The 456,916-nt window shown below is 59.8% G+C and carries 418 protein-coding genes, 9 tRNA genes, 5 pseudogenes and 1 riboswitch (2 of these 433 running past the window's edge); of the genes and pseudogenes, 239 read left to right on the top strand and 193 right to left on the bottom strand.

All coding sequences use genetic code 11. From position 1 onward, the window contains the following. The 6 genes from murC to lpxC all read left to right on the top strand — a co-directional run. Nucleotides 1-1,390, top strand: partial view of a UDP-N-acetylmuramate--L-alanine ligase gene (gene murC, locus ACA057_RS26015; protein WP_497343497.1) — the 3' portion only. The gene continues 71 nt to the left of window position 1, outside the view; the window shows 1,390 of its 1,461 coding nt (coding positions 72-1,461); its start codon lies off the left edge, out of view; its stop codon occupies nt 1,388-1,390. Next, nucleotides 1,387-2,355: a D-alanine--D-alanine ligase gene (locus ACA057_RS26010; protein ID WP_497343495.1), complete on the top strand. Its 969-nt coding sequence runs from the start codon at nt 1,387-1,389 to the stop codon at nt 2,353-2,355. The genes murC and ACA057_RS26010 overlap by 4 nt, the downstream gene beginning before the upstream one ends. A gap of 4 nt (nt 2,356-2,359) precedes the next feature. Further along, nucleotides 2,360-3,229 (top strand): cell division protein FtsQ/DivIB, encoded by an 870-nt coding sequence (locus tag ACA057_RS26005; protein ID WP_059406213.1) that lies wholly within the window; start codon nt 2,360-2,362, stop codon nt 3,227-3,229. 15 nt (nt 3,230-3,244) lie between these two features. Then, nucleotides 3,245-4,504: a cell division protein FtsA gene (ftsA, locus tag ACA057_RS26000; protein ID WP_059406214.1), complete on the top strand. Its 1,260-nt coding sequence runs from the start codon at nt 3,245-3,247 to the stop codon at nt 4,502-4,504. Between the two features lie 75 nt (nt 4,505-4,579). Further along, entirely contained in the window at nt 4,580-5,773 is a 1,194-nt protein-coding gene (gene ftsZ / locus ACA057_RS25995; protein ID WP_401361807.1) for a cell division protein FtsZ, read from the top strand. 112 nt (nt 5,774-5,885) lie between these two features. Beyond that, entirely contained in the window at nt 5,886-6,797 is a 912-nt protein-coding gene (gene lpxC, locus ACA057_RS25990) for a UDP-3-O-acyl-N-acetylglucosamine deacetylase (protein ID WP_497343492.1), read from the top strand. Between the two features lie 89 nt (nt 6,798-6,886). On the opposite strand, the gene ACA057_RS25985 is transcribed toward lpxC, so the two are convergent. The 7 genes from ACA057_RS25985 to ACA057_RS25955 all read right to left on the bottom strand — a co-directional run bounded on the left by ACA057_RS25985 (nt 6,887) and on the right by ACA057_RS25955 (nt 17,591). After that, nucleotides 6,887-8,386, bottom strand: a complete 1,500-nt coding sequence (locus ACA057_RS25985) for a sensor domain-containing diguanylate cyclase (RefSeq protein WP_497343490.1) — start codon at nt 8,384-8,386, stop codon at nt 6,887-6,889. Nucleotides 8,387-8,844: 458 nt separating this feature from the next. Then, the gene (locus ACA057_RS25980; RefSeq protein WP_497343488.1) at nt 8,845-9,069 is read right to left on the bottom strand and encodes a hypothetical protein; all 225 of its coding nucleotides are present in this window, start codon (nt 9,067-9,069) and stop codon (nt 8,845-8,847) included. Nucleotides 9,070-9,256: 187 nt separating this feature from the next. After that, nucleotides 9,257-10,621 carry a heavy metal sensor histidine kinase gene (locus tag ACA057_RS25975; protein ID WP_497343486.1) on the bottom strand — a complete coding sequence of 455 codons (1,365 nt, stop codon included), beginning with the start codon at nt 10,619-10,621 and terminating at the stop codon, nt 9,257-9,259. After that, nucleotides 10,611-11,288, bottom strand: a complete 678-nt coding sequence (locus ACA057_RS25970) for a heavy metal response regulator transcription factor (RefSeq protein ID WP_401361791.1) — start codon at nt 11,286-11,288, stop codon at nt 10,611-10,613. Before ACA057_RS25970 ends, ACA057_RS25975 begins: the two co-directional genes overlap by 11 nt. 9 nt (nt 11,289-11,297) lie before the next feature. Continuing rightward, the gene (locus ACA057_RS25965; RefSeq protein WP_497343483.1) at nt 11,298-14,399 is read right to left on the bottom strand and encodes a multidrug efflux RND transporter permease subunit; all 3,102 of its coding nucleotides are present in this window, start codon (nt 14,397-14,399) and stop codon (nt 11,298-11,300) included. Continuing rightward, entirely contained in the window at nt 14,396-15,556 is a 1,161-nt protein-coding gene (locus ACA057_RS25960; protein ID WP_497343481.1) for an efflux RND transporter periplasmic adaptor subunit, read from the bottom strand. Before ACA057_RS25960 ends, ACA057_RS25965 begins: the two co-directional genes overlap by 4 nt. A 1,066-nt stretch (nt 15,557-16,622) precedes the next feature. Further along, complete coding sequence (locus tag ACA057_RS25955) at nt 16,623-17,591, bottom strand: LysR family transcriptional regulator (RefSeq protein WP_059406223.1); 969 nt, start codon at nt 17,589-17,591, stop codon at nt 16,623-16,625. A gap of 202 nt (nt 17,592-17,793) precedes the next feature. Here ACA057_RS25955 and ACA057_RS25950 point away from each other — a divergent pair, with 202 nt between their 5' ends. The 4 genes from ACA057_RS25950 (at nt 17,794) to ACA057_RS25935 (ending at nt 22,695) form a co-directional block, all read left to right on the top strand. After that, nucleotides 17,794-19,293, top strand: a complete 1,500-nt coding sequence (locus ACA057_RS25950; protein ID WP_497343479.1) for an efflux transporter outer membrane subunit — start codon at nt 17,794-17,796, stop codon at nt 19,291-19,293. A gap of 121 nt (nt 19,294-19,414) precedes the next feature. Further along, the gene (locus tag ACA057_RS25945; RefSeq protein WP_497343477.1) at nt 19,415-21,616 is read left to right on the top strand and encodes an FUSC family protein; all 2,202 of its coding nucleotides are present in this window, start codon (nt 19,415-19,417) and stop codon (nt 21,614-21,616) included. Then, nucleotides 21,606-21,806: a DUF1656 domain-containing protein gene (locus ACA057_RS25940; RefSeq protein WP_007896379.1), complete on the top strand. Its 201-nt coding sequence runs from the start codon at nt 21,606-21,608 to the stop codon at nt 21,804-21,806. The genes ACA057_RS25945 and ACA057_RS25940 overlap by 11 nt, the downstream gene beginning before the upstream one ends. 25 nt (nt 21,807-21,831) lie before the next feature. After that, a complete protein-coding gene (locus ACA057_RS25935; protein ID WP_497343475.1) occupies nt 21,832-22,695 on the top strand; it encodes an efflux RND transporter periplasmic adaptor subunit in 864 nt (287 codons plus the stop codon). A 139-nt stretch (nt 22,696-22,834) separates the two neighbouring features. Here ACA057_RS25935 and ACA057_RS25930 read toward each other — a convergent pair whose 3' ends face one another. The 16 genes from ACA057_RS25930 to yaaA form a co-directional block, all read right to left on the bottom strand. Next, nucleotides 22,835-23,233, bottom strand: coding sequence for a hypothetical protein (locus ACA057_RS25930; protein ID WP_059406227.1), 399 nt, complete (start codon nt 23,231-23,233; stop codon nt 22,835-22,837). A 134-nt stretch (nt 23,234-23,367) separates the two neighbouring features. Further along, the gene (locus ACA057_RS25925) at nt 23,368-24,192 is read right to left on the bottom strand and encodes an SDR family oxidoreductase (protein WP_497343473.1); all 825 of its coding nucleotides are present in this window, start codon (nt 24,190-24,192) and stop codon (nt 23,368-23,370) included. A gap of 34 nt (nt 24,193-24,226) precedes the next feature. Further along, nucleotides 24,227-24,691, bottom strand: coding sequence for a multidrug transporter (locus ACA057_RS25920; protein ID WP_497343471.1), 465 nt, complete (start codon nt 24,689-24,691; stop codon nt 24,227-24,229). Nucleotides 24,692-24,975: 284 nt separating this feature from the next. After that, on the bottom strand, nt 24,976-26,427 hold the full coding sequence (locus tag ACA057_RS25915; RefSeq protein ID WP_497343469.1) for a mannose-1-phosphate guanylyltransferase/mannose-6-phosphate isomerase: 1,452 nt from the start codon (nt 26,425-26,427) through the stop codon (nt 24,976-24,978). A 209-nt stretch (nt 26,428-26,636) separates the two neighbouring features. Then, complete coding sequence (locus tag ACA057_RS25910; RefSeq protein WP_497343467.1) at nt 26,637-27,290, bottom strand: alginate O-acetyltransferase AlgF; 654 nt, start codon at nt 27,288-27,290, stop codon at nt 26,637-26,639. A 17-nt stretch (nt 27,291-27,307) separates the two neighbouring features. Then, complete coding sequence (locus tag ACA057_RS25905) at nt 27,308-28,483, bottom strand: alginate O-acetyltransferase (protein ID WP_109628069.1); 1,176 nt, start codon at nt 28,481-28,483, stop codon at nt 27,308-27,310. 11 nt (nt 28,484-28,494) lie between these two features. Further along, entirely contained in the window at nt 28,495-30,060 is a 1,566-nt protein-coding gene (locus tag ACA057_RS25900) for an MBOAT family O-acyltransferase (protein WP_109628070.1), read from the bottom strand. Nucleotides 30,061-30,269: 209 nt separating this feature from the next. Continuing rightward, a complete protein-coding gene (locus ACA057_RS25895; RefSeq protein WP_497343465.1) occupies nt 30,270-31,391 on the bottom strand; it encodes a mannuronate-specific alginate lyase in 1,122 nt (373 codons plus the stop codon). Between the two features lie 7 nt (nt 31,392-31,398). Further along, entirely contained in the window at nt 31,399-32,847 is a 1,449-nt protein-coding gene (locus tag ACA057_RS25890) for an alginate O-acetyltransferase (RefSeq protein ID WP_497343463.1), read from the bottom strand. Nucleotides 32,848-32,857: 10 nt separating this feature from the next. Further along, nucleotides 32,858-34,447 (bottom strand): mannuronan 5-epimerase AlgG, encoded by a 1,590-nt coding sequence (gene algG, locus ACA057_RS25885; RefSeq protein WP_497343461.1) that lies wholly within the window; start codon nt 34,445-34,447, stop codon nt 32,858-32,860. A gap of 26 nt (nt 34,448-34,473) precedes the next feature. Then, nucleotides 34,474-35,961: an alginate export family protein gene (locus ACA057_RS25880; RefSeq protein WP_497343459.1), complete on the bottom strand. Its 1,488-nt coding sequence runs from the start codon at nt 35,959-35,961 to the stop codon at nt 34,474-34,476. Next, on the bottom strand, nt 35,958-37,457 hold the full coding sequence (gene algK, locus ACA057_RS25875; RefSeq protein WP_497343457.1) for an alginate biosynthesis TPR repeat lipoprotein AlgK: 1,500 nt from the start codon (nt 37,455-37,457) through the stop codon (nt 35,958-35,960). Before algK ends, ACA057_RS25880 begins: the two co-directional genes overlap by 4 nt. Nucleotides 37,458-37,475: 18 nt before the next feature. Continuing rightward, complete coding sequence (locus ACA057_RS25870) at nt 37,476-38,645, bottom strand: PilZ domain-containing protein (protein WP_497343455.1); 1,170 nt, start codon at nt 38,643-38,645, stop codon at nt 37,476-37,478. Between the two features lie 35 nt (nt 38,646-38,680). Then, nucleotides 38,681-40,162: a mannuronan synthase gene (gene alg8, locus ACA057_RS25865; RefSeq protein ID WP_497343453.1), complete on the bottom strand. Its 1,482-nt coding sequence runs from the start codon at nt 40,160-40,162 to the stop codon at nt 38,681-38,683. A 95-nt stretch (nt 40,163-40,257) separates the two neighbouring features. After that, nucleotides 40,258-41,574 (bottom strand): nucleotide sugar dehydrogenase, encoded by a 1,317-nt coding sequence (locus ACA057_RS25860; RefSeq protein WP_401361732.1) that lies wholly within the window; start codon nt 41,572-41,574, stop codon nt 40,258-40,260. Nucleotides 41,575-42,385: 811 nt separating this feature from the next. Continuing rightward, nucleotides 42,386-43,165: a peroxide stress protein YaaA gene (yaaA, locus tag ACA057_RS25855; protein WP_497343451.1), complete on the bottom strand. Its 780-nt coding sequence runs from the start codon at nt 43,163-43,165 to the stop codon at nt 42,386-42,388. A 168-nt stretch (nt 43,166-43,333) separates the two neighbouring features. Between yaaA and ACA057_RS25850 the strand changes: the two genes are divergently transcribed. The 6 genes from ACA057_RS25850 (at nt 43,334) to ACA057_RS25825 (ending at nt 48,580) form a co-directional block, all read left to right on the top strand. Continuing rightward, on the top strand, nt 43,334-44,458 hold the full coding sequence (locus ACA057_RS25850) for a polysaccharide deacetylase family protein (RefSeq protein ID WP_497343449.1): 1,125 nt from the start codon (nt 43,334-43,336) through the stop codon (nt 44,456-44,458). Between the two features lie 351 nt (nt 44,459-44,809). Then, a complete protein-coding gene (locus ACA057_RS25845) occupies nt 44,810-46,204 on the top strand; it encodes a PhoH family protein (protein ID WP_109628080.1) in 1,395 nt (464 codons plus the stop codon). Nucleotides 46,205-46,346: 142 nt separating this feature from the next. Next, the gene (moaC, locus tag ACA057_RS25840) at nt 46,347-46,820 is read left to right on the top strand and encodes a cyclic pyranopterin monophosphate synthase MoaC (protein WP_497343447.1); all 474 of its coding nucleotides are present in this window, start codon (nt 46,347-46,349) and stop codon (nt 46,818-46,820) included. Next, nucleotides 46,817-47,059 carry a MoaD/ThiS family protein gene (locus tag ACA057_RS25835; protein WP_458508308.1) on the top strand — a complete coding sequence of 81 codons (243 nt, stop codon included), beginning with the start codon at nt 46,817-46,819 and terminating at the stop codon, nt 47,057-47,059. The genes moaC and ACA057_RS25835 overlap by 4 nt, the downstream gene beginning before the upstream one ends. 3 nt (nt 47,060-47,062) lie before the next feature. After that, nucleotides 47,063-47,515: a molybdopterin synthase catalytic subunit MoaE gene (gene moaE / locus ACA057_RS25830; protein WP_497343445.1), complete on the top strand. Its 453-nt coding sequence runs from the start codon at nt 47,063-47,065 to the stop codon at nt 47,513-47,515. Between the two features lie 288 nt (nt 47,516-47,803). After that, nucleotides 47,804-48,580 carry an ABC transporter substrate-binding protein gene (locus tag ACA057_RS25825; protein WP_497343444.1) on the top strand — a complete coding sequence of 259 codons (777 nt, stop codon included), beginning with the start codon at nt 47,804-47,806 and terminating at the stop codon, nt 48,578-48,580. Nucleotides 48,581-48,712: 132 nt separating this feature from the next. On the opposite strand, the gene ACA057_RS25820 is transcribed toward ACA057_RS25825, so the two are convergent. The 5 genes from ACA057_RS25820 to ACA057_RS25800 all read right to left on the bottom strand — a co-directional run bounded on the left by ACA057_RS25820 (nt 48,713) and on the right by ACA057_RS25800 (nt 54,023). Then, nucleotides 48,713-49,339 (bottom strand): helix-turn-helix transcriptional regulator, encoded by a 627-nt coding sequence (locus ACA057_RS25820; protein WP_401361713.1) that lies wholly within the window; start codon nt 49,337-49,339, stop codon nt 48,713-48,715. A gap of 91 nt (nt 49,340-49,430) precedes the next feature. After that, nucleotides 49,431-50,558, bottom strand: coding sequence for an NAD(P)/FAD-dependent oxidoreductase (locus ACA057_RS25815; protein WP_497343442.1), 1,128 nt, complete (start codon nt 50,556-50,558; stop codon nt 49,431-49,433). Nucleotides 50,559-50,707: 149 nt separating this feature from the next. Further along, nucleotides 50,708-51,655: an ornithine cyclodeaminase family protein gene (locus tag ACA057_RS25810; protein ID WP_497343440.1), complete on the bottom strand. Its 948-nt coding sequence runs from the start codon at nt 51,653-51,655 to the stop codon at nt 50,708-50,710. Nucleotides 51,656-51,781: 126 nt separating this feature from the next. Beyond that, nucleotides 51,782-53,269: an ATP-dependent RNA helicase RhlB gene (rhlB, locus tag ACA057_RS25805; RefSeq protein ID WP_497343438.1), complete on the bottom strand. Its 1,488-nt coding sequence runs from the start codon at nt 53,267-53,269 to the stop codon at nt 51,782-51,784. A 97-nt stretch (nt 53,270-53,366) separates the two neighbouring features. Further along, nucleotides 53,367-54,023, bottom strand: coding sequence for an alpha/beta hydrolase (locus ACA057_RS25800; RefSeq protein ID WP_497343436.1), 657 nt, complete (start codon nt 54,021-54,023; stop codon nt 53,367-53,369). Nucleotides 54,024-54,491: 468 nt separating this feature from the next. Between ACA057_RS25800 and ACA057_RS25795 the strand changes: the two genes are divergently transcribed. From ACA057_RS25795 to ACA057_RS25780, 4 genes are all read left to right on the top strand, one after another. After that, a complete protein-coding gene (locus ACA057_RS25795; RefSeq protein WP_497343434.1) occupies nt 54,492-55,520 on the top strand; it encodes an amino acid ABC transporter substrate-binding protein in 1,029 nt (342 codons plus the stop codon). 65 nt (nt 55,521-55,585) lie between these two features. After that, nucleotides 55,586-56,767: an amino acid ABC transporter permease gene (locus tag ACA057_RS25790; RefSeq protein ID WP_497343432.1), complete on the top strand. Its 1,182-nt coding sequence runs from the start codon at nt 55,586-55,588 to the stop codon at nt 56,765-56,767. Between the two features lie 10 nt (nt 56,768-56,777). Further along, a complete protein-coding gene (locus ACA057_RS25785) occupies nt 56,778-57,875 on the top strand; it encodes an amino acid ABC transporter permease (protein WP_497343430.1) in 1,098 nt (365 codons plus the stop codon). A 10-nt stretch (nt 57,876-57,885) separates the two neighbouring features. After that, nucleotides 57,886-58,650, top strand: coding sequence for an amino acid ABC transporter ATP-binding protein (locus ACA057_RS25780; RefSeq protein WP_008147575.1), 765 nt, complete (start codon nt 57,886-57,888; stop codon nt 58,648-58,650). Nucleotides 58,651-58,701: 51 nt separating this feature from the next. Here the strand turns inward: ACA057_RS25780 and ACA057_RS25775 are convergent, their stop codons facing one another. Beyond that, nucleotides 58,702-59,193: a type II toxin-antitoxin system MqsA family antitoxin gene (locus tag ACA057_RS25775; RefSeq protein WP_497343428.1), complete on the bottom strand. Its 492-nt coding sequence runs from the start codon at nt 59,191-59,193 to the stop codon at nt 58,702-58,704. Further along, nucleotides 59,190-59,501 carry a type II toxin-antitoxin system MqsR family toxin gene (locus ACA057_RS25770; RefSeq protein ID WP_497343426.1) on the bottom strand — a complete coding sequence of 104 codons (312 nt, stop codon included), beginning with the start codon at nt 59,499-59,501 and terminating at the stop codon, nt 59,190-59,192. The genes ACA057_RS25775 and ACA057_RS25770 overlap by 4 nt, the downstream gene beginning before the upstream one ends. A 165-nt stretch (nt 59,502-59,666) precedes the next feature. Here ACA057_RS25770 and ACA057_RS25765 point away from each other — a divergent pair, with 165 nt between their 5' ends. The 5 genes from ACA057_RS25765 (at nt 59,667) to ACA057_RS25745 (ending at nt 63,617) form a co-directional block, all read left to right on the top strand. After that, nucleotides 59,667-60,326, top strand: a complete 660-nt coding sequence (locus ACA057_RS25765; protein ID WP_497343424.1) for a FadR/GntR family transcriptional regulator — start codon at nt 59,667-59,669, stop codon at nt 60,324-60,326. Next, entirely contained in the window at nt 60,316-61,623 is a 1,308-nt protein-coding gene (locus ACA057_RS25760; RefSeq protein WP_497343422.1) for a CynX/NimT family MFS transporter, read from the top strand. Before ACA057_RS25765 ends, ACA057_RS25760 begins: the two co-directional genes overlap by 11 nt. A gap of 113 nt (nt 61,624-61,736) precedes the next feature. Then, the gene (locus ACA057_RS25755; protein ID WP_497343420.1) at nt 61,737-62,207 is read left to right on the top strand and encodes a nuclear transport factor 2 family protein; all 471 of its coding nucleotides are present in this window, start codon (nt 61,737-61,739) and stop codon (nt 62,205-62,207) included. 40 nt (nt 62,208-62,247) lie between these two features. After that, nucleotides 62,248-62,556 carry a GIY-YIG nuclease family protein gene (locus ACA057_RS25750; protein WP_497343418.1) on the top strand — a complete coding sequence of 103 codons (309 nt, stop codon included), beginning with the start codon at nt 62,248-62,250 and terminating at the stop codon, nt 62,554-62,556. Between the two features lie 125 nt (nt 62,557-62,681). After that, complete coding sequence (locus ACA057_RS25745; protein ID WP_497343416.1) at nt 62,682-63,617, top strand: glutathione S-transferase family protein; 936 nt, start codon at nt 62,682-62,684, stop codon at nt 63,615-63,617. A gap of 100 nt (nt 63,618-63,717) precedes the next feature. On the opposite strand, the gene ACA057_RS25740 is transcribed toward ACA057_RS25745, so the two are convergent. Beyond that, a complete protein-coding gene (locus ACA057_RS25740) occupies nt 63,718-64,068 on the bottom strand; it encodes a glutaredoxin family protein (protein WP_497343414.1) in 351 nt (116 codons plus the stop codon). Next, complete coding sequence (gene yejK, locus ACA057_RS25735) at nt 64,068-65,072, bottom strand: nucleoid-associated protein YejK (protein ID WP_497343412.1); 1,005 nt, start codon at nt 65,070-65,072, stop codon at nt 64,068-64,070. The genes ACA057_RS25740 and yejK overlap by 1 nt, the downstream gene beginning before the upstream one ends. Nucleotides 65,073-65,466: 394 nt before the next feature. Between yejK and ACA057_RS25730 the strand changes: the two genes are divergently transcribed. Then, complete coding sequence (locus ACA057_RS25730; RefSeq protein WP_007905514.1) at nt 65,467-65,748, top strand: HU family DNA-binding protein; 282 nt, start codon at nt 65,467-65,469, stop codon at nt 65,746-65,748. A 207-nt stretch (nt 65,749-65,955) separates the two neighbouring features. On the opposite strand, the gene rlmF is transcribed toward ACA057_RS25730, so the two are convergent. The 5 genes from rlmF to ACA057_RS25705 form a co-directional block, all read right to left on the bottom strand. Further along, on the bottom strand, nt 65,956-66,978 hold the full coding sequence (gene rlmF, locus ACA057_RS25725) for a 23S rRNA (adenine(1618)-N(6))-methyltransferase RlmF (RefSeq protein ID WP_007905515.1): 1,023 nt from the start codon (nt 66,976-66,978) through the stop codon (nt 65,956-65,958). A 217-nt stretch (nt 66,979-67,195) separates the two neighbouring features. Continuing rightward, nucleotides 67,196-70,042 (bottom strand): valine--tRNA ligase, encoded by a 2,847-nt coding sequence (locus ACA057_RS25720; RefSeq protein WP_497343410.1) that lies wholly within the window; start codon nt 70,040-70,042, stop codon nt 67,196-67,198. A gap of 220 nt (nt 70,043-70,262) precedes the next feature. Further along, entirely contained in the window at nt 70,263-71,579 is a 1,317-nt protein-coding gene (locus ACA057_RS25715) for an MFS transporter (RefSeq protein ID WP_497343408.1), read from the bottom strand. A 290-nt stretch (nt 71,580-71,869) separates the two neighbouring features. Then, the gene (locus ACA057_RS25710; RefSeq protein WP_497343406.1) at nt 71,870-73,117 is read right to left on the bottom strand and encodes an HlyC/CorC family transporter; all 1,248 of its coding nucleotides are present in this window, start codon (nt 73,115-73,117) and stop codon (nt 71,870-71,872) included. Nucleotides 73,118-73,129: 12 nt separating this feature from the next. Then, nucleotides 73,130-73,942, bottom strand: a complete 813-nt coding sequence (locus tag ACA057_RS25705) for a cytochrome C assembly family protein (RefSeq protein WP_046053341.1) — start codon at nt 73,940-73,942, stop codon at nt 73,130-73,132. 210 nt (nt 73,943-74,152) lie between these two features. Between ACA057_RS25705 and ffh the strand changes: the two genes are divergently transcribed. The 11 genes from ffh (at nt 74,153) to ACA057_RS25650 (ending at nt 84,742) form a co-directional block, all read left to right on the top strand. Continuing rightward, nucleotides 74,153-75,529, top strand: a complete 1,377-nt coding sequence (ffh, locus tag ACA057_RS25700; RefSeq protein ID WP_059406271.1) for a signal recognition particle protein — start codon at nt 74,153-74,155, stop codon at nt 75,527-75,529. A 250-nt stretch (nt 75,530-75,779) separates the two neighbouring features. Then, nucleotides 75,780-76,031: a 30S ribosomal protein S16 gene (rpsP, locus tag ACA057_RS25695; protein ID WP_003198088.1), complete on the top strand. Its 252-nt coding sequence runs from the start codon at nt 75,780-75,782 to the stop codon at nt 76,029-76,031. Nucleotides 76,032-76,036: 5 nt separating this feature from the next. Next, nucleotides 76,037-76,573 (top strand): ribosome maturation factor RimM, encoded by a 537-nt coding sequence (gene rimM / locus ACA057_RS25690; RefSeq protein ID WP_497343403.1) that lies wholly within the window; start codon nt 76,037-76,039, stop codon nt 76,571-76,573. Beyond that, nucleotides 76,555-77,328 carry a tRNA (guanosine(37)-N1)-methyltransferase TrmD gene (gene trmD, locus ACA057_RS25685; RefSeq protein ID WP_497343401.1) on the top strand — a complete coding sequence of 258 codons (774 nt, stop codon included), beginning with the start codon at nt 76,555-76,557 and terminating at the stop codon, nt 77,326-77,328. Before rimM ends, trmD begins: the two co-directional genes overlap by 19 nt. A 45-nt stretch (nt 77,329-77,373) precedes the next feature. Continuing rightward, complete coding sequence (gene rplS, locus ACA057_RS25680) at nt 77,374-77,724, top strand: 50S ribosomal protein L19 (RefSeq protein ID WP_003175895.1); 351 nt, start codon at nt 77,374-77,376, stop codon at nt 77,722-77,724. Between the two features lie 264 nt (nt 77,725-77,988). Next, complete coding sequence (xerD, locus tag ACA057_RS25675; protein WP_497343399.1) at nt 77,989-78,885, top strand: site-specific tyrosine recombinase XerD; 897 nt, start codon at nt 77,989-77,991, stop codon at nt 78,883-78,885. Nucleotides 78,886-79,142: 257 nt separating this feature from the next. Then, nucleotides 79,143-79,874, top strand: coding sequence for a bifunctional protein-disulfide isomerase/oxidoreductase DsbC (dsbC, locus tag ACA057_RS25670; RefSeq protein ID WP_059406274.1), 732 nt, complete (start codon nt 79,143-79,145; stop codon nt 79,872-79,874). Nucleotides 79,875-80,008: 134 nt separating this feature from the next. Continuing rightward, the gene (locus ACA057_RS25665; protein ID WP_497343396.1) at nt 80,009-81,313 is read left to right on the top strand and encodes a homoserine dehydrogenase; all 1,305 of its coding nucleotides are present in this window, start codon (nt 80,009-80,011) and stop codon (nt 81,311-81,313) included. A gap of 66 nt (nt 81,314-81,379) precedes the next feature. Further along, nucleotides 81,380-82,789 (top strand): threonine synthase, encoded by a 1,410-nt coding sequence (gene thrC / locus ACA057_RS25660; protein ID WP_401363818.1) that lies wholly within the window; start codon nt 81,380-81,382, stop codon nt 82,787-82,789. Between the two features lie 147 nt (nt 82,790-82,936). Beyond that, the gene (locus tag ACA057_RS25655) at nt 82,937-84,292 is read left to right on the top strand and encodes a transporter substrate-binding domain-containing protein (protein ID WP_497343394.1); all 1,356 of its coding nucleotides are present in this window, start codon (nt 82,937-82,939) and stop codon (nt 84,290-84,292) included. A 162-nt stretch (nt 84,293-84,454) separates the two neighbouring features. Then, nucleotides 84,455-84,742, top strand: a complete 288-nt coding sequence (locus ACA057_RS25650) for a DUF3509 domain-containing protein (RefSeq protein WP_497343392.1) — start codon at nt 84,455-84,457, stop codon at nt 84,740-84,742. Nucleotides 84,743-84,911: 169 nt separating this feature from the next. On the opposite strand, the gene ACA057_RS25645 is transcribed toward ACA057_RS25650, so the two are convergent. Both ACA057_RS25645 and ACA057_RS25640 read right to left on the bottom strand, forming a co-directional pair. Further along, on the bottom strand, nt 84,912-85,907 hold the full coding sequence (locus tag ACA057_RS25645) for a TIGR02285 family protein (protein ID WP_497343390.1): 996 nt from the start codon (nt 85,905-85,907) through the stop codon (nt 84,912-84,914). Further along, the gene (locus tag ACA057_RS25640) at nt 85,834-87,033 is read right to left on the bottom strand and encodes a CaiB/BaiF CoA transferase family protein (RefSeq protein WP_497343388.1); all 1,200 of its coding nucleotides are present in this window, start codon (nt 87,031-87,033) and stop codon (nt 85,834-85,836) included. Before ACA057_RS25640 ends, ACA057_RS25645 begins: the two co-directional genes overlap by 74 nt. Nucleotides 87,034-87,180: 147 nt before the next feature. Here ACA057_RS25640 and ACA057_RS25635 point away from each other — a divergent pair, with 147 nt between their 5' ends. The 3 genes from ACA057_RS25635 (at nt 87,181) to ACA057_RS25625 (ending at nt 90,874) form a co-directional block, all read left to right on the top strand. After that, a complete protein-coding gene (locus ACA057_RS25635) occupies nt 87,181-87,723 on the top strand; it encodes a YaeQ family protein (protein ID WP_007897614.1) in 543 nt (180 codons plus the stop codon). A 66-nt stretch (nt 87,724-87,789) separates the two neighbouring features. After that, nucleotides 87,790-89,499, top strand: coding sequence for a single-stranded-DNA-specific exonuclease RecJ (gene recJ / locus ACA057_RS25630; RefSeq protein ID WP_497343386.1), 1,710 nt, complete (start codon nt 87,790-87,792; stop codon nt 89,497-89,499). Nucleotides 89,500-89,767: 268 nt separating this feature from the next. Further along, complete coding sequence (locus tag ACA057_RS25625; protein ID WP_497343384.1) at nt 89,768-90,874, top strand: NADH:flavin oxidoreductase/NADH oxidase; 1,107 nt, start codon at nt 89,768-89,770, stop codon at nt 90,872-90,874. A gap of 69 nt (nt 90,875-90,943) precedes the next feature. On the opposite strand, the gene glpD is transcribed toward ACA057_RS25625, so the two are convergent. The 4 genes from glpD to ACA057_RS25605 all read right to left on the bottom strand — a co-directional run bounded on the left by glpD (nt 90,944) and on the right by ACA057_RS25605 (nt 96,076). After that, a complete protein-coding gene (gene glpD / locus ACA057_RS25620; protein WP_497343382.1) occupies nt 90,944-92,482 on the bottom strand; it encodes a glycerol-3-phosphate dehydrogenase in 1,539 nt (512 codons plus the stop codon). Nucleotides 92,483-92,794: 312 nt separating this feature from the next. Beyond that, a complete protein-coding gene (locus ACA057_RS25615) occupies nt 92,795-93,550 on the bottom strand; it encodes a DeoR/GlpR family transcriptional regulator (protein WP_497343380.1) in 756 nt (251 codons plus the stop codon). Nucleotides 93,551-93,646: 96 nt separating this feature from the next. Further along, a complete protein-coding gene (gene glpK / locus ACA057_RS25610; RefSeq protein WP_497343378.1) occupies nt 93,647-95,152 on the bottom strand; it encodes a glycerol kinase GlpK in 1,506 nt (501 codons plus the stop codon). 72 nt (nt 95,153-95,224) lie between these two features. Beyond that, complete coding sequence (locus ACA057_RS25605; RefSeq protein ID WP_497343376.1) at nt 95,225-96,076, bottom strand: MIP/aquaporin family protein; 852 nt, start codon at nt 96,074-96,076, stop codon at nt 95,225-95,227. Between the two features lie 371 nt (nt 96,077-96,447). Here ACA057_RS25605 and ybaK point away from each other — a divergent pair, with 371 nt between their 5' ends. Both ybaK and ACA057_RS25595 read left to right on the top strand, forming a co-directional pair. Then, a complete protein-coding gene (gene ybaK / locus ACA057_RS25600) occupies nt 96,448-96,918 on the top strand; it encodes a Cys-tRNA(Pro) deacylase (RefSeq protein ID WP_007971306.1) in 471 nt (156 codons plus the stop codon). 14 nt (nt 96,919-96,932) lie between these two features. Next, nucleotides 96,933-97,715 (top strand): PhzF family phenazine biosynthesis protein, encoded by a 783-nt coding sequence (locus tag ACA057_RS25595; RefSeq protein ID WP_497343374.1) that lies wholly within the window; start codon nt 96,933-96,935, stop codon nt 97,713-97,715. Nucleotides 97,716-97,822: 107 nt separating this feature from the next. Here the strand turns inward: ACA057_RS25595 and ACA057_RS25590 are convergent, their stop codons facing one another. Together ACA057_RS25590 and argF are read right to left on the bottom strand one after the other, a co-directional pair. Further along, on the bottom strand, nt 97,823-98,932 hold the full coding sequence (locus ACA057_RS25590) for an ABC transporter ATP-binding protein (RefSeq protein WP_401363786.1): 1,110 nt from the start codon (nt 98,930-98,932) through the stop codon (nt 97,823-97,825). Further along, nucleotides 98,929-99,849: an ornithine carbamoyltransferase gene (gene argF / locus ACA057_RS25585; RefSeq protein WP_497343371.1), complete on the bottom strand. Its 921-nt coding sequence runs from the start codon at nt 99,847-99,849 to the stop codon at nt 98,929-98,931. Before argF ends, ACA057_RS25590 begins: the two co-directional genes overlap by 4 nt. A 407-nt stretch (nt 99,850-100,256) precedes the next feature. Between argF and plzR the strand changes: the two genes are divergently transcribed. The 3 genes from plzR to grxD all read left to right on the top strand — a co-directional run bounded on the left by plzR (nt 100,257) and on the right by grxD (nt 103,226). Continuing rightward, complete coding sequence (gene plzR, locus ACA057_RS25580; protein ID WP_497343369.1) at nt 100,257-100,547, top strand: PlzR type 4 pili assembly inhibitor; 291 nt, start codon at nt 100,257-100,259, stop codon at nt 100,545-100,547. A 134-nt stretch (nt 100,548-100,681) separates the two neighbouring features. Next, the gene (locus ACA057_RS25575; protein ID WP_497343367.1) at nt 100,682-102,787 is read left to right on the top strand and encodes a molybdopterin oxidoreductase family protein; all 2,106 of its coding nucleotides are present in this window, start codon (nt 100,682-100,684) and stop codon (nt 102,785-102,787) included. A 97-nt stretch (nt 102,788-102,884) separates the two neighbouring features. Next, complete coding sequence (grxD, locus tag ACA057_RS25570) at nt 102,885-103,226, top strand: Grx4 family monothiol glutaredoxin (RefSeq protein ID WP_010457686.1); 342 nt, start codon at nt 102,885-102,887, stop codon at nt 103,224-103,226. Between the two features lie 177 nt (nt 103,227-103,403). Here the strand turns inward: grxD and bfr are convergent, their stop codons facing one another. Together bfr and ACA057_RS25560 are read right to left on the bottom strand one after the other, a co-directional pair. Continuing rightward, nucleotides 103,404-103,877, bottom strand: coding sequence for a bacterioferritin (gene bfr / locus ACA057_RS25565; protein ID WP_017340571.1), 474 nt, complete (start codon nt 103,875-103,877; stop codon nt 103,404-103,406). A gap of 199 nt (nt 103,878-104,076) precedes the next feature. Then, nucleotides 104,077-104,295: a bacterioferritin-associated ferredoxin gene (locus ACA057_RS25560; protein WP_033057470.1), complete on the bottom strand. Its 219-nt coding sequence runs from the start codon at nt 104,293-104,295 to the stop codon at nt 104,077-104,079. Nucleotides 104,296-104,609: 314 nt separating this feature from the next. Between ACA057_RS25560 and ACA057_RS25555 the strand changes: the two genes are divergently transcribed. Further along, entirely contained in the window at nt 104,610-105,212 is a 603-nt protein-coding gene (locus ACA057_RS25555) for a peroxiredoxin (RefSeq protein WP_497343364.1), read from the top strand. 65 nt (nt 105,213-105,277) lie between these two features. On the opposite strand, the gene rnt is transcribed toward ACA057_RS25555, so the two are convergent. After that, a complete protein-coding gene (gene rnt / locus ACA057_RS25550) occupies nt 105,278-105,955 on the bottom strand; it encodes a ribonuclease T (protein WP_059406291.1) in 678 nt (225 codons plus the stop codon). Further along, nucleotides 105,952-106,998, bottom strand: coding sequence for a dihydroorotase (gene pyrC / locus ACA057_RS25545; RefSeq protein WP_401363770.1), 1,047 nt, complete (start codon nt 106,996-106,998; stop codon nt 105,952-105,954). Before pyrC ends, rnt begins: the two co-directional genes overlap by 4 nt. Before the next feature lie 159 nt (nt 106,999-107,157). On the opposite strand from pyrC, the gene ACA057_RS25540 reads away from it, so the two are divergent. Further along, nucleotides 107,158-108,066, top strand: coding sequence for a flagellar protein MotY (locus tag ACA057_RS25540; protein WP_497343361.1), 909 nt, complete (start codon nt 107,158-107,160; stop codon nt 108,064-108,066). A 129-nt stretch (nt 108,067-108,195) separates the two neighbouring features. Beyond that, nucleotides 108,196-109,413 (top strand): argininosuccinate synthase, encoded by a 1,218-nt coding sequence (locus ACA057_RS25535; RefSeq protein ID WP_007898502.1) that lies wholly within the window; start codon nt 108,196-108,198, stop codon nt 109,411-109,413. A 137-nt stretch (nt 109,414-109,550) separates the two neighbouring features. Here the strand turns inward: ACA057_RS25535 and ACA057_RS25530 are convergent, their stop codons facing one another. After that, a complete protein-coding gene (locus ACA057_RS25530) occupies nt 109,551-110,222 on the bottom strand; it encodes a hypothetical protein (protein ID WP_497343359.1) in 672 nt (223 codons plus the stop codon). Nucleotides 110,223-110,784: 562 nt separating this feature from the next. Between ACA057_RS25530 and ACA057_RS25525 the strand changes: the two genes are divergently transcribed. Further along, nucleotides 110,785-111,411: a response regulator transcription factor gene (locus ACA057_RS25525; RefSeq protein WP_059406296.1), complete on the top strand. Its 627-nt coding sequence runs from the start codon at nt 110,785-110,787 to the stop codon at nt 111,409-111,411. Between the two features lie 91 nt (nt 111,412-111,502). Here ACA057_RS25525 and ACA057_RS25520 read toward each other — a convergent pair whose 3' ends face one another. From ACA057_RS25520 to metG, 8 genes are all read right to left on the bottom strand, one after another. Next, entirely contained in the window at nt 111,503-111,682 is a 180-nt protein-coding gene (locus tag ACA057_RS25520; protein WP_007898493.1) for a PA3496 family putative envelope integrity protein, read from the bottom strand. 106 nt (nt 111,683-111,788) lie between these two features. Further along, complete coding sequence (gene nth, locus ACA057_RS25515) at nt 111,789-112,427, bottom strand: endonuclease III (protein ID WP_401363762.1); 639 nt, start codon at nt 112,425-112,427, stop codon at nt 111,789-111,791. Nucleotides 112,428-112,452: 25 nt separating this feature from the next. Further along, entirely contained in the window at nt 112,453-113,040 is a 588-nt protein-coding gene (locus ACA057_RS25510) for an Rnf-Nqr domain containing protein (protein ID WP_497343356.1), read from the bottom strand. After that, complete coding sequence (locus ACA057_RS25505) at nt 113,037-113,645, bottom strand: RnfABCDGE type electron transport complex subunit G (RefSeq protein WP_497343354.1); 609 nt, start codon at nt 113,643-113,645, stop codon at nt 113,037-113,039. The genes ACA057_RS25510 and ACA057_RS25505 overlap by 4 nt, the downstream gene beginning before the upstream one ends. Then, complete coding sequence (locus ACA057_RS25500; RefSeq protein ID WP_497343352.1) at nt 113,642-114,634, bottom strand: RnfABCDGE type electron transport complex subunit D; 993 nt, start codon at nt 114,632-114,634, stop codon at nt 113,642-113,644. Before ACA057_RS25500 ends, ACA057_RS25505 begins: the two co-directional genes overlap by 4 nt. After that, nucleotides 114,621-115,835, bottom strand: coding sequence for an electron transport complex subunit RsxB (gene rsxB, locus ACA057_RS25495; protein ID WP_497343350.1), 1,215 nt, complete (start codon nt 115,833-115,835; stop codon nt 114,621-114,623). The genes ACA057_RS25500 and rsxB overlap by 14 nt, the downstream gene beginning before the upstream one ends. Next, on the bottom strand, nt 115,832-116,401 hold the full coding sequence (locus ACA057_RS25490; protein WP_497343348.1) for an electron transport complex protein RnfA: 570 nt from the start codon (nt 116,399-116,401) through the stop codon (nt 115,832-115,834). The genes rsxB and ACA057_RS25490 overlap by 4 nt, the downstream gene beginning before the upstream one ends. 142 nt (nt 116,402-116,543) lie before the next feature. Next, nucleotides 116,544-118,595 carry a methionine--tRNA ligase gene (gene metG / locus ACA057_RS25485; protein ID WP_497343346.1) on the bottom strand — a complete coding sequence of 684 codons (2,052 nt, stop codon included), beginning with the start codon at nt 118,593-118,595 and terminating at the stop codon, nt 116,544-116,546. Between the two features lie 358 nt (nt 118,596-118,953). Here metG and apbC point away from each other — a divergent pair, with 358 nt between their 5' ends. Then, complete coding sequence (gene apbC, locus ACA057_RS25480) at nt 118,954-120,048, top strand: iron-sulfur cluster carrier protein ApbC (RefSeq protein ID WP_497343344.1); 1,095 nt, start codon at nt 118,954-118,956, stop codon at nt 120,046-120,048. 67 nt (nt 120,049-120,115) lie between these two features. On the opposite strand, the gene ACA057_RS25475 is transcribed toward apbC, so the two are convergent. Further along, entirely contained in the window at nt 120,116-120,874 is a 759-nt protein-coding gene (locus ACA057_RS25475; protein ID WP_497343342.1) for an SDR family oxidoreductase, read from the bottom strand. 164 nt (nt 120,875-121,038) lie between these two features. Between ACA057_RS25475 and ACA057_RS25470 the strand changes: the two genes are divergently transcribed. The 4 genes from ACA057_RS25470 (at nt 121,039) to groL (ending at nt 124,546) form a co-directional block, all read left to right on the top strand. Next, nucleotides 121,039-121,770, top strand: coding sequence for a HugZ family pyridoxamine 5'-phosphate oxidase (locus ACA057_RS25470; protein ID WP_497343340.1), 732 nt, complete (start codon nt 121,039-121,041; stop codon nt 121,768-121,770). A 66-nt stretch (nt 121,771-121,836) separates the two neighbouring features. Further along, nucleotides 121,837-122,313, top strand: coding sequence for an FxsA family protein (locus tag ACA057_RS25465; RefSeq protein ID WP_497343338.1), 477 nt, complete (start codon nt 121,837-121,839; stop codon nt 122,311-122,313). A gap of 246 nt (nt 122,314-122,559) precedes the next feature. Next, nucleotides 122,560-122,853, top strand: a complete 294-nt coding sequence (locus tag ACA057_RS25460; protein WP_007948593.1) for a co-chaperone GroES — start codon at nt 122,560-122,562, stop codon at nt 122,851-122,853. Nucleotides 122,854-122,902: 49 nt separating this feature from the next. Beyond that, entirely contained in the window at nt 122,903-124,546 is a 1,644-nt protein-coding gene (groL, locus tag ACA057_RS25455; protein ID WP_008155543.1) for a chaperonin GroEL, read from the top strand. 271 nt (nt 124,547-124,817) lie between these two features. Here groL and ACA057_RS25450 read toward each other — a convergent pair whose 3' ends face one another. After that, nucleotides 124,818-125,561, bottom strand: a complete 744-nt coding sequence (locus ACA057_RS25450; RefSeq protein WP_497343336.1) for a phosphatase PAP2 family protein — start codon at nt 125,559-125,561, stop codon at nt 124,818-124,820. Between the two features lie 218 nt (nt 125,562-125,779). On the opposite strand from ACA057_RS25450, the gene colR reads away from it, so the two are divergent. The 5 genes from colR to ACA057_RS25425 all read left to right on the top strand — a co-directional run bounded on the left by colR (nt 125,780) and on the right by ACA057_RS25425 (nt 129,514). Further along, nucleotides 125,780-126,463 (top strand): two-component system response regulator ColR, encoded by a 684-nt coding sequence (gene colR, locus ACA057_RS25445; RefSeq protein WP_008032118.1) that lies wholly within the window; start codon nt 125,780-125,782, stop codon nt 126,461-126,463. Further along, nucleotides 126,453-127,736, top strand: coding sequence for a sensor histidine kinase (locus ACA057_RS25440; protein ID WP_497343333.1), 1,284 nt, complete (start codon nt 126,453-126,455; stop codon nt 127,734-127,736). Before colR ends, ACA057_RS25440 begins: the two co-directional genes overlap by 11 nt. Nucleotides 127,737-127,897: 161 nt before the next feature. After that, nucleotides 127,898-128,566 (top strand): class I SAM-dependent methyltransferase, encoded by a 669-nt coding sequence (locus ACA057_RS25435; protein ID WP_497343331.1) that lies wholly within the window; start codon nt 127,898-127,900, stop codon nt 128,564-128,566. 4 nt (nt 128,567-128,570) lie between these two features. Beyond that, nucleotides 128,571-129,284, top strand: a complete 714-nt coding sequence (locus ACA057_RS25430) for a lipopolysaccharide kinase InaA family protein (RefSeq protein WP_497343329.1) — start codon at nt 128,571-128,573, stop codon at nt 129,282-129,284. A gap of 2 nt (nt 129,285-129,286) precedes the next feature. Then, nucleotides 129,287-129,514 carry a hypothetical protein gene (locus tag ACA057_RS25425; protein ID WP_497343327.1) on the top strand — a complete coding sequence of 76 codons (228 nt, stop codon included), beginning with the start codon at nt 129,287-129,289 and terminating at the stop codon, nt 129,512-129,514. A gap of 560 nt (nt 129,515-130,074) precedes the next feature. Here ACA057_RS25425 and ACA057_RS25420 read toward each other — a convergent pair. The 10 genes from ACA057_RS25420 to ACA057_RS25375 form a co-directional block, all read right to left on the bottom strand. Next, nucleotides 130,075-133,113, bottom strand: coding sequence for a multidrug efflux RND transporter permease subunit (locus ACA057_RS25420; RefSeq protein WP_497343325.1), 3,039 nt, complete (start codon nt 133,111-133,113; stop codon nt 130,075-130,077). Nucleotides 133,114-133,126: 13 nt separating this feature from the next. Further along, on the bottom strand, nt 133,127-134,275 hold the full coding sequence (locus ACA057_RS25415) for an efflux RND transporter periplasmic adaptor subunit (protein WP_497343323.1): 1,149 nt from the start codon (nt 134,273-134,275) through the stop codon (nt 133,127-133,129). 237 nt (nt 134,276-134,512) lie between these two features. After that, on the bottom strand, nt 134,513-135,610 hold the full coding sequence (locus tag ACA057_RS25410) for a DUF1513 domain-containing protein (RefSeq protein ID WP_497343321.1): 1,098 nt from the start codon (nt 135,608-135,610) through the stop codon (nt 134,513-134,515). Nucleotides 135,611-135,624: 14 nt separating this feature from the next. Beyond that, nucleotides 135,625-136,689, bottom strand: coding sequence for an imelysin family protein (locus ACA057_RS25405; protein ID WP_497343319.1), 1,065 nt, complete (start codon nt 136,687-136,689; stop codon nt 135,625-135,627). A 26-nt stretch (nt 136,690-136,715) separates the two neighbouring features. Next, a complete protein-coding gene (locus tag ACA057_RS25400) occupies nt 136,716-138,143 on the bottom strand; it encodes a di-heme oxidoreductase family protein (protein WP_497343317.1) in 1,428 nt (475 codons plus the stop codon). Nucleotides 138,144-138,435: 292 nt separating this feature from the next. Then, on the bottom strand, nt 138,436-139,788 hold the full coding sequence (locus ACA057_RS25395; protein ID WP_497343315.1) for an imelysin family protein: 1,353 nt from the start codon (nt 139,786-139,788) through the stop codon (nt 138,436-138,438). Between the two features lie 182 nt (nt 139,789-139,970). Then, a complete protein-coding gene (locus ACA057_RS25390) occupies nt 139,971-142,022 on the bottom strand; it encodes a putative bifunctional diguanylate cyclase/phosphodiesterase (protein WP_497343313.1) in 2,052 nt (683 codons plus the stop codon). Between the two features lie 1,225 nt (nt 142,023-143,247). Beyond that, nucleotides 143,248-143,844 (bottom strand): superoxide dismutase, encoded by a 597-nt coding sequence (locus ACA057_RS25385; RefSeq protein WP_008034365.1) that lies wholly within the window; start codon nt 143,842-143,844, stop codon nt 143,248-143,250. A 177-nt stretch (nt 143,845-144,021) separates the two neighbouring features. Then, the gene (locus ACA057_RS25380; protein ID WP_497343310.1) at nt 144,022-144,624 is read right to left on the bottom strand and encodes a LysE/ArgO family amino acid transporter; all 603 of its coding nucleotides are present in this window, start codon (nt 144,622-144,624) and stop codon (nt 144,022-144,024) included. A 7-nt stretch (nt 144,625-144,631) separates the two neighbouring features. Next, complete coding sequence (locus ACA057_RS25375; protein ID WP_497343308.1) at nt 144,632-145,033, bottom strand: ACT domain-containing protein; 402 nt, start codon at nt 145,031-145,033, stop codon at nt 144,632-144,634. A gap of 96 nt (nt 145,034-145,129) precedes the next feature. On the opposite strand from ACA057_RS25375, the gene ACA057_RS25370 reads away from it, so the two are divergent. From ACA057_RS25370 to ACA057_RS25355, 4 genes are all read left to right on the top strand, one after another. Next, the gene (locus ACA057_RS25370) at nt 145,130-146,023 is read left to right on the top strand and encodes a LysR family transcriptional regulator ArgP (protein WP_059402264.1); all 894 of its coding nucleotides are present in this window, start codon (nt 145,130-145,132) and stop codon (nt 146,021-146,023) included. A 54-nt stretch (nt 146,024-146,077) separates the two neighbouring features. Next, the gene (locus ACA057_RS25365; protein ID WP_497343306.1) at nt 146,078-147,070 is read left to right on the top strand and encodes an NAD-dependent epimerase/dehydratase family protein; all 993 of its coding nucleotides are present in this window, start codon (nt 146,078-146,080) and stop codon (nt 147,068-147,070) included. Nucleotides 147,071-147,176: 106 nt separating this feature from the next. Next, nucleotides 147,177-148,052, top strand: coding sequence for an ATPase (locus tag ACA057_RS25360; protein WP_497343304.1), 876 nt, complete (start codon nt 147,177-147,179; stop codon nt 148,050-148,052). A 120-nt stretch (nt 148,053-148,172) separates the two neighbouring features. Beyond that, a complete protein-coding gene (locus tag ACA057_RS25355) occupies nt 148,173-149,021 on the top strand; it encodes a cache domain-containing protein (protein WP_497343302.1) in 849 nt (282 codons plus the stop codon). A 106-nt stretch (nt 149,022-149,127) separates the two neighbouring features. On the opposite strand, the gene ACA057_RS25350 is transcribed toward ACA057_RS25355, so the two are convergent. Beyond that, a complete protein-coding gene (locus tag ACA057_RS25350; protein WP_497343300.1) occupies nt 149,128-150,645 on the bottom strand; it encodes an MDR family MFS transporter in 1,518 nt (505 codons plus the stop codon). Between the two features lie 75 nt (nt 150,646-150,720). Beyond that, entirely contained in the window at nt 150,721-151,914 is a 1,194-nt protein-coding gene (gene pobA, locus ACA057_RS25345; protein ID WP_497343298.1) for a 4-hydroxybenzoate 3-monooxygenase, read from the bottom strand. Nucleotides 151,915-152,093: 179 nt separating this feature from the next. On the opposite strand from pobA, the gene ACA057_RS25340 reads away from it, so the two are divergent. Next, nucleotides 152,094-152,990, top strand: a complete 897-nt coding sequence (locus ACA057_RS25340; protein ID WP_401364054.1) for a helix-turn-helix domain-containing protein — start codon at nt 152,094-152,096, stop codon at nt 152,988-152,990. A gap of 403 nt (nt 152,991-153,393) precedes the next feature. On the opposite strand, the gene ACA057_RS25335 is transcribed toward ACA057_RS25340, so the two are convergent. Then, nucleotides 153,394-154,299, bottom strand: a complete 906-nt coding sequence (locus ACA057_RS25335; protein ID WP_497343296.1) for a LysR family transcriptional regulator — start codon at nt 154,297-154,299, stop codon at nt 153,394-153,396. 114 nt (nt 154,300-154,413) lie between these two features. Here ACA057_RS25335 and ACA057_RS25330 point away from each other — a divergent pair, with 114 nt between their 5' ends. Then, entirely contained in the window at nt 154,414-155,292 is an 879-nt protein-coding gene (locus ACA057_RS25330; protein ID WP_497343294.1) for an MBL fold metallo-hydrolase, read from the top strand. A 94-nt stretch (nt 155,293-155,386) separates the two neighbouring features. Then, a pseudogene (locus tag ACA057_RS25325) lies at nt 155,387-155,572 on the top strand (NAD(P)-dependent oxidoreductase); the annotation flags it as partial. Between the two features lie 93 nt (nt 155,573-155,665). Here ACA057_RS25325 and ACA057_RS25320 read toward each other — a convergent pair. Further along, nucleotides 155,666-156,547, bottom strand: a complete 882-nt coding sequence (locus ACA057_RS25320) for a LysR substrate-binding domain-containing protein (RefSeq protein WP_497343292.1) — start codon at nt 156,545-156,547, stop codon at nt 155,666-155,668. 159 nt (nt 156,548-156,706) lie between these two features. Between ACA057_RS25320 and ACA057_RS25315 the strand changes: the two genes are divergently transcribed. The 6 genes from ACA057_RS25315 to ACA057_RS25290 all read left to right on the top strand — a co-directional run bounded on the left by ACA057_RS25315 (nt 156,707) and on the right by ACA057_RS25290 (nt 164,203). After that, nucleotides 156,707-158,344: a 5-guanidino-2-oxopentanoate decarboxylase gene (locus ACA057_RS25315; protein WP_497343290.1), complete on the top strand. Its 1,638-nt coding sequence runs from the start codon at nt 156,707-156,709 to the stop codon at nt 158,342-158,344. Then, a complete protein-coding gene (locus ACA057_RS25310; RefSeq protein WP_497343288.1) occupies nt 158,341-159,789 on the top strand; it encodes an aldehyde dehydrogenase family protein in 1,449 nt (482 codons plus the stop codon). The genes ACA057_RS25315 and ACA057_RS25310 overlap by 4 nt, the downstream gene beginning before the upstream one ends. Before the next feature lie 293 nt (nt 159,790-160,082). Beyond that, nucleotides 160,083-161,186 carry an ABC transporter substrate-binding protein gene (locus tag ACA057_RS25305; RefSeq protein WP_280162079.1) on the top strand — a complete coding sequence of 368 codons (1,104 nt, stop codon included), beginning with the start codon at nt 160,083-160,085 and terminating at the stop codon, nt 161,184-161,186. A 190-nt stretch (nt 161,187-161,376) separates the two neighbouring features. Next, a complete protein-coding gene (locus ACA057_RS25300; RefSeq protein WP_497343285.1) occupies nt 161,377-162,285 on the top strand; it encodes an ABC transporter permease in 909 nt (302 codons plus the stop codon). Continuing rightward, a complete protein-coding gene (locus ACA057_RS25295) occupies nt 162,282-163,130 on the top strand; it encodes an ABC transporter permease (protein ID WP_497343283.1) in 849 nt (282 codons plus the stop codon). Before ACA057_RS25300 ends, ACA057_RS25295 begins: the two co-directional genes overlap by 4 nt. A gap of 17 nt (nt 163,131-163,147) precedes the next feature. After that, on the top strand, nt 163,148-164,203 hold the full coding sequence (locus tag ACA057_RS25290) for an ABC transporter ATP-binding protein (protein WP_497343281.1): 1,056 nt from the start codon (nt 163,148-163,150) through the stop codon (nt 164,201-164,203). Between the two features lie 153 nt (nt 164,204-164,356). Here ACA057_RS25290 and ACA057_RS25285 read toward each other — a convergent pair whose 3' ends face one another. Beyond that, complete coding sequence (locus ACA057_RS25285) at nt 164,357-165,286, bottom strand: AraC family transcriptional regulator (RefSeq protein WP_497343279.1); 930 nt, start codon at nt 165,284-165,286, stop codon at nt 164,357-164,359. A gap of 334 nt (nt 165,287-165,620) precedes the next feature. On the opposite strand from ACA057_RS25285, the gene ACA057_RS25280 reads away from it, so the two are divergent. Both ACA057_RS25280 and ACA057_RS25275 read left to right on the top strand, forming a co-directional pair. Next, nucleotides 165,621-165,974, top strand: coding sequence for a putative quinol monooxygenase (locus ACA057_RS25280; protein WP_401364092.1), 354 nt, complete (start codon nt 165,621-165,623; stop codon nt 165,972-165,974). Nucleotides 165,975-166,015: 41 nt separating this feature from the next. Then, the gene (locus tag ACA057_RS25275; RefSeq protein WP_497343277.1) at nt 166,016-166,246 is read left to right on the top strand and encodes a hypothetical protein; all 231 of its coding nucleotides are present in this window, start codon (nt 166,016-166,018) and stop codon (nt 166,244-166,246) included. A 1-nt stretch (nt 166,247) separates the two neighbouring features. Here ACA057_RS25275 and ACA057_RS25270 read toward each other — a convergent pair whose 3' ends face one another. The 6 genes from ACA057_RS25270 to ACA057_RS25245 all read right to left on the bottom strand — a co-directional run bounded on the left by ACA057_RS25270 (nt 166,248) and on the right by ACA057_RS25245 (nt 173,922). Next, entirely contained in the window at nt 166,248-166,877 is a 630-nt protein-coding gene (locus ACA057_RS25270) for a flavin reductase family protein (protein WP_497343275.1), read from the bottom strand. A 167-nt stretch (nt 166,878-167,044) separates the two neighbouring features. Next, entirely contained in the window at nt 167,045-167,236 is a 192-nt protein-coding gene (locus tag ACA057_RS25265; protein WP_401364098.1) for a hypothetical protein, read from the bottom strand. Between the two features lie 282 nt (nt 167,237-167,518). Further along, nucleotides 167,519-168,838: an MFS transporter gene (locus ACA057_RS25260; RefSeq protein WP_497343273.1), complete on the bottom strand. Its 1,320-nt coding sequence runs from the start codon at nt 168,836-168,838 to the stop codon at nt 167,519-167,521. Nucleotides 168,839-169,109: 271 nt separating this feature from the next. Next, complete coding sequence (locus ACA057_RS25255; protein WP_497343271.1) at nt 169,110-170,435, bottom strand: sigma-54-dependent transcriptional regulator; 1,326 nt, start codon at nt 170,433-170,435, stop codon at nt 169,110-169,112. Further along, nucleotides 170,429-172,195: a sensor histidine kinase gene (locus tag ACA057_RS25250; RefSeq protein ID WP_497343269.1), complete on the bottom strand. Its 1,767-nt coding sequence runs from the start codon at nt 172,193-172,195 to the stop codon at nt 170,429-170,431. The genes ACA057_RS25255 and ACA057_RS25250 overlap by 7 nt, the downstream gene beginning before the upstream one ends. Before the next feature lie 203 nt (nt 172,196-172,398). After that, entirely contained in the window at nt 172,399-173,922 is a 1,524-nt protein-coding gene (locus ACA057_RS25245; RefSeq protein ID WP_497343267.1) for a fumarate hydratase, read from the bottom strand. A gap of 513 nt (nt 173,923-174,435) precedes the next feature. Between ACA057_RS25245 and ACA057_RS25240 the strand changes: the two genes are divergently transcribed. The 3 genes from ACA057_RS25240 (at nt 174,436) to ACA057_RS25230 (ending at nt 177,361) form a co-directional block, all read left to right on the top strand. Beyond that, a complete protein-coding gene (locus ACA057_RS25240) occupies nt 174,436-175,542 on the top strand; it encodes a GGDEF domain-containing protein (RefSeq protein WP_497343265.1) in 1,107 nt (368 codons plus the stop codon). Then, a complete protein-coding gene (locus ACA057_RS25235) occupies nt 175,535-176,470 on the top strand; it encodes an iron-sulfur-binding ferredoxin reductase (protein ID WP_497343263.1) in 936 nt (311 codons plus the stop codon). Before ACA057_RS25240 ends, ACA057_RS25235 begins: the two co-directional genes overlap by 8 nt. A gap of 141 nt (nt 176,471-176,611) precedes the next feature. Beyond that, nucleotides 176,612-177,361, top strand: a complete 750-nt coding sequence (locus tag ACA057_RS25230) for an enoyl-CoA hydratase-related protein (protein WP_497343261.1) — start codon at nt 176,612-176,614, stop codon at nt 177,359-177,361. Nucleotides 177,362-177,550: 189 nt separating this feature from the next. Here the strand turns inward: ACA057_RS25230 and pyk are convergent, their stop codons facing one another. After that, a complete protein-coding gene (pyk, locus tag ACA057_RS25225; protein ID WP_497343259.1) occupies nt 177,551-179,002 on the bottom strand; it encodes a pyruvate kinase in 1,452 nt (483 codons plus the stop codon). Nucleotides 179,003-179,178: 176 nt separating this feature from the next. Between pyk and ACA057_RS25220 the strand changes: the two genes are divergently transcribed. Both ACA057_RS25220 and ACA057_RS25215 read left to right on the top strand, forming a co-directional pair. Beyond that, complete coding sequence (locus ACA057_RS25220; protein WP_059402233.1) at nt 179,179-179,553, top strand: tetratricopeptide repeat protein; 375 nt, start codon at nt 179,179-179,181, stop codon at nt 179,551-179,553. A gap of 234 nt (nt 179,554-179,787) precedes the next feature. Beyond that, nucleotides 179,788-180,147, top strand: coding sequence for a PilZ domain-containing protein (locus tag ACA057_RS25215; RefSeq protein WP_401364125.1), 360 nt, complete (start codon nt 179,788-179,790; stop codon nt 180,145-180,147). Between the two features lie 146 nt (nt 180,148-180,293). Here the strand turns inward: ACA057_RS25215 and ACA057_RS25210 are convergent, their stop codons facing one another. From ACA057_RS25210 to ACA057_RS25185, 6 genes are read right to left on the bottom strand one after another with little or no spacing between them, the layout of a single operon-like run. Further along, entirely contained in the window at nt 180,294-181,625 is a 1,332-nt protein-coding gene (locus ACA057_RS25210; RefSeq protein ID WP_497343256.1) for a DUF58 domain-containing protein, read from the bottom strand. After that, complete coding sequence (locus tag ACA057_RS25205) at nt 181,622-182,623, bottom strand: AAA family ATPase (RefSeq protein ID WP_401364131.1); 1,002 nt, start codon at nt 182,621-182,623, stop codon at nt 181,622-181,624. The genes ACA057_RS25210 and ACA057_RS25205 overlap by 4 nt, the downstream gene beginning before the upstream one ends. After that, nucleotides 182,620-183,783 (bottom strand): DUF4350 domain-containing protein, encoded by a 1,164-nt coding sequence (locus tag ACA057_RS25200; RefSeq protein WP_497343254.1) that lies wholly within the window; start codon nt 183,781-183,783, stop codon nt 182,620-182,622. The genes ACA057_RS25205 and ACA057_RS25200 overlap by 4 nt, the downstream gene beginning before the upstream one ends. Beyond that, nucleotides 183,780-185,324, bottom strand: a complete 1,545-nt coding sequence (locus ACA057_RS25195) for a DUF4129 domain-containing protein (RefSeq protein WP_497343252.1) — start codon at nt 185,322-185,324, stop codon at nt 183,780-183,782. Before ACA057_RS25195 ends, ACA057_RS25200 begins: the two co-directional genes overlap by 4 nt. Next, a complete protein-coding gene (locus ACA057_RS25190; protein WP_497343250.1) occupies nt 185,311-186,288 on the bottom strand; it encodes a stage II sporulation protein M in 978 nt (325 codons plus the stop codon). Before ACA057_RS25190 ends, ACA057_RS25195 begins: the two co-directional genes overlap by 14 nt. Further along, entirely contained in the window at nt 186,285-187,010 is a 726-nt protein-coding gene (locus tag ACA057_RS25185) for an RDD family protein (RefSeq protein WP_497343248.1), read from the bottom strand. Before ACA057_RS25185 ends, ACA057_RS25190 begins: the two co-directional genes overlap by 4 nt. Nucleotides 187,011-187,195: 185 nt before the next feature. Here ACA057_RS25185 and sbcB point away from each other — a divergent pair, with 185 nt between their 5' ends. Then, nucleotides 187,196-188,626, top strand: coding sequence for an exodeoxyribonuclease I (sbcB, locus tag ACA057_RS25180; protein ID WP_497343246.1), 1,431 nt, complete (start codon nt 187,196-187,198; stop codon nt 188,624-188,626). 100 nt (nt 188,627-188,726) lie between these two features. Here the strand turns inward: sbcB and mvaT are convergent, their stop codons facing one another. After that, entirely contained in the window at nt 188,727-189,104 is a 378-nt protein-coding gene (gene mvaT, locus ACA057_RS25175; RefSeq protein ID WP_007933316.1) for a histone-like nucleoid-structuring protein MvaT, read from the bottom strand. A gap of 339 nt (nt 189,105-189,443) precedes the next feature. Between mvaT and purU the strand changes: the two genes are divergently transcribed. Together purU and ACA057_RS25165 are read left to right on the top strand one after the other, a co-directional pair. Next, nucleotides 189,444-190,292 carry a formyltetrahydrofolate deformylase gene (gene purU / locus ACA057_RS25170; RefSeq protein WP_059402225.1) on the top strand — a complete coding sequence of 283 codons (849 nt, stop codon included), beginning with the start codon at nt 189,444-189,446 and terminating at the stop codon, nt 190,290-190,292. Nucleotides 190,293-190,378: 86 nt separating this feature from the next. Continuing rightward, nucleotides 190,379-190,570 (top strand): hypothetical protein, encoded by a 192-nt coding sequence (locus ACA057_RS25165; RefSeq protein WP_497343244.1) that lies wholly within the window; start codon nt 190,379-190,381, stop codon nt 190,568-190,570. A gap of 786 nt (nt 190,571-191,356) precedes the next feature. On the opposite strand, the gene gpgF is transcribed toward ACA057_RS25165, so the two are convergent. The 5 genes and pseudogenes from gpgF to ACA057_RS25140 all read right to left on the bottom strand — a co-directional run. Further along, nucleotides 191,357-192,352 (bottom strand): glucosaminyl phosphatidylglycerol flippase, encoded by a 996-nt coding sequence (gpgF, locus tag ACA057_RS25160; RefSeq protein WP_497343242.1) that lies wholly within the window; start codon nt 192,350-192,352, stop codon nt 191,357-191,359. Then, a complete protein-coding gene (gene gpgD, locus ACA057_RS25155; RefSeq protein ID WP_497343240.1) occupies nt 192,349-193,125 on the bottom strand; it encodes an N-acetylglucosaminyl phosphatidylglycerol deacetylase in 777 nt (258 codons plus the stop codon). The genes gpgF and gpgD overlap by 4 nt, the downstream gene beginning before the upstream one ends. Continuing rightward, entirely contained in the window at nt 193,118-194,239 is a 1,122-nt protein-coding gene (gpgS, locus tag ACA057_RS25150) for an N-acetylglucosaminyl phosphatidylglycerol synthase (protein ID WP_497343238.1), read from the bottom strand. The genes gpgD and gpgS overlap by 8 nt, the downstream gene beginning before the upstream one ends. Nucleotides 194,240-194,429: 190 nt before the next feature. Next, the gene (locus ACA057_RS25145; RefSeq protein ID WP_497350018.1) at nt 194,430-195,194 is read right to left on the bottom strand and encodes a methyl-accepting chemotaxis protein; all 765 of its coding nucleotides are present in this window, start codon (nt 195,192-195,194) and stop codon (nt 194,430-194,432) included. 90 nt (nt 195,195-195,284) lie between these two features. After that, nucleotides 195,285-196,319 (bottom strand): annotated as a pseudogene (locus ACA057_RS25140) (HAMP domain-containing protein); the annotation flags it as partial. A 172-nt stretch (nt 196,320-196,491) separates the two neighbouring features. On the opposite strand from ACA057_RS25140, the gene ACA057_RS25135 reads away from it, so the two are divergent. Continuing rightward, nucleotides 196,492-197,979, top strand: a complete 1,488-nt coding sequence (locus ACA057_RS25135; protein WP_497343236.1) for a helicase HerA-like domain-containing protein — start codon at nt 196,492-196,494, stop codon at nt 197,977-197,979. A 123-nt stretch (nt 197,980-198,102) separates the two neighbouring features. Here ACA057_RS25135 and ACA057_RS25130 read toward each other — a convergent pair whose 3' ends face one another. Then, a complete protein-coding gene (locus ACA057_RS25130) occupies nt 198,103-198,558 on the bottom strand; it encodes a DUF721 domain-containing protein (RefSeq protein WP_497343234.1) in 456 nt (151 codons plus the stop codon). 307 nt (nt 198,559-198,865) lie between these two features. Between ACA057_RS25130 and secA the strand changes: the two genes are divergently transcribed. The 4 genes from secA to ACA057_RS25110 all read left to right on the top strand — a co-directional run bounded on the left by secA (nt 198,866) and on the right by ACA057_RS25110 (nt 204,661). Beyond that, nucleotides 198,866-201,601 (top strand): preprotein translocase subunit SecA, encoded by a 2,736-nt coding sequence (gene secA / locus ACA057_RS25125; RefSeq protein ID WP_497343232.1) that lies wholly within the window; start codon nt 198,866-198,868, stop codon nt 201,599-201,601. A 120-nt stretch (nt 201,602-201,721) separates the two neighbouring features. After that, nucleotides 201,722-202,939 carry a bifunctional glutamate N-acetyltransferase/amino-acid acetyltransferase ArgJ gene (gene argJ, locus ACA057_RS25120; protein WP_497343230.1) on the top strand — a complete coding sequence of 406 codons (1,218 nt, stop codon included), beginning with the start codon at nt 201,722-201,724 and terminating at the stop codon, nt 202,937-202,939. Nucleotides 202,940-203,081: 142 nt separating this feature from the next. After that, the gene (locus tag ACA057_RS25115; protein WP_497343228.1) at nt 203,082-203,714 is read left to right on the top strand and encodes a glutathione S-transferase family protein; all 633 of its coding nucleotides are present in this window, start codon (nt 203,082-203,084) and stop codon (nt 203,712-203,714) included. Continuing rightward, entirely contained in the window at nt 203,711-204,661 is a 951-nt protein-coding gene (locus tag ACA057_RS25110; RefSeq protein ID WP_497343226.1) for a Nudix family hydrolase, read from the top strand. Before ACA057_RS25115 ends, ACA057_RS25110 begins: the two co-directional genes overlap by 4 nt. A 115-nt stretch (nt 204,662-204,776) precedes the next feature. On the opposite strand, the gene ACA057_RS25105 is transcribed toward ACA057_RS25110, so the two are convergent. Genes ACA057_RS25105 through ACA057_RS25095 form a run of 3 tightly spaced genes read right to left on the bottom strand, consistent with a single transcriptional unit; the run spans nt 204,777 to nt 208,360 of the window. Next, on the bottom strand, nt 204,777-205,358 hold the full coding sequence (locus tag ACA057_RS25105) for a cob(I)yrinic acid a,c-diamide adenosyltransferase (RefSeq protein WP_497343224.1): 582 nt from the start codon (nt 205,356-205,358) through the stop codon (nt 204,777-204,779). Between the two features lie 2 nt (nt 205,359-205,360). Beyond that, complete coding sequence (locus ACA057_RS25100) at nt 205,361-207,397, bottom strand: sensor histidine kinase (protein WP_497343222.1); 2,037 nt, start codon at nt 207,395-207,397, stop codon at nt 205,361-205,363. 45 nt (nt 207,398-207,442) lie between these two features. Then, on the bottom strand, nt 207,443-208,360 hold the full coding sequence (locus ACA057_RS25095) for a putative 2-dehydropantoate 2-reductase (protein ID WP_497343220.1): 918 nt from the start codon (nt 208,358-208,360) through the stop codon (nt 207,443-207,445). 141 nt (nt 208,361-208,501) lie between these two features. On the opposite strand from ACA057_RS25095, the gene ACA057_RS25090 reads away from it, so the two are divergent. Both ACA057_RS25090 and ACA057_RS25085 read left to right on the top strand, forming a co-directional pair. Beyond that, nucleotides 208,502-208,987, top strand: a complete 486-nt coding sequence (locus ACA057_RS25090) for a YajQ family cyclic di-GMP-binding protein (RefSeq protein ID WP_007906601.1) — start codon at nt 208,502-208,504, stop codon at nt 208,985-208,987. 137 nt (nt 208,988-209,124) lie between these two features. Then, nucleotides 209,125-209,967 carry a mechanosensitive ion channel family protein gene (locus tag ACA057_RS25085; protein WP_401364362.1) on the top strand — a complete coding sequence of 281 codons (843 nt, stop codon included), beginning with the start codon at nt 209,125-209,127 and terminating at the stop codon, nt 209,965-209,967. 138 nt (nt 209,968-210,105) lie between these two features. Here ACA057_RS25085 and ACA057_RS25080 read toward each other — a convergent pair whose 3' ends face one another. Beyond that, nucleotides 210,106-211,452: an OprD family porin gene (locus ACA057_RS25080; protein WP_497343218.1), complete on the bottom strand. Its 1,347-nt coding sequence runs from the start codon at nt 211,450-211,452 to the stop codon at nt 210,106-210,108. Nucleotides 211,453-212,366: 914 nt separating this feature from the next. Here ACA057_RS25080 and ACA057_RS25075 point away from each other — a divergent pair. Then, nucleotides 212,367-212,792, top strand: a complete 426-nt coding sequence (locus ACA057_RS25075; protein ID WP_497350016.1) for an HIT domain-containing protein — start codon at nt 212,367-212,369, stop codon at nt 212,790-212,792. 3 nt (nt 212,793-212,795) lie between these two features. Then, nucleotides 212,796-213,002 carry a SlyX family protein gene (locus ACA057_RS25070; protein ID WP_008029236.1) on the top strand — a complete coding sequence of 69 codons (207 nt, stop codon included), beginning with the start codon at nt 212,796-212,798 and terminating at the stop codon, nt 213,000-213,002. A 140-nt stretch (nt 213,003-213,142) separates the two neighbouring features. On the opposite strand, the gene ACA057_RS25065 is transcribed toward ACA057_RS25070, so the two are convergent. Further along, the gene (locus tag ACA057_RS25065; RefSeq protein WP_401364348.1) at nt 213,143-213,745 is read right to left on the bottom strand and encodes a cold shock domain-containing protein membrane protein; all 603 of its coding nucleotides are present in this window, start codon (nt 213,743-213,745) and stop codon (nt 213,143-213,145) included. 309 nt (nt 213,746-214,054) lie between these two features. Here ACA057_RS25065 and ACA057_RS25060 point away from each other — a divergent pair, with 309 nt between their 5' ends. From ACA057_RS25060 to nadA, 19 genes are all read left to right on the top strand, one after another. Next, entirely contained in the window at nt 214,055-214,525 is a 471-nt protein-coding gene (locus ACA057_RS25060) for a Dps family protein (RefSeq protein WP_084318959.1), read from the top strand. A 259-nt stretch (nt 214,526-214,784) separates the two neighbouring features. After that, nucleotides 214,785-215,123, top strand: coding sequence for a ribbon-helix-helix domain-containing protein (locus tag ACA057_RS25055; RefSeq protein WP_497343215.1), 339 nt, complete (start codon nt 214,785-214,787; stop codon nt 215,121-215,123). Nucleotides 215,124-215,260: 137 nt separating this feature from the next. Then, nucleotides 215,261-215,482, top strand: coding sequence for an FmdB family zinc ribbon protein (locus ACA057_RS25050; protein ID WP_010457489.1), 222 nt, complete (start codon nt 215,261-215,263; stop codon nt 215,480-215,482). Nucleotides 215,483-215,589: 107 nt separating this feature from the next. After that, on the top strand, nt 215,590-217,365 hold the full coding sequence (gene aspS, locus ACA057_RS25045) for an aspartate--tRNA ligase (protein WP_059406063.1): 1,776 nt from the start codon (nt 215,590-215,592) through the stop codon (nt 217,363-217,365). Between the two features lie 122 nt (nt 217,366-217,487). After that, complete coding sequence (locus tag ACA057_RS25040; RefSeq protein WP_253550918.1) at nt 217,488-218,234, top strand: YebC/PmpR family DNA-binding transcriptional regulator; 747 nt, start codon at nt 217,488-217,490, stop codon at nt 218,232-218,234. A gap of 131 nt (nt 218,235-218,365) precedes the next feature. Then, nucleotides 218,366-218,890: a crossover junction endodeoxyribonuclease RuvC gene (ruvC, locus tag ACA057_RS25035; protein ID WP_401364337.1), complete on the top strand. Its 525-nt coding sequence runs from the start codon at nt 218,366-218,368 to the stop codon at nt 218,888-218,890. A 115-nt stretch (nt 218,891-219,005) separates the two neighbouring features. Further along, on the top strand, nt 219,006-219,623 hold the full coding sequence (gene ruvA / locus ACA057_RS25030; protein ID WP_007897033.1) for a Holliday junction branch migration protein RuvA: 618 nt from the start codon (nt 219,006-219,008) through the stop codon (nt 219,621-219,623). Then, on the top strand, nt 219,624-220,685 hold the full coding sequence (gene ruvB / locus ACA057_RS25025; RefSeq protein WP_059406066.1) for a Holliday junction branch migration DNA helicase RuvB: 1,062 nt from the start codon (nt 219,624-219,626) through the stop codon (nt 220,683-220,685). It abuts the gene before it with no gap. Between the two features lie 127 nt (nt 220,686-220,812). After that, nucleotides 220,813-221,280: a tol-pal system-associated acyl-CoA thioesterase gene (ybgC, locus tag ACA057_RS25020; protein WP_059406067.1), complete on the top strand. Its 468-nt coding sequence runs from the start codon at nt 220,813-220,815 to the stop codon at nt 221,278-221,280. Further along, on the top strand, nt 221,270-221,965 hold the full coding sequence (tolQ, locus tag ACA057_RS25015) for a protein TolQ (protein WP_008147369.1): 696 nt from the start codon (nt 221,270-221,272) through the stop codon (nt 221,963-221,965). The genes ybgC and tolQ overlap by 11 nt, the downstream gene beginning before the upstream one ends. A 23-nt stretch (nt 221,966-221,988) precedes the next feature. After that, entirely contained in the window at nt 221,989-222,441 is a 453-nt protein-coding gene (tolR, locus tag ACA057_RS25010; protein WP_166656030.1) for a protein TolR, read from the top strand. After that, nucleotides 222,441-223,520 (top strand): cell envelope integrity protein TolA, encoded by a 1,080-nt coding sequence (gene tolA / locus ACA057_RS25005; protein ID WP_497343210.1) that lies wholly within the window; start codon nt 222,441-222,443, stop codon nt 223,518-223,520. Before tolR ends, tolA begins: the two co-directional genes overlap by 1 nt. Continuing rightward, on the top strand, nt 223,517-224,818 hold the full coding sequence (gene tolB / locus ACA057_RS25000) for a Tol-Pal system beta propeller repeat protein TolB (RefSeq protein WP_497343208.1): 1,302 nt from the start codon (nt 223,517-223,519) through the stop codon (nt 224,816-224,818). Before tolA ends, tolB begins: the two co-directional genes overlap by 4 nt. 52 nt (nt 224,819-224,870) lie before the next feature. Beyond that, nucleotides 224,871-225,368, top strand: coding sequence for a peptidoglycan-associated lipoprotein Pal (pal, locus tag ACA057_RS24995; RefSeq protein ID WP_003178634.1), 498 nt, complete (start codon nt 224,871-224,873; stop codon nt 225,366-225,368). 6 nt (nt 225,369-225,374) lie between these two features. After that, on the top strand, nt 225,375-226,223 hold the full coding sequence (gene ybgF / locus ACA057_RS24990) for a tol-pal system protein YbgF (protein ID WP_497343206.1): 849 nt from the start codon (nt 225,375-225,377) through the stop codon (nt 226,221-226,223). Between the two features lie 166 nt (nt 226,224-226,389). Beyond that, complete coding sequence (queE, locus tag ACA057_RS24985; protein ID WP_059406078.1) at nt 226,390-227,037, top strand: 7-carboxy-7-deazaguanine synthase QueE; 648 nt, start codon at nt 226,390-226,392, stop codon at nt 227,035-227,037. 1 nt (nt 227,038) lies between these two features. Next, on the top strand, nt 227,039-227,731 hold the full coding sequence (queC, locus tag ACA057_RS24980; RefSeq protein ID WP_497343204.1) for a 7-cyano-7-deazaguanine synthase QueC: 693 nt from the start codon (nt 227,039-227,041) through the stop codon (nt 227,729-227,731). A 63-nt stretch (nt 227,732-227,794) separates the two neighbouring features. Then, nucleotides 227,795-227,870: transfer RNA gene (locus tag ACA057_RS24975), tRNA-Lys, on the top strand. A 272-nt stretch (nt 227,871-228,142) separates the two neighbouring features. Then, nucleotides 228,143-229,201 (top strand): quinolinate synthase NadA, encoded by a 1,059-nt coding sequence (gene nadA, locus ACA057_RS24970; RefSeq protein WP_401365297.1) that lies wholly within the window; start codon nt 228,143-228,145, stop codon nt 229,199-229,201. A 128-nt stretch (nt 229,202-229,329) separates the two neighbouring features. On the opposite strand, the gene ACA057_RS24965 is transcribed toward nadA, so the two are convergent. The 16 genes and pseudogenes from ACA057_RS24965 to ACA057_RS24890 all read right to left on the bottom strand — a co-directional run bounded on the left by ACA057_RS24965 (nt 229,330) and on the right by ACA057_RS24890 (nt 248,978). After that, nucleotides 229,330-229,818: an RDD family protein gene (locus ACA057_RS24965; RefSeq protein ID WP_497343201.1), complete on the bottom strand. Its 489-nt coding sequence runs from the start codon at nt 229,816-229,818 to the stop codon at nt 229,330-229,332. 96 nt (nt 229,819-229,914) lie between these two features. Further along, nucleotides 229,915-230,127 (bottom strand): cold-shock protein, encoded by a 213-nt coding sequence (locus ACA057_RS24960; RefSeq protein ID WP_003175786.1) that lies wholly within the window; start codon nt 230,125-230,127, stop codon nt 229,915-229,917. A gap of 403 nt (nt 230,128-230,530) precedes the next feature. Continuing rightward, complete coding sequence (gcvT, locus tag ACA057_RS24955) at nt 230,531-231,655, bottom strand: glycine cleavage system aminomethyltransferase GcvT (RefSeq protein ID WP_497343199.1); 1,125 nt, start codon at nt 231,653-231,655, stop codon at nt 230,531-230,533. A gap of 39 nt (nt 231,656-231,694) precedes the next feature. Further along, a complete protein-coding gene (locus ACA057_RS24950) occupies nt 231,695-233,071 on the bottom strand; it encodes an L-serine ammonia-lyase (protein WP_497343197.1) in 1,377 nt (458 codons plus the stop codon). A gap of 201 nt (nt 233,072-233,272) precedes the next feature. Further along, nucleotides 233,273-236,125, bottom strand: a complete 2,853-nt coding sequence (gcvP, locus tag ACA057_RS24945; RefSeq protein WP_497343195.1) for an aminomethyl-transferring glycine dehydrogenase — start codon at nt 236,123-236,125, stop codon at nt 233,273-233,275. Between the two features lie 11 nt (nt 236,126-236,136). Next, nucleotides 236,137-236,520 (bottom strand): glycine cleavage system protein GcvH, encoded by a 384-nt coding sequence (gene gcvH, locus ACA057_RS24940; RefSeq protein ID WP_008027813.1) that lies wholly within the window; start codon nt 236,518-236,520, stop codon nt 236,137-236,139. A 450-nt stretch (nt 236,521-236,970) separates the two neighbouring features. Beyond that, nucleotides 236,971-238,479 carry a transcriptional regulator GcsR gene (gene gcsR / locus ACA057_RS24935; protein ID WP_497343193.1) on the bottom strand — a complete coding sequence of 503 codons (1,509 nt, stop codon included), beginning with the start codon at nt 238,477-238,479 and terminating at the stop codon, nt 236,971-236,973. 179 nt (nt 238,480-238,658) lie between these two features. Further along, nucleotides 238,659-239,012, bottom strand: coding sequence for a DUF5064 family protein (locus ACA057_RS24930; protein WP_497343191.1), 354 nt, complete (start codon nt 239,010-239,012; stop codon nt 238,659-238,661). 330 nt (nt 239,013-239,342) lie between these two features. Further along, the gene (locus ACA057_RS24925) at nt 239,343-240,692 is read right to left on the bottom strand and encodes a CoA transferase (RefSeq protein WP_497343189.1); all 1,350 of its coding nucleotides are present in this window, start codon (nt 240,690-240,692) and stop codon (nt 239,343-239,345) included. A 172-nt stretch (nt 240,693-240,864) separates the two neighbouring features. Then, a pseudogene (locus ACA057_RS24920) lies at nt 240,865-241,392 on the bottom strand (methyl-accepting chemotaxis protein); the annotation flags it as partial. 330 nt (nt 241,393-241,722) lie between these two features. Further along, nucleotides 241,723-242,739, bottom strand: a pseudogene (locus ACA057_RS24915) (methyl-accepting chemotaxis protein); the annotation flags it as partial. 442 nt (nt 242,740-243,181) lie between these two features. Next, the gene (locus tag ACA057_RS24910; protein ID WP_497343187.1) at nt 243,182-243,577 is read right to left on the bottom strand and encodes a YbaN family protein; all 396 of its coding nucleotides are present in this window, start codon (nt 243,575-243,577) and stop codon (nt 243,182-243,184) included. A gap of 161 nt (nt 243,578-243,738) precedes the next feature. Next, entirely contained in the window at nt 243,739-244,341 is a 603-nt protein-coding gene (locus ACA057_RS24905) for a biliverdin-producing heme oxygenase (protein WP_497343185.1), read from the bottom strand. 114 nt (nt 244,342-244,455) lie between these two features. After that, nucleotides 244,456-247,020 carry a TonB-dependent receptor gene (locus ACA057_RS24900; RefSeq protein WP_497343183.1) on the bottom strand — a complete coding sequence of 855 codons (2,565 nt, stop codon included), beginning with the start codon at nt 247,018-247,020 and terminating at the stop codon, nt 244,456-244,458. Between the two features lie 390 nt (nt 247,021-247,410). Beyond that, complete coding sequence (locus ACA057_RS24895; RefSeq protein ID WP_497343181.1) at nt 247,411-248,376, bottom strand: FecR family protein; 966 nt, start codon at nt 248,374-248,376, stop codon at nt 247,411-247,413. Nucleotides 248,377-248,459: 83 nt separating this feature from the next. Then, on the bottom strand, nt 248,460-248,978 hold the full coding sequence (locus tag ACA057_RS24890) for an RNA polymerase sigma factor (RefSeq protein WP_497343179.1): 519 nt from the start codon (nt 248,976-248,978) through the stop codon (nt 248,460-248,462). A gap of 299 nt (nt 248,979-249,277) precedes the next feature. Here ACA057_RS24890 and ACA057_RS24885 point away from each other — a divergent pair, with 299 nt between their 5' ends. Together ACA057_RS24885 and ACA057_RS24880 are read left to right on the top strand one after the other, a co-directional pair. Beyond that, nucleotides 249,278-249,616, top strand: coding sequence for a DUF4123 domain-containing protein (locus tag ACA057_RS24885; protein ID WP_497343177.1), 339 nt, complete (start codon nt 249,278-249,280; stop codon nt 249,614-249,616). 15 nt (nt 249,617-249,631) lie between these two features. Beyond that, entirely contained in the window at nt 249,632-249,886 is a 255-nt protein-coding gene (locus ACA057_RS24880; RefSeq protein WP_497343175.1) for a hypothetical protein, read from the top strand. Between the two features lie 26 nt (nt 249,887-249,912). On the opposite strand, the gene ACA057_RS24875 is transcribed toward ACA057_RS24880, so the two are convergent. Beyond that, complete coding sequence (locus ACA057_RS24875; RefSeq protein WP_497343173.1) at nt 249,913-250,377, bottom strand: methylglyoxal synthase; 465 nt, start codon at nt 250,375-250,377, stop codon at nt 249,913-249,915. A 148-nt stretch (nt 250,378-250,525) separates the two neighbouring features. Next, the gene (gap, locus tag ACA057_RS24870) at nt 250,526-251,527 is read right to left on the bottom strand and encodes a type I glyceraldehyde-3-phosphate dehydrogenase (protein WP_497343171.1); all 1,002 of its coding nucleotides are present in this window, start codon (nt 251,525-251,527) and stop codon (nt 250,526-250,528) included. A gap of 220 nt (nt 251,528-251,747) precedes the next feature. On the opposite strand from gap, the gene edd reads away from it, so the two are divergent. From edd to ACA057_RS24815, 11 genes are all read left to right on the top strand, one after another. Further along, entirely contained in the window at nt 251,748-253,574 is a 1,827-nt protein-coding gene (edd, locus tag ACA057_RS24865) for a phosphogluconate dehydratase (RefSeq protein ID WP_401364415.1), read from the top strand. Continuing rightward, entirely contained in the window at nt 253,571-254,530 is a 960-nt protein-coding gene (locus ACA057_RS24860; RefSeq protein WP_497343169.1) for a glucokinase, read from the top strand. The genes edd and ACA057_RS24860 overlap by 4 nt, the downstream gene beginning before the upstream one ends. Nucleotides 254,531-254,705: 175 nt before the next feature. Beyond that, nucleotides 254,706-255,437 carry a response regulator gene (locus tag ACA057_RS24855; protein WP_123409256.1) on the top strand — a complete coding sequence of 244 codons (732 nt, stop codon included), beginning with the start codon at nt 254,706-254,708 and terminating at the stop codon, nt 255,435-255,437. Beyond that, on the top strand, nt 255,427-256,896 hold the full coding sequence (locus ACA057_RS24850) for an ATP-binding protein (RefSeq protein WP_497343166.1): 1,470 nt from the start codon (nt 255,427-255,429) through the stop codon (nt 256,894-256,896). The genes ACA057_RS24855 and ACA057_RS24850 overlap by 11 nt, the downstream gene beginning before the upstream one ends. 225 nt (nt 256,897-257,121) lie before the next feature. Further along, the gene (locus ACA057_RS24845; RefSeq protein ID WP_497343164.1) at nt 257,122-258,381 is read left to right on the top strand and encodes a D-mannose isomerase; all 1,260 of its coding nucleotides are present in this window, start codon (nt 257,122-257,124) and stop codon (nt 258,379-258,381) included. Between the two features lie 117 nt (nt 258,382-258,498). Next, entirely contained in the window at nt 258,499-259,800 is a 1,302-nt protein-coding gene (locus ACA057_RS24840; RefSeq protein ID WP_497343162.1) for an ABC transporter substrate-binding protein, read from the top strand. A gap of 144 nt (nt 259,801-259,944) precedes the next feature. After that, nucleotides 259,945-260,853 (top strand): carbohydrate ABC transporter permease, encoded by a 909-nt coding sequence (locus ACA057_RS24835; RefSeq protein ID WP_017340433.1) that lies wholly within the window; start codon nt 259,945-259,947, stop codon nt 260,851-260,853. Then, the gene (locus ACA057_RS24830; protein WP_497343160.1) at nt 260,846-261,691 is read left to right on the top strand and encodes a carbohydrate ABC transporter permease; all 846 of its coding nucleotides are present in this window, start codon (nt 260,846-260,848) and stop codon (nt 261,689-261,691) included. The genes ACA057_RS24835 and ACA057_RS24830 overlap by 8 nt, the downstream gene beginning before the upstream one ends. A 2-nt stretch (nt 261,692-261,693) precedes the next feature. After that, complete coding sequence (locus tag ACA057_RS24825) at nt 261,694-262,854, top strand: ABC transporter ATP-binding protein (protein WP_497343158.1); 1,161 nt, start codon at nt 261,694-261,696, stop codon at nt 262,852-262,854. Between the two features lie 143 nt (nt 262,855-262,997). Continuing rightward, a complete protein-coding gene (locus ACA057_RS24820) occupies nt 262,998-264,344 on the top strand; it encodes a carbohydrate porin (RefSeq protein ID WP_497343156.1) in 1,347 nt (448 codons plus the stop codon). A 115-nt stretch (nt 264,345-264,459) separates the two neighbouring features. After that, nucleotides 264,460-265,332 carry a D-hexose-6-phosphate mutarotase gene (locus tag ACA057_RS24815; RefSeq protein WP_497343154.1) on the top strand — a complete coding sequence of 291 codons (873 nt, stop codon included), beginning with the start codon at nt 264,460-264,462 and terminating at the stop codon, nt 265,330-265,332. Between the two features lie 107 nt (nt 265,333-265,439). Here ACA057_RS24815 and ACA057_RS24810 read toward each other — a convergent pair whose 3' ends face one another. Continuing rightward, on the bottom strand, nt 265,440-266,300 hold the full coding sequence (locus tag ACA057_RS24810; protein ID WP_177318169.1) for a MurR/RpiR family transcriptional regulator: 861 nt from the start codon (nt 266,298-266,300) through the stop codon (nt 265,440-265,442). A 239-nt stretch (nt 266,301-266,539) separates the two neighbouring features. Between ACA057_RS24810 and zwf the strand changes: the two genes are divergently transcribed. The 4 genes from zwf (at nt 266,540) to ACA057_RS24790 (ending at nt 270,395) form a co-directional block, all read left to right on the top strand. Beyond that, the gene (zwf, locus tag ACA057_RS24805) at nt 266,540-268,006 is read left to right on the top strand and encodes a glucose-6-phosphate dehydrogenase (RefSeq protein ID WP_497343152.1); all 1,467 of its coding nucleotides are present in this window, start codon (nt 266,540-266,542) and stop codon (nt 268,004-268,006) included. After that, complete coding sequence (gene pgl / locus ACA057_RS24800) at nt 267,993-268,706, top strand: 6-phosphogluconolactonase (protein WP_497343150.1); 714 nt, start codon at nt 267,993-267,995, stop codon at nt 268,704-268,706. The genes zwf and pgl overlap by 14 nt, the downstream gene beginning before the upstream one ends. Before the next feature lie 17 nt (nt 268,707-268,723). Next, nucleotides 268,724-269,389, top strand: a complete 666-nt coding sequence (locus ACA057_RS24795) for a bifunctional 4-hydroxy-2-oxoglutarate aldolase/2-dehydro-3-deoxy-phosphogluconate aldolase (RefSeq protein ID WP_401363946.1) — start codon at nt 268,724-268,726, stop codon at nt 269,387-269,389. Between the two features lie 280 nt (nt 269,390-269,669). Continuing rightward, entirely contained in the window at nt 269,670-270,395 is a 726-nt protein-coding gene (locus tag ACA057_RS24790; RefSeq protein ID WP_497343148.1) for an intradiol ring-cleavage dioxygenase, read from the top strand. Between the two features lie 2 nt (nt 270,396-270,397). Here the strand turns inward: ACA057_RS24790 and ACA057_RS24785 are convergent, their stop codons facing one another. Then, the gene (locus ACA057_RS24785) at nt 270,398-271,579 is read right to left on the bottom strand and encodes an aminotransferase class V-fold PLP-dependent enzyme (RefSeq protein WP_497343146.1); all 1,182 of its coding nucleotides are present in this window, start codon (nt 271,577-271,579) and stop codon (nt 270,398-270,400) included. A 17-nt stretch (nt 271,580-271,596) separates the two neighbouring features. Further along, the gene (locus ACA057_RS24780) at nt 271,597-271,833 is read right to left on the bottom strand and encodes a DUF3820 family protein (protein WP_007949456.1); all 237 of its coding nucleotides are present in this window, start codon (nt 271,831-271,833) and stop codon (nt 271,597-271,599) included. 203 nt (nt 271,834-272,036) lie between these two features. Here ACA057_RS24780 and ACA057_RS24775 point away from each other — a divergent pair, with 203 nt between their 5' ends. The 4 genes from ACA057_RS24775 (at nt 272,037) to ACA057_RS24760 (ending at nt 275,715) form a co-directional block, all read left to right on the top strand. Continuing rightward, complete coding sequence (locus tag ACA057_RS24775; RefSeq protein ID WP_401363955.1) at nt 272,037-272,504, top strand: ferritin-like domain-containing protein; 468 nt, start codon at nt 272,037-272,039, stop codon at nt 272,502-272,504. Between the two features lie 157 nt (nt 272,505-272,661). After that, a complete protein-coding gene (locus ACA057_RS24770; protein WP_497343144.1) occupies nt 272,662-274,650 on the top strand; it encodes an FUSC family protein in 1,989 nt (662 codons plus the stop codon). Beyond that, nucleotides 274,637-274,843, top strand: a complete 207-nt coding sequence (locus ACA057_RS24765) for a DUF1656 domain-containing protein (protein ID WP_497343142.1) — start codon at nt 274,637-274,639, stop codon at nt 274,841-274,843. The genes ACA057_RS24770 and ACA057_RS24765 overlap by 14 nt, the downstream gene beginning before the upstream one ends. An 11-nt stretch (nt 274,844-274,854) precedes the next feature. Next, nucleotides 274,855-275,715 (top strand): efflux RND transporter periplasmic adaptor subunit, encoded by an 861-nt coding sequence (locus tag ACA057_RS24760; protein WP_497343140.1) that lies wholly within the window; start codon nt 274,855-274,857, stop codon nt 275,713-275,715. 125 nt (nt 275,716-275,840) lie between these two features. Here ACA057_RS24760 and ACA057_RS24755 read toward each other — a convergent pair whose 3' ends face one another. Both ACA057_RS24755 and ACA057_RS24750 read right to left on the bottom strand, forming a co-directional pair. Continuing rightward, a complete protein-coding gene (locus tag ACA057_RS24755; protein WP_008151121.1) occupies nt 275,841-276,311 on the bottom strand; it encodes a MaoC family dehydratase in 471 nt (156 codons plus the stop codon). 42 nt (nt 276,312-276,353) lie between these two features. After that, the gene (locus ACA057_RS24750) at nt 276,354-277,298 is read right to left on the bottom strand and encodes an alpha/beta hydrolase (protein ID WP_497343138.1); all 945 of its coding nucleotides are present in this window, start codon (nt 277,296-277,298) and stop codon (nt 276,354-276,356) included. A 273-nt stretch (nt 277,299-277,571) separates the two neighbouring features. Here ACA057_RS24750 and fadD2 point away from each other — a divergent pair, with 273 nt between their 5' ends. Both fadD2 and fadD1 read left to right on the top strand, forming a co-directional pair. Beyond that, nucleotides 277,572-279,260 (top strand): long-chain-fatty-acid--CoA ligase FadD2, encoded by a 1,689-nt coding sequence (gene fadD2, locus ACA057_RS24745; protein WP_497343136.1) that lies wholly within the window; start codon nt 277,572-277,574, stop codon nt 279,258-279,260. A gap of 399 nt (nt 279,261-279,659) precedes the next feature. Continuing rightward, on the top strand, nt 279,660-281,360 hold the full coding sequence (gene fadD1, locus ACA057_RS24740; RefSeq protein WP_497343134.1) for a long-chain-fatty-acid--CoA ligase FadD1: 1,701 nt from the start codon (nt 279,660-279,662) through the stop codon (nt 281,358-281,360). A gap of 165 nt (nt 281,361-281,525) precedes the next feature. Here fadD1 and ACA057_RS24735 read toward each other — a convergent pair whose 3' ends face one another. After that, the gene (locus ACA057_RS24735; protein WP_111451478.1) at nt 281,526-281,903 is read right to left on the bottom strand and encodes a hypothetical protein; all 378 of its coding nucleotides are present in this window, start codon (nt 281,901-281,903) and stop codon (nt 281,526-281,528) included. A 200-nt stretch (nt 281,904-282,103) separates the two neighbouring features. Between ACA057_RS24735 and ACA057_RS24730 the strand changes: the two genes are divergently transcribed. The 3 genes from ACA057_RS24730 (at nt 282,104) to def (ending at nt 283,960) form a co-directional block, all read left to right on the top strand. Next, entirely contained in the window at nt 282,104-282,295 is a 192-nt protein-coding gene (locus ACA057_RS24730) for a CsbD family protein (RefSeq protein ID WP_497343132.1), read from the top strand. A gap of 172 nt (nt 282,296-282,467) precedes the next feature. Further along, a complete protein-coding gene (locus tag ACA057_RS24725) occupies nt 282,468-283,424 on the top strand; it encodes a YihY/virulence factor BrkB family protein (protein ID WP_497343130.1) in 957 nt (318 codons plus the stop codon). Then, entirely contained in the window at nt 283,421-283,960 is a 540-nt protein-coding gene (gene def, locus ACA057_RS24720) for a peptide deformylase (RefSeq protein WP_401363979.1), read from the top strand. Before ACA057_RS24725 ends, def begins: the two co-directional genes overlap by 4 nt. A gap of 48 nt (nt 283,961-284,008) precedes the next feature. Here def and ACA057_RS24715 read toward each other — a convergent pair whose 3' ends face one another. Both ACA057_RS24715 and ACA057_RS24710 read right to left on the bottom strand, forming a co-directional pair. Next, nucleotides 284,009-284,830, bottom strand: a complete 822-nt coding sequence (locus ACA057_RS24715) for a class I SAM-dependent methyltransferase (RefSeq protein ID WP_497343128.1) — start codon at nt 284,828-284,830, stop codon at nt 284,009-284,011. A 59-nt stretch (nt 284,831-284,889) separates the two neighbouring features. Beyond that, nucleotides 284,890-285,327, bottom strand: coding sequence for a GNAT family N-acetyltransferase (locus ACA057_RS24710; protein WP_497343126.1), 438 nt, complete (start codon nt 285,325-285,327; stop codon nt 284,890-284,892). A 338-nt stretch (nt 285,328-285,665) separates the two neighbouring features. Here ACA057_RS24710 and ACA057_RS24705 point away from each other — a divergent pair, with 338 nt between their 5' ends. The 4 genes from ACA057_RS24705 to ACA057_RS24690 all read left to right on the top strand — a co-directional run bounded on the left by ACA057_RS24705 (nt 285,666) and on the right by ACA057_RS24690 (nt 289,313). Next, complete coding sequence (locus tag ACA057_RS24705) at nt 285,666-286,607, top strand: fatty acid desaturase (RefSeq protein WP_497343124.1); 942 nt, start codon at nt 285,666-285,668, stop codon at nt 286,605-286,607. Nucleotides 286,608-286,750: 143 nt separating this feature from the next. Next, the gene (locus tag ACA057_RS24700; protein ID WP_497343122.1) at nt 286,751-287,542 is read left to right on the top strand and encodes a phosphate/phosphite/phosphonate ABC transporter substrate-binding protein; all 792 of its coding nucleotides are present in this window, start codon (nt 286,751-286,753) and stop codon (nt 287,540-287,542) included. Between the two features lie 218 nt (nt 287,543-287,760). After that, nucleotides 287,761-288,303: a sigma-70 family RNA polymerase sigma factor gene (locus tag ACA057_RS24695; RefSeq protein ID WP_497343120.1), complete on the top strand. Its 543-nt coding sequence runs from the start codon at nt 287,761-287,763 to the stop codon at nt 288,301-288,303. After that, the gene (locus ACA057_RS24690; protein WP_497343118.1) at nt 288,300-289,313 is read left to right on the top strand and encodes an ABC transporter substrate-binding protein; all 1,014 of its coding nucleotides are present in this window, start codon (nt 288,300-288,302) and stop codon (nt 289,311-289,313) included. The genes ACA057_RS24695 and ACA057_RS24690 overlap by 4 nt, the downstream gene beginning before the upstream one ends. Before the next feature lie 101 nt (nt 289,314-289,414). On the opposite strand, the gene gstA is transcribed toward ACA057_RS24690, so the two are convergent. Beyond that, the gene (gene gstA, locus ACA057_RS24685; RefSeq protein WP_497343116.1) at nt 289,415-290,017 is read right to left on the bottom strand and encodes a glutathione transferase GstA; all 603 of its coding nucleotides are present in this window, start codon (nt 290,015-290,017) and stop codon (nt 289,415-289,417) included. A gap of 99 nt (nt 290,018-290,116) precedes the next feature. On the opposite strand from gstA, the gene ACA057_RS24680 reads away from it, so the two are divergent. Continuing rightward, the gene (locus tag ACA057_RS24680; protein ID WP_497343114.1) at nt 290,117-291,001 is read left to right on the top strand and encodes a LysR family transcriptional regulator; all 885 of its coding nucleotides are present in this window, start codon (nt 290,117-290,119) and stop codon (nt 290,999-291,001) included. A 31-nt stretch (nt 291,002-291,032) separates the two neighbouring features. On the opposite strand, the gene ACA057_RS24675 is transcribed toward ACA057_RS24680, so the two are convergent. The 4 genes from ACA057_RS24675 to gntR all read right to left on the bottom strand — a co-directional run bounded on the left by ACA057_RS24675 (nt 291,033) and on the right by gntR (nt 295,119). Next, entirely contained in the window at nt 291,033-291,596 is a 564-nt protein-coding gene (locus tag ACA057_RS24675) for a hypothetical protein (protein ID WP_497350013.1), read from the bottom strand. A gap of 155 nt (nt 291,597-291,751) precedes the next feature. Continuing rightward, on the bottom strand, nt 291,752-293,176 hold the full coding sequence (locus tag ACA057_RS24670; RefSeq protein ID WP_497343112.1) for an MFS transporter: 1,425 nt from the start codon (nt 293,174-293,176) through the stop codon (nt 291,752-291,754). Between the two features lie 141 nt (nt 293,177-293,317). Further along, nucleotides 293,318-293,950 carry a glutathione S-transferase family protein gene (locus ACA057_RS24665; RefSeq protein WP_497343110.1) on the bottom strand — a complete coding sequence of 211 codons (633 nt, stop codon included), beginning with the start codon at nt 293,948-293,950 and terminating at the stop codon, nt 293,318-293,320. Between the two features lie 137 nt (nt 293,951-294,087). Beyond that, nucleotides 294,088-295,119, bottom strand: coding sequence for an HTH-type transcriptional regulator GntR (gene gntR, locus ACA057_RS24660; RefSeq protein ID WP_497343108.1), 1,032 nt, complete (start codon nt 295,117-295,119; stop codon nt 294,088-294,090). 213 nt (nt 295,120-295,332) lie between these two features. Here gntR and ACA057_RS24655 point away from each other — a divergent pair, with 213 nt between their 5' ends. Together ACA057_RS24655 and ACA057_RS24650 are read left to right on the top strand one after the other, a co-directional pair. Beyond that, nucleotides 295,333-295,866 carry a gluconokinase gene (locus ACA057_RS24655; RefSeq protein ID WP_008151141.1) on the top strand — a complete coding sequence of 178 codons (534 nt, stop codon included), beginning with the start codon at nt 295,333-295,335 and terminating at the stop codon, nt 295,864-295,866. 82 nt (nt 295,867-295,948) lie between these two features. Further along, a complete protein-coding gene (locus ACA057_RS24650) occupies nt 295,949-297,301 on the top strand; it encodes a GntP family permease (protein ID WP_497343105.1) in 1,353 nt (450 codons plus the stop codon). A 108-nt stretch (nt 297,302-297,409) separates the two neighbouring features. Here the strand turns inward: ACA057_RS24650 and alaC are convergent, their stop codons facing one another. Continuing rightward, entirely contained in the window at nt 297,410-298,627 is a 1,218-nt protein-coding gene (alaC, locus tag ACA057_RS24645) for an alanine transaminase (RefSeq protein ID WP_497343103.1), read from the bottom strand. A 139-nt stretch (nt 298,628-298,766) separates the two neighbouring features. Here alaC and ACA057_RS24640 point away from each other — a divergent pair, with 139 nt between their 5' ends. From ACA057_RS24640 to ACA057_RS24620, 5 genes are all read left to right on the top strand, one after another. Continuing rightward, complete coding sequence (locus ACA057_RS24640; RefSeq protein ID WP_497343101.1) at nt 298,767-299,429, top strand: LysE family translocator; 663 nt, start codon at nt 298,767-298,769, stop codon at nt 299,427-299,429. A 67-nt stretch (nt 299,430-299,496) separates the two neighbouring features. Beyond that, nucleotides 299,497-299,982, top strand: a complete 486-nt coding sequence (locus tag ACA057_RS24635; RefSeq protein WP_497343099.1) for a GyrI-like domain-containing protein — start codon at nt 299,497-299,499, stop codon at nt 299,980-299,982. A gap of 97 nt (nt 299,983-300,079) precedes the next feature. Continuing rightward, nucleotides 300,080-300,568 carry a GNAT family N-acetyltransferase gene (locus ACA057_RS24630; RefSeq protein WP_497343097.1) on the top strand — a complete coding sequence of 163 codons (489 nt, stop codon included), beginning with the start codon at nt 300,080-300,082 and terminating at the stop codon, nt 300,566-300,568. A gap of 169 nt (nt 300,569-300,737) precedes the next feature. After that, on the top strand, nt 300,738-301,004 hold the full coding sequence (locus tag ACA057_RS24625; RefSeq protein ID WP_046049521.1) for a prevent-host-death protein: 267 nt from the start codon (nt 300,738-300,740) through the stop codon (nt 301,002-301,004). After that, complete coding sequence (locus ACA057_RS24620) at nt 300,997-301,338, top strand: hypothetical protein (protein WP_497343095.1); 342 nt, start codon at nt 300,997-300,999, stop codon at nt 301,336-301,338. Before ACA057_RS24625 ends, ACA057_RS24620 begins: the two co-directional genes overlap by 8 nt. Nucleotides 301,339-301,393: 55 nt before the next feature. Here the strand turns inward: ACA057_RS24620 and ACA057_RS24615 are convergent, their stop codons facing one another. Continuing rightward, nucleotides 301,394-301,999 (bottom strand): pyridoxamine 5'-phosphate oxidase family protein, encoded by a 606-nt coding sequence (locus ACA057_RS24615; RefSeq protein WP_497343093.1) that lies wholly within the window; start codon nt 301,997-301,999, stop codon nt 301,394-301,396. A gap of 7 nt (nt 302,000-302,006) precedes the next feature. Further along, entirely contained in the window at nt 302,007-302,492 is a 486-nt protein-coding gene (locus ACA057_RS24610; RefSeq protein WP_497343091.1) for a GNAT family N-acetyltransferase, read from the bottom strand. Between the two features lie 141 nt (nt 302,493-302,633). Between ACA057_RS24610 and ACA057_RS24605 the strand changes: the two genes are divergently transcribed. The 4 genes from ACA057_RS24605 (at nt 302,634) to ACA057_RS24590 (ending at nt 305,254) form a co-directional block, all read left to right on the top strand. Continuing rightward, nucleotides 302,634-303,059 (top strand): YybH family protein, encoded by a 426-nt coding sequence (locus ACA057_RS24605; protein ID WP_497343089.1) that lies wholly within the window; start codon nt 302,634-302,636, stop codon nt 303,057-303,059. A gap of 97 nt (nt 303,060-303,156) precedes the next feature. Further along, nucleotides 303,157-303,501 (top strand): YciI family protein, encoded by a 345-nt coding sequence (locus tag ACA057_RS24600; RefSeq protein ID WP_059402946.1) that lies wholly within the window; start codon nt 303,157-303,159, stop codon nt 303,499-303,501. Between the two features lie 26 nt (nt 303,502-303,527). Beyond that, nucleotides 303,528-304,019: an SRPBCC family protein gene (locus tag ACA057_RS24595; protein ID WP_497343087.1), complete on the top strand. Its 492-nt coding sequence runs from the start codon at nt 303,528-303,530 to the stop codon at nt 304,017-304,019. After that, nucleotides 304,019-305,254 (top strand): RNA polymerase sigma factor, encoded by a 1,236-nt coding sequence (locus ACA057_RS24590; RefSeq protein WP_497343085.1) that lies wholly within the window; start codon nt 304,019-304,021, stop codon nt 305,252-305,254. Before ACA057_RS24595 ends, ACA057_RS24590 begins: the two co-directional genes overlap by 1 nt. Before the next feature lie 97 nt (nt 305,255-305,351). Here the strand turns inward: ACA057_RS24590 and ACA057_RS24585 are convergent, their stop codons facing one another. Further along, the gene (locus ACA057_RS24585) at nt 305,352-306,206 is read right to left on the bottom strand and encodes a LysR family transcriptional regulator (RefSeq protein WP_497343083.1); all 855 of its coding nucleotides are present in this window, start codon (nt 306,204-306,206) and stop codon (nt 305,352-305,354) included. Between the two features lie 89 nt (nt 306,207-306,295). Between ACA057_RS24585 and ACA057_RS24580 the strand changes: the two genes are divergently transcribed. Continuing rightward, entirely contained in the window at nt 306,296-306,742 is a 447-nt protein-coding gene (locus ACA057_RS24580; RefSeq protein WP_497343081.1) for a multidrug/biocide efflux PACE transporter, read from the top strand. On the opposite strand, the gene ACA057_RS24575 is transcribed toward ACA057_RS24580, so the two are convergent. Next, nucleotides 306,720-307,631 (bottom strand): LysR family transcriptional regulator, encoded by a 912-nt coding sequence (locus tag ACA057_RS24575; protein WP_497343079.1) that lies wholly within the window; start codon nt 307,629-307,631, stop codon nt 306,720-306,722. The two genes, ACA057_RS24580 and ACA057_RS24575, sit on opposite strands and share 23 nt — an antisense overlap. A 112-nt stretch (nt 307,632-307,743) precedes the next feature. Here ACA057_RS24575 and ACA057_RS24570 point away from each other — a divergent pair, with 112 nt between their 5' ends. Further along, nucleotides 307,744-308,598 carry an NmrA family NAD(P)-binding protein gene (locus tag ACA057_RS24570; RefSeq protein ID WP_497343077.1) on the top strand — a complete coding sequence of 285 codons (855 nt, stop codon included), beginning with the start codon at nt 307,744-307,746 and terminating at the stop codon, nt 308,596-308,598. 45 nt (nt 308,599-308,643) lie between these two features. Here ACA057_RS24570 and ACA057_RS24565 read toward each other — a convergent pair whose 3' ends face one another. Next, nucleotides 308,644-309,402: an SDR family NAD(P)-dependent oxidoreductase gene (locus ACA057_RS24565; RefSeq protein WP_497343075.1), complete on the bottom strand. Its 759-nt coding sequence runs from the start codon at nt 309,400-309,402 to the stop codon at nt 308,644-308,646. A 121-nt stretch (nt 309,403-309,523) separates the two neighbouring features. On the opposite strand from ACA057_RS24565, the gene ACA057_RS24560 reads away from it, so the two are divergent. Beyond that, nucleotides 309,524-310,432 carry a LysR family transcriptional regulator gene (locus tag ACA057_RS24560; RefSeq protein ID WP_497343073.1) on the top strand — a complete coding sequence of 303 codons (909 nt, stop codon included), beginning with the start codon at nt 309,524-309,526 and terminating at the stop codon, nt 310,430-310,432. A gap of 98 nt (nt 310,433-310,530) precedes the next feature. On the opposite strand, the gene ACA057_RS24555 is transcribed toward ACA057_RS24560, so the two are convergent. Both ACA057_RS24555 and ACA057_RS24550 read right to left on the bottom strand, forming a co-directional pair. After that, the gene (locus ACA057_RS24555) at nt 310,531-312,147 is read right to left on the bottom strand and encodes an inorganic phosphate transporter (protein WP_497343071.1); all 1,617 of its coding nucleotides are present in this window, start codon (nt 312,145-312,147) and stop codon (nt 310,531-310,533) included. Between the two features lie 225 nt (nt 312,148-312,372). Next, nucleotides 312,373-313,395 (bottom strand): transporter, encoded by a 1,023-nt coding sequence (locus ACA057_RS24550; RefSeq protein ID WP_401362352.1) that lies wholly within the window; start codon nt 313,393-313,395, stop codon nt 312,373-312,375. Nucleotides 313,396-313,689: 294 nt separating this feature from the next. Between ACA057_RS24550 and ACA057_RS24545 the strand changes: the two genes are divergently transcribed. Continuing rightward, a complete protein-coding gene (locus tag ACA057_RS24545; protein WP_497343069.1) occupies nt 313,690-315,315 on the top strand; it encodes a methyl-accepting chemotaxis protein in 1,626 nt (541 codons plus the stop codon). Between the two features lie 69 nt (nt 315,316-315,384). On the opposite strand, the gene ACA057_RS24540 is transcribed toward ACA057_RS24545, so the two are convergent. Continuing rightward, nucleotides 315,385-315,693 carry a PepSY domain-containing protein gene (locus ACA057_RS24540; protein ID WP_497343066.1) on the bottom strand — a complete coding sequence of 103 codons (309 nt, stop codon included), beginning with the start codon at nt 315,691-315,693 and terminating at the stop codon, nt 315,385-315,387. Between the two features lie 183 nt (nt 315,694-315,876). Next, nucleotides 315,877-317,004, bottom strand: a complete 1,128-nt coding sequence (locus ACA057_RS24535) for a glycerophosphodiester phosphodiesterase (RefSeq protein ID WP_497343064.1) — start codon at nt 317,002-317,004, stop codon at nt 315,877-315,879. A gap of 233 nt (nt 317,005-317,237) precedes the next feature. Here ACA057_RS24535 and ACA057_RS24530 point away from each other — a divergent pair, with 233 nt between their 5' ends. Then, nucleotides 317,238-317,564, top strand: coding sequence for a DUF2025 family protein (locus ACA057_RS24530; protein WP_497343062.1), 327 nt, complete (start codon nt 317,238-317,240; stop codon nt 317,562-317,564). A 122-nt stretch (nt 317,565-317,686) separates the two neighbouring features. Here ACA057_RS24530 and ACA057_RS24525 read toward each other — a convergent pair whose 3' ends face one another. Beyond that, complete coding sequence (locus ACA057_RS24525) at nt 317,687-318,010, bottom strand: antibiotic biosynthesis monooxygenase family protein (protein WP_497343060.1); 324 nt, start codon at nt 318,008-318,010, stop codon at nt 317,687-317,689. Further along, nucleotides 318,007-318,714, bottom strand: coding sequence for a CTP synthase C-terminal region-related (seleno)protein (locus ACA057_RS24520; RefSeq protein WP_497343058.1), 708 nt, complete (start codon nt 318,712-318,714; stop codon nt 318,007-318,009). Before ACA057_RS24520 ends, ACA057_RS24525 begins: the two co-directional genes overlap by 4 nt. Before the next feature lie 15 nt (nt 318,715-318,729). Between ACA057_RS24520 and ACA057_RS24515 the strand changes: the two genes are divergently transcribed. Then, entirely contained in the window at nt 318,730-319,671 is a 942-nt protein-coding gene (locus ACA057_RS24515; protein ID WP_497343056.1) for a LysR family transcriptional regulator, read from the top strand. A gap of 6 nt (nt 319,672-319,677) precedes the next feature. On the opposite strand, the gene ACA057_RS24510 is transcribed toward ACA057_RS24515, so the two are convergent. Both ACA057_RS24510 and ACA057_RS24505 read right to left on the bottom strand, forming a co-directional pair. Then, the gene (locus ACA057_RS24510; RefSeq protein ID WP_497343054.1) at nt 319,678-320,205 is read right to left on the bottom strand and encodes a DUF1003 domain-containing protein; all 528 of its coding nucleotides are present in this window, start codon (nt 320,203-320,205) and stop codon (nt 319,678-319,680) included. A gap of 125 nt (nt 320,206-320,330) precedes the next feature. Further along, a complete protein-coding gene (locus tag ACA057_RS24505) occupies nt 320,331-320,942 on the bottom strand; it encodes a TetR/AcrR family transcriptional regulator (RefSeq protein ID WP_497343052.1) in 612 nt (203 codons plus the stop codon). Between the two features lie 216 nt (nt 320,943-321,158). Here ACA057_RS24505 and ACA057_RS24500 point away from each other — a divergent pair, with 216 nt between their 5' ends. Further along, entirely contained in the window at nt 321,159-322,217 is a 1,059-nt protein-coding gene (locus ACA057_RS24500; protein ID WP_497343050.1) for an MBL fold metallo-hydrolase, read from the top strand. Between the two features lie 49 nt (nt 322,218-322,266). Here the strand turns inward: ACA057_RS24500 and ACA057_RS24495 are convergent, their stop codons facing one another. The 3 genes from ACA057_RS24495 to ACA057_RS24485 form a co-directional block, all read right to left on the bottom strand. After that, the gene (locus ACA057_RS24495) at nt 322,267-322,524 is read right to left on the bottom strand and encodes an XRE family transcriptional regulator (RefSeq protein WP_497343048.1); all 258 of its coding nucleotides are present in this window, start codon (nt 322,522-322,524) and stop codon (nt 322,267-322,269) included. 11 nt (nt 322,525-322,535) lie between these two features. Then, on the bottom strand, nt 322,536-322,853 hold the full coding sequence (locus tag ACA057_RS24490) for a helix-turn-helix domain-containing protein (protein ID WP_497343046.1): 318 nt from the start codon (nt 322,851-322,853) through the stop codon (nt 322,536-322,538). A gap of 93 nt (nt 322,854-322,946) precedes the next feature. Beyond that, on the bottom strand, nt 322,947-323,714 hold the full coding sequence (locus ACA057_RS24485; protein WP_497343044.1) for an AraC family transcriptional regulator: 768 nt from the start codon (nt 323,712-323,714) through the stop codon (nt 322,947-322,949). A 112-nt stretch (nt 323,715-323,826) separates the two neighbouring features. On the opposite strand from ACA057_RS24485, the gene ACA057_RS24480 reads away from it, so the two are divergent. Together ACA057_RS24480 and ACA057_RS24475 are read left to right on the top strand one after the other, a co-directional pair. Next, nucleotides 323,827-324,642 (top strand): sulfite exporter TauE/SafE family protein, encoded by an 816-nt coding sequence (locus ACA057_RS24480; protein WP_497343042.1) that lies wholly within the window; start codon nt 323,827-323,829, stop codon nt 324,640-324,642. Nucleotides 324,643-324,714: 72 nt separating this feature from the next. Further along, the gene (locus ACA057_RS24475) at nt 324,715-325,083 is read left to right on the top strand and encodes a hypothetical protein (RefSeq protein ID WP_497343040.1); all 369 of its coding nucleotides are present in this window, start codon (nt 324,715-324,717) and stop codon (nt 325,081-325,083) included. 3 nt (nt 325,084-325,086) lie between these two features. On the opposite strand, the gene ACA057_RS24470 is transcribed toward ACA057_RS24475, so the two are convergent. After that, nucleotides 325,087-326,076, bottom strand: a complete 990-nt coding sequence (locus tag ACA057_RS24470) for a hypothetical protein (protein WP_497343038.1) — start codon at nt 326,074-326,076, stop codon at nt 325,087-325,089. 362 nt (nt 326,077-326,438) lie between these two features. Here ACA057_RS24470 and ACA057_RS24465 point away from each other — a divergent pair, with 362 nt between their 5' ends. Next, nucleotides 326,439-327,530, top strand: coding sequence for an SRA domain-containing endonuclease (locus ACA057_RS24465; RefSeq protein ID WP_497343036.1), 1,092 nt, complete (start codon nt 326,439-326,441; stop codon nt 327,528-327,530). Between the two features lie 210 nt (nt 327,531-327,740). Here ACA057_RS24465 and ACA057_RS24460 read toward each other — a convergent pair whose 3' ends face one another. The 4 genes from ACA057_RS24460 to ACA057_RS24445 all read right to left on the bottom strand — a co-directional run bounded on the left by ACA057_RS24460 (nt 327,741) and on the right by ACA057_RS24445 (nt 331,126). Then, on the bottom strand, nt 327,741-328,274 hold the full coding sequence (locus ACA057_RS24460) for a BRO-N domain-containing protein (RefSeq protein ID WP_497343035.1): 534 nt from the start codon (nt 328,272-328,274) through the stop codon (nt 327,741-327,743). Nucleotides 328,275-328,663: 389 nt separating this feature from the next. Next, a complete protein-coding gene (locus tag ACA057_RS24455) occupies nt 328,664-329,914 on the bottom strand; it encodes a ribonucleotide-diphosphate reductase subunit beta (protein ID WP_045057829.1) in 1,251 nt (416 codons plus the stop codon). Between the two features lie 525 nt (nt 329,915-330,439). Next, nucleotides 330,440-330,676: a hypothetical protein gene (locus ACA057_RS24450; RefSeq protein ID WP_497343034.1), complete on the bottom strand. Its 237-nt coding sequence runs from the start codon at nt 330,674-330,676 to the stop codon at nt 330,440-330,442. A 186-nt stretch (nt 330,677-330,862) separates the two neighbouring features. Continuing rightward, on the bottom strand, nt 330,863-331,126 hold the full coding sequence (locus tag ACA057_RS24445) for a DUF2790 domain-containing protein (RefSeq protein WP_497343032.1): 264 nt from the start codon (nt 331,124-331,126) through the stop codon (nt 330,863-330,865). A 468-nt stretch (nt 331,127-331,594) separates the two neighbouring features. On the opposite strand from ACA057_RS24445, the gene acs reads away from it, so the two are divergent. The 7 genes from acs (at nt 331,595) to argR (ending at nt 339,631) form a co-directional block, all read left to right on the top strand. After that, a complete protein-coding gene (gene acs / locus ACA057_RS24440) occupies nt 331,595-333,550 on the top strand; it encodes an acetate--CoA ligase (RefSeq protein ID WP_497343030.1) in 1,956 nt (651 codons plus the stop codon). A 698-nt stretch (nt 333,551-334,248) separates the two neighbouring features. Further along, on the top strand, nt 334,249-335,022 hold the full coding sequence (locus ACA057_RS24435; RefSeq protein WP_489357393.1) for an ABC transporter substrate-binding protein: 774 nt from the start codon (nt 334,249-334,251) through the stop codon (nt 335,020-335,022). A 91-nt stretch (nt 335,023-335,113) separates the two neighbouring features. Beyond that, nucleotides 335,114-335,803: an ABC transporter permease gene (locus ACA057_RS24430; RefSeq protein ID WP_401362289.1), complete on the top strand. Its 690-nt coding sequence runs from the start codon at nt 335,114-335,116 to the stop codon at nt 335,801-335,803. Further along, complete coding sequence (locus ACA057_RS24425; RefSeq protein WP_497343027.1) at nt 335,800-336,498, top strand: ABC transporter permease; 699 nt, start codon at nt 335,800-335,802, stop codon at nt 336,496-336,498. The genes ACA057_RS24430 and ACA057_RS24425 overlap by 4 nt, the downstream gene beginning before the upstream one ends. 1 nt (nt 336,499) lies before the next feature. After that, nucleotides 336,500-337,612, top strand: coding sequence for a M14 family metallopeptidase (locus ACA057_RS24420; protein WP_497343025.1), 1,113 nt, complete (start codon nt 336,500-336,502; stop codon nt 337,610-337,612). Between the two features lie 27 nt (nt 337,613-337,639). Then, nucleotides 337,640-338,404 carry an ABC transporter ATP-binding protein gene (locus tag ACA057_RS24415; protein WP_008154324.1) on the top strand — a complete coding sequence of 255 codons (765 nt, stop codon included), beginning with the start codon at nt 337,640-337,642 and terminating at the stop codon, nt 338,402-338,404. Nucleotides 338,405-338,650: 246 nt separating this feature from the next. After that, on the top strand, nt 338,651-339,631 hold the full coding sequence (gene argR / locus ACA057_RS24410; RefSeq protein WP_497343023.1) for a transcriptional regulator ArgR: 981 nt from the start codon (nt 338,651-338,653) through the stop codon (nt 339,629-339,631). Between the two features lie 12 nt (nt 339,632-339,643). Here the strand turns inward: argR and ACA057_RS24405 are convergent, their stop codons facing one another. Next, on the bottom strand, nt 339,644-344,608 hold the full coding sequence (locus ACA057_RS24405; RefSeq protein ID WP_497343021.1) for a dermonecrotic toxin domain-containing protein: 4,965 nt from the start codon (nt 344,606-344,608) through the stop codon (nt 339,644-339,646). A gap of 306 nt (nt 344,609-344,914) precedes the next feature. On the opposite strand from ACA057_RS24405, the gene ACA057_RS24400 reads away from it, so the two are divergent. The 7 genes from ACA057_RS24400 (at nt 344,915) to astE (ending at nt 352,855) form a co-directional block, all read left to right on the top strand. After that, nucleotides 344,915-346,135, top strand: coding sequence for an aspartate aminotransferase family protein (locus ACA057_RS24400; protein ID WP_497343019.1), 1,221 nt, complete (start codon nt 344,915-344,917; stop codon nt 346,133-346,135). Between the two features lie 228 nt (nt 346,136-346,363). Next, nucleotides 346,364-347,383, top strand: a complete 1,020-nt coding sequence (gene aruF, locus ACA057_RS24395) for an arginine/ornithine succinyltransferase subunit alpha (protein WP_497343017.1) — start codon at nt 346,364-346,366, stop codon at nt 347,381-347,383. A 69-nt stretch (nt 347,384-347,452) separates the two neighbouring features. Continuing rightward, a complete protein-coding gene (astA, locus tag ACA057_RS24390; RefSeq protein ID WP_401362272.1) occupies nt 347,453-348,478 on the top strand; it encodes an arginine N-succinyltransferase in 1,026 nt (341 codons plus the stop codon). Next, a complete protein-coding gene (gene astD, locus ACA057_RS24385; RefSeq protein ID WP_497350010.1) occupies nt 348,475-349,944 on the top strand; it encodes a succinylglutamate-semialdehyde dehydrogenase in 1,470 nt (489 codons plus the stop codon). The genes astA and astD overlap by 4 nt, the downstream gene beginning before the upstream one ends. 233 nt (nt 349,945-350,177) lie before the next feature. Beyond that, the gene (astB, locus tag ACA057_RS24380) at nt 350,178-351,524 is read left to right on the top strand and encodes an N-succinylarginine dihydrolase (protein ID WP_497343015.1); all 1,347 of its coding nucleotides are present in this window, start codon (nt 350,178-350,180) and stop codon (nt 351,522-351,524) included. Between the two features lie 20 nt (nt 351,525-351,544). Continuing rightward, nucleotides 351,545-351,832, top strand: a complete 288-nt coding sequence (locus ACA057_RS24375) for a hypothetical protein (protein ID WP_010457234.1) — start codon at nt 351,545-351,547, stop codon at nt 351,830-351,832. Between the two features lie 12 nt (nt 351,833-351,844). Then, on the top strand, nt 351,845-352,855 hold the full coding sequence (gene astE / locus ACA057_RS24370; RefSeq protein ID WP_497343013.1) for a succinylglutamate desuccinylase: 1,011 nt from the start codon (nt 351,845-351,847) through the stop codon (nt 352,853-352,855). 120 nt (nt 352,856-352,975) lie between these two features. On the opposite strand, the gene ACA057_RS24365 is transcribed toward astE, so the two are convergent. Beyond that, nucleotides 352,976-353,488 (bottom strand): 6,7-dimethyl-8-ribityllumazine synthase, encoded by a 513-nt coding sequence (locus ACA057_RS24365; protein ID WP_059404892.1) that lies wholly within the window; start codon nt 353,486-353,488, stop codon nt 352,976-352,978. 102 nt (nt 353,489-353,590) lie between these two features. After that, a riboswitch (FMN riboswitch) is annotated at nt 353,591-353,761 on the bottom strand. A 195-nt stretch (nt 353,762-353,956) separates the two neighbouring features. Between ACA057_RS24365 and ltaE the strand changes: the two genes are divergently transcribed. The 7 genes from ltaE to ACA057_RS24330 all read left to right on the top strand — a co-directional run bounded on the left by ltaE (nt 353,957) and on the right by ACA057_RS24330 (nt 359,926). Further along, on the top strand, nt 353,957-354,961 hold the full coding sequence (gene ltaE / locus ACA057_RS24360) for a low-specificity L-threonine aldolase (RefSeq protein WP_497343011.1): 1,005 nt from the start codon (nt 353,957-353,959) through the stop codon (nt 354,959-354,961). Between the two features lie 146 nt (nt 354,962-355,107). Next, complete coding sequence (gene alaS / locus ACA057_RS24355) at nt 355,108-357,732, top strand: alanine--tRNA ligase (RefSeq protein ID WP_497343009.1); 2,625 nt, start codon at nt 355,108-355,110, stop codon at nt 357,730-357,732. A gap of 91 nt (nt 357,733-357,823) precedes the next feature. Next, the gene (locus ACA057_RS24350; RefSeq protein WP_401362259.1) at nt 357,824-359,065 is read left to right on the top strand and encodes an aspartate kinase; all 1,242 of its coding nucleotides are present in this window, start codon (nt 357,824-357,826) and stop codon (nt 359,063-359,065) included. A gap of 187 nt (nt 359,066-359,252) precedes the next feature. Continuing rightward, on the top strand, nt 359,253-359,441 hold the full coding sequence (gene csrA / locus ACA057_RS24345; protein ID WP_002554426.1) for a carbon storage regulator CsrA: 189 nt from the start codon (nt 359,253-359,255) through the stop codon (nt 359,439-359,441). A gap of 62 nt (nt 359,442-359,503) precedes the next feature. After that, nucleotides 359,504-359,594 (top strand) — tRNA-Ser (locus ACA057_RS24340). A 107-nt stretch (nt 359,595-359,701) separates the two neighbouring features. Next, a tRNA-Arg gene (locus ACA057_RS24335) sits at nt 359,702-359,778 on the top strand. Between the two features lie 71 nt (nt 359,779-359,849). Next, nucleotides 359,850-359,926 (top strand) — tRNA-Arg (locus ACA057_RS24330). A 19-nt stretch (nt 359,927-359,945) separates the two neighbouring features. Here the strand turns inward: ACA057_RS24330 and ACA057_RS24325 are convergent. Further along, nucleotides 359,946-360,476 (bottom strand): cell envelope protein SmpA, encoded by a 531-nt coding sequence (locus tag ACA057_RS24325; RefSeq protein ID WP_497343007.1) that lies wholly within the window; start codon nt 360,474-360,476, stop codon nt 359,946-359,948. 320 nt (nt 360,477-360,796) lie between these two features. On the opposite strand from ACA057_RS24325, the gene mgtE reads away from it, so the two are divergent. Beyond that, nucleotides 360,797-362,239 (top strand): magnesium transporter, encoded by a 1,443-nt coding sequence (mgtE, locus tag ACA057_RS24320; protein ID WP_401362253.1) that lies wholly within the window; start codon nt 360,797-360,799, stop codon nt 362,237-362,239. Nucleotides 362,240-363,191: 952 nt separating this feature from the next. Here mgtE and ACA057_RS24315 read toward each other — a convergent pair. Then, nucleotides 363,192-363,518 (bottom strand): Arc family DNA-binding protein, encoded by a 327-nt coding sequence (locus ACA057_RS24315; protein WP_003178899.1) that lies wholly within the window; start codon nt 363,516-363,518, stop codon nt 363,192-363,194. Between the two features lie 387 nt (nt 363,519-363,905). Here ACA057_RS24315 and phnN point away from each other — a divergent pair, with 387 nt between their 5' ends. Further along, on the top strand, nt 363,906-364,478 hold the full coding sequence (phnN, locus tag ACA057_RS24310) for a phosphonate metabolism protein/1,5-bisphosphokinase (PRPP-forming) PhnN (protein ID WP_497350008.1): 573 nt from the start codon (nt 363,906-363,908) through the stop codon (nt 364,476-364,478). On the opposite strand, the gene ACA057_RS24305 is transcribed toward phnN, so the two are convergent. Then, the gene (locus ACA057_RS24305; RefSeq protein WP_497343005.1) at nt 364,453-364,632 is read right to left on the bottom strand and encodes a PA3371 family protein; all 180 of its coding nucleotides are present in this window, start codon (nt 364,630-364,632) and stop codon (nt 364,453-364,455) included. The genes phnN and ACA057_RS24305 overlap by 26 nt on opposite strands. 22 nt (nt 364,633-364,654) lie before the next feature. Further along, the gene (locus ACA057_RS24300) at nt 364,655-364,876 is read right to left on the bottom strand and encodes a hypothetical protein (RefSeq protein ID WP_497343003.1); all 222 of its coding nucleotides are present in this window, start codon (nt 364,874-364,876) and stop codon (nt 364,655-364,657) included. Nucleotides 364,877-365,166: 290 nt separating this feature from the next. Here ACA057_RS24300 and ACA057_RS24295 point away from each other — a divergent pair. Both ACA057_RS24295 and ACA057_RS24290 read left to right on the top strand, forming a co-directional pair. Then, nucleotides 365,167-365,243, top strand: a tRNA-Arg gene (locus ACA057_RS24295). Between the two features lie 147 nt (nt 365,244-365,390). Then, nucleotides 365,391-365,930 carry a hypothetical protein gene (locus tag ACA057_RS24290; RefSeq protein ID WP_497343001.1) on the top strand — a complete coding sequence of 180 codons (540 nt, stop codon included), beginning with the start codon at nt 365,391-365,393 and terminating at the stop codon, nt 365,928-365,930. 13 nt (nt 365,931-365,943) lie between these two features. Here ACA057_RS24290 and ACA057_RS24285 read toward each other — a convergent pair whose 3' ends face one another. Then, nucleotides 365,944-370,071, bottom strand: coding sequence for a CheR family methyltransferase (locus ACA057_RS24285; RefSeq protein ID WP_497342999.1), 4,128 nt, complete (start codon nt 370,069-370,071; stop codon nt 365,944-365,946). A gap of 239 nt (nt 370,072-370,310) precedes the next feature. On the opposite strand from ACA057_RS24285, the gene ACA057_RS24280 reads away from it, so the two are divergent. From ACA057_RS24280 to ACA057_RS24265, 4 genes are all read left to right on the top strand, one after another. Beyond that, nucleotides 370,311-371,915: a response regulator gene (locus ACA057_RS24280; protein WP_497342997.1), complete on the top strand. Its 1,605-nt coding sequence runs from the start codon at nt 370,311-370,313 to the stop codon at nt 371,913-371,915. Then, nucleotides 371,912-372,604: a sensor histidine kinase gene (locus ACA057_RS24275; protein WP_401362230.1), complete on the top strand. Its 693-nt coding sequence runs from the start codon at nt 371,912-371,914 to the stop codon at nt 372,602-372,604. Before ACA057_RS24280 ends, ACA057_RS24275 begins: the two co-directional genes overlap by 4 nt. Before the next feature lie 200 nt (nt 372,605-372,804). Beyond that, complete coding sequence (locus ACA057_RS24270; RefSeq protein ID WP_497350006.1) at nt 372,805-374,046, top strand: glutamine synthetase family protein; 1,242 nt, start codon at nt 372,805-372,807, stop codon at nt 374,044-374,046. Between the two features lie 70 nt (nt 374,047-374,116). Next, entirely contained in the window at nt 374,117-375,493 is a 1,377-nt protein-coding gene (locus ACA057_RS24265) for an MFS transporter (RefSeq protein WP_497342994.1), read from the top strand. A gap of 65 nt (nt 375,494-375,558) precedes the next feature. Here the strand turns inward: ACA057_RS24265 and ACA057_RS24260 are convergent, their stop codons facing one another. From ACA057_RS24260 to flgA, 4 genes are all read right to left on the bottom strand, one after another. Then, nucleotides 375,559-376,305, bottom strand: a complete 747-nt coding sequence (locus ACA057_RS24260; protein ID WP_497342992.1) for a flagellar brake protein — start codon at nt 376,303-376,305, stop codon at nt 375,559-375,561. Nucleotides 376,306-376,398: 93 nt separating this feature from the next. Further along, a complete protein-coding gene (locus ACA057_RS24255) occupies nt 376,399-376,866 on the bottom strand; it encodes a flagella synthesis protein FlgN (protein WP_497342990.1) in 468 nt (155 codons plus the stop codon). A 51-nt stretch (nt 376,867-376,917) separates the two neighbouring features. Continuing rightward, nucleotides 376,918-377,244 carry a flagellar biosynthesis anti-sigma factor FlgM gene (gene flgM, locus ACA057_RS24250; RefSeq protein ID WP_497342988.1) on the bottom strand — a complete coding sequence of 109 codons (327 nt, stop codon included), beginning with the start codon at nt 377,242-377,244 and terminating at the stop codon, nt 376,918-376,920. A 197-nt stretch (nt 377,245-377,441) separates the two neighbouring features. After that, on the bottom strand, nt 377,442-378,203 hold the full coding sequence (gene flgA, locus ACA057_RS24245; protein WP_497342986.1) for a flagellar basal body P-ring formation chaperone FlgA: 762 nt from the start codon (nt 378,201-378,203) through the stop codon (nt 377,442-377,444). Nucleotides 378,204-378,285: 82 nt separating this feature from the next. Here flgA and ACA057_RS24240 point away from each other — a divergent pair, with 82 nt between their 5' ends. The 6 genes from ACA057_RS24240 to flgE all read left to right on the top strand — a co-directional run bounded on the left by ACA057_RS24240 (nt 378,286) and on the right by flgE (nt 383,405). Further along, nucleotides 378,286-379,218 carry a chemotaxis protein CheV gene (locus ACA057_RS24240; RefSeq protein WP_497342984.1) on the top strand — a complete coding sequence of 311 codons (933 nt, stop codon included), beginning with the start codon at nt 378,286-378,288 and terminating at the stop codon, nt 379,216-379,218. A gap of 46 nt (nt 379,219-379,264) precedes the next feature. Next, nucleotides 379,265-380,092, top strand: a complete 828-nt coding sequence (cheR, locus tag ACA057_RS24235; protein ID WP_149417395.1) for a protein-glutamate O-methyltransferase CheR — start codon at nt 379,265-379,267, stop codon at nt 380,090-380,092. Between the two features lie 366 nt (nt 380,093-380,458). Then, nucleotides 380,459-380,866, top strand: coding sequence for a flagellar basal body rod protein FlgB (flgB, locus tag ACA057_RS24230; protein WP_497342982.1), 408 nt, complete (start codon nt 380,459-380,461; stop codon nt 380,864-380,866). 3 nt (nt 380,867-380,869) lie between these two features. Continuing rightward, a complete protein-coding gene (gene flgC / locus ACA057_RS24225) occupies nt 380,870-381,313 on the top strand; it encodes a flagellar basal body rod protein FlgC (protein ID WP_010457154.1) in 444 nt (147 codons plus the stop codon). A 15-nt stretch (nt 381,314-381,328) separates the two neighbouring features. Beyond that, a complete protein-coding gene (flgD, locus tag ACA057_RS24220) occupies nt 381,329-382,051 on the top strand; it encodes a flagellar hook assembly protein FlgD (protein ID WP_497342980.1) in 723 nt (240 codons plus the stop codon). A 31-nt stretch (nt 382,052-382,082) separates the two neighbouring features. Then, nucleotides 382,083-383,405 carry a flagellar hook protein FlgE gene (flgE, locus tag ACA057_RS24215; protein WP_497342978.1) on the top strand — a complete coding sequence of 441 codons (1,323 nt, stop codon included), beginning with the start codon at nt 382,083-382,085 and terminating at the stop codon, nt 383,403-383,405. A gap of 289 nt (nt 383,406-383,694) precedes the next feature. On the opposite strand, the gene ACA057_RS24210 is transcribed toward flgE, so the two are convergent. Then, nucleotides 383,695-386,589, bottom strand: a complete 2,895-nt coding sequence (locus ACA057_RS24210) for a ribonucleoside-diphosphate reductase subunit alpha (protein ID WP_497342976.1) — start codon at nt 386,587-386,589, stop codon at nt 383,695-383,697. A gap of 738 nt (nt 386,590-387,327) precedes the next feature. Between ACA057_RS24210 and ACA057_RS24205 the strand changes: the two genes are divergently transcribed. After that, nucleotides 387,328-388,050: a response regulator gene (locus tag ACA057_RS24205; protein ID WP_497342974.1), complete on the top strand. Its 723-nt coding sequence runs from the start codon at nt 387,328-387,330 to the stop codon at nt 388,048-388,050. Continuing rightward, nucleotides 388,047-389,657: an ATP-binding protein gene (locus ACA057_RS24200; protein ID WP_497342972.1), complete on the top strand. Its 1,611-nt coding sequence runs from the start codon at nt 388,047-388,049 to the stop codon at nt 389,655-389,657. The genes ACA057_RS24205 and ACA057_RS24200 overlap by 4 nt, the downstream gene beginning before the upstream one ends. A 123-nt stretch (nt 389,658-389,780) precedes the next feature. On the opposite strand, the gene ACA057_RS24195 is transcribed toward ACA057_RS24200, so the two are convergent. Together ACA057_RS24195 and ACA057_RS24190 are read right to left on the bottom strand one after the other, a co-directional pair. Further along, a complete protein-coding gene (locus ACA057_RS24195; protein ID WP_497342970.1) occupies nt 389,781-390,506 on the bottom strand; it encodes a 4'-phosphopantetheinyl transferase family protein in 726 nt (241 codons plus the stop codon). A 141-nt stretch (nt 390,507-390,647) separates the two neighbouring features. Continuing rightward, nucleotides 390,648-391,439 (bottom strand): dienelactone hydrolase family protein, encoded by a 792-nt coding sequence (locus ACA057_RS24190; RefSeq protein ID WP_497342968.1) that lies wholly within the window; start codon nt 391,437-391,439, stop codon nt 390,648-390,650. Nucleotides 391,440-391,585: 146 nt separating this feature from the next. On the opposite strand from ACA057_RS24190, the gene ACA057_RS24185 reads away from it, so the two are divergent. The 3 genes from ACA057_RS24185 (at nt 391,586) to ACA057_RS24175 (ending at nt 394,352) form a co-directional block, all read left to right on the top strand. Continuing rightward, nucleotides 391,586-392,188 carry a hypothetical protein gene (locus ACA057_RS24185; RefSeq protein WP_497342966.1) on the top strand — a complete coding sequence of 201 codons (603 nt, stop codon included), beginning with the start codon at nt 391,586-391,588 and terminating at the stop codon, nt 392,186-392,188. Nucleotides 392,189-392,331: 143 nt separating this feature from the next. Next, nucleotides 392,332-393,009: a response regulator gene (locus ACA057_RS24180; RefSeq protein WP_497342964.1), complete on the top strand. Its 678-nt coding sequence runs from the start codon at nt 392,332-392,334 to the stop codon at nt 393,007-393,009. After that, a complete protein-coding gene (locus ACA057_RS24175; protein ID WP_497342962.1) occupies nt 393,006-394,352 on the top strand; it encodes an ATP-binding protein in 1,347 nt (448 codons plus the stop codon). The genes ACA057_RS24180 and ACA057_RS24175 overlap by 4 nt, the downstream gene beginning before the upstream one ends. Before the next feature lie 162 nt (nt 394,353-394,514). On the opposite strand, the gene ACA057_RS24170 is transcribed toward ACA057_RS24175, so the two are convergent. Beyond that, a complete protein-coding gene (locus ACA057_RS24170) occupies nt 394,515-395,513 on the bottom strand; it encodes an AraC family transcriptional regulator (protein WP_497342960.1) in 999 nt (332 codons plus the stop codon). Between the two features lie 338 nt (nt 395,514-395,851). On the opposite strand from ACA057_RS24170, the gene ACA057_RS24165 reads away from it, so the two are divergent. Beyond that, a complete protein-coding gene (locus ACA057_RS24165) occupies nt 395,852-397,186 on the top strand; it encodes a dicarboxylate/amino acid:cation symporter (protein WP_497342958.1) in 1,335 nt (444 codons plus the stop codon). Between the two features lie 144 nt (nt 397,187-397,330). Beyond that, complete coding sequence (locus ACA057_RS24160) at nt 397,331-398,512, top strand: CaiB/BaiF CoA transferase family protein (protein ID WP_497342956.1); 1,182 nt, start codon at nt 397,331-397,333, stop codon at nt 398,510-398,512. Between the two features lie 119 nt (nt 398,513-398,631). Here ACA057_RS24160 and ACA057_RS24155 read toward each other — a convergent pair whose 3' ends face one another. Then, nucleotides 398,632-399,126, bottom strand: coding sequence for a SprT family zinc-dependent metalloprotease (locus ACA057_RS24155; protein ID WP_123509976.1), 495 nt, complete (start codon nt 399,124-399,126; stop codon nt 398,632-398,634). Nucleotides 399,127-399,272: 146 nt separating this feature from the next. After that, nucleotides 399,273-399,875 carry a Yip1 family protein gene (locus ACA057_RS24150; RefSeq protein WP_401363858.1) on the bottom strand — a complete coding sequence of 201 codons (603 nt, stop codon included), beginning with the start codon at nt 399,873-399,875 and terminating at the stop codon, nt 399,273-399,275. Nucleotides 399,876-400,154: 279 nt separating this feature from the next. On the opposite strand from ACA057_RS24150, the gene ttcA reads away from it, so the two are divergent. Further along, a complete protein-coding gene (ttcA, locus tag ACA057_RS24145; protein WP_401363861.1) occupies nt 400,155-400,979 on the top strand; it encodes a tRNA 2-thiocytidine(32) synthetase TtcA in 825 nt (274 codons plus the stop codon). Nucleotides 400,980-401,110: 131 nt separating this feature from the next. After that, nucleotides 401,111-401,785: a DNA-3-methyladenine glycosylase I gene (locus ACA057_RS24140; RefSeq protein WP_497342953.1), complete on the top strand. Its 675-nt coding sequence runs from the start codon at nt 401,111-401,113 to the stop codon at nt 401,783-401,785. Between the two features lie 98 nt (nt 401,786-401,883). On the opposite strand, the gene ACA057_RS24135 is transcribed toward ACA057_RS24140, so the two are convergent. Genes ACA057_RS24135 through arsC form a run of 3 tightly spaced genes read right to left on the bottom strand, consistent with a single transcriptional unit; the run spans nt 401,884 to nt 403,257 of the window. Continuing rightward, nucleotides 401,884-402,309: a DUF2069 domain-containing protein gene (locus tag ACA057_RS24135; RefSeq protein WP_497342951.1), complete on the bottom strand. Its 426-nt coding sequence runs from the start codon at nt 402,307-402,309 to the stop codon at nt 401,884-401,886. A gap of 1 nt (nt 402,310) precedes the next feature. Further along, nucleotides 402,311-402,907 carry an NAD(P)H:quinone oxidoreductase gene (gene wrbA / locus ACA057_RS24130; protein WP_497342949.1) on the bottom strand — a complete coding sequence of 199 codons (597 nt, stop codon included), beginning with the start codon at nt 402,905-402,907 and terminating at the stop codon, nt 402,311-402,313. After that, the gene (gene arsC / locus ACA057_RS24125) at nt 402,904-403,257 is read right to left on the bottom strand and encodes an arsenate reductase (glutaredoxin) (RefSeq protein WP_497342947.1); all 354 of its coding nucleotides are present in this window, start codon (nt 403,255-403,257) and stop codon (nt 402,904-402,906) included. The genes wrbA and arsC overlap by 4 nt, the downstream gene beginning before the upstream one ends. Before the next feature lie 114 nt (nt 403,258-403,371). On the opposite strand from arsC, the gene ACA057_RS24120 reads away from it, so the two are divergent. Then, a complete protein-coding gene (locus ACA057_RS24120; protein WP_497342945.1) occupies nt 403,372-403,839 on the top strand; it encodes a TlpA disulfide reductase family protein in 468 nt (155 codons plus the stop codon). A gap of 90 nt (nt 403,840-403,929) precedes the next feature. Here ACA057_RS24120 and ACA057_RS24115 read toward each other — a convergent pair whose 3' ends face one another. After that, nucleotides 403,930-404,334 (bottom strand): META domain-containing protein, encoded by a 405-nt coding sequence (locus ACA057_RS24115; protein WP_497342943.1) that lies wholly within the window; start codon nt 404,332-404,334, stop codon nt 403,930-403,932. Beyond that, on the bottom strand, nt 404,334-404,768 hold the full coding sequence (locus ACA057_RS24110) for a hypothetical protein (protein WP_497342941.1): 435 nt from the start codon (nt 404,766-404,768) through the stop codon (nt 404,334-404,336). Before ACA057_RS24110 ends, ACA057_RS24115 begins: the two co-directional genes overlap by 1 nt. A gap of 134 nt (nt 404,769-404,902) precedes the next feature. Here ACA057_RS24110 and ACA057_RS24105 point away from each other — a divergent pair, with 134 nt between their 5' ends. Next, entirely contained in the window at nt 404,903-405,304 is a 402-nt protein-coding gene (locus tag ACA057_RS24105; protein ID WP_497342939.1) for a hypothetical protein, read from the top strand. A 5-nt stretch (nt 405,305-405,309) separates the two neighbouring features. On the opposite strand, the gene ACA057_RS24100 is transcribed toward ACA057_RS24105, so the two are convergent. Beyond that, a complete protein-coding gene (locus ACA057_RS24100; RefSeq protein ID WP_497342937.1) occupies nt 405,310-406,299 on the bottom strand; it encodes a 2-hydroxyacid dehydrogenase in 990 nt (329 codons plus the stop codon). A 211-nt stretch (nt 406,300-406,510) separates the two neighbouring features. Then, on the bottom strand, nt 406,511-409,264 hold the full coding sequence (locus ACA057_RS24095; protein WP_497342935.1) for a response regulator: 2,754 nt from the start codon (nt 409,262-409,264) through the stop codon (nt 406,511-406,513). Between the two features lie 214 nt (nt 409,265-409,478). On the opposite strand from ACA057_RS24095, the gene ACA057_RS24090 reads away from it, so the two are divergent. The 7 genes from ACA057_RS24090 to ACA057_RS24060 all read left to right on the top strand — a co-directional run bounded on the left by ACA057_RS24090 (nt 409,479) and on the right by ACA057_RS24060 (nt 418,125). After that, entirely contained in the window at nt 409,479-410,207 is a 729-nt protein-coding gene (locus tag ACA057_RS24090; RefSeq protein ID WP_497342933.1) for a response regulator transcription factor, read from the top strand. Then, nucleotides 410,194-411,618 carry a histidine kinase sensor domain-containing protein gene (locus ACA057_RS24085; protein WP_497342931.1) on the top strand — a complete coding sequence of 475 codons (1,425 nt, stop codon included), beginning with the start codon at nt 410,194-410,196 and terminating at the stop codon, nt 411,616-411,618. Before ACA057_RS24090 ends, ACA057_RS24085 begins: the two co-directional genes overlap by 14 nt. Before the next feature lie 369 nt (nt 411,619-411,987). Further along, entirely contained in the window at nt 411,988-412,890 is a 903-nt protein-coding gene (gene cysM / locus ACA057_RS24080) for a cysteine synthase CysM (protein WP_401363894.1), read from the top strand. After that, nucleotides 412,890-414,242: a 23S rRNA (uracil(1939)-C(5))-methyltransferase RlmD gene (gene rlmD / locus ACA057_RS24075; RefSeq protein ID WP_497342929.1), complete on the top strand. Its 1,353-nt coding sequence runs from the start codon at nt 412,890-412,892 to the stop codon at nt 414,240-414,242. Before cysM ends, rlmD begins: the two co-directional genes overlap by 1 nt. Nucleotides 414,243-414,365: 123 nt before the next feature. Further along, nucleotides 414,366-416,609, top strand: a complete 2,244-nt coding sequence (gene relA, locus ACA057_RS24070) for a GTP diphosphokinase (protein WP_401363899.1) — start codon at nt 414,366-414,368, stop codon at nt 416,607-416,609. Nucleotides 416,610-416,720: 111 nt separating this feature from the next. After that, the gene (gene mazG, locus ACA057_RS24065; protein ID WP_497342926.1) at nt 416,721-417,554 is read left to right on the top strand and encodes a nucleoside triphosphate pyrophosphohydrolase; all 834 of its coding nucleotides are present in this window, start codon (nt 416,721-416,723) and stop codon (nt 417,552-417,554) included. Nucleotides 417,555-417,582: 28 nt separating this feature from the next. Beyond that, nucleotides 417,583-418,125: a DUF2058 domain-containing protein gene (locus ACA057_RS24060; protein ID WP_497342924.1), complete on the top strand. Its 543-nt coding sequence runs from the start codon at nt 417,583-417,585 to the stop codon at nt 418,123-418,125. 70 nt (nt 418,126-418,195) lie between these two features. Here the strand turns inward: ACA057_RS24060 and ACA057_RS24055 are convergent, their stop codons facing one another. The 6 genes from ACA057_RS24055 to ACA057_RS24030 all read right to left on the bottom strand — a co-directional run bounded on the left by ACA057_RS24055 (nt 418,196) and on the right by ACA057_RS24030 (nt 425,707). Further along, nucleotides 418,196-418,384 (bottom strand): hypothetical protein, encoded by a 189-nt coding sequence (locus ACA057_RS24055; protein ID WP_059406918.1) that lies wholly within the window; start codon nt 418,382-418,384, stop codon nt 418,196-418,198. A gap of 366 nt (nt 418,385-418,750) precedes the next feature. Then, nucleotides 418,751-419,971, bottom strand: a complete 1,221-nt coding sequence (gene fabB, locus ACA057_RS24050; RefSeq protein WP_497342922.1) for a beta-ketoacyl-ACP synthase I — start codon at nt 419,969-419,971, stop codon at nt 418,751-418,753. 11 nt (nt 419,972-419,982) lie between these two features. Next, nucleotides 419,983-420,498: a 3-hydroxyacyl-[acyl-carrier-protein] dehydratase FabA gene (gene fabA / locus ACA057_RS24045; protein WP_042560484.1), complete on the bottom strand. Its 516-nt coding sequence runs from the start codon at nt 420,496-420,498 to the stop codon at nt 419,983-419,985. 247 nt (nt 420,499-420,745) lie between these two features. After that, nucleotides 420,746-422,653 (bottom strand): ATP-binding protein, encoded by a 1,908-nt coding sequence (locus ACA057_RS24040; RefSeq protein WP_497342920.1) that lies wholly within the window; start codon nt 422,651-422,653, stop codon nt 420,746-420,748. Further along, the gene (locus ACA057_RS24035; RefSeq protein WP_497342918.1) at nt 422,650-423,582 is read right to left on the bottom strand and encodes an ABC transporter substrate-binding protein; all 933 of its coding nucleotides are present in this window, start codon (nt 423,580-423,582) and stop codon (nt 422,650-422,652) included. Before ACA057_RS24035 ends, ACA057_RS24040 begins: the two co-directional genes overlap by 4 nt. 1 nt (nt 423,583) lies before the next feature. Then, a complete protein-coding gene (locus ACA057_RS24030) occupies nt 423,584-425,707 on the bottom strand; it encodes a TonB-dependent receptor plug domain-containing protein (RefSeq protein WP_497342916.1) in 2,124 nt (707 codons plus the stop codon). 196 nt (nt 425,708-425,903) lie between these two features. Between ACA057_RS24030 and ACA057_RS24025 the strand changes: the two genes are divergently transcribed. The 10 genes from ACA057_RS24025 (at nt 425,904) to ACA057_RS23980 (ending at nt 434,539) form a co-directional block, all read left to right on the top strand. Beyond that, nucleotides 425,904-426,929: an NAD(P)H-dependent glycerol-3-phosphate dehydrogenase gene (locus ACA057_RS24025; protein ID WP_497342914.1), complete on the top strand. Its 1,026-nt coding sequence runs from the start codon at nt 425,904-425,906 to the stop codon at nt 426,927-426,929. Nucleotides 426,930-426,972: 43 nt separating this feature from the next. Next, entirely contained in the window at nt 426,973-427,320 is a 348-nt protein-coding gene (locus ACA057_RS24020; protein ID WP_497342912.1) for a DUF4389 domain-containing protein, read from the top strand. Next, nucleotides 427,317-427,769, top strand: coding sequence for a phosphohistidine phosphatase SixA (gene sixA / locus ACA057_RS24015; RefSeq protein ID WP_497342910.1), 453 nt, complete (start codon nt 427,317-427,319; stop codon nt 427,767-427,769). The genes ACA057_RS24020 and sixA overlap by 4 nt, the downstream gene beginning before the upstream one ends. Nucleotides 427,770-427,979: 210 nt before the next feature. Next, on the top strand, nt 427,980-429,647 hold the full coding sequence (locus ACA057_RS24010) for an AMP-binding protein (RefSeq protein WP_497342908.1): 1,668 nt from the start codon (nt 427,980-427,982) through the stop codon (nt 429,645-429,647). A 32-nt stretch (nt 429,648-429,679) separates the two neighbouring features. Further along, the gene (locus ACA057_RS24005) at nt 429,680-430,123 is read left to right on the top strand and encodes a hotdog fold thioesterase (RefSeq protein WP_497342906.1); all 444 of its coding nucleotides are present in this window, start codon (nt 429,680-429,682) and stop codon (nt 430,121-430,123) included. Nucleotides 430,124-430,246: 123 nt separating this feature from the next. Next, nucleotides 430,247-431,053, top strand: coding sequence for an alpha/beta fold hydrolase (locus tag ACA057_RS24000; protein ID WP_497342904.1), 807 nt, complete (start codon nt 430,247-430,249; stop codon nt 431,051-431,053). Continuing rightward, nucleotides 431,050-431,904, top strand: coding sequence for an alpha/beta hydrolase (locus ACA057_RS23995; RefSeq protein WP_497342902.1), 855 nt, complete (start codon nt 431,050-431,052; stop codon nt 431,902-431,904). The genes ACA057_RS24000 and ACA057_RS23995 overlap by 4 nt, the downstream gene beginning before the upstream one ends. Nucleotides 431,905-431,954: 50 nt before the next feature. Beyond that, on the top strand, nt 431,955-432,614 hold the full coding sequence (locus ACA057_RS23990) for a glutathione S-transferase family protein (protein ID WP_497342900.1): 660 nt from the start codon (nt 431,955-431,957) through the stop codon (nt 432,612-432,614). Between the two features lie 8 nt (nt 432,615-432,622). Continuing rightward, nucleotides 432,623-433,429 (top strand): DUF4892 domain-containing protein, encoded by an 807-nt coding sequence (locus tag ACA057_RS23985; RefSeq protein ID WP_497342898.1) that lies wholly within the window; start codon nt 432,623-432,625, stop codon nt 433,427-433,429. Between the two features lie 69 nt (nt 433,430-433,498). Further along, nucleotides 433,499-434,539 carry an AI-2E family transporter gene (locus ACA057_RS23980; RefSeq protein ID WP_497342896.1) on the top strand — a complete coding sequence of 347 codons (1,041 nt, stop codon included), beginning with the start codon at nt 433,499-433,501 and terminating at the stop codon, nt 434,537-434,539. Between the two features lie 109 nt (nt 434,540-434,648). On the opposite strand, the gene ACA057_RS23975 is transcribed toward ACA057_RS23980, so the two are convergent. After that, nucleotides 434,649-435,698: a sensor histidine kinase gene (locus ACA057_RS23975; protein ID WP_497342894.1), complete on the bottom strand. Its 1,050-nt coding sequence runs from the start codon at nt 435,696-435,698 to the stop codon at nt 434,649-434,651. After that, nucleotides 435,698-436,456: a response regulator gene (locus ACA057_RS23970; protein WP_059406902.1), complete on the bottom strand. Its 759-nt coding sequence runs from the start codon at nt 436,454-436,456 to the stop codon at nt 435,698-435,700. Before ACA057_RS23970 ends, ACA057_RS23975 begins: the two co-directional genes overlap by 1 nt. Before the next feature lie 293 nt (nt 436,457-436,749). Here ACA057_RS23970 and pyrF point away from each other — a divergent pair, with 293 nt between their 5' ends. Further along, nucleotides 436,750-437,448, top strand: coding sequence for an orotidine-5'-phosphate decarboxylase (pyrF, locus tag ACA057_RS23965; RefSeq protein ID WP_497342892.1), 699 nt, complete (start codon nt 436,750-436,752; stop codon nt 437,446-437,448). 129 nt (nt 437,449-437,577) lie between these two features. Here pyrF and ACA057_RS23960 read toward each other — a convergent pair whose 3' ends face one another. After that, nucleotides 437,578-438,582, bottom strand: coding sequence for an NADP-dependent oxidoreductase (locus ACA057_RS23960; RefSeq protein ID WP_497342890.1), 1,005 nt, complete (start codon nt 438,580-438,582; stop codon nt 437,578-437,580). A gap of 236 nt (nt 438,583-438,818) precedes the next feature. Here ACA057_RS23960 and ACA057_RS23955 point away from each other — a divergent pair, with 236 nt between their 5' ends. The 4 genes and pseudogenes from ACA057_RS23955 to ACA057_RS23940 all read left to right on the top strand — a co-directional run bounded on the left by ACA057_RS23955 (nt 438,819) and on the right by ACA057_RS23940 (nt 443,311). Then, complete coding sequence (locus ACA057_RS23955; protein ID WP_497342888.1) at nt 438,819-439,580, top strand: SDR family oxidoreductase; 762 nt, start codon at nt 438,819-438,821, stop codon at nt 439,578-439,580. 272 nt (nt 439,581-439,852) lie between these two features. Then, nucleotides 439,853-441,238 carry an aminotransferase-like domain-containing protein gene (locus ACA057_RS23950; protein ID WP_497342886.1) on the top strand — a complete coding sequence of 462 codons (1,386 nt, stop codon included), beginning with the start codon at nt 439,853-439,855 and terminating at the stop codon, nt 441,236-441,238. Between the two features lie 108 nt (nt 441,239-441,346). Beyond that, a pseudogene (locus ACA057_RS23945) lies at nt 441,347-442,450 on the top strand (HAMP domain-containing protein); the annotation flags it as partial. After that, nucleotides 442,430-443,311 carry a methyl-accepting chemotaxis protein gene (locus tag ACA057_RS23940; RefSeq protein ID WP_371317146.1) on the top strand — a complete coding sequence of 294 codons (882 nt, stop codon included), beginning with the start codon at nt 442,430-442,432 and terminating at the stop codon, nt 443,309-443,311. The pseudogene ACA057_RS23945 and the gene ACA057_RS23940, both read left to right, overlap by 21 nt. A gap of 553 nt (nt 443,312-443,864) precedes the next feature. Here ACA057_RS23940 and ACA057_RS23935 read toward each other — a convergent pair. After that, on the bottom strand, nt 443,865-444,623 hold the full coding sequence (locus tag ACA057_RS23935; protein WP_497342884.1) for a hypothetical protein: 759 nt from the start codon (nt 444,621-444,623) through the stop codon (nt 443,865-443,867). Between the two features lie 391 nt (nt 444,624-445,014). On the opposite strand from ACA057_RS23935, the gene ACA057_RS23930 reads away from it, so the two are divergent. The 4 genes from ACA057_RS23930 to ACA057_RS23915 all read left to right on the top strand — a co-directional run bounded on the left by ACA057_RS23930 (nt 445,015) and on the right by ACA057_RS23915 (nt 445,428). Continuing rightward, nucleotides 445,015-445,090 (top strand) — tRNA-Glu (locus ACA057_RS23930). A 2-nt stretch (nt 445,091-445,092) separates the two neighbouring features. Continuing rightward, a tRNA-Gly gene (locus ACA057_RS23925) sits at nt 445,093-445,168 on the top strand. A gap of 105 nt (nt 445,169-445,273) precedes the next feature. Next, a tRNA-Glu gene (locus ACA057_RS23920) sits at nt 445,274-445,349 on the top strand. Between the two features lie 3 nt (nt 445,350-445,352). Then, a tRNA-Gly gene (locus ACA057_RS23915) sits at nt 445,353-445,428 on the top strand. Between the two features lie 119 nt (nt 445,429-445,547). Here the strand turns inward: ACA057_RS23915 and ACA057_RS23910 are convergent. The 4 genes from ACA057_RS23910 to ACA057_RS23895 all read right to left on the bottom strand — a co-directional run bounded on the left by ACA057_RS23910 (nt 445,548) and on the right by ACA057_RS23895 (nt 449,615). Further along, complete coding sequence (locus tag ACA057_RS23910) at nt 445,548-447,287, bottom strand: dipeptidase (protein WP_497342882.1); 1,740 nt, start codon at nt 447,285-447,287, stop codon at nt 445,548-445,550. A gap of 197 nt (nt 447,288-447,484) precedes the next feature. Beyond that, the gene (locus ACA057_RS23905) at nt 447,485-448,123 is read right to left on the bottom strand and encodes a LysE family translocator (protein WP_497342880.1); all 639 of its coding nucleotides are present in this window, start codon (nt 448,121-448,123) and stop codon (nt 447,485-447,487) included. A gap of 1 nt (nt 448,124) precedes the next feature. Next, nucleotides 448,125-448,895 carry a 2OG-Fe(II) oxygenase gene (locus ACA057_RS23900; protein ID WP_497342878.1) on the bottom strand — a complete coding sequence of 257 codons (771 nt, stop codon included), beginning with the start codon at nt 448,893-448,895 and terminating at the stop codon, nt 448,125-448,127. A gap of 93 nt (nt 448,896-448,988) precedes the next feature. Continuing rightward, nucleotides 448,989-449,615 carry an alanyl-tRNA editing protein gene (locus tag ACA057_RS23895; RefSeq protein ID WP_497342876.1) on the bottom strand — a complete coding sequence of 209 codons (627 nt, stop codon included), beginning with the start codon at nt 449,613-449,615 and terminating at the stop codon, nt 448,989-448,991. Nucleotides 449,616-449,706: 91 nt separating this feature from the next. Between ACA057_RS23895 and ACA057_RS23890 the strand changes: the two genes are divergently transcribed. After that, nucleotides 449,707-450,693: a LysR family transcriptional regulator gene (locus tag ACA057_RS23890; protein ID WP_059406894.1), complete on the top strand. Its 987-nt coding sequence runs from the start codon at nt 449,707-449,709 to the stop codon at nt 450,691-450,693. Between the two features lie 147 nt (nt 450,694-450,840). Here ACA057_RS23890 and ACA057_RS23885 read toward each other — a convergent pair whose 3' ends face one another. Beyond that, the gene (locus ACA057_RS23885; protein WP_027924016.1) at nt 450,841-451,248 is read right to left on the bottom strand and encodes a PA2817 family protein; all 408 of its coding nucleotides are present in this window, start codon (nt 451,246-451,248) and stop codon (nt 450,841-450,843) included. A gap of 74 nt (nt 451,249-451,322) precedes the next feature. Further along, a complete protein-coding gene (locus tag ACA057_RS23880) occupies nt 451,323-453,770 on the bottom strand; it encodes an acyl-CoA dehydrogenase (RefSeq protein ID WP_497342873.1) in 2,448 nt (815 codons plus the stop codon). 248 nt (nt 453,771-454,018) lie between these two features. Here ACA057_RS23880 and ACA057_RS23875 point away from each other — a divergent pair, with 248 nt between their 5' ends. From ACA057_RS23875 to ACA057_RS23860, 4 genes are all read left to right on the top strand, one after another. Continuing rightward, the gene (locus ACA057_RS23875) at nt 454,019-454,678 is read left to right on the top strand and encodes a transglutaminase-like domain-containing protein (RefSeq protein ID WP_497342871.1); all 660 of its coding nucleotides are present in this window, start codon (nt 454,019-454,021) and stop codon (nt 454,676-454,678) included. A gap of 43 nt (nt 454,679-454,721) precedes the next feature. Beyond that, nucleotides 454,722-455,345, top strand: coding sequence for a glutathione S-transferase family protein (locus ACA057_RS23870; RefSeq protein ID WP_497342869.1), 624 nt, complete (start codon nt 454,722-454,724; stop codon nt 455,343-455,345). A 132-nt stretch (nt 455,346-455,477) separates the two neighbouring features. Continuing rightward, nucleotides 455,478-456,410 carry an ABC transporter ATP-binding protein gene (locus tag ACA057_RS23865; protein WP_497342867.1) on the top strand — a complete coding sequence of 311 codons (933 nt, stop codon included), beginning with the start codon at nt 455,478-455,480 and terminating at the stop codon, nt 456,408-456,410. Then, nucleotides 456,407-456,916, top strand: the 5' portion of a protein-coding gene (locus ACA057_RS23860) for an ABC transporter permease (protein WP_497342865.1). Its footprint extends 270 nt past the window's final position; only the first 510 of its 780 coding nucleotides appear in the window; it begins with the start codon at nt 456,407-456,409; its stop codon lies off the right edge, out of view. The genes ACA057_RS23865 and ACA057_RS23860 overlap by 4 nt, the downstream gene beginning before the upstream one ends.

The raw sequence follows: 456,916 nt of genomic DNA, 5'->3' as shown, positions 1-456,916 counted from the left end.
CGGCGGCGTGGGCATGTGCGGCATTGCCGAAGTGTTGTTGAACCTGGGCTATGAAGTGTCCGGTTCCGACCTGAAAGCTTCGCCGGTGACCGAGCGTCTCGAATCCTTCGGCGCTCAGATCTATATCGGCCACCGTGCCGAGAACGCCGCGAATGCCGATGTGCTGGTGACCTCCAGCGCCGTGAACACCTCCAACCCGGAAGTGGCCACTGCCCTGGAACGCCGCATTCCAGTGGTGCCGCGCGCCGAGATGCTGGCCGAGCTGATGCGCTACCGCCACGGCATCGCCGTCGCCGGTACCCACGGCAAAACCACCACCACCAGCCTGATCGCCTCGGTGTTCGCCGCCGGTGGCCTCGACCCGACGTTCGTCATCGGTGGCCGACTGAATGCCGCGGGCACCAATGCCCAGCTCGGCACTAGCCGTTACCTGATCGCCGAAGCCGACGAAAGCGACGCCAGTTTCCTGCACTTGCAGCCGCTGGTGGCCGTGGTGACCAACATCGACGCCGACCACATGGCGACCTACGACGGTGACTTCAACAAGCTGAAGAAAACCTTCGTCGAGTTCCTCCACAACCTGCCGTTCTACGGTTTGGCAGTGGTGTGCCTGGACGATCCGGTGGTCCGTGAAATCCTCCCATTGGTGAAGCGCCCGACGGTTACTTACGGCTTCGGCGATGACTGCGACGTGCGCGCCATCAATGTCCGTCAGCAAGGCATGCAGACCTTCTTCACCGTGCTGCGTCCTGATCGCGATCCACTGGATGTTTCGGTGAACATGCCGGGCAACCACAACGTCTTGAACGCGCTGGCCACCATCTGCATCGCCACCGACGAGGGCGTCAGCGATGAAGCCATCGTCCAGGGCCTGTCCGGGTTCCAGGGTGTCGGCCGACGCTTCCAGGTCTATGGCGAACTGCCGGTCGACGGCGGCAACGTGATGCTGGTCGACGACTACGGTCACCACCCGACCGAAGTCGCGGCCGTGATCAAAGCCGTACGCGGTGGCTGGCCGGAGCGCCGATTGGTGATGGTTTACCAGCCGCACCGTTACAGCCGCACGCGCGACCTCTACGACGATTTCGTCAATGTATTGGCCGATGCCAACGTCCTGCTGTTGATGGAAGTCTACCCGGCCGGTGAAGAGCCGATCCCGGGCGCCGACAGCCGCAAGTTGTGCAACAGCATCCGCCAGCGCGGTCAGCTCGACCCGATCTACATCGAACGTGGTGTCGACCTCGCGCCGATCGTCAAGCCGCTGCTGCGTGCCGGCGACATTCTGCTGTGCCAGGGCGCCGGTGATATCGGTGGTCTCGCACCCAAACTGTTGAAGAGTCCGTTGTTCGCCGGTGCCGTTGCTGCGCCGGTCGAGGGGAAGTTGAAATGACTGCTGCTTACGCCAACCTCGTCTCCACGATCGCGCCGAAAGATTTCGGCCGAGTCGCCGTGCTGTTCGGCGGCAAGAGTGCCGAGCGTGAGGTCTCCCTGAAATCGGGTAACGCTGTGCTCGACGCGCTGCAAAGCGCCGGTGTGGACGCGTTCGGCCTCGACGTCGGTGATGACCTGCTGCAGCGTCTGCTGAACGAAAAGATCGATCGCGCCTTCATCATCCTCCACGGTCGTGGCGGTGAAGACGGCAGCATGCAGGGCCTGCTCGAATGCCTGGGCATTCCGTACACCGGCAGCGGCATCCTCGCTTCGGCACTGGCGATGGACAAACTGCGGACCAAACAGGTCTGGCACAGCCTCGGCATTCCGACGCCACGCCATGCGGTACTGAGTGGCGAGGCCGATTGTATTTCGGCGGCGACGGAACTGGGCTTCCCTTTGATCGTCAAACCGGCCCATGAAGGTTCAAGTATCGGGATGGCCAAAGTGTCCTCTGCGTCTGAGTTGATCGACGCGTGGAAAGCGGCCAGTACCTACGATTCGCAAGTGTTGGTCGAGCAATGGATTCAAGGTCCGGAGTTCACCATCGCCACCCTGCGTGACCAGGTGTTGCCACCGATTGCCCTGGGCACGACGCACAGTTTCTACGACTACGACGCCAAGTACGTGGCTTCCGATACCCAGTACCGGATCCCGTGTGGCCTCGACAGCCACAAAGAAAAAGAACTGATGGACCTCACGGCGAAAGCCTGTGAGGCGCTGGGTATCGCCGGTTGGGGCAGGGCAGACGTGATGCAGGACGCCGACGGGCAGTTCTGGTTCCTGGAAGTCAACACCGCACCGGGCATGACCGATCACAGCCTGGTGCCGATGGCGGCCCGTGCTGCCGGTCTGGATTTCCAGCAACTGGTTCTGTCGATTCTGGCGGCCAGCATTACCGGCAACAACGAGCCGCGAGGTTAAGACCATGCAAGGCGCACAGCTGAGACATCAGCCCTCCGCACCGCCCGGCCGCAAGCCGGTGCCGCGGGGTGCCAGCCGAATGGTGGCCAAAGAGCCGATGTCTGCGCGCCTGCCGAAAGCCAATTTTGGTTTTCTGAAAAGCCTGTTCTGGCCGGTGCTGTTGGTCGCGCTGGGGTTCGGCACTTACGAAGGCGCACAGCGTTTGCTGCCGTACGCCGACCGGCCGATCACCAAGATCAACGTGCAGGGCGATTTGAGTTACATCAGCCAGCAAGCGGTGCAGCAGCGGATCGCCCCTTACGTAGCGTCGAGCTTCTTCACCATCGATCTGGCAAGCATGCGCACCGAGCTAGAAACCATGCCCTGGATTGCCCACGCCGAAGTGCGCAGGGTGTGGCCGGATCAAGTGGTGATCCGCCTGGAAGAACAACTGCCGGTGGCCCGTTGGGGCGACGAGTCGCTGTTGAACAACCAGGGTCAGGCGTTCACCCCGCGTGAGCTGGCGAACTACGAACACTTGCCACAGCTGTTCGGCCCACAACGGGCGCAACAGCAAGTGATGCAGCAATACCAGGTGCTGAGCCAGATGCTCAGGCCGTTGGGCTTCTCGATTGCACGCCTGGAATTGCGTGAACGAGGCAGCTGGTTCCTGACCACCGGCGCCGGCAGCGCGGGCCCGGGAATCGAACTGCTGCTGGGACGCGGCAACCTGGTGGAAAAGATGCGCCGCTTTATTGCCATCTACGACAAGACGCTTAAAGAACAGATTACGAACATTGCGCGCATCGATCTGCGCTATGCCAACGGCCTCGCTGTTGGCTGGCGGGAACCTGTAGCGCCCACGACAGCCCAACCCGCTGTCGCGAAGAATTAAGAAGAGGCAGGACCCATGGCAAACGTGCAAAGCGGCAAAATGATCGTCGGTCTCGATATCGGCACCTCCAAGGTGGTGGCGCTGGTAGGCGAGGTCTCGGACGACGGCACGCTGGAAATCGTCGGGATCGGTACCCATCCGTCCCGTGGCCTGAAGAAGGGCGTGGTGGTGAACATCGAGTCCACCGTGCAGTCGATCCAGCGCGCGATCGAAGAAGCGCAGCTGATGGCCGGTTGCCGGATCCACTCGGCGTTTGTCGGCGTGGCCGGCAATCACATCCGCAGCCTGAACTCCCACGGCATCGTGGCGATTCGTGATCGCGAAGTCAGCTCGGCCGACCTCGAGCGCGTTCTCGACGCGGCCCAGGCCGTGGCGATCCCGGCTGACCAGCGCGTGCTGCACACCCTGCCGCAGGATTACGTGATCGATAACCAGGAAGGCGTTCGTGAGCCACTGGGCATGTCCGGCGTACGTCTGGAAGCCAAGGTCCACGTGGTCACCTGCGCCGTCAACGCCGCACAGAACATTGAAAAATGCGTGCGCCGTTGCGGCCTGGAAATCGACGACATCATTCTCGAGCAGCTGGCTTCCGCGTATTCGGTCCTGACCGACGACGAGAAAGAGCTGGGCGTGTGCCTGGTGGACATCGGTGGCGGCACCACCGACATCGCGATCTTCACCGAAGGCGCGATCCGTCACACCGCCGTGATCCCGATTGCGGGCGACCAGGTGACCAACGACATCGCCATGGCGTTGCGCACCCCGACCCAGTACGCCGAAGAAATCAAGATTCGCTACGCCTGCGCCCTGGCCAAACTGGCCGGTGCCGGTGAAACCATCAAGGTCCCAAGCGTTGGCGACCGTCCACCGCGCGAGCTGTCCCGCCAGGCCCTGGCCGAAGTGGTCGAGCCGCGTTACGACGAGCTGTTCACGCTGATCCAGGCCGAGCTGCGTCGCAGTGGCTACGAAGACCTGATCCCGGCCGGCATCGTGCTGACCGGCGGTACGTCGAAGATGGAAGGCGCGGTCGAACTGGCCGAAGAAATCTTCCACATGCCGGTCCGCCTGGGCGTGCCCCATGGCGTCAAGGGCCTGGATGACGTGGTGCGCAACCCGATTTACTCCACCGGCGTTGGCCTGTTGATGTACGGCCTGCAAAAGCAATCCGACGGGATTTCGTTCTCGGGCATCAGCAGCCGCGACAGCTACAGCAATGAAGAGCCGAAGCCGGCCTTGCTCGATCGCATCAAGAGCTGGGTACAAGGCAACTTCTAAAGAATTACCGCAACACCGCAGCACCGCAGCAAAAAGCAGTAGGCGAAAAAACTAGAGAATGTAAGGAGAGGGAAAATGTTCGAACTCGTAGACAACATCCCCGCAAGCCCGGTTATTAAAGTTATCGGTGTTGGCGGAGGCGGCGGCAACGCTGTCAACCACATGGTCAAGAGCAACATTGAAGGCGTTGAATTCATCTGCGCCAACACTGATGCCCAGGCGCTGAAGAGCATCGGCGCGCGGACCATCCTGCAACTGGGTACCGGCGTGACCAAAGGTCTCGGCGCTGGCGCCAACCCTGAAGTAGGTCGTCAGGCCGCTCTCGAAGACCGTGAGCGCATTGCCGAAGTCCTGCAGGGCACCAATATGGTGTTCATCACCACTGGCATGGGCGGCGGTACCGGTACCGGTGCTGCGCCGATCATTGCTGAAGTGGCCAAGGAAATGGGGATCCTCACCGTTGCGGTGGTGACCCGTCCGTTCCCGTTCGAAGGTCGCAAGCGCATGCAGATCGCTGACGAAGGTATTCGTCTGCTGTCCGAAAGCGTCGACTCGTTGATCACCATTCCCAACGAGAAGCTGCTGACCATCCTCGGTAAGGACGCCAGCCTGCTCTCGGCTTTCGCCAAGGCTGACGATGTACTGGCCGGTGCCGTTCGCGGTATCTCCGACATCATCAAGCGTCCAGGCATGATCAACGTCGACTTTGCCGACGTACGCACCGTGATGAGCGAAATGGGCATGGCGATGATGGGCACTGGCTGCGCCAGCGGTCCGAACCGTGCACGCGAGGCCACCGAAGCGGCCATTCGCAACCCGCTGCTGGAAGACGTGAACCTGCAAGGTGCACGCGGCATCCTGGTGAACATCACCGCCGGTCCTGACCTGTCCCTGGGTGAGTACTCCGACGTGGGTAGCATCATCGAAGCCTTCGCTTCCGAGCACGCGATGGTCAAGGTCGGTACCGTTATCGATCCAGACATGCGCGACGAGCTGCACGTGACCGTGGTTGCCACCGGTCTGGGCGCAAAAATCGAGAAACCTGTAAAGATTATCGACAATACCGTTCACACCTCCATGGCTTCCCAACCACAACAGCAAGCCCCTGCACGTCAGGAACAGGCAGCGGTAAACTACCGTGATCTGGACCGTCCGACCGTCATGCGCAACCAGGCCCAGGCCGGTGCTGCGACTGCCGCGAAGATGAATCCGCAAGATGATCTGGACTACCTGGACATCCCGGCTTTCCTGCGTCGTCAGGCTGATTGATGGAATGTATCAGGGCTATGAAGTTGATTGGTGTTCAGCAAAGGTCTGGTCTGCTATCATCGCCAGCCTTTGTTGATACCAGTTCGCAATTTGCGCTGAAGCGGCCCAAGCCATGATTAAACAACGCACACTGAAAAATATTATCCGTGCCACAGGTGTAGGCCTGCACTCCGGGGAGAAGGTATACCTGACCCTCAAGCCCGCACCTATCGACACCGGCATTGTGTTTTGTCGTGCCGACCTCGACCCTGTGGTGCAGATCCCTGCCCGCGCGGAAAACGTTGGTGAAACCACGATGTCGACCACGTTGGTCAGTGGTGACACCAAAGTGGATACGGTGGAGCACTTGCTCTCGGCCATGGCTGGCCTGGGCATCGATAACGCCTACGTCGAGCTCTCCGCGTCCGAAGTTCCGATCATGGATGGTAGCGCTGGACCTTTCGTATTCCTGATTCAATCGGCTGGCCTGGAAGAACAGGACGCAGCCAAGAAGTTCATCCGGATCCTGCGCGAAGTGACAGTGGAAGACGGCGACAAGCGCGCCACTTTCGTCCCTTTCGAAGGCTTCAAGGTGAGCTTCGAGATCGATTTCGATCACCCGGTTTTCCGTGACCGCACACAAAGTGCAAGCGTGGATTTTTCCAGCACTTCGTTCGTAAAAGAAGTCAGCCGCGCCCGTACCTTTGGTTTCATGAGTGACATCGAGTACCTGCGCAAGCACAACCTCGCACTCGGCGGCAGCGTTGAAAACGCTATTGTGGTCGACGCGGATGGTGTACTGAACGAAGACGGCCTTCGCTATGAAGACGAATTCGTGAAGCACAAGATCCTCGATGCAATTGGTGACCTCTACCTGCTGGGCAATAGCCTGATTGGTGAGTTCAAGGGCTTCAAGTCCGGCCACGCATTGAACAACCAGCTGCTGCGCAAGTTGATTGCGCAGACAGATGCTTGGGAAGTCGTGACTTTCGAAGACGCCAGCACTGCACCGATCTCTTACATGCGTCCAGTGGCGGCCGTGTAAGTAAAAAACCTCTCTAGTTTTTTAAAGGCTACCTTCGGGTGGCCTTTTTTTATGGCCAGATGATCGTTCCCACGCGTGGGAACGATCACTCAGTCGGCAGCCACCACCCGATTCCGCCCACTTTCCTTTGCCTGATACAGCGCCTTATCCGCCGCAAACAGCAAACTCTCCAGGCTGCTCTCGCTCGCCGCCGTCCAGGTGGCGATACCGATACTGACAGTAATCGGCGTTCCATCGCCCGCCATCGACGGTAACTGCTCCACCGCCGCACGGATGCTTTGGGCGATCTGCAGAGCGCCCGCACGGTCGGTTTCCGCCAGGATCACTGAAAACTCCTCGCCGCCGTAACGGGCGACCAGATCGGTGGGACGTCGCACATTGGCGCAGATTACCTTGGCCACCGCGCGCAAGGCATCGTCGCCGCTCTGATGGCCGTGGCGATCGTTGAACGCTTTGAAGTGGTCGGCGTCGATCATCAACATCGACAGCGGCTTGCCCGAACGTTGGGCGCGAAACCATTCATGGCGCAGGGTCTGATCCAGGGTTCGGCGGTTGGCGACGCCGGTCAACGCATCGGTAGCCGCCAGCAGCGCCAGTTCTTTTTCGGCGCTATGGCGCAGGCGCAACTCCCGGCAGAGCAGCCAGGTCAGCCACAGCAAGCCGATGCACAACACGCCGGTGGCGCCGCTGATCACTATCGCTGTGCGCTTCCAGGCCGCGAACACTTCGTTGCTGGAGAGGGCGACAATGACCGTCAGCGGCAGGTTGCCGACTTTGGAAAAGGTATACAGGCGCTGCTGATGGTCAATGCTCGATACGCTGTCGAAGCTGCCATTGCCCTCTCGCAGGATGCGCATGACATTGGGCCGACTGGCGAAGCTTTTACCGATCGAGTCGTTTTGCAGGTGCGGCTTTTGTGCCAGCAGAACGCCGTCGTTGTTGATGATGTTCAGCGTGCTGCCGGTGCCGATGTCCAGGCTGTTGAACAGCTGGTCGAAGTAACTCAGGCGCATCGAGGCCACGGCCACACCGAGAAACTCACCGGTGGAAGAGGAGATGCGGCGGCTGAAACTGATCCGCCATTTGTCGCGGTCTTCGCAGTTGCAGCGGGGTTTGAACGGCCGGCTGATGAGCATGTCAGTGTCACGGTTGGCCGCATGGGCGATGAAGTAGTCGCGATCAGCGAAGTTGCCGGGCTTGGGTTGGATCATTGATGAGTCAGCGATGACGTCGCCGTTTTTGTCCAGCAACAGAACGTCGCCCTTGAAGCGCGCCGTGGTGGACCGGTCGAAAAGTACCAAGTGACGGATTTGCGGCGACACCTGTTTCAAATCGTCCCGTTGCGCCGCGGCAATCAGCCCTTGCAGAGTCAGGTCGTAGAGTTCGACGGTGCGCAATACGTCGGCGTCGATGAGCTCGGCGATGGTGGTCGCACTGCGAGTGGCGGCCTCCTGGGCGTTGCCGTGTTCGCGGATCAGCAAATAGGCAACAATGCCGAGAATCGCAAAGACAGTCAGGCAGCTACCGAGGATCACCATGAGTTCAGGGCGCCCGGTCTTGGAAAGGTGTGGGATGCGGCTTGCGATCATGGGTCTGATATCTGCTCAAGGGACTGTGTAAGCGTAGTTCCATAAACGTAACAGCCGTAATGGGACCGCCCGTCGCAGAGATCAGTCGTTGAGGCTCTGGTGTCACGCGGCGAATGTATAAATCCCGAGCAAAAAAAAGGCCAGCTAAACATGCTGACCTTTTATTTTGTTAGGGGGATCAGAAGTCGTTGATGCAATAGTGCTCGCGAGCATCATTGCAGTGATTGCAATAAACAGCGGGTCGAGTTTCAAAGAAAAATACACGTGCGCTACTGCGCCTTTCGCTCAATGACGTCCGTTGTTGAATCGACGTTTTATATTGCTTGGCAAGAGAGACGAAGTGCGCGGTATTGTCTGCACAACGAAAAAAAGCCGCTGATAGCAGCGGCTTTGAAGACAACTTTTCAAAGGGAAGAGCCGATGAAAAGTGTCGAGGGAAACAGTGCGGATTTGACAGGTCAGCTGTCTTTCTCAACCCGTTGTTGGGCATGAGGGGTCGACGCTTGTGGGGTTTGCGCAGCGTCCTGCGCCTTGGCCGTCATTTCGCTCTGGTACTGTTCGTAGGCGACAGCTCGTGCGGCCTTTTGCGCGACGAAAGTCTGCGACTCTTCAGCGATGGCGAACGGGGACAGGAACAATGAGGACAAAACGAAAGCGCTGGCAATACCCATAGTGTTGGACATCTTTAAAACCTTCTTGCTTGGCAAGTGCTGTTTGGTGGCGCAAAGATAAGGCGCTTTGGAGAAGGGAAAAAGAGCGGATTCATGAAAGGACTATTGCGCGAAAGGTAAGAGTCGCCACGCGCGATACCTGTAGTAGCTGCCGAAGGCTGCGTCCGGCTGCTACAGGGTCAGTGCAGGCCGGGAGGGGTCAGACGGGCAGGTGGATACCGAAGGTATTCATGCCGTGGTCACTGCGCACAAACACATCCCCGCCGTGCATCAGCGCAATCGCCTTGACGATCGCCAGGCCCAATCCATGGTTGTTGCCACTGTTGCTGCGCGAGGCATCGACCCGGTAAAAACGCTCGAACAATCGCGGCAGATGCTCGCTGGCAATCGGCGACCCGGGGTTTGCGACCCCGATGCTGACCTGATGCGCTTCAACCTCGATCCGCACCTCAATCACCTGCCCGGGCTCGGTGTGCTGCACCGCGTTGCTCAGCAGATTGATCAACGCCCGGCGCAGATGCGCAATCTCGATCCGTACCTGCGCATCGCCACTGACCTGCACCTGAACCTGGGCGTCTTCGAGGATGAAATCCAGGTATTCCAGGGTCGTCGCTACTTCGTCCGCCAGCGACGTGGAGGTCAGTTTAGTGGCCTTGCTTCCCTGGTCGGCGCTGGCGAGGAACAGCATGTCGTTGATGATCGAGCGCAATCGCTCAAGCTCTTCGAGGTTCGATTGCAGCACTTCAAAATAGTGTTCCGCCGAACGTCCGCGCGTCAGCGCAACCTGGGTCTGGCCGATCAGGTTGGTCAGCGGTGAGCGCAGTTCATGGGCCACGTCCGCGTTGAACGATTCCAGTCGCGAGTAAGCCTGTTCCACCCGCTCCAGCGTGGAGTTGAACGAGTTGACGAACTGATTCAATTCCGGCGGCAGTGACGACATGCGCAAGCGTCCGGAGCGCAAGGGCGGGGCCAGACGCTGGGCTTCCTGAGACAGCTTGATCAGCGGTTTGAGACCGATCCGCGCCACCCAATACCCAAGGGCCGAGGCCAACAGCACACCGATGATCGCCAAGCTGATCAGGGCAATCAGCAAGTGGTGCTGGGTCTCGAAAAACGTCTCGGTGTCGATGCCGATTATGAAGCGCAGCGGTGGCCGCTGGTCCTTGGCCGGGAACTGGCTGACCAGCACTTTCAGTGGATAAGGCTGATCCGGCAGTTTCAAGTCGCGCATGCCCAGCGGCCCCTCGGCAAAGGCGCGGATCTGCGGTGTCAGGTTGCCGTATTCGTAGTGCGGATCGCCGCTGATGATCCAGAAACTGATGCGCTTGTCTTCTTCGCCGAGCAGCTTGAGCTTGTTGTTGATCTTCACCCAATGCTCGGGTGTGCCGTAACGCCCGACCGTGGATTCGAGCACGCTGTACCGCGCGTCCAGCTCGGCTTCGGGCAACAGGCCCAGGCCTTTATCGACCTGCTGGTACAGCGCCCAGCCGATCAATAGAAAGACTAAAAGCGCCACCAGCGTAAACATCCCGCTGAGGCGCAACGCGATCGAATTACTGGACACCACGGCTCTCCAGCACATAACCCATGCCACGAATCGTGTGCAGCAATTTCTCTTCAAACGGCCCGTCGAGCTTGGCCCGCAGACGTTTGATCGCGACTTCCACGACGTTGGCGTCGCTGTCGAAATTGATGTCCCAGACCATCTCCGCGATGGCGGTTTTCGAGAGGATTTCACCTTGGCGGCGGGCCAGCACACTGAGCAGCGAGAACTCTTTGGCGGTGAGGTCTAGACGAGTGCCGGCACGGGTAGCCTTGCGGCTGATCAAATCGATCCACAGGTCGGCGATGCTGACCTGCACCGGCTCATGACCGCCGCTGCGCCGGGTCAGCGCTTGCAGGCGTGCCACCAGTTCAAGGAAGGAAAACGGTTTGCCGAGGTAGTCGTCGGCACCGTCGCGCAGGCCCTTGATGCGATCTTCCACACGCTCGCGGGCGGTGAGCATGATCACCGGGGTTTGCTTGCGCGCACGCAATGCGCGCAGTACGCCGAAGCCATCAAGGCCCGGCAGCATGACGTCGAGGACGATCACCGCGTAGTCGCTTTCCAGCGCCAGGTGCAGGCCTTCCACACCCTCCCGCGCCAGGTCCACGGTGTAACCCTGTTCCGTCAGGCCGCGGTGCAAATAGTCCGCGGTTTTTTCTTCGTCTTCGATAATCAGAACGCGCATGACCCCGCCTCAGTCTGTGGTCGCCAGCACCGGTTGCGGTGCAGGTTTGGGCCTATGGAATAGCCGCTCAAGCCACAAGTATATGACCGGAGTGGTGAACAGCGTCAGCGCCTGGCTAACCAGCAAGCCGCCGACCACCGCGATGCCTAATGGTTGGCGCAGTTCGGCGCCGGTGCCGTAGCCGAGCATCAGCGGCAGGGCGCCGAGCAGGGCGGCGAGGGTGGTCATGATGATCGGCCGGAACCGTGTGATGCAGGCCTGGTAGATCGCTTCTTCCGGCGGCAATCCCCCTTTGCGCTGGGCTTCGAGGGCGAAGTCGATCATCAGGATGCCGTTTTTCTTGACGATGCCGATCAGCAGCACCAGGCCGATCAACGCCATGATCGAAAAGTCCTGGCCGCAGATCCACAGCATGATCACCGCGCCGAGTCCCGCCGAGGGCAGAGTCGAGATAATGGTCAGCGGATGCACGAAGCTCTCATAGAGCACGCCGAGAATGATGTACACCGCCACCAGCGCCGCCAGAATCAGCCACGGCTGGCTGGCCAGCGAACTCTGGAACGCCTGGGCCGCGCCCTGGAAATTGCCGCTCATCGCTGCCGGCATGCCGATTTCAGCCTTGGCCTGGTTGAGCATGATCACCGCATCCCCCAGCGCCACGCCGGGTGCCAGGTTGAACGAGAGGTTGGCCGCCGGGAACATGCCGTCATGGGCAATGGACAAGGGGCCGACCGTTGGCGCATCGAACTTGGCCAGCGCCGACAGCGGCACCATTTTCCCGCTCAGGGGCGAGCGCAGGTAGAAATAGTTGAGGCTTTCGGCTTTTCCGCGCTGCTTGGTGTCGAGTTCCAGTATCACGTTGTACTGGTTGATCTGGGTCTGGAATTCGTTGATCTGCCTCTGACCGAAGGCGTCGTACAGCGCTTCGTCGACGTCGCTGGCGGTCAGGCCAAAACGCGCCGCCGCGCTGCGGTCGATGCTGATGTGGGTGATGCTGCCGCCCAATTGCAGGTCGTTGGAAATGTCGCGGAACGCCGGGTTGCTGCGCAGTTTTTCCGTCAGGCGCTGGGTCCAGGTGCTCAGGACCGCACCGTCGTTACTCTTGAGCACGTATTGGTACTGGGCGCGGCTCGGGCCGGAGCTGAGGTTGATGTCCTGGCCGGCGCGCAGGTAGAGCACGATGCCTGGGACTTTCATCAGCTGCGGGCGAATTCGGTCGATGAACTGGCTGGCCGAGACGTCGCGGTCACCGCGTTTTTTCAGGGCGATCCAGAAGCGGCCGTTGGCGATGGTCTGGTTGCTGCCCGAGACCCCGACCGAATGGGAAAACGCCTGGACGGCCGGGTCGGCAGCGACGATTTCTGCCATCGCCAGGTGTTTTTTCACCATGTCGCCGTAGGAAATGTCGGCCGCTGCTTCGGTGGTGCCAAGGACGAAACCGGTGTCCTGCACCGGAAAGAAACCTTTGGGGATGAAGATGTACCCGACGATGGCCAGGGCCAGGGACAAGCCGAACACACCGATCATCAACTTCTGATGGGCGAGGGCGCGGCGCAGGAGCTTTTCATAGCCGGCGAGCAAGCGTTCGCCAAACGTCGGTTTACTGTGGGCGTGATGCACCGGCGCACGCATGAACAGCGCGGCCAGGGTTGGCGCCAGGGTCAGCGACACCACCACCGAAATCATGATGGTCGAGGTCGCCGTCAGGGCAAATTCCTTGAACAGCCGCCCGACCACGCCGCCCATGAACAGCAGCGGAATAAACGCCGCCACCAGCGAGAAACTGATGGAAACCACGGTGAACCCGATCTCGCCAGCGCCTTTGATCGCGGCCTCGCGCATGCCGTCGCCGGCCTCGAGGTGACGGTGGATGTTCTCCACCACCACAATCGCATCGTCGACCACAAACCCCACGGCCACCACGATCGCCACCAGGGTCAGGTTGTTCAGGCTGAAGCCCATGATGTACATCAGGGCGAAACTGGCGGTCAGTGAAACCCCGAGCACCGCCGACACAATCATCGTCGCCGACCATTGGCGCAGGAACAGCGCCATCACCGCCACCACCAGCATGATGGCGATCAGCAGGGTGACTTCCACTTCATGCAGGGACGCGCGGATGGTTTGGGTGCGGTCGATCAGCACCTTGACCTGCACCGAGGCCGGCAGCATCGCTTCCAGGCCGGGCAGGGCCGCTTGAATGCGGTCCACGGTCTCGACGATGTTGGCCCCCGGTTGCCGCGAGATCACCAGGTTCACCCCCGGCCGATCCCCGGCCCAGGCTTGCACGTAGGCATCTTCCGAACCGTTGACGACTTTGGCCACATCCTTTAGATGAACCGGTGCGCCGTCCTTGTAGGAAACGATGAGCTGGCTGTATTCCTCGGGGTGGAACAGCTGGTCGTTGGTCGACAGGGTCGAAATGCTCGACTCACCGTACAGCGCACCTTTGGCCAGGTTGAGGCTGGTGTTCTGGATCGCCAGGCGAATGTCCGCCAGGGTCAGGCCGATGGCCGCGAGTTTGTCCGCCGAGGCTTGCACGCGAATGGCCGGACGTTGCTGACCGGTGATGTTGATTTGGCCTACGCCGTCGATCTGGCTGATCTGACGCGAAAGCAGGGTTTCCACCAGGTCGCTGAGTTCGGTGCCGGGCATCTGGGTCGAGTTGACGCTGAGGATCAGCACCGGGCTGTCGGCCGGGTTGACCTTGCGCCACGTCGGCAGGGTCGGCATGTCCTTGGGCAGTTTGCCGGCAGCGGTGTTGATGGCGGCCTGAACTTCCTGGGCGGCGGTGTCGATGCTTTTGTCGAGGGTGAATTGCAGGGTCAGGTTGGTCGAGCCGAGGGCGCTGCTCGAGGTCATCTGGGTCACGCCGGGGATGGCGCTGAATTGCACTTCTAGGGGCGTCGCCACCGACGACGCCATGGTTTCCGGGCTGGCGCCAGGCAATTGGGCCGCCACCTGAATGGTCGGGAATTCGGCTTCCGGCAACGGCGCAATCGGCAAGCGCGGGAAGGCGATGACGCCCAGCAGCACCAGGGCGAAAGTCAGCAGGAGCGTCGCGACCGGATGATCGATGCACCACGCGGAGACCGAGCCATGGCCTTTCATGGTTTCGGCTCCGATTGCACCACTTGCGGCGGATCAGTCAGGACCTGGACCGTCGAACCGGGCTTGAGTCGCGACTGGCCGTCGCTGACCAGGATGTCGCCCGGATTGACGCCTTTGATGGTGTCCTGGCCGCTGCCTTGATAGACCATTTGCACCTGGACGGTTTCGACTTTGTCACCTTTGACCCGGTAGACGAAGTGTTGATCGAGCCCGCGTTGTACGACCGTGGGCGGTACGACCAGCGCATCTTTATCCAGCGCAGTCTGAATTTTTACCGTCACCAGCAGGCCCGGCCAGAGTTTTTGCCCGGGGTTGTTGAATTCAGCCTTGGCGCGGATGGTCCCGGTGTTGGCGTTGATCTGGTTGTCGATCAGGGTCAGGTGGCCTTCGCCCAGCAGGTTGCCGGTTTCGCCATCGGTGTCGGCGCCGATGTAGGCCTTCACTTTGGCGCGCTCCGGGTCACCGATCAGGCCTTGCAGGGTCGGCAGCATCTGTTGCGGCAGGGAGAACTCCACGGCGATCGGGTCGATCTGGGTTACGGTGAACAGGCCTTGGGCGTCGGTCATGCGCAGGAAGTTGCCTTCATCGACGGTGCGAATACCGACGCGACCGGTTACCGGGGAGCGAATCTGGGTGTAGGACAGTTGAACCTGGGCGGCGTCGATTGAGGCCTGATTGCCTTGGGCGGTGGCCTTGAGTTGGTTGACCAGCGCTTGTTGCTGGTCGTAGGTCTGCTTGGAGACGCCGTCGTCGACGCTCAGCAGTTTGTAGCGCTTGAGGTTGACCAGGGCGACTTGCAGTTGCGCCTGGCTTTCGCCCAATTGAGCCTTGGCCTGGTCGAGGCTGGCGCGGATCGAACGGTCGTCGATGGTGGCCAGCAGGTCGCCCTTGTTGACGAGTTGGCCTTCTTTGACCAGCAATTTGGTAAGGATGCCGTCAATCTGCGGGCGTACGACGACGCTGTGCAGGGACAGGACCGAGCCGATGCCGCTGACGTAGCGAGGGACGTCTTTTTCGGTGACGCTGACCACTCGCACGGGGATGGCGGTGGAGGTGGTGAGTTTTGTCGTGGCGGGTTTGGTGGCATACCACAGGCCCAGCGCTGCCAGAACGATCAGAAGGGCGACGAGCAGGGCGGGGTTTTTCTGAATTCGCATGCGAGTGGGGCGCCGGGGCTGGGTAGTCGAGGTTTGGTCTGGTTTGTACCTTCCTTTATAAACCTGTTAGCCCGTCAGGAGAGTGACTGCTAACTGACGGCGCTGTCAGTTTGGTGCTCTTGGCGGCCTTTTAGCCGACCAGGTTCTTTCAGGGGGTACATATCCATTTCTGCGGTGATGGCTGATATTGGTTCCGCCCTTACGGCGGGTCACTTGGAAAAGCCCCAAGTAACCAAGGGCTCTTGCCCCTTTCGTTCGGTGCCTCGCCTAGGCTCGGCATGCCCTCGCTCCGGTCCTGCTCCGTGGGCCCGCCGCCATCGGCCATCCCTGGCCGGGGGCGGCTAACCCGGCATCCCTGCCGGGTTGCCCACTGCGCAGAACCTGCGCTCGGCCTCACGATGGGGCGGTGCATCAAGAGCAAAAGCACGGCGGCCTGCAGGCCGGCCTGATTGGGGAATGCGAGTTCCCCTGTAGGAGCGAGCTTGCTCGCGAAGAACATCAATAATGGCGCGTTTTAATAGGATAAACGCGGTGTCTATCAGTCCATCGCGAGCAAGCTCGCTCCTACAGGGACGTCGTCGATTTCAGACGTTACGTTCGCTTTTGATCTTGCCGTTGCTTCGGCTTTTGATTTTGATCTGTTGCCCCTTTCCCAGAGGCCGAACGCAGGCGTTGCGCAGGGGGTACCGCGGCAAGGATGCCGCGGTAGCCGCCCCCGGCCAGGGATGGCCGATGGCGGCGGGCCCCCGGAGCAATGCCGGAGTGAGGGCATGCCGAGCCACAGCGAGGCACCGAATGGCGGGGTAAAAGCGCTTTGGTTACTTTCGCGCTTTTCGAAAGTGACTCGCTGTAAAAGCGAAACCATTAGCAGCCGTTACCGCAGGAATGGATATGTTCACCAGAAAGAAAATGGTCGGCTATAAGGCCGCCATCGCAGGCAAGCCAGCTCCCACATTTGGACTGTGTACACCTGCAAAAAATGGTCGGCTATAAGACCGCCATCGCAGGCAAGCCAGCTCCCACATTTGAACTGTGAACATCTGCAAAAAACCGGATGTCCGCAGGATCAATTCGCCACCCGAACCCCACCCATGCTCCCGCTCAGTTCATAAGCCGTCAGTTCTGCCTGGTGCGCCGCCAATATCTCCGGCAGCGACCCGCGCAAATACTCGACCCAGGTCTTGATCTTCGCATCCAGGTATTGCCGTGACGGGTAGATCGCATACAGGTTCAGTTCCTGCGAGCGATACTTGGGCATCACCCGCACCAGACTGCCATTGCGCAACCCTTCGATCGCCGCATACACCGGCAAAACCCCCACCCCCATGCCACTGGTGATCGCAGTCTTCATCGCATCGGCAGAGTTCACCAGAAACGGCGAGCTGTTGATGGTGACCATCTCCTGTCCCTCAGGCCCGTCGAAGGTCCACTTCTCCAGCGGAATCACCGGGCTCACCAGCCGCAAACACGCATGGTTGAGCAAGTCGCTGGGTTTCTGCGCGCAACCGTTAACTTTCACATAAGCCGGCGAGGCGCAAACGATGCTGTAAGTGATGCCCAGGCGCTGCGAGACGAAGCCCGAGTCCGGCAGTTCACTGGCCAGCACGATGGACACGTCGTAGCCCTCGTCCAGTAAATCCGGCACACGGTTGGCCATGGTCAGGTCGAAGGTGACGTCGGGGTGGGTCTTGCGGTAGCGGGCGATGGCGTCGATCACGAAGTGCTGACCGATGCCGGTCATGGTGTGCACTTTGAGTTGCCCGGCCGGGCGCGCATGGGCGTCGCTGGCTTCGGCTTCGGCTTCTTCGACGTAGGCCAGGATCTGCTCGCAGCGCAACAGGTAGCGCTTGCCGGCTTCGGTCAGGGCGATGCGTCGGGTCGTGCGGTTGAGCAGGCGGGTTTGCAGGTGGGCTTCCAGGTTGGAGACCGCGCGCGAGACGTTGGCCGTGGTGGTGTCGAGTTGCACGGCGGCGGCGGTGAAGCTGCCGGCCTCGGCCACGTAACTGAAGGCGCGCATGTTTTGCAAAGTGTCCATGGGGTGCTCTCTGGGCGAATGACAAATTGTGACACGAAGTTTCTGCTTTTTTACAGGCGACTAAAGGTGGACCAACGGATTATCGCGCGAACGGTAACAAAGATTCACAGGAATCCCACCTTATCGCGATCAAGGCCCACCCCTAGAATTGCGCCGGCTCCTACACGGATCTTGTGCCCCCTCACCTCAGGAATTTTCAGCAGTGCCGCGTCGCATCAGCAGAGCGCTTCAGACGCTCAGTGTTTTGGCTTTAACCCTGGCAATCAGCGGCTGCGTCGGTACCGGAGGTATTGCCCCACAGGGCAAGGCAATGGAGGCCGATTCATTGGCCACCGACGAAGCCATCCACAGCGCCGCCCAAGACGCTCACTGGCCCACCGCGCAATGGTGGCAGGCTTACGGCGACCCGCAATTGAACCGCTGGATCAACCTCGCCGTGCAAGGCAGCCCGACCATGGCCATGGCCGCCGCGCGGGTGCGTCAGGCCAAGTCCATGGCCGGTATCGCGGAATCTGCGGAGTCGCTGCAGATCAATGGCGAATCCACGCTCAAGCGCCACAACTGGCCGACCGATCAGTTCTACGGGCCGGGCGACCTGGCCAATACCACCACCTGGGACAACAACGCCGCGCTGGGCTTCAGCTACGCCCTCGACCTCTGGGGCCGCGAAAGCAACGCCACGGAGCGCGCCGTGGACATGGCGCATATGACGGCCGCCGAAGCGCGGCTGGCCCAGCTCGAATTGCAGAACAACATCGTTCGCGCCTACATCGAACTGTCGTTGCATTACGCGCAACGGGACATCGTCGAGGCAACGCTCAAGCAGCAACAGCAGATTCTCGACTTGGCGCAAAAACGCCTGAACGGCGGGATCGGCACGCATTTCGAAGTCAGCCAGGCCGAGACGCCGCTCCCGGAAACCCATCGCCAGATCGATGCACTGGACGAAGAAATCGCCTTGAGCCGCAATCAACTGGCCGCATTGGCAGGTTTTGGCCCGGGGGAGGGCGCGCAGTTGCAACGGCCGACGTTATCACTGGGGGCGGCGCTGAAGCTTCCGTCGTCGCTGCCGGCGCAATTGCTCGGTCAGCGTCCGGACGTGGTTGCCAGTCGCTGGCAAGTAGCGGCGCAGGCGCGGGGCATCGATGTTGCCCACGCCGGTTTCTACCCCAACGTCGATCTGGTCGGCAGCCTCGGTTACATGGCCACCGGCGGCGGGGCGCTGGAGTTCCTGACCGGCAAGAAACTCAACTACAGCGTGGGCCCGGCGATTTCCTTGCCGATCTTTGACGGCGGTCGTTTGCGCTCGGAGCTGGGCGAAGCCTCGGCCGGGTATGACATCGCCGTGGCCAAGTACAACCAGACGCTGGTCAATGCGCTGAAAAACATCTCCGACCAGTTGATCCGCCGCGAGTCCATGGACAAACAGCAATCTTTCGCCGCCGAGTCGGTGGCCACCGCGCAGAAGACGTACGACATCGCGATGATCGCGTATCAGCGCGGCCTCACCGACTACCTCAACGTGCTCAACGCCCAGACGCTGTTGTTCAAACAGCAGCAAGTCCAGCAGCAGGTTCAGGCGGCACGACTGAGTGCGCATGCCGAGTTGGTGACGGCGCTCGGTGGCGGGCTCGGTGCCGGCAGCGATGTACCGAAAGACAGTCAGACCGCGGCACCGAAAACTCCGGTCCTTTTGCGTTGAACATCATACCTGTGAGAGCGAGCCTGCTCGCGATGAGGCCGGCACATCCAGCATCGATGTCGACGGGTACTCCGCTATCGCCAGCAGGCTGGCTCCCACAGGTTTCACTGAGCAGGATCCCATGACTCCCTTGCCCGCACCTTTGCGCTGGCTGTATTCCCTTGAATGGCGCCGGGGTTTCTACGACTGGGCGCGCAGCGACGGCGTGACCTGGGTGTACATTTTCAAGGTGCTGTTCGCCGCGTTCCTGACCCTGTGGCTGGCCATGCGTCTGGAATTGCCGCAGCCGCGCACGGCGATGATCACTGTGTTCATCGTCATGCAACCGCAAAGCGGCCATGTGTTGGCCAAGAGTTTTTATCGCTTTCTCGGCACCTTGGCCGGGTCGGCGGTGATGGTCGCGTTGATTGCCTTGTTTGCGCAAAACACCGAACTGTTCCTCGGCTCGCTGGCGATCTGGGTCGGCATCTGCTCGGCGGGTGCCGCGCGTTATCGCAACTTCCGCGCCTACGGTTTTGTGCTCGCCGGGTACACCGCGGCGATGGTCGGCTTGCCCGCGTTGGCCCACCCGGACGGCGCGTTCATGGCGGCGGTCTGGCGGGTGCTGGAAATCTCCCTGGGGATTCTCTGCTCGACCCTTATCAGCGCCGCGATCCTGCCGCAAACCGCCAGCGCGGCGATGCGCAACGCGCTGTATCAACGCTTCGGCGTGTTCGCCTTGTTCGTCACCGACGGCTTGCGCGGTCGCAGCAAACGCGACGCCTTTGAAGCCAGCAACGTACGCTTCATCGCCGAAGCGGTGGGCCTGGAAGGCTTGCGCAGCGTCACCGTATTCGAAGACCCGCACATGCGCCGGCGCAACGGTCGGCTCAGTCGCTTGAACAGCGAGTTCATGGGCATCACCACGCGCTTCAACGCCTTGCACCAACTGCTCGAACGCTTGCGCAGCAGCGGCACCGATCACGTGGTCGGGGCGATCAAACCGGGTTTGCAAGACCTCGCGGAATTGCTCGACGGTTTCACCGGTCGAGCCTTGACCGATGCTGATGCCCGACGTCTGGTGATCGCGCTGACCAACTACAAAGAAGGATTACCGGCGCGCGTTCGCAGCCTGCGCGCGACCTTTCAAGAGAGTGCCCCCAGCGACGCCGAACAACTGGATTTCCACACGGCCTACGAGTTGCTCTACCGCTTTGTCGACGACCTGCACAGTTATGCACAGACCCACGCGTCCCTGGCCGATCACAGCCACGAACGCGAGCAATGGGATGAGCCGTTCACCCCGCAAACCAACTGGATGGCGTCGGCTGCATCGGGGATTCGCGCGGCGTTCATTCTGGTGGTGCTGGGCAGCTATTGGGTTGCCACGGCGTGGCCAAGTGGGGCGACCATGACCCTGATCGCCGCCGCCACCGTAGGTCTTTCCGCCGCCACGCCGAACCCGAAACGCATGGCGTTTCAGATGGCTTGCGGGACGTTCCTCGGGGCGTTGATCGGCTTCTTCGAGATGTTTTTCATCTTCCCCTGGATCGACGGTTTTCCATTGCTCTGCGTGATGCTCGCGCCGGTGATCGTGCTCGGTTCGTTCCTGACGTCGCGGCCGCAGTACGCCGGTGTCGGCCTCGGTTTGCTGATCTTCTTCAGCACCGGTTCGGTGCCGGACAACCTCACGGTCTACAACCCTTACGCCTTCATCAACGACTACATCGCCATGGTGCTCGGCATGCTGGTGTGTGCAGCGGCCGGGGCGATCATTTTGCCGCCCAACAGTCGCTGGTTGTGGCGTCGGCTCGAGCAGGATTTGCGCGGCCAGGTGGTGTACGCCATCAGCGGCAAACTCAAGGGCCTGGCATCGAGTTTTGAAAGCAGCACCCGCGACCTGTTGCACCAGGCCTACGGTCTCGCCATGGGGCAGCCGCAGGTGCAGCGGGACTTGCTGCGCTGGATGTTCGTGGTGCTGGAAGTCGGTCACGCGATCATCGAGTTGCGCAAGGAACAGGCGATCCTGCCGGTGCACCCGGCCTATGCCGAATCGCAGCCGTGGCGTCAGGCGATCCGGGTGATGGGTCGCTCGCTGGTGCGGCTGTTTTTGCAACCGAGCCAGAGCAATCTGGAGCGTGGCCTGATTGCCGTCGACCATGCGATCAGCCGCGTGCAAGCCACTGACGAACCGTTCGCCCCGCACTTCGACACCTCGGCGTTGCGTCGGGTGAAGAGCTACCTGCACTTCATCCGCACCTCGTTGCTCGACCCGCAATCACCGCTCGCCGGTTACATGACTGCCATTAACGCCAAGCCCCAAGGACTTGAACATGCCTCGTGAGATCGCCTTCCACGGCGTGTACATGCCGACTATGACGCTGATGTTTTTCATCGCGGCGGCGCTGGCCTGGGCGCTGGACCGGTTCCTCTCCGGGTTCGATTTGTACCGCTTCTTCTGGCACCCGGCGCTGCTGCGCCTGAGCCTGTTTACCTGTCTGTTCGGCGCCCTGGCGCTGACTGTTTACCGTTGATTCTCTATTTCTGAAGAAGGCCCTGATGAAAAAGCTTTTCAGCCTGCTCGCCACCCTGTTGGTGCTGGCCCTCGCGATATGGATCGGCCGGACCCTCTGGGTGCATTACATGGACACGCCGTGGACTCGCGACGGTCGGGTGCGCGCCGACATCATCAACGTCGCCGCCGACGTCACCGGCGAAGTGGTGAACGTGCCGGTGCGTGACAACCAATTGGTCAAGAAGGGCGATTTGCTGATGCAGATCGACCCCGAGCACTACCGCATCGCGGTCAAGCAGGCGCAGTCGCTGGTGGCCTCACGCAAGTCGACGTGGGAGATGCGCAAGGTCAACGCCCATCGCCGCGCCGACATGGACAACCTGGTGATCTCCAGGGAAAACCGCGACGACGCCAGCAACATCGCCGACTCGGCCCTGGCCGATTACCAGCACGCCCAGGCGCAACTGGAAGCCGCAGAACTGAACCTCAAACGCACCGAAGTCCGCGCGGCAGTGGACGGCTACGTGACCAACCTCAATGTCCATCGCGGCGACTACGCACGCATCGGCGAGGCGAAAATGGCCGTGGTCGACATGAACTCGTTCTGGGTCTACGGCTTCTTCGAAGAAACCAAACTGCCCCACGTGCGGGTTGGCGACAAGGCTGACATGCAGTTGATGAGCGGCGAAGTGCTCAAAGGGCATGTGGAGAGTATTTCGCGCGGCATCTACGACCGTGATAACCCGGAAAGCCGTGAGCTGATTGCGGATGTGAACCCGACGTTTAACTGGGTGCGACTGGCGCAACGGGTGCCGGTGCGGATCCACATTGATGAGGTGCCGGACGGAGTGCTGTTGGCGGCGGGGATTACTTGTACGGTGGTGGTTAAGCAAGGTGATGGTGCATAGCTTGTAGACCGAGTCGCGCCCATCGCGAGCAGGCTCGCTCCCACATTTAACCGAGTTCTTTCAGGAGAATACGATCGAATGTGGGAGCGAGCCTGCTCGCGATGGGGACGACTCGGTCTTCTAGGCATACGACGACAATTCACCCGTTGCAGAACGTCTCCTGCAAATGCCGCCACACCACCTTCCCACCGGCCTGCTTTTCAAACACCACGGTCGAGCGCCGATCCGAGTGCAGCCCGGTCGCATCGGTCTGTTGTTCGCGGTAACTCACGGTGGCGCCCGTGTCGTGCAGGGCAATGCCACGCAACTCACTGAGCTCGATGCGGAACCCCAGTTTCCTGCCACCCGCCAGCAGGAACAATTCGTTCAACGCGTCGAAATCCAGTACCCGGCCCAACGGCGAGACCATGGAAAACTGCGGGGAAAAACGGGTCAGCAGGTGTTCAAGTTCGCTCGCTTCCCGCTCCTCGGCCAGCCACTGTTCGATGGCGATGTGGGCCTGGATCACTTCGTCGAAGTATTCGGTGTAGTCGGTCATGGGGCTTCCTGAAATTATGTGGAGACTGTTCTGCCGCTTTCGCGGGCAAGCCCGCTCCCACAAGGTTTTGCACAATGCCATAGAGAGCATTCACCTGTGGGAGCGGGCTTGCCCGCGATGGTGTCGACCCGGTCTCAGAGCTGCCCACGCAACCCGAACCGCTTCATCAACCCCGACTCCAGCAACCCTTTGGGCAACAGCCCTGCCAACAACGGCAACGCCCGGCTGCCATTGCCCAATCGAATCAGGCGTGGCGGTTTGGCCTGTTGCACGGCCTTGAGCAAACCTTCGGCAAACTCACTGGCCGGGGTCGGGTTGTCCTGGGACGCCTTGGCCCGTGCGCGAATGCCTTCACGCAAGGGGAACCACGGCGATTGTTCAGTGATTAACTGCTCAGCCTCATGCCCGGCATTCTTGGCGAAACTGGAGGCGATAGCGCCCGGCTGGACCTCCATCACCCGCACGCCGAACGGTGCCATTTCCATGCGCAAGGCATCGCTCAAGGCGTGCACCGCCGCTTTCGACGCGCAGTAAGCACCGGCAAACGGGGTCACCAACACCCCCGATACGCTGCCGATGTTGACCACAATTCCTTTGGCCCGGCGCAGCACGGGAAACATCGCGCGCGTCACGCCGACGATGGCAAACACGTTGGTTTCGAACTGGCGTTGCATGGCCGGCACGCCGCCATCGAGCAGCGGCCCCATGGCGCCGTAACCGGCGTTGTTGATCAGCACATCGAGGCCGCCATGCTGCTGGTTGATCCGTTCACTCAACTGTTCGAGTGCGGCGCCGTCGTTGACGTCCAGTGGCACGGCGGTGAACCCGGCCGCCGCCAGAACGGCCACATCCTCGGCCTTGCGGGCGCTGGCCCAGACGGTGTAACCGGCGACTTTGAAGGCGTCGGCGAGAGCGCGGCCAATGCCGCTGGAACAACCGGTAATCAACGCAACGGGCATGGCGCGGTCCTTGTGCAAGAGGAAGAAGGGAGGATCAGTCGGAGAAACTACCCTGCAAACGCTCGGCGCGAAACTCCAGGGTTTCCGGGCGGTAGCCGGGGCGCAGTGGCGGCAGCGGCAAGCAGTCTTCCCAGTTGCCACCGGCCTGCAATTCTCCGGGGCCGCGATAGCGTGGGGCGGTGTATTGATTGTCGGCGAGGTTGACCGTGTCGCCGGGTGCGTACGCGGCGACACGCCAGCGCAATTCGGTCAGTGGCACGTCGTTGCCGTTGTTCATGGTCAGTTGCAGCGGCCGGTCGGCGGGGCAGTGTTGTGGCGCGTAGCTGATGCGCAACTCCAAGCGTTGCAGTTGCTTCACCTCGCGGTGGTCCATCCAGATCACCCACGTGGCGACCACGCCCAATCCTATGGCGGCGGCGACAGACACCGGCAGGGCTTTGGCGGGATAGCGCAATAACAGGATGAGCCAGGTGATGACCAGCAGGACGCCGATGAACATGACGCGAAACCTCGGGAGCAGAGACGGTCATCCTACCTAAGCGCAGGGGCGGTTGGCGATGGGCTTGATGGGTGTGGTGGCTGTGATGGCCTCTTCGCGAGCAAGCCCGCTCCCACATTCGACCGCATTCTCCTGCCAGGACTCGGTCAAATGTGGGAGCGGGCTTGCTCGCGAAGGGGCCGGTGCAGGCGCCCCAAAACCCGGACCAAAAAAAGCCCCCACCCAACCCGCTGCGGATGGGGATCTCAGCGGGCTGGACGGGGGCTTTTTGTTCTACCGAACGCTTACTGCGCGATGGTTTTCACCGACACGCCACGCTCGATCGGGGTCGAACGACCGTAGATATCTTCGAACCGCTCGATATCGTCTTCACCCAGATAGCTGCCCGATTGCACTTCGATGATCTCGAGTGGAATCTTGCCCGGGTTGCGCAGACGGTGAACCGACGCGATCGGGATGTAGGTCGACTGGTTTTCAGTCAGCAGGAACACGTTTTCGTCGCAGGTCACTTCGGCAGTGCCGCTGACCACGATCCAGTGTTCGGCGCGGTGGTGGTGCATCTGCAGCGACAGGCACGCCCCCGGCTTGACCGAGATGCGCTTGACCTGGAAGCGGCCGCCCATGTCCACCGAGTCGTAGGAACCCCACGGACGATAGACTTCGCAGTGGTTCTGGGTTTCGCTGCGGCCCTGGTCGTTGAGCGTGTTGACCATCTGTTTCACGCCTTGGACCTTGTCCTTGTGGACAATCATCATGGCGTCCTTGGTTTCGACGACCACGATGTTTTCCAGGCCGATCACCGACACCAGTTTGCCGTTGCCGTGGATCATGCAGTTTTTGCTGTCCTGAATGACCACGTCGCCTTTGGTGACGTTACCGTTGGCGTCTTTCTCATTCACTTCCCACAGCGACGACCAGCAGCCGACATCGCTCCAACCGGCCGTCAGCGGCACGACGCACGCGCGCTGGGTTTTTTCCATCACGGCGTAGTCGATGGAGTTGTCCGGGCAGCAGGCGAAAGTGGCCGGGTCGATGTCGACCGTGTCGGCATCCTGCGCGCTGCGTTCCAGGGTCAGGACGCACGTGTCGTAGATGTCCGGATCGTGCTTTTTCAGTTCTTCGAGGAAGCGGCTGGCGCGGAACAGGAACATGCCGCTGTTCCAGAAGTAGCCGCCGGACTGGACGTATTCGGTCGCGCGTTTCACGTCCGGTTTTTCAACGAAGTGCGAGACGCGGCTGACACCTTCGGGCAGCAGCGAATCGTTGGTCGACTTGATGTAGCCGTAGCCGGTTTCCGGTTTGGTCGCCGGTACACCGAACAGGACCATTTCGCCGTTTTCCGCAGCGACAGTGGCCAGGGCCAGGGCGCGTTGCAGGGCTTTCTGGTCTTCCAGTACGTGGTCGGCCGGCAGCACCAGCATCAATTCGTCGCGACCTTCGTTGACCAGCATCATCGCGGTCAGGGCCACGGCCGGCGCCGTGTTGCGGCCGAACGGTTCCATCAGGATGCGCTGGGTGTCGAGGTTGCGGGCAGCCAGCTGCTCGTTGACGATAAAGCGGTGGTCCTTGTTGCAGACCACGATCGGGGTGTCCATGCCTTCGAACACCAGGCGTTCCAGGGTTTGCTGGAACAGCGTGTGCTCGCCGGTCAGGGCGAGAAATTGCTTGGGGAATTGCTTACGCGAAAGCGGCCAAAGACGTGAGCCGCTACCACCTGACAAGATCACCGGAATCATGTTGTTACTCCTTGAAAATCGTATGGGTCAGAGCTACTGCGTTCTGTCGTTTCACTCTTGTTCTTATTCCGTGTCCGGACTGACACCTTGACCTTGTGGGAGCTGGCTTGCCTGCGATTGCATCACCTCGGTCTGAACGTTGCACCGAGTCGTCTGCATCGCGGGCAAGCCCGGCTCCCACAGGGAAATGGGTCAATCCGAAAAATTCATTAGCGTGTCGAAACCGGGCGTTTTACCCAGACTGGCGACAGGCTGCTGCCGGTGCCGGTGACGTACAGCACGGCGGCTTCACCGCGTTCCAGGGCAACCGGTTTCACGTCGCCGACTTTGGTGGCGCCGTCATACAGGGCCAGGCTGACTTTGACCGGGTTGATTTCACGCTCGCCACGGCCCTTGGCCGCTACGGACGGAACCACTTCGGTCTTGCCGTCAGCGGTTTTCAGGGTCAGGGCCTTGTCGCTGAGGTTCTGTACGCGAACCAGGGATTTCTGCTTGTTCTTGAACGGCGGCTCTTCGATCAGTTGCGGCGCGCCGCTGGCGTTGTTGACCAGGGTGTAATAGTGGTCGCCGGCCAGTTTCACCGGCAGCGTCTGGCTGCCGACCTTGGCGCTGTAGTCGCCGCCCGGCATGAAGCTGAAGTCGGTGCTGGACAGCGGCGCGACTTCGGCCAGGTTGGTGCTGCCGACGGTGGCGCTGACTTCAGCGTTACCGGCGTTGTAGACACGGACGAAGCTCGAACCTTTCGGTGCAGTCGGGCCGTAGAGTGCAGCGTCACCAGCAAAGGCGGACATCGATAACACGCTCATGCCAGCAACAAGTGCAAAGGTCTTGGCGAGACGGCGAGGAGTAGTAGTGAAAGTCATGGTAGTACCTCTCTCTTTCAGTTTTGCGCCCGGTCGGGCGTCTCGGATTTAGTGTTTGCGGCTACGTTTTGTTGGCGGGCGCCGGCTTCTTTGAGCTCTGCGACCCACTGCGGGTCGGCGTCGCCGATTTCGTTGTTCACAGGCAGATAACGTTCAGGAAACTCCCAGATCAGCACCTGTGGTGGGCTGTTCTTGAAAGCATCACTTTTCAGGTAGCTGAGCATCGGCAGAATCGGGCCGTGGCCGTCTTCGGCGTAATTGACCACGTCGCTGTTCAGCGCTTGTTTCAGCGCACCGACGAAGTTCCAGTTCGGGTTGGCGCTGTAGCTGGTGCCGATCAGGGCCACCGGCACTTCAGTGTTGGCGAACAGCGCGTCATCACCGGCAGGCTGGTCTTGCGCGACCACGGTGTTGCGCTTTTGCAACGGTTCGGTCTTCGGCATCAGGTTTTCGAACAGCGGGTCCAGCGGCAGGAACAACCGCAGGTCGCCCTTGTGCGTGACTTTCTCCGCAGGTTCAGTGACGAAGCGTTGCGGCTCGCCGCTGAGCGGGGTCTTCTCGGCAATGGTCTTGGCCAGAGTCTCGGCGGCGATTTGTGCGCCTTCCGGGGTCCAGTGAGTGTCGGTTCGCAGGAACACTTGCTGACCGTCGAGCTTGGCGTGGAGCATCGGACCGAACAGGTCGGGCGCGATGATCTTGTTGGCCGCCACACGAGCGTGGAAGTCTTCATAGAGGTTGGCGTGAATGCTCGAAGGCTTCACTTGGCCCAGGTGTTCCGGGTACAGGCGAGTCTTGGCCGGCACGATCGCCATCACCAGTTTCACGCCTTTGGCCTTGAGTTCCTGACGTACGCCTTCTACGAGCGCGTAGTTGCCTTGCAGGTTCAACTCTTCGTTGACGATCGGGTTGAATTCTTCATCGCTGTACAACCATTGATCGCGGCCGAGCACGACGCCCGGACGACCTTCGTTGAACAGTTTGAAATCCAGCGCAGCCCAAAGGTTGGTGCCCAGGCGCTTGATCGGGAACTCTTCGTCGTAATGCGTTTCCACGGCTTTGGCCCAGCGGCCATTGAGCACTGTCGCGTCGGCGTTGGTGCTGAAGCCGAAGAAGCTGCGCGTCGACCACAGGCCCAGCACCAGCAGGGTCACCATGAACAGGGCGATGTAGAAGATACGTAATGAGCGGGTCATGGTCAGATCCCTCAGAACTGGAAGTAAAGGAACGGCGAGAAGCTTTGCGCCGAGAGTTTGAAAATCGAGGCGATGAACAGCACCAGGACCAGCGTGCGCATCACGTAACGGGACCAGTCCGCCGTCCAGTAGGCCGGTTGCACGGTGGCTTCAACGCCAACGGTGTAGCCAGGCTCATGGATGCTGGTCGGGTTGTCGCCCGGTACGGCTTTGATCATTCCTGGCGTGGCAGCGGCAGGGCCGTCGGCCTCGACGTTGACCACAGGCTTGGTCTTCTCAGGCGGCAGGTTGCTGTAGAAATCGCGGATGCCGAAGAACGCCAGGGTCATGTAAGCCACCACCAGGGTTGCCACTTGCAGGCCGGTGAGGCTGGCCGCGTTGAGTTCCGACAGTGACCATTCACCGAAGCTGAACATCGCGCCGTACATGCGACCGGCGACGTGCAGGTTTTCCGAGCGGAAGATCACCCAGCCCATGACCACGAGCAGGAAGGTCAGGGCCCAGCGGATCGGGTTGATGCTGCGCGGCGAGGTATTCAGGCCCAGGGCTTTTTCAATCGCCAGCCACATGCCGTGCCACGCACCCCAGATGATGTAGGTGATGTTCGCGCCGTGCCACAGACCACCGAGCAGCATGGTCAGGAACAGGTTGCGATAGGTCATCAGCGTGCCTTTGCGATTGCCGCCCAGCGTGATGTACAGGTAGTCACGCAGCCAGGTGGACAGGCTGATGTGCCAGCGCCGCCAGAACTCGGTGATCGACTGGCTGATGTACGGCTGTTTGAAGTTTTCCATGAAGCGGAAACCCATCATCAAGCCCAGGCCGATGGCCATGTCGCTGTAGCCGGAGAAGTCGAAATACAACTGCGCGGTGTACGCCAGCGCGCCGAGCCAGGCATCGCCCGTGGTCGGGTTCTGCAAGGCGAAGCAATGGTCGGCGACCACCGCGAGGGTGTCGGCGATGAAGACTTTCTTGATGAAACCCTGCATGAACCGCGTGGCACCTTCGGAGAACTTGTCGAGGGTGTGGGTGCGGTTGTTGAACTGGTCGGCGAGGTCGCGAAAACGCAACACCGGGCCGGCAATCAGGTGCGGGAAGATCGCCACGAACGCCGCAAAGTCGATCAGGTTGCGCGTTGCCGGCGTGTCGCCACGGTAGACGTCGATGATGTAGCTGATGGACTCGAAGATGTAGAACGAGATCCCGATCGGCAACAGCACGTGGGTCAGGATGAACGGCGAAAGACCCACCGACGTCATCATCGCGTTGATGCTGTCGACGCCGAAGTTGGCGTACTTGAAGTAGCCGAGGATGCACAGGTCGACGCCCACGCCGAGCAGCAGCCAGCGCTGGGCCGGTTTGGTCCGAACGCCTGCGGCGCCGACTTTGAGGCCGATCCAGTAGTTCCACAGCGTGACGGCGGCGAACAGCGCGAGGAAGTCCACGCGCCACCAGGCATAGAACACATAGCTGGCGAGCAGCAGCAGCAGGTTGCGATAGCGTATTCCGCTCAAGTAGTACATGCCGAGAAAGATCGGCAAGAACAAAAACAGGAACACATTGGACGAAAATACCATCCCGATCTCTCCGTGTTTAACCAACAGTCGAGGGCCGCAGCCCCCCCAAACCCCCCACCCAAAAAACGGGGGAATAACACTCAACTCACATCGTGTACTGACCTGTAGGAGCGAGGCTTGCCCGCGAATGCCGTTACGCGGTGGAACTGATGAACAGTGTCATCGTTCTTCGCGGGCAAGCCTCGCTCCTACAGGGGTTTTGCGTGGTCCTAAGAACCTTTGCCTTTCTCGTTGGCCGGGTCGTAGACCTTGGTCAGGTCACCCCCGAGGCGGAAGGTCTTGAACGGCTGCATCTCGTGTTTTTTCTCGAGCACATCCGGCGAGCAGGTGTAGAGCGTGCAGAACGGTTCCAGCCAGGCGAATTTCGAATCGACCTTGAGGTCGGTCATGTCCTGTTCTTTACCGTTCTTCTTCTCGAATTCGTCCGGGTCTTCTACCCCCGATAGCACTCGATCACCCAGGCGTTTCAGCGCGCCGTTGTTTTCCTGGCGCAAATCCACACCGTTGACCTGCGCAAAACTGGCGATCATCGCCAGCGGCGGCAGGGCGTAGTTGTGATAGGCGAGGGCGCGTTGCTGGCGCTTGAGTTCGTTGGGCAGGAAACCCTGGGCGTCAATTTGATTGGCGGCGACCTTGAATTCCTTCACCGACCAGTCGAACAGGTCGCGGCGGTTGGTGGCGATGGACGTTGCCATCACCGACCAGGCGGACCAGTACGAGTGGTTGTTGGTTTTTTCCAGCGGCAGGTTGTCCCAATCGCTGACCACCTGATCCGCCATTTTGCTGAACCAGGCTTCAATCAACTGCGACTCTTGCTGATGGTTGGCCAGCGGATGCGAGTCGGAGAACTTCAGGCGCAGGTACGAAGACGCCATGCTGCCCAATGCCCATTTGCGCATGGACTTGCCGGTGTGGTTGAAGTCCTTGGACATCAATGCATCGGCCTTGGCCCAGGCGGTCAACCAGTTCAAGGTGCATTCCAGTTGTTCCGGACGACCGTCACGCATGTACTGCATCACGCGCTTGCTGGTGCCGCGCTCAATCTTGGTGATGTCGGCGGTGGTGTCGCGGAAGGCTTTTTCCGAGGCTTCGTTCAGGGTCGAACGGGCCTTGTCGGAGCCTTCGTACTTGCTGCGAAATTGCAGCGAACCGGTGTACGGCGTCGGCACCGCATCACAGCCTTCGCTCTTGTCGCCGGTTTTGACTTTTTCAATCGGCGCGAAGTAGCCCTGGGGCGGACGCAGGGGCGCGGCGGCCTGCGTGGCACCGGCGAACATCGCCAGTGTCAGCAGGGAGGGCGCGAGTAACTTTTTCAAAGTTCGGGTTTGCATAATGGCCTCATTGCCCGGCCTGAGCGGTACGCTGCCCAGTGCCAGGGAACACGTTGCGTTTGCAGATTTTCGCTTCGACTTTCTGCGGCGCGGCACCTGCTTCAGGGCCCTGGATTTCGACGGCCAGCAAATTCTGCGTGGCCCAGTCTTCGTCCGTACGCAACTCAAAGGCAAAGCGCCCGTCGGTGTCGGAAGTTTCCGGTTTTTCGATTTTGATGTCCTCGTGGCGACCGTTCATGTACCAGAGGGTGGCTTGCAGGACTTTCACCGACGCATCGGCGAACTGGATGTCGACCTGGTGACTGCCGTTTTGCAGGTTCAGGTTCTTGCTGTTGACCATTAATTCGTTCTTGCCCGGTTTCAACGTGGTGCTGCCGGTCATCTGTGCATCCTTTCCTTCGCAACCGTTGTCCAGCAACGCCATCATCTGGCGGTAGGTGGTTTCCTGGTCTAGGCGATAGAGCGGCGAGAATTCCCAGATCAGAATCTTCGGCGGCTTGGTCTGGAACTCTTCGCTGCCCAGGTACTGCAGCATCGAACCTTCCAGGCCACCGCCGGGGAACGCCACGTTGAGGATGTCGGCGCCGATGGCCTCTTCGAGGAAACCGGCGAAGTTGTAGTTCTTGCCACTGTGGCTGGTGCCGACCAGGGTGATCTCTGGATTGCCGGAGTCACTGAACAGGTCGCCGTCGGCGGCTTCGCCCTTTGGCTCGGTGGTGAACTGATCCATGTACTGGATCGCGTAGCTGGTGCCACAGAGTTGACCGGCCATGTTGTGTAATGTTCCGGTCTTGCCCATGCGACCCGACTTATGGCTCTCGAACTCGCGCTTGGGAATGTCCGCGAACTCAGGCAATTGCTTGATTTTCTCGCCGACGATTTTCGCTGTGCGCTGGGCGCCATACGGCGTCCAGTGTTGGTCGCCGCGGAAGTAGAAGTCGTGGGCCGGCAGGGTGTCGGGCAGCGATTCATTGGTCAGCGGCGACAGGTCCGGCACCACATAACCCATGGCGGCGAAACGGCCGAGCATGGTCTTGTAGTTCTTCAGGGCCTTGTCGAAATCGAACTTGGCCTTGTCTTCCGGATTGAGCTTGTTGCGATTCACCAGGCCACGGGTCGGCTGGTAAACGACGACCAGTTCCACGCCTTTGCTCTTGAACGCATCGTGCAGTTCTTTCATGCGTTTGTAGCCGGCGGGGGTGGTGTCGAATTCGGTGCGCAAGTCTTCTTGCGTACGGAACAGCCAGTCGCCCTGAGCCTGCACCAGCGTGGTGAAGTTCTGCTGGTAGCGCGTGGTGTAGTTCTTCGCGTCGTGAGCTTCGGGGCACAGGTTGCAGCACGGTTCGGCGCTGAAGCTGGGCGCTTTTGCCTCATCGGCACGCGCACCGGCGCTGGCCGCGAGAATGCCGGCGGTCAGGGCCGACAGGCTGAGTAATTTGATCAAGTGTGGGTGCATAAAATTATCCTCAGTCCTGCATTTCGGTCTGGCGTTCGACAGGGTCGATCAGCACGGCTTTCTGCTGGCGTACCAGCAGGTCGAGAATTTCATCCTGGCGCTCGCCGAGAATCCCGTTGAAGCTGATGCCGCTGGATTTGGTCGGCGCGAGCATGGACACGCGATACAACTCGACGCTCAGCGGCGAGTCGATGGACAGCGGTCCGCTGCCGTTGCCGGCCAGTTCGCCGCCGACGATGATCAGCGACACCTGGGCGTCGAACGGGTCGAGCTTGATGTCGCGGTCGGTGTCGGTCAGGTCCTTGATGTGCCCGTAGACACCGGTCAGGCCGTTGGCCATGGACAGGTTTTCGTAGAGGCGGATGTTCACGCTGTTACGAATCCGGATGCCGTGGCGACGGTTGCTGATCACCTTGTTGCCGTAAATCAGATTGTCGCCACTCTCGTAGAGGGTGATGCCGTCCGTGTGGTTCTTGTAGATCTCGTTGTAGGCGATCAGGTTGTTCACGCTGTTACGGTCGATCACCAGGCCCGACAACTTGTTGTCGTAGCTGCGGTTGTTGAAGATGAAGCTGTTGTTGACCTCACGGGAAATAATGATCCCGTGCTTCTTCTTGGTCCCGTACACCGTGTTGTCGGCAATGATCAGACCGTGGGAACGGTCATGCGGGTCGATGCCGTAGACGATGTTGTCTTTGTAGGTGTTGCCCTTGACCACGAAGTCTTGGGTTTCGTAGCAGTAGAAGCCGTACCACATGTCCGAGAACTCGGAGCCGACGATCCAGCCAGTCGGTTCAGGACGCTTGAGCACCTTGGCCATGTTCGGCGTGTACTGGGAAATACTCACGCCGTAGGACTTACTGTTGGCATAGCCGAAACTGGCGATCTTGCTGTTGGCGATGTAGGTCTCGGTGCCGCCCCAGGACAGCAGGAACGGACGGAATTCCTTGGGCGACTTGAAGGCCGCCGGGCCGTTTGCCTTCTCGCTCCAGCCAGTGATTTTGGTATCACGCACAAACAGCTGGCCGTCGTTGACCAGGAACGAACCGGCCTCTTGGGACAGGCGCAATTCCTGGGTCTGCTTGTCGATCTCCAGGATGCCTTTCTCACCCACCACGATCGGCAACTTCGCCAGGAACACGCCCGGCGAAGTTTCGCTGAAGTACTGCTTGGGTACTTTCTTGGCCAGATCCTTGAGGTTCATGTAGCCGTCGTCGATGAAAATCGCCTGAGGGATACCGTGCTGACGCACTACCCATTCGGCCATCTTGTTATCGCCGCCGATGAAGTCCTTCAGCGCGTTTTCCTGCATCATCCGGCGCACGCTGATTTTGCCGGCCTTGGTGCGCACGATTTTCGCGGCAATGGCTTCGGCGGTGTAGCCGGACGTGTCCGGCAGCTTCGGCGCAGCCAGCTCCAGCGGCGCGGTCGGTGCGCTGCTGACGGTGTAGGTCTTGGCCTGTTGCAAGCCCTTGGCAATGGTCGCCGGCTGCTCTTTTGGCACGGGTGCGGCCGGCTCGACAGTGGCGAAGGCCGCCGAACTGGCCAGCAGCATCGCGCCGGCCAGTAAGGTGATCGAGCCTCTCTTCGGACTGTTCATGTCAGGAACTCCCTTCGCTGTTCGCATCAGAAGCGCCAGATCACGTCGATAAACGCGCGGTGCATGTACGAGTCGACGCCTTTGCCGTAGGCATCGCCCGGCTTGAACACACCGCCACGCAAACGCACGAGGGCCGAAGGCTCATCGATCGATTGGCTCAAGGAGGCCGGCAACAGACCCTGCTTGAAGTACTTGGTGACGACCACGTCCATTTCCTGGCCGAGGTCTTTGTTGCCATCTTCCAGCGGCAGCGAAGTGCTGGAGAGCACGGCGCCGGTCACGTCATCGGTGTCGTTCTGCACGGCGTTGATGCCGTTGCTGCCGACCGGCTTGTTGCCGTCGACGCGCCAGAATTTGTGGTAGATCACACTGGCGTCGTATTCGTCGTTGAGCATCCACGAACCGAACAGGGTGGCGGTCTGCATGTTGTTCATTTCGCCACGGAAGGCTTCGCCGAAACGGTGAACCCGCGAGCGAGTACCGGTGTAGTTCGAGCGGTTACTTTCCAGGCCGTTCTGTTCGTAATCGGCGCTGGCGCGGGCATAGGCAGCACCGACTTGCCATTGCGGATCGAGGCGCAGACGCACGCCCAGGTCGGTGGCCCAGCCATCGACGTTGCCACTGGTCTTGGCCTGGGCCGGTGCGGTGCCGTCGGCGTTCAGCGGGTTGACCTTGTCGCGGTCGCCGCTCATGCCGGTGACGCTGCCCCAGTAGTTGACGGTGTTGGTGTTGCGCCAGTTGTAGGCATCGCTGTCGGCGGTGAGGCCGATCCAGCTGATGTCGCCATTCTCTTTCTTGTCCAGGGAATCGGCGGCCACACCTGGCTCGGCGTAGTCCAGCTTGCCGTCATCGTGGGTGTGATGACCGCGAATGCCGACCCAATTGCCCGGCGTCCACTGATACGCCGCATCGGCGTAAGCGTGCAGGCGATCCTTGTCCTTGGGCGCGAGCTCGGTGAGGTCGGTGCGGTATTCGCTGAAGCGTTCGGCAACACCGGCGTTGGCGCGCAACAAGGTGGTGTCGAAGGTCCAGTTCAGGGCTTCGATGTTGGTGTCGCGCCATTGGCCGTCGTCGTTACGCAGGCGTTGGCGACCGAGCTTGAGTATCTCGCCAGGGTACGGCGTGAGGCCGCTGTAGCCGACCCAGAACTCGCGCATCGCCAGGTAGTTTTTCTTGCTCTTGCGATCACCGTTGTCGGTGGCCTGGGTGCCGTCGCTGTCGGACTGCTGCAGGGTGTCGGTTTCGATGATGTCGGTAGACGTCACCGCCTGACCCATGGCGTAGCCGCTCCACGCGCCGCTCTCGCCATAGATCCATGGGCGCAGGTCGAGGCCGACGCCGTTGACGTCGCCGCCGCTCTGCGTGCCGAGGTCAGTGTCGTCTTCGGACTGGGCGGTGACTTTCACGTCAAGGCCGTAGTTCTTGCTTTCGGTCAGGGCCGCCAGGGTCGGGCACGACCACAACAGAGCGAATGACAGGCCGATACCGGCCTTAACGAATGGATTCAACTTCATAGGGATTCCTCGCCGTCTTCTTCTTCCAGGGCATGCAGTTCCAGCGTGTTCTGGCTCAAGGCACCACGAACGGCCTGTTCTTGTTTCAACAGGCGTTGGGCCTCGGCGAGCTGGGCAGGCGGCAGTTGGGCTTCGAGTGTTTGCGCAAGCTCGGTGGCTTGCGGGGTGTTCTGGGCCTTGGCCAATTGGCTGAAGACGTAAGCGTTAAGCGGGTCGGGCTTGGTGCCCTTGCCTTGGGAGAACAATTGGGCGATGGCGAAGTCGGCACTGTTCTGGCCGTTGCGCGCTGCCTTGAGCAGGTGGTCCAGGGCTTTTTGCGAATAGACCTTGCCCAGGTAACCACGACGATAGATCTGGCCGAGGTAGTAATCGGCGGCGACTTCTCGGTCGACGGCTTTCTGGAAGTGTTCCTCGGCGACCTTGGCGTCGGCCGGGACCATTTTGCCTTCGTAGTAGAGCTTGCCCAGCAACAGTTCGGCGCGGGGTTGATCCGCGGCGCGGCCGTTGTCCAGGTACTTCATCATCGTGTCGACGTCGCCCAGTTCCGGGAAGTCGTAGAGCAATTGCGCGAGGCTGACCCAGGAAGCGGGGTAGCCCGGAGCGATGCTTTCGAGCAGCGTCTGAGCGGTTTTCTCGTCGGTCTTGCCCAGGCTGGCATCGCCGAGTACGCGGGCGACGCTGTCCATGCGCTGGGCAGACACCGTGCCGCGAGCGTGAGCGGCTTGCATCTGCGTGATCAGCTCGGCTTGCTGTTCCGGTTTACCTTGCTTCTGGTAGACCGTGGCCAGCTCGACGTAACAGATGTCGGTGGTGTTCAACGCGGCTTTGCAGATGGTTGCGACTTCGTCCAGGTGCTGGTCGTAAGTGCCTTGGGTGCGATAGAGCAGCACTTGGGCCAGGCCCGCTTCCGGCTTGCCTTCGGCGCGCCATTGGCTGATCTGCTGCTGGGCGTTGATGTTGGGGAAACTGTGGGGGTATTGCAGGTACAGCATCGCCAGCGGAATCAGGGTGTTGCCTTCGCCATTGGCCGAGGCTTTTTTCAACAGGCCTTCGGCTTCGTGCTGTTCGGCTTCGGTAGAGCCGGGTTTGGCCACCAGCAGGCGACCCAGGCGAGCCTGAGCCCGCGGCGAGACATCGGCCGCGGCGCGGTAAGTCGCCTCGGCCTGCTTGACCTGCGCCGGGTCGCGGCTGTCGACCTGGATATCGGCCAGGCCCACTTGGGCTTCGCTGTAGCCCAGGTCGGCCAGTTGCTTGTAGTTCTGCTGAGCGAGCGCGGTGTCGCCGCGCTTGAGGGCTTCATTGGCCAGACGCTGGTCGGGCAGGCCGGCGCAACCGGCCAGGCTGACTGCCAATGCGACTGCACATAGTGAGCCCATGTGGGAGCGAGCCTGCTCGCGAAACAGGCGGCTCGCTGTCTCAGACAAACCGAGTTGACCCCTTCGCGAGCAGGCTCGCTCCCACAGGGTTTGCGGTGTTGTAAGGATAGGTGGAGTCATCACGGGCATGTCCTCTGTTTAAAGACCGGCGGCCATGGCTTTGTCGATCAGCCAGTTCATGTTCGGACCACGGGTGCTGTTCACTTCCACCGGGCGACCGGCGTACTTGCTGTCCAGTGGCTCGTCAGGCTTGATCAGTACGCGGATGTCGGAAGACAGGTCAGCGCTTTTCAGGCTGGTGCTGCTGACGATCGTGCCGCTGCGGGTCTTGTCTTCGCCGGCGATCTGGAAGCTGACCGTGGCGCCTGGCAGTACGTCGCCGAACTGGCGATAGGAGAAGCGCGCTTCGACATTGGCTTCGGTGTTACGCGGCACCAGTTGGAAGATCACGTCGCCTTTGCTGGCGTACTGACCGTCGGCGACCAGTTGCTGGGCCACGGTGCAATCGCACGGCGACGTCAGGGTGCCGGTCATTTGCTTGCCGAACAGCTCTTCAACCTTGGCCGGTTGCAGTTGATTGTCGTCAAGGTGGCCCTTGAGCACATCGAGCATGCTGGTGCTGAAGGTCGCCAGCGGTGCGCCTTTGGCGGCAACGCCATCGGCTTTGATCAGGCTTTGCACGGTGCCGTCGCGCGGCATGGTGATGTTCATGCCGGCAACGCTGACCAGACCGGCCTGGGCGTGGCTGACGAAGTACATGCCGTACACCGACTTGAAGATGAAACCGAACGCCGCCAGGCCGACGATGAAAATCGCCAGGCTGAACGTCACGGCGCGCAGACGACCGATCGCGGTCATGCCGTGGCCGCCGTCCTTCATCTTGCGCGCTTTGGTGAAGTTATCGCGCTGCAGGGTGGCCAGCACTTCACCCATGCTGACGATGTCGCCGGCCAGGTGCGAAGTGATCAGGTGGCGCAGGGTCGAGATGTCTTGTGGTTCCAGGTTCTGGAACTGGCAACCGACACGACCGGTCTGGCGATCGAAGGAGCGCACTTGCAACTCCACGTCCATGGCCAGGCCGAGGTTATCGATGACGAACTGCAGGCGAGCCTTGTACACGTCACCGGTTTTCAGTGGCAGCTGACCGGCGTTGAAGGCCAGGCCGCCAGCGGAGAGGTCGAGGACTCGAGCTTCAACCGGGGTCCGGTCAGGACCGAAGAAACGCAGCTTGGCCGGAATTTTCACTCGGGCGTGTTGGCGCTGGGCTTCTGACTCATGCACTACGTTGGCGTTGACGGCGGTATTCATATGGGCGATTTCCTAGTTAATTCAGGCGAGTTCGGTCAGACCATCATCAGCAGCACGGCAACAAAAATGCTGCCGGCGGAGAAGGTCATGGTCCGAGACGACCAAGTGTTGAACCAACCTTGAAAGCTGGCGAGATCACGGGTCAGGGAAGTGGGCTGGCGACTCCAGGACTGTCGGTCGAGGCGGAAGAACACGTAGATCTTCACCATCGCGCCGACGATCTGGTTGTAATAGAGAATCGCCGGGTAGGCCGGGCCGATCCGGTGTCCGGACAACGACAGCAGCACGGTCAGGATCAGGCGGGTAATGCCGATCCACAGCAGGTACACCAGGATGAACGCGGTGCCGTACTTGAAGCTGGCGATCAGCGCGACGGTCAAGCCCAGCAGCGAGGTCCACATCGACACGCGCTGATCGAACAGCACCACCGAGGTGAACAGGCCGAGGCGTTTAACCCCAAGGCCCAGGGCGCGGGCGTTCTGGCGCAGGTTGTTGCCGTACCAGCGGAACATCAGTTTGCGACTGGCCTTGATGAAGCTTTTTTCCGGCGGGTGTTCCACGGTGTGGATCGCGGCGTCCGGCACGTAGAACGTGTCGTAGCCCAGGCGCATCAGGCTGAACCAGCTCGACTTGTCGTCACCGGTCAGGAACTTGAAGCGGCCCAGGCGCCAGTGTTGCAGCGAGTCGCTTTCCACGTCGGCGATGAAGTCCGGGTTGGTGACCACGGTGGCGCGGAATACCGACATCCGGCCGGTCATGGTCAGTACGCGCTTGGACAGGGCCATGGAGCACATGTTGATGTGACGCTGGGCGAAGCGCAGTTTGTGCCATTCGGCCATGACGTAGCCGCCGCGCACTTCGCAGAATTCGTTGGTGGTCAGGCCGCCGACATTGCCGAACAGCTGGAACCACGGCACGGTCTTGAGCACGACGCCCGGGGCCAGTACGGTGTCGCCATCGATCACTGCAACCACGGCACGGTCGTCCGGCAAGTGGCGGGAGATGGCGCGGAAACCGTAGGCCAGGCCGTCACGCTTGCCGGTGCCGGGAATGCGCACGAAGTCGAGCTTGACGCGAGCCGGTGGATTCATCCGCGACCACAGGCTTTTCACCAGCTTCTCATCGGACATTTCCACGATGGAGCAGACCATGGTGGTCGGCAGGCCGCAGTCGATCGCTTCGCGAATTACCGAGGCATAGACCTGAGCGGTGGTCAGGGCGTCGATCCGAAAACTGGTGACCATCAGGAACACATGCGAGGGGTCTGCCGATTTGCCCAGCTTGCGCACTTTGCGCCGCAGGTGCGGGTAGACCACGTACAGGAACAGCATGCCGCGCAGAAAGTGCGTGGCACCCATCGAGTAGCGCCAGATTCCGATGAAACCAATCAGGAAAATGAAGTCCTTCGACTCGGAGTCGAACGTGGACGCAGGCAACGCCATGGCGATGCCCATCAAAATACTTAGGTAAAACAGCCAACCGGCGGCCTGAAGTAGGCCGTGCTTTAGCCTGTGCATAATCGGAATCCTAAAGTCAGTTGCAAGCCCCAAGCTTCAAGCTCCAATTAAGGAGCTTTGAACTTGCGGCTTGGAGCTTGAAGCTTGCGGCTGCTTTACCAGCAGATGCCTTCGGTGCGATCGCTGACGCTGGTGGCTTGGGACATGAAGCCGACCAGGTCGATCACTTGCTTGCCGTGTGGAGCCTGTTCCGCCAGGGCGCGGAATTTCTCGTCACGGTTGCCGAGGATGATCACGTCGGAGTTTTTGATCACGTCGTCGAAGTCCGAGTTGAGCAGGGACGAAACGTGCGGGATCTTCGACTCGATGTAATCGCGGTTGGCGCCGTGAACACGGGCGTATTCAACGTTGCTGTCGTAGATGCTCAGGTCGAAACCCTTGCCGATCAGCATTTCTGCCAGGTCCACCAGCGGGCTTTCGCGCAGGTCGTCGGTGCCAGCCTTGAAGCTCAGGCCCAGCAAGGCGACTTTGCGTTTGTCATGGCTGGAGACGATGTCGAACGCGTTCTGCACTTGCGATACGTTGCTGCGCATCAGCGAGTTGAGCAGCGGTGCTTCCACGTCCAGGGAACCGGCGCGGAAGGTCAGGGCGCGAACGTCTTTCGGCAGGCAGGAGCCGCCGAAGGCGAAACCAGGGCGCATGTAGTACTGGGACAGGTTCAGCGTCTTGTCCTGGCAGACCACTTCCATCACTTCGCGACCATCGACGCCGACGGCCTTGGCGATGTTGCCGATCTCGTTGGCGAAGGTCACCTTGGTGGCGTGCCACACGTTGCAGGTGTACTTGATCATTTCGGCAACGGCGATGTCCTTGCGGATGATCGGTGCGTCGAGCTCTTCGTACAGCGCTTGCAGAACGTCACCCGAGGCCTTGTCGAACTCGCCGATGACGGTCATCGGTGGCAGATCGTAGTCGGCGATCGCGGTGCTTTCGCGCAGGAACTCAGGGTTCACGGCAACGCCGAAATCGACACCGGCTTTCTTGCCGGAGCAGTCTTCGAGGATCGGGATCACTACGTTAGCCACGGTGCCTGGCAATACGGTGCTGCGAACCACGATGGTGTGGCGGGAAGTCTTGTCACGCAGGACAAAACCGATCTCGCGGCACACGGCTTCGATGTAGTTCAGTTCCAGGTCGCCGTTCTTCTTGCTCGGCGTACCGACGCAAATCATCGACAGGTCGGTGTCGCGAATCGCCTCGGCGAAGTTGGTCGTGCCGCGCAATTTGCCCGTCTCGATACCCTTCGCCAGCAGCTCGCCCAGACCCGGTTCAACAATCGGCGACTTGCCGGAGTTGATCATATCGATCTTGTCTTTGGAGATATCGACGCCAACGACGTCATGGCCCCGTGCAGACAGGCAACCGGCACATACTGCACCGACGTAACCCAAACCAAATATGCTGATGCGCATCGCATTTACCTCTGTGATTATCAAGCCATTACATGGCCGGAGTTAATGGTGTTCAGCGGTCATAGTGCACTCGGAAGTGCGGCATACAGGCGCCACAGTGCCGCGTGCAGGCATACAAAGTTCCGAGTGTCTAAATAAGTTCACTCAAAGTGTGCGCAACTAGGCTTTTATTGTTATTGCTGGCCCTGTTATGCAGCTGATCTTCTAGTCAGAAGACATTCGTGCAAAGGTCTTGCGCGCTCAATGCCAGGCCGTAAGCCCGTAAATCAAGCGGTTGGGTGCTCAGGTGAGCACGTTTATAGGGGCGCAGCCTTGGCCGTATAGGGGATATTCATGATGCGTATCTCCTGTCCTTCATGTGTTGCCCAAATCAGGGATTATTAAGCAGAAGTTCATGTGACAACTTCGCTATGTGAATCTCTTCTCTGCGTAAGTTATCTCGTACAAGCACGGTGAGAATCGTTACCGGTGGTATGAGCGGCACATTTGGACATAGTTCCGGCCCGCCCATCGCGAATCTTGAAATTTCTTGAAATATTGAGAAAGATGGCACTGCTCTCATATTGCTAGCAACACCTGTTTCACCCTTGATACATAGGGTGATGAGCGGTTTGAATAGTTAATTGCCACTACCGATAAAAAATTTCAGTGCCACTACTGAAAAAAATCATCAAAGTCGAGTGAAACTAAAGTTAGAAAATCGAGTGCTTGTATTTTGACGCCAGGAATATGGCGAATCGGGCGGGAAATTGTTGGACGATCAGGGGATGGCGCACGACGAATCAGGAAGGTCGTGCGCCGGTTTGTTTGCTTACTCTGGCGCGTGATCGCGCAGGAAAACCAGCGTGTCGGGTTTGGACTGCTCGGCGCTGAAGCGATAGCCTTGTGCATCGAACTGTTTTAGCGCTGCCGGGTCGTTGACGCGCTCTTCAATGACAAAACGACTCATCATTCCGCGGGCTTTTTTCGCGTAGAAGCTGATGATCTTGTATTGGCCGTTCTTCAAGTCCTTGAACTCGGTGTTAATGATGCGCGCGTTGAGGGCGTTGCGTTTCACCGCCGAGAAGTACTCGTTGGACGCCAGGTTCAGCAGCACGTCATCGCCCTGGTCGGCCAGGGCTTCGTTCAGCCATTCGCTGATCCGCGTGCCCCAGAAGGCATACAGGTCCTTGCCACGGGCATTCGCCAGTTTGGTGCCCATCTCCAATCGATACGGCATCATCAGGTCCAGCGGCCGCAGCAGACCGTACAGGCCGGAGAGCATGCGCAAGTGCTGCTGGGCGTAATCGAAATCGGCTTCGCTGAAGGTTTGCGCATTCAGCCCGGTATAAACGTCGCCCTTGAAGGCCAGCAGCGCCTGTTTGGCGTTGGCCGGGGTGAACGCCGGGGTCCAGCTGCCGAAACGCGCGGCGTTGAGCCCGCCAATCTTGTCGGAGACGTGCATCAACTCACTGATCTGCGCCGGTGCCAGGTCACGCAGTTGCAGGATCAGCTCCTGGGAATGGTCGAGGTATTGCGGCTGGGTGAAGCGCTGGGTCGCCGGAGGCGTTTCGTAATCGAGGGTCTTGGCGGGGGAAATCACCATCAGCATGAAGTCGTCTCCTTTAATCGTGGGGCGATTCTAGGGGGTTGTCGGTGCTGACTCCAGCTATCAACTCCATAGGTGATGATCGGTGGCCATCACCCCGGCCTGTAGGAGCGAGGCTTCGGGGTGGGATCAGCTATAGTGCCGCGCGGGTTTTGTTATGGAGACATCCCATTGCGTATCGTATTTCTATTCATCGTGTGGCTGTTGAGCTTTGGCGCCATGGCGGCACCGGGCGATGTGGCGACGCTTGATCGCAGCACATGGCCGGAACAGCTCGGCAACCCGACCCTGTTCGACGTCGCGTCGCGGGCCGAGATCTTGATGTTCGCCCGCGTCCTGCTGGCCAGCGAATCCCTGGATGAGACGGGCCTGGCCCGGCGCCTGGGCTTGCGCACGATCAATCCGGATGCGATCAACCGCGTGCGCGAGCGCCTGTGGCAGCGCTTGCTGGTCAACTACAACTTCGCCCAGCAGAGCTGCGACCAGGATGCTTCTTTCTGTTTTCTGGTCGAGGACATGGACACCCTGCGCCAGCAAGCGGCCAAGTTTCAGGTCAGCGATGACAGCTACTACATAAAGTGGGCCGAGCCGAGCCGACTGTTTCATGCCCAGTACCTGGACGAGCTATTGCGCAAGGCTGCGCTGTTTCCGCAGACCAGCAGCGAAGTCGATCGTTTTGGCGACTATGAGCGCAACGGCGACGAGATGCATGACCGGCTGTTTCTGCTGACGTTCGACAGCGCCGCCAACGCCACGCCGGACAACACCGCCTGGGTGTCGGACTACTTGCGCAAGTGGAACATGAGCGGGACGTTCTTCGTGCTCGGCAAGGACATCCAGGCCCGCCTGACAGACAGTTCGGTGGCCAGCCTGCAAGCGACTTACTCACAGCAGTGCATCGGCGTGCAAGGTTGGGAGTTCCGCTCCCACAGCCACTGGCAGGATTGGCAGGACTCGGTACGGCGCAGCGTCGATCTGGTGAAAAACAAACTGCCGGAGAACTACGTGCCGCTGTTTCGTCCACCGGACGGTCAGCGCCGGTCGGACGCTGAAGCGTTCTTCAGATCCCAGGGCTTGCAAGTGGCGTTGTGGGACATCGATGCCCAGGACGGCGCCGGCAAACTCAAGGGCAATCAGAGCGCGCAGAGGGTGTTGACCCTGATGCTGCTGTGGCGACACGGGGTGATCAATTTCAACGTAAAACAGGATGCAGTGAAGACGGCGTTGCCCTGGCTCGTCGCGCAAACGGCGCCAAGCGGGATCGGCTGGGAAGACTGTCAGGACGCGTTTCGCTGAAAACGACAAAAGCCCGTAAACATTGGGCGAAGGGCGATTTTGAGAGAGAATTCGATGCAGGCGGACTTCCGACTTTAACGGGGTGATGGCAATCCGCCTAGTGCTATTGGTCACTCTGAAAAATAAACTTCAAAAAAACGTCAAAGTACTTTTTTCTGTCATGGGTTTTGGAGTATTACGAAGACAGACCGCCGAAACCTGCAACACAGGTGGCGTCTCCCAAGACCCAGCTTGATGCAGTTCACTTGCGTCCACTCTTTGTCGGTAGTGCGGGGTGAAATTCGGCGGCCACTTCGAGGCGCAGCACTGTCACGGTATTGCGTCGACTGGCTCCCACAAAGGTGACCGAGTATGGATGATCACGGACGTAGTTCTTCCTCCAACCAGCCAATCCTTTATGTACTCGATACCAACGTATTGATTCACGATCCAAACGCCCTGCTTAACTTCGAAGAACACCACGTCGCAATCCCGATGACCGTGCTTGAAGAGCTGGACAAGCTCAAGAGCGGGCATCACAGCGTTGCGGCTGAATGCCGGCAGGCGATTCGCCTGATCGACAAGACCCTGGGCGACGCCAGCCCTGAAGACGTTGAGCTTGGCGTGCCGATCCAGCGCGGCAAAAGTGGGCCCAAGGGTTTGCTGTCAATTCTGATGAGCAAACGTGCCGAACCGAACATCATTCTGCCCGAGCACCTGAACGACAACATCATCATCAACCAGTTGATCGACCTGCATGCGCGCGAGCCCAAGCTGCCCGTGGTGCTGGTCACCAAAGACATCAACATGCGCCTCAAGGCCCGGGCGTGCGGGATCGCGGCCGAGGACTACAGCACCGACCAACTGGTTGACGACGTCTCGCTGCTGCCCAATGGTTATCACAACATGGACGGCTCGTTCTGGGATCGCGTGAAGAATGTCGAAACCCGTCAGGACCACGGTCGCACCTGGCATCAGGTGCAGCTGATCGATAACCTGCCGGCTGTGCATATCAATGAGTTCATCATCGACGAACAGGGTTTTGTCGGCTGGATCAAGGAGATCGAGGAAGACCGGCTGCTGATTCTCGACCTGCATCAGGAACCCCTGTTGCACCAGGAAGCCTGGGGCCTGAAACCGCGTGACATCTACCAGAGCCTGGCGCTGTACGCCTTGCTTGATCCAGACATCCACCTGGTCAACCTGACCGGCGCCGCTGGCTCGGGTAAAACCATCCTGGCCCTGGCGGCGGCTATCGAGCAGACCATGGTCAGCAAGCGCTACCGTCGAATCATCGCCACGCGCAGCGTGCAGGGCCTGGACCAGGAGATCGGTTTCCTGCCCGGCACCGAAGCGGAAAAAATGGAGCCTTGGCTGGGCGCCATCACCGACAACCTCGAAGCCTTGCACATGGATGACGAAAACACCCATGGCAGCGTCGATTACATCCTCAGCAAAGTGCCGTTGCAGTTCAAATCCCTCAACTACATTCGGGGTCGCAGCTTCCAGCAGAGTCTGATTTTGATCGATGAATGCCAGAACCTCACGCCGCACCAGATGAAAACCATCATCACCCGTGCGGGCGCTGGTTCCAAAGTGGTGTGCCTGGGCAACCTGGCACAGATCGACACCCCTTACCTGTCCGCGACCAGTTCCGGGCTGACGTACCTGACAGAACGTTTCAAAGACTTCCCCAACGGTGTGCACATCACCCTGCAAGGGGTACCGCGTTCGATTCTGGCCGAATACGCCGAATCGCATCTGTAACCATCTATCTGAACCGGGCGGTCTTCGGGTCACCCGGTTTTTTTATGCCCGACACAATCCGAATGTGGTGACCCTGATAATCAAACGTGCGGAAATTTGACCCACAGGTTTACAATCGGGGCTCCTGATCAGGAGTAATTCCGTGCTGACTCATCTCGATTCCCAAGGTCGCGCCAATATGGTCGACGTCACCGAAAAAGCCGTGACGTTCCGTGAAGCGACGGCCCAAGCGCTGGTGCGCATGCTGCCCGAAACCCTGCAGATGATTGTCAGCGGCGGTCACCCCAAGGGTGATGTGTTCGCCGTGGCGCGTATCGCCGGCATTCAGGCGGCGAAGAAAACCAGTGATCTGATCCCTCTGTGCCATCCGCTGATGCTCACCGGCGTCAAGGTCGAGCTCAGTGCCGAAGGCGACGACACCGTGCGTATCATCGCGCGCTGCAAGTTGTCCGGGCAGACCGGCGTCGAGATGGAAGCCCTGACCGCGGCCAGCGTCGCGGCGCTGACCATCTACGACATGTGCAAGGCCGTGGACCGTGGCATGACCATCGAAAGTGTCCGGCTGCTGGAAAAACTCGGCGGCAAGAGCGGCCATTTCCAGGCGGATCAGCCATGAACGTTACCGTGAAGTTTTTTGCCCGTTACCGTGAAGCGCTGGGCGTGGATTCGGTGAAGGTTGAAGGCGACTTCGCCACCGTCGACGATGTGCGTGCGCTGCTGGCCCTGCGTGACGGTGCGGAGGTGCTGAGCGAGCAAAACCTGATGTGCGCCCGCAACGAAGACCTGTGCCAACTTGACGAGCCGGTGAGCGACGGCGATGAAGTGGCGTTTTTCCCGACCGTGACCGGAGGCTGAGCCATGGCTATTCGCGTGCAAGCCACGGCGTTCGATCCGGGTGCTGAAGTCAACGCCATGCACGCTGCCAATGTCGGCGTCGGGGCGGTGGTGAGTTTTGTCGGTTACGTGCGCGACTTCAATGACGGGCTCGACGTCGCCGGGATGTTCCTTGAGCACTACCCGGGCATGACCGAAAAAGCCCTCGGTAAAATCGCCGTCGAGGCCGAGCAGCGCTGGCCGTTGCTCAAGCTCGAAGTGCTGCACCGCATCGGTGCCCTGGAACCGGGCGAGGCGATTGTCTTCGTCGGCGCCGCCAGCGCCCACCGCCAGGCCGCGTTCGACGCCTGCGCGTTTGTCATGGACTACCTGAAAACCCGTGCGCCGTTCTGGAAGAAAGAAAACACCAGCGATGGCGCGCGTTGGGTTGAAGGGCGTGACAGCGATCATGCGGCGGCGGATCGCTGGAAGCAGTAATTCCTGCAGTGCTCTCCAGTAAGCCATCGCGAGCAGGCTCGCTCCCACATTGAATCAGCCTACACGGACAAATTGTTGGAGCTGGCCTGCCAGCGATGGCGTCTTGCGCACCACCAAAATTTTACTGACTCACTACCCGATCATCGGCCAGCGCAGTATGCATTTGCCCAATTGACGATTTGTACGAATAAGTCCAGTATGGAATTATAAGTACAAAAAAGGCGTTCCCCCCGTTTCTGCTCTTTCTTCTGTCTTGCCAAACCAACAACAACCCGCGAGAGAACGAACATGAAGAAATTCCCCCTCATCACCGGTCTGGCCCTGAGCCTGTTGGCGTGCAGCACTTTGTTCGCCGCTGATAAGACCCTGCGTATTGGCATTGAAGCCGCTTACCCACCGTTCGCTTCCAAAACCGACAAAGGCGAAATCGTCGGTTTCGACTACGACATCGGCAATGCCCTGTGCGCGCAGATGAAGGTCAAGTGTGTGTGGGTCGAAGGCGAATTCGACGGTCTGATTCCTTCCCTGAAAGTGAAGAAAATCGACATGGCGCTGTCGTCCATGACCATCAACGAAGACCGCAAGAAGTCGGTGGACTTCACCCACAAGTACTACTTCACCTCATCGCGCCTGGTGATGAAGGACGGCGCCGTCGTGGATGACCAGTACGCCAGCCTCAAGGGCAAGACTGTCGGCGTGCAGCGTGCAACCACCACCGACCGTTACGCCACCGAGGTGTTCGAGCCGAAAGGCATTAACGTCAAGCGCTACGGCAACAACGAAGAAATCTACATGGACCTGGCAGCCGGTCGCCTCGATGCGATTTTTGCCGATACCATTCCGTTGAATGACTTCCTGTCGATGCCGCGCGGCAAAGGCTATGCGTTTGTCGGGCCCGAGTTGAAGGACCCGAAATACGTCGGTGAGGGCGCCGGGATTGCGGTGCGCAAGGGCAATACCGAGTTGGTTTCCGAGTTGAACACGGCCATCGATGGCATTCGCGCGAATGGCGAATATCAGAAGATTTCCGAGAAGTACTTCAAGTCTGATATCTACGGCGATTGATCAATTGCCATCGCGGGCAAGCCCGCTCCCACAGGGATCAACAGTAAACACGGGATTTGTGTTTCATGAAGATCATTGTGGGAGCGGGCTTGCCCGCGATGAGGCCCTGTCAGCCGAAAAATTTCTCAGGGCCTAACCCTTCAATTCCTTCAAATGCTTGTAAACCGTCGCCCGCCCCATGTTCAGCACATTGGCCACGTAGTTCGAAGCGCTTTTGCCCTTGAAGGCGCCTTCGGCGTGCAACGCCAGCACCAGTTCGCGTTTGTGGTCGCGGGTCAGCACGCCCAGGCTCAACTGCCGCTCGCGCAGCCAGGCGTGGAGGAAGGTGTTGATCCGCTCCTGCCAGTCATCGCGAAACAGTGAATCCGGCTGTGGGATCAACTTGGTCGGCGACAGGAACAAGTCCAGCGCGGCCTTGGCATTTTCGAACAGCGAAATATTCAGATTGATGCACAGCACGGCCAGCGGATGACCGTCGCTGTCGCGCAGCACGCTGCTCAGGCTGCGAATCTTCTGACCATCCCAATTGAGCTTTTCGTACGGCCCGATGTTTCGTTCGCTGATGTCATCGCTGAGCATGTCCTCCAGTGCCGAGTCATCGCCGATTTCCCGTTTCGACAGGTTGTTGGCGATGTAGTCGACCTTTTGTGTGCGCAGATCGTGCAGCACCACCTCGGCGTGGGGGAAGAACAACGTGGCGATCGCGTCGGCGATTGCCCGGTAATTATCCAGGGCCGGGTCTTTTTCAGGTGCATTCATAAGGTGGAGCTCCAGGCAGCATCAGCGCCCCATCAAAAAGGGCGCTGGAAGTTTGCCGCAATCGTGTCGACACGTCACCTGAGGGTGAACATCAGCCCAGGCGAGCGGGGGAGAGCATCCCGGCGTCGAGGCCGAAACGCGTGAGTTGCTCGGGCAAGGCTTCGCCGCGGACCAGTGCGGCGCTGGCCTGGCCCATGGCGGGCGAGGTCTGGATGCCGTAGCCACCTTGTGCCGCGACCCAGAAAAGCCCCGGCACTTGCGGATCGAACCCGGACAGCAAATCGCCGTCACTGACGAAGCTGCGCAAACCAGCCCAGGTTCGGGTCGGACGGCGGATGGTCAGCGTGGTGGCTTCTTCGATCTGGTAGATACCCATGGCGATGTCCAGCTCTTCGGGCTGCACGTCGTGCGGTTCCACCGGGTCAGCATTGGCCGGCGAGCCGAGGAACATGCCGGCATCGGGCTTCATGTAGAACGATTCGTCGAGGCTGACCAGCATCGGCCAATGGTGAATGTCCACGCCTTCCGGGCCGGCGAAGATGAACGCGGCACGGCGCTTGGGTTGCAGGCCCAGAGGCTTGGCGCCGGCCAGTTCACCGATTTTGTCGGCCCAGGCGCCGGCAGCATTGATGATCACCGGCGCGCTGAAGGTCTGGCCATTGGTTTGCACGTGCCACAGGCCTTCGGCGTCACGGCTCAGGCTCAGGACTTCGCTGTCGGTGTGCACTTCACCTTTATTGCGCCGGATACCGCGCAGATAACCTTGATGCAAGGCGTCGGTGTCGATGTCGCTGGCGGTCGGGTCGTAGATCGCGCCGTGGACTTTCTCCCGGCGCAGGATCGGCAGGCGTGCGCAGGCCTCATCGGCGCTGAGCAGTTGCATCTCGGTCACGGTGGCTTTGGCGCTGAGGTATTGGTTGTTCAGCTCGGCCGGGTCGCCGGTGAAGTCGACGGTCATTTCGCCGCGCGGGGTCAGCAGTGGGTGCTCGCAGAAACCGGCTGGCGGGGCGTCGAAGAAATCCCGACTGGCCAGGGTCAGCGCCCGAACCTGCGGTGTGCCATAGGCGGCGGTAAACAGCGCGGCCGAACGTCCGGTGGAGTGATAGGCCGGATGGGATTCGCGTTCGAGCACGATCACCCGGGCGTGCTGCGACAACCAGAAACCGGTGGAAGCGCCGGCAATCCCGCCGCCGATGATGATGAAATCTGCCTGGCTCATGAACGTCTCCTGAAAGGGCGCAAATGCCGAAATTGTAGAGAACCTCTGTAGGAGCGAGGCTTGCCCGCGAAGGCGGCTTATCAGCACACATAAATTTCGACTGACAGACCGCTTTCGCGGGCAAGCCTCGCTCCTACAGGGTTGTGGTGTTAGGGCTGCAAGCGGTAGATGGCATTCGCCAGTGCGATGTCTTCCAGGCCCAGGCCGATCGAGCGGAAGAACACATGACGGTCGTAGTCAGGGCGTTTTACCTTCTCGCTGAGCAGATCGGGCAGGTCGCCGATGATCGCGTTTTTATCCCAGCCATATTGTTCACCCGCTATCAGCATCTCGCCGGCCGAGCCCGGGGTGGTCAGACGATAGTCGCAGTACACCTGCATGTCATTGAGGCTTTGCGGCGGTACCTCGTGGGCGCGCGGAGCGTTGGTGCTGATGGAGGTGATCAGCGCCGGTTTGCTCAGGGTGGCCGGGTCGATCACCGGGCCTGCGGACGAGGTGCAGAGCATGATCACGTCGGCGTCTTGAACCGCTGCTTCACGACTGTCGACGATGCTCAGGCGCGGATCGAGGCTTCTGAGCCGGGCCAGTTCCTCGGGGTGGCTATCGCTCAGGCCCGGCGAGTACAGGCTGATGCTCTGCCAGCCACGCAGCCCCTTCACATAATGCAGGTGCGCCTGAGCGACTTTGCCGCTGCCGATGATCGCCAGGCGCCGTGCGTTAACCGGAGCGAGGGCATCGACCGCCACTGCCGTGGTTGCGGCGGTACGCGCGGTGGTCAGTTCGCCGGCATCGCAGAGCAGCAGTGGTTGGCCGGTCTGCATCGACATCAACAGCGTCCAGGCCGTCACCAACGGGCCTTGCTCGCGCACGATGTACGGCGAGGTCTTGACCCCGTAAACGCCATCTTCGCCCAGCACGCCCAGGTAGTTGATGAAGTCGCCGGCCCCCTGTGGAAACTCCACCAGTTGCTGCGCCGGTTGCACCGCTTGCCCGGCGGCCAGATCACGGAACAGTTTGCGCAGGATCTGCGGCACGTCGACCTGCGCCAGCAACTCGCGGGCCTGGGATTGGTTGATCACGTAAGGCGTACTGGACATGGTCGGCTCCGGGGTTGGAAGTAAACTAATTTGTCTATTATGGACTTTTAGTTGTGTTGAGCAAAGTCCAGACGAAAAAAAAGCGCAGTCCGTTTCCGGCTGCGCCTCTTGATCAATGCGCTTGCGTTATGGACGCTTGCGCTCAACCGCCCGCAGTAGATGCGTCGGTGGCGTTTCACAGCTGATCTTGCGACCCAGCAGCGCCTCGATAGACGGTAGCTGGTAGGAGTCGTCTTCACCGGCAAAGCTGATGGACACACCATCGGCGCCGGCACGACCGGTACGACCGATCCGGTGCACGTAGTCGTCCGGGACTTCGGGCAAGGTGAAGTTGATCACATGGCTGATACCGTCAATGTGAATACCGCGCCCCGCCACATCGGTGGCGACCAGCACGCGGATCTTGCCTTCGCGGAAACCTTCCAGGGTCTTGATGCGCTTGTGCTGCGGCACGTCGCCGGACAGTTGCGCGGCGTTGACGCCATCGCGCACCAGGCGTTCTTCGATGCGCCGTACTTCATCCTTGCGGTTGGCGAAGACCATCACCCGCTCCCAACCGTTGTCGTTGACCAGGTTGTAGAGCAGTTTGTATTTGTCGGCCCCGGCCACGGCGTAGATGTGTTGCTCGACGTTTTCGCTGGCCACGTTCTGCGACTCGATCTCGACGATCGACGGGTCGGTGGTCCATTGCTTGGCGAGGTTCATCACGTCTTCGGTGAAGGTCGCGGAAAATAGCAGCGTCTGACGCTCGTTCTTCGGCGGCGTCTGGCGAATGATCTGACGCACTTGTGGGATGAAACCCATGTCGAGCATCCGGTCGGCTTCGTCCAGTACCATGACTTCGACCATGTCCAGGTGCACGTCGCCGCGCTGGTTGAAGTCCAGCAGGCGGCCCGGTGTGGCCACGAGGATGTCGCAGTGACGGGCTTCGAGGTTTTTGAGTTGCTTGTCGAAGTCCATGCCGCCCACGAACGTCATGACGTTGAGGCCGGTGTACTTGGTCAGGTCGGCCGCGTCCTTGGCAATCTGCACCACCAGTTCACGGGTCGGCGCGATGATCAGCGCCCGCGGCTCGCCCATGTAGCGTTCTTTGGGCGGCGGGGTTTCCAGCAGTTGGGTGATGATCGAGATCAGGAACGCAGCGGTTTTGCCGGTGCCGGTCTGGGCGCGACCGATGGCGTCTTTGCCCGCGAGGGTAAAGCCCAGCACTTGCGCCTGGATCGGCGTGCAATACGGGAAGCCCAGGTCCTGGATGGCGTGCATCAGTTCGGGGGCGAGTTTGAAATCGTGGAAACGGGTTTTGCCTTCCTGGGGTTCGACGGCGAAGTCTTCGAGTTTCCAGGGAATGACCGGCGCTTTTGGCTTCGGTTCGCGACGCGGTTTTGCAGGTTTCGGCGTTTCGCTGCGCGGTGGTTCTGCGGCGAAAATCTCGACAGGTTGGGCGACCGGAGTGGTCACGGGCTCGTGCTTCGGTGCCGCTGCGGGGGCGGACCGGCCAGGCTGATGACCGTCGGTGCGGTGGCTGGGGATGTGAGACGGAACGCTGGAGACTGGCGCGAGCTGCTCAGTCTCGCTTTTACCGAACATTTTCTTGAGTGCTTTGAGCACGGTCATCTCATCAATTGATTAAGGAATATACGCCGGCCAGTGTAATGCAAGAATCGGGCGCGGCGTAGTGGGATGATCAATGGGCGCTTTTTAACGCAAAAGGCTATCGCAGGCGTTCGGTGAGCCAGACGCCGATGTCGCGAATTTCCTCGGGTAACACTTCGTGGCCCATTGGGTATTCCTGCCATGTCACGGTGACACCACGCTGCTTTAAATGCTCGTAGGCGGCTCGGCCCATGGAGTTTTGCACGACGTCATCGTACTGGCCGTGCAAAGACAGCACGGGAATGCGCTGCTGGCTGGCGGAAAGCTCCAGTTCATTGCTGAAAGTCGGGGCATAGGTCGAGAGGGCAAGTACGCCACCCAGCGCTCCCTGCCATTTCAGAAACGCGGTGTGTAACGCCACCGCGCCGCCTTGGGAAAAACCTGCCAAAAATATCCGCGAGGCGTCTATTCCGATGGCGCGCTCCACTTCGATCAAATTGACGATCCTCTGCGATGATTCTTCCAGCTGTTCGCGGTTGATCGCGCGCGCGGGGCTCATGGCCAATATGTCGTACCAGCTCGGCATCTCGTAACCACCATTAATGGTCACGGCGCAGGTCGGTGCCTGAGGCAGAACGAAGCGGGTGGTCAGCAGGGTTTCCTGCAGCGCTTCGGCCACCGGCAGGAAGTCGTAGCGGTCGGCGCCCAGGCCGTGCAGCCAGATAACGCAGGCGTCTGCGGGCTTGACGGGTTGAAGAATCAAGGGCTCGGTCATGGTTGCTCCAATTTTGTGCGTGCGCTCTCATTAAGTGCGAGATCTGAGTGCGCGCCTGGTTGATCAGTTAAGAAGATGTCGCAAGGCTACAAGTTTTGCTATTGACCTGTCGCTTAATCGCTTAAGCGAGCGGTCTGGTACGGGCTTTGCTATGGGGAAACGGTGCAACCCATCTCACGCCTTGCGGTAACACTATCAGTGTACTGCTGGTGGCGGGATAGCAAAGAATCCGGTGATGGATGTTCGCCAGTGGCCGCTACGGGCTTCGCGAACGTGAAAGGGCTACAGCCCGTTCGGCCGATTGGTGAGAAGTGAGTTGTCCATGATGTGGATTTTCTCCTACTAGACTCATAGCGCAGGTCCTAACGTCGGTTGACCCTAAAAAAAGCCAACACGGGTCGACTACGCCTCATAAGGGTGCGACAGGACTCAAGCTCCGACACAACAAGAGCAAAACTGGAGGTTTGAATGAAGATGTTGAAATCCACCCTGGCTATCGTGACTGCAGCCGCAGTACTCGGTGTCAGTGGGTTCGCTCAGGCGGGTGCAACCCTGGATGCAGTGCAGAAGAAAGGTTTCGTACAGTGCGGCGTAAGTGACGGTTTGCCGGGCTTCTCGGTTCCGGACTCTACCGGCAAGATCATCGGTATCGATGCTGACGTCTGTCGCGCTGTGGCCGCTGCCGTTTTCGGCGATGCGACCAAGGTCAAGTTCAGCCAGTTGAACGCCAAAGAGCGCTTCACCGCGCTGCAGTCCGGCGAAATCGACGTGCTGTCGCGTAACACCACCTGGACCAGCTCCCGCGATTCGGGCATGGGCCTGGTGTTTGCCGGCGTGACTTACTACGACGGCATCGGCTTCCTGGTGAACAACAAGCTGGGCGTAAAAAGCGCTAAAGAGCTCGACGGCGCCACCATCTGCATTCAAGCCGGTACCACCACCGAGCTGAACGTTTCCGACTACTTCCGCGGCAACGGTCTTAAATACACCCCAATCACTTTCGACACCTCCGATGAAAGCGCCAAGTCGCTGGAATCCGGTCGTTGCGACGTGCTGACCTCCGACAAATCCCAGCTCTATGCACAACGCAGCAAGCTGGCGACCCCGACCGACTACGTCGTTCTGCCGGAAACCATCTCCAAGGAGCCATTGGGCCCTGTCGTGCGTAAAGGCGACGAAGAGTGGTTCAGCATCGTCAAGTGGACCCTGTTCGCCATGCTCAACGCTGAAGAAATGGGTATCTCCCAGAAAAACGTTGAAGCTGAAGCCAAATCCACCAAGAACCCGGATGTTGCTCGTCTGCTGGGCGCTGACGGTGAATACGGCAAAGACCTGAAAGTGAAGAAAGACTGGGTCGTGCAGATCGTCAAGCAAGTGGGTAACTACGGTGAAGTGTTCGAGAAAAACCTCGGCAAGAGCACTCCACTGGCCATTGACCGCGGGCTGAACGCTCTGTGGAACAACGGCGGCATTCAATACGCACCACCAGTGCGCTGATGGTTCTATCACCCGGTGGGCCAACCGCCGGGTGATGTTCTGTTCCATTATTTCCGGGGCACTTCATGCAAAATTCAATCGGCGCACCAAAGCAGAGGCTCAGTCTCAGCGATCCAAAAGTGCGTGCGTGGCTGTTTCAGATCATCACCATTGTGGCGGTGGTCTCGATGGGCTGGTATCTGTTCGATAATACGCAGACCAACCTTCAACACCGGGGCATTACCTCCGGCTTCAGCTTTCTGGAGCGCAGTGCCGGTTTCGGCATCGCTCAACACCTGATCGACTACACCGAATCGGACAGCTATGCCCGGGTGTTTGTCATCGGCCTGCTCAATACGTTGCTGGTGACCTTCATCGGCGTGATCCTGGCGACGATCCTCGGGTTCATCGTCGGTGTGTCACGACTGTCGAAGAACTGGATCATTGCCAAGCTGGCAACGGTGTATGTGGAGGTTTTCCGTAACATTCCGCCGCTGCTGCAAATCCTGTTCTGGTACTTCGCGGTGTTCCTGACCATGCCGGGACCGCGTAACAGCCATAACTTCGGCGACACCTTCTTTGTCAGCAGCCGTGGCCTGAACATGCCGGCCGCGTTGGCGGCGGACGGTTTCTGGCCGTTTGTGGTCAGTATCGTCGTGGCCATTGTCGCGATCGTGCTGATGAGCCGCTGGGCCACCAAACGCTTCGAAGCGACCGGTGTTCCCTTCCACAAATTCTGGGTGGGCCTGGCGCTGTTCCTGGTGATCCCGGCGCTGTGCGCGTTGATCTTCGGTGCGCCCGTGCACTGGGAAATGCCCAAGCTGCAAGGCTTCAACTTCGTCGGTGGCTGGGTGTTGATCCCGGAACTGCTGGCGCTGACCCTGGCCCTGACGGTGTACACCGCGGCGTTCATCGCCGAGATCGTGCGTTCGGGTATCAAGTCGGTCAGCCATGGCCAGACCGAAGCGGCGCACTCGTTGGGGCTGCGTAACGGCCCGACCCTGCGCAAGGTGATCATCCCGCAAGCCCTGCGCGTGATCATCCCGCCGCTGACCAGCCAATACCTGAACCTGGCGAAAAACTCCTCGCTGGCGGCCGGTATCGGTTATCCGGAAATGGTCTCGTTGTTTGCCGGTACGGTGCTGAACCAGACCGGGCAGGCAATCGAGGTGATTGCGATCACCATGAGCGTGTACCTGGCGATCAGTATCAGCATTTCCCTGCTGATGAACTGGTACAACAAGCGCATTGCGCTGATCGAGCGGTAAGGAAAAGCGCATGAGTACTCATACTTTCAAACCTGACATGCCACCCCCGAACCGCAGCATCGGTGTCGTGGCGTGGATGCGCGCGAACATGTTCTCCAGCTGGCTCAACACCCTGCTGACCCTGTTCGCGTTCTACCTGATCTACCTGGTGGTTCCACCGATCCTGAGTTGGGCGATCCTCGATGCCAACTGGGTCGGCACCAGCCAGGCTGACTGCACCAAGGAAGGCGCCTGCTGGGTGTTCATCCAGCAGCGCTTCGGCCAGTTCATGTACGGCTACTACCCAGTGGACCTGCGCTGGCGCGTCGATCTGACTGTGTGGTTGGCGGTCATCGGCGTGGCACCGTTGTTCATCTCGCGCTTTCACCATAAAGCGGTGTATGGCCTGAGCTTCCTGGTGGTGTATCCGATTGTTGCCTGGTGCTTGCTGCATGGCGGCGTCTTCGGCCTGACCGAGGTGGCGACCAGCCAATGGGGCGGCCTGATGCTGACGCTGGTGATCGCTACCGTCGGTATTGCCGGGGCGTTGCCGCTGGGGATTGTCCTGGCACTGGGCCGCCGTTCGAACATGCCGGCGATTCGTGTGGTCTGCGTGACCTTCATCGAATTCTGGCGCGGCGTGCCGTTGATCACGGTGCTGTTCATGTCCTCGGTGATGCTGCCGTTGTTCCTGCCGGAAGGCATGAACTTCGACAAACTGCTGCGAGCACTGATCGGCGTGATCCTGTTCCAGTCGGCCTATGTGGCTGAAGTGGTGCGAGGCGGTCTGCAAGCGATTCCCAAAGGTCAGTACGAAGCGGCCGCAGCGATGGGCCTCGGCTACTGGCGCAGCATGGGCCTGGTGATTCTGCCGCAAGCCTTGAAGCTGGTCATCCCCGGCATCGTCAACACCTTCATTGCGCTGTTCAAGGATACGAGCCTGGTGATCATCATCGGTCTGTTCGACCTGCTCAACAGCGTCAAACAAGCCGCCGCCGACCCGAAATGGTTGGGCATGGCCACCGAAGGCTATGTGTTCGCAGCCCTGGTGTTCTGGATTTTCTGTTTTGGTATGTCGCGCTATTCCATGCATCTGGAACGCAAGCTCGACACTGGCCACAAGCGTTAGGAGTTCTGTAATGAGCGAAGCAATCAAAAAGCCTGTGAGCCCTGAAGGCATTATTCAGATGCAGGGCGTGAACAAGTGGTACGGCCAGTTCCACGTGTTGAAAGACATCAACCTGAACGTCAAGCAAGGCGAGCGAATCGTCCTGTGCGGCCCGTCGGGTTCCGGCAAATCCACCACCATTCGTTGCCTCAACCGCCTGGAAGAACACCAGCAGGGTCGCATCGTGGTCGACGGCGTGGAACTGACCAACGATCTCAAGCAGATCGAATCGGTACGCCGTGAAGTCGGCATGGTGTTCCAGCACTTCAACCTGTTCCCGCACCTGACCATCCTGCAGAACTGCACCCTGGCGCCAATGTGGGTACGCAAGATGCCCAAGCGCAAGGCCGAGGAAATCGCCATGCATTATCTGGAGCGCGTACGCATTCCTGAGCAGGCGCATAAATTCCCGGGGCAACTGTCCGGCGGTCAGCAACAGCGCGTGGCGATTGCCCGTGCCCTGTGCATGAAACCGAAAATCATGCTGTTCGACGAACCGACTTCGGCACTCGACCCCGAGATGGTGAAAGAGGTGTTGGACACCATGATCGGCCTGGCCGAAGACGGCATGACCATGCTCTGCGTGACCCACGAAATGGGCTTCGCCCGTACCGTGGCCAACCGCGTGATCTTCATGGACAAGGGCGAAATCGTCGAACAGGCTGCGCCGAACGACTTCTTTGATAATCCGCAGAATGAGCGGACGAAGCTCTTCCTGAGCCAAATCCTGCATTGATGTCTGATAGGTAAAACGAACCTGGCCTTGTGCCGGGTTTGTTTTTTGGAGTCAGGACACGGTGAGCGTTTTGTGTTCTTGGTGCTCAGTAAATTTGAACGCTCCTCTCAAGTCCGCTCCTTCAGCCAGGACCTTCGCATCGGCGAGTAAATGCGGGTAACGATCCAGCAGGCGCATGAGCAGCATTAACGCTTTCGGCGGAAGTACTTCGCCGCGTTCATACCGTGAAAACGCGTTGTGCCCGCCGCCTGACAGCAGTTGCACCGTTTCTTTCTGCGTAAGGTGCAATTTGCGACGGATACGCTTCATCTCGGCACCGATCATTCGCCTGGCAGCAATAACCAGCGCATCACCTGCTTCCCCATAACGTTCCGCACTATCGGTATCGGCGTCCCATTCGACTTCACCGCATTTCTGGCACTCCCAGCCAGAAAGATCATCTACTCGGCGCTCCATGCCTTTGACACTCAGGGTTTCGCCGCGTCCCTCGAAATGTCTCATTCCCTCACGTGCACCGCAGCTGAAACATTGCTGGGTTTTCATGGGTTTTTCTCCTTGAAGGAGATTACCGGTGGGCCGCCGGCAGGGCGGTATGTCACCTTGATGTAAATCTCCAGATCTTGTGAATTGATGTGATACACGTCCTGCCAGACTCGATGATCGTCATAGGTGGTCATCGATTTGTACAACATCCTGTTCTGCAACTCGAAAACGATCTCTTGCATCTCTCTGAAGTTAAAGCCCAGATCCAGACCGGTTTTTTCCGCAGTCTTGGTGAAGGAGTGTCTTCCGAGCCGCCTGACATCCTCCTTGATCACCGCCAGGTTGTAATGGGGTGTGTTCTTCTCCATAAGAATCTTGAACCTATCCCTGAAATTACCCTTAAAGGGTAATTTTGACTAATCGAAAATCCCGCTCCATTTCCCTCTCTCTGACCGTAGGCGGTTGCCGTCCTACATGAAGCTGACTAACATGTCAGAAAATTCATCCTATGATTGGATGAAAGGGCGATTCCTATGTCAGACATTTCTCCATTAATTAAACGTTCCCTGGTCGATCAGGCCCTCGAACAGTTGCGCCTGCGCATCACGCAAGGTATCTGGACTGTCGGCCAGCGCCTGCCCACCGAGCCCGAGCTATCCGCTGAGCTTGGGATCAGCCGCAACACCGTGCGTGAAGCCATGCGCGTCCTGGCGTTTTCCGGGTTGATCGAGATCCGTCAGGGCGACGGCAGCTATCTGCGGGCGGTCATCGATCCGCTGGACACCATGAAAGCGTTGTCCCGCTGTTCTCATGAGCAGGCGCGGGAGACGCGACACATTCTGGAAGTCGAGGCCATTGGCCTGGCCGCGTTGCGCCGCACCGATGAAGACCTGGTGGCATTGCGCGAAGCGCTGGGTGTCAGCGGCAGTCACTACCACGGTGATCTCGACAGCTACATCGCCTGCGACCTGGTGTTCCACCGCCGTCTGGTGGACGCCGCGCACAACCCGACGCTCAGCGAGTTGTACCGCTATTTCTCCAGCGTCGTCGGTGCGCATTTGCGCGAAACCCTGAACATCACGCCCCGACGCCAGGAAGTGTTCGACCTGCATATCGACCTGCTCGATGCCGTCGAGCAACGCGACCCGGAACGGGCCAAAGCCCTGTCGAGGCAGTTGATCAATGAACCTTGAAGCCGAGAACCCCATGTCCAGCCACAACAGCAACGTGACACCCGCCAAGCGCACGGCAGAGCTCGAAGAGTTGCTGATCGACGCCGAGGCCGATGACGAAGTGGTCCAGCAAAGCCACCCGCTCCTGCGCCGGCCGTGGCTGTTGTTGCTGGGCCTGATTCTGGTGGCACTGAACCTGCGCCCGGCGCTGTCGAGCATGGCGCCGATGCTCAGCGAGGTTTCGAAGACCCTCGGTTTGTCGGCGGCCCAGGCAGGCTTGCTGACGACCTTGCCGGTACTTTGCCTGGGCTTGTTTGCACCGTTGGCGCCGGTGCTGGCGCGTCGTTTTGGTGCCGAGCGGGTGGTGTTGGGGATTCTTCTGACCCTGGCCGGCGGGATCATTTTGCGCAGTTCGTTCGGCACCATCGGTCTGTTTGCCGGTAGCGTGCTGGCCGGCGCCAGCATCGGTGTCATCGGTGTTTTGCTGCCGGGCATCGTCAAGCGCGACTTTGCCAAACACGCCGGGACCATGACCGGTGTCTACACCATGGCCCTGTGTCTGGGCGCGGCGATGGCGGCCGGCGCGACCGTGCCGTTGAGCGAGCATTTCGACCAGAGCTGGGCACTGGGCCTCGGCTTTTGGGTGGTTCCGGCATTGATCGCGGCGATTTTCTGGCTACCGCAAGTCGGTCAGCAACATGGCTCGCACAATGTTGCCTACCGGGTACGCGGTTTGCTGCGTGATCCGCTGGCCTGGCAAGTGACGCTTTACATGGGCCTGCAATCGTCCCTGGCGTACATCGTGTTCGGCTGGTTGCCATCGATCCTGATCGGCCGTGGTCTGACGCCGACCCAGGCCGGTCTCGTGCTGTCGGGCTCGGTAATTGTTCAACTGGCCAGCTCACTGGCCGCGCCGTGGCTGGCCACGCGCGGCAAGGATCAGCGCCTGGCGATCGTGATCGTCATGGCCCTGACCCTCGGTGGTTTGTTCGGTTGCCTCTATGCGCCGATCGACGGATTGTGGGGGTGGGCGATCCTGCTCGGTCTGGGGCAGGGCGGCACGTTCAGCCTGGCGCTGACCTTGATCGTGTTGCGTTCACGGGACGCGCATGTGGCGGCGAACCTGTCGAGCATGGCCCAGGGCTTCGGTTACACGCTGGCGTCCATGGGGCCGTTCGCGGTCGGCATCGTGCATGACTGGACCGGCGGCTGGACCGCATTGGGCTGGATCTTCGGCGTGATCGGTCTGGGTGCAATCATCGCGGGCCTCGGCGCCGGGCGTTCGCTGTACGTGCAAGTAGAAAGCGAAAAGGTCTGATAACCACGCACTGTCGGTATTCGGCCCACGAATGCCGATAGTGTTACGTGGATTTGTTGACTATCGTGCAGGCACGCTTACGAAGCCATTTTGCACAGCCAGGGAGCCTGCACATGAGTGATGCCCATAACGCATTGATCACCCAGTTCTACCAAGCCTTCCAGCGGCTGGATGCCGAGGCCATGAGTGCCTGCTACACCGATGACGTGGTGTTCAGTGATCCGGCGTTCGGCGAACTGCGCGGCCGTGATGCCGGCGACATGTGGCGCATGCTCACCACCCGGGCCAAGGATTTTTCCCTGACGTTCGACAATGTGCGCAGCGATGAACGCACCGGTGGCGCTCATTGGGTGGCGACGTACCTGTTCAGCCAGACCGGCAACACCGTGGTCAACGACATTCAGGCCCGCTTCGTGTTTCGCGACGGCAAGATTTGCGAGCATCACGACAGCTTCGATCTGTGGACGTGGTCCCGACAGGCGCTGGGTTTTAAAGGGCTGCTGTTGGGCTGGACGCCACTGGTGAGAAACGCCGTTCGCGCTCAAGCCTTGAAGGGCCTGAAGGCATTTCAGGCCAGTCGCTGATAAGATCGCGGCTTGTTTTCTTTCAAGCCCTGATCGTTACGTGACCACCCTCAGCGAAAATTCTGTCGACGCCGATCCGCCGGTGAGCAAACCCTGGTTCGTCTATCTGGTTCGCGCGGCCAATGGCTCACTCTACTGCGGGATCAGCGACGATCCCGTACGGCGTTTCGCCACCCACCAAAGTGGCAAAGGCGCGCGCTTCTTTCTTTCCAGCCCAGCAGTGGCGCTGGTCTACACCGAAGTCTGCCGTGACAAAAGCGAAGCGCTGCGGCAAGAGCGGCTGATCAAAAAACTCAGGAAAAGCGCCAAGGAATGCCTGGTGGCGAGTTTTGTACGCGTACCCACGTAGGCGCTGGCAAGCCAGCGCCTACAGGTCATCACTCTGATTGATCAGTACCCATCAGGCAGATCGGTAGGCTGCTTACCCATTGCGCGCTAAGCTGCTGATACCTAATCCGTGCGGCGGAGCCGAGCATGTCCGAGTTGATTCTGCATCATTACCCGACGTCCCCTTTTGCCGAAAAGGCCCGCTTGCTGCTGGGCTTCAAGGGGCTGTCCTGGCGCTCGGTGAAGATTTCGCCAGTGATGCCAAAGCCTGATCTGACTGCGCTGACGGGCGGCTACCGCAGGACCCCGGTGTTGCAGATCGGCGCGGATATCTATTGCGACACTTCGCTGATCGCCCGTCGTCTGGAACAGCAAAAAGCCTTGCCGGCGTTCTTCCCGGAAGGTCAGGAAATGATCGCCGCGACTTTCGCTGCCTGGGCCGATTCGGTGGTGTTCCAGCATGCGGTCAGCCTGGTGTTCCAGCCTGAATCGGTCGCCGTGCGCTTCGGCCATTTATCGCCGGAAGCGATCAAGGCGTTCATCGCCGATCGGGCCAAGTTGTTCAGCGGTGGCAGCGCCACACGGTTGTCAGCCGAGCAGGCCAGGCACCAATGGCCGACGATCATGGCGCGACTGGAACAACAGCTTCAGCGCGAGCAGGGCGACTTCTTGTTCGGCGAGCCGTCGATTGCCGACTTCGCCCTGGCCCATCCGTTGTGGTTCCTTAAAGCGACGCCGGTGACTTCACCGCTGGTTGATGCGTATCCGGCAGTGTCAGCGTGGTTGGGGCGCGTGATGGGCTTCGGTCATGGCGCATTCAGCGAGATGACGACAGATGAGGCGCTGGAGATTGCGCGCAATGCCACGCCGGCTGCATTGCCGGATGAGCAGTTCGATGAGCCAAACGGGTTCGAGGCAGGTCAGCAGGTGGTAATCGCGGCAACCGACTATGGCGTCGATCCGGTGGCAGGGGAGTTGCTATTTGCCGGCAGCGAAGAATTGATTTTGCGTCGCGAAGACGAGCGCGGCGGTGTGGTGCATGTGCACTTTCCGCGCTTCGGGTTTCGTATCGAAGCCCTCTGACGCACAAAATGTGGGAGCGGGCTTGCTCGCGAAGGCGGCCTGACATTCAACGTTTATGCTGAATGTTATGGCCTCTTCGCGAGCAAGCCCGCTCCCACATTTACCGCAGTGCAGCGAGGATTTTGTCCGGGTCATACCCGCGGATCAACGTCCCGTTCACATCTATGATCGGGATTCCACCGCCGCCCAACGCCTCATAGGCCTTGCGCGCCTCGGCATTTTTCTCGATATCAAATTCCTGGTACGGAATGCCTTTCTGGTCGAGAAAGCGCCGGGTCAGCTTGCAGTAACCACACCATTCGGTGGCGTAGAGCACCACATTGGCTTTGGCTTGAGTCTGCTCGGACACCACCTGCGACGGGTTGAGCACCCGCTCGATCTTGCCCCAATTCTGATAGACCACGACCACCAGCAGGATCAGCAGGCATTTCTTCAGCACGCCGGCCAACATCAGTTGCGTCGCTTGAGCTGGTCGGTCAACTGCGTCGGCAGGCCTTTGATGATCAGCGTGCCGGCTTCTTCGTCGTACTCGATCTTCGAACCCAGCAGGTGCGCTTCGAAGCTGATGGACAAGCCTTCGGCGCGACCGGTAAAGCGGCGGAACTGGTTCAGGGTGCGTTTATCCGCCGGGATCTCGGGCGACAGGCCGTAATCCTTGTTGCGGATATGATCGTAGAAGGCCTTCGGGCGTTCTTCGTCGATCAGTTCCGAGAGTTCTTCCAGGCCCATGGGTTCGCCGAGTTTGGCCTGGCTGCTGGCGTAATCGACCAGGGTCTTGGTTTTCTCGCGGGCGGATTCTTCCGGCAAGTCTTCGCTCTCGACGAAGTCGCTGAAAGCCTTGAGCAAGGTGCGGGTTTCGCCCGGGCCATCGACGCCTTCCTGGCAACCGATGAAGTCGCGGAAATACTCCGAAACCTTTTTGCCGTTCTTGCCTTTGATGAACGAAATGTACTGCTTTGACTGTTTGTTGTTCTGCCACTCGGAAACGTTGATCCGCGCGGCCAGGTGCAACTGGCCCAGGTCCAGGTGCCGGGACGGGGTCACGTCCAGCTGTTCGGTCACTGCAACGCCTTCACTGTGGTGCAGGAGCGCGATGGCCAGGTAATCCGTCATGCCCTGCTGATAATGCGCAAACAGCACGTGGCCGCCCACAGAGAGGTTCGACTCTTCCATCAGCTTTTGCAGGTGTTCGACCGCCACGCGGCTGAACACGGTGAAATCCTTGCCGCCCTCGAAGTATTCCTTCAGCCAGCCGCTGAACGGGTGCGCCCCGGACTCGGCATGGAAGAAACCCCAGGCCTTGCCTTGTTTGGCGTTGTAGCTTTCGTTGAGGTCGGCAAGCATGTTCTCGATGGCGCTGGACTCGGCAAGTTCAGAGTCGCGGGCATGGAGAACTGCAGGTGTGCCGTCGGGTTTTTTGTCGATCAGGTGGACGATGCAATGACGGATCGGCATGGGCTTCTCGGCTGGTTGAAGAGAGGAGGGCGTGCTCCCCGAAAAAGCGCTCAGTGTACCGCAACCACTGGTTTTGGCGCTGTGCGAAGGGCAATTCGCAGCCGACCGCCGGCGCTTATGCAGTTTTTTACCGATTTAGAGCAATAAAGCTGACCAAATGGGTAGCTAGAGGCGGATATTTCCCCGTCTCTGTGCTAGTTTTGCCCCGTCTTACGCGAAGTCACTGCGTTAAGCGTGCATTCAGCATTTGTCAGGTCGAACCAAACCCTGATTTCGGTATCTATAACCCCGATCCCGTGGTTATTGGCCGAGGGTGCCAGATCCAGAAGATCGGGCTCGATGGCTGACACTGCACTCTGCAATCCATATGAATTTGATAGGGAAGGAACACTACATGGCTCTTACTAAAGACCAACTGATCGCCGACATCGCTGAAGCTATCGACGCGCCAAAAACCACCGCGCGTAACGCTCTGGACCAACTGGGCCAAATCGTTGCCGATCAGCTGGAAAACGGCGGCGAAATCACTCTGCCAGGTATCGGCAAACTGAAAGTGACTGAGCGTCCTGCCCGTACCGGCCGTAACCCTTCGACTGGCGCTGCCATCGAAATCGCTGCCAAGAAAGTTATCAAGCTGGTTGTGGCCAAAGGCCTGACCGACGCTGTTAACAAGTAAGACTTGTTAAAAAAAACCGTGCTCCGGAGCAATCCGGGCACGGTTTTTTTGTGTCTGCGATTCAGCGGTGGTCTCGCAAACACCACTAAACCCGTGTGGGAGCGAGCCTGCTCGCGATGGCTGCGTGTCAGTTAACGATGATGTCGACTGATGCACCGCCATCGCGAGCAGGCTCGCTCCCACAGTTGATTTGTGTCGGTCAGTTACTCAGCTTTTACGCGCCCAGCGCTCGCGCCACACCTGCTGCTCGGATTTGGTCTGGAAGGTCCAGGCGACGAAGCGGCTTTGTTTCTGCCCCTGGGACATTTCCACCACCTGGCTTTCCAGTACGCCGGCCTTTTTCAGTGCCGTCTGGATTGCTGGCAAGTTTGAGGCTTTCGAGACCAGGGTGCTGAACCACAGCACTTTGTGCTGAAAGTGCGCGCTCTCGGCGATCAACTGCGTCACAAAGCGTGCTTCGCCACCTTCGCACCACAGCTCCGCCGATTGACCGCCAAAATTCAGCACCGGCAGTTTGCGCTTCGGGTCGGCGCGGCCCAGGGCGCGCCATTTGCGCTCGCTGCCCTTGGTCGCTTCGTCCATCGAGGCATGGAACGGCGGGTTGCACATGGTCAGGTCAAAGCGTTCGCCGGGCTCGAGCAGGCCCAGCAGAATGTGCTTGGGATTGCTTTGCTGGCGCAACTGGATGGCTTTGTTCAACCCGTTGGACTGCACGATGGCTTTCGCGGCGGCGACGGCCGTCGGGTCGATTTCCGAACCCAGGAAGTGCCAGCGGTAGTCGCTGTAGCCGATCAACGGATAGACGCAGTTGGCGCCCATGCCGATATCCAGCACCTTGACCGGCGCACCGCGCGGGATCTCGCCGTCGTTGACGCTGGCCAGCAGGTCGGCCAGGAAGTGCACGTAATCGGCACGGCCCGGGACCGGTGGGCACAGATAGTCGGCGGGAATGTCCCAATGGGCGATACCGTAGAACGATTTGAGCAGCGCCCGGTTGAACACGCGCACCGCGTCCGGGCTGGCGAAGTCGATGCTTTCCTTGCCGTACGGGTTGATGATCACGAACTTCGCCAGTTCCGGCGTGGTTTTGATCAGCGCCGGGAAGTCGTAGCGACCCTGATGGCGATTGCGCGGGTGCAGGCTGGCCTTCTCGCGCGGTTCCACGGCTTTGGCCGGGGTGGCGGAGTCAGGCTTCTTGCGCGCAGGGCGGGGTGTGCGGGGGGCGTTCATGGGCGTGGTCGATTCGGGTATGGCTAAAAGTGGCGGGTATTGTCACACAGTCGATGGCCGCGTGGGGATCCTGTAGGAGCGAGGCTTGCCCGCGAAGGCCGCGACGAGATCTATCAGACAAAACGCGTCATCGTTGTTCGCGGGCAAGCCTCGCTCCTACAGAAGCGCACAAAAAAGGGAGGCCGCATGGGCCTCCCTTTTTCATTGCGAGTTGCCGTTACAGGCTGGTAATCCGCGCATGTTGCTCGGCCAGCTTGCCCAAAGCCTGTTCAGCTTCAGCCAGTTTGGCGCGTTCCTTCTCGATGACTTCGGCCGGGGCCTTGTCGACGAAACCGGCGTTGGACAGCTTGCCGCCCACGCGCTGAACTTCGCCCTGCAAACGCAGGATTTCCTTGTCCAGGCGCGCCAGTTCGGCGTCCTTGTCGATCAGGCCGGCCATCGGTACCAGCACTTCCATCTCGCCGACCAGCGCGGTAGCGGACAGCGGTGCTTCTTCGCCAGCCGCCAACACGGTGATCGATTCCAGACGCGCCAGCTTCTTCAGCAGCGCTTCGTTCTCGGTGAGACGACGCTGATCTTCGGCGCTGACGTTTTTCAGGAACAGGTTCAGCGGCTTGCCCGGACCGATGTTCATCTCGGCGCGAATGTTACGCGTGCCGAGCATCAGTGTTTTCAGCCACTCGATATCGTCTTCGGCGCCTTGATCGATGCGCTCTTCATTGGCCACTGGCCAAGGTTGCAGCATGATCGTCTTGCCTTCGATACCGGCCAGCGGTGCGATGCGCTGCCAGATTTCTTCGGTGATGAACGGCATGAACGGGTGCGCCAGGCGCAGCGCGACTTCCAGCACCCGAACCAGCGTACGGCGAGTGCCGCGCTGACGTTCGATCGGTGCATTTTCGTCCCACAGCACAGGCTTGGAGAGCTCCAGGTACCAGTCGCAGTACTGGTTCCAGATGAACTCGTACAAGGCTTGTGCGGCCAGGTCGAAACGGAACTGGTCGAGTTGACGGGTCACTTCGGCTTCGGTGCGTTGCAGCTGCGAGATGATCCAGCGATCGGCCAGGGACAGTTCGTAGGCTTCGCCGTTCTGGCCGCAGTCTTCGCCCTTGTCCAGCACGTAGCGCGCCGCGTTCCAGATCTTGTTGCAGAAGTTGCGATAGCCTTCGACGCGGCCCATGTCGAACTTGATGTCGCGACCGGTGGACGCCAGCGAGCAGAAGGTGAAACGCAGGGCGTCGGTGCCGTAGCTGGCGATGCCCTCGGCGAACTCGTCGCGGGTCTGCTTCTCGATCTTCTTCGCCAGTTTCGGCTGCATCATGCCGGAGGTGCGTTTCTGCACCAGCTCTTCGAGCTCGATACCGTCGATGATGTCCAGCGGGTCCAGGACGTTGCCCTTGGACTTGGACATCTTCTGGCCCTGGCCATCACGCACCAGACCGTGCACATAAACGGTCTTGAACGGAACCTGCGGCGTGCCGTCTTCGTTCTTCACCAAGTGCATGGTGAGCATGATCATCCGGGCAACCCAGAAGAAAATGATGTCGAAACCGGTCACCAGTACGTCGGTGGAGTGGAATTTCTTCAGGAATTCGGTCTGCTCTGGCCAGCCCAGGGTGGAGAAGGTCCACAGGCCCGAACTGAACCAGGTGTCGAGAACGTCGTTGTCCTGTTGCAGCGCAACGTCCGGGCCGAGGTTGTGCTTGGCACGTACTTCGGCTTCGTCGCGCCCGACGTAGACTTTGCCCGACTCGTCGTACCAGGCCGGAATCCGGTGGCCCCACCACAGCTGACGGCTGATGCACCAATCCTGGATGTCGCGCATCCACGAGAAGTACATGTTTTCGTACTGTTTCGGCACGAACGCGATGCGACCGTCTTCAACGGCGGCGATGGCAGGTTCGGCCAACGGCTTGGTGGACACGTACCACTGGTCGGTCAGCCACGGCTCGATGATCGTGCCGGAACGGTCGCCTTTCGGTACTTTCAGGGCGTGATCGTTGACGCTGACCAACAGACCGGCAGCATCGAATGCCGCGACGATCTGCTTGCGCGCTTCGAAGCGGTCCAGACCGGCGTATTCGGCCGGGATCTTGCCGTCGATGCTTTCGTTCAGCGTGCCGTCGAGGTTGAACACCTGGCAGGCCGGCAGTACGGCGGCGTTCTTGTCGAAGATGTTCAGCAGCGGCAGGTTGTGGCGCTTGCCGACTTCGTAGTCGTTGAAATCGTGGGCCGGGGTGATTTTCACGCAGCCGGTGCCGAATTCAGGGTCGCAGTAATCGTCGGCGATGATCGGGATACGGCGGCCGACCAGCGGCAGCTCGACAAATTTGCCGATCAGGGCTTTGTAGCGTTCATCGTTAGGGTTAACCGCGACGGCGGCGTCGCCGAGCATGGTTTCCGGGCGAGTGGTCGCGACGATCAGGAAATCGTTGCCTTCAGCGGTTTTCACGCCGTCAGCCAGCGGGTACTTGAGGTTCCACAGGAAACCTTTCTCGTCGTGGTTTTCCACTTCGAGGTCGGAAATCGCCGTGTGCAACTTGGTGTCCCAGTTGACCAGGCGCTTGCCGCGATAGATCAGGCCGTCTTCGTGCAGGCGCACGAACGCCTCTTTAACGGCTTCCGAGAGACCGTCGTCCATGGTGAAGCGCTCGCGGCTCCAGTCGACAGACGAGCCGAGGCGGCGGATCTGACGGCTGATGTTGCCGCCGGACTGATCCTTCCATTCCCAGACTTTCTCGAGGAATTTCTCGCGACCCAAGTCATGACGACTCTGGCCCTGGGCTTCGAGTTGGCGTTCCACCAGCATTTGCGTGGCGATACCGGCGTGGTCGGTGCCCGGCTGCCACAGGGTGTTGCGACCCTGCATGCGGCGGAAACGGATCAGGGCGTCCATGATCGCGTTGTTGAAGCCGTGCCCCATGTGCAGGCTGCCGGTGACGTTCGGCGGCGGGATCATGATGGTGTAGGACTCGCCCGCGCCTTGCGGGGCGAAGTAATTCTCTGACTCCCAGGTGTTGTACCAGGAAGTTTCAATGGCGTGCGGCTGGTAGGTCTTATCCATGCGCGGCGGGACCCTATTGGCATTTATTCAGGAAAAGCCGGCAAGTATAGCGGGGATGTTCCGATGCGCGTAGAGCGAGGTGACAGCGGGAGGGCGAAAAATTGCGACAGGTTGAGGGCAGTTATGTCTGTCAGGACGTCATCGCGGGCAAGCCCGGCTCCCACAGGATTGATATCGACCAATAACCTGTGGGCGCGGGCTTGCCCGCGAAGGCAATCTATCAGGCGATCCGATTCAAATCGTTATGACGCGTTTCCTTCAGGCACAGCACCGCGATCAAACTCAGCACCGCCGCCCCCGACACATACCCGCCGACATAACTCAAACCACCCATCGCCACCAGTTTCTGCGCGAAGAACGGCGCCGCCGAGGCCCCGACAATGCCGCCCAGGTTGTAGGCCGCCGAGGCGCCGGTATACCGAACGTGGGTCGGAAACAGCTCCGGCAGCAGCGCACCCATCGGCGCAAACGTCACGCCCATCAGAAACAGTTCGATGCACAGGAACAGCGCCACGCCCCAAGTCGAACCTTGGGTCAGCAGCGGTTCCATCAGGAACCCGGACAGAATCGCCAGCACGCCACCGATAATCAGCACCGGTTTGCGCCCATAACGGTCACTGGCCCAGGCCGACAGCGGTGTGGCGGCGGCCATGAACAGGACGGCGAAGCACAGCAGTGCGAGGAAAGTCTCGCGGGTGTAGCCCAGGGTTGATACGCCATAACTCAGCGAAAACACGGTTGAGATGTAGAACAGCGCGTAGCACACCACCATCGAGCCCGCACCCAGCAGCATCGGCGCCCAGTATTGGCTGAACAGCTCGACCAGCGGGATTTTCACCCGTTCCTGGCGGGCCATGGCGTTGGCGAACACCGGGGTTTCGTGGAGCTTAAGACGTACGTACAGGCCCACCATTACCAGCGCGGCACTGAGCAGGAACGGAATCCGCCAGCCCCACGAACGGAACTGCTCGTCGTCCAGTGTCATCGCCAGGGTCAGGAACAAGCCGTTGGCCGCGAGAAAGCCGATAGAAGGGCCAAGTTGCGGAAACATGCCAAACCAGGCGCGTTTACCCTTGGGCGCGTTCTCGGTCGCCAGCAACGCCGCGCCGCCCCATTCACCACCCAATCCAAGGCCTTGGCCGAAGCGCAGCACACACAACAGGATCGGCGCCCAGGCCCCGATGCTGTCGTAACCCGGCAGCACGCCGATCAGCGTGGTGCACACGCCCATCAGCAATAGAGAAGCGACCAGGGTCGACTTGCGGCCGATCCGGTCACCAAAGTGGCCGAACAGTGCCGAACCCAGCGGGCGGGCGAGGAAGGCGATGCCGAAAGTGAGGAACGCCGACAGCATCTGTGCAGTGCCGGAGGTCTGCGGAAAGAACACCGGACCGATCACCAGCGCTGCCGCAGTGGCGTAGACGTAGAAATCGTAAAACTCGATGGCGGTGCCGATGAAACTCGCGGTGGCCACGCGCGTGGCGGAGTTCGTCGGTTGTGCAGGCGTGGTTTCGGTATAGATCGTACTGGTCGTCATGCAGTTATCCCTGACAGTCATGTGCCCGTTTGAGCGATTTATTATGGTCGAATACCCTGGGATGTGGGTTGAGGCGCGGTCGCTGTTCAAGGTAGGAACAGTCGTCGGTGTGATGCGGATACGTCCGATGGTCTGGCCGGAATCTGTTGTGTGCGGGGTAAGCACGTGGTCCGGCGGGGCTTGGGTAAGCGACCCGATTATAGGAAGGCGGCTATCGATCGAACAAGAGGCAACATTTTCGTCTCGACGCTGATTTTGTAGCAGCTGGCGAAGCCTGCGTTCGGCGGCTGCTACAGGATCGGTGTATTGATGGCCGGGACGGTGCTGTTATGCCAGATCAACACCCGGGTGACCCGATTGTCTTCGGTCTCCATAATCTCCAGCCGATAACGCCCGATCTTCAGGCACACCGCGCTTTCCGGAATGGTTTCCAGCGCCTCGGTCACCAGGCCGTTGAGGGTTTTCGGGCCGTCGCTGGGCAGGTGCCAGCCGAGGCTCTTGTTCAGGTCGCGGATGGACGCGGCGCCCTCGATCACCAATCGCCCGTCGGCCTGTGGATGGATATGCGGGTTATCCAGGCTGTGCTGGCTTTCGAACTCGCCGACGATTTCTTCGAGAATGTCTTCCAGGGTCACGATGCCCAGCACTTCGCCGTACTCGTCGACCACCATGCCCAGGCGCCGCTGCTGTTTGTGGAAGTTCAGCAATTGCAGCTGCAACGGCGTGCTTTCCGGCACGAAGTAGGGTTCGTGGCTGGCAGCCAGCAAGGCTTCCAGGGTCAGGCTCCCATCGGCCAGCAAGTGACGAATCTGCCGAGTGTTGAGCACCGCTTCGACCTGGTTGATGTCGCTGTGGAACACCGGCAGGCGCGTGCGTTTGTTGTGGCGCAGTTGTTCGATGATCTCCGGGAGCGAGTCGTCGAGGTTGATCCCGTCGACGTCACTGCGCGGCACCAGAATGTCGTTGACCGTGATGTTGTCCAGCGCGTGGATGCCCGACAGCGGGTGAGGGCGGCGGATGGCTGGTTCGTGATCTTCGTGTCGATCCGTCGCTGCCTCGTCTTCGCTGCGTTGCACTACTTTGGCCTTGCGGGCGAACGGCCGCATCAGCAACAGGCTGATGCCATTGAGCAGCCACGCGGCGGGGTAGAGGATTTTCAGCGGCACGCGGAGCAAGGTGTTGCCCAGGGCCAGGATCGCATCCGGATAGCGCACGGCCAGGGTGCGCGGCAGGTAGTCGGCAAACACCAGCAAAATGGCGCCAGCCCCGATGCAAGCGATCCAGGGACCGTTTTCGGCCCAGGTAAAAATCGCCAGCAAGGTGCTGATGACCACCACCAGTGCGCGGCACAGCGTATTGCAGAGGATCAGGCTGTTGAGCGCAAAACTCAGCTTCGCCACGGGTTTGTCGCTTGAACGCGAAGCGGTGCGTTTGGCCAGCAAATGCTGCTGCGCCGCTTCGATGGCGGTAAACAGCCCCGACCATAAAATCAGCAGGGCCATGACTGCGAACATCGGCCCTATGGGCAAGTCGTCCATTAATGCCGCCCGTCAGATGTGCAGGATGTATTCGCGAACCAGTTTGCTGCCGAAATACGCAAGCATCAGCAGGCAGAAACCGGCCAGGGTCCAGCGAATCGCCTTGTGTCCGCGCCAGCCGAGGCGGTTACGCCCCCAGAGCAGGACGCTGAAGACGATCCAGGCCAGGCACGCCAGCAAGGTCTTGTGCACCAGGTGCTGGGCAAACAGGTTGTCGACGAACAGCCAGCCGGAGATCAGCGACAGCGACAGCAAGGTCCAGCCGGCCCAGAGAAAGCCGAACAGCAGGCTCTCCATGGTTTGCAGCGGCGGGAAATTCTTGATCAGCCCGGACGGGTGTTTGTGCTTGAGTTGATGGTCTTGCACCAGCAGCAGCAACGCCTGGAACACCGCAATGGTGAACATGCCGTAGGCGAGGATCGACAACAGGATGTGCGCGAGAATGCCCGGCTCTTCGTCGATGATCTGCACGGTGCCGGCGGGGGCGAACTGCGCGAGCAACACGGTCGCGGCGCCCAGCGGGAAGAGCAATATCAGCAGGTTTTCCACCGGAATCCGCGAGCAGGCCAGCAGGGTCAAGGCAATGACCGCGGCGGCGATCAGGCTGGCAGCGCTGAAAAAATCCAGGCCCAGGCCAATCGGCGTCAGCAGATGGGTAAACAGACTGGCACTGTGAGCCAGCACGGCCAGCACGCCGAGCGTGACCAGCAGGCGTTTGTTCGCCTTGGCGCCAGTGGCCAGACGAGTGCCCTGATAGAGAGTCGCAGCGGCATATAAGCAGGCGGCGGCGAGGGTAGTAAGCAAGCTGGGTGACAAGGGGAGCATAAATCCTGTTAGGCAAGCCCGAAAGGCGCTGAGTTTGGCATAGAACCCACATCGCACGAAAGACCATGCAACCTGACGGCGAGGTGTCCGCCGGGCGCAGTCTTCGCTATAATCCGCGACCTGCCCACGCCGCAGGCTCGCCGAGCACATGTTTATTCCGGTCTGGGCCGCCATTATCCCGGTCTACACAGGGCCTGAAAGGATCGCGCAATGTTTGAAAACTTAACCGACCGTCTCTCGCAGACGCTGCGCCATGTCACCGGCAAGGCCAAGCTGACCGAGGACAACATCAAAGACACCCTGCGTGAAGTGCGCATGGCGTTGCTCGAAGCCGACGTCGCCCTGCCGGTGGTCAAGGACTTCGTCAATTCGGTCAAGGAACGCGCCGTCGGCACCGAGGTGTCGCGCAGCCTGACGCCGGGCCAGGCCTTCGTGAAGATCGTCCAGGCCGAACTCGAAAGCCTGATGGGCGCGGCCAACGAAGACTTGAACCTGAGCGCCGTTCCGCCAGCCGTCGTGCTGATGGCCGGTTTGCAGGGCGCTGGTAAAACCACCACCGCCGGTAAACTTGCGCGCTTCCTTAAGGAGCGCAAGAAGAAGTCGGTCATGGTCGTGTCCGCGGACGTTTACCGTCCGGCGGCGATCAAGCAGCTGGAAATGCTCGCTGGTGAAGTCGGCGTGACCTTCTTCCCGTCCGACCTGAGCCAGAAGCCGGTCGACATCGCGCAAGCGGCTATTAAAGAAGCAAAACTGAAGTTCATCGACGTAGTGATCGTCGATACCGCCGGTCGCCTGCACATCGATGAAGAGATGATGGGCGAGATCAAGGCCCTGCACGCCGCGATCAACCCGGTCGAAACGCTGTTCGTGGTCGACGCCATGACAGGCCAGGACGCCGCCAACACGGCCAAGGCCTTTGGCGATGCACTGCCGCTGACCGGTGTGATCCTGACCAAGGTCGACGGCGACGCCCGTGGCGGTGCCGCGCTGTCGGTGCGCGCCATCACTGGCAAGCCAATCAAGTTCATCGGTATGGGCGAGAAGAGCGAAGCGCTCGAGCCGTTCCATCCTGAGCGTATTGCGTCGCGCATCCTCGGCATGGGCGACGTGCTCAGCCTGATCGAGCAGGCCGAACAGACCCTCGACAAGGACAAGGCCGACAAACTGGCCAAGAAGCTGAAGAAGGGCAAGGGCTTCGACCTCGAAGACTTCCGCGATCAGCTGCAACAAATGAAGAACATGGGCGGCCTCGGCGGCCTCATGGACAAACTGCCGAACATGGGCGGCGTGAACCTGGCGCAGATGGGCAATGCCCAGAACGCGGCAGAGAAGCAATTCAAGCAGATGGAAGCCATCATCAATTCCATGACCCCGGCCGAGCGCCGCGACCCTGAGATGATCAGCGGTTCGCGCAAACGCCGGATCGCCATGGGTTCGGGCACTCAGGTGCAGGACATCGGTCGCTTGATCAAGCAACACAAGCAGATGCAGAAGATGATGAAGAAGTTCTCCGCGAAAGGCGGAATGGCCAAAATGATGCGCGGCATGGGCGGTATGTTGCCCGGCGGCGGCATGCCTAAGATGTAAAGAATTCGCGCAAGGGCTTGCTCTTGCGCTGCCCCACACGGAAGTGGGATCTCCAGCAAACCCGCACTTGGCGGGAGCTGACTGGCCGTTTTCAACGACGGCTCTATAGCAAATCTTGATGGCGGCCGAAAGACCGTCGGAAAAAGACATTTGCAAAAGTCCGGATATTCCTTAGAATATGCGGCCTTTCGGGCACCTATGCCCGCTGTGCCTTTAGATTTGCAGCACCGACTACAGGAACGATGTTCACATGCTAACAATCCGTCTTGCCCTTGGCGGCTCCAAAAAGCGCCCGTTTTACCACTTGACCGTAACCGACAGCCGCAACCCGCGCGACGGTTCGCACAAGGAACAGGTTGGTTTCTTCAACCCTGTTGCTCGTGGTCAAGAAGTTCGTCTGTCCGTGAACCAAGAGCGCGTAGCCTACTGGCTGAGCGTTGGTGCACAACCTTCTGAGCGTGTTGCTCAGTTGTTGAAGGAATCTGCTAAGGCTGCGGCCTGAGCAATATGAACGCGACGCCAGCTGTTGCTGATGATTTGATCGTTATCGGCAAAATTTATTCTGTTCATGGCGTTCGCGGCGAAGTGAAGGTGTATTCCTTTACGGATCCGACTGAAAACCTCTTGCAATACAAAACCTGGACGCTCAAGCGCGAAGGCAGCGTAAAGCAGGTTGAGCTGGTCAGCGGACGCGGGAACGACAAGTTCCTGGTCGCGAAGCTCAAGGGTCTCGATGATCGTGAAGAAGCTCGTCTTCTGGCCGGTTATGAGATCTGCGTGCCACGCAACCTGTTCCCTGAATTGACCGATGGCGAGTACTACTGGTACCAGCTGGAAGGTCTGAAGGTCATTGATCAACTCGGGCAAATGCTCGGGAAAATCGATCATCTTCTGGAAACCGGCGCCAATGATGTCATGGTGGTCAAGCCTTGCGCTGGCAGCCTGGATGATCGCGAACGCCTGTTGCCCTATACGGAGCAATGCGTGTTGGCCGTCGACCTTGCCGCAGGCGAGATGAAGGTGGAATGGGATGCGGACTTCTAAACGTGGCTAATTTGCGCGTAGAAGTGATCAGTTTGTTTCCCGAGATGTTCTCCGCCATCAGCGAGTACGGCATCACCAGTCGTGCGGTGAAACAGGGGCTCTTGCAGCTCACCTGTTGGAATCCGCGAGACTACACGACGGATCGACATCACACTGTGGATGATCGCCCATTTGGCGGTGGTCCGGGCATGGTGATGAAGATCAAGCCCCTGGAAGATGCTCTGGTTCAGGCCAAGGCAGCAGCCGGGGAGGCGGCGAAGGTGATTTACCTGTCCCCCCAAGGCCGTCAACTGACTCAGTCGGCGGTACGCGAGTTGGCGAATTCGGATGCATTGATCCTGATTGCCGGCCGCTATGAAGGCATTGACGAGCGTTTTATTGAAGCTCATGTCGATGAAGAGTGGTCGATTGGCGACTATGTACTGTCTGGCGGCGAGCTGCCGGCGATGGTCCTGATCGATGCGGTTACACGACTGCTGCCTGGAGCTTTAGGGCATGCGGACTCCGCCGAGGAAGATTCCTTTACGGATGGTTTGCTGGATTGCCCGCACTACACCCGACCGGAGGTGTATGCGGATCAGCGTGTTCCCGACGTATTGCTAAGTGGCAATCACGCGCACATCCGGCGTTGGCGTTTACAGCAGTCCCTTGGTAGGACCTTTGAACGACGCGCCGATCTTCTGGAAAGCCGCTCGCTTTCTGGAGAAGAGAAGAAGCTGCTCGAGGAATACATCCGCGAGCGGGACGATAGTTAACAACGTATCGATGGTAGATCCGACGATTTACCTTAGGAGCACAGCATGACTAACAAAATCATCCTTGCACTCGAAGCAGAGCAGATGACCAAAGAGATCCCTACCTTTGCCCCGGGCGACACCATTGTCGTTCAGGTGAAAGTGAAGGAAGGCGACCGTTCGCGTCTGCAAGCGTTCGAAGGTGTTGTTATCGCCAAGCGTAACCGCGGCGTAAACAGTGCATTCACCGTTCGCAAAATCTCCAACGGTGTTGGCGTAGAGCGTACTTTCCAGACCTACAGCCCGCAAATCGACAGCATGGCCGTTAAACGTCGCGGTGACGTACGTAAAGCCAAGCTGTACTACCTGCGTGACCTGTCCGGTAAAGCAGCTCGCATCAAGGAAAAACTGGCTTAAGTCCAGCTTCCGATGCAGAAAAAAGCAGCCTACGGGCTGCTTTTTTGTTGCCTGCGATTTATGGGTGCCGTGCCTGGCACCGGACCGCGTTGTGCCGTTCGCGGGCAAGCCTCGCTCCTACAGAATCGAAGAACGATTTAATCCTGTAGGAGCGGAGGCTTGCCCGCGAATCGATCTATCCATCACCACAATGCCAACGGGCTCTGTGAAGCCATCGCCGGCTATGAAAGACTTACTGTCAGTTTTCCAGCTACTTGAGCCTTTATGCCCGCCATCGACCACCCACTGATAGACCAATTCCTCGACGCCCTGTGGCTGGAGAAAGGCCTTTCCGATAACACCCGCGATGCCTATCGCAGCGACCTGGCCCTGTTTAACGGCTGGCTACAGGAAAAGGGCCTGGAGTTGATCAACGCCGGGCGCGAGTTGATCCTCGATCACCTGGCCTGGCGCCTGGAGCAAAACTACAAACCCCGTTCCACCGCGCGATTTCTTTCTGGCGTACGTGGCTTCTATCGCTACTTGCTGCGGGAAAAGCTGATCGCTGTCGATCCGACCTTGCGTGTGGATATGCCGCAGCTCGGCAGGCCATTGCCTAAATCCTTGTCGGAAGCCGACGTTGAAGCCCTGTTAGCGGCACCGGACTTGAGCGACGCCATCGGTCAGCGGGATCGCGCCATGCTTGAAGTGCTGTACGCCTGCGGTTTGCGGGTGACGGAGCTGATCAGCCTGACACTGGAGCAGGTCAATCTGCGTCAGGGCGTGTTGCGAGTGATGGGCAAGGGCAGCAAGGAGCGGCTGGTGCCGATGGGTGAGGAGGCGATTGTCTGGGTCGAGCGCTACATGCGTGATGGCCGTGACGAACTGCTTGGCGGCCGCCCCAGCGATGTGATGTTCCCCAGCCAGCGTGGCGAGCAGATGACCCGGCAGACCTTCTGGCACCGGATCAAGCACCAGGCCAAGGTGGCGGGGATCGGCAAGTCGCTGTCGCCGCACACCTTGCGCCACGCCTTCGCCACGCACTTGCTCAACCATGGCGCCGACCTGCGGGTGGTGCAAATGCTCCTTGGCCACAGCGATCTGTCGACCACGCAGATCTACACCCACGTAGCCCGCGCACGCCTGCAAGACCTGCACGCCAAACACCACCCGCGCGGCTGATACACCCTCCCTGTAGGAGCGAGCCTGCTCGCGATGGTCGTCAACGATAACGCGGGCAGTCTGATTCCCCGTGGCGGTATGGAGTCCATCGCGAGCAGGCTCGCTCCTACAGGGGCCCAAAATGTCTTGCGACAGGTGCATTCGGCCATGGGAGCCTTATGTGGTAGGCTTTGCCGGTTTGCACGATGGGCGATTATGACCCGGTGTTTCGGCACGGGCGTTCTGATCGTCCCATTTGTCCGCCTTCAGGAGTTCTCATGCGTCTGACCCAGATTTTCGCCGCCGCAGCCATTGCGTTGGTCAGCACCTTTGCCGTCGCCGATGACGCGGCCGACAAAGCCATTCGAAAAAGCCTGGAAAACCTCCAGCTCGACGTTCCGGTAGAAACCATCACCGCCAGCCCGCTGCCAGGTCTGTACGAAGTCAAACTCAAGGGCAGCCGCGTGCTCTATGCCAGCGCCGACGGCCAATACGTGGTGCAGGGCTACATGTTCCAGCTCAAGGACGGCAAACCGGTCAACCTGACCGAGAAGACCGAGCGCCTGGGCATTTCCAAACTGGTCAACGAAATACCGGTGGCTGAAACCGTCGTCTACCCGGCGATCGGCGAAACCAAATCGCACATCACCGTGTTCACCGACACCACCTGCCCGTATTGCCACAAGCTGCACGCCGAAGTGCCGGAGCTGAACAAGCGCGGCATCGAAGTGCGTTACGTGGCGTTCCCGCGTCAGGGCCTTGGCTCGCCGGGTGACGAACAACTGCAAGCGGTGTGGTGCTCGAAAGACAAGAAAGCCGCCATGGACAAAATGGTCGACGGCAAGGAAATCAAGGCCGCCAAGTGCGATAACCCGGTTTCGAAACAGTTTGCCCTTGGCCAGTCGATCGGCGTAAACGGCACGCCGGCCATCGTTTTGGCTGACGGCCAGGTCATTCCGGGCTACCAGCCTGCGCCACAAGTCGCCAAACTGGCGCTGGGCGCGAAGTAAATTCGCATCGTCACGGTCAGCCATTGACGATCGTGGTCCGGCGGCAACAGGTGCCGGGCCATTAATAGAGAACCGCGAGTCTGCGGTTGTTTTCACGGCCGGCCTTGAGTCGGCCGTTTTATGGGGAGTTCACAGTGAAACCGGTCAAAGTAGGCATCTGTGGGTTAGGAACCGTCGGTGGCGGTACCTTCAACGTACTTCAGCGCAACGCCGAGGAAATTGCTCGTCGTGCCGGGCGTGGAATCGAAGTGGCACAAATTGCCACGCGCACGCCAAAGCCTCAGTTCCAAACGACCGGTATTGCGATTACCAACGATGTGTTCGAAGTGGCCACGAACCCAGAGATCGACATCGTTATAGAGCTGGTGGGCGGCTACACCGTTGCCCGTGAGCTGGTACTCAAGGCCATCGAGAATGGCAAGCATGTGGTCACCGCGAACAAGGCACTGATTGCCGTTCACGGTAACGAAATTTTCGCCAAGGCTCGCGAGAAGGGCGTGATCGTCGCGTTCGAAGCGGCCGTGGCCGGTGGCATTCCGGTGATCAAGGCGATCCGCGAAGGCCTGTCCGCCAACCGCATCAACTGGGTGGCCGGCATCATCAACGGCACCGGTAACTTCATCCTTACCGAAATGCGCGAGAAGGGCCGGACGTTCGAAGACGTACTCGCCGAGGCGCAAGCCCTGGGTTACGCCGAAGCCGATCCGACGTTCGACGTCGAAGGCATCGACGCCGCCCACAAGCTGACGATCCTCGCGTCCATCGCGTTCGGCATCCCGCTGCAATTCGACAAGGCTTACACCGAAGGCATCACCAAGCTGACCACCGCTGACGTGAACTACGCCGAAGCGCTGGGCTATCGCATCAAGCACCTCGGCGTGGCGCGCAGCACGGCGGCGGGCATAGAGTTGCGCGTGCACCCGACGCTGATCCCGGCGGATCGCCTGCTGGCCAACGTCAACGGCGTGATGAACGCGGTGATGGTCAACGGTGACGCTGCCGGTTCGACCCTGTTCTACGGCGCCGGCGCCGGCATGGAGCCGACGGCTTCGTCGGTGATCGCCGACCTGGTGGACGTGGTTCGCGCCATGACCTCCGACCCGGAAAACCGCGTACCGCACCTGGCCTTCCAGCCGGACTCGCTGTCGGCTCACCCGATCCTGCCGATCGAAGCCTGCGAAAGCTCCTACTACCTGCGCATTCAGGCCAAGGACCATCCGGGCGTGTTGGCCCAGGTGGCAAGCATTCTGTCGGAGCGCGGCATCAACATCGAATCGATCATGCAGAAGGAAGTCGAAGAACACGATGGCCTGGTGCCGATGATTCTGTTGACGCACCGTGTGCTGGAGCAGCGCATGAACGACGCGATCGCCGCCCTGGAAGCCTTGGCTGGCGTGGTCGGTCCGGTCGTACGGATCCGTGTCGAGCATTTGATCTAAGTCGTTTTTGTTCACCGGGACCGTGAGCGGGCCCGGGATTGCGAACACAGTCTATTGGAGCCAGTCATGCGTTATATCAGTACCCGCGGCCAGGCACCGGCCCTGAATTTCGAAGACGTCCTGCTGGCCGGTCTGGCCACTGACGGCGGCCTGTACGTGCCGGAAAACCTGCCTCGTTTCACCCAGGAAGAAATCGCATCCTGGGCCGGCCTGCCGTATCACGAGCTGGCCTTCCGGGTGATGCGCCCGTTCGTGACCGGCAGCATCCCTGATGCCGATTTCAAAAAGATTCTCGAAGAAACCTATGGCGTGTTCTCGCACAACGCCGTGGCGCCGTTGCGTCAGCTGAACGGTAACGAATGGGTGCTGGAGCTGTTCCACGGCCCGACCCTGGCGTTCAAGGACTTCGCCCTGCAACTGCTCGGTCGTTTGCTCGACTACGTGCTGGAAAAGCGCGGCGAGCGCGTGGTGATCGTCGGCGCCACCTCCGGTGACACCGGTTCGGCCGCTATCGAAGGCTGCAAGCACTGCGAAAACGTCGACATCTTCATCCTGCACCCGCACAACCGCGTGTCCGAAGTGCAGCGTCGCCAGATGACCACGATTTTCGGCGAGAACATCCATAACATCGCCATCGAAGGCAACTTCGATGACTGCCAGGAAATGGTCAAGGCGAGCTTCGCCGACCAGAGCTTCCTCAAGGGCACGCGCCTGGTGGCGGTGAACTCGATCAACTGGGCGCGGATCATGGCCCAGATCGTCTACTACTTCCACGCAGCCCTGCAGTTGGGCGGCCCGGCGCGTTCGGTGTCGTTCTCGGTGCCGACCGGCAACTTCGGCGACATCTTCGCCGGTTACCTGGCGCGCAACATGGGCCTGCCGATCAACCAGTTGATCGTCGCCACCAACCGCAACGACATCCTGCACCGCTTCATGAGCGGCAATCAGTACGTCAAGGAAACCCTGCACGCCACGCTGTCGCCGTCGATGGACATCATGGTCTCGTCGAACTTCGAACGCTTGCTGTTCGACCTGCACGGTCGCAACGGCGCGGCGATTGCCGGCCTGATGGACACCTTCAAGCAGGGTGGGGGTTTCAGCGTCGAAGAGGAACGCTGGACCGAAGCACGCAAACTGTTCGACTCCCTGGCCGTGGATGACGCACAAACCTGCGAAACCATTGCCGAAGTCTACGAGCAGACAGGCGAGTTGCTGGACCCGCACACCGCCATCGGGGTGAAGGCCGCGCGTGAGTGCCGTCGTAGCCTGGATATTCCAATGGTGATCCTGGGCACGGCGCACCCGGTCAAATTCCCGGACGCCGTGGAAAAAGCAGGCGTAGGAAAAGCGCTTGAACTGCCTGCACATCTTTCTGATTTGTTTGAGCGAGATGAGCGTTGCACCGTGTTGCCGAATGACCTGAAAGCCGTGCAGGCCTTTGTCAGCCAGCATGGCAACCGTGGCAAGCCTCTGTAACCGGTAAACGCTGTCACATTTTGAAGCCCGTCTCCTGACGGGCTTTTTCATGTGTGCATGCCACACTTGGCGCATTCATGTTCATGGAGTGCTGTCGATGACGCGCCGCTGTTGAAGGGCGCGCCAGTCGATCACAAGGAAGTGGCAATGCAGTTTTTCAAAGGATCAAGGCCAGCCGTGTGCTGGATGTTTTTGCTCGGCGCCATGAGCCTTGCTCACTGGGCGGTAGCCTCGCAATTGGCGATTTACGAGCCCAAGGTCTCCGTGGGCAGCCCGGTGATCGAACTCAATGCGCAGGAGCTGAAATGGATCGCCGAGCACCCGCGAGTGATTGTCGTGTCGACGCAGTATCCGCGGTATTTGTTCAAGGATGAGCAGGGGCAGTGGAGCGGCTTGAACAACGATGTGCTCATGCGCATCAGTGCCATGACCGGATTACGGTTCGTGCATGAGGAGACATTTTCCACCGAGCAAATGCTCGGGCGTCTGGAGAATGGCTCGGCGGACATGAACACGACGCTGGCCATGAATGACGAGCGCAAGGTGTTCCTGGATTACAGTCATGCCTTCGGTGGCGCGGGCTGGGTGTTTGTCGGGCGGGCAGGGGAGCCGGTGCTGCACTCGCTGAAACAGCTGTCGAAACGCGTGTTGGTGCTGCCCGCCAGGCATGCACTCGAAGCGGTGATTCGCCGTGACCATCCGGCCATTGAGTTGCGCGCGGTCAAAACCTACGCCGAGGCCCGGGCGCTGGTCGAGAGCGGCGAGGCCTACGCCACCATCGAGAACGAAATCGGTGCGCACCTCTATCCCTCCGGGCAGCTCCAGATAGGGCATACGTTGGAGGGAAAGTGGGACCCTGATTACTTGACGGTGCGTAAAGGCCAGCCGCAATTGCTGAGCATCCTCAACAAGGCGCTTGAGGCTTTTCCACCGGCCGAATTGCGCGCCCTTCGCCTGAAATGGCTCAACGGAATTGCCCCGGCTTCAACGCCCACCGCTTGGCAGCGGATGACACAGTGGTGGTGCTGGGGTGTGTTGGCCGCCAGCCTCTTCGGGCTGATTTCCCTGCTGTGGAGCCGTCGACTCGCGACGCTGATTCAACAGCGCCTGGACGCCGAAAAAGGCCTGCGCGATCAACTGGCGTTTCAGCAGGCGTTGATGGACGCCATGCCCGATCCGATGTTTGTCCGTGATCTGCAAGCACGTTTGATCATGTGCAACAAAAGTTATGAAGAGGGCTTGTCGACCCGCTTCGAACAGGTCCAGGGACGGCAGCTGATCGAACTCGATGTCTTACCCAAAGAGACCGCTGAGCTGTTGCATGCAGAGTTCATCGCTCAGCTTGGCACGCGCAAGGGCCGTTTCAGTGAACGTCAATTGCTGTTCAACAGCGGCGTCAGGGATATCTACCAGTGGACGGTGCCGTTTTACAGTGCCGATGGGCAATTGCGCGGGCTGCTGGGCGGTTGGACCGATATCGGCAAGCGCACGACGCCGAGGTGAGGCGACTGTTTTTTCTCTGTCATCTTTGCCGTGCATGCTCAATCGACCAGAGACGCCGGGTTGTCTGCAGTCGGTAACCAGAACTTTCTTCTCGGGCCAGTGGTCATTTAAGGTAGACATGCCCCAGGCACTTTGTTTTCGGACTATTGAGTGGTGATCGAGATGGAAAGTATCAGTCTATTGCTCGGTGAGGCTCTGAGCCCGTATCAGGTTACGTTGACCCCGTCGGGGGCCCATGGTGAATGCCTGGTGACACTGAAGAGTTCGACCGGCACTATCGTGGTCGAACGGGAGTTCAATCAGGTCCAGTTGACCGATAAGCGTCTGCTGACAGATGTGGTCGACGGTTTGCACCGCGACGTACTGATTGCCGAAGGACGTCTGGAACCCTGCGTTATCGCGGCGTTGCGCAACGCTGCCCAGGACAAGATCCTGGCCAGCCGTAATTGAATTGTCGTTTTGTGGGAACCTTCCTGCGCCAAGGTCGTCAGACTCTGTAACAGCAGGATCAAGCATTGTGCTCCGGTGCTTGTAGCTTGCTGCTACTGGCCTTTATGTAGGCCACGTTTAACCCCGAGTCGTCTCCCCACTTCTCGGGGTTTCTTTTGCCTGCGATTTGTCATTGCCCGGCCTGATGCTCGAAAAATTCCTTGGCCGCTTGCAGGTACTCGCTGCGACTTTCCGGGTCGAGCCACGCGGCGTAAGCCTCGCTCAAATGATCACGGGGCAGGGTGCGCAACAGTTGATTGATCTCGATGATCGCCTGTCGGCCCTGAGGTGTATCGGTGCAGCCGATGTAGCCCGACAGGTATTTGCCCGTGCCGCGAATCGGATAGAACTGCAGCTCATCTTCCGCGATGCCTTGCTGCTGGGCCTGGTAGCGAATTTCCGAACGATACCCCAATAGCAGCTGCAAGCGTCCCAGGCGTTGCATTTGCAACAGGCTGCCCAACGCGTTGTTGCCGTAGTGAAGCGTCAGCGCTTTGGGTGGCGCTTGCTTGAGTTGCGAGTCGAGAAACTCGCCGTAGTTGCGTTCGGCAATAATGCCCAGGGTCACACTCCCAGTGGCCAACAAGGCCGCAAGGTCCACCTCTCCCTCCTTGATGAAAGGCGCCAGGACCTCCCGATCAATACGCCGCACGGCCAGGCCGTTGCTCATGGCGCGAAAGACCGGGATGGAAAACGCGATCCAGCGTTCGCGTTCCTTGCTCCAGTTCAGCGCCGCATCGCACGTGAGGGAGGGCTCGTGGAGCATTTGCAACCCGCGAGCACGATTGACCTTGATCACGCTGTGTTGGTACTGAGGCATGCCGGCGATTAGCGTCGGCAACAGTTGATCGATGACGCCCAAGCCCTTTTTCGGCCCTTCAAAAATAAACAGCGGCGGTAGATCCCGCTTCAGCCAAACCAGGTTTTCCTTCGATTGCGCCAACGTTGACGGTGCCTGGCCGGCGAGGCAAAGGGAAATCGCCAACGCGCACGCTGTTCGTCCGCTGCACGTCAGGCAGAGGTTGAAGGGCCGCGCGATCAAGCGCCTCAGCTTAGATGGCGCCGTCTTCACGCAGCTTTGCGATCTGTTCCAAGTCGTAACCAAGATCGTGGAGTACCTGCGCATTGTGTTCGCCCAACTGCGGCCCGACCCATTCCGAAGTGCCAGGTGTCTCTGAGAGTTTCGGCACGATTCCCGGCATCTTGAAATCTTTGCCGTCCGGCAACTTGGCTTTCAAGAACATTTCCCGGGCCAGGTACTGTGGATCGCTGAACATGTCTTCGGCGCTGAAGATCCGGCTGGCGGGTACGTCGGCCTGATTCAGCCGTTCGATGATCGTGTCCAGCGGCAGTGAATTGACCCAGCGATCAATGACCCCGTAAATCTCGTCGCGACGGCTATCGCGTCCGTCGTTGCTGGCCAGTACCGGGTCATTGGCCAGGTCTTCACGCCCGATGATCAACATGAAACGCTTGAAGATCGCATCGCCATTCGCGCCGATCTGCACGTGTTTACCGTCGGCGCTGGTGTGGATCGAAGAGGGCGTGATGCCGGGCATGATGTTACCGGTGCGTTCGCGAATGAAACCGAACACGTCGAACTCCGGGACCATGCTTTCCATCATGGCGAAGATCGCTTCGTACAGCGCCACGTCCACCACTTGGCCCTGGCCGCCGTTGACCTCACGATGACGCAGGGCCATCAGCGCGCCGATCACGCCCCACAGCGCGGCAATCGAGTCGCCGATGGAAATCCCGGTGCGCACCGGTGGTCGGTCCTCAAACCCGGTGATGTAGCGCAAGCCGCCCATGGACTCACCGACCGCGCCAAAACCTGGCTGATCCTTCATTGGCCCGGTCTGACCGAAGCCGGAAAGACGCACCATCACCAGTTTCGGATTCAGTGCGTGCAAGACGTCCCAGCCCAGGCCGAGTTTTTCCAGAACGCCGGGGCGAAAGTTCTCGATCAGGATGTCCGCTTCGCTGAGCAGTTTTTTCAGAATCGCCAGGCCGTCCGGGTGTTTCAGGTTCAGGGTCAGGGACTTCTTGTTGCGCGCCTGGACGAACCACCACAACGAGGTGCCTTCATACAACTTGCGCCATTTGCGCAGCGGATCACCGCCGTCCGGGGATTCGACCTTGATCACGTCGGCACCGAACTCACCGCAGATGCGCGAGGCAAACGGCCCGGCGATCAACGTACCCAATTCAATGACTTTCAGACCTGAGAGTGGTTTGGCGTTGAACGGCATGCTGGATCCTGTAGGACAAATATTGAGCGAAGGCGGAGTTTTAGCATAGCCGACCGTCAGTCGCCCAAAGTTGATCGCCTTCTATTCGTTGATTGCCTGCGGCATCGGTTAGACTTGCCGCCTTTCCTCGTATCAAGAAGCCCGTTCATGGCCCAGCCGTCCACGACCTACAAGTTTGAACTGAACCTCACCGACCTCGACCGCAGTGTCTACGAAAGCGTGAAGCAGACCATCGCCCGTCACCCTTCGGAAACCGAAGAGCGCATGACTGTGCGGCTGCTGGCCTACGCCTTCTGGTACAACGAGCAGTTGTCGTTCGGCCGTGGTCTGTCAGACGTGGACGAACCTGCCCTGTGGGAAAAGAGCCTGGATGACCGTGTCCTGCACTGGATCGAAGTCGGCCAGCCGGACGCCGATCGCCTGACCTGGTGCTCGCGTCGCACCGAGCGCACCAGCCTGCTGGCCTACGGCAGCCTGCGCGTCTGGGAAACCAAAGTGATCCCGGCGATCAAGAACCTGAAAAACGTACACATCGCTGCCGTGCCGCAGGAAGTCCTGGAAACCCTGGCCAAAGACATGCCCCGCGTTATCAAGTGGGACGTGATGATCAGCGAAGGGACGATTTTCGTCACCGACGACCGTGGTCAGCACGAAGTCCAGTTGCAGTGGTTGAGCGGCGAGCGCGGCTGATTATTCGCCGCTGTTTCGCGTTCTCCGGTTTTATCCTACGTATTCAAGAGAAGCACCTTTCACCCCATGCGCATCGAACCTCGCCTGCTGCCCGACACCCTGCCATTCCTTGGTGATCTGCCACCGCTGTTGACCCGTTTGTACGCCGCGCGGGGGGTGCAGACCGAGGCTGAACTGGATAAGAGCTTAAAGCGCCTGATTCCATACGAGCAGCTCAAAGGCATCGATGCCGCCGTGGACCTGTTGGTGACGGCCCTCGAGCAGCGGCAGCGGATTCTGATCGTTGGCGACTTCGACGCCGATGGCGCGACCGCCAGTACCGTGGGCGTGCTGGGCTTGCGTCTGTTGGGCGCGGCTCACGTCGACTATCTGGTGCCGAACCGCTTCGAGTACGGCTATGGCCTGACCCCGGAAATCGTCGAAGTGGCGCTGACCCGTACGCCGCAGTTGCTGATTACCGTGGACAACGGCATCTCCAGTGTCGAAGGCGTGGCGGCGGCGAAGAAGGCCGGGCTGAAGGTGCTGGTCACCGATCACCACTTGCCCGGTGACGAGTTGCCGCTGGCCGATGCCATCGTTAACCCGAACCAGCCAGGTTGCGAGTTTCCGAGCAAGGCGCTGGCCGGTGTCGGGGTTATTTTCTATGTGCTGATGGCGCTGCGCGCGCGATTGCGCAGCTTGGGCTGGTACGAGAGCAAGCCGCAGCCGAACATCGGTGAGTTGCTGGATCTGGTGGCCCTGGGCAGCGTCGCCGACGTGGTGCCGCTGGATGCCAACAACCGGATTCTGGTGCACCAAGGGCTGGAACGGATCCGCGCCGGGCGCGCTCGCCCAGGGATCAAGGCGATTCTCGAAGTCGCCAAACGCGATCATGCGCGTATCACCTCCACCGACCTGGGTTTCATTGTCGGCCCACGCCTGAACGCGGCTGGGCGTCTGGATGACATGAGCCTGGGCATCGAATGCCTGCTCACCGAAGACGCGGGCATGGCGCGTGAAATGGCGGCCCAGCTCGACGGCATGAACCAGGATCGCAAGTCCATCGAGCAGGGCATGCAGCGTGAGGCGCTGGCTCAGCTCAAGGACTTGCCGGTGGAGTCGATGCCGTTCGGGCTGTGCCTGTTCGATCCCGAGTGGCACCAGGGCGTCATCGGGATCCTCGCATCGCGTATGAAAGAGCGCTATTTTCGCCCGACAATCGCCTTTGCCGATGCGGGAGATGGCTTGCTCAAGGGCTCAGGGCGTTCGGTCCAGGGTTTTCATATTCGCGATGCGTTGAGCGTGGTGGCGGCGCAGCATCCGAACCTGATCAGCAAGTACGGCGGTCATGCGATGGCCGCCGGCCTGACGCTGCCAGAAGCGAATTTTCCATTGTTCGCCGAGGCCTTTGACGCTGAAGTGCGTAGGCAATTGCGCGAAGAAGACCTGACCGGGCGTCTGCTGTCGGACGGCACGCTGGCGGTCGAGGAATTCCACCTGGAACTGGCGCGTGCCTTGCGTCACGCCGGCCCTTGGGGGCAGCATTTTCCGGAGCCGCTGTTCCATGGGGTGTTTCAACTGGTCGAGCAGCGCGTTGTCGGCGAACGACACCTTAAAGTGGTGCTGAAAAGCGAATGTGGCTCGGTGAAGCTCGATGGCATCGCTTTTGGGATTGACCGCGATATCTGGCCGAATCCGACCATTAAATGGGTCGAATTGGCCTATAAACTCGACCTGAACGAGTTTCGCGGGAATGAGACTGTTCAGTTGATGATTGCTCACATCGAACCGCGTTAAGCCCTTCGCGGGCGAGCCTCGCTCCTACAGGATCTGCGCGAACCTTGTGGGAGCGGGCTTGCCCGCGATAGCGATCTTTCTGACCCCCGATCCCTCGGAACCCTCCCGCATCCCTCGATGTCGACTAGGCTCTAAGCACTGCTTGATAATCCTTGTGACGTCTTGTCAATTTTTTGCCCGCGGGGGCGGGTGCTGCACCTTTTTCCTGTCACTCGTCGACTTTTCAAACAGAACCCTGGAGCCTGCCCACTGATTCGAGAGGTGCCCCATGAGTCTGCTGCTTGAACCCTATACCCTGCGCCAATTGACCCTGCTCAACCGCATTGCCGTGTCACCCATGTGCCAGTACTCGAGCGTCGATGGCCTGGCCAATGACTGGCATCTGGTCCACCTCGGCAGTCGCGCTGTCGGCGGGGCTGGCCTGGTGTTTACCGAAGCGACGGCCGTCACCGCCGACGGACGCATCACTGCCGAGGACCTCGGCCTGTGGAATGACGAACAGATCGAACCGCTGCAACGCATCACCCGCTTCATCGCCGCCCAGGGCGCCGTGGCCGGCATCCAGTTGGCGCACGCCGGGCGCAAGGCCAGTACCTTTCGCCCGTGGCTGGGCAAGCATGGCAGCGTCAAGCCTGATGATGGCGGCTGGGTCCCGGTCGGCCCTTCACCGATTGCTTTCGACCCGCAACACACACAGCCCAAACAGCTCGATGAAGGGGAGATCGCCAAGGTCATTCAGGCCTTTGTCGAGGCGGCAAAACGCTCGCTGACGGCGGGCTTCAAGGTGGTCGAAATTCACGCCGCCCACGGCTACCTGCTGCACCAGTTTCTTTCGCCACTGAGCAATCAGCGCCGCGATCAATATGGCGGCTCGTTCGAGAACCGGATCCGGCTGGTGTTGCAAGTCACCGAAGCGGTGCGGGCCGTCTGGCCGGAGGAGTTACCGGTGTTTGTGCGGGTGTCGGCCACCGATTGGGTGGAAGACGGCTGGAACCCCGATGAAACCGTGGAACTGGCGCGCCGCCTGAAAGGCTTGGGCGTGGATTTGATCGACGTCTCGTCGGGCGGTACGGCGGCCAACGCGGAAATTCCGACCGGGCCGGGTTACCAGACGCGCTTTGCCGAACGTGTACGCAAGGAGTCAGGCATTGCCACCGGTACGGTAGGAATGATTACCGAGCCGGCGCAGGCCGAACACATTTTGCGCACCTGCCAGGCCGACATCATCTTCCTCGCCCGCGAGCTATTGCGTGATCCGTACTGGCCATTGCATGCCGATGATGACCTGGGAGGGCACAAGGCAATCTGGCCGGCACAATACCAACGGGCCACTCATCGTGATCAGCCGATCCATGAGTCGGATCTGCGCGACTGAAGTCACTGGACATGAAAAAGCCCCTGAATCGTAGGATTCAGGGGCTTTTTCGTTTACGCGGTTTATTGATCAGGCCGCTTCGATCTTGCTGCGGTTTTGCTCGACCTTGTTCAGGTAATCCTTGAGCTTGTCCTGCTCTGCCGGGGTGGTGAACAAGCCGAGCTTGCTGCGCCGCCACAGAATGTCGTGCGCAGTGGTCGCCCACTCTTCGCTGCACAGGTAATCGACTTCGCGGGTGTAAAGACCGCCGCCAATGTGTTCGCCCAGATCGCTGAGGTTCTGTACGCCTTCGAGCATGCGCCAGGTGCGGCTGCCGTAGGTGGTGGACCAGCGGCGCGCGATCTCGGCCGGCACCCAGTCGAACTTGTCGCGGATCAGCGAACTCAGTGCCTGTGGAGTCGTCATGTCTTCGCCGCCCGGCAGGGTCGCGGTGGCCGTCCAGCTTAGCTTGATGTCCTTGAAGTACGGCGCCAGTTGCGCCAGCGCCGACTCGGCCAGTTTGCGGTAGGTGGTCAGTTTGCCGCCGAACACCGACAGCAACGGCGCTTCCTCACCACTGCCCGACAGCGCCAGGGTGTAGTCGCGGGTAACGGCCGACGGGTTGTCGGACTCGTCGTTGCACAGTGGACGCACACCGGAATAGCTGTGCAGGATATCGTCGCGACTGATGCGTTTCTTGAAATGCGAGTTGACCACTTTCAACAGGTAATCGGTTTCGCCTTCGGTGATTGTCACGGCCGCTGGATCGCCGGTGTACTCGCGGTCGGTGGTGCCGATCAGGGTGAAGTGGTTCAGGTACGGAATGGTGAACACGATGCGCTGATCTTCGTTTTGCAGAATGTGCGCGTGTTCGCCTTCGTACAGTTTTGGCACGATCAGGTGGCTGCCCTGGATCAGGCGGATGCCATAAGGCGATTCCATCTTCAGGTCGTCACGAATGAACTTGGCGACCCATGGCCCGGCCGCGTTCACCAGCGCCTTGGCGCGGATCGAAAACAGGCTGCCATCGGCGCGTTCCAGGTGCAGGTGCCACAAACCCTTGGTGCGGCGAGCGCTGACACAACGGGTCTGGGTGTGAACGTGGGCGCCTTTCTCGCGGGCGGCCATGGCGTTCAGCACCACCAGGCGAGCATCGTCGACCCAGCAGTCGGAGTATTCGAAGCCTTTGGTGATTTCGCTTTTCAGCGGGCTGTCCGGGCCGAACTTGAGGCTTTTCGACCCTTCGAGTTTTTCCCGTTTGCCGAGGTGGTCATACAGGAACAGACCGGCGCGAATCATCCATGCCGGACGCAGGTGCGGGCGGTGCGGCAGTACGAAACGCATCTGTTTGACGATGTGCGGCGCCTTGGCCAACAGCACTTCGCGTTCGGCCAGTGCTTCACGCACCAGGCGGAATTCGTAATGTTCCAGGTAGCGCAGGCCACCGTGGATCAGCTTGCTGCTGGCTGACGAGGTGTGGCTGGCCAGATCGTCCTTTTCACAAAGGAACACCGAGAGACCGCGTCCGGCGGCATCCGCTGCGATCCCCACGCCATTGATCCCACCACCGATGACGGCGATATCGTAGACCTCGGCGAGAGGGGGAGTAGGCAAGGTAGAAGTGGGCATCGGCTGGCCTCGGGCTGTTCTGATTTTCTGTATTGGAATTCGAACATTAATGTTCATTTGCGAAAATGGTAGCCCATAAAGCCGCGCACAGCCAGTTAACTTCGATTGAAAATACTCATCGAAGGGCGGTCAAAGGAAAATATTCGAACATTAAGATGTGCGGTAAGCCGCAGAAGGTGTGTCACGTGGGCGACCGTATTCGCGAGCAGGCCCGCTCCCACAGGTTATGCGCAATCCTTGTGGGAGCGGCGGTGCGACGATTCGACTTGCTCGCGAAGGCGCCGGTACAGGCGCCGAAGTTGGAGGGGCGGTTTAAACCACTTCCAACCGAATCTTGTGCTGGTTCAACAACTGCGCCAACGCCGGCACAGGCTGCTGATCGGTGACCAGGCAATCGATCAGGCTGATCGGCCCCAGGCGAATCATGGCGTTGCGCCCGAACTTGCTGGAGTCGGCGGCGAGGATCACCTTCCGAGCGTTGGCGATGATCGCCTGGGAGACCCGCACTTCCTGATAATCGAAGTCCAGCAAACTGCCGTCTTCATCGATACCGCTGATGCCGACCAGGGCGAAGTCGACCTTGAACTGGTTGATGAAATCGACACTGGCCTGACCCACCACACCGCCGTCACGCCGCACGTTGCCGCCGGTCAGCAGCACGTCGAAGTCATCCTTGGCGCTGAGCATCGAGGCTACGTGCAGGTTGTTGGTAATGATCTTCAGGTGGTTGTGGTTGAGCAGCGCCCGGGCAATCGATTCGGTGGTGGTACCGATATTGATGAACAGCGAGGCGTGATCGGGAATCTGCGCCGCAATGGCTTCGCCGATACGCTGTTTCTCATCGCGCATCTGATCGGCGCGCATGGCGTAAGCGGTGTTTTCGACGCTGGAATCGTAGGCTGCGCCGCCATGGTAGCGACGCAATAAATTGGCTTCCGCAAGCTGATTGATATCGCGGCGGATGGTCTGCGGTGTAACGACGAACAGCTGAGCCATTTCCTCGATGCTGACGTAGCCGCGTTCGCGGACCAGTTCGAGGATTTGCTGCTGACGGGGAGGCAGATTCATGGGGCTTCCTTTGGGCTGCCGTGCAAAAATTTGCCCATGATGCCGCAGGAATCCGCTCCCGACCAGTTACATACAGATACGAGTACTTAGCTTGGCTTATTCAGCGCCTTCATGCGGTTCCCAATCGCGAGTGCGGCTGACAGCTTTTTTCCAGCCAGCGTAGAGTTTTTCTTTCGCGGTTTCGTCCAGGGTCGGTTCGAATTCGCGCTCGATCACAGCCTTGCCGCGCAACTCGTCCAGGCTGCCCCAGAAACCACACGCCAGGCCCGCCAGGTAAGCGGCGCCGAGTGCCGTGGTTTCGCGCATTTGCGGACGCTCGACCTGGGTGCCGAGGATGTCGGCCTGGAACTGCATCAGGAAGTTGTTCGCCACCGCGCCGCCGTCCACGCGCAGGGACTTGAGGCGTTCGCCGGAGTCCTGTTGCATGGCGTCGAGTACGTCGCGGGTCTGGTAGGCAATCGACTCCAGCGCGGCACGAATGATGTGATCCACGCGTACGCCGCGAGTCAGGCCGAACAATGCGCCACGGGCATACGGGTCCCAGTACGGAGCGCCAAGACCGGTGAAGGCCGGTACCAGGTACACGCCGTTGCTGTCCTTGACCTTGTTGGCGAAGTATTCGGTGTCGTGGGCGTCGTTGATGATTTTCAACTCGTCACGCAGCCACTGCACGGTCGAACCGCCGTTGAACACCGCGCCTTCCAGCGCGTAGGCCACTTCGCCACGCGGGCCGCACGCGATGGTGGTCAACATGCCGTGCTTGGACTTCACGGCTTTGTCGCCAGTGTTCATCAACAGGAAGCAGCCGGTGCCATAAGTGTTTTTCGCCTGGCCGGGCTCGACGCACATCTGGCCGAACAGGGCGGCCTGCTGGTCGCCGGCGATACCGCCGATGGCGATGCCGCTTTTGGTGTGGCCGTAGATTTCCGACGAGGATTTAACTTCCGGCAGCATCTCGCGCGGAATATCCAGCACCTCCAGCATCTTTGCGTCCCACTCCAGGGTGTGGATGTTGAAGAGCATGGTGCGCGAGGCGTTGGTGTAATCGGTGACGTGGACTTTGCCGCCGGTAAATTTCCAGATCAGCCAGCTGTCGACGGTGCCGAACAGCAGCTCACCTTTGCGTGCGCGTTCGCGGCTGCCTTCGACGTTGTCGAGGATCCACTTGAGCTTGGTGCCGGAGAAGTACGGGTCGGTGACCAGGCCCGTGGTGTCGCTGATGTATTGCTCGTGACCGTCGCGCTTGAGCTGCTGGCAGATCTCGGTGCTGCGGCGGCACTGCCAGACGATCGCGTTGTAGATCGGGCGGCCGGTGGTCTTGTCCCAGACCACGGTGGTTTCGCGCTGGTTGGTGATGCCGATGGCCGCGACCTGGTCGTGATGCAGGCCGGCTTGCGCCAGGGCTTCGACCATCACGGCGCTTTGGGTGGCGAAGATTTCCATCGGGTCATGTTCGACCCAGCCTGGTTGCGGGTAATGCTGGACGAATTCCCGTTGGGCGGTGCAGACCACGTTCGCGTCGCGGTCGAAAATGATCGCGCGGGAGCTGGTCGTACCCTGATCGAGGGCAATGATGTAGTTCTTGTTCTGTGTGTCGGTCATGTCGATTGCCTTGGACGAAAAAAGGGAGTGGAGTCAGGCGCGCGATCAATGGGCAGGATCGCGCCAGCGGTATCACGAAGTTCTTGGTTTGCCGTCAATGGCCGATGTTGCTTCCTTTGTAGCAGGTTCGGCGCTCGGCAGATGACGGGCAATCAGCCCGCGATACGCCACAGCACCGAGGCAGGCACCGACAATCGGTGCGAAAATCGGAATCAGGAAATACGGGATATCACGTCCGCCGGTGAAGGAAATTTCACCCCAGCCCGCGAAGAAAGTCATCAGTTTAGGACCGAAGTCACGCGCCGGATTCATCGCGAAGCCGGTTAGCGGCCCCATCGAACTGCCGATTACGGCAATCAGCAGGCCGATCAGCAATGGCGCCAGCGGGCCCTTTGGCAGACCGTTGTTGTCATCGGTCAGGGACATGATCACGCCCATCAGGATCGCGGTGATGATCACTTCAACCAGGAAAGCCTGGGCCGTGGACAAGACCGGGTTGGGGAAGGTGGAGAACACCGACGCCAATTCAAGGCTGGCCTGGGTGCCGCGAACCATATGGTGAGTTTGTTCGTAATCGAAGAATAGATTGCTGTACAGCGTGTACACCAACAGTGCGCCACAGAAGGCACCCGCGACCTGGGCCAGGATATAGAACGGCAATTTACGCTTTTCGAAGTCAGCGAAAATGCTCAGGGCGATGCTGACGGCAGGATTGAGGTGAGCACCGGAAACCCCGGCGGTCAGGTAGATCGCCATGCTCACGCCGATGCCCCAGATGATGCTGATTTCCCACAGGCCGAAGCTGGCACCCGCGACCTTGAGCGCGGCAACGCAGCCCGTACCAAAAAATATAAGCAGTGCAGTACCCAGAAACTCAGCCATGCATTGGCTCGAGAGCGACGGTTGTTGTAAAGCAGTTGTCATTGAAAACCTCTTTTTTGTTGTTGTCTGGCGCTTTTTTCATCATGGCCAAAGCGCGATTTCCTCCGAGGCAGAATCCCCATCCTGTTCTCGGCTTACTGCTGGGTGCTGCAGTGACACTTTGGTGCGGTATTCACATTCGAAAAAATATAGACAAGAAACGCTGCTGTCAAAGGTCGAAAGTGAACCATCAGTCACATTTCAACTATTAGTCACGTGAATGATCGTGTCGTTCACGGAACAGACCGAATGTGGACGAACGGCAAACGGCGCTGGCAATCCCTTGAAACAGCGCCGCAATAGAGCCTTTTACCAATCAATGTCCTAGAATCCAGCGCAGTATTTTTCTTTCCGCCGCCCAGTCTGGAGCTGTCATGACCCCCGCATTGGATTTGTTGAAAAAAGTTCGTGCCGAACATCGCGTGCACAGTTACGAACATGATCCCAAGGCAGCGTCCTATGGGCTGGAGGCCGCGGAGAAACTGGGACTGGACCCGGCGCAGGTGTTCAAGACCTTGCTGGCGGCGAGTGAGAAAGGTGAGTTGCTGGTGGCGGTGGTGCCGGTCGTCGGAAGTCTTGACTTGAAAGGCCTGGCTCATGCGGCCGGCGTGAAGAAAGTCGAAATGGCCGACCCTGCTGCTGCGCAACGATCCACCGGTTACCTTTTGGGCGGAATCAGCCCGCTGGGGCAGAAGAAGCGCTTGCGCACTTTTATTGATAATTCTGCGCAGCCTTTCGCCAGTATTTTTGTCAGCGCCGGTCGGCGAGGTCTGGAAGTGGAATTGGCGCCGGCGGTGTTGGCCGAGCATACCCAGGCCAAGTTCGCCGATATCGGCCGTGCCTGACAAAGGAGAAGGTCATGCAGCTTGAATTTCACCAGGTCGATGCGTTCAGTGATCGACCTTTCAGTGGCAACCCGGCGATGGTCTACAGGCTCGATGCCTGGCTCACCGACGAGTTGATGCAGAAGATCGCCGCCGAACATAACCTCGCCGAAACAGCCTTCGTGGTGCGCGAAGGGCAAGCCTGGCACATCCGCTGGTTCACCCCGACGACTGAAGTACCGCTGTGCGGGCATGCGACGCTGGCCAGCGCTTACGTGCTGTTTGAAATCTACAAGGAACCGGTCGAGCGTCTGGACTTCTTTTGCAAGTCCGGCCCGTTGAGCGTCAGCCGTGAGGGTGAGCGCCTGTGGCTGGATTTCCCGGCTATCGTGCCCACTGAGCTAGGCGTGACCCTGGATGTCGAGCGCGCACTCGGTGTGGAAGCGGTCGATGTACTGGGTTCGAATGAACTGTTCGTGGTGCTGGAATCCGAGCAAGCCGTGCTTGAATGTCAGCCGGACATGGTCGCCCTGGCCAAGCTGCCGTGGCTGGGCGCTATTGTCACCGCCAAGGGCAGCAAGCATGATTTTGTGTCCCGCTACTTTGCGCCGGCAATCGGCATCAATGAAGACCCGGTGACCGGATCGACTCATTGCAGCTTGATTCCCTATTGGTCTAAACGGTTGGGTAAGTCGAGTCTGACGGCTTATCAATGTTCGGCGCGGGGCGGGGAGTTGTTCTGCCGGCTGGAAGGCGATCGGGTGAAGATCGGCGGGAATGCAACGCTCGTTGCGAGCGGCAAATTGTTGCTTGGCTAATTTCTTGTAGGAGCGAGGCTTGCCCGCGAAAGCGTCAATACAGTCAATGATGCTGTCGACGTATACGGCGCTTTCGCGGGCAAGCCTCGCTCCTACAGGTTCAGCTGTTAGTAAGCGGTGCTGTGGCGCCGGACACCGGATTCTGTCGCCGGAATCTGCGCCGCTGTGCTGCCCGATGCCTGGAACAGCACCAAGTGTTCAGCCGCGACACGAATGCCGACGTCCGAGCCTACCTGGTGATCGGCATGACTCGGAAATATCGACTCAAGCTGAGCACCCGTTGGTAGCTGCAAGCGATACAGGGTGGACGCTCCCTGGAAAGACTTGCCGACGATGCGTGCTTTCAAGCCGTTGTCCGGTGCATAAACAATATCGTCCGGGCGCAGCAACACATCCACCGCACCACCGACTGGCCAGGTGTAGGCTCGATTGCCGCGCAATTCACCCAGCTCGGTCTGCACCGACTCCGGGCTGCTCAGTTGACCGCGAATGAAGTAACCCTGGCCAATGAAGCTGGCCACGAATGGCGTCAGCGGTTCGTGATACAGGTTGTAGGGCGTGTCCCATTGCTCCAGCCGACCTTCCTTGAAAACCCCGACATGGTCACTGACCGCGAAGGCTTCTTCCTGGTCGTGGGTGACCAGAATCGCGCTGGTGCCACGCGCCTTGAGAATGTCGCGCACCTCTTGGCTGAGCTTGCGTCGCAGCTCGCCATCGAGGTTGGAGAACGGTTCGTCGAGCAGCAGCAATTGCGGTTCCGGCGCCAGAGCGCGGGCCAGTGCGACACGCTGTTGCTGGCCACCGGACAGCTCATGCGGAAAGCGCTTGCCGAGGTTCTTCAGGTTGACCAGTTCCAGCAACTCTTCGGTGACGCGATCCTTTTGTGGGTGCTTGCGGATCCCGAAGGCAATGTTCTCGGCCACGCTCAAGTGCGGAAACAGCGCGTAGTCCTGAAACACCATGCCGATCCGGCGTTTTTCCGGCGCGAGGGTGAAACCGGCGCGGGAGATGGTCTCGCCGGCCAGCTGTATTTCACCTTCGTGCACCGGTTCGAAACCGGCAATGGCCCGCAGGGTAGTGGTCTTGCCGCAGCCCGAAGAGCCCAGCAGGCAACCGATATCGCCGGCATTCAAATGCAGGTTGAGGTTCTGCACGACCCGCTGGTCTTGGTAGCCGCAGGCGAGGTTGCGCAGGTTAAGCAGTAATGGCTGGCTCATGCGTGGTGGTACGCCGGCTCGACGAGAAATTCGAGCAGGGCCTTTTGTGCGTGGAGACGGTTTTCGGCTTGATCCCAGGCCACCGAGCGCGTGTCGTCGAGCAGGTCGGCGCTGATTTCCTCGCCACGGTGGGCCGGCAGGCAGTGCATGAACAACACGTCCGGGGCGGCCAGATCGAGCAGGGCACGGTTGACCTGATATGGCGCGAACAGCTTCAGGCGTTTGGCGGTTTCCTCTTCCTGGCCCATGGAGGTCCAGACGTCGGTGCTGACCAGATGAGCGCCGCGCACGGCATCCTTCGGATCGCGCAGGATGGTGACGCGATCACCGGCCTTGGCCACGAACTCCGGATTGGGCTCAAACCCTTCCGGACAGGCGATGCGCAACTGGAAGTCGAACTGGATCGCCGCTTCTATATAGCTGTTGCACATGTTGTTGCCGTCGCCAATCCAGGCCACGGTCTTGCCCTGGATCGAACCGCGGTGTTCGAGGAACGTTTGCATGTCGGCCAGCAACTGGCACGGGTGCAGGTCATCGGACAGGCCGTTGATCAGCGGGACGCGCGAATTGGCGGCGAATTCGGTCAGGGTGCTGTGGGAAAACGTACGGATCATCACCGCATCGAGCATGCTCGACATGACAATGGCGGCATCGCCGATCGGCTCGCCACGGCCCAGTTGCGTGTCGCGCGGCGACAGGAAGATCGCCTGGCCACCGAGCTGGATCATGCCGGCTTCGAAGGAAATTCGGGTGCGGGTCGAGGACTTCTCGAAAATCATCCCGAGCACGCGGTTTTTCAGAGGCTCGAACAGTACGCCGCGGTTACGCAGGTCTTTGAGCTCAACGCCTCGACGGATCACGCTGACCAGCTCTTCGGGCGTGCAATCCATCAGGGAGAGAAAGTGCCTTGCGCTCATCATTGACTACCTTTTTGCAACAGACCGCAGATACTCAAAGCCTTGTTTAACTGAAAAACGGGCGAGACCTGCGGCGTAAGCCGCACGGGGCGACGAAATAGGGGAAGGCGCGATCTTATAATTAAATGTCGCGTCTTACCAATAGGGCTACGGTTTTTAGGGGATTTCAGAGGGGCTACGGGGTGACCGCAGTAGCGCTTTTGAAGCCTGTTTCCTGACAGCAGCCCACCATTTGTACACTGCGGCCAAGGGGCTTTGCAATCAACCGGGGCGGGGATCGCGCTCTGCTGGTCGGTTTCCGACCCGGCATTCGAGGTCTCGACTGGTAATGTGCCTCGTCTGAAACACTTGCTAATGCAAAGTGCTGGGTTATAACTAACTCACGAATGACGCAGGAAGCCTTTGGAATGGAATCGAAAGATCAGCAACTCATGGAGCTACTCGGCCTTACGGCCCGCTCACTGACCCACCTTACCGCTTCAATGACCTCGATGTCCTTCGAGCTGATGCGCAGTAACGACGAGGTCACCAAGGCCGCCGGCCGACGGATGATTGACCGCATGGCCACGATCAGCACCGGGCTCGACGAGCACTGGCGACTGATCGGCGAACTCACCGGTGTACATCTCGCCCAGGAACAGGTCGAAACTGTTCAGGAGATACAGTTGCAGGTACCGCCGAGGTTGCCGCCGAACTGATATCGAGCGGTCATCGGCTGGCCTGATAGCCACCGATTCACAAGACGAACGTCGCTGGCGCAGTCGCGGGGCAGGCGCCATAGTTTTGTTCCCGCGGCTGATATTGCCCGCCAAGAACAAGACAGAGACTGGCCATGACCAAGACTCTCCATCACCGTGCGTGCCACTTGTGTGAAGCCATCTGCGGCCTGACTATCGAAACCACCGAAGTCGACGGCGCCGTACAGATCACCTCGATCAAGGGTGATCCCCAGGACACCTTCAGCCGTGGGCATATCTGCCCCAAGGCCGTTGCCCTGCAAGATCTCCAGAATGATCCGGATCGCCTGCATCAGCCGATGCTGCGGGTCGGCAGCGAGTGGCAACCCATCGAGTGGGAAGACGCCTTCAATCTTGTCGCCGAGCGTCTGGCCGCCATTCAGGAGCGTCATGGGCAGAACGCGGTGGCGGTCTATCAAGGCAACCCCAGCGTGCACAACTACGGGCTGATGACCCACAGCAATTACTTCCTCGGCTTGCTGAAAACCCGCAACCGCTTTTCCGCGACGTCGGTCGATCAGTTGCCTCATCACCTGACCAGCCATTTGATGTACGGCCATGGTTTGCTGTTGCCCATCCCTGACATCGATCACACCGATTTCATGCTGATCCTCGGCGGCAATCCGCTGGCCTCCAACGGCAGCATCATGACCGTGCCGGATGTGGAAAAGCGTCTGAAGGCGATTCAGGCCCGGGGCGGCAAAGTGGTGGTGGTCGATCCGCGCCGCAGTGAGACGGCGGCGATTGCCGATCAGCATCTGTTCGTGCGTCCGGGGGGCGATGCGGCGCTGTTGTTCGGGCTGCTCAATACCCTGTTTGCTGAAGGCCTGACCCGCGACAGTCATCTGCCGGTGGACGGGCTGGATGAGGTGCGCCAGGCGGTGGCAGGTTTCACCGCTGAGGCCATGAGCCCGCTGTGCGCAGTGCCCGCCGAACAGATCCGTCAACTGGCCCGGGATTTCGCGGCGGCACCGACAGCGGTCTGCTATGGCCGCATGGGGGTGTCGACCCAGGCATTCGGCACTTTGTGTCATTGGGTGGTGCAGTTGATCAACCTGGTCACCGGCAACCTCGACCGCGTGGGCGGTGCGCTGTGCACCGAACCGGCGGTGGACCTGGTGGCGTCCACTTCGGGTGGGCACTTCAATCTGTGGCAGAGCCGCGTGTCCGGACGTCCGGAATACGCAGGAGAACTGCCGGTGTCGGCACTGGCCGAAGAGATGCTCACCGAAGGGGAAGGGCAGGTCCGCGCGCTCATCACCGTGGCGGGCAATCCGGTGCTGTCGACGCCCAATGGCCGGCAACTGGAGCAGGCACTGGACGGCCTGGAGTTCATGGTCAGCGTCGACCTGTATATCAACGAAACCACGCGTTATGCCGATCTGATCCTGCCTTCCACCTCAGCCCTGGAAAACGATCACTACGACACCACGTTCAATATGTTTGCGGTGCGTAACGTCAGCCGGTTCAACCGCGCGATCCTGGCGAAACCAGAGGGTGCGTTGCACGACTGGGAGATCTTCGTCGGACTGGCCAAAGCCTTTGCCGCGAAGACCGGCAAGGAACTGAAACCGACTATTGCTCCGGCGCAGATGATCGATCGTGGTTTGCGGATGGGGCTGTATGGCGATGCTTCGGAGCATAAATTGTCATTGGCGACGTTGTTCGATCACCCGCATGGGGTCGATCTTGGGGCGCTCAAACCCAACCTGGCGCCGCGACTGAAAACCGCCAACCAGCGCGTCCAGGCCGCGCCGCCAGTGATCCTTGCCGACCTCGCACGGTTTGCGGCCTTGCAAGCACCGGCGGCTGATGAATTGCTGATGATCGGCCGTCGTCATGTGCGCAGTAACAACTCGTGGATGCATAACTATCACCGTCTGGTGAAGGGCAAGCCACGCCATCAATTGCTGATGCACCCGGACGACCTGGCCAGCCGTGGGCTCAATGATGGGCAGCGCGTGCGGGTCAGTTCGCGGGTCGGCGTGATTGAAGTTGAAGTGCTCGGCAGTCTGGATATGATGAAAGGCGTGGTCAGCCTTCCTCACGGTTGGGGCCATGCGCGACCGGGTGTGCAAATGACCATTGCCAGTGGCCAACCGGGTTCCAGCGCCAATGACCTGACCGATGAGTGTCAACTCGACGAGTTGTCGGGCAATGCAGCATTGAACGGCGTGCCAGTGACCGTGGCGGCGGCTTGATCAAGTCTGTCGGGGAGACCGAGCATGGCGCTCGGGTTTCCGTTACAATGCGCCACCGTGCCGACCCCTGAGTCGGAAAGTTCAGCCGAGGTGCTTCATGGATATCATCGAAACGATTAAAGAGCAGATTGCTAACAACACCATTCTGCTTTACATGAAAGGTTCGCCGAATGCCCCGCAGTGTGGCTTCTCCGCGAAAGCCGCGCAGGCCGTGATGGCGTGTGGTGAAAAGTTTGCGTACGTGGACATCCTGCAGAACCCGGAAATCCGCGCCAACCTGCCAAAATACGCCAACTGGCCAACTTTCCCGCAACTGTGGGTAGGTGGTGAGCTGGTCGGCGGTAGCGACATCATGACCGAGATGTCGGCTGATGGTTCGCTGCAAGCCACGATCAAGGCGGCTGTTGAAGCTGCTGCTGCCAACAAGACCGAAGCCTGATCCGGTCTCTGTAGGAGCAAGGCTTGCCCGCGAAGAACGATGGCGCGGTGCACTTGCTGAACCGCGGCGCCTGATTCGCGGGCAAGCCTCGCTCCTACAAGAGCAGCCATTAAAAAAGCCCCGCCTCTTTAAAAGAGGGCGGGGCTTTTTAATGTCTCGAGTTCAGCGGGCGCTAACTTACTCTTCGCCCATCTGCGATTGCAGATAGTTCTCAAGACCGACTTTATCGATCAGGCCCAGTTGGGTTTCCAGCCAGTCGATGTGTTCTTCTTCGGACTCAAGGATGTCTTCGAGCAGTTCGCGGCTACCAAAGTCGCCAACGGTTTCGCAATGAGCGATAGCCACTTTGAGATCGGCGTGACCGGTGCGTTCGATACGCAGGTCGCATTCCAGCATTTCCTGAGTGTGCTCGCCGATTTGCAGCTTGCCCAAGTCCTGGACGTTCGGCAGGCCTTCAAGGAACAGAATCCGCTTGATCAGCTTGTCCGCGTGCTTCATCTCGTCGATGGATTCGTGGTATTCGTGCTTGCCGAGCTTGTTCAGGCCCCAATCTTCATACATGCGCGCATGCAGAAAGTATTGATTGATCGCGACCAGCTCATTGGCAAGGATCTTGTTGAGATGCTGGATGACTGTAATGTCGCCTTTCATGATGGGGTCCTGCCCTGTATTAGCTGTCTATAAGGCGGAGTTTGAGCCGCGCAATTAAGAGTGTCAAACCTAAGTTATTGAAACTTAAGTGAAAATTAATCGGAATAAGAATGTTTGTGTTCCGCGTCTAGCGCGTAAGCGATTGATTTCCAGACATAAAAAAACCGGACATAGAGTCCGGTTCTTTGAAATACAGTATTTACGCGGCTGTAAATTCTACAGGGTAGGGAATCGCAGCCTGGGCGGATTGCAGTTTGGTCAGTGTTTCGCGGACCACTTCCTTGGCAAGGCAGGCGCATTTGCCGCATTGGCTGGCGACGCCGGTGGCTTGACGGACTTCCTTATAGCTGCAGCAACCTTCATAGATTGCATCGCGGATTTGACCGTCGGTAACGCCAGTGCAGAGGCAGACATACATAAGTGAAAACCGTCGCTGGTTGTGACTCAATTGCGATGGATCTTAATGTTAACGAGAATGATTGTCAAAGTGGTTTCTGAAAGCTTTGCGTTATAAGCGCGCGTGGCTGACGAACGGTTTTCTTCAAGGCCATCTGCCAGTAAACGGGGCGACGGCAAATTTACCCGTCTGCGAAAAAGCATTGAGGACAGGTCAAAAACGCAGTGTATGATGGCCGGTCCTTATGAAGCGGGTGGGTGTCACAGGGCTGTCGCTTGAGGGTGGCAGGCTGGCGCAAACCCGGAACTTCACGTTTTTACACCAGGAGAAATTCAATGAGCGTACTCGTAGGCAAGCAAGCCCCAGACTTCACCGTCCCGGCCGTACTCGGCAATGGCGAGATCGTAGACAGCTTCACCCTGTCGTCGGCCATCAAAGGCAAATACGGCCTGGTGTTCTTCTACCCACTGGACTTCACCTTCGTTTGCCCGTCCGAGCTGATCGCTCTGGACAACCGCATGTCTGACTTCAAGTCACGCAACGTTGAAGTGATCGCCGTGTCGATCGACTCGCACTTCACTCACAACGCCTGGCGCAACACCCCGGTCAACAATGGCGGTATCGGCCAGGTCCGTTACACCATGGCTGCCGACATCAAGCAGGAAATCATGAAGGCCTACGACGTTCAGTCCGCTGACGGTGTAGCGTTCCGTGGTGCGTTCCTGATCGACGACAAAGGCGTTGTCCGCTCGCAGATCATCAACGACCTGCCGCTGGGCCGTAACATCGAAGAGCTGGTTCGTCTGGTCGACGCGCTGCAATTCCACGAAGAGCACGGCGAAGTGTGCCCAGCCAACTGGAAAAAAGGCGACAAAGGCATGACCGCTTCCACCGAAGGTGTTGCGGCTTACCTGACCGAGCACGCTGCGGCCCTGTAAGCCCAAGCGTCAGGCATAAAAAAACCGGCCGCCATGGCCGGTTTTTTTATGGGCGACGACAGCAATCAGTCGTTGAAGTCTTCCCAGCCGCCCATTTGCTTCCAGCGATTGACGATGCCGCAGAACAGCTCAGCCGTCTTCTCGGTGTCGTAGCGAGCCGAGTGAGCCTCGCGACCGTCGAAGTCGATATCGGCGGCCTGACAGGCCTTGGCCAATACGGTTTGACCGTAAGCCAGCCCAGCCAGCGTTGCGGTGTCGAAACTGGAGAACGGATGAAACGGGTTGCGTTTCATGTCCAGGCGCGCGACAGCGGCGTTGAGGAAGCCCAGGTCAAAGCTGCTGTTATGACCAACCAGAATCGCCCGCTTGCAACCGTTGGCTTTCAGGGCCTTGCGGATGCCACGGAAGATATCGGTCAGGGCTGCTTCTTCACTCACTGCCATGCGCAGCGGGTGATCGAGTTTGATCCCGGTGAACTCCAGAGCGGCCGCTTCGATGTTCGCGCCTTCAAACGGCTCGACGCGGAAGAAGTAGGTGTGATCGGGGTACACAAACCCTTTTTCGTCCATGCCGATGGTTGTCGCGGCAATTTCCAGCAAGGCGTCAGTGGCAGAGTTGAAACCACCGGTTTCAACGTCGACAACGACTGGCAGGTATCCACGGAAGCGCTCGGCCATCGGGTGGCGCGAACCACCTCCGCCGCCTTGACCGTCCTGTTCGTCGTCGTAATGGTCTTCACTCACGCGTGTTCCTCCAGCAGGCGCCAGCGCAGTTTTTCACCGGCGCGCAGCGGGATTACGGTCAGCTCGCCAAATGGCAGGCTGGTTGGGGCGGTCCACTCATCGCGGACCAGGGTAATGCGATCGGTGTTCACCGGCAGGCCATAGAAGCGCGGGCCATTGAGGCTGGCGAAGGCTTCGAGCTTGTCCAGCGCGTTGCGCTGTTCGAAGGCCTCGGCGTACATCTCGATCGCTGCATAAGCGGTGTAGCAACCGGCACAGCCGCAAGCGGCTTCTTTGGCGTGCTGGGCATGCGGCGCCGAGTCGGTGCCGAGGAAGTACTTGTCGCTGCCGCTGGTGGCAGCGTCGAGCAGGGCTTCCTGGTGGGTGTTGCGCTTGAGGATCGGCAGGCAATAGAAGTGCGGCCGAATCCCGCCCACCAGCATGTGGTTGCGGTTGTACAGCAGGTGATGAGCGGTGATGGTCGCGCCGACGTTGGCCGAAGCCTCGTTGACGAACTGCACGGCGTCCGCGGTGGTGATGTGTTCGAACACCACTTTGAGCGTCGGGAAACGCTCGACCACACGACGCATGTGCTCATCGATGAAGATTTTTTCGCGATCGAACACGTCGACATCGCCGCGGGTGACTTCACCGTGAACCAACAAAGGCATCCCGACTTCGGCCATGGCCTCAAGCGCAGGGAAGATCTTGTCGATGCTGGTGACGCCAGAGTCCGAATTGGTGGTCGCGCCGGCCGGGTACAACTTGGCGGCGTGAATGAAACCGCTGGCCTTGGCCTCGCGAATTTCTTCAGGCTGGGTGCGGTCGGTCAGGTACAGGACCATCAACGGTTCGAAGCGACTGCCGGCCGGGCGTGCAGCGAGAATCCGCTGGCGATAGCCGTCGGCTTCAGCCGCATTACGCACCGGAGGTACCAGGTTAGGCATGATGATGGCGCGACCAAAGGTGCGCGCAACATCCGCAACGGTATTGGTCAACACGGCACCATCGCGAAGATGAATGTGCCAGTCGTCGGGACGCAGCAGGGTCAGGCGGTCGGACATGAGGGGATTCCAGGCGGGTCAAACTGAGGGGAATGCTACCGGAAAAGACTCTCTCAGGCACTCGCTATCAAGTTTTGCAGGAAGCTTCCGATATCCAACAGGTATGCCGTAAACAAGTGTGTGTCGGTCTTTTTGTTGTAGAAGCCAGTGGAGCCTCCCGTGCGCCAGCGTTATTTAGCCTTGCTCAGCGTGTTTGCCAGCCTTCCTGCGATGGCGCTCACTTTCCAGACGCGTCTGGAGAGCATCGAGTGGACCGTCGAAGGTGACAAATTCGAATGCCGCCTGACGCAACCGATCACCGATTTCGGTTCGGGTGAGTTCGTGCGTCGTGCCGGCGAGCAAGCGACGTTTCGTCTGAAGGCCTATAACTCGATGATCGGCGGTGGTTCGGCGACCTTGCTGGCGGCTGCTGCACCTTGGCAACCGGGGCGCGGCGATATCAACCTGGGTTCCGTGCGAATCGGCAGCGGCAATGTGCTGTTCAACAGTTCGCAAGTACAGGCCGGGCGCTTGATCAGCGGCTTGATGGACGGCCGCAGTACAGTCGTGCGGCACTATTCGGGTGACGGCCGGGTGTCGGAAGTGCGTCTGTTGCCGGTCAAGTTCAGCCAGGCCTTCAACGACTATCAGGGCTGTGTGGCGAAGCTGTTGCCGAGAAATTTCGAACAGGTCAAACAATCCCAGATCGGTTTCCCCGGCGAAGGCATCGATCTCGATGCGCAGGCCAAGGCGCAGTTGCAAGTGATGCTGGAGTTCATGAAGGCCGATCCGACGGTCAACCACATCGAACTCGATGGTCACTCCGACAACAGCGGCAATCGCCTGACCAATCGTGACCTGTCGCGGCGTCGCGCCCTGGCGGTCATGGAGTTTTTCAAGGCCAACGGTGTTCAGGAATCGCAGATCACCGTACGTTTCCACGGTGAACGTTATCCACTGGCGCCCAACACCAATTCCACCAATCGGGCGAAGAACCGTCGGGTCAACGTGCACCTCGCGCGGGTCGCGCCCACCGAACAGCCGGCGCCTCAGGCAACGGTCTCGGCGAGCGCTGCAAAGACGTCCTGAACCGGCTGTCATCGTCGCTCGCTCGACATAATCTGTCGCTTCGTCGTCATAAGCTGTCGCGCCTCTGTAAATTATTCTGCATGACCGGTAGACTTGACGGCTTTCCGTAGAACCCCGTGGAGTGATGGCATGGCGGACGTAAACAAGGTCGTTCTGGCGTATTCCGGCGGCCTGGACACTTCGGTGATCCTCAAGTGGCTGCAGGATACTTATAACTGTGAAGTCGTAACCTTCACCGCTGACCTGGGTCAGGGCGAAGAGGTCGAACCTGCACGCGCCAAGGCTCAGGCCATGGGCGTCAAAGAGATCTACATCGACGACTTGCGCGAAGAATTCGTGCGCGATTTCGTTTTCCCGATGTTCCGCGCCAACACCGTTTACGAAGGCGAGTACCTGCTGGGTACTTCCATCGCTCGTCCGTTGATCGCCAAGCGCCTGATCGAAATCGCCAACGAAACCGGCGCTGACGCCATTTCCCACGGCGCTACTGGCAAGGGTAACGACCAGGTTCGTTTCGAACTGGGCGCCTACGCCTTGAAACCGGGCGTGAAAGTGATCGCTCCGTGGCGTGAATGGGACCTGCTCTCCCGTGAAAAGCTGATGGATTATGCTGAAAAGCACAACATCCCGATCGAGCGTCACGGCAAGAAGAAATCCCCGTACTCGATGGATGCCAACCTGCTGCACATCTCCTATGAAGGCGGCGTGCTGGAAGACACCTGGACCGAGCACGAAGAAGACATGTGGAAATGGACCGTCTCCCCGGAGAAGGCTCCTGACAAAGCGCAATACCTGGAACTGACCTACCGCAACGGCGACATCGTCGCGCTGGACGGCGTCGAAATGACCCCGGCCACCGTGTTGGCGACCCTGAACCGTATCGGCGGCGAACACGGCATCGGCCGTCTCGACATCGTCGAGAACCGTTACGTCGGCATGAAGTCCCGTGGCTGCTACGAAACCCCGGGCGGCACCATCATGCTGCGCGCTCACCGTGCGATCGAATCGATCACCCTGGACCGCGAAGTGGCTCACCTCAAAGACGAGCTGATGCCTAAATACGCCAGCCTGATCTACACCGGTTACTGGTGGAGCCCTGAGCGTCTGATGCTGCAACAGATGATCGATGCGTCCCAGGCTCACGTGAACGGCGTTGTGCGCCTGAAACTGTACAAGGGCAACGTGATCGTCACCGGGCGCAAGTCCGACGAGTCGTTGTTCGACGCCAACATCGCGACCTTTGAGGAAGATGGCGGCGCCTACAACCAGGCTGACGCAGCGGGCTTCATCAAGCTCAATGCGCTGCGTATGCGCATTGCCGCGAACAAAGGCCGGAAGCTTTTCTGAGACCTTTGAGACCGTAACAGGACGTGTGGCCTTGTCGTCGACAAGGTCACACGTCTGAAAGGGGATGTTTGCCTGACGTTGCGCGTCCGCGTCCTTCTGGTTTCTGTTATTCCTTCCTGCCCATTCTCTGGTTGCTCTTAAAGTGCTGCTGACGGCTGCGTGCCAGTTAACACGTTTTGATCAATGAGCGTCACACCCTGTGAATTCAAGTTGTAAGCCATGCAAAACGTCATGCTGCTGCGTTTTTTTGTGTGCCTTGAATGTTTGAGCGCGCTTTTCTTCAGTAATAACTCCGATTCGTCACACGTGATGAACACGATCGCGTGCGCCAGCTTTCCCTGTTCTTTCTGAATCTTCTCCATCACACCACTGAACTGAACCTCTTTGTGCATTCGGCGTGCATCAATGATGTACAGGTCCTTTAGCCGCTCGGCCAGGCTGACATGGTGCTGAACCGAGATGGGATGCTTTGAACCGGCCTCGGCGGGTGGATCCTGTGTGTTTCGGGGACGCTGGGCGGGTGGCGAGGGGGCAGTGCTTTCCGAGCGCTCGGCACTGTCCATGACCTTTATGAAGTGCTTTCCTTTTTCAAAGTCGGAAGGCGCATAGAGTGACCGATAATTGAAGTTGAGTGTGATGAAGAACAGAAGAAGCAAATAAAAAGGAAAACTGATCAGAAACCAGATATAGACCTCTCTTTCCTTATTGTCGAGAAAGGGCAGTGAAATGGCTGCGGAAGTTTCAGACAGTGTTGCGAATATCGCGATGACGGTCATGGGGTTGGTAATTCTTTTTTTGAGTCTGGTCATAGTTAATACTCATGAAGTTTTATCTTTTCTCTAAAGGTTGAAGTTAGGGTGGGGTGTTTATTTTAATATAGCGTTATTGTTCGTGGTTAGGGCAGGTCCGTTTGCCTTGTCGTAAAGTGTTAAATGATTTTTTGATGACTGGCTATGTGGTGGTTTTACTGAATTGTCATCGTCTATTCATAATTGATCATGGCGTTTTTTTTGCTGTAAGAAGAAGTGGATACTTGGCGTGTGATATTTCCGGAATGAACGTTGATACGGTAAATATCGGTGACTTTTGAGCCTGTCCCAGTCGTCGACCTTCGCGAGTCGCTGCCGCCCAGTCTGTTTATTTGATTTTATGGTCAAGAATCGATACAAAAAACTATTGAAAATCGGAAGGCCAGCTCGCTGGAAAATCTTCTGATGCAGAGTATTCGAAGATTTTTTGTAAGATTAATCCGCGTTATTTGTAGGGAATGTCTCCCGGTGTGGGTGGCCGGGGGGGACGGCATGCCATGGGTGAAACGACTAGGCTATTGTGCGGGCTCTAAAAATTCGAACAGCGAAATTGGACTTGCCCATGAATAAAGTGCTGATCGTGGATGATCACCCCGTCATTCGTCTTGCGGTACGTATGCTGATGGAGCGTCATGGCTACGAAGTCATTGCAGAAACAGATAACGGCGTGGATGCATTACAACTCGCGCGTGAACTTATGCCGGATATTGTCATATTGGATATCGGCATTCCGAAACTGGATGGGCTGGAAGTCATTGCGCGTCTGACCTCGACAGCAATGCCCATGAAAGTGCTGATATTGACTTCCCAGGCACCCGGGCATTTTTCCATGCGTTGCATGCAGTCGGGCGCCGCCGGGTATGTTTGCAAGCAACAGGATCTGACTGAGTTGCTCAGCGCAATAAAGGCCGTGTTGTCTGGCTACAGCTACTTCCCGAATCAAGCCTTGCACACCGTGCGCTCCAGTCTGGGCAATGCCAGTGAAGCCGATATGGTGGATCGTCTGTCGGGGCGGGAAATGATGGTGTTGCAGCAGTTGGCCCGGGGCAAGACTAACAAGGAGATTGCAGACGGCATGTTCCTCAGCAATAAAACCGTCAGTACTTACAAGACTCGCCTGTTGTTGAAACTCAATGCCCGCTCTCTGGTGGATCTGATCGAGTTGGCGCAGCGCAACGGTTTGGTGTGAAGGTCTCAACGTTTGACGTGGGGTGATGGGGCAGCGTTTATCAGGGTTCGGCACATAGTAAAAAGCCTCCGTTTCGGGAGGCTTTCAGGTGTCATAAGTCAAAATCGTAATCGGCCAATTGCTTTTGCAGTCGGCGCTCCTCCAGCAGATTGTCGATGGTGCGGCGTTTGCTCAGGTTGGTCTTCGCTACTTCAACCACTGGTTCAGCGTCATCGGCCTCAACAGGGGTGAAGTCGTCTTCTACGTCCAATTGCTCTTTGCCAGTGCTCATTTTGTTACTCCAGGCTAAGACTGCCTTTGGCGCTCCTTATATCGACAATCTCCCGGCGGGTAAAAAAGATTTTTTCAATCGATAAATCAAAAAACCTAATAGCGCCTCAATCGTCCGAGGTCTTTTGCTTGTATTCGCACAAATCTTCGATCCGGCAACTGCCGCAGCGAGGCTTGCGGGCCAGGCAAACGTAGCGTCCGTGGAGGATCAGCCAGTGATGAGAATCGAGCAGGTATTGCTTGGGCACGAACTTCATCAGTTTTTGCTCAACCTCGACCACGTTCTTGCCTGGCGCAATGCCGGTGCGGTTGCTGACCCGGAAAATATGCGTATCCACCGCCATGGTCAGCTGACGAAATGCCGTGTTGAGCACCACGTTGGCGGTTTTGCGGCCGACGCCGGGTAGCGCTTCCAGTTCCTCGCGCGTCTGCGGTACTTCACCCCCATGACGTTCGACCAGCAGGCGACAGGTCTCGATCACGTTTTTCGCCTTGCTGTTGAACAGGCCGATGGTCTTGATGTACTGCGAGAGCCCTTCGACGCCCAGCGCATAAATGGCCGCCGGCGTATTGGCCACCGGGTAGAGTTTGGCGGTGGCTTTGTTGACACCGACATCGGTCGACTGTGCCGAGAGAATCACGGCGATCAGCAATTCGAACGGTGAGGAATAGGCCAGCTCGGTCTTCGGTTCCGGATTGTCTTCGTGAAACCTGCGGAAAATTTCCAGGCGTTTTGCGGCATTCATGGGCAGTGCGTTTCCTCGAAAGCAGTCAGTGTGAGGGCGTTGGTTGGCGCCAGGCCTGCCACGCGGCGATCAGCAGTCCCAGCAGAATGAATCCGCCAGGGGCCAGGGAGGCCAGGCGCAAGCCACCGTCGGCGGTGAGAACCCAGCCCGGCCATTCCGCTTGCGTAGCACCGACTAGCCACGACAGATGGCTGCCGAGTGTCCCAGCACCGATGAGCTCGCGCAGCAGGCCCAGGCCCAGCATCAACGCGCCAAACAGGCCACACAGGCGCAGGCGATCACGCCACGCGTCCTGGAAAAAACCGCTGTGTTCCAGCACGACGCATTGCAAGGCGATCAATCCAGCGTAGAACCCCAAATGTTGATGCCATGGCAGCGACCAGACTTGCACAGCGAGTTCGACGCAGCTGGTCAGCGTGGCCGCCAGCAGCACGCCGGCAAGCACGTGAGTGCTCGGCATGAGGCGGGATCGCACGACACCCATGCTCACACCAAAGGCACTGATCACCACGATGAACATCAGCCACAAACCCAGCGCGGTCACCAGCGTGTCGGTGGCACCGATCAGCAAGGTCAGCATCAGCGAGTTCTGCAGCGTCGACGATTGAGTCATGGCGTGCTACTCCCGATCAGTTGTTGCCGGTGTTCATCGAAGTAGCGCAACGCATCATGAATGGCATTAATGGCCGCCCGTGATGTGATGGTTGCGCCCGCGATCTGATCGAACTGTCCCTGATCTTTTTTCAAGGCCCAGCCATTATCGGCAGGTTCGGTTCGCGATTTGCCGGTGAAAACCTGAAGCCAGGTATTGGGCCAATCGGCGATCCGCGCGCCGAGCCCTGGGGTTTCTGATTGCTTGAGCGTTTTGACGCCCAGCAATCTACCGTTGGCGTCGATGGCGATCAGCAACTCGATGGCGCCGGCGTAGCCCAGCGTCTGGCTGCGCAGCAACACGGCGCTGGGTTGGCCGGCCTTGGTCGCGCGGTAGCCACTCAGCAGCGTGCTGTTGGCCAGGGGCGTGTTTGCCAGCGTGAGCGGTTGCTCCAGCGGCTGATTGTCGTAGCTGTCAGTGGGCAGCAGGTCGAGCAGATTGCGGCTGTCGATCAGCCGTTGTTCGGCGGCAATCCGTGGCGCGCTGGCGTGCTGCACAAGGTAAGTCGCGCCGAGCCCGACGCCCGCCAGTATCACCAGGATTACAACGCTCGACGCTCGGCTCATGGCGCAACCCGCTCCTGCCTGGACACGATCAACCGCTCCAGCGCCGGCACGCAGAGGTTCATCAGCAATACCGCAAACGCCACGCCGTCCGGATAACCCCCCCAGGTTCGAATCAGATAAGTCAGCAGGCCCACGCCAGCGCCGAACAGCAGTCGGGCACCCGGGCTTTTGGCGCCGGACACCGGCTCCGTGATGATGAAGAACGCCCCGAGCATGCTCGCGCCCGTGAGCAGATGAAACAGGGGCGAGCCATGGGAGTCGGAGCCCGAACCGTTCCAGCACAACAGGCTGATGATGAACAGACTGGCGAGCATGCCGACCGGCGCATGCCAGCTGAACACTCGCTGTTGCAGTAGAAACGCGCCACCCGCCAGAAAGGCCAGGTTGACCCATTCCACGCCACGGCCGCCGAAGTGGCCGAACGCCGGGTTGCCAGCGAACAGCTCGTCCATCGTCAGGCTTTTGTTGATCCGCAGGCTATCCAGCGCCGTTGCCTGAACCCAGGCATCCGGCGTCTGGCTGAGACTGAAACCGAACACCTGCTGCACACCGCCGAGCAGGTCCATGCCATGGGACGACGGCCAGTGGGTCATCTGCTGGGGAAAGGTCACCAGTACCAGGGCGAAACCGAGCATCGCCGGGTTGAACGGGTTCTTGCCGACGCCGCCATACAGGTGTTTGCCGAATATCATCGCGAAAGCCGCCGCACACACCGTCAGCCACCACGGGCAATACGGCGGCAACGCCAATGCCAGCAGCGTCGCACTGACGAGCGCACTGCCGTCGCTCAAGGTCGGCTTGAGCGGCCGATTGCGCAGCCGCAACACGGCCGCTTCAACGGCCAGCGCGGCCACGCCCGCCAGCATCAGGTTGATCAATACACCCCAGCCATACAACCAGAATAACACCAGCATTCCCGGCACCGTGGCCAGCAACACCAGTTTCATGGCCTGCTGAAGGCGCTCATCCACCGATTCAAGGGGCGACATAGGCATCCACCTGACGCTCGGCTTCCTGCAGACGGGCGCGAGCCTTGTCGATTAATTCGGCGGGAGTATCGGCGCGCCGCTCAAGTTTGCTGACGTCGGCGCGGGCATAAGCCAATTCGGTTTTCAGCTGTCGAAGCTGGCTTTCGATGGGGCGCTTTTCGATGCGCGCCAGCTCCGGCAACGGTTGCTCGCTGGCCGCTTCAGCCGCATGCAGGGTGTGTTCGGCGTCGCGCAGGGCGCGCTCCAGCGTTTCGACCTGTTCGGCGGGCGCCTCGCTGGTTTGAGCCTTTTTGAGTTCGGCGCGGCGCATGGCCAACTGGATCTTCGCCCGTTTCAGTTCGGCATCCTTCGCCGGAGCGGTGGGTGCCGGTGCTGGAGGTGCGCTGTTTTCCAATTGCGCCAACGCTTGCTCGGCGGCTTCGAACTGCTGTTGCAGGACGATCAGTTGCGACTGCTGCTCAAAGGTCGGTGGATGCCCGAATGCCTTGAGCGACTTGTTCAGTTGCGCCCGGCTCATGGCCAGATCGATCTTGGCTTTTTTCAACGCCGCATCGGCATTTGCCGCTTTCTGTGCGCGAACACGCTCAAGGGCGGCCTGCACCGGGTCGAGCGTTGCTTCACTGGGCTGCGGCGCGGCGCGATGTGCCCGAGCCTGGCGTTCGGCAACTTTCTGCTCTTCTTCACGCTGCAGACGGGCGTTGCGCTGTTCGAAACGGCGGCGTGCATGGTTGCGCTTGGCGGCGCGAGCCCGCTGCTCCTCAAGACTGAACGCCAGGCCGCCGACAATCGGCAGCACCGTGGCCAGTGGCAACGGGCGCATTTCGATGCAATCCACCGGGCAGGGCGCCACGCAGAGGTCGCAACCGGTGCATTCATCGATGATCACCGTGTGCATCAATTTCGCAGCGCCAACGATCGCGTCTACCGGGCACGCCTGAATGCACTTGGTGCAACCGATGCATTCGGCTTCACGGATGTAGGCAATTTGCGCTGGGGCCGAACCGCGAGTGACATCCAGTTCCAGTACCGGCACTTTCAGCAGTTCAGCCAACGCCGCGATGGTTTCACGGCCGCCGGGCGGGCACTTGTTGATCGGCTCGCCGCTGGCGATGCCTTCGGCGTAGGGCTTGCATCCGGGGTGGCCGCACTTGCCGCATTGAGTCTGCGGCAGGAGGGCGTCGATGCGTTGAATCAGACTCATGTTTTGATCAGTCCGCTGAATCCGAGAAAAACCACTGCGATCAGTCCGGCGCCGATCAGGTCGATCGGCAGGCCGCGAAAGGGCAGGGGAACATCGTTATCGATAGTGCGCTGGCGAAGGTCGCTGAACAGAATCAGCACCAACCAGAAACCCAACCCGGCACCAAGGCTCAGGGCTGTGGCATGAAAAAATCCTTTGTCATCCTGGGTGTTGATCAGCGCCAACCCAAGCACGCCCGCGTTGCCCAGCAGCAGCGGCCAGAGGCTATCGAACGACAGCTTCGGCAACGCCCGTGAAAGCAGCGTCAGCAATGGGCCGATCAGCAGCACGCTCAAGGGTAGAAACACGAAAAGGCGTAGCGAAGTCAGCTCCAGCGGAACCAGCAGCCAATGGTAGGCCGAGTAGCCCAGCACGCCGACGATCAGCATCAGGCACGTCGTCGCAATACCCAATGCGTGGACCTTGTCGCGCTCGGCACCCAGCAGCGGATCGACGCCCAGCGGCCAGTGCAACACGAGGTTGTTGATCAGGGCAGTGCCGATAAGCGTAAGAAGCAGTTCGGTCATGATCGTGCCGGCAAGAGGAGGCTTTTTAATGGAGCAGTCCAAAAAAGCTTAGGCATTATCCGGCAAGGGAGGAGGGTGGGCCAGACATGAAAATCCCACAGTCGCGCGAGGCACGACTGTGGGATCGTTCTATCGCAAAAACTTACTTGATGCGCTGACCTGGCTTGGCGCCACTGTCAGGGCTGAGCAGGTAGATTTCTTCACCGCCAGGACCGGCCGCCATCACCATGCCTTCGGAGATACCGAACTTCATTTTCCGTGGCTTGAGGTTGGCGATCATCATGGTCAGGCGACCATCGAGCTTGGACGGATCCGGGTAAGCGCTCTTGATCCCGGAGAACACGTTGCGTTGCTCGTCACCGATGTCCAGGGTCAGGCGCAACAGCTTGTCGGCACCTTCCACGTGTTCAGCCTTGACGATCAGCGCGACGCGCAAATCGATGGCCGCAAAGGTATCGAACTCGATTTCCGGCGACAGCGGATCCTTGGCCAGTTCGCCGTTGCCTTGAGCGGCGGCTTCGCCGGTGTCGGTCTGGCTGGCGGTCAGGTCTTCTTTCGAAGCGTCGGTCATGGCTTGCACTTTCACCGGGTCGATACGGGTCATCAACGGTTTGAACTCGTTCAGCTGATGATTGCTCAGTAGCGTGGCGTGATCGTTCCAGGTCAGTGGCGCTACGTTGAGGAATGCCTCGGCGTCGGCGGCCAGCAACGGCAGCACTGGCTTGAGGAAGATCACCAGTTGGCGGAACAGGTTGATACCCAGGGCGCAGATGGCCTGGACTTCTTCCTGCTTGCCTTCCTGTTTGTTCAGCGACCACGGCGCCTTGTCGGCGATCCAGGCGTTGGCACGATCGGCCAGGCCCATGATCTCGCGCATGGCGCGAGCGAAGTCGCGAGCCTCGTAGGCCTCGGCGATGCTTGGCGCAGCAGCGAGGAACGCTTCGGTCAATTCCGGCGCGGCGTTGCCGGCCACCAGCACGCCGGCGTTGCCTTTATGAATGAAACCGGCGCAACGGCTGGCGATGTTGACGACTTTACCGACCAGGTCGGAATTGACCTTCTGCACGAAGTCTTCGAGGTTCAGGTCCAGGTCGTCGACGCCACGGCTCAATTTGGCCGCGTAGTAATAACGCAGGTATTCCGGCGACAGGTGATCCAGGTAGGTCCGGGCCTTGATGAAGGTGCCACGGGACTTGGACATTTTCTGACCGTTGACGGTCAGGTAGCCGTGCACGTTGATGCCGGTCGGTTTACGGAAACCGGCGCCTTCGAGCATGGCTGGCCAGAACAGCGCGTGGAAGTTGACGATGTCCTTGCCGATGAAGTGGTACAGCTCGGCCGTGGAATCTTTGTTCCAGAACGCGTCGAAATCCAGCTCCGGCGTGCGATCGCAGAGGTTCTTGAAACTGGCCATGTAGCCGATCGGCGCATCCAGCCAGACGTAGAAATATTTGCCCGGCTCGTCGGGAATCTCGAAACCGAAGTACGGCGCATCACGGGAGATGTCCCACTGTTGCAGGCCGGCATCCAGCCATTCGGCGATCTTGTTGGCGACGGCGTCTTGCAGGGTGCCGCTGCGGGTCCAGGCTTGCAGCATTTCCTGGAAGTCCGGCAGTTTGAAGAAGAAGTGCTGGGAATCCTTGAGCACCGGGGTGGCGCCGGAGATTGCCGACTTCGGATCCTTCAGGTCGGTCGGTGCGTAGGTCGCACCGCATTTTTCGCAGTTGTCGCCGTACTGGTCTTCGGTGCCGCATTTCGGGCAAGTGCCCTTGATGAAGCGGTCGGCCAGGAACATTTTCTTTTCCGGGTCGAAGTACTGCGTGATCGAGCGCTGGGCGATGTGCCCGGCGTCGCGCAGCTTCAGGTAGATCTGGCTCGACAGCTCACGGTTTTCTTCGGCGTGAGTGGAGTGGAAGTTGTCGAAGTCCACCAGGAACTCGGCAAAGTCGGCGCTGTGTTCAGCCTGGACGTTGGCGATCAGTTGTTCCGGGGTGATGCCTTCCTTTTCCGCGCGCAGCATGATGGCCGAACCGTGGGCGTCGTCGGCGCAGACATAAATGCATTGATTGCCGCGGTGCTTCTGGAAGCGCACCCACATATCGGTCTGGATGTATTCCAGCATGTGGCCAAGATGGATCGAACCATTGGCGTAGGGCAGGGCGCTGGTGACGAGGATCTTGCGTGGCTCGGACATGGGGCTCGGCTACTTGATGAAACGGAGGTCGGCCACTATAAAGCGCCAGCGCATATTTTTCACCCCCGCGACCGGTACCCCTTATTTTTCCCCTCCGCGACCGCCACCGCTGACCTCGTAGCAGCTGGCGAAGCCTGCGTTCGGCTGCGCAGCAGTCGTAAAACCAGGCGCTGCGGTGCTTCAGGTAGCCCGAGTTGCCCGGGTTGGCGACTGCTGCGCAGCCGAACGCAGGCTTCGCCAGCTGCTACGGGTTGCGTTCTGTCGTGGGGGATTTGTCACCGTTTGAAAGCATGCCGTCCAGGCTTTAGAACAGGTACGATACCCGCCTGATTTTCCAGTCTTGCTATCGGAGTTGCCCATGAGCGCCGTCAATCGCGCAGCGGTGGAAGCCGTCCTTCGCCAATACACCGACCCTTATCTGAACCAGGATCCGGTCAGCGCCGGATGCGTGCGCAGCATCGACATCCAGGGTGATCGCGTCAGCGTCCAGCTCGAACTCGGTTATGCCGCCGGGCTGTTCAAGAGCGGCTGGGCGCAGATGCTGGAAATGGCCATTCAGGGCCTGGACGGCGTGACCAGCGCCCGCGTCGACATCACCAGCGTGATTGCCGCGCACAAGGCCCAGGCACAGATTCCGGGTCTCGCTAACGTGAAGAACGTGGTGGCTGTGGCCTCCGGCAAGGGCGGTGTGGGCAAATCCACCACCGCCGCCAACCTCGCGCTGGCCCTGGCCCGCGAAGGCGCCAAAGTGGGGATTCTCGACGCGGACATCTACGGTCCGAGCCAGGGCATCATGTTCGGTATTCCTGAAGGCACCCGACCAAAGGTCAAGGATCAGAAATGGTTCGTGCCGATCGAATCCCATGGCGTCGAAGTGATGTCGATGGCGTTCCTGACCGACGACAACACGCCGATGGTCTGGCGCGGGCCGATGGTCTCCGGTGCCTTGTTACAGCTAGTGACGCAAACCGCTTGGGGCGACCTGGATTACCTGGTCATTGACATGCCGCCAGGCACCGGTGACATCCAGCTGACTTTGGCGCAGAAAGTCCCGGTGGCCGGTGCGGTGATCGTGACCACGCCGCAGGATCTGGCGTTGCTGGACGCACGCAAAGGCGTGGAGATGTTCCGCAAGGTCAACATTCCGGTGCTGGGCGTGGTGGAAAACATGGCCGTGCACATCTGCTCCAACTGCGGTCATGCCGAGCATCTGTTTGGCGAGGGTGGCGGGGTGAAACTGGCCAACCAGTACGGCGTCGAACTGCTGGCTTCATTGCCACTGGCGATGGCCATCCGCGAACAGGCCGATGGCGGCAAGCCAACGGTGATCGCGGAGCCGGACAGCCCGATTGCGCTGGTCTATCAAGAACTGGCCCGCCATGTTGGCGCGCGGATCGTGTTGCAGGAAGCGGTATCGCCGGCGATGCCGAACATCACCATCAGCGACGATTGATGACCTGAAACACAATCAACTGTGGGAGCCAGCCTGCTGGCTCCCACATTGATCTTTATGTCTGGGCTTAGATCCGCAACCCGCCATCCATTTCCAGGATCCGGCCGGTGTAGTAGTCGTTCTCGAAAATGTAGGCCGCCGAATGGGCGATCTCTTCCGGCTTGCCCATGCGCTTGAGCGGGATCCCGGACGTCATTTTCTCCAGTGCCTCAGGCTTCATGCCCAGGGTCATCTCGGTTTCAATGAAGCCCGGGGCAATGCCGGCTACACGAATACCGTAGCGTGCCAGTTCTTTGGCCCAGGTCACGGTCGCGGCGGCGACACCGGCCTTGGCGGCGGAGTAGTTGGTCTGGCCGACGTTGCCGGCGCGGGAAATCGACGAGATATTAATGATCGCGCCGCTGGTGTTCAGCTCGACCATTTTCGCCGCGACTTCGCGGGTGCACAGGAACACGCCCGTCAGGTTGACGTCGATGACCGCCTGCCACTGGGCCAGGCTCATCTTGGTCATCTCGCCGTCCTTGACCTTGATCAACAGCCCGTCGCGCAGGATCCCGGCGTTGTTGATCAGGCCGTGGATCGCACCAAAGTCTTCGGCTACCTGAGCAACCATGTGCGTCACTTGTTCTTCATTGGCGACGTTGCATAGATAAGCACGGGCCTCGACACCCTTGGCTTTGCAAGCGGCGACGGTGTCGTCGAGCTTTTCCTGGTTCAAGTCGACCAGCGCCAGCTTCGCGCCCTTGCCCGCGAAATACTCGGCCATGGATCGGCCTAAACCCTGGCAACCGCCAGTGATAATGATTACTTTGTCAGTGAGTTGCATTCGCATGCCCCAATAGCAGGTCAGAGTGGTTTCCTTCTAGAGGGCCTCTCGATCTGCACCTGATGTGGCTTGGCTGCACATGAGAACTGCCCCGATGGCGTACTGGAACTTATCCCCAGGCGCCTGTCCGTTTTTTCGACGGATTCTATATAAGGAGTCATAAATTGAGCGTTGAAGCGGCCAAGAATGCCCGAGAATTGCTTCTCAAGGAATACCGTGGAGTGCTTTCGACGCACTCCAAGGCGATGCCCGGTTTCCCGTTTGGCTCCGTGGTGCCGTACTGCCTGGATGGGCAGGGCCGGCCGCTGATCCTGATCAGCCGCATCGCCCAGCACACGCACAACCTGCAGAAAGACCCGAAATGTTCACTGTTCGTCGGCGAGCGCGAGGCCGAAGACGTACAAGCCGTGGGTCGCCTGACTTACCTTGCCGAAGCGGAAAAACTCGAGGATGAGGCGGCCATCGAAGCGGCGGCCGAGCGTTATTACCGCTACTTCCCGGACTCGCAGAGTTACCACAAGGCCCACGATTTCGATTTTTGGGTGCTCAATCCGGTGCGCCATCGTTACATCGGCGGTTTCGGCGCGATTCACTGGGTCGATCACCTGACCCTGGCTAACCCGTTCGCCGGCAAGGCTGAAGTGAGCATGGTCGAACACATGAACGCCGATCACGCCAAGGCCATTGCCCACTACGTCGACCTGGCCGGGCTGCCGAAAACCGAGCCGGCGCAACTGGCCGGCATCGATACCGAAGGCATGCACCTGCGCATCGGTCAGGGCCTTTACTGGCTGCCGTTTCAAGCGCCTTGTAATACGCCGACACAAGTCCGGGAAGCCTTGGTTTTCCTGGCTCACGCCGAGCAATGGCCGAAAAATGAAGTGGCCGACGCTTGAATTCACGAAACGGCGACGTCATCTAGGGAAGACTGGCAAGGCATTCTTGCGTTGAGGAACCATTTGATGCGCCCTTTTTTATTGCTCTTTGTACTGTTTCCGGTGTTGGAGCTGTTCGTATTCGTCAAGGTAAGTGGCGCGATCGGGTTTTTCCCGGCGCTGTTGCTGGTCATTCTCGGCTCGATGCTCGGCGTGTTCGTGCTGCGTGTCGCCGGCCTGGCCACTGCGCTGCGTGCCCGTGAAAGCCTGAACCGCGGCGAGTTGCCGGCCCAGACCATGCTTGAGGGCCTGATGCTGGCCCTGGCGGGTGGTCTGTTGATTCTGCCGGGCTTCGTCACTGACGTGCTGGGCCTGATCATGCTGCTGCCGATCTCTCGTCGCCTGCTGGCCAATAAAATGCGCCAGCGTGCCGAAGAAGCGGCTATTCGTCAGCGGGCATTCGCCGATGACCTTCAACCCCGTGGCGGTCCCGCGCCACGTCAGCCGCTGGGCCGTGAGCCCGACGTGATCGAGGGCGAGTTCGAACACCGCGATAGCAAGTAATCCGCTTCACTGCACGGCACCTTCGGGTGTCGTGTTCGTTTTCGGGGCAGCAACGTAAAAAATTTCGATCCCCGCCCTTGTAATAAGCTTATGCGCCCTTATGTAACGGTCACCGCAAGGTTTCTGGCGATCACGCCAGACAGACTTCCGCGGCTTGCTTGTCGAGCCGCACCCGGCACCGCCGGATTTGTTAAACCCGCCGGGAATACACCGGCCGATGAAAACCACAATTAGGAGAGATCGACAATGAAGCTTCGTCCTCTGCATGACCGCGTCGTCGTCCGTCGCAGCGAAGAAGAAAAGAAAACCGCTGGCGGTATCGTCCTGCCAGGTTCGGCTGCTGAAAAGCCAAACCAGGGCGAAGTCCTCGCTGTAGGCCCGGGCAAAGTCCTGGACAACGGTGAAGTGCGTGCGCTGTCCGTGAAAGTGGGTGACAAGGTTGTGTTCGGCCCTTACTCCGGCAGCAACACTGTGAAAGTTGACGGCGAAGACCTGCTGGTCATCGGCGAGAGCGAAATCCTCGCTGTTGTCGAAGGCTGATTCCCCGCTCATTTTCCCGCTACTACAAAGTATTTAAGGAATATCGATCATGGCTGCTAAAGAAGTTAAATTCGGCGATTCCGCCCGCAAGAAAATGCTCGCCGGTGTCAACGTCCTGGCTGACGCAGTAAAAGCGACCCTGGGCCCTAAAGGCCGTAACGTGATCATCGAGAAGAGCTTCGGCGCTCCGACCATCACCAAGGACGGCGTTTCCGTCGCCAAAGAAATCGAGCTGAAAGATCGCTTCGAAAACATGGGCGCGCAGCTGGTCAAAGACGTTGCCTCCCGTGCCAACGATGACGCAGGCGACGGCACCACCACCGCTACCGTTCTGGCTCAATCGATCGTCAACGAAGGCCTCAAAGCCGTCGCTGCCGGCATGAACCCGATGGACCTGAAGCGCGGTATCGACAAAGCGACCATCGCTATCGTCAAAGAGCTGAAAGCCCTGTCCAAGCCTTGCGCTGACACCAAGGCCATCGCTCAGGTCGGCACCATCTCGGCCAACTCCGACAGCTCCATCGGCGACATCATTGCCGAAGCCATGGAAAAAGTCGGTAAAGAAGGCGTGATCACCGTTGAAGAAGGCTCGGGCCTGGAAAACGAACTGTCGGTTGTTGAAGGCATGCAGTTCGACCGTGGCTACCTGTCCCCGTACTTCGTCAACAAGCCAGAGACCATGACCGCCGAGCTCGACGGTCCGCTGATCCTGCTGGTCGACAAAAAGATCTCGAACATCCGCGAAATGCTGCCAGTACTGGAAGCCGTTGCCAAAGCCGGCCGTCCACTGCTGATCGTGGCCGAAGACGTTGAAGGCGAAGCCCTGGCGACTCTGGTTGTGAACAACATGCGTGGCATCGTTAAAGTCGCAGCCGTCAAGGCTCCAGGCTTCGGCGACCGTCGCAAGGCCATGCTGCAGGACATCGCTGTTCTGACTGGCGGTACCGTTATCTCCGAAGAGATCGGTCTGAGCCTGGAAAGCACTACCCTGGAACACCTGGGTAATGCCAAGCGCGTGATCCTGTCCAAAGAAAACACCACCGTGATCGACGGTGCCGGCGTTGAGGCTGACATCCAGGCTCGCGTTCTGCAGATCCGTCAACAAGTGGCCGACACTTCGTCCGACTACGACCGTGAAAAACTGCAAGAGCGCCTGGCCAAACTGTCCGGCGGCGTTGCAGTGATCAAGGTTGGCGCCGGTTCCGAAGTTGAAATGAAAGAGAAGAAAGCCCGCGTTGAAGACGCCCTGCACGCTACCCGTGCAGCCGTTGAAGAAGGCGTGGTACCTGGCGGCGGCGTGGCACTGGTTCGCGCTCTGCAGGCTATCTCCGAGCTGAAAGGCGACAACGATGACCAGAACGTTGGCATCCAGTTGCTGCGTCGCGCTGTTGAAGCGCCACTGCGCCAGATCGTTGCCAACTCCGGCGACGAGCCAAGCGTAGTCGTCGACAAGGTCAAGCAGGGTTCGGGTAACTACGGTTACAACGCTGCTACCGGCGAATACGGCGACATGATCGAAATGGGTATCCTGGACCCGGCTAAAGTGACTCGTTCGGCTCTGCAAGCGGCTTCGTCGATTGCCAGCCTGATGATCACCACCGAAGCCATGATCGCCGAGATCAAGGAAGACGGCCCAGCTGGCGGCGGCATGCCAGACATGGGCGGTATGGGCGGCATGGGCGGCATGATGTAAGCCAGCCTTACCCCCGTACTAAAAAAGCCCCGCCTGCGAAAGCCGGCGGGGCTTTTTATCGCCTCCAATTTGACAGGTCGGGAGACCGAGTCGTGGCCTTCGCGGGCAAGCCTCGCTCCTACAGGACCGAGGCGTACGCAACACACCTGTAGGAGCGAGGCTTGCCCGCGAAGACATCAGCTCAGACGCCATCGAATTCTGCCGTCCCCCTGTAGGTGAACGCTAACGATAACCCGGTAACCCTGACAGCCCCGCGCAGTTGAACCGTGTTTCAGGCGTTGACCGGTTGTGCTTCGGACTCTGGCTCAGCCTTGGAAGCCGGGCGATACAGGATGTAGTAGTACGACCCCAGGCAAATCAGCCAGCAGAAAATCGCGGTCCACACGTTATGCGAAAAGAAGTGCGCCCCCTGCATCATCCGGCCCACGGAAAACACTGAGCCCAAAGCAAACGCAAAGGCAAACGCCGAGCGTGCCAGACGCGGACGCCGGTCACGCAGCACAAAAAACAGCGCAAACAGCGTGAAGCCAGTCGCCGCATGGCCGCCGGGCCAGCAACGGCCGGGTTTATCGGTGTGCGGGCGCGGGCTGAGCAGTTCGCTGTAGGTTTCATGACCGCCGAATTGTTCAAGGCTCCACGGGCATTGCACCGCTGTCACCGCTTTGACCGGCGTGACAAAGGAAGTCGCGAGTGCCAGGGACAGCACCAGGCAGCCCAGTTCCCGTTTGATCGGTTTGAGCCTGTCCATGAAAAAAGACGCGATGAAGCCAATGATGGCCATCACCGAAAAAACGATGACGACTTGCTTGGCGCGGTCATGCAGGATGTTTTCCAGGAAGTAGCTGTGCCGCCCGATGAAATCCCCCGCGACCGGGTCATAAAACAGCTTGGCCAAATCCATGTCGAGCGAGGTTAGCTCGAGCAGCACCAGAATGATTGCCGCAACGGCGGGAACACCCAGGCACACCCAGAAATTCAGCGGTTGGGAGGCGGGGCGGACAGTGGTCGACACCATGGCAATTCCTTGGTCGGATAAATGTTCTGAAAGCGCAGCCGCGCGAAGTTTGAAGCAAATCCTGTGGTCAGCGTGTGAATCGAGAGTGAAAAAATCGTTAAGGTCGCAAGGGGGTGGACGGCTGGATGGACAACTGCACACAGTCCTAGCCCTGAGCCACACTTGGCCTTAAGCTGCGCGGGCCAAGACGGCCGTTACTGTGTACGGAGGAGAAACCCATGCGAATTCTTTTGGTTGAAGACAACCGCGATATCCTGGCCAATCTGGCGGATTACCTGGGGCTCAAAGGCTATACCGTGGATTGCGCACAGGACGGTCTGTCAGGACTGCACCTGGCAGCGACCGAGCATTACGACTTGATCGTGCTCGACATCATGCTGCCCGGCATTGACGGTTACACCTTGTGCAAACGCCTGCGCGAAGACGCCCGCCGCGACACGCCGGTGATCATGCTCACCGCTCGCGACCAGCTGGACGACCGGCTGCAGGGCTTCAAGTCCGGCGCCGATGATTACCTGATCAAGCCGTTTGCCCTGTCTGAACTGGCTGCGCGCATCGAGGCGGTCATGCGTCGCGCCCAGGGTGGCGGTCGCCGCACATTGCAGGTCGGCGACTTGAGCTACGACCTCGACACCCTGGAAGTGACCCGCGAAGGCCGTCTGTTGAAACTCAACCCGGTGGGCCTGAAGTTGCTGGCCGTGCTGATGCAGAAAAGTCCGCATGTACTGCGCCGGGAAATTCTCGAAGAAGCCCTGTGGGGCGATGACTGCCCGGACAGCGACAGCTTGCGCAGTCACGTCCACCAATTGCGCCAGGTGATCGACAAGCCGTTCGCCAAACCGTTGCTGCAAACCGTGCACGGTGTGGGTTATCGCTTGGCCGAGGGCCGTGATGGAGTTTAGACAGAGCCTTGCTCAACGGATCATCATCGCCTTTGCGCTGATGAGCGCACTGGTGGCAGGCGCCTTCGCCATGGGCATTGTGGCGACCGTGCACCTGGTGGAAGAAAAGCTGATTTCGGCAGGTCTGGGCGGCGATCTTCAGCGTCTGTTGCTGATGGACAGTGTCACGGACTGGAGCCACCGTCCCGAGCCGGACCAACTGTTCTATTTCAGCGGTGGGCCCGGCGACTTCGAGCTGCCCAAGGATTTGCGGCACCTGGAACCGGGGTTTCATGAAGTGTTTCGCGAACAACTGTCGTACCACGCGATGGTCGAAGTCGTCGATGGCCGACGTTATGTGCTGTTGCAGGATCAAAGCGATTTCGAAGAGCGCGAGCGAGTGCTGTTTGCCGTCGTGCTGGTGGGCTTCGTGCTGAGCCTGGCATTGGCGGTGTTTCTCGGCTGGGTGCTCGCGCGCAAAGTAATGGCACCGGTGGTGCGACTGGCGCGTCAGGTCCGTCACCGCGATCAATTGCTGGGGCTGGCGCCGCCCCTGGCGCCGGATTACGCCGCCGATGAAGTGGGCGAACTGGCGGTGGCCTTCGACGCGACCCTCGGACGTTTGCGTCAGGCCTTGACCCGGGAGCGGTTGTTTACCAGTGACGTCAGCCACGAATTGCGCACGCCGTTGATGGTGTTGGCCAGTTCGTGTGAACTGCTGCTGGAAAATCCCGGCATCGATCAGCGTGGCCGTGCTCAGGTCCAACGCATTGCCCGCGCCTGTGAGGAGATGCGGGAACTGGTGCAGACCTTCCTGATGCTGGCGCGCGCACAGCGTGAAGACGCCGGCATGTCACCTCAGCAGTCCTTGAGCCAGGTAGCCGACGGGCTGCTCAATATTTGGCGTGAGCCGATCGAGGCCAAGGGGCTCAAGCTGATCTTCGAACCAGGCAATCCGGCCGATACGTGCTACAACGCCACCCTTTTGCACGCGGTCATGGGCAACCTGCTGCGTAACGCACTGCATTACACCGAGCGCGGGTTCATTCGCTTGACCCTGACGGCCACGGGGTTTCGGGTCGAGGACAGTGGTGTGGGCATCCCCGAGGAAAAACGCGAGGCCATGTTCGAACCCTTTGTGCGTGGCACCGAGAAACGCGGCGAAGGTCTGGGGCTGGGATTGTCGCTGGTGCAACGGATCTGCGAAAACCAGGGCTGGAACGTCAGCCTGACGAACGTGGTGCCCAATGGCTGTCGTTTTCAGGTGGAATTGCATCCGCTCGATGTGAACTGATCGGACCCTGTAGGACGCTGGCCCAAAGCCACTCTTGTCCTCCTGTAAAACCTCGAAATAATTCCGGGTTTTACATGACAAATTTTTCACAAACGCATCACCTGACGCTGACACGGCGCTACCTATCGTGGGTTCCATCAGAAGCTCAGGAGACCTTGATGATGGACGGCCCGATCAAACTGGATTTTTCCGAAAAGTACGACGATCAACACGCACAACGATACCTGAAAAAGCACAAGGATGGCCTCGGCCGCCGCCTGTCTCACTGGCGTGATGAACAGCTGGCGCGTAAGGCGCTGGCCATCGTTGGCGAGCCGGGGCTGGTCCTCGATTTACCGTGTGGCGCGGGGCGTTTCTGGCCATTGCTGGCAGAAAAAACCAATCGTGCAATCATCGGGGCCGACAACTCCGAGTCCATGCTGAAGATTGCCATGCAGGCGCAACCCGCCGACGTGGTGAAACGGGTACAACCCTTGCACACTTCTGCATTCGACATTGCCTTGCCTGATAACGCCGTCGACAGCATTTTCTGCATGCGTTTGCTCCATCACATCGGTGAAGCCGAGCATCGACTGGCCATTTTGCGTGAATTCGAGCGTGTCACGCGTGACAGCGTGATCCTTTCCTTGTGGGTGGATGGCAATTTCAAAGCGTGGAAACGCAAGCGCGCCGAGAAAACCCGTGGGCAGGAAGGATACCAAAACCGATTTGTGTTACCGGCTGCTACGGTCGAAAAGGAGTTCGAGCAGGCGGGTTTCCGTATCCAGGAACAACTGGATTTTTTACCGCTCTATGCCATGTGGCGAGTTTACGTATTACGCAAGAGGTAACAGGATGGCAGTGCAATGTGCAGCAGAAACGGACGTCGCTCCTCAGGACCGCTTCGACTATTTCTGGAATCTGCGGGGTGAATGGGTTGAAGAGCCCAACGTCCGTCGCGGTGGCGAAAGTGGCGTGCAGCGAGTGGTGGGCAGCGACGGACAACTGCTCTACACCAAGCGTCAGACCGGGCATATCTATCGCAGCTGGCTGCACCCGTTCGGTCGGCCAACGGTATTGCGTGAACGCGATGCGCTCATCGGTTTGCGCCTGATCGACGTTCGCGTTCCGGAAATTGTGTTCTGCGGTGCGCAGCGTGATCCAGTGCACAAATGGCGTGCATTGCTGGTGACCAAATCCCTGGACGGCTTCGAGGAAATCGAACACTGGTACGCGGGCGGTGGTCGTGAGCGTCATGGTGAAGCGGTGCATGACCGGGTGTTGAAGGATCTGGCCGAGAACCTGGCCCGTATGCACAAGGGCCGTTGGCAGCACAGCTGCATCTACATCAAGCACGTGTTTGTGCGTGTCACCGGTGAAGGCGAGGCGGCAAAAGTCGAAGTGGCCTTGATCGATCTGGAGAAGTGCCGGCAGCGCTTGACCGCCCGTCGTGCGGCCTCCCATGACATGAAGCAGCTGCGTCGCCACTCGTCGTTCAGTCCGACGGACTGGAAAAAACTCGTCTATTTTTATGAGACGGCGTTTGGCAGCGCTATCAAGGGTTTATAGCGATGAAACTCGAAATTGCGCGAGGTGTGTTTCTGTTAGGAGCCTTGGCAGTTGCTTCGCTGGCGGTGGCTGCCTGGGAGCAGCCCCGCACGCAGATCCTCAGTTCAGAAAACGGTGACGCGCACTGTCCGTTGCCACGCGTTGCCAAGGCATCGGTGGCAACCCAACCCGATCATGATTTATTGCTGTTCATGTTCGGACTCTCTCAAGGATTGAGGCCGCAAAGTTGAACAGATTGAAGCCCAAATAAAGGCCTCGCCAAAATGCGAGGCCTTTTTTGTGGCCGGCGTTTAGGCCGTGATATCGAGCAAATGTGGGAGCGAGCCTGCTCGCGATGGCAACCTGGTAGCCGACCATTCTCTTCAGGTGTACATATCCATTTCTGCGGTAACGGCGGCTATGGGTTCCGCCCTTACGGCGGGTCACTTGGAAGAGCCCCAAGTAACCAAGGGCTTTTGCCCCTGTCGTTCGGTGCCTCGCCTAGGCTCGGCATGCCCTCGCTCCGGTCCTGCTCCGTGGGCCCGCCGCCATCGGCCATCCCTGGCCGGGGGCGGCTAACCCGGCATCCCTGCCGGGTTGCCCACTGCGCAGAACCTCCACTCGGCCTTACGAGGGGGCGGTGCATCAAGATCAAAAGCACGGCGGCCTGTAGGCCGGCCTGATTGGGGAATGCGCATTCCCCTGTAGGAGCGAGCTTGCTCGCGATGCACGTTAACGATGACGCGTTTAATCAGGACAAACGCGATGCCTGTGAGTCCATCGCGAGCAAGCTCGCTCCTACAGCAAGGAACTATGAATGTTGTTTGGGTTTGTCCGGTTTGGCCAATAATGTGTACACGCACGGCAACACGAATAACGTGAACAACGTCCCGATCGACATCCCCGTGGCGATCACCGTGCCGATGTCGAACCGGCTGACCGCCCCCGCACCCGTGGCGATGATCAACGGCACCATGCCGAACACCATGGCCGCCGTGGTCATCAACACCGGTCGCAGTCGAATGGCCGCCGCTTCCTCGACGGCCTCGCGCGCTGTCAGGCCCTTTTCCTTGCGCAACTGGTTGGCGAATTCGACGATCAGGATCCCGTGCTTGCTGATCAGCCCGATCAACGTCACCAGTCCGACCTGGGTGTAGATGTTCATGCTCGACCAGCCGAGGAACAGCGGAATCAACGCGCCACAGATCGACAGCGGCACCGTCACCAGAATCACCAGCGGGTCGCGGAAGCTTTCGAACTGGGCGGCGAGTACCAGGAAAATGATCGCCAATGCCAGCGCAAAGGTGACCCACAGGGCACTGCCTTCCTGGACGAATTGCCGTGAGGCGCCGGCATAGTCGAAGGCGTAACCCACCGGTGCTTCTTCCCGGGCGATCTGGCGCACGGTGTCGATGGCCTCACCCATGCTGACCAGCGGCACGCCAGACAGGATGGCCGAGTTGAGTTGCTGGAACTGGTTCAACTGCCGTGGCCGCGCCCGGTCGCTCACGGTGATCAGGGTCGACAGGGCCAGCAGTTCGCCTTTGGTGTTTCTCACGTAATAGTTATTCAGCCATTCCGGGTTATCGCGGAAGGGCCGCTCAACCTGCGCGATGACCTTGTAGCTGCGACCTTCAATGGTGAAACGGTTGATCTCCGCTTCACCGAGCAACGTGGCCAACGTGCCGCCCAGATCCTGCATCGACACGCCCATTTGTGCGGCCTTGGCGCGATCGATATCCACCACCACTTCAGGCTTGTCGAAGGCCAGGTCGACGTCGACGAACGCGAACTTGCCGGATTCCATCGCGCGTTTTTTCACCCGATCGATCACCTGCAGCAGCGACGCGTAATCGTTGGCGGAGTTGATGACGAACTGAAACGGCAACCCTTCGCCGGTACCGGGCAGGGAGGGCAGGTTGAAGCCGAAAATCTGCAACCCGGCAATGCTCTCCAGTTTGGCCTGAACCTCGGGCAGGATCTGCATTTGCGTGCGGCTGCGATCGTTCCACGGTTTCAGCAGGAAGCCGCCGATACCCGATTGCACGCCGTTGAAGCCGTTGATCTGGAACGATGAGTAGTACTCGGGAAACGCCTTGAAGATGTCGACGAATTCGTCGGTGTAAGCGCTCAGGTAGTCAAGGTTGGCCGTTTGTGGGGCGTTGGCGATCATGAAAATGATGCCCTGATCTTCGTCCGGTGCCAGTTCCGACTTGGTGAACTTGAGTAATACCGGAATCAGGCACAGCACGATCACCGCGAACACCAGCACCACCGGCCGGGTGTTCAGCGTGCCGTGCAGCAGGCTTTGGTAGCGGCGCTTGAGGCCTTCGAAAATCAGGTCGAGGCGATGGGCCAGGCCGCTGGGGTTTTCGTCGTGGCGCAGCAAAAACGCGCACATCATCGGCGACAGCGTCAGGGCGACGATGCCGGAAATCACCACCGCCCCGGCCAGGGTCAGGGCGAACTCCTTGAACAACGCCCCGGTCAGCCCCGTCAGGAAACCGATCGGCGCATACACCGCCGCCAGGGTGATGGTCATCGAGACCACCGGCATGGCGATTTCCCGGGCGCCTTCGATGGCAGCATCCAGCGGCGTCTTGCCTTCTTCGATGTGGCGGTGGATGTTTTCCACCACCACGATCGCGTCGTCCACCACCAGGCCGATGGCCAACACCATCGCCAGCAGGGTCAGCAGGTTGATCGAGTAACCCATCATCTGCATGAAGAACATCACGCCGATCATCGACAGCGGAATAGTGACCACCGGGATCACCACCGAACGCAGTGCTCCGAGGAACAGGAACACCACGACGATCACGATCAGCACCGCTTCGAACAGGGTTTTCACCACTTCGTCGATCGAGGCCTGGATGAACAGCGTGGCGTCGTAGGCAATTTCACCCTTGAGGTTCGGTGGCAGTTGAGCCTCGAGATCCGGCATGATCTTGCGCACTTCCTTGATCACGTCCAGCGGGTTGGCGCCGGGCGTCGCCTTGATGCCGATGTACACCGAGGGCGTGCCACCGAAGGAACTGATGGTGTCGTAGTTTTCCGCGCCCATTTCCACCCGCGCGACATCGCTGAGCAGCACGCGGCTGTCGCCATCGACCTTGAGCGGAATCGCGGCAAAGGCTTCGGCGGATTTGAGCTCGGTGTTGGCGTTGATGCTGGTGACCACGTACTGGCCTTTCACTTCGCCAGCGGCGGAGAGGAAGTTGTACTTGCGCACCGCATCGGTCACGTCACTGGCGCTGAGACCAAATCCGGCGAGCTTCACCGGGTCCAGCCACAGGCGCATGGCGAATACCTGGTTGCCGAGAATCTCGGCCTCGGCCATGCCCGGCAGGGTTGCCAGTTTTGGCTGAATGACCCGCGACAGGTAGTCGGTGATTTGCGGGTTGCTCAGCTCCTTGCTGAAGAAACTGATGTACATCAGCGCCGAGGCGTCCGCAGCTTCCTTGCTCAGTACCGGGTCTTCGGCGTCCTGGGGCAGTTGGTTCTTCACCTCGTTGGCCTTGGCCAGCAATTCGGTGAACAGGCGGTCGCTGTTGGCGCCGATGCGCGCGTAGATCGAGATCACCGAGAAGTTCTGGCGACTGACCGAGGTCATGTAGTCGATGCCCTCGGCGCTGGCCAGGCTCTGTTGCATCGGCTGGGTGATGTAGCCCTGGATGGTTTCGGCATTGGCCCCGGGGTAAGCGGTGGTCACTGTGATCAGGGCGTTTTCCATTTGCGGGTATTGGCGCAGCGGCAGCTTGCTCCAGGCCTGGAAGCCCAGCAGCACAATCAGCAGGCTGACCACGGTGGCGAGCACCGGGCGGCGGATGAACGGGTCGGTAAAAGCCATGGGGATTCCTTGATCAGTCCGCGCGCGGCGGGCTGTTCTTCTCGGCTAAAGTCTTGTCGTCGCTGATGGCAATGTGTGCGCCGTTGTCCAGTTTGATCTGGCCGCCCGTGACCACTTTTTCGCCGTTCTGCACGCCTTTGGTAATCATCACCAGCCCGTCCCGGCGTTCGCCGGTTTCGATGAACCGCCGTTCGGCGATCAGGATCGGCTGGCCCTTGTCGTCTTTTTCGAGGCTGCCGTCTTCAGCTTTTTTCTGTGCAACGACGTAGACCGAGTTGCCGTACAACGTGTAGGTAATCGCGCTTTCCGGCACGACAATGCGTGGCTGCGGGTTGGGCAATAACACTTGCAGGCTGGCGAACATCCCAGGCAGCAGCTTGCCGTCGGGGTTGGCCAGGGTCGCGCGGACCTGGACGTTGCGGGTGGTGTTTTCGACTTTCGGGTTGATCGCAGTGATGATGCCGGGGAAGTTTTGCGTCGGGTAGGCCGAGGCAACGATCTGTACCGGTTGGCCGATGGCGATCTTCGGTACTGACTGCTCGGGCACGAAGAAGTCTACATAGAGGCTGCTGAGGTCTTGCAGGGTGGCAATCATGGTGCCGCTGGCGAGATAGTCACCGATGTCCACCTGACGAATGCCGATGGTCCCGCTGAACGGTGCGAGCAAGCGTTTTTTGGCCAGTGCCGCCTTGAGCTGATTGACCGTGGCCCGGCTCTTTTTCAACACCGCCGAGAGCCGGTCGAATTCGCCTTTGGAAATGGCCTGGCTGCCCACCAGTTGGCTGCCGCGACCGTAATCGAGCTGCGCCAGCCCCAGGTCGGCCTGAGCGGTTTCGAGCAGGGCGGTCTCTACCACGCTATCAAGCAGAAGCAGCGGTTGACCGACCTTGACCTTCTGCCCTGACTCGAACTGCAACTCGATGACGGTGCCGTCGGTCTCCAGGCTCAGGTCCACGCCTTGCAGTGCCTTGAGCGTGCCAACCGTAGGCAGACGCGCTTGCCACGGCCGTTCGCTGGCGGTGGCCACAGCGACACTGATCGGCGGTTTCGGCGCGGAGAAGCCTTGGATCATCGTGTAGATGGAGAAGGCTTTGTAACCGGCCAGGACCAGCACGATCAGCAGAACAACACCCAACATGATCAGCATGCGGCGACGCAGCATATTTCCAGTTCCTTGGAGAAAATCAGGTGAGACAGTTGGGCACATTACCCCGAGTGGGAAGGGGATTCCAGCGAGCACTTTTCACACGCAGACCTGTAGCAGCTGGCGCAGCCTGCGTTCGGCGGCGTAGCCGTCGTAAGATCCGGCGACGCGGTGTGCCAGACAAACCGCGTTGGATGGTTTTACGACGGCTGCGCCGCCGAACGCAGGCTGCGCCAGCTGCTACAAGGAGCGCGTTTAGATCAGGTGAAGGTGGTTGTCCCAGAGCCCGGCGGGCAGCTCCAGCGGTTTTGCTACAAGAGTTGTCTGGCGGCAATCGTAGTACCGGCAGCGCCCCTGACCCGAGGTCACGACAAACCCATCGGCCACCGCGCCCACGCCGGCGCAGTCGGGTAGCGGCGCGTCCAGGCGCACTTCGCCGCTGTCGAGGTCCCAGATGAAAAAGCGGTTGCCCCGAGGTGCGGTCAGCGCGACCAGGCGCAATTCACTGTGCACCGCGACGCTGGCGGTGTAGTGCCCCATGGCCTGCAACTGATGTTCGGGGACCGGGAACGCCACGAACGGTTGGCCGGGACGTTTGATCGCCAGCAGCTCCGAAGACTCGTGGGACGGCCCCATGAACTGCTGGCCGGCGACGATGGTACCGTCGCTGGCAATGCCCAAATGACGCACGCTGTTCATCGGCTGGGCGAGGGTTTCCTTGCTCAGCAGGGTGCCGTCGCGTTGCATCAGGACCAGGCTCGGTTCCATCGCGTTGAGGTTCATCTCCACCCGGCTTTCGGCTTCGGTGCGAATGCCACCGTTGGCCACCACCAGGGTTTCGCCATCGGGCATCCACGACACCTGATGCGGACCTATGCCGTGGGTAGGAATCTCGCCGCTGTGGATAAGTCGCTCACCTTCGAACTTATACACACCCAGCAAGCCGCGACCCGGATCGGACGTGTCGTTCTCGGTGGCGTACAACCAGTCGCCGCTCTGGTGAATCACCGCATGCCCGTAGAAATGCCGGTTCGCCTGCGAGGTCACGGTTTGCAGCAGCGTGCCGTCGCGCAGGTCGATCAGGTAACTCTCGGTGCCCGGCCGCCGGGCCACGAACAATGCGATCGGCTGCGTCGGGTGGTTGATGATGTCGTGGCAACGCTGGCCGACCTCGGTGGCGAACACCCGAGTGCCGTCCAGCCGATAACCGACGGCGTAATGCTTGCCGTCGTTATCGTCCCGCGCCGACAGCAGCAGCGGGCTTTTGTCCTTGTGCTTGAACAGCGTCCAGCCGCCCAGTGTCACTGCTCCCAGCAGCAAACTACCTAAAGTCAGAGCCTGACGTCGCAGCATGGCACTCGCCCTCATCAGTCACCGTCGTTGGCGTTGAAGCCCAGTTGGATGCCCAGCGCCTTGGCCAGTTCGCCTTCGTGCAGGCGGTGGACGACGTTGAGGCTGTCGTAGAGATCGTTGAGTTGCTGGCGACCGGCATCGTCGTTGAGCATCTCGGTCAGCGAGCGCTGGTTGCTGGCGAACAGTTTCAGGGCCGCAGCGTAGGCCGCATCGATCTTGTCGGCCAAGGGTTTCTGCTCACTCGGCAACAAACCGCGCAGGCCTTTGTTGTCGACGCCTTCCCATACGGTCTTGGCGGCGGCGAGGCTGGCTTCGAGGCCGGTCAGGGAAGACTGGCTGCGCCACGCATCGGCCTGGAACGGTTGCGGAACGCCCTTGGTCTGGCGGCCCATCGGCGTGCCGAGTTTCTTCTTCAAACTGTCGAGGGCGGTGACTTGCACCCGCAGTAAATCGGCGATGGCTTCGTGGGAATCGGCGTAGCGCTGGTTCGGGAATTTGCTCATCTGCGCGAGCATGCCGTCGGTGGTGTTCCAGCTTTTCAGAATGTCTTCGGCCAGCAGTTTCTGACGCTCGCCAATCGCTTTCAACAGCGGGCAATACTTGGCTTTTTGCGCGTCGTTGGCGACGTCTGGCTTGCTGTCGAACAGGATGTATTCGTAGGCGGAAAGGCCCTGAACCACAACGCTGGACTTGGCCAGTTCCGCAGCATCGATCTGCGGCTGCGCGGTGACCAGTTGCTCGACCTGACGGCCGACGAGGTTTTTCTTGTCCGGCCAGAACTGCACCTGCCAGGCACGATTGCCTTCGGCCAGCGGCCCGATCAGCAAAGGCTGAAGCTCGGCCCAGGCTTTCTGCGCGTGCAGGAAGTCGGCACGTGCGGTGTCGAGGTTTTCCTTGCCTTCGCAGTAGGCGAGTGCGCTGACGGCCAATTGGCGGTCGGCTTCAACCCAGCGCGTGTAGGTCGGCAGGATCACCGATTTGGCGATGGCCGCCGAGGTGACCGCTTGCGGATCCTGCGGCGAACAGGCGCCGAGCGCTAATGCGGCAAGGCTGGTGAACAACAATTTGGGACGGAACATGTCGGGCTCCCGCTATGGAATACGTATTAAAGGGAATTCAAAAACGCCAGCAACGCAGCGCGCTGCTCGGCATTGAAAGACAAAACCTGTTGCTGCGCCGCGCTGGCTTCGCCGCCATGCCAGAGCACGGCTTCGAGCAGATTGCGGGCGCGGCCGTCATGCAAGAATTGGGTGTGGCCACTCACCGCCTGCGTCAGGCCGATGCCCCACAACGGCGGGGTGCGCCAGTCGCGGCCACTGGCCTGGAATTCGGTTCGGTTGTCGGCCAGACCGTCGCCCATGTCATGCAGCAGCAGATCGCTGTAAGGGCGAATCACTTGATTGGCCAGTTCAGGTTCGGCGGCGTTGGCGGCGGTGGTGTATTTCGGCGTGTGGCAGGACTGGCAGCCGGCCTGGAAAAACAGCGTCTTGCCGGCCAGCACTTCAGGCGTGCCGACATCGCGGCGGGCCGGGACGGCGAGGTTGCGGCTGTAGAACAGCACCAGGCGCAGGATGTTATCGCTGACTTCCGGCTCGCCGGCCGGACCATTGCCGTTGGGTGCCTGCTTGCAAGCGGTTTGCGCGTCGGTGCAATCGTCGACGGTTCTCAGGCTTGTGGTCAGGCCCATGTCGCCGGAAAACGCGTGGACATTCTGTTGATTGAGGTTCGGTTGCCCGGCCTTCCAGCCGAAGCGTCCGAGGACGGTTTTCTGTTGGGCGTCATCCCACACCCGGTTCGGGCGTCCGGTGATGCCGTTTTTTTCTTTTGCCTGGGCGTCGGCATTGGCCAGGATCGCCTCGTCGGGGATCGCTTCGAGCAAGCCGAGGCCAATCATCGGCGGTGCAATGCGCGCCGAGAAACGCGTGTCGGGGTGCATCGGGCCGTAGCCGAGTTGGCTGATCTGCAAGGTCGGTTTGCGCAACTCGACCTCGGTGCCGTCCTTGAAGCGAATCGGCACCGGCGTGTAGTCGACGCGCACTTTGCCTTCCGGAACGACACCGGGCACGGCCATGTCCTGGAACTGCCCGCCGTAGACCGGCTCCGGGACCACACCGAGTTGTTCGATGACCTTGGCGTACGACGGCGCATCGGGAATCGACAACCGCACCAGCATCGACACGGCATTCTGCGCGTCAGGCGTCGGCGGATGACCGCGGCCGTCTTTGATGTGGCAGTTCTGGCAGGCGTTGGTGTTGAACAGCGGACCGAGGCCATCGCGGGCGGTGGTGGTCGATGGCGCGATCACCCAGGGATTGCGGAAGAAGCTGTTGCCGACGCTGAAATCCACACGCCGCGAGGGCGGCAGGTTGGCGGACGGCAGGGAAAAGGCATTCTGATCGGTCTTGCGCACCGTCGCGCTGCCACCGGAGCGAGCTTCACCGGGTTCGGCCTGGGTGAACGTCGGGGCGTCATCGCAGGCACTCAGGCACAGGGCCAGCAACAGTGCGGACAAGCGAAGAGGCAGCGAGGGCATCAGACATCCTGCAAGACGAGCAAAACAAGGGCGCAAAGTCTAACAGGGCAGCGGAGATTGAATAAGAGGAATTATCGTTTGGTTGATATGGCGCAGGTTTTGGTGATGAACATTACATCTGGGTAATCACAATCCCTGTGGGAGCGGGCTTGCCCGCGAAAGCGGTGATTCAGTCAACACATATGTTGAATGTTAAGCAGTCATCGCGGGCAAGCCCGCTCCCACAGGGATTGCATCAGCGAAGGACAAAAAAGGCGACCCGAAGGTCGCCTTTTTATTCAGCCAGCGTTGATCAGAACTCGTGATCAGCGTTGTCCGGGTTCAGGTCGCTGATGCCCAGTTTGCCAGCGGCGGCTTCGATCGAACCGGTCTGCTTGACCAGGGAAGCGATGGCGTCGCGGACGATCTGGTTGCCAGCGGTGTTGCCGGCGGCGATCAGTTGGTCGTAATGCTCACCCTTGTTGGCGTGATCGACGATGACCTGCATCTTGGCTTCGGTCGCAGCCAGGTCGGCTTTCAGCGCGGTGTCGGCCGCCGGGTCGGCTTTGGCCACCAGGGACGACAGGCTCGCGCCGGTCATTTTCGTGCCGTCGACGCGGGTGTATTCGCCCAGGTACACGTTACGAACGCCTTTGGCATCGTAGAACTGCGAGTTGTGGGTGTTGTCGCTGAAGCAGTCGTGTTCGTCTTCCGGGGAGTTGGCTTCCAGGGAAACCTTCATGCGCTCGCCCGCCAGTTCGCCCAGGGACAGGCTGCCCATGCCGAACAGCATTTTGCGCAGGCCGGACTCAGCCGGTTCCGCTTCCAGGGTGGCGCGGTAGTTGTCGGCCACGTTCGGCTTCCAGTTACCGACCATTTCTTCCAGGTCGCTGACCAGCAGTTGGGTCACGGATTTCAGGTAAGCGCGGCGACGATCGTTATGACCGCCAGTGGCGCCTTTGCCTTCCAGGTAGTCGGAAGCCGGACGGTTGCCAGCGCCTGGGCCGGTGCCGTTCAGGTCCTGGCCCCAGAGCAGGAATTCGATCGCGTGGTAGCCCGTGGCGACGTTAGCCTCGGAACCGCCCAGCTCGTTCAGGCTGGCAAGTTTTGCCGGGGTGATGTCTTTGACGTCGATCTTGTCTTCGCCGACCTGAACTTCAGTGTTGGCGATGATGTTCGCGGTGGCGCCCGGGTTGCCGAGTGCGTGCTCGTAGGATTTGTCGACGTAGTCGATCAGGCCTTCGTCCAGGGGCCAGGCGTTCACCTGTCCTTCCCAGTCGTCGATGATGGTATTGCCGAAGCGGAACACTTCACTCTGCAGATAAGGAACGCGGGCAGCGATCCAGGCAGTCTTGGCAGCTTTCAGGGTATCGGCGTTCGGCTTGGCGAGGAAGGCGTCGACAGCGGTTTGCAGGGTTTTCGCGGTGGATTCGGCATCGCTGTAAACGGCGAAGACCATGTCGGCGTAATGCGCGACAACGGCTTTGGCGGCGGCTTCGTCGACTTTACTTGCAGCGGCAGGTGCAACAGCCGGGGCCGGTGCTGTGGTGGTAGCGGCTGGAGTAGGTGTTTGCGGAGCGGCAGCCTTGTCTTTGCCTTCGCCACAACCGGCGAGGGAAATAGCGATGGCCAACAGACTGGCGGTAGCCAGAGGCATACGAATCATGGCGAACATCCTGCTTCGAGAGGGGGGTGGAATGGCGCAGCAAGCGCGAAACTGCGACATAATGCAAATCTTTCGCATTATGTGTAAAGGGTTGTACCTGGAAATATTTCTTATTCACAAAGCCTGCGGGCCTGCCCGTCACCTGTAGCAGCCTTCGGCAGTTGCTACAGGGCCACAGACGATCAGTGGATCGCTGCGTTACTGCGCTGGGCCTGCTTTAGGTAGACACTCAATTCCCGCGCCGGCAGCGGCTTGCTGTAGAGATAGCCCTGACCTTCGTGGCAGCCTTCGGAAATGATGTAGGCCTCTTGCTCGGGGGTTTCCACGCCTTCGGCAATCACCTGCATGCCCAGGCTTTTGCCCAGCTGGATGATGGCCCGGACGATGGTCGCATCGTCGTCGTCATCGAGCAGGTCCTGAACGAAGCTCTTGTCGATCTTGATCTTGTCCAGCGGCAGGCTTTTCAGATAGCTCAGGGACGAATAACCGGTGCCGAAGTCGTCGATGGCGATCAACGCGCCGGACCGACGCAAGCTCAGCAGGTGCTGGGCGGCGGTGCTGATGTCTTCCATCAGGCCGGTTTCGGTGACTTCCAGCTCCAGGCTGCGCGGCGGCAGGCGGTACATCTGCAGCAGATTGTTGACCACTCGCGGCAGCTCGGCGTGGTGCAGCTGCACGGTGGACAGGTTCACCGCCATGCGCAGGTCGACGAAACCCTGGTCATGCCAGTCGCGCAATTGCTTGCACGCCTGATCCAGCACCCATTCACCGATGGCGATGATGGTGCCGTTCTGTTCGGCCAGGGGAATGAACAGGTCCGGCGGCACCAGCCCATGCTCGGGATGCTGCCAGCGAATCAACGCTTCGACCCCCACCACCCGGTGATCGCGATAACTGATTTGCGGTTGGTAGACGAGGTAGAACTGATTGCGGGCCAGGGCGTCGCGCAGGTCTTTTTCCAGTTCACGACGGCGGCGCATCTCGGTGTCGACGCTGGCGATATAGAACTGATAGCGGTTGCGCGAGCGGGTCTTGGCCAGGGTCATGGTCTGCTCGGCTTTTTGCAGGAGCTTTTCGGTGCTGTCACCGTCCTCGGGAAACAGGGTGATGCCGATGGTGGCGCGCAGGCGGATCTCTTGATGATCGAGGGCAAACACCGCTTCCAGGTCATCGAGAATGCTTTGGGCCAGCTCGGCCGCTTCGTAAGGTTGTTCGATATCGGCCTGGACCAGGGCGAACTGGTCGCCGCCGAGACGGGCGAGGGCGCCAAGACGACCGCTGTGGGCCCGCAAGCGATCGGCCAGGGCCAGCAGCAATTGGTCGCCGGTTTGGTAGCTGAACTGTTCGTTGATGCCCTTGAAGTCATCGAGGCCGACACACAACACGGCGACCCGGCGTTGCAATTTGCCGGCGTCGACGAGGATCTTGTCCAGCTGCTGCTGCAACTGTTGGCGGTTCGGCAGGCCGGTCAGGAAGTCGTATTGCGCCATGCGCAGCAGGCTGTTTTCCGCTTCGTGGCGTAGGTGGGTATTACGCTCGATGGACTCGAGCAACTGGTTGGCGGTGTTGATCCAGATCCCCAGTTCGTTTTTCTCGTGGCCCTTGAGTTGCGGAATCTTGTGTTCGCTGGGGCGATCAGGATTGATTTCGGTCAGGTGCTCGATGATCCGCGACAGCGGTTTGGTCAGCAGCCAGTGATAGACCAGGTACAGCACCAGTCCCATGGCGAGGGCGCGCAACACACCGGAGATGAAAATGATCACCGAACTGACGATGAACCCCTGGCCGTAGGTGGCGGTGTCGAGGGTGATGCTCAGGTCGCCGTAATACTCGCTGTAAGGGCCACGACCCACCAGTTGAGTGGTGAAGGTGCGTTCCTTGCCGAGGATCAGGTCGGTCAGCCAGCGACTGTGGGAGTGCTGCAACTCGCGGGATTTTTGCGCGAGCATCGCTTCGTTGGGGTGGCCGATGGAGGCTTGGCGTACTGCGTCGTCCTGGAACAGGCCTTCGATCACTTGCATGCCCATTTCCCGATCCAGGCTGTAGACGGCCTGGGTGGAGGGGTCGCGGAACATGTCGAGGATGCGCTCGGCATCGTTGGCCACGGCCTGGCGGGTTTTATAGGCATCGAAAACGATCTGCGCGCAGCTCAAGACCACGCCGACGATCAATGCCGACAGGAGCACGACCCGAAGCAACTTCACCGACAAGCTGTTCTTGAGTTCCAGCTTCAAAGGGTTATTCCTTGTTCCGTGCGGGTAGCGTCAAGTTGCCATGAGTATTGGCAATCCCGTGATGGCAGTCAAAGGGACAATCATTCACAGGAGGATTTGCCTGTGGGCTTGGCGGATATGCTGTTGTTTGGAGTAATTGCCCTATTCGTACTGTGTCGGTTGTTGGGGCCTTCAACTTGAGGGGGATTTGGACATATTTTCCACTGGGTTGATGTTAGACGGCTGTGGCGCTGGGGCAAGGGGCTGAATGCTGGTTTCATTGTGGGAGATTGGCCCCCGCGTTCGGCGCAGCTGTTGGAATTGGGTTGGTTGCGATGGCGGCCTGGTAGCCGACCCATTTCTTTCAGGTGTACATATCCATTTCTTCGGTAACGGCTGCTATGGGTTCCGCCCTTACGGCGGGTCACTTGGAAAAGCCCCAAGTAACCAAGGGCTCTTGCCCCTTTCGTTCGGTGCCTCGCTAAGGCTCGGCATGCCCTCGCTCCGGTCCTGCTCCGTGGGCCCGCCGCCATCGGCCATCCATGGCCGGGGGAGGCTACCCCGGCATCCATGCCGGGTTGCCCACTGCGCAGAACCTGCGCTCGGCCTCTCGATGGGACGGTGTATCAAAATCAAAAGCACGGCGGCATGCAGGCCGGCCTGATTGGGGATGTTCCCCTGTAGGAGCGAGCTTGCTCGCGAAGAACGTCAATGATGGCGCGTTTTGACAGGATAAACGCGGTGCCTGTGGGTCCATCGCGAGCAAGCTCGCTCCTACAGGGAGGGGCGGTGATGCGTTCGCTTTTGATCTTGCCGTTGCTTCGGCTTTTGATCTTGATCTGTCGCCCCTTTCCCAGAGGCCGAACGCAGGCGTTGCGTAGGGGGTACCGCGGCAAGGATGCCGCGGTAGCCGCCCCCGGCCATGGATGGCCGATGGCGGCGGGCCCCCGGAGCAATGCCGGAGTGAGGGCATGCCGAGCCTTAGCGAGGCACCGAATGGAGGGGCAAAGCCTTTTGGTTACTTTTCGGCGTTTGGAAAAGTGACTCGCTGTAAGAGCGAAACCAATAGCAGCCGTTACCGCAGAAACGGATATGTACACCCGCAAGAGAATGGTCGGCTATCAGGCCGCCATCGCGAGCAAGCCGACTAATACACGATTTTCACGGATACACCAGGCTCCGAACCTTCCCCTGACCCATAAAAAAACCCGGCTAAAAAGCCGGGTTTTTTTGACTGGCGTCGATCTTAAGCGGTGAAGGTTTTGCCTTCGAACTGCTCAGCCACGAATTTCCAGTTGACCAGGTTCCAGAACGCTTCGACGTACTTCGGACGAACGTTGCGGTAGTCGATGTAGTAAGCGTGTTCCCAGACGTCGCAGGTCAGCAGCGGGGTGTCGCCGTTGGTCAGCGGGTTGCCGGCGCCGATGGTGCTGGCCAGGGCCAGGGAACCGTCAGCCTTTTTCACCAGCCAGCCCCAACCGGAACCGAAGGTGCCGATAGACGTCTTGCTGAACTCTTCCTTGAACTTGTCGAACGAACCGAAAGAAGCGTTGATGGCCTCAGCCAGTGCGCCGGTTGGTTGACCGCCGGCGTTTGGCGCCAGGCAGTTCCAGTAGAAAGTGTGGTTCCAGACCTGAGCGGCGTTGTTGAAGATACCGCCCGAGGAAGATTTGACGATTTCTTCCAGAGTCTTGCCTTCGAACTCGGTGCCAGGCACCAGGTTGTTCAGGTTCACGACATAGGTGTTGTGGTGCTTGTCGTGGTGGTATTCCAGAGTTTCCTTGGAAATGTGCGGCTGCAGGGCATCGTGTGCGTAAGGCAGCGGCGGCAATTCGAAAGCCATGATGATTCTCCTAATCAGGTCAGTTGCGGTGAGCGCAAGGCCGATCACGGGCGGCCAGACAAGCGCCGGGGAGTTTGTACTCTTTGCGGCGCATCGGATCGGATCATAGCACCGGGGGTGCGGCATAACCACGCAACAACTGTGTGGAATAGAGGTTCCAGAGCCTTTTGGAATAAATCACCCGGCAACGATTAACTGCAACGCTACCGTGAACATCATCACCGCCACCAACAGGTCGAGAATTCGCCAGGTGCTGGGTCGAGCCAGCCACGGTGCCAGCCACGCCGCCCCGAGCGCCAGGGTGAAAAACCACAGCAATGAAGCACTGGCCGCGCCCACCACGTAAGCGCCGGGCTCGGTTTGTTGGGCGCCGAGGGAGCCGATCAGCAACACGGTGTCGAGATAGACATGCGGGTTGAGCAACGTCACCGCCAAGGCGCTGAGCATCACGGCGCGCAATGAACGCACGGTCTGGTTTTCACCCTGTTGCAGACTTTGTTTCGAGCAGGCCCGACGCAGCGCCTGTGCGCCATACCAAATCAAAAACACGGCGCCACCCCAACGGGCGACCGCCAACAGCGTCGGATTTTGCGCCAGCACCGTCGCCAGCCCGAACACTCCGGCGGCGACCAGCAACGCATCGCAGGTGACGCACAGTGCTGCCACCGGCAGGTGATGTTCGCGGCGCAGGCTCTGGGCCAGCACAAAGGCATTCTGGGTACCGATCGCCATGATCAGTCCTGCGGCCACCAGCAGGCCGTTTACATAACTTTGCCACATGAGATTTTTACTCCGCGTTGGCCGCCAGGTCCCGCAACACGTGCAGGGCGCGATCGGCATCGGCCTGGCCGACGAACAAATGGTCGTGGTAATAGCCGGCGATCACGTTGCAACTGATCCCGGCCTGGCCTAATGCCGTGGCGAATGCGGCGGTCAGGCCGACGGCTTCAAGGGCGGAGTGCACGTTCAAGGTGATCCAAGCCGCGACGTAATCGAAACTGAAACCGGCCTTTTCGGCGTGGGAACGTTCCAGAATGACGGTCAGGCCTTCCTGTTCGCGGAAGCTGCCGATGATCTCAAGGCCTGTGGGCAACTGGCCGTCGCGCAGGGTGCAGAACACGTAGTCGCCGGCGTTGAGTTGCGGGCTCATGCTTTTAAGAAGCGTTGCCAATGAAGTTTCGCCAGCCATGTCGGTGATCCTTGTTCAAGAGTTCTTGCTGGCCATTCTCCGGTGTGGCGTTGTATAAGAAAAACCAATCCTGCTGATCGCTCATTAGGAAAACTGATGTTCGACTACAAATTGCTTTCTGCCTTGGCCGCAGTGGTCGAGCAGGCCGGATTCGAACGCGCTGCGCAGGTGCTGGGTTTGTCGCAATCGGCGATTTCCCAGCGGATCAAATTGCTCGAAGCGCGGGTCGGGCAACCGGTATTGGTGCGGGTGACCCCGCCGGCGCCCACCGAAATCGGCCGACGGTTGCTCAACCATGTGCAGCAAGTGCGTTTGCTGGAGCGTGATTTGCAAACACTGGTGCCGGCACTGGACGAAGAAGGCTTGCCGGAACGCCTGCGCATCGCCCTGAATGCCGACAGCCTCGCCACATGGTGGGCGGTGGCCGTAGGCGATTTTTGCGCGGAACAACATCTGCTGCTCGATCTGGTGGTGGAAGACCAGACTGTCGGCCTTAAACGCATGCGCGCCGGCGAAGTGGCGGCGTGCGTCTGCGCCAGTGAGCGTCCGGTGGCCGGTGCGCGCAGCGTATTGCTGGGCGCCATGCGCTACCGGGCGTTGGCCAGTCCGGCGTTTATCGCCCGGCATTTTCCTGAAGGCGTGCGCGCCGATCAGTTGTCGAAAACCCCAGCCCTGGTGTTTGGCCCGGATGATTTCCTACAGCATCGCTACCTCGCGTCCCTCGGCGTAGATGGCGGCTTCGAACACCATTTATGCCCATCGTCCGAAGGCTTCATTCGCCTCACGGAAGCGGGCCTCGGTTGGGGCCTGGTGCCTGAATTGCAGGTGCGCGAGCAACTGGAACGCGGCGTGTTGGTGGAGCTTTTGCCAGATAAGCCGATCGATGTGCCGCTGTACTGGCATCATTGGCGCAATGGCGGCCAGTTGCTGGGCCTCCTCACCGATCAATTGGTGCGCTCGTCCAGGCAATGGCTGGTGCCGTTGGACTGACGGGCAGCGTCAAGACCTCACGCACTACGCAAAACGAAATATTCGGAGCAATTCATGAAGATTCTGGTCACCGGCGCAAGCGGCTTCATTGGCGGGCGCTTTGCGCGTTTCGCCCTGGAGCAGGGCCTGGACGTACGGGTCAACGGTCGCCGGGCCGAGAGTGTGGAACATCTGGTGCGCCGTGGCGCCGAGTTCATCCAGGGCGACTTGAGCGACCCGGAACTGGCGCGCGACCTGTGTTCCGACGTCGAGGCCGTGGTCCATTGTGCCGGCGCGGTCGGCCTGTGGGGGCGTTATCAGGATTTCCATCAAGGCAACGTCCAGGTCACCGAAAACATCGTCGAGGCTTGCCTGAAGCAACGGGTCCGACGCCTGGTGCACCTGTCGTCGCCGTCGATCTACTTCGATGGTCGCGATCATCTGGGTTTGACCGAAGAACAAGTGCCCAAGCGCTTCAAGCACCCGTACGCCGCGACCAAGTACCTGGCCGAGCAAAAGGTCTTCGGTGCCCAGGAGTTCGGGCTCGAAACCCTGGCCCTGCGCCCGCGTTTCGTCACGGGCGCCGGTGACATGAGCATCTTCCCGCGCCTGCTGAACATGCAGCGCAAGGGGCGCTTGTCGATTGTCGGCAATGGCCTGAACAAGGTCGATTTCACCAGCGTGCAAAACCTCAACGAAGCGTTGCTCAGCAGTTTGCTGGCCAGCGGTTCGGCGCTGGGCAAGGCTTACAACATCAGCAACGGCACGCCGATTCCGTTGTGGGACGTGGTCAATTACGTCATGCGCAAAATGGATATCCCACAGGTGACGCGCTACCGTTCCTACGGTTTGGCCTACACCGTCGCGGCGCTCAACGAAGGTGTGTGCAAGCTGTGGCCGGGTCGCCCCGAGCCAACCTTGTCGCGCCTGGGCATGCAGGTCATGAACAAAAATTTCACCCTGGACATCAGCCGCGCCCGGCATTATCTGGATTACGATCCAAAAGTCAGTCTCTGGACCGCCCTCGATGAATTCTGCGGCTGGTGGAAGGCCCAGGACATTCGCTGACAGGCCGATACTGAACCGAGTTTGGGCCTAAGGGGCAATCGGTGCAGCGATGGGGTTTATACTGCGCCGCATCAAGCCATCACCGCGTTCCACAAAGGTTGACTCAATGTCCATGCGTAACGATGCCAACGACGACTTCGACGATGTACCGAGCCTGCGTGCCAACAGCCTCGACGACGATGATTTTGTGCCCACCGCTCGCACCACCGTGCATTCGCGGACCACGCCCGTGGTCAAGGTCAAAGGCCCGAGCACCGGCCCGTTGTGGGCGCTGGTCGGCGCGTTGCTCTTTGCGTTCGCCGGCCTTGCCTGGTGGAGCTTTCAGCAGATTTCGCTGATGGAACAGCAACTGGTGGCGACCCAGGAAAGCTTCGCGCGTATCAGTGAGGACGCGGCGGGGCGCTTGCAGGACATTTCCGGCAAGGTGGTCGCCAGCCAGACCAACGTGACCAGCGACAGCGAAGCCCTGAAGCTGCAAATCAAACAGCTGGAAAGCAAACTCCTGGACCAAAGCAAACAGCAGCAAGGTGTTGTCGGCCAGACGTCGGAGCTGGACAAGCGTCTGGCGCAGATGAGCGCGCAAACCACCGAACTGGACAAACGCCTGGCGCAGATCACCGCCCAGGCCACTGAGCAACAGACCGCCACCATCCAATTGCAGGCGCAGGTCAAAGTCTTGAACAGTGACGTGGCCGTGCTGAAAAGCGCCCCGGCGGACACTGACCAATTTGACGCCCAACTGAAAAGCCTCGGCGCCGACATTGTCGCGCTGAAGAAACAAGGTAATCCGAGCGCCGCCATCGAACGTCTGGAACAGGAAGTGGTTATCCTCAAAAGCCAACAGGACAACCGCCCGACGCCGGCCGCCGGTGCCGCCAACATTGCCGAGTTCGACGCTTTCCGTGGCCAGGTCACCCGCAACATCAACACCCTGCAAGCGCAGATCCAGAATCTGCAGCAACAACTGCGCGCCCGCCCGTAAGAGGCTCCTGTAGCAGCCTTCGGCAGCTGCTACAGGTGACCACTGCGTTTTCCTGAATACTCGTGCATATCCCCAAGCCGTCTACGCTCTTCAAACACCAGGAAGAACGGGGGATGCGCGATGGGGTTATTGCAGAAGTTGGCCGTGCTGGGCGCAATGCTCTGGCTGTGCCTCGGCCAGGCTCAGGCCGCCGGGACGGAAAAGGAGGACAGCCAGGCCGCCAAGGCGCTGTTGGAGAAAGCCTTGGCCTACTACCACGAGAATGGTGACAAAGCCTTCGCTGCCTTCAGCCGCCAGGGGGAGTTTGTCGACAAGGATCGTTATGTCTTCGTGCTCGACACCAAGGGCGTGATGCTCGCCAGCGGCGGGCCGTCTTCGGCGCTGATCGGACGTGATGTCTCCGAAACCCTCGGGCCGGATTTGCAGAAAGCCTTCAAGGACGCCCTGAAAGTCCCCGAAGGCAATGGCATTCAGCAGGCGGAGTACCGTTGGCAAAACTGGTCCGACGGCAAGGTCGAGCGCAAACACGTGTACTACCAGCGTATCGGCCAGCGGATTCTGGCGGTGGGTTACTACCTGCCACGAGCCTCGGCGGAACAGGCGATGGCGTTGCTGAACAAGGCAGCGGCCGATCTGGCCAAGGACGAGAAGGGCACGCTCACGGCGATCAACTCCCTGAAGGGCGGCTATTTGCAGGATGACCTGTATGTGTTCGTCGTCGACCTGAACACCCAGCGTTACGTCGCCCACGGCACCAACCTGCGGTTGATCAATACCGATTTCAGCAAGGTCAACGACCCGGAAGGCAAACCGGTAGGCGAGCCGATCCTGGCCTTGATCGCCAAGCAGGATTATGGCGAATACGAATACCGCTGGAAAAACCCGGTGACCGGGAAAGTCGAGGACAAACATGCCTACCTGAAAAAGGTCGGGCATTTTCTAGTGGCTGTCGGGTATTACAGCCCTTGATTTTATGGTGTCAGTGACGACGCCATCGCGGGCAAGCCCGCTCCCACAGGATTTGCAGGGTACTTGTGGGAGCGGGCTTGCCCGCGATGCCGGCGACTCAGTCTATCTATCGAACCTTATCCTCGCGCCCGCGCAACACCATGTTCGGCATCGCAATCGCCGCCGCCAACCCGAGCAACGACACCGCCGCGCTGACCATCAGCAAATGCCGAAAGGTCAGCAGCAGCTCTGCACGCAAGGCGTTCTGCGCATCCCCCGGCGCGGCGTTCAAACCATCGAGCAAGACATTCCCGGAATGGCCCTCGGCAATCAGCGTCGAGCCCGCCAGGTGGGCGAAACTCGAATCCTGCAACAACGCCAGCAGCAGCGCCGACATTAACGCCACGCCCACCGCGCCGCCCAACGAACGAAACAGGTTGGTGGTGCTGGTGGCCACGCCGATGTCCCGTTGCGCCACCGAGTTCTGCGTCCCGACCAGCGACGTCGGGAACTGCATGCCGGAGGCAATCCCGCTGAGCAACATGAACAGGCTGCTGAGCAAAACGGCCTGAGGCGCACTGAACGCCATTCCCAGAATTGAGATCGGCATCAGTAGGGCGCCACCGAGGATCATCGGCTTGTAGCGCCCGGTGACTGAGGTCCGGCGCCCGGCGAAATAGGCGCCGATCGGCAAGCCCATGGCCAGCGGCAACAGGTGCAGCGCGGCACTGTCGGCGCCGGCACCGGTGACGCTCTGGAAGCGCAGCGGCATCAATACGATCAATGAGATCGCCTGGAAACTGGTGAAGAAAATCGTGCACCAGCACAGAATCGCGTGGCGGTTGGCGAACAGGTGCATCGGCAGCAACGGCTCACGCGCCCGGCGCTCATGCCAGACAAACAGCGCCAGCACCAACACCGCACACCCGAGCAAACCCAGCACCTCGGCGCTGCGCCACGCATAACCCTGGCCAACCTGAGTGATGCCCAGCAGCAAACTGGTCAAACCGATGATCATCAGCACGGTGCCGAGGTAATCGATGATCGGTTTGCGCTGGGGCACCGGCAGCCCGACCAGCGTGCGATGGGCCACCAGCCACGCGCCGAGTCCCAACGGCAGGTTGATCAGGAACACCCAGCGCCAGGACAGGTACTCGGTCATGTAACCGCCGAATACCGGGCCTGCCACGCTGGCCACCGCGTACATGCTGCTGAAATAACCTTGATAGCGACCGCGCTCCCGAGGCGGCACGATGTCGCCGATGATCGCCTGGCTCACCGACACCATCCCGCCAGCCCCAATGCCCTGAATAATCCGCGCCAGCACCAATTGCTCCATGCTTTGCGCCATGCCGCAGAACAACGAAGCGATCGTGAACACGCCCATGCCGAACAGCATCAGCTTGCGTCGGCCGTACAGGTCGCCGAGCTTGCCGTAGATCGGCACCGCCACGGTCATCGCCACCATGTAGCCGGAAATCACCCAGGCCAGCAGGCTGACATCCTTGAATTGCGCGGAGATGGCCGGCATTGAAACGGCGACGATGGTCTGGTCCAGCGCGGCGAGAAAAATCGCCAGCATCAGGGCGATCAGCACGCTGCGAATGGCCGGTTTGGTTGTTTCAGGCTGGTTGAGATTGGTCACGGGTAGAACCTGCGGTGATGGACCCGCAAGAAGCGCGGCGAGCGGGAATGCTCGCCAGTGTAAGTCGATAGCAGGCTATTCGATAGCCTCGTATGGAAGCCCTACGTAATTTTCTGCAATGGTTTTTCGGCCGGCCTCGGAGTCGACGAAGTACGCCAGTTCCGACTCTGTAATGCGCTGGCTGAAGGCGTCGTGCTCATCGAAGCGATGCAGCATCGAAGTCATCCACCAGGAAAACCGTTCGGCTTTCCACACCCGGCGCAGGCAGACCTCGGAGTATTTCTCGAGCAAGTCGACCCGATCCTCGCGGTAAACCTTGAGCAGAATAGTGAACAGCGTACTGACGTCGCTCGCCGCCAGGTTCAGACCCTTGGCGCCAGTGGGCGGGACGATGTGCGCGGCATCGCCGACCAGGAACATCCGCCCGTACTGCATCGGTTCAACCACGAAACTGCGCAGCGGCGCGATGCTTTTTTCGATGGACGGCCCGGTCACCAGTTTTTCGGCCAATGCGGCTGGCAAACGGCTTTTGAGTTCATCCCAGAACCGCTGATCGGACCAGTGTTCGACCCGCTCATCCGCCGGCACCTGAAGGTAATAGCGAGTGCGCGTGGCCGAACGCATGCTGCACAAGGCAAAACCGCGCTCATGGCGGGCGTACACCAGCTCGTCGTGGACTGGCGGGGTGTCGGCCAGAATCCCCAGCCAGCCAAAGGGATAAACCCGCTCGAAGACTTTCAGGCACGCCTCAGGAATCGACTGCCGCGCCACACCATGGAAACCATCGCACCCGGCGATGTAGTCGCAATCGAGGCGATACAGTTCGCCGTCCTTCTCAAACGTCACGAACGGTTCTTCGGTTTTCATGCCCTGCGGCACGACGTTGCCGGCCTGGTAAATCGTCTGCGCGCCAGCGTCCCGACGAGCGGCCATCAGGTCACGGGTGACCTCGGTCTGGCCGTAAATCATCACGGTTTTGCCACCGGTCAGGGCGTGCAGGTCGATGTGTACCTGGCGCCCGCCGAGGGCCAGTTCGAAGCCGCCATGGACCAGCCCTTCGGTGTCCATGCGCTGGCCCACGCCGGCCTGGCGCAGCAGCTCTACCATGCCTTGTTCGAGGACGCCGGCACGGATTCGCCCGATTACATAGGCCGGGGTCTGGCGTTCGAGGATGAGGGTGTCGATGCCCGCGTTATGCAGCAACTGGCCGAGCAATAAACCGGCAGGGCCGGCACCGATAATGGCCACTTGGGTTTTCAGCATTTTCATTGTTTTTATGACTCGCAAGCTCCACACGACCAAGGCCGGTGAATGGTTTTTATGGATCGAGTGCTTGCATTTTTCACTTGCGAGTCCGTCAATTGAAGGTGAAAACTGAGCCGATACCTGTACATTCTGCCAATCGGTGCGATTATCGCCCGCTACCTCCCGAGGCCTGGATTGAAGTTATGAACAAGCCTGACCTGCCTTCGATTCCAGTGTTCAAACTCTACGGTGAAAGCCTGGACTGGCCGACCCCGGATTTGCTGCACTGTGAAACCATTTCCAAACGCAGCCGCGAGCATCAATGGGAAATCAAACCCCACCGCCACGCTGATTTGTGCCAGTTGCTCTTCGTATTCAAAGGTCAGGCAGAGCTTGAAATCGAAGGCAAACGCACGCAATTGACTGAACCGACAATCCTGATCCTGCCGCCGCTGTCGGTGCACGGTTATCGCTTTTCCGAGGACGTCGAAGGCTTTGTCGTGACCCTCGCCGCGCCGCTGGTGACTCATCTCCAGGCGCAACTGGGCAACTCGGTGAATGCCCTGGCCCAGGCCGAAAGCTATCCGGCGGGCAAGGACGGCGACTACCTCAACAGCCTGTTTGCGGCGCTGCAAAACGAATACACCGGTCATCAACCGGCCCGGGAAATGCTCATGCATTCGCTGGTCAGCGTGATCATGGTGTGGGTCAGCCGTCAGGTGATTCAGCGCCGCTCCGCCAGCCAACGTCCGCAACGGGCCCGGGAATACCTCAACGGTTTTATCCAGCTGGTGGAAGAGACCTATCGTCAGCACGTCAAGGTCGAGGACCTGGCGCATCGGCTGGGGATTTCGGTCTCGCACCTCAACGGCACGTGCCGTGAACTGGCGGGGCAACCGGCGTTGCAGATCATGCACGAACGTCAATTGCTGGAGGCCAAGCGCTTGCTGACCTACACCAGCATGACCATTTATGAGATGTCCGACGTGTTGGGGTTTTCCGATCCGACCAACTTCACGCGCCTGTTCCGACGTCGTGTGGGGATCTCGCCCAAGGCTTTTCGCGACCGCTTGAAGGCCGATCAGGACAACGAGGCCTGATCCCCTTCGTTACCGGAGGGCATTAAGAGTCGCGTTGTGGGGAATGCAGCGCTCGAAATTGCAGCTCGCGTAATCTCGGGGCAGTTGTCGCAACTGCTCAACGCGCCAGGCCGCCGTGCCATACAACGCCAGCGTGGCCGCGCAGGTGATGAAAATCGCGAGGTATCTTCTTGTTCTGGTCTTCATGGCGTGGACCTCTGAACGAATACCCTGAGGTATTACTTTCAGCATAGGTCAGGGGCGGTGAGTTGCCAGTCAGGCAGCCTGCGCGTGTAACGCGGTATTCAGGCCGCTGATGTCGCTTGTGGGAGCTGGCCTGCCAGCGATAGCGGACTGTCAGTCAGCATCTTGGTTGAATGTGACGACGCCATCGCAGGCAAGCCAGCTCCCACAGGGAAAGTGTTTACAGGCCGATATCCCACTCCGGTTCTTCGGGAAATCTCAGCACCAGGAAATCCAGCAGGCTGCGCAGCGCCGCCGGCATGTGTTTGCGTGAGGCATACACCGCGTACACGTTCATCTGCCGGGGTTCGGCCTGGGGCAGCAGGCGGATCAGCTCGCCGCTGTGGATATGCACGCCGGCCTGATAGCTGGGCAACATCGCCACACCCGCGCCGGCCATCGTCGCGCGCAACAGCGTGCTGGCCTCGTTGGCGCTGATGTTGCCCTGCACCGGCACCGAGACCGGCTCGCCGTCCTGCTCGAAATGCCAGAGGCTTTTGCCGAAGTAGGAGTGAGTCAGGCAGTTATGCAGGCTCAAGTCCTCGACCCGCTGCGGCGTCGGGTGTTCGCGCAGGTAGGCGGGAGAGGCGCAGATCACCGAGCGGCAGACCGTCAGTCGGCGCGCGATCAGGTTCGGGTCCAGGTCATTGCTGGTGCGAATCGCCAGATCGATGCGCTCATCCACCAGGTTCACCGTGCGGTCGAGCATCTGCATATCGATGCTGACGCCGGGGTAGCGCTTGACGTACGCGGCCATGGCGTCCGCCAGTTGCGCCTGGCCGAACGAGGTGCTGACGCTGATCCGCAGCAGGCCACGCGGTGCGTCATCCGGTTCGCTGACGGCGGCTTGCATGTCTGTGGATAAGTCGAGCATCTGCCGGCAGCGGGGCAGGATTTCGCTGCCGGCGGCGGTCAGGCTCAATTTGCGTGTGGTGCGGTGCATCAGGCGCGCGCCGATCCAGTCTTCGAGCTCCGCCAGATACCGCGAAATCACCGGCCGTGACAGGTCCAGATGATCGGCGGCGGCCGACTGGCTGCCGAGGTCGACCACCGTGACGAACACGCGCATTGCTTTTAGACGATCCATGATTTGCCCGCTTTCAGAAACAAACTATGTTCCAGCATCGCATTTTTTGTACTGAGTCAGGCAACTAAGCTCTGCCCCATCGCCATACACGGCAATCGGACCACGGAGCAACAGATGATCGGATTCACCTCTTTCAAGCGCGTTTTTCTAGCTGCCATGCTGGGGTTTACAGGCCATGCCGCGGCGGCATCGACGTTGACGCTGGATGTCTACAACCCTGGCGACAAGGCGATCTTTCCGGTGACTTCGGTACTGGTCAGCGGCGAGAAGGACGCGATCCTGGTCGACGCGCAATTCGGCAAGTCCCAGGCCGAGCAGGTGGTGGAAAAAATCCGCGCCAGTGGCAAGCGATTGACCACTATTTACATCAGCCACGGCGACCCTGATTACTACTTCGGTCTCGACACCCTGACCCGTGCATTCCCCGAGGCCAAGGTGCTCGCGTCGCAGCCTACGGTTGACCACATCAAGCAAACCGTCGACGGCAAACTGGCGTTCTGGGGCCCGAAAATGGGCGCTGACGTGCCGGCCAAAACTGTCGTGCCGGACGTGCTCAAAGGCGACAGTTTGATGCTCGAAGGGCAGAAGTTGCAGGTGCTCGGACTTGACGGCAAGCAACCGGACCGTAGCTTTGTGTGGATTCCTTCGATCAAGGCCGTGGTCGGTGGCGTGGTGGTCGCGGAAAACATCCATGTGTGGATGGCCGACACCCAAACGCCACAGTCCCATGCCGATTGGCTGGCTACGCTGCACGCCATCGAAACCCTGAAACCGAACATCATCGTGCCGGGGCATTACCTGGGTGAGAGCGCCCGTTCCCTGGCCGCCGTGCGGTTCACCGCCGATTACATCCAGGCGTTCGACGAAGAAACCGCCAAGGCCAAAGACGCCGCCGCGCTGATCGCCGCGATGAAAAAACGTTACCCGACACTGGGCGAAGAAAGCTCCCTGGAACTGAGCGCCAAAGTCGCCAAGGGCGAGATGAAGTGGTAACCCGCCGTACCCGAATCTGAAGCAGCTTTTGTGGCGAGGGAGCTTGCTCCCTCGCCACATAGAGCATCGACAACCCCACTGGAGAACGACATGCTTTTTGTCGCCGTCGGCAGAGTTTGTCGAAGGCGAGCGCACGGGCGTGTTTCGGATCGGCAAGGATGATTTGCTGGTGAGCAGTGCAGGGCGGAGCTGGATTACCTTCGCCGATTATGCGATTGCGATGCTCGATGAAGTGGAAGTGCCAAAGCATTCGCGGCAGCGGTTTACTATTGGGTATTGATGGTGCGGCGTAAATCCATTCGCGGGCAAGCCCGCTCCCACAGGATTTACGCAGTCCTGTGGGAGCGGGCTTGCCCGCGATGCTTTTAGGGTTTCAGCGGCTCTGAGCCTGCTCCACCAACCACCCCATCAATTCGCGCAATTTCGGCGAAGGTCCGGGTTTTTCCGGGAAAACCAGGTAATACGCCAGCCCCGTTTTCACCTTCAATTCAAACGGCATGACCAGTCTTCCAGCACTCAGGTCATCACCGATCAACGACCAATCGCCAATCGCCACGCCTGTCCCCTGGGACGCCATCGACATCGCCAGGTCCAGGGTTTCGAAGTGCTGACCCTTGGCGACATTGCTCAAGCGCACGTCAGCGGTGGCCAGCCAGGCTTTCCAGTCGCGTTCATCCCGAGTCGGGTGCAGCAACATGTGCTGTTCCAGATCTTCCGGCGCCAGCAGCGGCACCGGGCCTTCGAGCATCGGCTTGGAACAGACCGGCGTCAGTTGCTCGTCAAACAGTTTTTGCGACACCAATGAACTGTCCGGCGGCGCGCCGTACATCACGGCCGCATCGAACTGCTCACGATGAAAATCCACGCCATGCTTGACCGTGGTGGTCAATTCCACCGGCACATCCGGACGCTCCCGCTGCCACTGCACCAGCCGCGGCAACAGCCAGCGCATGATGCATGTCGGGGCCTTGAGTTGCAGGGTTTCGCGCTTCTCGCCGACCTGTTCGACGGCCTCGTCGATCAACTCGAAAATCTGCTGGACCCGTGGCAGCCACTCCCGTCCTTCGGCCGTCAAGTCGAGGCCCCGGGCCTGGCGAATGAACAGCTCATAACCCAGATGATCTTCCAGCCCGGCAATCTGCCGGCTCACCGCGCCCTGGGTGATGTGCAGTTGCTCGGCAGCCCGGGTGAAGTTGCAGCACTGCGCGGTGATCAGAAAAGTGTGCAATGCCGGAAGGGGAGGCAGTCGTTTCATTGGGATCCAAGGTATGACGTGAGGACATGGCTAGTATGACTTTTTATCCATTGTTGCGGCTACGTGTCGCCCGTTCCAATGAGGCCATCCCTGGACCTGCCCATCCATCATAAACACTGCGCAGGCCCAGCGTCTCAAACGAACAAAAAGGGCAAAGACATGGCGACGTGCGGCGAAGTATTGGTCAAGTTACTCGAGAATTACGGCGTTGAGCAGGTGTTCGGCATTCCCGGGGTTCACACCGTGGAGCTGTATCGCGGGCTGGCCCGTTCGAGCATCAACCACGTCACTCCGCGTCACGAACAGGGCGCCGGTTTCATGGCCGACGGCTACGCTCGCACCAGCGGCAAGCCGGGTGTGTGCTTCATCATCACCGGCCCCGGCATGACCAACATCACCACGGCGATGGGCCAGGCTTACGCCGATTCGATCCCGATGCTGGTGATCTCCAGCGTACAGACACGCAACCAGTTGGGCGGCGGACGCGGCAAGCTCCACGAGCTGCCAAACCAGAGCGCCTTGGTCGGCGGCGTGGCGGCGTTCTCCCACACCTTGATGTCGGCGTCCGAGCTGCCGGGCGTACTGGCCCGCGCTTTCGCCCTGTTCCAGGCCGGTCGTCCGCGCCCGGTGCACATCGAAATTCCTTTGGACGTGCTGGTCGAAGAAGCCGATGACCTGCTCGCCAGCCTGCCGGTGAACATCGACCGCGCCGGCGCCTCGCCGACCGCCATTTCGCGCATGACCGAATTGCTGGCCGGTGCGAAGCGGCCGCTGATTCTGGCCGGTGGCGGTTCCATCGATGCCGCTGCCGAACTGACTGAACTGGCCGAACTGCTGGACGCTCCGGTGGCGCTGACCATCAACGCCAAAGGCATGCTCGAATCCAACCATCCGTTGCTGATCGGTTCGACCCAGAGCCTGGTCGCGACCCGCGCCCTGGTGGCCGAAGCCGACGTGGTCCTGGCGATTGGCACCGAACTGGCCGAGACCGATTACGACGTGACCTTCGCTGGTGGCTTCGAGATTCCTGGCAAGCTGCTGCGCGTCGACATCGACCCGGACCAGACCGTACGCAACTACCCGCCGCACGTGGCGCTGGTGTCCGACTCGCGCAACGCCGCCCAGGCCTTGCTCAGCGCGTTGTCGCACAAGTCGCTGGCCGAGCGCCGCAACGATTGGGGCCAGGTGCGTGCCGCCCGTTTGCGTGAAGAACTCGCCGCCACGTGGGACGCTCCGACCCTGGCGCAGACACGCTTCCTGGAAACCGTCCTGCACGAATTGCCGGACGCGGTGTTCGTCGGCGATTCGACCCAACCGGTGTACACCGGCAACCTCACGTTCAACCCGGAACGCCCGCGTCGCTGGTTCAACTCGTCCACCGGTTACGGCACCCTCGGTTACGCCTTGCCGGCGGCGATTGGCGCCTGGCTGGGCGGCAGCGTCGAAAGCGGTGCGCGGCCTCCGGTGGTGTGCCTGATCGGCGACGGCGGCTTGCAATTCACCCTGCCGGAACTGGCCAGCGCCGTTGAAGCGCGCACGCCGGTGATCGTCCTGCTGTGGAATAACCAGGGCTACGAAGAGATCAAGAAGTACATGGTCAACCGCGCCATCGAACCGGTCGGCGTGGACATCTACACCCCGGATTTCATCGGTGTGGCCAAGGCGCTTGGCTGTGCAGCCGAAGCCGTCAACGGTGTCGACCAACTGCGCAACGCATTGCGCGTCGCCGCCGATCGCCAAGGCCCGACCCTGATTGAAATCGATCAGACCGTGTGGATGAAGGCGGTGTCGAAATGACGTTCCCGACTACGTTGGACGGACTGTTTATCAATGGCCAATGGTCGGCCGGCAACGAACATTTGCGCGTGATCAACCCGGCGACCGAAGCCCTGTTGACCACCGTCAACGGCGGCGATGCACACGCCGTTGAGCACGCCGTCAGTGCGGCGAGCCAAGCCTTCGGCGACTGGTCGAAAACCACGGGGGCCGAGCGCGGCGCGATCCTGCGCAAAATCGCCGCTGGCGTGCAGGCCGGGCGCGAACAGCTGATGCACTTGCAGTCGAGCAACAACGGCAAACCGTTGTTCGAAGCGGCCATCGACGTTGATGACGTGATCGCCACCTTCGAGTATTACGCCGGTCTGGCCGAAGGGCTCGATGCCAAGCAGGACAGCAATGTGGAACTGCCCACCGACGACTTCAGCGCCCGTGTGCGCCGCGAGCCGTGTGGCGTGGTCGGGCTGATCGTGCCGTGGAATTTCCCGATGGTCACCACCGCGTGGAAACTCGCCCCGGCCCTGGCCGCCGGCTGCTGCGTGGTGCTCAAACCTTCGGAAGTCACGCCGCTGCCGGAACTGGAACTGGCCGCGATCATCGCCGAAGCCGGTCTGCCCAAAGGCGTGTTCAACCTGGTCTGCGGCACCGGCCTGGCCGTCGGCGCGCCGCTGGCGGCTGATCCGCGTATCGCCAAGATTTCCTTCACTGGCAGCAACGCCGTCGGTGTGCAGGTCATGCAACGCGCGGCGGAAACTGTCAAAGGCGTGAGCCTGGAACTGGGCGGCAAGTCCTCGCTGCTGGTGCTCAAGGACGCCGACATCGAACTGGCCGTGGAAGTGGCCTGTGGTGGCGGCTTCTTCAACGCCGGGCAGATGTGCTCCGCCACCAGCCGTGTGTTGGTCGCCGATGAATTGGCCGAAGAATTCCTGAAGCGTCTGAAGACCCGCGCCGAAGCCATTCGCGTGGCCGACCCGTTCGACCCTGCCGTTGAGATGGGCGCACTGGTCAATCAGGCGCAATACCAGCGTGTACTGGGCCACATCGATCGCGGTTTGAGTGCCGGTGCCACGCTGATTTGCGGCGGTAATCGTCCCGCAGACCTGACCCGCGGCTATTTTTTGCAGCCGACGATTTTCACCGACGTGCCCCTCGACAGTGCGCTGTGGTGTGAAGAGATTTTTGGCCCGGTGATCTGCGTGCGCAGTTTCGCCTCCGAAGCCGAGGCAATCGCCCTGGCCAACGACAGCCAGTTCGGCCTGGTGGCCAGCGTGGTCACCCGCGACAACGCAGCCGCCGATCGCGTCGCCAACGCTTTGCAGGCAGGGCTTGTGTGGGTCAATGCGCCACAAGTGATCTTCCCGCAGACCGCCTGGGGTGGCTACAAACAGAGCAGCATCGGCCGCGAATTGGGCCCGTGGGGCTTGCAGGCTTTCCAGGAAATAAAACACGTGGTTCGCGCCCTCTGACGCCGATCCCTGTAGGCGCGAGCTCGCTCGCGATGAACGTCAACGATGACGCGGGGAGTCAGACAGCCCGCGTCGTTCGTGCCTCTTTTGCGAGCAAGCTCGCTCCTGCATGAGGCATGCGTCGGTGTCATGGCTTCAATGAGTTTTTATCGATAGTCAGTCGTTTTGTACAACCTCAGGATGAACTTGCCGGTGTAGCCAAGCCCCGAAAATACGGGGCCAATGCTGATCCGGTCGCGCGGATGCAACAGTTTCGACCTGCCTTATACCTACAAAAACAAAGGGAGTCCGTAATGGGCGAGCATGATCTGAACAGACGTCAATTCATCAAGACCGTGGGCGTAGCCTCGGTTGCCGCGGCCGCCATGAGCTTGCCGTTCGTCAAGGCCAATGCCAGTGACACACGCTTCCAGGGCAAGACCCTGCGTTTGCTGACCTGGTCCGATGACACCGGCCTTGCCGCACTGCGCAACATCGCCGCGACCTTCGAAGACAAGTACGGCTGCAAGGTCATCGCTGACCGCACCGGCAGTACTTCGGAAATGGTCGCCAAACTCAAGGCCGGCGGTGATCGTCCGCAGTACGACATCATCACCCTGGCCGGCGTCGGCGCTGAAGGTCTGGCCGCCGCCAACCTGCTGGAAAAACCCGACCTCAACCGCATCCCGAACCTGGTCGATGTACCGGAGAAATACCGCACCGGCGCCAATGGCCACGGCATCGGTTACTTGCTCTGGTGCAACAGCCTGGTCTACAGCACCCGCACCATCAAGGAAGCGCCGGACAGCTACGCCGCCCTGTGGGACGCGGAACTGTCGCCGAACATCTTCCTGCCGCCGCCGAACTGGACCGAGGCCATGGACCTGATCATCATCGCCGCCAAACTGGCCGGTGGTGACGAACACAACATTGAGCCGGGCTTCAAGAAACTCGCCGAGCTGAAAGATCGTGTGGTGACGTTGGGTGAAAACCCGAACCAGATCGCCGAGCTGTTCCGCACCGGTTCGCTGGACATGGGTGGCCTGTACGCACCGGCATTTTTCCCGAAACAGATTCGCGATCCGGCCTACGGCCTGGGCGCCACGTTCGGCATGAAGGAAGGCTTCTACACCGACCTGATGCTGTCGGTGATGCCGAAGAATCGTCCGGGCGATACCGACCTGGCCTACGCCTTCATCAACCACTCTCTGGACCCATTGGTGCAGGGCAAGATGGCGGAAGACATCTACAACGGCCCGGTCAACGCCAAGGCGATCATCTCCGCCGAAGCGCGCAAAAGCCCGTACATCCTCACGCCGGAGCAGATTGCCGAGAAGGCGATCATGCACGACAACGCCTTCCTGGCCTCCGTGCATGACCAATGGATTCGTCGTTACACGGAAATCTTTTCTTCCTGATTGAGTGATCAACACAGGATTTCAACCACTGAAAACCCTGTGGGAGCGGGCTTGCCCGCGATGACGGCCTACCTGTCGACAACGATGTGACTGACAGATCGCTATCGCGGGCAAGCCCGCTCCCACAGGGGCCGATGTGAATTCGAGTCTTGTGTTCGTTCAGCTGCTTTCCATTGACGAGACCCTTGCTATGGAACACCAACCTCTGACCCATCCGGTAAGCGCCATTCCTGCGCGTGCCAATCGGGGTGTTTCGCCGACGACGCGCGCCTGGTTTTTTCTCTCGCCGTCGATGCTGTTTCTGGGTGTGCTGATTGCCGCGAGCCTGTTGGTACTGCGCATGAGCGTGGGCACCAAAGGCGCGGAATGGACCGGGTTCAGCCTGGCCAGTTATGCCCAATTGCTGGAACCGTATTACCTCAAATCCTTGCTGCTGACCCTGCGCCTGGCCTTGATCAGCGCAGTGATTGCCGTGGTGCTGGCGATCCCGGTGGCGTACACCATGTCGCGGCTGACTTCACCCTTCGTGCGACGGATCTTCCTCGCCGCGGTGCTGTTGCCGTTGTTGGTCAACCTACTTCTGCAAAGCTACGGCTGGCTGGTGATTCTCGGCCCGGGCGGGATGCTCAATCAGGCGCTGATGGGCCTGGGCCTGATCAAGCGACCGATCATGCTGTTGTACAACCAGAACGGCGTGTTGATGGGCCTGGTGCAAACCGCGTTCCCGTTGGCTGTGTTGCCGATTGCCAGCGCCATGCGCGGCGTCGCTCGTACTTATGAAGAAGCCGCCGCGACCCTGGGCGCCAGTCGCTTTCAGGTGTTCCGCCAAGTGGTGTTGCCGATGAGCATGCCGGGGATCATCACCGGTGCGACGTTGGTGTTCGCCTACAACGCCAGCAGCTTCGTGGTGCCTTTGCTGCTCGGTGGCCGTCGTGTGCCGATGCTGGCGGTGATGGTGCATGACCAGATCGCTCCGTTGATGAACTGGCCCGCCGCCTCCGCTGCCGGTGTGGTGCTGATCGTCACCACCCTCGCGATCATGACCTTGTCCGAATTCATTACTGGCCGTCGTCGGCGCATGCTGGAGGCTTCGCAATGAGCACTGTGATCAAGAAGCGTTATGGGCTGTTGCCCGGCGAGACCGGCAAGTTTGCCGGCATCCTGTCAGGCTTCATCCTGCTGCTGGCGGTGTTGCCGATCCTGACCATGATCGTGATGTCGTTCAGCGGTGCGTCGAACCTCGACTTCCCGCCGAGCACCTACAGCCTGCAATGGTACAAGGCCGCCTGGAACACCTTCGTGTCGCCGGATTCCAGCGATGTGCTGAGCCTTGGCAAAGCCATGACCACCAGCCTGATGGTGGCGTGCCTGACCATGATCTTCGCGACGATTATTGCGGTGCCGGCAGCCTATGCCCTGACCCGTTGCGAGTTCCGCGGCAAGGCCGTGGCGCTGCAACTGATGTCGCTGCCATTGGTGTTCCCGATGGTGGTGTTGGGGCTGGCGTTATTGCTGGTGTTCGACAGCCTGCCGTTCCACATCACGACCTCGCGGCTGGTGATTGCCCACGTGATCCTGGCGCTGCCGTTCGTGGTGAAAAACTGCACCGCCGCGATGCTCTCCATCGGCAGCGAAGTCGAAGAGGCCGCGCAAATGCTCGGCGCCTCACCGCTGCGGGCGATTGTCGATGTGGTGGTGCCGTTGATGAAGTCGGGGATTCTGGCGGGGATGCTGCTGGCGTTCATCGTCTCGTTCAACGAATTCACCGTGACCTACTTCCTCTACACCATCGACGTCATGACCGTGCCGATCTGGATGTACAGCCGCACCGTGTCTTCGCTCGACCCAACCGTATTTTCGTTTGCCGTGCTGATCGTGCTGATCGACTTCGTCCTGATCTGGGCGTTGGAGAAGCTGGTCGGTGAAGGTGGCGTTTCGTTCTGATTCTTGAGGTGATTCATATGTCTGGTCTGATTCTGGAAAACGTCGAGAAACACTACGGCTCGGCCTGTGCGGTAAAGGATGTGAACCTGCATTTGCCCGAGGGCAAACTGGTGTGTTTCCTCGGCCCTTCGGGCTGCGGCAAAACCACGTTGCTGCGGATGATCGCCGGGCTCGAAACCCTGAGCGGCGGCGAGATTCGTCTGGACGGTGAAGACATCGGCCACACCCCGGCGCATCAACGTAATTTCGGCATGGTGTTTCAATCCCTGGCGCTGTTTCCGCACATGACCGTGGGCGAGAACATCGCTTATCCGCTGAAACTGCGTGGGGTCAGCAAGGCTGACCAGCAGGCGCGGGTGGTGGAACTGCTTGAGCTGATTCAATTGCAGGAAATGATTGATCGCCCGGTGGCCAAACTGTCCGGTGGCCAGCGTCAGCGCGTGGCGATTGCCCGGGCGATTGCCAACCACCCGAAAATCCTCCTGCTCGACGAACCGCTGTCGGCGCTGGATGCCAAGCTGCGCGAGTCGATGCAGGTGGAAATCCGTCAACTGCAACAGCGCTTGAACATCACCACCATCATGGTGACCCACGACCAGCGTGAAGCCATGACCATGGCCGATATCGTCGTCGTATTGGGCGAGCATCGCGTGCAGCAAGTGGGCACGCCAATCGAGATTTACCGGCACCCGGCCAACGAGTTCGTCGCGGACTTTATCGGTTCGGGCAACATCTTCCCGGCGACTGCGCTGGGCAACGGCAAGATCAGCTTGCCTGGTGGCGATGCGCTGGAAGTGCCGATCTGTAGCAGCATTGTGGTCGGTGAGAAAGTGAAGATGCTGATTCGCCCTGAGGACCTGCAACTGTCGCATCCGCAGGCAACGGCGGGTAATCGCTTGCTGGGCAAGGTGACGTTCGTGCGCGATATCGGTGCGACGATTGAAACGACCGTTGAGTGCTCAGGGGTTTCGTTTACCGCGCTGAGCACGCCGTGCCAGGGCTTTGGGTTGAGCATTGGCAACCCGGTGTCGGTGACCCTTCCGGCCGAGTCTTGCCGCGTACTCGGCGCCTGATCCACGGCTTGTATTGCCTGAACTGGCCTCATCGCCGGCAGGCCAGCTCCCACAGTGGATTATGGGTGGTCACCCCGTTGTGTGAACACCGACGATCCCTGTGGGAGCTGGCCTGCCAGCGATGGCGTCAACTGTCCCAGCAAAAAATCCGGATCAGACGGTCAACCGCAACCGCGCCAAATCCCTCAATGGCGGAGCCCCGAACAAGCGGCTGTACTCCCGGCTGAACTGCGAAGGGCTTTCATACCCAACCCGATATCCCGCCGCCGACGCTTCAAGCCCCTCCGCCAGCATCAACCGCCGCGCTTCCTGCAACCGCAGCTGCTTCTGATACTGCAACGGGCTCATCGCCGTCATCGCCTTGAACCGGTGATGCAACGTCGACACGCTCAGGTTAACTTCCTTCGCCAGATCATCAATGCGCAGCGGCTGCTCGAAATTGCCGTTGAGCCATTTGATCGCCTGGCTGATGCGGTGGCTCTGGCTGTTGGCGATGGCAATTTCATACAGCCGATAGCCCTGCGGGCTGCGCAACAACCGATAGAGAATCTCCCGACGAATCAGCGGCGCGAGCATGGCGATGTCTTTCGGCGTGTCCAGCAGGCGCGCCAGACGCAGCACGGCGTCGAGCATCGCCGTGTCGATCCGTTCGACATACAGGCCGCGGCCGGTAGGGCGGGTCGGTACGCCCAAGGGACCCGCGTCGGCAATCAGCGCCGTGATTTCCGCCGGATCAATGTCCAGTCGCACCGAGAGGATCGGTTCTTCAGACGTGACATTCACCACCCGCCCGCTCAGCGGCATCGAAACCGAGACCACCAGGTAATTCAGCGGGTCGTAATTGAAGTATTCGTCGGCCAGCCTGACCTCTTTGCTCCCCTGCGCCATGATGCACAACGCGGGTTGTGCCAGCACCGGGGCAAAGTCATGGGACTGGCTGTGTTTCGCCATGAACAGCGAGCCGACGGCAGTCGCATAATTGCCATCCTCCATCGTGTTGCGACGGATGATCGCGGCCAGTTCTGCGCGCTGTTTCTCCATATCGGCGTCCAGCGGGGCTTGAAAGTGATCGAGCGACGACATGCACGACATCCTCGGTGGGGCATGGATAATGAGTCGAGCTTAAGTTTGTGCAAGACGATGCGGTAGACACATCCTGCCTCAAGCTTGCCTGATTCTGCACTGAGTGCAGCCGCCGTGCCTCTACATCAGGGCAACGCCAGGCAAACTTGCTTGAAAGCCATGTTTCGTTGATGTGTATGCGTTTACAGGTTGTTACAGGTTTCTCTTGAAGCCGCGCAGGATTGTGCAATACGGCGGCAGGAATCGACTAACCGCAATGGACCGGGCGCCCTTAACCTTTGATCCTGTCGCAGCCCGCCCCACGGCTGCGGTCGACTACCTGGGAGGGTTGAACATGTCTACGCAGATCCCCGTCAGTCATATGGCCTTTGTCCGTGCCCGCGCCGGGCGTTCGTCGGAACTCGGTGCGCGCCTGAGCGCCTTGATCGAGCCGTCCCGCACCGCGCCGGGTTGCCTGAGCTTTGCCTTGCAGCATTCGCAATGCGATCCCGAGTTGTGGCTGGTGTCCGGTTTCTGGACCAGTCAGCAGGCCATGACGGCTTATTTCGGTAGCCCGGCGATGCAGGTTTTTGCCGAGTTGGTGCAAGACCTGGTGGTCAACAGCCTGGATTTCCATACCTTCAGGGAAGTGTCGGCAGCCCAGGCGCTTGGTCACCCACAGGCACCGGTACACAAACTGGCCGGTTGAGGGTTTAATGGCTCCACTCTCAATCAGCCAGGATCCGCGACATGGCACGTAAAGCCTTTGATCATTTCGAAGCTGTTTCCGCTGTAGTACCGGGCGAGGGTGGCTACCACGCCGCGATCGCCGTCAAAGCCATCGGTGGCACCGGTGCGCCACGTTTTCACAAAGTGCTTGAGGGCCAAGTCTTCAAGACGGCAAACGAAGCCGATCTGGCCGCCGCCAAAGAGCTGACCCGCCTCAAAGACGTTAAAGAAGACGCTGACCTGCTCTGGTAAGTTATTTTTTCGCCCCTGGGCGATACATTTTGAACAATGCCTCAGGCCCCAGCTGGAAATAATCCGCTGGCCCGCCGCCGCGCAGAATCGGTTCTGCCGCGGCGGTGTCGTACACCCCATCCTTCAACAACCATTTGGCGATATGCACGGCGACCACTTCGCCGAGAATCAGCCAGCTCGGCACCACGTTTCCGTCGGCCCGCTGCAACTGAATGATCTGCGTGACCTTGCATTCGAAGGACACCGGGCTTTCGGCGACGCGTGGCACCCGAATGAGGGTCGAGGCGGCAGGCGTCAGCCCGGACAGCTCGAATTCGTTGGTGTCGGGCGGGACCATGGCGCTGCTCTGGTTCATCCGCTCGGCCAGTGGCCGGGTCGCCAGGTTCCAGGCGAATTCGCCGGTCTGTTCGATGTTGTTCAGGCTGTCTTTGCGCCCTACGCTGGAAAAACCAATGATCGGCGGAATGTAGTTGAAGGCGTTGAAGAAGCTGTAGGGCGCCAGGTTCAGGCGACCCTCGGCATCCTGCGAAGAAATCCAGCCGATGGGACGCGGGCCGACGATGGCGTTGAACGGATCGTGGGGCAGGCCGTGGCCGTTGGCGGGTTCGTAGTAGTGGATATCGTCGGGCATGGAAGGGCTTCCTGAGGCTTCATTCGCGATCGCGCCATAGTGCAAGGACGAACGGTTAATTTCCAGCGATGCGCTCCCACACTGGTTATGTGTCGATTCCGGGATTTGCTTTCCCCCAGATATAAGTAAGCCCGGCCGGGGCCGGGCTGTGAACGTTCCTGCCGCTATCAACCAATAGCTTCTGCGGTGCCGGTTTTATCGAAGCCGTCGGCGGCATAGGTGTCCGAGTGGGTGCGCTCGATGGCGGCGCTGGCTTCGGAGGCAAAGGAGGCTGAGCCGGTTTTGTCGTAACCGTCGGCAGCGAAGGTGTTGGCGGCCAGTACGGAAAGGGCCAGGGCGAGGATCAGTTGGATTTTCATGATGTGGACTCCAGATTCGTTCGCAGTGAATACGGTTCAGGCGCTGATTCAGGGCCTGTAACGGATATACGTGCGCCGCGTTGATATGGATGCGGTCAGTTGCAGAATGCTGCTGGAGCATTAACCGATCGTTATCTGCTGGAGGGGTGTTGCGAGGGTGTCTTGGTACCGAGGCGTCCCCATCGCGGGCAAGCCCGCTCCCACAGTTCTGGTGTATACCAATCCAGTGTGGGAGCGGGCTTGCCCGCGATGGGGCCATTACAGCCACCATCAATCTTGCTATCAGTCGGTCTCGATCCGCGAATGCTTGCGGGTGTCTTTCATGGTCACATAGACCAGCAACGACACGGCAATACAGGCAGTGACATACCAGTAGTAGCCGGTTTCCATGCCGATGCTCTTGAACCACAGTGCGATGTATTCAGCGGTACCGCCGAAGATCGACACGGTCAGTGCATACGGCAAACCAACGCCCAGGGCACGGATCTCGGTCGGGAACAGTTCGGCTTTCACCACGGCGTTGATCGAGGTGTAGCCGCTGACGATGATCAGCGCCGCCATGATCAGGAAGAACGCGCCCCACCAAGTGGTGATGGTGTGGAGGGTGGTGAGGATCGGCACGGTGAATAACGTCCCCAGAACGCCGAAGGCAATCAGGATTGGCCGACGACCGATCTTGTCCGACAGCCCGCCCACCAGCGGTTGCAGGCACATGAACAGGAACAGCGTGGCGGCAGAAATGGTGGTGGAGTCGGAGATGCTCATGCCGACGGTGTTCACCAGGTATTTCTGCATGTACGTGGTGTAGGTGTAGAACGCCAAGGTGCCGCCCATGGTCAGGCCGACCACGGTCATCAGTTCCTTTGGATGGCGCATCAAGGTGCGCATTGCGCTCTCCTTGGCCTTGGCTTTCTTGGTGAACGACTCGGTTTCTTCCATGCCACGACGCAGGTAGAGCGCGACCACGGCACACAGTGCGCCGATGGCGAACGGGATACGCCAGCCCCAGGCATACAATTCTTCGGTGGTCAGCACGTTTTGCAGCACGATCAGCACGCCCAGCGCGATGAGCTGGCCGGAGATCAGGGTTACATACTGGAAACTGGAGAAGAAGCCGCGACGTTCCTTGGTCGCCATCTCGCTGAGGTACGTCGCCGAGGTGCCGTATTCGCCACCGACCGACAGGCCTTGCAGCAAACGCGCGAACACCAGCAGGATCGGCGCGCCGATGCCGATGGTTTCATAACCGGGGCTGAGGGCGATCAGCAGGGAGCCGAAGCACATCAGGTACACCGACGCCATCAACGCCTTTTTGCGTCCGACTTTGTCGGCATACAGGCCCATCAGCCAGCCGCCGATCGGACGCATCAGGAAGCCCACGGCGAAGATCGCAGCGGTGTTCAGCAGTTGTGCGGTGGTGTCGCCTTTAGGGAAAAAGGCCTTGGCGAAGTACAGGGAGAAGGCGGCATAGACGTACCAGTCATACCATTCGACCATGTTGCCGACCGAGCCACTGAAGATCGATTTGATGCGGCTGGACGTGGTTCTTGCTTTGGCCGGCACGGCAGCCGACCCAAGCGGCAGGGTATTGGAGTTATCCATTGAAGGATCCTTCGTTTAATTGTTTTTGTGGAGCGCGTTCAAACGCAGCCTGCCTGGGCTATAGCAGGAGCTGTGCCAATCGAAGGAGGGCCGGTTTAGAGGGGGGTTGCGGGTTTTGTGAGCGGAAAACCGCTCATTGATCTCGGGCAGGCAAGCGGATTTTCGCGCATATCCGAGATCCTGTAGGAGCGAAGCTTGCCCGCGAAGGGGCCATCACTGACGCTAAAAGCTTCGCGGGCAAGCCTCGCTCCTGCAGGTTTTGCGTCGGCCGTTAGAGGAACATCTCGCGTGTCAGACCATGCCGCTGCAGCTTTTCATTAAAGGTCCGGCGCGGCAGTTGTAGCTCTTCGAGCACCGCCTTCACATCGCCTTTATGCCGGGTCAACGCCGCGCGCAAGCAGTGGGCTTCAAACGCTTCCTGCTGGGCCGCCAGCGACTGCCCGGGATCAATGCCCGCCGGTACAGGCTCGCCCAGCCCCAACACCTGACGCTCGGCGACGTTCGCCAGTTCGCGCACATTGCCCGGCCAGTCGTGGCTCAGCAAATGGCTCAACTGCGGGCCGCTCAACGGCGGGAACGTGCGGCCCAAACGCTCGGCGGCATTCTGCGCAAACGTCTCGAACAACAACGGAATGTCTTCGCGACGCTCGCGCAACGGTGGCAGGCGCAACTCCGCCACGTTCAACCGATACGCCAGATCCTCGCGAAATCGCCCGGCCCGCGCTTCATCAAGCAGATCCGGTTTGGTCGCGGCAATGATCCGCAAATCCACGCGAATGCTCTGATTCGACCCCAACCGCTCCAGCTTCTGCTCCTGCAACACCCGCAACAATTTCACCTGCTGGGCCAGGGGCATGCTTTCGATTTCATCGAGAAACAGCGTGCCGCCATCGGCGTATTCAAGCTTGCCGATGCGCTTGCCCGAAGCGCCGGTGAATGCACCGCTCTCGTGGCCGAACAGTTCGGCCTCGAACAACTGCTCGGGGATCGCCGCGCAGTTCAATGCCACAAACGGCTTGTCGGCGCGGGGTCCGAAATCATGCAGACAACGGGCAACCAGTTCCTTGCCGCTGCCGGTTTCACCACGGATCAGCACGTTGACCGGCAACGTCGCCAAATCCAGCACCTGCCGGCGCAACGTCTGCAAGCCACGGGACACACCCAACAGCGTTGCATCGAGTTTGCTGCGGTTATCGGCCTGCTCGTGCAGTGCCCGGTTTTCCAGCACCAGCTGGCGTTTTTCCAGCGCTCGGCGCAGGCTGCCCAACAGGGTTTCGGGGCTGAAAGGCTTTTCGAGGAAGTCGTAGGCGCCATCGCGCATGGCGTCGACGGCCATCGGCACATCGCCGTGGCCGGTCAGCAGGATCACCGGCAGGTCGGGATCGCGACGCTGAACTTCGCTCAGCAACTCCAGGCCGGTCATGCCGGGCATGCGCACGTCGCTGAGAATCACTCCGGGGAAATGCCCGGGCAACTGCGCCAGGCATTCATCGGCGCGGCTGAACAACTGCACGTCGAAACCCGACAGGCTCAGCCATTGTTCGACGGCGCTGCGGATGCTGCTTTCGTCGTCGACCACCATCACTGAATTCAGCATGGGCCATGAGCCTCCAGATCGATCGGCAGGGTGAGGGTAAACGCCGCGCCGTTGCCCTGATTTTCCACACTCAGGCGACCGCCCGATTCGTGAACAATGGCGAACGATACCGCCAGCCCGATGCCCAGGCCATCACCCACCGGTTTGGTGGTGAAAAACGGATCGAACACCTTCGACAGATTTTCTTCGGCAATACCGCCGCCGTTATCGGCAACGGTCAGGCGCCACAGTTGTTCGTCGGCTTCGAGACGGATCTCCAGGCGTTTGCAGGCTTTATCGTGCATCGCATCAAGGGCGTTGCGCAGCAGATTGATCAGCACCTGTTCCAGACGAATTGCGTCGCCACGCACCCAGGCGGGGCGCGTCAGGTGCAGCACCGTGCTGACCTGTTCGTCGCGCAGCCGGGTGTCGAGCAACTGCAATGATTGGTCCACCACCGCCGCGAGGTCCAGGCGTTCACGCAAACCGCTGGGGCTTTTGCGGGCAAAGGTTTTCAGGTGGCCGGTGAGGGCGGCCATGCGCGTCAGCATGTCATCCACCGGTTTGAGCGCCTTGTAGGCGTCGTCGACCCGGCCGTGATCGAGCAGCAGCCGCAGCGTCGCAAGCTGCATGCGCTGGGCGGTCAGCGGCTGGTTGATTTCGTGAGCCAGCGCGGCAGACATCTGCCCAAGCGCGGCGAGCTTGGCTGATTGCACCAGACCGTCCTGGGCCGTGCGCAAGTCGCGGGTGCGTTCTTCCACCAGTTGTTCGAGCTCTTCGCGGCTGCGCTGGCGCATTTTCGCCAGGCGCCAGCGCTGGTTGAGAAACAGCAGCAGGAACACCAGCGTCAGCCACACACCGGCAGCGGCCAGCGCGGCATTGCGAGTGTCTTCGAACGCCACTTGCGGGCGGCGCAACAGGTGCAGCGTCCAGCCTTCGGCGCTTAGCGGCAGGGATTCCCACAGGTAATCGGCCTTGCCGTCAGGGCCATCGACCCGCGCCAGGTCACTGTTGTCGTCGAAACGTCGCAGCGACTGATAGTCCAGCAGCGTCAGCGGCTGCTTGTCGTATTGGCGGGTGACCTTGAGTTCGGCGTGATCGCTGTCGTTCAGCGGTTTCAACAGGCGATAGCGCCAGCCCGGCTGGTTGGCGATGAAGATGATCCCGCGGGCATCGCTGACCAGCAGCGTGTCGCTGCCCTGGCGCCATTCGCGTTCAAGCTCGGGAAATTCGAGTTTCACCACCATCGCGCCGAGAAACTGGCCATCGTCATTGGTGACGGCGCTGGAGAGGAAGTAACCCGGAATCCCGCTGGTCACTCCCACGGCGTAAAACCGCCCGGTGCCTTGGGTGCGGGTCTGGCTGAAATAGGGGCGAAAGCCGTAGTTGTGGCCGACGTAACTGCTGGGCAAGCGCCAGTTGCTCGCGGCCACGGCGAGGCCGGTGTGATCGAGCAATTCGAGGGTTGAGGACTCGGCGGCGCCGTTGATCTTTTCCAGTTTGCGGTTCAGTGAATCCTGCTGTTCGGGCGTCACCGGGCCGTTGAGCGCCGAGCGCAATTGCGGGTCCAGCGCCAGCACGGCGGGCAGGGCGCGGTAGCGTTCAATCAAGGTGTGCAGCGATGTGGCGTACAGCGCCAATTGCTGATTGGCGCGGGCCGCATCTTCCACCAGGGCCTGGCGCTCGGCGTGACGCATGGCCAGGGTGGCCGCGATGGCGGTGCCGGCCAGGATGAGCAAGGTGTACAGCGTCAGGCGCAGTGGGCGGGAAGACTCGAACATGCGGGACATAACACAATGATTACAGGGGGCCGCACCATAACATGTCCCCTTGTAGGAGCGAGCTTGCTCGCGAAGGTGTGTCAGCTAAACAGGTGTCGACTGACACTCCATCGCGAGCGAGCTCGCTCCTACAGGGTATAGGTGGCAATAAAAAAGGCGACAGGAGAATTCCCCTGTCGCCTTTGCTGGATGGATCGAAGCGCTTACTGCACTTCTACCGCCAGGCTTTCACTGATCTTTTTCTGCCAGATGGCAGGACCGGTGATGTGGACCGACTCGCCTTTGCTGTCGACTGCGACAGTGACTGGCATGTCCTTGACGTCGAACTCGTAGATCGCTTCCATGCCCAGTTCGGCGAAAGCCACCACGCGGGATTTCTTGATGGCTTGTGCCACCAGGTAAGCCGCGCCGCCGACAGCCATCAGGTACACGGCTTTGTGGTCCTTGATCGCTTCGATCGCGGTCGGGCCGCGCTCGGATTTGCCGATCATGCCCAACAGGCCGGTTTGCTCGAGGATCTGACGAGTGAACTTGTCCATCCGCGTCGCGGTGGTCGGACCGGCAGGGCCCACCACTTCTTCGCGCACCGGATCAACCGGGCCGACGTAGTAGATGAATCGACCGTTGAGGTCCACCGGCAAGGTTTCACCCTTGTTCAGCATCTCGACCATGCGCTTGTGCGCCGCGTCGCGACCGGTGAGCATCTTGCCGTTGAGCAGGACGGTTTCGCCCGGCTTCCAGCTCTGCACATCTTCCGGGGTCAGGGTGTCGAGGTTGACACGGCGAGCCGACGGACCGGCTTCCCAGACGATTTCCGGGTAGGCGTCCAGCGGTGGCGCTTCCAGCGAGGCCGGGCCGGAACCGTCGAGCACGAAGTGCGCGTGACGGGTGGCGGCGCAGTTCGGGATCATGCACACCGGCAACGAAGCGGCGTGGGTCGGGTAATCCATGATCTTCACGTCGAGCACGGTGGTCAGGCCACCCAGGCCCTGGGCGCCGATGCCCAGTTGGTTGACCTTCTCGAACAGCTCCAGGCGCATCTCTTCGATACGATTGGACGGGCCGCGCTTTTTCAGCTCGTGGATGTCGATGGATTCCATCAACACTTCCTTGGCCATGACCGCCGCTTTCTCGGCGGTGCCGCCGATGCCGATGCCAAGCATGCCCGGTGGGCACCAGCCGGCGCCCATGGTCGGAACGGTCTTCAACACCCAGTCGACGATCGAGTCGGACGGGTTGAGCATGGCCATCTTCGACTTGTTCTCGGAACCGCCGCCCTTGGCTGCCACGTCCACTTCCACGGTGTTACCCGGAACGATGGAGTAGTGGATAACGGCCGGGGTGTTGTCCTTGGTGTTCTTGCGAGCGCCCGCCGGGTCGGCGAGGATCGAGGCACGCAGGACGTTTTCCGGCAGGTTGTAAGCCCGGCGCACGCCTTCGTTGATCATGTCGTCCAGGCCCATGGTGGCGCCATCCCAACGCACGTCCATGCCCACACGGACGAACACCGTCACGATGCCGGTGTCCTGGCAGATCGGGCGGTGGCCGGTGGCGCACATGCGCGAGTTGATCAGGATCTGCGCCATCGAATCGCGGGCTGCCGGCGATTCTTCACGCAGGTAGGCCTCGTGCATCGCCTGGATGAAGTCAACGGGGTGGTAATAGGAAATGAACTGCAGGGCGTCGGCAACGCTCTGAATCAGGTCGTCTTGCTTGATCACGGTCATGAGTCGCGCTCCTCTAAAAGACGGGAACATTCTATGGGGCAGCTTCAAGCCATAAGCTGCAAGCGGCAAGCTGAAGCAGTACGCGGTCTGCTCTGAACTTGCCGCTTGAAGCTTGAGGCTTGAAGCTGACCCTCAGGGTCACAAGGCACGCCGGGCATGCTGGCGCGACGCTAAAAAGGCGCGGCAGTATAACGCGCCTCGGTGCCGTAAACACCCGCTGGCAGTCAATCGTTGGTCGCATATGCCGGCGACGCCGATGAAACCTGTGGGAGCGGGCTTGCCCGCGATGGCGGTCCAGCATTCGACATAAAGGGTGAAGGTGATGGCCCCATCGCGGGCAAGCCCGCTCCCACAGGTTTATGTGAAAATTTGCGGAAATCCGGGTCATGGTTGTGCCGGCAGTTTTTTCGCCCTGAAAATTGAATGGTCATTTATCGGTCGCGCCACTAAAGTGGCATCCGGCCTGTAGAGTAGGACACTCTGACGGTCTCCTTTCGCACGGTGAGTCAACGATTGACCCATAACGCTATCCAGCGCCTTTTGCTCAAACGCTTTGCCCTCGCAGCCGGCACCTACGCCCTGGCCTTGCTGCTACTGTGGCTGGCGTTTTTTACCGGGCATTACGATCAACCGCTGGCCAGCGTGGCCGTCGGCAGTGCACTGGTCGTCATCAGCCAGGGCGCCTTGTTTGTCGTGTTTTACAGCGGCTGCAATTTACGTTTTTCCGACCCCAGCCTGACCGAAGTCCAGGTGTTGCTGGGCCTGGGCTGGCAAACCTGGCTGATCGCCAACCTCGACGAGGCCCGTGGCGCGTTTCTGGTGTTCTACGTGCTGATTCTGCTGTTCGGCCTGTTCCACCTGTCGCGCCGGGCCTTCCTGCGTTGTGCATTGCTGGTGTTCTTCAGTTTCAGCGCGATCACGCTGTGGGAGGGCTACCACTTCCAGTTGCTCGACCCGGCGCTGGCGGCGTTGCAGGCGTGCGTGCTGTTCATCGTGCTGGTCTGGCTGGAGCTGTATGCCCGTTACGTCCAGGCTTCGCGACAACGCATGCGGCAGCGGCGTTTTGCTTTGCAGGCGCACCAGGACACGTTGCGCGGCATGATGCGCCAGCTCGAAGACCTGGTCGCCACCGACGAGCTGACCGGGCTGTTCAATCGCCGGCATTTCCTGCGCCTGGCCTCCCGCGAGCTCAACGCCATGGACGCCGATGTAGTGCACGGCCTGGCGCTGATCGACCTCGACCATTTCAAGCGCATCAACGATGTGCACGGCCATGCCGCCGGCGATCAGGTGCTGCAAGCCTTTGCCGCCGTGGCCACCGCTTGCTTGCGCGAAGGTGATGTTCTGGCCCGCTACGGCGGTGAAGAGTTCGTGGTGCTGTTGCCCGACTGCAACGCCGAACGCCTGACTTCGTGCTGCGAGCGGCTGCGCATTGCCTTCACCGATGTCGAGCTGATCGGCCTGGATGTCAACCATCTCAGTCTGTCGGCGGGCATGACGTTGCTGGAGTTGGGCGACGACCTCGACGACGCCTTGCAGCGGGCTGATCAGGCGCTCTATCGGGCCAAGCGTGACGGCCGCAATCGTTGCGCGGCGGCGTGGGAGAACGTCGATGCCTGAGCTGCGCGTCGGCGAGCGCCAATGGTCGGTGGCGGCGGGCAGCAACCTGCTCGATGCACTGAATCAGAATGGCGTATCGGTGCCTTACAGTTGTCGCGCCGGCAGTTGCCATGCGTGCCTGGTGCAGTGTGTGCAAGGGCTGCCAAACGACAGCCGTCCCGATGCCTTGAGCGCTGAACAGCGTCAGCAAGGTTGGCGCCTGGCGTGCCAGTGCCAGGTGGTCGAGGATTTGCAGATTCACACCTTCGACCCGCAACAGGACGGTCGCCCGGCCGAGGTGGCGGCGGTCGATTGGCTGAGCGCCAGCGTGTTGCGTTTGCGCCTGGCCCCGCAGCGTCCGTTGCGCTACAGCGCCGGGCAACATCTGGTGTTGTGGGCGGGCCTCGTGGCCCGGCCGTATTCCCTGGCCAGCCTGCCGGACGACGACCGATTTCTGGAATTCCATCTCGATTGTCGCCAATCGGGAGCGTTCAGCGATGCTGCCCGGCACTTCAAGATCGGCGATGCGATCCGCCTCGGCGAGTTGCGCGGCGGCGCCCTGCATTACGACGCGGACTGGCACACCCGACCACTCTGGCTCATGGCCGCCGGTACTGGATTGGGGCCGTTGTTCGGCGTCCTGCGCGAAGCACTGCGCCAGGATCACCAAGGCGCTATCCGCGTGATTCACCTGGCCCATGATGCCGAGGAGCATTACCTGGCCAAACCCCTGCAAGCCATGGCCGCGAGCCGCCCCAACCTGAGCATTGAGCTGTGGACGCCGGCCGAGTTGCCAGACGCTTTGGCACAACTGCGGCTTGTTTCCCGGCAAACCCAAGCCTTACTCTGCGGGGCCCCCGACAGCGTCGACGCCTTTGCCCGGCGCCTGTACCTGGCGGGACTGCCGCGCAATCAACTGCTGGCCGATGTCTTCCTGCCTCGCGGTTGAGCGCTGAAACCGCTGTTGTGGCGAGCGAGCTTGCTCGCGCTTGAGTGCGCAGCGCTCACACGTTTTTGGGGCCGCTGCGCAGCCTGGCGCGAGCAAGCTCGCTCGCCACAATGAAGTCTTCTGACCTCGCTGAGACCTGCCATGACCGATGCCATCACTGTTGAGCGCGAACGGGGCCTGCTGACCCTGCGCCTGAACCGCCCCGACAAGAAAAACGCCCTGACCCGCGCCATGTACAGCCATCTGGCTGAAGCGTTGAAGCAGGCGGATACCGATTCTGAAATCAACGCGGTGCTGATCACCGGTTCAAGCGAGTGCTTCACCGCGGGCAACGACATCGCCGATTTCCTTCAACAACCACCGAGCGACCTCGACAGCCCGGTGTTTCAGTTCATGCTGACGCTGCTTGAATGCCGCAAACCGGTGATCGCCGCCGTGGCCGGTGCCGCGGTGGGCATTGGCACGACGCTGCTGCTGCATTGCGATCTGGTGTATGTCAGCACGGACGCGCGCCTACGCATGCCGTTCGTCAACCTTGGGCTCTGCCCGGAGTTCGGTTCCAGCCTGATCCTGCCGCGTTTGCTCGGCCACGCCAAAGCGGCGGAACTGTTGCTGCTCGGCGAAGGTTTCAGTGGTGAACAGGCGGCCGCGTGGGGCATCGCGACCGAAGCGTTGAGCAGTGGTGAAGCGGCGTTGGCCAAGGCGCGGGAGATGGCGTTGCGGTTCGAGACGCTGCCGGCGGAGGCGGTGCGCATCAGCAAACAATTGATGAAAGCCCCGGACCGCGAGCCGCTGCGCAAGGCCATTGAAGAAGAGGCTGCACTGTTCACCCAGCGGCTGCGTTCTCCGGAAGCGGTGGCGGCGTTGACCGGGTTCATCAAGCGGCACTGAATTTTCGCTGACCGTACCGGCCCCATCGCCAGCAGGCTGGCTCCCACAAGGGACAGTGTTCCCACTATTCCAATGTGGGAGCTAGCCTGCTGGCGACAGGGTTGGATCAGGCAACAGGTTTTCTGGATTCAGAATGAAAAAAGCCCCGCCATTCACAGGGCGGGGCTTTTGTTTTCAGCGGTCGATCACTCAGACCATCGGGTCGCCAACGTGCAGGATTTTCATCCCGTTGGTGCCGCCGGTGGTGTGGTAGCTGTCACCCTTGGTCAGGATGACCCAGTCGCCTTTCTCAACCACGCCGCGCTTGACCAGCTCGTCGATAGCCTTCTGGCTGACTTCGTTCGGTGCCAACGAAGCCGGGTCGAACGGGATGGTGTACACGCCACGGAACATCGCCGCACGAGCCTGGGCTTCGCGGTGTGGCGTGAACGCGTAGATCGGCACCGAGGAACGGATGCGCGACATGATCAGCGGGGTGTAGCCACTTTCGGTCAGGGCGATAATCGCCTTCACGCCCGGGAAGTGGTTGGCGGTGTACATGGTCGCCAGTGCAATGCTCTCGTCGCAGCGCTGGAATTCCTTGCCGATGCGGTGGCTGGAGGTCTTGCTGGTCGGGTGCTTTTCAGCGCCGATGCAGATACGCGCCATGGCTTGCACAGCTTCCAGCGGGTACAGGCCGGCAGCACTTTCAGCCGAAAGCATCACGGCGTCGGTGTAGTCGAGCACGGCGTTGGCCACGTCGGACACTTCGGCGCGGGTCGGCATCGGGTTCTGGATCATCGACTCCATCATCTGGGTCGCGACGATCACCGCCTTGTTGTGGCGGCGTGCGTGCAGAATGATTTTCTTCTGAATGCCCACCAGCTCGGCGTCGCCGATTTCCACACCGAGGTCACCACGGGCAACCATCACCGCGTCGGAGGCCTTGATCAGGCCGTCGAGGGTTTCGTCGTCGGCCACGGCTTCGGCACGTTCGATCTTCGCCACCAGCCAGGCAGTACCGCCGGCTTCGTCGCGCAGTTGACGGGCGTATTCCATGTCGGCGGCATCACGCGGGAAGGATACCGCGAGGTAATCGACTTCCATTTCAGCAGCGAGCTTGATGTCGGCCTTGTCTTTCTCGGTCAGGGCCGGTGCAGTCAGGCCGCCACCGCGACGGTTGATGCCTTTATGGTCCGACAGCGGACCGCCGATCAGTACGGTGCAATGCAGTTCGGTGGCCGTGGCGGTATCGACGCGCATCACCACGCGGCCGTCGTCGAGCAGCAGCTCGTCGCCCACGCCGCAGTCTTTGACCAGGTCCGGGTAGTCGATGCCGACCACTTGCTGGTTGCCTTCGGTCAGAGGATGGCTGGTGGAGAAGGTGAATTGATCACCGATCTTCAGCTCGATCTTCTTGCTGGCGAATTTGGCGATACGGATTTTCGGGCCTTGCAGGTCACCCAGCAGGGCAACGAAGCGGCCGTGCTTGGCAGCCAGGTCACGCACCAGCTTCGCGCGAGCCTTGTGCTCGTCGGGGGTGCCGTGGGAGAAGTTCAGGCGGGCGACGTCCAGGCCAGCCAGAATCAGCTGTTCGAGAACTTCCGGCGAGTTACTGGCCGGGCCAAGGGTAGCGACGATTTTGGTGCGACGGACGGACATGCATAGACTCCTGAGTTCAAGCGCTGAGTGAGGCTACTATGGTCCGAAGTTGTAGTCATTGTTCGTTTGCACTACTTATTCGTTGTTTGTTTGAAACGCGCGACTTTCGTTTTACAAGCGTCCTGAAGATTTCCGCCAACGGGTCGATACAGAGCTCAAGACAGGAGATCCCCCCCATGCGATTCGTGCTCATTGCCGCCCTTGCCCTCAGTGTCACGGGCTGCACCCGTTTCTCGATGAACCATCATTTGAACAATGCCTACAGCGCTTACGATCGAGGCAATTGCGAGCAGGTGACACTCGAACTGTCCAAAGTCGAACGCGCCAGCCGTGCGCGGCCTTATGTATGGCCGGAAGTGTCGATGTTGCGCGGTTTGTGCCTGGAACGGCAGAAGCTGTTTGTCGATGCGGCCCAGACGTATCAATTCATCATCGCGTCGTACCCGCAAAGCGAATACGCCTATCGTGCCCGTGCGCGCCTGGAGACGCTGCAGAGCCTGGGTCATTACCCGTTACGTTCCGCCGCTGTCGTGCGCCCGACCCGGTTTTGACTGCTGTTCTCATTCATTCGCTGGCCGACCGGCGGGGGTGAGCTATAGTCGAATAAATCGTTTTTAGAGCATTGTTTCTAAACCGACGTAATACCTGAGACTGGCAGAAGTCAGCGACGGCGGTTTGTTGGACTGTCGCACCGGGATCGGGGAGAGCGGCCCGCATCGTTGATGCAGGCTCGTTCCGAAGCATTAGTGCGGTCCTGCTTAAGGGCCTTGCGTAGCGAATTCAGCATGTTTACCGACCGCCGGATCGAGCGGCATCAACTGCCGTATTTTCTGAAAGTGTTCAACAGCGTCACCGATAAACCGATTGGTTATCTGGGCAACGTTTCCGAGCACGGATTGATGCTCATCAGCCAGTTGCCGATGATGATCGGCGCCGATTTCGATTTGCGCCTGAAAATCCCGGCCAGCGACGGCATCCTGCAGGTCATCGATCTGCGGGCGTGTTGCCTGTGGTGCCATGAAGACGCAACCCCCAACCACTATGACGCCGGCTTCAGCCTGCAACAGGCGCCCCCGGAATATGGTCAATTGGTGGATGCGCTGAAGCAGTACTTCAGTTTTCAGCCGTTGCCTGCGTCTGCCTGAGATCAGCGGTGCCTTGACGATCGCCTTCGCGAGCAAGTCCCACATTTGATCGATGTTGAGCACAAAATTTATGTACGCAGTAGATCCAATGTGGGGGCGGGCTTGCTCGCGAAGGCGTCATTTCAAACAACGCTAACCCGGACAGTCTAAAACACCCCGGCCTTTTTCCATTCCAGATAACGCGTGACCAGCGTGGCGCCCAGTTCGCGGGTGGTGGCATCCAGCACGGCCACGCCATGCGCATTCAATCGCTCGTGCAGTTCGGCCCGTGCATTCAAGTAATCCACCGTCCCGCAATAAGTCAGCGCCTCAGGCAGCGTTTGCACCGGGGTCTGGCGTAGCCGGTCGAGCACCTCTTCGCGCAGGCTGGCCACCAGCACCCGATGTTGCTTGCTCAGGCGTTTAACGGCGGTGAGCAGTTCATCGTCGTCTTCGTCCCGCAGGTTGGTCACCAGCACCACCAGGGCCCGGCGTTTCTGTCGCGCCAGCAGTTGGGTGGTTGCCGCCTGATAGTCGGCGCTGCGCTGGGTGCTTTTCAGGTCATAGACCGTGTTGAGCAATACATTGAGTTGCCCGGTGCCTTTTACCGGGGCGAGGTAGCGCGGTTGCTCGACTGCAAAGGTGCTCAAGCCGACGGCATCACCCTGGCGCAAGGCGATATAGCTGAGCAGCAGGCAGGCATTCAGCGCGTGATCGAAATGCGCCAGCTCACTGTCCTGACTGCGCATGTGCCGGCCGCAGTCGAGCATGAAAACGATCTGCTGGTCGCGCTCGTCCTGATATTCCCGGGCAATGGGGGTGCGCTGGCGAGCGGTGGCTTTCCAGTCGATCTGGCGCAGGCTGTCGCCCTCGCGAAATTCCCGTAGCTGATGAAACTCCAGGCCCAGGCCACGTCGCTGTTGCTGGCGCACGCCGAGTTGGTTGAGCCAATTGTCTACGGCCAGCAGCTGTCCGCCATAGAGGCGGGCGAAGTCGGGGTAGACGCGGGTGTGGTCGGTCACGTTTGACAGACGTTTGTCGGACCACAGGCCTAATGGGCTCGGCAAACTGATTTCACAGCACTCGAAGCTGAAGTGGCCGCGCTTGAGCGGGCGCAGGCGATAGTTGATCAGGCTGCGCTGACCGGGCTGAAGCTCGACCGACAGTGGCAGGTTTTCGAAGCTCAGACCCTCCGGCACATGGTCGAAGACCTCAATGTTCAGTGGCTGCTGGAAATCATGTTCAACCTCCAGCCGCACGTCGCTCCAGCGACCGAGCGCCAGGCTGCCCGGCATCTGTCGGTGTACGCGGGGAGAGGGCAGGCGTTTGAGGCGAATGGCGTCAAGTATCGCCAACGCGAGCAGCGCCAGTAGTAATCCCCAGTTGATCGACATCAGGCTCGGTGGAAGCGCGATGTCCAGTGCCCTTAATGTGCCCGACACGATGCCGATGGCCAGCAGCGTGGCTAACCAGATCAGCAGCAGGCGTGACGGTTTCACAGGCGCGGCGCCGGCACTTGATCGAGCAGTTGGCGCAGAACGTGATCGACTTCCAGCCCTTCGATATCCAGCTCCGGCGCAATGCGCACACGATGGCGCAGCACCGCCAATGCGCAGCCTTTGATGTCATCCGGAATCACGAATTCACCACCGCGCAACAAAGCACGTGCCCGGGCGCAGCGCACCAGGGCGATGGAGGCCCGAGGCCCGGCGCCAAGGGTCAGGCCTGGCCAGCTGCGAGTGGTGCGGGCCAGGCGCACGGCGTAATCGAGCACTTGGTCGTCCAGCGGCAAATCGCTGGCGATGCGTTGCAGGGCCAGCACATCCTTGGCCTGCAATACCGTGCGCAGCGGTTGAACATCGAGCATGTCGGCCCTGGTCGAGCGGCTGACCTGACGCACCATGTCCACCTCCTGATCCGCATCGGGGTAGTCCATGCGGACCTTGAGCATGAAGCGGTCGAGTTCGGCTTCCGGCAGCGGGTAAGTGCCTTCCTGTTCAATCGGGTTTTGCGTGGCGAGCACCATGAACGGTTGCACGATCGGCAAGGCGCGGCCTTCGAGGGTGACCTGGCGTTCCTGCATGGCTTCGAGCAGGGCGGCCTGGGTCTTTGCGGGGGCGCGGTTGATTTCGTCGGCCAGCAACAGGTTGGTGAACAGCGGACCTTTGCGCAGTTTGAATTGCTCGGTCTGCAAGTCGTACACCGCATGGCCGGTGACGTCGCTGGGCATCAGGTCCGGGGTGAACTGGATGCGCGCGAACTCGCCGCCGAAGCAACGCGCCAAGGCTCGAACCAGCAACGTCTTGCCCAGTCCCGGGACGCCTTCGAGCAGCACGTGCCCCCCGGCGATCAGTGCCGTAAGGACATCGTCGATAACCGAGTCCTGGCCGATCAAGGCTTTTTGCAATTCGAGGCGCACGGCCTGGGCCAATTGACTGGCGCGCTGGCGTTGCTGCACGGCGTGACTCGGTGCGCCGGGCTCGATCTGTTGACTCATAAGGCGTTCCTCAAGGTTTGCAGGTGGGCGACCAGACGGCTGAATTCAACGCTGGAAAGCCGCTGCTTCGGTCGCGGGCTCATGGCCTGGCTGATGGCACGTGTGGGTTGGCCGGTCAGGCGTGCGAGCACCAACCATTGTTCGGCAACGCCGAGTTGTTCAAAACCGGGATGACGGTGCCGCACGCGGCGCAGGATGTCTTGTTGCAAGGCGTGCAGCAGGTTGCCCTGGCCCTTGCGGCGCAACATGAAATCGGCGCTGGCGCGCAGGTGTTCCTGAAGTTGCCGGCGCGCCCTTTGGGCCGGTTCCTGCACAGGGCCGTGGCGCACGCCGACACGCCAAAACCCAAGACCGATCAGGGCGACAAGTGCGATCAACGCCTGGGGGAAATAGCGCAGCAGCAACGTCAGCAGGCTGTCGTAATGGCTGTTGAACAGCAGGGTGACCTTGGTGTCGGCGGTCAGGTACCAGAGCAGCCAGGCGTTGTCGTATTGGTCGATCGCCGGGGTTTTCCACAGGTCGGCGTCGGTCACCACGATGATCGAGCCGAGCCCGTGGTTCAGCTGCATCATGTGCGTGGCCTTGCCGCTGTTGGCCCAGGCCTGGGCCAGGTTTTTCGGGTCTTCAAGATGGAACGCGGTGTCGAAGCTGGCGTAGGCCGGCGCGAGTTCATCTTCAAGGTACAGCTTGGTCAGTTTCGGGTAGGGATCATCGAGGATGTCGGGCGGCGGGTCCCGCAGGTCTTTGCTCAACGACTGGTGCAACTGCACCCGGTCGAGCAGCAAATCGTTACTCTGGCCGGTCTTTTCATCCCACAGCGATTGGGCGACAAACAAAACCCGCCCGCCCGCACGAGTCCAGTTCATCACCTGATCAATCTGCCGTGGTGTCATGTTGTAGCGGTCCCCGAGCAACAACAGACTGTGTTGATGCGGCTCCAGGGTCGGCAGGATATCCAGGCTGTTGGCATGGCTGACGTCCAGGCCCTGTTTGCGTAGAAAGTGCTCGGCGGCCAGATAAGGATTGGCCTGGGCTTCGGGGGCGGGGCCGTGATCGACTTCTGCCTGATAAGGCGTGGCGTTGAGGTACAGATAAACACTCAACGCGCCCAACAGCACGGCGATGAACACGCCGGCCGCCTGCCACCTCTGCCGGTTCATCGGACGGCTCCCGAGCCGAACAAGGCACGCCAGCCGTCACAGAGTTCCTGTTGCAGATGCGCGGGTGGCAGACGATGCCCGTAGGCCATGTTCTGCCAGTGCCCGGTCAGGTTCTTGCTGAACGCCAGCAAGGCCGGTTGCTGCAATTGCTCGACGCGCGCCAGCACCTGGCCTTCGGTGTCGGCGGCTTTCAGCGCAATATTGAAGTCATGCAACAAGTGGCTGAGCAGGGCACGATAGAGCAACCCGAGCGCCTCGCGAGGGTTGGACTGCCAGAGGCGTTCGGCGCTGGCGGCGATGTCGGCGGGCAGGGTTTCGCGATTGAGGTCCAGGCCAAAAGCCTGCTGCGGCAACGGTCGGGAAATTGTGCGGTTCAGGACGGGTCGACGGCTGACAAAGGCCTGCAACCAGTCACGGTAATACCAGAACAACAGTCCAATGGCCGCGATCACGGTCCCCCACAACATGGCCTCGATCAGCGTGGCCAATGTGCCGAAGTGTTGGCTGTTCAACAGCTTGAACAGTGCCTTCAGCCAATCGGGCGTTTCGCTTTCGCCTGCTCCTTCGGCGGCCGACTGTTCTTCACCAAAACGATAGCGCGTGACCGTTTCCTTGTTCTTGAACGGCGGCTGGTCGACGATTGCCTTGATGCTGTCCCGGGACGCCTGGCTGGTCAGTGGCTGGTCCAGCAGGCGCGGGCTGTCGGGTGAAATGACCGGCTCGGCGGCCCAGGCGGTTGGCGCCGTGGGCGTCAGCAGGAACACTGCCAGCAGCAGGGCCAGACCGGCACCGCTCAAGCGTTGGCGCAGGCGGCGGAACACCAGTTCGATATCCCAGGCTTCCAGCACCGTCCGGCGGTTCAGGTAAAGGCTGAAGCCGCAGGCCACGTAAATCGGTTCCCATACCACCAGCACCAGTGCGTAGAAGGCGTTGGTCAGGTGTTCCAGCCAGCGCCAGTCTTGTGTGGCGGCGGTGATCAGGGTCTGCCAGCTCCAGTCGAGTTCGACCTGTTGCGGCAAGAGCAAATAGAACAGCACCATCAAACCAATCCACAACGCGCTTTCCAGGTGCACGCCGATGATCGTCAGCCATCGCGAGGCACCGGCGTCACGCTGCAACAACACCTGCAAACGCTGTTGACGTGCCTCGCCACTCAGGCCTTCGAGCTGCACCACTGGCATCAGGAAACTGCGGCTCGGGCTCAATCGTCGCCAGGTCAGGCTGGCCAACAATTGCGGCCTGAGCAGCCGCGGCCATTCAAGCAACGCCTGTTTCAATGTGGGCGTTTCACCGAACATGGCTTTGGACAGGATGTACAGCGGCAGGCGGTCGAACGCCGGTTTCAGCCACCAGAAGATAAACACCGCGAGGGACGGTGAATCCCACAGCATCACGCTGAGCAGGGCGAAAACCGGCAAGGTCACGGTGGCCCAACTGGTCATCAACAGGCGTCGGTGCCGCTGGCTCAGCAGCACGCCCAGGTCCATGGCTTCCCAGGTCGGGCGCGGGCGAATGACCACACTGGCGTCACTCAGGCGCATGGCGGGTTCGTCCGGCAAACAGCAAATAGGCAATCACCAACAACCACAGCGTCGCGCCGACCACGTATTTTGTCATGGGCGCAGGGCCGGTCATGGACGACCAGTAGGCTTCGATAAACGCGGCAATCAGCAGAAACAGCATCACCCCGCAAATCAGCAGCACGCTCTTGCGCGCCGCCAATCGCAAGGCTTCGGCTCGGCGCAGACGGCCAGGGGCAATCAACGCCCAACCCAGTTGCAGGCCGGCGGCCCCCGCGAGGGCAATGGCGCTCAGTTCAAAGGCGCCGTGGCCGATCACGAATGACCAGAACGTTTGTCCGTAGCCGATGTGTGTCAGATGCCCGGCAACCGCACCGATCATCAAGCCGTTGAAGAGCAGGAAAAACGCGCTGCCCAGGCCAAACAGCAAACCGCTGGCGAAGGTCTGAAAAGCAATGCCGATGTTGTGCATGATGTAGTAACCGAACATCACCCAGTCTTCACTGGCGGCCCGTTCTACCGAGCGCCCGAGGTGCCCGGCATCAGGGTCGTACATGCCCTGCATTTCGCTGACCTGCTCGGCCGGGATCAGGTTGTAGACCAGGTCCGGGAACAGATACACCAGCAGCGCGAAGCCGATCAGGCTGCCAAAAAACATCAGGCTGGCGGCAAGCACGAAACGCCACTGCTCACGCACCAGTCGCGGGAAGTCGGCCAGGATGAAACCCAGCACATGGGCACCCAGCCGGCTGCGATGCCGATAAAGCTGTTGGTGCCCGCGCAGCACTTGCTGTTGCAACGAATCGATCAGAAAACTGCTGTAACCGCGCTCCTGGGCCAGCGCCAGGTGTTGGCAAAGACGCCGATAGTCACTGGGAAAACTGCCGGCGTGCGAGGCGTCCTTACCCTGTTCCAGCCGTTCAAGCAGCAGGGAAAACCGCTCCCATTCGGCCTTGTGGCGATTCTCGAAAAGACTTTGCTTCATGCGGGGCCCAACAAGCCGCGGGCGATGCCATTGAGTTCAGCGACCGCCCGTGGTGCGGGAACGTGCAGTGGTTCAGCGAGGATGGCGGCGAGCTCCCTGACCCTGGCTTCGGAGAGCTCACCCTGGCGTTCGGCAAATCCGAGGATGGCCCGTTGTTCGGTCAGTTTCAGGGCGAAAACCGGGCGCAAAGGTTGGGCGTCGGGCAGTTGCGGGCGGGTGAGCGGTTGTTCGCGGTAGATCACCAGCGTGCCGGCGGCCAGATCACCGAGGCGCTTGAAACTGGGGTGTTGCAGGCAACTGATGGCCCCGAGGAAATAGCCGAACGGCAACATGTCGACCACTCGCAGCAGGTTGCGCAACAGCGAAGCGGACCAGCCGATCGGCGTGCCATCGTCCTGCACCACCCGCAAACCCATCCACTGTTTACCTGGCGAGCGCCCCTGATTGAGCACTTCGAACAGGACCATGTACCACCAACTCACGCCAAACAGCAGGATCGAGCCGAGCCCGGCCCCGAGTTTTCCGAGGAACGCCAGGACAACAAACAGCAGGCCGAGAATCAGCCCGCGCAACCCCAGGTCGATGGCGAACGCCAGTGCACGAACCATCAACCCGGCAGGACGCAGTGGCAAGTCGATGCCTTCCGGCGTTTCGACCTGATACCGCGTATCCAGTGGCGGGGACAGCGTTGCTTTCCTTGGCAGTGCTGTGGTCTCGAGCATGGGCTACCTGATGATGTGGCCTGATCGGGATTCTCTGTCCGTTCGATGCTAGCAGCCTCTTGGGGAAAAACGACATAACTATGTATTGCACGGTGAGTAGCCAGAGGTGATTGAATGACAAGACTACTGGCCGGGGCGGGATGTGAACGCCTAGACTTCGCCGATCTTCAGTTCAGGAATAGCCCGTGACCTCTATCTTCTGGTACGACTATGAAACCACTGGCATCAACCCCCGTTGCGACCGCCCGCTGCAAATGGCCGGGCTTCGCACTGACTTCGAGCTCAATGAGATAGACGAGCCGGTCAATCTCTACTGCCAACCCAGTGAGGATATCCTGCCGCATCCGGCGGCCTGCGCGATCACCGGCATTACGCCAGCTGTTCTGGCCGACCAAGGCCTGGGTGAAGCCGATTTCATGACCCGCGTGCATGCCCAACTCGCAGCGCCCGGCACCTGTGGCGCGGGTTACAACACCTTGCGTTTCGACGACGAGATGACCCGTTACAGCCTGTACCGAAACTTTTTCGACCCGTATGCGCGTGAGTGGCAGGGCGGTAACAGCCGTTGGGACCTGATCGATGTGGTGCGTGCGGCCTATGCCTTGCGCCCCGATGGCATCGTTTGGCCGACGGATGAAGAGGGGCGGGTGACGCTAAAACTCGAACGCCTGACCGCCGCCAATGGCATTGATCACGGCAATGCCCACGAAGCGCTGTCGGACGTTCGCGCCACCATCGCCCTGGCGCGCCTGATTCGGCAAAAGCAGCCGAAACTGTATGACTGGCTGTTTCAATTGCGCGGTAAACAAAAGGTCATGGATCAGATTCGGCTGTTGCAGCCGATGGTGCATATTTCCGGGCGCTTCTCGGCGGCACGCAGCTATGTCGGTGTGGTGTTGCCACTGGCCTGGCACCCGCGCAACAAGAACGCCTTGATTGTCTGCGACCTGCACCTGGACCCTCAGGGTTTGCTCGATCTGGATGCCGACACCTTGCGCCAACGGTTGTATACCCGTCGCGATGACTTGGCCGAGGGCGAGTTGCCGGTGCCGCTCAAGCTTATCCACATCAACAAATGCCCGGTGGTGGCGCCGTTGTCGGTACTTCGTCCTGAAGACCAGCAACGCCTGGGGCTCGATATGGCGCTCTATCAGGAGCGCGCGCTGCGGCTAAGTGACGCACAAAAAGTGTGGCGAGATAAAGTTCAGGCGATTTATGCCAGCGAGGACTTTTCCTCGAGCCAAGACCCCGAGCAACAGTTATACGCCGGTTTTATCGGTGATCGGGATCGGCGTCTATGCGAGCAAGTCAGAGCGTCCGACCCTGCGCAATTAGCACAAGAGCAATGGCCTTTCGATGATGAACGCCTGCCTGAATTATTGTTTCGATATCGCGCACGCAACTTCCCCGATACGTTGAGTTTCGAAGAGCAAGAACGCTGGCGAATATTCTGTCAGAAACGTTTGTCAGACCCTGAATGGGGCGCACCCAATACCCTGGAAACTTTTGTCGAGGCTGCCGCGCAACTGACGGTTGCTGCTACATCGTTTCAGCGAGAGGTGCTTGATCAATGGCAGGATTATGTCCAGGCATTACGCAAACGTTTAAATCTTTGAAAACGAAAATACCCGTGGCCTGAAAGTCGGGCATAAAAAAACGCCAGCTATTGCTGGCGTTATTTTTTGTCGCGGATAAGTCTTTGACAAGCTCTGCGGCTTAGCCCAGCAGAGTAGCCCAGCCTTCAACCACGTCACCGCCCCACTTGGCTTTCCACTCTTTCAGCGTCTTGTGGTTGCCACCTTTGGTTTCGATGACTTCGCCGTTGTGCGGGTTTTTGTATTGTTTAACTTTACGAGCACGTTTGGTGCCGGTAGTTTTTACTGCGCCGCCGCGTGGAGCCTTGGTTTTAGACTCTGGATCCAACAGCGCGATGATGTCACGCAGGGACTTGGAGTATTCGCCCATCAAGGTGCGCAGTTTGCCTTCGAATTCCAGCTCGGTTTGCAGTTTGTCGTCTTGGGACAGGTTCTTCAAACGGGCTTGCAGCTCTTTGATAGCTTCTTCGGTGGCGCGGTATTCGTTGATCAAGGACATGAGGACTACCTTATGTTGGGCGCTGGATGGCAGGTGACAGTGCCGCAATAATAGTCAGGGTGTTTCATCAAGTAAACATTAAACCGAAGTTTATTTAATTTAGTTGCGGTCAATAGGGCGTCAATCGAATGTCAGTTAAATAAAGTGTCATGCAGTCATCACGAATATTGACAATCGCGCTCTTGAAGATGGGCCAAAGAGCACCAACGCGCGGGCAGCGCGTACCGCCAGAACCTGCGTCGTCGACCCTTCGTGCAACGTGCGGCGTGATCAATACTGCAGTTTTGCTGCGCAATCGCTAGAATGGCGGCCTTTGCGAAGTTCTGGAGTTTCCCCCTCATGCGCACTTTTCGGCTGGTGATTGCTTGCCCGGACCGCGTCGGCATCGTTGCTAAAGTCAGTAACTTTCTGGCGTCACATAACGGCTGGATCACTGAAGCGAGCCATCACTCGGACAATCTCAGTGGCTGGTTCTTCATGCGTCACGAAATTCGTGCCGATTCGCTGCCTTTCGGTATCGAAGCGTTTCGCGAAGCGTTTGCACCGATTGCCGAAGAGTTCTCGATGAACTGGCGCATCACCGATACCGAGCAGAAAAAGCGCGTGGTATTGATGGCGAGTCGCGAGTCTCACTGCCTGGCCGACTTACTGCATCGCTGGCACAGCGATGAACTGGATTGCGAAATTTCCTGCGTGATTTCCAACCATGACGACTTGCGCAGCATGGTTGAGTGGCACGGTATTCCTTACTACCACGTTCCGGTCAATCCGCAGGACAAGGAACCTGCCTTCGCCGAAGTCTCGCGTCTGGTCAAACAGCACGATGCCGAGGTGGTGGTACTTGCCCGCTACATGCAAATCCTGCCGCCCGAGTTGTGCAGCGAATATGCGCACAAGGTGATCAACATTCACCACAGCTTCCTGCCATCGTTCGTGGGCGCCAAGCCGTATCATCAGGCATCGTTGCGGGGTGTGAAGTTGATTGGCGCCACTTGCCACTATGTGACCGAAGAGCTGGACGCCGGTCCGATCATTGAGCAGGACGTGGTACGGGTTAGCCACAGCGACAGTATCGAAGACATGGTGCGTTTCGGGCGCGATGTCGAGAAGATGGTGTTGGCTCGTGGTCTGCGTTATCACCTGGAAGACCGGGTGTTGGTGCATGGCAATAAAACCGTGGTGTTCTGATAGTCATACGGCACGGTTGAAATTCGAAGGGCCTGGGCGTTCAATCGCTTCAGGCCCTTTGTTGTTTCTGACCTGAGGATATGTTGATGGCTGATCCACTCGATAAAGCGACTTCCAGGGCACCTGCCACGTTGGGGGAGGGGTGTTTGAGTCGTTATGACCCGGATGAGTTGGGCGCTGAAGATGGCACTGAGTTTCCGGGGGCGGTGGAGTTGTGGGAGGCGTTGAATCCTGAGGCTGAGCTTTTACCTGCGGAAGAAGTTGTGAAGCCTGGTTGAGTGGGCGCTTTGATGGTGTACATATCCGTTATGTCGGTAACGGCTGCTATTGGTTCCGCCCTTACGGCGGGTCACTTTCGAAAAGCGCGAAAGTAACCAAAGCGCTTCTGCCCTGTCGTTCGGTGCCTCGCTAAGGCTCGGCATGCCCTCGCTCCGGTCCTGCTCCGTGGGCCCGCCGCCATCGGCCATCCATGGCCGGGGGCGGCTAACCCGGCATCCATGCCGGGTTGCCCACTGCGCAGAACCTGCGCTCGGCCTCTCGAGGGGCGGTGCATCAAAATCAAAAGCACGGCGGCCTGCAGGCCGGCCTGATTGGGGAATACGCATTCCCCTGTAGTAGCGAGCTTGCTCGCGAAGAACGTCAATGATGGCGCGTTTTTAACAGGATAAACGCGGTGCCTGTGCGTCCATCGCGAGCAAGCTCGCTCCTACAGGGGGGCGGCGATTTCAGGCGTTACGTTCGCTTTTGATCTTGCCGTTGCTTTGCTTTGGCTTCAGATCTGCCGCCCCTTTCCCAGAGGCCGAACGCAGGCGTTGCGCAGGGGCTACCGCGGCAAGGATGCCGCGGTAGCCGCCCCCGGCCAGGGATGGCCGATGGCGGCGGGCCCCCGGAGCAATGCCGGAGTGAGGGCATGCCGAGCCTAAGCGAGGCACCGAATGGAGGGGCAAAGCGCTTTGGTTACTTTCGACTGGGCCGGCTTCCGGATTTTCGAAAGTGACTCGCTGTAAAAGCGAAACCAATATCAGCCATTACCGCAGCAACGGATATGTACACAATCAAAAAACCTAAGCCTGCTTAAACCTCAACAACTTCTTCAACAACGGCCGCCCCAGCATCAGCAAAAACACCGGCCCTCCCACCAGCAAATAAAAGTAATAAGTCACCGCCCGCCAAATCAGAATCGCCGCCGCTGCCGTCGATTTCCCCACCATCGGTGCCAATAACGCCGCCGACGTCAACTCCGCCGCCCCAGCGCCCCCGGGCAACAAACTGAACTGCCCCGCACTCAACGAAAGCATTTGAATCAGAAAACTCCAGGCCCATTGCAAATCCGCTCCCAGCCCACGCAACGCCAGATACAACACGCTGTAACGCAGCACCCAATGCAGGCAAGTCAAGGCAAACACCGTGATCAACGTCTGAACAGGCAACTTCAACGTGTCAGTAAACGCCGCCAGAAAATGCAGGAGTTTTCGTGCCCAGCGCACTCGGGTGGTGGTTTTGACATTGAGGCGAGCCAGCAACCGACCGCTCAGGCGAATCAGCAAGCGGTGGTAGCGGGCCACCACCACACAACTGAGCAAACCACCGAACATCGAAATCGCGCTGACCATCAGCAACCACTCCATGCGCTGGCTCAGGTGCTGGAACACCGCATAAATCAGAATCCCGCTCAGCGCGCAGAGGAAAAACAGCAAATCGCTCAACTGGTCCATGGCGAACACCGCGCTGCCCCTGGCCGGACGCACGCCTTGGCGCGCCAGCAGCGCCATGATGGTCAGCGGTCCGCCACTGCCGCCGGGCGTGGCGCAGTAAGCGAATTCGGCCGCCATCACCACGCCGAGGCTTTTGATTCGGCCCACCTTGTCGCGCTGATCCCCGAGCAACAAGCGCAGGCGCATTGTGTTCAACACCCAGCACAACAGGATCATGCCGAACATGATCAACAGCCAGCCCAAGGGAAACTTGCCCAACCGAGACCAGGTTTCACCGCCACCCAGCAATGACGGAATCAGCACCGCGGCAAGCAGGGCGACGAGCAACAGAATCCCGCGACTCATGCGGCGCGACCGATACGGTCGGAGTGCTGCGCCAGCCAGTGGGCTTTGGTCATCGGTACACGGCCCTCGTCGAGCAAGCGTTTCAAGGTATTTAGCCAGTAACTGCGCGAGAACGCGTGGCGCATGTCGACCGGGTGCAAGCCGAGGCGAATCACTGGCGCTTGCCGCCAGCGTTGTTCGCGCTGATCGCTGACCAGCTTCGACAACCCTCGGCGCCAGGCGCTGCGTGCGCTCCAGACCAGGCCGGGGGCGTAGATCGCCGTGAAATCCGGCAGGCGATACAGATGCTGTGGATCACTGGTATAGCTCAGCGGCAATTGGCGCAGGGCTTGGCGGGTGCCTTCGCTCATCAACCAGGCCGGGGCGACGAAGCCCTTAAGCGGCCAGTTGTAACGGTGGAACACGTCGATGCCGGCGCGCAGGCGGGCGAAAGCGGCTTGTTGTGACAGGCTGTAAAACTCGCCTTCGTGGGTGTAGATCCGGCGCATGAACCAGTCTCGGGGAGTGTGGGGGAACGTGTCTTCATCGCAATGAAAGTAGCCGTGCAGCGCCAGTTCGTCACCTCGGGCGATACGGCTGCTGAGCAAGCGCCGAAACTCCGGATGAGCCTCCAGGTCGTTGTGCTTGTGAAAGTTCGGCACCACCAGCCAAGTCATCGGCACCTCGCCCAAGGCGTCGACGGCTTCGACGAAGGGTTGGTAATCGCCCCAGGTTTGCGGTGCGACATCATGCAACACCAAGAGCAGGCTGGGCGCGTTCATCGGCTCAACCATTTGCCGCTAGCGGCCAGTGGCTGCCGAGCACGGCGTGGTAGTGGCCCAACAGGCTGTTGACCACGGTGTCCCAGGCGTAATGCTGCTCGACATGGCTGCGCGCCTGTTTACCGAGGACGGCGCTGCCCGAGCTGAACAGTTCACGTACGGCGTTGGCCATCGCCATCGAATCGTTCGGCGTGCAGAGCAGGCCGCAGTGTTCGGTGACGATTTCCTGAAAAGCTCCGGCCGCCACGGCCACCACCGGAATGCCGCTGGCCATGGCTTCGAGGATCACCAGACCGAAGGTTTCCTGATCGCCGGCATGCAACAGCGCATCGGCGCTGGCCATCAATCGCGCGACCTGCGTCGCCGGGCAGAACTCATCGATCACGGTGACGTTGTCCGGCACCAGGGCAGGCATCGAAGAACCCACCAGCAGCAAGTGATAGCGCCGGCCCAGGCGTTTCATGCAGTTGAGCAGAACCGGCAGGTTTTTTTCCTTGGAGCCGCGTCCGGCGAAGATCAGCAGATGAGTGTTTTCATCGATGCCCAGTTCGGCCCGCAGGCCTGGGTCTCGTGCACTGGGGTTGAAGGTTTGCAAGTCGACGCCCAGCGGTTGTACGAAAACGTTCTTCACCCCAAGGCCAACCAGTTTGTCGACCATGACCTGGCTCGGCGCCAACACCCGGTCGAAGTTGCCATACAGTTTGCTGACATAGGCTTCGACATTGGTGGTCACCCAATTGCCCATGCGGTTGCTGACCAGCAAAGGCAAATCCGAGTGATAGAAGCCGATTACCGGCACATCAAGTTGCCGCCGGGCGTCCAGGGCTGCCCACGCGGTGAGATAGGGATCGCCGACTTCAATCAGGTCGGGCTGCAAATCCTGCAGGACATTGCGCCAGGGCGCGAGACGGAGGGGGAAGCGATAACCCTTGCCGAAGGGTAGGGCGGGGGCCGGAACCGTATAAATGCCATCATCTTCGCTCAAGGACGACCCGGGGATCAGAAGACTGTGGCGAATGCCGGGCTTGATGCCGAGGCGACGGTGTTTTGCATCCAGATAAGTGCGCACGCCACCGCTGGCTGGGGCGTAGAACATGGTTATGTCAGCGATATGCACGATGAACATCCCTCCGGTCCGTTGTTCTCCCTTGGTTGACCTTTATGAAGAATAGATGTTCGGTTGGGGTTTTGTAGCGGGGAATCGGTGAGGTTTCGTGGTGTTTGGCAGTCCGCCTTCGCGGGCAAGCCTCGCTCCTACAAGGCGCGGAGTGTAACTGTAGGAGCGAGGCTTGCCCGCGAAGGGGCCCATTCAGACGCTAAATACGGAAACTGCCTACCAGCTGCGTCAACCGCGCCGCCTGCTGCTCCAGATCCGAGCACGCGCGCAACGTCGATTGCAGGTTTTCCACGCCTTCCTGATTCAGCGTATTGATCTCGGTAATGTCGACGTTGATCGACTCCACCACGGCATGCTGCTCCTCGGTCGCCGTGGCCACCGACTGGTTCATCCCGTCAATCTCACCAATACGCAAGGTCACGCTGGTCAGGCGCTCGCCGGCCAGGTTGGCGATTTCCACGCTGTCCTGACTGTGGCGCTGACTGTCGCTCATGGTACTGACGGATTCACGGGCGCCCACTTGCAGCTCCTCGATCATCGTTTGCACCTGTTGCGCCGATTCCTGGGTACGGTGCGCCAGGTTGCGCACTTCATCGGCCACCACGGCAAAACCCCGTCCGGCTTCACCGGCGCGGGCCGCTTCGATGGCGGCGTTGAGCGCCAGCAGGTTGGTTTGCTGGGAGATGCTGGTGATGACTTCGAGGATCTGCCCGATGTTCACGGTTTTACTGTTCAGTGATTCGATGTTGCTGCTCGAAGCGCTGAGCATGCTCGACAGCTGATTCATCGCTGCAATGCTGCGATCGACCACTTGTTGACCGTCTTCGGCCAGGTTGCGGGCATCGCTGGCCTGACTCGACGCTTGTGCGGCGTTGCGCGCAATTTCCTGGGCGGCGGCGCCGAGCTGGTTGATCGCTGCGGCGACGCTGCTGGTGCGCGACGCCTGTTGGTCGGAGTTGAACATCGACGAGTTCGAAGCGGCCACGACCCGCAAGGCCACCTCGTTGACTTGCCCGGTCGCCGACGACACTTCGCGGATCGAGGCGTGAATGCGCTCGACGAAACGGTTGAAGGCGGTGCCGAGGATGCCGAATTCGTCGTTGTTTTGGATGGTCAGGCGCTTGGTCAGGTCGCCTTCACCGTCGGCGATGTCGGCCATCGCCCGGGTCATGACGTGCAATGGCTGGATCAGAATACGGATCAGCATGCCCAGCAGGGCAATGATGATGGCCACGGCGATGATCGTCGCAACAACCGCCGAGGCGCGGAATTCGCTGAGCATGGAGAAGGCTTTGTCCTTGTCCACCGACAGGCCGATGTACCAGTTGACCGAGGACAGGCCTTTGATCGGGGTGAAGGTTACGATGCGCGTCTTGCCGTCGACGCCCACTTCACTGAAATCGCTGCTGATGCGCGGGGTATTTTTCGGATACGCCTCGCTCAAGGACTTCATCACCAGCGCTTTGTCCGGGTGAACCAGGATCTTGCCGTCGGCGCTGACCAGGAACGCATAGCCCATGCCGTCGAAGTCCAGCGCGTTGAGGCTGTCGGTGATCGCCTGCAAGCTCAGGTCACCGCCGACCACGCCAATGTTCTGACCGTCCTTGAGGACGCTGTTAACGATGGAAATCACTAACTGGCCAGACGCCAGGTCGATGTAGGGCTCGGTGAGGGCAGAACCGCTGGTGCTTTGCGCGCTTTTGTACCAGGGACGGGCACGCGGGTCATAACCGTCGGGCATCTTGCTGTCCGGGCGGATGATGAAGGTGCCATCCTTGTTGCCCAGGTAGGCGCCCATAAAAGTCGATGCCACAGCCTTCTGTTCCAGCAGGTTGGAGACATTGGCGGTCTCTGCGTTCAACGCAACGTTTTGCGACAGGTTTTCGATCAGCAGGCTGCGCCCGGCCAGCCAGGTTTGAATGTTTTTGGCGGTGACGTTACCCATTTCTTGCAGATAATTGTCGAGGTCGCGGCGTATCGCATTGCGCTGCAGGTAGTCGTTGTACAGGGTAAACGAGGCGAAGGCGGCAATAACAATGAGGGCGGCGGCAAGCAGGATTTTATGGCTGAAGCGCAGATTTTTGTTCATGGCTTGGGGTTCCGCTAAGGTCTTAATGTCCAGGGCGTGCTTTTATAAAGGCACGCAAAACGGGCAGTGTTGAAAGCAACTGATATTTCCGTCCTCTCCTTAGGGAATTACCGACGCTATTCAGTTTTTAATATCGGCCGTGATCGATCAAAGATTAACCATGGGTGACCAAATGCCTGACTCATTGCAACTCGTTATCGGTGCCGATCTCGCGGGGCAGCCGATTGCCCAGGCCATGCGTCTGGCCAACCGTCATGGTTTGGTCGCGGGCGCTACCGGGACCGGTAAAACCGTCACCTTGCAGCGGCTGGCCGAAGCGTTCAGCGATGCCGGCGTGGCGGTGTTCGCCGCCGACATCAAAGGCGATCTGTGTGGCCTGGGCGCCACGGGCAATCCTCAAGGCAAGGTCGCCGAGCGGATCGCCGGGATGCCTTGGCTGAACCATAAGCCTCAGGCGTATCCGGTAACGCTGTGGGACATTCACGGTCAGTCCGGTCATCCACTGCGCACGACCTTGAGTGAAATGGGGCCGTTATTGATCGGCGCCCTGCTGGAGTTGACCGACAGTCAGCAGTCGGCGCTGTACGCCGCCTTCAAGGTCGCCGACCGCGAAGGGTTGTTGCTGCTCGATCTCAAGGATTTGAAGGCGCTGCTCAATCACCTGCGCGACAACCCCGAATTACTCGGGGACGATGCCGCGCTGATGACCACCGGTTCCAGCCAGGCCCTGTTGCGCCGGCTGGCGACCCTGGAACAGCAGGGCGCCGAAGCGCTGTTTGGCGAGCCGGCGCTGCAACTCGAAGACATTCTGCAACCGACGGCCGATGGCCGTGGGCGCATTCATTTGCTGGATGCCAGTCGTCTGGTCCACGAAGCGCCAAAGGTCTACGCGACGTTCCTGCTGTGGCTGCTGGCCGAACTGTTCGAGCAGCTGCCTGAGCGCGGCGATTCCGAAAAACCGTTGTTGGCGCTGTTTTTCGACGAAGCGCATTTGTTGTTCGCCGGCACGCCCAAGGCCTTGCAGGATCGTCTGGAGCAAGTGGTGCGGCTGATTCGCTCGAAAGGCGTGGGCGTGTATTTCGTCACTCAATCGCCGGGCGACCTGCCGGATGACGTGCTGGCTCAACTGGGTTTGCGTATCCAGCATGGTTTGCGCGCATTCACTGCCAAGGAGCAGAAGTCCCTGCGTGCGGTCGCCGAGGGTTTCCGCCCAAACCCGGCCTTTGACGCCTTGTCGGTGCTGACCGAACTGGGGATCGGCGAGGCGCTGGTCGGTACCTTGCAGGACAAAGGCACGCCCGGGATGGTCCAGCGTGTACTGGTCGCACCGCCGCAATCGCGGATCGGGCCGTTGACCGAGACTGAACGCACGATGTTGATCGCGGGTTCGCCGTTCAAGGGCCGTTATGACAAACCGATCGATCGCGAATCGGCTTATGAAGTGCTGATGAGTCGTAAAGGCTTGGCGCCGGAGGCTGAAGCGGCGCCGGGTAAGCCTGCGCCAGAAGAACCGAGCTTCACCGACAAGGCCGGCGAATTCCTCGGCACAGCGGCGGGGCAGGCACTCAAATCAGCCATGCGACAGGCGGCCAATCAACTGGGCCGACAGTTGGTGCGCGGTTTGATGGGATCATTGTTAGGCGGCAGTAAGCGCCGCTAAATACCTGACTGGGCACAATCAATGTGGGAGCGGGCTTGCTCGCGAATGCGGTGTGTCAGGCAATATAAATGTCGACTGACACTCCCTCATCGCGAGCAAGCCCGCTCCCACATGGGATTTGAGTCAGGTTTTGGGTTTGGCGTGCGCCGCAAGGCGTTCGAGTGCCGCCCGCAGATTCGGATCGCTGATGCCATCGGCCGTGGCCTGGATGGTTGCGCCTGCATCGGTCGACAGGCTGATGGTATGCCCGGTCGCGCCCTGCTGAACGGTCGGCGGTTGCACCTTGAACAGAATTCGCGTCAGACTGGCGAATTCGTCGAACATCTGCAGCTGCCGTTGCAGGCGCTTTTGCTGGTAACGCAGGCGAGTTGCCCAATGACCATCGGTGACAATCAGCAGTAAACTGCCTTCGCGCCACGACGCCACATGGCAATGCTCGCGAGCGGCAGGCTGCAACTGGCTTTCCAGCAGACGTTGTAAATGACCCAGGCGTTGAGCGTGGCCGAAAATGGCTTTCAGCGGTTTGGCTTCGCGAAGCAGAACGGCGGGTGCTCTGGCCGTGAGAGGGCGAAATGCCATGATCAGACACCTGAAGTAACAGAGCCGCCATGGTAGCAGAAAGCACTGGATGCGCCCGACCCATTGCTTTGCGAGCGCTTTACCCATTAAATCAACAAGTAACTTCTGCCGCGAATGGCTTGAAGTTGAGCAAAAAGCCCTTATTTTAAGTGAGCCCCGTCACAGCGCTGTGCCAGCATCGTGGAATAACGCCACTTTCCTCACCATCGTTTCCGGGTAGAATGCTCGTTCGCATGCGGCCATGAGGGCTGCACGGGCGACTCACGGGGCCGCCCTCCATCCCTTTAGTGTGGAAGATCCTGCCGATATGTTTGCGCCTTTGTTAAAGAAACTTTTTGGAAGCAAGAACGAGCGTGAAGTCAAACGCATGCTCAAGACGGTGCAACTCGTCAATGCCTTCGAAGAGCAAATGGTAGCCCTTTCGGACGATCAATTGCGTGCCAAGACAGACGAGTTCAAGGCCCGCATCGCCAAAGGGGAAACCCTCGACAAACTGCTGCCTGAAGCCTTTGCGGTCGCCCGCGAAGCCGGTAAGCGTGTCATGGGCATGCGTCACTTCGACGTCCAGCTGATCGGCGGCATGACCTTGCATGAAGGCATGATCGCGGAAATGCGTACCGGTGAAGGCAAGACCCTGGTGGCAACACTGGGCGTTTACCTCAACGCGCTGTCCGGCAAGGGCGTGCACGTTGTGACAGTGAACGACTACCTGGCCCGTCGCGACGCCAACTGGATGCGTCCGCTCTACGAATTCCTCGGCATGACGGTCGGCGTGGTCACGCCATTCCAGCCGCCGGAAGAGAAACGCCTGGCTTACGCCGCCGACATCACTTACGGCACCAACAACGAATTCGGTTTCGACTACCTGCGCGACAACATGGCGTTCAGCATGGAAGAAAAATTCCAGCGCGAACTCAATTTTGCCGTGATCGACGAAGTCGACTCCATCCTCATCGACGAAGCCCGTACTCCGCTGATCATTTCCGGTCAGGCCGAGGACAGCTCCAAGCTGTACATCGAGATCAACAAACTGATCCCGCAGCTTGAGTTGCACGTCGAAGAAGTCGAAGGCGAAGTCACCAAGGCCGGCCACTACACCGTCGATGAGAAGACCCGTCAGGTCGAGCTCAACGAAGCCGGTCACCAGTTCATCGAAGACATGCTGACCCGCGTTGGCCTGCTGGCTGAAGGCGAGAGCCTGTATTCGGCGCACAACCTCGGTCTGCTGACCCACGTTTATGCCGGCCTGCGTGCGCATAAACTGTTCAACCGCAACATCGAATACATCGTGCAGGACGGTCAGGTCGTCCTGGTCGACGAACACACCGGTCGTACCATGCCGGGTCGCCGTTTGTCCGAAGGCCTGCACCAGGCCATCGAGGCCAAGGAAAACCTGAACATCCAGGCCGAAAGCCAAACCCTGGCGTCGACCACGTTCCAGAACTACTTCCGTCTGTACAACAAGCTGTCCGGCATGACCGGTACCGCTGACACCGAAGCGTTCGAATTCCACCAGATCTACGGTCTGTCGGTGATGGTCATCCCGCCGAACAAGCCGCTGGCACGTAAAGACTACAACGATCTGGTGTTCCTGACCGCCGAAGAGAAATACGCGGCGATCATCAACGATATCAAGGAGTGCATGACTCAGGGCCGTCCGGTGCTGGTGGGTACCGCGACCATCGAAACCTCCGAGCACATGTCTGCGTTGCTGGTTAAAGAAGGCATCGAACACAAGGTTCTGAACGCCAAGTTCCACGAAAAAGAAGCCGAGATCATTGCCCAGGCCGGTCGCCCAGGCGCACTGACCATCGCCACCAACATGGCCGGTCGTGGTACCGACATCCTGTTGGGCGGTAACTGGGAAGTTGAAGTGGCTTCGCTGGAAGCCCCGACCCCTGAGCAGATTGCCCAGATCAAGGCCGACTGGCAGAAACGTCACCAGCAAGTGCTGGAGTCGGGCGGCTTGCAGGTGATCGCTTCCGAGCGTCACGAGTCGCGCCGTATCGACAACCAGTTGCGTGGTCGTGCCGGTCGTCAGGGTGACGCCGGTTCCAGCCGTTTCTACCTGTCGCTGGAAGACAGCCTGATGCGCATTTTCGCCTCTGACCGGGTGAAGAACTTCATGAAAGCCCTGGGCATGCAGCCTGGCGAAGCGATTGAACACCGCATGGTGACCAACGCCATCGAAAAGGCTCAGCGCAAGGTTGAAGGCCGCAACTTCGACATTCGTAAGCAACTGCTCGAGTTCGACGACGTCAACAACGAACAACGTAAAGTGATCTATCACATGCGTAACAGTTTGTTGGCCGCTGACAACATCGGTGAAACCATCGCCGACTTCCGTCAGGACGTGCTCAACGCTACCGTCAGCGCTCACATTCCACCGCAATCGTTGCCTGAACAGTGGGACGTGGCCGGTCTGGAAGCGGCGTTGCAGAGCGACTTCGGTGTGGCGCTGCCGATCCAGAAATGGCTCGACGAAGACGATCACCTGTACGAAGAAACCCTGCGCGAGAAGCTCATGACCGAGCTGCTGGCCGCGTACAACGAGAAAGAAGAGCAGGCGAGCGCCGAAGCGCTGCGCACCTTCGAGAAACAAATCGTGCTGCGCGTGCTCGACGACCTGTGGAAAGACCACCTGTCGACCATGGATCACCTGCGTCACGGCATCCACTTGCGTGGTTATGCCCAGAAGAACCCGAAGCAAGAGTACAAGCGCGAGTCCTACACGCTGTTCTCCGAGCTGCTGGATTCGATCAAGCGCGACTCGATCCGTGTGCTGTCGCACGTTCAGGTTCGCCGCGAAGATCCGATCGAAGAAGAGCAACGCCTGCGTCAGGAAGCCGAAGCACTGGCTGCGCGCATGCAGTTCCAGCACGACGAAGCCCCGGGTCTTGAGCAACCGGAACTGCTGGGTGAAGAGGTCGATGTCGCCCTTGCCACCGCGCCGGTACGCAACGAACAGAAGCTGGGCCGCAACGAACTTTGCTACTGCGGTTCGGGCAAGAAGTTCAAGCATTGCCACGGGCAGATCCAGTAAAACCCGTTTCATACGCTGAAATACCCGCGCCGCGACCGGCTTATGCCGTCGCGGCGTTTTGCCATTTAAACCACCGTCCTTCCTAACGCGGTGCTGACATCATTTTTAAGGAGCGCATTCATGGCTGTTGGTCTTGGTCCTTTGCCAACGTTGCACCCGGTTGCCGGTTTTGAACTCGGTATCGCCTCGGCCGGCATCAAGCGCCCCGGGCGCAAGGATGTCGTGGTCATGCGCTGTGCCGAAGGTTCCACGGTGGCGGGCGTGTTCACCTTGAACGCCTTTTGCGCCGCTCCCGTGATCCTGGCCAAGCAACGCGTACAAGGCCCGGTGCGTTACCTGCTGACCAACACCGGTAATGCCAACGCCGGCACCGGCGAACCTGGCCTGGCGGCTGCCGAGCGCACCTGCGCCAAACTGGCTGAACTGACCGGTGTCGACGCCAGCCTCGTGCTGCCGTACTCCACAGGTGTAATCGGCGAGCCACTGCCGGTCGAGAAAATCGAAGGCGCGCTGCAAGCCGCCCTCGATGATTTGTCGGTCAACAACTGGGAAGCTGCCGCCACCGGCATCATGACCACCGACACCTTGCCCAAGGGTGCCAGCCGCCAGTTCCAGCATGACGGCGTGACCATCACCGTCACCGGCATCAGCAAAGGCGCGGGCATGATTCGCCCGAACATGGCGACCATGCTCGGCTACATTGCCACCGACGCCAAAGTCTCCCGCGAGGTGCTGCAAAACCTGCTGCTGGACGGCGCCAACAAGTCGTTCAACCGCATCACCATCGACGGCGACACCTCGACCAACGATTGCTGCATGTTGATTGCCACCGGTCAGGCGGCACTGCCGGAAATCACCCGCGCCGAAGGCGAGCTGTTCGCCAAGTTGAAGCAAGCGGTGTTTGAAGTGTGCATGGACGTGGCTCAGGCCATCGTTCGTGATGGCGAAGGCGCGACCAAATTCGTCACCGTTGAAGTCAACGGCGGCGGCAATCACCAGGAATGCCTGGACGTCGGTTACACCGTGGCCCACTCGCCGCTGATCAAGACCGCGCTGTTTGCCTCCGATCCGAACTGGGGCCGCATCCTGGCCGCCGTCGGCCGTGCCGGCGTACCGAACCTGGACGTGAGCAAGATCGACGTGTTCCTCGGCCAAGTGTGCATCGCCAGCCGCGGCGCGCGCGCGTCGACCTACACCGAAGCCCAGGGCGCGGCGGTGATGCAGCAGGAAGAAATCACCATCCGCATCGAACTGGGTCGCGGTGATTGCAGCGAAACCATCTGGACCACCGACCTGTCCCACGAATACGTGAAGATCAACGCCGAGTACCGTACTTAAGTCAGACCGCGTCGACCCCTTCGCGGGCAAGCCTCGCTCCTACAGATCACACACTCCTGTAGGAGCGAGGCTTGCCCGCGAAGGCGGCCCACCAGTCACTACAAATTCTGGCCCATACCCCCCTTATCAAAAGGTCCCGAACATGAGCCTCCACCTGATCATCGGCGACAAACTGCTTTCCTCCTGGTCCCTGCGCGGCGCGCTGGCCCTCGACCTGGCCGGCGCTCCCTACACTGAAGAACTGATCAAGCTGAACCAGCCGGACACCCGCGAACGCCTGCTCAAGCACTCGCCGACCGGCAAAGTCCCGCTGCTGAAAACCGAACACGGCACCGTTGCCGATTCCCTGGCGATTGCCGAGTATTTGGCCGAACAGTTCCCCGACGCCGGCCTCTGGCCCAAAGACATCGGCGCTCGTGCCCAGGCACGTTCGGCCTGTGCGCAGATGCACGCCGGGTTCTTCGCGATGCGCGGCAACATGCCGTTCGACCTGAGCCGCGACGCACCGCTGTCGCCGACGCCGGCGGACGTGAAAGCAGACATCGAGCGCATGCTGGCGTTGTGGGCCGAGTGCCGCGCCGTTGCCACCGAAACCGGTCCATTCCTGTTTGGCCGTGCGACCCTGGCCGATGCGTTTTTCGCACCGATCGCCGTACGCCTGCGCACCTATCAGGTGAAGCTGCCAGCAGTGGACGAGGCTTACGTCGAAACGATCTACCAATGGCCAGCCTTCAAGGCCTGGCAAAAGGCGGGTCTGGAGGAGATCGGGCAGTGAAACGAGTCCACGTAGCCGCCGCCGTTATCCGTGATAACAGTGGCAAGATCCTTATCGCACGCCGCGCCGATACTCAGCATCAGGGCGGTCTGTGGGAATTCCCCGGTGGCAAGGTCGAGGCCGACGAATCCGTCGAAACCGCCCTGGCCCGCGAGCTTCACGAGGAGTTGGGCATCGTGGTCAGCGCGGCGCGCCCGTTGATCAAGGTGCGGCACGATTACCCGGACAAGCAAGTGTTGCTGGATGTCTGGGAAGTCTCGGCCTTCACCGGCGAGCCGCATGGCGCCGAAGGCCAGCCGTTGGAGTGGGTCGCGCCGCGTGACCTGCTGAACTACGAGTTCCCGGCGGCCAATCAGCCGATCGTGGCGGCTGCACGGTTATCGTCGCAGTACCTGATTACCCCGGAAGACCTGGAAACCCCGGCCTTGCTGCGCGGTATTCAGAAAGCCATCGCGGGCGGGATCAAGTTGATCCAGCTGCGGGCCCCTAACGGCTACGATCCGAAGTACCGCGATCTGGCGGTGGACGCGGCGGGGCTGTGTGCCGGCAAGGCGCAGTTGATGATCAAGGGGCCGTTTGAATGGCTGGGCGATTTTCCGTCCGCCGGTTGGCACATCACGGCTGCGCAATTGCGCAAGTATGCGGCGGCGGGTCGCCCGCTACCGGCATCGCGCTGGTTGGCGGCGTCTTGCCACAATGCTGAAGAGCTGGCGCTGGCCGAGCAGATGGGGGTGGATTTTGTGACCTTGTCGCCGGTGCAGAAGACTCAGACTCATCCGGATGCAATGCCGTTGGGTTGGGAGCAGGCAGCGGCGTTGATCGAGGGCTTCAGCAAGCCGGTTTTCCTGTTGGGCGGCGTTGGCCCGGCGGAACAGCAGAAGGCATGGGAAGCAGGGGCGCAGGGTGTGGCGGGGATTCGGGCGTTCTGGCCTGATTCTTTGGTGTAGCGACTGGCCTCATCGCGAGCAGGCTCGCTCCCACAGTTGACCGAGTTCTTCCAGAAGGAATGCGCTCAAAATGTGGGAGCGAGCCTGCTCGCGATAGCGTCCTTGAATACGCCGATTATTCCTGAGGTTTAGCAGCCGCCTGCCAAAGAATCTCGGCAATCCCCTGGCGCTTGGCAATCACCCTCGCCACCACAAACAATAAATCCGACAGCCGATTGATGTACGCCAAGCCAACCCCGGCCAACGGTTCAATCGCGTTCAACTGCTGACACCGCCGCTCGGCACTTCGGGCCAGGCTGCGGCACACGTGAGCCTGGGCAATCAGCGCCGAACCGCCCGGCAGAATGAAATTCTCCAGCGGCCCCAGCTCTTCGTTCCACCGATCGATCGCGGCTTCCAGGCGTTCGATTTCAGCGGCATCCAGCGCCTGATACACCGGCATCGCCAACTCACCCCCGAGATCAAACAACCGATGCTGGCAGGGCGCCAAGACCTCGATCACTTCGCTCAACCCCGGAAATTGGTCGCGCTCTGCCGCCAAGCCGGCCAGCAACACGCCCACCTGACTGTTCAGCGTATCGACCTCGCCAATGGCCTCGATCCGTGGATGGTCCTTGGGCACGCGGCGGCCATCGCCCAGCCCCGTTTCGCCTTTGTCGCCGGTGCGGGTGTAAATCTTCGACAAGCGAAAGCCCATGGTTACCTCGATAGCTGATTGAGTTCTTGAGAGACAAGCGGGGTGCCCGCCAGGGGCAGGCGCAAGGTGAAACACGTGCCTTGGCCCAGGGTCGACTGCACTTCCATCTGGCCCTTGTGGTTGTTGGTGATGATGAAATACGAGACCGACAAGCCAAGGCCGGTGCCCTGGCCGATTTCCTTGGTGGTGAAAAACGGCTCGAAGGTGCGTTTGCGCACGTTCTCGCTCATGCCGATGCCGTTGTCCTCGACCTGGATTTCCGCCCACGGTGGATTCAGTTTGGTGCGCAGGATGATCCGCCCCGGTTCGCGATCGTCTTCGCGCTGGTGAATGGCCTGGGCGGCGTTTTTCAGCAGGTTGAGCAACACTTGCTCCAGTTCGTTGGCGGTGCCGGGCACCGGGCCCAATGCGGGGTCGAACTGGCGGATGATTGCCTGACCCTTGAAGTCAAAACCGATCGCCAGGTCGAAGTCGTTGCCGGCAATTTCCACCGCTTGATCGATCAGCGCCGGCAGGTCGCACGGGGCCATTTGCCGGGTACTGCGGCGGCTGAAGCTGAGCATGTGCGTGACGATCTTCGCCGCTCGGGCGCCTGCCTGTTGAATGCCGTCGAGCAGTTGCGGCACTTCACGAACCTGCAGGTATTTGTTCACCGTTTCCAGCTCGATGCCGACGTGTTCGGCCTGTTCGAGGTTCTTCGGCAGCTCCGGGGACAGGCGTCGGCGAATGTTCTGCACGTTGTGCAGGATCGCGCCCAGCGGGTTGTTGATTTCGTGGGCCATGCCGGCAGCGAGGCCGCCGACCGAGAGCATTTTTTCCGATTGCACCATCATTTCTTCCAGCGACAGGCGCTGAGTGATGTCATCGATCCGGATCACCACGCCGCGCCCGGCGCCACCCATCAACGGGTAGAAAGTCAGCGCGTAGTGCTTGGGTTCTTCGTCCTTGAACCAGGTGACCCGTTCGATCTTGGCCACCGTGTGTTGCTCGACGGTTTGCTTGAGCTGCGGCAGAAACGGCTTGAGCGGTTCGAAGGCGAGGAAGATCGGCTGGTTCAAGGCTTCGTCGAGGCGCGTGCCGGAGAGGGCGCTGGCCTCTTGATTCCACTGCGTCACGTACAGCTGCTCGTCGAGGGCGATCAACGCCGAGGGCATGGAGTCGATGATGCTGTTGAGGTAGTTCTGGAAACCGGTGAGCTTCTTCTCGATCTTGCTGCGCACCTGGACTTCGAGTTCCAGTTTGCGGTTGGTGTGACGGGTTTCTTCGGCCAGGCCCTGCGCTTGGTCATACGCAGCCTGGGAATCGTCCCGGGCCCGTTTGAGTTGCTGCTCCCGGGCCTCGATGCGCGAGAGCATGGTGTTGAAGGCTTCGGCGAGGCTGCCGATTTCGTCGTGGTTGCCGCGGGAGGCGCGCAGGGCGTAGTTCTCTTCCCGGGTGACTTGCCGCGACAATTCTTCGAGCTGATGGATCGGACGGGTAATCAGGCGTTTGATCTGCCGGGCGATCACCAGCCACAGCAGCACGCTGAAGATCAGAATCCCCAGGCTCGCGGTGAGGGTCCCGGTGTAGAACGCCATCGGCAGTTCGCTGCTGGCGACCAGTAGCAAATGACCGGGGGCCGTGCCGGGGCGGGGCAGGGTGATCACTTGATTGCTGCGAAATTCAGTGGCTTGCCAGGATTCGATGTGCCGATAACGTTCCGGCAGGTTCAGCTTTTCGCCATGCTGCAACTGCGCCAGGCGTTCGCCCTTGCCGTCATAAAGGGCGGCGGCGCGTAGCGGCGAATAGCTGTTGAGTTCATTGAGCAGGCGTTCGGCGCTTTGCGGCGACTGCAAGGCTTCGGACACCAGGCTCGGGTTCGACACCAGGCGGCCGATGGTCTGCAAGGCCTGGGGCGCCATGCTTTCCTGGGAAATGTAGTACGCGGCGCTGATAAAGGTCAGGTTGGCGACCAGCAGGACAGTGGTCAACAGCACCAGCAGGGCGGCCAGCAGTTTCTGGCCGACCGGAAGGTTTTCAAGGCGCTGGCGCAATGGCATCAGGTTCATCGCTGCAAAGGAACAAGTGGCCAGCGTAGCCGCTGCTCAGTCGCTGGGCAATCCAAGGCTGCGCAGATGGGCGACCAACCTCGATTCAAGCTGATTGAGGTGCGGCAGGTTCAACTGATGCCGGGTGGCAACTTTGCACACATGACCTAACAGGTAACTGATTTCGGTCCGGCGCCGGTTGCTGACGTCCTGATACATCGAGGAGTAATTGGCGGCGGTGGCATGAATGACCCGCTCGACTTCCTGTTGCAGGTCCTCGGCGGCTGCCGGTTGCCCGCAACGTTCAAGCAGTTCGGTCAGTTCGCCGCAGAGGGTGGCGACTTCGCAGTGATGTTCCTGCAGACCGCCGTTGCGGCAATCGTGCAGCACAGTCAGGGGATTGATCGCACAATTGAGCGCGAGTTTTCGCCACAGCCTGGTCAGGATGTCGGTGCTCCACTCGTGGTGAATCCCGGCGGCGTTCAAGTCATCCAGCCAGATGGGCGCCACCGGATGCCCGGCATCCCCCAGCCAGGTGTAACCGTGGCCGGCGAACACGACGCGCCAGTCGCCATCACGGAATGCACCTTCGGTGCTCGACGCGCAAATACAGCGTGCCTGGGGCACCTGCGCGGCGACGGCGTCCTGACTGCCCAGGCCGTTCTGCAACAGAATCAGTTCGGCACCGGAGGCCAGGCGCGGCGCCAGTTGGGCCACGGCTTTTTCGGCATCGTAGGCTTTACAGGCCACCAGCAGGCGATTGATCGGCTCCTGGCTGTCGGCTGTCTCGGCGGGCACCGGATAGAGCTGCGCCTCACCATGTTCGACCAGCGTCAGCCCGCCCGCCGCCTCATAGTCGTGCAAGCGCGCAGCATCCCGCAAAATCAGGCGAACCGGCACGCCGGCCCGTGCCAGACGCGTGGCCCATAAGGTGCCGAGGCTGCCGGCGCCCAGAACATGCCAAGTGGTGGACATCAGCTTTTTGCTCTGTTTAAGGCGCGCATCGGAGGCTCGCAGTGAATGATCGGAAAGACCCGTTATAATCAGCGCGGATTTTAACCGCAAGCCAGGTGTGCTCCATCGTGATCGAGCATGCCCTTTTATTGGAGAGATTACATGCCGTCGTTCGACGTGGTATCCGAACTGGACAAACACGAAGTCACCAACGCGGTCGAAAACGCCGTCAAGGAACTCGATCGCCGTTATGACCTGAAAGGCAAGGGCACCTTCGAGTTCAAGGAAAAGGACCTGACCGTCAACCTGACCGCTGAAGCCGATTTCCAGCTCGAAGCGATGATTGAGATCCTCAAGCTGGCGCTGGTCAAGCGCAAAATCGACGTGCAGTGCCTTGAAGTCAAGGATGCCTATGCGTCGGGCAAGCTGATGAAGCAGGAAGCGGTCCTCAAGGAAGGCATCGACAAAGAGCTGGCGAAGAAAATCGTCGCTCACGTCAAAGACGCCAAGCTCAAGGTCCAGGCTGCCATTCAGGGTGAGCAAGTGCGTATTACCGGCAAGAAACGTGACGACTTGCAGGAGGCGATCGCTGCCCTGCGCGCCAAGACTTTCGATATGCCGCTGCAGTTCAACAACTTCCGCGACTGACTTTCGATGCGGGAACCCTGTGGGAGCGGGCTTGCTCGCGAAAGCGGTGTGTCATTCGATGGTGATTTCGAATGGTATGTCCTCTTCGCGAGCAAGCTCGCTCCCACACGGACAGTGCTTAACCCAGGAGATAGAAGATGGATTTAAATGCTGAAGTAGACAACCTGGTCAAGGCGTCTCAAGCCTGGATTCCAATGATCATGGAATATGGCAGCCGCGTGTTGCTGGCGGTGATCACCCTGGCCGTGGGCTGGTGGCTGATCAACAAGGTGACGCAAAAACTCGGCGGCCTGCTGGCATTGCGTAACGCCGACCTGGCGTTGCAAGGGTTCATCAGCAGCCTGGCAAACATCATTCTCAAGGTGCTGCTGATCGTCAGCGTTGCGTCGATGATCGGTGTGGAAACCACCTCGTTCGTTGCCGCCATTGGTGCGGCCGGCCTGGCCATCGGTCTGGCCTTGCAGGGCAGCCTGGCGAATTTCGCCGGTGGCGTGCTGATTCTGTTGTTCCGTCCGTTCCGCATCGGTGACTGGATCGAAGCTCAAGGTGTCGCCGGCACCGTCGACAGCATCCAGATCTTCCACACTGTGCTGCGTACGGGCGATAACAAAACCATCATCGTTCCTAACGGCAACTTGTCGAACGGTATCATTACCAATACAAATCGCCAGCCAACCCGCAAAGTTGTGTTTGATGTGGGTGTGGACTACGAAGCGGATTTGCAAAAAGCCCGTGCAGTATTGCTGGAACTGGCCAATGACGAACGCGTATTGGCGGACCCGGCTCCACAGGCCGTCATTTCTACCTTGGGCGACAGTTCGATTACTGTTTCCCTGCGCGTGTGGGTGAAAACGGCGGATTATTGGGATGTGATGTTCATGTTTAACGAACAGTCCCGGGATCGTTTGAAAACCGCAGGCATTGATATTCCATTTCCACAACGGGTTATCCGTGTGGTTCAGGAAGCAGCGGTGCAGTGATTGATCCGTTAACTAATGTCTGACTTTTAAGTCAGGCAGGTGTGGCAAGGATCAGTTTTGCAGCGTTAAGCAGTCGTCCAAAAAAAAGGCCCATCCGAAGATGGGCCTTTTTTATACGTGCTAACTAAGCCACTGCGATTACAAAACCGACAGCGGGTAGTCGACGATGAAACGGAACTCTTTCACGTCGCCTTCGCCTTCGTCAGCGTTAGCGAAGTGCCATGCTTGACGAATACGGAAGGAAAGGTCTTTTGCCGGGCCAGTCTGAACAACGTACTTGGCTTCGAAGTTGGTTTCGTTGTGCTTGCCATCTTCACCGTACAGACCGGCGTAAGCACTGCCTGCTGGAGTTTTGGTACCGTCGATGTCCCAGCCTTTCACGTAGCGGGTCATGAAGCTCAGACCTGGAACGCCGTACTCAGCCATTTTCAGATCGTAACGGATCTGGGCAGACTTTTCGTTAGGGGCGTTGAAGTCAGAGTACTGGATGGAGTTGGCGAGGAAGATCGAGTCGCCGCCGCGGTTGTTCTTGCCGATACCGACATAGTCGAACGGGGTATCGCCATTAACCTTTTGGAAGGCCAGGGTGATGGTGTGCGCTTTCAGGAACGACAGAGCGGTTGCCAGCGAGAACGTGGTGTTGCTGATGTCGCCAGCTTTCGCCTCACCGGTATCGGTGGTGCGGTAAATGTTGAAATCAGTGTTCAGCGAAGTGTCACCACCAAACGGCGTGGTGAGGTTCACGTTGGCGTAGTACTGGTTCCAGATGTCTTCCAGCTTGGCGCCATACAGCGATGCGGAAAGGTTATCGGTGATGCCGTATTTACCACCGAAATAGTCGATGGTGTTGGCTTCAACGCCAGCGTAGGTTGCAAACACGCCGCCGTCACGGGCGTTTTTGTCCTGGCTGGAACCCGAGTAGAAGTGACCGGCTTCGAGGTCAAGGTCTTTGACTTCGCTGCTTTGCAGTTGGAAACCGCTAGCAACTTGCGGAAGGATACGGGAGCCGCCAACAGCGAATACTGGAGCAGTGCTTGGCGACATGTCGCCGAATTTCAGCTCGGTTTTGGATACGCGGAATTTAACGGCAGCGCCGGCTTTACCCTGGCTGTCGTTGACGTCGCGGCCGCCGTTAGCGTTAACGGTGTCGCTACGGCTCATGTTACCCGAACCGGAAGTGCCATCGCCGCCATCCAGTTTGATGGCCAGGTAACCGAATGCATCAACGCCAACGCCGATCAGACCTTGGGTGTAACCGGAGCTGAAGTTGCCCCAAATACCTTGGGTCCAGTCTTTGACGTCGCGGGCGCCATCTTTGTTGTCACGGTTGAAGTAGTAGTTGCGAACCAGCAAGTTCAGCGAGCTATCTTCAACGAAACCTTTGGCTTCTGCCTGGTCACTTACGAAAGGTGCGGCCGTAGCCACTTGAGTACTGGCTGCTGCTGCAACTGCCAGTGCGATCATGCTCCACTTCATCACGCGCATCGTGATTTGCTCCTTTGGTTTTAGAAGAGTACTGCCGTCCCACCTGTTTTATTATCTGGGCGGCTCTTTCTTTTTGTGTCGGCGCAAACTTATATCACGCCGACCATGTTGGCGATACTTGCGGATCTATCCTTTCGGCTTCTTTACGACCCTGTCGCAAACAGCTTGGTAGATGTCGCAAATTTACAGCCCCGACGCAAGCGGGCTGACAACTTTAGCGCTGTTTTCCAGGGCTTGAGCGTCGGTAAAAAGAGTCCCTGGTGAAACGTTTGAATCTCCATCGGGCAACCCTGCCACTGTTTTTATTTGCCTGAATGCTTCCACTTCCAGCGGACGCATTACAGGCGATGTGGGTGTGAATGCAACAAGCGTGCACAAACCGGAAATCTGCAGCTGTTTTTTTTTGATGGCCTGCCTGTTGCTGTAAAAACCTCATAAAACCGGGAGTTTCAAGCACCTTTTGTGCGGGCTTGACGCCATGGTTGCATCGTGTTGCGCCCTCCTGGTTGGCAGGGTGACAACCAAAAACGTTACCGGTTCACCCCTCCAGTGAGTAAAAGGCGGATGTCCGAACGACTCAGCGTAGACGCACTGTGCGGTTTTGGTGCAAAAAATCTTAATCGCTGTACTGAATTCATACAGTGGGGCCACCTGGAAGATTTGAACACATCCTTGCTAATCAGTCATTTCGGCGCGCTTTGTAAGGTGATTGGTTCTGTAATGGTGCGCTCCAGTGAAAAATGTCTCATGTCGGGGCGTGGGGCTGGACGTTCGCAGATTTTCCTGCCGTTTCGACATGGGTTGGTCGTGAAGCACGCCTCGATCGCAGGTATGCTGCCGTCCTGTCGCTTGGTGCGCTCTCTCTGGAGATGGGCGCTAAGCTGAAAACTGATGACCAGGCGGGAGTGCGCGCAGTGTTTACTTTAGATCCACGACTTCAACAAGACTCGCTACCGATCGGGGACTTCCCTCTCTGCCGGTTGCTGTTGTCCAACGATTCGAACTACCCCTGGTTCATCCTGGTGCCACGCCGCGAGGATATCAGTGAGATATTTCAGTTGGGTGTCGCAGATCAACAGCAGCTGTGGCAGGAGTCGACCGTGCTGGCGCAGCGGCTCAAGGAGTCGTTCGGCGCGGATAAGATGAACGTCGCCGCCTTGGGTAACGTCGTCAGCCAGCTGCACGTGCATGTGATTGTGCGCAAGCATGAGGATGCCGCCTGGCCAGCGCCGATCTGGGGCAAACACCCGGCCACCCCGTATAGTGCGGAGCAGGTCGCGGCGATTCGCGAGCGGCTGCGGTTGGTGTTGACCGAAGATTTCACGTTTCTGGAGGGTTGAGTCATGAGCCTGGAAGAACGCGTTACCGATCTGGAGAGCCAGTTGGCGTTTCAGGATGACACCATCCAGGCATTGAGTGATGTGCTGGCGACTCAGCAACGTGCGGTTGAGCGTCTGCAACTGCAAATGGCGGCATTGCTCAAGCGGCAAGAAGAAATGGCCGGTCAGTTCGAGACGTTCGAAGAAGAGGCGCCGCCGCCTCATTATTGAGGCGTATCCGCCCTTGCGGCGGGCTAACGCTCGCTCCTGCATTGACCGTGAACCGCATTACGGCCATTGCCCGGTATTAAAAGCCGCGCAATAAAAAACCGCGAACAGCCAGGCTGCTCGCGGTTTTTTTTAGCCTTGAATCAGCGTCGCGGCAAGGCGGCGATGACATCTTCGGCTTGCAGGCCCTTGTCACGATTCATGACGGAGAACTCCACGCGCTGGCCTTCGACCAGGACGCGGTGACCTTCGCCGCGAATAGCCCGGAAATGCACGAAAATATCATCGCCGGAATCACGGGAAATAAAGCCGAAGCCTTTGGAGGTGTTGAACCACTTGACGGTACCGGTATCGCGGTTGCTCATGTCGTAGCTTGGCGAGGCGGCGGCCGGTGAAGATTTGTAGAAGCTGATGGCCAGGTGCAGAAGAACGGCGATCAGGGCAGCGACCAGGCTGAACAGAACGGCAGGTTGACCGGCGATGACAGGCATCGGCGCGAGCAGCGTCAAGGTTTGCAAGAGAACAGTCAGAACCAGCAGGGCGCTGACCAGGTTCTGCAATTGATGACGCGGGCCTTTGTTCCAGTAAGGGATAACCGGAGCGAGGGTGAGGTTGAGCAGGCCGAAAAAGGCCAGGTACAGCGCATCGGGTTGTTGCAGGTAAGGAACAGCTTCGGATCGCAGGCTAGGGATGAAGGACAGCAGCAAAGCTGCTGCGCCCATTAGCAGGTGGACGATTTTCAACATTTTGATTAACTCACGTTAAGACGGATCACAAGGAAGAGCTGAGGAGGCACGGTTCGCTTCAGAACAATAAGAGGCGTTGGGCACGTACCTGGTATCAGCCTATGCGCAGCACCCGGAAAAATAGGTGCCAGCGACACACTGCCTATTTAACAGCAAAGCCGCAGGCTACTCAAATCAAGGAGTCCAGCGGTGCACCGGGGGCGATTTGTCGCAGCTTGCCGGGTCATCCGGGGCTGCGGCGTGGCGGCAGGCTTGCTAGAGTGGTCCTGCACCTGTTGGATGAATGTTCATCACCTTTAGGGGAAAAGCATGGCAATCGATATCGGTATCAGTGAAGAAGATCGCAAGTCCATTGTTGATGGGCTTTCGCGTCTGCTGTCGGACACTTATGTACTTTATTTGAAAACCCATAACTTCCATTGGAACGTCACCGGGCCCATGTTTCGGACCTTGCACCTGATGTTCGAGGAGCAATATAACGAGTTGGCCCTGGCTGTCGATTCGATTGCCGAGCGCATTCGTGCCCTCGGGTTTCCGGCTCCCGGTGCCTATTCTATTTATGCGCGGCTTTCCTCCATTAAGGAAGAATCGGGTGTGCCCAGCGCCGAAGACATGATCAAACAACTGGTCGAGGGTCAGGAAGCCGTGACGCGTACGGCACGCGGAATCTTCCCCTTGCTCGACAAAGTCAGCGACGAACCCACCGCCGACTTGCTGACCCAGCGCATGCAGGTTCACGAGAAAACCGCGTGGATGCTGCGTTCACTGCTGGATCAGTAACCCTGTCAGTGCGCGGGCGACTTCTATCAGGCGTTGTTCGCGCGCTGTCCTATGATGCTTTTTCTGTTGAATGACCTTGCGCCTGGTTGTGTAGGAAAACGGCCGGAGTAGGACGCGCTCCACGATCCGCCCTGCGTTGTTGGCTTATCCTACGTTGATGGTCAAAAAGTCATCTGGATATACCTTTGCGCCTGCGTTTTTATAAGAACCAGAACATGGCTCTTGTAAAAACCAGGGATGGCAAAGGAGTGTCAACGGTATGGTTTCTGAAAACAGGAAAAGCGAGGGGCGGGGCGGTCCACTCAAGGATGTAAGGGTTGACCCGTTTGTCAGCGAGTTCGATATGGGGTTGGCCCAACCCCTGTCTCGATCAGTACGTTTGAATGGCTTTGCCACCTGTTTGCGACTTGAACAGGTGTATTGGGATATTTTGGGCGAAATGGCCAAGGTCAATTGCTGCTCGGTCAGTGCGCTGTTGTCCCACGTGGACCGCGAGGTGCATCTGCGTCACGGCGGGGTGAAAAATTTCAGCGGGCTGGTGCGGGTTGTCTGCGTGGTGCACAGCTTGAAGGAAGGGAGTTGCACTGTCATGGCGTAGCCGTTGGCGGTGGAAAGGGCAGAGTGTCGGTCTGTGCAGTCTTACGGCTGCACAGGCTGCATTTAATGGATATAATCCCGCTCTTTGCCGCAAAACCCTGCGTTTACGGTAGCAATCTGATCGCCGAGACAACCCCCATGCCGATGTACGACTATCAATGTGCTTCCTGTGGTCATCAGTTGGAAGCCATTCAAAAGATCAGCGCAGCACCGCTGGTCGACTGCCCTGCCTGCCAGGCGCCAGAGCTTAAAAAGATGCTGTCCATGCCGGGCTTCCGCCTTAGCGGCACCGGCTGGTACGAAACCGATTTCAAGACCGGTTCAAAGAAGAACCTGGCCGGCGGCGACAAAGCTGACTAGGGTCTAGAGCCTGTTGAACGACACGTGTGAGCGCTTGCATCATCCAGCACCTGATGTGCGCAAGTGCTCCAACCGAATTTCGAATTACGAGAAGTGAAACCACGACCATGATGCGCAGCCATTATTGCGGCCAACTGAACGAAGCCCTGGAAGGCCAGGAAATTACCCTTTGCGGATGGGTTCACCGTCGCCGTGACCACGGTGGGGTGATTTTCCTCGATATCCGTGATCGTGATGGTCTGGCCCAGGTGGTGTTCGACCCGGACCGCGCTGAAACCTTCGCCGTCGCCGACCGCGTGCGCAGCGAGTATGTGGTCAAGGTCACCGGCAAGGTGCGTCTGCGTCCGGCCGGTGCCACCAACGCCAACATGGCGTCGGGCATGATCGAAGTGCTGGGTTACGAACTGGAAGTGCTGAACGAAGCGGAAACCCCGCCGTTCCCGCTCAACGAGTACTCCGACGTCGGCGAAGAAACCCGCCTGCGTTATCGCTTCCTCGACCTGCGTCGCCCGGAAATGCTCGAGAAGCTGCGTCTGCGTTCGCGCATGACCACCAGCATCCGCCGCTACCTGGACGAGAACGGCTTCCTCGACGTCGAGACGCCGATCCTGACCCGTGCGACCCCGGAAGGCGCTCGCGACTACCTGGTGCCGAGCCGTACTCACGCCGGTTCCTTCTTCGCCTTGCCGCAATCACCGCAGCTGTTCAAGCAACTGCTGATGGTTGCCGGCTTCGATCGTTACTACCAGATCGCCAAGTGCTTCCGCGACGAAGACCTGCGTGCCGACCGTCAGCCTGAATTCACTCAGATCGACATCGAAACCAGCTTCCTCGATGAAAAAGACATCATCGGCATCACCGAAGGCATGATCCGCAACCTGTTCAAGGAAGTGCTGGATCTGGAGTTCGGTGAATTCCCGCACATGACCTACGAAGAGGCCATGCGTCGTTACGGTTCCGACAAGCCGGACCTGCGTAACCCGCTGGAACTGGTCGACGTTGCCGACCAACTGAAAGAAGTCGACTTCAAAGTGTTCAGCGGCCCGGCCAACGACCCGAAATGCCGCATTGCTGCCTTGCGCGTTCCTGGCGGGGCGAGCATGCCGCGCAAACAGATCGACGACTACACCAAGTTCGTCGGCATCTACGGTGCCAAGGGCCTGGCGTACATCAAGGTCAACGAGCGCGCGAAGGGCGTCGAAGGCCTGCAGTCGCCTATCGTCAAGAACATCCCTGAAGCCAACCTCAATGTGATCCTCGATCGCGTTGGCGCGGTTGATGGCGACATCGTGTTCTTCGGTGCCGACAAAGCCAAGATCGTCAGCGAAGCCCTGGGTGCGCTGCGGATCAAGGTCGGCAACGACCTGGACCTGCTGACCTGCAAGTGGGCGCCAATGTGGGTCGTCGACTTCCCGATGTTCGAAGAGAACGACGACGGCAGCTTCACCGCCTTGCACCACCCGTTCACCGCGCCGAAGTGCACCCCGGAAGAACTCGAAGCCAACCCGGCGACCGCTCTGTCCCGTGCCTACGACATGGTCCTGAACGGCACCGAGCTGGGTGGCGGTTCGATCCGTATCCACCGCAAGGAAATGCAGCAGACGGTGTTCCGCCTGTTGGGTATCAATGAAGCGGAACAGGAAGAGAAGTTCGGCTTCCTGCTCGACGCCCTGAAATATGGCGCGCCACCGCACGGTGGCCTGGCCTTCGGCCTGGACCGTCTGGTGATGCTGATGACTGGCGCCCAGTCGATCCGTGAAGTGATCGCGTTCCCGAAAACCCAGAGCGCGGCTGACGTCATGACTCAGGCCCCGGGCGCGGTAGATGCCAAGGCATTGCGCGAATTGCACATTCGTCTGCGCGAAACGCCAAAGGCTGAGTAAGACTGACCCTGAAGGCGCATCCTTATTGGGATGCGCCTTTTTTATAGGTCGAGATTTTTTTCTTGCTGGCCTGCGCGAACAAGCGCGGCGGGCAATGTTTCAAAGAGAATTCGGAGCGAGATATGGCGGGTCATTCGAAGTGGGCGAACATCAAGCACCGCAAAGAACGTCAGGATGCCAAGAAGGGCAAGATTTTCACCAAGTGGATTCGTGAGCTGACCGTTGCGGCCCGTCAGGGCGGCGCTGATCCAGGCTCCAACCCGCGTCTGCGCCTGGCGTTGGACAAGGCGCTGGGTGCGAACATGAGCCGCGACATCATTGATCGCGCGGTGGCCCGCGGTGCCGGCGCTGCCGATACCGACGACATGGTCGAGCTGACCTACGAAGGCTACGGCCCGGGCGGCGTGGCGGTGATGGTCGAGTGCATGACCGACAACCGCAACCGCACCGCAGCCGCTGTTCGCCACGCGTTCAGCAAGTGCGGCGGCAACCTGGGGACTGACGGTTCGGTGGCCTACCTGTTCGAGCGCAAGGGGCAGATTTCCTTCGCTCCGGGCGTGGATGAAGACGCGCTCATGGAAGCAGCGATGGAAGCCGATGCCGATGACGTGGTGACCCACGAAGACGGTTCAATCGATGTGTTCACTTCGTTCGCTGGTTTCTACTCGGTGCGTAACGCCCTGGAAGCGGCCGGTTTCAAAGGCGATGACGCGGAAATCGTGATGCTGCCGACCACCAGTGCCGAACTGGATCTGGAAGGTGCCGAGAAGGTGCTCAAGCTGATCGACATGCTTGAGGACCTGGACGATGTGCAAAATGTCTACTCCAACGCGGACATTCCAGAGTCGGTCGCCGCTCAGCTCGGTTGATTCGCCCCTGTAGGAGCGAGCTTGCTCGCGATAAACCTGAGAGCGGGCACGTTCATTCAGGTTGTCCGAGTTGTCGTTAACGACCATCGCGAGCAAGCTCGCTCCTACATATCTATAAACCCGCAGGCGTTATGACTTTAATTCTTGGTATCGACCCCGGTTCGCGCATCACCGGATACGGCGTGGTACGCGATACCGGACGCGGCTGCATCTATGTGGCTTCAGGCTGCATCCGCACAGGCTCCGGCGAGCTGCACGAGCGTCTGCAAATCGTCTATCGCGGCGTGCGTGAAGTCATCCAGACCTACGGCCCGGTGACCATGGGCATCGAAAAAGTCTTTATGGCGCGCAACGCCGACTCTGCGCTGAAACTCGGCCAGGCCCGTGGCGCCGCCATCGTCGCCGGCGCGGAAGAAGCCCTGGAAATCGCTGAGTACACCGCGACCCAGGTCAAACAGGCCGTCACCGGCACCGGTGCGGCAAATAAAGAGCAGGTGCAGATGATGGTCATGCACATGCTGAAACTGACCAGCAAGCCACAAATCGATGCCTCGGACGCCCTGGCCATTGCTATTTGCCATGCTCACACCCGTTCCAGCCTGTTGCCCCATGGCCTGGGCACGGCACGCAGTCGTGGCGGGCGCCTGCGTCTCTGATAGCATCAGCAATCATTTTTAGGGAATGAGGGTTTTGCGCCTGGGTTGTCGGCGCAAAACCCTTGTTCTTTCAGTCGCCAGCCGCAGCGCTGGCCAACGCTCAAGGATCTGAAACGTGATTGGACGCTTGCGCGGCACCCTGGCTGAAAAACAGCCGCCGCACCTGATTCTGGATGTAAACGGTCTGGGGTATGAGCTGGAAGTGCCCATGACCACGCTGTATCGCTTGCCGTCGGTCGGTGAACCGCTGACCTTGCACACCCATTTGGTCGTACGCGAAGACGCGCAGTTACTCTATGGCTTCTTCGGCAAGCGTGAGCGAGACTTTTTCCGCGAGTTGATCCGTCTCAATGGTGTAGGCCCGAAATTGGCCCTGGCCTTGATGTCGAGCCTGGAAGTCGACGAGCTGGTCCGTTGCGTGCAGTCCCAGGACACCTCGGCGCTGACCAAGGTGCCGGGCGTGGGCAAGAAGACTGCCGAGCGTTTGCTGGTGGAACTCAAGGATCGCTTCAAGGCCTGGGAAACCGTACCGGCGATGTTTGCCCTGGTGCCCAACCAGCCGGGTGGCCCGGACGCCCCGGCCCCGGTGGCCACCGCCGAAAATGACGCGGTCAGCGCGCTGATTTCCCTGGGCTACAAGCCTCAGGAGGCCAGCAAGGCGATTTCCGCGATCAAGGAGAAAGGTTTGAGCAGTGAAGACATGATTCGTCGTGCCCTGAAGGGAATGATCTAAGTGATTGAAGCTGATCGTCTGATTGCCGCCACGCCGGGCCCGCGCGACCGCGAGGAAGTCCAGGACCGGGCGATTCGTCCCGTCAGCCTGGCCGAATACATTGGCCAGCCGACCGTTCGCGAGCAAATGGAATTGTTCATCCAGGCCGCTCGCGGGCGCAACGAGTCTCTGGACCACACGCTGATTTTCGGCCCGCCGGGCCTGGGTAAAACCACCCTGGCGAACATCATCGCCCAGGAAATGGGGGTGTCGATCAAAAGCACCTCGGGCCCGGTGCTTGAGCGCCCCGGCGACCTGGCGGCGCTGCTGACCAACCTTGAGCCGCACGACGTGCTGTTCATTGACGAGATCCATCGGCTCTCGCCAATTGTCGAAGAAGTGTTGTACCCGGCGATGGAGGATTTCCAGCTCGACATCATGATCGGTGAAGGGCCGGCGGCGCGTTCGATCAAGCTTGATCTGCCGCCGTTCACCCTGGTGGGTGCAACGACGCGGGCCGGCATGCTGACCAACCCGTTGCGCGACCGTTTCGGCATCGTCCAGCGCCTGGAGTTCTACAACACGGCCGACCTGGCAACGATTGTCAGCCGTTCGGCGGCTATCCTCGGCTTGCCGCTGGACCCGGAAGGCGCCTTCGAAATCGCTCGCCGTGCCCGTGGTACGCCACGGATCGCCAACCGTTTGCTGCGCCGGGTACGGGATTTCGCCGAGGTTCGCGCCAAAGGCCACATCACCAAACCGATTGCCGACCTGGCCTTGAACCTGCTGGATGTCGATGAACGTGGCTTCGATCATCAGGATCGACGTCTGTTGTTGACCATGATCGAGAAGTTCGACGGTGGCCCGGTCGGCGTCGACAGCCTGGCGGCTGCCATCAGCGAAGAACGTCACACCATCGAAGACGTGCTGGAGCCGTACCTGATCCAGCAGGGCTATATCATGCGCACGCCACGGGGGCGGGTGGTCACACGGCATGCATACCTGCATTTCGGTTTAAACATTCCGTCACGATTGGGCGAGATGCCCGTGGTAGACGAGTTCCTTGATGCCGTGGACGATTAATTAACCTTTGCGTGCAGAATTTTCGGGCATTGTGCTGTCCTAGGACCGTACTTTCGCGAGAAAGCCGCAGAACATTGAAAAACAGTTGCCTGGCCGGATTGGCAACCTGAGGAGTAAGCACTAGAGTATGCGCGCGCAAAACGGGCTTGAGCCTTTCGCACTTCGTTGTCGCGTTTATTACGAGGACACCGATGCGGGCGGCATCGTGTATTACGTTAATTACCTCAAGTTTATGGAACGGGCTCGAACCGAGCGGCTCCGGGAGCTGGGCTTTGCCCAATCCCAGCTGGCAGGGGAGGACCTGTTGTTCGTCGTGCATTCCAGCGAAGCGCGTTACCACGCGCCGGCGCGACTGGATGACGAACTGCTGGTAAGCGCTGAAGTAATCGAATTGAACCGTGTCAGCCTGCGCTTCAAGCAGCAGGTCAGGCGGGCTACGGATAATGCGCTGCTCTGCGAAGGGCAGTTTTTGGTGGCCTGTGTGCGCACTGACAGTTTAAAACCCCGGGCCATTCCCGAAGCTCTACGTGCGGCCTTTGCCGACGTGAGCGGCGCGGGTACACACTCAAAGCAGGAGATAAAGCGTGGAAGCTAACGTCGTCGACCATTCCTCCATGTGGAGCCTGGTCAGCAATGCCAGTATCGTGGTGCAACTGGTAATGCTGATCCTGGTAGCCGCATCGGTGACCTCATGGATCATGATCTTTCAGCGCAGCAACCTGCTGCGCGCCGGTCGACGTGCCCTGGAGAGCTTTGAAGAGCGCTTCTGGTCGGGTATCGACCTGTCCAAACTCTACCGTCAGGCCGGCAGCAACCCTGACCCGGATTCGGGCGTCGAGCAGATCTTCCGTGCCGGCTTCAAGGAATTCTCCCGTCTGCGTCAGCAGCCTGGCGTTGATCCGGAAGCGGTCATGGAAGGCGTGGCCCGTGCCATGCGCGTGGCCATTTCCCGCGAAGAAGAAAAGCTCGAACAGAGCCTGCCGTTCCTGGCCACTGTCGGTTCCGTCAGCCCGTACATCGGTCTGTTCGGTACGGTCTGGGGCATCATGAACTCCTTCCGTGGCCTGGCCACTGCCCAGCAAGCGACCCTGGCCACCGTGGCCCCCGGTATTGCCGAAGCACTGATTGCAACCGCGATCGGTCTGTTCGCCGCCATCCCGGCCGTTATTGCTTACAACCGTTTTGCTGCTCGCAGCGAAACCCTGCTGGGCCGTTACTACACCTTCGCCGATGAATTCCAGGCGATCCTGCACCGCAAAGTGCACACCAGCGAAGAATAAGCAGGTAATTTCCAATGGCTTTAATCGCTCGAGCTCGCAAAAAGCGCAAGCCGGTTGCCGAGATGAACGTGGTGCCTTACATCGACGTGATGCTGGTACTGCTGGTCATCTTCATGGTGACCGCGCCGATGCTCAATCAGGGCGTGAAAGTTGATCTGCCCAAGGTTTCCAGCGAAGCCTTGCCGCAAGACAACAACACCCAGGTCCTGACCATTTCGATCAAGGCTGACAAGACCTACTACTGGAACCTTGGCAGCGAAGTCGACACCGAAAAACAGCAGGACAAGGCCATGACCTTGCCGCAGATGACCGACGCCGTGACCAAGATCATTCGTGTCGGTACCGAAGGCGGCAAGCGGACCCAGGTGTTCATTCGCGGCGACAAGACCGTCGACTACGGTTCCGTCATGGGCGCCATGGGCGGATTGCAGAAAGCCGGGGTCGGTAATGTTGGCTTGATTACCGAGGCACCCTGATGCAGCAAATGCGAGAGCCGTCCGCCTCGGAAAGCTATTTCTGGCCTAGTGTCCTGGCGATTGTCTTGCACGTGCTGGTGTTCGGCATGCTGTTCGTCAGTTTCGCCTTCACGCCAGAGCTGCCGCCTGCCAAGCCGATTGTCCAGGCGACCTTGTACCAGCTGAAATCGAAAAGTCGGGCGACCACCCAGACCAATCAGAAGATTGCCGGCGAAGCGCAGAAATCTGCCGCGCGTCAGACTGAAGTCGAACAGATGGAACAGAAGAAGATCGAACAGGAAGCGATCAAAGCCGCGGAACAAAAGAAGGAAGACGCGGCTCAAAAAGCCGAAGAATCCAAGAAGGCCGACGAGACGAAGAAAGCGGAAGAGGCAAAAAAGGCTGATGAAGCCAAGAAAGCCGATGAAGCGAAGAAGACCGCCGAAGCCAAAAAGGCCGAAGAGAAACAATTGGCTGATATAGCCAAGAAGAAAGCGGAAGAAGACGCCAAGAAAGCGGCTGAAGAAGAGGCCAAGAAAGCGGCCGCTGAAGAAGCGAAGAAAAAGATAGTCGAAGACGCGAAGAAGAAAGCCGCGGAAGACGCCAAGAAGAAATCTGAAGCTGAAGAGGCGAAGAAGAAAGTCGCCGAAGACGCGAAGAAGAAAGCGGCTGCCGATGCTGCGAAGAAGAAATCGCAGGAAGCGGCACGTAAATCGGTCGAAGACAAAAAGGCTCAGGCCCTGGCAGATTTGCTTTCCGATACGCCGCAGCGTCAGCAAGCCTTGGCGGATGAGCAGGGCGACGAAGTCGCGGGTAACTTCGATGATCTGATTCGTTCGCGCGCTTCTGAAGGTTGGGCGCAGCCACCGTCGGCCCGCAAGGGCATGAAAGTGATCCTGCAGATCAGCATGCTGCCTGACGGAACGATCTCCGGAGTCTCGGTTGCCCGTTCCAGTGGTGATGTGCCGTTCGACAGTTCAGCGGTAGCGGCAGTAAAAAATATTGGTCGATTGACCGAAATGCAGGGTCTGAAGCCAGCTGATTTCGCACCCTATCGTTCATTCAAGATGACATTCACACCTGAGGATCTAGCCTTGTGAGAAACCTTCTTCGAGGACTGCTTGTAGTCTTGGTCTGCTTTGCAGGCCTGGCCACGGCAGATGAAAAAAATATCCTGGTCAGCAGTGGCAGCTCCCAGGCAACTCCAATTGCCGTCGTGCCATTTGGTTTCCAGGGCGGCACCGTGCTGCCGGACGACATGGCCGAAATCATCGGTAACGACCTGCGCAACTCGGGTTACTACGCGCCGATTCCAAAGCAGAACATGATCAGCCAGCCGAGCCAGGCCAGCGAAATCATTTTCCGTGACTGGAAGGCCGTTGGCGCCCAGTACATCATGGTCGGCAGCATTGCGCCGGCAGGCGGTCGCCTGCAGGTTCAGTACGCGTTGTTCAACGTCGCCACCGAGCAGCAAGTGCTGACCGGCAGCGTGTCGGGCAGCGTTGATCAACTGCGCGACATGTCCCACTACATCGCCGACCAGTCGTTCGAAAAACTCACCGGTATTAAAGGTGCGTTCTCGACTCGCCTGTTGTACGTGACTGCCGAGCGTTTCTCCGAGAAGAACACGCGCTACACGCTGCAACGTTCGGACTATGACGGTGCCCGCGCCGTGACGCTGCTGCAATCGCGCGAGCCGATCCTGTCGCCGCGTTTCGCACCGGATGGCAAGCGCATCGCTTATGTATCGTTCGAGCAGAAGCGTCCGCGCATTTTCATGCAGAACATCGATACCGGTCGCCGTGAGCAGATCACCAACTTCGAAGGCTTGAATGGCGCGCCAGCCTGGTCGCCGGATGGTCAGCGACTGGCATTCGTACTGTCGAAAGACGGCAACCCTGACATCTATGTGATGAACCTGGGTTCGCGTCAGATCACTCGTGTCACCAACGGTCCCGGCATTAACACCGAACCGTTCTGGGGCAAGGATGGCTCGACCATCTACTTCACCTCCGACCGTGGCGGCAAGCCACAGATCTACAAAACCAGCGTTGGTGGTGGCGGTGCGGAACGCGTGACCTTCATCGGTAACTACAACGCCAACCCTAAATTGTCGGCTGACGAAAAGACCCTGGTGATGATTCACCGCCAGGACGGCTTCACCAATTTCAAGGTGGCAGCCCAGGATTTGCAGCGAGGTAGTGTAAAGATCCTCACTGATAGCACTCTGGACGAGTCGCCTACTGTTGCGCCCAACGGCACCATGGTAATCTACGCCACCCGCCAGCAGGGCCGGGGAGTCTTGATGCTCGTGTCCATTAATGGACGCGTAAGGCTCCCGCTTCCTACCGCACAAGGCGAAGTCAGAGAACCTTCCTGGTCCCCTTACCTGAACTGACGCGGCGCTATACGTTTTACTTAACACACTGGGGTTCATTAGGAGTTTCACGATGGAAATGCTGAAGTTTGGTAAATTTGCTGCGCTGGCTCTGGCCATGGCTGTAGCTGTAGGTTGCTCGTCCAAAGGCGGCGACAATGCCGGTGAAGGCGCTGTAGATCCAAACGCTGGTTACGGCGCAAACACTGGCGCAGTTGACGGCTCCCTGAGCGAAGAAGCTGCACTGCGCGCAATCACCACTTTCTACTTCGAATACGACAGTTCGGACCTGAAGCCAGAAGCCATGCGCGCTCTGGACGTTCACGCCAAAGACCTGAAAGCAAACGGCGCTCGCGTTGTTCTGGAAGGCAACACCGACGAACGTGGTACTCGTGAGTACAACATGGCACTGGGCGAGCGTCGTGCGAAAGCCGTTCAGCGTTACCTGGTACTGCAAGGTGTTTCCCCAGCTCAGCTGGAACTGGTTTCCTACGGCGAAGAGCGTCCAGTTGCTACCGGCAACGACGAGCAGTCCTGGGCTCAAAACCGTCGCGTCGAACTGCGTAAGTAATTCGTCATGCGAACGTGCCGTCGTGCTGTAACTGTTCTGGCTCTCAGCCTTGCACCGCTTGCGGTGTGGGCTGCGGTTCCTGTGGTCGATAACGATTCCGGCTATAACAATAGCGGGACCAGTTATCCGCCTGCGGGTTACGGTACGAACGGCGCCTATGCCGGGGGAGGGGTTTCGGCCCCTGTCTCGGCACAGGGCGAGCTGTTCAACCAGCTGCAATCCATGCAAGAGCAGATCTCGCGCCAACAGGGTGTGATTGAAGTTCTGCAAAATGAAGTAGCGCGCATGAAGCAAGAGAGCCTGGAGCGATATCAGGATCTTGATCGGCGCATAGGAACCGGCGTTGCACCAGCCGCGACTCCTGAAAATTCTTCCACCGGTGGCAGTTTGAACGCCCCCGGTGCAGCAGCGGCAGGCGCAGGCGCAGGTGCAGGAGCGGCAGCCGCTCAAGCACCCGCCGCGGGTAGCGAGCCGGCTGATCCGGCGAAGGAAAAACTGTATTACGATGCAGCCTTCGACCTGATCAAAGCCAAGGATTTCGACAAGGCCAGCCAGGCTTTTGCCGCTTTCCTGCGCAAGTACCCGAACAGCCAATACGCGGGCAATGCCCAGTACTGGTTGGGCGAAGTGAACCTGGCCAAAGGCGATCTGCAAGGTGCAGGTCAGGCATTTGCCAAGGTTTCGCAGCTGTACCCCAAGCACCCTAAAGTGCCTGACTCGCTGTACAAGCTCGCTGATGTAGAGCGCCGCCTCGGTCATACCGACAAGGTCAAAGGCATTCTGCAGCAGGTCGTGGCCCAATATCCGGGCACTTCCGCCGCTCAGCTGGCCCAGCGCGATCTGCAGAAAATGTAAGGCAGCTTGACCTGTTTCGAAGAAACCCGCGCTTGTCGCGGGTTTTTTCGTTAGAATTCACGCCCTTTTTATGAAACACGCTTTTGGGGATCTACGCGGTGGCGGGGTTCCTTGAAGTGCCTGACGGAGGCGGACAGCCTGTTTAGCTGTTATGCCCGTGGCGACTATGCAAGACACATTGAGAATTACCGAAGTTTTCTACTCGTTGCAGGGTGAAACGCGGACTGCCGGGCTGCCCACTGTGTTTGTGCGCCTGACCGGTTGCCCGTTGCGTTGCCAATACTGCGACAGCGCCTACGCGTTCACGGGCGGTACCATTCGCCCGCTCGACGACATCCTCGAACAAGTGGCGGGTTTTCGTCCGCGATATGTCTGTGTCACCGGCGGCGAGCCGTTGGCGCAACCCAACGCCATTCCATTGCTCAAGCGGTTGTGTGACGCCGGTTACGAAGTGTCACTGGAAACCAGTGGTGCCCTCGACATCTCGGCGGTAGATTCTCGGGTCAGTCGCGTTGTCGATCTGAAAACCCCGGGGTCGAAAGAAGCACACCGCAACCGCTACGAGAACATCGAACTGCTCACGCCCAACGATCAGGTGAAGTTTGTCATCTGCTCGCGGGAAGACTACGACTGGGCGGTGTCCAAGCTGATCCAGTACGGTCTTGATCGACGTGCCGGCGAAGTCCTGTTCTCGCCAAGTCACCATGATCTCAATGCACGGGACCTGGCTGACTGGGTGGTGGCTGACAACCTGCCTGTGCGTCTGCAATTGCAGCTGCATAAATATCTTTGGAATGACGAGCCGGGGCGCTGAAATGACAGAACAACTGAACACTGCTGAAAAACGTGCGGTCATCCTGCTGTCCGGCGGTCTGGACTCGGCGACCGTCGTGGCCATGGCTCGTGCTGAAGGCTACAGCTGCTACACCATGAGCTTCGATTACGGCCAGCGCTCTCACGCCGAGTTGCACGCCGCCGCCCTTGTCGCTCGCGACCTGGGTGTGGTTGAGCACAAGGTGATCGGCCTGAACCTGAACGGTATCGGCGGTTCGGCATTGACCGACACCCGCATCGATGTGCCGGAAGAGGCGGGCGAAGGTATTCCGGTGACTTACGTGCCAGCACGCAACACCGTTTTCTTGTCCCTGGCCTTGGGCTGGGCTGAAGTGCTTGGCGCTCGCGACATCTTTATCGGTGTGAACGCGGTGGACTACTCCGGTTACCCGGATTGCCGTCCCGAGTTCATCGAATCCTTCGAGCGCATGGCCAATCTGGCGACCAAGGCCGGTGTCGAAGGCAACGGTTTCCGTATTCAGGCACCGCTGCAAAACCTCAGCAAGGCGCAGATCGTCCAGGCGGGCGTGAAGCTTGGCGTTGATTACGGCCTGACGGTTTCCTGCTATCAGGCGGACGATAATGGCCGTGCTTGCGGCAAATGCGACAGCTGCCGCCTGCGTGCAGAAGGCTTTGCGGCAGCCGGAATCAGCGACCCAACACCTTATTTTTGATTTATTTCAAATTAGGTGTTGAATAGTCCTTAAAAATCAGTATTATACGCGCCACCACACAGCGGGTCGTTAGCTCAGTTGGTAGAGCAGTTGGCTTTTAACCAATTGGTCGTAGGTTCGAATCCCACACGACCCACCATTTTTGTAGCAGTTTTAAAAGTCTGGAAGGCCCACGCAAGTGAGGATTTCCGGATTTTTTTTTGTCCGCGATTTAAGGTTGGCCCGAGCCAGGGCTGCACCGCGTGGCGCAGGTCAGAATCATCTTTTGCATCAACGGGATATTCTGTAGCCTTGCGCAGCTCCAACGTCATCCGTGCCTGATGATACTCACTCTCCCGGCGGTACCCTGATGGGTCCGGAGCCGGGTGTATACTCGACTTTCGCGCGAACGCGCCTGCAGGTCTTGCGAACATGACGCAGATTTCCGAACGCCTTCTGGTTCAAGCCCACCTCGACGCCAAGCAGCCCAAGCCGCTGACCGCCGAGGAAGAGGCCTATTACCGCGCCGCCATTGCTGCCGAGCTCAAGGCTCAGGACGCGGTGCTGGTTGCCCACTTCTATTGCGATCCGGTGATTCAGGCCCTGGCCGAAGAAACCGGGGGCTGTGTCTCCGACTCTCTGGAGATGGCCCGCTTCGGCAATGCCCATCCGGCAAAAACCGTGGTGGTCGCCGGGGTGAAGTTCATGGGCGAGACGGCCAAGATTCTCAACCCTGAAAAGCGTGTGCTGATGCCGACCCTGGAAGCGACCTGCTCGCTGGATCTGGGTTGCCCGGTCGATGAGTTCTCGGCGTTTTGCGATCAGCACCCGGAGCGTACGGTGGTGGTGTATGCCAACACCTCCGCAGCGGTCAAAGCCCGGGCGGATTGGGTGGTGACGTCCAGCTGCGCGCTGGAGATCGTCGAAAGCCTGATGGATAACGGCGAAACCATCATCTGGGGGCCGGACAAGCACCTGGGCACCTATATCCAGCGCCAGACCGGTGCGGACATGCTGCTGTGGGACGGTGCCTGCATCGTTCACGAAGAGTTCAAGTCCAAGCAGCTTGAAGACATGAAGGCGTTGTACCCGGACGCCGCGATTCTGGTGCATCCCGAATCGCCGACCTCAGTGATCGAGCTGGCCGATGCCGTCGGCTCCACCAGTCAGTTGATCGCGGCGGCGCAGAGCCTGCCGAACAAGACGCTGATTGTCGCCACCGACCGTGGCATCTTCTACAAGATGCAGCAGCTGTGCCCGGACAAGGTCTTCATCGAAGCGCCAACGGCCGGTAACGGCGCTGCGTGCCGCAGTTGCGCGCACTGCCCGTGGATGGCGATGAACACCCTTGAGCGCCTGCTGAAGAGCTTGAAGGAAGGGGCGAACGAGATCTTTGTCGATCCCGCACTGATCCCGCAAGCGATTCGGCCGTTGAAGCGAATGCTCGACTTTACCCAGGCGGCGCGGATGAAGTTGGCCGGTAACGCCTAACAGCCAAGTCACAAAAACTGTGGGAGCGAGCCTGCTCGCGAAGAGGGAGTATCAGTCGACATTAATGTTTGCTGATAGGCCGCCTTCGCGAGCAGGCTCGCTCCCACATTGGTTTGTGTATGGCTGAATTATTTGGTCTTCTTCGGAATTCGTACCAGCTGGGTATTGGAGTACATGTCGTGCCAGCTGCGTTTCTGTTTGTCGAACAGCGACCAGATGAACCCCAGCCCAACGCACAGCAAAGAAGCGATCGACACCACAAAGCGCAGCAGCGCCTGCCACAGGCTGATGGATGAACCGTCGGCGTTCTGCACGCGGATGCACCATACCTGCATGCCCAGGGTCTGTCCGGACCAGGTCCAGAACTTGGCGAAGAAACCGAACAGCACGAACAGCAGCACCGTCGACAGCAAGGGATCACCGTCCAGCGCGCCGGCTTCAGTCAGGGTGCGCATCTTGTCTTCGCCGATGATCGCCATCTGAATCATCTTGTAGACGCCGCTGGTAACGATCAGCAGCGCGGTACACAGCAGGAAGTCATAGAACATCGCTGCCAGGCGACGACCCAGGCCAGCGGCAGGAAATTCGCCCTGGGGTTTGAGCAGGTGTTTCGACATGGCAGCCTCTGGACGGAAAAAGAAGCCATTTTACGGATTTACGCGCACAAAAAAGCCCCTGATGTCAGCATCAGGGGCTTTTTCGTTACAGAAGATTTAGGCTTCTGCTTGTACTTCGTCAGCCTGCATGCCTTTCTGGCCTTGCACAGCGACGAAAGTCACTTTTTGGCCTTCTTTCAGGCTCTTGAAGCCGTTGCCCTGAATAGCGCGGAAATGCACGAACAGATCCGGACCGCTTTCTGGAGTGATAAAACCAAAACCTTTCTCGTCGTTAAACCACTTGACGGTACCGCTCTGACGTTGGGACATTTCTTATTTCCTTTGACGCAAAAATTAATGACAGTCTCCTTCTCATGAAAGAGTACTGGGGCTGGTTGCAGGAGAGTAAGAAGACGTCGAACGGGATGTAGCTAACTTGTAGGCTACTGCCCAGGTCACGATTCCAAGCGACCCATGCAAACACAGTGAACAAACTCTACGCCAACTACGGGAGAAAAAACAAGCCCTGTGAAAGGCCCGTATTTGCTCGCGTTGGTGGTGTCGTATCGCAACTAGTGCTGGCTTATGCGATGGCGGTGTTCAATCGTTTTCGATCGTTATAAGCAAAGTTCATAAACGAAGCTTAGAGCGAAAGGCATGCACTGTTTTATGGCGATTGCGTTACACATTAGTGCACTGTTAACGCAATCGCGTTACTTATAGAAACAGTCAATCAGCCACGATAGTAGCGTTGTGGAACAAATGGCATTTTGCTTACAAGCAAAGGCACCTTTTTCCCACGTACGATGGCCCAGACTGGTGTTTCCAAAGCGATATAAGCGCTGTCGAGGTAACCCATCGCCAGAGGGCCGCCGAGGGTCGGTCCAAAGCCGCCGCTGCACACGCTACCGATGATGTCGCCTGCTTCGTTGACGATTTCTGCACCTTCACGCACCGGTGTGCGTTCCTGAGGCAGCAGGCCAACACGCTTGCGGCTGACGCCACCTTGTTGCTGAGCGAACACGGTTTCGGCGCCCGGGAAACCGCCCGCACGTGCACCATCAGCACGACGCGGCTTGGAGATGGCCCACAGCAGGCTCGCTTCGATCGGCGTGGTTTCGGTGTTCATGTCGTGGCCGTAGAGGCACAGGCCAGCTTCCAGGCGCAGGGAGTCGCGAGCGCCAAGGCCGATGGCCGCCACTTCCGGTTCGGCCAACAGCGCGCGAGCCAGGGCTTCAGCATCGGCGACCGGTACGGAGATTTCGAAACCGTCTTCACCGGTGTAACCCGAACGGCTGACAAAGCAATCCACACCCAGCAGTTTCACGCGGGCGAATTGCATGAAGGTCATCTTCGCCACTTCCGGCGCCAGGCGTGCGAGCACGGTGACGGCGGCGGGACCTTGCAGGGCCAGCAGCGCGCGTTCTTCGAACAGTGGCTCGATCGTGCACTGGTCGCCAATGTGCTGTTGCAGGTGCGCCAGGTCCTGGTCCTTGCAGGCGGCGTTGACCACCAGGAACAGTTCGTCGTTGCCGAGGTTGGCGACCATCAAGTCGTCGAGGATGCCACCGGTCTGGTTGGTGAACATGGCGTAGCGCTGCATGCCCACCGGCAGGTCGATGATGTCCACTGGCACCAGGGTTTCCAGGGCCTTGGCGGCATTGGCGCCGGTCAGCCGGATCTGGCCCATGTGCGAGACATCGAACAGCCCGGCTTGCTCACGGGTGTGCTGGTGTTCTTTCATCACGCCCAACGGGTATTGCACCGGCATGTCGTAGCCGGCGAACGGCACCATGCGGGCGCCAAGTTCGATGTGCAGTGCGTGCAGCGGGGTTGTCGACAATTGTTCGGTGGACATATTCAGCTCCTGAAAATGATGCAGATGCAGGGGAGTGCATCAGCACTCGATAATGTTGACCGCCAAACCGCCACGGGCGGTTTCCTTGTATTTGCTTTTCATGTCGGCGCCGGTCTGGCGCATGGTGCGGATGACCTTGTCGAGGGAGACGAAATGCTGACCGTCGCCACGCAGGGCCATGCGCACCGCATTGATTGCCTTGACCGAGCCCATGGCGTTGCGCTCGATGCAAGGCACTTGCACCAGCCCGCCGATCGGGTCGCAGGTCAGGCCGAGGTTGTGTTCCATGCCGATTTCCGCGGCGTTTTCCACTTGCTGCACGGTGCCGCCCAGCACTTCGCACAAGGCGCCAGCCGCCATTGAACAGGCCACGCCGACTTCACCCTGGCAACCAACTTCGGCGCCGGAGATCGAGGCGTTTTCCTTATAGAGAATGCCGATGGCGGCGGCCGTCAGTAGGAAACGTACGACGCCGTCTTCACTGGCGCCGGGGATGAAGCGCATGTAGTAATGCAAAACCGCCGGGACGATTCCCGCCGCACCATTGGTGGGCGCAGTGACGACGCGTCCGCCGTTGGCATTTTCTTCGTTGACCGCCAACGCGTAGAGATTGACCCAGTCCAGCACCGACAGCGGATCGCGCAGCGACGATTCCGGGTTCTTGCACAGTTGTCGATGCAGCGCTGCCGCACGGCGTTTAACCTTCAAGCCACCGGGCAGGATGCCTTCGTTGCGGCAACCGGCCGCGACGCAGTCCTGCATCACTTGCCAGATTTTCAGCAGGCCGGCGCGGGTTTCCGCTTCCGGGCGCCAGGCGCTTTCGTTGGTCAGCATCACCTGGCTGATCGACAAGCCGTAGGTGGTGCAGTGACTGAGCAGGTCCTTGGCGCTTTTGAACGGAAAGGTCAGGGGCGTGGCGTCTTCGACAATGCGGTCGGCGCCGGCGGCGTCTTCATCGACCACAAAACCGCCGCCGACCGAGTAGTACTCGCGGCTGCGGATTTGCAAACCCGCGGCGTCGAACGCGCGGAAGATCATGCCGTTGGGGTGATAGGCCAACGGTTTGCGGATCATCGCCAGGTGCAGCTTTTCATTGAATTCGATGGCGTGCTCACCGAGCAGGTTCAGACGACCGCTGCCACGAATTTCTTGCAGGCGGGCGGCGACGGTTTCGGTGTTCACGGTGTCCGGGTGTTCGCCTTCCAGGCCCAGCAACACAGCCTTGTCGCTGCCGTGGCCTTTGCCGGTGGCGCCGAGCGAGCCGTAGAGCTCGACTTTGACGCAGGCGGTTGCGGTCAGCAGCCCTTCACGGCGCAGACCTTCGGCAAAGCGTGCTGCGGCACGCATCGGGCCGACGGTGTGGGAACTGGAGGGGCCGATACCAATCTTGAACAGGTCGAACACGCTTAACGACATGGTTGTTCTCCGGTTTCTTGTTATGGGAATTGGCGAAATGTCAGGCCAGGCACGATCCTGTGGGAGCTGGCCTGCCAGCGATTGCAGGGTGTCAGGCAACGGAAATGTCGACTGATCCACCGCTATCGCTGGCAGGCCAGCTCCCACAGGTTTTTGTGGTGTTCTTGAAATGAGGGGCGAGTGAACCCGCCCCCATCAGTTTTAAGCGTAGCTTTCGATCGACGGGCAGGCGCAAACCAGGTTGCGATCGCCGAACACGTTGTCGACGCGACCGACCGGCGGCCAGTACTTGCCTTCGATCAACGACGCGACCGGGTAAACAGCCTGCTCACGGCTGTACGGATGCGTCCACTCGCCGACGATTTCCGCCGCGGTGTGCGGGGCGTTTTTCAGCGGGTTGTCGTCCTTGTCCAGCGTGCCGTTTTCCACCGCGCGGATTTCTTCGCGGATGCGGATCATGGCGTCGCAGAAGCGGTCCAGTTCTTCTTTGGATTCGCTTTCGGTCGGCTCGATCATCAGCGTGCCAGCCACCGGGAACGACATGGTCGGGGCGTGGAAACCGAAGTCGATCAGGCGCTTGGCCACGTCATCGACGCTGATGCCGCTGCTGTCTTTCAGTGGGCGCAAATCAAGGATGCATTCGTGCGCCACCAGGCCGTTGCTGCCGGTGTACAGCACCGGGTAGTGCTCTTCGAGGCGACGGGAAATGTAGTTGGCATTGAGGATCGCCAATTGCGAAGCGCGCTTCAAACCGGCGCCACCCATCATGCGGATGTACATCCAGGTGATCGGCAAAATGCTCGCGCTGCCGAACGGCGCGGCGCAGACCGCGCCTTCTTTACGCTCCATGGTGCCGTGACCCGGCAGGAACGGCGTCAGGTGCGATTTGACGCCAATCGGGCCGACGCCCGGACCGCCACCGCCGTGGGGAATGCAGAAGGTTTTGTGCAGGTTCAGGTGCGAGACGTCGCCGCCAAACTTGCCCGGCGCGCAGAGGCCGACCATCGCGTTCATGTTGGCGCCGTCGATGTACACCTGGCCGCCGTGGTCATGAATGATGCCGCAGATTTCGCGGATGCCTTCTTCGAACACGCCGTGGGTCGACGGGTAGGTGATCATCAGCGCGGCGAGGTGTTCGCGGTGCTCGATGGCCTTGGCGCGCAGGTCTTCGATGTCGACGTTGCCACGGGCATCGCAGGCGGTGACCACCACGCGCATGCCGGCCATGTTGGCGGTGGCCGGGTTGGTGCCGTGGGCCGAGGACGGGATCAGGCAGATGTCGCGACGGTCTTCGCCACGGCTCTGGTGGTAGGCGCGAATCGCCAGCAGGCCGGCGTATTCACCCTGGGAACCGGCGTTCGGTTGCAGGCTGATCGCGTCGTAGCCGGTGGCGGCGCAGAGCATCGCTTCCAGCTCGTCGGTCAGTTGCTGGTAACCGGCACTTTGTTCGGCTGGAGCGAACGGGTGCAGGGCGCCGAATTCGGCCCAGGTCACCGGGATCATTTCGCTGGCGGCGTTGAGTTTCATGGTGCAGGAACCCAGTGGGATCATGGTGCGATCCAGCGCCAGGTCCTTGTCGGCGAGCTTGCGCAGGTAGCGCATCAGCTCGGTTTCCGAGTGGTAACGGTTGAACACCGGGTGGCTGAGGATCGGCGATTGGCGGACCAGATCCGCTGGAATCGCGCTGACCACCGAAGCGGCGAGGGCGGCGAAGTCTGGCAGCGCTTTGCCGTCGGCGAGCAGGGCCCACAGGGTTTCCACATCCGCTTGCGAGGTGGTTTCGTCGAGGGACAGGCCCAGGCGCTCGGCATCGATCACGCGCAGGTTGATCTGCTGGGCCCGCGCCTTATCGTGCAGCGCGGCGGTGTTGGCGCCGGTGTTGATCGTCAGCGTGTCGAAGAAGTTTTCTTGTTCGACGTTCAGACCGATCGCTTTCAAGCCTTGGGCCAGAATCGCAGTCAGGTGATGCACGCGATTGGCAATCTGCGTCAGGCCTTTCGGGCCGTGGTACACGGCGTACATGCTGGCGATGTTGGCCAGCAGGACCTGGGCGGTGCAGATGTTGCTGGTAGCCTTCTCGCGGCGGATGTGTTGCTCGCGGGTCTGCATCGCCAGGCGCAGGGCCGGCTTGCCGAAACGGTCGACCGAGACACCGACCAGACGGCCCGGCATGTCGCGCTTGAACGCATCTTTAGTCGAGAAATACGCAGCGTGCGGACCACCGAAGCCCAGCGGCACACCGAAGCGTTGCGCGCTGCCGATGGCCACGTCGGCGCCGAACTCGCCCGGCGGGGTCAGCACGGTCAGGGCCAACAGGTCAGCGGCCACCGCCACCAACGCATTGGCGGCGTGGAAACGTTCGGTCAGTTCGCGGTAGTCAAACACGTCACCGTTGCTCGCCGGGTATTGCAGCAGCGCGCCGAAGAACGGCGTCACGTCAGTCAGTTCCAGCTCGTCGCCAACCACCACGTCGATGCCCAACGGCTCGGCACGGGTGCGCAGCACGTCGAGGGTTTGCGGGTGGCAATGCACGGACGCGAAAAACGCGTGGCTGCCTTTGTTTTTGCTCAGGCGTTTGCAGAAGGTCATGGCTTCGGCGGCGGCGGTGGCTTCATCGAGCAAGGAGGCGTTGGCGATCGGCAGGCCGGTGAGGTCGCTGATCAAGGTCTGGAAGTTCAGCAGCGCTTCGAGACGGCCCTGGGAAATCTCCGGTTGGTACGGGGTGTACGCAGTGTACCAAGCCGGGTTTTCCAGCAGGTTGCGCAGGATCGGCGACGGCGTGTGCGTGCCGTAGTAACCCTGGCCGATGAAGGTCTTGAACAGCTGGTTTTTGCCGGCGATGGACTTGATCAAGGCCAGGGCATCGGCTTCGCTCAGGCCGTCTTCCAGGCCGAGCACGCTGGTGCCTTTGATGCTGTCGGGAATCACACTGGCGCTCAGGGCTTCCAGGGAATCGAAGCCGAGGCTGTTGAGCATGGCTTGCTCGTCACCGGCGCGCGGGCCGATGTGGCGGGCGATGAATTCGTTGGCGGTCGTAAGGTTTACTTGAGTCATGTCAGCGCTCCTCAGGCTTCGGCGTTGGCTTTGATCAGACGGTCGTAGGCGTCCTGATCCAGCAGTTTGGCGACAGCCGAAGCGTCGGTTGGCTGGAAGCGGAAGAACCAGCCTTCACCCAGCGGATCCTCGTTGACCAGCTCAGGGCTGCTGTCGAGTGCCGGGTTCACTTCCAGCACTTCACCGTCCAGTGGCATATACACGCCGCTGGCGGCTTTTACCGATTCCACGGTGGCGGCTTCAGCGCCTTTGTCGTAGGACTGCAGCTCAGGCAGTTGTACGAAAACCACGTCGCCCAGGGCGTTCTGTGCGAAAGCGGTGATGCCGACGGTGACGCTGCCGTCAGCTTCGGTACGCAGCCATTCGTGATCTTCAGTAAAACGCAACTCGCTCATGGAAACTCCTAAAGGGGCCAGACTCGTCTGGTGGACGCTATTGAATGCTGTGGGCAAAAGCCCTGCTTTATGAGCGGTTACTAAGCAAAATCACGGCCAATGTTTATTATTCGTTGTAAATCAATTAGTTATCTATTAATCCAAGGCGTAAGGACTAGCTGGCTGTAGCGAAATCGCTACAGCACAGAGCAAAGAAAAAAGCCTAAGGGGATCAAAGCCTTGCACAGCGGAGGTCAGGGGAGGGTGTAGCGATATCATTCCACTGTAGCGCTTTCAGTACAGGTGGAGGTCGCTTTTGAAGAGCCTTTCTGGCCTGACGTAAAACCTGTGGGAGCGGGCTAGCCCGCGATGAGGCCATCACATTCAACATCGATGTCGAATGTTAGATCGCCATCGCGGGCAAGCCCGCTCCCACAGGTTTTGTGCTGGTAACGAAACTGTATTTCCAGCTTACGGCTTGTTGGGAATGCCGTACTTGCGCAACCGGTGGGCAATCGCGGTGTGGGAGGTTTGCAGGCGGTTGGCCAGTTGGCGGGTCGAGGGGTAGCTGACGTAGAGTTTTTCCAGCAGGGTTTTCTCGAACGCTTCCATGGCCTGTTCCAGGCTGTCGACTTCGGTGTCGCTCTGGCGCGCCACGGAGGTGCCGGCGATGTCGAGGTCGCCAATGTCGACCAGGGTGCTTTCGCAAATAGCCGCCGCGCGGAAGATCACATTCTGCAGTTGCCGCACATTGCCCGGCCAGCGATTGCCGAGCAATGCCGGATAAGTGCCCGGTGCCAGGCGACAGACCGGACGCTGGATCTGCGCGCAGGCCTGCTGCATGAAGTAGCGCGCCAGCAGCAGAATGTCCTGGCCGCGTTCGCGCAGGGGTGGGACTTCGACGTTGAGGACATTGAGGCGATAGAACAAGTCTTCGCGGAACGTCCCTTCGCTGACCATTTTTTCCAGGTCGCGGTGGGTCGCGCTGAGGATCCGCACGTTGACCTTCACCTCACGATCACCGCCCACCCGACGGAAGCTGCCGTCGTTCAAGAAGCGCAGCAATTTTGCCTGCAAGTACGGCGACATCTCGCCGATTTCATCGAGGAATACCGTGCCTTGGTTGGCCAGTTCCATCAGCCCCGGTTTGCCACCCCGTTGCGCGCCGGTGAAGGCTCCGGGAGCGTAGCCGAACAGTTCGCTTTCGGCGAGGTTCTCCGGCAATGCCGCGCAGTTCAGGGCCAGGAACGGTGAACTGTAGCGGGCACTGATGGCGTGACACGCGCGGGCCACCAGTTCTTTACCGGTGCCGGTTTCACCCTGGATCAACAACGGCGCATCGAGTGCCGCGACGCGTTGAGCGCGGGCCTTGAGGGTGCGGATCACCGGGGACTCACCCAACAGCGCATCGAAGCCTTCGGCATGGTCGTGGTGCAGCGCCGAGAGGCGTTCGCCGATGCGGTTCGGTTGATACAGGGTCAGCAGGGCACCGGCGTCGGTGATCGGCGTGGCGTCCAGCAGCAACGTCTGGCCGTTGACGGTGATTTCCCGCAGTGGCAGCCGGAAGCCTTGTTCGAGCAGGGCATCAAGCAGGGCCGGGTCGGCAAACAGTTCGGCGACGCTTTCACCCGCCGGTTCGCGGCCGTACAGGGCGATTAACGCCGGGTTGGCCAGCAGCACTTTGCCGGCGCTGTCCAGGGCCAGCACCGGATCGGTCATGGCCGCGAGCAACGCATCAAGCTGCAAGTGCCGGCGCTGGCCGGGCAGAATGTCGACCACCGTCACGGCTTGCACGCCACGCACGCTGAACAGGGCATCGCGCAACTCTTCGAGGACTTCCGGGCTCAGGGTCGGAGCGTCGATGTAGACGTTGGGCGGGACCATTTCCACCGCATCCAGATTGAGATTGCGCCCACCGAGCAAGGCCAGGACTTCCTGGGTAATGCCGACGCGGTCGATGAAGCTGACGTGGATACGCATGGGGCGGTTTTTGGTTCTGGAGTGCGGAGGGTGGCAAGTATGCCTTGGGGCGGGGTGTTAGGTGAAATGCGCGTGCAAATTGTAGGTGCGAGGCTTGCTCTCGAAGTAGCTCAAGATTGCCAAAAGCTTCGCGGGCAAGCCTCGCTCCTACAGGATATGGGGGCGTTCGACGATTTACATTATTCCAGGTGTTCGGGTTTGACCGGGTCGCCGGATTTGACGTCGAGTTGCGCCCGCACATCTTCAAACATCATGTCGTATTCCTTGTGTACTGACGTGATGCTGGCGTCCTTGGGCAGGCCGTATTGTTGCGCGATGCGCGTGGCATGGCGGGCGAAGTCGAAGGCTTGATCCTTGGGCAGGAAGAATTCTTCATTCAGTTCCTTGTCTTTAACCGAGCCATGCAACTTGAAGCGCATGCCTTCTTCCGGATCCTGGCTGACTTCATAGTCGATGCTCAGGCTGAAGCTGTAGTCATCCTCGTTCAGCGCGTGGCGTTCGATGTGCAGGTGACCGGGCTCAAACGTGGCCATTGGCGTCTCTCCATCAATAAGGCATTGAATCAGGGCAGACCTCAGGCCGGCCCCAGAGTTTCTTTTATGGGTCGCTCATTCGGTGCGCGGCCGTGGTTGCACTGAACAGTGGAGAGGCTATGAGGTTGTTGCTGGCATACTCGCCGCCCTATGACTGGCCGGTGATGGCGAGGGTATGCGGCGTAAGTGCTTTGGACTTCTTTGAGCCGGTCGGACTGATGCTGATCCTGACTTTGTGCTGACTGTTCTGGCCCCTTCGCGAGCAAGCCCGCTGCCACATTTGATCGCGGCCATCCGGGAGAATGCGGTCACGTGTGGGAGCCGGTACTGTCACCACCATTGCGGGCGATGTGAACCCAATTCCCCAGCCGGTATCGCCCACTGCAACGGCGTTCCGGTGATTTTCAGCGGTACCTGCAACCGATGGGCCGGTCCCCAAGGCGTTTGCTCAACCAACAGCCCTTGATCGTTGTCATCCTCTGCACGCAACGGATCGCGGGTGCCGGGTCCATTTTCAATCAGCAACTTCGCCGTCCGTGCCAGCGACAACCGCGCCGATCCACCGCGACCGCTGTTCAACCGCTCTGCCAGCAACTTGATCGCACTGGCGGCCATCAAATACCCGGTGGCGTGATCCAGCGCTTGCAACGGCAAGGGTGTCGGTTTATCCGCGTGCTGCCAGTGCATGCCGGCTTCGGCAATCCCGCTGCTCATTTGCACCAGGCTGTCGAAGCCACGGCGGTTCTGCCATGGGCCGCTCCAGCCGTAGGCGTTCAGGCACACGTCAATCAGGCCGGGAGCCATGTGCTGGCGATCGGCGACGCCGTAACCCAGGCGCTCCAGTGCATCGGCGCGGTAGCCGTGGAGCAAAATGTCGGCGTCCTTGAGCAGGCTTTCGAACAGGACACGATCGGCCTGGTCGTGAAGGTCGAGGCGCGCACAGCGTTTACCCAGCGTCACTTCAGGCACCACGCCCGGTTCGTTCCAGGTCGGCGGGTCGATACGCAACACATCAGCGCCAAGCCCGGCGAGGAAGCGGCTGGCGACGGGGCCGGCCAGTACGCGGGTCAAATCCAGCACCTTGATCCCGGCCAATGGTTGCGCCACCGAACCCTGCCACGGCTTTGCATTCTGGCTGTTGTTGGCGGCGAACTGAATCAGCGGTTCGGCGTTCACGGCCTGACCCTGGGGATGGACTTGCCATTGTTGCCAGCTGCGCATCTCAGCGGCGCAGCCACCGGCTTCGACCACGGCGTGTTCCAGATCGCTCTTCGCCCATTGCGCCACTTTGCTCGCCATCGCCGAGCGGTCGGCACAGGGGCCTAGAACCGTTTCGGCGGCGGCCCGGTGGTGCGGCGCGTTGGTGTGCAGGCGGATCCAGCCGTCCTTGGTCGCATAGTCACCCGCGACCGGGTCCCACAGCGGCGGCACGCTCCAGCCCACCGGGCGGATCGAAGTGGCGAACCAGAACGAAGCCAGGCGTCGGTCCACTTCAAGGTTGGGCAGGCGACCGGTGTGCTGATGGAGCAATTCGCTGATGGCCTGGCCGGCGGCGGCAATGCTGGCGCAGGCCAGGTCAGTGACGGCAAACGCCGAGGGCAGGGCGCCGATCGCGGTGAACGGGATGGCGGTGTTGGGCAAGCCGAGTGCGGCTTGAATGGACGTGAGTAAATCAGTCATCGAAGGCCCTCCGGAATGAGGGCTCGATCATAGATCAAAATAGATGACAGGCCGGATGAAACCTGTGGGAGCGAGCCTGCTCGCGAAGGCGGTGTGTCAGGCAACCTCTTTGTTGAATGTGACATTGCCTTCGCGAGCAGGCTCGCTCCCACAGGGGATCTGTGGTGCGATCTTAAACCCGGAACTGATCCATCAATTTCATTTGCTGGGTGGTCAGGGAATTGAGGTGGCTGCAGATCTGCGCTGATTCGGTGGCTTGGCCCGTCAGGGTTTCGGTAACGGTACGGATCGCCGAGACGTTGCGGTTGACCTCTTCGGCCACGGCGCTTTGCTGTTCGGCGGCGCTGGCGATTTGCAGGTTCATGTCGCTGATCACGGTGACCGCGTCGCTGATTTTGCTCAAGGCCTGGACCGCTTGTTGGATCTGCCCGGCGTTGCTGTGGGCCTGGGTCTGGCTCGAATGCATGGTCGCGACCACGCCACGGGTGCCGGTCTGGATGCGTTCGATCACGATGCGGATTTCCTCCACCGAATCTTGCGTGCGTTTGGCCAGGTTGCGCACCTCATCGGCAACTACCGCAAACCCGCGGCCGCTCTCGCCGGCACGGGCGGCTTCGATCGCGGCGTTGAGCGCCAGCAGGTTGGTCTGCTCGGCGATGCTGCGGATCACTTCCAGCACCGAACCGATCTGCTCGCTGTTGACCGCCAGCGCTTCGACTTCGGTCACGGCTTTGCTGACTTCGTCGGCCAATTGATTGATGTCGCGGGTGCTGCGCTCGATGATCGACATGCCATCGCGGGCCGACTGGTCGGCACCCTTGGCGGCATTGGCCGCGTTCGAGGCACTGTTGGCAACGTCGTGGGCGGTGGCGCTCATTTCGTTGGAGGCGGTGGCGACCTGGTCGATTTCGCGGAACTGCACCTGCATGCCTTCGCTGGTCTGGCGGGCGATTTCCGAAGACTGGTCGGCGGTGCCACGGGCGTCGGTGATGCTTTGCTTGATCTGCGCAATGGTCGGTTGCAGCTTGTCGAGGAAACGATTGAACCAGCTGACCAGTTCGCCCAATTCGTCTTTCTTGCTGTAGTGCAAACGTTGGGTCAGGTCGCCGTCGCCACTGGCAATCGCCTTGAGCATCTCGGCCACGCTGTTGATAGGACGGGTCACGCCGGAGGCGGTGAGCCAGATCAGCAACAGACCGACCAGGCCGGCTATAACCGCCACCAACACCGCTTTGATCGTGCCGCTTTGCTGAGCGTCATCGAGTACGGTTTGCAGTTTGACCGAGTCAGCCAGCAGCACTTGTTTCGGCAGGTCGATTACTACAGCCCAGGCTTTGGAGTCGGCAATCGGGCTGACCGGGTATACCGCGCGGATCAAGTCGCCTTGCTCGAGGATTTTCGGTGTACCACCGCTGAGCAATTGCAGGACATCCTTGCCGTCTGCGCCCAGGGTGTCCCCGATGCTTTTACCGACTTTGCTCGCGTCGACACTGTAACCGGCGAGCACGCCGCTGCCGGAGACGATCAGCATGTGCCCGGCGTTGTTGAACAGGTCGCGTTGGGAGTCCACCGCTGCCGCTTGCAGGGCGTCGAGGGCGATGTCCACGCCGACCACACCGATGGATTTTCCGTCCACCAGCAACGGTACGGAAATGGTCGTCATCAGCATTTCCTTGCCGCCGACGGTGTCGGCATACGGGTCGAGCAGGCAGGTACGCTTGCTGTCGCGAGGGCAGGTGTACCAGCTGTTATAGGGTGTACCGCTGAGGCTCAGGGTGGTTTTGGTCATGTCGTCTTCGACCATGATCGTGTTGATCCCGGTACCGCCGGCACGGCTCCAGTAACTGGCGAAACGTCCGGCTTCATTGGACTGGCGCGCCGCGTCGTTGGCGAACTCGCTGTCCTTGCCATCCAGGCCATTGGGCTCGAACGCCAGCCAGATCCCCAGCACTTTGCTGTTGCGTTCAAAGGCGGTTTTCAGGCTCTGGTTCAACTCTTCACGCAGGGCACCGGCCTCAAGCGAACGCTTGGCGGCCAGGGTGCGCATGTCCTTGATCTGATCGGCCAGCGCGGTCACCACCAGCAGGCTTTCACCGAAGGTCTTCTGCACCCGCACGGCTTGCTCGGCAGCCTTGGCCTGGAGCAGGTCCTGCACACTGGCGGTGAGCATCTTGCTGCTGGACGCACTGACCAGTTCATCGTTCTGATTGGTTTGGTAGATGTTCATGCCGACGATCAGCGCGACCACGCCAAGCAGGCACAGACCGGACAACAGGACTATTTTCAGGCGGATGGAAAGAGAGTCGAACATAGGGCGAACTCGCGAATGGATGAGGTGTTGGCTGTGAGTCGGGGTCGACCCGGTTCGCCAAATCCATTCAGCGCCATTCAATGCACATCGGCGTGGGCAGACATTGCATGAATGGCCTGCCGACCAGCGGTAGCAGGTGAACGTTTGCGCAGGTAAATACCCTGAAAAGGACAGGAATTCAGGAGATTTCCGGCACCGATTCCGGTCGCGACCACATCCACAGATTCCCCAGGCTCATGCCCGTGATGGCCAGGTAAATCGGCCAGCCATGATCGAGCATCACCAGCATCAAGCCTGCGCACATCAGCATGCTGACGGTGGCGCTGACCTTGGCCCGGCGCGCGATGATTTTGCCGTTGCGCCAGTTGCTGAGGATCGGGCCAAACAGCCGATGGTTTTCCAGCCAGGCACTCAGGCGCGGTGAACTCTTGGTCGCGGCCCAAGCGGCCAACAGAATGAACTCGGTGGTCGGCAGGCCGGGGATGACGATGGCGATCAAGCCGATGCCCAGGCTGACGTAGGCCAGCAGGCCGAAGAGGATACGGGTGATCTTGGAGGTGGCTGGTTGAGGCATGGGCTCAAGGGAACGGGTGTGAGGCGGATCGGAATCTTACAGGCTTGCTCCGTCCCCTGTGGGAGCGGGCTTGCCCGCGACAGCGAACTACATTCAGCATCTTTTTTGAATGGTAGGCCGCCATCGCGGGCAAGCCCGCTCCCACAGGGGATTGCATTCTGTCAGGCGAGTTCTGGGGTGTAAGCCTGTTCGAGCAGAACGGTGAATCGGTTGAAGGCATCGATAGCGCCTTTATCCAACTCGGCTTCTTCTTGTGCGCTGAGTGCCAGACCATCGAGGGTTTTGACGAAGCGTTTCCAGCCTTCCGCGCGGCCACCGGCCGGTTCACCGAGGTGGCGGGCACCGAAGGTTTCGCTCAGGCCCAAACCCACGGCACGCTTGATCAAAAACGCCGCGCCGAGTTTCGAACCCTCGGACACGAACAGCCAGCCCAGCGCCTCGGCTTTGGTCGGATGCTTCACGGCACCGGCGACGGGCGCTGGCACTTCGGTGTCCAGGTCCGCGAGATCAGCCTTGGCTGCTTCAGCACGGCAGCGAGCGGGCAGGTCCGGGACGATGGCGGTCAGTTCGGCATCGTTGTACAGCGACACCAGTTCCGACTGGAACAGGTACTGCGCCACCACGAAACGAGCGAAGTTGGCCTGGGTTTCAAACGGTGCGTGGGCTTTGACCAGGGCATCGAGTCTGGTGTGTGGTTCGTTAGTGATCTGGTTCAAGCGTTGCGAACGCAGAGCAGGGCGTTGAGCAGTGTCCTGAGTGGTCATGTGAAATCCTTGAGAAAAAGAGGCGCTTGGTAACGAGACGAATGGCGAGGCGCCGGACAGTAAAAAATCCTCACGGCACAGCTTCTGTCGCGCAGTGCCGTGAGGTGGACAGGATCAGATATCCCACACCAGATTGACCGCGAAGTTACGGCCCGGTTGAGTCAGGCGATCGAGGTTGGCCGGTTGCGTTACCGAAGCTTCGCCGACGCTGTCGTAACCGCGCACGTCATCCCACTGCCAGTATTTCTTGTTGGTCAGGTTGTAGAGACCCGCGTTGACGGTCACGTCGTCGGTGACCTTGTAGAAACCGGCCAGGTCGAGCACGCCATAACCCGGGGTCTTGAACTGGGTGCTGGTGCCATCCGGGGTTTTGAAGCTGGTGCTGTCGACGCGGGTCTTGCGCTTGACCAGTGTCCAGCTCAACAGGGCGCCGTAGTTGTCCTGGTCATAACCCAGACCGAACACGCCGGTCAGCGGGTTTATGCTGTTCAGCGGCTGGCCGCTGTCATCGTTACGCCCATACAGGTACGCCACCGAGCCTTGGGTATAGAGACCGGTTGGGGCTCCGAGGCTGTCCAGGTTCAGGCGACCCTTGAGCTCCACGCCCTTGATGGTGGCATGCTTGATGTTGTTGCTCTGGAACGTGGTCTCGGTGTAGCCGGGCGTGATGGCGTTCTCGTCGATGAAGTCGCGGTATTTGTTGTAGAACACGGCGACATCGAAGGTGCCCGCTTCGAATTGGCCGCGCAAGCCGGTTTCATAGCTCTTGCTCTTTTCCGGTTCCAGGTCCGGATTCGGTGCGACCTGATAGCCGCCGGCCAGGTTTTCGAAGCGGCCGTACAGGGCTTTGGCGGTTGGCGTGCGGAAGCCTTCGGCGTACTGGCCATACCAGGTGTAGTGGTCGTTGAAACTGTAGGTGGTGCCGAATTTTGGCGACAGACGATGCCAGGTCTTGGTGTCGTCATTCACTTCACCGTTACCGCTCTGGTCGGCGGTGACCAGGAACTCATCCGTGATGTGTGGCTTGAGCTGGGTGTAGTCGTAGCGTACGCCGGGCAGGAAGGTCCAGTTGTTCCAGCTGATCTGGTCCTGGGCGAACAGGCTGTAGGTGTTGATGGTCGGATCCGGGAAGTCGCTGGCCGGGGTCAGGGTGTCGGTGGCGCTGGCGGCACCAATAGCCCGGCAGGCGCCGAACACGGTCAGGCAGGTGCCATTGCCGGTCCGCAGACCGGTGACTTTGTCTTGCTTGATGGTGGTGCCGTAGGTCACGAGGTGGTCGGTGGAGGAAATGGCAAACGATTTGTCAGCCTGGGCATCGAACACCCATTGGCGATCCTTGTAGGTGGTGTCGCGGTTGCGCAGCACCGTGCGCGACGGCGCGTAGATTTCTTCGGTGCTCTGGTCGGTCTTGGCGATCTGATAGTTCAGCGTCCACTTGATGTTATCGGCCAGGGCGCTGTCCAGGCCGAAGCTGTGCTCCAGGCCAAATCGCTCGCGGGTAACCGTGTCGTTGCCGGTGCGGGATTTGTAGAAGCCGAAACCGCGTCCCGCGTTGAACGGGCCGCCCACTGCGCTGAGCTGGTTGGTGTCGCGGTCGTCCTTGTAGTGCTCGTAGGTCAGGCCGAAGCGTGCATCGTCGGCGTAGTTCCAGCCCAGTTTGGCCAGCACGTTGGTGGTGCGCACGTCCTCGGGGTTGGCCTCTGTGCGGTTCAGGCCGGTGCCGCCGGTTTCACCGTAGGACTCTGTTTCATGACCATTGCGCTGACTCAGGTGCAGCAAGCCATCGAAGTCGCCGGTGCGTCTGGCCACGGTGCCGGACGTCAGCCAGCTATCGTCCGCCGAGCTGTAACCGGTCTTCAGGCGCGCACCGACATCCTTGCCCGGTTTAATGATGTCATCCGGGTCCAGGGTGTAGTAGCTGACCGCGCCGCCGATGGCGTTGCTGCCGTACAGCACCGACGCCGGGCCGCGGAGGATTTCCACGCGCTTGACGATTTCCGGGTCGACGTAATTGCGGTTGGTCTGGGCGTACGGGCCGTTGAAGAAGCTGTCCGGCACCTGCACGCCGTCGATCTGGGTCAACACGCGGTCACCGTCGATGCCGCGGATGTTATAGCCGGTGATGCCGGCGCGCTGACCGGCGCCGCCGACTGAAACACCCGGCTCGTAACGTACCAGATCCTTGATGCTGTTCACGTTGTTACGGTCGAGGTCTTCACGGGTGTAGACGCTGACCGTGCTCGGCACGCTGTTCACGTCCTGTTCGTTACGGGTGGCACTGATGGTCACCTGTTCCAGGTTGAGCGCGTTGCTGTTGCTGCGCTTCTCCAGCACGATGTTGTTATTGCCCAGTTTGCGATAGCTCAGGTTGGTCCCCACCAACAGGCGATCCAGGGCTTTCTCCGGCGGCAACGAACCCCGGACACCCGGTGATGCCACGCCTTGCGCCAGTTCGGCCGGCAAGCCGACTTGCCAGCCGGTTACCGCGGTAAATGCGTTGAGCGCCGAGACCAGCGACTGCTGAGGAATCGCGAACGCGTAATCGCCCATGTTGCGGGCTGGCTGCCCGGTGGCGGTGGCGGCCATGAGCGGCGCGCTGCCGGCCATCAGGATGGCGGCGGTCAGCAGCGACAGCACGCGGGAAGGTGAAGAGGCTTGGCGGGTAAGGCGAGAGGACATCGATAGCGCTCCGTGTCGCACGAATCTTTATAGGTGCTGATTGGCATTTAAAGATGCGAATCAATTGCATTGGCTATAACGAGACGTACGGGCTTTGGTTATCGAGTAAAAATAATTCTCATCTAGGGGGCGTTCTCAATTAGTTTCCCCGCCGCGCCGGGTCTGCTGTTGTGCAGGGCAAGGCGCGAGAAGCGTGGTTTGGTCATCCCAAATAAGCTTCGAGCAACGCAGCCCTGCGCAACAGCAGGCCCGGCCCTTCGGGTTGTGCCTTGAAGCGGGCCAGGCTGCGTTGCAGGCCTTGGAAAGGGAACAACCATTCCCGGCGGCCTGCGCCTTGCCTGGCCCGCTTTAAGGCGACAACGCGGCGGGGAAACTAATTGAGAACGCCCCCTAGTTCAGGATCACCAACGCCGGGAACTCCTGGAGCCGGGCCGAGGTGATATGGGCCAGCGAACGAACCACGTCCAGCGGCTGGTCGAGGCGGTAATTGCCGGTCACCGCGACGTCGGCCAACTGCTCATTATTGTTGATGATCCAGCCCGGATAGTAGCGACGCAGCTCCGCCAGCACCTGGCTGAGCGGGCAGTTTTCGAACACCAGCCGGCCCTGGACCCACGCCAGGTCGGTGGCGGCATCGAGCTTGACCGGTCGATCAAAACCGTTGGGGCCGATGCGGATGCTTTCGCCGGCAGACAATCGCACCCGCGCATCGTCGCGGGTGGCCTGCAAGTCGACGTCGCCACGCTGCACCCGAACCTGCGCCACACCATCGAGGTAACGCACCGCGAACGCGGTATCGCGTACGCTGGCCTTGACGGGGCCGGCATCGATTTCCAGCGGCTGGCCACGATTGGTCGACACCTCGAAAAACGCCTCGCCCTGGAACAAACGGGCCACGCGCTGTTGATCGTTGATGGTGCTGGAAAACGCCGAGTTGGTGTTGAGCAGCACGTGCGAACCGTCCTCCAGTTGCAGGCGCTGACGCTCACCGACCACGGTCAAATGATCCGCCTGCAGGCGCATCGGCAGATTGCTGAAACTGAACAGGCCGAGGATCAGCACGGCGGCGGTGGCCAGTGGTTTCCAGTGCGGACGCAGGCGCGACAGGACGCTCCCCTTCGACGGCTTGGCGGCCAGGCTTTGCGCACATTGCACGACTTGCGGGCCATCCCAGATCGCCTGGGCCTTGGCAAACGCCTGGGCATGCAACGGATCGGCCTCGAGCCAGGCGTGGAACTGGCGTGTCTGTTCTTCGCTCGGACTGCCCAGCACAATCAGCCAGTCCAAAGCCTGGTCCATTGCGCTTGCGGGGTCCCGCGCCGGGGAGGGCGGAGGGGAGCGGTGGGTGTCCGTCACGGTGTTTCCTCGGCAGTGTCTGTGCACGGCTGTTTTTTTTGTGGAGCTCGAAAGTGCAGCAAGGGTAGCAAAGCCCCGGGGACTCAGTCGCCGTTTAGCCGCTCGGCGACGCCAATGCAGATCGCCATGATCAGCTTCAGCTCTTTTTGCACGGTACTCAACGACACGCCGAGCTTCTCGGCAATCTCCAGGTAGCTGTGTCCGTGCAGACGACTGAGGATGAAAATTTGCTGCTGACGGGCGCTGAGTTCATTGAGGCTCACGTTCAAACGCTCCAGCAACTGTTCGGCATGGGCAGCCTCCTCGGCACTGCTGGCAGGCGCGGCGATGCTTTCCACCACGTCCGTCGGAACGTCATCGAGCATCGTTCGCGACTGAATGCGCCGCGCACGCAAATGGTCCAGCGCCAGGTTGCGCGCCGTCTGGAAAACGAAGGGTTCAAGGTGATCGATGGCCCGCTCACTGAGCGCCCGCGTTACGCGCAGGTAGGTTTCCTGCAAGAGGTCTTCGGCGGTGCTGTGATTGTTGACCATCCGCTCCAATGTGCGCAGCAGCGAAACTCGCTGGGCGATAAAGACGTGATTGAAGCGCGATTGACTCACGGGAGAACCTGATCCATTTTGAGCGAATGATAATGCTTATCATCTGCGTGGGCGATCAAGCACTAGTTTGTAAGCGTCGTCATACGTTCGGAGCGGGAGGACGCTGAAAGAGCGCTGCCCGTTTTGCGGGGACTTGCGCAGTTCTCAGCCATTGCATGGCTGCAAATGTCAGATATTTCAGAGACTGGCGTAGGCGCAATCCCAAACGCTTCCTGGCCCCTTAGACAGTTCTGGATGACTGCTATACCCCTGTTGATACTTTGTTTTTCAGCGTGGTTTTTTGACAGGGACATCAAGTGATGGCACTCAATGAGTGGTTTGATGGGCAGTCCCGGGATTGGGGGTGGCTGGCGAGCATCGACCCTCACTCAATCGAAATACTGGTGAAACATTGGCGCGAACGTCTGCTTGTCGGGAAACGACCGCAACAGGCGCTGTACCGTTTCCACGACAATCGGGTGTTGGCGCGAGCACTGGCTCATCTTCCGGAGTCGGCGTACCCCGACTATCTGGGGCCGATCATCAGTGCCTGTTACTGGCAGGGCGAGCACTGGACGTCAATAGAGAATCCGGCGCCGGGCGAATACCCGGTTCCCGACTCTGCGCCATGGCTGGATATCCCGGCGCCGGTCGACTAGGAGCGGGCGATCCTGTTGGCTAATGTCGGTCAGTACCTGTTGGCCGAGCACAGTGAGGACCTTGCCCGATTGCCGGCAGACCTGTCGCCGAGGGCCTGGCTGATGGAACAACTCGACCTCGCACAGCGGTGGGGATGGCAGACGCCGGAGCAGCTGCATTTTCTGGTGGTCGAGCGCCTGCGGGAGATGCACACGCCCGGTATCAAAAACTGGGCCCCGAGGCCTGAAGAACACGCGCAGGCTCATTTTGAGCGCCTGCGCGGCGAGTGACTCGCCGAGATCAAAACCTGATCGTACTAACAGCGTCCCGACAGATAGGTCGCGTAATCCGGGATGCGGTGTGGGTGAGCCTGTTCCATCAACGGACTGCTGAGCAGGTAGTCGGCGCTGCACTCGTTGCACGCCACCGGGATGTTCCACACCGCCGCGACTCGCAGCAATGCCTTGATATCCGGGTCGTGGGGCTGTGGTTCGAACGGGTCCCAGAAGAACACCAACATGTCGACCCGCTGCTCGGCGATTCGCGCGCCGAGTTGCTGGTCGCCGCCCAGTGGGCCGCTGATCATGCTTTCCACCGGCAGGTCCAGGCGTTGTTGCAACAGCAGCCCGGTGGTGCCAGTGGCGACCAGTTCATGTTGCGCGAGTTTGTCTTTCTGCCGCTCGGCCCAGTCCAGCAAAAACACTTTGCAGTGGTCGTGGGCCACCAGGGCGATACGCTTGCGCGCCGCGATGGTTTTTTGGGTAAAGCTGATACCGATCATCGGTGACTGCTCCTGAAATGGCGCGCACCTTGTAGGAGCGAGCTTGCTCGCGAAGGTCGTTAACAATGACAAGGGTCGCCTGAGTGAGCGCGGGGCCCTTGCATCCTTCGCGAGCAAGCTCGCTCCGACAAGAAGTGGGACGTGCTGCTTATTCCGCGTTGCACAGCGCCAGGCAGTTATCGAGCATCCGGTTGGAGAAGCCCCATTCATTGTCGTACCAGGCCAGTACCTTGAGCAGCTTGCCGCTGGACTTGGTGTGGTTGGCGTCGAAGATCGACGACAGCGGGTTGTGGTTGAAGTCGCTGGAAACCAGCGGCAGGGTGTTGTAGCCCAGAATCTTCGAATGCTGGCTGGCTTCTTTCAGCAGCGCATTCACTTCATCGGCCGACGCTTCACGCTTGAGCTGCACGGTCAGGTCTACCAGCGACACGTTGATCACCGGAACACGCACCGCCATGCCGGTCAATTTACCGGCCAGTTCCGGCAGCACCAGGCCCACCGCTTCAGCGGCGCCGGTCTTGCTCGGGATCATGTTCTGGGTGGCCGAACGGGCACGGTACGGGTCGGTGTGGTAGACGTCGGTCAGGTTCTGATCGTTGGTGTAGGCGTGGATAGTGGTCATCAAACCGCTTTCGATGCCCAGCTCGCGGTGCAGCACCTGAGCCACCGGGGCCAGGCAGTTGGTGGTGCACGACGCGTTGGAAATAATATGGTGGGACTGGCGCAGGATGTCGTGGTTCACCCCATAAACCACGGTGGCGTCGGCGCCTTTGGCCGGGGCCGAGATGATGACTTTGCGCGCGCCGGCCGTAATATGCGCGGCGGCTTTGGCCCGGTCGGTGAACAGACCGGTGCATTCGAACACGACATCAATTTTTTCCGCGGCCCAGGGCAGGTCGGCCGGATTGCGAATGGCGCTGACCGAAATACGGTCGCCGTTGACGGTCAGGCTTTCCTGATCGTGCTGGACATCGGCGTCGAACGTGCCGTGAACAGTGTCGTATTTGAGCAGATGAGCGTTGATCGAACTGTCACCCAAGTCGTTGATGGCGACAATCTGCAGATCCTGGCGATAGCCTTGGGTATACAGTGCCCGCAGGACGTTGCGGCCAATTCGGCCAAAACCATTGATTGCGATTCGAAGAGTCATTTAACTGGGCCGCCGTCGTTTTGTTGTTGGAATTACAAGATTATTCGCAAAAAAATAGAAAACAAGCCTTTTTAATGGCAATATTTTGTTCAATCTACAACGAGTGACCTGAATCAACTGGTCCGACCGATCAAGAAAACCGTCTGTCATCCCATCGACACCGGCTCTTGATCAGCATAGACAATCAGGTCGCCACATCCGTTAGCCTGGAGTTCTACACATGCATCCCCGCGTCCTTGAGGTCACCGAACGGCTTATCGCCCGCAGCCGCGCCACGCGTGAGGCTTACCTTGCACTGATTCGCGGTGCAGCCAGCGACGGGCCGATGCGCGGCAAGCTGCAATGCGCCAACTTCGCCCATGGCGTGGCCGGCTGCGGCACCGACGACAAGAACAGTTTGCGGATGATGAACTCCGCCAACATTGCAATTGTTTCGTCATATAACGACATGCTCTCGGCGCATCAGCCGTACGAAGTCTTCCCGGAACAGATCAAAAAAGCCCTGCGTGAAATCGGCTCCGTCGGCCAGTTCGCCGGTGGCACCCCGGCCATGTGCGATGGCGTGACCCAGGGCGAGCCGGGCATGGAACTGAGCCTGCCGAGCCGTGAAGTGATTGCGCTGTCCACCGCCGTGGCGTTGTCCCACAACATGTTCGATGGCGCGTTGATGCTCGGCATCTGCGACAAGATCGTCCCGGGCCTGATGATGGGCGCGTTGCGTTTCGGTCATCTGCCGACCATCTTCGTGCCGGGCGGGCCGATGGTCTCGGGCATTTCCAACAAGCAGAAAGCCGACGTGCGCCAACGTTACGCCGAAGGCAAGGCCAGCCGTGAAGAGCTGCTGGAATCGGAAATGAAGTCCTACCACAGCCCCGGTACCTGCACTTTTTACGGCACCGCCAACACCAACCAGTTGTTGATGGAAGTCATGGGCCTGCATTTGCCGGGCGCGTCTTTCGTCAACCCGAACACGCCATTGCGCGATGCCTTGACCCGCGAAGCGGCGCATCAGGTGACGCGCCTGACCAAGCAGAGCGGCGACTTCATGCCGATCGGCGAAATCGTCGACGAGCGCTCGCTGGTCAACTCCATCGTGGCGCTGCACGCCACTGGCGGCTCGACCAACCACACCCTGCACATGCCAGCCATCGCCATGGCGGCGGGCATCCAATTGACCTGGCAGGACATGGCCGACCTCTCCGAGGTGGTGCCGACCCTGAGCCACGTCTACCCGAACGGCAAGGCCGACATCAACCACTTCCAGGCGGCGGGCGGCATGTCGTTCCTGATCCGCGAATTGCTCGAAGCCGGGCTGCTCCACGAAAACGTCAACACGGTGCTCGGCCACGGCCTCAGCCGCTACACCCTGGAACCGTTCCTCGACAACGGCGAACTGGTCTGGCGCGAAGGCCCGACCGAAAGCCTCGACGAAACCATTCTGCGTCCAGTCGCTCGGGCATTCTCGCCAGAGGGTGGCTTGCGCGTGATGGAAGGCAACCTCGGTCGCGGGGTGATGAAAGTGTCGGCCGTCGCGTTGGAAAACCAGATCGTCGAAGCACCGGCCATGGTGTTCCAGGATCAGCAGGATTTGGCCGACGCGTTCAAGGCCGGTTTGCTGGAGAAGGATTTTGTCGCGGTGATGCGCTTCCAGGGCCCGCGTTCCAATGGCATGCCGGAACTGCACAAGATGACGCCGTTCCTCGGTGTGCTGCAGGATCGCGGCTTCAAGGTGGCGCTGGTCACGGACGGGCGTATGTCCGGCGCGTCGGGGAAAATCCCGGCGGCGATTCACGTCAGCCCCGAAGCGTATGTGGGCGGCGCTTTGGCGCGGGTGCAAGAGGGCGATATCATCCGCGTCGATGGCGTCAAAGGCACCTTGGAGCTTAAGGTGGACGCCGAAGAATTCGCAGCGCGCACGCCGGCCAAGGGCTTGTTGGCCAATAACATCGGCAGCGGGCGCGAACTGTTTGGTTTCATGCGCATGGCCTTCAGCTCCGCAGAGCAGGGCGCCAGCGCCTTTACTTCTGCCCTGGAGACGCTTAATTGAAACTGGCTTTGGTCGGTGACATCGGTGGGACCAACGCACGTTTCGCGTTGTGGAAAAACCAGCAGCTGGAATCGGTCCAGGTGCTGGCGACGGCAGATCACACCAGCCCGGAGGAGGCCATTGGCGTCTACCTCAGCGGCTTGGGGCTGAAACCCGGCGACATCGGTTCGGTGTGCCTGTCGGTGGCCGGCCCGGTGGGGGGCGATGAATTCAAGTTCACCAACAATCACTGGCGCCTCAGCCGCAAGGGGTTTTGCCGGACCTTGCAGGTGGATCAGTTGCTGCTGGTCAACGACTTCTCGGCGATGGCGCTGGGCATGACCCGTTTGCAACCGGGCGAGTTTCGCGTGGTGTGCGAAGGCACGCCGGAACCGTTGCGGCCGGCGGTGGTGATCGGTCCGGGCACTGGACTTGGCGTCGGTACCTTGCTCGATCTGGGTGAGGGCCGTTTCGCTGCATTGCCGGGTGAGGGCGGTCACGTCGATTTGCCGCTGAGCAGTCCACGGGAAACGCAACTGTGGCAGCACATCTTCAATGAGATTGGCCATGTCAGCGCCGAAACCGCGTTGAGTGGCAGCGGCTTGCCGCGTGTCTATCGGGCGATCTGCACGGTGGATGGGCATGAGCCGGTTCTCGACACGCCGGAAGCGATCACCGCTGCCGGGCTGGCGGGCGACCCGATTGCCCTGGAAGTGCTTGAGCAGTTCTGCTGCTGGCTCGGTCGCGTGGCCGGCAACAACGTGCTGACCACCGGTGGGCGCGGTGGCGTGTACATTGTGGGCGGGGTGATTCCACGGTTTGCCGATTTCTTCCTCGAAAGCGGTTTTGCCCGGTGCTTCGCCGACAAGGGCTGCATGAGCGATTACTTCAAGGGGATTCCGGTGTGGCTGGTGACAGCGCCATATTCCGGATTGATGGGCGCAGGGGTAGCGCTGGAGCAATCCATCCCGGCCTGAAATGCGATCAAATGTGGGAGCGGGCTTGCTCGCGAAAGCGCTGTGTCAGTCAACGAATGTGTTGAATGTAAAACCGCTTTCGCGAGCAAGCCCGCTCCCACATTGGTTTGTGGTGTTTGTAGATTCAGTGCTTAAGGCATAATCCGCCCAATTCAAATAACAAGGACGCCTTCCTGTGAGCTCAGTCAACAAGTCGATTTTGTTGGTCGATGACGATCAAGAGATACGCGAGTTGCTGGACACCTACCTGACTCGCGCCGGTTTCCAGGTCCGTACCACGCCCGACGGCGCCGGCTTTCGTCAGGCGATGAACGATGCCCCGAGCGACCTGGTGATCCTCGACGTGATGTTGCCGGACGAAGACGGGTTCAGTCTGTGTCGCTGGATTCGCCAGCACCCGCGTCAGGCGCAGGTGCCGATCATCATGCTCACCGCCAGCTCCGACGAAGCCGACCGTGTTATTGGCCTGGAGTTGGGCGCCGACGATTACCTCGGCAAACCCTTCAGCCCCCGTGAATTGCAGGCGCGCATCAAGGCCTTGTTGCGCCGTGCGCAGTTCGGTCAGGAACGTTCCGGCAGTGAAGTGCTGGCCTTCGATGACTGGCGCCTGGACATGGTCAGCCATCGGCTGTTCCACATCGACGGTGAAGAAGTGATTCTGTCCGGCGCCGATTTCGCGCTGCTGAAACTGTTCCTCGACCACCCTCAGGAAATTCTCGACCGCGACACCATCGGCAACGCCACCCGTGGCCGCGACTTGATGCCGCTGGATCGCATCGTCGACATGGCGGTCAGCCGTCTGCGCCAACGCCTGCGCGACACCGAAAAACCGCCACGGCTGATCCGTACCGTGCGTGGCAGCGGCTACCAACTGGCCGCCAATGTGGTTGCCAGCAATGGCCACTGAGTTTCTGCGCAAACTCGCTGCGCGCATCCCGGTGCCGCGTTCGCTGCTCGGGCGGATGTTGCTGCTGACCTTGCTGGCGGTGCTGTTTGCCCAGACGTTGTCGAGCGTGATCTGGGTCTCGCAACTGCGTGCCACCCAGCTTGAAGGCCTGGTCACCAGTGCCCGCAGCCTCGCCCATTCGATGACCGCCAGCGTCAGTTATTTCCGCTCATTGCCGGTGGCGTTCCGGCCGCTGGTGCTCGACCAGTTGCGCAGCATGGGCGGCACTCGGTTCGTGGTGACGTTGAACGATAAACCCTTGGGCATGGAAGTGCTGCCGATCACCCCGCGCAAAGCGGCGGTGCTCAAAGCAGTGGACGAAGTACTGCGCGAATCCCTGGGCCATGACACCGATATCTCGGTGACCTTCGTCAGCCCCGAAGACCTGCGGATCTTCAACAGCGGGCTGAAGCTCGATGAATTGCCGCGTTCCTGGGCGCATTACGCGTTGACGTTGGAACCGGTGAACCCGCCAGTGCTGGTCACGCAAATCCAGATGGCACCGGGCGAATGGCTGTACATCGCGTCCTTGTTGCCCGAGCCCTACACCAGTCTTGAAGAGCAAGGCCTGCCCGCGCAGCAGGTCTGGTTCATCGTGCTCACCAGCGGCTTTTTGCTGTTGTTCATCGGCCTGCTGGTGCACTGGCAAAGTCGCCCGCTCAAGCGCCTGGCACGGGCGGCGCGTGACATGTCGTTGGGCGCCGAAGTCGAACCGGTGGCCGAGGGCGGTGGCAGTGAAGTGGTCGAAGTAGGGCGTGCCTTCAACGCGATGCGCGAACGCATCAGCCGTTACCTGACTGAACGCAGCCAGTTGTTCAGTGCGATTTCCCATGACCTGCGCACACCGATTACCCGGCTGCGGCTGCGGGTGGAATTGCTCGAAGACGAAACGCTGCAAGCCAAGTTCGGGCGCGATCTGGATGAATTGGAGCTGCTGGTCAAAGGCGCGCTCCAATGCGTGAAAGACACCGACATCCACGAAAACATCGAGCCGGTGGACCTCAACCATGTGCTTGATTGCCTGGTGGAGCCGTATCTGGCGCCCAACGGCAATGGTCGCGTCACACAGCAGGGTCGTGCGTTGGCGGCGTATCCGGGTAAACCGCTGGCGCTCAAGCGTTGCATCGGCAACTTGATCGACAACGCGTTGAAGTATGGGCAGAAAGCCCATCTGCACATCGATGACGATCAGAGCGCGTTCATTCTGCATGTGGACGATGAAGGCCCGGGCGTGCCGGAACAGCGGATGGAGCAGGTGTTCGAACCGCACTTCCGTTTGGCCGGGCAACAGCAGGGTTATGGGTTGGGGCTGGGGATTGCGCGCAATATTGCCCATAGCCATGGAGGTGAAGTCAGCCTGCAGAATTTGCGTGAAGGCGGGTTGCGGGTGACGTTGCAGTTGCCTCGTAGTATCGATTAGAGACCGCGTTATCGTTCATCGCGAGCAGGCTCACTCCCACATTGGATTTGTGTACGACGCAGAACCCCTGTGGGAGCGAGCCTGCTCGCGATGACGCCGGATCAGTCAACACAACCTCCAGGTCAAATGTCACAAGCCAGTGACATAACTCGCCCCCTTCGTTACAAGCCCGTCACCGCCCGTTGTTTAGACTGCCCCCAGTCATAACAACAAAAAAGGCACCCCATGGACACCTTTCACCCGGCCTTCAGCAGTTGGCTGAACGCACCTGCTCATCAGCAATGGCTCGCCGCCGAGGGCCAGCGCCTGCTGGCGTTTGCCAAGGCTTCAAAGCTCCCCGAAGGCTTCGGCAACCTCGACGATCAGGGCCGCCTGCCGGCCAGCGCCCAAGCCGAAACTATGAACACCGCGCGCATGACCCACAGCTTCGCCATGGCTCACATTCAGGGCTTGCCGGGTTTTGCCGAGCTGGTCGATCACGGCGTTGAGGCCCTCAGCGGCCCATTGCGTGATGCCGAGCACGGCGGCTGGTTCGCGGTCGCACAGCATCGCGACGACAACACCGGCAAAGCGGCTTACCTGCATGCCTTCGTCGCCCTGGCCGCGAGTTCCGCCATCGTCGCGCAACGGCCCGGCGCCCAGGCCTTGCTCGATGAGGCGATCAAGATCATCGACACGCATTTCTGGAGCGAGGAGGAGGGCGCGATGCGCGAATCCTTCAACCGCGACTGGAGCGATGAAGAAGCCTATCGCGGCGCCAACAGCAACATGCACGCCACCGAGGCGTTCCTCGCGTTGGCCGATGTCACCGACGACAACCGCTGGCTGTGTCGCGCCCAGCGCATTGTCGAACGGGTCATTCACGGTCACGCCGCTGCCAACGACTTCCTGGTGGTCGAGCATTTCAACCGTGACTGGCAACCTGTGCGCGAATACAACCACGACAACCCGGCCGACGGTTTCCGTCCTTACGGCACCACGCCGGGTCACGGTTTCGAATGGGCGCGGTTGTTGTTGCACCTCGAAGCGGCGCGCGTTCAGGCCGGGATGCTGACGCCGGGCTGGCTCGCCACCGACGCGCAAAAACTCTTCGAGCACAACTGCCGTCACGGCTGGAACGTCGACGGTGCGCCAGGAATTGTCTACACCCTCGACTGGGACAATCGCGCCGTGGTTCGCCATCGCTTGCACTGGACTCACTGCGAAGCCAGCGCCGCCGCCAGTGCCCTGCTCAAACGCACCGGCGATGCGCAATACGAAACCTGGTACCGACTGTTCTGGGAATTCTGTGACAACCATTTCATCGATCGATGCGATGGCAGCTGGCACCACGAACTCAATCCGCAGAACCGCCCGAGCGCCGATATCTGGGCCGGTAAACCCGATCTTTATCACGCCTGGCAAGCCGTCCTGATTCCGCGCTTGCCGCTGGCGCCGAGCATGGCCAGTGCGCTGGCAGCATTGTCCCAGAGCGTTCCTGTGTAACCATGTGGTGACATTCGAACGTCCCTTCGTTACCTGCGAAGGGACAACTCCTGTTTAAAATCCTGTGCAGCGCAAGCACCAGACTTGCATGCATAACAACAAGAAAGGTACTTCTAGATGAATGCGATTTCTCGCCTCGCTACTGTCATTTCTCTCGCGTCACTGCTCCCTCTTTCTGCATTCCCGCTGAGCACCCTTGCCGCCGATTCCAAAGGTTCGGTGGAAGTCGTTCACTGGTGGACCTCTGGTGGTGAAAAGGCAGCGGTCGATGTCCTCAAGGCTCAAGTCGAAAAAGACGGCTTTACCTGGAAGGACGGCGCAGTCGCCGGTGGCGGCGGCGCTACCGCCATGACCGTACTCAAAAGTCGCGCCGTGGCCGGTAACCCGCCGGGCGTAGCACAGATCAAAGGTCCGGACATCCAGGAATGGGCGTCTACCGGTTTGCTCGACACCGACGTCTTGAAAGACGCTGCCAAGTCCGAAAAGTGGGACAGCCTGCTCGACAAGAAAGTCTCCGATACCGTGAAGTTCGAGGGTGACTACGTGGCCGTGCCGGTGAACATTCACCGCGTCAACTGGCTGTGGATCAACCCGGAAGTCTTCAAGAAAGCCGGCATCGAAAAAGCCCCGACCACCCTCGAAGAATTCTACGCCGCTGGCGACAAGCTCAAAAAAGCAGGCTTCATCGCCCTTGCTCACGGCGGCCAGCCTTGGCAGGACAGCACCGTGTTCGAAGCGGTGGTCCTTTCGGTCATGGGCGTCGACGGTTACAAGAAAGCCCTGGTCGACCTCGACAACGCTGCACTGACCGGACCTGAAATGGTCAAGGCGCTGACCGAGCTGAAGAAAGTCGCGACCTACATGGACGCCGACGGCAAAGGCCAGGACTGGAACCTGGAAGCGGCCAAAGTCATCAACGGCAAGGCTGGCATGCAGATCATGGGTGACTGGGCCAAGAGCGAATGGACGGCAGCCAAGAAAGTCGCCGGCAAGGACTACGAGTGCGTAGCCTTCCCGGGCACCGACAAGGCCTTTACCTACAACATCGATTCCCTGGCCGTGTTCAAGCAGAAAGACAAGGGCACTGCGGCCGCTCAGCAAGACATTGCCAAAGTCGTGCTGGGTGAGAACTTCCAGAAAGTCTTCAGCATCAACAAAGGTTCGATCCCGGTTCGAATCGACATGCTGAACGACATGGGCAAGTACGGTTTCGACGCCTGCGCGCAGACCGCTGCCAAGGACTTCCTGGCAGACGCCAAGTCCGGCGGCCTGCAGCCAAGCATGGCGCACAACATGGCGACCACGCTGGCGGTACAGGGCGCGTTCTTTGATGTGGTGACCAACTTCATCAACGACCCGAAAGCCGATCCGGCCACTGCCGCCAAGCAACTCGGCACGGCCATCAAGGCGGCCAAGTAATGCTTGGCCCCTGTAGGAGCGAGCCTGCTCGCGATGGCGGACTGTCAGACACCTGATGTGTGAACTGACACAACGCAATCGCCAGCAGGCTGGCTCCCACAGGGAGCGCACTTGTAATCCTAATTCCCTATTCTGGATTTCCCCATGAGTTCTGTTGCTGTGTTCAGCAAGGCCTCACCGTTCGATGCATTGCAACGCTGGCTGCCCAAACTGGTGCTGGCGCCGAGCATGTTCATCGTCCTGGTGGGCTTTTATGGCTATATCCTGTGGACGTTCGTCCTGTCGTTCACCAGCTCGACCTTTCTGCCCACTTACAAATGGGCGGGCCTGGCGCAATACCAGCGGCTGTTCGACAACGACCGTTGGTGGGTCGCGAGCAAGAACCTGGCGGTTTTCGGCGGCATGTTTATCGGTATCACCCTGGTGATCGGTGTGCTGCTGGCAGTGTTTCTTGATCAGCGCATTCGTCGCGAAGGTTTCATTCGCACCATTTACCTGTACCCGATGGCGCTCTCGATGATCGTCACCGGTACCGCCTGGAAATGGCTGCTCAACCCGGGCATGGGCCTGGACAAATTGTTGCGTGACTGGGGCTGGGAAGGCTTTCGCCTGGACTGGCTGATCGACCCGGACCGCGTCGTGTATTGCCTGGTGATCGCGGCGGTATGGCAAGCCTCGGGCTTTATCATGGCGATGTTCCTCGCCGGCCTGCGCGGCGTTGATCAATCGATCATTCGTGCCGCCCAGATCGATGGCGCGAGCATGCCGCGCATTTACCTGAAAGTGGTGTTGCCGAGCCTGCGCCCGGTGTTCTTCAGTGCGGTCATGATCCTGGCCCACATCGCGATCAAGAGTTTCGACCTGGTGGCGGCGATGACCGCTGGCGGCCCGGGTTACTCCTCCGACCTGCCTGCGATGTTCATGTATTCCTTTACGTTCAGTCGCGGCCAGATGGGCATGGGCTCGGCCAGTGCGATTCTGATGCTCGGTGCGATTCTCGCAATCATCGTGCCTTACCTGTACTCCGAGCTGAGGACCAAGCGCCATGACTAGTTTCGCTGCCAAACCTTCCATCAGCTTGAGTCGCATCGCGATCTACGGCGTGCTGATCCTCGCGGTATTTCTCTACCTGATACCGCTGGTGATCATGCTGTTGACCAGCTTCAAGACACCGGAAGACATCAACACCGGCAACCTGCTGAGCTGGCCGACCGTGGTCAGCGGCATTGGTTGGGTAAAGGCCTGGGGCACGGTCGACGGGTATTTCTGGAACTCGATCAAGATCACCGTCCCGGCGGTGCTGATCTCCACCGCCATCGGTGCATTGAACGGCTATGTGCTGTCGATGTGGCGCTTTCGTGGTTCGCAGTTGTTCTTCGGCCTGCTGCTGTTCGGTTGCTTCCTGCCGTTCCAGACCGTCCTGCTGCCAGCCTCGTTCACCCTCGGCAAGATGGGCCTGGCCAGCACCACCACGGGCCTGGTGTTCGTGCACGTGGTCTACGGCCTGGCGTTCACCACGCTGTTTTTCCGTAACTACTACGTCAGCGTTCCCGATGCGCTGGTGAAAGCGGCGCGACTGGATGGCGCGGGTTTCTTCACCATCTTCCGCTTGATCATCCTGCCGATGTCCACCCCGATCATCATGGTCTGCCTGATCTGGCAGTTCACCCAGATCTGGAACGACTTCCTGTTCGGCGTGGTGTTCTCCAGCGGTGATTCGCAACCGATCACGGTGGCGCTGAACAACTTGGTCAACACCAGTACCGGGGCCAAGGAATACAACGTTGATATGGCGGCGGCGATGATCGCCGGGCTGCCGACCCTGCTGGTCTATGTGGTCGCAGGCAAGTATTTCGTGCGCGGGCTGACGGCCGGCGCAGTCAAGGGGTAATCATGGCTACGCTCGAACTTCGCAATGTAAACAAGACCTATGGTGCCGGCCTGCCGGACACCCTCAAGAACATCGAACTGTCGATCAAGGACGGTGAGTTCCTGATCCTGGTCGGGCCTTCGGGTTGCGGCAAGTCGACCCTGATGAATTGCATCGCCGGCCTGGAAACCATCACCGGCGGCGCGATCATGATCGGTGACCAGGACGTCAGCGGCATGAGCCCCAAAGACCGCGACATCGCCATGGTGTTTCAGTCCTACGCGCTGTACCCGACCATGAGCGTGCGCGAGAACATCGCCTTCGGCTTGAAGATCCGCAAAATGCCCGCCGCCGACATCGAAGCGGAAGTGGCGCGGGTGGCCAAGCTGTTGCAGATCGAACACTTGCTCAACCGCAAGCCCGGCCAGCTCTCTGGCGGTCAGCAACAGCGCGTGGCCATGGGGCGTGCCCTGGCGCGGCGGCCGAAGATTTATCTGTTCGACGAGCCGCTGTCCAACCTCGACGCCAAGCTGCGCGTCGAGATGCGCACCGAAATGAAACTGATGCACCAGCGCCTGAAAACCACCACGGTCTACGTGACGCACGACCAGATCGAAGCCATGACCCTGGGCGACAAAGTGGCGGTGATGAAGGACGGGATCATTCAGCAATTCGGTACGCCGAAAGACATCTATAACAACCCGGCCAACCTGTTCGTGGCGAGCTTCATCGGTTCGCCGCCGATGAACTTCATTCCGCTGCGCTTGCAGCGCAAGGACGGTCGTTTGTTAGCGCTGCTCGACAGCGGTCAGGCGCGCTGCGAATTGCCGTTGGGCATGCAGGACGCCGGCCTTGAAGACCGCGAAGTGATCCTCGGCATGCGCCCGGAGCAGATCGTGTTGGCGAACGGCGAGCCGAATGGTTTGCCGACCATTCGCGCCGAAGTCCAGGTCACTGAACCGACGGGGCCCGACACGCTGGTGTTCGTCAATCTCAACGAGACCAAGGTCTGCTGCCGCCTGGCACCGGACGTCGCACCCAATGTCGGCGAGACCCTGACCCTGCAATTCGATCCATCGAAAGTGCTGCTGTTCGATGCCAAGACCGGTGAGCGCCTGGGGGTGGCCGGTCTGCCGAAAACCGAGGCTCACAGCGCCAACGTCACTCAATTCAAAGGCCGCTGAAGAACAAATGTGGGAATGGGGTTTGTGTGGGAGCTGGCCCGCTCTCACCGTGAGGATACCCGGCGGGTGGCCTGTCACCCGCCGCAACCGATGTAACCGCGTTAGATAAAAACAGTTAATAACAATAAAACGAGGATGTAGGGATGAAGAAGAAGAACAACGCTCAGCTTATCTGCCAGTTGTCAGCCGTTGCGGCGATGATGCTGGCCGGTAGTGTGCACGCGGCTGACGCGTTCAGCGCCGATTCTGAATGGATGACCGGTGATTGGGGTGGTGAGCGGACCAAGCTGATCGAGCAAGGCATCGACATCAAGATGGACTACGTCGGTGAAGTGGGCGGCAATCTTCATGGCGGTTTCAACAACGACAAGACCGCGCGCTACAGCGACCAGTTTGGTCTGGGCGCGGCGCTGGACCTGCAAAAATTATTCGGCTGGGATAACACCCAGGCCAAAGTCCAGTTCACCAACCGTAACGGTGAAAACATCTCCAATGACCGTGTCGGCGACCCGCGTGCCGGCACCTTGAGTTCCTCGCAGGAAGTCTATGGCCGTGGCCACATGGTCCGACTGACCCAACTGTGGATCAAGCACCAGTTCTTCGATAATAAACTGGACGTCAAGGCCGGTTACTTCGGCGAAGGCGAAGACTTCAACACCTTCCCTTGCGAGTTCCAGAACCTGGCCTTCTGCGGCTCCCAAGTGGGTAACTGGGCGACCAACATCTGGTACAACTGGCCCGTCAGCCAGGCCGCGATCCGCGTGAAGTACAACATCTCGCCCGAGTTCTATGCGCAGATCGGCGCGTACAACCAGAACCCGTCGCAACTGGAGCACGGTAACGGCTTCAAGCTCAGCGGCAGTGGTACGGCGGGCACCGTCCTGCCGGTCGAGTTGGTCTGGTTGCCTAACCCTGGCAACCTGCCGGGCGAATACCGTGTCGGTTACTACAAAAGCACGGCCAAGGCTGATGACGTTCGTGAAGACGACAACGGCGATGATGCCGCCACCAGCGGCAACGCCTTTCGTAGCCACAGCAGCAAGCACGGCTACTGGTTCGTGGCGCAACAGCAACTCACCAGCCACAACGGTGATGCTTCCCGCGGCCTGAACATCGCCGCCAACGCCACGTTCCACGACAAGGACACCAACATCGTCGACAACTACCAGTCGCTGATGTTTGTGTACAAAGGTCCGTTCGATGCACGTCCGAAAGATGACATGGGGATCGGTTTCGCCCGTATCCATGTCAACGATGACGTGAAGAAAAACGCCGAGTTGACCAACGCCGCCAATGGCGTCACCAACTACGAAGATCCACTGTTCGCGCCACTGCGTTCCACCGAGTACAACTACGAGGTCAACTACGGTTTCCACGTCACCAACTGGCTGACCGTGCGTCCTAACCTGCAATACATCACTCACCCGGGCGGTGTTGATGAAGTGGATAACGCGCTGGTCGCCGGTCTGAAAATTCAGTCGGTGTTCTAACGCTGTTGCGATAAGCTCCTCTCTATGTGCGCATTTTTGCGGACAGCCCAGGCTGTCCGCTTTTTTTTGGGGGCGGCGCACCCCGGGTGACAGATGATTTTCAGGACCGTGGCACATGCTTGAGCATCCGCTACAACGCTTCTTCAAATCCTTGCGCGAACGTCCGGTGTTTGCGTGGGAGCGCTATCAGAAGCGCGATGTGCTGGTGATCGATCATCCGCTGTGTCAGGCGGTGTTCAGTCGGCAGGGCGCGCAGTTGCTGCACTTCCAGCCCACGGGTCAGAAACCCTGGTTGTGGTGCGCGGCGAAGTGGCCGCAAGTCGGGGCGATTCGCGGCGGCGTGCCGGTGTGTTGGCCGTGGTATGGCCGGCATCCCAGCGAAAACGCCTGGCCGTCCCATGGTTGGGCACGGCTGATCGACTGGAAGCTGATCGACAGCCGCCATGACGACGATGGCGTGCGCCTGCATTGGCAACTTCAACTGTGCGACTGGCAAGTCGACTTGCATGCACACCTTGGCGAACGCATGGATTTGCGCCTGAGCACCGAGCATCAGGACAGCCTGCCGTGCCAATTGAGTCAGGCGTTGCACGCGTATTGGCGTATTGGTGATGTCGGTGAGATAGCGCTGTCTGGGCTCGACGGAGCGCACGGTTACGACCAGTTGAACCGTCAGGTTTGCCAGCAGGAAGGTGAGCTTCGAGTCGACGGCGGCTGTCAGCGGGTGTTCCAGCATGACGGCGAATTGCAGCTCAAGGACCACGCCTGGCAGCGGGCGTTGTGCATCGATACCGGCGACCATGCGGACACCGTGGTCTGGCATCCGGGCTCACGGCCATTGTTGGGGGTGAGCTGGAATGAGATTTCCGGGTTTGTCTGTGTGGAAGCGGCCAGCGGCGGTACGGACAGCCTGAGCCTGGCGCCGGGGGAGCGGGCGCATTTGAGTTTGCAGGCGCGGGTTGGGGGGTTGGCTCAAGTGATGTGTTGAGGCGGCTGGCGCCTTCGCGGGCAAGCCAGCTCCTACAAAAGCGGTGCGCACCTTGTAGGAGCTGGCTTGCCAGCGAAGAGGCCCGGGCAGGCAATCAAAATCCTGGCCTAATTAAACTCATCCCCAATCGGATACCGACTGGCATTCAGGCTTTCCTTGATCTTGCGCAAATGCGGCTGGAAGTCCACACCGCGACGCAAGGTCATGCCGGTGGCCAGTACGTCGAGCACCGTCAGCTGAATGATCCGCGAGGTCATCGGCATGTAGATGTCGGTGTCCTCCGGCAACGGAATGTTCAGGCTCAATGTACTGGCCTTGGCCAATGGCGAACCCTCGGCCGTCAGGCCCAGCACCGAAGCGCCGTTCTCCCGGGCAATACGTGCCACTTCCACCAGTTCGCGGGTGCGGCCGGTGTAGGAAATGATCACGAACAATTCGCCGGTGTGGGCCACCGACGCAATCATGCGTTGCATCAGCACGTCCGCGTGGGCGGTGACGGCCAGGTTGAAACGGAAGAACTTGTGCTGCGCATCCAGCGCCACCGGGGCCGAGGCGCCGAGGCCGAAGAAGTGGATCTGCCGGGCCTGGATCAACAGGTCGACGGCGCGGCTGATCAGGTTCGGATCCAGCGCCTGCAAGGCACTGTCCAGCGAGGCGATGGCGCTGCCAAAGATTTTTTTCGTGTACGCCTCAGGATTGTCATCGGCCTCGACCGCACGGCTGACATACGCCGCGCCACTGGCCAGGCTTTGCGCCAACTGCAGCTTGAGTTCCGGATAGCCGCTGACGCCGAACGAACGGCAGAAACGGTTGACCGTCGGCTCGCTGACTTTTGAGGCCTGGGCGAGGGCGGCGATGCTGAACCGGGTGGCCTGCTGTGGGTTGAGCAGGATCACTTCGGCGACTTTGCGTTCTGCCTTGTTCAGGTCTTCAAGGCGATTCTGGATCTGTTCCAGTAAATTTCGCACGCGGTCCATATAGGTTCCTTGGCTCTGCAAACAAGAGAGCAATGCAAATAAGGGCCTCGACTATGCAAATTGGGACTTTGATCGGGCCCGTAACGGTGGCCTATCCTACTGATGGCTCCGACCGACCACCACTCGGAATCTGTATTTTGCGAAAATGTTGTGGTTATTACTACATTTTCCCTTGAGTGATGCCTTGAAAAAAGGTATTTGTAGCTTAACTTGATAAAAGAACAAACATCATGCCTTCGATTACGGTTGAACCGTGCACCTTTGCCTTGTTCGGCGCCCTTGGCGACCTGGCCTTGCGCAAGCTGTTTCCTGCCCTCTATCAACTCGACGGCGCAGGCCTCTTGCACGAGGACACGCGAGTTATCGCGCTGGCCCGTGAGCCTGGCAGCGAGCAGGAGCATCTGGCGTTCATCGCCTCCGAGCTGCGCCGCTACGTCGGTGCAGAACTGGACGAAGGCGTGGTCGAACGTTTCCTGGCGCGCCTGAGTTACCTGCACGTCGATTTCCTCAAGGCTGACGATTACGTCGCCCTGGCGGAGATGGCCGGTAGCGCGCAACGGGTCATTGCCTATTTCGCCACGCCAGCAGCCGTTTACGGCGCGATCTGCGAGAACCTGTCGAAGGTCGGCCTGAGCGAAAATACCCGCGTGGTGCTGGAAAAACCGATCGGTTCGGACCTGGAATCCTCGCGCAAGGTCAACGACGCCGTGGCGCAGTACTTCCCGGAGAACCGCACCTACCGCATCGACCATTACCTGGGCAAAGAGACGGTGCAAAACCTGATCGCCCTGCGTTTTGCCAACAGCCTGTTCGAAACCCAGTGGAACCAGAATTACATCTCCCACGTTGAAATTACCGTGGCCGAGAAGGTCGGGATCGAAGGCCGCTGGGGTTACTTCGACAAGGCCGGTCAGCTGCGGGACATGATCCAGAATCACCTGCTGCAACTGCTCTGCCTGATCGCCATGGACCCGCCAGCCGACCTGTCCGCCGACAGTATCCGCGACGAGAAAGTCAAAGTGCTCAAGGCGCTGGCGCCGATCAGCCCGGAAGGCCTGACTACGCAAGTGGTGCGCGGCCAGTACATTGCCGGCTACAGCGAAGGCAAACCGGTGCCCGGTTACCTGGAAGAGCCCAATTCCAACACCCAGAGCGACACCGAAACCTTCGTCGCCCTGCGTGCCGATATCCGCAACTGGCGTTGGGCCGGCGTGCCGTTTTACCTGCGTACCGGCAAGCGCATGCCGCAGAAGCTGTCGCAGATCGTCATCCACTTCAAGGAACCGTCGCACTACATCTTCGCCCCCGAGCAGCGCCTGCAAATCAGCAACAAGCTGATTATCCGCCTGCAACCGGACGAAGGCATTTCCTTGCGTGTGATGACCAAAGAACAAGGCCTGGACAAGGGCATGCAGCTGCGCAGCGGTCCGTTGCAGCTGAATTTTTCCGACACCTGGCGCAGCGCACGGATTCCCGATGCCTACGAACGGTTGTTACTGGAAGTGATGCGCGGCAATCAGAACCTGTTTGTCCGTAAAGATGAAATCGAAGCCGCGTGGAAGTGGTGTGACCAGTTGATCGCCGGGTGGAAAAAATCCGGTGATGCGCCCAAGCCGTACGCGGCTGGCTCCTGGGGACCGATGAGTTCCATTGCACTGATCACGCGGGATGGGAGGTCGTGGTATGGCGATATCTGAATTGAAACTGCCTCAGGGCGTCAGCGCCCATGAGTTCAAGAGCCCGGTGCTGCTGGCCGATGGTTTGGCGCTGAAGGTGGCCAAGCAATTGAGTGACGCCATCGACGCGCGCGGTACCGCGACGCTGGTGGTGTCCGGTGGACGCAGCCCGGTGGCGTTTTTCCAGAACCTGGCCAAGCAGAAACTCGACTGGTCCAAGGTGGTCGTGACCCTGGCCGACGAGCGCTGGGTGCCGGTTGAGCACGCCGACAGCAATGCCGGTTTGCTCAAACGTTACTTGTTGCAAGGCCCGGCGGCCAAGGCGCAATTCCTCAGCCTCTACAGCGCCAGTACCAACCTGGAACAGGCGGCTGAGCAGGCTGACCGTTTGCTCGCCGAATTGCCGGCGATCGACGTGCTGGTGCTGGGCATGGGCGACGACGGGCACACCGCCTCGTTGTTCCCGAACAGTCCAAACCTGAGTGACGCCTTGAAAGTCGATGGCACACGCCGTTGCTACCCAATGCTGGCGCCGACCGTGCCGCATCAGCGCCTGACCATGAGTCGTGCGCTGCTGGCGTCGGCCAAGACCACCGTTCTGTCGATTTCCGGTCAGTCCAAACTGACCACTTTGAGTGCCGCATTGGCCGGTGACGATGTCGCCGCCATGCCGATTCGCGCGTTTCTGCAACCTACGTTAGAGATTTACTGGTGCCCATGAGCCAAGGAACAGCCGCTATGAAAAACACATCCCCGACCGTATCCATGGCGGATAAAGTTGCCCTGATCGACAGCCTCTGCGCCAAGGCGCGGATTCTGCCGGTGATCACCATCGCTCGCGAACAGGACGTCCTGCCGCTGGCCGATGCCCTCGCGGCCGGTGGCTTGACCGCCCTCGAAGTGACCCTGCGTTCGCAGTTCGGCCTCAAGGCCATCCAGATTCTGCGTGAGCAGCGTCCGGAACTGGTGACCGGTGCCGGCACCGTGCTCGATCGCAACATGCTGGCCGCCGCCGAAGCCGCCGGCTCGCAATTCATCGTCACGCCGGGCATCACCCGTGATCTGCTCGAAGCCAGCGTCGACAGCCCGATTCCGCTGTTGCCCGGCATCAGCAACGCCTCGGGCATCATGGAAGGCTACGGCCTGGGTTATCGCCGCTTCAAGCTGTTCCCGGCGGAAGTCAGCGGCGGCGTCGCGGCCATCAAGGCCTTGGGTGGCCCGTTCGGCGAAGTCAAATTCTGCCCGACTGGCGGCGTCAGCCCGGCCAACATCAAGAGCTACATGGCGTTGAAAAACGTGATGTGCGTGGGCGGTAGCTGGATGCTTGATCCGGAGTGGATCAAGAACGGCGACTGGGCCCGCATCCAGGAATGCACCGCCGAGGCATTGGCGCTGCTGGACTGATCGGCTTCTACCAAACACTTCGTTGTGTGTTCTACGGCTTTACGGTGCGCTTGGTCGGTGCACCGTTTTTTTTTGCCCGTAGAAAAGAACCTGTAGGAGCGAGGCTTGCCCGCGAAAGCGGTGTATCAGTCACCGACAATGTTAAATGTCAGATCGCTTTCGCGGGCAAGTCGGATCGCCGCACCGCTCGCTCCTACAGGACATCATGCGATACATAGTTACCGCCTCTCGATGGTCGGCCAGTGCTAGCCTGCGTTCATCTTATGGAAGAGAGAACGTCATGGACGACATCACCTCAGTTGCACCCACACCAGCGGTTTACCAGCTTTCCCCCGAACAGATCGCCGGCCCGTATTTCCGAAACCCCAAACTCATCAGAAGAAACATCAGCGAAGGCGCCGAGGGTATTCCCTTGGTGTTGCGGCTGGCGATCGTCGACGCCATGACCGGGCATCCGGTGACGGACGCGCTGGTGGATATCTGGCATTGCAACGCGCGCGGGGCCTATTCGGGCTGGAGCAAGGTCAATCCGGACAAAGAGGCCGATGTCGGTGACATCGGCTCGATCCCACGCACCGACGACGACACCTACCTGCGCGGTGGGCAGTTCACCGACAAGAAAGGCATCGTGCGTTTCACCACGATCTATCCGGGGTTCTATGCCGGCCGCGCGCTGCACATCCACGTCGCCGTGCGCATCACGGGCGGTAACAATTATCTGCAAGAGCGACACGTCGCCTGGGTCGGTCAACTGTACTTCCCCGGCGTCGCCTCGCGCGCGGTGCTTAATGCCCGGGAGTATCGCGGCCGAGCCGTCTCGGCGCTGTCCAACGAAGAGGATTATTTCTATGAAACCATGGGCGGCGAAGCTTCGATCTTGAAGGTTCACACCCTCGGCCGGGACTCGAATGAAGACGGCTTTTTCGGCCATACCACCATCGGTGTCGACACGTTTGCGGTGTCGACACAAATCAAGCCCGAGGATTTCGACAAGTACACCGTGTGACGTCAGCGCAGTTCGGTCAGTGCCTTGGCCAGCAAGCGCATGTCCGCTGCGGTGGTTGTGAGCCCTGGCGTGATGCGGATGCACGGGCCACACGCCGCACCGCTGCGCACCACGGTGAACAGGTTGTAGTCCTTGAGCAGCCGCTCGGCCATCGCCTGTTGATCGGCATGCCGGGTGAAGCGCATCGAGGTGATACCGCAATACAGGCGCGGGTCATCCGGGGTCAGGACTTCGATGCCCGGCAACTCGCGCACCGCGCGCACCCACAGGTTGCGCAGGTAATTGAGCCGTGCGCCCTTGGCGGCAGAACCCCCCATCGCGCGGTGCTCCTCGAACACCAGCGGCAGGGTCAGCAGTGCCGGGATGTTCGGCGTGCTATAGGGCGTGCGGGCGCGAATATCGTAGAGCGGAAAATGCATCTCGCCCATGTCCGGGTCGATGTCGGCCAGGCGTTCAGGGGCGATGTACATGAAGCCCAGCGTCAGCGGCGCACCGATCCATTTATGCAGGTTGTACCCGGCAAACGCGATGCCCAGGTTGTCGAGATTGAACTCCAGTTGGCCAAGCGCATGGGCGCCGTCGAGGATCACGTCGACGCCATGCTCCTTGGCGATCGCGGCAATCGCCTGCACCGGCATCACCAACCCGGTGCGATGAGTGACGTGGGTCAGGGCCATCAGTTTGAGTCGCGGGTAACGCACGAAGACTTCACGGTAGGAGGCCAGCAAGCTGTCGAACGTGGCGGGGTGTGCGTGTTCGATCTCGATCACTTCGACGCCACGATGGCGCGCGAGCCAGCGCATGGCGCCTTTGACGGTGTCGTATTCCAGGTCGCAGATCAGCACCTGGTCACCCGGCTGCAAGCGGTTGTAGTTGCGGATCAGTGATTGCAAACCGTCCGAAGCGTTGCGAGTCAGGGCGACGCTGCCGGCAGGTACGCCCATCAGCTCGGCGAGTTGCGCGCGAATCTCCTGGCTTTCAACCCCCTCGAATTGCTGCCGCACATGCACCGAGTTGCTGCGATTGATGAGTTCGATGTTGCGCTGGTACTCCTCGACCACCGTTCGGGACATGCGCCCGAAGTAACCGTTTTCCAGGTTCACCGGGCCAGGTTCAACAGCATAACGATCGGCAAAGGTCAGCCAAAAGGCTTCATCACGGGCGCGGCGGGTGTTATCGGGCATGGATTACTCAGTCAGGATCAGTGGCGAGGGGCAGGTTTGCCGTGTTTGGCGCGCAACGGCTCGAGCAACTCTGACAGGCCGTTGTGATCGATTTCCTGCATCAGGGCCAGCAGGCCGCCCAGTTCACCATGGGGGAAACCTTCCCGGGCGAACCAGTTCAGGTATTGGCCGGGCAGGTCGGCAATGATTCGGCCCTTGTACTTGCCGAAAGGCATTTCACGGGTAATCAGCAATTCAAGCTTTTCAGGGTTCATCAATCAGTCGTCTTGATTCAAACAGTCTGGAAAATACAGGCATTCTGCATGCAGGCCAAATGACAGATCATGCAAAAAAAGCGGATACAGATTTTTGGTTAAAAGTTAACTTGTTGAAATATAAAGAATAATTGATCAGTTCGAAGCTGGCATGCAGGGTGCAATACCTAATGCATCTTTCATCAACCCGCGAGGAATTGAAAATGACCGACATGAATAAAGAAGCCATCTCTGTACTCAACGACCTGATTGAAACCAGCAAAGACGGTCAGGAAGGGTTCAAGACGTGCGCTGAAGACATCAAACATCCAGAGCTCAAAACGCTGTTCATTCAGCGTTCCGCCGACTGCGCCACCGCGGCGTCCGAACTGCAAGCGGCCGTGCGCTCGTTGGGCGGTGATCCGGAAACTTCCACCAGTGTCAGCGGTGACCTGCACCGTCGCTGGGTCGACGTGAAAGCGATGTTCACCGGCAAGGATGAAGAAGCCGTGCTGAACGAAGCCGAGCGTGGTGAAGATCATGCGCTGAAGGCTTACAAAGAAGCCATGGAAAAAATCAACAAGCACAACCTGGTGGGCATTCGTGACCTGGTTGAACGTCAGTACCACGGCGTACAACGCAATCACGATCAGGTAAAAGCCCTGCGTAATCAGGCTCGCGCACGCTCGTAAGTACGCAAAGTCTGTCAAAAACGCCAGCCAGTCTGGCGTTTTTTTGTGCCTGGGAATTAGCGCTGGACGGGGTATAGATAGCTAGCTAATAATTTGTTTTTCAAGTGAATGAACCGAAGCCGTCTATCGTTAAATCGTCTTCCCAAGAGTCCTCTACGTGCCTATCACTTTGCAGGCTTTATTTGCGCCTGACCGCCGCGCCTTGCAGTTCGCGATCAAGACCTTGATCGGCGGAGGCCTGGCGCTGTGGCTGGCGTTGCGCTGGGGCCTGGAGCAACCGGCCTGGGCCTTGATGACCGCGTTCATTGTCGCCCAGCCCTTGTCCGGGATGGTGGTGCAAAAGGGCCTGGCGCGGCTGTTGGGGACGTTGATCGGGACAATCATGTCGGTGGTGTTCATGGGCTTGTTCGCCCAGACGCCCTGGCTGTTCCTGTTGGCCTTGGCGCTGTGGCTCGGGTTGTGTACGGCGAGTTCGACCCTGCTGCGCAGCGCCTGGTCCTATTCCTTCGTGCTGGCCGGTTACACGGTGGCGATCATCGCGTTGCCGGCCATTACCCATCCGCTGACGGTGTTCGATCAAGCCGTGGCGCGTTGCACGGAAATCTGCCTGGGCATTCTCTGCGCCACCGCCGCCAGTGCGCTGCTGTGGCCGATGCGCGTCGAACGGCAACTGGCGGATCAGGCGCGAGCCGCCTGGCAAAGCGGGATGAATGCTGCACGCGCGACCCTGGCCGGCGATGGTCAGGCGCGCAGAGGCCTGTTGGAAATTCTCGGCAGAATTGTCGCGGTGGATGCCCAGCGTGAGCATGCCTGGTTCGAAGGCGGCCTCGGTCGGCAGCGTGCGCGTGCGATCAGCGGCCTGAGCCAGAAACTGTTGATGCTGCTGCGCATCGCCCGTTCGGTGCGCCGCCAGTGGAAGCAGTTGGAACCCCAGGAGTCCAAGCAATTGCTGCACTGGATGATTGAGGTTCAGGAAGCGTTGGTCAGCGCCGATACCTCGACCCTGCAAGCGTTACGGCCACGATTGCTCGACGCCTCGCACGATCCGCAGATCAGCTCCGCGCAGAGTTATTGCCTGGTCCGTTTCACCTTGCTGATGGATACCGCCATGGCGGCGAACGCGGCGTTGAAAGCGGTCGAGGAGGGCAGGGAAACGGTCGATCCGCCACGCACCCTGACACCTCACCGCGACCTGTCATTGGCGCTGGTGTTCGGTGCGCGCAGTGCGTTGGCCTTTCTGGTGGTCTCGTGCTTCTGGTTGGCGACGGCATGGCCTGCCGCATCGGGTGCGCTGGTGTTGACGTGTGTGGTCTGCAGCCTGTTTGCCAGCCGCGAAAACGGTGCCCAAATCGGCATGAGTTTTATGCGCGGGATTTTTCTGGCGGTGCCGGCGGCGTTTATCGTCGGGCAGATTCTGCTGCCGCAATGGAGCGGTTTTGCCTTGCTGTGCATGGGCATGGGCGTGCCGTTGTTCCTCGGGGCGCTGGGCATGGCCAAGCCACAGATCGGCGCCACGGCCACTTCGTTCTGTCTGCACTTCATTGTCCTGGTAGCGCCGCTCAATACGATGAGATTCGATGTCGCGACATTCTTCAACAGCGCCCAAGCCATGATTGTTGGGGTCGGTGCTGCGGTGCTGGCGTTTCATTTGCTGATCCTGCGCAACCCGACGTGGCATGGCCGACGGTTGTTGGCGGCCACGCTCCACGATCTGGTGCGCCTGACCCGACGCAACCTGCGCGGTGCCGAAAGCTGGTTCGGCGGGCGCATGGCCGATCGCTTGCTGCAACTGGCGCGGCACTATCCGGAACTGCCGGAGCCGGCGCGCAGCCGCTGGGACGACGGTTTGCTCGGCCTGGATATCGGCGACGAATTGCTGCATCTGCGCTTGAGCCTCGCCGTGGCGCAGGCACCGGTCAGCGCGCAGCAACGGCGCTATCTCGACCAACTGGAAAAAGTCCTGGAGCAAGGCCCGACCGCTCGCAACGCCGAAGCGTTGGCGCAACCGAGCGAAGAGTTTCTCAAGACCTTGTACACACTGCCGCCCAGCGATGCCGTGAAACTGGCCCAGGGCGCGGTGCTGCAATTGCAAAACAGCTGGCGCGCCTGGTGTCGCCAGCAGGAGGAAAGTCATGGGCTTGCGTGAGTGGTCGGTGGGTGGCGTGCTGCTCAGTCCGTTTCTGATTTATGTGCTGCTGGCGCTGCTGGTGACCGGTGCCTTGCGCCTGCTGTTGCGCCTGACGCCGGTCGGTCGCTGGATCTGGCACGAAGCGTTATTTGATTGCGCCTTGTACGTCTGTGTATTGACCGTGATCACCGTCGTCCTCGGACCTTTATGAAGGAGTTGAACATGCGTACACCCGTACGTGTCGCGGTAACCCTGTGCCTGGTGGCGGTGGCGGTTTTTGCCGGTTTCCATTTGTGGCAGTACTACATGTTGACGCCCTGGACTCGCGACGCGCGGATCCGCGCCGATGTGGTGGTCATCGCCCCGGACGTGTCGGGTTGGGTGCGTGAACTCAAGGTCTTCGACAATCAGCCGGTCAAGGTTGGCGACCTGTTGCTGAGCATCGATCGTGATCGCTTCGTTGCTGCATTGGAGAAGGCGAAAGCGGTGGTCGAGACGCGCCAGCAACAGCTCAATCTGCGTGAGCGCGAAGCCAGTCGCCGTGCCAGTCTCGGGCCGCAGGCGATCAGCGCCGAACTGCGGGAGAACGCGCAAATCAACGCCGGGATCGCTCGGGGCGAACTGCGTGAAGCCCAGGCCGAAGCCAAGGTCGCGGAGCTCAACCTGGCCCGCAGCCAGGTCCACGCACCACGCAATGGGCACATCACCAACCTGCGCCTGGCGGAAGGCAACTATGTGAATGCCGGGCAATCGGTGATGGCGTTGATCGATGATTCGACCTTCTATGTGCAGGCTTATTTCGAAGAAACCAAACTGCCACGGATTCGCGTCGGCGACCCGGTGAAGGTCTGGTTGATGAGCGCCGGGGAGGCGTTGCAGGGGCATGTCGAAAGCATCAGCCGCGGGATTACCGACCGCAACACCACGCCGGATGGGCAACTGCTGGCGGAGGTGGAACCGACGTTTAACTGGGTGAGGTTGGCGCAGCGGATTCCGGTGCGGATCAAGCTGGATAAGGTGCCGGAAGGGATGAACTTGAGTTCGGGGATGACGGCGAGTGTGCAGGTGCAGGAGGGGCAGTGATAGCGAGGTGATGCCCTTCGCGAGCAAGCCCGCTCCCACACTTGAACGCTGTCGTACACAAAATCTGTGTTCACTGGTGATCTAATGTGGGAGCGGGCTTGCTCGCGAATAGCGCCGAAGGCGCTTCAGCCGATGCTGATCGCCGGCAACGTAGGCAACGTCACCGTCTGCTGTTTGCGCGGCGCCAGAATCTCCGCCTCGCCATCCACCACCAACTCATCGCGCTGATTGAACACACGGGTGGCAATCCGCACGCGAAACTTCGGCAGTTTCTCGAGAATTTCCAGACGCACCGTCAAGGTGTCGCCGATCTTCACCGGCTTTTGAAAGCTCATCTGCTGACCGATATAGATTGTCCCCGGCCCAGGCAGCTCGCAAGCCACCGCTGCACTGATCAGCGCACCGCTGAACATGCCGTGAGCGATGCGCTCCTTGAACATGGTGCCCGCGGCGAATTCTGCGTCCAGGTGTACCGGGTTGTGATCGCCGGACATCGCGGCGAACAACTGAATGTCGCGCTCTTCGACCGTCTTGCTATAGCTGGCGGTCTGGCCGACTTCGAGGGCTTCGTAAGGGGTGTTGGTAACCTGGGTCATCTGTTTCAATTCCTGTCACGAATAAATAAATTCACAAAAAAACTATTCCGATCTAGTTGGCCGACGGTGGCTCAGCGCCTGGGCGATCCAGTTCAATACGTCATTGATCACTTCATCGCGGTTGCTCTCGTTGAACAGTTCATGCCGTGCCTGCGGGTAAACAGTCAGTTGCAGGTTCTGGCTGCCGGCCGTGCGCAACGCATGGGCCAGATCTTTCAGACGTTTGCCTTCGCTCACCGGATCACATTCACCGCCTATCACCAGCAGCGGCAGGCCCGGATCGATCTGAGCGAGATTGGACGCTTTGCTGATTTGCTGCAAGCCGCCGAGCAAATCGATCCACAGCTGATTGGTGCAACGAAAGCCGCAGAGTGGGTCATTGGCGTACAGATCGACCTCCGCCGGATCCCGGCTGAGCCAGTCGAACCGCGTGCGCGCAGGCTTGAATCGCTTGTTGAATGAGCCGAATGACAACCATTCGATCAGCGCGCTACGGCCCTTGGGACCTTGGCGCAGTTTTTCCAGACGGGCGATCTGCCGCGCCGCGCGATAAAGCGCCACGGGCTGGAAGTTCGAACCGCTGAGCACCGCGCCATGCAGGCTGGCGCTGTGATGCAGCAGATACGCCTGGGCGATGTAGCTGCCCATGCTGTGGCCGAGCAGCACAATCGGCACGCCCGGATGTTGTTGGCCGATGTGCTGGTTGAGGCTCGCCAGGTCGCCCACCACCTTGCACCAGCCATCGTCGTCGGCGAAATGGCCCAGTGTCCCGTTTTCGGCAGTTTTGCCATGTCCGCGCAGGTCCGGCGCGTAGACGCCATAGCCCTGAGCGCAGAGTTTTTCTGCCAGTCGGGTGTAGCGGCCACTGTGTTCCGCCATACCGTGCGCCAACAGGATCACTGCTTTTAAGGGCGGCTCGGGCAGCCACTGGTTGACGAAGAGGCGGCTGCGGTCACTCGCGGTCAGCCAGAAAGTGTCGTGGATCATGGCGGTTCCTTTGCTGGGGCATAGAGCTTGCGGCTTGCAACTTAAAGCTTGCAGCTCAAGTGTATAGCGCATCCAACGCCCGCCGTCTGATCAGGCCACGCCACGGCAGGAAGATTCACACGATCAATGACGGCCTTTGGCATATTTGCCTGATTCGCCATAGCTGCTAGTGTCCGTGAAGCTCCGCTTTTCGCTTTTTCTGCTTTTTGAGGGAAAAGAGAGAAAGGACAGAAAAGCGGCCCCGGATAGGTTCAGGTAAAGAGGACAAGAACAATGCAACCTGATTTCTGGAATGACAAACGCCCGGCCGGCGTGCCCCTGGACATCGATCAAGGAGCCTATAAGTCGGTGATCGAGGTGTTCGAGCGTTCCTGCAAGAAATTTGCTGACCGCCCGGCATTCAGCAACATGGGCGTAACCCTGACCTACGCCGAACTGGAACGCTACAGCGCAGCGTTCGCCGGTTACCTGCAAGCTCACACCGACCTGGTGCCGGGGGATCGCATTGCGGTGCAGATGCCCAACGTCCTGCATTACCCGATTGCCGTGTTCGGTGCCTTGCGCGCCGGGCTGATCGTGGTCAACACCAACCCGCTGTACACCGCGCGGGAGATGCGTCATCAATTCAAGGACTCCGGCGCCCGGGCGCTGATTTACCTGAACATGTTCGGGGCGAAGGTCCAGGAAGTGCTTCCCGACACCGACATCCAGTACCTGATCGAAGCGAAGATGGGCGACCTGATGCCCGGCGCCAAGGGCTGGCTGGTCAACACGATGGTGAGCAAGGTGAAGAAAATGGTGCCGGCGTATTCGTTGCCCCAGGCCATTTCCTTCAAGAGCGCGCTGCGTCTGGGCCGGGGCCTGGGGATCGAGCCGCTGAACGCCAGTCTCGGCGACATCGCCGTGCTGCAATACACCGGCGGCACCACCGGCCTGGCCAAGGGCGCGATGCTGACTCATGGCAACCTGGTGGCCAACATGCAACAGGTGCGGGCGTGCCTGGAGCAGTCGGGCAATGACGGTCAGCCACTGTTGCGCGAAGGGCAGGAGGTGATGATCGCGCCGCTGCCGCTTTACCACATCTATGCCTTCACCGCGAATTGCATGTGCATGATGGTGTCGGGCAATCACAACGTACTGATCACCAATCCACGGGACATCAAGGGCTTCATCAAGGAGCTGAAAAACTGGCGCTTCTCGGCATTGCTCGGGCTCAACACGCTATTTGTCGCGCTGATGGACCACCCGGATTTCAAGACCCTGGATTTCTCTAGCCTCAAACTCACCAACTCCGGCGGCACCGCGCTGGTCAAGGCCACCGCCGAGCGCTGGGAACAGCTCACCGGTTGCCGCATCACCGAAGGTTACGGCCTGACCGAAACCTCGCCGGTGGCCTGCACCAACCCGTACGGCGACAAATCGCGCCTCGGCACGGTCGGCTTGCCGGTGCCGGGCACCACGCTGAAAGTCATCAATGACGAAGGCGTCGAACAGCCATTGGGTGAGCGCGGCGAACTGTGCATCAAGGGCCCGCAGATCATGAAGGGCTACTGGCAGAAGCCCGAAGCCACCAATGAAGTGCTGGATGCCGAGGGCTGGTTCAAGTCCGGCGACATCGCGGTGATCGACCCGGACGGTTTTGTGCGCATCGTCGATCGCAAGAAGGACATGATCATCGTCTCGGGTTTCAACGTGTACCCGAACGAGATCGAAGACGTGGTCATGGCTCACCCGAAAGTCGCCAACTGCGCGGTGATCGGCGTGCCGGACGAGCGTTCGGGGGAGGCGGTGAAGCTGTTTGTGGTGGCCCGTGAGTCGGGGGTCAGCCTTGAAGAGCTGAAGGCTTACTGCAAGGAAAACTTCACGGCGTACAAAGTGCCCAAGCACATCGTGCTGCGTGAGTCGTTGCCGATGACGCCGGTGGGCAAGATCTTGCGGCGGGAGCTGCGCAATATTGCCTGAGTGGTGAATGGCCGCGCTTCGCGCGGTTCGCGGGCAAGCCTCGCTCCTACAGGTTGCGCGTCGTCCACACATTCGGCGGCCGACACGAAACCTGTAGGAGCGAGGCTTGCCCGCGAAGCTTTCAGGGCGCTGAAAAGCCCCTGTTTCAGCGGCTTTCGAGGCGCTATAGAATCTTTACTCTAAAAATGACTATTTAATTATCATGAGTCAAAATCGTGACTGTAGAGGCGGTTTTTGGCTCTAGTCGACCCTTGGCAAAGCTGCTACTCTCGGCGCGCTTGTGACTTCTCGGCCTAAGAAAAAAGCCAGACTCACCAACAAATAGACACCAAAAACACACACCAATAATAATCGCATCAAATGCGGTGATGAATTCGCGTTGCTGAGGAGTGGGCTTCCATGATCGAAGACTTTTGGAAGGATAAGTACCCTGCCGGGATTGCTGCCGACATCAATCCAGACGAGTATCCGAATATTCAGGCGGTGTTGAAGCAGTCCTGCCAACGCTTTGCCAACAAGCCGGCATTCAGCAACCTGGGCAAGACAATCACCTACGGTGAACTGTACGAATTGTCCGGTGCCTTTGCCGCTTACCTGCAACAGCATACCGACTTGAAGCCGGGCGATCGAATCGCCGTGCAACTGCCCAACGTGTTGCAGTACCCGGTTGCCGTTTTCGGGGCCATCCGCGCCGGGCTGATCGTGGTCAACACCAACCCGCTGTACACCGCGCGGGAAATGGAACACCAATTCAACGACTCCGGCGCCAAGGCCCTGGTCTGCCTGGCCAACATGGCGCACCTGGCGCAGATCGTCGTGCCGAAAACCGGCGTCAAGCACGTGATTGTCACGGAAGTGGCCGACCTGCTGCCGCCGCTCAAGCGTCTGCTCGTCAACAGCGTCATCAAGTACGTGAAGAAGATGGTCCCGGCGTATCACTTGCCCAAGGCCATCAAGTTCAACGACGTGCTGAGCAAGGGCCATGGTCAGCCAGTGGCTGAAGCCAACCCGGCCAGCAGCGATGTCGCGGTGCTGCAATACACCGGCGGCACCACCGGCGTGGCCAAGGGCGCGATGCTCACCCACCGCAACCTGGTGGCGAACATGTTGCAGTGCAAGGCGCTGATGGGTTCCAACCTCCATGAAGGTTGCGAGATCCTGATCACGCCGCTGCCGCTGTACCACATCTATGCCTTCACCTTTCATTGCATGGCGATGATGCTGATCGGCAACCACAACATCCTGATCAGCAACCCGCGCGATTTGACGGCGATGGTCAAGGAACTGTCGAAGTGGAAGTTCAGCGGTTTCGTCGGGCTCAATACGCTGTTTGTCGCCCTGTGCAACAACGAAGGTTTCCGCAAGCTGGATTTCTCTGCACTGAAAGTCACCCTGTCCGGTGGCATGGCCCTGCAACTGGCCGCCGCCGAGCGCTGGAAAGCGGTCACCGGTTGCTCCATTTGTGAAGGTTACGGCATGACCGAAACCAGCCCGGTGGCGACGGTCAATCCGATCCAGAACATCCAGATCGGCACCATTGGTATTCCGGTTCCGTCGACCCTGTGCAAAATCATCGACGATGCCGGTGTTGAACAGCCGATGGGTGAAATCGGTGAGCTGTGTGTGAAAGGTCCGCAGGTGATGAAGGGCTACTGGCAGCGCCAGGAAGCCACCGATGAAATCCTCGACAGCGAAGGCTGGTTGAAGACCGGTGACATCGCGCTGATTCAGCCTGACGGCTACATGCGCATTGTCGATCGCAAGAAAGACATGATCCTGGTCTCCGGTTTCAACGTGTACCCGAACGAGCTCGAAGACGTGCTGGCGACCCTGCCGGGCGTGCTGCAATGCGCGGCGATCGGCGTGCCGGACGAGAAGTCGGGCGAAGCGATCAAGATCTTCATCGTTGCCAAACCGGGCGTCACGCTGACCAAGGAACAGGTGATGGAGCACATGCGCGCCAACGTCACCGGCTACAAGGTGCCGCGTTCCGTGGAGTTCCGCGATGCGCTGCCGACCACCAACGTCGGCAAGATCCTGCGTCGCGAACTGCGCGATGAGGAACTGAAGAAACTTGGCGTGAAGAAAGTAGGCGCCTGATCAAACAAAAGCCCCGCAGATGCGGGGCTTTTTGATTCTGATCGGAATATTTTTAGCGCCTGTCAGACCGCCTTCGCGAGCAAGCCCGCTCCCACATTCGATCGCATTCGTTCTGGAAAAACTCGGTTAAATCTGGGAGCGGGCTTGCTCGCGAAGCTTGTGCTGTTACAGGCGGAATTGCGCGAAATTGACGTTGGTGCCCGCCGGACGCATGTCCTGCAGGTACGAATCCTTATCCGCGCTCAATTCCAGGCTCAACGCCGCTTTGCGCTTGCCTTCATTGCGCACCACCAGACCTTCAAGCTTTTCGCGCAGGAACACCGTCGGCACTTTCAGGTGCAGCAGTTCGTCGGTTTCCGGCGTGTGCATCAGCAAGTGAACCCACTCGTACTGACCAATGGCCAGGCGTGCGACCGGGATATCGAACCACCAGATGTTGCGGTTGCGGTTCAATTCGGTGAAATGGCAGTTGTTGACGCCAAGCACAGCACCGCCGAGTTCCTGGTTTCTGCGGGCAATGGCCTGCTTTTTATCGAGTTTCATAACATTCCTACGGGATTGGATCTTCAGCGCCATGGCCTGAATACGTTGCGCATTCTCGGGGGTTGGTCGGCAAACATAAAGCCCAACCTGCTGTGATCGATGAAATGTCCTGCTGAAAATAAATGAAACTCCGTGCAAACGCCTCCGGTCAATCCTTGTGTAACGACTTTTCTCATTGATTTGTTCACAGGAGAAACACCATGAGCAGCACTGGCGATAAAGTAAAAGGCATGGCCAACGAAGCCGCCGGCAACGTCAAGCAAGGCGTCGGCAAGGCCACCGGTAACGACAAAATGCGCACCGAAGGCGTGGTGCAGGAAAAGAAAGGCGAAGCCCAGCAAGCGGTCGGCAAAGCCAAGGATGCGCTCAAAAAAGGCATCGACAAGGCGTGATCCGGCCTTAGAAGTGAACAAGAAACGGCCATCCACGGATGGCCGTTTTTGTGTCAGCCTGAACTTGCGCAAGGAAATTGTTTCAAAGTCGCCAAGTACGCTACTTTGATGTAGAAAACGGCCCCTGAGTCGCCACGACTTCGACCAAATTTTGCGGCGAAAGGAGACGCTAATGTTTTTCCCACACATGAAAGGCCTGCCCATCCATCGTGTGATGGTGCGCACGGTCACCGAGTTCGTCGACGACGAGATGTCGACCTATGCCTCGGCGCTGGCCTATCAAATGCTGTTTTCGCTGTTTCCCTTCATTCTGTTCCTGATTGCCCTGATCGGCTTCCTGCACCTGCCGGACTTCTTCTCCTGGCTGCGCCTGCAATCGGAACTGGTCCTGCCGCCCCAGGCGCTGGAGCAGGTCAACCCGGTGATCGACCAGCTTCAGCAATCCAAGGGTGGCTTGCTGTCGGTGGGTATCGTGATCGCCCTGTGGACGGCGTCCGCCGGTGTGCGGCTGATGATGAGCGCGATGAACGCGGCGTACGACGTGGTCGAGGGCCGGCCGGCGTGGAAGCGCTTTCCGCTGTCGATTATCTACACCGTCGGCATCGCCGGCATGCTGCTGGTTGCCGCCGCGCTGATGGTGCTCGGGCCGCAGGTGATGGAGTGGATCGCTTCGCAAGTCGGCCTTGAATACTTCATCGTGACGCTCTGGACCATCGTCCGTTGGCCGGTAGTCGTGATTCTGTTGATGATGGCGGTGGCGCTGATTTATTACGTCATGCCCGACGTCAAACAGGAGTTTCGCTTTATCACCCCAGGCTCGGTGCTGGCGGTGGTGGTGTGGATCATCGCGTCGCTGGGCTTCGGTCTGTACGTCAAGGAGTTCGCCAACTACAACGCCATGTATGGCAGTATCGGCGCGATCATCGTGCTGTTGCTGTACTTCTATATTTCCGCCGCGGTGCTGTTGCTCGGCGCCGAGATGAATGCGGTGATCGAGCACATGTCGACCGAAGGCAAGAATGATGGCGAAAAAGTCCCCGGCGAGCTCGATCACGAACCCAAACAACATGTTTCCGGACTGGGTCGGGACCACTCGATCAAGCCGCCCACTGACGAAGTCATAAAATGATCCGTGAAATTCTGAAAATGGGCGATGAACGCCTGCTGCGCATTGCGCCGCCGGTGCCTGCCGAGATGTTCGACAGCCCTGAATTGTGGCAACTGATCGACGACATGTTCCAGACCATGGAAAGCGTCGGCGGCGTCGGCCTGGCCGCGCCACAGATCGGCGTCGACCTGCAATTGGTAATCTTCGGTTTCGAGCACAGCGAACGCTACCCGGACGCCGAAGCGGTACCGCAGACCATCCTGATCAATCCGCTGATCACACCGCTGAGCCCGACGCTGGAAGAGGGGTTCGAAGGCTGCCTGTCAGTGCCGGGCCTGCGCGGCGCGGTGGATCGCTATCAGCAGATTCGTTATGAAGGTTTCGATCCCAAGGGCAATCCGATCGTGCGCATTGCCGAGGGATTTCATGCACGGGTGGTGCAACATGAGTGCGATCACCTGATCGGCCGGTTGTACCCGTCGCGCATCACTGATTTCAGCAAGTTCGGGTTCACCGAAGTGATGTTCCCGGACCTTGATCCCAACGCGGACGACTGACTGAATCCTTGAAACCACCACATTTGATCTCCATGGGGCTTCAGTGCATCACTTGGCGGGTTTAACGAACCGCAACGTCATCCGGTCCGACTCACCGATCGCCACATACTTCGCCCGATCCTTTTCCCCCAGGGTCAACGCTGGCGGCAACGTCCAGACGCCTTCCGGGTAATCCTTGGTGTCCTTGGGGTTGGCATTGATCTCGCTCTGGCCCTCAAGCTTGAAGCCCGCATCCGTCGCCAGTTTCACCACGTAATCGGTGGTCAGGTAGCCGCTGTGCTTGATGTCGTCCAGCGACGCCCCGTCCTTCGCCCGGTGATCCACCACGCCGAGCACGCCACCCGGTTTCAGCACCTTGAAGAACGCCTCGAACATCAGCGGTGCCGTGTCCGCCAGCACCCAGTTGTGCACGTTGCGAAAGGTCAGCACGGTGTCCGCCGAACCGGGTTGGCCCAGCGCCGGTGCTTTAGGGTCGAACTCCAACACCTGGGCCTTGGCGTATTGAGCTGGCGCCGCGGCGAATTTCGCCTTGAGCTTTTCTTCGTTCTTGCGTGCGTACTCACTGACCGTCGGCGCCTGCACGGCGGCGATATACTGCCCGTGATCCTTGAGCAACGGTGCCAGCAGTTCGCTGTACCAACCGTTGCCGGGAGTGATTTCAATGACCGTCTGATTCGGCCCCAATCCAAAGAATTGCAGCGACTGCTGCGGATGACGGTAGCCATCGCGCGCCACGTTTTCCGGCGCTCGCCACGAGCCTTTCAGCACGTTGGCGTATTGCTCGGCAGACACCGATTGGGTTTGGGCGGCATGGCTGAAAGTGGGGCTGAGCAAGGTGGCGAGCGTCAAAGCCAGAAGGGCAGGTTTCATGAAAAATCCTGAGAAGTCGAAGTCGACCCCGAGGCTAGCACGCAGCTATCACCGGCCGATCACACATTATCGACGGTCGACCTCACCAACGGTTCTAAGCCCATGGCAATCATCGGTTTGCTGCGGGCGTATCGACTCAAGCGCTCGGCCAATGCATACGGCAAGGACGGGTCGAAGGTAAAACCACGGCGCTCATAAAAACCGCGCAGGTCCGGGTGACAAAACAGCCAGACCGGGCCTTCAAGGTTCTTGACTGCCTGGGCGATCAACGCTGCGGCGATTCCCTGTTCGCGACACGCAGGGTCGACAAACAAACCCGTCAGCCAGTGCCCCTCCGCCACCGGGCGCAAACACAGCGCGCCAATGATCTCGTCGCGCCTGGCCACCCATAATTGAGCGTCACGGACCGCTTTCATCGGCGATTGGTGGGCGCGATAAAACTTGTTCATCAAGGGCCACAAAGGCTCGGCGAGCAAGGTGTATTGGGTGTTGGGCATAGGATTGGACTGTCGGTACGCAAGGCGCACGATTATAAAAGAACACGCGCGCGGGGATAGGTGTATACCTGATCTCACATCCCGTATGAGTGGAGTACGTATCATGGCCAAAGGCATGGATTCAAAGAAAGCAGCAAAGAAAAAACCGGCGAAAACCGCCGATGAAAAGCGTGCGGACAAGAAGGCCAAGAAGGTGGATGTGTTCGGTCATTGATCCCGCGACAAGGGAGCCCGGCCCTCGGGCTCCCGCTGCATGACTCACGAAACAATCAAATAATCTGCAAGATTTCCCCGCGCCATTGCACAGAGAGGGACTGGTCCCCGATCTGAGCAACGCCATGCCCCATTATTTCGATAGCGCCCACTGTGAAGAAATCAACACCCTGCGCCAACGTATGACCGCCCGCACCGAGTGGCCGACCTGGTTGTTGCTGATCGGCGCGTATGCCGGCTGGTTCGGCCTTGTGCTGGGCAGTGCCCGGTTGGGTTTGTGGTGGAGCACATTGCTGTTGATTCCGTTAGTGGTGCTTTGGTTGTCCGTGCAGCACGAATTGCTTCACGGCCATCCCACCCGTTGGACTTCGCTGAACAAAATCCTTGGCTATGCACCGTTCGCTGTCTGGTATCCCTACACCCTCTATCGCGACAGCCATTTGCTGCATCACCGCGACGAAGACCTGACCATTCCCGGTCGCGATCCGGAATCCCGTTACCTGAGCGCCGAGCAGTGGCGGGGCAGTTCACTGTTCGATCAAGGCTTGCACTGGCTGAACAAAACCGTACTCGGACGCTTCGTCCTCGGCGCGCCGCTGGCGTTGCTGGCGCTGGCTCGGGAGGAGCTGCAACGGCTGAAAGCGGGTGAGCGGCAGGCCTGGTTGATGTGGTTGACCCACGGCGCGCTGACCTTGCTGATGTTGCTGTTCATCGCCCGCTACAGCGTGCTGCCCGTGTGGCATTACCTGTTGCTGATCAGTGTGCCGGCGCTTTCGATTGCGATGATCCGCTCTTACTATGAACACCGCCCGCATGCACAACCCGAGCAACGCACCGTGCTCAATGAAGCGGCATGGCCATGGCGCTGGTTGTTCCTGAACCTGAACTTTCATCTGGTGCATCACGACTTGCCGGGTCTGCCCTGGTACGACTTGCCCCGTGCCTATCACGCGCGTCGCGAACAATGGCTGGCGCGCAGTGGCGGGTTTCTGGTGCAGGGTTATGGTCAGTTGTGGCGCGAGAATGGGATCAAGGCCATCGACAGCCCGAAACACCCGTTCCACTGATTTTTTATGATCGACACCTAACCCTTGTGGGAGCGGGCTCGCCCGCGAAGAGGGAGTGTCAGTCGACATCAATGTTGCCTGTCATACCGCCTTCGCGAGCAAGCCCGCTCCCACCGTGGATTTTCGCGTATTGGAAGATTTCGATGACTGAACACTTCGCTGAATTGCTGATGTACGTCGCCCCCGAACCGATCCGCGAAGCCAACGAGCGGTTGCTGACGCGAATCCTCGAACACCTGGGCGCCACCCGCCTCAACGCCGACGAGTTGTCGCTGATGGACCTGTGGCTGTCCCCGAACTTGTTGCTGACCCAAACCTGCGGCTACCCGCTGATGACGGCCTTGCGCGGTCAGGTTCGGGTCGTCGGTCGTCCTCGCTATGAGCTGCCCGACAGCACTGGCGGCAACCATTGCAGCCTGCTGTTGAGTCGCGCCGATGATCCGCGACGGACCTTGCCAGCCTTTCGCGACAGCCGCGGTGTGATCAATGGTGAGGACTCCAACAGCGGCATGAACCTGTTGCGCCACCGACTGGCGCCGCTGCATCGGGAAGGGCGGTTCTTCGCCAGCGTCGGCATCAGCGGCGGCCACCGCGAGAGCCTGCGCTGGTTGCGTGAAGATAAAGCCGACCTGGCGGCCATCGACAGTGTGACCTTTGCCTACCTGGCGCGACACGCTGAAGACGAAGTGGCCGGCCTGCGCGTCGTGGTTCGCAGTGCATTCAGCCCGACCTTGCTCTACATCACCGCTGCCGCCGCCACGGATGAACAGGTTGAGCAGCTTCGGCGGGTAATGAATCAGACGTTGCGGGAGTTGCCGGATGTTGCTGAAATTCTCGGTCTTCAGGAGGTGCTGCCGGCCACTGAAAACGACTATCAAATCATTCTCGACTATCAGCAGGATGCCGAGGCGTTGGGATTTGGACGCTTGCGGTGACTTGAGAGCATTCGCGGGCAAGCCTCGCTCCTACAGGTACACCGATCCCTGTAGGAGCGAGGCTCGCCCGCGAAGGCGATGGATCAGGCATCATCTATCTAAATTCCATAATAGAATATAAAAATGCATTTTAAGTATTATTAATGAATAAGGCTCCTTGCTAGGATCGCGTCACCGGATCACCGGACATTCAGCGACCCCTAACCCTTGGAGCCTCTATGTCCGGCACTGACCTTGCCCATCGTAACGATGTGGGCGGATTGTTCCGCGCCCATTACCCCTGGCTCTGCGCACGGTTGCGCCGACAACTGGGGGCCAGTTCCAGCGTCGAAGACATCGCCGCCGAAACCTTCGCGCAGCTGCTCGAATCACCGGGCCTGAACCCGATTCGCGAACCTCGCGCCTTGCTCACCACCATCGCCCGCCGGTTGATTTATCAACTCTGGCGCCGCCGCGATCTGGAGCGCCAACACCTCGATCAGTGGCAGCACGACGATCACCTTCAAGCGCCATCGCCTGAAGAACGGGTGCAACTGACCCAGGCGCTACAGGGTCTCGACCGGACACTTGAGCGCCTGCCAGGCAAGGTTCGGGCGACCTTTCTATTGTCGCGCGTAGACGGCCTGACCTACCCGCAAATTGCCGCCGAGCTGGGCATTTCCCAGCGCTCGGTCAGCGTCTACATGACGCGCTCCCAGGCCTTGTGCGCAAAGCACAGCGCCAATCAACCCTTGAATCCCTTGACCCGGAGGTCCGCATGAGATCGATCAAAACCCTGCTCGGCAGTTCGCTGCTGGCCCTGAGCCTGATGGCCACCCAGGCACCGGCGGCAGAAAAAACCGCGCCTATCCACTTTGGCGACATTACCTGGGAAAGCGGCAGCCTGATCACTGAGATCCTGCGGTTGATCGTCGAGAGGGGTTACGGCTACCCGACTGATACCTTGCCGGGCAGCACCGTCAGCCTCGAAGCGGCGTTGGCCAAGAACGACATTCAAGTGATCGGCGAAGAGTGGGCTGGACGTAGTCCAGCTTGGGTGAAGGCTTCCTCGGAAGGCAAAGTGTTTGGCCTGGGCGACACGGTCAAAGGCGCCACCGAAGGCTGGTGGGTCCCGGAATACGTGATCAAGGGCGACCCGGAACGCGGCATTAAACCCCTGGCTCCGGAACTGAAATCCGTCGCCGACCTGGCGCGCTACAAAGACGTGTTCCGCGACCCGGAAGACCCGAGTCGCGGGCGCTTCCTCAACAGCCCGACCGGTTGGACCTCGGAGATCGTCAACAGCCAGAAACTCAAGGCCTACGACCTGACCGCCAGCTTCGTCAACTTCCGTACCGGCTCCGGCGCGGCGCTGGATGCCGAGGTGGCTTCGTCGATTCGTCGGGGCAAACCCGTGCTGTTCTACTACTGGTCGCCGACGCCATTGCTGGGTCGTTTCAAACTGGTGAAACTCGACGAGCCGCCGTTCGATGCCGACGCCTGGAAGACCCTGGCCGATGCCAACAACCCGAATCCCAAAGGAACCCGTTCGATGCCGGCGAGCCTGGCGATTGGCGTGTCTGCACCGTTCAAGGCGCAGTATCCCGACCTGGTGGTGTTCTTCGAAAAAGTCGACTTGCCGATCGATCTGCTGAACCAGACCCTCGCGCAGATGAGCGAAAAACGGCAGAAGCCGCGTGAAGTGGCGGAAGCATTTTTGCGTGATCAGCCGCAGGTGTGGAAGGGCTGGGTGCCGGGAGAGGTGGCTACCAAGGTGAGTGCGAGTTTGTAGTTCTGCGGTGATTGGTAGATAGCTTTCGCGGTCAAGCCTCGCTCCTACAGGATAGCGATAACCCGTAGGAGCGAGGCTTGCCCGCGAAGCGATGTATAGACTTACACCAACTCTGCCGCCAAAGCCGCTCTCACTGCCGGCCGCTGATCAACCCTCGCCTGAAACAGCACCAACGCCGGCCACTGATTCAAATCAATGGCAAACAGCGGAGCCCAGCGCAGCACTGTAAACATATACGCATCGGCAATGCCGAACCCGTCCCCCATCAAATAATCCTGCCGCTCCAGCGTCTGGTTCAACAGCGCAAATCGCTTGAACAGTTTCTCCTTGATCAGCGCTTTGACCTCCTGCGGAAATTGCGAACTGAACAACCAGCCCAGCCCACCATGAATCTCCGTAGACACGAAGTTCAGCCACTCTTGCAAGCGCACCCGCTCGAATGTCCCGGGCATTGCTGCCAGATTCGCCTCGGGTCGCTGGTCCGCCAGGTATTGCAGGATCGCCGGGCCTTCGGTCAGCACCTCACCGTTATCCAATTGCAACGCTGCGACGTAACCTTTGGGATTGATCATAAGGAAGTCATCGCCATCAAAAGTTTTCTTGGTGGCGTTGTCGACACGGACCAATTCGAACGGCAAGTTCAGTTCGCGCAGCACAATGTGCGGCGCCAGCGAGCAGGCTTGGGGGACGTAGTACAACTTCATCTCGAGGGCTCTGGTTGGGGATTTGCGTCAGTGTCATAGTGCGTGGCGCCCTCGGTAAAATTAATCTTTCAGACAACAGCCATAAGGAAAGCTACTGCCATGATGAACCTGATGCACTGGCGAATGGTGGTGGCAGTGGCGGATACCGGCAACATCACCCGCGCTGCCGAGCGGGTCGGCATGACTCAGTCAGGTGCCAGTCAGGCATTGGCGTTGATCGAAGATACCTTGGGCGTCCAGCTGTTCAGCCGGGAAAATCGCCAGACCCTGCCGACGGCCATCGGACTGCCGGTCATCGAACACGCGCGAACCATGCTCGGCGCGCTGGATAACATCCGCAGCACCGTCGATGCCGGCAAAGATATTCAACGTGGAACGATACGACTGGCCAGTTTCCCCATGGTGCTGGCGACGTTGCTACCGCCACTGCTGCGTCAGTTCAATCGGCTTTATCCCGGCATTCAGGTGGTCGCGTTGGAAGTCAGCGACGACGAAGTGGAAACGCTGCTTGGTGCCGGGCTGGTGGATGTCGGCGTGGTGTTGAACCCGACGCCTGCGCGCAACGCGGTTCTGTTGGGGCGTGAGGCCTGGATGGCGGTGCTGCCGGGTAGCCATCCTTTGGCGCGCCGTTCCAATGAAGAAGGCGTCACCCTCGCGGAATTGGCCGAGCAACCTTTTGTGTTGGCCACCGGCGGCTGTTCAACCAACGCGCGCAGCCTGGCCATTGATGCGGGTCTGCAGCTGCATGATGTTCGGGTCGAGGTCCGGGAGTGGAGCAGTGCATTCACCCTTGTACGGGAAAACATCGGCGTGACCGTGGTCCCGGAAATGACGCTGCCAACCCAGCGGCAGGGGCTGCGAGTGCTACCGGTGACACCGCGCATCGATCGAGCATTTGCCTTGGTGGCCGCATCGAACCAAACCCCTTCGGCGGCCGTGCAGGCGTTGCTGGATATGCTTGCCGATACACACCACAATTTGTAGCCGCAGGCTTCGCCAGCGGCTACAAAAAGCGTTAAAGCGAGGCCAGGAACTTGTCGACGACCTGGCGGCTGCCTTTTTCGCTGCTGCCGGTTTCTTTCTCGGCCTGCGCCAGTTTTATCTTGTCTTGCATGCGCTCGGCGATCTCGTCACCTATGGCTTGTTGTTTTTCCGGCGGCATCTGTTGCACTTCCTCTTCCGTCAGCCCCATCTCTTGCAGGATGCTGTCGCGCATACGCTGTTCTGGCGTTTTGCTCATGTAGTCCTTGAATTGGTCCGTGGCCGAGCCACTACCAACCTTGTCCTTCACGGCGTCAGGCAGTGCCCCGTTAACCGCTTGTAGGTTCACGCGGGTTTTCGCAAACGCTTCATCGATGTTGTCGCTGATTTTGCTCGCCTCACTGACTTGCTGCGTGGCGATTTGCGTGGCCGATTCCTGCACCTGCGCACCGGTCTGCGCGGTGGGTGCCTGAACATTGTTTTGCAGGGCTTGCGTCAGCACGCTCTGCAGGCCAGCGGCGGCTTCGGCGGTCGGATCTTCGCCGGGCTTTTTCGGCAGCGGGGTCATTAACGTTTGTTTGTGAGCACTGACCAACATGATGAGTAGACCTTGTAGGTGTTTGCGGTACAGCGGCTTGAGCAAATAGCGTGCCGTCGCTAGAGCCCTTGTTTTCCGGGGGGGGCGCGGCGTGAGGTCAGCGGAGGCGGCGGTCAACCCTTGCCGACGGGCGGCAGAGATTGACCGCTGGAGTGTCATCGATGCGCGATGTTTTCCAGCGCCAGGTTGCGGGTTCGCGGACCGTACCAGCCGATGGTCAGCATCACGATCAGCATGCTGCTGACGATGAATGCCAACACCCCGGGCGTGCCGAAGTGCTCGAGAAAAATCCCGATCAGCAAACTGCTGAACACCGTGGACAAGCGACTGAATGAATAACAGAACCCCACGGCCCGGGCGCGGATGTTGGTCGGGAACAATTCGCTTTGGTAGGAGTGATAACTGAAGCTCAGCCAGGCGTTGCAAAAGGTGATCATCACCCCGCAGAAAATCAGGCCGAAGGCGCTGGTTTGCAGAGCGAACAACGTACCGAAGGTCATGGCGCCGAGTGCTGAACCGACGATCTGCCATTTGTTCTCGAAGCGGTTGGCGAACTTCACGAACAGCAGCGGTCCGAGCGGGTAGGCGAGGGTGATGATGAAGGCGTACATCAGGCTGTGCGTCACGCTCACGCCCTGGCCGGAGAGCAGCGCCGGCAACCAGTTGCCGAAGCCAAAAAAACCGATGGCCTGGAACACGTGAAACACGATCAGCATCAAGGCCCGGCGGCGATAAGGCGGTTGCCAGATATCGGCAAACCGGCCCGTGCCTTGAACATCCACCGCCGCCAGTTCCGGCTCATCCAGCGGCTTGCCCTGGTCCTTCACGCAGCGTGCTTCGATGCCGTCGAGAATCCGGCTGGCCTCGTCGAACCGCCCATGCTGGGCCAACCAGCGCGGTGACTCCGGCAACCGCGAACGCAGCCACCAGATGAACAACGCAAACACCGCACTGGCCAACACCACCCAGCGCCAACCGGACACACCGAAAGGCGCTTGCGGCACCAGCCACCAGGACATCAACGCCACCGCTGGCACCGACAGAAACTGCACGAAAAACGCGAAGGCGAACGCCGAACTGCGCATGCGCTTGGGCACCAGTTCCGAGAGGTAAGCGTCGATGGTCACCAATTCAATACCGAGCCCGATGCCGACCAGAAAGCGCATGCAGATAATGCCCAGCGCGGAACTCTGAACACCCATGGCGACGGTGGCGACGGTGTACCAGATCAGCGCGAAGGTGAAGATCGCGCGTCGGCCGAAACGGTCGGCCAACGGACTCAACAGACTCGCGCCGAGGAACAGCCCGAGAAACGTCGCCGAGGCGAAAGCGGCCTGGTCGGAGAAGCCAAACACGCCCTGGCTGCCGGTGGCGAAGATGCCATCGCGAATCAGGCCAGGGCTGATGTAGGCCGTTTGAAACAGGTCATACAATTCGAAAAAGCCACCGATCGAGAGCAGCGCCACCAGGCGCCAAATGGTTGAGACGGCAGGGAGTCGGTCGATGCGCGCGGATATCTGCGCGGCCCGGACGGGATCAATCCCGTCGGGTTGAGCAATGGCGGGGGCGTGAGCAGTCATGGGCTGATCCATTTTTTATTGATGGAGAAGCTTAGCCTGCTATCGGAAATCAATGATTGTGAATCTCGGCGACTTTGCGCCGAGATTCACTCAGTTATTGCAATGAACGGTTACATTTTGGCGGTTTGTTGCCGGAGCCGCTCAAGGCAGGCCGTTGCAGCCGTATTTGAGGAATCCCGGGCGTTGTGCCAACCGTTGAAAGTACTCGTCGATGGCCGGGTAATCAGGCCGTTCCATCGGGGTCATCAACCAGCGGTTGATCGACAACCCGATGACAATGTCGGCGAGCGTGAATCGCGGTCCGGCGACATAGGCTTTGGTGGCCGCGAGCTGATGCTCGAGGATGCCCATCTTCTGATTCCAGCCGCGTACACCGGCGGCAATGTGATGCGCGTCCTGGAACTCCGGATCCTTGCGCACCAGCGCGGTGAACGCGTAGCTCCACGAGGCATTGAGTTCGGTCGCCTGCCAATCCATCCACTGTTCCACCCGCGCACGCGCCGCAGGCTCGTGGGGAAGCAGATCCGTATGCTGGTGTTTAGCGGCCAGATAGCGGCAGATGGTATTGGATTCCCACAGCACACCGGCCTCATCGATGATCACGGGCACCAGTGCGTTGGGGTTGAGCCTGAGAAACTCGGGCGTGTGGGTTGACGCATAACCGCCGCCCCAGTCCTCACGTTCGTAGGAAAGGTCCAGCTCCTCACAGGTCCACAGGACCTTTCTGACATTGATCGAGGACGCTTTGCCGAGAATCTTCAGTGCATGTTCCATGGGGCTACTCCGTTAGCAGTTCGCAGGCTTCGGGAAATTAATAGTGTGCCTGCCAAAGCGAGTGAGCAAGCCGTAACACGACCCTTAGCCGCAGGCTTCGCCAACTGCTACAAAAAAGCGTGGTTCCCTCGCCAACATCAGGTGCTCTCGCGCACCTTCAGCTCGAACCCCATGTCCTGCACCGGTTTGGCCACCGAATTACCCGCCAGCAAGGTCAGCATCAACTCCGCCGAACGACGGCCAATGGCTTCTCGCGGGGTGCTGATGCTGCTCAGGCGCGGCACCATGTGCGCCGAGGCCGGCAGGTCATTGAAGCCGAGGACCGCCACTTGTTCGGGGATCTTGATCCCGCACCGCATGGCTTCCAGCAGCGCACCCTGGGCCAGGTCGTCGTTGCCGAAGAAGATCGCATCGACATCCGGATGGCTGGCCAACAGTTGCAGGAACAACTCGCCACCCAAACCGACCGAGGAGGGGCGCGGGGTCAGCACTTCCAGGTCCGGGTCATACAAACCGGCTTTTTGCAGCGCGCGACGGAAACCTTCGCCGCGCAACAGCGTGCGTTGGTCCAGTTGCGCGCCGATGTAGGCCAGGCGCTTGCGTCCCCGTGACAGCAAATGTTCCGCCGCTGTTTCACCCGCCGCCAGTTGCGAAAAACCGACGCAATTAAGGCCCGCCGCACTGTCCAGTTCCATCATGTACACGCACGGAATGTTGCTCGCCTCGATCATCCGCCGCGAACTTTCGGTGCGGTCGAAACCGGTCAGCAGCAACCCGCGCGGCTGATAGGCCATGTAGTTGCGCAGCAGGTTTTCTTCTTCATCGCGCGAGTAATGGAAGTTGCCGATCAGCACTTCGAAACCCTTGGGGCGCAAAACCTGATGAATGGCTTCCAGGGTGTCGATGAACAACAAGTTGGACAGCGACGGCACCAGCACCACCACCGAATGGCTCTGCGCCGAGGCCAGCGCGCGGGCGGCAGGGTTGACCACGTAGTTGAGTTCCAGCGCCGCTTTCTGGACTTTTTCCACCAGTTCAGTGGCCACCGTGCTAACGCCGCGCAGGGCGCGGGAGGCGGTGATCGGGCTGACACCGGCCAGGCGTGCTACTTCGTTCAAGGTGGGGCGGCCAGTGGTGCGCGTATTTTTATCGTTTTTAGGGGAGATCATCGGACGGCTTGCCAAACAAAATTCGAGGCACTAAGGTAGCGCTGTCTCGATGCAGCTGCAAATGCGTGAGCGGGGTCTGCCTGATCCTCGTTTTTTGGCGTTGGGAACGAACATGCTGCAACCCACAAAAATGACAAGAAGGCGTCGGCAACTTCTGCTTTTCCTAGTGTCATAACTGGCAAAGGTAGCGCTGTCTGCGCGCTGAGGTGTTACATGAATCATCCCATCACCGCCCTGGTCATCATGGGCGTTGCCGGTTGCGGCAAGACTTGCGTCAGCGAGGCCTTGTGCCAACTCAGCGGCGCGACCGCCATTGAAGGCGACACTTTCCACCCTGCCGCCAATATCGAAAAGATGAGCGCGGGTATCCCCCTGAACGACGAAGACCGTGCCGGCTGGCTCGACAGCCTGTGCGATGAATTGCGCCGCATCGACGCCAAGGGCGAACGCCCGGTGCTGACCTGCTCGGCCCTCAAACACATTTACCGCGAACGTCTGCGCAGCGCCTTGCCGGGCCTGGGCTTCGTTTTCCTTGAGCTGACCCCTGAAGTGGCCGCCGATCGTGTCTCCCATCGGCCGGGCCACTTTATGCCGTCAACGTTGATCGACAGCCAGTTCGCCACCCTTGAATCGCCTGTTGGTGAGCCCCTGACCCTGGCTCTGGACGCGTCGAACCACAGCGTCGACCAATTGGCGAAGCAAGCTCATGACTGGTGGCAGGCTCATGGCCTGAAACACGCCGTATGAGTTTTGCCCGCAGAGATAGCGCTGTCCTTATGGCTTTCGAATTACTCGCTTTAATAACAACAACAACCAGGAGACACCCCTAATGTTTGGCATGTCCCACGAGACGTTCCTGCTGCTCGATGCAGTGGTTACGGTGATCGGGCTTATCGTCCTGATCACCAAGTTCAAGTTCCACCCCTTCATTGCCCTGATCATTGCTGCCGCGTTTCTCGGCCTGACCTCCGGCATGCCGATCGGCACCATCATCAAAGCGTTCCAGGACGGCTTCGGTGGCGTGCTCGGCTTCGTCGGGATCATCCTGGCGCTGGGCACCATGCTCGGCAAAATGATGGCCGAGTCGGGCGGGGCGGATCAGATTGCCCAGACCCTGATTCGCGCGTTCGGCAAGGACAAGGTGCAGTGGGCGATGATGTTCGCCGCGTTCCTGGTCGGCATTCCGCTGTTCTTCGAAATCGGTTTCGTGCTGCTGATCCCGCTGGTGTTCATCGTCGCCCGGCGTACCGGCGTGTCGATCATCAAGATCGGTATCCCGCTGCTGGCCGGTCTGTCTGCGGTGCACGGCCTGGTTCCGCCGCACCCGGGTCCGTTGCTGGCCATCGGCGTGTTCGGTGCCGACATTGGTAAAACCATTCTGTACGGGCTGATCGTTGCGTTGCCGACGGCCATCATCGCCGGCCCGATCTACGGCACGTTCATTGCCAAGTACATTCCGGGTCATCCTAACCAGGAGCTGGTGGATCAACTGGCGCGTGATAACGAGTCTGCCGATCTCCCGAGCTTCGCCATCACCTTGATCACCGTGCTGTCGCCGGTGTTCCTGATGCTGCTCAAGACCTTTGCCGATGTGGTGCTGCCGGACGGCAACTTCTTCCGCACGTTCATGGACCTGATCGGTCATCCGATCTCGGCACTGCTGCTGGCGTTGCTGCTGTCGCTGTACACCTTCGGTTACAAACAGGGCATTGGCTCTAACCAGATGCTCAAATGGCTGGATGCCAGCCTTGCACCAACCGCCGCAATCATCCTGATCATCGGTGCAGGTGGTGGCTTCAAGCAGATGCTGGTGACCAGCGGTGTGGGTAATGTCATCGGCAACATGGCGGTGGAAGCGCAGATTTCGCCGATCCTGCTGGCCTGGCTGGTGGCGGCAGTGATCCGTATTGCGACCGGTTCGGCAACCGTGGCGACCATTACCGGCGCCGGCATCGTGGTGCCGGTGGTGGGGATGATTCCGGGTGTGAACCGTGAGCTGCTGGTGTTGGCCACCGGTGCCGGTTCGCTGATCCTGTCGCACGTCAACGACGCCGGTTTCTGGCTGGTGAAGCAGTACTTCAACATGACCGTGGCCGAAACCTTCAAGACCTGGACCGCGATGGAAACCATCCTGTCCATCGTTGCGCTGGGCTTTATCCTGCTGTTGTCGTTGTTCGTCTAAACGCTACAGAACATGTGGGAGCGGGCTTGCCCGCGATGCAGGCGACTCGGTTTAACGTCGAACCGAGTTGATGCCATCGCAGGCAAGCCAGCTCCCACAAGTTTTAGGTCAGGCGTTGGTTTTGCTGACCAGCCCATCCGCGCGGAACATCCCGCGAATCCCGCGCACTGCCTGACGAATCCGGTCCTGGTTTTCGATCAGCGCGAAGCGCACATGATCATCCCCATACTCCCCAAACCCGACACCCGGCGAGACGCAGACCTTGGCCTCGGCGAGCAGCTTCTTGGCGAACTCCAGCGAGCCCAGGTGCGCGTAAGCCTCGGGAATCTTGGCCCAGACGTACATCGACGCTTTCGGATTTTCGACCATCCAGCCCAATTCATGCAGGCCTTTGACCAGCACGTTGCGCCGCTGGCGGTATTGCTCGGCGATGTCTTTGACGCACTGCTGGTCGCCTTCCAACGCAGCGATGGCGGCGACTTGCAGCGGCGTAAACGTGCCGTAGTCGTGGTAGCTCTTGATCCGCGCCAGGGCGTTAACCAGTTCAGCGTTGCCGACCATGAAACCGATGCGCCAGCCCGCCATGTTGTAGCTCTTGGACAAGGTGAAAAACTCCACCGCAATGTCCTTGGCGCCCGGCACTTGCATGATCGACGGGGCTTTCCAGCCGTCGTAGACGATGTCGGCGTAAGCCAGGTCGTGTACCACCAACACGTCGTACTGCTTGGCGAGGGCGATCACCCGCTCGAAGAAATCCAGCTCCACGCATTGCGCGGTCGGGTTGGACGGGAAGCCGAGGATCATCATTTTCGGTTTCGGGATCGAACCGCGAATCGCACTTTCCAGTTCGGCGAAGAAATCCACGCCGGGAATCAGCGGCACCGAACGCACCTGGGCGCCGGCAATCACCGCACCGTAGATGTGAATCGGGTAGCTCGGGTTCGGCACCAGCACGGTGTCGCCCTGGTCGAGGGTGGCCAGCATCAAATGCGCCAGGCCTTCCTTGGAACCGATGGTCACGATGGCTTCGCTTTCCGGGTCGATGTCGACCGCGTAGCGATCCTTGTACCAGTTGGAAATTGCCCGGCGCAGGCGCGGAATACCCTTGGACGTGGAGTAGCCGTGGGTGTCTTCGCGCTGGGCGACGGTGACCAGTTTTTCGACGATGTGCGGCGGAGTAGGGCCGTCAGGGTTGCCCATGCTGAAGTCGATGATGTCTTCGCCACGACGACGGGCGGCCATCTTCAGCTCGGCAGTGATGTTGAATACGTAAGGGGGGAGTCGATCTATGCGCGCAAAGCGGCGCGGCGAACCTGGGTTAGCCATTGTTGCCTCGGATAACGTGAGCGCCCGGAACCGTCCGAGCGACGCTGGTCACTGCGGTGACCTGTGGCGGAATGTAAGGGTTGATGTGGCAAACTGTCCAGCGACTATGTAAACAAATTTTTCCGAAGGAAACGGGTAGATGGAATTTAGTAGTGGCTTCTTGCTGAGCCTTTCGCTGTGCCTGGATATCGGCGTGGCCAACATCGCGATGATCACGCTGGCGATGCAACGCGGCTATTTTCAAGGCTTTGCCCTGGGGTTGGGGACGTGTGTCGGCGACCTGATTTACGCGGTGCTGGCACTGGCGGGCATGACCGTTTTGCTGCAATACGAAACCGTGCGTTGGGTGCTGTGGATCGGCGGCTCGGCGTTGCTGGTGTATTTCGCGGCGAAGATGATTTATTCGGCGATCCACCATGAAGCGGTGTTGGCGCAAACCGCCGAGGTGGGGCATAACTCGCACCGCAAGGAGTTTTTCCGCGGGATCTTCCTCGCCATGTCGTCACCCAGCGCGATTCTCTGGTTCGCGGCGGTGGGCGGCACATTGATCGCGCGGTCTGGCGGCGGTGGCGCCCTCAGTTCGGCGCTGTTTCTTGGCGGCTTTCTGTGCGCCGGCGTGCTCTGGTGTGTCGCTTTATGCTTCGCCGCGAGCCACGGCGGCAAGTTGCTGGGTGACAAACTGCTGCGTTATTCGTACATGGCATCAGCGGCGATCTTCTGCTATTTCGCAGTCTATGTGATCCTATCGGGTTACAACGAGTTCGTCGGCTCTGGCGCTGTCGAACCGTTGCACGCCCTGTAAGTGGGCGAATCGGGTTTGGCTTCTATACTCCCAGCCGAACCCACTTTTCAGTCTCAGGAGTTGAGTCATGGATGAGCAAACAGGCATCGAACCGGCCAAGCCACGCTTCGTGCACGGGCACTTTCTGCTCATTGCCGGGCTTGGCGGACGATTTACCCAGGAAACATCGAAAAAAATCCCCGACCTCTGGGAGAAATTCATTCCCGAGATTGGCAAAATTCCCGGTCAAAAAAGCGAAGTGACCTACGGCATCTGCTGTAATCCCGATGGCAAGGGCGGCTTCGAATACATCGCCGGCGTTGAAATCAGCAAACTCGACGACCTGCCCGACAAGTACCGCTGGGTCGAGGTTCAACCGCAGCATTACGCGGTGTTCGAGCACAAGGGCGCTCTGGATACCTTGCCGCAGACGTTCCATTACATCTGGAAAACCTGGCTGCCGCAGTCCGGCTATCAGGCGGCGGATGCCCCGGAATTCGAACGCTACAGCGAAGACTTCAACCCGAAGCTCAACACCGGCGTGCTGGAAATCTGGCTGCCGCTCAAGCCCTAATGAACGCATCGAGAGGCGGATCAGCGATTCGCCTCTCGATGTCGTGCTGATGCTCATTTATGATCGGCAGCCTTCCCAACGCTGATCCCGAGTCGCCATGAACACCGTCATCCGCCACGTCACGCCTGCTGATCTGGACCGCTGCTACGCCATCGAAACCGTTGCCTACGAAGGCGACGAAGCCGCGACCCGCGAGAAAATCGCCACCCGCATCGCCACCTGGCCAGAGGGTTTTATCGTGGCCGAAGTCGACGGCGTCGTAGCCGGTTTCATCAACTCCGGTGCGGCGTTTCAGGTGGAAATGTCGGACGAAGCCTTCAAGGAACTGATCGGCCACGACCCGGCCGGGCCGCACGTGGTGATCATGTCGGTGGTGGTGCACCCGGATTATCAGGGGCAGGGCCTGGCAAAACGCTTGATGGGTGAATTCATCGAGCGGATGCGGGCACTGAACAAAGTCAGCATCAACCTGATGTGCAAGGAGCGGCACATACCGCTCTACGCCGGGTTCGGCTTCGCCTACATCAAGCCCTCAGCCTCCGACCACGGCGGCATGGCGTGGCATGAAATGGTGCTTGAGCTGTAAGCCAGCTGGAGATCCCCTGTGGGAGTCTTTCGCGAGCAAACCCACTCCCACATTGTTTAGCCGCTGTAGCATCAGAAAATGAATCCTTGAGATTAGTTTTTTAATGGCCTAAATTTAGACCTTGTTGCGCGGGCCATCCTGTTTTGGATGGTGAGCAGAGGAATGAATGATGCGAGTTGAAACAATCAGTTTTGTAAAAAAGAACGCGGCAGCGCTGGATCTCTCGGAGCCAATGCTCGTCACTCAAAATGGCGTCCCGGCTTATGTGATCGAGTCCTACGAGGAACGAAAGCGGCGAGATGAGGCCATTGCCCTGATCAAGCTTCTTTCGTTCTCCTCTCGCGACAAGGAACAGGGAAAGCTGATTTCGGGCGACACTTTGCTGGCCAGATTGGCGCAGCGGCGCCAGTTGCAGCAAGACGATAACGATGCCTGAGGCCTTCAGGGTAGAGTTTGCGACCGCTGCGGAGCATGGGGTCATTTCGCTGGAGCATTATCTGACGCAGCAATGCGGTCGCAAAAAAGCGGCAGAGATGGTCGATCAACTGGTGATGCAGATCGTTACGGTGCTGAGCAGCCAAGCCCATGTTTACGGTGTTTGTCAGGAAGCGGCGTCCCTTGGGGTGACTCATTTTCGTGAGTACCTTCCTCTGGGACAGCGAGTGTTGTATGAGGTGTTCCCGAGTGAAAACCTTGTAGTGATCGCTTTGGTTATTGGCCAGCGTCAAAGTATCGAGAAGCAATTGCTCGACTACTGTCTTCTCTTATGAGAGCTAGTCATTTCCTAAAAAGGGTTGCCTCAAGGCAACCCTTTTTAGTATTTGATCAATAAAGACTATCTCGCACCCTCACCGGCGCTTCCCGATCGTACGTCTCAGCATCGAACTGTCCGTCATTCAGCCGCTTGTGAAACGCACCCGCCGTCGGCAGTGCCGAGCGATCCAGGTGCTTGTGAGGGTTCCACAAGTCCGAACGCACTATCGCTTTCGAACAATGGAAAAACGCTGCTTCTACCGTCACCAGCATCACGGTGCGTGCCGGTTTGCCGTTGACCGCAAAACTCTCCAGTAAGCCAGGCTCGGCGCTGATCTGCGCCGTGCCGTTGACACGCAACGTCTCGCCGATCCCCGGAATGATGAACAGCAGTGACACCCGCGAATCGAGCACGACATTGCGCAAGGTGTCGATGCGGTTGTTGCCGGGCCGATCCGGGATCGCCAGTGTCCGCTCATCGATGATCCGCACGAAGCCCGGCAAGTCGCCACGGGGTGAGCCGTCCAGGCCGTCGGGGCCGACCGAGCTGATGATCACCAGCGGCGAGGCGCGGACCATCGCCTGGTAGTCCTCGTTGAGAAAGGGGATTTGCTTGCGCACGGCGCGGTCGTGGGGTTGGCCGTAGATCGCTTCCAATGCTTCGATGCTGTCGAGCATAACCACCTCAGAAAACCAGACTCATGCGCCGTTCGTATCCGATCCGGCCCTTGTAGGCTTCGCCGCTGTCGACCCAGCCGAATTTGGCATAGAGCGCGATGGCGGCCTCGTTGTCCGCATCCACCGACAATTCCAGCGCTTTGATATGCGGCCAGGCCTGGCGCGCCACGTCGGGCAACGCTTGCAAACAGGCCTTGCCGTACCCTTTGCCTTGGGCTCGGTGATCAACCTGCAAGGCATGCAGGGTGGCGCTGTGTTCGTCAGCCCAGGCGGGCAGGACCGGCGGGCGTTTGAGCAGCAGGAAGGCGACGGGAACCTCCTCGGCCAGCAGGGCAAATCCTTTGACGCCGGGGCCGGGTTGGGACAGCAAGGTGTGCAACGCACCGTGAATGTCGCCGGAGAATTTGATTTGTTCCTTGTGAACTTCAATGGCCTCGATCTGCTGGCGCTGGCGCGCGTTCAGGCATTCGTAAGGCACGAGTCGGGTTGTCACTGGAGTGTCCTTTTTCCAACATGAATGTGCTTCGAATTCTAACGACTTTGCGTTCTTGGATTATTTTTATTTGGACTGTCGATTTGGCTTTTCGCCAGACGACTAAGGGTGTCTTCACACCAAAAACCACGGAGAACCACCATGAACGCTACCCACGAAATCCAGACCCTGATCGACACGTATCGTCAGGCGGTCATCGCCAAGGACATCGAGAAACTCATGCCCCTGTACGCCGAGGACATCGTCTCCTACGACGCGGTCAAGGCCCTGCAATTTCGCGGCAAGGCCGCCTACCGCGCGCATTGGCAGGAGTGCATGGAAATGTGCCAGGGCGAGCACAAGTTTGACTTCGACCACATGAACATCGTCGCGGACGAACACATTGCCTTCGCCCATTGGCTAGCCCATTGCGGCGGCACCAACGAGAAAGGTGAAACCCAGGCCTGCTGGATGCGCGTGACCGCCTGCTATCGGCGCGACGATGGGCAATGGCGCATCGTTCACGAACACTGGTCGGCGCCGTTCGACATGATGAGCGGCACGACATTGTTCAACCTGGAACCTTGATGGCCGGCTGGTCGTCGGGAATGTCGCGAAAGCAGCAAACTGCAGCCATAGTTGATCAGTTCGGTTCGGGCTGAGCCCCAAGAAATGGAGAGCCTCCATGAAGTATTTATGCCTGGTCTACAGCAGCGAGCGCGAACTGCACTCGCTGCCCGAAAGCCCGAAAGACGCCGAGTGCATGGCCTACGCCGAGTCGATCCAGGGCAGCGGCCGGATGATCGCCGCCGAGGCGCTGGAGTCGGTGCAGACCGCCACCACCGTGCGCATGCGCAACGGCAAAATGTCGATCACCGACGGCCCGTTCGCCGAAACCAAGGAGCAGTTGGCCGGCTTCTACCTGATCGATGCCAAGGACCTCAATGAAGCGATCCAGGTCGCCGGTAACATCCCGGCGGCCCGGGTCGGCTGTGTCGAGGTACGTCCCGTTCGCCAGTTGAATCCCTGAATAACAATCACAAGACAGGAGATCCCATGAGCCCGCAACCCTACAAAAGACAACCTGCCGCGTTCGAGTTATCCATCAGTCGCTTGATCGATGCACCGCGCCGCAAAATCTTCCGCGCCTGGACCGAGCCGGCCTTGCTTGTGCAGTGGTGGGGGCCGCATGGCATGACCACGCCCGAGTGTGAAATGGACTTGTGGGTCGGTGGTCAGTTTCGCACCCTGATGCGCGCGCCGGATGGCACCGAATACCCGACCATGGGCGTGTTTCTGGAAATCGTCGCCCCTGAGCGATTGGTCTTTACCGATGCCTTTATCCCCGGCTGGATTCCGTCGGGCAAACCCTTCATGAGCGCCGAAGTGACCCTCGAAGACCGCGACGGTAAAACCCTCTACACCGCCCGCGCCATGCACTGGTCCGAAGAGGATCGGCAGGCTCACGAGGCCATGGGGTTTCACGACGGTTGGGGACAAAGCCTGGATCGGCTGGAGACGTTGGTGACCGAAGGCATGCCGGACTGATGCCCGGCGTGACGGTGACGGCTCGGGTCGAGCAGGTTTATCGCGAAAATTCGCGGCGAATCCTGGCGACCCTGATCCGCTTGCTCGGCGATTTCGACCTCGCGGAAGAGGCCTTGCACGAGGCGTTTTTCGTCGCGGTCGAACGTTGGCAGCGTGACGGTGTGCCGGACAATCCGCGCGCCTGGCTGGTGTCCACCGGGCGCTTCAAGGCAATCGATACGTTGCGTCGGCGCGCGCGTTTCACGGCGTCGCAGCCGATGTTGATCGCTCAACTGGAGGCGCTGGAGCAGTCCGACTGGAGTGACGAAGACGTGGAAGACGATCGGCTGCGCCTGATCTTCACCTGCTGTCACCCGGCACTCGCGGCAGATGCGCAGGTACCGTTGACGCTGCGGGAAGTCTGCGACCTGACCACAGAGGAAATCGCCCGGGCTTTTCTCTCGGCACCGGCGACCATTGCCCAGCGCATCGTGCGCGCCAAAGCGAAAATCCGCGACGCGAAAATCCCTTATCAAGTGCCCACGTTGGCCGAATTACCCGAACGCCTCGACAGCGTGTTGCGGGTGATTTACCTGGTGTTCAACGAAGGGTATTCGGCATCCATCGGCACCGAACTGACCCGTGAGGACCTGACCCGCGAAGCGATTCGGTTGGGACGGTTATTGATGGAGTTGCTGCCCGAGCCGGAAGTCATGGGGTTGCTGGCGCTGATGCTGTTGCATGAGTCGCGGCGTCTGGCGCGGACCTCGCCAAGTGGTGAGTTGATTGTGCTGGATGAACAGGACCGCTCGTTGTGGGACGCCGGAATGATTGCCGAAGGCTGTACGCTGGTGGAGCGGGCGCTGACCACTCGGCGGTTCGGGCCTTATTGCCTGCAGGCGGCCATTGCGGCGGTGCATGCCGAAGCGCCGTCGGTGGGGGAGACCGATTGGGTGGAAATTGTCGGGCTGTATGACGTGTTGTTGGCAGCCGTGCCTTCGCCGGTGATCGAGCTGAACCGTGCGGCGGCGCTGTCGAAACGCGATGGACCGTTGGTGGGGCTGACGCTGGTCGAGGCGATTCTGGATCGCGGAGAGTTGCTCGATTACCACTTGGCGCATTCGGCGCGGGCGGAGTTTTGTCGGCAGTTGGGGCGGGTCGATGAGGCGCGGGCGGCGTATGAGCGCGCGCTGGAATTGACGCAGCAGGTGCCAGAGCGGCGGTTTATCGAGGCGCGGTTGCGGGCGTTGGAGTGAGGTGATCTTGCGGGCCCCATCGCGAGCAGGCTCGCTCCCACATGGGACCAGTGCAGATCAATTGTGGGAGCCAGCCTGCTGGCGAATGGCAGCACCGCTATTCCAGCATCTTGCTCAACAACCAACTCCCCGCCGGCCCCGGCGGATGCTGCCGCGACCACAGCGCATCCACCGACACCGTTTTCGGCCAGCCGCGAACCTGAAGTTCCTGCAACGTCCCCGCCCCAAAACGCCCGACCAGCCACCGGGGCAGCGGTGCCCAGCCAAATCCGCCCTGGGCCATTTCCATCAGCATCAAGTAACTCGGCGCCGACCAGACGCGTCCCTTCGCCCGACTTTCATACGGATTGACGATGGTCGCCAGGCGCAGCTCGCGATGCTGTTGCAGCACGTCCTGATCGACAGTGCCCAGCGCCGCCAACGGGTGTTCATGGGCGACAAACAGCGCGATTTCCGTGCGTTCATCCACCGTCGAGCTGACCAAATCCGGTGGGTAACTGTCCTGCATCTCAGCGAAGGCAACATGCGCTCGACCGCTTTGCACCAACGCCACCAGGTCGTCGCATTCGGCAATCAGGCATTCAAGTTCCAGGTCCGGATAACGCTGCTCGAAGCTACTCAGTGCCGCTTCAAATCGGTCCGACTGGTAGGTGTCGGAAATCGCCACCGTCAGTTTCGCCTCGACCCCTTCGGACAATTGGCTGGCGGTCATTTCCAGACGGCTGGTGGCGGCCAGAATTTCTTCCGCCCGCAGCAGCATGACGCGCCCGGCCGGCGTCAGTGTCGGCTTGCGGCTGCTGCGGTCGAACAGGGTCAGGTTCAAATCGATTTCCAGGCTGGCGACCGCCGCGCTGATGGTCGACTGACTGCGGCCCAGCTTGCGTGCCGCAGCGGAAAACGAGCCTTGAGTCGCGGCCTGGACGAAGGCCTGCAACACTTCGTGGGATGCCATGAACTATCGCCTTGATCGATGGTTATTGGTTATGAAGTATCGATGTGATGGCCGATCATGGCAACCACAGTCACTTAGGGAGTCTGATCATGACCCTCAACAAATCCATCACTGAACGTATTTTCCAGGCCGTCGGTTTCGAACTGCTGGCCATCCTGATCTGTACCCCGCTGCTGGCCTGGATCATGGACAAACCGATGCTCGACATGGGCCTGGTGACGATGGCAATCGCGGCCCTTGCCCTGGCTTGGAACGTGGTCTTCAACGGCCTGTTCGACCGCCTGCTCGATCGATTGCAGGTGGTGCGCACCGCTTGGGTGCGTGTCGTCCATGCCTTGCTGTTCGAAGGCGGCCTGGTCGCGGTCGGCGTGCCGTTGATTGCCTGGTGGCTGAACATCAGCCTGTGGCAAGCGTTCCTGCTGGACATCGGTGTGTTGCTGTTTTTCCTGCCGTACACGTACGTTTACCACTGGGTGTATGACGTGGTGCGCGAGCGCGTGGTCATGAGTCGGGTCAAGCCGTACAGAGCTCAATGACAAAATCCAGAAACGCCCGAACCTTGGCCGCCGGCAGATGCCGCGACGGATACAGCGCATACAACGGAAAACGCTCATCGGGCCAGTCGGGAAACAACTCGACCAAACGACCCTCCTTCAAGGCCGGCGCTATCCCCAGGTCCAGCACTTGGGCGATGGCCTGGCCACTTTCACACACGCTGTGCAACGTGCCGACGTCATTGACCAGCAATCGGCAGTGCGGCTGCACATGCAGCACCGACCTGCCCGGACGATGGAATTCCCAGCCGAACGGCCGGGCGGTTTGTGGATCGCGAAACTGCATGCACACGTGCTGCTCGTGCTCCATGTCTTGCGGTGTCAGCGGGCGTCCGTGTTTTTTCAGGTAAGCCGGCGAGGCGAGGGTCAGCACCCGCACGTCCAGCAGCTTGCGCGCCACCAGCGATGAAGACACCGGGTGGCCGAAGCGCACCGCCAGATCGAAACCGTCCGCGACCATGTCGCCCAATTGATCGCGGGTTTGCAGTTCCAGGTACAACTCCGGATAGCGCTCCATGAACCGCCCCAGCGCCGGGCCCAGAATCAGCCGCGAAAAATACGGGTCCATGTTCACCCGCAAACGTCCTCTGACCTGAATCGCGCTGCTCGATGCCGAGTTGGCCGCTTCTTCGAGACTGGCCAGCAGCGGCGCGATCTCTGCGTAAAACCGTCGACCTTCGTCGGTGAGGGTAACCGTGCGAGTGGTGCGGTCGAACAGGCGAATGCCCAAGCGTTTTTCCAGGCGCGCAATGGCCCGGCTCACGCCTGATGGCGTCAATTCCAGCGCTTCGGCGGCTCGGACAAAACTGCCGCCGTCGACCACCGCGCTGAACACGCCCATGCCATTGGCAAGGCTGGCATCGAAGCTCATTGATGATTCCTGATCACGTGTGCAATGACATTCATGCTATCGGAGAATCTTCTTTTGTCGCTGACTATTTCCCCATCGCGACACACGTCGTCTTCGAGCAGGAGAACAGTTCATGTATGCAGTGATGGGCATTACCGGGCAGGTGGGCGGCGCAGTCGCCCGTACGTTGTTGGCCGCCGGTCACATCGTGCGCGCCGTGGTGCGTAGCGCGGAAAAAGGTGCGACGTGGGCGCAACGTGGGTGTGAAGTGGCGATTGCCGATGTCGACGATCGTGAGGCCATGGCGCGGGCGTTCACCGAGGTGGAAGGCGTATTTGTGATGATGCCGTCGAACTTCGACCCGTCGCCGGGTTTTCCGGAAACCCGGCAGGTGGTGGAAAACATCCGTTGGGCGCTTGAAGCCGCGCGCCCCGGTAAGGTTGTGTGCCTGTCGACCATCGGCGCCCAAGCCACTCAGCCAAACCTGCTGAACCAGCTGCAATGGCTGGAGCAGGCGTTAACGAATCTGGAGTCGCCCGTCACCTTCCTGCGCCCGGCCTGGTTCATGGAAAACGCTCAGTGGGACGTTGAATACGCGATGGGCTCAGGAATGATTCCGAGTTTTCTGCAACCCCTCGATAAACCGGTGCCGATGATCGCCACGGCGGATGTCGGCCGAGTGGCTGCCGAGCTGTTGCAGGCGTCATGGCAGGGCAAACGCATCGTCGAACTGGAAGGCCCGCAACGCATCACGCCGCTGCAACTGGGCGCCGCTTTCAGCGCGCTGCTGGGCAAACCGGTACGGATGCAGAGTGTGCCGCGCGAGACCTGGCAGGCACTGTTCGCCAGTCAGGGCATGCGCAACCCATTGCCACGGATGCAGATGATCGATGGGTTCAACGAAGGCTGGATCGAGTTTGAAGGCGAACCGCGCAAGGGGAGGGTCGAGCTGTTGACGGTGCTACAGCGTTTGCTATCGCGCAGTTGAAAGAGTTCAGCGGGCTGATGTTCAGCCCGCTGAACGGTACGCCAGTTACAGAAACATCCCGCCCGAAGCTTCGACACGCTGGCCGTTGATCCACTGACTGCCCGGCGCCAGCAACAACGCAATCGCGGCGCCGATGTCGTCCGGCAGACCGACGCGACCCAGGGCGGTATTGCCAGCCACGTAGCTGTTCACTTCGCTGTTGTCGCGCACCGTACCGCCGCCGAAATCGGTTTCGATGGCGCCTGGCGCCAAGGTGTTCACGGAAATCCCACGGGCGCCGAGTTCCTTGGCCTGGTAGCGCGTCAGCACTTCCATCGCCCCTTTCATCGCCGCGTAGGCGCCGTATCCCGGCAGGCTGAAGCGGGTCAGACCGCTGGACACGTTGAGGATTCGCCCACCGTCCGTCATCAGCGGCAGCAGGTTCTGCGTCAGGAAAAACGGCCCCTTCAAATGGATGTTCATCAGCAAGTCGAACTGGGCGACGGTGGTGTCGACGAAGCTCGCATTCAGGCCGATGCCGGCGTTGTTGATCAAGAAGTCGAAATGCTCGCGATCAAAATGGCTGCTCAGCACCCCTGCAACCTGAGTGGCAAAATCGGCGAAGCCTTCACTGCGGCCAACGTCGAGTTGCAGCATGGCGGCGCGACCGCCGAGGCTTTCGATTTCTGCGACCAGTGCGTGCGCCTCGTCAGCCTTGCTGTTGTAGGTGCCGATGACATCGATGCCTTGGGCTGCCAGATGCAGCGCTGCGTTTTTGCCAAGGCCGCGGCTGGCGCCGGTGATCAGTGCGATTCTACGGTTCATGGGACTTCCTCAAGGGCAGTGGGTGGTTGATGTGAGGAAGTTTATTTATCCGCCCTACAGTGATAAACAGGTTGAAACTGGAATCACTGATCGGTTAATCCGAACAATAGAAGGTCGGCCCATGAACAAACTGGAACTGCTGCGCACCTTCGTTCGCGTCAGCGAAAAGTCGAGTTTTACCCTAGCCGGTGAAAGCCTGGGCCTGCCCCGGTCCACTGTGTCGGAGCACGTGCAAGCCTTGGAAGCGCTGTTAGGTACACGCTTGCTGCAACGCACCACGCGCAAGGTGCAGGCGACCCAGGACGGTTTGGTGTTGTATGAGCGCAGCAAGGATCTGCTGTCGCACATGGACGAAATCGAAGGGCTGTTTCGCCAGGACGCGGCCTCGCTCACCGGGCGGATTCGCGTCGACATGCCGAACATCCTGGCCCGTCGCATCGTGATGCCACGGCTGCCGGAATTCATGGCGCTGCACCCTAATCTGGAACTCGAAATCAGCACCACCGACCGTCGCGTCGATCTGCTCAGCGAAGGCTTCGATTGTGTGGTGCGGGTCGGCGCTCAGCCGGATCAATCGGTGGTCGCGCGCCACCTGTGCGACTTCGCCATGGTCAACTGCGTCAGCCCCGCGTATGTGCAGCGTTATGGCATCCCGCAAACGCTCGAGGATTTGGCACGGCATCGACTGGTGCATTACGTCGGCGTGCTGGGCGCGCGCTCGGAAGGTTTTTTGTATGAGGTAGAGGGCACGCTACATCGACTGCCAATGGCGGGGAGCATCACGGTGAACAGCACCGACGGTTATGAATCGGCGTGCCTGGGTGGGTTCGGTTTGGTGCAGGCGCCGATGATGGGCATGAAACTCTACCTGCTGAGCGGCGAGTTGGTGGCGGTGCTGCCGCAGCACAATGCGCCGTCGATGGAAGTGTCGCTGCTGTATGCCCGGCAACGGCATCTGCCGTTGCGGGTGCGGGCATTCATGGATTGGTTGGGGCAAATCATCCAATCCACAACAACCCATCACCTGTAGGCGCGAGGCTTGCCCGCGAAAGCGCCTTGTCTGACACATTGATGTTGAATGTGCAGCCGCCTTCGCGGGCAAGCCTCGCTCCTACAAGTCAGGGTGGGTCAGAACAATTGGGTGAACAGCCAATATAAGCTGCCCGACAGCAGAATCGCCGCCGGCAAGGTCAGCACCCAGGCCATCAGCAGATTGCGGATGGTCTTCATCTGCAACCCGCCACCGTTGGCGACCATGGTCCCGGCCACGCCCGAAGACAACACATGGGTGGTCGACACCGGCAGCCCGAACATGTCCGCCGCGCCGATGGTCAGCATGGCCACGGTTTCCGCCGAGGCGCCTTGGGCGTAGGTCAGGTGAGTCTTGCCGATCTTCTCGCCGACCGTCACCACGATGCGCTTCCAGCCGACCATGGTGCCCAGCCCCAGCGCGATGGCCACGGCGATTTTCACCCACAGCGGAATGAACCGCGTGGAGTTGTCGATCTGTTGTTTGAACAGTTGCAGCTTGCTGCTGGTGTCGGCGTCGAAGTTGCCGACCTTGTTCTTGTCCATCAGGCGAATGGTTTCACTGGTCAGGTACATGTCGTTACGCACGTTGCCCACGGCCTCGGCGGGCACCTTCGCCAGCGAACCATAGCCCTTGACCTCAGCGCCGATGCGGCCGGTCAGTGCCGCGAGCGCCGGCACCAGTTGCGGCGTGGCTTCCTTGCTGCGCACGTATTCGGACAGTACAGCGCGCGGGTCGGCCGGGGCCGGTTGCGGCGCAGCCTTGACCAGCGCTTGCTGGGTGACTTCCGCCACGGCGGCGAACTGCAACGCTTGATCCGCCGGCATGGTGCGGTTCAGCGCATACGCCATCGGCAGGGTGCCGACTAGAATCAGCATGATCAGGCCCATGCCTTTCTGGCCGTCGTTGGAGCCGTGGGCGAAGGACACGCCGGTGCAGGTGACGATCAGCAAACCGCGAATCCACCACGGTGGTGGGGTGGTGCCTTTAGGTTCTTTGTACAACGCGCGATTCTTCACAAAGGCGCGCAGGGCCAGCAGCAACAAGGCGGCGAAGCCGAAGCCGACCAGTGGCGACAGCAGCAGCGCATAACCGATTTTGGTCGCCTGTGCCCAGTCCACGCCGCTGGTGCCGTCGCGGCCGTGCATCAGCGCGTTGGCGACGCCGACTCCAATGATCGAACCGATCAACGTGTGCGACGACGATGCCGGCAGGCCCAGCCACCAGGTGCCAAGGTTCCACAGGATCGCAGCGATCAGCAGGGCGAAAATCATTGCGAAACCGGCGGATGAGCCGACTTGCAGAATCAGTTCAACCGGCAGCAGGGCGATGATACCGAACGCGACCGCGCCGCTGGACAGCAACACGCCGAGGAAGTTGAAGAACCCGGACCAGACCACCGCGACATTCGGCGGCAGCGAGTTGGTGTAAATCACCGTGGCCACGGCGTTGGCGGTGTCGTGGAAACCGTTGACGAACTCAAAGCCCAGCGCAATCAACAGCGCCACGCCCAGCAACAGAAACGGCGTCCAGGTGGTCACCACGGTGCCGAGTTCGTTCATGTCGTGCATCAGGCTGTAAGCGGTGAACAGCAAGCCGATAGCCAGTACAGCGAAAAACACCACGATCGTCAGCAAGCCGGGTTTTTTATCAAATTGCGGCTTGGCACTACTGGTGGCGTGCGCCGGGGCAGTGGTGAAGGAAGGAGTAGCCATGACGGACAATCCTGAGGAGGGAAGGAGTGTCCGTCATGATCGTTGCAAAATGTTACAGAGAGGCTGCGTTGGATCAGTGTTCAGGTTTTTTTGCCGGTCCGTTGATCTGTTCTGTCTCGGCAGCGGCGGAGGATGTGCCTCCGTCTTCGCGGGCAAGCCCGCTCCCACAGGTTCTGCACAGACCTTGTGGGAGCGGGCTTGCCCGCGAATGGATTTCAGTAGCGCTCAATAATCCTGGCGTTTGCGAAACGCCCAGCGCCCGGCAATCACGGTAAACGTCGCGACCAGCGCCACCAGAATCCAGAACCCCTCCGGATCACCGGAAAGCGGCACGCCGCCGACGTTCATCCCAAAGAAACCGGCAATGATGTTGATCGGCAACGCCAGCACCGTGACCACGGTCAAAGTAAACAGCGTGCGGTTGCTCTGCTCATTGAGGTTGGCGGCAATCTCTTCCTGCAACAGCTTGATCCGCTCACCCAGTGCCGTGAGGTCGTTGATGATCAGCGCGAACTCCTCGGTGGACTTGCGCAGCTCCTTGACGTCCTCCTTCTGCAACCACTGCGGTGGGCGATTGAGCAGGCGCAGCAGCGAGCCCGGCTCCAGCGCCAGCAGCCGTTGCAGACGCACCAGCACCCGGCGATTGGCACCCAGCTCGGCGCGGTTGGTCGACAGCCGCGAAGACAGCAACTCATCCTCGATCTGGTCGACGCTGAGGCTGGTCTTGCGCACGATCTGGGTCAGCACTTCGCCCTGATCACGCAGCAAATGCACCAGCAATTCCAGCGGCGAGCGGAAGCATTCACCGGCCTTCACCGATGAGCGCAGCTTGTCCACCGAGTGCAGCGGTTGCAGGCGTGCGCTGATGATCAGCCGACTGCGGGCACACACCCACAACGTCGAGACATCAGACGAGACCATGCTGCTGAGGTTGAACACCACGTCGTTGACCACCGCCAGCAACGCTGAATCGACGTGCTCGATGCGCGTCGAACGCGAGCCTTCGTGCAGCGCTTCAAAAAACTCCTCGGGCAATTCCAGGTGACTTTTCATCCAGCGCTCGCACGCGGCGTGAGCGAGGTTCAGGTGCAACCAGAGAAACTCCTCGCCGTCGTCCGGCTGTTGCAGGCACTGCAACGCCTTGGCCGAATCGATCTCCCGACCGCGCTCGCCGGGACGGAAACTGAAACCGTAAAGCAGACCGAACAGGTCCGGGTCGCGATGGCTGTGGTCGATGCTGTGGTTCATGAGGGCTCGCAAGGGGAGACGCAATCGCCAGCTGCTACACGAGGTGCGTTGTGGCGGGTTTCACAGGTTCACTTGAGCCACATCATCGCAAGGAGTCTTGACGGTTTTGTGACAGCCAAAAGACGCTGGCAAAGGGCCTTCTACCGGTGGTCGGAACCGCTCAAGAACGGCACTCGCACGCCGATGACGCTGAGGTAGATCTTTGCGACGCCGGTCGAGAACCCGCGTCGCCGACAGGGATGTCCGGACACCTCGCACGCCCGCGTGCTTCATCTCCGTCATGAGTATCACTCGATGTTTTTGCAAAAATCCCTGAGAGCGCAAATCCTCGCCCTGTTGAGCGGCAGCCTGTTGGCCGTGTTGCTGATTGCCCTGGCCTGCTTTCACTTTCTGTCCGGCGGCGTGCAGAGCTACGCGAACCTGATCGAAGGCCCGCTGCACACTTCGCAATTGATCGATGAAGCCAACCTGCAATTCAAGGTGCAGGTTCAGGAATGGAAAAACGTCCTGCTGCGTGGCAAGCAGCCGGCGGACCTGGACAAATACTGGAAGCAGTTCGAAGAGCGTCAGCGCGATGTGCAGGGCATCCTCGGTGAACTCGCCGGGCAGAAGGGCATCGAGCCGCAACTCAAGACCCGCATCGAACGCCTGCGTGACGAACATCGCCAACTGGGCGCGGCGTACCAGAAGGGCCGCGATGCCTACGTGGCGGCGGGCGCCGACCCCACCGCTGGCGACACGGCGGTCAAGGGCGTGGACCGCGCGACCAGCGATCAGATGAGCGAGCTGGTCAGCGAGTTGCGCAAGCAGGGCGCCGAACAGTCGAAACTGATCAGCGCCAGCGCCGATCGCACGGTGTTGCTGGGGATTATTGTGATGCTCGCCTCGGGCCTGTTGATCGGCCTGTTGAGCCTGTGGCTGGTCAACCGCAACCTGGTCGAACCGATCCGCACGTTGATCGAGTACGTGGCGCAACTCAGCCAAGGCAAATTTGCCGAGCGCGTGTCGAGCACCCGTCAGGATGAGTTGGGCAAACTGGCGATGGCCGCCAACACCCTGCGCGATTTTCTCGCTGAAACCTTCACCCGTTTGCAGCGCAGCGCCAAGGACCTGGACAGCGCCAGCGGCGAGCTGAATTCGATTGCCAGCCTCATGGCGTGTGGCACCAACGAGCAGTTCAACCGCACCGATCAGGTGGCCACGGCGATGAACGAAATGTCCGCCACCGCCCAGGAAGTCGCGCGTCATGCCGCCGATGCGGCACGTGCCGCCGATGACGCTGACCAATCAGCCCAGCAGGGCGAAAAAGTCATGCAGGGCACCATCCACACCATCACCCAAATGCGCGGCGAAATTGCCAACACCGCCACGGTCATCCGTCGTCTGGAAACCGACAGCGGACGCATCGGCAAGGTGCTGGAAGTGATTCGCGGCATCGCCGAACAGACCAACCTGCTGGCGCTCAACGCCGCCATCGAAGCGGCCCGGGCCGGTGAAGCCGGGCGTGGTTTTGCGGTGGTGGCCGATGAAGTGCGCAGCCTGGCCCAGCGAACGGCAGCGTCGATCATCGAAATCAACCAGATCATTCAAACTGTGCAAACCGGTGCGGTGGACGCGGCGCAGGCGATCGAAAGCGGTCAGTCACGCAGTGAGGAAAGTGTCGAGCAAGTGACCCAGGCCGGCGCCATGCTGGAGCGGATCACCCACGCGGTGGAAGCGATTCGCGACATGAACCGCCAGATCGCCACCGCCGCGGAAGAGCAGACGTCAGTGGCCGAAGACATCTCGCGCAACCTCACCGAGATCACCAGCATTGCCAGTACCAACCTCGACAACGTGCAACGCACCGAAGCGGCGAGCCACAACCTGCATGGGTTGTCGGGGCAGTTGAATGAGGTGACGGCGCGCTTGAGCGCCTGATTCAAACGCATCACGCAGACGCAAAAAAGCCGCACGATCCGAAAATCGTGCGGCTTTTTGCTGTGCGCATCAGTCGTCTTGTTTGTTCTTCAGGACTTCGCCGGTGGCGGCGTTCAGGTCCACGTCCCATTCAACGCCTTTGGCGTCTTTCAGTTCGACTTCGTACTCGTAACCGTTGAAGTGGTTGTCCAGGTCACTGTCGGTAATCGTCGCGCCCGGGTGCAACTTCAGCACGACCTGGTTCAATTCTTCCAGTGGCTTGATTTTACCTTCCTTGACCAACTGAGGGATCTGGTTGACGGGAACATCATCAGCCTGGGCCAAACCAGCGGAGAGGGTCAGGGCAGCGGCAGTGAACAGAGCAGTCAGGGTTTTCATGAAGTTCTTTCCTTGGGGTGAGCTGTTTAAGTGGGATCAGATTAATTGGGGCAACTTAATTCACCCTTAATTCCCACTTTGATTCCGCTTTCAAAGCAATCGCGGGCAAGCCCGCTCCCACAGGTATTGCTTCGGTCCTGTGGGAGCGTGGCTTGCCCGCGATGGGGACGCCACGGTATTGGATCAATACCCGTTGTTCGTCAACAACTGCGCAACACTCGCCGCCGCCGGGCGTTTGTAGAACTTGAGCAGCTCACTGGCGCGGTTGGTGAAGATGCCATCGACGCCCGCGTCCATGACTTTCTGGTAATCCACAGCATCGTCGATGGTATAGACATGCACCAGCAGACCTTGGTCGTGGGTGTACTGGTTCATCCACGGTTGCACCAGGTCCGAGTAACTCTGATCGCCACCCTTGGTCAGCGCAGCGGAAGGACCGGTGCCGATCGCCCCTTGGGCCTTGGCGTACTCGACCCACTGCTGGAACTCGGCTTTGGATTTGGGCTGCTGCTTGGCGTAGTAAGTGGCTTTGTCCTTGTCGCCGGACTCGGCGAACGTCACCTTGGATTGAGGCTCGATGCTGCCTTCGCCCACCCACAACAGCAGGATCTTCGGTACTTGCGGCATTTCTTTTTCAAGCAGTTCGAGGCTGCTCTTCTCGAAGGTTTGCAGCACGACCTTGCCTTTGCCCTGGCCGACGGCCAGCGCGCTTTTCGCCAGTTTCGAACCGGCCGGGCTCAACCAGCCGCGATCCTGAAGTTTCTCCTTGAGGTCGTGCTCGATCCCGGGAAACTGCTTCGGCTCTTTGGTTTCGATGTACAGCCCGGGTTTGTGCAGCGGGTTGCCCTGGGCGATGTCGATGATTTCATCGAGGGTCAGGATTTTCAGCCCGGCGTAGGAAGGACGCGCGCGATCCGGGTAAGCCGTGTTGAACCAGCTGCCGGCATCCAGGGTTTTCAGCTCGGCGATCGTGAACTCCGTGGCCGGGCTGTCTTTGCGCTCAGGGAACTTGGTGGCCACGTCGGTGGTGCGTTGCAGATTGTTGTCGTGCAAGGCGAACAGCACGCCATCCTTGCTGCGTTGCAGGTCCATTTCCAGGTAGTCGGCGCCCAGATCGCGGGCCAGTTTGTAGGACGCCGCGGTGGATTCCGGGGCATCGAAAGACGCGCCACGGTGAGCAATCACCGCCGGATGCGGGATGCCCAAACGGGTGGCCAGCGCGGTGGGGCTGGGCTCGGTGGCAGCCTGTGCCTGGCCGAGGCCGAGCAACACACCCAGCAGCAGGGCGCTTTTGGAGAAGGTAGCAGGCATGGTCGAGATCCTTTCGCAGATGTTCAAAGACGTCTCTTTTAACAACTGAGCGCCGCCAGCGCTATCGCCAGACCGACATAAACGTGTTTAAAGCTGATTTTTTCCGCGCTTTTGTGCAGTTCTTTGCAGTACTCTTGGCCCCGAAAGTTTCCCCGGCAGAGGGAAACCCGATCGCCTGCCTTGCGTGTAAACCATCGATCACCGGTCCTATTTGACCTTCTGTGAGGTTTAGCATGCGCATCACTTCCGAACTCATCTGTCAGGCCGCCGACCAACTCAAAGGCTTCGTCGGCCTCAATCGCAAGACCGGCCAATACATCGTGCGTTTCAGCGAAGATTCCTTCGGCATGGATGTGGCGGATGACGGCATCATTCCCACCAGCGAATTTGTCTGGGCTGCGGGCCCGGCCCCGGCCATGACGCTTAAGCGCGAGTTGATTCAGTTGTTGCTGGATCAGAACATCGATGACCGGATCAATATTACCGAGCCGTTGCGGGTGTATATGAATCGGCGGGAAGTGCCGGAGATATCGGCGGTTCGCAGTTTGGTGCAGAGCTGAGTTTTGCGGTGTCTGTGCTGGCCTCATCGCGGGCAAGCCCGCTCCCACAGGGATATGTGTTGCTCACAAATCCTGTGGGAGCGGGCTTGCCCGCGATGACGGCCTCAAGAACACCACATCATTCACTGCCTAAACGCATAATCGCGCTCAACCCTGCACACCCGCGTATGACAGGAAGCGTACCAGGTCGACCGCCCACGCTCACGAATCTCACTGTGCTCGGGATGATGTTTCCACGCCAGAATCGCCGCCTCGCTGGCCCAGTAAGAAACCGTAATCCCCAACCCATCCTCACCCCGAGCCGATTCCACTCCTAGGAACCCGGGTTGCTCACGAGCCAGCGCGACCATTCGTTCGGCAGCCTCCGCATACCCTTGATCACCTTCAGTCCGTAACGACGTAAAGATCACGGCGTAATAGGGCGCTTTCAGCGTGTTGGCGATCATGACGTCTGCCTCGCACACGCCTCGATCAATCCACGGACCAGCGGCGGCAGAATGCCCTTGAGCGCGGCACGCTCCGGTTGGAACAGGGTGGCGACAAAGAACGGATGCCCGCGCAATTCCACCGCTCTTAAATCCCCCGCCGAGTCGTGTCCAACGGCGCTTAGTCGTTGGCTCAGCAACGCCTGTTCAAACTCTGGGTTCACACCGTAACGACAGCGATAGCCCTCGCGAATCTCAGCCCTTTCGTACGCCTTGGCGATCAACGAACCTTCAACCAGGTGAATGCTGTCGACGGCTTCAACCAACGAACAACTCAGCGGTGTGAGCAGCGCCCGGCTCGCATCGGGATGGGTCTCGCCGTGCTCGGCATCTTCCCAGCCCAAAACATTGCGGGCGTATTCCAGCACCGCGTGTTGAAAACCGCCGCAAGTGCCGAGGAAAGGTCGCTGATGTTCGCGAGCAAACCGAATCGCCCGCAATGCGCCATCCCTGTCGCGGTAGGGACTGGCGGGCACGCACCAGAAGCCATTGAAGTTCTGCAGCGGTGTTTGCGCGTTGATGCGGTCAGTGGCCAGCCATTCGAATTGCACGTCCAGGTTTATCTGTTCGGCGGCCAAGCCGAGTGCCACGGGGATGGCTTGATGGGCGGTGACTTGCGGGTCGTAATCACCGATCAGGGCGATGCGGATTGGGCTGCTTTCCATGAGTGCGCTCCACGCTTGTTGATTCCTGGCTGCCACTATAGATTGGCGTTCGCGCACTCAATATTGGCGTTACTCCAAGTGATCAATGCACCGACGCACTATCGGCTGGACTACCCGGACCTGTCTCTGATCCTCGCGCTGGTACGCGGCGGCTCTCTGGCGCGGGCTTCCACGCTGTTGAAGGTCGACGTTTCGACGGTGTTTCGCGCCGTGCGCCGACTGGAAGCCGCGCTGGGTCAGCAACTGTTCGAAAAGAGCCGCGCCGGTTACTTGCCAACCACCCTGGCGCAAACGTTGGCCGAGCAGGCTGAACGGGCCGAACTTGCATTGGAGGCGGCGCGCATTGGCGTGGAGCAGGGCGGTGAAGTCATCAGCGGCACCGTGCGCCTGACCTGTACCGATTCGGTCCTGCAAGGTTTGTTGTTGCCAGCCTTGGCGAAGTTCATGCCCGGCTATCCGGCGTTGACCATCGAGTTGAGTACGTCCAACGACTTCGCCAACCTCAGCCGCCGGGATGCGGACATCGCTTTGCGACTGACCCGCACCCCACCCGAACATTTGGTCGGTCGGCGTCTGGCCGAGGTGTCTTATCGGGTGTGTGCCAGCCCGGCGTATCTGAAATCGGTCGATGCCGATGATCTGGCCGCGCTGACCTGGATCGCTCCGGACGATTTCCTTCCCGATCACCCGACCATTGCCTGGCGCCGGCAAGCATTGCCGGGCGTGACCCCAAGTTATCGCTGCAACAGCATGCTGTCGGTCACCGAACTGGTGCGAGCGGGGTTGGGCGTGGCGGCATTGCCGGACTTTTTGATCAGCGACGGGTTGCAGCCATTGGGCGAGCCACTGCACGGTTACGACACCGCGCTGTGGTTGCTGACCCGCCCGGATTGCCGCGCCTTGCGCTCGGTGGTCACGCTATTCGATGAACTGGGGCGCGCGCTGAAACTGCCATGAGGTAGGTCAGGTCTTGCGCACGAAATGCTGATGCATTTCCGACGTCAGGCCTTCGATGCGTTCGGTCAGTTCCTTGGTCATTTGCGTCAGGCGGGTGTTTTGCTCGAGTAATTCCATCAGTTGCGCGGTGTTTTGCGCCGCTTGCGCCTGACGTTCACTGTTGGCCACAGCCAGTGCTTCGCGGTGCTGCGCATCGGCGTCGGATTGGGCTTTGTCCCGCGCCGCCTGACGAGTCTGGGCCAGCAGAATCAGCGGCGCGGCGTAAGCCGATTGCAGGCTGAACGCCAGGTTGAGCAGGATGAACGGATAGAGGTCGAAGTGGGCCACGCCAAACAAATTGAGGCAAACCCATATCACCACGATCAACGTCTGCGCACCGAGAAAGGTCGGCGTGCCAAAGAACCGCGCAAAAGCCTCGGCACGCAGGGCGAACTTGTCGTTGCCGAAGGTGGGTGCCAGGTGTGCGTGAGGACGGTGGAAACGCAAGTGATCGACGTGAGCGGCGGGTTGGGTGTCGGTGGTCGAGGTGGTCATGGTGCTCTCTGCATGGCGCTGGGACTGAGGCTCACTATAGCCCCAGCGCCAGTTTCATTCTGAAACACATTGCGGTGTTTAATTCAGAGAGGCCGATTAGCTGTTAAAGCGGCAGACCTTGTCATTTATTGCAGCTGATAGCAGGCCAGAAACATGTCCAGCGCCGATTCCACGACAGTGGCCTGCATCTCGGGCGACAAGCTAGGCAGTCCCATGGAAATCTGCGGCCAGAACGCAAAGGACTTGAGCATTCCCTGAATCTGTTGGGCGGCAAAATCGGGGGCGATCGGTTTCAGTCGGCCATCGGCCTGAGCGGCGCGAATCCACACGGTCAAGCCTTCTTCGCGCTCACCCATTCGCGCCACCATGTCCTGGGCGCGCTCGGGGGAATGGATGGTGGCGGCAATGGCTACCCGCGCCAGGTCGAGAAAATTGTCATCGCCCAGCATCTGCATTTTCGCCATCAGCATCAGGCGCATCTGCTCGCGCAGCGGCAGGTCAGGGCGGTAGGACGTGTCCTGTTCTGCCGTCACCCGCGCCCACAACTGATTGAGGATTTCAGCGAACAACTCTTCCTTGCTGGGGAAGTGGTTATACACCGTGCGCTTCGACACGCCGGCGGTGGCGGCGATTTTGTCCATGCTGGTGATGTCGAAACCGTTGGCACGAAACTCGGCAATCGCCGCTTGAATGATGGCTTCGCGTTTTCGGTCGGTGAGACGCTGTGGAGCTGTCATAAGTACGCTTCGGCAGGAAGAAGTGAAGAATTACACTCGGCAGTTTACTTGTGATCGGCTTTGATGCAACCTTGAAACTACACTGTGCAGTGTAATGTTTTGTTAATCCTGCGCAGTGAACAATAGAATCTTCGGCTGATGCGTGCGTGCCTTGGCCATTTATCGTCCCAAAACGGAGCGCCGCGAGTCATGCGGTTTTCCCGGAGTCATTCAGACATGGCCAATTCAACTTCCCTGGCGGACAACGCCTCCACACCTGAAGCGTCTCGACAGGCTCAAAGGCAGTACCGAAACCATACGCCGGTGCAGCGCGAAGGCTTTCGTAAAACCTTGCGCATCCTCTGGAGCGTGATCTTTCAAAAACCGAAAAACACCCGCCCGACGGCCCCCGTCCCGGTGCAATCCTTGACCCGTGATGCGCTGTTGGCCGCGCCCAATCACAGCGTCTATCGCCTCGGTCATTCCACTGTCTTGCTGAAGCTGCGCGACAAATTCTGGATCACCGACCCGGTGTTCGCCGAACGCGCCTCACCGGTGCAATGGGCCGGCCCCAAGCGTTTTCACCAGCCGCCAATCAGCCTTGAAGAGTTGCCGCCGATCGAAGCGGTGATCCTGTCCCACGATCACTACGACCACCTGGATTACAACGCTGTCCTCAAACTGGCAGACAAGACCAACTACTTCCTCACCCCGCTGGGCGTGGGCGACACCCTGATCAAGTGGGGCATCGACGCCGCAAAAGTCCGCCAGCTGGATTGGTGGCAGGGTACCGAAGTCGACGGCATCCAATTCATCGCCACACCGTCACAACACTTTTCTGGCCGTGGCTTGTTCGATGGCAACAGCACGCTGTGGGCCTCGTGGGTAATGATAGACGGCGACACGCGGATCTTCTTCAGTGGCGACAGCGGTTACTCCGACGGCTTCAAACGCATCGGTGAACAGTACGGCCCGTTCGACCTGACACTGATGGAAACCGGCGCCTACAACGTTGAATGGCCGCATGTTCACATGCAACCCGAGCAAACCCTGCAGGCGCACATCGATCTGAAAGGCCGTTGGTTGCTGCCGATTCACAACGGTACTTTCGATCTGTCGATGCATGCCTGGTATGAACCGTTTGACCGCATCCTGGCGTTGGCCTGGGAGCGGAATGTGTCGATTACTACGCCGCAGATGGGGGAGGCGTTTAATGTGATGCACCCGCAGCGGGGGAGTGCGTGGTGGTTGGGGATGGAAGGTGAAAGTGATCAGGTGATAGCTCAGAACGCTTGATGGTGCTGCCGGGCCGATCAGCAATGTCGGCCCGAGCACCATGGCCAAACTAGCTGCGCTCCCGTAGCAGGTTTAGATACTCCGAGATCTTTGCCACGGTCAGATCTCGAAATTTCCCACGGAGTATTTCACTCAATTCCTCCTGAGACAGTCCTAGCCTTTGTGCAGCCTCAGCCTTACCCAGCCGACCAGTTTCGAGCAACATGCCTATCTTCATGACGTGCTCAGCTTTGGCTCGCATCTCACCAGCATCGGGATAACCCAGCGCCTCATACACGCAGCCGTTACTTCCATCGATTTCATTCATCTGCAGACACCTCACTCAACCATTGCATAATCCGCCCGACCCACCGGATTCGGTGTAGACCCTTTCACATTCATCCCGCGCCCCGGCGCAAACCCCGGGAAGAACACCAACCCCTCTGATTCAAACCGATACGCCAACGCCAGCCGCGTGACGTCCAGCACATCCCGCTCTGCCTCGAATCGCTCAATGGCATCAACGGAAACCCCAGACTCTGAAGACAACTCCTCAACACTCCAACCCAGCATCGCTCGGGCCTGGGCGCAGTGGGCCGGGGTGAATTGGAAAAGGGCGATACGTTCCAGGGTGATTTTCATCGCAAGAGAGGCCATGGTGTGCTCCGGGCTCGAGAGTGCTGATTCAAAATATACTGTGTTTTTGTACAGTTGTTTTGAGCCCGAATCAAATTCATTTTTAGATTTTTGCTATTTCACCCCTTCCAGCCAGACGGACGGTGCCTGGCCCAAAATGCGTCGGAACATCGTCGAGAACGCCGCCGGGCTGTCATAACCGAAATCCAGGGCAATGCGCGTCACCGGTTCGCCCACTGCCAATCGCGCCAGTGCCAACACCACGCATGCCCGCTGCCGCCATTGGCTGAAACTCAGGTCAGTCTGTTGGCGGAACAAGCGATTAAAGGTGCGCAGACTGATGTGCAACTGATCGGCCCATTGCTGCGGCGACTGATGAGCATTGGGCCGCTGTAGAAAAACCTGACACAACGCCAGCAGCCGAGCATCGACAGGCAGCGGAATGTGCAGCGGCAGATGAGCACTGCGCGCCAGTTCGTGCAGCAGCAAGTCGATCAACGCACCGTCGCGCCCAGCCTCGTCGTACGCCAGCGGCACCTCCACCGCCTCCATCAGCAAGTGCCGCATCAATGGCGAAACACTGATTACCTGGCAGCGGCTCCCTAAATCCACCGTCCCCGGCTCGATGTACACACTGCGCGTGCTCACCCCCAGCATCAGCACCTCGTGCGCCACCCCCGCCGGAATCCACACCGCCCGCTGCGGCGGCACCACCCAGTTGCCGTCGTGCGTGGTGACCTGCATCACTCCCGTGGCGCCGTACAACAATTGCGCCCGACGGTGTGTATGACGGGGCAACACCTGACCGTAGGAATAATCCGTACCGATGGCCACCACCGGCCGTGGCGTGTCGTCCAGCAAATCAATCGAAACATTGCGCATCGAGCGGCTTCCAGCAGTTGGCGTAAACGCAAACATTATTGGCTCACTTGCTGAAGCAGGCCAAGGCGCATCGCTCTATCGTCGACCGCTCTCTACCAACGGACGACGCGCAATGTTCTATCTCTTGCTGGCACTCTTTGGCTGCATGACCGGCGTCACCGCCGTGCTCTTTGGCTTCGGCGGCGGCTTCGTCGTCGTGCCGTTGCTGTACCGCATGCTCGTGGCCAGCCACGGTGCAGACGACCCGATGGGTCAATCAGCGATGCACATTGCGGTGGCCACCTCGACCTGCGTGATGATCGTCAACGCGCTGGTCGCCACCGGAAAACACCACCGCGCGGGTAATCTGATTCGCCATTACCTGTGGCCGTTAGGTGGTTACATCGGAGTGGGCGCGGTGGTCGGCGCCGTACTCGCCATGTGGGTGAGCGGAGAGGTGATTCGCTATGCCTTCATCGCCTACCTGGGCGTGACCATTGTGGACTGCCTGTTCAGACGAGGATTTCTCACACCCTCCGACAACGGAATCCCACGTCGATTGGGAAGGGTGGAAGTCTCCGGTGGAGGTGTAGGAATCGGCACTATTGCTACGTTTCTCGGCGTAGGAGGCAGCGTCATGACCGTGCCGTTGTTGCGGCGTTGTGGGTTGAGCATGAGTCAGGCGACGTCCATGGCCAATCCGCTGAGCTTGCCGGTGGCACTGGCCGGGACACTGACTTACATGGCGATGGCGGGGTTCACAGCGATTGATCTGGGGGTGTGGTTTATCGGTTACGTCGACTTGCTGGCGTTTGCGGTTTTGACGATTGGGTCACTGCTGGGAATCAGGCTGGCCACTCCATGGATCGGGCGGTTACCGGACCGAGTGCATGCGCGGGTGTATGTTGGTTTGCTAGTGTTGGTGATGCTGAGTATGTGCGTCAGGTAGGGTTGGAGTCAGTAGGCTTATTCGTAAAAATATGCCCTTTACACTGTTCAGGATTTTACCCGGGAGAAGGTCATGTCGATCCTCGAAAGTGACTGGAAGAAATTCAAGGAGCTGCGCGAGATCGCGCTCGATCGTTTCTGTCAGGGCGTCCTGGACGACGCCAAAACAATTACCCAGCACGGTGCCCTTTCGACCCATGCCAGGTATCGAATGCTCTATCGCCTGATGCGAGATCGTGACAAAGACATAGTCGAGATTTTCGACAATAACAGCCAATCCCGTTCCAGTGCGCTCAGCGGCTTGTGGTTGATGGTCATGCATGACTTGCTGACCGATGCAGAGTTATCAGTTCTCAGTGAACCTGCATTGAGCTACATCGAGGAAGTGGTTCGTCAGCCCTATATGCTGGAATGGCCTGAAGAGAGCGTGCGACAGGAGTGAAAACTACTTGTCCGCTAACCCCGGCGCCTCACGAATAATGAAGTGGTCCAGGTTCTCAATATTCGCACTGAACACCCCGAACGTCTGCTCGGGGTTCCTCTTGCTCGGCACCTGCTTCAACTCCGGTGTCACGCCATAAAAGAAACAATACAACTCAGCCTCACTCTCGATGGCATGCTTGATCTCTTCCAGAAACGCTTTGCGCTTGCGGTAGTTGTCGATCAACTTCTTGCTCAGGTAAACGTTGACTGAATAAGGCTTCTTCTTCGCCTCGTCCGCTTGCTTGAACCAGACTTTCTGTTCGAAATCGATGCGAAAGCTCTGGGTGTAATCCTTGATCTCCTTGATCTTGCCCCAGTAAATCAGCCCCTTGTTGTCCGTCAGGTATTCGATCTTCTTGAAGAACGACCCATAAGGCGCCGTGTGCTCGCCAATCTTCAGCGGCATGCGCTTGAGCAGCTCCTTGTCCTCGAAGTTCGACACAAAACACTCCACCGGATGGGCGAAGATGCTGGTCTTGTCTGGCGTCGAATCACGGCCCGGGTGCTCAACATCACTGGCCGCTGAAGGCGTTCGCGGCTCATCCCGCGTCACGTCCCCAGCCACCGCCGGGGCCGACGGCTTGCGCACATACTCACGCCGAGTCAGTAACAACTCCGACGGAAAATGCTCCTCACGACTGTCATCCGTTTCCGCACTGTCCGCGTCCACACCTGACGCCGGCGTCTTGAGACTGACATAAGGACAATCCGCCACATGCCGGGTGCTGGGCGTGTTCTTGAAGTGCGGGGTGCGAACGTAATTCACATTCTTGGCGTTGAATGTCGTCAGCACATTCAACCCATCGAACGCCAAACGACAGGCATCGTTGGGGCACTGAAAGTGCTCCTTGGAGGAATCGAACTCCATGGTCTCGTCGAAATTCAAATCGCGCACGTCATAGATCGACAGCTTGTCGTCGAGGCTGAGGCAGTAGGCGAGGTCGAATTTCATGGTGGGCTTCGGGTCCTTGAGTGGGGAAGGGTATTAATAGCGGGAGGTGGGGCGAGTTGCACTGAATGTTTTCAAACACCCACAAAACCAGCAGCCAGCCACCGGACCTGTAGGAGCGAGCTTGCTCGCGAAAAACTCAAGAACACCACTGAGTATCTGGTTCTACGCACCAACATTCAAAACTTGCAACGGAACACCGCCAAGAGCGGGCTCGCCACGGCTATCGAAAATCTCAGCCTTCAGCTAGCTGGCGAACTCTAAAAATAGTGGCTATTCGCCCTATTACGTATTGAAACCCTTTGGTACTTTGGCGACGGTAGGAATTTTCCTACGGAAATTGTCGATAAAGGGCAGCGCTCGTGGTGATCAAAGCGGTTTCGAAGGAACGAATAGACAAAGCGTTGTTGGAGTTTGATCGAAAATTTCGGGATAAGAATGAGTGGCAGGGTTGGGAAAAGAACTTAGCTCACCGTTACGCCGTTCACGCGGGCGGTGAACTGTACCCAGCGAAGAAAATTGTCTCTCTGGCTACCGGAATTGCCGTAGGCGAATTCTCGGGTGGGCGCCCGACTAACAGCTACCTAGAAAAGCGAGGCTTCACTATTGTGGAGTTACCGCATAGGGAAGGCGAGCCTGTATTGCAGTTCACGCCGGGAGCTGTTTACGACCGAAAAACTGAGATCAACGGACCGTTCGGTGGAAGCCTGCAAAGCGGCATTGCAGCGTCCGCTACCCACCCTGTGATTTTTTTGTTCACGGGCGATAGCGGCGAGCAATACGGGTATGCCGACGATTGGGACAACGGCGCCTATTTATATACCGGTGAAGGACAGCGCGGACCGATGACTTTGATCCGAGGCAACCGAGCCATTGCTGAGCATGCCGAGGATGGCCGAGCGCTGCATTTGTTTAAGTCCCTTGGCAAAGGTAAAGGCAACGCTTACGTGGGCGAGTTTTCTTGCGCCGACATGTTTGAGCGGACCCAGCCTGATGTGAGCGGCCAGGATCGGACGGCGATTGTTTTTCGGTTAGTCCCTGTGGATATTTCTGGTGGAATAGCAGCTGAAGAACAGTATGAAGATGAGGCAAACCTTTCCGACTCTTTGGCTGCTGCGCGGTTGGCAGCGTTGGCTGCATGTAAGCCTAGCAGCGATGATTTAGGACAATCCGCTCCGCGTAAGATCTATCAACGCAGCCGTAAGGTTGCGCACTATGTGTTGATGCGCGCCGAGGGTGAATGTGAGAGCTGTGAGAAGCCGGCTCCTTTTATGAAAAAGGATGGCACACCCTACTTAGAGCCGCATCACGTAAACCGGCTCTCAGATGGTGGGTTAGATCACCCACGCTATGTGGGGGCGGTGTGTCCAAGTTGTCATCGGGAAATTCATTCTGGCGTGCACGGGGCGTTGATGAATCAGAGGCTGAAGCAACGGTTGGAAGCACTTGAAGGCTGATTGAGCTGTGCGCCAAGACAGTTGAGCCGTCGCCGGCAATACCCCCCGAGGCTGCTAATACAGAATTATACGGAATTTTGTGTGGCGTAAAATCGTGAGGCCAGGTAGCTAGATGACTGTGCCAGACGCTTAGGAATGAGCTGAATCCGCGTTTGACGATCGCCGAGGGTTGAACTCCCCTCGGTCGATTCTACAAAAGCCACCGCTGCACTAACTCACCGAAGGTCTCGACGACTGAACCACCTCCAATACCTTCCGCCACCATGACTTACCCGCCGGTATTCGCCGCCGTGTACGGCTGAGCAGCAGCAACGGCATATCCCGCAGTCGAATCCAGCCCTCATCCTGCCAATGCAACAGACTCAACGACATCTCTGGCCAATCCAACAAACTCAACATCGGCCGATCGGCATTGTCCGACGGCAATGCATCACGCAAGGCGGGGACAACCTGATGCGTTAGCCACTCACGTAGCAACCGATTCCCCGGCGCGTAGTGATACACCAACAAGGCATATACACCTGACTCGCTAAGCATCAACCGTTGCTCCGGTTGACCGTGGTAGCGAATCAGCAGCGTGTGCCTTTGATCCTCGTCCAGTTTGCTGACCACGCGATCATTCAAGTGGACGCCCATTAAACGACCGAGATCGCGGGCGCAGAACCAGGGTTGGTTTTCCAGCAGGAGAGCGTGGAAGGCGAGGTTATGGCGAGTGAAGATTGTCGGGCTGAAAGGATCAGTCATGATCGATCGATGTGGGATGTGTGCAGGCATATCCATTACCTCTACGTTGAAGTTGAAGAGGCCGGAACCCAACGTAGAGGATCTAAGAAATCCCAACGAGCTGTTTCTCTCACTCACAAGATTACGCATACATTGCCGAAATCAGCACGCGTACTGGGTGAGGGAATTAGCTTCTACGTTGGGCGTTTCTTAGGCACCTGCAATAGAGCTTAGAAGTGCTTTGAATAGTCATCAATGCAGAAAGGTCTGGAGTTGCTGTAGGCGTTTTGGCAGTGACCGTCGAGAGAAGTAAGACTTTTCCTACCCAATAAAAAAGCCCCGATCAGATCGGGGCTTTTTAGTATTTCGATTTGTCGATTTACATCGTCAAATCGCGACAAGCTCAGGAATCAATCCCAGCTCAACGCCCCACCAGTCTGATACTCAATAACCCGAGTCTCAAAGAAATTCTTCTCTTTCTTCAAGTCCATAATCTCGCTCATCCAAGGGAACGGGTTCGTAGTCCCCGGATACTCTTCCTTCAACCCAATCTGCGACAGACGACGGTTAGCGATGAACTTCAGGTAGTCCTCCATCATCGCCGCGTTCATGCCCAACACGCCGCGAGGCATGGTGTCACGCGCGTATTCGATTTCCAGCTGAGTGCCCTGCAGAATCATCTGCGAAGCTTCTTCCTTCATTTCCGCATCCCACAAGTGTGGGTTTTCGATTTTGATCTGGTTGATCACGTCGATGCCGAAGTTCAGGTGCATGGATTCGTCGCGCAGGATGTATTGGAACTGCTCGGCGACACCGGTCATTTTGTTGCGGCGGCCCATGGAGAGGATCTGGGTGAAGCCGCAGTAGAAGAAGATGCCTTCCAGAACGCAGTAGTAGGCGATCAGGTTGCGCAGCAGTTCTTTGTCGGTTTCGACGGTGCCGGTTTCGAACTTCGGATCGGAGATCGAACGGGTGTATTTGAGGCCCCAAGTGGCTTTTTTCGCGACCGATGGGATCTCGTGGTACATGTTGAAGATCTCGCCTTCATCCATGGCCAACGATTCGATGCAGTACTGGTAGGCGTGGGTGTGGATCGCCTCTTCGAAGGCCTGGCGCAGGATGTACTGGCGGCATTCCGGGTTGGTGATCAGGCGGTACACGGCCAGCACCAGGTTGTTGGCAACCAGGGAGTCGGCGGTGGAGAAGAAGCCGAGGTTGCGCATGACGATGCGGCGCTCGTCGTCGGTCAGGCCTTCCGGGTCTTTCCAGAGGGCGATGTCGGCGGTCATGTTGACTTCTTGCGGCATCCAGTGGTTTGCGCAGCCGTCCAGGTATTTCTGCCAGGCCCAGTCGTACTTGAAAGGTACGAGTTGGTTGAGGTCGGCGCGGCAGTTGATCATGCGCTTTTCGTCGACCGCTACACGGGCCGAGGCGCCTTCGAGTTCGGCCAGGCCTTCGGCGACGTCAAGATTGTCCAGGGCCGCTTTGGCACGGGCGATGGCGGCTGAGTCCGACGCGGTAACAGCGCGAGCTTCTTGCGCAGCGACACCACCAGCGGTGTCGAGGCGGTCCATGTTGGCTTCAGTCGCGTGGCCGGCGTTGGCGCCTTTCACCACGGTTTCGCCGCTGTCTTCTTTGTCGAATTCGTCCCAGCTCAGCATGACGTGTCGTCTCCTGCGTGAGGGCCAGATGCCCGTGTGAAAACTGATAGGTTGGTTTTTCACACGACCGTCTGGCCGCGTTGGATCTTAAGGAATCGTTTTTTGCAGCGGTACAACGCAGGCAATAAACAGAATTTTGTACGGGTGTACTGAGGCCACTGACGGGCGCAGAAAGTGTGGACAGCTTCTGCGTGGGCTTCAGACTGGCGTGTTCCCCTGTAAGGGAATATTGCAGGCCCGATTTACGGCGCATTATAGGGAAATTTTCAGCCGCGTGGTGCGACGAAATGGCACTGAGAAGGGCAGGCAAGGGACGTTTTTAGGCGGGAGTGAGGGTTTACAGGGCTTTGGCTGGTATCGCGGGTGCAGATTTTTTTTTCATAAATTTTGGCGCTCGATTATTTTTGTTCAAAAAACAATCAAAAACCGCGTTTTCCACTACATGTTGTGTTTTGAGTCGGTTTTCGGTAGCTCAAGACACAACTAAGCCCGACCAGCGTCGGGCCTTGAAGTCATGCTCATTGATCAGCTGAGACGCGCTGCACCGACATGGTCTGCACCATCGGCCGCGACCTTGGCTGAGCCGGTGTGATCGGAACCGTCGGAAGCAAAGGACGCCGAGCCGGTGTGGTCGTATCCGTCAGAAGCGACAGCCGCGTCAGCGGTGAAAGCAGCCGAACCTGTGCGGTCATAGCCGTCGGCGGCGAAGGTGTTGGCGGCCAACACAGACAGGGTCAGGGCGAGGATCAGTTTGGTGTTCATGGTGCGGCTCCAGATTCTTGGCGTTGTGTGCCTTGGTGTGGAATGCATGTTACGCCGGTAAATTCGATTGAAAGGCGCAAATAGATGCTAAATACAATCGTATAAATCGATAGGTAAGGTTCGGCGCTTCATCTGCCTTAAGTAGCGGGCGGGTGGGTCGAACCTTGGGAAAGTGAGGGTGGGTGATTAGCCGCTAGTGCAGCCGTTACCCATGACGCTGTAACGCAGAATGTGGCGTTGGCCTTTGGAATCGTCGTATTCCATTTTCGCCGGAACAACTTCACAAACGTTCGGGATTTCGCTCATCGAGATAACTTTGGCGATGTCCAGATGCGTGGAGTAAGTGTATTCCTCTACCGCCGGTTGTTGCTGTGCGACATCAGTCGGGGCCTCGTCTGCCATGGCGGTTGCGCACAGGCTGCTGAGGGCCAGAACTAATAAAGCTTTCATTTCAGGTTTACCTTTTAAAGGTCGAGTGGGGTCACGCAATCTTTTTGGGATTGCGTGTGGAACTTGAGTTTTCGTCTTGGATTTACACCCTTCGTGGGGGCTGCAACTGGGTGATGCGTTGCCTGGTTGGCGAGGCTGATTTTAGGCGTGGGGGGGGGATTCATATAGGCGTGCTTTTGATAAACACCTTTGACAGATTTCGTAACAATCCCGCAATACCGTGTAGGAGCGAGCTTGCTCGCGATGGGCATGAACGAAAACGTGCCCCGTCTGACACCCCGATGCGCTCTCGGGTTTATCGCGAGCGAGCTCGCTCCTACAGGGGTTGTGGCGTGTTTGGGGCGTGGATTTTGGGCTTATCACGATAATTTGTAGGGGCTTGTTACTACCATCGTCGAATGGTTCTATAGGCCCGGCACCGCTACAACTGGGTCATACAAAAACAACTATTCCACCGAGGTAAGAAAGATGAGTGCGGCTTCCCTGTATCCCGTTCGTCCCGAGGTTGCGGCCAACACGTTGACTGACGAGGCGACCTACAAGGCCATGTACCAGCAGTCCGTCGTCAACCCGGACGGCTTCTGGCGCGAGCAAGCCAAGCGCCTCGACTGGATCAAGCCTTTCACCACGGTGAAGCAGACCTCCTTCGACGATCACCATGTCGACATCAAATGGTTCGCCGACGGCACCCTGAACGTTTCCTACAACTGCCTCGACCGTCATCTGGCCGAGCGCGGCGATCAAGTGGCGATTATTTGGGAAGGGGACGACCCTGCCGAAAGCCGCAACATCACCTACCGCGAGCTGCATGAACAAGTCTGCAAGTTCGCCAACGCCCTGCGCGGCCAGGATGTGCACCGCGGCGACGTGGTGACTATCTATATGCCGATGATCCCCGAAGCCGTGGTCGCCATGCTGGCCTGCACCCGGATCGGCGCGATTCACTCGGTGGTGTTCGGTGGTTTCTCGCCGGAAGCCCTGGCCGGTCGCATCATCGACTGCAAATCCAAAGTGGTGATTACGGCCGACGAAGGTATTCGTGCCGGCAAGAAGATCCCGCTCAAGACCAACGTCGACGACGCGCTGACCAACCCGGAAACCAGCAGCATTCAGAAAGTCATCGTGTGCAAGCGCACCGGTGGCAACATCAAGTGGAACCAGCATCGCGACATCTGGTACGAAGACCTGATGAAAGTGGCGGGCAGCGTTTGCGCGCCGAAAGAGATGGGCGCCGAAGAAGCGCTGTTCATCCTTTACACCTCCGGCTCGACGGGCAAGCCGAAGGGCGTGCAGCACACCACCGGCGGTTACCTGCTGTATGCGGCCATGACCCACGAGCGCGTGTTTGACTACCGCCCGGGCGAAATCTACTGGTGCACCGCCGACGTCGGCTGGATCACCGGCCACACCTACATCGTCTACGGCCCGCTGGCCAATGGCGGGACCACGCTACTGTTCGAAGGCGTGCCGAACTACCCGGACATCACCCGGGTGGCGAAGATCGTCGACAAGCACAAGGTCAACATCCTCTACACCGCGCCAACCGCGATTCGCGCGATGATGGCGTCCGGCACCGCCGCTGTTGAAGGCGCTGACGGCAGCAGCCTGCGACTGTTGGGTTCGGTCGGTGAGCCGATTAACCCGGAAGCGTGGGATTGGTACTACAAGAACGTCGGCCAATCCCGTTGCCCGATCGTTGACACCTGGTGGCAGACCGAAACCGGTGCGACCCTGATGAGCCCATTGCCGGGCGCTCACGGGCTCAAGCCGGGTTCCGCGGCGCGTCCGTTCTTCGGTGTGGTGCCAGCGTTGGTGGACAACCTGGGCAACATCATCGAAGGCGTGGCCGAGGGCAATCTGGTGATTCTCGATTCGTGGCCAGGCCAGGCGCGCACGCTGTTTGGCGACCATGACCGTTTCGTCGACACCTACTTCAAGACCTTCCGTGGCATGTACTTCACCGGTGACGGTGCGCGTCGTGACGAAGACGGTTACTTCTGGATCACCGGGCGTGTGGATGACGTGCTTAACGTCTCCGGTCACCGCATGGGCACCGCCGAGATCGAAAGCGCGATGGTCGCTCACCCGAAAGTCGCCGAAGCAGCGGTGGTCGGTGTGCCGCACGACATCAAGGGGCAGGGCATTTATGTCTACGTCACCTTGATTGGTGGCGAAGAGCCGACCGAGCAACTGCGCCTGGAACTGAAAAACTGGGTGCGCAAAGAGATTGGCCCGATTGCCTCGCCGGATGTCATCCAGTGGGCGCCGGGTCTGCCGAAAACCCGTTCGGGCAAGATCATGCGCCGGATTCTGCGCAAGATTGCGACGGCCGAATACGATGGGTTGGGGGATATCTCCACCCTGGCGGATCCGGGTGTGGTGCAGCATTTGATTGATGAGCACAAGATCATGAATGTTGCGTAAGCGCGGGTTCTGAGTCGAGGAAGCCCTGCCGGACGAAGAGTCTGGCGGGGCTTTTTATTGTCTGGGGTTTTTGTGGGTGGCGTTCTGGCCTCATCGCTAGCAGGCTAGCTCCCACAGGGATCTCCGGTGGATTCACAATTTGAAACGAGCGCAGTTCCTTGTGGGAGCTAGCCTGCTAGCGATGGCGATCTGTCAGACACCGCCTAAACAACAGCCAATAATTATCGGCTTCATGTGTAGGCCACTTCCCACTGTTACCCACCACCCTTCAAGTAACTGAATGTGTAACCGCTCGCGCCGATACGGGGCATTGGGAAACGCCAATCCCCACCATCGCGCCTTACCAAGCCCTCAAAGAAATAAGAAGCAACGCTAAGCTTGCCGGATTAGAAGGCTTTGCCAATAATAGGCCCGCAATTTGCAGCATAGATCGGTTCACTGTCTTTTGCTCTTGCATGAATTTGCAAGGCTGTCAACGCGCCTAAACCGCTTTCTCAGTGCATCTGTAATTAGTTGTCGCATTGAAGAAATATCGGCTTCGGGCCTGTCGTTAGAATGCCGATCACTCGCTCGTCGTTGCTCGCGTTGAAATCAGCGTGGGTTTCCGAAGACGCAGCTTCGCTTTGCGGTTTAACCCATTCGCATATTGGGCTGTCGCTCACTCTGCCGTTTTAGCCCTTTACCGATGGAGTCCCAAGATGAAGAAACTCGTGCTGCTTGGCGCCCTGGCACTGTCCGTGCTGTCCCTGCCGACTTTCGCCGATGAAAAGCCTCTGAAAATTGGTATCGAAGCGGCTTACCCTCCGTTTGCCTCCAAGGCACCGGACGGCAGCATCGTTGGTTTCGACTACGACATCGGCAATGCCCTGTGTGAAGAGATGAAGGTCAAGTGCGTGTGGGTCGAGCAAGAGTTCGACGGCCTGATCCCGGCACTCAAAGTGCGCAAGATCGACGCGATCCTGTCGTCCATGTCGATCACTGAAGATCGCAAGAAGTCCGTGGACTTCACCAACAAGTACTACAACACCCCGGCTCGCCTGGTCATGAAGGCGGGCACTTCGGTCAGCGACAGCCTGGCCGAACTCAAGGGCAAGAACATCGGCGTGCAGCGTGGTTCGATCCACGAGCGTTTCGCCCGCGAAGTCCTGGCCCCGCTGGGTGCCGAGATCAAGCCTTACGGTTCGCAGAACGAAATTTACCTCGACGTAGCAGCCGGTCGCCTCGACGGCACCGTGGCAGACGCTACGCTGCTGGATGACGGTTTCCTGAAAACCGACGCCGGCAAAGGTTTCGCCTTCGTTGGCCCGGCCTTCACCGACGTCAAATACTTCGGCGACGGCGTGGGTATCGCCGTTCGCAAGGGTGACGCGCTGAAAGACAAGATCAACACCGCGATCACGGCCATTCGCGAGAACGGCAAGTACAAGCAAATCCAGGACAAATACTTCGCCTTCGATATCTACGGCAAGTAACACGTCCCGGCGACAAGTCCGAAATGGCGCAAGCAACAGGATCACTGAGGTTTGCGCCATTTTTTCATCCCAACTTTCGAGGACCTGAATCATGTTGAAAGGCTACGGGGCTGTCATCCTCGATGGCGCATGGCTGACGCTTCAGCTCGCCTTGTCGTCCATGGTCCTGGCCATTTTTCTGGGGCTGATCGGCGTTGCGCTGCGTCTGTCCCCGATCCGCTGGCTGGCCTGGCTGGGCGACCTGTATTCCACGGTGATCCGCGGGATTCCCGACCTGGTGCTGATCCTGCTGATTTTCTACGGTGGTCAGGACCTGCTCAACCGCGTTGCGCCGATGCTGGGTTTTGACGATTACATCGACCTCAACCCGTTGGCCGCCGGTATTGGCACCCTGGGCTTCATCTTCGGTGCGTACCTGTCGGAAACCTTCCGAGGCGCCTTCATGGCGATCCCCAAAGGTCAGGCCGAAGCGGGCATGGCATACGGCATGAGCAGTTTTCAGGTGTTCTTCCGGGTGTTGGTGCCGCAGATGATTCGCCTGGCGATTCCAGGTTTCACCAACAACTGGCTGGTACTGACCAAGGCCACCGCGCTGATTTCGGTGGTGGGTCTGCAAGACATGATGTTCAAGGCCAAGCAGGCGGCAGATGCCACCCGCGAGCCTTTCACCTTCTTCCTCGCAGTGGCGGCGATGTATCTGGTGATCACCAGTGTCTCGTTGCTGGCATTGCGTCACCTTGAGAAGCGCTACTCGGTAGGCGTAAGGGCGGCTGATCTATGATCTTCGACTACAACGTCATTTGGGAGGCCCTGCCGCTGTACTTCGGCGGCCTGGTGACCACCCTCAAATTGCTCGCGCTGTCGCTGTTTTTCGGCCTGTTGTGCGCCTTGCCGCTGGGCTTGATGCGCGTCTCGAAAAACTCTGTCGTCAACATGAGCGCCTGGCTCTACACCTACGTGATCCGCGGCACGCCGATGCTGGTGCAGCTGTTTTTGATCTACTACGGCCTGGCGCAATTCGAAGCGGTACGTGAAAGCTTCTTGTGGCCGTGGCTGTCCAGCGCCACGTTCTGTGCGTGCCTGGCCTTCGCCATCAACACCAGCGCCTACACCGCCGAAATCATCGCCGGCAGCCTGCGCGCCACGCCGAACGGCGAGATTGAAGCGGCCAAGGCGATGGGCATGTCGCGCTACAAAATGTACAAGCGCATCCTGTTGCCATCGGCCCTGCGCCGGGCACTGCCGCAGTACAGCAACGAAGTGATCATGATGCTGCAGACCACCAGTCTGGCGTCCATCGTGACCCTGATCGACATCACCGGTGCCGCGCGCACGGTCAACGCTCAGTTCTACTTGCCGTTCGAAGCCTACATCACGGCGGGTGTGTTCTACCTGTGCCTGACCTTCATTCTGGTGAAGCTGTTCAAACTGGCCGAGCGCCGCTGGCTGGGCTACCTGGCCCCGCGGAAGCACTGATATGGAGCGCATCGATCATGCATTGCCGTGGAGCCACCTGGGCAGCGAACGGCAGATTTCGGTGTTCCGCTTCGGCAGCGGCGAGCGCAAGGCCTACATCCAGGCCAGCCTGCACGCCGATGAATTGCCGGGGATGCGCACGGCCTGGGAGCTGAAAAAACGCCTGACCGAACTCGAAGCCCAAGGCTTGCTCAACGGTGTGATCGAACTGGTGCCGGTGGCCAATCCACTGGGCCTCGGTCAGTTGCTGCAAGGCAATCATCAAGGTCGTTTCGAAGCGGGCAGCGGCAAGAACTTCAACCGGGATTTCGTCGAGCTGAGCGCGCCCGTGGCCGCCGAACTGGACGGGCACCTGGGCGATGATCCGCACGCCAATATCCGCTTGATCCGCCAGGCCATGAGCGATGTGCTCGCCGCATTGCCACCGGCTGCCAGTCAGTTGCAAGGCATGCAGCGCATCCTGCTCAGCCATGCCTGCACCGCCGATGTGGTGCTGGATTTGCATTGCGACGCCGAAGCGGCGCTGCACATGTACGCCTTGCCGCAACACTGGCCGCAATGGCGTTCGCTCGCCGCGCACCTCGACGTCAAGGTTGGGCTGCTGGCGGAAGATTCCGGCGGCAGTTCCTTTGATGAAGCGTGCTCGCTGCCGTGGTTGCGTTTGTCGCGGCTGTTCCCGGACGCGCAAATTCCACTCGCCTGCCTGGCGACGACGATTGAACTGGGCGGACAGGCCGACACCGGTCGTACCCAAGCTGAGTTCCACGCCGAAGGCATTCTGGCGTTCCTCGCCGAGCAAGGCCTGATCAGCGGCGAATGGCCCAAACCTGCGCAAGAGGCGTGTGAAGGCATGCCGTTCGAAGGCACCGAATTGCTGTTCGCGCCGCACCCTGGCGTGATCAGCTTTTTGCGCAAACCCGGTGAGTGGATCGAGGCCGGCGACGAGATTTTCGAAGTGATCGATCCGTTATCGGATCGGGTCAGCACGGTGTGTGCTGGTACGTCCGGGGTGCTGTTTGCCATTGAACGGCTGCGTTATGCCCAACCCGGTTTCTGGCTAGCCAAGGTGGCGGGGCGCGAAGCGCTGCGTCACGGGCGCTTGCTCAACGACTGACTGACTGTTTTTGTGAGAACCGACCGCATGTACAAACTTGAAGTCCAAGACCTGCATAAACGCTATGGCAGTCACGAAGTGCTCAAGGGCGTGTCCCTGAAAGCGGCGGCTGGCGATGTGATCAGCATCATCGGCTCCAGTGGCTCCGGCAAAAGTACTTTCCTGCGCTGCATCAACCTGCTGGAGCAGCCGCACGCGGGCAAGATCCTGCTCAACAACGAAGAGCTGAAACTGGTCGCCAACAAGGACGGCGCGCTGAAAGCCGCCGACCCGAAACAGCTGCAACGCATGCGTTCGCGCCTGTCGATGGTGTTCCAGCATTTCAACCTGTGGTCGCACATGACCGCGCTGGAAAACATCATGGAAGCGCCGGTCCACGTGCTCGGCATGTCCAAGGCCGAAGCCCGCGAGAAGGCCGAGCACTACCTGAACAAGGTCGGCGTGGCCCATCGCAAGGACGCTTACCCGGGCCACATGTCCGGCGGCGAACAACAGCGTGTGGCCATTGCCCGTGCGCTGGCGATGGAACCCGAGGTGATGCTGTTCGACGAACCGACCTCGGCGCTCGACCCGGAACTGGTGGGTGACGTGCTGAAGGTGATGCAGGCGCTGGCGCTGGAAGGCCGGACCATGGTCGTGGTCACGCACGAAATGGGCTTCGCCCGTGAAGTGTCGAACCAGTTGGTGTTCCTGCATAAAGGCGTTGTCGAAGAAAGCGGCAACCCGCGCGAGGTACTGGTCAATCCACAGTCCGAGCGTTTGCAGCAATTCCTCTCGGGCAGTCTCAAGTAAAACCGAACTCCCGTTGCGCACCGGGATAGTGCATGCTTCGCAGCCTAGAGGCCGGCCCCAATCCCTGTGGGAGCTGGCCTGCCAGCGATAGCGGTGGGCCAGTTTGCATCGCTGGCACAGAGACACCGGCATCGCTGGCAGGCCAGCTCCCACAGTTTGATCTCCATCGGTTTCGGGATTTGCGTTCATTTACGGGCTAGCATTGGCCCATGCCTTCATCACTGTTTTCGTTTCGGATTGCCCGCCATGACTGCCCATCGAATTGGTTTCCTGATTTGGCCCAGCACTAAAGCACTGACGCTTGCGCTGGCTGAGGAGGCCTTGCGTGTTGCCCAGCGTGTGCATCCGGACGTGGTCTACGAACTGTCGTTCTTGCAGGCTGAACCGCCAGCCGAAGGCGCCTGGCAATTGCCGGGTGAGCCGTGGGCCGGCAAGCTCGAAAACTTCCAGAGACTGTTCCTGCTCGCCGATGAGCCGCCGACCTCGCTTGCGCCAGCGCTCAGCAGTTCGCTCAAGCAATTGGTGCGTGCCGGTTGCGTGATCGGCGGTTTGTCCGCCGGTGTTTACCCCTTGGCGCAACTCGGTTTGCTCGACGGTTACCGCGCTGCCGTGCATTGGCGCTGGCAGGACGATTTCGCCGAACGCTTCCCGAAAGTCATCGCCACCAGCCATCTGTTCGACTGGGACCGCGATCGCTTGACGGCCTGCGGTGGCTTGTCGGTACTCGACTTGCTGTTGGCGGTGCTGGCCCGTGACCACGGTGCCGAACTGGCTGGCGCGGTCTCCGAAGAACTGGTGGTCGAGCGCATCCGTGAAGGCGGTGAGCGCCAACGCATTCCGCTGCAGAACCGCCTCGGTTCGAGCCATCCGAAGCTCACCCAAGCGGTGTTGCTGATGGAAGCCAACATCGAAGAACCGCTGACCACCGACGAAATCGCCCAGCACGTGTGCGTGTCCCGTCGCCAGTTGGAACGCATCTTCAAGCAATACCTCAACCGCGTGCCGAGCCAGTACTACCTGGAACTGCGCCTGAACAAGGCCCGGCAGATGTTGATGCAAACCAGCAAGTCGATCATCCAGATCGGCCTGTCGTGTGGCTTCTCCTCGGGGCCGCACTTTTCCAGCGCCTACCGCAACTTCTTCGGCGCCACGCCGCGCGAAGATCGCAACCAGCGGCGCAGCAGCAGTCCGTTCGAATTGTCCTCGGTGCCGTCGGAGCGCGGTTAAGACTCGCGCCGGTCACTCGTCGACATCAGAGTCCTCGGAAGTCGACACCTCCATTTCAGCCTGTTCGATCACGGCTTCGACACCGAAGTCGGTGCTGGTTTTTTTGAAGTAAGCGATCAGTGTTTGCACGCTCTGCGCATTTAGCGGATTACCCCTCAAGTTGATGCTTTCGGCGATTTCCAGTGGCAGCTCCAGGATGTCGTGGGGGATGTGGGTGATCGCGTTGTCACTCAGGTCAGCGACATCCAGTCGTGTCAGATTCAGCAGGCCCGGCGGCAGTTCAGTGATACCCGCATGAGTCAGCAGCAGGGTGGATAGTTCCGGCATCTGACTGACGTCGGGGGGCAATCCCAGCGGGTTGTAGCTCAGGTCCAGATAGTCGAGTTGCTCCAACTGCGCCAGTTCCTGCACGGCTTGAGCGGTCAGGGTAATTTCACATTCGCTCAGTGCCAGCGACGTCAACTTGCCCATTCTGAAGATGGCTTCCGGCATTTCGTGCAGCGCGTAATCACGGATGGTCAGGCTCTTGAGTTGAGGAAAACACTGTAGAAAACGCCCGGCGCCGGAGGTCAGTCCTGCGTCGCTGTGCAGGTACAGCAGTGACACGTGGCTGAAGTCCGCCTGCAATACAGGCAGTTCGCCGGTGGTGATGGTGCTCAGCGTCAGCTCATAGGTGGGCTCAAATTCTTGATTCAAATCATCCAGGTCGGTCTCTCGACGCCAGCAGCGTTCTACCCGCTGTTTGAATTCATCGCGGGTGGCGTGTTCGATCATCAGTTGCTGTGGGGTAAAGGGTTCGCCGCTGACCGGGTGTAGCGCGGGGATGTCGGCAGTCCAGGCGGCCAGTTCGTTGCGCAAGGTGTCGTACTCGGTTTCCAGGCGTACCAGTTCGGCTCGGCCCTCGGCCAGCGACCCAGGCTGGCGGTAGATGAACTCGCTGGCTTCTTCCCGATCCAGTCGCGGATAAAGCACTTGCAGTCGCCGGATGTCGGCTTGTTCGGCAAAGATGCCGAAGTCGCGATGAGTCTGGTTGAAATGAATCTTGATGCGTTCACGGCCCGCAGCGGAAATCGGATTTCCTCCCAGGTCGAAACCCTCCTGCATATTGCTGGGCAAGCTGAAAAGCGCGGACGGCAGTTCCTCGATCTGGTTGTCATTGAGCAAGGCCGTTCGCAGGCGAGGCCGCGTCAATAGTCCTGGGGGAAGTTGGTGTAGGCCGGCGCTGGAAAGGTCGATGTAGTTCAGGTCAGGCATGTTCTCCAGAGAAGGGGACACACCGAGCGGATTTTTGTACAGATCGAGAACGCGCAAGTGGTTCAGGGCCGAAAGGGTGGCCTGGTTCTGTTCGGTGAGAGTCACTGCGCAATTGCTGAGGATCAGTTCGCTGAGTTGCGGCCAGCGCACAATGGCATCCGGCAACTGACCCAATTCGAAATCGCGCATCGCCAAACGATTGAGTCCGGAAAATCCCTTCAAAAAATCATTCACACCGCGCGTGGCGCGATGGCCTTCAAGCAGCAGGTTGCGCACCTGTGGGAAATCAACGGTCAGCCTGGGCAGCTCTCCCCAAATCGGCTGGGAGAAATTGAAGGAAAACGGTTCGTCATTGGCGGTGTCGTGTGTGGCCTGGCGGCGCCAGCAGTCCAGTAACCGGCCTGTCATCTCCCGGCGCCCTTGCCGCTGCGTGGCGAATTGCTCGACGTTCAACCTGATTGACGTATCCGGGATAAACAGCGGTATCGCATCACGCCACTCATCCAGTTCATCGAACAATTGTGCGTGTTGATTGAACAGACGCTGGAGCTCAGCACGTGGCCCGCCGGGATTTCGTTGCAACCGCTCGGCAAAGGCCTCGAGTTCTTCTGCTGTCAGATGAGGAAACAGCCGATAAATGTGGCTTTGCAAGGAAGGCGTGTTGGCCGGCATCCGCCGATATCCATCCGACCCGCCCAGCAAGCGCATCACCGCCGGATCATAGGCGGGCTTGAGGATCGGCTGTTGCGCCAGCAGTGCACGCAACGTTTCACGATTGACGGCGTGGGTACGAATCAGCTGCTTGAGTCTTTCGCCTTCTCCCACGTTGATATCCAGGGCGATTCGTTCACTGTCGGGCAGCGCCCGCAACAGACTGGAATAGAGGGTGTCGGCGCTGTTGAGCGGCTCGCCCGCCTCATCGTAGGCTTGATAGGCACCTGCATCGGTCAACACCAGAACCTTGCGCGAAACGGCGTCCGGGTTGCCGATGCGGTCGATCAGTTGTCCATCGGTGGCGTATTGGCGAATCTCCAGTTGCAGTTGTCTCGACCAGCCAGGCAAGCGTTCCAGCGTGTGTAACACCAAGCGATCGGTGTCGAGATTATTACGCGTCGAGTGCAACTCGAGGCCTTCATAAGCGCGAGTCACCCGCACTTGCAGGCCTGCTTCTTGCGCCAGATCCATGAGGCGTTTCGACACCGTTCCTCGCTCCAGTTGCTGCCGTTCCTGGGCGCTGGTGGTGTCGAGCAGCGCTTCGGTGAGGCGGGTGGGCAAGCCAGGCTCGGTGTCGATGATTCGCTGCACCAAGGGGCGCGCAGCGTGTTCGAGTCGGCGGTAGTGCTGGCTGAAAAGGCTTTCCCGCTTGGCTTCGGTGAGCTCGGCCAGTGTGCGGCGCAGTGATCTCGCGCCGGCATCGTCGAGCGTTGGCAGGAGCGTTTTGATCAGGTCGCCATTGTCCAGTTGCGCTTGATTGACCTGCACCACGGACTGGTCAGCCATGACGCGTTCCCAGACGGTTTTTCCTGTCGTATCGACCAGTCGCAGCCCCTTGTCCGCTGGCCAGTAACCGTAGTCGCAGAGCAGTTCCAGTTGCATCGCCGGATCGGCGTTCAGGTACTCATCTGGCCGGTCGCTGCCGATTTGCTCGATGAAAGTCTGAAGACCCCGGTCAATCTTGAAGCGCTTCAACGTATCGGCCAGCAGCGGGGGCACTTGCTCGGCATTCACATGCATTTTGCGCAGGACGTCTTCATGGCAGCCGCTGATGAACAGCATGCGTTCACGCTCGCTTGCGGAAAAACCTTGCATGTCCGGGCCGATACGCCGCAGCAAAGTGGCCTGGTCCCAGGTCAGTGGTTGATCAAGTTCAGTCTGCCAGGCGCCTTGGTCGTTGTGCCTCAGGATCGGTTGGTAGGCCTCGGGGCGAGTGGGGTGTTCGATGCGATGCTGACCGGTCAGCTGTTTAACTGAGTAGAGGTTGTCGTCGAGCGTCAGCAAGGTTTTGCCTTGATGCCGGTGCAGTCCCGTCGCGTCAGGTTTCGCGTCTTTTGGCAGTGCGACGGAATGCTCGTAAGCCGTCAGGTCAGGCTTCCAGTAACGGCTGTCGCCATTGGGGCGTTTCACCGAATTGAAGCGGTCGATGAACTGCACCACTTCCCGCGGCAGCACCGCGCGAAATTCGCTGGCCGCAATCGCGCCGCCCGCGGCAAAGGTGCCCAGTTGCACCGCAGATTCGACCATCGCCATGAAATGCTCGAAAGCTTCGCTCGTCTGGCCTTCTGCCCAATCGACGATGCTTTCGAAGGTTTCATCGAGCAACTGGTACGCGATGTACGCCAGCATCAGTTCGCCGAGAAACGGCACGAACGGCAGCGCGATGAAGGCTGCGATGTTCAGCAGTGCCGAGGCGATTTCCGTGAAGGAATCCCATAACGCCCAGCGCGCTTTGCGGTCGACTGTGGCGGTGGAGACGGCGATGACACGCGCATCATTAAGGATCTTGTCGAGCTGGCGTTGATAAAGATGAACCCATAGATCACCCCTGATGGGGGTTGCCGCTATTTGCAGGTTCGGGCGCTGGTTGGGGTTTTCTCTCCAGGTCGGGCGCGAATCGCCAGGTGGCACCGGTTGCCAGGTGATCGGGTTGAGTTGGCTGTTCAATTGAGTGAAGAAGTGGCCGCGATCCTCATGGTCGATGAAGCGGCTGAAAAATTGTTGATAGGCCGGATCGCGCAGGCGCTGGCTCAGTTCCTCGGCGAAGGCTGCTGACGAGGCGTACTCCTTGATCGGATGTTCGGGGTCGTCGGGGATGTAGGCCACCACCCGGACCGCTTCCCGGGCGCGCTCCAGTTCCGGGGCAAACAGCAGAATGCCGGTCAGGCGCGCATTCATGATCGTCAGTTCATGGCATTTCCACGGCTGTCCGTGCAAACGCGCAAGCGGCGGGTGCTCGACCAGACCGAGGATCAGCCGCTGGACCTCGCTGTCCAGCAGGTTTTGCAGGTGCGCCATGTGCAGCGCAGCGGTCAGGGCGGTTTGCTGGCTCTGGCGAATGTTCGGTTGCAGGATCGCCGACGCCACTGGATTGCTGATGCCCAGGTTATCTTCCAGATATTGTTTATAGCGCTCGCCGATGTCGAGTTCACGGCACAGCAGGGCGAACGCTGCGATAGGCATCGTCTGCTGAATCTGCGGCAGTGTTTTGAACTGCCCGGTGGAAGAGGGCGGTGTGATGTAAGTCGACGCGGGCTCAAAGGCGTCGGCTTCGGTTTCGGTGCTTTCGAAATTGTGCAGCGCGGCGTCCAGCAGCGACACGGTCCAGATGCGCGCCGCGCCGGATTTCAATCGCAGCCATGGGAGGTGCGCGGGGATGTACAGGCGCAGGAATGTCTGGCTGACGTCCAGCTCAAGATTGAAACGCTGCCGGATGGCGGCTTGAAGCAGGGGAGCGGCGAACGCGCTGGCGTTCTGCAGGTGCGCCAGGGTCTGGTCGACGCGGTTTTGTGCGGTCCAGTGTTGAGCGTTCAATGCGCTCAATGCTGCGTGCTGGCTGCGCGATGCGTTTTTGATCGCGTCGGGTAGGCGTGGCCTGCTCTTCGAAAGGGCGTCGCGTTTTTGTCTGGAGGCCAGTGTCAGCCAGTGCGGGATAACGCGGCTCAGGTGCTGGTAGTGAGTGTCCGGCCTGAACGGCGGTGGTATGGCGGGTTCGGTGTCGAAGTTCATGGAGGGGCCATTTACGTTTCAGAAGGCCCACAGCAAACCCCACGAATACCACCCCTGTGCGGTACATAGTTACCGCCACCGTGAAATCGTCTTGAGTAAGATCCCGCCAAGCCTGCCGCAAACCCCGGTAGCAGTTTAAACTGCGCCTTTGCGACCCTATATGTCGCATTGCCGTAAACCCGTGAAAATCCGGGGTTTGCGCTATAAGAAGTTGTCGCTTGGCGGCAAGGCCGGGCTGAAAACTGTCCTTACAATCCCCTCATCGCTCGCCAGTTTCAGGCGGGTGTTCCTCATCAGGAGACTCCGATGTCCGTTGAGCACGCTGCGGTACAACGCGCTGATTTCGACCAGGTAATGGTTCCCAACTATGCGCCCGCCGCATTCATTCCTGTGCGTGGCGCCGGTTCCCGCGTCTGGGACCAGTCTGGCCGCGAGCTGATCGACTTCGCCGGCGGGATTGCCGTTAACGTTTTGGGCCACGCACACCCGGCGCTGGTCGCTGCGTTGACCGAGCAGGCGAACAAGCTGTGGCACGTGTCCAACGTGTTCACCAATGAGCCGGCCCTGCGCCTGGCGCATAAGCTGATCGATGCGACGTTTGCCGACCGTGCGTTCTTCTGCAACTCCGGCGCCGAAGCCAACGAGGCCGCTTTCAAGCTGGCCCGTCGCGTCGGTTTTGATCGGTTCGGCAGCGAGAAGTACGAAATCATCGCCGCGCTCAACAGCTTCCACGGTCGTACCCTGTTCACCGTGAACGTCGGTGGCCAGTCGAAGTACTCCGATGGCTTCGGTCCGAAAATCACCGGCATCACCCACGTACCGTTCAACGATCTGGCCGCGCTGAAAGCCGCCATTTCCGACAAGACCTGCGCGGTGGTGCTGGAACCGATCCAGGGCGAAAGCGGCGTGATCCCGGCTGAACTCGAATACCTGCAAGGCGCCCGCGAACTCTGCACCGCGCACAATGCGCTGCTGATTTTTGACGAAGTACAAACCGGCATGGGCCGCAGCGGCAAGCTGTTCGCCTACCAGCACTACGGCGTGACGCCGGACATCCTGACCAGTGCCAAGAGCCTGGGCGGCGGTTTCCCGATCGCGGCCATGCTGACCACCGAAGACCTGGCCAAACACCTGGTCGTCGGCACCCACGGCACCACCTATGGTGGTAACCCGCTGGCGTGCGCGGTCGCGGAAGCGGTGATCGACGTGGTCAACACCCCTGAAGTGCTGGCCGGCGTCAACGCCAAGCACGACAAGTTCAAGGCTCGCCTGGAGCAGATCGGCGAGAAGTACGGCCTGTTCACCCAGGTCCGTGGCATGGGCCTGTTGATCGGTTGCGTGTTGAGCGAAGCCTGGAAAGGCAAGGCCAAGGACATCTTCAACGCCGCTGAAAAAGAAGGCCTGATGATTCTGCAGGCCGGCCCGGACGTGGTGCGTTTCGCCCCAAGCCTGGTGGTGGAAGACGCCGATATCGATGCCGGCCTGGACCGCTTCGAACGCGCCGCAGCAAAACTGACGCAAGCCTGATAGACCCTTCGACGCCTGACATTTCAGGCGTCGAACCCAATTTTTGTTTCGGGCTGGATCAAAAGTGTGGGAGCTAGCCTGCTAGCGATGAGGGCCTGATAGCCAACATCATTGTTGCCTGACAGGACGCAATCGCTAGCAGGCTAGCTCCCACAGTTGACTCTGAGTTGTTTCAGGGATCGCCCGGGATTTTTTCTTCTGTAAGTTCTGAGATTAAGGAGTGACACCATGCTGGTGATGCGCCCCGCGCAAATGGCTGATCTGGGCGAGGTACAGCGTCTGGCTGCGGACAGCCCGATTGGTGTCACTTCCTTGCCGGATGACGTTGAACGCCTGAGCGACAAGATCGCCGCGAGCGAAGCTTCGTTCGCCGCTGAAGTCAGCTTCAACGGTGAAGAGAGCTACTTCTTCGTCCTCGAAGATTCCGCCACCGGCAAACTGGTGGGCTGCTCGGCCATCGTGGCCTCGGCCGGTTATTCGGAGCCGTTCTACAGCTTCCGTAACGAAACCTTCGTTCACGCCTCCCGCGAGCTGAAGATTCACAACAAGATCCACGTGCTTTCGCAATGCCACGACCTGACCGGCAACAGCTTGCTGACCAGTTTCTACGTGCAGCGCGAGCTGGTGGGTTCGCCGTGGGCGGAACTGAATTCTCGTGGTCGTCTGTTGTTCGTCGCCAGCCATCCGGAGCGTTTTGCCGATTCCGTGGTGACCGAGATTGTCGGTTACAGCGATGAAAACGGCGATTCGCCCTTCTGGGACGCCATCGGTCGCAACTTCTTCGACCTCAACTACGCCGAAGCCGAACGCTTGTGCGGGCTGAAAAGCCGGACGTTCCTCGCCGAGTTGATGCCGCATTACCCGATCTACGTGCCGTTGCTGCCGGACTCCGCTCAAGAAGCAATGGGCCAGGTGCACCCTCGGGCGCAGATCACCTTCGACATTCTGATGCGCGAAGGCTTCGAGACCGATCACTACATCGACATTTTCGACGGTGGCCCAACGCTGCATGCGCGCGTTTCGGGGATCCGTTCGATCGCCCAGAGCCGCGTGGTCCCGGTGAAAATCGGTGAGCCGGTCAAAGGCGCCGGTCGTCAGTACCTGGTGGCCAACGCCCAGTTGCAGGATTACCGCGCCGTGTTGCTTGAGCTCGATTACGCGCCGGGCAAACCCGTGACCCTGGATCTGGACGCGGCCGAAGCCCTGGGCGTCGGTGAAGGTGCCAGCGTGCGCCTGGTCGCAGTTTGACGCCTGTTGATTGCCTAGAAAGCAGCGAAGTTTCACGGGTGGCGCAAGCGGCCCGTTTGAGGAGATAGCATGATCGTTCGTCCCGTACGCAGCAGCGATTTACCCGCTCTGATCGACCTGGCCCGCAGCACCGGCACCGGCCTGACCACCTTGCCGGCCAACGAAGAACGGCTGGCCCATCGGGTCGGCTGGGCCGAGAAGACCTTTCGCGGCGAAGCCGGGCGGGGCGATGCGGACTACCTGTTCGTGCTCGAAGACGACAACGGTCGCGTGGTGGGCATTTCCGCCATCGCCGGCGCCGTCGGCCTGCGTGAGCCTTGGTACAACTTCCGGGTCGGCCTGACCGTCAGCGCTTCCCAGGAGCTGAACATCTACCGCGAAATTCCGACGCTGTTCCTGGCCAACGACCTGACCGGCAACTCCGAGCTGTGCTCGCTGTTCCTCCACGCCGACTACCGCACGGGCCTCAACGGCCGCATGCTGGCCAAGGCGCGGATGGTCTTCATCGCCGAGTTCCCGCAATTGTTCGGCAACAAGATCATCGCCGAGATGCGCGGCATGTCTGACGAAGCCGGGCGCTCGCCGTTCTGGGAAAGCCTGGGTCGGCACTTCTTCAAGATGGAATTCAGCCAGGCGGATTACCTGACGGGCGTCGGCAACAAGGCGTTCATCGCCGAACTGATGCCGAAATTCCCGCTGTACACCTGCTTCCTGTCGCCCGATGCGCGCAACGTGATTGGTCAGGTTCACCCGGACACCGAGCCGGCACTGGCCATGCTCAAGAGCGAAGGTTTCAGCTACCAAGGCTACGTCGACATTTTCGACGCGGGCCCGGCGGTGGAGTGCGAAACCGGCAAGATCCGCGCCGTGCGCGACAGCCAGGCGCTGGTGCTGGCCATCGGTACGCCGGGTGACGACGCCACGCCCTTCCTGATTCACAACCGCAAGCGCGAAGACTGCCGGATTACTGCCGCGCCAGCACGCTTCGCCGCCGGCACGTTAGTGGTTGATCCGCTGACCGCCAAACGTCTTCAACTCAACGCCGGCGATCAAGTGCGCGCCGTTCCGTTGTCCGCTGCCCGGGAGTCGAAATAATGAATTCGCTTTACATCGCAGGTGAATGGCTGGCCGGCCAAGGCGAGGCCTTTCAATCGCTGAACCCGGTGACCCAGCAAGTGCTGTGGGCCGGCGAAGGCGCCACCACCGCTCAGGTCGAATCCGCCGTGCAAGCCGCACGTCAGGCGTTCCCGGGCTGGGCCCGTCGCACCCTGGAAGAGCGCATCAGCGTGCTGGAGGCTTTCGCCGCCGCCCTGAAGAACAACGCTGACGAACTGGCTCGCACCATCGGCGAGGAAACCGGTAAACCGCTGTGGGAATCGGCGACCGAAGTCACCAGCATGGTCAACAAGATTGCGATCTCGGTGCAGAGCTACCGCGAACGTACCGGCGAGAAGAGCGGCCCATTGGGCGACGCCACTGCCGTATTGCGCCACAAACCACACGGCGTGGTGGCGGTGTTCGGTCCGTACAACTTCCCTGGTCACTTGCCAAACGGTCACATCGTCCCGGCGCTGCTGGCCGGTAACAGCGTGCTGTTCAAGCCCAGCGAACTGACGCCGAAAGTGGCTGAATTGACGGTCAAGTGCTGGATCGAAGCCGGTCTGCCGGCCGGCGTGTTGAACCTGCTGCAAGGCGCTCGCGAAACCGGTATTGCCCTGGCGGCGAACCCGGGCATCGACGGGTTGTTCTTCACCGGTTCGAGCCGCACCGGCAATCACCTGCACCAGCAATTCGCCGGTCGTCCGGACAAGATCCTTGCGCTGGAGATGGGCGGTAACAACCCGCTGGTGGTGGATCAGGTCGCGGACCTCGATGCCGCCGTCTACACCATCATCCAGTCGGCGTTCATTTCTGCCGGTCAGCGTTGCACCTGTGCACGCCGCTTGCTGGTGCCGCAAGGCGCCTGGGGCGACACACTGCTGGCGCGTCTGGTGGCGGTCAGCTCGACGATTGAAGTCGGTGCCTTTGATCAGCAACCGGCGCCGTTCATGGGCTCGGTGATTTCCCTGGGTGCTGCGAAAGCGCTGATGGAAGCGCAGGAGCATTTGCTGGCCAACGGCGCAGTGGCATTGCTGGAAATGACGCAACCGCAGGCGCAAGCCGCGTTGCTGACGCCTGGCATTCTGGACGTGACAGCGGTGGCCGACCGTCCTGACGAAGAGCTGTTCGGCCCGTTGCTGCAAGTGATCCGCTACGCTGATTTTGAAGCGGCGATTGCTGAAGCCAACGACACCGACTATGGCCTGGCGGCCGGTTTGCTGTCGGACTCCGAAGCGCGTTATCAGCAGTTCTGGCTGGAAAGCCGCGCCGGTATCGTCAACTGGAACAAGCAGCTGACCGGTGCGGCGAGCAGCGCGCCATTCGGCGGCGTCGGCGCCTCGGGCAACCACCGCGCCAGCGCTTATTACGCCGCCGATTACTGCGCATACCCGGTGGCCTCGCTGGAAACCCCGAGCCTGACCTTGCCAGCGGCCCTCACGCCAGGCGTGAAAATGGTGTGATGCCTATCGCCAGCAGGCTGGCTCCCACAGGTTCGGTGGTGTTCACACATGTTGTGTACGACGCAATCACTGAGGGAGCTAGCCAGCTGGCTCTCACAGGTTCGGTGGTGTTCATACATGTTGTGTACGACGCAATCACTGTGGGAGCCAGCCTGCTGGCGATGGCCGCGCCTCGGTCTAAAAGAATTGTTACCTGATGCCTATAACAACAGAATTCTCGTGGAGCCTCGCTGATGAAATCCTATGAAGTCAATTTTGACGGTCTAGTGGGGCCGACTCATAACTACGGCGGTCTGTCCTACGGCAACGTCGCGTCCCAAAGCAACAGCCAGCAATCTTCGAACCCGAAGGAAGCCGCGCTGCAAGGCCTGGCGAAAATGAAAGCGCTGATGGAAATGGGCTTTCAGCAAGGCGTTCTCGCGCCACAGGAACGTCCGGACGTGGCAGCCCTGCGCCGTTTGGGTTTCAGCGGCACCGACGCCCAAGTGATCGAACAAGCCGCCAAAGACGCGATGCCATTGCTGGTGGCCAGCTGCTCGGCGTCGAGCATGTGGGTGGCGAACGCCGCCACGGTCAGCCCGAGCGCCGACACGGCGGATGGCCGCGTGCATTTCACCGCGGCCAACCTGAACTGCAAATACCACCGCAGCATCGAACACCCGACCACCAGCCGCGTACTCGGCGCCATGTTCGCCGACCCGAAGCACTTCGCGCACCACGCCGCGTTGCCGGCCGTGGCGCAGTTCGGTGACGAAGGCGCGGCCAACCACACCCGTTTCTGCCGTGAGTACGGCAAGGCCGGCGTCGAGTTCTTCGTGTTCGGTCGCAGCGCATTCGATACCCGCTACCCGGCACCGCAAAAGTACCCGGCGCGCCAGACGCTCGAAGCGTCCCAGGCCGTTGCGCGTTTGCACGGTTTGAGCGACGACGGCGTGGTCTTCGCCCAGCAGAACCCTTCGGTGATCGACCAGGGCGTGTTCCACAACGACGTGATCGCGGTCGGTAACGGCGAAGTGCTGTTCTATCACGAGGACGCGTTCCTCGACACCGAGCAGATGCTGGCTGAATTGCAGAGCAAACTCGCCAAAGTCGGTGGGAAATTTCAGTCGATCTGCGTACCGCGTTCGGCAGTCACCGTGGAAGACGCGGTGCGTTCCTACTTGTTCAATAGCCAGCTGCTGACGCGTCCTGACGGTTCGATGCTGTTGATCGTGCCGGAAGAATGCCATGGCAACGAGCGTGTCTGGCAATACCTGCAAGGGTTGACCAGCTCCGGCGGCCTGATTCGCGAAGTGAAAGTGTTCGATCTCAAGCAAAGCATGCAGAACGGCGGTGGCCCGGCTTGCCTGCGGCTGCGCGTCGCACTCAACGAAACCGAACTGGCGGCCGTCAACCCAGGGGTTATCATGACGGCACCGTTGTACGGCACGTTGACCGAATGGGTCGACAAGCACTACCGGGACCGCATGGCCGAAACCGACCTGGCGGACCCGCAATTGCTGCTTGAGTGCCGGACGGCACTGGATGAACTGACGCAAATCCTTAAACTGGGCGCGGTTTATCCATTCCAGATCAATTGAACGTCGAGAGCGTAAAAAACATGAGCGATACCCTGCAGCTGATCCTTGAAGACACCGACGGCACGCAACTGGAAACCTCCTGCACCCGCGTCGCGGTCCTGTGGCAAGGCAAAGAGCTGTGGATCCAGCAGGACGGCCGCGGCCAATTGCTGATCGGCGTGGACGTCGAAGAAGGCGACGCTGAATACGCAAACCTGCTGCTGCGCCCATTGGCGACTAATCTGGTAAGTCTGCAACTGGAAATGGAGCCGGCTGAAGTCGGTGACGAAGACCACGTGCACGGCCCGGATTGCGCACACGACCACTAAGGAAACCGCTCTATGCTCGCCCTCGGCAAACTGCTTGAACTGACCCTCGCCGGCCGCGAACCGGCGGAGAAGACTCAACTGACTGTCGAAGGCGTGCGCATGCGCTGGTTGAGCGAAGGCGCGCTGGAAGTCCGGCCGCCGGAAGCTCGCGACAACCGCCTGGACCTGCTGCTATCGGCCGGGATACATGGCAACGAAACAGCGCCGATCGAGTTGCTCGATCGCCTGTTGCATGACATCGCCCGCGGCGACTTGAAGCCGCGCGCCCGTATTCTGTTCCTGTTCGGCAACCCCGAAGCGATTCGCAAGGGCGAGCGTTTCGTCGAGCAGGACGTCAATCGGCTGTTCAATGGCCGTCACGAACAAAGCAGCGGCTCCGAAGCCCTGCGCGCCTGTGAACTGGAGCGCCTGGCGGCGAGTTTCTTCAGCCTGCCGGACCGTGATCGCCTGCACTACGACCTGCACACCGCGATTCGTGGCTCGAAAATCGAGCAGTTCGCCTTGTATCCCTGGAAGGAAGGCCGCCAGCATTCACGCCTGGAACTGGCCCGCTTGCGGGCGGCCGGTATGGAAGCGGTGTTGTTGCAGAACAAACCGTCGATCGTGTTCAGCTCCTACACCTACGACAAGCTCGGTGCCGAGTCTTTCACCCTCGAATTGGGCAAGGCGCGGCCCTTCGGGCAGAACGATGAGGTTAATGTCTCGCTGCTGGAAACCCGTCTTCAGCAGATCATCGAAGGTAACGAGCCGGCCACTACCGAAACGGCGCTGGACGGTTTGCAGTTATTTAGCGTGGCACGGGAAATCATCAAGCACAGCGATAGCTTCCGCCTGAACCTGCCAGTCGATATCGAGAACTTTTCGGAATTGGAAGTGGGTTATCTGCTGGCCGAAGACATCGCCCAGACCCGCTGGATCATCGAGGAAGAGGGCGCCCGGATCATCTTCCCGAACCCCAAGGTGAAGAACGGCCTGCGTGCCGGCATCCTGATCGTGCCAACCACCGACGAAAACCTCGCCTGAGCTCAACACAAACCAATGTGGGAGCTAGCCTGCTAGCGATTGCAATGTGTCAGTCACCGTAGTTGTCGACTGATACTTCGCTATCGCCAGCAGGCTGGCTCCCACAGTTATGTACGGTGTTTAGACCGCTACCGCACGTGGCTCACTGCGACGCAATGCGCGCATCTTGTGCAGCGTATCCGCGCAAGTCTTCGCCGCTTCCTGGCCTTTGTGCACGAAATGCTCGAAGAAGAACTTATGATGCAGTTCTTCACCGGCATGGAAGTGGTGCGGGGTCAAAGACACCGAGAACACCGGCACTTCGGTTTCCAGCTGAACCTGCATCAGGCCGCTGACTACCGACTGCGCAACGAACTCGTGACGGTAGATCCCGCCATCCACCACCAGGGCTGCGGCAACGATGCCGGCATAGCGTCCGGTCTTGGCGAGTAACTTGGCGTGCAGCGGCATTTCAAACGCACCGCCGACTTCGAAGAAATCGATGTCCGATTCCTGATAACCCTGGGCAATCATTTCGGCCACAAAGCCTTTACGGCTCTGATCGACGATGTCCTTGTGCCAGCAGGCCTGGATGAACGCAACGCGCTCGCCCTGATGGTTTTTGCTTTTGCTATCGATTGCGGTGGGTTGCATGTTCTGGTTCCTGTTTGTGTGAAAAACAGGGCTTATGAATCGAATGGGATTTAAGGGTACGCACGCTCGCACGAATGCCGGTGGACGGCCCTTTGGCGCCAATCCCGTTCTCTCTTCATCCGGACTATGACCGTCGGCCCCGGGATCACACCGGGTCTGCTGACCTTGCCGCCAGCCACCGCCGAAGCCGTGCTGCCACCAAGCGCTCGCGGGCTATGCGCATTGCGCGCAATTACCGCCGGTGGGGAGTTGCACCCCGCCCTGAGAACGTTTTGCCGCGAGAATGTTTGGCGGCGAAGCGTTTTTAACACATATTTCTCGCCTGTGCATCGCTGCTATCTGATGATTGCTATCGACTTTTTCGTCGATTCAAGAAGCCTTTTCCTACGCAAGGGTTGATTATTCGTCGCCATGACCGCAGTAATTCCTACTTGAAAGGGATTTCCCCCTGCTTACCGAGGCCAATTCATGAGCGTTATCGATCTTCGCAGCGACACCGTCACCCAACCGACCTCCGGCATGCTCCACGCAATGGCCAACGCAGCCACCGGTGACGACGTTTACGGCGAGGATCCGACGGTCAATCGCCTGGAAGAAGAGTTGGCTCGACGACTGGGTTTTGCCGCTGCGCTGTTCGTTCCCACGGGCACCATGAGCAACCTGCTGGGCCTGATGGCCCATTGCGAACGCGGTGACGAGTACATCGTCGGCCAGCAGGCCCACACCTATAAGTACGAAGGTGGCGGTGCGGCAGTGCTCGGTTCGATCCAGCCCCAGCCGCTGGAAGTGCAGGCCGATGGTTCGCTGGATCTCGATCAGGTCGCCGCCGCGATCAAACCGGACGACTTCCATTTCGCCCGCACCCGTTTGCTGGCGCTGGAAAACACCATGCAGGGCAAGGTGCTGCCGTTGGAATACCTGGCCCGGGCCCGCAGTTTCACCCGTGAACACGGTCTGCAACTGCACCTGGACGGCGCGCGGCTGTACAACGCTGCGGTCAAACTGGGTGTCGACGCCCGTGAAATCACCCAGCACTTCGATTCCGTCTCGGTTTGCCTGTCCAAAGGCCTCGGCGCGCCGGTCGGTTCGGTGCTGTGCGGTTCGGCGGAGTTGATCGGCAAGGCGCGGCGTTTGCGTAAAATGGTCGGTGGTGGCATGCGTCAGGCCGGTATTCTGGCGGCGGCAGGTTTGTACGCCCTGGATAAAAACGTTCATCGTCTGGCCGACGACCACGCCAACGCACAGTTTTTGGCCGACGGTCTGCGTAAGGCCGGCTACAGCGTCGAGCCGGTGCAGACCAACATGGTTTACGTACAGATGGGCGATAAGGCTGAAGCAATTAAAGCCTTTGCCGCCGAGCGTGGGATCAAACTCAGCGCTGCCAGTCGCCTGCGAATGGTCACGCACATGGACGTCAGTCGGGCGCAAATCGAGAAGGTTATCGCTACATTTGTCGACTTTTCCCGTCACTGACCGTGTTAGCCGTCCAATTGACTGGTTGTAACGTACAAACACACTGTACCTAGTCACTAACGCCGATATAATGCGGCCCTTTGCCGTCGCTTCGTCTGTTGACGTTTCGCACAGGCCTTTGGCCGCAGCCTCCGTGGAAGAACCTAATGAAAAGCGCAGAAATCCGTGAAGCCTTCCTTCGCTTCTTCGAAGAGCAAGGCCACACCCGTGTAGCCTCCAGCTCTTTGATTCCGGGCAACGACCCAACCCTGCTGTTCACTAACGCGGGGATGAACCAGTTCAAGGACTGCTTCCTGGGCCAGGAAAAGCGCGCGTACACCCGCGCCGTCAGCAGCCAGAAATGCGTGCGCGCCGGCGGCAAGCACAACGACCTGGAAAACGTCGGTTATACCGCCCGCCACCACACCTTCTTCGAAATGCTGGGTAACTTCAGCTTCGGTGACTATTTCAAGCGTGACGCGATCACCTACGCCTGGAACTTCCTGACGTCCGAGCAGTGGCTGAACCTGCCTAAAGAAAAGCTCTGGGTCACCGTCTACGCCAGCGATGACGAGGCGTACGACATCTGGACCAAGGAAATCGGCGTTCCGGCCGAGCGCATGGTTCGCATCGGCGACAACAAGGGTGCGCCGTACGCGTCCGACAACTTCTGGACCATGGGCGACACCGGCCCGTGCGGCCCGTGCACCGAGATTTTCTACGATCACGGCGCCGACATCTGGGGCGGCCCACCGGGCTCGCCGGAAGAAGACGGCGACCGTTACATCGAAATCTGGAACAACGTATTCATGCAGTTCAACCGCACCGCCGATGGCGTGTTGCACCCGTTGCCAGCACCGTCGGTGGACACCGGCATGGGCCTGGAGCGGATCAGTGCCGTGCTGCAGCACGTTCACTCGAACTATGAAATCGACCTGTTCCAGAGCCTGCTGAGCGCTTCGGCCAAGGCCGTCGGTTGCAGCAACGACAATCAGGCTTCCCTGAAAGTCGTCGCCGACCACATTCGTTCTTGCGGTTTCCTGATCGCCGACGGCGTGCTGCCGTCCAACGAAGGTCGCGGCTACGTGCTGCGCCGGATCATCCGTCGCGCCTGCCGTCACGGCAACAAACTGGGCGCCAAGGGCAGCTTCTTCTACCAGATCGTCGGGGCCCTGGTCGCCGAGATGGGCGAAGCGTTCCCTGAGCTGAAATCCCAGCAGGCGCACATCGAGCGCGTGCTGAAAGCTGAAGAAGAGCAATTCGCCAAGACCCTGGAACAAGGCCTGAAAATCCTCGAGCAGGATCTGGCCGAACTCAAAGGCGACGTGGTGCCGGGCGACGTGGTGTTCAAACTCTACGACACCTACGGTTTCCCGATGGACCTGACCGGCGACATCGCTCGCGAGCGCAACCTGACCATCGACGAAGCGGGCTTCGAGCGCGAAATGGAAGCCCAGCGCGTCCGTGCCCGTTCCGCCAGCTCCTTCGGCATGGACTACAACAGCCTGGTCAAGGTTGATGTCGCCACCGAATTTACCGGCTACCACAACACCAAAGGTTCGGCGAAAGTCGTTGCCCTGTATAAAGAAGGGCAATCAGTCGACGTGTTGAGCGAAGGCGAAGAGGGCGTGGTGGTTCTCAACCAGACGCCGTTCTACGCTGAATCCGGCGGTCAGATTGGCGACTGCGGCTACCTGCAGGCCGGCAACAGCCGTTTCGACGTGCGCGATACCACCAAAACCGGCGGTGCGTTCCTGCATCACGGTGTGTTGGCCTCGGGCAGTCTGATCGTTGGGGCTCCGGTTGAGGCCCACGTTGAAGCCGACGTGCGTCACGCGACGTCGCTGAACCACTCGGCGACTCACTTGCTGCACGCCGCGTTGCGTCAGGTGCTGGGCGATCACGTTCAGCAGAAAGGCTCATTGGTCGACAGTCAGCGCCTGCGCTTCGACTTCAGCCACTTCGAAGCCATCAAGCCTGAGCAGTTGAAGCAACTGGAAGAGATCGTCAACGCCGAGATTCGCAAGAACTCCGCCGTTGAAACCGAAGAAACCGACATCGAAACCGCCAAGCAAAAAGGCGCCATGGCGCTGTTTGGCGAGAAGTACGGCGACAGCGTACGCGTGCTGAGCATGGGCGGTGATTTCTCCGTCGAGCTGTGCGGTGGCATCCACGCCAACCGTACCGGCGACATCGGCCTGCTGAAAATCATCAGCGAAGGCGGTGTGGCCTCGGGCGTACGTCGTATCGAAGCGGTCACCGGTGCTGCGGCGCTGGCATACTTGAACGCTGCCGAAGAACAACTCAAGGAAGCGGCCAACCTGGTCAAGGGTAGCCGTGACAACCTGATCGACAAGCTGTCGGCTGTGCTGGAGCGCAACCGTCTGCTGGAGAAGCAACTCGAGCAGTTGCAAGCCAAGGCAGCCAGCGCGGCGGGCGACGATCTGTCGGAATCCGCGCAGGACGTCAAAGGCGTGAAAGTGCTGGCCGTGCGTCTGGACGGTCAGGACGGCAAGGCGCTGCTGGCGCTGGTCGATCAGCTGAAAAACAAACTCGGCCGCGCAGTGATCCTGCTCGGCAGTGTCCATGAGGAAAAGGTCGTTCTGGTTGCAGGCGTAACCAAAGACCTGACTGGCCAACTCAAAGCCGGTGATTTGATGAAGCAAGCCGCTGCGGCAGTGGGCGGGAAGGGCGGTGGTCGTCCAGACATGGCGCAAGGCGGCGGTACCGACGCTGGCGCACTGGATGCCGCATTGGCCCTGACTGTTCCATTTGTAGAGCAGGGTTTATAAGGCAGTGTGTCCGGCCCGCCGTCTAGTGGCGGGCCGGAACGCTGTTTGAGTGATTATTTGGGCGCCCTTCATGGGCAGAGGCGGCTTTGAAATGGCTTTGATCGTACAGAAATTTGGAGGCACCTCGGTCGGCACTGTCGAGAGAATCGAGCAGGTCGCCGACAAGGTTAAGAAATTCCGCGAAGCCGGCGATGACCTGGTGGTTGTGCTGTCTGCAATGAGCGGCGAAACCAACCGTCTGATCGATCTGGCCAAGAAAATCAGTGGCGACGGCCAGCCGGTTCCGCGTGAACTGGATGTGATCGTCTCCACCGGTGAGCAGGTGACGATTGCACTGTTGGCCATGGCGCTGATCAAGCGCGGCGTGCCAGCGGTGTCCTACACCGGCAATCAGGTGCGGATTCTGACGGACAGCGCGCACAATAAAGCGCGTATCTTGCAGATTGATGACCAGAAGATTCGCGGTGACCTGAAGGCCGGTCGCGTGGTGGTTGTCGCCGGTTTCCAGGGCGTCGACGAGCACGGCAACATCACCACCCTCGGCCGTGGCGGTTCCGACACCACCGGCGTGGCGCTGGCCGCAGCCCTGAAGGCTGACGAATGCCAGATCTACACCGACGTCGACGGTGTCTACACCACCGACCCGCGTGTGGTGTCCGTGGCTCAGCGCCTGGACAAGATTACCTTCGAAGAGATGCTGGAAATGGCCAGCCTCGGTTCCAAGGTGTTGCAGATCCGTGCGGTCGAGTTCGCCGGCAAGTACAACGTTCCGCTGCGCGTACTGCACAGCTTCAAGGAGGGTCCGGGCACCCTCATTACTATTGATGAAGAGGAAACCATGGAACAGCCGATCATTTCCGGCATCGCTTTCAACCGCGATGAAGCCAAGCTGACCATCCGTGGCGTGCCAGACACCCCGGGCGTTGCATTCAAGATTCTCGGCCCGATCAGCGGCGCGAACATCGAAGTCGACATGATCGTGCAGAACGTTGCGCACGATAACACCACCGACTTCACCTTCACCGTGCACCGCAATGACTTCCAGGCCGCACAAACCGTGCTGGAAAACACCGCTCGCGAGATCGGTGCCCGTGAAGTGGTTGGCGACATCAAGATCGCCAAGGTTTCGATTGTCGGCGTCGGCATGCGTTCTCACGCAGGTGTCGCCAGCCGCATGTTCGAATCCCTGGCCAAGGAAAGCATCAACATCCAGATGATCTCGACGTCGGAAATCAAAGTCTCCGTAGTGATCGAAGAGAAGTACCTGGAACTGGCTGTGCGCGCTCTGCACACAGCTTTCGAACTGGACGCTCCGGCCCGCCAGGGCGAGTGATGCGTTTGCCGAAGGGCGCGGTCTGACCGCGCCCTTTTGTTTTCTTGAATGGCGCGACCCGAGGCTGTTCTTTTGCTCGCGCTGGTCAATACTCAGGCATGTAGGGCTGCGATCGCTCCGGTTGTAGGTCGAGTGCCTTTTTTTTGCAGACTGTTGTCCCTGAAATGAAATGCGTGAGGAGAAAGGTATGCTGATTCTGACTCGTCGGTGCGCAGAAAGCCTGATTATTGGTGATGGCGAAATCACCGTGACCGTGCTCGGCGTCAAAGGAAATCAAGTGCGTATCGGTGTCAACGCCCCGAAAGAGGTCGCGGTCCACCGTGAGGAAATTTACCTGCGTATAAAGAAAGAGAAGGACGAAGAACCAAGCCATTAATTTTTATCGTTTTTTATGTTTGCAAACGGGGAAGAAGCTGGTTAATATACGCCCCGTGTTGCGGAGAGCTGGCCGAGTGGCCGAAGGCGCTCCCCTGCTAAGGGAGTACACCTCAAAAGGGTGTCGGGGGTTCGAATCCCCCGTTCTCCGCCATTATTTGCGTAGTACGTTGTAATCTGGCTTCTTCGGTAAGTTGTTGAAATTACTAGAAAAAGTGTTTGACATAGAGATTAGACGGCCTATAATGCGCGGCAACAAATGCACTCGTAGCTCAGCTGGATAGAGTACTCGGCTACGAACCGAGCGGTCACAGGTTCGAATCCTGTCGAGTGCACCATTTAAGGGTTGTTTGCAGTAATGCAAATGACTTGGCTTCAACCAGTTGTGATCTGGTATAAAAACACACATGCACTCGTAGCTCAGCTGGATAGAGTACTCGGCTACGAACCGAGCGGTCACAGGTTCGAATCCTGTCGAGTGCACCATACAACAGAAAGCCCGCATTTAATGCGGGCTTTTTGCCGTCTGGGATTTGGCTTTTCCTTTGGTGCATCCTTTCTCATCGAACTCGACGTGGGCGCTGCGACCTCGCTTGAGGTCGTAGCGGTAGCGCGTGGCTGAATTCCCGATACTGATCTTGTCTGGCTTGCCGAGAGCGCTTTCAACGTCTTGCACGCTCATGCCGGCGACCACCCGCTGATTGATGATCGCCTCGCGGCGTTCGCGGGCACTGATCAGGTTGCCGCATTTGTCTTCGGACTGACCAACGACCGTCAGTTCTCTCCTTTTGATTTTCATACCTGATGTTTCGCGAACCTCGGCTTCCGGCATGAGCGCCGTTGTCGTGGCGGGTGTGATGGCGGGCGTGAAGGTGCGCACATCCTGCAGCGAAAGGCTTTCACCGTCCGTACAGCTCAGCGTGGTGAAGGTAATGCGCCCGTTGGCCGCTTCGCAGCGGTGAACGGTGGTGGCAAGCGCCCAGGGCGACGGGCAGAGCAGGGCGATCAGAAAAAAACAAAGTGCATTCGATGGCATTAAACGTCCTCCATGACGGTCCAACCCAAGGGTAGCCGCTACATTTTTCGACGACGGTGTGTTTTCTTTTCAGGATGAGTCGTCGCATTTTGATGGATCAGGGCCACGCTCAGGTTTGTCTTGCAAGCGCTTGTTTCAACCACGATTTTTTAACGTTTAAAACCGCCGGGCGGTGTATCATTGCGCCCGTCAGCCCCGCCGGGGCTTGTGGAATACCTCCATGGACTTACCCAGTAGTTACTCAGTAAACCGTTTTTCCAATCATGAATTGACTGATTGATCCTTCCGGCGTGCCCCGCTGCTGGGAGTGGAGTTCGCCTATGTCTGAAGTTGAAGTAAAGAAAACGCAAGAAAGCCTGCAGGACCGCCTCGCTCAAGTTGTTGAGCTGTTGCAGCGTCAGCGGGTGGTCGAAGACCTGACTCATCGCCAGGAAGGTCCGCATCACGACCGGGTCGAGAACCTGGTTCACCGGCAAAACCTTGTCGAGCTGCAACGCAAGCTCGATGACCTGCACTCCGCCGACGTCGCCTACATCCTTGAAGCCTTGCCGCTGGACGATCGTCTGACGCTCTGGCAATTGGTCAAGGCCGATCGCGACGGCGACATCCTGCTCGAAGTATCCGACTCGGTCCGTGAAACCCTGATCGCCGACATGGACGATCACGAGCTCCTGGCTGCCGCCAAGGACATGGATGCCGATGAACTCGCTGACCTGGCCTCCGAGCTGCCGCGAGACGTCGTCCACGAGCTGATGGAAACCCTCGATGGTCAACAGCGTGAGCGCGTGCGCTCCGCGTTGTCCTATGACGAGGAACAGGTCGGCGCACTGATGGACTTCGAGATGGTGACGATCCGTGAGGATGTCAGTCTCGAAGTAGTGCTGCGCTACCTGCGTCGCCTGAAGGAATTGCCGGGCCACACCGACAAACTGTTCGTGGTCGATTACGACGGCGTGCTCAAGGGCGTGTTGCCGATCAAGCGGCTGCTGGTCAACGATCCGGAGAAACAGGTTTCCGAAGTCATGGCCAGCGATCCGGTGAGTTTTCACCCGGACGAAGATGCCTACGATGCGGCTCAGGCATTTGAGCGCTACGACTTGATCTCCGCGCCTGTGGTCGACAAGAACGGCAAATTGATCGGCCGTTTGACCATCGATGAAATGGTCGACCTGATTCGTGAAGAGAGCGAAAACGAAGTGCTCAACATGGCGGGTCTGCGTGAAGAGGAAGATATTTTTGCGTCGGTCTGGAAATCCCTGCGTAACCGTTGGGCCTGGCTGGCGGTAAACCTGATCACTGCGTTCGTTGCATCCCGGGTGATCGGTTTGTTCGAAGGCTCCATCGAGAAGCTGGTGGCGCTCGCGGCGTTGATGCCGATCGTGGCGGGTATCGGTGGCAACTCGGGTAACCAGACCATCACCATGATTGTTCGCGCCATGGCCCTGGACCAGGTGAGTACCGGCAACACTTCGCGCCTGATGCGCAAGGAGTTGGCGGTAGGCCTGATTAATGGTCTGGTCTGGGGTGGCGTCATTGGCGTCGTCGCCTATCTGTTGTATGGCAGTTGGTCCCTGGGTGTCGTGATGACCGCGGCCATGACGTTGAACCTGCTGCTGGCGGCATTGGCGGGGGTTTTGATTCCTATGACGCTGGCTCGTCTGGGGCGCGATCCGGCCATGGGCGCGAGTGTGATGATTACGGCCATGACTGACAGTGGCGGCTTCTTTATCTTCCTTGGGTTGGCGACGATTTTCCTGCTCTGAGTGGACGACTGATCCTGAAAGATTTGCACCTGTTTGACCTGACCCCCGATGTGCCGCATCGGGGGTTTTTTATGGGGTGTATATCCATTATTCGGGTGAGGGCTGCTATGGGTTCCGCCCTTACGGCGGGTTACTTGGAAGAGCGCCAAGTAACCAAGCGCTTTTGCCCCTTTCGTTCGGTGCCTCGCTGTGGCTCGGCATGCCCTCGCTCCGGTCCTGCTCCGTGGGCCCGCCGCCATCGGCCATCCATGGCCGGGGGCGGCTAACCCGGCATCCCTGCCGGGTTACCCACTGCGCAGAACCTCCGCTCAGCCTCTCGATGGGACGGTGCGTCAAGATCAAAAGCACGGCGGCCTGCAGGCCGGCCTGATTTCTACGCACGCATTCCCCTGTTACCTGATCGTTCCCACGCTCCGCGTGGGAATGCATCCCGTGACGCTCCGCGTCACCCGTGCGCAGAGTTCAAGTCTTGCGTCGACAGCGGGACGCGGAGCGTCCCCGGCGGCATTCCCACGCGGAGCATGGGAACGATCATGTGCGGGCGAGCCTGCTCGCGATGCTGTTGATCTTGCCGTTGCCGTTGCTTTGCTTTGGCTTCAGATCTGCCGCCCCTTTCCCAGAGGCCGAACGCAGGCGTTGCGTAGGGGGTACCGCGGCAAGGATGCCGCGGTAGCCGCCCCCGGCCATGGATGGCCGATGGCGGCGGGCCCCCGGAGCAATGCCGGAGTGAGGGCATGCCGAGCCCTAGCGAGGCACCGAATGGCGGGGTAAAGCGCTTTGGTTACTTTCGCGCTTTTCGAAAGTGACTCGCCGTAAGGGCGAAACCAATAGCCGCCGTTACCGCAGCAACGGATATTCCCCCATCCCAAAACCAATCGGCGTTCTCACCCACCAAACTCCAGGCCAAAAAAAAGCCAGCAATCATGCTGGCTTGGATTTTTTTCGGGATAAGTCAGGAAGCGTCTGCGGCCATTTCGGCATCGTGCGCAATCAGCGAAACCAGGGCGTTCTGCTGACGATGGGAGAGTTGGCGGAAGCGTTGCAGCAGTTCACGTTCGTGCAATGACAGCTCCGGGCTGTCCAGGCGCATGCTCAACTCTTCGCCCAGTGCGCCTTCCTGAATAAGACTCTGCTCAAGGCGCGCAATGATTTCGGAGTTCATGCTGCGATGATGATTGCGAGCCACTTCGGCAATGCGTTCACGCATTCCGTCTGGCAGACGTACGACGAACTTGTCAGCCGTACGGCTGGAATAAATTGCCTGTTTCAATGGGCGCATATATTTAACCGGTTAGTTCAGGGGAGCGGTTCTCGGGATTGGCCGCAGGATGTCAGATAGGACAAGCGCTCTGGCCAAATGTTCAACCTGAATTGATAGAGGCTCGCATCATGCCTCAAAGTAGCCAGATCATTGGCGTCAATTCTGTGACAAATATTGATCGGGGTAAAGGCTTAATGCCAGCACCCATTGTCAGAAATGCGGACTGGGTTTGAAAATTTTCCTCGGGTCCGTATCAATGACCGTTTTCAGTTGCCTGACAGTGGATGTCCGAAGACGGCTGAAAGCGCATGCTGTACGGATTCGATCATTGTTCCTTACTTATACAGGATAGTGGCAATTGGCCGATTTACTAGTGGCATACCGGCTGCGGGGGAGGTTTTCAGGATGGATGGCAGGCTGATTTTCCTGATGGGGCCGTCCGGGTCGGGCAAAGACAGCCTCATCGAAGCGGCTCGAGCGCCCTTGCAGGCGCTCAATTGTGCAGTGGTGCGCCGCGTCATTACGCGCTCGGCCGAGTCGGTGGGTGAGGACGCCGTCGGCGTTTCCCACGAAGAATTCGAACAGCGCAGGGCCGCGGGTGATTTTGCGCTGTCATGGCGCGCCAACGGTCTGGATTACGGCATTCCGGCCGAAATCGATCAATGGCTCAAGGACGGTTGTCATGTCTTGGTCAACGGTTCGCGTGGCTATCTGGCGCAGGCGCTGCATCGCTATCCGACATTGTTGCCGGTGTTGTTGACGGTCAAGAATGACGTCTTGCGAGAGCGCTTGTTGCGACGCGGGCGTGAGGGGCTTGCGGAGATTGAAGCGAGGCTGCGCCGCAATGAGCTATTTGCGACGGATGGTTTAATCGGCGATGCGCAGATCCATCGACTCGATAACTCCGGCGACCTGACTCTGACGGTCACGAATTTGCTGGGACTGCTGAAGGCTAACGCAGGACCGGATCGAATTTGAACTTGCGCCCGGCGATCAGCGCCAGCACGAACAACGCGCTGAATACGCCGCAGACAATCAGGGGCAAGGTAACGACCGTGTCCTGAACCAAAGACAGATGAAGAATGCCGCTCAGTAAGGCGAGGATGAAAAATCCAGCGGCTGATTTGGACATGCTGTGCTCCTGATGGGGTGAATCAAAATACCAAACGTTCGGACGACTGTAGCGGTAGCAGGATGCTGTCTTCACTGACGAATACGCGCTGATCACTCATCACCGCCAATTGCGGCGCTTTTTGCAGTTGAAGGTAATGAGGCGTGCGTTGGGCGACCGACTCAGCGCCGCTCTCGGGGGCAAAATGAAAACCCAACAGAATCGCCAGGGCGATCGCATTCGAGAGTAAAAGGGCGCTGTTCATGAGGCTGGCCTCCGTTGTTCTTTGAGAACAGCTAAAGCAGCCGGCATGCCAAGAGTCTAACGGCTATTAAATCCTTTAAAAACAATGAATTAAGATATTCGTACGAACTGCCTGCATTGCATTTTGCAATGATGGCTTTTTGAGGTGATGCAAATTGCACGGTAAACAAGGCCTCGCCCCCGCGAGGCATCTGCCTACACTTAAAAAGCCCACGGACGACATGACAAAATCAGGCCTGCCCGTTAACATGCACGCCGTCCATCGCACCGCAGTCCTTGCGGGCGATTTGTGTCTCAGTAGCTCAATTGGATAGAGCATCCCCCTCCTAAGGGGAAGGTTGGCAGTTCGAACCTGCCCTGGGACACCATCAAATTTCAGCCCTGCGCTGTCAAAAAAGCCCCGCCCGGATTTTTCTTCCGGCGGGGCTTTTTTATGTCCGAACCTCCCGACGACTTACATGGCAACCCGGCCATTGCTGTGCCTTACTCCAGACACCACTGATGGGGCGAAATCGATGCGACGCAGAGGCGCCAAATTCTGGTTATGGACTAACATGCGGTTACCGCTTCACAGCCATGATGAGGTGCTGGGAAATGGTGTGCATATTGAGATTCAGGCGCGGGTCAGTCATGAGGGGGTCACCCAGGTTTTCGTAGGCGTCTACGGCTCTGATGGCTGGGCGATTTGCGAGGAGTTTCATGATCGGCGCATCGGTGAGCAGTACTGCATGGCGCTGAAATGGGGTGCGCAACGGGCGAGGGAGATTGTCACGGATACCCAGGCGTTCGTCGCGCCGCACCGGGTGCAATTGACCTTGAGCACGGTGATCACCGATGAGTCGGTGCTGGCGTTGCGGCGCATGGAAATGACCGAGCGTGAGCGTTTGAAGATCCGGTCCGACGACGCCTGGACAGAGTATCAGGCCGCCAAGGCGGCCATGTTGGCCCTGATGCGCTCGACCAAAGTCGATCCCAAGGTCTGGGCAGAGCACAAGGACCGTCTGCGGCAAGCGATCGATCGGCGAACCAGCGTACAGCGTGCCTACCTGTGTTGATGCGGGTTCAGCGCTAAGTGCGCCGCAGGGCCTCGATGGTGTCGATCAGCTCATCGTAGGACACCGGTTTTCCGATGTGCTGGTCGAACCCGGATTGCCGTGACTTTTGAATGTCGCTTTGTGCGCCATAGCCCGTCAGCGCAATCGCCGGCACATCCTTGACCAGTGGCAACTGACGCAAGGCGCTCATCAACTCGTGGCCGTTCATGACCGGCATGCCCAGGTCTGAAATGATCAGGTCGAAACGAGTGCTTTTCGCGGCATCCAGCGCCGCCGCCGGACGGTCGAAGGCCAGCACTTCGGCGTCCTCCATTTCCAGCAGCATCTTCAAGGTTTCCAGGACGTCGGCGGAATCGTCTACCAGCAGGATGGTCAGGCCGCTGAGTCTTCCAGAGGCGTTATCGGCCTGAGTCGACAGTTGGGCATCGCCTTGGGTCTTTGCCAGTGGCAAGTAAACGCTGAACGTACAGCCCGTTCCCACCCCGGCCGAACTCACCTCGACGGTGCCGCGTTGCGCCTCAGTCAACTGGCGAACCAGCGATAAGCCAATCCCCAACCCTTCACGGTTGTGCGTGGCGTGCTGTTTTTCCGCCTGGCTGAACAGGTCGAATACATGGTCGAGGTTCTCGGGCGCAATGCCGGCCCCATTGTCTTTGACGTCCAGCCGCGCCATGTTCCCGGACTGGCTGGCAATCAACTGCACACGGCCCTTGGGCGGGGTGAATTTCAAGGCGTTGTTCACCAGGTTCCAGATGATTTGCTCAAGTCGCGTCGGGTCGGCATGCACCATTAACGGATCGCAAGGCACCAGCAACTCAAGCGTGACGTCATGCTGGTCATTGAGCACGACGGTGTAGATGTCGCGCAGCACACTGGTCAGGTCCACGGCGACCGGTTGCAGCTTGAGCTTGCCGGTACGCACTCGGGCCACGTCGAGCAGGTCATCGATGATGCGTGCCTGGCTGTTGACGGCATCGCAGATGGTGTTGACGGCCCTGGCCGCCGGCGCCACGGACTTGGTCAGCGGCAAGCGCCGCAGCAGTTCTGCGTTGAGCTGGATCAGGTTCAGCGGATGCTTGAGTTCGTGGGACATGACCGCAAAGAACTCATCCTTGAGGTAGTTGGTGTTGCGGGTTTCGGCCAGTTGTTGGCTCTGCTCTTCATGCTGGCGTTTGTGGCCGGTCAGGTCCCGGGCAATTTTCACGTAGCCTTGAAGATTGTCGCCGCTGAGCAGGGTCACTTCGCCACTGCAAAAGAACCGGCTACCGTCCTTGCGCAGGTGCCAGCGTTCATCGTCGCTGCGGCCATGGGTGCGCACCGACAGCAGTTCGTTTTCAGGCACTCCGGAGGCGCGATCCTCGGCCGAGAAAATGAAGTCGTAGTAAGCGCCTTCGGCTTCGCTCTTGCTGTAACCGAAGATCAATTCGGCGCCTTTGTTCCAGCTGGTGATGATGCCCTGTTCATTAAGGGTGATGATGGCGTAGTCGCGGGTGCTTTCGGCGACCAGGCGCATGCGTTCTTCGCCCAGGCGCAGTTCTTCTTCGGCCGCGCGACGTTTGGTGATGTCGATGAACGTCAGCACGGTGCCGTCGATGTGGTCTTCGCTGGAGCGGTACGGCAGCAGGCGGGCGATGTACCAGCGGTTGTCGGTGCTGCTGACTTCGCGCTCGATCATGTTCAGCGATTCGAACACCAGCGCCGCGTCACCGGCCAGGTTGTCGTAATGCAGGCGATGGGTGATGTCGAGCAAGGAGCGTCCGGTATCGACCGGCAACATATTGAAGAGGTCGGTGGCGCGCGGGGTGAACCATTTGATGCGCATGCTGCGGTCGACGAACACCGTGGCAATGTCGGTGGAGGCGATCAGGTTGGTCAGGTAATCGTTGATCTTGTCGGTTTCTTCAACCTTGGTTTTCAGTTCGTAGTTGACCGTCAGCAACTCCTCGTTGATCGACTGCAACTCTTCCTTGCTGGTCTCCAGTTCTTCAGTGGCCGAACGCAGTTCCTCGTTGATCGCCTGCATTTCTTCATTGGAAGCCTTGAGCTCTTCGCTGGAGATTTCCGACTGTTCGATGGTGTCCTGCAAGTGCAGCTTGGTGCGTTGCAGTTCGCGCTCCAGGTTGGACAGCACCTGGCTTTCGGTCTGGAGCACGGTGCTGGCCGCCAGCTCCGTAGGGTCGACCTCGACTTCCTCGAAAATCACCAGAATGTAGTCGCCGTCCGATTCTTCATCCTTATAGGGATGGGCGACCAGATCGATCAGGTAACGCCGGTCATCGCGCTTGATCGGCACTTCGCGGGACTTGACGGGCAGGCCGCTCTGTTGAACCTGGAACAGTGTGGTGCGGATTTCCAGGCGCAGTTCCGGAAGGATCAGCGTCAGCAAATTGCGCGACAACTCACCGCCGACATGGCGCAGGAAGCGCCCGGCACTTTCGCTCATATGCAGGATGTCGGCGTTGCCGTCGACGATTACGCTCGGCGGTGCGGATTGCTCGAGGGCGCGTTGATGAATGTCGGCGAAAGACAGTTTGCGTGGCGCGCTGCTTTGCGGCGCTTCGCGTGAAACATTACTGCGTACATAACCGCCGCGCGGCATGGTCGGGGTGCGCCGGCTGTTGGCGCCGGTCTTGGCGCGGAAAATCCGGTTGCGTTTATCCACCGGGGCGAACAGTTCGTGGCAGGCATCGGCGCTCTCGGACGAGCCGAGAAACAGGAAACCGCCGGGACGCAGGGCGAAGTGGAACATCTGCAGGATTTCGCGCTGCACCTCGCGATCCAGATAGATCAGCAGGTTGCGGCACACGATCAGGTCGATTTGCGAGAAGGGTGGATCGGACAGCAGGCTGTGTTTGGCGAACAGGACTTTTTCGCGCAGTTCCTTGCGAATCCGATAGTGGTCGTCTTCCTTGATGAAGTAGTGCCGCAGCCGCGCTGGCGGTACGTCGGTGATGATGGCTTGCGGATACAGGCCGGCCCGGCCGATGCTGATGGCGCGCTCGTCGATGTCGGTGGCAAACAGTTGCATCGACGCCGCGCTGGCGTCCAGTTGCAGCTGATCATTGAGCAGCATCGCCAGGCTGTAGGCTTCTTCGCCCGTTGAGCAGCCAGCCGACCAGACGCGGATTTCTTCTTTTTCTGGATGGGCCGACACGGCGGCGCTGACCAATTGCGGCAGGACATCCCGTTCCAGCGCTTCGAAGGCTTCACGGTCACGGAAGAAGTTGGTCACACCGATCAGCATGTCCCCCAGCAGCGCCTTGGTTTCTTCGGGGTTACTTTGCAGATAGTGGTAGTAGGCGCGCAGATCCGGCTGGGCGGTGACCTGCATCCGGCGCTCGATCCGGCGCAAGACGGTCGCCCGTTTGTAGTGCTTGAAATCATGGCCAGTGCCGGTGCGCAGCTGGATCAGGACGTCGTGCAACAGTTGCTCGGCCACTGCCGCTTCGCGTTCGGACACGGCGGCAATGGTTTGCAGTTCCCCGTCGTTGGCCGTGGGCAAGCTGATTTCCTGGGAGTTGCGCCACAGCTCCAGGAGCTTTTGCGGCATGTCGACCACTGGCAGTACCAGATCGACCATGTGGGTATCGATGGCCGCGCGGGGCATGCCGTCGAACTCGGCGTCTTCCGGCGCCTGGGCCAGTGTGATGCCGCCCTGTTCCTTGATACGCGACAAGCCGACCGCTCCATCCGAACCGGTGCCGGACAGCACGACACAGAAGGCACGCTCGCGGTGCACGTCGGCGAGGTTGCGGAAGAACAGGTCGATGGAGGCATGGCGACTTTCGCGCGAGTCAGGGGTGCTGACTTCGAGAAAACCGTCATTCATCGTCAACCGGTGCGCCGGTGAAATCACGTACACCCGGTTTTTTTCGATGGGCACCGATTCGAAGACCTGCAGAACCGGCATCCGGGTCGATTCCTGGATGATTTTGTCAGCGATGCTTTCATGATCCGGTGACAGATGAAGAATGATCACGAACGCCATGCCGTTGTCCTGGGGCATGTTTTCGAAGAACAGCCTGATCGCTTGCAGCCCACCCGCCGACGCGCCAATACCCACCACCGGGAAGTCCAGGGTGCTGGGGCTCCGGGCCTTTTGCTCGGGAGCCGTGGCCGAGTGCTTGGGTGTGGTGGTCATAACTTCTGCCTTTGCCGGCGACGAGTAAGCGTGCCTTGAATTCAAACGGGGTGAGGCGCACGTCAATGAACCAGAATAATCCCGTTTTTCAATAACACCTTCAAATATTTAGCTCGCTTTTGGGGCAGGGCATAAATTCATTGACAGCCAAATGCACAATTGCGCTTCCCTTGCTTCAAGGGAACGCCACTACTGGCCGATAACCTGAACGGTCTTCTTAAATTGCCTGGAAATCCTCGATGCTGTCGTATCACCAAAAGCGTTTTCTGATCGTCGATGATTTCTCGGATTTCCGCAGTTCCGTCCGGTCGATGCTGCGCGAGCTCGGCGTCAAGGATGTCGACACCGCCGATACCGGGGAGGCGGCACTGCGCATGTGTTCGCAGAAGGCCTACGATTTCATCCTGCAGGACTTCCACTTGGGAGACGGCAAGAAAAACGGTCAGCAGGTGCTTGAAGACCTGATGATCGAGAAGCTGATCAGCCATGAAGCGGTGTTCGTCATGGTGACCGCCGAGACGAGTCAGGCCATGGTGCTCAGCGCGCTGGAGCACGAGCCCGATGCTTACCTGACCAAACCCTTCAATCGTTCCGGTCTGGCCCAGCGCCTCGAACGGCTGGAGCAGCGCAAGACTTTGCTCAAGCCGATCCTGCAAGCCCTCGACCGGGGCAAGCCGGTGGAAGTGCTGAATGCCTGCATTGCGCTGTGCAAGCAAGACATTCGCTATTCGCCGTTGTGCCTGCGCTACCGCGCCGATGCCTTGCGCGACCTGAATCAGAACGAGGCGCTGGAGCGCCTCTACGACAGCATCATTGCTGATCGGCCGCTACCGTGGGCGTTTGCCGGGCTCGGCAAGCTGCTGTTCAAGCGCGGCCAGGTCAGTCAGGCCAAAGGCGTCTACGAAAAAGCCCTGAAAGTATTCCCGATGATGCCGGCCCTCTACGATGGCATGGCCGATGTGCTGGTCGCCGAAGGGGACACCAAGGCGGCCCAGCATGTGTTGGAAGAGGCGATTCGCTTGTCACCGCTGGCGGTGCGTCGCCAGGCGCTGCTGGGCAAGCTGGCCATGACCAACGAAGATTTTGAAACGGCCTCAAAAGCCTATCGCCAGGCCGTGTCCCAAGGTGCCCAGTCGCGTTTCAAGGATGCCGAAAGCAACCTCGGCCTGGCCCACGCCTTGATCAGCAAAGGCAGTGAAAAGGGCCTGGACACCCGGACCCGACTGGAAATCAACACGACATTGAGTGCGGTGGCCAAGGAAAATCCGAGCGACCCAGGGCTGCAGATTCGTGCGCGCCTGATGAAGGCCACCAGCCTGCTGCTCAACGATGCCGAGACCGCCGAGAAGCTCACCGAGCAAGCGATGATGCGCCTCGATGGCATGGAACAGTTCATGAGCGCCGAAGCGGCGCTGCTGGTCGCCAAGCAATTGCAGATGCTCGGTCAGGCCAGTGCTGGCGCCTCGATGCTGAAAAACTGCGCGGAAATCTACGGTGACGACCCTGCGGTGATGAAGGGCATCGCCAAGCTGACCGACGATCCGGCCATCCTCAATTCCGGCAACGCGGCGGCCGACCTCAACCGTCAGGGCGTGCGGGTGTACAAGACTGGCAATCTGGTGGAAGCCCGCGAGGTATTTCGCAAAGCATTGGCGCTGCAACCGAAGAACATCAGCATCGCCCTGAACCTGGCGCAGTCGCTGCTGCACGGCACCGACACCAGTGTGCCTTCGGCGGAACTGGAAGAGTGTCGGACCTGCCTGAAAATGGTCGGCCTGATGCCTGACACCGATGCGCGTTTTCCCCGTTATCAGAAACTGCGAAGCAAGGCGTTTGGCGAATGAACGACAACGATCAGGCACTCGATTTTTCCACGGTGATTGCCTCCACCGTGCACGACATGAAGAACTCCCTGGCCATGTTGATGCAGGCCCACAGCCAATGGCTGGCACGGCTGCCCGACGCGACGCGGCAGACCCCGGAGCAGGGCGTGATCGAGTTCGAGTTCGCCCACCTCAACGGCATGCTGGTGCAGTTGCTGGGGTTGTACAAACTCGGCGTCAACCAGATGCCGTTGCAGCCGGCTTACCATGAACTGGATGACTTCATCGAAGCGCAACTGGCCTGCCATCAGGACGTATTCGCCAGTCGCGGGATCATGGCGACCTACGAAGTGGACCCGTTGAGCCCGCTGGGTTTCTTCGATCGGGAGTTGATCGCTTCGGTGCTGGCCAACAGCATCAACAACGCCATTCGCTACGCCCGCCACGCGCTGTTGATCAGCGTCAGCGATGAAGCCGGGCAGTTGGTGCTGACCATCAACGACGATGGCGAGGGTTACCCGCCCGAGATGATCGAGCGCCAGGCCGATTACGTGCAGGGTATCAATCACAGCAGTGGCAGCACTGGGCTGGGCTTGTATTTTGCCGGGCGAATTGCAGCGCTGCACCAGCGCAATGGCGTCGGCGGACGCACCGAAATCAGCAACGGCGGCCCGCTGGGCGGCGGTGTGTTCAGCCTGTATTTGCCCTGATCGGTCTTTTTATTGGCGCCTGCTTGAAATTCTGAACAGCCGGAGCCTATTTTGTACGGGTCGCCGTTCGCGGCTCGCACAATAAAAAGGATGGCGTCATGACAACCGGTGGCCATGGTTCACTCGCGGAGCGATTGACGGGCATTGATGAGATCGAGTGTGTTACGCCGGACTTGAATGGCGTACCCCGCGGCAAGGTGATGACCGCCGAGGGCTTTCTCGAAGGGCGGCGTTTGCAGATGGCACGGGGTGTGCTGCTGCAATGCATCATGGGCGGATATCCGCCAGCCCGTTTTTACGGCAGCGACGATGGCGACCTGGCGCTGGTGCCCGACATGGCGCACATCCATCGCTTGCCCTGGAGCAAGCCGCCGCGCGCATTGGCCATTTGCGATGCCGACGAGCTGACCGGCGGACGTTCTAACCTGTCGACCCGCGGCCAATTGAAAGCGGTGATCGGCCGTTACGCGGCCCTCGGCCTGGCGCCAGTGGTGGCGACCGAGCTTGAATTTTTTGTCTTCGCACCGAACACCGACCCGACTCAACCCTTCCAGCCGCCGCTCGGCCTGGACGGTCGTCGCGAAGACGGTCAATCCGCGTTCAGCGTCAGTTCCAACAATGGCTTGCGCCCGTTCTTCACTGAAGTCTACGAAGGCATGGCGGCCCTGGGCTTGCCGCGCGATACCTTCATGCACGAAATGGGCGTCAGCCAATTCGAGATCAACCTGCTGCACGGCGACCCGCTGCTGCTGGCCGACCAGACTTTTTTATTCAAACATCTGCTCAAGGAAGTCGCGCTCAAGCATGGCCTGACCGTGGTCTGCATGGCCAAGCCGCTGGCGCACACGCCGGGCAGTTCGATGCATATTCACCAGAGCATCGTCGAGATCGGCACCGATCGAAACGTGTTCAGCGACAAGGCCGGCAAACCGACCGCGATGTTCCGCCATTTCATCGGCGGGCAGCAGGCCGGCATGGCGGATTTCACCGCGCTGTTCGCGCCGAACGTGAATTCCTATCAGCGCTTGTGCCATCCGTATGCATCGCCGAATAATGCCTGCTGGTCCCACGATAATCGTGCCGCGGGTTTGCGCATTCCGGCCAGTTCACCGGCCGCTCGTCGGGTCGAAAACCGCTTGCCAGGGGCCGACGCCAACCCTTATCTGGCGATTGCCGCGAGCCTGGCCGCGGGGTTGTATGGCATTGAACACCAGCTGGAACCGAGCGAGCCGATCCAGGGTGTGTTCGAGGTGCCGGACAATCTTTCGCTGCCGTGTACCTTGCATGCCGCCCTTGAGCGTCTGAAACGTAGCCAATTGGCGAAGGAACTGTTTGGCTCCGAGTTCATCGAAGGCTACATCGCGACGAAGACCCTGGAACTGACCAGCTTCTTTGATGAAATTACGCCCTGGGAACGCCGTGTTTTAGCAGCCCAGGCCTGACGCATCGTTTCTACGAGGCTATCTTTTCGGGTAGCCCGTTTCTCACTGCAAGGAGCCGCTCGGAACGCCGATGCGCCAAATCTGGAAACCCTTTCGAGCGCTTTATTTCGCTTCGCTGATGATGTTGATCGGCTCTGGCTTGCTGAGTACGTACCTGGGCTTGCGCCTGGCGGCGGATCACGTCGACAGTCTGTGGGTCGGTGCGTTAATGGCCGCCAACTATTTCGGCCTGGTGCTGGGCGGCAAGATCGGCCATCGGCTGATCGCGCGGGTCGGGCATATTCGAGCCTATTCGGCGTGCGCCGGGATTGTCGGCGCGGCCGTGCTGGGCCATGGCCTGGTCGACTGGTTGCCGGCATGGCTGTTCCTGCGGGTCATCGTCGGCCTTGGCATGATGTGTCAGTACATGGTCATCGAAAGCTGGCTTAACGAACAGGCCGAAGCCTCGCAGCGGGGCGCGGTGTTCAGCGGCTACATGATCGCCTCCTACCTGGGCCTGGTGCTGGGCCAGCTGATTCTGGTCATGCACCCGGCGCTGGGTCTGGAACTGTTGATGTTGGTCGCGCTGTGCTTTGCCTTGTGCCTGGTGCCGGTGGCGCTGACGCGGCGGATTCACCCCGCGCCGTTACATCCGGCGCCGATGGAGCCGCGCTTCTTCATCAAGCGCGTGCCGCAGTCGTTGAGTACGGTACTGGGAGCAGGGCTGATCATTGGTTCGTTCTATGGTTTGGCACCGTTGTATGCCTCTCAGCAAGGGCTGTCCACGGAGCAGGTCGGTCTGTTCATGGGTAGCTGCATCTTCGCCGGACTGTTGGTGCAGTGGCCGTTGGGCTGGCTGTCGGACCGTTATGACCGGGCCTTGTTGATCCGCTGTTTTGCGGTGGTCCTGGCCCTTACCGCGTTGCCGCTGGCAATCATGCAACAAGTACCGCTGGAGGTTTTGTTTGTTGCCGGGTTCTTCTGTTCGCTGGTGATGTTCTGCCTGTATCCGCTGGCAGTGGCGTTCTCCAATGACCACGTCGAGGGTGATCGGCGGGTGTCCCTGACGGCGATGTTGCTGGTGACCTACGGCGTGGGCGCGAGCATCGGGCCGTTGGTGGCCGGGGTGCTGATGAAGCTGTTCGGCAGCCAAATGCTGTATGCCTTCTTCAGTTTCTTCGCGCTGGTGCTGGTGTGGCGGATTCGCCCGAAAGCCGTCACCAACCTGCATCAGGTCGACGATGCTCCGCTGCACCACGTGGCTATGCCTGACAGCATGTCGAGTTCGCCGCTGGTGGCGTGTCTCGACCCGCGTGTCGATGAGCAGGTGGTGCAGGAACAGATGCAGAACCCGGTCAATCCTGAACCGGACCCGGAACCCGAAACCGAAACGGTGGCCGAAAGCGATCTGCCTCCGGACGATCCCGACACCGGTCGCGAGCAAAGTTTTACCGAGGCCAGGCCTTAAATCCCAGGCATAAAAAAACGGGCAGTCACCGCAAGGGACTGCCCGTTTTTTATTGCGGCGACGTATTACAGGTCGTCTTTGTCAAAGCGTCGCGCTTCGCGCTGAAGCTGATAGACGAACCGCTCGACTTGCCGCTGCACCAGGCCGCTCATGTTGTGAAAGCGGATGCCGGCGAACGTGGTGGAGATCTTTTCTTCGAAGTGCAGGTAGCGCAGTTCGACCGGCGCGGTCATTTTGCCAAAGGGCAGGGCGGCGGCGAAGCGGTCGTAGACCTGGCCGAGTTGCAGGCTGTCGGTGATGTCGCCTTCGAAGCGCAGCTTGCAGCCGGTGGCGGAGATGTCCAGCAGCTTGCCGCTGATCGGTGCCTTGAGCTTTTCACCGTCCAGGTCGACGCTGACCAGTTGCGCCAGTTTCAACGCTGCACGGAACGCATTGCGCCGCTGATGGTAAACCACCTCGGCGGGCAATGGGCCACGGTAGCAGCGGCTGCCACCGGACTCGTCGATGCTCAGCGGGCCGTTGCTTTCCCAGGCAATGCGCACGCCGTCGTGAAAGCCTTCGACCTTGAACGGTTCGCCGGCCAGCAGGAAGCGTTCACCGTCGCGTGGAATCATTTCGTCCAGGGCGATCGTCTTGCTTTCACGATCGATGTCCACCAGATAGCTCTGGAAGCGCTGGCTGCGCTCGTGGAACGTAATGATCAGCGGGTCATGGCTTTCTTGCAGCTGGCGAAGATTGCCGGAGATCTCCAGGGGCGTGCTGAGCACCTTGGGTGGCTGCGGAGCATCGTCCGCGTTTAAGGCATTGGACACGGTTCATCAATCTCCAGACAAAATTTGACTGCGGCTAGCCAGCATTTTGCCAGCATGTTTCGCGTCTTGATAGGGCGTGCGCATGTTGCCGGCTCAAGCCTGACTGAGTGGGCGCGGCTTCACAAGGGTGGAGAATGATCCGCTGGCATTGTAGAGGGCTGGCGGTTCACCGCCGGTGAGGATTTTCAGCTGAGTGGCCGTGGCGGCCTGTTGCATGATGATCGACTGGCCATTGTTGACGTTGGCGGCCTGGCATTGGGCCAGGAGGTCGGTCAGTACATCGCTTTGTGCGAGCAATTGGTCACCGATGCTCGACTGCTCGGCCAGTTGCTCAAGGCCCTTGCGCGTGGTCGGCAAGTTGAGGCTGGCGAGGATTTCACTGCGTTTGCGGCCATGCTGTTCGAGCAAGATGATCAGTGCCTGCTTCTGCGCCAGAATGTCTTCGAGCAGTTGCATGTCGCGACCATGCAAGGCGAGGGACTCGGTTTGCAGTAACTGCAGCAAGTGTTGGGCTGGAGCAAAGTCGTCGGTGATCAGTTGCAGCAAATTAGTGTCGTGCATGGCTGGCCTTGGGTTTTAAGCGTCCAAAAGCCTGGCGCAGACCGTGGTGGCCTAGCGCTGGGCTTCGAAGTTGAGCAGTTTGCTGGCTACGCGGTTGCTGTCGACTTTATAGCTGCCATCGGCAATCGCTGCTTTCAACTCGGCCACGCGGGCTTTGTCGACGGCAGGCTGATCGCGCAGCGAGTCAGTGACCTTCTGCAACTGTTGAGCCTCATTGCTGAGATGTACCGATTCCCCGCTTGTGACGGTGCTGGCCTGTTCGGCCGGGGTATTCAGCGGCGCGGATTTGCCGGCTTCGGCGGTTTCCTTGGCAACGCTGGTACGTGTACTGCCCGTCAGTGAAGAGGAACTGTTCAAACGGTTGAAATCGATGACCATGATAAAAAAACCTCTGGGTATTTGGACGCTTGCCATGTTTTCGGCCATACCCGGGAAAACTTTAGGCCCATTTATCAATGAGCTTGCGCGCGCCAGCGCTTGCCCTGCCTGGGGCACAGTTTAGGCAACAGTCGGGCGGTGCGCCATCTCTTCATGAGCGCGGGGCTCATGAGCATGGGAGCCGCGATCGAAGGTCGCTACATGGCCACTTCCACTTTGCCGGGCGCGATGACTTGCGCCTTGATGACCCGCTGCGAGTTGAGGTTTTTCACCCGGATCTGTTCGCGCAGGCCGCCATTGGACAGCGCTTCACCCGGCATGCGTACGCTGAGCGTACCACTGCGCGCGGTGATCACCACCTGGTCACCCTTGCTGATCACTTCGGCCTGTTCCATGTGCACCAGGGTGACCACCTGATCGGCGACCATTGGTCGGGTCAGTTTCTGCCCGATCGCCTGATCGACAGCGGTCAGGTAGCCCTGGCTGATCAAACTGATGTCGCGCTCCCGCAGGGTCACGTCTTCGGGCTCGATAATGCCGGTGCGCCGCAGGGGCCGGGTGGTCGTCACGATGTCGCGAAACAGGCGGACTTGAGCGGGCACGAAGACCGTCCAGGGCGATGCGCCCTCGCAGCGAACCTTGACGGTCACCCTGCCCAGCGGCTTGGCCGGACTCTCCAGGGTCGCTGTCAATTCCTTGTCGCACATGGGCATGCGCAGCCGTGGATCGAGCTGCTTGACCTCGATCTCGTAGCGGCCTTCCGTTTGACTGGTGGCCAGATAGTCCTCTACGGTGAATTCAAGAAAGCCCTGTGTGACGCCGATAAGCATGTCAGGCAAGGTAACCGCGTCAGCAAGGGCAGGGCTGCCAGCGTTGAACAGGCAAACAGCCGACAGCGCGCAAAGCAATTTGCGGAAGTTTGATGTCAGGCGTCGGAAAAATGTCGGTTCTGTGTTCATAAGAGTTAAAAAGCAAGCGCCGTGCCGTTTAGTGATGAATGCGCGTCGCAACACACTTAAGCGTTGGTGTAGGAGTCTGTGCATGGCTGGTGTAATGGATGCGGTAAACCAGCGCACGCAACTGGTTGGGCAGAATCGCCTTGAGCTGTTGTTGTTCCGTCTCGACGGTCAGCAGCTTTACGGGATCAACGTGTTCAAGGTTCGGGAAGTGCTGCAATGCCCCAAACTCACGCTGATGCCAAAATCCAGTCCTGTCGTGTGCGGTGTGGCGAATATCCGGGGGGCGACCATTCCGATTCTTGATCTGGCGATGGCGACCGGCTCCGGCGCCTTGAAGGACAAGAACAATCCCTTCGTGATCATCACGGAGTACAACACCAAGACCCAGGGTTTCCTGGTCCGCTCGGTGGAGCGCATCGTCAACATGAACTGGGAGGAGATCCATCCGCCACCCAAGGGCACGGGGCGCGATCATTACCTGACGGCTGTGACTCGGGTCGACAATCAGCTAGTCGAAATCATCGACGTCGAAAAAGTGCTGGCGGAAGTGGCGCCGACGCCGGAAGCGATTTCCGCCGGCGTGGTGGACGTCGAAACCCAGCACAAGGCGCTGTCCTTGCGCGTGCTGACGGTCGACGATTCGTCGGTGGCGCGCAAGCAGGTCACGCGTTGCCTGCAGACGGTCGGGGTCGAAGTGGTCGCGTTGAACGACGGCCGGCAAGCGCTGGAGTACCTGCGCAAACTGGTCGATGAGGGCAAGAAGCCGGAAGAAGAGTTCCTGATGATGATTTCCGACATCGAGATGCCGGAAATGGACGGGTACACCCTCACGGCCGAAATCCGCGCCGACCCGCGCATGCAAAAGCTTCATATCATCCTGCATACTTCGTTGTCGGGCGTATTCAATCAGGCGATGGTCAAGAAAGTCGGTGCCGATGACTTCCTGGCCAAGTTCCGTCCTGATGACCTGGCATCCCGGGTAGTCGACCGGATCAAAGCAGCAGACATCAGCTAGGGGCCTTTTGCCCTTGGCGGTCAACACGATTTAAGAGGCGGTATCTTTGTCTACGGGTAATTTGGATTTCGAACAGTTCCGGGTCTTCCTGGAAAAAGCCTGTGGCATTTTGCTCGGTGAAAACAAGCAGTACCTGGTCTCGAGCCGTCTCAACAAACTGATGGAACAGCAGGGCATCAAGTCCCTGGGTGAGTTGGTGCAGCGCATCCAGACCCAGCCGCGCAGCGGTTTGCGCGAGATGGTGGTGGATGCCATGACCACCAACGAAACTCTGTGGTTTCGTGACACCTATCCGTTTGAAGTCTTGAAGAACAAGGTGCTGCCCGAAGCGATCAAGGCGGCTCCCGGCCAGCGACTGCGGATCTGGTCGGCGGCGTGCTCGTCGGGTCAGGAACCGTATTCGCTGTCGATGTCGATCGACGAGTTCGAACGGGTCAACATGGGCCAGTTGAAGATGGGTGTGCAGATCGTTGCCACTGATCTGTCCGGCACCATGCTGAACAACTGCAAGACCGGCGAGTACGACAGCCTGGCCATCGGCCGCGGTCTGTCGCCCGAGCGCCTGCAACGTTACTTCGACCCGAAAGGGCCGGGACGCTGGGCAATCAAGGCGCCGATCAAGAGCCGGGTGGAGTTTCGCTCGTTCAATCTGCTGGACAGCTACGCGAGCCTCGGCAAGTTCGACATCGTGTTCTGCCGCAACGTGCTGATCTACTTCTCCGCCGAGGTGAAGAAAGACATCTTGCTGCGCATCCACGGCACGCTGAAGCGCGGCGGTTATCTGTTCCTCGGTGCTTCCGAGGCGCTGAACGGATTGCCGGACCATTACCAGATGGTCCAGTGCAGCCCGGGGATCATTTACCAGGCGAAGTGATTGGTTGGCGGCAACAAAAAACGGGAGTCCTCAGGGGCTCCCGTTTTTTTATGCCTGGTGATTTCTCAATACACCTTCATCCCCTGTGGGAGCGGGCTTGCCCGCGATGGCGGCGTATCAGTCGACATTATGCAACCTGTCACAACGCTATCGCGGGCAAGCCCGCTCCCACAGGGTCGGATGTTGTCCTTGCGAACGTGTATAAGCGGCAGAAAAGCGGCAGCCAGCGGAAATCGGTTGCCGCTTTTCTGGCATTGCCGCGTTGCCACTGCCCGCAAAGCCCCGGTTTACGGGTTTTTTTGAATTGGCACGACGCTTGCTAATGTCCATGTTACGAAAAATCAGGTCACCCGAAGGTTTCCCGACATGAGCATCAGCTTCGATAAAGCGCTCGGTATCCACGAACAAGCCCTGGGCTTCCGCGCCCAGCGTGCCGAAGTCCTGGCCAACAACATCGCCAACGCCGACACCCCGAACTACAAGGCTCGGGACCTGGACTTCTCGAAAGTGCTCGCCGAGCAGAGCGAGAAAGCCAAAAACGGCACGTTCGCCTTGAACATGACCAATAGTCGTCATATCGAAGCGCAAGGCCTGGGCAATGGCGACGAGTCGCTGCTGTACCGCACGCCGATGCAACCGTCGATCGACCAGAACACCGTGGACGCTCAGCTGGAACAGTCGAACTACGCGGAAAACGCGGTCAACTTCCAGGCCAGCTTCACCCTGCTCAACAGCAAATTCAAAGGGCTGGTGTCAGCCCTGCGTGGAGAGTAAGTCATGTCCCTGTCCAGCGTTTTCAACATTGCCGGTAGCGGCATGAGTGCCCAGACCACTCGCTTGAACACCGTTGCGTCGAACATCGCCAACGCCGAAACCGTTTCGTCGAGCATCGACCAGACCTACCGTGCGCGTCATCCGGTGTTTGCCACCATGTTCCAGGGCGGCCAGAGCGGCGGCAGCGATTCGTTGTTCCAGAACCAGGACGCGGCCGGTCAAGGCGTGCAAGTGCTGGGCGTGGTCGAAGACCAGAGCAACCTCGACGCGCGCTACGAACCGAACCATCCGGCCGCCGACGCCAAGGGTTACGTCTACTACCCGAACGTCAACGTGGTGGAAGAAATGGCCGACATGATTTCCGCGAGCCGTTCGTTCCAGACCAACGCCGAAATGATGAACACCGCCAAAACCATGATGCAAAAGGTCCTGACCCTCGGTCAGTGATAAGGGGCGACTCAGATGAGTGTTACCGATACGACCGGTGGTTTGAGCCTCAAGGACATCCTGGCCAACTCCTCGATCAAGACCAACACCAACAACGATAGCCTCGCGTCGGCCGCCGGCAGTGCCAGCGGCAAAAAGGCCTTGGGCAAAGACGCGTTCCTGCAATTGCTGGTGACGCAGCTGAAAAACCAGAACCCGCTGGAGCCGCAGGACAACGGTGCGTTCGTCGCGCAGTTGGCGCAGTTCAGCAGCCTGGAAGGGATCACCACGCTCAACGAGACCGTGTCCGGCATTGCCGGCAACTACAACTCGTCCCAGGCGTTGCAGGCTTCGTCACTGGTCGGCCGTTCGGTCATTGCACCGGGCGACAAGGCGGTGGTCGACACGACGAAGGGCCTGACCGGTTCGGTGGCGATACCGCAGTCGGTGGCGTCAGCCACCCTGACGATTTCCGACAAGGACGGCAAAACGGTCCGCACGATCAAGCTGGAAGACCAGAAAGCCGGTAATTCGAGCTTCACCTGGGACGGTAAGGACGATGCCGGCAACGTCCTCGCATCGGGTACTTACACGTTTGGGGCAACGACCACGATCGATGGTCAGGGGGCAGCGCTGGTCACCAATCTGCCGGCGACCGTCAACAGCGTGACCATCAGCCAGACCGGTGGTGAGTTGATGCTCAACCTGGCCGGGCTGGGAAGTGTCGCCCTGTCCAAAGTTCAAACCATTGGTATATAGAGCCGACTAACACGGCACAAAGGAGTGGAATATGTCTTTCAATATCGGCCTTAGCGGTCTCTATGCAGCCAACAAACAACTGGACGTGACCGGCAACAACATCGCCAACGTGGCGACCACCGGTTTCAAATCGTCCCGCGCAGAATTCGAAGACGTGTATTCGGCGACCAAGCTGGGTTCGGGCAGCAAGACCACCGGTAGTGGCGTGCGCCTGGCCAACGTTTCCCAGCAATTTACCCAAGGTGACATCAACAACACCGGTAACGTGCTGGACATGGGCATCAATGGCTCCGGCTTCTTCGTGCTGAACAACAACGGTTCGCTGTCCTACACCCGTGCCGGTACGTTCAAGGTCGACAAGGAAGGTTTCGTCACCAACACCGACGGGACCTCGCGCCTTCAGGGTTACGGTGTGGACGCCAACGGCAAGATCGTCAACGGTGTGCTGACCGACCTGCGCATTGACACCTCCAACCTGGCGCCGAAATCGACCGGCATCATTTCGTCGACGATCAACCTGAACTCCACTGAGAAAGTGATTGATCAGACCGTCCCCGCCAACAAGTTCGACCCGAGCAAAGTCGAGACGTACACCAAGCCGTTCAGCACGCCGGTGTATGACAGCCAAGGCAACAAGCACATCATGGACCAGTACATGGTCAAGACGGGCGCCAACACCTGGGATGTCTACACCCTGATTGACGGTCGTAACCCGGATGGCAGCCTGCCTGCCGCGCCGACGGCGCCGGTCCCTTCGACCATGACTTTCGATTCGACTGGCAAGCTGGTCCAGGTCAGCACTCCGGCCCCGCCAGGTGCGCCGGTCATCAGCAGTGACCTGAAGGTCACCACCTGGGTTCCGGGTTCCGTGACCAACGGCGTCTGGACCGCCAACGGTGCGAGCGCCAACCCTGCCGGCGTGACCATCTCGATGGCCAACACCACGCAATACAATGCCGACTCCGCGCGCTCGATTCCGGCGCAGGATGGCTACGCCACTGGCCAGATCACCAACCTGACCATCGACGGCAGCGGTGTGTTGCTGGCCAACTTCAGCAACAACCAGACCAAGCCTATTGGCCAGATTTCGTTGGCCAGCTTCACCAACGAACAAGGGTTGCAGCCCGTGGGCGGCACCAGCTGGAAAGAAACCTTCGCGTCGGGTATCCCGGGCTACGATGCACCGGAAACCGGCACCCTGGGTTCGATCGCTTCCAACTCCCTGGAAGAATCCAACGTCAACGTGACCAACGAACTGGTCGACCTGATCAAGGCCCAGAGCAACTACCAGGCGAACGCCAAGACCATCTCCACCCAGAGCACCATCATGCAGACCATCATTCAGATGACCTGATGCGGGTTGGCGGTCAGCGCTTCACCAAGAGCCCCTCGATCGAGGGGCTTTTTTTATGACTGGGATTTTTGTCAGGAACCAGGATTTTGTGTTGTCGGGGCGGGCCTCTTCGCGGGCAAGCCCGCTCCCACAGGATTTCGTGTTGTTCACAAAACTACTGAACGGCACAAAACCCTGTGGGAGCGGGCTTGCCCGCGAAAGCGTCAGACCGGCCACCACCTTCCCAGAGGCAAAAGAAAACCCCCGACAAGCCAGAGGCCTGTCGGGGGTTCTGTGTTACCGGCTCAGCTTATTGGCAAGCTTCGCAATCCGGCTCGTCGATGGCGCAAGCCTTTGGCACTGGAGCAGGACCGGCAGGTGCTGCCAGGACCGAATCTTCACCGTGGTTGCCGCCGCTGGAAACAGCGTTCAGCTTGCCGGTGTTGATGGTCGACTTCTCGGTGCTGGTCGCGGCCAGAGCACGGAGGTAGTAAGTGGTTTTCAGACCACGGTACCAGGCCATGCGGTAGGTCACGTCGAGCTTCTTGCCCGAGGCGCCAGCAATGTACAGGTTCAGCGATTGAGCCTGGTCGATCCACTTCTGACGACGGCTGGCCGCGTCAACGATCCACTTGGTGTCCACTTCGAACGCAGTCGCGTAGAGCTCTTTGAGTTCTTGCGGGATGCGCTCGATCTGCTGCACCGAACCGTCGTAGTACTTCAGGTCGTTGATCATGACCGAGTCCCACAGACCGCGAGCCTTGAGGTCGCGAACCAGGTACGGGTTGATCACGGTGAATTCGCCCGACAGGTTCGATTTCACATAGAGGTTCTGGTAGGTCGGTTCGATCGACTGCGAGACGCCCGTGATGTTGGCGATGGTCGCGGTCGGTGCGATGGCCATGATGTTGGAGTTACGAATGCCTTTCTGTACACGGGCGCGAACCGGTGCCCAGTCCAGGGATTCGTTCAGGTCAACGTCGATGTACTTCTGGCCACGTTGCTCGATCAGGATCTGTTGCGAATCCAGCGGCAGGATGCCTTTGGACCACAGCGAACCCTGGAACGTCTCGTAGGCACCGCGCTCGTCGGCCAGGTCGCAGGACGCCTGGATCGCGTAGTAGCTGACCGCTTCCATCGACTTGTCGGCGAACTCGACGGCAGCGTCGGAACCGTAAGGAATGTGCTGCAGGTACAAAGCGTCCTGGAAGCCCATGATGCCCAGACCGACCGGACGGTGCTTGAAGTTGGAGTTCTTCGCTTGCGGCACCGAGTAGTAGTTGATGTCGATCACGTTATCGAGCATGCGAACGGCGGTGTTCACGGTGCGTTCCAGCTTGGCGGTGTCCAGCTTGCCGTTGACGATGTGGTTCGGCAGGTTGATCGAGCCCAGATTGCAAACGGCGATCTCGTCCTTGTTGGTGTTCAAGGTGATCTCGGTGCACAGGTTCGAGCTGTGAACCACGCCGACGTGCTGCTGCGGGCTGCGCAGGTTGCACGGGTCTTTGAAGGTCAGCCAAGGGTGGCCGGTTTCAAACAGCATGGAGAGCATTTTGCGCCACAGGTCTTTGGCCTGAATGGTCTTGAACAGCTTGACCTTGCCCGGGTATTCGGTCAGGGCTTCGTAGTACTCGTAACGCTCTTCGAAGGCCTTGCCGGTCAGGTCGTGCAGGTCCGGCACTTCGGACGGCGAGAACAGGGTCCACTTGCCGTCATCGAAGACGCGCTTCATGAACAGGTCAGGGATCCAGTTGGCGGTGTTCATGTCGTGGGTACGACGACGATCATCACCGGTGTTCTTGCGCAGCTCGATGAACTCTTCAATGTCCATGTGCCAGGTTTCCAGGTAGGCACAGACAGCGCCTTTGCGCTTGCCACCCTGGTTAACGGCGACGGCGGTGTCGTTCACCACTTTCAGGAACGGTACAACGCCCTGGGATTTGCCGTTGGTGCCCTTGATGTACGAACCCAGCGCACGAACCGGTGTCCAGTCGTTGCCCAGGCCGCCCGCGAATTTCGACAACATGGCGTTGTCGTGGATCGCGTGGTAGATGCCCGACAGGTCATCCGGCACGGTGGTCAGGTAGCAGCTCGACAGTTGTGGACGCAGGGTGCCGGCGTTGAACAGGGTCGGGGTCGAGGACATGTAGTCGAAGGACGACAACAAGTTGTAGAACTCGATCGCACGGTCTTCCTTGTTCTTCTCTTCGATCGCCAGGCCCATGGCCACGCGCATGAAGAAGATCTGCGGCAGTTCGAAACGCACGCCATCCTTGTGGATGAAGTAACGGTCGTACAGGGTTTGCAGGCCCAGGTAGGTGAACTGCTGGTCGCGCTCGTGGTTGATTGCCTTACCGAGTTTTTCCAGGTCGAAGGTGGCCAGGATCGGGTTCAGCAGTTCGAATTCGATACCCTTGGCGATGTACGAAGGCAGGGCCTTGGCGTACAGGTCGACCATTTCGTGGTGAGTCGCGCTCTCGGCAACTTCCAGGAAGCTCAGGCCTTCGGCACGCAGGGTGTCCATCAGCAGGCGGGCGGTGACGAACGAGTAGTTCGGCTCACGCTCGACCAGCGTACGGGCGGTCATCACCAGGGCGGTGTTGACGTCGGTCAGGGCCACGCCGTCGTACAGGTTCTTCAGGGTTTCGCGCTGGATCAGGTCGCCGTCGACTTCTTCCAGGCCTTCGCACGCTTCGGTGACGATGGTGTTCAGGCGGCCCATGTCCAGCGGCGCAAAGCTGCCATCGGCACGAGTGATGCGGATCGACGGGTGAGCGTTGACCGCTTCTTCGGCCGGTGCGTGGGCAGCACGTTCTTTCGAACGGCCGTCACGGTAGATCACGTAGTCGCGGGCTACTTTCTGCTCGCCGGCACGCATCAGGGCCAGTTCGACCTGGTCCTGGATTTCTTCGATGTGGATGGTGCCGCCCGAAGGCATGCGACGCTTGAAGGTCGCGGTGACTTGTTCGGTCAGGCGCGCAACGGTGTCGTGGATTCGCGACGAAGCGGCAGCGGTGCCGCCTTCAACTGCGAGAAACGCTTTGGTGATCGCGACGGTGATTTTGTCATCGGTGTAAGGAACGACAGTGCCGTTACGCTTGATCACGCGCAGTTGGCCAGGCGCGGTGGCGGACAGATCCGAAGTCGAATCTGCGGCCTGCGGCAAGGTGCCCTGCGGGTTCTCGCGAGTTGTGTCGGTTTGCATGGGGGGTTGTCTCCACATTCTCTATGTTTGTTTGGGCACCATCTGGGTGCCCACCGTTCCGTCCTGAAGCACTACAACCGGCGAGGGGCCGGGCATACCAACTTCGGGACAGATCAGGAAGGGGCTATTGGGGCGCCGCTTCCATGCCGAAGTCTTTGGTCCCAGGCCTTGAACCTGAAACCGGAATCCTTTTGGGTGACAGTAATTGACTGCAACACCCGTACCGTTAACGCCGTTTTCGGCTCAAAAACAGTAGCCATCCGCACGCGCAGTTTGGTCTTTCGAAAATACGTTTGGTTCAACCGGAAAGAGGCAATAAAAGCGCTTGAAATCGGTATCCGGTTTGTGTTTGGTTTTTGGAGTAAAACCCTACATGTAGGGTTTTTTTGGCGCCGTGCTACAAGATAATGCGTTTTGGGGGGTGTTGCAACGTACTACCTGTGGATAAACCTGTGCGTAAATTGTGGGTGAAAGTCGGAATGCGCGTGTAAGCCGCGACGCTGCTGGACCGGACCGTTTTTCATCGATTTCAACGGAATAAAAACAGTCATTCGGATTTTTAAGGGCGCGAACCCTATCACAAAAAATCGGCTTGTCCGAACGCATTTAGCGGCTTGTGTTCTCGGCGAGCGGCGTTTATACAATCGCCTGATGCATACGCATTCTTATCCTCCCCAATCATTACAAAAAGACGGGTGGATCCTTCCTTATAAGTGTTGTTGGCAAGCAGAGGTCACCGTGGAGCAAGAAGCCTGGCAGGTATTGATTGTCGAGGACGACCAGCGTCTGGCCGAACTGACCCGCGATTACCTTGAAGCCAACGGTCTGCGCGTGTCGATCGAGGGCAATGGCGCTCTGGCCGCGGCGCGCATCATCAATGAGAAACCGGACCTGGTGATCCTCGACCTGATGCTCCCCGGCGAAGATGGCCTGAGCATTTGCCGCAAGGTGCGCGACAAATATGACGGACCGATCCTGATGCTCACCGCGCGCACCGACGACACCGATCAGATTCTTGGCCTGGACCTGGGCGCCGACGATTATGTGTGCAAACCGGTTCGCCCACGTCTGCTGCTGGCGCGCATCCAGGCCCTGCTGCGACGCAGTGAAGCACCTGAAGTGATCCCGGAAAAACAACGCCGCCTGCAGTTCGGCCCGCTGGTGGTGGACAACGCGTTGCGCGAAGCCTGGCTGCACGACAACGGCATCGAACTGACCAGCGCCGAGTTCGATTTGCTCTGGCTGTTGGTGGCGAACGCCGGGCGCATCCTCTCGCGGGAAGAAATCTTCACCGCGCTGCGCGGCATTGGCTACGACGGCCAGGACCGCTCCATCGACGTGCGCATCTCGCGTATTCGCCCCAAGATCGGCGATGACCCGGAGCATCCGCGGCTGATCAAGACCATCCGCAGCAAAGGTTATCTGTTCGTTCCCGAGGCCTGCGCAGACTTGTCCCCGTGAACTCGATCTTCCTGCGCATCTATGGCGGCATGTGCGCCGCGCTGATTCTGGTGGCGGTGCTCGGCGTGCTGGCGCTGCACCTGCTCAATCAGGTGCGTAGCGAGCAATACCGCGAACGCCTGGCCCACGGCACGTTCTCGCTGATGGCCGACAACCTGCAACCGATGAACGAAACCGAGCGCCACCGTGCCTTGCTGGTGTGGGAGCGGTTGCTCGGGATTCCCCTGGCGCTGAAAACCTTTGCCCAGACCGACCTCGACCTGACCCAGCGTACCCGCGTATTGCGCGGCCAGGCGCTGGTGGAGCAGACCGGCCCGCATGCGGCGAGGGTTTATCGACTGGTCAGCGACAAGGAACAACTGGTGATCACCGGCGAAGTCCAGCAGATCAGTGAACAACTGGCGCGCGCGACGATTTATTTGCTGGCGGATGAGTTGGTGCGCGTCCCGGTGGCTGAGCAACCCAAGCGCCTGGCGCAGATAAAAGAAGAGAAGGGCTTCGGCTTCGATCTGCGACTGGTTTCGGTCGACGAGGCCGACATGGACGAGGATCAGAGCCGTCGAGTGTCCGAGGGCGACACGGTGATGGCGCTGGGCAAGGGCGGCGATTCGATCCGGGTGTTTGCCGGCATGGTCGGTACGCCGTGGGTGCTGGAAATCGGGCCGCTGTATCAAATGAACCCTTACCCACCGGAGTGGCTGGTGCTGATTGCGGCCCTCGGTTTGAGCCTGATCGGTTTGATCGTTTACCTGTTGGTGCGGCAACTGGAGCGCCGTTTGCGTGGCCTCGAAGCCGCCGCCACGCGCATCGCCAAGGGCAGCCTGGAAACCCGTGTGCCGGCGCGCGGCGCGGACTCGGTGGGGCGGCTGGCCTCGGCGTTCAACCGCATGGCCGAGCACTTGCAGCAGCTGCTGGCGATCCAGCGTGAACTGGTGCGCGCCGTGTCTCACGAACTGCGAACCCCGGTGGCGCGCCTGCGGTTTGGTCTGGAGATGATCGGCTCGGCCACCACGCCTCAGGCCCTGCAGAAATACTGCGAAGGCATGGACCACGACATCGAGGACCTCGATAGGCTGGTGGACGAGATGCTCACCTATGCGCGACTGGAGCAAGGCTCGCCGGCGCTGAATTTCCAGCGGATCGATCTGGATGCGCTGGTCAATCAAGTGATCGAAGAGTTGGCGCCGCTACGGGCCGAGGTCACGGTGCAGCGCGGTTTGTGCCTGTCGGCCGCCGATTGCGACGACGCCTGGGTCGAGGCCGAGCCGCGCTACCTGCACCGGGCGTTACAGAATCTGGTGAGCAACGCCATGCGCCACGCCTCATCGAAGGTGACGGTCAGTTATCAGGTGGGGCAGCAGCGCTGTCGGGTGGATGTCGAGGATGACGGACCCGGCGTGCCGGAAACGGCGTGGGAGAAGATCTTCACCCCGTTCCTGCGCCTCGACGACAGCCGCACCCGCGCCTCGGGTGGGCATGGGTTGGGGTTGTCGATTGTGCGGCGGATCATCCATTGGCATGACGGGCGCGCGCTGATCAGCAAGAGCAAGAGCCTGGGCGGGGCGTGTTTCAGTTTGAGCTGGCCGAGGAACCAGGAGAAACGGTGAGATTTTGTAGTGCCTTTGATGGCCTCATCGCGGGCAAGCCCGCTCCCACAGTTTTTGTGTACAACACGGAACCTGTGGGAGCGGGCTTGCCCGCGATGGGGTCATTACAAACGCCGAAAATCCTCAGGCCTTGATACTGACCAGGCTCAACAACTGCCCATCCATCACGGCAAACTGCGCCTCCAGCTCCGTCCCGTTTCGCCATTCACTGGACAGGTCGGTCAGCAACCGTAGCCGTACTTCACCGTGCTCGGTCCACTCCAGCACTTCGGCGTGTTCAAAATAAAAGCGCTGCTGAACGATCGGGTAGAGCGCCTTGAACAGGCTCTCCTTCACCGAAAACGTCAGGGTCACCAGCATTGCCAGTTGATCGCGCCGGCCGGCGGCCATGCGCTGCAATTCAGGCCCGGTGAGAATTTCTCCGGCCAGGCGTTCGGCCCGTTCCACGTTGAGCAGGTTTTCCAAATCCATGCCCAAGCCGCGCCAGTGGCTTTTATTCGCGACGATCGCTGCCGCCCGGCCGGTGCTGTGGGTGATCGAACCGGTGATATGGCTGGGCCACATCGGCGCACGGTCTTCGCCAATCGCCGGGATGAAACTCAACCCTTCCAGCTGCTGCAACGCCGCCCGGGCACAGATCCGTCCAGCGAGAAATTCCGCCTGGCGCTTGGCGACCGAGCGCTGGATGCTCGCGGGTGGCTCGATGGCGCTGCGTTGAAAGTCATCGCTGGCCAGCTGCGAGGTATCGAAGTGAGTACTCAGCAACACCGTATCGGCCAGCACAAACGGCAGCGGCCAATGGGCATCGAGTGGGGTGCAGCAGACGGGTAGGGCGGGGACGGGATTCATGTTGGGCATTTTGCCGGGTTGCCACGTGTGAGGGTAGTGGCAGGTGGACCGAGTTATCGTTCTTCGCGGGCAAGCCTCGCTCCTACAGGATTTTTGTAGGAGCGAGGCTTGCCCGCGAAGGCCGTCACTCGGTCCGGAGCCTTAACCGAATATCTTCTTGAAAAACGCCTGCATGTCCGCCCACGACTTGTCATCCGCCGCTTTGTTGTAACCAATGTCCGGCCCGGCGTGATCGCCATGGCTCAGGCGGTCGGCATCAGGATTACTGAAGCCATGCTTGGCGCCCTCAAGGCTGACGAACTGGTAGTCGGCCCCGGCCTTGTCCATCTCGGACTTGAACGCCGCCACATTATCCGAAGTGATCATGCTGTCCAGCGCACCATGCTCGACGAGGATTTTGGCTTTCACACTGCCCGGTGTTGTCGGCGTTTTGGTCGCCAGCGCACCGTGAAAACTCACCACGCCCGCCAACGGCACGCCCTGACGCGCCGCATTCAGCACCACTCCGCCGCCGAAGCAATAACCAATGGCCGCGAGTTTATTCGGATCGGTTTGCGCCTGTTTCTTCAACAGGTCGAGCCCTGCCTGGAACCGCGCACTGGAGGCTGTGCTGTCTTTCAACGCCGCTTGCATGAACGCCATGGCGTCTTTTGGGTGTTCGGTGTTCTTGCCGTCGCCATACATATCGATGGCCAGCGCGCTGTAGCCCAGACCGGCGAGGTCACGGGCGCGGCGCTTGGTGTAGTCGTTGAGCCCCCACCATTCATGCACCACCACCACACCGGGGCGTTGGCCTTTGATGGCGTCGTCGTAGGCGTAATAGCCGATCAGCTGGGTGCCATCGGCACTTTGGTAGGGAATTTCCTGAGTCTTGATGGCGGCCTGGGTCAGCCCGCTCAGGGTCAGTAACAGGACAGCGAGAAACACGCGCATGGAAGAATCTCCTGATCAAAGTCGTTAAACCCGCCGAGTCGATTTGATTCAGCTCCGGTTCAGAGTGCGTTCAGGGGGAGTTCAGGGCCGGGTGCGTAACCTTGCCCCGTACCCAAAAAGCACATAACGCATAAGGAAACTCCCCTATGACTGGTTTCAAAAAACTGCTTCTGGCGTTCACCGTCCTGGGCGCCAGCACTGCTGCGTTCGCCTCTGACGACAACTTTGCCAGCCTTACTTTTGGACAGACCAGCGACAAAGTCAAAAAGTCCCACGCGCTGAACGACAACCTCAACAGCCCGAACGCCGACGGCGTGATCGGCAAGGACAACACCTGGGGTGTACGTCTGGGCCAGCAAAACAGCCAAGGCCGCTACTACGCCACTTACGACAATGTGTCGGGCTCGCACAATGGCATTAAACTGCGTCAGGAAAACCTCCTGGGCAGCTACGATCTGTTCTACCCGGTGGGCGGCAGTACCCAACTGTTTGGCGGCGCCACGGCCGGGTTGACCAAACTGACCCAGGATTCCCCAGGCTTCAGCCGCGACAGCGACATCGGTTACGCCGTCGGTGGCCAGTTGGGTGTCCTGCAACAGGTTTCGCAAAACACCTCGGTTGAACTGGGTTACCGTTACCTGCGCAGCAACGCCAGCACCGAGATGAGCGAGCGCGGCGGCGGCAAACAGGGTTCGCTGGACCTGACCAGCAGCGCCCAGACGTACCTGTCCGCCAACTACGCTTTCTGACATGGGCATGTGCCAATGCTAAATGAACCCTGTGGGAGCGAGCAGGCTCGCTCCCACAGGTTCCGTGTCATTGACCGTTGCCCTGTCAGCCATTTGGACAAGTGTGTGCTGCTGGAGATCATGATTTTGCCCTGGAGAGCGTTATGAAGCTGCTGGTCGTCGAAGATGAAGCGCTGTTGCGCCATCACCTGCAAACCCGCCTGACGGACAGCGGCCACGTGGTCGAGTCCGTGGCCAACGCCGAAGAGGCGTTGTACCAGACCGAGCAGTACAACCATGACCTGGCGGTGATCGACCTCGGTTTGCCGGGGATGGGCGGGCTCGACCTGATCCGTCAGCTGCGCGCGCGGGGCAAGACCTTTCCGATCCTGATCCTCACCGCGCGCGGCAACTGGCAGGACAAGGTCGAAGGCCTCGCCGCCGGTGCCGACGACTACGTGGTCAAGCCGTTCCAGTTCGAAGAGCTGGACGCGCGGCTGAACGCGCTGCTGCGACGCTCCAGTGGTTTCACCCAGTCGACGATAGTCGCCGGGCCGCTATTGCTGGATCTCAATCGCAAACAGGCATCGCTCGATGAACAACCGCTGGCGCTGACCGCGTACGAGTACCGGATCCTCGAGTACCTGATGCGCCATCACCAGCAAGTGGTGGCCAAGGACCGTTTGATGGAACAGCTCTACCCGGACGATGACGAGCGCGATCCGAATGTGATCGAAGTGCTGGTCGGTCGCCTGCGCCGCAAACTCGAGGGTCAGAATGGTTTTAAACCGATCGACACCGTGCGCGGCCTCGGCTACCTGTTCAATGAGCGCTGCACTTGATTCGCTCGCTTCGCGTCCGGTTGATGCTCGCCGCCACGATCCTGGCGGTGTTGTTCATGCTGGCCTTGCTGCCAGCGATGCAGGGCGCGTTCAGCCTGGCGTTGCAGGATTCCATCGAGCAACGCCTGGCGTCGGACGTCACCACGCTGATCTCTGCCGCCCGGGTGGATGGCAACCGCTTGCAGATGCCGGCGCAATTGCCCGATGAGCGCTTCAACCTCACCGATAGCCGTTTGCTCGGCTACATCTACGACCGTGAAGGCCACCTGGTCTGGCGCTCGAAGGGCACCCAGGAAGAGCACATCAACTACAAGCCGCGTTACGACGGACGCGGCAACGAGTTCGCACGGATCAGCGAAGCCAACGGTCAGGAATTCTTCGTCTATGACGTCGAGGTCAAACTGCTGGGCGGCAAAAGCGCGGCGTTCAGCATCGTCGCGCTGCAACCGGTGCGTGAGTACGAAACCACCCTCGAAGGCCTGCGCGAAAATCTCTACCTGGGCTTCGGCGCCGCGTTGCTGGTGCTGCTCGCGTTGCTGTGGATCGGTCTGACCTGGGGCTTGCAGGCATTGCGCCGGCTGAGTCAGGAACTCGACGAGATCGAAAGCGGCACCCGCGAAAGCCTCAGCGAACAACACCCGCGCGAGCTGCTGCGCCTGACCGGTTCCCTCAACCGTTTGCTGCACAGCGAGCGTGAACAGCGCAGCCGTTACCGTGACTCCCTCGACGACCTGGCCCACAGCCTGAAAACCCCGCTGGCGGTGTTGCAGGGCGTCAGCGAGGACTTGGCCCAGCGCCCGGCGGATCGCGATCAGGCTTGGGTGCTGCAAACCCAGATCGAGCGCATGAGCCAACAGATCAGCTATCAATTGCAGCGCGCCAGCCTGCGCAAAAGCGGTCTGGTACGCCATCAGGTGCGCCTGCGCCCAGTGCTGCAAAGCCTGTGCGACACGCTGGACAAGGTCTACCGCGACAAGCGCGTGCGGGTCGCCTTCGATCTGCCTGAGCAGTGTTATGTGCCGATCGAGCAGGGCGCGTTGCTGGAGATGATGGGCAACTTGCTGGAAAACGCCTATCGCCTGTGCCTCGGCGAAGTGCGCATCAGCGTGCGCGAGAGCCTGAGCGGGATCGAGTTGTGCGTCGAGGACGATGGGCCCGGCGTACCACCGGACCAGCGTGCGCGGATTTTGCAGCGCGGGGAACGGCTGGACCGCCAGCATCCGGGGCAGGGGATTGGGTTGGCGGTGGTCAAGGACATTATCGAGAGCTACAGCGCCAAACTGACACTGGGGGATTCACCCATGGGCGGGGCGGCGTTCCGGATTCATTTTCCTGCGGTTTGAACCAGGGTTTTCTTGTGTTCTTTCGGGCCTCATCGCGAGCAGGCTCGCTCCCACATTGGATGTGCGGTGAACAGAAAATGTGTTGTCGACACAGATCAACTGTGGGAGCGAGCCTGCTCGCGATGAGGCCGGGTCATTCAACCCAAAACCTGAACAATGGCGTCAAAGCTCCTGCGCCCGATAAGCCCCAGGCGTCAACCCGGTCCACTTTTTGAACGCCCGGTGAAACGCCGAAGGCTCGGAAAACCCCAGCTGCTCGGCGATCTGTTGCAACGACAGGTCCGCGCGGCTCAGGTGATAAATCGCGATGTCGCGGCGTAACTGATCCTTCAACTCCTGAAAACTCGAACCCTCTTCACGCAGATGCCGGCGCAAGGTCTGCGGGCTGATGTGCAGGTGCGCGGCCACCGCTTCCAGGTCTGGCCAGCGTGAACTGTCGCGGCTGAGCAAACGCCGCAGCTGACTGCTCAAACTGTCGCCATCGTCCGGGCGCGACAACAGGTCGGCGGGGGAATGTTCGAGAAAATGCTTGAGCGTCCGTTCGTCCTGCAACAGCGGCATGTTCAGGTAGCGACTGTGAAACAGCAGGCTGCTGTGTGCCGTGGAAAACTCCATGGGGCAGGGAAACAGCAAATCGTATTCAGCGCCATGCTCAGGTTTCGGATAACTGAACGTCACTTGCTCCAGACGAATGCGCTGGCCAATCAGCCAACTGCCGAGTCGATGCCAGACCATCAACTGGCTTTCGGAGAGGAAATGGTCCGGGTCGTGGAAGGTCGAATCATCCAGGCTCAAGCGGACCATTTCGCCCTCGCGGGTCAGGGTTAGGCGCGGACCCTCGGGGAAAAGGCTATAAAACAATAAGCCGCGATGGAGTGCTTTCTCCAGCGTGCGGCAATGAATCACCGCGTGGCACATCATGGCGAAGGTGCCGGTTTTGCTCGGTGCAGGCCCGAAGCCAAGGTATTCGTCGTCGAGTGCCTGCCACAATCCCTGGATCAACCGAGTGAACTGTTCCGGCGCAATACGCGCACGTGGCTCGTCAAGCAACTCGGGGCTGATCCCCAATTGCTGCAGCAGGTTTGAACAGTCGTAACCCAGCCGACGCGCGCCGCCGAGTGCGGCACGGGCGAAATGACTGGCGATGGTGCGTTCTCTCATGCAAGGCAAGTCCGGCCATTGAGCGACGGATGGTAGCCGGGGAGCCTGGCGACTAACAAGGCGGATATCCGCCAAATTGCAGGATGCGATTTGGCGGATGGGCGGAAATCCGCCACTTGCTGTCGCCGCTCGGTGACGACAAAAAAGCTGTAACCCTTGATGTCAAAAGGCTCGCAGGCGATTTGGCGAAGGTGGCACGGGCCTTGCGATACAACGAGCAGATGCCTGCCGTTGCGCAGCTCGACAAAACAAATCCCTCCAGTGCAGGAGGGTTCGCAATCGAAGTGTTCAGGGCAACAGGTGGATGTTGTCACCGGGCACTCTTGAGGAACTTTGCAATGACGACTCGTCAGCCACTGTACAAATCCCTGTATTTTCAGGTGATCGTTGCTATCGCCATCGGCATCCTGCTCGGTCACTTCTACCCGCAGACCGGTGTGGCCCTCAAGCCGCTGGGTGACGGGTTCATCAAACTGATCAAAATGATCATTGCCCCGATCATCTTCTGCACCGTCGTCAGCGGTATCGCGGGCATGCAGAACATGAAGTCGGTCGGCAAGACTGGCGGTTACGCGCTGCTGTACTTCGAAATCGTTTCGACCATCGCGTTGCTGGTCGGTCTGGTGGTGGTCAACATCGTGCAGCCGGGTGCCGGCATGCACATCGACGTGACCACGCTGGATGCCTCCAAAGTCGCTCAGTATGTCGCAGCCGGTGCTGATCAAAGCGTCGTTGGCTTCCTGCTCAACGTGATCCCGTCGACCATCGTCGGTGCGTTCGCCACGGGCGATATCCTGCAAGTGCTGATGTTCTCGGTGATCTTCGGTTTCGCCCTGCATCGCCTGGGTGCCTACGGCAAGCCGATCCTCGACTTCATCGATCGCTTTGCCCACGTGATGTTCAACATCATCAACATGATCATGAAGCTCGCGCCAGTGGGTGCCTTCGGTGCCATGGCGTTCACCATCGGTGCCTACGGTGTCGGTTCGCTGGTGCAACTGGGCCAGCTGATGGCCTGCTTCTACATCACGTGCCTGCTGTTCATCCTGATCGTGCTGGGCGGTATCGCTCGCGCTCACGGTTTCAGCGTATTGAAAGTGATCCGTTACATCCGTGAAGAGCTGCTGATCGTGCTGGGTACTTCCTCCTCGGAGTCGGTACTGCCACGCATGCTGATCAAAATGGAGCGTCTGGGCGCGCAGAAATCTGTCGTTGGCCTGGTGATTCCGACCGGTTACTCGTTCAACCTCGACGGTACCGCGATCTACCTGACCATGGCGGCAGTGTTCATTGCTCAGGCAACCGACACCCACATGGACATCACTCACCAGATCACCCTGCTGGTGGTGTTGCTGCTGTCCTCGAAAGGCGCTGCTGGCGTGACCGGTAGCGGCTTCATCGTGCTGGCCGCCACCCTGTCCGCTGTCGGCCACCTGCCGGTTGCCGGTCTGGCGCTGATCCTCGGCATCGACCGCTTCATGTCCGAAGCCCGTGCCCTGACCAACCTGGTCGGCAACGCTGTGGCGACCCTGGTCGTGGCCAAGTGGGTCAAGGAGCTGGATGTAGACGTGATGCACGCCGAGCTGGCGTCTGGCGGTCGTGGTATCGCTGAGGAGCGTGCGGAAGACGACTTGGGCGTGGCCGAAGGCCCAACCCCGCAGAACGTCAAGTAAGCTTCGTTGTCATGAAAAACCCGCTTCGGCGGGTTTTTTAATGCCCGGGATTTGAGCGCAACGGTCAGCGCATCTGGTGCATAAGGTGATTGCCGCAAGGCCAATGCCTGCCTAGGCTGGGGACATCGATTAAGGAGAACGCTCATGCTCGGTCCACTGGCATCACTCAAGGTTCTGGATTTCTCGACATTGCTGCCGGGGCCGTTCGCCTCGTTGTTGCTGGCGGACATGGGGGCCGAGGTGCTGCGCATCGAATCGCCCAGCCGCATGGACCTGCTGCGGGTGCTGCCGCCGCACGACCGGGGCGTCTCCGCCAGCCATGCCTACCTCAATCGCAACAAACGCAGCCTGGCCCTGGACCTCAAGCAACCGGCGGCCCTGGACGTGGTCAAGCAACTGCTCAAGGACTACGACATCGTGCTGGAGCAATTCCGTCCCGGCGTGATGGAGCGACTGGGCCTGGGTTATGAAGCGTTGAAGGCGATCAATCCGAAACTGATCTATGTGTCGATCACCGGTTACGGCCAGACCGGCCCGTACAAGGACCGCGCCGGTCACGACATCAATTACCTGGCGCTGGCAGGACTGTCGAGTTACACCGGCCGCGCCGACAGCGGGCCGTTGCCGTTGGGCATGCAGGTGGCGGATATCGCCGGTGGTTCGTTGCACGGGGTGATCGGCCTGTTGGCGGCGGTCATCGCCCGACAGCAGACCGGGCAGGGGCAACATCTGGACGTGAGCATGACCGACTGCGCCTTTAGCCTGAACGCAATGGCCGGTGCCGGGTACCTGGCGTGTGGCGAGGAGCCGGGCCGGGAGGAACAGATGCTCAATGGCGGCAGTTTCTACGACTACTACCGTTCGCGGGACGGGCGTTGGTTGTCGGTGGGCAGTCTGGAGCCGGTATTCATGCAACAACTGTGTACGGCGCTGGGACGTCCGGAACTGGCGGCCAAGGGCCTCTCACCGAAACCCGCCGAGCAACAGGCGCTGAAGAATGAGTTGAAGGCTGAATTCGAGAAGCATGACTTTACTGACCTGTGCGAGCTGTTTGCCGGGGTCGATGCGTGCGTGGAGCCGGTGTTGAGTGTGAGCGAAGCGGTGCGGCATCCGCAGCTACGGGCGCGGGAGCTGGTGACCGAAGTCCCGCGGGGGGATGGGACGCATCAGGCACAGATGGCGTGTCCGTTGAAGTTTTCAGACGGGTTGCCTGAGCCTAAACACATGGGTGCGGCGCTGGGGCAGCACACGGATCAGGTGTTGGGGGAGTTGGGGTTGAGTGTTGAGCGAATTGATGAGCTGCGGCGTGCTAAGGTGATTCTTTAGCGTCTGTCAGGCCTCATCGCCAGCAGGCTGGCTCCCACAATGGATCTATGGCGGACGGATGATCCCCTGTGGGAGCCAGCCTGCTGGCGATGAGGCCTGCGCTGGCACCAAAAAAACCACTACTCGACCCGCATCTCCCCACTAAACACCAATGTACTGCGACACCGTCGGCACAAATACCGCCGTCCCTGCCGCACCAGGCTATGGCGCTGGGCCGAGAACGGGAAATCGCTGTCGGCACACGGGCATTTGTAGATGTAGCGGGTCACGCTGCGACGCTTGACGTCGTAGGTGTGGCAACGATTGGGCGGCAGTTCGTACACGCCGCGCATGATCAGTTGCCACTCTTCACCGTGGGGCTGGATACGATCGCCAAACAGTTGATGGGCGATCAGGTGCGCGACCTCGTGGGCCACGGTTTGCTTGAGGAAGTCCTCGGCGTTTTCCCGGTACAGCTGCGGGTTGAAGCGCAACAGGTTCTCGTGCAAATGCGCGACACCGGCTTTTTGCCCGCGCAGCTTGAGGCTCACCACGGGGCGTTTGAAAGGTCGTTTGAAAAAGGATTCAGCTTGTTGGAAACAGTCTTCGACGCGGGTATTGAGTTGCTCGGGCATGCTTGATGGATCTCCAGAGACGTCGAGTATGCCGCAACCCTCGGGACTTGCGAATCGCCTGGGCGCCGAATGGTCGTCGCCCTTGCATTAGAAGGCCGCCTTGCGGCGGCCTGTGTTGGCAGATCTAGTTTTTGGGTGGAGTGTTGCTAATTAGTGTAGACCGGCCCCACGCCGAGTCCCCAGACAATGACCGTGAACGCCATGATGGCGACCAGCACCACCAAACCTACGGCCAGTACCGAACTTGAAAACAGGAATCCCTCGTCAGATGGAATGTTCATGAACGTCGGTAGCCCCACGTACAACAGGTAGACCGTGTAGCAAATGGCTGCGGTGCCGACGATCATTCCGAGCCACATATGGGGGTACAGCGCCGCCAGACCGCCAATGAACAGCGGAGTCGCGGTGTAGGTCGCAAAGGCTACGCAGCGTGCCAGACTCGGGTTAGCGTCATAAGTGCGGGCCATCCAGTGGATGAACGCGCCCATGACGGCAACACCGCCGAGCATCGCCAGGTACGACATGATCGTCATCCATAGCGCACTTTCCTGGGTCAGCATCACCGGCGCTCGATTGCCGATGACCCAGCCGACCTGCGTGGTGCCGATAAACGCCGACACTGCGGGGATCGCCGCCAGAATCAGAGTGTGTGTGAGGTACATGTGGCTGATGCTTTCCTCCTGGTCGCCACGGATTTCTCGCCATTCTTGATCAGGGTGGGTGAAGAGCCCCACTACGTGATGGATCATGCCAGTCACTCCTCTTGTTTTTACCGTCGCCCCCCAGTGGAGCGCCTACAGGCCAAATTGGCCAAGTAAGGAAAGGTCTGGATCTGTGTGTGACCTTATGTCGCAGTATAGAAAGGTCTGAACGACGCAGGTTGCAGCGCTTTAGAGCAAATCGCGCTGTAAACCCTTCTGTTAATCGCCGCAGGGTCTGTCATCCATGATCCGGTGTGGAGCACTTCGCCCACGAAGCGTTTTTGCGTAAAATGCCGGCCTTTCGTCACACCTCACGGATTTCGCGTCATGGGCACTCTTACGGTCAACCAGAACAAACTGCAAAAGCGTCTGCGCCGCCAGGCCGGCGAGGCTGTTGCCGATTTCAACATGATTGAAGACGGCGACAAGGTCATGGTCTGCCTGTCCGGTGGCAAAGACAGCTACACGATGCTCGATGTGCTGATGCATTTGCAGAAGGTTGCCCCGATCAAGTTCGAGATCGTGGCCGTGAACATGGACCAGAAGCAGCCCGGTTTCCCCGAAGAGGTGCTGCCGGCCTATCTGAAAACCCTGGGCATCGAGTACCACATCGTCGAGAAAGACACCTATTCGGTGGTCAAGGAGCTGATTCCGGAGGGCAAAACCACGTGTTCACTGTGCTCGCGCTTGCGTCGCGGCACGCTCTACACCTTTGCCGACGAAATCGGCGCGACCAAGATGGCCCTCGGTCATCACCGCGACGACATCGTCGAGACGTTCTTCCTGAACATGTTCTTCAACGGTTCGCTCAAGGCCATGCCGCCGAAGCTACGCGCCGACGATGGCCGCAACGTGGTGATCCGCCCGCTGGCCTACTGCAACGAAAAAGACATCCAGGCCTACTCGGACTTCAAGCAATTCCCGATCATCCCGTGCAACCTCTGTGGTTCGCAGGAAAACCTGCAACGCCAGGTGGTCAAGGACATGCTGCAGGACTGGGAACGCAAAACCCCTGGGCGCACCGAGAGCATTTTCCGCAGCTTGCAGAATGTCATCCCGTCGCAGCTGGCGGACCGTAACCTGTTCGACTTCACCAATCTGCGTATCGACGAAACCGCCGCGTCGCGGTTCGTCAATATCGTCAATCTCTAAACACAATCACTGTGGGAGCCAGCCTGCTGGCGATGGCGGTGGGTCAGACACATCATTGTTGACTGACCCGCCGCCATCGCCAGCAGGCTGGCTCCCACATGGGTCTATTCACTGACTCCTCAGGAGAGGGCATGCGCGATTACAAGTGGCTGCACGAATACTGTCTGAACCGCTTCGGTTCGGCGGCTGAACTGGAAGCCCATCTGCCCGTTCCCAAGACTGCGGCGCAACTGCGCAAGATCGGCGACGATCGCTACCTCTCGACCATGGCCCTGCGGGTATTTCGCGCAGGGCTCAAGCACAGCCTGGTGGATGCCAAGTGGCCGTCGTTCGAAGAGGTGTTTTTCAAGTTCGACCCGGAAAAAGTCGTGTTGATGAGTGCCGAACACCTTGAGCGCCTGATGCAGGACGCACGGATCATCCGCCACCTGGGCAAGCTCAAGAGCGTGCCGCGCAATGCGCAGTTCGTGCTGGACGTCGCCCATGAGAAGGGCAGCTTCGGTGCGCTGATCGCCGACTGGCCGGTGACCGACATCGTCGGGTTGTGGACCTACCTGAAAAAGCGCGGCCATCAATTGGGTGGACTGTCAGCGCCGCGCTTCTTGCGCATGGTCGGCAAGGACACGTTTGTGCCGAGCTATGACGTGGTGGCGGGGTTGAATGCACAGAAGATTGTCGACAAGGTGCCGACCAGCCAGAGGGATTTGGCGTTGGTACAGGATGTGTTCAACCAGTGGCATGAACAGAGTGGCGGGCGGCCGATGAGCCAGATTTCGATGATGCTGGCTTACACCGTCAACCATTAAGACCGCGTCGCCCCAATCGCCAGCAGACTGGCTCCCATAAGGACTCTGTGTCGTTCACAAATCCCTGTGGGAGCCAGCCTGCTGGCGATGGCGGTTTATCAGGCGGCGCTGACGTCGCCTTCACCCGCCAACTTGCGATTCAACTGAAACCGCCACCGCACATACAGCAACGCCGAACAAAACACCGCCAGGCTTGCGCCCATCTCCAGCAAACCGAACAGCTGCCGGTTCGGGTCATACGCGGCCAACGCGCCCTTGATGAAATACAGGTTCACCACAAAACACATCCACGAATGCCCGCGTGCGCTGCCGACAATCATCCCCGGCGCCAGCAACAGCAGCGGCACCAATTCGATCAGCAGAATCACCCACGGCCGCGCGCCATGCAGGTCGGCGACCAGCAGATAGTAGGCGCAGAGCAGCCCCACCAGGCCCAAAAAACAGATCAGGCTGATGGCGCGCATCGCCCGTACCCGAGGCTCCAGCCATTCGATGGAGGGCAGAATCTTTGGCTTCTTGGCCACCTTAGCTCTCCAGTTTCAGCGCAGTTTTCGCCAGGCGCAGGCCCAACGCGCGGCACAGCGCCACTTCATGGGCGTCCAGTCCGCTTTTGCCATCGGCACCGGCGTGGTGGCTGGCGCCGTACGGTGTACCGCCGCCCTGGGTTTCCAGCAACGCCGACTCGCTGTACGGCAGGCCGGTGATCAGCATGCCGTGGTGCAGCAACGGCAGCATCATCGACAGCAGCGTGGTTTCCTGGCCGCCATGCAGGCTGGCGGTGGAGGTGAACACGCCAGCCGGTTTGCCGACGAGGGCGCCGGTCAGCCACAGGTTGCTGGTGCCATCGAGAAAGTACTTGAGCGGCGCCGCCATGTTGCCGAAACGGGTCGGGCTGCCCATGGCCAGGCCTGCGCAGTTCTTCAGGTCGTCGAGGCTGGCGTACAGCGCACCTTCGTCCGGAATGTCCGGGGACACGGCTTCGCATTCGGTCGAGATCGCCGGCACCGTGCGCAACCGGGCTTCCAGGCCGGCCTGCTCGACGCCACGGGCAATCTGCCGGGCCATTTCATTGGTCGAGCCGCTGCGGCTGTAATACAGAACCAGAATGTACGGTGCGCTCACGGCAGCAACTCCAGGATGTGCTCCGGCGGACGGCCGATGATGGCTTTGTCGCCGACTTCAAGAATCGGTCGCTCCATGAGTTTCGGGTGCGCCGCGATGGCCGCGATCAATTGCGCCTCGCTCAGGCTGCTGTCGGCCAGGTTGAGGGTTTTGTACTCATCCTCGCCGGTGCGCAGCAGTTGCCGGGCGCTGAGCCCGAGTTTGTTCAGCAGACTCTTGATTTGCGCGGCGTCCAGCGGGGTTTCCAGGTAACGGACCACGGTCGGGGTCAGGCCACGGGCTTCAAGCAGTTCGAGCGCACCGCGGGATTTCGAGCAGCGCGGGTTGTGATAAAGCGTCAGATCGGTCATGTGCGGGTCGCATCTTGCGTAAGGTGGCGGCTATTCTAACTGTGCGGCGCGTATTCCAGAACCTTGGGAGGCAATGGGTCGCGGCAGTATTCTTTTTTTGACAAGGATCACGACATGACAAGACGACTGGCAGCGGCATTGGCGATCATGGGCGCGTTGATGCTGGGGGGCTGCGGTAACTACTATGGCATCGACCAGAACGGCCACAAAGTCGCCGCCGAGCGTCTGGACAAACAATGGCTGGTGCTCAACTACTGGGCCGAATGGTGCGGCCCGTGCCGTACCGAAATCCCGGAACTGAACGCCCTGGCCGAGCAACTCAAGGACAAGAAGATCGGTGTGTTCGGGGTCAACTTCGACAATGTGCAGGGTGAAGAGCTGAAGAGCGCCAGCGAGAAACTGGGGATCAAGTTCACCGTGCTGGCGCAGGATCCGGCGGAGCTGTTCGAATTGCCACGCAGTGAGGCGCTGCCGGTGACCTACATCATCGACAACAAGGGCAAAGTGCGTGAACAACTGATGGGCGAGCAGACGGCGGCGGGGGTGATGGCCAAGCTTGAGGCGTTGCAGGCTAAAAACTGAGCTACTTAACCAAACCGCAACGCGATCCATGTAGCAGCAGGCTGCGCCAGCTGCTACAAATGCAGCGCCACACCGATCAGGATTTGTGGATCAACCCTCTTCAAGCCACCAACGCAGCGGCTTGCCTTCGGCCGGCCAGAAGCGCATCTGGTCGATCGGCGACACGTCCCAGCGCTGCACGTTTTCAAGGGCCTGGAGGAAACGCTTTTCCTGTTCCATCAGTGCCGGCGCGCAGAGTTTGCGGGTGCTGCCCACCTTGCCGAAACTCAGCTTGTCGCCTTCCAGGGTGTACGGCGCGAACCAGTGGTTGCAGCCGCCGTTGCCGTAGGCCCGACCGTCTTCACCGAGGGTGATGGTCAGGTGGCTGTAGTCCATCAACGGACGTTCGCCGATCCACTCCAGAATGTAGCTGCGGTTCTGTTGCAATTGCACCGGCTCGGCGGCGCAGCCCAGCAGGCTGGCGCCGACCATCGCGGTCAGAGCGAGGCGTTTCATCACGCGGGCTCCTGGCATGTCGGGCACAGGTGTTTCTCGCCAACGGTGGTCCAGCCCAACTCGCTGATCCGTGCCGTGGCCGCAGGCTTTTCAGCCTTGTTACCCAGCTTGGCGTCGACCGCGAACTCGAAGCTCAACTCTTTGGCACAGCTGTCGCAATTGACCTTCCAGGTGTGGATCGCCAATTCGCCGAACACCGGACCACTGGCCACCGCGACCCATTGACCGGGCGGGTTGATCAGGTGGCGAACGGTGTCGACAGACAGGCGCATGGACAAGTCCTTGCTGCCTTTTAGGGTCACTATCAACACGTCGTTGTTACGAATCGAGCCGCCGTTGCCGGTGACTTGATAACGCCCCGGCACAAGGGCGCGGCATTCGGTGAGGGTGTGCTGCGGGTTCATCAGGCTATAGCGGAAATCGTGTTCGACCATGGGTCCTCCAAATATGCGCGGCATGCTAGCACGGACATCGGCGCAGTATGGCGCGGGCATGTGACCTTCGATCTGGTTCAAATTACCTGCCGACTCATGGCACACTGCCGCTTTTGCAGTGCTAAGGAACGGACATGGCGTTGATCGAATGTTATGAGTGCAAGCAAAGCATCAGTTCTGTGGCGCCTGTTTGCATTCATTGCGGTGCACCTGGGGGGACGGTGCAAACGGCCGCTTCGACGCCGATGCGTCAGGAGGCGCCGCTTTCTTTCGGGCGTTTGCCAGCGGATGAGAAAGTCGCCAGGGTCACCCCCGCAGCGTTCGGGCGCAGACGTAAAGCCGAAGTCGCCGCCGAGCTCCCCGCGCCGGCAATGGCCCCTGCCGGGTCGCGACCGGTAGAACTCTGGCTGAAGTTCATGATTTTTCTGCTGCCGCCGTTTTTTGTCTGGTTCTTGTTGCGTCGCGGACATTCCCTCGGCCAGCGCTTGATGGGGTTCGGCTGGCTGGCACTGATGATCCTGTTGTCCAAGGCCTGAGGACGTCAGCCCTCGACCCGATTAAGCGGCGCACCGGCGGCCCAGGCTGCGATGTTTTGCAGGGTCGTCGTGGCAATCGCACTCAAGGCTTCGCGGGTCAGGAAAGCCTGGTGCGCGGTGATGATCACGTTAGGAAAGGTCAGTAATCGCGCCAGCACATCGTCCTGCAGTGGCAGGTCGGAGCGGTCTTCGAAAAACAGCTGCGCCTCTTCTTCATACACATCCAGCCCCAAATACCCCAGTTGGCCGTCCTTCAATGCGTCGATCAGCGCAGGCGTGTCCACCAGACCGCCACGCCCGGTGTTGATCAACATCGCGCCGGGTTGCAGGTGTGCCAATGACTCGCGGTTGATCAAGTGTTTGCTCTGCTCGTTGAGCGGGCAGTGCAGGCTGATGATCTGCGACTCGGCCAACAGCTCCGGCAAACTCAGGTAACGCGCGCCGAGGGCTTCGACCTGTGGGTTGGGGTAGGGGTCGTAGGCCAGCAACTGGCAGCCAAAACCGTTCATGATTTTCGCGAAGGTCGCGCCGATCTGCCCGGTGCCGACCACACCGACCGTCTTGCCCACCAGGTCGAAGCCGGTCAGCCCGTGCAGGCTGAAATCCCCTTCGCGGGTGCGGTTGTAGGCGCGGTGCAAGCGCCGGTTGAGCGCCAGGATCAGCGCCACCGCGTGTTCGGCCACCGCATGCGGCGAATAGGCCGGGACCCGCACCATGGCCAGCCCCAAACGTTTCGCGACCGCCAGGTCGACATGGTTGTAACCCGCCGAACGCAGGGCGATCAGGCGCGTGCCGCCCGCCGCCAATTGTTCGAGCACCGGGGCGCTGAGGTCGTCATTGATGAAGGCGCACACCACCTCGTGGTGCTCCGCCAGCGCGACCGTGTCGAGGCTCAGTCGGGCCGATTGAAACTGCAGTTCGATGCCGGCCGGTAGCTCGGCACCCAGGAAACTGTCGCGGTCGTAGGTCTGGCTGCTGAAAAGAATCGTGCGCATGGCGTCCTCCTGGAAAATTCTCGCTTTCACGCTATCTCGCTTTTGTAGCAGCTGGCGAAGCCTGCGTTCGGCGGCGCAGCCGTCGTGAATCCTGCCTATACGGTGTAGCTGGAAGACCGCAGTGCCTGATTTTACGACGGCTGCGCCGCCGAACGCAGCCTTCGGCAGCTGCTACATTAGTCCCAATTGCGGCCGTTATTATTGCTCGGTATCAAGCGTTGATACGCGCCTGGGCGGCCAGGCGATTGATTGCCCGGTCGAGCTCGTCGAGTGCGCCGTAGGCTTTGGCGTCCTGCTGCTTGAGCAGGGTTTCACTGCGCTGGCAGGCGGCGCGCAGTTGCGGGACGCCGCAATAGCGGGTTGCACCGTGCAGGCGATGGACGCGTTCGATCAGGGCATTCTGGTCATTGCTTTCGCGCGCCGAGCGAATCGCCTCGCGGTCGGCTTCAAGCGAGGCCAGCAGCATCGCCAGCATGTCCGCCGCCAGATCGGCCTTGCCAGCGGCCAGGCGCAAACCTTCTTCATGATCGAGCACCTGCAACTCATGCCCGCTGCCGTGACCGTCGCTGGAACGCTCCGGCCCATGATTGCGCAGCGCCAGGCCGGTCCACTTCAACACCACCTGCGCCAGTTGCCGCTCGCTGATCGGTTTGGTCAGGTAGTCGTCCATGCCGCTTTGCAGCAAGGCGCGTTTTTCGTTGGCCATGGCGTGGGCAGTGAGAGCGACGATCGGCAGTGGCGTGCAATGCCGCTCGCTTTCCCACTGGCGGATCGTTTCGGTGCTTTGGCGCCCGTCCATGCCGGGCATCTGCACGTCCATCAACACCAGATCGAACGTCTCGTTCTGCACCGCTTTGACCGCGGCATAACCACTTTCCACCGCAAGCACCTTGGCGCCCATGTCTTCAAGCAGGGTTTGTACCAGCAGCAGGTTGGCCGGGTTGTCGTCGACGCACAGGACCTTCGGCGCACGGCTGGACACCGGCTCGCCGGGGTCGCTGCGCTGCTGGCGCGGGTTGACCAGATCGGACAACGCCCGCCGCAATTTGCGCGTACATGCGGGTTTGGCCTGGAGCTGGCTGTGCGGGTTGGGCACCGAGAGGTGGAACAGCGTCTGTTCGGTGGTCGGGCACAACACCAGCACCTTGCAGCCCAAGTGTTCGAGGTCCCAGATGTGTTGGTTGAGGCGCTCCGGCGGCATGTCGTTGCTGGTGATGCCGAGCACGGCGAGGTCGATCGCCTGATCGGTTTGATGGGCGCCGGTCACGCCATTGGTCAGGCTTTCCAGGGTATTGAACGGCGTGACGTCGAGGCCGCAATCTTCCAGTTGATGCTGCAATGCCTGACGCGCCAGTTCGTGGTTTTCCAGCACCGCCACCCGGCGCCCGAGCAGCGGCGGCCCCGGCAAGTCTTCGGCGTCGTCACGGGTTTTGGGAAGGCTCAGGCTGATCCAGAATTCCGAGCCTTCGCCCGGCGTGCTGTCGACGCCGATCTCGCCACCCATCTGTTCGATCAAACGTTTGGAAATCACCAGCCCGAGGCCCGTGCCGCCGGGTTGGCGCGACAGCGAATTGTCGGCCTGGCTGAAAGCCTGGAACAGGGCGCGCACGTCCTGGCTCGACAGCCCGATGCCCGTGTCCTGAATGCTGATGCGCAGTTGCACGCTGTCTTCATGTTCTTCTTCAAGCATGGCCCGGGCGACGATGGTGCCCTCGCGAGTGAACTTGATGGCGTTGCTGACCAGGTTGGTGAGGATCTGCTTGAGCCGCAGCGGATCGCCCACCAGTGACAGCGGCGTGTCGCGATACACCAGGCTCACCAGCTCCAGCTGCTTGGCGTGGGCGGCCGGCGCGAGGATGGTCAGGGTGTCCTGCAGCAAGTCGCGCAGGTTGAACGGAATATGATCGAGCACCAGTTTGCCGGCCTCGATTTTCGAGAAGTCGAGAATCTCGTTGATGATGCCCAGCAGGCTGTCGGCGGATTTTTCGATGGTGCCCAGGTAATCGAGCTGACGCGGGGTCAGTTCGCTTTTTTGCAGCAGATGGGTAAAACCGAGAATGCCGTTGAGCGGGGTGCGGATTTCATGGCTCATGTTGGCCAGGAACTCGGATTTGATTCGGCTCGCCTCCAGGGCTTCCTTGCGGGCCAGGTCCAGCTCGATGTTCTGGATCTCGATGGTTTCCAGGTTCTGGCGCACATCTTCGGTGGCTTGGTCGACGCTGTGCTGCAGTTCTTCCTGAGCGTTCTGCAAGGTGCTGGCCATGCGGTTGATGCCGGACGCCAGTTCATCCAGTTCCTGACTGCCGAGGGGCGGCAGGCGGGTTTCCAGATGACCGTCCTTGAGTTGCGCCACCGCCAGCTTGATCTGATTGATCGGCCGATTGATGGTCCGGCCCATGCGCAACGCCAGCAGTGCAGCACCGGCCAGGCCCGCGCCGATCAGCAACAGGCTGGCGAACAGGCTGCGGTAACCGCGCAGCAGCATGCCGTTGTGGGACAGTTCGAGTTCGACCCAGCCCAGCAGGCGGTCGGCTTCATCGGGGATCAGGTCGCCGGCCAGGTTGCGGTGTTTGCCGAACACCGGCAGCAGGTAGCGAGTGGCGTCGTTGCCGCTGCGGCGCAGCATTTGCGAGCTGTCGCCGGTCGGGGCCTGATTGAGCATGGTCGGGCCGGCATGGGCCAGCAAGGTGCGGTCGGGGCCGAGGAAGGTCACGGCGCGCACGTCCGGTTCTTCGAGGTATTGGGTGGCGATGCGTTCCAGCAGTGGGGTGTTCTTGTGACCCATGGCCGGGGCCACCAGCGGCGCGAGTTGTTCGGCGATCATCTCGCCACGCTGCATGAGCTGGGCTTGCAGGTCGGACTGCTGCATCCAGGTGAAATAGCCGCCCAGGACCAGCGCCATCAGGGTGGTCGGCAACAGGGTCAGCAACAGCACGCGGCCTTTAATTCCCAGTTTCTTGAGCACGCATCTCTCCTGCATCCAGCCATTGAATAACCTGCACGTACGTCCGGCACGCACCTCCTGCGCAGTGTAGCGATTTGCAGGCGGGCAATCTTCGTAAAATTGATGTCGTCATTCGTCGCTCAGGCCGACGCTTTTGCAGCGTCGACAAAGCTTGGGTTGCTCCAGGCGAAGCAATCTTGAATAATCGCCAACTGAGAATTATTTGCAGATAGTCATGACTCCCATCGCTGTTGGCCATCCCCGCATCCTGTCCATCGAAGACGACCTCGTACTGGGGGCTTATGTACACGAGCATCTGGGCCGCAGCGGCTTTCAGGTGACCTGGTGCCAGAACGGTCAGGAAGGCCTGGCCATTGCCCGCGAGCAAGCGTTCGATGTGGTGCTGATGGATATTCTGCTGCCGGGCCTGGACGGGTTGAGCGTGTTGACTCAATTGCGCCAGAGCCATTCGACCCCGGTGGTGCTGATGTCGGCGCTCGGTGCCGAGGCGGACCGCATCAGTGGTTTTCGCCTGGGCGCCGATGATTACCTGCCCAAACCCTTCAGCATGGTTGAGTTGGGGGTGCGTATCGAAGCGATCCTGCGGCGCGTGGCGCTCGACCGCCGACCCGCACCTGCACCGGCAGCGATCGCCCCGTCGGCGGACAGCCTGCGTTTCGATGATGAACACGGCGATGTCTTTTATGCCGAGCACGCTGCCGGCCTGACCCGTAGTGAGTATCGACTGCTGGAAACGCTGAACCGCAACGGCGATGAAGTGCTGAGCAAGGCCTTCCTTTATCAGCATGTGTTGCAGCGGGGTTACGCTGCCCATGACCGCAGCCTGGACATGCACATCAGTCAGATCCGCCGCAAGCTCAAGGCCATCGGCTACACCGAGCGCGAAGTGCGCACGGTCTGGGGCAAGGGTTACGTCTTGAGTGCTGTCGATGAAGTGGTCTGATCTGCCGGGCCGGCATTCGCTGTTCTGGAAGCTGGCCTGCCTGTTGGTTGCGTTCTGCCTGCTGATGATCTGGCTAAGCTGGTCCTGGGGGCGCTACATGGAGGAGCGGAACCAGTTCCTGTCGGATGACGCCCGAAGCACCCTGACGCGCTACGCCGCCGAGGCCGAGCAGGCGTGGCAGCAGCAACAGCATGAGGGTGTCGATGCCTGGCTGCAAAGCATGCGTCAGCGTGAAACGGGCTGGGTGGGCGTCATTGGCGGTGATTTACAGTCGCTGAGCAGCCAGTCGCTGACAGACCCGGAAATCGAGCACCTGACCTTTCTGCGCGGCCTGGACTGGCCCATCCACCGCAAACGCCTGCCGTGGCTGCGGATACCGTTTCCCGGCGACGCATCCGTCGGCAGCCTGGTGATCGAGCTGCCCCAGCGATTCATGCCCGGGCGCTACCGAGTGTTCTGGCGCGTGATCACCAACGGGGTGATTCCCGGGATGTTCACGTTGCTGCTGTGCGTCGGGCTGTATCGGCTGCTGGTTGTCCCACTCAATAACCTGCGCGAGCAGGCCAATGCCTGGCGCGCCGACCAGTTGGGCGTACGCCTGTCTAGCCGCACCACCAACCGTTCCGATGAGTTGGGTGAGCTGGGCCGAGCCTTCGATCACATGTCCGAACGCCTGCAAAGCACGGTGGCGCTGCAACAACAATTGCTGCGCGACCTGTCCCACGAACTGCGCACACCCCTGAGTCGACTGCGGGTGGCCAGCGAAAGCGAGCAAGATCTGCTGCAGTTGCGCGAACGCATTGGCCGGGAAGTCGATGGCATGCAGCGACTGGTGGAGGACACGTTGCAACTGGCCTGGCTCGACACCGAGCGCGCGCCGTTGCCCGACGAGGCGATCCAGATTCAGGCCCTGTGGGAAATGCTCACGGAAAACGCCTGCTATGAAAGTGGCTGGCCAGTGACGCAGTTGCAATGCGGCGTGGACTCCTCCTGTTGGGTGCGCGGCAACCTCAACACCCTGGCCCAGGCCCTGGAAAATATCCTGCGCAATGCCATTCGTCATTCGCCGAGCGGTGGTGTTGTGCATCTCGGTGGACGGCGCGATGGCGACCACTGGCACCTGTGGCTGGAGGATCAGGGCGGCGGGGTGGCTGATGCCGATCTGGAGCGGATTTTTTGTCCGTTCATTCGTCTCGACGGTTCGCGACCGGGGGATGGTGGGTTTGGCTTGGGGTTGAGCATTGCCCGGAATGCGGTGCAGCGTCAGGGTGGAGGGCTTTGGGCTGAAAACACCGGGGAGGGGCTGCGGTTGAATATGCGGTTGTTGGCTGAGGTTGATGGCGTCAGTGATGACGCCTTCGCGGGCAAGCCCGCTCCCACAGTGGATCTGCTGCGAACACAGAACGTGTGACCGACAAAGATAAAATGTGGGAGCGGGCTTGCCCGCGAAGGGGCCCTAATTGCCACCGCCGCTCTGATTTCTCTGGGGCGAGGAGAAAGTCGCACCACTGGTGAGACAATTGCCTCGTGCTACTCACTCGGTAAAAGTGTCAGCAGTGCTGACACAAATTCAACCTGCTTTTGAGAGATTCCGCGATGCCTGTTTGGTCGAGTTTCCAGACCTGCCCGGTGGCAAAGTCGAAACCAATCTGTTGAGAGAAGAGAGTACTGAATTAGCCGCTTATTCCCATAAGCCATAAGCACCACACTTTGCGTGATATGGCCTGCGAAGGTTTGCCGGTATGATAGGCGCCCCCGCAGTCTGGATTGCGAATACGCCATGACCTTGCAGTACCCAACCATCGCCGATTGCGTCGGCAACACTCCGCTGGTTCGTTTGCAGCGCCTGCCCGGCGCCACCAGCAATACCCTTTTGCTCAAGCTCGAAGGGAATAACCCGGCGGGTTCGGTCAAGGACCGGCCGGCGCTGTCGATGATCACTCGCGCCGAGCTGCGCGGGCAGATCCACGTCGGCGATACGCTGATCGAAGCGACCTCGGGTAACACCGGGATTGCGTTGGCCATGGCCGCCGCGATCAAGGGTTACAAGATGATCCTGATCATGCCGGACAACTCCAGCGCCGAGCGCAAGGCCGCGATGACGGCCTATGGCGCCGAGTTGATTCTGGTCACCCAGGAAGAGGGCATGGAAGGCGCCCGCGACCTCGCCCAGCGAATGGAAGCCGAAGGCCGTGGCAAGGTGCTGGACCAGTTCGCCAACGGGGACAACCCGGAGGCGCACTACACCACCACCGGCCCGGAAATCTGGCGCCAGACCGAAGGCACCATTACCCATTTCGTCAGCTCCATGGGCACCACCGGTACCATCATGGGCGTCTCGCGCTACTTGAAAGAGCAGAACGAGAACGTGCAGATCATCGGTCTGCAACCGATGGAAGGCTCGGCGATTCCGGGCATCCGTCGCTGGCCGCAAGAATACTTGCCGAAGATCTATCAGGCCGATCGCGTGGACCGGATCGTCGACATGGCCCAAAGCGAAGCCGAGGACGTGACCCGTCGCCTGGCCCGCGAAGAAGGCATTTTCTGTGGTGTGTCCTCGGGTGGTGCAGTGGCAGCGATGCTGCGTCTGTCCCGGGAAGTTGAAAACGCGGTGATCGTCGCGATCATCTGCGACCGTGGCGACCGTTACTTGTCGACCGGCATTTTCGACGCGCCCAACTGATGGCCAAACAAGAGAGAGGCCTGCGCTTCCAGCCCACGGGCGGCAGCAAGGCCCCGCAAGTCCCGACCGGCAAAAAGCAGCGCCTGACCATCGAGCGCCTGGCGAATGACGGTCGCGGTATCGCGTTTTTCGAAGGCCGTACCTGGTTCGTCATCGGCGCCCTGGCCGGTGAAGACATCGAGGCCCGCGTGCTCGGTGCCCACGGCAAGGTGGTCGAGGCGCGTACCGAGCGGGTGTTTCAAGCCAGCGAACTGCGCCGCCCGGCACCGTGCCCGCATGCCGGTCGCTGTGGCGGCTGCAGCGTGCAACATCTGCCGCACACCGAACAACTTGCCCTGAAACAGCGCATGCTCGCCGAGCAATTATCGCGCGTCGCCGGTGTCGAACCCGAAGAGTGGGCAGCGCCGTTGAGCGGTCCGGAATTCGGTTACCGCCGTCGCGCCCGGGTAGCGGTGCGCTGGGACATGAAAGCGAAAAAACTCGAAGTCGGTTTTCGTGCGGCGGGCAGTCAGGACATCGTGGCCATCAACGAATGCCCGGTGCTGGTACAGCCCTTGCAACCAATCATGACCCGCCTGCCGGAAATGCTCCGGCGCTTGAGCAAACCTCAGGCGTTGGGGCATGTGGAATTGTTCAGCGGTTCATCGCTGGCCGTGTTGCTGCGGCACATGGCGCCGTTGTCTGACGCCGACCTGACGATCCTCAAGGATTTCTGCGCGTTCCATGAAGCCCAGTTGTGGCTGCAGGGCGACGGCGAGCCGCAACCGGTCGAAGCCGATCAGTCGTTGGGCTATCGTCTTGAACAGTGGGATTTGAACCTGGCGTACCGGCCGGGAGATTTCATTCAGGTCAACGCCGGGGTCAACGAAGCCATGGTTGCCCAGGCGCTGGAATGGCTGAAGCCGAAAGCCGAGGAGCGCGTTCTCGATCTATTCTGTGGGTTGGGCAACTTCGCGCTGCCGCTGGCCAAAGCCGTTCGCGAAGTGGTGGCGGTGGAAGGCGTGCAGGCGATGGTCGAGCGGGCAGCGGAAAACGCCGCTAGCAACAATCTTCATAATGCGAAGTTTTTTCAGGCTGATTTATCCCAGCCTTTGACGGATGCCGAATGGGCCGGCGAAGGCTTTTGTGCGGTACTCTTGGACCCACCGCGTGACGGCGCTTACGAGGTCGTGCGCAAGCTGGCGTCCCTGGGCGCCAAACGGTTGGTGTATGTGTCGTGCAACCCGGCAACGCTGGCGCGCGATACGGTTGAATTGATCAAGCAGGGCTACCGGTTAAAACGTGCCGGGATTCTCGATATGTTTCCTCAAACGGCGCATGTCGAAGCCATGGCGTTATTTGAAGCGAGCTAGGAAGGCTCGTCTGGTCCGACTGGCCCGCCCGTGCAGCCGCGTACCAGCCCGACGTGGGCTCATGGGCAACGAAGGTCAGCGATTTTGACGCATTGAATCTGCGTCGTAGGGAAGGTAAGCAAGATGGTACAGGTGAGAGCACACCAGCCGATCAACACCGACGGCAGTATCAATCTCGAGGCTTGGCTCGATCACGCGGTCAGTGTCGATCTGGCACTGGATCGCGAAGCCTTGAAGGAAGCATGCGAGTTCGCTCGTGTGTCTGAACAACAGGCCAATGCGGCGAAGAATCTATGGTCCGAAGGGACCTCGAGTTTCCGCACGGGCCTTGAGATCGCCGAGATTCTCGCCGACCTCAAACTCGATCAGGATTCGTTGGTTGCGGCGGTCTTGTACCGCGGCGTGCGCGAAGGCCAGATCGAATTGCCGGCGGTCAGCCAGCGCTTCGGTCCAGTGGTCGCCAAGCTCATCGACGGCGTGTTGCGCATGGCGGCGATCAGCGCCAGCCTGAGCCCCCGTCAATCCCTGGTGCTGGGCACTCAGGGCCAGGTGGAAAACCTGCGCAAGATGCTTGTGGCCATGGTCGACGACGTACGCGTCGCGCTGATCAAACTGGCCGAACGCACCTGCGCGATCCGTGCGGTGAAAACCGCCGACGACGAGAAACGCAACCGCGTCGCCCGTGAAGTCTTCGACATCTACGCGCCGCTGGCTCACCGTCTCGGGATCGGTCACATCAAGTGGGAACTGGAGGATTTGTCCTTCCGTTACCTGGAGCCCGATCAGTACAAGCAGATCGCCAAGTTGCTCCATGAGCGGCGTCTGGATCGCGAGCGCTTCATCGCCGATGTGATGAGCCAGTTGAAAAATGAGCTGACCGCTACTGGCGTCGATGCCGACATCAGCGGCCGGGCCAAACACATCTATTCGATCTGGCGCAAAATGCAGCGCAAGGGTCTGGAGTTCAGCCAGATCTACGACGTGCGCGCCGTTCGCGTGCTGGTGCCGGAAATGCGCGACTGCTACACCGCGCTCGGTATCGTCCACACCCTGTGGCGGCACATCCCGAAAGAGTTCGACGACTACATCGCCAACCCGAAAGAGAACGGCTACCGCTCGCTGCACACCGCAGTGATCGGCCCCGAGGGCAAGGTGCTGGAAGTGCAGATTCGCACCCACGCCATGCACGAAGAAGCCGAGCTGGGCGTTTGCGCGCACTGGAAGTACAAGGGCACCGACGTCAAATCCGGTTCCAACCACTACGAAGAGAAAATCTCCTGGCTGCGTCAGGTGCTCGAGTGGCACGAGGAGCTGGGCGACATTGGCGGCCTGGCAGAACAATTGCGGGTCGATATCGAACCGGATCGGGTGTACATCTTTACTCCGGACGGTCACGCCATCGACTTGCCGAAGGGCGCGACACCGCTGGACTTTGCCTACCGCGTGCACACCGAAATCGGTCACAACTGCCGTGGCGCGAAGATCAACGGGCGCATTGTCCCGCTCAACTACAGCCTGCAAACCGGCGAGCAGGTCGAGATCATCACCAGCAAGCACGGCACGCCGAGCCGCGACTGGCTGAACTCGAACCTGGGTTACGTCACCACGTCGCGAGCGCGGGCGAAGATCGTTCACTGGTTTAAATTGCAGGCCCGCGATCAAAACGTCGCGGCCGGTAAAACCCTGCTCGAACGCGAACTGACTCGCCTCGGTCTGCCCGCCGTCGATTTCGACAAGCTGGCGGAAAAGGCCAACATGAAAACCGCCGAGGACATGTTCGCCGCGTTGGGTGCCGGCGATTTGCGCCTGGCGCAGCTGGTGAACCTGGCGCAGCAACTGGTCGAGCCGGAACGCGGCAACGAGCAGCTGGAACTGATCCCGCGCAAGGCCACGGGCTACAAGCCGGGCAAGCGCGGCGACATCCAGATCCAGGGCGTCGGCAACCTGATGACCCAGATGGCCGGCTGCTGCCAGCCGTTGCCGGGGGATGCAATCGTCGGTTACATCACCCAGGGCCGTGGCGTGAGCATTCACCGCCAGGACTGCGCCTCGGTGCTGCAACTGGGCGGGCGCGAGCCGGAGCGGATCATCCAGGTCAGCTGGGGGCCGGTGCCGGTGCTCACCTATCCGGTGGACATCATCATCCGCGCCTACGACCGTTCCGGTCTGCTGCGTGACGTGTCCCAAGTGCTGCTCAACGAGCGGATCAACGTGCTGGCGGTCAATACCCGCTCGAACAAAGAGGACAACACTGCGTTGATGTCCCTGACCATCGAGATTCCGGGGCTGGATGCACTGGGCCGGTTGCTGGGACGGATTTCCCAGTTGCCGAACATCATCGAAACCCGGCGTAACCGCACACCATGATCCCGACCCCTGTAGGCGCGAGGCTTGCCCGCGAAGGCGAGATGCCTGACACGCCGCCTTCGCGGGCAAGCCTCGCTCCTACAGGGGCCACGATGCTGAACGAGATATTTGATGTACAGCCTTGAAGACTTGCTGCACCTGATGAACCGCCTGCGCGACCCGCAATTCGGTTGCCCGTGGGACATCAAGCAAACCTACGCCACCATCGTCCCGCACACCCTTGAGGAAGCCTACGAAGTCGCCGACGCCATCGAGCGTGGCGACTTCGATCACTTGCAGGGCGAGTTGGGCGATTTGCTGTTCCAAGTGGTTTATTACAGCCAGCTGGCGCGGGAAGAAGGGCGCTTTGAATTCGATGGCGTCGTCGACAGCATCACCCGCAAGTTGATTCGCCGTCATCCTCACGTTTTCCCCACCGGCGATCTGTACGCGCCGCTGGACATTCCGCGACTGAGTGAAGAGCAGGTCAAGCAGCGCTGGGAGGAGATCAAGGCCGAAGAGCGCGCCGAGAAATCGTCGGCGCCCGAACAGCTGTCCTTGCTCGACGACGTACCCGCCGCGTTGCCGGCATTGTCCCGTTCGGCGAAGTTGCAGAAGCGTGCAGGGCAGGTCGGTTTCGACTGGCCGGACGCGTTGCCGGTGCTGGACAAGGTTCGCGAAGAACTCGATGAAGTGCTCGAAGCCATGGCCGATAATGACGCGGCAGCGATTGCCGATGAAGTCGGTGACCTGCTGTTTTCGGTGGTCAATCTGGCGCGGCATCTGAAGGTCGACCCGGAAACTGCATTGCGTGGCGCCAACAGCAAGTTCGAAAGACGCTTCCGTTTTATCGAACAGGCATTGCGCGACACCCACCGTCCCATAGAAGATTGCACCCTCGAAGAGTTGGACGCCCTGTGGGGCGAAGCCAAACGTCAGGAAAAGAATTTGCCCAGCTGCGGTTGAGCAGTTGCCTAAGTGAGAAATAAGCACCATGAGCATTTCCCTTCGCGACCAGTTGCTCAAAGCAGGGCTGGTCAACCAAAAGCAGGCCAAACAGGTCGGCAAAGAGAAACAGAAGCAGCAACGCCTGGCTCACAAAGGCCAGATCGAAATTGATGACTCGCAGCAGCGGGCGGCTCAGGAAGCCATGGCCGAGAAGGTCAAGCGCGACCAGGAGCTGAACCGTCAGCAACAAGAGAAGGCCGAGGCGAAGGCGCGTGCGGCACAGGTCAAGCAATTGATCGAAGTCTCGCGCCTGCCGAAGCTGACCACCGAGGACTACTACAACTTCGTCGACGACAAGAAGGTCAAGCGCATCTCGGTCAACACGCTGATGCGCAACAAGCTCAGCAGCGGTTCGCTGGCGATCGTGCACCACGCCGGCGGCTACGAAGTCATCCCCCGTGAGGCCGCCCTGAAGATCCAGGAGCGTGATCCGCAGCGCATCGTGCAGCTGAATGTGAAGACTGAAGAAGTCGCGACTGAAGACGATCCGTACGCGGCCTATCAGATCCCTGACGATCTGATGTGGTAAGCGTTTAGCGCTCGCTACAACGACAAACCCCGCTCATGGCGGGGTTTGTCGTTTTCAATGCTGTCATTGCTCAGGCGGATTGAAGCTCTCGTTGCTGTTCCAGTTTTTCCAGTTCGGCCTTGTAGCTGTGGGCGTCGGTCTCGGAGTGAAACATCCCCACCAACATGCCCTGTTGGTGCACGTCCCAGATCCGGATACCGGCGGCTACGCCTTCGTGGGACTTATGTGAATCGTCGCGTTCAGTTACTTTTACAGTCATCTGCTAGCTCCAATCTCTGTTATCTGCAGCAAGGCGTGTGCAGGCCTCTGTTATATGTTTGGTTAGCTTGCTATGTAAACGACTGAGTTTGGCAACGGACTTTTGCAAAATCAGAAAAAGTCCTGCAGCCCGCCAAATACGCGGCATTTGGTCGCAGGCCCCCGAGTTTCATGACGAAAGCTTCATGTTCGCGAGGTAGAACAGCGCGGCGGAAGTACCACCTGTAGGAGCCAGGCTTGCCGGCGAAGGCGTCCTTGCGTGCGCCGTCGCCGGCAAGCCTGGCTCCTACAAAAGCCAAAACAAAGGCACAAAAAAACGCCCCGAACCAATCGGGGCGTTTTTGTGTGCTGCGTAGCGGGGCGGGTATTACTTACCGGCCCAGCGCTTCAGTACCAGCGTGGCGTTGGTGCCACCGAAACCGAAGCTGTTGCTCATCACGGTGTTGATGGTGGCGTCTTCGCGAGTCTTGGTCAGGATTGGCATGTCAGCCACTTCCGGGTCCAGTTCGTCGATGTTGGCGGAACCCGCCATGAAGTTGCCTTCCATCATCAGCATGCAGTAGATCGCTTCGTGAACGCCGGCGGCGCCCAGGGAGTGACCCGACAGGCTCTTGGTGGAGCTGATGGCCGGCGCCTTGTCGCCGAACACTTCACGCACACCTTTCATTTCCATGACGTCGCCGACCGGAGTCGAGGTGCCATGGGTGTTCAGGTAGTCGATCGGGGCATCAACGGTGGACATGGCCATCTGCATGCAGCGGATGGCGCCTTCGCCGCTTGGCGCGACCATGTCGTAGCCGTCGGAGGTCGCGCCGTAGCCAACGATTTCCGCGTAGATCTTCGCGCCGCGAGCCAGAGCGTGTTCCAGCTCTTCGACCACGACCATGCCGCCACCGCCGGCAATGACGAAACCGTCACGCTTGGCGTCGTAGGCACGGGAAGCTTTTTCCGGGGTTTCGTTGTACTGGCTGGACAGCGCGCCCATGGCGTCGAACAGGAACGATTGGCTCCAATGCTCTTCTTCACCGCCGCCGGCGAACACGATGTCCTGCTTGCCCATCTGGATCTGTTCCATGGCGGTACCGATGCAGTGAGCACTGGTGGCGCAGGCAGACGCGATGGAGTAGTTCAGGCCCTTGATCTTGAACGGGGTGGCCAGGCAAGCGGAAACGGTGCTGCTCATGGTCCGCGTGACGCGGTAGGGGCCGACGCGTTTCACGCCTTTCTCGCGCAGGATGTCCAGCGCTTCCATCTGGTTCAGCGTGGAGGCGCCACCGGAACCGGCGATCAGGCCGGTACGCGGGTTGGAGACTTGCTCATCGGTCAGACCGGAGTCAGCGATGGCGTCTTTCATGGCCAGGTAGGCGTAAGCCGCCGCGTGGCCGACGAAGCGATAGATCTTGCGATCGATCAGCTCCTCGAGTGGCAGGTCAATGGAGCCGGAAACCTGGCTACGCAGACCCATTTCAGCATATTCCGGGTTGAACCGGATGCCAGGGCGGCTTGCACGCAGGTTAGCGGAGACGGTCTCTTTGTCATTGCCCAGGCACGATACGATGCCCAGACCAGTGATAACGACGCGGCGCATGCGGATAACCCTTAGAAGTTTTCAGTGGAGGTGAACACGCCGACCCGAAGGCCTTCGGCGGTGTAGATTTCGCGGCCGTCGACACTGACCGAACCATCGGCGATAGCGAGGTTCAGCTTGCCTTTCAGGACGCGCTTGATCTGAATGTTATACGTAACTTTCTTGGCGGTCGGCAGGACCTGACCAAAGAACTTCACTTCGCCCGAACCCAGGGCGCGACCGCGGCCCGGCAGACCTTGCCAGCCGAGGAAGAAGCCGACCAGTTGCCACATGGCATCGAGGCCCAGGCAGCCCGGCATCACCGGATCACCTTCGAAGTGGCAGGCGAAGAACCACAGGTCCGGAGTGATATCCAGCTCGGCGACCAATTCACCTTTGCCGTACTTGCCACCCTCTTCACTGATGTGGGTGATGCGATCAACCATCAGCATGTTGGGGGCGGGCAGTTGCGCGTTACCTGGGCCGAACAGCTCACCGCGACTGCAGCGCAGCAGGTCTTCCCGAGTAAAGGCGTTTTGTTTGGTCATGCGAGCTCCTCAATAGTCCCATGCGGCAGGTGGGGCAAATCTTCCCGGCCGATCGAAGCGTTCATGCCTCGAGTCAGCAGCCTACTCATAGACTATTGCGTTGTGGTGAAAGTCACAGCACCAAGGACATGAATGTACACTTGTGCACTGAAATTATTATTCAAGCCCCTTTTCGGGCCTGTTCGGGTGCCTAAGACTGCCGCACTTTCGCCTTTCACGCCAGTCACAGATAGCCGAAAGGCCTGTACTACTGCACCCAGCGCTGCAGAATTTGCTGCAGATCAGTCCGTTTGAAGGGCTTGGCCAGGTAATCGTTCATGCCCGCCGATAAACAGGCTTCGCGGTCGCCCTGCAAGGCATTGGCGGTCAAAGCGATGATCGGCAAGTCCGTGCAGCCGGGCAATTGGCGGATCTGTCGGGTGGCCTCGTAGCCGTCGATGATCGGCAGTCGGCAATCCATCAGGATCGCTTCGAAAATCAGACTCTCGGCACTGCGCACCGCTTGCGCGCCATCGGTGGCGACGCTGACAGTAAAGCCCAGACTGCGCAACATTGCCTCGATGACCGTCTGGTTGACCGGATTGTCTTCCACCAACAGCACGTTGCGGCCTGCACCTTCGTCGTTACCGTTGCCAGCCTGTGCACGCGGCGCCAGCACCGGCAGTGTCTGTTTATACAACGCCAGCGGAATTTCCAGGGTGAACACCGAGCCGTGACCCTCTTCGCTCTGGGCGCGCAAGGTGCCGCCCATGCGTTCAGCCAGCGTGCGGGCAATCGGCAGGCCCAGCCCGGTGCCGCCGTAACGTCTTGAAATAGAACTGTCGGCCTGCTGGAACGCGTTGAACATCGATTCCAGGCGCTCCGGCGAGATCCCGATCCCGCTGTCGCGCACGGTGCAGGTGAACCACAACAGTTCGTGGTCCAGCGACTGCCACTGCGGTTCGATGCTGACGCGGCCCTGCTCGGTGAACTTCAGCGCATTGCCGATCAGGTTCACCAGGATCTGCCGGATCCGCGTCGGATCGCCCTGGACTTGCAGCGCGTGCATGTCCTCGGGAATCACCAGTGCCAGGTCAAGTTTGCGTTGTATGGCGCTGTGCTGGAACGACTGGGCGCAACTGCTGATCAGGTCGGCAAGGTTGAACGGAATGTGCTCCAGCTCCAGTTCCGAGCGCTCGATGCGCGAGAAATCGAGAATGTCGTTGATCACTTTGAGCAGGTGCTCGGTGGACTCCGAGGCGAGCGCCGCGTATTCGACCTGCTCCTCGGTCATTTCAGTGGTTTCCAGTAGTTGCAGCATGCCCAGCACGCCATTCATCGGCGTGCGCAATTCGTGGCTCATCATCGCGAGGAAATCGGATTTGGCGTTGTTGGCCTTTTCCGCTTCTTCGCGCATCTGGATTAGCTGCGCCATCGCCTGATGCTGTTCGCGGCTGGCTTGTTCGAGGCCGCTGGCGAGGTTGTTGATGTGTTGCGACAGTGCGCCGAGTTCGGCGTCGTCGACAATCGGCAGCGGCGTTTTGTAGTCGCCGTCCTGGATGGCCTTGACCGCGTTGCCGATGTCGCGGATCGGTTGTGACAGACTCCGCGCCAGGCGCCGGGCGACCAGAAAAGTGAACAGCAGTGCGAACAATGCAAGGATCCCGGCCTTCAACAGGATTTCCTGCTGACGCTGGCTGAACGCGTCATTCGACAGCCCGACGATCACCCGCCCCAGATAGTCCTCGGCGGGGGCCGCGCTGGCGACTTTACTGCCCTGGAAAAAATCATTGTGCAGCGGGATCCGCTGCAACCGCACGGGCGCCTGGAACACTTCGACCTGGTGCGAGCGGGTGTGGGTTTCCGACGGTTGCTCGACGTACACCAGAATCCGGTTGGCGCTGTCCTGCACTTCCAGGAACCGTACATTGGGCGTGGCCAGGGTGGCCTTGAGCAAACTTTCGAGCACCTCGTTGTTGCCCGAGATCACCCCGTACTCGGTGGCCGGCGCCAGTTGGTTGGCGATCAGTTGGCCGGTGTGGTTGAGCTCCTGGCGCAAGTCCTGGATCCGCACGAAGGTGAAGAAGCTGATCAACAGCAGCGTCAGCAACAGGGCCGGGCCAAGGCTGATGATTTGCGTGCGGGTGTTGATGTCCCAACGACGACGGAAGGTCATGGGCGGCGTTCTCCTGCGGCCAACTGTGTTGCGACAAACGCATCAGGCATCTGTTCAATCCCTAAAGAACGTGCCACTTGCGGGTTACTCAAGACTTTGAAATGTTGCGGGTAGTGCGCGCGCGGCCATGTCGCTGGAGGCCGGTCGAGCAGGTCGTTGAGAATTTCCAGCCAATCACTCTGATCGCTGTAGGTGCTGGCCAGGCTGCCGGCCTTGACGAATCCGGGGTTGGGGCCGATCAGCGCCATTTGTCGCGCGTAGCTGCTGAGCAGCAGATTCTTCGCGGTTTTCGGGTTGTACAGGTCGGGATCGTCAAGGCCCAGCAGCACGTCGCTGTTTTTCAGCAGTGTCTGCAACGGCCGGCTGTCATTGGTGTTGTCCCAGCGCTCGGGGATGACCTCAAGGCCCAGGGACAGGGCGGTCTGAGCCAACTCTTTCAAGAGGAATTCGCTGTGATCGTCGTAGAGCACACCCACGCGTTTGGCCTGGGGCAGGAGGATTTGGGTCAGGCGCAATTGCCGGTCCAGGGGCTGGTCGCTCCAGAGCAGGGTCAACCTTGAGGGGCGAGCCGTTCCCAGGCGTTGGCGGGCTTGCAGGCGACTGATGCGCAGCACCAGCGTCGCCGGGCCTTGGGCGTCTTGCAGACGCCAGTCGAGGCTTGGCAAGTCGAGGAGAATCAAGCGGGTGCTGTCAGGCAGTTTGTTCGGTGCGGGTAAATTGGCCAGTGGCTGGAAGCGCACACTGTCGTCGAGGCGCATTTCGCGCAGGGCCTGGGCAAAAGATTGCACGGCCGGGCTGTCTTCAGCGCCGGTCAGCAGAATGTCCGCGGCCCGTGCCGGCAGGCTGGACAACCAACCGGCAAACACCAGGCACAACCCGGCCAGCAGGCGGCCAAGGATTGGCGTCTTGCGTGACGGGCGCTGAGGCATCTTAGAACGCCATCTCCGCGCTGAAGTAAAGCACCCGCCGCTCGTCGTAGTTGTTGTCGACAAACGTGGTGGGCTGATGGTCGAGGCGTTGCTGGAGTACCCCGGCCAGTTCCAGGTTGGCCTTGCCCAGGCCGATGCGTTTGGCGATGCGTGTGTCGACCCGTTCGAAGCGGTAGCCATTGAGGGCGTCGTCGCCATAGTAGAAGAGGGCGCTGTTCCAGCCGTGGCCCCAATCACGCAGCCAACCCGCGGAGCCGCTGTTGCGGGCGGTCTGTTGCGCGTCCAGCGGATTGCTCGCCTCGGCGTCGACGTAGGCGTAGGTCAGGCGCAGGCGATCGGCGCTGCCGATTCTCCAGTCCAACTGGGTTTCCGCCCCGGAGAAGCGCGCTTTGTTCGAGTTGCTGGCGATGTACTGATTGTTGCGCAGCGGTTCGCTGATCATGCCGGTGATTTCGTCGTAGAACAGCTTCACATCCACCGACAGTCCCCACTGGGCGAAGTAGCCGTTGTAGCCCAGTTCCCGAGAACGCATATGTTCCTGTTCGAGATTGCCGGGGCCGCGGGTCTTGACGAAGTAGCGGGCACTGGACTGGCCATAGGCACTGGGCCGCAGGTTGGTCACCTGGTAGCTCCAGTTGACGTTGTTCTCGAACATGTCCGGCGACCGGATGGCTTCCGAGTACACCGCGCGCAAACCGTGGCGCGGATTGATCAGGTAATTGACCGCCACCCGCGGGGTCAGCGAACTGCCGATCAATTGCGAGTCTTCGAACATCGCACCGCCCTGCAGCAGCCAATGCTCGGTGGCGCGCCACTCGAGTTGGCCGAACGTCCGCCAGGTGGTGTCGTCGAGGGTGCCATTGAAGTAGGTCTCGGAATCTGCCCGGTCGTAACGATAGTTCATACCGCTGACCAATCGCAGACTGTCGGACAGGCTGAGGGTGTCTTGCACTTCGAGGTCGTAGCGCGTTTCCCGACTGCTCTGGTCGATGTCGCCACAGAGGGTTCGCCGGGCGCCGTTTGTCCATTGGCTCAGCACCTGATTGGCCAGGGCTTGTTCGGCCGGCGTACCGGCCGGGGCGCCAGTGCCGGTGAAGCGTTCGATGTTGCGGGCCAGGCGTTCGGTGTAATTCGGGTTGAGCTGCCAGAGTTCGGTCAGCTCCGGGCTGAACGAGACCTCGGCGTCGCAGGCGCGCCAGGTTTGCTGGCGATCCCAATGTTGGGCCGAACCCTGGATATAAAGGCTGTGATCGGGATTGATGTCGAGGTTCCAGCGCAAGGAGCCGGCATAATCCTTGGCGACCACGTCGGAATTTTTCCCCGCGTCGGTAATCCCCGAGAACACCGGTCGATAGGTGTATGGCCGCTGGTTGGTGCCGTCCTTGGCATTCAATTGCCAATCGATGCTCTGTTGTTCGTCGAGCGTCTGGCTGACGGCCAGGTTGAAGCGGTTCAAGCGACGACTGTCGTGATAATTGTCACCCTTGCGATCCGAGTCGAAGCCATCGTCCTGTTGACCCGACAGCGACAGGCGCAGATCGCCGCCGTCCCAACCCATGCCCTGGCTGGCATAAAAGTCGTCGATGCCGCGCTGCCCACGGGTGATTTTCATCCGCGTGCCGTGGCTGTCCGCCGGGTTGCGCGTGATGATGTTGACCACCGCCATCAGCGCGTTGGCGCCATAGCTGACGGTGTTCGGGCCGCGGAACACTTCGATGCGCTCGATGTCTTCCATGGCCACCGGAATATCACTCCAGTCCACCGTGGCCAGGCCGGCGCGGTACACCGAGCGGCCGTCGATCAATACTTGCAGGCGTCGCGCCTCGCTGGCGTTGGTGCCGTGGTAGTTCACGGCGGCCTGATTGCCATTTATGTTGCCGACCATCATTCCCGGCACCAGGCGCAACAACTCACTGATGTCCCTGGCGCCACTGGCATTGATCAGAGCGCTGTCGATCACCGTCATGCTCCCCGGCACGGCGGCTGGCGACTGCTTCAAGCGTGTCGCGGTCAGCACTTGCGGCACGGGCTCACTGTCGAGGAACAAGTCGTCGGCCAGTAACGGCGAGCTGAAGACCAGCGCCAATACCAGCGGCGAGCGAGGTGAGGGAGACCCAAAAGACACAACACATCCTTGATAGCGTTTAACTGGCGCGCATGTTAACCGAGCTGATGGACTTTTCCAGTCACGATGCCGGCATTTTCCTCGGATTTATTGGTCTTCTTCATACAAGTGCCGGTAATTGATGCTGGGGCTGGCCGCCACTGGGCCGCTCCGTATAATGCCGACATCGCCACTGGTATGGATTAACGGATTGCATATGACTGAACAGCGCCCAATTGCGGTCCTGGGAGGCGGAAGTTTTGGTACCGCCGTGGCTAATCTGCTGGCCGAGAACGGGCATCAGGTCCGACAGTGGATGCGTGACCCCGAACAGGCCGAGTCCATTCGGGTCAATCGCGAGAACCCGCGTTACCTCAAAGGCATCAAGATTTTGCCGGCCGTGGAACCGGTCACTGACCTGCAGGCGACCCTGGACGCCTGCGACCTGTGCTTTGTCGCACTGCCGTCCAGCGCGCTGCGTTCGGTACTGGTGCCGCACGCCGATCGTTTGAGCGGTAAATTGCTGGTGAGCCTGACCAAAGGCATCGAAGCGCATACGTTCAAACTGATGAGCGAGATCCTCGAAGAAATCGCCCCACAAGCGCGCATCGGCGTGTTGTCCGGGCCGAACCTGGCCCGTGAAATCGCCGAACACGCGCTGACCGCCACCGTCGTCGCCAGTGAAGACGAAGAGCTCTGCGTGCGGGTGCAGGAAGCGCTGCACGGTCGCACCTTTCGCGTCTACGCCAGTGCCGACCGCTACGGCGTCGAGTTGGGCGGGGCGTTGAAAAACGTCTACGCGATCATCGCCGGCATGGCGGTGGCCCTGGGCATGGGCGAAAACACCAAGAGCATGCTGATCACCCGGGCATTGGCGGAAATGACGCGCTTTGCGGTGAATCAGGGCGCCAACCCGATGACCTTCCTCGGCCTCGCGGGCGTCGGCGATCTGATCGTCACCTGCTCATCGCCGAAAAGCCGCAATTACCAGGTCGGGTTCGCCCTCGGCCAGGGCTTGAGCCTGGAAGATGCGGTCACTCGCCTGGGTGAAGTCGCTGAAGGGGTCAACACCCTCAAGGTGCTCAAGGCCAAGGCCCAGGAGGTGGGCGTGTATATGCCGCTGGTCGCCGGGCTGCACGCGATCCTGTTCGAAGGGCGCACGCTGAATCAGGTGATCGAGTTATTGATGCGCGCCGAACCGAAAACCGACGTCGACTTTATTTCCACCAGCGGTTTCAACTGAATTTATCGACAGCCGACTTATCTACAGAGGCAGGGAGCGAGACATGAACGATCCGAAAGTGGAAGCCAAGTACGAATCCATCCTGCTACGGGTGTTGTGGATGATCGTCTTCTTGCTGGTCTGGCAAGTGGCGCAATTCATCCTCGGCGCGGTGGTGCTGGTGCAGTTGATCTATCGTTTGTTCTATGGCGCCCCGAGCGCCAGCCTGATGAACTTCGGCGACAGCCTGAGCCAGTATCTGGCGCAGATCGGTCGATTCGGCACGTTTCACAGCGACCAGAAACCCTGGCCGTTCGCCGACTGGCCGACGCCGCGTACACCGGAAGGCGAAGCGCCGCACGTGGTGGCGCCAGCCCCGCATCCGGCCCGAGATGAGGAACCGAAACTATGAAACTCTGGGTATTACGTCATGGTGAAGCCGAGCCACACGGCACACGCGCAGACTCCGAACGGGAACTGACTGCCCACGGTCGTGAAGAAGTCCTGCGCACCGCCGCCGAACTGATCGGGAAACCGATTACGGCGATCTATGCCAGCCCTTACCGGCGAGCGCAGCAGACCGCACAGCTGGTGCGTGAGGCGCTGGGGTTCGCGCCGGAGATCCGTACGGTTGAATGGCTGACCCCGGATTACAGCCCGCAAGTGGTCTCGGAGCAGTTGGTGTCGGTGGACCGCGCCTTGCTGGTCAGTCATAACCCGCTGGTGGGCAATCTGCTGGGTTACCTGCAGCACGGCCATGTGCAGGATCCGGAAAGGGTGGCCACCGCCGGCCTGGCGGAGCTGGAAGGCGATCTGCCGCTGGCCGGGGCGATGAAGCTCAACGGCATCAAACACCCGTAATATTTGTCGGGATCGGGCTGTTGTGGGAGCGTGGCTTGCCCGCGATGGCATCGCTTCGGCCTCTTTGATAAACCGCGGTGCCTGCATCGCGGGCAAGCCCGGCTCCCACAGGTTCTGCTTCGGACCTGATATTTTTGTGTGAAATAGTCAACCAAGCAACCGCTTGGTTGACTACGCTTGCTCCAGACCAAAAACAAAGGAGCGAGTCGCATGCCTGCTGCTTTTCGTTTGCCGCTGGACGTCTTCTACGAGCGTGAGGCCCGTCATCCGCGCCAGCGCTTTCTGGTCCAGCCGATGGGCGGCGGACAAGTCGAAACCCTGACCTGGGGCGACGTCGGCCATCAGGCCCGCTGCGCTGCGCACTGGCTGCGGGCCCGGGAATTGCCGCAAGGCAGTCACATCGCCCTGATCTCTAAAAACTGCGCCCACTGGATCATCGCCGACCTGGCGATCTGGATGGCCGGGCATGTCTCGGTGCCGCTTTACCCGAACCTCACCGCCGAGTCCGTGGCCCAGGTGCTGGAACACTCCGAAGCGGCGCTGGCGTTCATCGGCAAACTCGACGACTGGCCGGGCATGTCGCGCGGGGTCAATCCGGATCTGCCTACCATCAGCCTGCCGCTGCACCCGCAAGGTACTTTCAATTACAGCTGGGCCGACCTGCAACGCAGCTCACCGATCCAGGACGATCCCAAACCCGGCGCCGATCAGCTGGCGACCATCATCTACACCTCCGGCACCACCGGCCTGCCCAAAGGCGTGATGCACAGTTTCGGCAATCTGGGGTTTGCCAGCACGCGGGGCACCCAGTTGTTCGGCCTCAATGAGTCGGATCGACTGCTGTCCTACCTGCCGCTGTGCCACGTCGCCGAGCGGATGTTCGTCGAGATGGCATCGATCTACACCGGCCAAACGGTGTTCTTCGCCGAGAGCCTCGATACCTTTCTCACCGATTTACGCCGTGCGCGACCGACCGCGCTGTTCGGCGTACCGCGCATCTGGACCAAATTCCAGATGGGCGTCTACAGCAAGATTCCGGCAAAACGCCTCGACTTCCTGCTCGGCCTGCCCTTCATCGGCAAGCGGGTCGGGCACAAAGTCCTTGCCGGTCTTGGGCTCGATGCCTTGCGCATCGCCCTGTCCGGCGCGGCGCCAGTGCCGCAGACCTTGCTGCTGTGGTACCGCAAATTGGGGCTGGATGTGCTGGAGGTGTATGGCATGACCGAAAGCTGCGGCTACTCGCACATTTGCCTGCCGGGCCAGAACAAACCCGGCTGGATCGGCAAGCCCTGCCCGGAGGTCGAAGTGCGGATCGCCGATACGGGGGAGGTGCTGGTGCGCAGCGGCGCGACCATGCTCGGGTATTTCAAGGAACCCGGGAAAACCGCTGAAACCATCACCGAGGACGGCTTCCTGCGCACCGGTGACAAGGGCGAGGAAGACGCCGAAGGCAACCTGCGCCTGACCGGGCGCCTGAAGGAGATCTTCAAGACCAGCAAAGGCAAGTACGTGGCCCCGGCCCCGATCGAAAATCGCCTGGCAGTGCATTCGCGGATCGAGCAAGTGTGCGTGGTCGGCGATGGTTTGAGTGCGCCGCTGGGGTTGTGCGTGCTCTCGGCGGTCGGTCAGCAGGACGCGGGCGGGACGGCGCGCGCGAGTTTGCATTCGAGCCTGGAAAAATTGCTGGAGGAGGTCAACGGCGTGCTCGACAAACACGAGCGCTTGCGGCGTCTGGTGGTGGTCAAGGACAGTTGGGCGGTGGAAAACGGCTTCCTCACACCGACCCTGAAAATCAAACGCAACGTGATCGAAGCCACTTACGGCGCCCGCTTCGAAGAATGGAGCGAGCGCAGTGAAGCGGTGCTGTGGCAGGATTGAGTCACGAATAAAATCGACAAAGGAAAGCAACGATGAGTCTGTGGCGTACCACTCCCAACATCGAGCAGTTGAACGCAATCCAGAAAAACACCATCGGCGAAGTGCTGGATATTCGCTTTGAAGCCTTCGACGAAGAGTCCCTGACCGCGAGCATGGTCATCGACCACCGCACGCACCAGCCTTACGGTTTGCTGCACGGCGGCGCCTCGGTGGTGCTGGCCGAGTCCGTCGGTTCCATGGCCAGTTACCTGTGCATCGACGCCAGCAAGTTCTACTGCGTGGGCCTGGAAATCAACGCCAACCATTTGCGCGGCTTGCGCAGTGGACGGGTCACGGCGGTGGCCAGGCCGATTCACATTGGTCGCACGACGCACGTCTGGGATATCCGTTTGACCAGCGACGAGGGCAAGGCCAGTTGCGTGTCGCGATTGACCATGGCGGTAGTGCCGTTGGGTGAAACCCCTCCCGCCCGCTAACACAATCCCGTGTAGCAGCATCACGCTGACCGGACTGTCATCCTTCCTGGCAGTTACGGTCATTGCTCCCGGACGCTGTCTTACAGACAATCAACCCTTGTTTTCGTTGATGGATCGACCGGTATGTCGCAGCAGATATTTTTCGCCCACGCCAATGGCTTTCCTTCGGGCACCTACGGCAAGTTGTTCGCGGCGCTGGCGCCCGAGTATCAGGTCGCGCATCTGCAACAGCACGCCCACGACCCGCGTTTCCCGGCGGACGACAACTGGTACAACCTGGTCGACGAGCTGATTCATCACCTCAAGCAACAACCGGAACCGGTGTGGGGTGTCGGCCACTCCTTTGGCGGCGTATTGCACCTGCACGCGGCATTGCGTTGCCCCGAACTCTATCGCGGTGTGGTGATGCTCGATTCGCCGGTGCTGACCCGCGCCGATCAATGGGTGATCCGTGCCGCCAAGCGTTTTGGTTTCATCGACAAGTTGACGCCCGCCGGCCGTACGTTGGGCCGCCGGGAAGAGTTCGCCGACATCGAAAGCGCCCGGCGCTATTTCGCCGGGAAAACCCTGTTTCGCGGTTTCGACCCGGAGTGTTTTGACGCCTACCTGCAACACGGTCTGCACCAGGTCGGCGACAAATTGCGCCTGCGTTTCGACCCAGCCACGGAAATCAGCATCTACCGTGGCGTGCCCCACACCAGCCCTGGCCGTGCACGGCAATTGAAAGTGCCGCTGGCGGTGGTTCGCGGGCACAAGAGCCGGGTGGTCATGCGCCATCACGCAAGCGCTGTCGGGCGCATGCCGCTGGGCGAGTCCCTGACCATGCCCGGCGGCCACATGTTTCCCCTCGAACGTCCGCAAGACACCGCCGCGCTGCTGAAGAATCTGTTCAGCCGCTGGGAAGGTCGTCGCCAACAGGATTGCGCATGAGCAACGTCGTCGAAGAAGTCCGCCTGAGCCTGCCGCACATCGAATTGGCCGCGCATCTGTTCGGTCCCGAAGACGGTTTGCCGGTGATTGCCTTGCATGGCTGGCTGGACAACGCCAACAGCTTCGCCCGGCTGGCGCCGAAGCTCAAAGGCTTGCGCATCATTGCCCTGGACATGGCCGGTCACGGTCACTCTGGGCATCGGCCGACCGGCGCTGGCTACGCGATGTGGGACTATGCCCATGACGTGCTGCAAGTCGCCGAGCAGCTCGGACTGAAGAAGTTTGCGTTGCTGGGGCACTCCATGGGCGCGATCGCATCCTTGATCATCGCCGGGTCGATGCCCGAGCGTGTCACGCATCTGGCGTTGATCGACGGCATCATTCCTCCTACCGACAAAGGCGAAAATGCTGCCGAGCGCATGGGTATGGCCCTGCAGGCGCAGCTGGACCTGCGGGAAAAACGCAAACCGGTCTACAACACCCTCGACCGCGCCATCGAAGCCCGGATGAAAGGTCTGGTGGCGGTCAGTCGCGAAGCCGCCGAACTGCTGGCCCAGCGTGGCTTGATGCCAGTGCCGGGCGGTTACACCTGGCGCACCGACAACCGCCTCACGCTGCCATCGCCGCTGCGTCTGACCACTGAACAGGCCATGGCCTTCGTCCAGCGGGTCAGTTGTCCGGCGTTGTTGGTGGTTGCCGCCGACGGCATGCTCGCCAAACATCCCGAGTTGCTGGAACGTCTACCCTTTAGCCGTGAACAGCTGCCTGGCGGCCATCATTTGCACCTGAATGACGAACCCGGTGCCGACCTTGTCGCAGACTGTTTCAATCGGTTCTTCGCCGTTCCTTGACTTGCGCCGGGCAACTGTCGAGGCTGGGCGGGTTGAAATGGGAGACAACCATGATAGATCTCTACACCGCTGCGACCCCGAATGGCCACAAGGTCTCTATCGTGCTCGAGGAACTCGGCCTGCCCTACACGGTGCATGCCTTGAGTTTCGACAAAAAGGAACAGAAGTCCGCGGACTTCCTCAAGATCAATCCCAATGGCCGGATTCCGGCAATTGTCGACCGCGCCAACGGTGATTTCGCCGTGTTCGAATCCGGCGCCATTCTTGTTTATCTGGCAGAACTGAGCGGGCAACTCTTGCCCAAAGACCCCAAGGGGCGCTCGGTGGTGTTGCAGTGGCTGATGTTCCAGATGGGCGGCATCGGCCCGATGCAAGGCCAGGCCAACGTGTTTTTCCGCTATTTCCCGGAAAAGCTCCAGGGCGCCATCGACCGCTATCAGCATGAAACCCGTCGCCTCTATGAAGTGCTCGACACGCGCCTGCAAGACGTGGAGTTTCTCGGCGGCGAGTACAGCATTGCCGACATCGCCACGTTCCCGTGGGTACGTGGCCATGAGTGGTCCGGTGTCGAGGTGGACGGCTTGCCGGCCTTGCAGCGCTGGATGGCGACTATGGAAGCGCGCCCGGCGGTACAGCGTGGTTTGCTGATACCTGAACGCATCGACGATGCCAGCGTCGTCAAGGGTGCCCAGGCCATGCTGATCCGATGAGCCTATCCATGCGTTCACTCAGTCTGCTGGCGCTGTGTTGTTTCAGTCCCTTGTTGTTTGCCGCCGATGTCCCGGGCAGTCAGGACTTGCCGATCGTGCCGCGTATGGCCGATGCGCAGATCGTCGACTATCGCCCGGTCGCCGAGCTTGAGCGGATCTACCCGCTGGGTTCGATCCGCAAGATCAGTGGCCAGTTGCGCTTCGACGGTCAGGTCAGCGCCCGTGGGCAAACCACTTCGGTGACCTACGAGCTGCCGCCGGAACATTCCTCCAACGAAGCCTTCACGGCTGCCCGTGAAGCCCTGCAAAAGCAGGGCGCGCAGCTACTGTTCTGGTGTCAGGCCCGCGATTGCGGCGAAAGCAGCCTGTGGGCCAATGAAGTATTCAGCAACGCCAAGCTCTATGGCGCCGATGATCAGCAGGCCTACTTGCTGCTGCGACTGGCCGCGCCACAGGACAACACGCTGGTCGCGCTTTACAGCATTACTCGTGGCAATCGCAAAGCCTATCTGCATGTCGAACAATTCGACGCCGCCGCGCCGCTGGGCGATTTGCTGCCGACCTCGGCGACGCTGTTGCGAGAGCTTAAAAGCACCGGTGAACTCGATTTTCCCAAACTGAGTGCCGATCCCGACGACACCTGGCTGCGTTTGATTTCTCGCGGCTTGAACCTGGACACCACGTTGCGGGTCAGTGTGTCCGGGGCCAAGGCCGAAGCCTGGCGTCAGGCGCTGATCGGGCAGGGCGTACGGGCGGCGCGGATGGAAACGGGTAGCGTCGAAGGCTCTGGCCTGCACATCGAGCTGTTGCGATAAGCTGTACCGGGCGAACGCGCCAGCCGCGTTCGCCGACTCTTTTGCCGACTGACTTTTTACGAGACTGGGATGATCAATAACGATCGGCTGTTGGTGCAGATCCTGCTCCTGGTGCTGTTTGGCGCGAGCTTCTGGGTGATGGCGCCGTTCTGGTCGGCGTTGTTCTGGGGCGCCGTGCTGGCGTTCGCCAGTTGGCCGCTGATGCGTTTACTGACCCGCTGGCTCAATGGCCGTGAATCCCTGGCGGCGGCATTGCTGACGCTGGGCTGGATGTTGCTGGTGGCCGTGCCGCTGGTGTGGCTGGGGTTCAACCTGGCGGACCATGTGCGCGATGCGACGGCCTTCATCAAGGATGTGCAGGTCGATGGCGTGCCTGAGGCGCCGGCCTGGCTGGGCAGTATTCCCTTGGTCGGCGAGCGCTTGGCAGGCATCTGGAACAGCATCGACCAGCAGGGTGCGGCGCTGATGGTGGCGGTCAAACCCTATCTGGGCCAGGTCGGTAACTGGTTGCTGGCGCGCAGTGCGCAAATTGGCGGCGGGATTCTCGAACTGACGCTGAGCATTGTCTTCGTGTTCTTTTTCTACCGCGACGGGCCGCGATTGGCGGCGTTTGTTCATGATTTGCTGGAACGGCTGATAGGTGACCGCGCCGGTTACTACATCGAGTTGGTGGCGGGGACGGTCCAGCGGGTGGTCAACGGGGTGATCGGCACGGCGGCGGCCCAGGCGGTTCTGGCGTTGATCGGGTTCTTGATCGCCGGAGTACCGGGGGCGTTGGTGCTGGGCATCGTGACGTTCATGCTCAGCCTGATTCCCATGGGCCCACCACTGGTATGGATTCCGGCCACGGCGTGGCTGGCCTGGAAGGGCGAATACGGGATGGCGGTGTTCCTCGGGGTCTGGGGAATGTTCATCATCAGTGGCGTCGACAACGTGCTGAAACCCTACCTCATCAGTCGCGGTGGGAATTTGCCGTTGGTGATCGTGCTGCTGGGCGTGTTCGGCGGGTTGATTGCGTTCGGATTTATCGGCTTGTTCATCGGCCCGACCTTGCTGGCCGTGGCCTACAGCCTGCTGACTGATTTCAGCAAGGGTCAGGCCCGGAACTAATGTGGGAGCGAGCCTGCTCGCGAAGACGGCGGTACATTCAACATCAATGTGACTGACTGACAGACCGCCATCGCGAGCAGGCTCGCTCCCACAGGGATTTGCTTATTGATCAGGTGCGGGGTAGGCGGATCACTGCCGTCAACCCACCACCGGGCGTTTCTTCCAGACTCAACTGACCGCCCAGCCGTTCCGCCGCCTCGCGGGCAATGGTCATCCCCAGCCCGACGCCACCGGAATTGCGATTGCGCGAACCTTCCAGTCGGAAGAACGGTTCAAACACCGCTTCACGCTTATCCGCCGCAATACCCGGCCCCTGGTCTATGACCCGGATCACCAGGTGTTCGCGATGGTCTTCGAGCGTGATCAGCGCTTGCCCTGCATACCGCAAGGCGTTGTCCAGCAGGTTGTTGATGCACGAGCGCAACGCCATCGGCTGCACTTGCAGCGGTGCGCAGTGGCCGCTGGCCTGGACGTCGGCGCCCTGGTCCTGGGCGTTTTCGCTCAGGGATTCGACCAGCGCCTGCACATCCATCCACTGTCGCGCTTCGCTGGTGCGCTGTTCGTGCAAGTAGGTGAGGGTGGCGTCGAGCATGCTGATCATGTCGTCCAGATCCTGGCGCATCTGGCCTTGCAGCTTGTCGTCGTCGATCTGTTCCAGCCGCAACTTGAGCCGCGACAGCGGCGTGCGCAAGTCGTGGGAGACGGCGCCGAGCATTCGCGAGCGCTGCTGCACTTGTTCGATAATGCGCTTCTGCATCAAGTTGAAGGTGTACGCCGCTTGCCGGGCTTCCCGTGGACCGGACTCATCCAGCGGCGGGCTGTCGAGGTTTTCACTCAAGCGCTCGGCCGCATCGCTCAGTCGCTGGATCGGCCGGCTCAACAGTTTGGCGCCGTACCAGGCGGCAATGATCAGCGAGACCAATTGAAACGTCAGCGGCACCAAGGGCCCGCCGAACCATGGGCGCGGCGGCCGGTTTTCGAAACGCGGGTCCAGCGGTGGGCGCTCACCTTCGATGCCCTCGGAAAACTCCGGTGGCGGAGGCGGCGGTGGCGGACCGTAATGGTGAAACCAGGCAAACGCCAACAGGTGCGCCAGGATAATCGCCGCCAGCAATACGCCAAACAGGCGGCCGAACAGCGTATCGAAGCGCGCACGCATCAGCCGATGTCTCGGGCGTCGAACAGGTAACCCTCACCGCGAACGGTCTTGATCAACTGGGGGGCCTTGGGGTCATCCCCGAGTTTCTGGCGCAGGCGCGAGACCAGCAGGTCGATGCTGCGATCGAAGGCTTCGATCGAACGACCGCGAGCGGCGTCCAGCAATTGCTCGCGGCTGAGTACACGGCGCGGACGTTCGATGAACACCCAGAGCAAACGGAATTCGGCGTTGGACAGCGGCACCACCAGGCCATCGGCGGCGATCAATTGGCGCAGCACGCTGTTCAGGCGCCAGTTGTCGAAGCGAATGTTCGCCCGCTGCTCAGTACGGTCGTCGCGCACTCGCCGCAGAATGGTCTGAATCCGCGCCACCAGTTCTCGCGGCTCGAACGGCTTGGCCATGTAATCGTCGGCGCCCAGTTCCAGACCGATGATCCGGTCTGTGGGTTCGCAGCGGGCCGTGAGCATCAGGATCGGAATGTCCGACTCGGCGCGCAGCCAGCGGCACAGCGACAGACCGTCTTCGCCGGGCAGCATCAGGTCGAGCACCACCACGTCGAAGTGTTCCGCCTGCATGGCCACACGCATGGCCGCGCCGTCGGTGACGCCGCTGGCGTGGATGTTGAACCGGGCCAGGTAGTCGATCATCAGTTCGCGGATCGGGACGTCATCGTCGACGATCAGGGCGCGAATGCTCCAGCGTTTGTCGTCGCCGGGCGCTTTTTGATCGTCGTTCAAGGGGGCTTGGGTGCTGTGCATGCGTGCGTTCATCTGCCAGGTAGGCTGCCAACCACAAAGATGGGCTGCGAGGTTGTGGCTTCAGCATAGGCGTCCGGCCCGGAGGCGGGAAGTGCTGTAAGGACGTGTTGCGGCGGCCGAGGGTAGCGATGAAGGATGTTGCAGGCGTGTCGTCTCGGTATCAAGCTCGACACAATTGCCGAAAAGGCTAGTCTTGCCTGAGCCTTCGGGACGATTTACCGATCATCGGGTCCCGCAGCGCCGTTGGTTCCGCTACAATGCGCGCCGATTTCGTCCTGCCTGAGAGCCCGCACATGTCCGTCTGCCAGACTCCTATCATCGTCGCCCTGGATTTTCCCACCCGTGACGCCGCACTGAAGCTGGCCGACCAGTTGGACCCGACACTGTGCCGGGTCAAAGTCGGTAAAGAGCTGTTCACCAGCTGCGCCTCGGAAATCGTCGGCACGTTGCGCGACAAGGGTTTCGAAGTGTTCCTGGACCTCAAGTTCCACGACATCCCGAACACCACCGCCATGGCCGTCAAGGCCGCTGCGGAAATGGGCGTGTGGATGGTCAACGTGCATTGCTCCGGTGGCCTGCGCATGATGGCCGCGTGCCGCGAAGTGCTCGACCAGCGTACCGGCCCCAAACCGCTGTTGATCGGCGTGACCGTGCTGACCAGCATGGAACGTGAAGATCTGGCGGGTATCGGTCTGGATATCGAGCCGCAGGAGCAAGTGCTGCGTCTGGCCGCATTGGCAGAAAAGGCCGGGATGGACGGTCTGGTGTGCTCGGCCCTGGAAGCCCAGGCCCTGAAATCGGCTCACCCGTCGCTGCAACTGGTGACTCCGGGGATTCGTCCAGCGGGCAGCGCCCAGGACGATCAGCGCCGTATTCTGACCCCGCGTCAGGCGCTGGATGCCGGTTCCGACTATCTGGTGATCGGCCGTCCGATCAGCCAGGCGGCTGATCCGGCCAAGGCATTGGCCGACGTGGTCGCCGAACTCGCCTAAACACCGCCAAACCTGTGGGAGCGGGCTTGCCCGCGATAGCGGGGTATCAGTCAACATTGATGCTGACTGACACGCCCTCATCGCGGGCAAGCCCGCTCCCACAGGGTTTTGATTGAGTCAGTTAAAGCGTTAAACCTTCAACACCAACTTCCCGAAATTCTCGCCGCTGAACAGTTTCATCAGCGTCTCCGGGAACGTTTCCAGTCCTTCAACAATATCTTCCTTGCTCTTGAGCTGTCCCTTGGCCATCCAGCCGGCCATTTCCTGCCCGGCGGCGGCGAACTGTGCGGCGTAATCCATCACCACGAAACCTTCCATCCGCGCGCGATTGACCAGCAGCGATAAGTAGTTGGCCGGGCCTTTGACCGCTTCCTTGTTGTTGTACTGGCTGATGGCGCCGCAAATCACCACCCGTGCCTTCATGTTCAGGCGGCTCAGCACCGCGTCAAGAATATCGCCGCCGACGTTATCGAAATACACGTCCACGCCTTTCGGGCATTCGCGCTTGAGGCCGGCGATGACGTCTTCGTTCTTGTAGTCGATGGCGCCATCAAAGCCCAGTTCGTCGATCAGGAACTGACACTTGTCCGCGCCACCGGCAATGCCGACCACCCGGCAACCCTTGAGCTTGGCGATTTGCCCGGCAATGCTGCCCACTGCACCGGCGGCCCCCGACAACACCACTGTGTCACCTTCCTTGGGCGCGCCGACATCGAGCAGGGCGAAGTAAGCCGTCATGCCCGTCATGCCCAGTGCGGACAAATAACGCGGCAGCGGCGCCAGTTTCGGATCGACCTTGTAGAAACCGCGCGGCTCGCCGAGGAAGTAATCCTGCACACCCAGGGCACCATTCACGTAGTCGCCGACGGCAAACCCCGGATTGTTCGAGGCCACGACTTTGCCTACACCCAACGCGCGCATCACTTCGCCGATAGCGACCGGCGGGATGTAGGACTTGCCCTCGTTCATCCAGCCACGCATGGCCGGGTCCAGGGACAGGTATTCGTTTTTGACCAGGATCTGACCCGCCGCCGGCTCGCCGACCGGTACTTCTTGATAGGTAAAGGTCTCGCGGGTCGCCGCCCCCACTGGACGTTTGGCGAGCAGGAACTGGCGATTGGTCTGGGTAGTCATGACAGGCACTCAATATGAATGAAGCCTTGTTGATAACCCTTCATGCACGATGCCGCAAGTTTGGCTGATGCGGCGAATGCACTGCGATCCAGTGCGGTGATAGTCACGGCGGCGGTTCTATCACTGTCACTCATGGGCGCCCAACCGGCCTTCTGATAGTGCTGCCGTGCCATGGGCCCCTGTGACTAGACTGCGAACACGCGATTCCCCGCATTCTTCTCTCCGAGGACATAACAATGAGCATGACGTTTTCCGGCCAGGTCGCCGTAGTGACGGGCGCCGCCAATGGTATTGGCCGTGCGACCGCCCTGGCATTCGCTGCCGAAGGTTTGAAGGTTGTGGTTGCCGACCTGGACACGGCGGGGGGCGAGGGCACGGTCGCGCTGATTCGCACGGCCGGTGGCGAAGCGACCTTCGTGCGTTGCAACGTTACGCTGGAGAGCGATGTAAAAAATCTGATGGAGGAAGTGGTGAATACCTACGGCCGCCTCGACTATGCCTTCAACAACGCCGGCATCGAAATCGAGAAAGGCAAATTGGCCGACGGTACGCTCGATGAGTTCGACGCGATCATGGGCGTCAACGTCAAAGGCGTCTGGCTGTGCATGAAGTACCAGTTGCCCTTGTTGCTGGCCCAGGGCGGCGGCGCGATCGTCAACACTGCTTCGGTAGCCGGTCTAGGCGCAGCGCCGAAGATGAGCATTTACGCCGCGTCGAAACACGCGGTGATCGGCCTGACCAAATCGGCGGCTATCGAATACGCCAAGAAAAAGATTCGGGTGAACGCGGTGTGCCCGGCGGTGATCGACACCGACATGTTCCGCCGTGCCTATGAAGCCGACCCGAAAAAAGCCGAGTTCGCCAATGCCATGCACCCGGTCGGTCGCATCGGCAAGGTCGAGGAAATCGCCAGCGCGGTGCTGTACCTGTGCAGCGACGGCGCTGCATTCACCACCGGGCACTCGCTGGTCGTGGACGGTGGCGTTACAGCGTTCTAAAACCAGAGACGACCCAGAGAAAACCCCGAACCTGTGGGAGCGAGCCTGCTCGCGATGAGGGAGTGTCAGTTGGCATCAATGCTGTCTGACACGCCGCAATCGCGAGCAGGCTCGCTCCCACAGGTTTTTCATTTGCCTCATGGTTCCGGGAAAGCCTCGGCATTGTGTTTCAAATGGTTAGAACCGAGGGTTTTGGCGGCGTTGTCGCACATCCTGTCGGACGCTCCTGTGATTAACTGACTCCCGCAAAACGAACAGGAGTTTGCTTGCTCATGGAGTTGAGAATCGATCGACAGGCATTGGTGCCGGTCGTACAGCAAATCGTCGACGCGCTAACCGGCTGGCTCCATCACAGCGAGGTGCAGCCGGGGACGCGTTTACCTTCGGTACGGCAAATCGCGCGAACCAATTTGCTCAGTCAGTCCAGCGTCGTTGAAGCCTGTGAACGCCTGGTGGCTCAGGGCGTGTTGGCGTCGCGCCAAGGGGCGGGATTCCTGGTCGCCGCCCCGGTGCAAGGCGTTCACGGACAGCGGGAGGGCCCGTGGTTCGAGGGCGCAGATGAGATTCAACGAGACCGCCTGGGTGAGCTGAAGCTGGGCTGTGGCGGATTACCAGAGAGCTGGCGCGAGACGGACGACCTGAGCTACGCGATCCGTCAGGTCAGCCGCACCGACATGGCCGGCTTGTTCAACTACAGCACACCGCTGGGCCTGCCAGCCTTGCGCCAGCAGATTGTCAAACGCCTGAAGCCGCTGGATATCGAGGTGGAGGACAGTCGCATCCTGACGACGGCGGGCGCCAGCCAAGGGCTCGACCTGATCGTGCGAACGTTGTTCAAGCCGGGTGATTGCGTAGTGGTGGAAAGTCCCGGTTATTCCCTGCTGTTCGATCTGCTCAGGCTGCACGGCGTCAGCATGCTCGAGGTGCCGCGAACCCCACGCGGACCGGATGTTGAGGTGCTCGAAACGCTGTTGTTGAGGTGCCACCCACGCGCGATATTCATCAATAGTTTCTACCACAACCCGACGGGCAGCAGCCTGGCGCCGGTGGTCGCGCAAAGGATCTTGCAACTGGCCAGAACCCATGGCGTGTTGGTGATTGAAAACGATGTCTATGCGGATCTGCATAGCGGCCCTGGTACGCGGCTCGCGGCCCTGGATGACGATGTGATCTACGTCGGCAGCTACTCCAAAACCCTCAGCAGTTCGTTACGGGTCGGCTTTGTCGTGGCCGGTGCCGAGGTTATTTCACGGCTGGCCCAGGTCAAAATGATCAGCAGCATGGGTGCTTCACGGTTTTGTGAGTCGGTGCTGGCAAATCTGTTGGCCAGCGGTGCCTACCGCAAGCTGGTGCAGCGTCAGCGCCAGCGTTTGAACACCGACAGAGAGGCTGCGTTGCAAGTGCTCGAAGACGCTGAATGGGAGGTCTTCGGCAAGCCTTCCGGCGGGTTGTTCATTTGGGCGCGATCGCAGATGTCCGACTACGCTCAGGTGCGCACCCAGGCACAGCGCTTTGGTGTCCGGCTGTCTTCGGCGACGGCATTCAGTCCCACCGGTGAGCCCAGTGACTGGCAGCGTATCAATGTGGCCTATGCCTGTGATCCGCGTGCCCGGGCGTTTTTTCAAGCGACCACTCTGGATCGACCTCAAGCGTTCTGAAAACGACGTGGGCGTAGCTTTTTGCCATTATTCCGACGCCAGAGACTTGTGTTGATACAGGCCCGTTGCGAATCTGCGTCAACAGACTATGTCAGGGGACTAAGTGCAATGATTTCGGCCGTGCAAGGACGTTTTGCCAACCTCGGTATGGCGAAAAAACTGGGAGTAGGGTTCGTGCTGGTGCTGCTGTTGACAGCCCTGGTGGCGGCCATCGGCGTATGGTCCCTGCAAACCATCAGTCAGCGCTTCGACGGGCTCAAGCAGATGTCGTCGCTCAACAGCGGCCTGCTCAAGGTACGCCTGCTCGAGCAGGAATACGCCTTGCACGGCAATCCGAAAACCGCCGAAGCCCTGCGCCAGGGCGTTGATGGCCTGATCGCGCTGGCCAATGAACTCAAGGCTGCGTCAGCGTCCAACGTGCCGGTGATGAATGACGTCGAGCAGTCCCTTGGGGCGTATCGCAAGGCCTTTGATGAGTTCGTTTCACTCAGCCAGGCCAAGGACCTGGCGCTGGAAATGGCCAGTTGGTCAGTGTCCAGCGTGGCTAATAACCTCGACGTGCTCCAGGCCGGACTGGCCGATGACGGCGCCTATGCCCTGAAGGAGTCCGAGGGCAAGGACGGTGCGCAGTTCATTGAGCAAGCCAATCAAGTCAGCCAGGTGTCGCGGCTGATGTTGCAGGCCATGAACGAAGCCCGTGTGCGCCTGGACCAGAGCCGCAAGGGTGACGACAGCGCAGGGCAGGGCAAGATAGAGCAGGCCGACCAGGCACTGACCCAGGCCGAACAGCTGAAAACCACGGTCAAGGATGAGGGTTACCAGACGGTCCTCAATGAAGTGGTCGGGCACATTCGCGGTTTCAGCGAGAAACTTGCCGAATACACCGGGCTGCTGGCGCAGGAAAAGACCGTCTATGAGCAGTTGCATCAGCGCGCCGCTCAAGTAGTGGATCGCGTGGATCAGGCCTACGTTGCCGAAGACCAGTCGATGCAGACGGAGCTGAAAAAGAATTCGCTGCTGATCATCGGTTCTTCCGCGTTGGCGTTACTGGTCGGGCTGATTGCGGCGTGGGTGATTACCCGGTTGATTGTGGCGCCGTTGCGCAGCGTGATCCGGGTCGCCCAGCAGATTGCTTCTGGCGATTTGAGTGCGACCGTTGAAGTGACCCGCCGTGATGAGATCGGCCAGTTGATGCAGGCCATGCAGCAGATGGGCGCGGGGCTGAGCAGTATTGTCAGCGGCTTGCAGGCGGGTATCGAGCAGTTGGCCAGTTCGGCGCAATCGCTGTCGGCGGTGACTGAGCAGACCAATCTTGAAGTCAGTAGCCAGAAGGAAGAAACCGAGCAGGTCGCCACGGCGATGAATCAGATGACCGCCACTGTGCATGACGTTGCACGTAATGCGGAGGAGGCCGCGCAGGCGGCTCAGACGGCGGACGGCAAGGTTGAGAGTGGTCAGCAGGTCGTACGCCAGAGCATGGCGCGGATCGAGCAGTTGGCAGACTCGGCGACTTCGGCCAGTTCGAGCATTGAGAGCCTGAGTGCGGAAATCCAGAACATCGGCACGGTGCTCAGCGTGATCAAGAGCGTGGCTGAACAGACCAACCTGTTGGCGCTCAACGCGGCCATCGAAGCGGCGCGGGCCGGTGAGCAGGGCAGGGGGTTTGCCGTGGTGGCCGATGAAGTACGGGCGTTGGCTAAGCGGACGCAGCAATCGACCGAAGAGATTGAGCGACTGGTCAGTGCCTTGCGTTCGGCGGCGCAGTCGTCGGTGCAGCAGATTCAGAACAGCGGCGAGTTGGTGAAACTGGCGGTGAGTGATGCGTTGCAGACCGAGAGTGCGTTGGGGAGTATTGCGGCGGCGGTGTCGTTGATTCAGCAGATGAATCAGCAGATTGCTGCGGCTGCCGAGGAGCAGAGTTCGGTGGCCGAGGAGATTAATCGCAGTGTCACGAGTATTCGCGCCAGTGCGGATCAGTCTTCACTGGCGATGCAGGGGAACGCGGCGTCCAGTATTGAGCTGGCGCAGTTGGGGGTTGAGTTGAAAGGGATGGTGGGGCATTTCCGGCTTTGATGTTTGCTCGATCTATGGGGGAGCGCCGATCCAATGTGGGAGCTGGCTTGCCTGCGATGGCGGCCTGGTAGTCGACTGTTTTTTACGGAGTGTACATATCCATTCCTGCGGTAACGGCTGCTATTGGTTCCGCCCTTACGGCGTGTCACTTGGAAGAGCCCCAAGTAACCAAGGGCTCTTGCCCCTTTCGTTCGGTGCCTCGCTGTGGCTCGGCATGCCCTCGCTCCGGTCCTGCTCCGTGGGCGCGCCGCCATCGGCCATCCCTGGCCGGGGGCGGCTAACCCGGCATCCTTGCCGGGTTGCCCACTGCGCAGAACCTCCACTCGGCCTCTCGAGGGAGCGGTGCATCAAAATCTAAAGCGACAGGCGAGTTAACGCTCGACCTGATGAGTGGTGGGAAGCAAAAGCGTAAGCCGCTTCTGAGTTTCTGTAGGAGCGAGGCTTGCCCGCGATGACGGCCTGACAGGCGATTTATCTTTCCTGGGCGTACTCGCCATTAAACTCAACGTAAAAAAAAGCCACCCGTCTCGGTGGCTTTTTTGCATTTTCTGAATCAGTCGTAAATCACTTTCTTCTTCCAATCCGCATCGGCCTCGACGTCTTTCAAGCCTTCGGTCAACTGGTTCACTTCGCCTTCGGCTGGCGCAATGTTGTCCATGACTTGTGCGTTGGCGCGGGCCAGGAGTTTTTCCAGGTATTCGAGCTGTTCGGCGTAGACCTGCGGTTCCTGCTGTTTGCGTAGGTATTGCACGCCGCGTTCGAACGCCAGGCGTGCCTGGCCGGGCTGGTTCTGTTGCAGGGAGTGCTGGCCGAGGTTGTTGAAGAATTCGATGTGCAGCAGTACCAGGATGTGGCGAACTTCGCGGATCCAGCGTTTGGCTTCGTTGGTTGGCAGGAAGCCGTCGTGTGCGGCGCGGGTGATTTGGCCGTGCAGGGCTTCGAGCAGGAAACGAACGTCTTTGGCTTTGGCTTCGGTCTGGATCGGTGCCGGCGGGTTGTTGACCGGGATCGATTCGCCCTGGGCAATCAGCGCGTTCAGTTCGCCAATGCGTGCTTTAAGGTTAGCGCTGGTTTTTTCCAGGTGGAGCAGGCGTTGGCAGACGTTCAGTTCCAGCCGGGTCAACAGCAGCTTGAGCGCCGGCGTCATCAGCTGACCCGGGAAGGTCTCGGTGATTTCGCCGCAGCGACGCAAGCGATCGTTGAGTTCTACCTTGGTACGGGCCTTCTCCAGCTTGTTGTTTTCCACCACATGGTTCATGTAGCCAATGGCGATCAATAGTGCGATCCCGGCTACGACTAGCAGGGTGATCATGAGTGGCGTCACCGGTAAGACCTCTTTATTGGGTTTGCGTGCGAGTGTAGTGGCTTGGCATCGGGGCGCCTAGGACAGCTCGACGAGTTGAATCGGTTGTGGCTCTGTTGTTATCGGCCGTCGATGTACTTATATAAATGCTGGCAAATATATGTCGGATTGCCATCATCTTCTCGCCGTCGACTATAACGCCTTGGTACAAGCCAGAATATAGGCGTCAACGATCAGGCGACGGAAAACCCGGAAAGGCGACCTTAAGCAGGTCGAAGTCATTGATTTAAATAAATTTATAGTTGGGGGTTGACGACCCTTCAATCCATCCATAGAATGCGCGCCACTTACAGCGTAAAGCACACAGCGAAACGCGGTAGGCAGTGAATGTTGTACGTGTGTCCCCTTCGTCTAGTGGCCTAGGACACCGCCCTTTCACGGCGGTAACAGGGGTTCGAGTCCCCTAGGGGACGCCAATGCGGGAATAGCTCAGTTGGTAGAGCACGACCTTGCCAAGGTCGGGGTCGCGAGTTCGAGTCTCGTTTCCCGCTCCAATTTTAAACAGCGTTGCTTTCGGGCAGGGCTGAGTGAAACCAGAACCGGTATCTTCGGATACGGATTTGGGCACTGAAATACACACCATGTGTTTCAGTTAGCGTGTCCCCTTCGTCTAGTGGCCTAGGACACCGCCCTTTCACGGCGGTAACAGGGGTTCGAGTCCCCTAGGGGACGCCATTTGCGGGAATAGCTCAGTTGGTAGAGCACGACCTTGCCAAGGTCGGGGTCGCGAGTTCGAGTCTCGTTTCCCGCTCCATATTTAACAAAAACGCCGCTCAGCAATGAGCGGCGTTTTTGTTTGTGCATTTTTTATGAAAATGGAAAAGGGGCCTGTTGTAGGAGCAGGACCCGCCAGGACAGCGGGTCCGCAGTGCATCAGAGCTTCGGCAACTGCCCGATGCGCCCCATCATTTCGGTCACGATCTGCAAGTCCAGGAGGAATTGGTCGACGGTCTTGAACTCGTTGTCGGTGTGACCGGTGTATTTGACCTCGGGCCTGGCCAGGCCGAATTGCACGCCGTTGGGCAGTTCATGGACCGAGGTGGCGCCGGCGGAGGAGCCGAACTTGTGTTCCATGCCCAGGTTTTCAGTGGACACGGCCAGCAAGGCCTTCACCCATTCGCCCTCAGGGTTGCGGTACATCGGCTCGGCGATCGAGTAGTCGAAGGTCGCCGCCACATGGGTCTTCTTGCTCCATGCCGCAATCTTTTCCGCAATGTCCGCCTTGAGCACTTCCGGGGACTTACCCTTCGGCACGCGCAGGTTGACCGCAAGCTTGAAGACGTTGTCATCCATCCCGACATACGTCAGGGACGTGGTCAGCGGGCCCATGAACTCATCGGAAAGACCAACGCCCAATTTGCCACCCAGGTAATCCAGCCCCCAGTTATCGGCAGCGTAACGGGCGGCATCGGTAATGTGGTTGTGCTTGAGCGCGACTTTTCCGTCGAGGCTGTTGATGAAGTCCAGCATCCTCGCCACCGGGTTGACGCCTGACTCAGGCTCGGAGGAATGAGCCGAAACGCCAGTGACCGTCAGCTTGACGTCCTTGCCTTCAACCTTGGCGTTCACCTCGAAATTGCCGCCGTTGCGCTGGGCATAATCAGCGCCGGCCTTTTGCAGACTGGCGGCCAATTCAGCAGGCGTGTCGCTCACCAGAATGGCGACAGAGGTCGACGGAATCTGGTTAGTGGCCATGCCGCCCGTCATCGAGATGATTTCAGCGCCCTTGCCATCACCCTTGCGCTTGGGGAAGTTCGCCATGACGGTGCCGTAGCCTTTCTCGGCGATCACCACCGGGTAGCCGCCATCCAGCGCCAGGTTGTAGTTGGGCGTCGGGTTGTGTTCGAAGTAATAGGGGATCGCGTCGCCGGTGGTTTCCTCGGTGGTGTCTACCAGCAGCTTGAAATTCCTCGCCAGTGGCAGCTTCTCTTCCTTGATGACCTTCATGGCGTACATCGCCACCACGATGCCGTTCTTGTCATCCTCGGTGCCGCGGCCATACATGCGGTCGCCGATCAGGGTGACCTTGAACGGGTCTAGTTTAGTGCCGTCTTTCAGGACCCAGTTTTCCGGCGTCACTGGCACCACATCGGCATGCGCATGAATGCCCACGACTTCATCGCCACTGCCTTCGAGGGAGATTTCATAGACACGGTTGTCGATGTTGCGAAAGTTCAGGTTGAAGGCTTGGGCCAGGCTCTTGATCTTGTCGGCGATCTTGATGAATTCAGGATTATCGTGCTGGGCAACACCGTCCACCTGGAAGGTCGGGATGGCCACCAGCTCTCGCAACGTTTCGGTGGCGGCATTGCCGTATTTCACCCGTGCATAGAGCCCCAGCAGGCGATGGATCTCGTTCTGCTGTTCGGCGGAAAGCGTCTTGTTGTCGAGGAAGGCACTGATGGCCGGGCCGAGGTCGTCGGTTTTACCGAGGTCGCTCTTGGCCAGGCTTCCCAGGAACTGCCTGAAATCGGTGACCGATGCATCATTGAACGTCTTGAGGATGATCGCGCTCTGTTGCGGGGTAATGTTGGCGTGCGCGGCAGTGGTGAACGACGAAAGGCTGGCGAGCATCAGCGTGGTCGCGGCCAGGTGCTTGAGTGAAAAATCCATTGCTGGGGGCATTCCTTTGCAGGCAGTTTGTGGGAAATATCTGATCGTTTAATCAGAAACGTTTCCAAGCTAACACCAAGAGGGCGTGAGACGGGAGACCTTGACGCAGGATCTGTCGCACAGAAACTCAAAAGCGACGCAGAAACGAAAAAGGCCCGCCAGTCAGATTGAACGGGCCTGATGCAGGTTCGAGGTGTTTACATCGACAGAATCAACCGGCCGGCGAACAGGATCAGAATCACCCCCATCGTCCGCTCGAACCAATGCCCCATGCGCATAAACAGCAATCTCACCCTGCTACTTGAAAAGAACAGCGCAACGATCACAAACCACAACGCATTTACAAAACACATCCAGACGCCGTACAGCGCCTGGATTTTCAACGGCGTCGTGGCACTGATGATCGTGGTGAAGATCGCCAGGAAAAACAGCGTGGCCTTGGGGTTGGTGGCGTTGGTCAGGAATCCCGTGGTAAACGCCTTCAGCAGCGTTTGCTCAACGACTGGTTCGTCTGCATTTTTGTCGCCCTCCAGCACGGTTTTCGGTTGGCTGCGGACCAAGCTGACGCCGAGGTACAGAATGTAGGCACCGCCCACGACCTTGGCCACCGTCAACAGCCAGGGCGTGGTGTGCATCAGTGCGCCGACCCCGAGCAGGGTGTAAAGCACGTGCACGGAAATGCCTGCGCCGATGCCCAGTGCCGTGCAAATCCCCACCCATCGGCCGAAACGCACACTCTGGCGGATGGTGACCGCAAAGTCCGGTCCGGGTGCGACTACAGCCAGGAAGTGAATCGTCGCCAGCGCCAGGAACTCGCCCAGGTAATTCGAAAGCATCTCAACTCCAGTACGTAAGGGGTGAAGCATTGCCGCGATAACCGACAAAGAATGAAAGGCTCAAGCGCGGATCGGCCACGCCGGGTGTCACCGAGTGCATGCGGCGCGAATTGAACATGATGAAGTCCCCCGGATCAGGCCGAATCTCCAGAGATGGAGGACCCAGCAAGGCCGGGTCGATGCCGTAACTGTCGCCCCGCATTTCGTCGAACTGCTCAGGGGAAAAGTCGTCGTCCCACATCTGCAACGCGCCGCCCTCGGTGGGCATGTTCAGGTAGACGTTGCAGGCGAACTGCGCTTCCAGGCTTCGGGCCTGGAAACTGTCCGGGGCGTCCTTGGCGAAAATGTCGTGGTGGGCCAGAAAGCACACGCCGGGTTTCACCACCCGGGACAGCCCGACATACATCTTGCGGCCGTAGAGGTTTTCCAGGTGGGCACCCGCCGGCCACGTCTCGTCGAGCATGCAGCGCAACGTATCGACCGGGGACGAGTAGGGCGCACAACGGTGACGTAACTCCGCGATGTTGCGGCTGGCGCGTTCGAAATAATCTTCGATCAGCAGCGGCTGGTTCTCCGCTTCATAAAACGCCATGCCGATGCGACCGATGCTCGGTGCATTGATGTAACCCTCGAAGCCTGGGGCGAGGATCTTGTCGCCGATCTGCAGCGCCAGCGGTCGGGGCAGGAAGCCTTTGACACGGATGGCGAGGACTTCTTCGTTGGCCAGTTTTTTTATGCACGTCTCATCGAGACGCTCGACGTCAAGCATCATGTCTTAGGTCCATCTAACAGAGAGTCAACGGGACCCGCGAATGCAGGCTCCCCCCGGCGTGAGGCGATGGCAATTGCGCCATCACCCAAATGCTCAATCCACGCTGTAGTGGACTGACAGCGTTCCCTTCTTTTGCGAAACGGAGGCGATCGTGACCGTGCCTAAATCCTTCAGGCTACGAACATGGGTGCCGCCGCAACCGTAGGCAGGCAGCTCACCGAAACCGATTTCCCGGGCGCCTTCGCGCAGCGACGTCAGGCGCGGCAGGTCATGGGCGATCCACTGCTCGATGCCGAACTGAATGGTCTGGGCATCGACGTCTTGTGCGCTCTCCGCCGGTTTGAATTGCACGCGTCCTTCGCCCGGCCAGTGATGCGCCTTGATCGGCATCCAGCCCATCGCCTGGACGAAGTGCCCGATCAGATGGCCGGCGGAATGCATGCGCGTATTGAACTGGCGACGAGGCGCGTCGACCCGAATCTGGATCATCCCGAGTTTTACCGGGTGGTCGACAAAGTGGACGATCCGGTCCGGATCCTGAACCACGCGCAGCACACGGCTTTCACCGATAAAGCCAGTGTCGAAGGGCTGTCCGCCGCCCTGAGGGTGAAACAACGTGGCGCGCAGCACCACGGCGAATTCGTTCTCGTGGGGCGTGCAATCCAGGACTTCCACGTTAGCCTTGAAATCATCACTATGGAAAAAGAGGCGAAGCGTCATATTCCATGCCCTTATTAACATTTCTATTTTTTATTATATGGAGCCTGGAATTGCGTGATAATCCGTTCAAACATCAAAGGACTGTTGCGCCGTGAGCATAAATCTTCCGCTGCCACTGCTGGGTGAAATGGCGATTTTCGTCAAGGTCGTCGAGACCGGCAGTTTCTCCGAAGCGGCTCGCCAGTTGGGCTCATCACCCTCGGCAGTCAGTCGCAGCATTTCGCGACTGGAGAAGGCGCTCGCCACCCGGCTGCTGCAACGAACCACGCGCAAGTTGCGTTTGAGCGACGGCGGTGAAGAGGTGTTCAAACGCTGCCAGGAAATGGTCAGCGCGGCCAAGTCGGTGATGGAAATCAGTGGTCAGTTCACCCATGAGGCCGAAGGATTGGTGCGCGTCAGCGTGCCGAAAGCGGTGGGGCGATTCGTGATTCACCCGCATATGCCGGAGTTTCTGCGGCGTTATCCCAAAGTGGATGTGGAGTTGTTGCTGGAAGACCGTCAGGTGGATTTGATCGACGACAACGTCGATCTGGCGATTCGTATCACCGACCGGCCACCCGCAGGGTTGGTGGGGCGGCAATTGCTGACCATCGACCATTTGCTCTGCGCAACGCCGCAGTACCTGGCCGAGCACGGCACGCCGACCCATCCCCACGATTTGCTTAACCACAGTTGCATCTACCTGGGCGAAACCCCGAGTGATGCGCGCTGGAAATTCAAGAAAGGCACCAAGGCTGTGACGGTCGGTGTGCGCGGACGTTATGCCGCCAACCACACCGGGGTGCGCTTGGGCGCGGTATTGCAGCACATCGGGATTGGCAGCCTGCCGTATTTCACCGCGCGATATGCACTGGAGCAGGGGTTGATCGTGCAGGTGTTGCCGGACTGGACCTTCCTCGCTTCCTACCATGGCGGCGCGTGGTTGCTGCATTCGCCGACTCGGTACCTGCCGCCGAAATTGCGCGTGTTCATCGACTATCTGGTGGAGTGCCTGGAGAAGGAGCCCACCTTGAGCAAGCCGGGCAAGCCGAAGGTTGCGGCGGAGTATGAGTTACCCGAAAGTGATGGGTTGCTCTGACTGCCCCTTCGCGGGCAAGCCTCGCTCCTGCAGGTAATGCGTGATCTCTGTAGGAGCGAGGCTTGCCCGCGAAGGCGTTTTCAGCAATGCCACAAAAAAAGGCCCGCATGAGTCGCCATGCGGGCCTTTTGTATTTCTGATCGTGGATCAGTGCTTGCTGTCGTCGTTCGACATCGCCAGCAGCTGTTTTTCCTGGTTCCAGTCGAACGGTTCGTCGTTCTGTTCGGCTTCGAAACGGCGCTCTTCCAGCGCCTGGTACAAGTCGATTTCGTCGTCTGGCATGTAATGCAGGCAGTCACCGGCGAAGTACCACAACAGGTCGCGCGGGACCAGGTGGGCGATTTGCGGATAACGGGTAATCACCTGGCACAGAATGTCCTGGCCCAGGTATTGGCTTTCGATCGGGTCGACCGGCAGCAACGCACGCAGTTCGTCGAAGCGCTCCAGGAACAAGGCATGGCTTTCTTCGGGAACCTGTTCGGCCTCACCTACGGCGACCAGGATGCTGCGCAGGTGGTCGAGCAAGACAAGATGATCGGCAACGACATTGGACACGAGATAAGTCCTCAAGAGCAAAACGGGCGCAGGAGTATAAAGCGCCTGCGCCCTTTTTTACATGTCTGGCTGGATCAGCGGACTTTTCCTACCGCCAGCGCCAGCTCCTCTTTGTCGAAATCATCGACATCAATCACCTTGCGCCGCGCCGCTTCGGCCTCACGCAGGGTTTGCGCTTCCACCGGCTGCAACACACCCGCCTCCAATGCTGCGTCGATGACGTGCTCCCCTGCGGCCGCCTTGACCTGTCCGCTTTTGAGTGCCACGTGCAGTTTTTTCTGCAACGGCTGCGCTGCACTCAACAGGTTGCACGCGTGTTGCAGCGCGCCGACGGCGTCATCGGGCGATTGCGGACGGTAGCAACCGCCGAGCAATTCTTCGAGGGTCGGATCGCCTTTGGCGCGGCCGATCACCGCAGCCACTTCGGCGCCGAGCTTGTCCGATGGCCCTTTGTGACGGCGCCCGAACGGGAACACGATCACTCGCAGCAGGCAACCCAGTACCTTGTTCGGGAAGTTGCTGAGCAGTTCATCCAGCGCCCGTTCCGACTGGCCAAGGCTTTCTTCCATGGCCCAGGTAAACAGCGGCGCCATGTGCTCCGGCGAATCGAGGTCGTGATAACGCTTGAGCGCGGCGGAGGCCAGATACATGTTGCTAAGTACATCCCCCAGTCGCGCCGACAAACGTTCGCGACGTTTCAGTTCACCGCCCAGCAGCATCATGCTCAGGTCGGCGAGCATCGCGAACGCCGCCGCCTGACGGTTCAGCGCGCGGAAGTAGCCCTGACTGAGCTTGTCGCCCGGCGCGTGTTCCAGATGCCCGAAGCCGAGGTTCAGCACCAGGGTACTGGCGGCGTTGCTCACGGCAAAACCGATGTGCTTGAGCAGCAGGCCATCGAATTCGTTGAGCGCCTGATCCTTGTCTTCACGACCGGCGAGGGCCATTTCTTTCAGCACGAATGGATGACAGCGAATTGCGCCCTGGCCGAAGATCATCAGGTTGCGCGAGAGAATATTCGCGCCTTCTACGGTGATGAAAATCGGCGCGCCATTCCAGTTGCGACCGAGGTAGTTGTTCGGCCCCATGATGATCGCCTTGCCGCCGTGAACATCCATGGCGTGGCTGATGCACTCGCGGCCGCGCTCGGTGAGGTGGTACTTGAGAATGGCCGACAGCACCGAGGGTTTCTCGCCCAGGTCCACCGCGTTGGCAGTCAGCATCCGCGCGGCGTCCATCATCCAGGCGTTGCCGCCGATGCGCGCCATGGCTTCCTGAATACCTTCAAACGCCGACAGCGGAACGTTGAACTGTTCACGCACCTGGGCGTATTGGCCGGTCACCAGACTGGTGAACTTCGCCGCGCCGGTGCCAACCGCCGGCAACGAAATCGAACGCCCGACCGACAGGCAGTTCATCAGCATCATCCAGCCTTTGCCGAGCATTTCCTGGCCGCCGATGAGGAAGTCCAGCGGCACGAAGACGTCCTTGCCGGAGTTCGGGCCGTTCATGAAAGCGGCGCCCAGCGGCAAGTGACGACGGCCGATTTCAACCCCGGCGGTATCGGTCGGAATCAACGCCAGGCTGATGCCCAGGTCTTCCTTGTCACCCAGCAGGTGGTCCGGGTCGTAAGCCTTGAAAGCGAGGCCGAGAAGGGTGGCCACCGGGCCCAGCGTGATGTAGCGCTTTTCCCAGTTCAGGCGCAGGCCGAGGGTTTCCTTGCCTTCCCATTCACCTTTGCAGATGACACCGGTGTCGGGCATGGCGCCAGCATCGGAGCCGGCCAATGGCCCGGTCAACGCGAAGCATGGGATGTCATCGCCGCGCGCCAGCCGTGGCAGGTAATGGTTACGTTGTTCGTCGGTGCCGTAATGCAGCAGCAGTTCGGCCGGGCCGAGGGAATTGGGGACCATCACGGTGGAGGCGAGGTCGCCACTGCGGGTCGCCAGTTTCATCGCCACTTGCGAGTGGGCATAGGCCGAGAAGCCTTTGCCGCCAAACTCCTTGGGAATGATCAGGGCGAAGAAGCCGTTTTCCTTGATGTGGGTCCAGGCCTCGGGCGGCAGGTCCATGTCTTGCCCGATCTGCCAGTCGCTGACCATGGCGCAGAGTTCTTCAGTCGGGCCGTCGATGAAAGCCTGTTCTTCTTCACTCAGTTGCGCTTTTGGATAGGACAGCAGTTTGTTCCAGTCCGGGCGACCACTGAACAGTTCACCGTCCCACCACACCGTACCGGCGTCGATGGCGTCGCGCTCGGTTTGCGACATCGGCGGCAAGGTTTTCTGGAACCAGTTGAACAGCGGCGCGCTGAAGAATTTGCGACGCAGGTCGGGCAGCAATAATGGCGCCGCGACGGCTGCGATCAACACCCAGAAAATCAGCAGCAGCCAGCCGGGTGCACGGCTGAAAATACCCATCGCCACCAGGTACAGGGCAACAATGCCCAGGGCGGGCAGCGGGGCGATACGGCGGTGAGCTAAATAGGCAATCCCGACAACCAGAACCAGTATCCACAACAGCAGCATATTTAATCCTCCGTGAAACCAGGGCAAACCAACCTTCAGAGCTTAGACGGCATCCGCAAAACAGGGTGATCAGTGCGATGTGTTTGAATTCGTGGGAAACCTTGGATGAATTCTGTAGGCCCGGTTGGCAACAGGCCGGGGAAATCGTTCGCTGGGCGGGCGACAATGCGTTCATGTTTGGCCGAAACGTCGTTATCTCTGTGCTGATCGTGTCGATAGACTCGTGGCTTCCCCAGGAGATTATTCTCATGCACGAGTATCTGAGTCCCGGCCGCTTCATCGATAGTGACCACCCGTCGGTGGTGGAGTTCGCCGAAACCCATCGCGGCAGTCGTCGCGATCCGCTCGAGCAGGCGATCAACCTTTATTACGCCGTGCGCGAGGCCGTGCGTTACAACCCCTACACCTTCAGCCGCGACCCGCAGACCTTGCGCGGCAGTTATGCGCTGGCGGCCGGGGAAAGTTACTGCGTGCCCAAAGCCACACTACTGGCCGGGTGCGCCCGGCATTGCGCAATCCCGGCACGTATCGGGCTGGCGGACGTGCGCAATCATCTGTCGACACCGCGCTTGCTTGAGTTGCTCAAGAGCGACGTGTTTGCCATGCATGGCTACACCGAGTTGTATCTGGACGGTCGCTGGGTCAAGGCGACGCCTGCGTTCAATCAAGGCTTGTGCGAACTGTTCAATGTCGCGCCGCTGGAATTCGACGGGATCAACGACAGCGTTTTCCATCCCTTCAATCGCGATGGCGAACAGTTGATGGAGTATCTGGTGGATCACGGGCAGTTCACCGACGTGCCCGAAGCGTTCTTTTTCGAGCACCTGGAAAAGTGCTATCCGCATCTGTTCAGCGAGCAACTGCCGCCACTGCTGGGGGACATGCAGAGCGATTTGAGTCGCGCCTGATCCGGCGTATGCTGCCTGCGCATTCATCCATAAAGAGGCGGTCATGCTGAAGATCTGGGGTCGGAAAAATTCGTCGAATGTCAGAAAACCTTTGTGGGCCGCCGAGGAACTGGGCCTGGCCTATGAAGCCATCGATGCGGGCGGCGCCTTTGGTGTAGTCGATACGCCGGCGTACCGCGCGATGAATCCCAATGGTCGCGTGCCGGTGATTGAAGATGACGGTTTCGTGCTGTGGGAATCCAACGCCATCGTGCGTTACCTGATGGCGCGCCACGCCAACGGCACGGCCTGGTACCCGGAAGATCCCAAGGCCCGCGCCTCTGCCGACAAGTGGATGGACTGGACCACGTCCAGTTTTGCCGGCCCGTTCCGCACGGTGTTCTGGGGTGTCTTGCGTACGCCGGCCGATCAGCAGGACTGGTCGGCTATCAATGCCGCGATCAAGGAATGCGACAGCCTGCTGGCGATGGCCGATCACGCATTGGCTACTCAACCGTACCTGTCGGGCGATGAGATCGGCATGGGCGATATCCCCTTGGGCAGTTTCATTTATGCCTGGTTCGAGATGCCGATCGAGCGCGCGCCGCAGCCTCATCTTGCAGCCTGGTATGCCCGCTTGAAACAGCGTCCGGCGTATCAGAAAGCCGTTATGACCGCGTTGACTTAATACTCACTATCGACACACTTGACTGTACTTGTGTGGCGGCGACAAGCACCATTGCGCTCATGCGCCGTGGTTGTATTGATCGCCGCCCGCCCTTAGTTATTCCTTTCCTCCCTTCTTGGTGCGTAATCCGATATGAGTTCCGCTCTGTCCATCCGGCAGCTAACCAAAACCTACGGCAACGGTTTCCAGGCCCTGAGTGGTATCGATCTGGACGTCGCCGAAGGTGACTTTTTCGCCTTGCTCGGCCCTAACGGCGCCGGCAAATCTACGACCATCGGCATTCTCTCGACCCTGGTGAACAAGACCAGCGGTACGGTGAATATTTTCGGTCACGACCTGGACAAGAATCCTGCGCAGCTCAAACGCTCCATTGGCGTAGTGCCGCAGGAATTCAATTTCAACCAGTTCGAAAAGACCTTCGACATCGTCGTGACCCAGGCCGGTTACTACGGCATTCCGCCGAAAATCGCCAAGGAACGCGCCGAGCAATACCTGACTCAGCTGGGGCTGTGGGACAAGCGCGATGTGCCGTCGCGTTCACTGTCCGGGGGCATGAAGCGTCGCCTGATGATCGCCCGCGCGCTGGTTCACGAACCGCGCCTGCTGATCCTCGACGAACCGACGGCGGGGGTGGACATCGAACTGCGTCGCTCGATGTGGACGTTCCTCACCGAGCTGAACAAGAAAGGCATCACCATCATCCTCACCACCCACTACCTGGAAGAGGCTGAGCAGTTGTGCCGCAACATCGGCATCATCGATCACGGCACGATCGTCGAGAACACCAGCATGAAACAGTTGCTCGGCCAACTGCATGTGGAGACGTTTTTGCTCGACATGAAAAACGATCTGAAAGTGGCGCCGCAGTTGCTCGGTTACGCCACCAAATTGCTCGATAGCCATACTTTGGAAGTCCAGGTGGACAAGTCCATGGGCATCACCGCGTTGTTCACTCAGTTGGCGCAGCAGAACATCGAAGTGCTGAGCCTGCGTAACAAAACCAATCGCCTCGAGGAGTTGTTCGTGTCCCTGGTGGAGAAAAATCTGTCGAAGGTGGCGGTATGAGTTCCGAGCTGCAACCCAACTTAGTTGCCCTCAATACCATCGTTTACCGGGAGGTTAAGCGCTTCACGCGGATTTGGCCGCAGACGTTGCTGCCACCGGCCATCACCATGGTTTTGTACTTCGTAATCTTCGGTAATCTGATTGGCCGGCAGATTGGCGATATGGGTGGTTTCACCTATATGGAATACATCGTGCCGGGGTTGATCATGATGTCGGTGATTACCAACTCTTATGGCAACGTGGTCTCGAGTTTTTTTGGTAGCAAGTTTCAGCGTTCCATCGAGGAGTTGATGGTATCGCCGGTGTCGCCGCATACGATTCTGATCGGCTACACCTTGGGGGGTGTACTGCGTGGGTTGATGGTCGGGATTATCGTGACGCTGTTGTCGTTGTTCTTCACACATTTGCAGGTGCATCACCTGGGTGTGACGATTTTGGTGGTGGTGCTGACGGCGACGATCTTTTCGCTGCTGGGTTTTATCAATGCTGTGTTTGCGCGCAACTTT

The organism is Pseudomonas sp. LBUM1661, assembly GCF_059695925.1.
The sequence above is the reverse complement of the archived record's forward strand: the minus strand, read 5'-3'. Positions and strand labels throughout refer to the sequence as shown.

Excerpts from the sequence above, each read along its gene's own strand:
- ACA057_RS26010 (WP_497343495.1), top strand. The coding sequence starts at position 1,387 with ATGACTGCTGCTTACGCCAACCTCGTCTCCACGATCGCGCCGAAAGAT.
- ACA057_RS26005 (WP_059406213.1), top strand. The coding sequence starts at position 2,360 with ATGCAAGGCGCACAGCTGAGACATCAGCCCTCCGCACCGCCCGGCCGC.
- ftsA (WP_059406214.1), top strand. The coding sequence starts at position 3,245 with ATGGCAAACGTGCAAAGCGGCAAAATGATCGTCGGTCTCGATATCGGC.
- ftsZ (WP_401361807.1), top strand. The coding sequence starts at position 4,580 with ATGTTCGAACTCGTAGACAACATCCCCGCAAGCCCGGTTATTAAAGTT.
- lpxC (WP_497343492.1), top strand. The coding sequence starts at position 5,886 with ATGATTAAACAACGCACACTGAAAAATATTATCCGTGCCACAGGTGTA.
- ACA057_RS25985 (WP_497343490.1), bottom strand. The coding sequence starts at position 8,386 with ATGATCGCAAGCCGCATCCCACACCTTTCCAAGACCGGGCGCCCTGAA.
- ACA057_RS25980 (WP_497343488.1), bottom strand. The coding sequence starts at position 9,069 with ATGTCCAACACTATGGGTATTGCCAGCGCTTTCGTTTTGTCCTCATTG.
- ACA057_RS25970 (WP_401361791.1), bottom strand. The coding sequence starts at position 11,288 with ATGCGCGTTCTGATTATCGAAGACGAAGAAAAAACCGCGGACTATTTG.
- ACA057_RS25965 (WP_497343483.1), bottom strand. The coding sequence starts at position 14,399 with ATGAAAGGCCATGGCTCGGTCTCCGCGTGGTGCATCGATCATCCGGTC.
- ACA057_RS25960 (WP_497343481.1), bottom strand. The coding sequence starts at position 15,556 with ATGCGAATTCAGAAAAACCCCGCCCTGCTCGTCGCCCTTCTGATCGTT.
- ACA057_RS25955 (WP_059406223.1), bottom strand. The coding sequence starts at position 17,591 with ATGGACACTTTGCAAAACATGCGCGCCTTCAGTTACGTGGCCGAGGCC.
- ACA057_RS25945 (WP_497343477.1), top strand. The coding sequence starts at position 19,415 with ATGACTCCCTTGCCCGCACCTTTGCGCTGGCTGTATTCCCTTGAATGG.
- ACA057_RS25940 (WP_007896379.1), top strand. The coding sequence starts at position 21,606 with ATGCCTCGTGAGATCGCCTTCCACGGCGTGTACATGCCGACTATGACG.
- ACA057_RS25935 (WP_497343475.1), top strand. The coding sequence starts at position 21,832 with ATGAAAAAGCTTTTCAGCCTGCTCGCCACCCTGTTGGTGCTGGCCCTC.
- ACA057_RS25930 (WP_059406227.1), bottom strand. The coding sequence starts at position 23,233 with ATGACCGACTACACCGAATACTTCGACGAAGTGATCCAGGCCCACATC.
- ACA057_RS25925 (WP_497343473.1), bottom strand. The coding sequence starts at position 24,192 with ATGCCCGTTGCGTTGATTACCGGTTGTTCCAGCGGCATTGGCCGCGCT.
- ACA057_RS25920 (WP_497343471.1), bottom strand. The coding sequence starts at position 24,691 with ATGTTCATCGGCGTCCTGCTGGTCATCACCTGGCTCATCCTGTTATTG.
- ACA057_RS25915 (WP_497343469.1), bottom strand. The coding sequence starts at position 26,427 with ATGATTCCGGTGATCTTGTCAGGTGGTAGCGGCTCACGTCTTTGGCCG.
- ACA057_RS25910 (WP_497343467.1), bottom strand. The coding sequence starts at position 27,290 with ATGACTTTCACTACTACTCCTCGCCGTCTCGCCAAGACCTTTGCACTT.
- ACA057_RS25905 (WP_109628069.1), bottom strand. The coding sequence starts at position 28,483 with ATGACCCGCTCATTACGTATCTTCTACATCGCCCTGTTCATGGTGACC.
- ACA057_RS25900 (WP_109628070.1), bottom strand. The coding sequence starts at position 30,060 with ATGGTATTTTCGTCCAATGTGTTCCTGTTTTTGTTCTTGCCGATCTTT.
- ACA057_RS25895 (WP_497343465.1), bottom strand. The coding sequence starts at position 31,391 with ATGCAAACCCGAACTTTGAAAAAGTTACTCGCGCCCTCCCTGCTGACA.
- ACA057_RS25890 (WP_497343463.1), bottom strand. The coding sequence starts at position 32,847 with ATGCACCCACACTTGATCAAATTACTCAGCCTGTCGGCCCTGACCGCC.
- algG (WP_497343461.1), bottom strand. The coding sequence starts at position 34,447 with ATGAACAGTCCGAAGAGAGGCTCGATCACCTTACTGGCCGGCGCGATG.
- ACA057_RS25880 (WP_497343459.1), bottom strand. The coding sequence starts at position 35,961 with ATGAAGTTGAATCCATTCGTTAAGGCCGGTATCGGCCTGTCATTCGCT.
- algK (WP_497343457.1), bottom strand. The coding sequence starts at position 37,457 with ATGACTCCACCTATCCTTACAACACCGCAAACCCTGTGGGAGCGAGCC.
- ACA057_RS25870 (WP_497343455.1), bottom strand. The coding sequence starts at position 38,645 with ATGAATACCGCCGTCAACGCCAACGTAGTGCATGAGTCAGAAGCCCAG.
- alg8 (WP_497343453.1), bottom strand. The coding sequence starts at position 40,162 with ATGCACAGGCTAAAGCACGGCCTACTTCAGGCCGCCGGTTGGCTGTTT.
- ACA057_RS25860 (WP_401361732.1), bottom strand. The coding sequence starts at position 41,574 with ATGCGCATCAGCATATTTGGTTTGGGTTACGTCGGTGCAGTATGTGCC.
- yaaA (WP_497343451.1), bottom strand. The coding sequence starts at position 43,165 with ATGCTGATGGTGATTTCCCCCGCCAAGACCCTCGATTACGAAACGCCT.
- ACA057_RS25845 (WP_109628080.1), top strand. The coding sequence starts at position 44,810 with ATGGATGATCACGGACGTAGTTCTTCCTCCAACCAGCCAATCCTTTAT.
- ACA057_RS25835 (WP_458508308.1), top strand. The coding sequence starts at position 46,817 with ATGAACGTTACCGTGAAGTTTTTTGCCCGTTACCGTGAAGCGCTGGGC.
- moaE (WP_497343445.1), top strand. The coding sequence starts at position 47,063 with ATGGCTATTCGCGTGCAAGCCACGGCGTTCGATCCGGGTGCTGAAGTC.
- ACA057_RS25825 (WP_497343444.1), top strand. The coding sequence starts at position 47,804 with ATGAAGAAATTCCCCCTCATCACCGGTCTGGCCCTGAGCCTGTTGGCG.
- ACA057_RS25820 (WP_401361713.1), bottom strand. The coding sequence starts at position 49,339 with ATGAATGCACCTGAAAAAGACCCGGCCCTGGATAATTACCGGGCAATC.
- ACA057_RS25815 (WP_497343442.1), bottom strand. The coding sequence starts at position 50,558 with ATGAGCCAGGCAGATTTCATCATCATCGGCGGCGGGATTGCCGGCGCT.
- ACA057_RS25810 (WP_497343440.1), bottom strand. The coding sequence starts at position 51,655 with ATGTCCAGTACGCCTTACGTGATCAACCAATCCCAGGCCCGCGAGTTG.
- rhlB (WP_497343438.1), bottom strand. The coding sequence starts at position 53,269 with ATGACCGTGCTCAAAGCACTCAAGAAAATGTTCGGTAAAAGCGAGACT.
- ACA057_RS25800 (WP_497343436.1), bottom strand. The coding sequence starts at position 54,023 with ATGACCGAGCCCTTGATTCTTCAACCCGTCAAGCCCGCAGACGCCTGC.
- ACA057_RS25795 (WP_497343434.1), top strand. The coding sequence starts at position 54,492 with ATGAAGATGTTGAAATCCACCCTGGCTATCGTGACTGCAGCCGCAGTA.
- ACA057_RS25790 (WP_497343432.1), top strand. The coding sequence starts at position 55,586 with ATGCAAAATTCAATCGGCGCACCAAAGCAGAGGCTCAGTCTCAGCGAT.
- ACA057_RS25785 (WP_497343430.1), top strand. The coding sequence starts at position 56,778 with ATGAGTACTCATACTTTCAAACCTGACATGCCACCCCCGAACCGCAGC.
- ACA057_RS25780 (WP_008147575.1), top strand. The coding sequence starts at position 57,886 with ATGAGCGAAGCAATCAAAAAGCCTGTGAGCCCTGAAGGCATTATTCAG.
- ACA057_RS25775 (WP_497343428.1), bottom strand. The coding sequence starts at position 59,193 with ATGAAAACCCAGCAATGTTTCAGCTGCGGTGCACGTGAGGGAATGAGA.
- ACA057_RS25770 (WP_497343426.1), bottom strand. The coding sequence starts at position 59,501 with ATGGAGAAGAACACACCCCATTACAACCTGGCGGTGATCAAGGAGGAT.
- ACA057_RS25765 (WP_497343424.1), top strand. The coding sequence starts at position 59,667 with ATGTCAGACATTTCTCCATTAATTAAACGTTCCCTGGTCGATCAGGCC.
- ACA057_RS25760 (WP_497343422.1), top strand. The coding sequence starts at position 60,316 with ATGAACCTTGAAGCCGAGAACCCCATGTCCAGCCACAACAGCAACGTG.
- ACA057_RS25755 (WP_497343420.1), top strand. The coding sequence starts at position 61,737 with ATGAGTGATGCCCATAACGCATTGATCACCCAGTTCTACCAAGCCTTC.
- ACA057_RS25745 (WP_497343416.1), top strand. The coding sequence starts at position 62,682 with ATGTCCGAGTTGATTCTGCATCATTACCCGACGTCCCCTTTTGCCGAA.
- ACA057_RS25740 (WP_497343414.1), bottom strand. The coding sequence starts at position 64,068 with ATGTTGGCCGGCGTGCTGAAGAAATGCCTGCTGATCCTGCTGGTGGTC.
- yejK (WP_497343412.1), bottom strand. The coding sequence starts at position 65,072 with ATGCCGATCCGTCATTGCATCGTCCACCTGATCGACAAAAAACCCGAC.
- ACA057_RS25730 (WP_007905514.1), top strand. The coding sequence starts at position 65,467 with ATGGCTCTTACTAAAGACCAACTGATCGCCGACATCGCTGAAGCTATC.
- rlmF (WP_007905515.1), bottom strand. The coding sequence starts at position 66,978 with ATGAACGCCCCCCGCACACCCCGCCCTGCGCGCAAGAAGCCTGACTCC.
- ACA057_RS25720 (WP_497343410.1), bottom strand. The coding sequence starts at position 70,042 with ATGGATAAGACCTACCAGCCGCACGCCATTGAAACTTCCTGGTACAAC.
- ACA057_RS25715 (WP_497343408.1), bottom strand. The coding sequence starts at position 71,579 with ATGACGACCAGTACGATCTATACCGAAACCACGCCTGCACAACCGACG.
- ACA057_RS25710 (WP_497343406.1), bottom strand. The coding sequence starts at position 73,117 with ATGGACGACTTGCCCATAGGGCCGATGTTCGCAGTCATGGCCCTGCTG.
- ACA057_RS25705 (WP_046053341.1), bottom strand. The coding sequence starts at position 73,942 with ATGCTCCCCTTGTCACCCAGCTTGCTTACTACCCTCGCCGCCGCCTGC.
- ffh (WP_059406271.1), top strand. The coding sequence starts at position 74,153 with ATGTTTGAAAACTTAACCGACCGTCTCTCGCAGACGCTGCGCCATGTC.
- rpsP (WP_003198088.1), top strand. The coding sequence starts at position 75,780 with ATGCTAACAATCCGTCTTGCCCTTGGCGGCTCCAAAAAGCGCCCGTTT.
- rimM (WP_497343403.1), top strand. The coding sequence starts at position 76,037 with ATGAACGCGACGCCAGCTGTTGCTGATGATTTGATCGTTATCGGCAAA.
- trmD (WP_497343401.1), top strand. The coding sequence starts at position 76,555 with ATGGGATGCGGACTTCTAAACGTGGCTAATTTGCGCGTAGAAGTGATC.
- rplS (WP_003175895.1), top strand. The coding sequence starts at position 77,374 with ATGACTAACAAAATCATCCTTGCACTCGAAGCAGAGCAGATGACCAAA.
- xerD (WP_497343399.1), top strand. The coding sequence starts at position 77,989 with ATGCCCGCCATCGACCACCCACTGATAGACCAATTCCTCGACGCCCTG.
- dsbC (WP_059406274.1), top strand. The coding sequence starts at position 79,143 with ATGCGTCTGACCCAGATTTTCGCCGCCGCAGCCATTGCGTTGGTCAGC.
- thrC (WP_401363818.1), top strand. The coding sequence starts at position 81,380 with ATGCGTTATATCAGTACCCGCGGCCAGGCACCGGCCCTGAATTTCGAA.
- ACA057_RS25655 (WP_497343394.1), top strand. The coding sequence starts at position 82,937 with ATGCAGTTTTTCAAAGGATCAAGGCCAGCCGTGTGCTGGATGTTTTTG.
- ACA057_RS25650 (WP_497343392.1), top strand. The coding sequence starts at position 84,455 with ATGGAAAGTATCAGTCTATTGCTCGGTGAGGCTCTGAGCCCGTATCAG.
- ACA057_RS25645 (WP_497343390.1), bottom strand. The coding sequence starts at position 85,907 with ATGCGCAGGTACTCCACGATCTTGGTTACGACTTGGAACAGATCGCAA.
- ACA057_RS25640 (WP_497343388.1), bottom strand. The coding sequence starts at position 87,033 with ATGCCGTTCAACGCCAAACCACTCTCAGGTCTGAAAGTCATTGAATTG.
- ACA057_RS25635 (WP_007897614.1), top strand. The coding sequence starts at position 87,181 with ATGGCCCAGCCGTCCACGACCTACAAGTTTGAACTGAACCTCACCGAC.
- recJ (WP_497343386.1), top strand. The coding sequence starts at position 87,790 with ATGCGCATCGAACCTCGCCTGCTGCCCGACACCCTGCCATTCCTTGGT.
- ACA057_RS25625 (WP_497343384.1), top strand. The coding sequence starts at position 89,768 with ATGAGTCTGCTGCTTGAACCCTATACCCTGCGCCAATTGACCCTGCTC.
- glpD (WP_497343382.1), bottom strand. The coding sequence starts at position 92,482 with ATGCCCACTTCTACCTTGCCTACTCCCCCTCTCGCCGAGGTCTACGAT.
- ACA057_RS25615 (WP_497343380.1), bottom strand. The coding sequence starts at position 93,550 with ATGAATCTGCCTCCCCGTCAGCAGCAAATCCTCGAACTGGTCCGCGAA.
- glpK (WP_497343378.1), bottom strand. The coding sequence starts at position 95,152 with ATGACCGACACACAGAACAAGAACTACATCATTGCCCTCGATCAGGGT.
- ACA057_RS25605 (WP_497343376.1), bottom strand. The coding sequence starts at position 96,076 with ATGACAACTGCTTTACAACAACCGTCGCTCTCGAGCCAATGCATGGCT.
- ybaK (WP_007971306.1), top strand. The coding sequence starts at position 96,448 with ATGACCCCCGCATTGGATTTGTTGAAAAAAGTTCGTGCCGAACATCGC.
- ACA057_RS25595 (WP_497343374.1), top strand. The coding sequence starts at position 96,933 with ATGCAGCTTGAATTTCACCAGGTCGATGCGTTCAGTGATCGACCTTTC.
- ACA057_RS25590 (WP_401363786.1), bottom strand. The coding sequence starts at position 98,932 with ATGAGCCAGCCATTACTGCTTAACCTGCGCAACCTCGCCTGCGGCTAC.
- argF (WP_497343371.1), bottom strand. The coding sequence starts at position 99,849 with ATGAGCGCAAGGCACTTTCTCTCCCTGATGGATTGCACGCCCGAAGAG.
- plzR (WP_497343369.1), top strand. The coding sequence starts at position 100,257 with ATGGAATCGAAAGATCAGCAACTCATGGAGCTACTCGGCCTTACGGCC.
- ACA057_RS25575 (WP_497343367.1), top strand. The coding sequence starts at position 100,682 with ATGACCAAGACTCTCCATCACCGTGCGTGCCACTTGTGTGAAGCCATC.
- grxD (WP_010457686.1), top strand. The coding sequence starts at position 102,885 with ATGGATATCATCGAAACGATTAAAGAGCAGATTGCTAACAACACCATT.
- bfr (WP_017340571.1), bottom strand. The coding sequence starts at position 103,877 with ATGAAAGGCGACATTACAGTCATCCAGCATCTCAACAAGATCCTTGCC.
- ACA057_RS25560 (WP_033057470.1), bottom strand. The coding sequence starts at position 104,295 with ATGTATGTCTGCCTCTGCACTGGCGTTACCGACGGTCAAATCCGCGAT.
- ACA057_RS25555 (WP_497343364.1), top strand. The coding sequence starts at position 104,610 with ATGAGCGTACTCGTAGGCAAGCAAGCCCCAGACTTCACCGTCCCGGCC.
- pyrC (WP_401363770.1), bottom strand. The coding sequence starts at position 106,998 with ATGTCCGACCGCCTGACCCTGCTGCGTCCCGACGACTGGCACATTCAT.
- ACA057_RS25535 (WP_007898502.1), top strand. The coding sequence starts at position 108,196 with ATGGCGGACGTAAACAAGGTCGTTCTGGCGTATTCCGGCGGCCTGGAC.
- ACA057_RS25530 (WP_497343359.1), bottom strand. The coding sequence starts at position 110,222 with ATGACCAGACTCAAAAAAAGAATTACCAACCCCATGACCGTCATCGCG.
- ACA057_RS25525 (WP_059406296.1), top strand. The coding sequence starts at position 110,785 with ATGAATAAAGTGCTGATCGTGGATGATCACCCCGTCATTCGTCTTGCG.
- ACA057_RS25520 (WP_007898493.1), bottom strand. The coding sequence starts at position 111,682 with ATGAGCACTGGCAAAGAGCAATTGGACGTAGAAGACGACTTCACCCCT.
- nth (WP_401363762.1), bottom strand. The coding sequence starts at position 112,427 with ATGAATGCCGCAAAACGCCTGGAAATTTTCCGCAGGTTTCACGAAGAC.
- ACA057_RS25510 (WP_497343356.1), bottom strand. The coding sequence starts at position 113,040 with ATGACTCAATCGTCGACGCTGCAGAACTCGCTGATGCTGACCTTGCTG.
- ACA057_RS25505 (WP_497343354.1), bottom strand. The coding sequence starts at position 113,645 with ATGAGCCGAGCGTCGAGCGTTGTAATCCTGGTGATACTGGCGGGCGTC.
- ACA057_RS25500 (WP_497343352.1), bottom strand. The coding sequence starts at position 114,634 with ATGTCGCCCCTTGAATCGGTGGATGAGCGCCTTCAGCAGGCCATGAAA.
- rsxB (WP_497343350.1), bottom strand. The coding sequence starts at position 115,835 with ATGAGTCTGATTCAACGCATCGACGCCCTCCTGCCGCAGACTCAATGC.
- ACA057_RS25490 (WP_497343348.1), bottom strand. The coding sequence starts at position 116,401 with ATGACCGAACTGCTTCTTACGCTTATCGGCACTGCCCTGATCAACAAC.
- metG (WP_497343346.1), bottom strand. The coding sequence starts at position 118,595 with ATGTCCGAGCCACGCAAGATCCTCGTCACCAGCGCCCTGCCCTACGCC.
- apbC (WP_497343344.1), top strand. The coding sequence starts at position 118,954 with ATGAGCGCCGTCAATCGCGCAGCGGTGGAAGCCGTCCTTCGCCAATAC.
- ACA057_RS25475 (WP_497343342.1), bottom strand. The coding sequence starts at position 120,874 with ATGCAACTCACTGACAAAGTAATCATTATCACTGGCGGTTGCCAGGGT.
- ACA057_RS25465 (WP_497343338.1), top strand. The coding sequence starts at position 121,837 with ATGCGCCCTTTTTTATTGCTCTTTGTACTGTTTCCGGTGTTGGAGCTG.
- ACA057_RS25460 (WP_007948593.1), top strand. The coding sequence starts at position 122,560 with ATGAAGCTTCGTCCTCTGCATGACCGCGTCGTCGTCCGTCGCAGCGAA.
- groL (WP_008155543.1), top strand. The coding sequence starts at position 122,903 with ATGGCTGCTAAAGAAGTTAAATTCGGCGATTCCGCCCGCAAGAAAATG.
- ACA057_RS25450 (WP_497343336.1), bottom strand. The coding sequence starts at position 125,561 with ATGGTGTCGACCACTGTCCGCCCCGCCTCCCAACCGCTGAATTTCTGG.
- colR (WP_008032118.1), top strand. The coding sequence starts at position 125,780 with ATGCGAATTCTTTTGGTTGAAGACAACCGCGATATCCTGGCCAATCTG.
- ACA057_RS25440 (WP_497343333.1), top strand. The coding sequence starts at position 126,453 with ATGGAGTTTAGACAGAGCCTTGCTCAACGGATCATCATCGCCTTTGCG.
- ACA057_RS25435 (WP_497343331.1), top strand. The coding sequence starts at position 127,898 with ATGGACGGCCCGATCAAACTGGATTTTTCCGAAAAGTACGACGATCAA.
- ACA057_RS25430 (WP_497343329.1), top strand. The coding sequence starts at position 128,571 with ATGGCAGTGCAATGTGCAGCAGAAACGGACGTCGCTCCTCAGGACCGC.
- ACA057_RS25425 (WP_497343327.1), top strand. The coding sequence starts at position 129,287 with ATGAAACTCGAAATTGCGCGAGGTGTGTTTCTGTTAGGAGCCTTGGCA.
- ACA057_RS25420 (WP_497343325.1), bottom strand. The coding sequence starts at position 133,113 with ATGGCTTTTACCGACCCGTTCATCCGCCGCCCGGTGCTCGCCACCGTG.
- ACA057_RS25415 (WP_497343323.1), bottom strand. The coding sequence starts at position 134,275 with ATGCTGCGTCGCCGCATGCTGATCATGTTGGGTGTTGTTCTGCTGATC.
- ACA057_RS25410 (WP_497343321.1), bottom strand. The coding sequence starts at position 135,610 with ATGCTGCGACGTCAGGCTCTGACTTTAGGTAGTTTGCTGCTGGGAGCA.
- ACA057_RS25405 (WP_497343319.1), bottom strand. The coding sequence starts at position 136,689 with ATGTTCCGTCCCAAATTGTTGTTCACCAGCCTTGCCGCATTAGCGCTC.
- ACA057_RS25400 (WP_497343317.1), bottom strand. The coding sequence starts at position 138,143 with ATGCCCTCGCTGCCTCTTCGCTTGTCCGCACTGTTGCTGGCCCTGTGC.
- ACA057_RS25395 (WP_497343315.1), bottom strand. The coding sequence starts at position 139,788 with ATGATTCGTATGCCTCTGGCTACCGCCAGTCTGTTGGCCATCGCTATT.
- ACA057_RS25385 (WP_008034365.1), bottom strand. The coding sequence starts at position 143,844 with ATGGCTTTCGAATTGCCGCCGCTGCCTTACGCACACGATGCCCTGCAG.
- ACA057_RS25380 (WP_497343310.1), bottom strand. The coding sequence starts at position 144,624 with ATGTGGCAAAGTTATGTAAACGGCCTGCTGGTGGCCGCAGGACTGATC.
- ACA057_RS25375 (WP_497343308.1), bottom strand. The coding sequence starts at position 145,033 with ATGGCTGGCGAAACTTCATTGGCAACGCTTCTTAAAAGCATGAGCCCG.
- ACA057_RS25370 (WP_059402264.1), top strand. The coding sequence starts at position 145,130 with ATGTTCGACTACAAATTGCTTTCTGCCTTGGCCGCAGTGGTCGAGCAG.
- ACA057_RS25365 (WP_497343306.1), top strand. The coding sequence starts at position 146,078 with ATGAAGATTCTGGTCACCGGCGCAAGCGGCTTCATTGGCGGGCGCTTT.
- ACA057_RS25360 (WP_497343304.1), top strand. The coding sequence starts at position 147,177 with ATGTCCATGCGTAACGATGCCAACGACGACTTCGACGATGTACCGAGC.
- ACA057_RS25355 (WP_497343302.1), top strand. The coding sequence starts at position 148,173 with ATGGGGTTATTGCAGAAGTTGGCCGTGCTGGGCGCAATGCTCTGGCTG.
- pobA (WP_497343298.1), bottom strand. The coding sequence starts at position 151,914 with ATGAAAATGCTGAAAACCCAAGTGGCCATTATCGGTGCCGGCCCTGCC.
- ACA057_RS25340 (WP_401364054.1), top strand. The coding sequence starts at position 152,094 with ATGAACAAGCCTGACCTGCCTTCGATTCCAGTGTTCAAACTCTACGGT.
- ACA057_RS25335 (WP_497343296.1), bottom strand. The coding sequence starts at position 154,299 with ATGGATCGTCTAAAAGCAATGCGCGTGTTCGTCACGGTGGTCGACCTC.
- ACA057_RS25330 (WP_497343294.1), top strand. The coding sequence starts at position 154,414 with ATGATCGGATTCACCTCTTTCAAGCGCGTTTTTCTAGCTGCCATGCTG.
- ACA057_RS25320 (WP_497343292.1), bottom strand. The coding sequence starts at position 156,547 with ATGAAACGACTGCCTCCCCTTCCGGCATTGCACACTTTTCTGATCACC.
- ACA057_RS25315 (WP_497343290.1), top strand. The coding sequence starts at position 156,707 with ATGGCGACGTGCGGCGAAGTATTGGTCAAGTTACTCGAGAATTACGGC.
- ACA057_RS25310 (WP_497343288.1), top strand. The coding sequence starts at position 158,341 with ATGACGTTCCCGACTACGTTGGACGGACTGTTTATCAATGGCCAATGG.
- ACA057_RS25305 (WP_280162079.1), top strand. The coding sequence starts at position 160,083 with ATGGGCGAGCATGATCTGAACAGACGTCAATTCATCAAGACCGTGGGC.
- ACA057_RS25300 (WP_497343285.1), top strand. The coding sequence starts at position 161,377 with ATGGAACACCAACCTCTGACCCATCCGGTAAGCGCCATTCCTGCGCGT.
- ACA057_RS25295 (WP_497343283.1), top strand. The coding sequence starts at position 162,282 with ATGAGCACTGTGATCAAGAAGCGTTATGGGCTGTTGCCCGGCGAGACC.
- ACA057_RS25290 (WP_497343281.1), top strand. The coding sequence starts at position 163,148 with ATGTCTGGTCTGATTCTGGAAAACGTCGAGAAACACTACGGCTCGGCC.
- ACA057_RS25285 (WP_497343279.1), bottom strand. The coding sequence starts at position 165,286 with ATGTCGTCGCTCGATCACTTTCAAGCCCCGCTGGACGCCGATATGGAG.
- ACA057_RS25280 (WP_401364092.1), top strand. The coding sequence starts at position 165,621 with ATGTCTACGCAGATCCCCGTCAGTCATATGGCCTTTGTCCGTGCCCGC.
- ACA057_RS25275 (WP_497343277.1), top strand. The coding sequence starts at position 166,016 with ATGGCACGTAAAGCCTTTGATCATTTCGAAGCTGTTTCCGCTGTAGTA.
- ACA057_RS25270 (WP_497343275.1), bottom strand. The coding sequence starts at position 166,877 with ATGCCCGACGATATCCACTACTACGAACCCGCCAACGGCCACGGCCTG.
- ACA057_RS25265 (WP_401364098.1), bottom strand. The coding sequence starts at position 167,236 with ATGAAAATCCAACTGATCCTCGCCCTGGCCCTTTCCGTACTGGCCGCC.
- ACA057_RS25260 (WP_497343273.1), bottom strand. The coding sequence starts at position 168,838 with ATGGATAACTCCAATACCCTGCCGCTTGGGTCGGCTGCCGTGCCGGCC.
- ACA057_RS25255 (WP_497343271.1), bottom strand. The coding sequence starts at position 170,435 with ATGCTGAATTCAGTGATGGTGGTCGACGACGAAAGCAGCATCCGCAGC.
- ACA057_RS25250 (WP_497343269.1), bottom strand. The coding sequence starts at position 172,195 with ATGTTCGAGTCTTCCCGCCCACTGCGCCTGACGCTGTACACCTTGCTC.
- ACA057_RS25245 (WP_497343267.1), bottom strand. The coding sequence starts at position 173,922 with ATGACCGTGATCAAGCAAGACGACCTGATTCAGAGCGTTGCCGACGCC.
- ACA057_RS25235 (WP_497343263.1), top strand. The coding sequence starts at position 175,535 with ATGCCTGAGCTGCGCGTCGGCGAGCGCCAATGGTCGGTGGCGGCGGGC.
- ACA057_RS25230 (WP_497343261.1), top strand. The coding sequence starts at position 176,612 with ATGACCGATGCCATCACTGTTGAGCGCGAACGGGGCCTGCTGACCCTG.
- pyk (WP_497343259.1), bottom strand. The coding sequence starts at position 179,002 with ATGTCCGTCCGTCGCACCAAAATCGTCGCTACCCTTGGCCCGGCCAGT.
- ACA057_RS25220 (WP_059402233.1), top strand. The coding sequence starts at position 179,179 with ATGCGATTCGTGCTCATTGCCGCCCTTGCCCTCAGTGTCACGGGCTGC.
- ACA057_RS25215 (WP_401364125.1), top strand. The coding sequence starts at position 179,788 with ATGTTTACCGACCGCCGGATCGAGCGGCATCAACTGCCGTATTTTCTG.
- ACA057_RS25205 (WP_401364131.1), bottom strand. The coding sequence starts at position 182,623 with ATGAGTCAACAGATCGAGCCCGGCGCACCGAGTCACGCCGTGCAGCAA.
- ACA057_RS25200 (WP_497343254.1), bottom strand. The coding sequence starts at position 183,783 with ATGAACCGGCAGAGGTGGCAGGCGGCCGGCGTGTTCATCGCCGTGCTG.
- ACA057_RS25195 (WP_497343252.1), bottom strand. The coding sequence starts at position 185,324 with ATGCGCCTGAGTGACGCCAGTGTGGTCATTCGCCCGCGCCCGACCTGG.
- ACA057_RS25190 (WP_497343250.1), bottom strand. The coding sequence starts at position 186,288 with ATGAAGCAAAGTCTTTTCGAGAATCGCCACAAGGCCGAATGGGAGCGG.
- ACA057_RS25185 (WP_497343248.1), bottom strand. The coding sequence starts at position 187,010 with ATGCTCGAGACCACAGCACTGCCAAGGAAAGCAACGCTGTCCCCGCCA.
- mvaT (WP_007933316.1), bottom strand. The coding sequence starts at position 189,104 with ATGTCCTTGATCAACGAATACCGCGCCACCGAAGAAGCTATCAAAGAG.
- purU (WP_059402225.1), top strand. The coding sequence starts at position 189,444 with ATGCGCACTTTTCGGCTGGTGATTGCTTGCCCGGACCGCGTCGGCATC.
- ACA057_RS25165 (WP_497343244.1), top strand. The coding sequence starts at position 190,379 with ATGGCTGATCCACTCGATAAAGCGACTTCCAGGGCACCTGCCACGTTG.
- gpgF (WP_497343242.1), bottom strand. The coding sequence starts at position 192,352 with ATGAGTCGCGGGATTCTGTTGCTCGTCGCCCTGCTTGCCGCGGTGCTG.
- gpgD (WP_497343240.1), bottom strand. The coding sequence starts at position 193,125 with ATGGTTGAGCCGATGAACGCGCCCAGCCTGCTCTTGGTGTTGCATGAT.
- gpgS (WP_497343238.1), bottom strand. The coding sequence starts at position 194,239 with ATGTTCATCGTGCATATCGCTGACATAACCATGTTCTACGCCCCAGCC.
- ACA057_RS25145 (WP_497350018.1), bottom strand. The coding sequence starts at position 195,194 with ATGTTCAACTCCGACCAACAGGCGTCGCGCACCAGCAGCGTCGCCGCA.
- ACA057_RS25135 (WP_497343236.1), top strand. The coding sequence starts at position 196,492 with ATGCCTGACTCATTGCAACTCGTTATCGGTGCCGATCTCGCGGGGCAG.
- ACA057_RS25130 (WP_497343234.1), bottom strand. The coding sequence starts at position 198,558 with ATGGCATTTCGCCCTCTCACGGCCAGAGCACCCGCCGTTCTGCTTCGC.
- secA (WP_497343232.1), top strand. The coding sequence starts at position 198,866 with ATGTTTGCGCCTTTGTTAAAGAAACTTTTTGGAAGCAAGAACGAGCGT.
- argJ (WP_497343230.1), top strand. The coding sequence starts at position 201,722 with ATGGCTGTTGGTCTTGGTCCTTTGCCAACGTTGCACCCGGTTGCCGGT.
- ACA057_RS25115 (WP_497343228.1), top strand. The coding sequence starts at position 203,082 with ATGAGCCTCCACCTGATCATCGGCGACAAACTGCTTTCCTCCTGGTCC.
- ACA057_RS25105 (WP_497343224.1), bottom strand. The coding sequence starts at position 205,358 with ATGGGCTTTCGCTTGTCGAAGATTTACACCCGCACCGGCGACAAAGGC.
- ACA057_RS25100 (WP_497343222.1), bottom strand. The coding sequence starts at position 207,397 with ATGCCATTGCGCCAGCGCCTTGAAAACCTTCCGGTCGGCCAGAAACTG.
- ACA057_RS25095 (WP_497343220.1), bottom strand. The coding sequence starts at position 208,360 with ATGTCCACCACTTGGCATGTTCTGGGCGCCGGCAGCCTCGGCACCTTA.
- ACA057_RS25090 (WP_007906601.1), top strand. The coding sequence starts at position 208,502 with ATGCCGTCGTTCGACGTGGTATCCGAACTGGACAAACACGAAGTCACC.
- ACA057_RS25085 (WP_401364362.1), top strand. The coding sequence starts at position 209,125 with ATGGATTTAAATGCTGAAGTAGACAACCTGGTCAAGGCGTCTCAAGCC.
- ACA057_RS25080 (WP_497343218.1), bottom strand. The coding sequence starts at position 211,452 with ATGCGCGTGATGAAGTGGAGCATGATCGCACTGGCAGTTGCAGCAGCA.
- ACA057_RS25070 (WP_008029236.1), top strand. The coding sequence starts at position 212,796 with ATGAGCCTGGAAGAACGCGTTACCGATCTGGAGAGCCAGTTGGCGTTT.
- ACA057_RS25065 (WP_401364348.1), bottom strand. The coding sequence starts at position 213,745 with ATGTTGAAAATCGTCCACCTGCTAATGGGCGCAGCAGCTTTGCTGCTG.
- ACA057_RS25060 (WP_084318959.1), top strand. The coding sequence starts at position 214,055 with ATGGCAATCGATATCGGTATCAGTGAAGAAGATCGCAAGTCCATTGTT.
- ACA057_RS25055 (WP_497343215.1), top strand. The coding sequence starts at position 214,785 with ATGGTTTCTGAAAACAGGAAAAGCGAGGGGCGGGGCGGTCCACTCAAG.
- ACA057_RS25050 (WP_010457489.1), top strand. The coding sequence starts at position 215,261 with ATGCCGATGTACGACTATCAATGTGCTTCCTGTGGTCATCAGTTGGAA.
- aspS (WP_059406063.1), top strand. The coding sequence starts at position 215,590 with ATGATGCGCAGCCATTATTGCGGCCAACTGAACGAAGCCCTGGAAGGC.
- ACA057_RS25040 (WP_253550918.1), top strand. The coding sequence starts at position 217,488 with ATGGCGGGTCATTCGAAGTGGGCGAACATCAAGCACCGCAAAGAACGT.
- ruvC (WP_401364337.1), top strand. The coding sequence starts at position 218,366 with ATGACTTTAATTCTTGGTATCGACCCCGGTTCGCGCATCACCGGATAC.
- ybgC (WP_059406067.1), top strand. The coding sequence starts at position 220,813 with ATGCGCGCGCAAAACGGGCTTGAGCCTTTCGCACTTCGTTGTCGCGTT.
- tolA (WP_497343210.1), top strand. The coding sequence starts at position 222,441 with ATGCAGCAAATGCGAGAGCCGTCCGCCTCGGAAAGCTATTTCTGGCCT.
- pal (WP_003178634.1), top strand. The coding sequence starts at position 224,871 with ATGGAAATGCTGAAGTTTGGTAAATTTGCTGCGCTGGCTCTGGCCATG.
- ybgF (WP_497343206.1), top strand. The coding sequence starts at position 225,375 with ATGCGAACGTGCCGTCGTGCTGTAACTGTTCTGGCTCTCAGCCTTGCA.
- queE (WP_059406078.1), top strand. The coding sequence starts at position 226,390 with ATGCAAGACACATTGAGAATTACCGAAGTTTTCTACTCGTTGCAGGGT.
- queC (WP_497343204.1), top strand. The coding sequence starts at position 227,039 with ATGACAGAACAACTGAACACTGCTGAAAAACGTGCGGTCATCCTGCTG.
- nadA (WP_401365297.1), top strand. The coding sequence starts at position 228,143 with ATGACGCAGATTTCCGAACGCCTTCTGGTTCAAGCCCACCTCGACGCC.
- ACA057_RS24965 (WP_497343201.1), bottom strand. The coding sequence starts at position 229,818 with ATGTCGAAACACCTGCTCAAACCCCAGGGCGAATTTCCTGCCGCTGGC.
- ACA057_RS24960 (WP_003175786.1), bottom strand. The coding sequence starts at position 230,127 with ATGTCCCAACGTCAGAGCGGTACCGTCAAGTGGTTTAACGACGAGAAA.
- gcvT (WP_497343199.1), bottom strand. The coding sequence starts at position 231,655 with ATGTCCACCGAACAATTGTCGACAACCCCGCTGCACGCACTGCACATC.
- ACA057_RS24950 (WP_497343197.1), bottom strand. The coding sequence starts at position 233,071 with ATGTCGTTAAGCGTGTTCGACCTGTTCAAGATTGGTATCGGCCCCTCC.
- gcvP (WP_497343195.1), bottom strand. The coding sequence starts at position 236,125 with ATGACTCAAGTAAACCTTACGACCGCCAACGAATTCATCGCCCGCCAC.
- gcvH (WP_008027813.1), bottom strand. The coding sequence starts at position 236,520 with ATGAGCGAGTTGCGTTTTACTGAAGATCACGAATGGCTGCGTACCGAA.
- gcsR (WP_497343193.1), bottom strand. The coding sequence starts at position 238,479 with ATGCGTATCCACGTCAGCTTCATCGACCGCGTCGGCATTACCCAGGAA.
- ACA057_RS24930 (WP_497343191.1), bottom strand. The coding sequence starts at position 239,012 with ATGGCCACGTTTGAGCCCGGTCACCTGCACATCGAACGCCACGCGCTG.
- ACA057_RS24925 (WP_497343189.1), bottom strand. The coding sequence starts at position 240,692 with ATGACTGATTTACTCACGTCCATTCAAGCCGCACTCGGCTTGCCCAAC.
- ACA057_RS24910 (WP_497343187.1), bottom strand. The coding sequence starts at position 243,577 with ATGCCTCAACCAGCCACCTCCAAGATCACCCGTATCCTCTTCGGCCTG.
- ACA057_RS24905 (WP_497343185.1), bottom strand. The coding sequence starts at position 244,341 with ATGACCACTCAGGACACTGCTCAACGCCCTGCTCTGCGTTCGCAACGC.
- ACA057_RS24900 (WP_497343183.1), bottom strand. The coding sequence starts at position 247,020 with ATGTCCTCTCGCCTTACCCGCCAAGCCTCTTCACCTTCCCGCGTGCTG.
- ACA057_RS24885 (WP_497343177.1), top strand. The coding sequence starts at position 249,278 with ATGGCACTCAATGAGTGGTTTGATGGGCAGTCCCGGGATTGGGGGTGG.
- ACA057_RS24875 (WP_497343173.1), bottom strand. The coding sequence starts at position 250,377 with ATGATCGGTATCAGCTTTACCCAAAAAACCATCGCGGCGCGCAAGCGT.
- gap (WP_497343171.1), bottom strand. The coding sequence starts at position 251,527 with ATGACTCTTCGAATCGCAATCAATGGTTTTGGCCGAATTGGCCGCAAC.
- edd (WP_401364415.1), top strand. The coding sequence starts at position 251,748 with ATGCATCCCCGCGTCCTTGAGGTCACCGAACGGCTTATCGCCCGCAGC.
- ACA057_RS24850 (WP_497343166.1), top strand. The coding sequence starts at position 255,427 with ATGGCCACTGAGTTTCTGCGCAAACTCGCTGCGCGCATCCCGGTGCCG.
- ACA057_RS24845 (WP_497343164.1), top strand. The coding sequence starts at position 257,122 with ATGGACACCTTTCACCCGGCCTTCAGCAGTTGGCTGAACGCACCTGCT.
- ACA057_RS24840 (WP_497343162.1), top strand. The coding sequence starts at position 258,499 with ATGAATGCGATTTCTCGCCTCGCTACTGTCATTTCTCTCGCGTCACTG.
- ACA057_RS24835 (WP_017340433.1), top strand. The coding sequence starts at position 259,945 with ATGAGTTCTGTTGCTGTGTTCAGCAAGGCCTCACCGTTCGATGCATTG.
- ACA057_RS24830 (WP_497343160.1), top strand. The coding sequence starts at position 260,846 with ATGACTAGTTTCGCTGCCAAACCTTCCATCAGCTTGAGTCGCATCGCG.
- ACA057_RS24825 (WP_497343158.1), top strand. The coding sequence starts at position 261,694 with ATGGCTACGCTCGAACTTCGCAATGTAAACAAGACCTATGGTGCCGGC.
- ACA057_RS24820 (WP_497343156.1), top strand. The coding sequence starts at position 262,998 with ATGAAGAAGAAGAACAACGCTCAGCTTATCTGCCAGTTGTCAGCCGTT.
- ACA057_RS24815 (WP_497343154.1), top strand. The coding sequence starts at position 264,460 with ATGCTTGAGCATCCGCTACAACGCTTCTTCAAATCCTTGCGCGAACGT.
- zwf (WP_497343152.1), top strand. The coding sequence starts at position 266,540 with ATGCCTTCGATTACGGTTGAACCGTGCACCTTTGCCTTGTTCGGCGCC.
- pgl (WP_497343150.1), top strand. The coding sequence starts at position 267,993 with ATGGCGATATCTGAATTGAAACTGCCTCAGGGCGTCAGCGCCCATGAG.
- ACA057_RS24795 (WP_401363946.1), top strand. The coding sequence starts at position 268,724 with ATGAAAAACACATCCCCGACCGTATCCATGGCGGATAAAGTTGCCCTG.
- ACA057_RS24790 (WP_497343148.1), top strand. The coding sequence starts at position 269,670 with ATGGACGACATCACCTCAGTTGCACCCACACCAGCGGTTTACCAGCTT.
- ACA057_RS24785 (WP_497343146.1), bottom strand. The coding sequence starts at position 271,579 with ATGCCCGATAACACCCGCCGCGCCCGTGATGAAGCCTTTTGGCTGACC.
- ACA057_RS24780 (WP_007949456.1), bottom strand. The coding sequence starts at position 271,833 with ATGAACCCTGAAAAGCTTGAATTGCTGATTACCCGTGAAATGCCTTTC.
- ACA057_RS24775 (WP_401363955.1), top strand. The coding sequence starts at position 272,037 with ATGACCGACATGAATAAAGAAGCCATCTCTGTACTCAACGACCTGATT.
- ACA057_RS24765 (WP_497343142.1), top strand. The coding sequence starts at position 274,637 with ATGGGCTTGCGTGAGTGGTCGGTGGGTGGCGTGCTGCTCAGTCCGTTT.
- ACA057_RS24760 (WP_497343140.1), top strand. The coding sequence starts at position 274,855 with ATGCGTACACCCGTACGTGTCGCGGTAACCCTGTGCCTGGTGGCGGTG.
- ACA057_RS24755 (WP_008151121.1), bottom strand. The coding sequence starts at position 276,311 with ATGACCCAGGTTACCAACACCCCTTACGAAGCCCTCGAAGTCGGCCAG.
- ACA057_RS24750 (WP_497343138.1), bottom strand. The coding sequence starts at position 277,298 with ATGATCCACGACACTTTCTGGCTGACCGCGAGTGACCGCAGCCGCCTC.
- fadD2 (WP_497343136.1), top strand. The coding sequence starts at position 277,572 with ATGCAACCTGATTTCTGGAATGACAAACGCCCGGCCGGCGTGCCCCTG.
- fadD1 (WP_497343134.1), top strand. The coding sequence starts at position 279,660 with ATGATCGAAGACTTTTGGAAGGATAAGTACCCTGCCGGGATTGCTGCC.
- ACA057_RS24735 (WP_111451478.1), bottom strand. The coding sequence starts at position 281,903 with ATGAAACTCGATAAAAAGCAGGCCATTGCCCGCAGAAACCAGGAACTC.
- ACA057_RS24730 (WP_497343132.1), top strand. The coding sequence starts at position 282,104 with ATGAGCAGCACTGGCGATAAAGTAAAAGGCATGGCCAACGAAGCCGCC.
- ACA057_RS24725 (WP_497343130.1), top strand. The coding sequence starts at position 282,468 with ATGTTTTTCCCACACATGAAAGGCCTGCCCATCCATCGTGTGATGGTG.
- def (WP_401363979.1), top strand. The coding sequence starts at position 283,421 with ATGATCCGTGAAATTCTGAAAATGGGCGATGAACGCCTGCTGCGCATT.
- ACA057_RS24715 (WP_497343128.1), bottom strand. The coding sequence starts at position 284,830 with ATGAAACCTGCCCTTCTGGCTTTGACGCTCGCCACCTTGCTCAGCCCC.
- ACA057_RS24710 (WP_497343126.1), bottom strand. The coding sequence starts at position 285,327 with ATGCCCAACACCCAATACACCTTGCTCGCCGAGCCTTTGTGGCCCTTG.
- ACA057_RS24705 (WP_497343124.1), top strand. The coding sequence starts at position 285,666 with ATGCCCCATTATTTCGATAGCGCCCACTGTGAAGAAATCAACACCCTG.
- ACA057_RS24700 (WP_497343122.1), top strand. The coding sequence starts at position 286,751 with ATGACTGAACACTTCGCTGAATTGCTGATGTACGTCGCCCCCGAACCG.
- ACA057_RS24695 (WP_497343120.1), top strand. The coding sequence starts at position 287,761 with ATGTCCGGCACTGACCTTGCCCATCGTAACGATGTGGGCGGATTGTTC.
- ACA057_RS24690 (WP_497343118.1), top strand. The coding sequence starts at position 288,300 with ATGAGATCGATCAAAACCCTGCTCGGCAGTTCGCTGCTGGCCCTGAGC.
- gstA (WP_497343116.1), bottom strand. The coding sequence starts at position 290,017 with ATGAAGTTGTACTACGTCCCCCAAGCCTGCTCGCTGGCGCCGCACATT.
- ACA057_RS24680 (WP_497343114.1), top strand. The coding sequence starts at position 290,117 with ATGATGAACCTGATGCACTGGCGAATGGTGGTGGCAGTGGCGGATACC.
- ACA057_RS24675 (WP_497350013.1), bottom strand. The coding sequence starts at position 291,596 with ATGTTGGTCAGTGCTCACAAACAAACGTTAATGACCCCGCTGCCGAAA.
- ACA057_RS24670 (WP_497343112.1), bottom strand. The coding sequence starts at position 293,176 with ATGACTGCTCACGCCCCCGCCATTGCTCAACCCGACGGGATTGATCCC.
- ACA057_RS24665 (WP_497343110.1), bottom strand. The coding sequence starts at position 293,950 with ATGGAACATGCACTGAAGATTCTCGGCAAAGCGTCCTCGATCAATGTC.
- gntR (WP_497343108.1), bottom strand. The coding sequence starts at position 295,119 with ATGATCTCCCCTAAAAACGATAAAAATACGCGCACCACTGGCCGCCCC.
- ACA057_RS24655 (WP_008151141.1), top strand. The coding sequence starts at position 295,333 with ATGAATCATCCCATCACCGCCCTGGTCATCATGGGCGTTGCCGGTTGC.
- ACA057_RS24650 (WP_497343105.1), top strand. The coding sequence starts at position 295,949 with ATGTTTGGCATGTCCCACGAGACGTTCCTGCTGCTCGATGCAGTGGTT.
- alaC (WP_497343103.1), bottom strand. The coding sequence starts at position 298,627 with ATGGCTAACCCAGGTTCGCCGCGCCGCTTTGCGCGCATAGATCGACTC.
- ACA057_RS24640 (WP_497343101.1), top strand. The coding sequence starts at position 298,767 with ATGGAATTTAGTAGTGGCTTCTTGCTGAGCCTTTCGCTGTGCCTGGAT.
- ACA057_RS24635 (WP_497343099.1), top strand. The coding sequence starts at position 299,497 with ATGGATGAGCAAACAGGCATCGAACCGGCCAAGCCACGCTTCGTGCAC.
- ACA057_RS24630 (WP_497343097.1), top strand. The coding sequence starts at position 300,080 with ATGAACACCGTCATCCGCCACGTCACGCCTGCTGATCTGGACCGCTGC.
- ACA057_RS24625 (WP_046049521.1), top strand. The coding sequence starts at position 300,738 with ATGCGAGTTGAAACAATCAGTTTTGTAAAAAAGAACGCGGCAGCGCTG.
- ACA057_RS24620 (WP_497343095.1), top strand. The coding sequence starts at position 300,997 with ATGCCTGAGGCCTTCAGGGTAGAGTTTGCGACCGCTGCGGAGCATGGG.
- ACA057_RS24615 (WP_497343093.1), bottom strand. The coding sequence starts at position 301,999 with ATGCTCGACAGCATCGAAGCATTGGAAGCGATCTACGGCCAACCCCAC.
- ACA057_RS24605 (WP_497343089.1), top strand. The coding sequence starts at position 302,634 with ATGAACGCTACCCACGAAATCCAGACCCTGATCGACACGTATCGTCAG.
- ACA057_RS24600 (WP_059402946.1), top strand. The coding sequence starts at position 303,157 with ATGAAGTATTTATGCCTGGTCTACAGCAGCGAGCGCGAACTGCACTCG.
- ACA057_RS24595 (WP_497343087.1), top strand. The coding sequence starts at position 303,528 with ATGAGCCCGCAACCCTACAAAAGACAACCTGCCGCGTTCGAGTTATCC.
- ACA057_RS24590 (WP_497343085.1), top strand. The coding sequence starts at position 304,019 with ATGCCCGGCGTGACGGTGACGGCTCGGGTCGAGCAGGTTTATCGCGAA.
- ACA057_RS24585 (WP_497343083.1), bottom strand. The coding sequence starts at position 306,206 with ATGGCATCCCACGAAGTGTTGCAGGCCTTCGTCCAGGCCGCGACTCAA.
- ACA057_RS24580 (WP_497343081.1), top strand. The coding sequence starts at position 306,296 with ATGACCCTCAACAAATCCATCACTGAACGTATTTTCCAGGCCGTCGGT.
- ACA057_RS24575 (WP_497343079.1), bottom strand. The coding sequence starts at position 307,631 with ATGAGCTTCGATGCCAGCCTTGCCAATGGCATGGGCGTGTTCAGCGCG.
- ACA057_RS24570 (WP_497343077.1), top strand. The coding sequence starts at position 307,744 with ATGTATGCAGTGATGGGCATTACCGGGCAGGTGGGCGGCGCAGTCGCC.
- ACA057_RS24565 (WP_497343075.1), bottom strand. The coding sequence starts at position 309,402 with ATGAACCGTAGAATCGCACTGATCACCGGCGCCAGCCGCGGCCTTGGC.
- ACA057_RS24560 (WP_497343073.1), top strand. The coding sequence starts at position 309,524 with ATGAACAAACTGGAACTGCTGCGCACCTTCGTTCGCGTCAGCGAAAAG.
- ACA057_RS24555 (WP_497343071.1), bottom strand. The coding sequence starts at position 312,147 with ATGGCTACTCCTTCCTTCACCACTGCCCCGGCGCACGCCACCAGTAGT.
- ACA057_RS24550 (WP_401362352.1), bottom strand. The coding sequence starts at position 313,395 with ATGAACCACAGCATCGACCACAGCCATCGCGACCCGGACCTGTTCGGT.
- ACA057_RS24545 (WP_497343069.1), top strand. The coding sequence starts at position 313,690 with ATGTTTTTGCAAAAATCCCTGAGAGCGCAAATCCTCGCCCTGTTGAGC.
- ACA057_RS24540 (WP_497343066.1), bottom strand. The coding sequence starts at position 315,693 with ATGAAAACCCTGACTGCTCTGTTCACTGCCGCTGCCCTGACCCTCTCC.
- ACA057_RS24535 (WP_497343064.1), bottom strand. The coding sequence starts at position 317,004 with ATGCCTGCTACCTTCTCCAAAAGCGCCCTGCTGCTGGGTGTGTTGCTC.
- ACA057_RS24530 (WP_497343062.1), top strand. The coding sequence starts at position 317,238 with ATGCGCATCACTTCCGAACTCATCTGTCAGGCCGCCGACCAACTCAAA.
- ACA057_RS24525 (WP_497343060.1), bottom strand. The coding sequence starts at position 318,010 with ATGATCGCCAACACGCTGAAAGCGCCCTATTACGCCGTGATCTTTACG.
- ACA057_RS24520 (WP_497343058.1), bottom strand. The coding sequence starts at position 318,714 with ATGGAAAGCAGCCCAATCCGCATCGCCCTGATCGGTGATTACGACCCG.
- ACA057_RS24510 (WP_497343054.1), bottom strand. The coding sequence starts at position 320,205 with ATGACCACCTCGACCACCGACACCCAACCCGCCGCTCACGTCGATCAC.
- ACA057_RS24505 (WP_497343052.1), bottom strand. The coding sequence starts at position 320,942 with ATGACAGCTCCACAGCGTCTCACCGACCGAAAACGCGAAGCCATCATT.
- ACA057_RS24500 (WP_497343050.1), top strand. The coding sequence starts at position 321,159 with ATGGCCAATTCAACTTCCCTGGCGGACAACGCCTCCACACCTGAAGCG.
- ACA057_RS24495 (WP_497343048.1), bottom strand. The coding sequence starts at position 322,524 with ATGAATGAAATCGATGGAAGTAACGGCTGCGTGTATGAGGCGCTGGGT.
- ACA057_RS24490 (WP_497343046.1), bottom strand. The coding sequence starts at position 322,853 with ATGGCCTCTCTTGCGATGAAAATCACCCTGGAACGTATCGCCCTTTTC.
- ACA057_RS24485 (WP_497343044.1), bottom strand. The coding sequence starts at position 323,714 with ATGCGCAATGTTTCGATTGATTTGCTGGACGACACGCCACGGCCGGTG.
- ACA057_RS24480 (WP_497343042.1), top strand. The coding sequence starts at position 323,827 with ATGTTCTATCTCTTGCTGGCACTCTTTGGCTGCATGACCGGCGTCACC.
- ACA057_RS24475 (WP_497343040.1), top strand. The coding sequence starts at position 324,715 with ATGTCGATCCTCGAAAGTGACTGGAAGAAATTCAAGGAGCTGCGCGAG.
- ACA057_RS24470 (WP_497343038.1), bottom strand. The coding sequence starts at position 326,076 with ATGAAATTCGACCTCGCCTACTGCCTCAGCCTCGACGACAAGCTGTCG.
- ACA057_RS24460 (WP_497343035.1), bottom strand. The coding sequence starts at position 328,274 with ATGACTGATCCTTTCAGCCCGACAATCTTCACTCGCCATAACCTCGCC.
- ACA057_RS24455 (WP_045057829.1), bottom strand. The coding sequence starts at position 329,914 with ATGCTGAGCTGGGACGAATTCGACAAAGAAGACAGCGGCGAAACCGTG.
- ACA057_RS24450 (WP_497343034.1), bottom strand. The coding sequence starts at position 330,676 with ATGAACACCAAACTGATCCTCGCCCTGACCCTGTCTGTGTTGGCCGCC.
- ACA057_RS24445 (WP_497343032.1), bottom strand. The coding sequence starts at position 331,126 with ATGAAAGCTTTATTAGTTCTGGCCCTCAGCAGCCTGTGCGCAACCGCC.
- acs (WP_497343030.1), top strand. The coding sequence starts at position 331,595 with ATGAGTGCGGCTTCCCTGTATCCCGTTCGTCCCGAGGTTGCGGCCAAC.
- ACA057_RS24435 (WP_489357393.1), top strand. The coding sequence starts at position 334,249 with ATGAAGAAACTCGTGCTGCTTGGCGCCCTGGCACTGTCCGTGCTGTCC.
- ACA057_RS24430 (WP_401362289.1), top strand. The coding sequence starts at position 335,114 with ATGTTGAAAGGCTACGGGGCTGTCATCCTCGATGGCGCATGGCTGACG.
- ACA057_RS24425 (WP_497343027.1), top strand. The coding sequence starts at position 335,800 with ATGATCTTCGACTACAACGTCATTTGGGAGGCCCTGCCGCTGTACTTC.
- ACA057_RS24420 (WP_497343025.1), top strand. The coding sequence starts at position 336,500 with ATGGAGCGCATCGATCATGCATTGCCGTGGAGCCACCTGGGCAGCGAA.
- ACA057_RS24415 (WP_008154324.1), top strand. The coding sequence starts at position 337,640 with ATGTACAAACTTGAAGTCCAAGACCTGCATAAACGCTATGGCAGTCAC.
- argR (WP_497343023.1), top strand. The coding sequence starts at position 338,651 with ATGACTGCCCATCGAATTGGTTTCCTGATTTGGCCCAGCACTAAAGCA.
- ACA057_RS24405 (WP_497343021.1), bottom strand. The coding sequence starts at position 344,608 with ATGAACTTCGACACCGAACCCGCCATACCACCGCCGTTCAGGCCGGAC.
- ACA057_RS24400 (WP_497343019.1), top strand. The coding sequence starts at position 344,915 with ATGTCCGTTGAGCACGCTGCGGTACAACGCGCTGATTTCGACCAGGTA.
- aruF (WP_497343017.1), top strand. The coding sequence starts at position 346,364 with ATGCTGGTGATGCGCCCCGCGCAAATGGCTGATCTGGGCGAGGTACAG.
- astA (WP_401362272.1), top strand. The coding sequence starts at position 347,453 with ATGATCGTTCGTCCCGTACGCAGCAGCGATTTACCCGCTCTGATCGAC.
- astB (WP_497343015.1), top strand. The coding sequence starts at position 350,178 with ATGAAATCCTATGAAGTCAATTTTGACGGTCTAGTGGGGCCGACTCAT.
- ACA057_RS24375 (WP_010457234.1), top strand. The coding sequence starts at position 351,545 with ATGAGCGATACCCTGCAGCTGATCCTTGAAGACACCGACGGCACGCAA.
- astE (WP_497343013.1), top strand. The coding sequence starts at position 351,845 with ATGCTCGCCCTCGGCAAACTGCTTGAACTGACCCTCGCCGGCCGCGAA.
- ACA057_RS24365 (WP_059404892.1), bottom strand. The coding sequence starts at position 353,488 with ATGCAACCCACCGCAATCGATAGCAAAAGCAAAAACCATCAGGGCGAG.
- ltaE (WP_497343011.1), top strand. The coding sequence starts at position 353,957 with ATGAGCGTTATCGATCTTCGCAGCGACACCGTCACCCAACCGACCTCC.
- alaS (WP_497343009.1), top strand. The coding sequence starts at position 355,108 with ATGAAAAGCGCAGAAATCCGTGAAGCCTTCCTTCGCTTCTTCGAAGAG.
- ACA057_RS24350 (WP_401362259.1), top strand. The coding sequence starts at position 357,824 with ATGGCTTTGATCGTACAGAAATTTGGAGGCACCTCGGTCGGCACTGTC.
- csrA (WP_002554426.1), top strand. The coding sequence starts at position 359,253 with ATGCTGATTCTGACTCGTCGGTGCGCAGAAAGCCTGATTATTGGTGAT.
- ACA057_RS24325 (WP_497343007.1), bottom strand. The coding sequence starts at position 360,476 with ATGCCATCGAATGCACTTTGTTTTTTTCTGATCGCCCTGCTCTGCCCG.
- mgtE (WP_401362253.1), top strand. The coding sequence starts at position 360,797 with ATGTCTGAAGTTGAAGTAAAGAAAACGCAAGAAAGCCTGCAGGACCGC.
- ACA057_RS24315 (WP_003178899.1), bottom strand. The coding sequence starts at position 363,518 with ATGCGCCCATTGAAACAGGCAATTTATTCCAGCCGTACGGCTGACAAG.
- phnN (WP_497350008.1), top strand. The coding sequence starts at position 363,906 with ATGGATGGCAGGCTGATTTTCCTGATGGGGCCGTCCGGGTCGGGCAAA.
- ACA057_RS24305 (WP_497343005.1), bottom strand. The coding sequence starts at position 364,632 with ATGTCCAAATCAGCCGCTGGATTTTTCATCCTCGCCTTACTGAGCGGC.
- ACA057_RS24300 (WP_497343003.1), bottom strand. The coding sequence starts at position 364,876 with ATGAACAGCGCCCTTTTACTCTCGAATGCGATCGCCCTGGCGATTCTG.
- ACA057_RS24290 (WP_497343001.1), top strand. The coding sequence starts at position 365,391 with ATGCGACGCAGAGGCGCCAAATTCTGGTTATGGACTAACATGCGGTTA.
- ACA057_RS24285 (WP_497342999.1), bottom strand. The coding sequence starts at position 370,071 with ATGACCACCACACCCAAGCACTCGGCCACGGCTCCCGAGCAAAAGGCC.
- ACA057_RS24280 (WP_497342997.1), top strand. The coding sequence starts at position 370,311 with ATGCTGTCGTATCACCAAAAGCGTTTTCTGATCGTCGATGATTTCTCG.
- ACA057_RS24275 (WP_401362230.1), top strand. The coding sequence starts at position 371,912 with ATGAACGACAACGATCAGGCACTCGATTTTTCCACGGTGATTGCCTCC.
- ACA057_RS24270 (WP_497350006.1), top strand. The coding sequence starts at position 372,805 with ATGACCGCCGAGGGCTTTCTCGAAGGGCGGCGTTTGCAGATGGCACGG.
- ACA057_RS24265 (WP_497342994.1), top strand. The coding sequence starts at position 374,117 with ATGCGCCAAATCTGGAAACCCTTTCGAGCGCTTTATTTCGCTTCGCTG.
- ACA057_RS24255 (WP_497342990.1), bottom strand. The coding sequence starts at position 376,866 with ATGCACGACACTAATTTGCTGCAACTGATCACCGACGACTTTGCTCCA.
- flgM (WP_497342988.1), bottom strand. The coding sequence starts at position 377,244 with ATGGTCATCGATTTCAACCGTTTGAACAGTTCCTCTTCACTGACGGGC.
- flgA (WP_497342986.1), bottom strand. The coding sequence starts at position 378,203 with ATGAACACAGAACCGACATTTTTCCGACGCCTGACATCAAACTTCCGC.
- ACA057_RS24240 (WP_497342984.1), top strand. The coding sequence starts at position 378,286 with ATGGCTGGTGTAATGGATGCGGTAAACCAGCGCACGCAACTGGTTGGG.
- flgB (WP_497342982.1), top strand. The coding sequence starts at position 380,459 with ATGAGCATCAGCTTCGATAAAGCGCTCGGTATCCACGAACAAGCCCTG.
- flgC (WP_010457154.1), top strand. The coding sequence starts at position 380,870 with ATGTCCCTGTCCAGCGTTTTCAACATTGCCGGTAGCGGCATGAGTGCC.
- flgD (WP_497342980.1), top strand. The coding sequence starts at position 381,329 with ATGAGTGTTACCGATACGACCGGTGGTTTGAGCCTCAAGGACATCCTG.
- flgE (WP_497342978.1), top strand. The coding sequence starts at position 382,083 with ATGTCTTTCAATATCGGCCTTAGCGGTCTCTATGCAGCCAACAAACAA.
- ACA057_RS24210 (WP_497342976.1), bottom strand. The coding sequence starts at position 386,589 with ATGCAAACCGACACAACTCGCGAGAACCCGCAGGGCACCTTGCCGCAG.
- ACA057_RS24195 (WP_497342970.1), bottom strand. The coding sequence starts at position 390,506 with ATGAATCCCGTCCCCGCCCTACCCGTCTGCTGCACCCCACTCGATGCC.
- ACA057_RS24190 (WP_497342968.1), bottom strand. The coding sequence starts at position 391,439 with ATGCGCGTGTTTCTCGCTGTCCTGTTACTGACCCTGAGCGGGCTGACC.
- ACA057_RS24185 (WP_497342966.1), top strand. The coding sequence starts at position 391,586 with ATGACTGGTTTCAAAAAACTGCTTCTGGCGTTCACCGTCCTGGGCGCC.
- ACA057_RS24180 (WP_497342964.1), top strand. The coding sequence starts at position 392,332 with ATGAAGCTGCTGGTCGTCGAAGATGAAGCGCTGTTGCGCCATCACCTG.
- ACA057_RS24170 (WP_497342960.1), bottom strand. The coding sequence starts at position 395,513 with ATGAGAGAACGCACCATCGCCAGTCATTTCGCCCGTGCCGCACTCGGC.
- ACA057_RS24165 (WP_497342958.1), top strand. The coding sequence starts at position 395,852 with ATGACGACTCGTCAGCCACTGTACAAATCCCTGTATTTTCAGGTGATC.
- ACA057_RS24160 (WP_497342956.1), top strand. The coding sequence starts at position 397,331 with ATGCTCGGTCCACTGGCATCACTCAAGGTTCTGGATTTCTCGACATTG.
- ACA057_RS24155 (WP_123509976.1), bottom strand. The coding sequence starts at position 399,126 with ATGCCCGAGCAACTCAATACCCGCGTCGAAGACTGTTTCCAACAAGCT.
- ACA057_RS24150 (WP_401363858.1), bottom strand. The coding sequence starts at position 399,875 with ATGATCCATCACGTAGTGGGGCTCTTCACCCACCCTGATCAAGAATGG.
- ttcA (WP_401363861.1), top strand. The coding sequence starts at position 400,155 with ATGGGCACTCTTACGGTCAACCAGAACAAACTGCAAAAGCGTCTGCGC.
- ACA057_RS24140 (WP_497342953.1), top strand. The coding sequence starts at position 401,111 with ATGCGCGATTACAAGTGGCTGCACGAATACTGTCTGAACCGCTTCGGT.
- arsC (WP_497342947.1), bottom strand. The coding sequence starts at position 403,257 with ATGACCGATCTGACGCTTTATCACAACCCGCGCTGCTCGAAATCCCGC.
- ACA057_RS24120 (WP_497342945.1), top strand. The coding sequence starts at position 403,372 with ATGACAAGACGACTGGCAGCGGCATTGGCGATCATGGGCGCGTTGATG.
- ACA057_RS24115 (WP_497342943.1), bottom strand. The coding sequence starts at position 404,334 with ATGAAACGCCTCGCTCTGACCGCGATGGTCGGCGCCAGCCTGCTGGGC.
- ACA057_RS24110 (WP_497342941.1), bottom strand. The coding sequence starts at position 404,768 with ATGGTCGAACACGATTTCCGCTATAGCCTGATGAACCCGCAGCACACC.
- ACA057_RS24105 (WP_497342939.1), top strand. The coding sequence starts at position 404,903 with ATGGCGTTGATCGAATGTTATGAGTGCAAGCAAAGCATCAGTTCTGTG.
- ACA057_RS24100 (WP_497342937.1), bottom strand. The coding sequence starts at position 406,299 with ATGCGCACGATTCTTTTCAGCAGCCAGACCTACGACCGCGACAGTTTC.
- ACA057_RS24090 (WP_497342933.1), top strand. The coding sequence starts at position 409,479 with ATGACTCCCATCGCTGTTGGCCATCCCCGCATCCTGTCCATCGAAGAC.
- ACA057_RS24085 (WP_497342931.1), top strand. The coding sequence starts at position 410,194 with ATGAAGTGGTCTGATCTGCCGGGCCGGCATTCGCTGTTCTGGAAGCTG.
- cysM (WP_401363894.1), top strand. The coding sequence starts at position 411,988 with ATGACCTTGCAGTACCCAACCATCGCCGATTGCGTCGGCAACACTCCG.
- rlmD (WP_497342929.1), top strand. The coding sequence starts at position 412,890 with ATGGCCAAACAAGAGAGAGGCCTGCGCTTCCAGCCCACGGGCGGCAGC.
- relA (WP_401363899.1), top strand. The coding sequence starts at position 414,366 with ATGGTACAGGTGAGAGCACACCAGCCGATCAACACCGACGGCAGTATC.
- mazG (WP_497342926.1), top strand. The coding sequence starts at position 416,721 with ATGTACAGCCTTGAAGACTTGCTGCACCTGATGAACCGCCTGCGCGAC.
- ACA057_RS24060 (WP_497342924.1), top strand. The coding sequence starts at position 417,583 with ATGAGCATTTCCCTTCGCGACCAGTTGCTCAAAGCAGGGCTGGTCAAC.
- ACA057_RS24055 (WP_059406918.1), bottom strand. The coding sequence starts at position 418,384 with ATGACTGTAAAAGTAACTGAACGCGACGATTCACATAAGTCCCACGAA.
- fabB (WP_497342922.1), bottom strand. The coding sequence starts at position 419,971 with ATGCGCCGCGTCGTTATCACTGGTCTGGGCATCGTATCGTGCCTGGGC.
- fabA (WP_042560484.1), bottom strand. The coding sequence starts at position 420,498 with ATGACCAAACAAAACGCCTTTACTCGGGAAGACCTGCTGCGCTGCAGT.
- ACA057_RS24040 (WP_497342920.1), bottom strand. The coding sequence starts at position 422,653 with ATGACCTTCCGTCGTCGTTGGGACATCAACACCCGCACGCAAATCATC.
- ACA057_RS24035 (WP_497342918.1), bottom strand. The coding sequence starts at position 423,582 with ATGCCTCAGCGCCCGTCACGCAAGACGCCAATCCTTGGCCGCCTGCTG.
- ACA057_RS24025 (WP_497342914.1), top strand. The coding sequence starts at position 425,904 with ATGACTGAACAGCGCCCAATTGCGGTCCTGGGAGGCGGAAGTTTTGGT.
- ACA057_RS24020 (WP_497342912.1), top strand. The coding sequence starts at position 426,973 with ATGAACGATCCGAAAGTGGAAGCCAAGTACGAATCCATCCTGCTACGG.
- sixA (WP_497342910.1), top strand. The coding sequence starts at position 427,317 with ATGAAACTCTGGGTATTACGTCATGGTGAAGCCGAGCCACACGGCACA.
- ACA057_RS24010 (WP_497342908.1), top strand. The coding sequence starts at position 427,980 with ATGCCTGCTGCTTTTCGTTTGCCGCTGGACGTCTTCTACGAGCGTGAG.
- ACA057_RS24005 (WP_497342906.1), top strand. The coding sequence starts at position 429,680 with ATGAGTCTGTGGCGTACCACTCCCAACATCGAGCAGTTGAACGCAATC.
- ACA057_RS24000 (WP_497342904.1), top strand. The coding sequence starts at position 430,247 with ATGTCGCAGCAGATATTTTTCGCCCACGCCAATGGCTTTCCTTCGGGC.
- ACA057_RS23995 (WP_497342902.1), top strand. The coding sequence starts at position 431,050 with ATGAGCAACGTCGTCGAAGAAGTCCGCCTGAGCCTGCCGCACATCGAA.
- ACA057_RS23990 (WP_497342900.1), top strand. The coding sequence starts at position 431,955 with ATGATAGATCTCTACACCGCTGCGACCCCGAATGGCCACAAGGTCTCT.
- ACA057_RS23985 (WP_497342898.1), top strand. The coding sequence starts at position 432,623 with ATGCGTTCACTCAGTCTGCTGGCGCTGTGTTGTTTCAGTCCCTTGTTG.
- ACA057_RS23980 (WP_497342896.1), top strand. The coding sequence starts at position 433,499 with ATGATCAATAACGATCGGCTGTTGGTGCAGATCCTGCTCCTGGTGCTG.
- ACA057_RS23975 (WP_497342894.1), bottom strand. The coding sequence starts at position 435,698 with ATGCGTGCGCGCTTCGATACGCTGTTCGGCCGCCTGTTTGGCGTATTG.
- ACA057_RS23970 (WP_059406902.1), bottom strand. The coding sequence starts at position 436,456 with ATGCACAGCACCCAAGCCCCCTTGAACGACGATCAAAAAGCGCCCGGC.
- pyrF (WP_497342892.1), top strand. The coding sequence starts at position 436,750 with ATGTCCGTCTGCCAGACTCCTATCATCGTCGCCCTGGATTTTCCCACC.
- ACA057_RS23960 (WP_497342890.1), bottom strand. The coding sequence starts at position 438,582 with ATGACTACCCAGACCAATCGCCAGTTCCTGCTCGCCAAACGTCCAGTG.
- ACA057_RS23955 (WP_497342888.1), top strand. The coding sequence starts at position 438,819 with ATGAGCATGACGTTTTCCGGCCAGGTCGCCGTAGTGACGGGCGCCGCC.
- ACA057_RS23950 (WP_497342886.1), top strand. The coding sequence starts at position 439,853 with ATGGAGTTGAGAATCGATCGACAGGCATTGGTGCCGGTCGTACAGCAA.
- ACA057_RS23940 (WP_371317146.1), top strand. The coding sequence starts at position 442,430 with ATGCAGGCCATGCAGCAGATGGGCGCGGGGCTGAGCAGTATTGTCAGC.
- ACA057_RS23935 (WP_497342884.1), bottom strand. The coding sequence starts at position 444,623 with ATGATCACCCTGCTAGTCGTAGCCGGGATCGCACTATTGATCGCCATT.
- ACA057_RS23910 (WP_497342882.1), bottom strand. The coding sequence starts at position 447,287 with ATGGATTTTTCACTCAAGCACCTGGCCGCGACCACGCTGATGCTCGCC.
- ACA057_RS23905 (WP_497342880.1), bottom strand. The coding sequence starts at position 448,123 with ATGCTTTCGAATTACCTGGGCGAGTTCCTGGCGCTGGCGACGATTCAC.
- ACA057_RS23900 (WP_497342878.1), bottom strand. The coding sequence starts at position 448,895 with ATGATGCTTGACGTCGAGCGTCTCGATGAGACGTGCATAAAAAAACTG.
- ACA057_RS23895 (WP_497342876.1), bottom strand. The coding sequence starts at position 449,615 with ATGACGCTTCGCCTCTTTTTCCATAGTGATGATTTCAAGGCTAACGTG.
- ACA057_RS23880 (WP_497342873.1), bottom strand. The coding sequence starts at position 453,770 with ATGCTGCTGTTGTGGATACTGGTTCTGGTTGTCGGGATTGCCTATTTA.
- ACA057_RS23875 (WP_497342871.1), top strand. The coding sequence starts at position 454,019 with ATGCACGAGTATCTGAGTCCCGGCCGCTTCATCGATAGTGACCACCCG.
- ACA057_RS23870 (WP_497342869.1), top strand. The coding sequence starts at position 454,722 with ATGCTGAAGATCTGGGGTCGGAAAAATTCGTCGAATGTCAGAAAACCT.
- ACA057_RS23865 (WP_497342867.1), top strand. The coding sequence starts at position 455,478 with ATGAGTTCCGCTCTGTCCATCCGGCAGCTAACCAAAACCTACGGCAAC.